Genomic DNA, 459,058 nt, shown 5'->3' on the forward strand with positions numbered 1-459,058 from the left:
CCGGCCCTCCGGGCTTTCCCTTCGTCGTGTCTCCGACTTTAGCAGAAGCTATTCGGTCGGAATTACCAACCCCGTTCCGAGCACACACGTTTCCGCGGGTCTCGTCGAGGCGGTTGTGCCAACGTACTGGACTCCCTCGCTCGGAGCAAATCGACCGCGGCCGTTCCGGTCGCGGTGACAGTCACGGTGGCTGAGGGTGGCCGGATGACAGACTTCCGATCGGGAAGGGTCATCATGTGGTCGCTTCCGCTCGGGCGGAATCCATACTTGACATGACTTAGGCTGCTCTCGCGGCCTCGCCGTCCGGTGACAGGCAGTGACGGCGTCTTGAGCTCCGCATATAGGAGGCTTCCCATGACGACCGTTTCTTCTCCGCTGGCCGGACGGGCCATCGGGCTCGCGGCAGTGCCCGACCCCGTGTTCTCCGGCGCCATGGTGGGACCGGGTACGGCCATCGACCCCGTGCGCGAGTCGACGGTGGCGGTGTCCCCGGTGGACGGAGTCGTTGTTTCTCTGCACCCGCACGCGTTCGTCGTCGTGGACGACGAAGGGCACGGAGTGCTGACGCACCTCGGCATCGACACCGTTCAGCTCAATGGCGAGGGATTCGAGTTGCTGGTGTCCAAGGGCGACACCGTCAGCCGCGGCCAGGAGGTCGTCCGGTGGAATCCGGCGGCCGTCGAGGAGGCCGGGAAGTCGCCGGTGTGCCCCGTGGTCGCGCTCGAGGCCACGGTGGAAGCGCTCGGCGAGGTCGCGGAGAGCGGCGAGATCGAAGCGGGCGGCACTCTCTTCATCTGGAAGTAGTCCCGCGCTCCGCCAGGAGTCAGGCCAGCGGGGGCACGCAACCTAAGCGGCGGCGTCATCGACCCGCCGCATCGACCGGAGACGGGTGAGATGGAGACAACGCTGCGAGGCGTCGGTGTCAGCCACGGTGTGGCGATCGGCGAGGTACGGCACATGGGCACCGCTGTTCTGGAGCCGCCCGCCAAGCAGATCCCGGCGGACGACGCTCCGCGCGAGCAGGGTCGGGCGCGGCAGGCCGTCGAGGCGGTGGCCGCCGATCTGACCGCGCGTGGTCATCTCGCGGGCGGCGAGGCGCAGGCGGTGCTTGAGGCGCAGGCGCTGATGGCGCAGGACCCGGAGCTGCTGGCCGACGCCGAGCGCCGGATCGCGGTGGGGAGTACGGCCGAGCGCGCGGTGTACGACGCTTTCGCCTCCTACCGGGCGCTGTTGGCGGGCGCTGGTGAGTATCTGGCCGGTCGGGTCGCGGATCTGGACGACGTGCGGAACCGGATCGTGGCGCGGCTGCTGGGTGTGCCGATGCCGGGTGTGCCGGACAGCGACGAGCCGTATGTGCTGATCGCGCGTGATCTGGCGCCTGCGGACACGGCGCTGCTCGACCCTGCGTTGGTGCTCGGTTTCGTCACCGAGGAGGGCGGGCCGACCAGTCACAGCGCGATTCTGGCGCGGGCGCTCGGGGTGCCGGCCGTGGTGGCGCTGCCGGGTGCGGGTGAGCTGGCCGAGGGGACGCTGATCGCGGTCGACGGCAGCACCGGTGAGGTGTTCGTCGAGCCGGACGAGGAGAAGCGGACCGCGCTGTCCGAGGCGGCCGCGGCCCGGAAGGCGGCGCTGTCGGCGTCGTCGGGTCCTGGTGCGACGTCGGACGGGCACAAGGTGCCGTTGCTGGCGAATGTCGGCGGGCCGGCCGATGTGCCCGCGGCGGTGGCGGCCGGGGCGGAGGGCGTGGGTCTGTTCCGTACGGAGTTCCTGTTCCTGGACGACTCCTCGAAGGCTCCGACGGAGGACAAGCAGGTTCAGGCGTACCGCCAGGTGCTCGAGGCGTTCCCCGAGGGCCGGGTGGTGGTGCGCGTGCTCGACGCGGGCGCCGACAAGCCGCTGGAGTTCCTGACGCCCGCGGACGAGCCCAACCCGGCGCTGGGTGTGCGGGGGCTGCGGTCGCTGCTCGACCACCCGGAGGTGCTGCGGACGCAGCTCACCGCGCTGGCGAAGGCGTCGGAGGGGCTTCCGGTGTATCTGGAGGTCATGGCACCGATGGTGGCGGACCGTCAGGACGCGAAGGCGTTCGCGGACGCGTGCCGTGCGGCGGGGCTGCGGGCGAAGTTCGGTGCGATGGTGGAGATTCCGTCGGCGGCGCTGCGCGCGCGGTCGATTCTCCAGGAAGTCGAGTTCCTGTCGCTCGGCACCAATGACCTGGCGCAGTACACCTTCGCGGCGGACCGGCAGGTCGGTGCGGTGTCGCGGCTTCAGGACCCGTGGCAGCCCGCGCTGCTCGACCTGGTGGCGGCGTCCGCGGACGCGGCTCGGGCCGAGGGCAAGAGCTGTGGTGTGTGCGGTGAGGCGGCGGCGGATCCGCTGCTCGCGTGTGTGCTGACGGGTCTGGGTGTCACCAGCCTTTCGATGGGTGCGGCGTCGATTCCTTATGTGCGGGCGACGTTGGCGAAGTACACGCTGGCGCAGTGCGAGCGTGCGGCTGCCGCGGCTCGGGCGACCGACAGCGCCGATGATGCGCGGCGGGCGGCGCAGGGCGTGCTGTCCGGCGAGTGAGCCGACGACGGCTACGACGGCGGTCGGGCCGGTTGGCGGAGGGCGTTCCACCCGTGCGGGGTGGGGCGCCCTCCGCCGTTTTGTCATCGGCCCGGTGTTCCGCGCCAGCCGGTCCCGTACTGCGGCCTCTCCTTCATGTGAGGGGTCCGAAGGGACCCGTCGGGCCGATGTGGTCGACGGGCGGTGGCGGCAGGGGGAGTCCCGCGCGGTAGACGACGCCGTGCTCGGGCGGTACGGGGTCGCCGGTGGCGGCGTCGGTGCAGTAGGCGTTGAAGACCTCCGCTTCGGTGAGCGGGTGGAGGTGGCCGTCGCGCAGGGACCAGCCGCGTACGGTGTCGGGCCGTTCGTCGTCGTGGGTGGTGCGCAGGACGACGCCTCCGGTCCGGCCGGTGGCGGTGCCGGCGGCCATGACGGTGCAGAGCACGAGGGCGTCGTTCTCCGCGAGTTCGATCGTGTCGTCGGTGTCGGCGTGTACGTGGACGGCGGCGAGCAGTGGGCCGTCGTCGGCGGGGAGGCTGCACACGACGTGGTGGGTGCCGGGGCCGACGGTCTCGATGAGGCGCAGCAGGGTGTCGGAGGCGCGGTCGAAGGCGCAGTGGGCGAGGTCCTGTCCGCAGTCGGGGCAGGTGCCGGCCCGGGTGAGGGCGTCGGTGGCGCTCTCCCAGGTGGCGCGGCGGTCGGCTTCGTGGGCGAGTTGGGCGCGCAGCAGGGTGAGGGACTGGCGGGTGTAGGCGACGGAGGGGCCCGCGGCGGTCGCCGCCGCGGTGTAGTGGGTGCGGGTGGTGGCGCTGTCCGGGGGCTGGCGGGTGGTGGTGCAGTAGTCGGCGTAGGCGTCGGGGTCGAAGAGTGTGACGGCGATGTGGTGGCCCTGGGCGTGCAGGTGGCGGAGGAAGGCGTCGACGGCGTGCAGATACTGTGCGTAGTTTTCGAAGGCGAAGCTGCGGTGGTCGGTCAGGGCCGCGAAGTCCTGGTCGTCCAGGAGCAGGGCGACGACGGTGGGGGCTTCGCGGCGCAGCGCCCTGCGGTGGGCCGCGCGGTGCCGGGGCGGGCGCTGTGCCTGGTCGGCGCGGGCGTGGCGGTTCTTGCGGTGGGTGGTGCGGTTCTTGGTGCTGGACATGCTTCCCCCTCGGTGTGGCACCGGGGTCCCGATGACCCCTAGTGCTCACTCACCGTAACCGGTGGCACTGACAACGGCGGTTCTGCGGCGGTCGGGTGCGGTCGGTCGAGGCGGCGCAGGACCAGGCGGCGTTGCAGGAGCGCGGCGGCGGCGAGTACGGCGCCGAGCGCGATCCAGCCGGTCGGTCCCGTGGCGATGACGACGGAGGTCATGAGCAGCGGGCCGACGCAGCGTGAGGTGGACTGGGCGAGGCCGTGCACGCCGACGTAGCTGCCCTGTGCGTCGTCGGGTGCGAGGGCGACGGACAGTTCCCAGGAGATGGCGGACTGGATCATCTCGACGACGGTGAAGGCGATGGCGGCGGCGAGGATCGCGGCGGTCGCGGCCCATCGCATGTGGACGACGGCGACGGCCGTGGCGGCTCCGGAGAGCAGGAACCATACGGCGACCCGGCGCAGGGAGTCGGCGGCGACGCGTGGGGTCCTGCCGTGCCGGGAGAGCCGGACCTGGAAGGCGACCACGATGACGGTGTTGACGACGAAGATGGCGGCGGCGAGGCCGTGCGGGGCGTCGGTGCGGGTGATGATCCACAGCGGCATGCCGACGCTGAGCGCGCAGCCGTACAGGAACATCGCCGAGTCGAGGGCGGCGTAGAGGAGGTATCCGCGGTCCCGCCAGGGGTTCGAGGGGGCGCCGACTTCGCGGTGCGGGAGGGAGGTTGTGGCCGTGGTGGCGGTCGGGGCGGTGTGGGCGGCGACGGTTCTGCTGGCCGAGGGGGGTTCGGCGCAGCGGGCGACCAGGGCGGCGACGAGGACGAAGGACAGGGCGTCGCCGAGGAGCAGGCCGCGGTAGACCGCGCCGGTGCCGATGGCCAGGGCGGCGGAGGCGCCGAGGCCGCCGACTGTGTAGCCGACGTTGACGACGGTGCGCTGTACGGCCTGGTAGCGGGCGCGGTCGGGTCCCGCGACGCGGGCGGCGAAGAGTTTGGTGAGGACGGAGGCGGAGCGTTCGCCGAAGCTGCCGAGGGCGACCAGGGGCAGCAGTTGCCAGAAGCCGTGGGCGAGCAGGAGCAGCAGGCTGGAGGCGCCGCGCAGGAGTTGGACGGCGAACAGCACGCGGGTGAGCGGCACACGGTCGGCCAGGCGGCCCGCGACGGGCGCGCCCGCGATGCCGGCGGCGCCGCCGAGGCCGAGCAGCAGTCCGGCCTGGCCGGTGCTGAGTCCGCCGATGAGGACGAAGTAGAGGGCGGTGACGGCGACCCAGAGTCCCGAGCCGGTCTTGTCGATGAGGTTGATCCAGAGCATCCGCCGCCCGTCCGGGCCTCCTGGTATCGGCGGTATCCGCATCGTGTCCGCTCCCCCTCGTCACCGGGTTCGTTCGCCGCTCGTCCGCCACGTACTCGCTTGCCGTACGGCTTTGTATTGGTACATACTCATGTATGTGGCAACACAATATGCGATCAGCGGTGCGACGGCCAGGGAGATTGCCGCGTCGGCCGAACGGGCGGTGACCGAAGGGCGGTTGCGCCCGGGGGACGCGCTGCCGCCGGTGCGGACGCTGGCGGACGGACTCGGCGTCAGTCCGGGGACGGTGGCGGCGGCGTACAAGGAGCTGCGGCGGCGCGGGATCGTGGTGACGCGCGGGCGCGGCGGGACGGTGGTCGCGTCGGCGCCCTCGGTGGCCTCGCGGCGTCCGCCCCGGGTGCCCGAGGGGCTGCGGGATCTGGCGGGCGGCCATCCGGACCCGGCCTTCCTGCCGGATCTGGTGCCGCCGGGACGGCTGTCGCCCGGCGCACGTTCGCACCGCGCCTCGCCCCGGCTGCCGCAGTTGGAGGAGCTGGCGCGGGCGTGGTTCCGCCGGGACGGGGTGCCCGACGGGCAGGTCACCTTCGCGCACGGCGCGCTGGACTGCGTCGCGCGGCTGCTGTCGGTGGAGCTGCGGCCCGGCGACGCGGTGGCCGTCGAGGACCCCGGCTTCCACCATCTGCTCGATCTCGTACCGGCGTTGGGGCTGCGGACGGCCGCGGTGGCGGTGGACGACGAGGGGATGCGGCCGGAAGCGCTGCGGTCGGCGCTGCGGGCCGGCGCGCGGGCGGTGGTGCTGTGTCCGCGCGCGCAGAATCCGTACGGGTCGCGGGTGTCGGAGGCGCGCCGGGAGGAGTTGCTCGCGGTGCTGGCGGGGTCGCCCGAGGTGCTGGTCGTCGAGGACGACCACAGCGCGGACACGGCGGGCGGTCCGCTGCACTCGCTGACCACGGCGGGGGCGCGGGGTCCGGGGCGATGGGCGCAGATCCGTACGGTCTCCAAGCATCTGGGCACCGATCTGCGATGGACGGCGATGGCCTGCGACCCGGTCACGCTCGCCCGGCACGACGGCCGGATGCTGCTGACGTCGGGCTGGGTCAGCCATGTGCTCCAGGAGACGGTGGTCCGGCTGATGACCGATCCGGCGACGGCGGAACTGGTCGCCGCGGCGGGGACGGCGTACACCGAGCGCCGCGAGGCGCTGATCGCGGCGCTCGCGGAGCACGGGATCACCGGGGCCGGGGTGAGCGGTCTGAATGTGTGGGTGCCGGTGCGCGACGAGGCCGCGGTCGTCAACGGCCTGCGGTCGCAGGGCTGGTGGGTGGCGGGCGGGTCGCGGTTCCGGATCGGTGCGGGTCCGGGCGTACGGATCACCGTCGCGGACCTGCGGGTGCCCGAAGCGGCCGTGCTGGCCGCCGACTTCGGGCGCGTGCTCGCCGACTCCGCGAGCACGTACGGGGGTTGAGGCACCGCACCGTGACGGGGGTGGTCAGTGAGGTGCCAGCGGCGCTATTGACGGGGGCGGCGCCGGTCAAGTATCCAGATCCTGGGCGGCATTGGTACAGACCAAATGGGAGTCCGGCATGCGAAGATCCCTCACACTCCTCCTCGCGCTCTTCGGCACGCTCGTCCTGTTCCTCGTTCCTCCCGCCTCGGCGGCCGGCGGCGTCGGCGCGGCCTTCGCCAAGACCTCGGACTGGGGCAGCGGCTACCAGGCGCAGTACACGATCACCAACGGCAGCGGTTCCGCGATCAGTTCCTGGAAGGTCGAGTTCGACCTGGCCTCCGGCAGCAGCGTCGGCAGCTACTGGGACGCGCTGCTGACCCAGTCCGCCACGTCCGGCGGCACGCACTACACGTTCACCAACCGCGACTACAACGGGACGCTCGCGCCGGGCGCCTCGGCCGTCTTCGGCTGGGTGGGTTCGGGAACCGCCACCCCCGCCAACTGCAAGCTCAACGGGGCTTCTTGCGACGCGGGCGGCGGTGGCGGCGGCTCCGACACCACGCCTCCGACCGTGCCCGGCGGCGTCACCGCGGGCTCGCCGACCAGCTCCTCGCTGACGGTGAAGTGGAACGCCTCGACCGACAACTCCGGTTCCGTGGCCGGTTACGAGGTCTCACGCAACGGCGGCACGCCGGTCGCCGTGACCGGCACCTCGTACACCGCGACGGGTCTCGCGGCGTCCACCGCGTACTCCTTCCAGGTCCGCGCCAAGGACGCGGCGGGCAACTACTCGGCGTACAGCGCGGCCGTCAGCGGCACCACGAGCGCGACCGGTGGCGGCGGGAATCCGAGCCCCGGCGTGATCCGTACCGCGCCGTACGTGGACATGGGCGCCTGGCCGACGCCGAGTCTCACGGCGATGTCCCAGGCGAGCGGCGTGAAGAGCTTCACGCTCGCCTTCGTCACCTCGGCGGGCTGCAAGGCGTCGTGGTTCAACGCCTATGACCCGCGCCAGGCGTGGGCGAAGGACCAGATCGACGCCATCAGGGCGGCCGGCGGGGACGTGAAGGTCTCCTTCGGCGGCGCGAGCGGCATCGAGCTGGCCCAGGCGTGCGGTTCGGCCAGTGCGCTGGCCACCGAGTACGGCGCCGTGGTCGACGCGTACAACCTGTCCTACGTCGACTTCGACATCGAGGGTTCGGCGGTCGCGGAACCCGCGTCGATCGCCCTGCGCTCACAGGCGTTGGCGCTGCTCCAGCAGTCCCACCCGAGTCTGCGGATCTCGCTGACCCTGCCGGTGCTGCCCAACGGTCTCGACGCGAACGGGCTGAACGTGGTCACCTCCGCGAAGAACGCGGGCGTCAACCTGGACATGGTCAATGTGATGGCCATGGACTACTACCAGAGCGTCGACTACGGCGACGCGGCGGTCCAGGCCGCCAACAGCCTGTTCGGACAGCTCAAGCCCCTCTATCCGACCAAGTCCGACGCGCAGCTCTGGGCGATGGTCGGCGTGACGCCGATGCTCGGCCAGAACGACGACGGACACGTCTACGACCAGGCCGACGCCCGTCAGCTCGTCGCCTTCGCGCAGAGCAAGCACCTGGGCATGCTCTCGTTCTGGGAGGAGGGCCGGGACGCCAACGCGTGCACCGGCGCCACCTACAAGTGCACCAACATCTCGCAGACGCCGTACGAGTTCTCGAAGATCTTCGCGGCGTACACCGGATGACGGCGACGCGGACGTGACCGTCGGCGCCTGAAGTGACCTTCTACGAGCGGCCCTTCGCGCGTTCGGCGGCGAGCCGCTCGTAGAAGCGCAGCACCCCGAGGTTGTCCACCGAGCCCGGGTTGACGGCCTTGTCGAGCGCGGTGCCCTGGAGGAGCCGTTTGACGGGGACCTCGATGCGCTTGCCGGTGAGGGTGTGGGGGACGCCGGGGACGGCGATGACCTCGTCGGGTACGTGGCGCGGCGAGAGCTGGGCGCGGATCGCGGTGCGGATCCGGTCGCGCAGCGTGTCGTTCAGTTCCGCGCCGTCGGCGAGCTGCACGAACAGCGGCATCCAGTAGCCGCCGTCGGGCTGTTCGATCCCGATGACCAGCGACTCGCGGATCTCCGGGAGGCGTTCGACGACCTCGTAGATGTCGGAGGAACCCATGCGGACGCCCTGGCGGTTGAGGGTGGAGTCGGAGCGGCCGTGGATGACGACCGTGCCGCGCGAGGTGAGGGTGATCCAGTCGCCGTGCCGCCACACGCCGGGGAACATCTCGAAGTAGCTCTCGCGGTAGCGGGCGCCGTCCGGGTCGTTCCAGAACCTGATGGGCATGGACGGCATGGGGTTGGTGACGACCAGCTCGCCGACCTCGTCGACGACCGGGCGGCCCTGCGCGTCCCACGCCTGCAAGTCGGTCCCCAGGCAAGGCGCTTGGAGCTCACCGATGTGCACGGGGAGGGTGGGGACACCGCCCGCGAAGCAACTGCACACATCGGTGCCGCCGCTGACCGACGCGATCCACAGGTCTTCCTTGACCTCGTCGTGCAGCCAGCGGAATCCGTCGGGCGGCAGCGGCGAGCCGGTGGTGGCCACGCACTTGACGGGTGAAAGGTCGACGTCGCGGCCGGGGTGGATGTCCGCCTTGCGGCAGGCGATCACATACGCGGCGGAGGTGCCGAAGACGGTGGTGCCGGTCTGTTCCGCCACCCGCCACTGGGCGGCGACGTCGGGGTAGCCGGGGCTGCCGTCGTAGAGCACGACGGTGGAACCGGCCAGGAGCCCGGAGACCAGGAAATTCCACATCATCCAGCCTGTGGAGGTGTACCAGAAGAAGCGGTCGTCCGGGCCGAGGTCAAGGTGGAGGCCGGTCTGCTTGAGGTGTTCGAGCAGGATGCCGCCCTGGGACTGCACGATGGCCTTGGGCAGTCCCGTGGTGCCGGAGGAGTAGAGCACCCACAGCGGGTGGTCGAAGGGCACGGCCTCGTACGCGGGCGCGGTGTCGTCGGCGGTCAGGTCCGCCCAGTCCAGGGCGCCTTCGGGGGCGGGCGTGCCGAGCAGCGGGATGTGCACGGTGGCGCGCAACGAGGGCAGCCCGGCGCGCAGTTCGGTGACGACGTCGGTCCGTTCGTGCCGCTTGCCGCCGTAGCGGTAGCCGTCCACGGTGAACAGCACGACGGGCTCGACCTGTTGGAAGCGGTCGAGGACGCTGCGGGCGCCGAAGTCCGGGGCGCAGGAGGTCCATACGCCGCCGACGGCCGCGGTGGCGAGCAGCGCGACGACGGCCTGCGGGATGTTGGGCAGGTAGCCGCTGACGCGGTCGCCGGGGGTGACGCCGAGGCGGCGCAGGGCCGCGGCGAGCGAGGCGACCTGGCGGCTGAGTTCGGCCCAGCTCACCGTGCCGGTCTCGTGGCTCTCGTCCAGGTGCAGCAGGGCGGGGGTGTCCGCGCGGGCCGGGTCGAGGGCCGGGCGCAGCGCGTGCTCCGCGTAGTTGAGGGTCCCGCCGGGGAACCAGCGGGCGCCGGGCATCGAGGCGTCGGCGAGCACCGTCTCGTACGGGGTGCTGAAGCGGACGTCGTACCACTCGGTGATCGCGCGCCAGAAGGCGTCGGGGTCGCGGACCGACCAGGCGTGCAGCGCGTGGTAGCTCGCGGCGGGGTCGCCGGCCACGGTTGCCGGGGCGCCGTACCGCTCGGCCGTCCAGTCCTGGAACCGGGTCACCTGCGCGCGGGCGATCCGCTCGGGTCCCGGCGTCCACAGGGGCTCCGGGCTGTCGGCGGGCTCGGGCGTGGTGCTCATATGGGCGGCTCCCCGGACGGTACGCGTCGTCGCGTATCTGCGGCTGGTCCCCTGCGGGCGGAATGTCCCGCCCCGGGCCTGGGCAGGACGATGCCATGTGATCGTCTTCGGCGCCAGGGCGGGGTGGCCCACGGGTCGCGCGGCGGGGGTCGGCGGGGGCTCTGACGAGGGGTTCCGAGGGGGTGGTCCGGGCGGCGGGGTGGCTCTGTTTCCGGCTCCCGCCGAGGTTCCCGCCAAGATCCCTGGGAAGATCACTCACCGGGCCCGCGCGGGCCCGGCCCCGCCGCCGGGAGGGCACGGGCGCGCGGGGTGCGGTCCGGGTCGGCGGCGTCGGCGACCGGCGCGGGTCGCGCACCGCCCCCTCCAGGTGAACGGTGGCTGAACGAGCGGCGCGACCGGCGGTTTCGATGGAAGGGTGGGGGCATGGACGCTCGGGACCTGCTGCGGTCGGTGCGGACGGCGGGTTCCGCCGAGGGCCGGCGTGCCACACGCTCGGCCTGGCGGCGGCAGCGCACGGACGCGCGGGATCTGCCGCGGCGCGGCGCCGAACGCGCCCGGGTGCCGGGCGCCGCGCGGGAGGTGGAGCCGCTGCCCGGCGGCGGCCGGGTGCGGTTCGCGCGCTCGGTGCTGCGGGTACGGGTGGCGATCGGCGGCGCTGTCTTCTGCGGCTGGGACGGCGCGGATCCCGACCCGTCGTACGCGCTGGCCGGCGGGCGGCCCGAGGCGGATCTGCGGGCGATCCTCGAACCGGACAAGGACGGCTGGCGGGTGGTGTCCGAGCGCGTCACCGTCCTGGTGTCGCGGCACGGCGCGGTGGAGATCCGCACGCCCGGCGGCGTGCTGCTGCGCAGGGAGCTGCCGCCGCGCTGGTGGGAGCCGACCGGCGGTGAGCCGGGGGTGGGCGCGCGCTGGGTGCAGCGCTCGGAGACCCCGGCCGACGCGCGGGTATACGGGCTCGGCGGCCGGGCCGTGGGACCGCGGCTGCCCGCGGGCGGCTACCGGCTGTGGAACACCGACCCCGACGGCTCCTTCGAGCCGGGCGACGACCCGCTGTACATCACCATGCCGGTGCAGCTCGTGGTCGCCGACGCGGGCTGCCACCTGGTCTTCCACGACAACACGTGGGACGGCAGGGTGACGCTGCGGGACGGTGAGGAGGGCGCGGGCTCGGGCCACGACCGGCCGGGCGGCTGCGAGCTGCGGATGGACGGCGGGCCGCTGCGCTACTGGGTGATCACCGGTACACCGTCGCGGGTGCTCAACGGCTGGACGGCGCTGACCGGCAGGCCCGCGCTGCCGCCGAGCTGGGCGCTGGGCCACCACCACTCGCGCTGGGGCTTCGGCAGCGAGCGGGAGGTGCGGCGGGTCGTGGCGGGCTACCGCGAGCGGGAACTGCCCCTGTCGGTGCTGCATCTGGACATCGACCACTTCGACGGCCACCAGGTCTTCACCGTCGACAAGGGCCGGTTTCCCGATCTGCCCGGTCTGGCCGCGGAGTTGGCGGATTCCGGGATCCGGATGGTGTCGATCGTGGACCCGGCGGTGAAGGCGGAGCCCGGTGTGGCGGTCTACGACAGCGGCACCGAGGAAGGCGCGTTCGTGCGGGACGCGCGGGGCCGGGAGGTCAACGGCGTGGTCTGGCCGGGCGATGCGGCCTTCCCCGACTTCACCGACCCCCAGGTGCGGGCGTGGTGGGGCCGGTTGTACGCCGAGCGCCTCGATCAGGGCTTCTCCGGGGTCTGGCACGACATGAACGAGCCGGTGTCCTTCGTGTCCTTCGGCGAGAACACCCTGCCGCGCTCGGCGCGGCACTCTTTGGAGGGCCGAGGCGGCGACCACCGCGAGGCGCACAATGTGTACGGCCTGACGATGGCCCGCGCGGGCTACGAGGGGCTGCGCGAACTGCGCCCCGAGCAGCGGCCGTTCCTCTTCTCGCGCTCCGGCTGGGCAGGCATGCAGCGATACGGCGGCACCTGGTCGGGCGATGTGGCGACCGGCTGGCCGGGGCTGCGCGCGTCCCTGTCGCTGGTCCTCGGGCTCGGTCTGTGCGGGGTGCCGTACTCGGGCCCCGACGTGGGCGGCTTCACCGGTTCACCGTCACCGGAGCTGTATCTGCGCTGGTTCCAACTCGCCGCGTATCTGCCGTTCTTCCGCACCCATTCGGCGATCGACGCCGGGCGGCGCGAGCCGTGGGAGTTCGGCCCCGAGGTGCTGGAGCACGCGCGGGCCGCGCTGACCGAGCGGGTGCGGCTGCTGCCGTATCTGGAGTCGCTGGCGCATGTCGCGCACCGCACCGGCGCCCCGTACGTCCGCCCGCTGTGGTGGAACGCGCCGGGTGACCGGGCGTTGCGCGAGTGCGGTGACGCTTTCCTCCTGGGCGACGCACTGTTGGTGGCTCCGGTGCTCGAACCGGGTTCGCAGACGCGGGCGATACGGCTGCCGCGTGGCCTGTGGTACGACACCGCGACCGGTACCGCGCACCGCGGGCCCGGTCAGGTGCTGCTCGACGCGCCGCTGGGCCGGATTCCGGTACTGGCGCGGGCGGGTGCGATCGTGCCGGTGGCCGGGGCGGACGGCGAGGTCGAACTGGAGGTGTGGGCACCGCGACTCGGCCGTACCGGGAGCGGTGTCGTCTTCAGCGGCGACCCGGAGGGCTGGGGCACGGCGCGGATGGAACGGTTCACCTCTCGGTGGGCGGACGGCGAGGTCGTGGTGGAGCGGGACGGCGCGGACGCCGGGGAGCCGGTCGGCTACCGGGTGCGGGTGCGCGGCACGGCGTCGTAGGGGCCGACCGGTTACCGGGTGTGCGGCGGCGTGTCGTAGAAGCGGGTCGGTTACGGGGTGTGCGGCGGCGTGTCGTAAGCGCCGTCGAACCAGCGGCGGGCGGCCAGGGTGTGCAGGGGGAAGCCCAACTCGGCCGGGCGCGGCAGGATCTGGTGCCCATCGGTCTCGTCGGTCGGTACGGACGGCGGCAGTTCGGCCGCGTCGCGCTCCGGCAGCAGGCCGAACAGCAGCAGATATCCGCCGTCCTCGTCGGTGAGCGCGTCGGCGAGGGTGACGTCCGCCGCCGAGGCGCGGATGCCGGTCTCCTCCGACAGCTCCCGGACGACGGCCTGTTCCCAGCTCTCGCCGAAGTCGATGAAGCCGCCGGGCAGGGCGAGTCGGCCCAGACGCGGCTCGATCGTCCGGCGGATCACGACGAGCCCCGTGCCGCCGGTGTGCCGTACCGGGAGCAGGGCGACGGCGACGGGCAGCGGGTTGCGGTAGCTGACGGCCCCGCAGTTCCCGCAGGTGCGCGGCCATCCGGGGTCGGCGCCGAAGCGCGCGCCGCACGACGAGCAGTGAGAATCCTTGGCCACGGCGGGACCCTATCGGAGAGCGGTCGTGCGGGTGGGGTGCCGGGCCGGTTCGAAGGCGGCCTTGCGGGTCGGGCCAGCTTCGGGGCCGCGGAGCGGCTTGCGCAGGACCTGGCGGGTCGGGGACGAGGACTCCAGCAGGACGGGGGCGCCCAGGGCCGCGCCGATCGCGTCCGACCAGCGGCGCGGGTCGCGTCCGGGCGTGTCCCACAGGGCCGGGCGGGCGCGCTGGAGGCGCGCGGTGAGGGCGGCCTGGCGGGCCAGGTCGCCGGGCGGACCCGGCGCGAGGCGTTCGACGAGGGTGCCGTCGATGCCGTAGGCGCGGCAGATGCGCAGGCCGCGGGCGCGGGCGGGCGCGTCGAGGTGGGTGACGGCGAGGGCGTCCACTCCCCCGCAGACCTCCACGGCGTACGCGTGCGCGACGGCGTCGAAGTGGCCGGTGCGGAAGGCGCCTTGCCAGCGGCCGTGGCCGTTGTGCGGCTCGGGCAGCAGCGGTGTCAGCTCCGGGTCCTCGGTGACGAGCGGGCCCGGCCCGTGCCGGGTGGTGTAGGTGCGCACGACGCCCAGCCGCCGTGCCTCGCCCGGTGTACCCGCCTCGGCCAGCAGCGTCTCGGCGTTGGCGAAGGTGGTGGTGGACCAGGTGGTGTACGGGTGGAAGCCGTGCCATTCGTCCAGCAGGACGCCCTGGGCGCCCTCGAAGACCACCGGGCCCCGCCACAGGAGGTCGTGCAGCGCGGCTCCGTCGGTCAGGGTGACCGTACGGGCGAAGGCGGCGAGGACTTCCGCGCAGTCCTCGACCGGCGGCGCGGGAAGCGGGCCCAACTCGTCCGCCAACCGGTCGCGCAGCAGGCGCAGTTGGCGCAGCAGCCGAGGGCGTGACGCGCAGTCGCCGACGGTCGGCGCGTCACCGGGGTGGGCGAGCGCGTACGCGGCGGCCTCGCCCACGCCCATCCCGCAGGAGCCGTGCCGGTCGGCGCCGCGCGCCTGCTCCCGCAGCCGGTTGGCGGCGGCGTGGTACGGGGTGGCGATCGGCGCCGCGCGGTCGACGGACAGCAGGGCGTACGGGTCGGGGACGCCGACCGTGCGCAGGTGGTCGGCCTCGGCGGCCAGCGCGAGCGGGTCGACGGTCATGAACCGCGACAGGTGGGTGCGGACCCCGCGCAGTGTGCCGGAGCCGAACTGCGCGAAGGTGTGGTGGCGGCCGTCTGCGGTGACGACGTTGTGCGCGGCCTGGGCGCCGCCGTTGAACCGGACGACCGCCTGGACCGTACCGTCCTGGCAGAGCCGGTCCACGGCGGCGCCCTTGCCCGCGTCCCCGAATCCGAGGTCGACGACGATGGTGTGCACTACAGCCTCGTGGTGGTGGCGGGACCCGCGTCGCCGTCGGTGAGGGGCGCGTCGGAGACGGCGAGGGCGCTGCCGCGGGCCACGCCGTCCCTGCCGCGGTCGAGTCCGGCGAGCGCCCTGCTGACGCTGTCGCCCGCCGCCGAGCCGACGTCGGCCAGGTCGGCCAGGCCCGCGGCGAGGTCGATCGCCTCCTCGCCGAGGCCCACGGTCAGCGCGATGGTCTCGCAGACCGCGTCGAGGTCGTCCAGCTCGATGACGTTCTGGCCGAGCAACTTCCGCCAGATGCCGAGCACTTCGGTGTTGCCGACGTAGGAGGAGCCCGCCGGGAGGATGTAGTGGACGTGGTAGGTGCGCTGGAGTTCGGCGACGATGTCGGTGATCGGGATGTCCTGCGGGATGCGCTCGCCGAGGACGTCCCACACCTCGCGCGCCTTGACCTTGCCGTACGGCATCTCGTCGCCGATCAGGAACAGGTAGCCGCGCCGCCCGCGCTTCTCGTGGCAGTCCAGCGCGGTGTGCCGGGCCATGGTGTAGAGCGCGAGTTCGTACGACTCGCTCATCTGGCCGCCGCCCCCGCCCTCCAGGAGGATGTTGCCGAGGTCGTCGTCCATCCGGTTGTCGGACTCGAACTGCCCGATCTGGAGGGGCACCCGGTCGCAGGTGGCGTCGCCGACCGCGCCGAACATCACCTGCGGGTGCTCGGTGTAGCCCTTGCGCAGCAGCAGGCCGAACAGTTCGGGGAGCTTGGTCTGGAGCACCTGCGGCACGGTGCGCATCGAGCCGGTGACGTCGAAGAGCACGGCGATGGCGAGCGAGGTGGGGTGTTCCGCGGAGTCGCGGCTCTCCCGCAGGGTGATGTTCTTGGGGTCGAGTGACGGGTGGGCCGCCCAACTGCTGCGCGGGGACGAGCCGGTGACGTGGTCGCTGTAGGCGAAGGCGCCGGAGCCGGACGCGGCGCGGTAGCGCGCGGCGGCGTCGTAGACATTGGTGGACCAGCTTCCGCTGCCCATGGTGGTTCCCCCTTGTGTCGTGGTGGTGGTGTCGCGGTTGTCAGATGTGCGGCATGGCGAACGGGCGGAAGGTGCGCGGCCCGTAGAGCCGTTCCAGCAGGTCGTCCAGCTCGCCGAGGAGCTGCCAGGCGTCCTGCGGGCGTGCGTTCTGCGAGGGCAGTACGCACGCGCGCAGGAAGGCGCGCATCGGCGCCGGTGCCCGGTCGCCCATGAGCTGCCGCACGCAGAGCGCGGCGAGGTGGATGTCGGTGGCCGGGGAGGCCGGTCGGCGCTCCGGGACCTCGGGCGGATAGGCGTCCCTGTGCCGGTCGACGAGGACCGGCACATGGGTGTCGAAGGCGGTCGCGTAGCACCAGTCGACCAGGACCAGGCCGTGCAACTCGGGGTGGATGAGGACGTGTTCGGGGAAGACGGCGCCGTGCACCAGCCGGGCGCGGTGGGCCCAGCCGAGCGCGGTCAGCAGGCGGCGCCACATCCAGGCCGCGTCGCGCGGGTCGAGGCCGCCGGGGTGGGCGGCGGCGACCTCGGCGAGCGTGTGGAAGCCGGTGAGCGGTACGAGCGCGTTGACGTGCCGCTCGACGCCGTCGGTGTCGCGGTGCCTGAAGCTCTCGATCAGTTGCGGGGCGTACGCGCGGTGCCGCCGTTCGCCGACGGTGTCGAGGCGGCGCAGCACGTCGGCCTCGTGCTCCAACAGGTCGTTGTCGCGGGGCCGTTGCGGGATCTTCAGTACGGCCTCGCGCCGGTCGCCGTTCTCGTCGTAGTGGGCGGTCCGCAGGACGGCGAGGTCGCCGGTGGCCAGGACCGGGCCGAGGACGTAGCGGCGGTCCGCGGTGGTGACGGTGGGAGCGGTGGCCCTTTCGTCGGTGTGGTGGTGGCGGGCGGACAGCCGGGCGAAGGCCGCGGCGGCCTCCGCGGTGCGGCCGGGCGGTGCGGCGTCGGGGTGCAGCAGCCGGGCGAGCCGCCGGTAGTGGCGGACCGCGTCGTGGGCGTCGGCCGGGAAGTCGGCGTCGAGGGCGGCGAGGGCGTCCTCGAAGGTGCGTATGTGTGCGCCCGACGGGTCGTTGCCGGTGTCGCCGAGGGGTCCGCGACTCGCGCCACGCGTCGGGCCGTTGGTCCGGTCACCGGCCGGGTCATCGAGCGGATTCGTGGTGGCGGTCATCGGACGTCGTCCTCCCGGTCGGGGCGGAGCAGCGCCGGGTGCAGCAACCGGGCATCGCCTGCCCGGTAGAGACGGGCGCGCGGACCGCCCTTGCTGCCGGGGCGGCTGTCGGTCTCGCCGGTGGACTCCACGAAGCCCGGCACGGAGAGCACTTTGCGGTGGAAGTTGCCCGCGTGCAGCGGCGCGCCCCACACCGTCTCGTAGACCGCGCGCAATTCGCTGATGGTGAAGGTCTCGCCGAGGAAAGTCGTGGCCAGCGGGGTGTACTCGATCTTTCCGCGGGCGCGTTCCAGACCGTCCGCGAGGATGCGGTCGTGGTCGAAGGCGAGCCGGGGAGCGCTCCCGTGAGAAGCGGGCCGGCGGCCGGTACCACCCCCGTAGATTCCGGTCCGCCGACCCTGCTCGAAGGGACGCGGCGGCGCCGTGTCCGGTTGCCCTTTCGGGAGGATTGCTTCGACGGGGATCCAGGCGGCGCCCGCGGCGTCGCTCCCCGGCGTGGCATCGGGCAGTCCCGGCGCGAAGGCGAGGTACGCGATCGAGACCACGTGCATGCGCGGGTCGCGGTCGGGGACGCCGTAGGAGCCGAGCTGTTCCAGGTGAACCCGGCCGAGCGCCGTGGCGTCCAGGCCGGTCTCCTCGGCCAACTCCCGCGCCGCCGCCTCGTCCAGGGACTCGCGTCCCGCGCGGACGAATCCGCCCGGCAGTGCCCGCTCCCCCGCGAACGGCGGTCCGCCCCGCTCGACGGCCAGTACGTGCAGCCGGTCGGCGCGCAGGGTCAGCGCGACGATGTCGACGGTCACGGCGATCGGGTCGAAGGCGCGCGGATCGTAGGAGTCGAGGAAGTCCCGCTCCCGCCGCGCCGCCGACTCCCCCGCCGACTCCGGCGTGTTCACCGCGTCCGTCATGATCGCCCCCGTCTCGCGCCGAACCCACCCCGCATGTTGTTCTCAAGGTGAGTCATTCTCACTACGAGAAGACCATAGCACCGACCCCTGACACCGTCCAGCAGCGGCGCTACTCTGCGGTAATGACGAAGCAGACGTTCAGCACTTTCGAGGAGTTCTGGCCGTACTACGTGGCGATGCACTCGAAGGCCGCCACCCGCTGGGTGCACCTGGCGGGCACGCTCACCGGCCTCGCGGTCACCGGGTACGGCCTGGCGCGGGGCCGCAAGCGGTACGCGGCGGCGCTGCCGCTGATCGGGTACGGAACGGCGTGGCCCGCCCACTTCCTGATCGAGAAGAACAATCCGGCGACCTTCGGGCACCCGGTGTGGTCGCTGCGCGGCGACGTCAAGATGATCACCACCATGCTCGCCGGACGGGACGCCGAACTGGCCGAGACGGCGGACAAGTGGCTGGCGGAGCAGGGCGGCACGGGCGACGACGCCTGACACCGCCTCGCACCGGCCCTTCCGGCCCGCCGACTTCGCGCGGTCCGGCGCTGTTCCGCCGGCGGGCCGCCCGTGGCACACTTCTGACGATCCGTCAGATGATGAGCCGGGGAGGCCGCGTGGAGCAGCACAGGCGCACACCGCCGGTGGTCGAGGGCTGGTTCACCGAGGGGACGGGACCCGACTTCCGGCTGCTCGGCACCCGGTGCCGCGACTGCGGAAGCGTGTTCTTCCCCCGTGAGGACTCCTTCTGCCGCAACCCCGCGTGCGCGGGTGCCGACTTGGACGAGTTCCCGCTGTCCAGGACCGGGCACGTCTGGTCGTACACCGACGCCCGCTACCGGACGCCGCCGCCGTATCCCTCGGACCCCGGGCGCGCGTGGCAGCCGTACACCCTGGTGGCCGTCGAGCTGGCGGACGAGCGGATGGTCGTGCTGGGACAGGCGGCGCCCGGGGTGACCCCGGCCGATCTCGCGGTCGGGATGCCGGTCGAGCTGGTGCCCGGGGTGCTCGGGGAGACGGCAGCCGACGGTACGGGCGGCGCCGACACCGGACGCGGCACCTGGAACTGGCGGCCCGTGGGCGGTGCCCGATGACCGCCGACATCGCGGTGCTCGGCGCCGGCATGCACCCCTGGGGCAAGTGGGGGCGGCCGTTCACCGAATACGGGGTCGCCGCCGCCCGCGCGGCCCTCGCGGACGCGGGCCTCGACTGGCGCGAGGTGCGGTCGGTGGTGGGCGCCGACACCGTACGCGGCGGCTATCCCGGATACGTGGCGGGCGCGACCTTCGCGCGGGCGCTCGGCTGGCAGGGCGCCCGCGTCACCAGCGTCTACGCCGCGTGCGCCTCCGGGGCGCAGGCCATCGCGACCGCCCGCGCGCAGATCCTGGCGGGCCTCACCGACGTGGCGCTCGTGGTCGGCGCCGACTCCGCGCCCAAGGGCTTCTTCGCCCCTGCGGGCGGCGAGCGGCCCGACGACCCCGACTGGCTGCGCTTCCGGGTCCTCGGCGCCACCAACCCCGGCTACTTCGGCCTGTACGCGCGCCGCAGGATGGCCGTGCACGGTGACACGCTCGACGACTTCGCGCAGGTCAAGGTCAAGAACTCCCGTGCGGGCGCGGCCAATCCGCTGGCCCGCTACCGCGAGCCGGTCAGCGCCGAAGAGGTCGCGGCCTCCGCGGTCGTCGCCGATCCGCTGCGACTGCTGGACATCTGCGCCACCTCGGACGGCGGCGCCGCGCTCGTGCTGTCGAGCATGGACTTCGCCCGGCGGCACACCTCCGCCCCGGTACGGATCCGCGCGGTCTCCACCGTGACGCCCCAATACCCGCGCACCGTACCGGACTTGCCGGACATCGCGAGTGACTCCGCCGTCGCCGTGCCCCCGCCCGAACAGGAGCCGCGCGCCTCGATCGCGGCGGCGGCGTACGAGGAAGCCGGGATCGCGCCGGGAGACCTCGACCTGGCGGAGGTCTACGACCTGTCGACCGCCCTGGAACTCCAGTGGTACGAGGATCTGGGCCTGTGCGCGACGGGTGAGGGCGCCAAACTGCTGCGATCGGGGGCGACCGCGCTGGGCGGCGCCATCCCGGTCAACACCAGCGGCGGCCTGGCGTCCTTCGGCGAGGCCGTACCCGCCCAGGCCATCGCGCAGGTCTGCGAGCTGGTCCGCCAGATCCGCGGCCGGGCGGAAGGGCGGCAGGTCGCGGGCGCGCGGCTCGGAATCACCGCCAACCAGGGGCTGTTCGGGCACGGCTCCGCGGTGGTCGTGGTGAAGTGACCGGGCACCGGGGGGCGCGTAGCGGATCGTACGGGCCGGGCGGACGCGCACCGGGCCGACCGGGTTGGTCGGACGCGCGCCGGGCCGCACGGGCCAGGCGGACGCGCACCGGGCCGGACCGTACCGACGCGTGTCGGGTCAAACGGTGGGGATCGGTCCCGGCTCCGTCGTGAAGTGACCTGATCGGTCAGGCTTCTTGACGCTCCGTCACCCCTGGAGAACACTTCCGGTGGCGCGGAGCCGGTCGGCGGGAGGGGCACCGGCCACCGGCGGTCCGCGCCGCCGCCCGTTCCCGACACGGTCCCGCGCGGACCGGGCAAGGGAGACCGACATGAGCGACCAGCCCGTGAGCTACGTGGCCGCCATCGACCAGGGCACCACGTCCACCCGGTGCGTCGTCTTCGACAGCGGCGGCCGGATCGTCGCCGCCGACCAGCGCGACCACCGGCAGATCCTCCCCAGGCCCGGCTGGGTGGAGCACGACGCGACCGAGATCTGGGCGAAGACGCAGGCCGTGGCGGCGGGCGCGCTCGCCAGGGCCGGGCTGCGCCCCGACCAGCTCAGCGCCCTCGGGATCGCCAACTGGAGGGCTCGATCGCCGTCACCGGGGCCCTCGTCCACTGGCTGCGCGACCAACTCGGCCTCATCCGCAGCGTGGACGAGATCGAGCCGCTGGCCGCGAGCGTGCCCGACAACGGCGGCGCCTACGTCGTGCCGGCCTTCTCCGGGCTGTTCGCGCCCTATTGGCGGTCCGACGCGCGCGGTGTGATCACCGGGCTCACCGGCTTCGTCACCAAGGCGCACCTGGCGCGGGCCGTGCTGGAGGCCACGAGCTGGCAGACCCGCGAGGTGGTCGACGCGATGCAGGAGGACTCCGGGGTACGCATCGCCGAACTGCGCGTGGACGGCGGCATGACCGTCAACAGCCTGCTGATGCAGCATCAGGCCGACGTGCTGGGCGTGCCGGTGGTCCGGCCGGTCGTCGCCGAGACCACCAGCCTCGGCGCGGCCTACGCGGCGGGTCTGGCGACCGGCGTGTGGGACGGCCTCGACACGCTCAGGGCGCAGTGGGAGCGCGACACCGAGTGGAAGCCGCGCATGGCCGAGCCGCGACGTGAACTCGGTTACCGGCGTTGGAAGATGGCCGTCGAGCGGAGCTTCGGCTGGCTGGAGGAGGACGGCGAGGACGGCTCCGCCGGATAGCGATCGTCTCTGAACGGCGGCCGGTTGGCCGTCTCGCGAAAGAACCGGGCTCAGGCGGCGGCCGGGCTGCGGAAGCGTCCGACCCCAGGCAGCCGCCGGGCTCAGGTGGCGGCGGGCTCCTTGCGCCCCGTCGCCATCTGCGCCGCGTGTTCCACCACGGTGATCAGGACGTTCTTCGCCGAGTCCCGCTCGCGCGCGTCGCACATCACCACCGGCACGGAGGCGTCCAGGTCGAGGGCGTCGCGCACGATGTCCGGCGCGTGCAGCTCGGCGCCGTCGAAGCAGTTGACGGCGACCGTGAAGGGGATGCCGCGCCGCTCGAAGTAGTCGACGGCCGCGAAGCAGTCCTCCAGGCGGCGGGTGTCGGCGAGCACGACCGCGCCGAGCGCGCCCTGCGCCAACTCGTCCCACAGGAACCAGAACCGGTCCTGTCCTGGCGTGCCGAACAGATACAGCACCAGGTTGTCCCTGAGCGTGATCCGCCCGAAGTCCATGGCGACGGTGGTGGTGCGCTTGCCCTCCACGCCCTCGATGTCGTCCACCGGGCGGCCCGCCTCGCTGAGCGACTCCTCGGTGCGCAGCGGCCTGATCTCGCTGACCGCGCCCACCAGCGTGGTCTTGCCCACGCCGAAGCCGCCCGCCACCAGCAGCTTGAGTGCCACCGGCTCGTCGGCGGACGGCTTGCGGCGGCGATCCGATCGCGCGAAAGCCATGTTGTGTCTACTTCCCTGCCGGCGTTGTCAGTTGTACGTCGATCTGTACGTCGGTTGCGCTTCGTCGTACGTCTGCGGAGAGCCTAGTCCTGTTCGAACATGACCGGCACGCCGCAGTGGATCACGATCCACTACAGCGCGCGCAGCCCGTTGATGACCTCGCGCAGGATGTTCTCGTCCACCAACTCGGCCGGTGGGACCGGCTGGTGGAGTTGTACGTGCGACGCCTCCAGCAGGTCCCCGACCAGGACGCGGACCACCCCGACCGGCAGGTCGAGGTCGGCGGCCAGCTCCGCGACGGAGACGGCCTGGACCTGACAGCGTTCGACGATGTCGAGGTGCTCGGGTGACAGCGTGTGGTCGTCCTGCGCGCCTCCGTCGTCCCCGGCCTCGGTCTCCGTGATCACCAGGGCGATCAGGTCGATCTTCGTCTCAGCGGCGTTGCTGGTGCGGCCCCTTGTCATCGCATAGGGCCGCACCACCGGTCCTGCCGCGTCGTCGTACCACCGGTCCGAATCAGAAGTCATGACACCCGTCACCCCGTTGTCAGATCATCCGGTCAGCCGCTGAGTGCCGCGCCGCCGTCGTTCCGAGCCGCGGTGCCCAGGTGGGCACCGACCCGCTTGACCAGTAGCGCCATCTCGTACGCGACCTGGCCGACATCGGACTCGGCCGCGCTGAGTACGGCCAGGCAGCTTCCGTCGCCCGCCGCCGTCACAAAGAGGAAGGCGTCGTCCAGTTCGACCATGGTCTGCCGGACGCGTCCGGCCTCGAAGTGCCGCCCAACGCCCTTGGCGAGGCTGTGGAAGCCGGATGCGACGGCGGCGAGGTGCTCGGAGTCCTCGCGGGTCAGTCCGTCCGACGCGCCGATGGCCAGGCCGTCGCCGGAGAGGACCAGGGCCTTGCGGATGCTGGCCACGCGCGAGACCAGATCGTCAAGGAGCCAGCTCAGCTCGCGTGTCGGGCTCGATGGTGCGGTCATCGACCGTTCCCCTCAGGTGTCGTTCTCGGTGCGGATGCCGACGGGTCGTCTTGCGTGCCGTCGTTCTCGGTCACTTCCCGGCCGCGCTGCCAGCCGCGCTGGAGTGCCGCCATCCGGTCGCGGACCTCGTCCGCCGACCGCTCGCGGCCGGCGCCCTCGCCGGTCGCGCCGCCGCTGTCGTGGGCGGTGGTCTCCACCCTCAACTGCGGCGCCAGATTGGCCTGCCTGACCCGGCGGGGCAGTGCGCTGCCGCTCGCGCCGGACGCGGTCGTCTTCTTCGCGGCCGTCAAAGGCGGGGACCCGGACGGGGGTTCGGGCGTGGGTTCGGACGCGGGCCGAGACGGGGACCGGCGCGCGGGCAGCGGCTGGGGCTCCGCCGGAGCCGGTGCCTGCGCCGGGGTCTGTGCCTGCGGCTGGCCCTGTGGGTACAGCTCGCCGCGGGCCTGCGCCTGCGCCACGGCCCGCTCCGCGGCCTGTTCCAGCGCTCCCCGGTCGGCCTGCGAGGTCTGCGCGGAGGGTCCGCCGACCGGTCGGCCGCGGTCGGAGACCAGTACGGGCGCGGTGCGGCGGCGGCGCGGCAACGGCAGCGGCCCGTCGAGTTCCGGGTCGCCCGCCTCGCCGACCGGCGCGCCGACGGGTTCGTCCGCCGGGTGCGCCTCGTGCTCCTTCTGCGTCTCGCCGCCGATGCCGTCAAGGCCCCACTGCCGGAAGGTGTGCTCGGTGTCGGAGGGCACCCGCGCCGGGCGGGACTCGGTGAGGTCACCGATCTTGGTCGCGCCGGTGTCGTCGCCGGTCTCGGTGAGCAGATTCGCCGGGATGAGGACGACGGCGGTGGTGCCGCCGTACGGGGACTGCCGCAGCGAGACCCTGACGCCCTGGCGCTGCGCGAGGCGGCTGACCACGAACAGGCCGAGCCGGTCGGTGTCCGACAGTTCGAATTCCGGGGTCTCGGCCAGCCGGAGGTTGGACTCCAGCAGCGCGTCGGGCGTCAGGCCGAGGCCGCGGTCGTCGATCTCCAGCACGAAGCCGTTGGCGACCGGCTCGCCGTGCAGCCGTACCGCGGTGTGCGGCGGCGAGAACACGGCGGCGTTCTCGATGAGTTCGGCGAGCAGGTGGGTGAGGTCGCCGACCGCGGAGCCGGTGACGGCCAGCCGGGGCAGACGCCGTACCTCGATCCGCTCGTAGTCCTCGACCTCGGCGACGGCGGCGCGGACCACGTCCATGAGCTGGACGGGCTTGCGCCACTGCCGGGAGGGGGCGACACCGGAGAGGATGACCAGGCCCTCGGCGTGCCGCCGCATGCGGGTGGTCATGTGGTCGAGGCGGAAGAGGTCGGCCAGTTCCTCGGCGTTCTCGGTGCGGCGCTCCATCGCGTCCAGCAAGGTGAGCTGGCGGTGCAGCAGGACCTGGCTGCGGCGGGCGAGGTTGACGAAGACCTCGGAGACGCCCTTGCGCATGTCGGCCTGGCGGACGGCGGCCTCGACGGCGGCCCGCTGGAGGGTGTTGAGCGCCTTGCCGACCTGTCCGATCTCGTCGTCGGAGTACTGGAGGCGCGGCACCTCGGTCTCGACGTCGACCTGTTCGCCCGCGGCCAGCCGCCGCATGACGCGGGGCAGCCGGGTGCCGGAGACCTCCTGGGCCTCGCGGCGCAGCCCGGACAGGTCGCGGATCAGGCTGCGGCCGATCCGTACCGACACGATCAGCGAGGCGATCACCGCGACCAGACCGAGGACACCGATGACGGCGGCTTCGACGACCAGCGTGGTGGACAGCGGCCTGGCCTGCTTGCTGAACTTCGCGATGGCCTCGCCGTCGAGCTTGCCGAGGTCGGTCATCACGGTGGCGGCGGTCGCGGGCCACGCCTTCTGGGCGGCCACGACCGGCGCCTCCTCCACGCCCGCGACGATGATCGCGTTCTCGGCGGCCCGCAGCGCCTTGCCGCTGGCGCTCTGCCAGTACGTGTCGAAGGGCGCGCGCGCCTCGTCGGTGAGGGTCTTGAGGTCGACGGCGTAGTAGTTGCGCTGCTCGGCGACCGCGAAGGTGAAGGAGCGCAGTTCGTCCTTGCTGGTGTGGCCGGTGCTGATCGCGGCGGCCATCAGCGCGTCCTCGCGGCTGACCTCCTCCTGCGCCCGGTAGAGGCCGATCACCGCACGCCGCTGGCTGTCCAGCGTGACGTCGCTGAGCGGGAGGTACTCCTCGAAGAGGTCGAAGGTGGGATCGACCAGCGAGTTGTACGCCTGGTAGGCGTCGTCGCGGGTGATCCGCTGGTTGTCGATCCGCTGGCGGAGCGAGGTGAGGCCCTCGACGGTGTTGAGGAGGTCGTCGAGGCGGTCGCGGGACCGCGCGTTGAGGTCGTCGCGGACGCCGGACGCGTCGATGGTCGTCCGCATCTTGGCGATGGACGCGTCGGTGGCGTGTTCCTGCTTGTCGTAGGCGATCCGCGCCTCGGAGTCACGGGTGTTGGCCAGAAAGACCAGAGCGACCCTGCGCTCCTGCTGAAGGTTCCGAACCGCGTCGTCGGCGGGATAGCCGACATTGTCGACTATTCGCTGGATGTCCGGCCGTCCGAACACCTCGCGCCCGGTGATGGTGGCGGCGAAGGCCCAGATGAGGGTGAGGGACACCAGTGGGATCAGCAGCAGCGCCACGATCTTCCGGCGGATCGTCGTACCGCGAAAGCGCATGGCCTCCCCAACGTCTTCCCCGGTATGGGGATCGTCTGTCGCGTTTAAACGGCGTGAGCCTACTACTGCCGATGCGGTAACTCGAAAGCCAGTGCGTAGGGTTGGGCAGGTCTGGCCGGATACGTACCCCGGAATGCATCGTGAAGATTCGGGGCAGGCACCTTGTATGGACTTCGAACAAGGGCGGGTGTGGACCGAGGACCCGGTCGGCACTCCCCGAATGCCCGATCCGGTACGAGCGGCGGCGGTGCGGGCGGTGCTGATCGTGGCCGTCGCGCTGATCCTCGCGGTGATGGCCGTACTGCTGGCCGCCGGACACTCCTGGCTGTCGGCGCCCGCGCTGATCTCCGCCGTCTTCACCAGCGTCGTCGCCACGTGGGCGGTGTTGGACGTGTGGGTGACGCGACAGGTGTGGAACCAGCGCAACGGGGTGCTCTCCAGCCCGAGCAGCGCGGCCCGTGCCCTGCGCAGGGAGCGGCGCAGAAGGCACCGTGCGGCGCGGTCGGCCGCGCGCGGCAGGCCGACGCGGCGGGTGCACATACCGCGTCATCTGCCCTGGCACCTCGGGGTCTGACTCCGGCCGCTCGCGGTCTGCCGTCGGTACCTGGTGGTAGGGCGACGGTCCGGGAGCTGATCGCGGTCCGTACCCAGCGGCGGCCGGTAGCAGCGGCGGCCACCGCCGGCGGCGGTCCGGACTAGCCTCTGTCCGGCTGGAGTTCCCTGCCCGGTCCGGGCACGGCGGCGCGCGCGGACCCGGAAACGGGCGCGTCCGATTCGCCGTCTCCCCCGTCCCGCTCCGGCTCGGGCGGCCGTCGGTACATCCGGGTGGCGGTGATCTCGCCGTGCACCTGCTCGCCCTGCGGGTCGGGGACCGGAAGTCCCGGCCGCAGGTGCTCCTCGACGCTGATGTATTTCAGGCCCGCCCGCAGATCCGCGTCATTGCGGAGCCTGACCACCAGCGGGAATTCGGCGAGTGCCGTGGTGTCGAACAGTCCCGTGGTGTAAATGAGCTGTACGCCCAAGGCGTCGGCCACCGCGCGCTGCAATTCCAGGAGATAGGTGGCGTTGGCGCGACCGATGGGATTGTCGAGGAACAAGGTGCCCGCGTGCCGCTGCTTGTCCCGGCCCCGGTCGTTGCTGCGCAGCGCGGCCATCGTGCAGTAGAGGGCGATGGCGGCGGTGAGGAGCTGCCCGCCGGAGAATACGTCGCCCATCTGTCCGACCGGCACCCGCTCGGCGCGCAGCACCGCGTCCGGTTTGAGGATCTCCACGGCGATGCCGCGCGGTTCGAGCGCGGACCCGACGCCGCGCAGCAGCAGCGACATCCCGTCCCGCCGCAGGTCCGAATTCTTGCGTACGGCGGCCCTGGTGGCCTCGTCGATGACCTCGCCGAGGCGTTCGGTGAGAACGGACTGGTCCGGGTCCTCGAAGCGAATCCGCAGGAACTCCTGGCCCGACCATTCGCCGAGCCCTTCCGGCAGCCGTGACAGGCGCTGCGCCGAGCGCAGGGTGGCGAGCGAGGACTCGACCAGGCCGCGCAGCCGGTCCACGATGCTGTCGCGGTTGCGCTCCAGCTGGGTCAGCTCGTCGGTCAGCACGCGCAGCCGCGGGGCGAAGGCGGTCGCCCAGGCCGCGGCGTGCTCGGGCAGCGCGGCGGCGGGCAGTTCCCTGATCTGCTGGCGCGCGGGCGTCCTGACCTGCTCGTAGCGCACCGCGTTGGCGTGCCGGACCAGGACGTCGGAGGCTTCGCGGAGCTGGGTCTCCGCGGTGGACAGGTCGGCCGCGCAGCCGCGCAGACCGCGCCGGGCCTCCGCCGCGGCCTGGCGGGCCTCCTCGGTGCTGCCGGGGTACGGCTCCGGCTCGTCCTCGTCCTGCTGTCCCGGCGCGTTGTCCCGCAGCAGGTCGCGCAGCATCGCGGCGATCTCGTCGAAGCCGCCCGCCGCGTCCTCGGCGGCGCGGTGGGCGTGGACCATGTCGGTGTGGGCGGCCCTCGCCTGCTCCAACGCGTCGGTGCGGGAGGCCAGTTCGGCGTTGGCGGCGCGCAGCAGCTCCTGCGCGTGCTCGGCGTCGCGCGGCAGCAGTCCGTCGGGCAGGTCGGTGTGCCGGTCGCCGTCCGCGGGCGCGAGCCGTTCCGCCTCGCCGCGCAGCCGCCCCAACTGCTCGCTGGCGGTGGAGGCGCGCGACTCCAGGGTCTGTACGAGCTGTTCCGCGCGGGCCGCCGCGGCCTGCCGGGAGGGGCCGTCGGCGCCGTCCGGGCCTTCGAGCAACTGGGCGGCGCGGCTGCGGACCTTGTTGGTGAGCCGGTCCAGTTCGACCAGGGCCGCGTTCTCGGTGCTCTCCGCGCGGGCCTGCTCGGCGCGCAGGTCGGCGCCGACACCGACCTTCTCGTACACCTGGGAGGCCGAGTGGTACGCCTCGCGGAGCGCGGGCAGCGACTCGGTGGCCGCGGGGGCCTGCGCCCGGTCCTGCGCGCTCTCGTCGGGGGCTCCGGCGATCTCGGACCGCTCGGCGCGCAGGACGCGTGCGGTGCGGCGGGCGTCGTCGGAGGCGCGCTGGGCGGCGCGGCGGTCCTCGTCCGCGGCGCGGGCCTGCGCCAGGCAGGTCTCGGCGCGGGTCTCCGCCTCGGCCGCGTCGGCGGCCAACTCCCGTGCCCTGCGCTGCCAGTTGGCGCGCTCGCGGAGCCGGTGGGCGAGACCGGCGAGCGCGTCGGCGCGGCGCCGGGCCTGCTCGGCGGCGGCGCGGCGGGCGTCGTTGTCCCGCGCGCTCTCGGCGGCGGCGGCCTCGGCCTCCGCGCGTTCGGCGCGCAGCGCGGCCAGCTCCGCGCGGGCCTGCTCCGCGCTCTGCCGCGCGGCGGTGACCTCCGCCTCCAGCTCGGCGAGGCGGTCCGGCGGGCAGGAGGCGCGCCACGAGGCGAGGCGGGCCGACAGCGTCCGGTCGTGCGCGAGCCGGGCCGCGAGCGTCCTGATGTCCTCCTCGCGGGCGGTGGCGCGGGCCCGCAGCTCCTGGCGTTCGCCGTCGGCGGCCAGTTCGTCGTGCATCGCCGGGTTCGGCGGGACCAGGAACACGTCCTGGTCCGCGCTGCCCGCCGCCGTCGCGGGCGGCGGCGCGAGCAGCGCCGCCGCGGTGCCGACCGCGACTGTCGAGCGCGGCAGCAGCGCGGCCTGCGCCAGCACGTCCCTGGCCCGCTGGTACGAGCCGGGTTCCGTGACCACGACGCCGTCGACCAGCTCGGGGCGGGAGGCCAGCACGACCGCGTGGTCCACCGGGTCCACGGCCTGTGCGAGGTAGCGCCAGCCGGGCAGCGCCGGAATGCCGTGCTCCCCCAGGAATTCGACGGTCGCCAGGACGTCGGGGCCCGGCGGCAGCAGGCCGCCGTCGCCGAGCGCGGCGAGGATGCGCGCGTCGTCGGCCGCCGCGGTCCGCAGCTCGAAGAGTTTGCGCTCGGCGGAGGCGACGGCGCTGTCCAGCAGTTCCCGCAGCGGCTCGGCGAAGCCGTCGAGCTCCGCGGCGGTGAGGGGACCGTCCGCGGACGGGCGCGCGGCGGAGGGGCGGAGGGGCGACGCGCCCGCGCCGTCCCGGTCGGAGGCTCCCGAGCCCTGGCCGGTGCGGCCCGCGGCCATACCCGCGGCGCCGGAGCCCGTACCGCCGTGCCGTCCTGCCGAGCCCTCCCGGGCGTCACGGCCCGTACCGCCGTGCGGCCCGGTCGCGCTGTCACCGGCCGAGGCGTCGGAGGTTCTGCCGGAGCGGGCGCCGCTCGGGTGTCCGGCGTCCTGGCCCGCCGCGGAATCCGTGCCGTCGCGCGGGCCCGGCACGCTCAGCAGGGCGGCCAGGCGGGGGTCGGCGGCGAGCGCGGTGGCCGCCACGGTCGCGGCGGTTCTGGCGGCTTCCGCGGCGGTGAGGGCGTCGGCGGCGCGGGCGGCGGCCAGGTCGGCGCGGGCCTCGGCGGAGGCGGCCTCGCGGGCGCGGGCGGCGGCGCTGTGGGCGGTGTCGGTGGCGGAACGGGCCAGGGCCGCCGCGGTCTGTTCCGCGTCGGAGGCGGCGAGGGCCGCGCGGGCCGGGTCGGCGTCGGGTGCGGTGTCGTCGAGCCAGCCCGCGCTGACCGCCTCCGCGGTCTCCTGCTCGACCTCGGCGAGCCGCTGCCCGAGGTGTCCGCTCTCGCTGCGGGCGCGCTGCGCCTCGGTGGCGGCGGCGGTCGCGTCGCGGTGCGCGGCCTCGGACTCCGCCTGGAGCGCGGCGGACCGCTCCTCCTCGGCGTCGGCCTGCTGCTCGGCGCGTGCGGCGGCGGCGTGCAGGGCGCGTACGAGATCGGCGGCGGCGCGGGTGCGGGCGGCCAGCGCCGGGGCCGCGTCGCGTTCGGCCTCGCGGATCGCGGCGGTGACGCGGGCCAGCCGGTCGCCCGCGGCGCGCTGCCGCAGTACGGTCTCGGCCGCCTGCCAGGCGGCGTGCAGCGTACGGGCGTCGCCCAGCTCGCGGCGGAGTCCCGCGGCGCTCTTGTCCGCGGCGGCCAGCGCCAACGAGGCGTGCCGGTAGGCAAGTTCGGCGGCGATCAGGGCGCTGCCGCCGCGGGCCTGGTCGGCGTCGGTGACGCTGTGCGCGGCGCGCGCCATGTGCTCGGCCAGTTCGGTGGTCCTGCCGCGCTCCTGCTGGGCGCGGGCGGACAGGCGACGGGCGAGGGCGCGGGTGCGGCGTTCGGACTGGGCGTGGACGCCGCGGGCCTGGTCGCGGGTGGCGGCGGCCTCGACGATCCGCTCCAGCAGGTCGAGCGAGCCCGCGGTGAAGTCGCGTTCCGCGGTGAGTTCCGCGCGGCGGCCGAGCTTGTTGGCGAAGCCGTGCACGAGGTCGGCGAGGCCGTCGGTGTCACGGGTGTCGGTGACGGCGCGCAGCAGGAGGTCGGTGAAGTCGGAGTCCTTCTTGACGGCGAACAGGCCCGCGGCCTCGCCCTCGTCGGCGTTCATCTCCCGCTGGTAGCGGAAGAGTTCGGGGTCGAGGCCGAGGTCGCCGAGGTGTTCGTTCCACCGGTCGTGGATCTCCTCCCACACCACTTCCAGGTGCGGGTACGCCTTGCCCGCCTCGGTGACCGCGTCCCGGAAGCCCTTCATGGTGCGGCGCCTGCCGCGCGCGCCGGACATGCCCTCGACCGGCGGCCGTACGCTGGCGGCCTCGGCGACCGGCAGCGAGTCCAGGCTGAGGCCGGGTCCCGGCCGGAACGAATACCACGCCTCGGCGAATTTCCGCGGGTCGGTGGAGACCTGGCGGCCTCGCCACTCGCTGACCTTGCCGACCACGACCAGCTCGCCTGTGACGGTGTGCTGCCACTCCAGGGCGACGTGGCCGCAGTCCTCGGCCAGCAGGAATTTCCGCAGGACGCCGGAGCTGGCGCCGCCCAGGGTGTTGCGGTGGCCGGGCAGCATCACCGAGAAGATCAGCTTGAGCAGGACCGACTTGCCGCCGCCGTTCTCCAGGAAGAGCACGCCCGCGGGCGCCGGGCGGCGCGGCGGTCCTGCGGGCTCGTCGGCGAAGAACTCGCCCTGCGCGGGGGCGGGTTGCGGCACCGGCTCGCCGACGCCCCGCAGGTCCAGGACGGTGTCGGCGTAGCGCGCGCCCGCGGGCCCGATGGAGTAGAGGCGGAGTCGGGAAAGCTCGTACATGCGGCGGACTCTCGTGGCTCGTGGTTCAGGTCGGAAGTGGACTGGAGGTCGGGGGCGAGTGGGGGGGTCGGGGGCGAGTGGGGGGGTCGGGGGCGAGTGGGAGGCGGGGCGGGTGGGAGGCGGTGGCGGTGGCGGGTGGGAGGCGGGCCCCGGTCAGGTGTGGGCGTGGAACGGCAGACCGGCGTCCGCGGCCAGGTCGAGGCCGCTGTCGTCGGCGGCGGCCGGGACGAGGCTGGCGCTGCCGTCGCCGACCGGGACGATGCCGAGGTCGAGCAGTTCGGCCATGGCGGCGCTGCCCGCCATGTCGCGGACCTGCAACTGGTAGCGGGCGGTGGTGCGGTAGGTGCCTCCCGACTCGTCCCCGGTGCGCTGGAGGAAGCCGGAGTCGACGAGGAAGGCGACGGCCTTGCCGATGATGCCGGTGGTGGAACTGGCCAGTCTGCGGGCGTCCTTGGTGGCGCCGGTCGCGCTGCGCCGGGTGTAGACCCGCCAGGCGGCTTCCAGTCCCGGTGCGTCGCTGGCCGGGTCGGTGTTCTCACCGGTCTCGTCGGCCTGTTCCTCCAGGCGGCGGCAGGCCTGGCGGATGAAGGCGTCGATGCCGTTGACGGTGATCCGGCCGATGTAGCCGTCGTCGGCGAGGTCCTCGGGGCGCGGGAAGGCGAGCGCCGCCGCGGCGAGGTGGGCCAGGCCGTGCAGGAAGCGGTCACCGGAGTCGGAGGCGGCGCGGCGGGCGTAGTCGCCCATCCGGACGGCGAACACCGAGTCCTCGCCCGCCGCCAGGGCCATTCCGGCGCGGGGCGAGACCTCCAGCACGATCAGGCCGAGTCCGGCCGCGACCGCGTCGGCCAGGCGCGCGAAGGCGGGGTCCTCGCGGTGGCGGCGGATCAGTTCCGCGTACTCCGCGTCGCGGGCGGGCAGCAGCTTGGGCTGGAGCCCGAAGCCCACGAGGCGGGCGGCGTCCGCCGCGTCGCCGGGCGTCACTCCCCCGGTGCGCGCCGGTCCGGTGCTCCCGGCCTCGTACGCCGCGGCCTCGGGCGTGTCCGCCGCCGTCTCCCGGTACTCGCTCACTTCTCGCTCTCCTCGGTCCAGGCGATGACGCCGGTCGGCACCGTCGCGTCCGCCGCACGTGGTCGCCCGCCGCCGGGTCGGAAACGGCGGGCGGGCGCCGTGCCGGGCCTCACGCGGGCTCCGCGCGCGCGGCCGTCATCGCCGCCGCGTCCAGCCGCGCGGTGCCGACGATGAGGTCGGCGCCGCCGAATTCGTGGTCGTCCAGCGGCGTGCCGTCGTCCACCGCGAAGAGCAGGCGCTGTTCGCCCTGGCGGTAGGCGGTGCCGACCGGCGGGGAGGCGGCGTGGATCGCCAGCAGGGCCAGCAGATAGGGCAGTTCGGGGTCGCGGCGGCGGGCGTCGGCCAGGAGCCCCGACAGGCGGCGGGGCGCGTCGTGGGGCAGGTCGAGCAGATCGAGCGCGGATTCGAGCTGTTCCTCGCTGAACCGGCTGTCGTCCGGGGTGGCGACCAGGTCGGGCTCCGGCATCTCCGCGCCCAGGTGCTCCCGCTCCAGCGGCGGGGTGAGCAGCAGTTCGACCAGGTCGGTGACGCGTACGGCGGACGGGGTGCGCAGGCCCGCGCCGCGGGCGAAGAACGCGTCGGTGACCCGCGACGCGCGCTCGACCGGGATCGGCAGCAGGGGCGCGACGAGCTGCCCGTACAGGTCGAGTCCGGCGCGCGCGGGGGGCGCGGCGAACGCCTGCCGGTCCTGCTCGGCGCGGAACAGCGGTCCGGCCTCCAGCAGCCTGGACTGGAGCTGGGTGTGGCGCCGGATGCAGTCCTTGACGATGTCGACCAGTTCGGCGGCGCGGCGCTTGTGCTCCGGCTCCTCCGCCTCGTCGCGCGCCTTGCGGATGTTGGTGAGGATCGCGTTCTCGTGCCGGTAGCGGTCGGCGACGTGGTCGAGGGCCTCGGCGATCATGTCGGGGACGGTCCGCAGCCAGTCGACCGCCCGGACGTTGCGCCGGGTGGCCTCCAGGGTGCGGCGCAGCGTCTCCGCGTACTGCACGGTGCGGTACCTGGCCTGTTCCGCGGCGAGTTGGGCGTCGGCGAGCCTGCCGCGGCTGATCAGCACCTCCAGCTTGACCTCGGCGGCGATCTGCGCGCTGGTGACGTCGGTGTCGAGCGCGCCGACCAGGACGTTGACCGCCTCGTCGGTGGTGCGCAGGTAGACGCTGCCGCCGGGGCCCGGCACTTCCTCGATCAGCTTGAAGTCGTAGTCCCGCCGCACATATCCGCCGTCGGCGCCGAACGTGCCGTAGACGGCGCGGAATCCGCGGTCGGCGCTGCCGACATTGATCAGATTCTCCAGCACCCAGCGGGCGACGCGCTCGTGCTCGGCCTGGCCGCGGACGGGGGCCTGCGCGGCGACGCGGGGCAGCAGTCTGGCCACTATCTGGTCGTGGTCCGCGCCGGTGTCGAAGTCCATGTTGAGCGTGACCAGGTCGATCGCGGCCAGCGCGATCTCCGCCATCGCGTACACCGAGTACTCGCCCGCGAGGTTGGCCTTGCGGGTGTCGAGGTCGTGCAGCGGCGCCGTGCAGGCGAGCGCCTTGAGCCTGCGGGCCAGGCCCTCGTCGGCGGCCGGGCCCGGGGCGGGCCGGGCGGCGCCCGGCAGCGAGTACGGGATCGTGGTGGTCACGCCCCACACATTAGGCGGTGGCACCGACAACGAACGAAACGGCACGGATCGCCACGGGGCGGGCACCCGGCGCGTCGGCCCGCGGGAGTGCCATGATCGGTCCCGCGACAGGTACGGCACGGGCACGGAAGACTGGCGGGCGGCGCGCGGAGCACCTTCGGCGCCGTTCGTAGGCGGATACGAGGATACGAGGACGGGCTGATCATCATGGCGGACGCGGTCACCGGGGCGGCACCCGGCACGGCTCCTCGGACACCTCCCGGCACGGCACCCGACACCGACCCCGGCGCGGTCATCGATCTCAACGCCGACCTCGGCGAGGGCTTCGGCCGCTGGCGGCTGACCGACGACGAGGCGCTGCTGTCCGTCGTCACCAGCGCGAATGTCGCGTGCGGCTTCCACGCCGGCGACCCGTCGACGATGTGGCGGGTGTGCGAACTGGCGGCGGAGCGGGGCGTACGGATCGGCGCGCAGGTCTCCTACCGCGACCTCGCCGGTTTCGGCCGGCGCTCGATGGACGTGCCTCCGGAGGAACTGGCCGCCGAAGTCGCCTATCAGATCGGCGCGTTGGAGGTCTTCGCCCGCGCGGCGGGCACCACGGTGGCGTACGTCAAGCCGCACGGCGCCCTCTACAACCGGGCGGTGCACGACGCCGAGCAGGCGGTGGCCGTCGTCGCGGGCGTGCGGCTCGCGGGGGAACTGCCCGTACTCGGCCTGCCCGGCTCGCAGTTGCTGCTCGCGGCGGCCCGCGAAGGGCTGCCCACGGTCCACGAGGCGTTCGCCGACCGCGCCTACACCTCGGGCGGCACGCTGGTCCCGCGCCGCGAGCCGGGCGCGGTCCTGGAGTCGGAGGACGAGGTGGTGGCCCGCTCGGTGGGCATCGCCCGCGACGGGCGGGTGACGGCGATCACCGGCGAGAGGGTGCCGGTCGCCGCGAGGTCCTTGTGCGTGCACGGCGACACACCGGGCGCGGCCCGGCTGGCGGCCCGCGTCCGGGAGTCGCTGGAGGCGTCGGGTCTGCGGATCGCGGCCTTCGCGTGAGCCGGGCGGGTTCCGGGCCGGGTTCCGGGGCGGGCACGGGGCCGCGGGTGCTGCGCGCCGGGGCGGACGCCGTACTGGTGGAGTCCGCGACCGGTGAGGAGACGGAGGCGCTGCACGCCGAGTTGCTGCGCAGGCGGGCGGCCGGGGAACTGGCCGGGGTGACGGAGATCGTGCCCGCCGCCCGTACCGTGCTGGTGTGCGGGCTCGCCGATCCGCGGGCCTTCGCCGCCGAGGTGGCCGCGTGGGACGTGCCCGCGGTGCCGCGTGGGAGGGGCGCGGCCGTGGAGATCGCGGTGCGCTTCGACGGGCCCGACCTCGCGGAGGTGGCCGGGCTGTGGCAGGTCTCCCCCGAGGAGGTGGCAGGGACTGTGACCTCGACGCCCTTCCGTGTGGCCTTCTGCGGCTTCGCGCCCGGCTTCGGCTATCTGACCGGACTGCCCGAGCACCTGCGCGTACCGCGCCGGGCCGAGCCCCGTACCGCCGTACCGCCCGGCTCCGTCGCGCTGGCCGGACCGTACGCGGGGGTGTATCCGCGCTCCTCGCCCGGCGGTTGGCAACTGGTCGGCACGACGGACGCCGTGCTCTGGGACCCCGAGCGGGAGCCCGCGGCGCTGCTGAGCCCCGGCACCGAGGTGCGGTTCACGGAGGTGCGGGGGTGAGGGAAACGGCGGCAGGGCAGGCCGAGTTGGCCGTCGTACGGGCGGGGGCGCTCACCACCGTGCAGGACCTCGGGCGGCCGGGCCACGCGCATCTGGGGGTGCCGCGGTCCGGCGCGCTGGACGGTCCGGCGCTGCGGGCGGCGAACCGGCTGGTCGGCAATCCGGCGGAGGCCGCCGGTCTGGAGACGACGGTCGACGGCTGCGCGCTGCGGGCCTCGCACGCGGTGCTGGTGGCGGTGACGGGTGCGCCGTGCGCGGTGCGGGTCGACGGGCGTCCCGCGGCGTGGGGCGCGCCGGTACGGGTGCCGGGCGGGGCGGTGCTCGACGTGGGGCGGGCGGAGCCGGGGCTGCGCAGCTATCTGGCGGTGTCCGGCGGTGTGGCCGTACGGCCGGTGCTGGGCAGCAGGTCGACGGACCTGCTGTCGGGGCTCGGTCCCGCGCCGCTCGCGAGGGGTGACGTGCTGCCTGTCGGCGGCCGGTCCGGGGACGTCATCAGGGGCTCCGGCGTGAGCTCTGACAGAGACTTCGTCAGTCTCTTCGGCGAGGGCGATGTGGTGGCACTGCCCGGTCCCGGAGCCGAGTTGGTCCTTTCGTTGGCGCGCGGGCCGCGTGACGACTGGTTCGCGCCGGACGCCTTCCGTACGTTGTTCGGCGGCGGTTACACCGTCTCACCCGCGTCCAACCGGATCGGGCTGCGCACGCGGGGCCCGGCGCTGCGCCGGGCCCGCGGCGGTGAACTGCCCAGTGAGGGCATGGTGCTCGGCGCTGTGCAGGTGCCTCCGGACGGCTGTCCTGTGGTCTTTCTCGCCGACCATCCGACCACCGGCGGCTATCCGGTCATCGGCGTGGTCCCCGAGGGTTCGCTGCCGGCCGCCGCCCAGTCACCGCCGGGGACGCCGGTCCGCTTCGTGCCGCTCAGCACGCGCTGACCCGGCGCCGGTGGGCGCGGCGGGGTATACGGCCGCGCCGCCGGGCCCGGCGGGACCTTGAGCGCGGCGAGCGCCGCGACCGTGGCGCGCCGCGCGTCCTCCTCCAACACCGCTGTGCCGCCCTGCCGGTGGTGGCGCAGTTCGGTGCCCGCCAGCCGGATCAGGTCGGGCAGCAGGTCGGTGCAGCGGTCGGCGATCCACCGGGTGCCGCGGGTGGCCATCCACCACGCGGCGGCCCGTCGGCCGGGCGGCGCGCCGTCCGGCTCGGGGCGGGGCGCGGGCCCCTGGGCGAGGCCCGCGGCGGTGAGCAGGGCGTGGAAGTCGCGGGCGAGCAGCCGGTGTCCGGTCTCGCTGGGGTGCAGCCGGTCGGCGCTCAGCGCTCCCGGCATGGTCGCCCAGTGGCGCTCCGCGGCGTGGAGGTGGTGCGCGCCGTGGTGCGCGGACAGGGCGTGCACGGTGTCGTTGAGCGCGCGCATCCTGCGGCCCAGCGGCCGGGCCAGCGGCCACGGCAGCCCGAGCACGGTTCCGGGGTCCGGCAGGCACGCGGTGAGCACGTCGCAGCCCTCGGCGCGCAACGCGCCCATCACGACGTGCAGTTCGGCGGCCACCGCCTGGATGTCGAAGCCGCCGCGCAGCGTGTCGTTCCCGCCGACCAGCACGGACGCGAGGTCCGGCCGGTGCCGCAGCGCCGCTTCGAGCTGCGGACCCGCCACGTCGCCCGAACGGGCCCCGCTCCGGGCGAGGTTGAGCGTCCGGGTGTCGTACGGGGCCGCCGCGAGCCCGTCGGCGAGCAGCGCCGCCCAGCCGCGCCACCCGCCGTCGGGCAGCGGGTCGCCGACGCCTTCGCTGAGCGAGTCGCCGAGTACGGCGAAGCGCACGGCGCCGGTCACGGCCTGACCCCGTCGGACTCCGGTGCGGTCCGGCGGCGCGCGGACGGTGCGGCGGCGCCGACGGCGGCCCGGTGCGCGGTGAGGAAGGCGTTGACGGCGGCGGGCCAGGTGTACAGCTCGGCGCGGGTGCGGGCCATGGCGCGGCGCCCCTCCTCGGGCGCGGCCAGGATTCGCTGTACGGCGGCGGCGTACTGGGCGGGTGTGTCGGCGCAGCCGCCCGCCGGTCCGATGAGGGTGGGCAGCGCGGAGCGGGAGCTGGCCACCACGGGGGTGCCGCACGCGAGGGCTTCGAGGGCGGCCAGACCGAAGGTCTCGACGGGTCCCGGTGCCAGTGCCACGTCGGCGGTGGCGAGCAGCGCGGCGAGGTCGGCGCGCCGCGGCACGTGGCCGAGGAAGGTGACCGGCAGCCGGGCGGCCCTGGCCTGGGCGGTGAGCCGGGGCCGCAGGGGTCCCTCGCCCGCGACCACCAGCGCCGCGTCGACGCCGGAGCCGCGCAGGTGGGCCAGGGTCTCCAGCGCCATGCCCGGCCGCTTCTCGGGCGAGAGCCGCGAGCAGAGCACCAGCAGCACGGCGGCGCCGTGCCCGTGCGTCTCGCGCAGCCGCGGGTTCCGGGCACCGGGGTGGCAGCCTTCGAGGTCGACGCCGAGCGGGGCGCGTACGACGTTGCGGGCGCCGATCCGCTCGAATTCGGCGGCGGCCCAGGCCGTGGTGCACACCACACGCGTGTAGGCCAGCGCGGTACGGCGGTTGAGGGCGTCGGCGGCGCGGCGGGCGGGTCCCGAGGGCAGGCCCCAGGTGCCGAGCACACCGTCGGCGCTCTCGTGGGACACCATCAGGGAGGGCACGCGGTGCCGCCTGGCCCACTCCCCCGTCCAGCGCAGGGTGGTGCGGTCGGAGACCTCGATCCGGTCGGGGGCGAGCGAGGCGAGTACGGCCTCCACGGGGGCGCGGCGGGCCAGTACGCGGTAGCCGCCGGTGCCGGGGATCTCAGGGCCCGGCAGGGTGATCACCCGCCCCTGCGGGGTGAGTTCGTCGGAGGCGGTGGCGCCGGGGACGATCAGGACGGGTTCGTGGCCCGCCGCCGCGTAGCCCTCGCCGAGGTGGCGCAGCGCGGTGCGCAGGCCGCCGGAGACGGGCGTGACGAAGTTGGCGAGCCGCACGATGCGCAGGGCGGACTCGGGGTCGCGGTCGAGGGGGTGCGGGGCGGTGCGGGCGCCGCCGTCGGGTGACGCGAGGTCGTCCTGGCCGTACATGACGTGGTCCCTGCCGTCGGTGGGGTCGGTGCCGAAGTCTGTGATGGTGCCGCCGGTTCGCGCGCCGCTCGCCGTACCGGCCGTTCGCGTACCGGTGGTCGTACGGTCGCCCGCGCCGCTCATGCCGTCGCCGTTGACGCCGCCGCTCATGTCGGTGGTCATGCCGCTGCCGCCTCGCGCTCGCCGAGCACCTGGTCGTAGTGGCCGAGGAGTTGGTCGCCGACGGCCTCCCACGTACGGTCGGCGACCGCTGTGCGAGCCGCGCTCCCGTAGCGCTCGCGCAACCCGTCGTCGCCGAGCAGGAACTGGACGGCCGAGCGGACGGCCGCCGGGTCGAGCGGCGGCACCAGCAGGCCGGTGCGGCCGTGCTGGACGAGGTCGAGGGGGCCGCCGGCCGCCGGGGCGACGACGGGGACTCCGCTGGCCATCGCCTCCTGCACGGTCTGGCAGAAGGTCTCGAACGGTCCTGTGTGGCAGAAGACGTCGAAGGAGGCGTGGATGCGGGCGAGTTCGGTGCCGGTCCTGCGGCCCATGAAGACCGCGCCCGGCAGGGCGGTGCGCAGGCTCGGCGCGCTGGGGCCGTCGCCGACGACGACCACGCGCACACCGGGCAGTTCGCAGAGCCCGGCGAGCAGTTCGACGTGCTTCTCCGGCGCGAGCCTGCCGACGTATCCGACGATCAGCTCGCCGTTCGGGGCCAGTTCGCGGCGCAGCGACCCGTCGCGGCGCGCGGGGTGGAAGCGGTCGGAGTCGACGCCGCGCGGCCACAAGTGGACGCGCGGCACGCCCTGTTCCGCCAGCGCGCTGACGGACGCGGAGGAGGGGGCCAGGGTGCGGGCAGCGGCGGAGTGCACCGCGCGGATCCGGCGCCAGGCGGCGGACTCGCCCGCGTTCAGATACGTCCTGGCGTATCCGGCGAGGTCGGTCTGGTAGACGGCGACGGCAGGGATACGCAACCGAGTGGCGGCGGCCAGGCCGCGCGCGCCGAGCACGAAGGGACTGGCCAGGTGGACCAGCTCCGTCCGGTGCGCGGCGATGGCGGCGGCGGTACGGCGGCCCGGCAGCGCGACCCGCACCTGCGGGTAGCCGGGCAGCGGGAGGGAGGGGACGCGGATGACGGGACAGGGGTCGGGACCGGGGTCCTGGTCGGCCGGGCCCGCGGGCGCGACCACGAGCGGTTCGTGGCCGCGCCGGGCGAGGTGTTCGGCCGTGCGCAGGGCGCAGTGGGCCACTCCGTTGACGTCGGGTGGGAAGGACTCTGTGACGATGGCGACACGCATACCGTGGTTGTCGCCGCATTGAGCGTTGTCAGGGCCACGTGGATCTTTCCCGAAGTGGAACGCCCCATGAGCGTTAGGGCCCGCCCCGCGGATCATGGGCGGTCCGGGTGCCGAAGGGGCCGTTCGTGATCCGCCGGACACGTCCTGAGACCCGCGCCGGGTTCTCCGTGGTCCGCCCGCGGGTCGGCCGCCTACCTGGACGTACCGCCGGAACTGAGCCGGCCGCGGACGGCGGTCTGTACTTCGGCCTCTTCCGCGGGGTCCGCGGCCAGTCTGCGCAGCTGCGCCAGGACCCTCACGTCACCGGACGTCGCGCGGTGCGCGGCCAGCTCGCGGGTGCTCTCCTCGCAGTCCCACAGGCACTCGACGGCGAAACCGGCGGCGAAACCGGGGTCGGTGACGGCGAGCGCGACGGCGGCGGTGCCGCGGAGCTGGGAGGACGACGTCTCCCGGTAGATGTGCCGCAGGACGGGTGCGGCCAGGCAGGCGGAGAGCCGGCCGACTCCCTCGACGAGCGCGTCGAGCCCATCGGCGTCCGCGCCGCCGGTCTGTACGGTCCTGCGCAGCGCGCCCAGCACGTGCTCGGCGTCCTGCGGTCCGCCGTGGCGGGCGAGCAGCCGGGCGGCGGCGGAGCCGAGCGGGTCGGTGCGGGCGGCCCAGACGCGGGCGCGGGCCATCGCCTCGTCGTCCCTGAGCCGTTCCAGGGATTCGAGGGCGGCGCGTACGACGAGGTCGTCGGTGGAGACCGCGGCCGTCTCGATCAGGTCCAGGCGCCGGGGGTCGCAGCGGTCGGTGAGGTGGCGCAGCGCGGCGGCGCGGGCGGCTGAGGGGCCGTGCAGGGCCGCTTCCAGCAGTTCCGCGTGGTCCTCGGGGCCCGCGACGGCGGCCAGGCAGCGGGCGGCGGGCTGGTCGCGTTCGAGGCGGGGGTGGCGGGTCAGTCCCTGCTGCGCCCATTCGAGGACGGCGGTGACGCTCCAGCCGGGGGTCGGGCCCGCGGAGCGCATCTGGCGCTGCCAGCGGTCGAACGAGACCTGTTCCGCGGCCTTGGCCACGCGGGTCGCGGTGGCCGGTTGCGAGGCGTCCTCGGCCCAGAGCTGCCACGGGCGGGGTTCGTAGGCCTCGCGGACGGCGCGGGCCAGTTCCGCGTCGCCTTCGGGGGTGTGCGGGAAGCGGGCGACGACGGCGGGGCCCAGCGCGCGCAGTCCCGCCTCGTCGTCGCGGACCGCCAGCTCGTCGAGCGCCCATTCCCAGCAGCCGCCGGTGGCCGCGTACCGCCGCAGCAGGTGCAGCGCGTCGCGGCGGCCGTATCCGGCGAGGTGTCCGAGGACGGACAGGGCGAGGCCGCAGCGGTGCTCGTCCGGGGCGACCAGGTCGTCCGGGTGGAAGAGGTGGTGTTCGATCCCGTCGAGCGGGCTCTCCAGGTCCGAGTAGAGGCGCGCGTAATACAAGGAGCGCGACTCGACCCGCCAGTCGAGCCGGGGATCGCGCAGCACGCACTGCTCCAAAGCGGCGAGGGCTTCCGTCCGCGGCGCCGCCAGGGCATGCAGTGGCCCGTCTCCGCGTCCTCGCTGGAGGAGGCCGAGAAGGGATCCACTGGGCGCTATGTCTGGGTCGAACATGAGGTCAGCATCCGGTGCGGGGGGTTCCATGGCAACGGGATTTCCGCTACCGGTGCCCGGCATCCTTACCGGCCGTCGTCGGTTTCATGCCTGACGGGAACGGGGGATTCCGTGGGGACGGGCGGCGGAAGCCTACCGACTCGGGGTGTGCCGTGTCGCTTCCGGGCGGCGGGCGGGTGTCGAACGGGTGGCGCGGGAACGGCCGGTGGGGTGGCGCGGAGGGTGGCGTTATGCCGCTGGGCTGGTGGCATATGCCAGAAGCACCACCGTATCGGGTATCGCGGAAACCCTTACGGCCGATCGCTCCCTGTGCAACAGTCGTTACCGGTCCTTCCGTCCGCGACGGCCGTTCAGCGCCTGCCAGCAGACACGTTCGGAGTGTGTCATGCCGTTCCCCACGCACGCGGAGCACAACTCCGCGCAGCCACCGGATCCCGGTGCGGTGGACGCCCTGATCTCTCAGGCGCGTCGCCTCAGGACCCAGGTGGATTCGGTGCTGCGCGAGAGCGCCGCCGCCGCCGAGGACCCCCAGTTGCGCTGGCAGCGCGCCCTGTGCGATCTGGCCGTGCACCAGCTCGACGACGTGGACACCCACCTCGGCCAGCTCAGGGACGGCCTGGACACCGGGTATCCGGGCGGCGACCCGCTGACCGCCGACCTGCTGGTGGACCTGCCGTCGCAGACGTCCCTGCCGCCGGGGCCCGACGCGGTCAGCGCGCTGGGCCGGGCGGGCAGCGCGGAGTGGGACCTGCTCACCGATGACGCGCAGTGGTCGGACGAGCTGTACCGGATCTTCGGCCGGGAGTCCGCCGACGGTCCGCTGACCCTGGACGAGCTGCCCTCGTGGCTGTTCTCCGAGGACCAGCAGATCCTCACCGAGATGGTGACCGGCTGCCTGGTCGACGGCCGTCCGATCGACGGCGAATTCCGTATCGTGCGCGCGGACGGCTCCGTGCGTACGGTGCACATGGTCGGCGAGCCGGTACTCGGCGCCGACGGGGACACCGTGTCCATGTGGGCGGTGTTGCGGGACGTCAGCGACCTGCGGCGCAGCCAGCGCACGCTCCGGGAGACCCGTGACTCCCTCCAGCGGCAGCGGCAGATCGCGCAGACCGAGCGTCGGCTGGCGGTTGAGCTGCAGGAGGCCGTGCTGCCGCCCTGGCGCGGCACCCTGCGGTTCCCGCAGGACGGGGGGCCCACCACGATGGACCTGGCAGCGCATTATCTGCCGTCCGGCACCAGCGCCCTGATCGGCGGCGACTGGTACGACGCGATGCAGTTGCCCGACGGGTCCTCCTTACTCACGGTCGGCGACCTCACCGGACACGGGGTGGCCGCCACCTCCGGCATGGCGATGCTGCTGGGCGCGCTGCGCGGCATGGCCGTCGCGGGCCTCCAGCCCGGCCCCCTGATGGGCTGGCTCAACGAACTGCTCGACACCTCGGCGCAGCCCGCGCTCGGCAGCGCCCTGTGCTGCCGGTACGAGCCCTCGACCCGGCTGCTGCGCTGGGCCCAGGCGGGCCACCCCGCCCCGCTGCTGTTCCGCGACGGAGCGGGGCGGGTGCTCGATTCCCCCGAGGGCGTCCTGCTCGGAGCGACCTCCGGCGCCCTGTACGGGCAGGCCGACGAGCAACTGGCCGCCGGTGATCTGCTGGTGCTGCACACCGACGGCCTTGTGCCGCGCCGTTCCGCGCTGGACACCGACACCGAGAGCGGCTCGGGACGACTCCTGGCGATGGCACCGCTGTTCGCCCGCGCCCGGACCGCACAGGACTGCGTGCGGATCGTCGCCGAGGAGTTCGGCACCCCGGAGCGCGAGGACGACGCCTGTGTGCTGATCGCCAGGATCGCCTGAGCCTTCTTTCCTGCTTCCTTTCCCGCGGACAGGTCGCGCGCACGAATTCCGTACGGCATTCCGTACGGGCATTCCGCGCGTGCGCTCCGCGGGTGAATCGCGATCTATTTTTGCGAGACCCTTGAGAGCCCGGCAGGGATCTCATCCGTGCTGTCGTACGAGCTGTCCGACCCGTTCGGCGGCAGGCCGGCCGGCCGCTGTCACACGGAGCGGGTCTTCCCGGTGGTTCCCTTCCCCTTGGATTTCGGCAGCGCCGTCTCGATCTCGGTGCGCAGATCCTGGATCTTGGTGTAGCCGGAATACCGGCCGGTGAGCCGGTACATCTCGCGCAGCCGGTCCCAGGTGCGGTGCGAGGAGGTCTCCCCGATGGTGAGCAGCGCCATCCGGGCGTAGCGGTCGGCCTCCTCCGGGTCGTCGGCGATGAAGCAGGCCGACGCCAGCGACAGATAGTCGAAGATCATCGACCGCTCGTGGCCGCCGCCCCGCAGCACCAGCGCCTTCTTGGCGTGGAGTTGCGCCTCGGCCGCGGCCGACGGGTCGTGGTCGGCCAGGGTGCGGAAGGCGAGCGCCTGCATCCCGTGCAGGTCGGCCTCGTCGAAATTCTGCATCCAACTGGGCGCCGGTACATCGCCCTTGTCGGAGACGAACAGGTCCTCGGCCTCGCCGAGGGTCCGCCGCATCGCCTGGCCGCGGCCCATGGACGCCTGCGCCCACGCCTCGATGGTGCGCAGCATGGCGCGGGTGCGCGGCAGCGCGGACTCGCCGGAACCGGACTTGGCGAGCTTCATCAGGTCCAGCGCGTCGTCCGGCCGCCCCAGGTGCACCATCTGGCGGGCGGCCCTGGACAGCGCCTCGCCGGCCCTGGGCCGGTCGCCGCCCTCCCGCGCGGCGTGTGCGGCGATCACGAAGTACTTCTGGGCGGTGGGTTCCAGGCCCACGTCGTGCGACATCCAGCCCGCCAGCACCGCGAGGTTGGCGGCCACGCCCCACAACCGGCGCTGGAGATGCGCGGGGTGGGCGTAGGAGAGCATGCCGCCCACCTCGTTGAGCTGGCCGACCACGGCCTTGCGCTGGAGGCCGCCGCCGCGTGAGGCGTCCCAGGCGCGGAACACCTCGACCGAGCGTTCCAGCGACTCGATCTCCTGGGAGCCGACCGGTACCGCCTCGTACTGGTCGTAGGCGGCGGGGTCGGCGTCGAGCGGATCGTCGAGGACTGGCGCGTCGGCCGCGAGGGCCGGGTCGGTGTGCAGCCAGTCGTGCATGGCGGTGCTGAGTACGGAACCGGTGGCGAGCGCGGCGCCCGCGCCCACCAGACCGCGTCGGTTGAGCATGAGGTCCATTCCCGTGAATTCGGTGAGGACCGCGGCGGTTCGTTCCGGCGGCCACGGGAGGCCGTCTCCGGTCTGTCTTTTTCCCGTCTTCCGGCGCCGGTCGAACCCGAGATCCTCGATGGTCACGACACGGCCGAGACGCTCGGTGAACAGCGCGGCCAACACCTTCGGCACGGGATCGCGCGGCGACTCACCGGTCTCGATCCAACGGCGTACGCGCGATGTGTCGGTCGACAGCTGCGGATGGCCCATGGCCGCCGCCTGCCGGTTGACCAACCGTGCGAGTTCGCCCTTGGACCAGCCGGTGAGGCCGAACAGGTCCGCGAGTCGGGTGTTGGCTTCATTGCCCACGTCAAGCCCCCAGGTTCCTCGGCTGAATTGACACTATTCCCCCTGACAATGGCCTCGCGACTATTCGCCAGGGTTCGCCAGGGTCCGCTACGTGGTGTGCCACCCGCGGCCGGGTGTCAGGTAGGAACGCGCCACCCCGGTCCGTCTCCGCATTCCCCAGGGTGCGGTACCGGACCGGCCGTGGCGCCCCTGAACCGTTGGCACACGAAGGGATCTGCTTCTCCTCATGTATTCGGCATCGTCCTCCGTGTCCGCACCGCCCCGGCCGTCGTACCCCGCCGTCGCGGAATCCGCCCTCCGCCCCCGCCAGGCCACCGCCGTACGGCGCGTCGGCCGGCCCGCGGGCAGCTCCCATCCGCTCAGCGGGAGACTCGACTTGACCGGCCCACAGGGCGCCCAGTTGCGCACCGCCGTCGCCGCCGTGCAGCGCATCTGCCCCGAGTTCGCCCCGGTCCAGCTCCTGCGCCGCGGCGGCCGTACCGCGCTGCTGATCGGCACCTCGGGGCGCGCTCCGGCCGTCGCGAAGTGTCTGCTCGACCAGTCCCCCGCCTGGGCGGAGCGTTTCCGCCAGGAGATAGCGGCCTACCGCACGTTCGTCCGGCACCGGCCGCCGGTCCGGGTGCCGCGGCTGATCGCCGCGGACCCCGAGAGCTGTGTGCTGGTGATGGAGCGGATGCCCGGACGGGTGGTGTCGCCGCAGCGGCACCCGGTGCAGCCGCCGACCAAGGGCGATGTGCGGGCGGCGCTCTCGGCGTACTCGCGCGTCAACATGTGGCGCCCGCCCGCCGGTTCCTTCGACGCGCCGATCGACTATCCCGTCCGCATCAACCGCTACCACGAGTTGGGGCTGCTGACCGACCGGGACATGGGCGACCTCCAGCAGCTTCTGCACGGACTGGCCCATGTGCAGGGGCAGTTCTGCCACGGCGACGCGCAGTTGTCGAATGTGCTGCTGTCGCCCGCGGGTCCCTCGTTGGTCGACTGGGAGCACTCGGGCTGGTATCTGCCGGGGTACGACCTGGCGGTGCTGTGGTCGGTGCTCGGCGACGACCCGGCGGCGCGGCGGCAGATCAGCCAGCAGGCGCAGGCGCAGGGTCCGGCGGCGCGGGACTCCTTCCTGGTCAATCTGATGCTGGTGCTGACCCGGGAGATCCGCACCTACGAGACGGCCGTCCAGCGCACGATGCGGGCCGTGGGACCCGTGGCGCCCGGCGCGGCCGAGGCGGGCGAGGAGCAGCGGCTGCTGCTGCGCCGCCTGCACGACGACTGCGGCATGGCCCGCAGGGCGGTGCGCGCCGCGGTCGGCACCCGGTAGGAGCGGACCGGACGGGTACACCGTGACCGCGGCCGGCCACGAGTTCCGCGCGCCGTCCCGCGCGCCCCACTGGTCCACACCACTGACGAGGAGCAGGCCAGCACGCCGCAGCGGGGAAACTTCCGAAATACGCCGCTGACGTGCGAAGACGGCCTCGTGTCCGGATGCCTGACGGATGGTTGACGGATGTTCCGGCAGCCGATACCTCTGTGGTGCCGATCGTTCGGCATCTCTTGGAGGAGGCTGCTTTGCGAGGATCCGCTCCCCCGTCCGACAGACGCCGTGGACGGCGCGCGCTGCGTATGGCCACGGCCGCCGCGGCTGCCGCCGCTCTGCTCCCGGTGTTCGGTGTCGCCCACGCGGCCGAGCCCGGCCCGAGTGCCGCGGGCTCGCTGCAACAGGCGTTCACGGACGCCGCCAAGGCGTACCACGTGCCGCAGAGCGTGCTGCTGGGCGTGTCGTATCTGGAGTCCCGCTGGGACGGCCACCAGGGCATGCCGAGTGTGACCGGCGGCTACGGGCCGATGCATCTGACCGACACCCGTACCGCCCTCGCGGACTTCCCGAGCAAGGGCATGGGGGACGGCGCGGACGACGGGCGCGGGGACGACACCCGGCCGATGATCAGTACGGCGACCGCGCAGGCGCCCGATCTGGCCGCGCTTCCCGCCTCGTACACCACGCTGGACCGCGCGGCGACGCTGACCGGGCTGTCGGCCGGTGCGCTGCGCGAGGACGCGGCGACGAATGTGGCGGGCGGCGCGGCGCTGCTCGCCGACACCCAGAAGTCGCTGGGCGAGCCGCTGAGTTCGGATCCCGCGGACTGGTACGCGGCGGTCGCCCGCTACTCCGGCGCCGACGACACGGCGACGGCCGCGGCCTTCGCCGACGACGTCTTCGACGTCCTGAAGCAGGGGCAGACACGGACCACCGACGCCGGGCAGCGGGTCACGCTGGCCGCGGCTCCCGCGGTGAGGCCCGCGGCGGGCCAGGCCGCCAGGATCGGCCTGAAGCAGGTCAACGCGGCGGGGACGGAGTGCCCGAGCGGCCTGGGTTGCGAGTGGATCCCGGCGCCGTACGAGGACACCGGCGGCGGGGACTACGGCAACTACGACAAGGCCGACCGGCCGAACACCGAGAAGATCGACACGATCGTCATCCACGACACCGAGGGCTACTGGGACACCGCCCTCCAGCTCGTCCAGGACCCGACGTATCTGGCCTGGCACTACACCGTGCGCTCCTCCGACGGGCACATCGCCCAGCACCTGAACACCAAGGACGTCGGCTGGCACGCGGGCAACTGGTACACCAACTCCAAGTCCGTCGGCATCGAGCACGAGGGCTTCCTGACCGATCCGGGCACCTGGTACACGGAGTCGATGTACCGCACGTCCGCGCGGCTGGTGAAGTACCTGGCGGCGAAATACCACATCCCGCTGGACCGGCAGCACATCCTCGGGCACGACAATGTGCCGGGCCCGACCGCCTCGTACATCTCGGGGATGCACACCGACCCGGGTCCGTACTGGGACTGGGGTCACTACATGGCGCTGATGGGCGCCCCCCTGCGCGCGACCGCCGGCGCCTGGGGCGGCGTGGTCACCATCGCCCCCGACTACGACACCAACCAGCCGGTCTACACCGGCTGTGTGACGACCGCGGCGGTCTGTCCCGCGCACGGCTCCGACGCGGTCCGGCTGTACACGGCGCCGAGCGAGGACGCGCCGCTGGTCAAGGACATCGGGCTGCACGGCGCGACCGGCGCGAGCACCACGGGCGTCAACGACGTGGGCGCGCGGGCCTCCGCGGGCCAGCAGTTCGCGGTGGCCGAGCGGCAGGGCGACTGGACGGCGGTGTGGTACCTCGGCCAGAAGGCGTGGTTCCACAACCCGGCGTCGCGGCCGACGGCCGTCAACTCGATCGGCCTGGTGATCACCCCGAAGAAGGGGCTGGCGAGCATCCCGGTCTACGGCCGCGCGTACCCGGAGGCGGCGGCGTATCCGGCGGACGTGCCGGTGCAGGGCATCTTCCCGATGCCGTACGCGATCCCGGCCGGACAGCGGTACGTGGTCGGCAATGTGGTGCCGGGCGAGTACTTCTACTCGACCTCCTTCGACACCAGCAACCAGAAGGTGGTGCGCGGGAAGCAGCTCTACTACGAGATCCAGCTCGGCCACCGGGTGGAGTACGTGATGGCCTCCGACGTGACCTTGCTGCCGTCGGTGCTGGGCGCTCCGCGCTGAGTCCGCCGGGCCCGCGGCGGCGGGCCCGAGAGTAGCGGGGCGAAGGGCGGCACCGGGATTCCGGTGCCGCCCTTCGCCGTGTCCTGTCGCGCCCGTGTCGCGAAGCGTGCGCGTGCCGAAGCGTGCGTGTCCCGAAGCGTGCGTGTGCCGAAGCGTGCGTGTCCTGGGCGTCCTGTCGCGTCCGCGTCCTGGGCGTCCGCCCCGCGGAGGTGTCCGCCGGGTCTCAGCCCGCCTGGAACATCTCCGCGGGCAGCGGCTTCAGAAGCTGGTACAGATCGTCGGTGATCGGCCGGTCCCAGGTGGCGATGGTGACCTGGACGCCGTCGCTGCGGTCGAACTGGGCGCAGGCGACCCGCGACTCGGAGATCTTGATCCGGCGCACGATCAGCAGGCTGTCGCCGTGCATCACGGGGGTGTCCTCGATCCCGGTGACCTCGGCCGGTTCGTCGTTGCCGAGCGCCGCGAGGAGCTGGGCCACCTCGAAGGGCACCTGGCCGTCGTCCAGCTCGCGGGCGGGCGAGCCGACCGGGAGGTTGCCGATCAGCATCGCGGGGCCGCGTCCGCCGAACAGGTCGTAGCGCAGATAGATGCCCTGGCAACTGCCGTCGGGGCCGGGCAGCAGCCCGGCGCCGAGGTCACCGGGCCAGTCCCCCGGGTCCATCGCGAGGACATCGAAGTCCGGCCCGGTGGGCGTGGCTGCGCTACGGCGGCGGAGGAAGGACATGCCGCCATCGTACGGGTAGCGACCGCCGCCGGGGACCGGGCCCGCACCCCTTCCGTGCCCTGGTCGCGTGCCGCCCCGGCCGGTGCGATCCCGTACGGCGGGCCGCCCCCGGGCCGCTCCCCCGGCCGTCAGCGGCCGTAGGCGTCGTCGTCCGGCGGCGCGGGCGCCGCGGGGATTTTGCGCAGGGCTTCCGGCAGCCCGGTGGGGTCGGTGCCGAGCTTGCGGTAGACGGCGTTCAGGGTGCGGACGACCTCGCGCTCGCCGGTGCCGAGGGCGGCGGCGATCCGGCGGTGGTCCTCGCCCTGTGCGGCGCGCAGGGCGGCGGCGTGCTCGCGGGCGGTGAGGGCGTCGGAGTCGGCCGAGTGCGGGTGCCGCGGGCGCAGCCCGGCCAGCTCCAGCTCCTGGCCGGCCCGGTCGGCCAGTCCGTCCGCGCCGCACGTCCGGGCGGTGTCGAGTCCGCGGTGGAGCTGTTCCGCGGCTCGCTCTGGCTGTCCCGCCCGGCGCAGCGCGGCGCCGTGGGCGACGAGCGAGCAGGCGAGCTGGTGCGCGGAGGGCGACTCCTCCAGCCGGTCGACGGACTCCTGAAGCAGCTTCAGCCCGTCCGGGCCGCCGGTGACCTCGGCGGCGACCCGCAGCGCGTGGCCGACGGCGGAGGCGGCGCCGAACTGGCGGGCGCGGGCGACGGCGTCCAGCGCGGTCGCCCTGGCCCGCTCGGGGGTGTCGTGCGCCTCGGCGAGCGCGAGGTGCAGTTGCCAGGGGCTCCAGGCGGGGTTGCGCATCCCCCGCGGGTCGAGCCTGCCGCCGACACCGGTCAGTTCGGCGACGGCTTCTTTGTACCGCCCCTGGGCGAGCAGCAGTTCGCCGTGCACGGCCTGGGCGTCGGGGAAAGTGACGGCCGCGGGGAACGGCTCCCGGAAGTCGTACGCGGCGGCGAGCGCGACGGCTTCCTCGGTCCGGCCGCGGGCCAGCAGGATCTCGATGAGGACGGCCACCGAGTACCACTGGACGGGGGTGCCGCGGCCGACCCGCTCGGCCAGCCGCAGCCCGTCGCGGGCGAAGTCCTCGGCCTCCGCGAGCCGCCCGCGGCGGTAGCGCAGGTAGCCGAGCAGCAGATAGCCGAAGGACAGGTGGGCGCCGCGCCAGCCGTGCCGCTCGAAGCCCGCGATGCCGGTGGTGAACAGCTCCTCGGCGCGGCCCGGCTGGTCGGCGTACATGTAGGTCATGGCGACCAGGACGGGGACCTCGAAGCCCCAGCCCTCGTTGGCCCAGGGCAGGCCGCCGTCCAGGGCGCGGCCCGCGTGGCGCAGGACGGTGGTCGTGGGCTCGCCGCGCAAGGTGGCGTCCCAGGCGCGCAGGCCGATGATGTACCGCTCGGTGAGGTCGCGGCCGGTGAGCCGGTCGGCGAGCCTGGCCAGCCGCCGGGAGCGGCTGGGCGAGTCGGGTTCGTCGGCGCGGAAGGCGTCCCACATGAACTGTTCCGCCTGCATCCGCAGCCTGGTGCGGGCGCCGGTGGCGGTACGGGCGGCGTGCGCGACGACGTCGGCGGCCTCGCCGAGCCGGTCGCTGTGGGCGAGGGACTGGGAGAGCCGGAAGACGATGCCGTCGCGCAGTTCGGGGTCGGTGATCGGCTCTTCGAGCGCGGCCCGCAGGTGGTTGACGGTGACCGAGGGCTCCAGGAGCTGGGAGGCGGAGCCCAGTTCGTAGAGCACGGCGGCCCGGTCCTCGGGCGGCGGGGGTTCGCGCAGGGCGCGGCCCAGGTACGCGCGGGCCGCCTCGGGGGCGCCCGCGCGCAGCGTCTCCCGTGCGGCGGCGCGCAGTTGGGCGACCACCCAGGGGTCGCCCTCGGGGTGGGTCTCCAGCAGATGGCGGGCCGCGGCGGCCGGGCCGAGGCCCTCGTCGACCACCGACCAGGCGGCCTGACCGTGCAGGGCGACGCGTACGGCGTCCGGGATCGCCCGGTAGACGGCGGTGGCGATCAGCGGGTGGACGAACTCCAGGGTGTCGCTGCCGGTGACGATACGGGCGTAGCGCAGCCGGTCGGCGCAGTCGGCGGCCTCCTCGCGGCCGAGTCCTGCGACGGTGGCGGCCAGCGTCGGGGAGATCTCCGTGCCGAGGACGGCGGCGGCCCAGGCGAGGCGGACGGTGGAGGGGCCCAGGCGTTCGAGCCGCGCGATCAGACCGCTGCCCTTGGCCGCGGCGGCCAGGTCGCGCAGCAGGTGGGCGCTGGACTCGTCGGGGCGCAGCCCCCGGTCGCGGACCTTCTCGGCCAACTCGACGGCTTCGAAGGGGTTTCCGGCGGTGACCGCCCAGCACTCGCGGCAGAACGTCTCGTCGGCGTGCGCGCCGACCGACTCCCTGATCAGGTGGCGGATGGCGGTCGCGGTGAGCGGTTCGAGGCCGATCGGGCGGTGTCCCGCCCGGCCGGGCAGGCCGCGGAACGACTCGGCGCCCGGCGGGAGTTCGTCCGGCCGGTAGGCGACGACGATGAGCAGCGCCAGTTCGTCGGCGCGCGGCGCGAAGGCCGCGAGCCAGTTGAGCGACTGCGGGTCGGCCCAGTGCGCGTCGTCCAACACCAGCACGACGGGCGCGCGTTGGACGGCGATGTGGGTGAGGACCCAGTCCAGGCCGTCGCGCAGACCCTGCGGGTCGGGGGCGGCGCCTTCCGCCGTGCACAGTCCGAGGGCCGGGCCGACGATGCCGTACCAACTGCCGAGCCTGGCGCGGATTTCCGTCTCCGGGGCTCCGACGAGCTGGGGTTGCAGCAGTTGCCGCGCGACGTGGAAGGCGACCTGCTGCTCCTGGTCGCCGCCGCGCGCGGACAGTACGGTGCAGCCGCGTTCCGCGGCCCTGCGGCGTACTTCGGTGAGCAGTGTGGTCTTGCCGAGGCCAGCGGACGCGGCGAAGGCGATGAGCCCGCCGTGCCGTTCGGCGGGGCGCGCGGCGGTGCCCGCGTCCGTACCGGCGTCGTCGTCGGCGCCTAAGCCGGTGAGATCGCTCAACGCCTCGTCCACGGCGACGAGTTCGGCGTCTCGTTCGAGCAGCGCGCGCCGGTTGCGCGAGTGGCGCTGCGACATGGTCAACCCCCCTGCCTGCCGGTGGTGTGCGCCCGGCGCACGACATGCGGGGACGTGCAGGACGGACAGCCGACCGGTGGCCTCACAGCGTACGCCGTCGGCTCCGCTGTGTAAGGGGGACGGCCGTGCCGGTTCGCCACTGGCAGGGGACGTGACCGGCACGGCGGGAGCGGCGGCGACCTGGGAGATCTTCCCGCCGCCCAACACGGGCGAGACTGCCACGCGAGACGGTCGTCCCACCAGGCACCGCAGTCCCCGCACCGCACTGGAGCACCCGTGCGCCCCATGTGCGCCCCCCTTACCCGCCGTAACGCGCCGTCTCGTCCGCGGGTCCTGCCGTACGCCCCTCGTGCGCGCGTCAGCCCCCGCGGGATGTCGGCGTCTTTCGCTCATCGGCTCCCCGCGCGCCTCAATCCGACGCGGGCCCCACACGATGCAGGTCTCAACTCGTCCCGCGCCTCAGCTCGCCCCGCGCCTCAGCTCGCCCCGCGCCTCAGCTCGACGCGGGCCTCGACTCGGCGCGCACACCGGCTCGATCCGCGCGTCACCCCCTCGCTCCGGTCAACTCCCCTGCCCAGCCCGCTCCTCGCGCTGCCGCGCGTGATGGCGGGCGACGCGGGCGCGGTTGCCGCAGGACGGTTTGCACCACTCCTGGCGGGCGTGCTCCTTGACGAAGTAGCGGACGCAGCGCGGGGCGGGGCAGGCGCGCAGCAGCACGCGCTCGGGTCCGGCGAGGAAAGCGATGGCGGCGCGGGCGAGGGCGGCGGCCAGCCGGTCGGCCGGAGCCGCGTCGGCGGACACGGTGTGAGCCGCCGCGGGTTCCGCGCCGTCCGGCCAGTGCAGGCGCGGGGCGACGGGGACCAGGGCGGACGCGGTGTTCAGCCGGTCGAGCGCCTGCCGGGCCGACGGCAGTCGTCCGGCGTCCGCGCGGCTGGGCGGACCGGGCAGCACGGCGCGGGCGAAGAGCGCGCGGACCGCCGTACGCACCTCGACGACGGAGGTGCGCGCGGCCTCGTCGGCGGTGAACCGCGCCGCCGAGCCCGGCACTTCACCGAGAACGCCGCTGAGCGCGTCGGCGTGCTCGCGCACCCACCGGGTCAGTCCGGCGGGGTCCGCGAGGTCGTCGGCGACGCCGCCGTGGCCGTCGTGCCGGATGGTGACGGCGAGGTCGAGCGCGAGATGATCACCGGTCATGCCCTAATGCTATCGTCGCCATAAGCCATTAACGACTGAGGGGGTACCTGTGTCCGACCTCCGCGAGATCCTGCGCGGTCTCGATGTGTTCGACGGCGACCTGCCGCCTTTCGACATCGCGGAACTGCCCGCGGATCCGCATGAGTTGTTCATCGAGTGGCTGCTGGCGGCCGTCGCGGCCGGGGTCCGCGAGCCGCACGCCATGACGGTCTCCACGCTGGGCGCCGACGGCGACCCCGCCGCCCGCGTGCTCATCGTCAAGAACGTGTCGGCGGCGGGCTGGGAGTTCGCCTCCGACACCGGCAGCCGCAAGGGCCGCGAACTGGCCGCCCACCCCGCGGCGGCGCTCACCTTCTACTGGTCGCCGCTCGCCCGCCAGGTGCGGATTCGCGGCCGGGTCGAGACCGCGGGCCCCGAGGCGAGCGCGGCGGACTTCCTGGCGCGCTCCCCCGGCGCCCGCGCCGAAGCGCTGCTCGGCCGCCAGAGCGCACCCCTGACCGACCTCGCCACCCGCGACGCGGCTGTGCGGGAGGCCGCGGGGCGGATCGAGCGCGACCCGGACCTGGTGGCCCCCGGCTGGGCGCTCCACACGCTGCGCGCGGACAGCGTCGAGTTCTGGCAGGGCGACCGCGACCGCAGACACACCAGAGTCAACTACGTCCGCACCGAGGGTGGTTGGGAGCGAGGTCTGCTGTGGCCGTGACCGGACCCACGACCGGCCCGACGGCCGGAGGACCCGCGCTCGCGGCTGTGCTCGACGCGGGGCAGACCCGGCTGCGCACGCTGCTCGACGGTCTCGACGACGCCGCCGTCCGCGCCCCCAGCGCGCTGCCAGGCTGGACCCGCGGCCATGTCCTGACGCATATCGAGGGCGTCGGCCTCGCGCTGGCCCGGCAGGCGCGCTACGCGCTGCGCGGCAAGCTGATCGAGGTGTACGACGGCGGTCGCAGCGGCCGGGACGCGGCCATCGAGGCCGGGCACGGCCGCTCCGCACCGGTGCTGACCGCCGCGCTCGGCGACGCGCTGGACGAGATCGAGGCGTCCTGGGCCGCGGTCGGCCCGGACGACTGGGACCGGCCGGTGAGCTACCGCGACGGCACGGTGACCACGGCGGGGCTCGCCTGGTGGCGCGAGCTGGAGATCCACACGGCGGACGCGCTGCTCGGCCCGACCCCGGCGGACTGGTCCCCCGAGTTGTGTACGCACCTGGTCGACTTCCTGTCCGCGCGGGTGCCGGACGGGATACGGCTCACGCTCGGCACGCCGGGGCACGCGGCGGACGACACCTGGTCGTTCACACGGGGCCAGGGCACACCCGTGCTCGTACGGGGTCGGCTGACCGACCTGGCGGCCTGGCTGGCCGGACGGGTGCCGCCGCGGGCGCTGACCGGCGATCCGGTGCCGACGCTGGGCAGTTGGCCGTAGCGGGCCCGCTGACCACGGTGACCCGCGGCGGGCGGCGGAAGCCTCCCGGCCGCGGGTGGGCGGCGGCCGATGCCGTCCGCCCGTGCTGGGCTCAGGTGAGGTCGAACTCGCCGTCCCGCGCGCCCAGTACGAAGGCGCGCCACTCGGCGGGGGTGAAGATCAGGGCGGGCCCGTCGGGGTTGCGCCCGTCCCGCATCGCGATGTAGCCCTCGACAAAGGCGATCTGTACGTCGCCGGTGCCCTGGCTGCTGGAAAGCCACTCCGCGTCCGTCAAGTCGACCTGCGGCTTCTTCCCGTTGGCCAACGGCTGTCCGATGGTGCTTTCGGCCACGTCCGCTCTCCTCCTACGTCGTCGTCCGTCCTCCAGCCTATCCACCGGATCCGGAGCCCGCACAAGTCCGCGGAAACCACCCGGCGCACGGTGTACTTCAGGTAGTGGGGGGCTCGCTGCCCACCACCCACATGGAGAAGAACTGCGACCCGCCGCCGTAGGCGTGTCCCAGGGCCCGCCTGGCGCCGGGGACCTGGTGCTCCCCGGCCTCGCCGCGTACCTGAAGGGCAGCTTCGGCGAAGCGGATCATGCCGGACGCGCCGATCGGGTTGGTGGACAGCACGCCGCCCGAGGGGTTGACCGGCAGGTCGCCGCCCAGCTCCGTGACGCCGGACTCGGTGAGTTTCCAGCCCTCGCCCTCGTCGGCGAAGCCCAGATTCTCCAGCCACATCGGCTCGTACCAGGAGAAGGGCACGTACATCTCGACGGCGTCGATCTCGCGGCGCGGCGCGGTGATCCCGGCCTGCCGGAAGACGTCGGCCGCGCAGTCCCGGCCGGCCCGCGGGCTGACGTAGTCCTTGCCCGCGAACATCGTGGGTTCGCTGCGCATGGCGCCGCCGTGCATCCAGGCGGCCGGTCGCGGCGCCCGGTCCGCGCCCGCGGTGTCGGTGAGCACCATCGCGCAGGCGCCGTCGGAGGACGGGCAGGTCTCGGAGTAGCGGATCGGGTCCCAGAGCATCGGCGAGGAGCGCACCTTCTCCAGGGTGATGTCGGTCTCGTGCAGGTGCGCGTAGGGGTTGAGCAGGGCGTTGCGGCGGTCCTTGTAGGCGACGAGCGAGCCGACGGCGGCGGGCGCTCCGGTACGGCGCATGTAGGCGCGCACGTGCGGTGCGAAGAAGCCGCCCGCGCCCGCCAGCAGCGGCTGCTGGAAGGGGATCGGCAGCGACAGGCCCCACATGGCGTTGGACTCCGACTGCTTCTCGAACGCGACGGTCAGCACGGTGCGGTGGACGCGTGCGGCGACCAGTCCTGCGGCGACCAGCGCGGTGGAGCCGCCGACCGAACCCGCGGTGTGCACCCGCAGCATCGGTTTGCCGACCGCGCCGAGCGCGTCGGCCAGATACAGCTCCGGCATCATGACGCCCTCGAAGAAGTCGGGCGCCTTGCCGATCACGACGGCGTCGACGTCCGCCCAGTCCAGTTCGGCGTCGTCGAGCGCGCGGCGGGCGGCCTCGCGGACGAGTCCCGCGATGGACACGTCGTGGCGCGCGGCGACGTGTTTGGTCTGGCCGACGCCGACGACGGCCACGGGCTCCTTGGGCATGGGTTACTCCCCTTCCAGGACGGCCACGAGATTCTGCTGGAGGCAGGGGCCCGAGGTGGCGTGGGCCAGCGCGCGGTCCGAGTCGCCGCGGTGGATGCGGGCCGCCGCCTCGCCGAGCCTGATCAGCCCGGCGGCCATCATCGGATTGGCGGCGAGCGGCCCGCCGGAGGGGTTGACGGCCACGTCGGGGCCGAGCCGCAGCGCCCTGCGCAGGACGACCTCCTGCGAGGTGAAGGGCGCGTGCAGCTCCGCGGTGTCCACGGGCGCGTCGAAGGCCCCGGCCCGCTCGGCCGCGAGCCGCGTCGAGGGCGAGTCGGTGAGGTCGCGGACGCCGAGCGAGGGCGCCTCGATGCGGTGGTCCATGCCCCGGATCCAGGCGGGCCGCGCGCACAGCCGCCGGGCGGTGTCCCCCGCCGCGAGCACCACGGCCGCGGCCCCGTCGCCGACCGGCGGGCAGTCGGCGCGGCGCAACGGGCGTACGACATAGGGGTCGTCGGCTGCGGGCGCGGTGGTGAGCTGCGCGTTCGGGTTGGTGCGGGCGGCGGCGCGGCTGCGGGCGGCGATCCCGGCCAGCTCGCGCTCGTCGGTGGCTCCCGCGTCGATCAGCGCCCGGGCCTGGAGTGCGGCGAGCGCGACGGAGTCGGGCCACAGCGGCGCCATGTAGTACGGGTCGAGCTGCCGGGTGAGGACCGAACGCAGGTCGCCGGGCGAGGACTTGCCGTAGGAGTAGACGAGCGCGGTCTCGGCCTCGCCGGTGAGAATCCGCACCCACGCCTCGTACAGCGCCCAGGCGCCGTCGGTCTCGACGTGGGACTCGGAGATCGGCGGCCAGGCGCCGACGCCGTCCAGCGCCATGGTGAAGGAGAAGGCGCGTCCCGCGAGGTAGTCGGCGGAGCCCGAGCAGGTGAAGTCGATCTCGCTGGTGGCCAGTCCGGTCTGCCCGAGCGCGTCGTGCAGGACGGGCATCAGCAGTTCGACCTCGGAGACCTCGTCGGTGCGCGCGCGGTGGCGGGACTGCGCGAAGGCGACGATGGCGACGTCGGGCATCTAGACCAGCTCCCGGTAGGTGTCGTATTCGGCGTCCGGTTCCCCGGTGGGGCGGTAGTGGTCGGGGTAGCGTCCGCCCTCGGTCCAGACCGCCTCCACCCGCAGGCCCATCCGCACCTGGTCGTACGGCATTCCGGCGATCCGTCCGTGCAGCGGGAGGTCGGCGCCGTCGAGCGCGATGTGCGCGTAGACGTACGGGACTTCTATGTCCATGGCCTTCAGGTGGGCGCTCTTGATGTTGACGATGCAGAAGGTGGTGACCGTGCCGCGCGGACCGACCTCGACCTCTTCCGCGGTGGCGACGCCGCAGGTGGGGCAGGCGCCGCGCGGCGGGACGTAGACCTTGCGGCAGGACGGGCAGCGCTCGCCGACGATCCGCCGGTCCTCGGCGGCGCGCAGGTAGCCGGTCTGGGCGCGGCCGGGCGAGTAGGTGTAGTCGAGGCGGGCGGGGGCGACGATGCCGGTGACGGGGTCGGTGAAGACGCCGTCGTGGGCGGTGGCCGCGCCGCGCGTACGGCCGTCGTCGTACGGCTCGAAGCAGGCGATGTCGGTGATGGCGCCCTGGCGTTGCCCGGCCCAGCGGATCGCGACGCGCATGCCGGTGCTGACGTCCTCGGGCGCGGCGGCGTCGAGCGCGTGCAGCAGGGCGGTGTCGGCGCCGTCGAGGCGGACCAGGACCCAGGCGAAGGGCGTGGCCAGCGGCTGGTTGGGGCGCGGGTCGGGATTCCAGGCCCAGGTGGTGACGGTGCCGGTGGCGCCGACCTCGACCAGGTCGCGCACCTCGGCCGCGGTGACCGGGTCGTACTCGACGGGGGGTACGAGGACGCGGCCTTCGGCGGTCCGCACGCCGAGCACGGTGCGCTCGCGCAGCCCAGTGAGGAAGGCGCTCTGCACGGGGCCGAGCGAGCGGGTGAAGGGGAATTCCACGACGAGCGGGGCGCTGAGCACGTCCGGTGCGTGGCCTGGTGTCATGGGCTGGCCTCCTGGGGTGGGGCGGCTCGTCGGGGGTGGTGCGCGGTGGCTGTCCGAGCGCGCTGGGCGTCCGGTGCCGGGGGGGTCAGGTGCCCGGGTTCAGGCGCCGGGGGTTCAGGTGCCCGGCTTCAGGGGCCGGGCTTCAGGGGCCGGGCTTCAGGGACCGGGCTTCAGGGACCGGGGCTCAGGCGCGGCGGAAGACCGGCTGCCGCTTCTCGGCGAAGGCGCGCGGTCCTTCCTTCGCGTCGGCGGTGGCGAACAGCGGCCAGCCGCGCTCGAGTTCGAGTTTCAGCCCCTCGGTCTCGGGCAACTCCGCGGTGTCGTAGACGCTGGCCTTGACGGCCTCGACGGCGAGCGGGCCGTTGGCGTTGATCAGCTCCGCGGTCTCCAGAGCCCGGTCCAACGCGGTCCCGTCGGGCACGACATGGCCGATCAGGCCGATGTCGCGGGCCTCGTCGGCGCTGTACGGGCGGCCGGTGAGCAGCATCTCCAGCGCGTGGGTGCGGGCGATCTGCCGGGTGAGCCGTACGGTCGAGCCGCCGATCGGGAAGAGGCCGCGACGGACCTCGAACAGGCCGAAGACCGCGCTCCGTCCCGCGATCCGGATGTCGGTGCCCTGGAGGATCTCGGTGCCGCCCGCCACGCACGGTCCTTCGACCGCGGCGATCACGGGTTTGCGCGGCCGGTGGTGCCGGAGCATCGCCTTCCAGTGCAGATCGGGGTCGTCCTTCAGCCGGGCCCGCGCCCGCGTGGCGGTCTCGTCGGCGCCCTGCGACAGCGCTTTGAGGTCCATCCCGGCGCAGAAGGCGCCGCCCGCTCCGGTCAGCACGATCGAGCGGATCGCGTCGTCCTCGTCGGCCTCGACCCAGCCGTCGTACAGCCCGACGAGCATCGGCAGCGAGAACGCGTTGCGCGCCCGCGGCCGGTTCAGGGTGAGGACGAGGGTGGCGCCCGCACGCTCCACGGTGAGGTGTTCCGTACCGCCCATCACGGTGCTCCTTCCGTCCGGTACTGGAACAGGTTGCAGTAGCCGCAGGCCGGGGACAAGGGTTTTCTGACTACTCGTCAGATTTGTTGGACGGGAGCCCTTCCCACCGCACGCCCGGACCGCTCTAATGACCGCGAGCCCACCGCCACTTCACCTTCACCGACGACCGACGCGGGACCGCGCGGGACGGGAGACGCCGTGGAGTACAACCTTGCCGACCTCTTCGAGTCGGTCGTCGACGCCGTACCGGACCGGGAGGCGCTGGTGTACGTCGACCACCCCGGCACCGGATCCGAGCGGCGGCTGACGTACGCGCAACTCGACGCGGCGGCCAACCGGCTCGCCCACCACCTCCTCGCGGCCGGCCTGCGCCCCGGCGAACACGTCGGACTGCACCTCTACAACGGGGTCGAATACCTCCAGACCGCCTACGCCTGCCTCAAGGCCCGCCTGGTGCCGGTCAACGTCAACTACCGCTATGTGGCCGAGGAGTTGGTCTACCTCTACCGGGACGCCGACCTCGCGGCGCTGGTCTTCGACGCCGAGTTCACCGGCCGCGTGGCCGCGGCCCTGCCGCAAGCTGACCGGCTGCGGCATCTGATCCGGGTGGGCGGCCCGCCCGCCGCCGAGGACGCCGAATCCACCCTGGAGACGGTGGAGTTCGCCGACGCGGTGGCCGCGGAATCGTCCTTACGCGGCTTCGGCCCGCGGTCGGCCGACGACCAGTTCGTCATCTACACCGGCGGCACGACCGGCATGCCCAAGGGTGTGATGTGGCGTCAGGAGGACCTGTTCTTCTCGGGGATGGGCGGCGGCGCCCCAACCGGCGAGCCGGTCAAACGGCCGGAGGAGCTGGCGGAGCGGGTCGCGGCCGGCGGCGAGGGCCTGGTCTTCTTCCCCACCCCGCCGCTGATGCACGGCACGTCCACGCTCACCGCCTTCATCGGCTTCCACTTCGGCCAGAAGGTGGTGATCCACCGGAAGTTCGTGCCGGAGGAGGTGCTGCGCACCATCGCGAAGGAACGGGTCACCAGTGTCTCGCTGGTCGGCGACGCGATGCTCAGGCCGCTCGCCGACGCGCTGGCCGGACCGCTCCAAGGCACCGACTGCTCCTCGCTGTTCACCCTGTCCAGCTCGGGCGCGGTGATGTCGCAAACAGTCAGGGACCAGTTCCAGTCGCTGGTGCCCGGGGTGCTGATCCTCAACAACTTCGGCTCGTCGGAGTCCGGTTTCAACGGCACCGCGACGGCCGACGCGGGCCCCGACCGCGGCTTCCGCATCTCGGTCGACTCGCACATCGCGGTGGTCGACCCGGCCACGCTCGAACCGGTGACCGGAGCGGCGCCCGGCCGTATCGCGCTGCGCGGCCACGTACCGCTCGGCTATTACAACGACCCCGCCGCGTCCGCGGCGACCTTCTTCCGGCGGGACGGCGAACGCTGGGTACTGCTCGGCGACATGGCCACCGTGGACGAGGACGGCGTGGTGACGGTGCTCGGGCGGGGCTCGCAGTGCATCAACACCGGTGGCGAGAAGGTCTATCCGGAGGAGGTCGAGGAGGCGCTCAAGGCGCATCCCGACGTCTACGACGCGCTGGTGGCGGGGGTGCCGGACGAGCGCTGGGGCCACCGCGTGGCGGCGGTGGTGCAGCCGCGGGACGGGGCGGACCCGCTCACCCTCGAGGACGTGCAGGCGCACTGCCGTGCGCGGCTGGCCGGGTACAAGATTCCGCGCAGTCTGGTGGTGACCGACCGCATCCAGCGCTCCCCCAGCGGCAAGGCCGACTACCGGTGGGCCCGTTCGATCGTCGTACAGGGGGCCGGATCCGGCGGGTAGGGTCCGATCATGACCGTACATGATCACCAACGCGGCGCCGGGCGGAACTCCGGCCGCGAGTCGCCGCACGCGCCGCACTCCGCCCTGTCCCCGCTCTCTCCCGGCCTCGATCCGGCCCGCACCGCGCTGGTGCTGGTCGACCTCATGGACCGGATCGTCGCGTTACCCCTGGCTCCGCACAGCGGGCCCGACGTGCTCACCGCCGCGTGCGGCCTCGCCGCGTCCTTCCGGGACGCGGGCGCGACGGTCGTCGCCATTCGCGCGCAGCGCACCGGCCCCGCGGAACAGCCGCCGGGCAGCGGCCTGGTGGAGGGCGTGGCGCGGGACGGCGACCTGCTCGTCGTGAAGCGGACCGTCGGCGCCTTCCACGACACCGGCCTCCACGACCGGCTCCAAGAGCGCGGCATCGACACCCTCGTCCTGGCCGGGATAGCCACCAACATGGGCGTGGAGTCCACCGCGCGGGCCGCCGCCGACCACGGCTACCGGCTGGTCTTCGCCGAGGACGCGATGTCCGGCCTCACCGCCGCCGAGCACCGGGCGACGGTCTCCCTCGACTTCCCCCGGTTCGGCACCGTCGTCTCCGCCGCGGAGGTGGAATTCGCCGGTCCCGGCTGAACCCGCCGGTCTTCGGGAACCTAGGAGTGGCGGCGGGGTGGCCCGCCGCCTTCTTTTTCACCCTGGTTTCTGTACCTACTAGTATGTACACTCGGTTCCATGGACACGGCGGAGCGGTTGATCGAGAGCGCCCAGGAGCTGCTCTGGGAGCGGGGCTATGTCGGGACCAGCCCGAAGGCCATACAGGACCGGGCGGGTGCCGGGCAGGGCAGCATGTACCACCACTTCCGGGGCAAGCCGGACCTGGCGGTGACGGCGATGCGGCGCAGCGCCGCGCAGCTCAGGGCGCAGGCCGAGGAGCAACTGGCGGGCGGCGAGACGGCCGTGGAGAAGGCGCTGGCGTATCTGCTGCGCGAGCGCGACGCCCTGCGCGGCTGCCGGGTCGGCCGGATGGCCATGGACCCGGACGTCATCGACAGCGCGGAGCTGCGACAGCCGGTGGCGGAGACCTTCGGCTGGCTGTGCGACCGGCTCGCCGGGATCATCGCCGACGGCATGGACAGCGGCGAGCTGCGGCCGGGCCTGGATCCGTACGACACGGCCGCCGCGATAGTCGCCGTCGTCCAGGGCGGTTACGTCCTGGCCCGCGCCGCCGACTCGCAGGAGCCGTTCGACCGGGCGGTACGGGGTGCCACGGCGCTGCTGACGGCGGCGCGTACGGCGTCCTGACCACCGCCGCCCTGCGCCGCTTCTCGACCTGACACCTGACAGGACCCGTCCCGCCGCACGACGGCGGCGCACCGCTCCGAGGCGGCGCCGCGGCACTCATGGGGGAGCCACCGACCATGCTCGCGATGAACTACCGCATCACCCTGCCCGCCGACTACGACATGGGGATCATCCGGCACCGGGTGGCGACCCGCGGCCACCTCCTGGACGACTTCCCCGGCCTGGGCGTCAAGGCGTACCTCATACGTGAGCGCGGGGTCGAGGACTCGCCGGTCAACCAGTACGCCCCGTTCTATCTGTGGAACACCCCGCAGGGCATGAACGGCTTCCTGTGGGGTCCCGGATTCCAGGGGATCGTCAGCGACTTCGGACGGCCGGTGGTCGAGCACTGGACCGGGCTCGGCTTCGCGCGGGGACCGTCCTTCGGCGCCGTTCCGCGCGCGGCGGCCAGGAAGGCGTGGCCGCTGGACCCGGGCGCCGAGCCCGCCGCCGTGATCAGGGCCGCGCTCGCGGAACTGCCGGAACTGGCCGCACGCCCCGGCGCGCACAGCGTCGCGCTCGCCGTCGACCCCCGGCGGTGGGAGCTGCTGCGCTTCACCCTGTGGGAACAGACGGCCCCGCCCGCCCCCGGCGAGGAGCGGTACGAGGTGCTGCGTCTGTCGGCACCGGAGTTGGACACGATCGAGACGGGACAGCAGTGGTGAGCACCCCTACGGCTGATACGGCGCGTACATCCCCAACGGTCCCTACGGCCCGTACGGCCCCTACGGCCCCTGCGGCCCCTACGACGATGACGCCGAGCGCGATCGACCGGGACGCGGGCTACCGGCTGCTGGCCGAAATGGCGGGCCCCTCCACCGTCGAGTCCACCCTCACCGGCCTCGACTCGCTCGCCCCCGGCTTCCCCGACTGGATCGTCACCGCCCTCTTCGGCGGCACCTACCAGCGCGAGGGGCTGGCCCTGCGGGACCGGCAGATCGCCAATCTGGCGGCGCTGACCGCGATCGGCGGGGTCGAGCCGCAGCTCGACGACCATGTCCGCAACAGCCTGCGGATCGGCATGTCCCCACGCGAGATCGTGGAGGTGATGGTGCACCTCGCACCGTACGTCGGCGTGCCGAGGGCGTTGGCCGGGCTGCGGGTGGCGGCCGGCGTCTTCGCGGACGGGGCGGACGGCACGGGCAGCGCGGGCGATGCGGGCGACGCGAGCGATTCGGGCGGCGCGGGCGGCGCGGGCGACGCCGACGGCACGGCGCCGGGCGGTGCGCGATGAGCGGGCGGTCCGGGACGAGGGCGGTGCGTACGGTCCTCGGGGACATCGCGCCCGACCGGCTCGGGGTGTGCGACGCCCACGACCATCTCTTCCTGCGCATGCCCGCGCTCGCCGGACAGGAGCTGGACGATCCGGCGGCGGCGGGGGCCGAGTTGGCCGCATTCCGGGCGCTCGGCGGGGCGGCGGTCGCCCAGTGGACGCCGTTCGGCCTCGGGCGGCGAGCGGCCGAGCTGCCCGCGCTGTCGCGGACCTCGGGCGTGCACGTCGTGGCGGCGACCGGACTGCACCAGGCCGCCCACTACGCGCCCGAGCTGGTGGAGCGGCTGCGCGCGGACGGCCTGGCCGCCTTCTTCACCGCCGAGCTGACCCGGGGGCTGCTCGACAGCGACGACCCGGACGGCCCGCGCGGCACCGCGAGGGCGGGCATGATCAAGGTCGCCGGGATGTTCCACGGCCTCGACGGCCACGCCCGGCGGGTCCTGGCGGCGGCGGCCGAGGCCCACCACACCACGGGTGCGCCGATCGGCGTCCACCACGAGCTGGGGACCGCCGCGGTCGACGTCCTCGGCGTACTCCACGGCGAAGAGGGCGTGCCCACCGCCAGCGTCCTGCTCGGCCACCTCAACCGCTTCCCCGATCCGGGCGTCCACCGCGAACTGGCCGCCTCCGGCGCGTTCCTCGCCTTCGACGGCCCCTCACGCGCCAACCACGCCACCGACTGGCGGCTGATCGACTGCATGGTCGCGCTCGCCGAGGCCGGCCACACCGCGCAGCTCCTGCTCGGCGGCGACACCACGACGGCCGCCGCCCGCTCCTCGACCGGCGGCGGTCCGGGGCTGCCCTACCTCCTGCGTACGCTCCGGCCGCGCCTGGAAAGAGAGTTGGGCACGGCGGCGGCCGATGCGGTCTTCGTGACCAACCCGGCGCGGGCGCTGTCCGCCGAGTGGCACGACGGGGGCGGGACCACGGGCGCCGACAGGCCCTAGCGCGGGTCCGGTCGGCCGCCGGTCGCCGCGCCCTGGGCCAGGTCGGCGACCACGGCCGCGTGGTCGGAGGGCCAGACGCCGTCGACCGGACGGTCACCGGCCCGGTGGGCGCGCTGGACGGCGCCGCGCGTGCCCCCGGCCGTCGGCATGCCGACGAAGATGTAGTCGAGGCAGGTGGGCCGGTCGCCGAAGTTGGCCGCGTCCTGCTGGGTGATGTCCCACGTGCCGTTCGGCAGGGCGGGGTCGGCGAACCGCCAGGCGTCGACCAGCACGAGCCCCGGAACGGCGGGCGCCGTCCGGTAGCCGCCCATCAGCCGGATCTCGTCGAAGTCCGGTTCCGCGTTGAAGTCCCCGGTGACGACGGGCGGATGCCCGCCGGTCGACCGCTCGGCCACGAAGGCGGCCAGCTCCCGCACCTGGAGGCAGCGGACCGCGGAGTCGGCGGCCCCGGAGTTGAGGTGGGTGGTGAAGAAGGGCAGCGGGCCGCCGGGCGCGTCGATCAGCGTGTGCAGCGCCGTCTTGCCGTCGTCGGCGGCGGCGCCCGCGGGCAGCCGACGCTCGGCGGTCTCCAGGATCGGGTGGCGGCTGAGCACCGCGACCCCGACGTCGACGGTGGTGTCACCGCCGTTGCGCCCGTGCCAGCGGTCCTGCACCGGGGCGCGCGACCAGGCCCACTCCATGCCCAGCTCGTCCGCCAGCCACCCGGCCAGATTCTCGTCCGCGCTCCCCCACACCTCCTGCAGGCCCACGACGTCCGGCCGGACGTCGGCCAGCGTCCGCACGATCGCGTCCCGCCGCTCGCGCCAGTTCCCGAACCGCCACCAGAGATTCCAGGTCATGACGCGGGTGGTGTCCGCCGACCCGGAACCGCTGCCCGAGCCGCCGCCGGAGCCGCCGTCGAAGCCCGTGTCCGAGCCGCTGCCGATATCCACTCGCCGGTTCCCCTCACCGCGCCTACCGTGTCGGGATGTCCACTGAGGTGATCATTCTCAACGGCGGATCGAGTTCCGGGAAGTCCAGGATCGCCCGCTGCCTGCAAGATGTGCTGCCGCGGCCCTGGCTGACCTTCGGCTGCGACACCCTGGTCGACGCGCTGCCCGGCGCGATGCGCACCTCGGAGGACCCCGAGGGCGGCATCGGCTTCGGACCCGACGGCTCGGTGTCGGTCGGCGACGACTTCCGGCTGCTGGACATCGCCTGGGCGCGGGGCATCGGGGCGATGGCCCGCGCGGGGGCCAGGATCGTCGTGGACGAGGTTTTCCTCGGCGGGCCCGACTCCCAGGAGCGCTGGCGCACCGCCCTGACCGGCCTCGACGTCCTGTGGGTCGGGGTGCGCTGCGACCCCGAGGTGGCGGCGGCCCGCGAGGCCGCCCGCGGCGACCGCGCCACCGGCATGGCCCGCTCCCAGGCCGACCTCGTCCACCGCGGTGTGCGCTACGACCTGGAGGTCGACACCAGCCGCACGCCGTCGCTGGCCTGCGCCCGTACGATCGCCGCCCGCGTCACCGGCTGACCGCCGCCGGACGACGGCACCGGGCGCCCACGACGGCCACGCCGCCCGTCGGCCACGGTGTCAGGCGGCGCGGCCCCCGTCGCCGGAAGGCACCGACCGTACCCGTCGGGCCTCAGCCCCGCGTCCCGTCCGCCGGCCGACCGGCCGGGACCGGGGACAGGAAGGCCCGCACCTCGCGCAGGAATTCAGCCGGGCGGTCGTCGTGGATCATGTGACCGGCCTCGATGGTGACCAGGCGGCAGTCGGGGATGCGGCCCGCGACCCGGGCGAGCTGGTCCTGGCGCAGGTGGCTGCTCGGGCCGCCCGCGACGAGCAAGGTGGGCGCGGTGATCGCGGTGAGGTCGCGCCACCAGGCCGGGTCGGGGTCGTTGCGCTGCGCCGCGACGGCGGGCAGCAGACGCCAGTCGTACGGGGTCGGCTCCTCGGGGGCTTCGGTCGGGACGGGGCGCGGCGGGTCGGCGGGGAAGGGCAGCGGGCCCTCCTCCAGTACGAGCCGCCGTACGGCGTCCGGCCGCGCGATGGCCGCCAGCGACGCGGCGAACGTGCCCAGCGAGTGGCTGACCACCGTCACCCGCCGCAGTCCCAGCGCGTCGAGGAAGCCGAGCACGTCGTCCCGCAGCAGCTCGAAGGAGTACATGCCGGGGTGTTCGCTCGCGCCGTGGCCGCGCAGGTCGGGCGCGTACGCGCGCCAGCCGTCGGCGGCCAGCGCGTCCGACACCGCGCGCCAGGACGTACGGTCCTCGCCCAGCGCGTGCAGCAGCAGGAGCGGCGGCCCGTCCGCCGGACCGGCCACCTCGTAGGCGAGCCGCACACCGTTCGCCTCGACGTTCAGAATCTCACCCATACGCCGAGGCTACGGTGCCGCGGGCCGCTCACAGCGGGCGTTCGCGCTCGGCCCAATACGGCTCGCGGAGCCGTCGCTTGTAGAGCTTGCCGTTGGGGTCGCGGGGCATCTCGGCGACGAAGTCGACGGTCTTGGGCCGCTTGTACCCGGCCAGTCTCCGGCCGCAGTGTTCGAGGATGTCGTCGGCGAGCGCCGGTCCCGGCTCGTGTCCGGGTGCGGCCTCGACCACGGCCTTGACCTCCTCGCCCCACTCGTCGTGCGGGATGCCGAAGGCGGCGGCGTCGGCGACGGCGGGGTGGGTGAGGAGCGCGGCCTCGATTTCGGCGGGGTAGATGTTGACGCCGCCGGAGATGATCAGGTCGATCTTGCGGTCGCGCAGGAAGAGGTAGCCGTCCTCGTCGAGATAGCCGAGGTCGCCGACGGTGAAGAAGTCGCCGATCCGGTTGGACCGGGTCTTGGCCGCGTCCTTGTGGTAACTGAAGCCGCCGGTCTTCATGTTGATGTAGACGGTGCCGACCTCGCCGGGCGGCAGGAGGTTCCCGGCGTCGTCGTGGACGGCGATCTCGCTGATCGGCCAGGCCCGCCCCACGGTGCCGGGTTTCTTCAGCCACTCCCGCGCGGTGGCGAAGGTGCCGCCGCCCTCGCTGGCCGCGTAGTACTCCTCCACGCACGGGCCCCACCACTCCAGCATCGCCCGCTTGACGTGGTCGGGGCAGGGCGCGGCGCCGTGGATCGCGTGCCGCATGGACGTCACGTCGTAGCGCCCCCGTACGTCCTCCGGCAGGGCCAGCAGCCGGTGGAACTGTGTGGGGACCATGTGCGTGTGCGTGCAGTGGTAGCGGTCGATGACGCGCAGCATCTCCTCCGGCGTCCACTTGTCCATCAGCACCACCGGGTGCCCGATGTGCAGGGCGGCGCCCGCGAATTGGAGCACGGCGGTGTGGTAGAGCGGTGAGCAGACGAGGTGGACGTTGCCGTCGAAGGGCTTGATCCCGAAGATCCCGAGGAATCCGCCGAGATACGTCTCCTCGGGCGGCTTGCCCGACAGCGGGCGGCGGATGCCGCGCGGGCGGCCGGTGGTGCCCGAGGTGTAGTTCATGACCCAGCCGCTGGTCCTGGCGTCGGGCGCGGTGGCGAACTGTCCCGCGAGCAGGTCGGCGAAGGGGCGGAAGCCGTCGATGTCGCCGACCGCGTACCGCCGGTCCGAGGCGAACCCCGCCTCGTCGGCCGCCTCGCGGGCGGCCTCGGCGAAGCGCTCGTGCGCGATGAGCACCTTGGCGCCGGAGTCGGCGAGTATCCAGCCGATCTCGGGGGCCACGAAGTGGTGGTTGACGGGCACCAGGTAGAAACCGGCCTGGAAGGCGGCGAGATAGGCGGTGAAGAACTCGACGCCGTTGGGCAGGACGACGGCGAAGGCGTCGCCGGCCTCCAATCCGGCCGCGCGCAGCCCGTGCACGAGCCGGTTGGACGCCGCGTGCAGCCGCTCGGCGCTCCACTGCTCGCCGTCGGGCGCGGTGAGAACGGTACGGCCGGGGTCCTGTTCGGCCTGTGCCCAGAAGCCGTTGGGCGTGGACGTGCTCATCCGGTCCTCCTCAGCGGTCGGGTCTGCCGGAGCAGATCTGTCCTGCGCGTGCGGGCGGTCAGCGCCGGTCACGCCCTGGGCCGGGGGCGGCGCCGTCCTGCGCGCCGCGTCCGGCGATACGGTTCAGCCGGTCCATCGCGCGCTCGAAGCCGCGCGTGAGGTCGTCGAAGACGGCCTGGACGGGCCGCTCCTCGGTCATCGCGCCGACGATCTGGCCGACCGGTGTGCCGAGCAGCGGGCCGACCTCGTAGCGCTGGATGCGGGAGACGGCGTCGGCGACCAGCAGGCCCTGGAGCGGCATCGGCAGGGTGCCGGGGCCTGCCGGGTCCTCCCAGGCGTCGGTCCACTCGGTGCGGAGCTGGCGGGCGGGTTTGCCGGTGAGGGCGCGGGAGCGGACGGTGTCGCCCGAGCCCGCAGCGAGCAGCTTGCGGGTGAGGGCGGGCGAGTGCAGATCGGCCTCGGCGGCGGTGAGCCAGACCGAGCCGAGCCAGACGCCCTGCGCGCCCAACGCCAGCCCGGCGGCGACCTGTTCGCCGGTGCCGATGCCGCCTGCCGCGAGCACCGGCAACGGGTCGACGGCGCGCACCACTTCGGGGACGAGCACCATGCTCGCGATCTCCCCGGTGTGGCCGCCCGCCTCGTAGCCCTGGGCGACCACGATGTCGATGCCCGCCTCCTGGTGGTGCCGCGCGTGCCGGGCGCTGCCGGCGAGCGCGGCGACCAGCACACCGTGGTCGTGGGCCCGGCGGACGACGTCGGCGGGCGGTGAGCCCAGCGCGTTGGCGAGCAGCTTGATCGGGTAGTCGAAGGCGACGTCGAGCTGATCGCGGGCGACCTTCTCCATCCAGCCGGTGATCCGCCAGCCCGCGCGCTCGTCGGCGGCGAGTGCGGGGACGCCGTGTTTGGTCAGCAACGCCTCGACGTAGGCGCGGTGTTCCGGCGGGATCATCGCCTCGACGTCCGCCTCGGTGACTCCCTCGACCTTCTTCGCGGGCATCACGACGTCGAGGCCGTACGGCAGTTTGTCGGTGTGCCCGTCCAACCAGTCGAGGTCGCGGGCGAGTTCGTCGGGGGCGGAGTAGCGGACCGCGCCCAGGACGCCCATGCCGCCCGCGCGGCTGATCGCGGCGGCGACCGCGGGGAACGGCGTGAAGCCGAAGACGGGGTACTCGATGCCCAGCCGTGTGCTCAGCTCGGTCTCCATGGGGGGCAGGATGCCGCAGCCGGTCTGGAGAGGGAAGAGATTTTCTGACGCAGTGTCAGATTTCTGCGACCCCGCGCCCGTCACGCGGGGCCGCGACGCCCGAGCGCGCCACACGTCGGCGACACTCCCGGCCGCCCCCCGTCACATCAGCGGCTGTCGCCGCCCTCGTCGCCCCGCCGCACCGTCATCACCGCCGCCGCGACCGCGGTCGCCGCCAGGATCGCGGCGGCCGTGCCGAGGGCGGCCTGCGCGGCGGCGCGCGGCGTGCCGTCCCCCGCGAGGTAGACGCCGCCGATCACGGCGACGCCGATGGTGCCGCCGAGTTGCTGGACGGCGTTGAGCAGCCCGGCGGCCGAGCCGGTCTCCTGGCGGCCGACGCCGCTCAGCGCGGTGGTGAAGAACGGCGGGGTGAACAGCCCGGTGCCCAGGCCCGCGACGGCGAGCGCGAACAGCAGCGCCGTCGGGTACGCGTCGGGCGCGGCGGACCGGTAGGCGAGGACCGCGCCGCCGATCCCGACGCCGAGGAAGGCGATCCCGGCGTGCATGACGCGGGTCCCGTAGCGCGGGACCAGACGGCCGCCCGCGGCCACCGAACCCGCGGACAGCCCGAGCGACCAGGGCAGCATGGTCAGTCCCGCGGTGAGCGGGCCGCGGCGCAGGCCCAGTTCGAGATGGAGGACCACGGTGATCATGACGCCGTTCATGACGGCGAAGAACAGCGTGGAGGTGGCGAGCGCGGCGGGGAAGGCACGGCCGCGCAGCAGGGCCGGTTCGATCAGCGGCGCCCCGCCGCCGCGCGCGGTGCGCCGCTGGTGGACGACGAACAGCGCCAGTACGGCGGCGCCGACGGCCGCCACCGCCCATCCGGCCGCTCCGGGCGAGCCGGTGGCCAGCGGGCACACCACCAGCGCGGTGCCCGCCATGGCCAGCGCCGTCCCCGCCGGGTCGAGGCGCGGCCGGACCGGGGCGCGGTCCTCGCGCAGCCGTCGCGCGACGGCCAGCACGACGACCGCGAGCGGGACGTTGACCATGAAGCAGGCGCGCCAGGACGAGCCGAACAGGTCGGCGTGCGTCAGGACCCCGCCGAGCACCGGGCCGAGGACCGCGGACAGGCCCATCACCGGGCCGATCGTGCCCAGCGCCTTGGCCAGTTCGTCGCCGTCGAACATCGCGCGGATCAGGCCGAAGGTCTGCGGGATGATCAGCGCCGCCGCCGCGCCTTGCAGCGCCCGCAGTCCGATCAGCGTCTCGGGGGTCGGCGCGAGCGCGCACGCCAGCGACGTGACGGCGAAGGCCGTCACCCCGATCCGGAAGACCCGGCGGCGGCCCGCGATGTCGCCGAGCCGGGCGCCGGTCAGCAGCCCGAGCGCGAACGCGAGGGTGTAGGCGGCGCTGAACCACGGGATGGCCGCTGCCGCGCCGCCGAGGTCGGTGTGGATGACCGGGCCCGCGACCTGCACGATCGTGGCGTCCAGCAGATTCATCGCCTCCGCGACCAGCACGGCGGCCAGCGCGATCCACCGCCAGGGGTACGCGGACGGCGGTACGGAACCGGCCGCCGGTCCCTCACCTGTGCCGGGACCCCCGGTCACGGCGGGCGCGCCGTACGTGTCGTGCGTCTCGTGTCCTGTGCTGCGGGACATGCCTCTCCCCTGCGTACGGGTGCGCGGTCCGTCGTCCGTGCGCGTGGTCCGTCTCGCGACGCCCCGGCCCCGTGACCGACGACCACCACCGTCCCGCCCGTACGGCACCCGCTTCCATTTCCGTGGCAGAATTCGATGATTACTTCCATCGAGGTCGGCTGATATGGCGAAGGCGCTCGCACTCGACGATCTGGACCGCGGCCTGATCCACGCCCTGCAAGTGGACGGCCGGGCGCCGTTCACGCTCGTCGCGGACGTCCTCGGCTGCTCCACCCAGACCGTCGTACGCCGCTACCGCCGCCTGTACGCGCACGCGGGCCTTCGGGTGGTCGCGCTGCCCGCGCCGCGCAGCGCCGGTATCCACCAGTGGTTCGTACGGCTGACCGCCGCCACGCGCGCCGCGCACGACATCGCGGTCGCCCTCGCGCGGCGCCCCGACACCTCGTGGGTACGGCTGACCTCCGGCGGCACCGAGATCGTCGCGATCATCCACACCCAGCCCGCGGGCCCCGACGCGCACGCGCTGCTGCTGCGCGACATCCCCCGTACCGCCGGGATCACCGCGGTGTCCGCGCACTACCTCCTGCACACCTACGTCGGCGGACCGACCGCCTGGCACGGACGGGTCGGTGTCCTGGACGCCGCACAGCGGGCGCGGCTGCGCGCCGAGAGCGCCGCCGAGGAGCCGGACGCCTCGCCGTATCTCCTCACCGGCCCCGACCGCCTCCTGCTGGACGCGCTGCGCGACGACGCCCGGATCAGCTACGCGGAACTCGCCGCCGCGACCGGCTCCACGGCCCCCACCGTCGCCCGCACACTCGCCGAACTGCGCACGCGCGGCGCGCTCTTCCTCGACGTGGACATCGAACCGGCGGTGCTGGGCGTGACCGTGTCGGCGCTGCTGTGGATGCAGGTGAAGCCCGCGCATCTGGACGCGGTCGCCACGGAGTTGGCGGGGCACCGGGAACTGGCGATGGTCGCGGCGACGACCGGGCCGACGAATCTGGTCGCGCAGGCGCTGTGCGGGGACGCGGAGGAACTGCACCGCTATCTGACCCGCGAGGTCGCGCTCGACCCGATCGCGCGGATCGAGACGGCGCCGGTCCTGCGCACCTACAAGGCCGCCGCGACCCTCCGGATCGGCTGAGGACGGGGCCGAGGGGCCGGGACCGGATCGGACCCGCCGCTCACAACCGCTCGGGCGCGCCCTGCTGTTGGGCGGAGACACGGCGGTACAGGGCCTGCGCCTCGGCGGTCCTGCCGAGCTGTTCCAGGCAGTGCGCCTCGTCGTTGCGACTGGTGAGGGTGTCGGAGTGATCGGCGCCCAGCACGCGCTCGCGCGCCTCGGCGACCTCGTGGTAGACCGCGAGCGCGGTCGACCAGCGGCCCAGCCAGCCCAGCCCCACCGCTATCTCCCGCTTGCTGACGAGGGTGTCGGGGTGCTCCGCGCCCAGCACCCGCTCGCGCACCGCCGCCACGTCGCGCGCCTCGGCCAGCGCCCGGTCCCAGTGGCCGAGCCGTCCCAGATTGACCCCGAGCGCGTGCCGGGCCCGCAGCGTCTCGGCGTCGGTGGAGCCCCCGGTCCTGGTCCTGGCCTCGACCAACTCCTCGTACAGCGCGAGGGCGTCGCCGCTGCGGCCGAGCCGTCCGAGGCAGATGCCGGTCTCGTAGCGCGCGGCCAGCGTGTCGGAGTGGTCGGCGCCCAGCACCCGGGCGCGCGCGGCGGCCACGTCGCGGTAGGTGGCCAGCGCCTCGGCCCAGCGGCCCGCGCGGCCCTGCGCGTAGCCGACCTCGAAGCGGGTCACCAGCGTCTCGGGGTGATCGGCGCCCAGCACCCGCGCCCGGGCGTCGGCGACCTCGACGGCCATCGCGTACGACTCGTCCGTCCGGCCGAGACGGCCCAGGTTGAAGGCCAGATTGTGCTTGCAGTGCAGGGTGTCGGGGTGGTCCGCGCCGACCGTGCGCTCGCGCGCCGCCAGCACGGCCGAGTAGATCTGGTGGGCCTCCAGGTAACGGCCGAGGCTGCCCAGCGCGTACGCGGCCTCGTGCCGGGCCACCAGCGTGTCCGGGTGGTCGGGGCCGAGGACCCGGCGGCGTACGTCCGAGATGTACTCGTACAGCCGCAGCGACTCCTCGGTGCGGCCGAGCCTGCCCAGGCAGAAGGCGGCCTCGTGGCGGCTGGCCAGGGTGTCGGGGTGCTCGGTGCCGAGCGCGCGGTCGCGGGCGGCGGCGACGGAGGTGTGCAGGTCGTACGCCTGCCGCCAGTTGCCGACCCGGCCGAGGTCGATGCCCTCGGTGTGCCGGGCGGCGAGCGCGGCCAGGGTGTCGGGGCCCGCGGCGGCGACGACCACGCGGGTGGACCAGGCGCCGGTGAGTTCGTGGTGCGGCGCGTCGGGGATGCGGTGCGCGCGGGTGGAGCGCGCGGCGGAGCCGGTGGTCAGTCCGCTGGCCCAGGACGGCAGCGCCGAGGGACGCTCGGCGGCGGCCGCGCCCGCCGCCGCCCGCATGGCCTTGAGCCGGCCGCCGACGTCAGCGGCGTCCTGCGGGCGGTCCTCCGGGTCCTTGGCGAGCAGGTCGAGGATCAACCGGTCCAGTTCGGCGGGGAGTTCCGGTCGCGTCATCCGCGGCGGGTCGGGCGCGGTGTCGCGGTGGCCGACCAGGATCGACCAGGCGTCCTCCAGGTCGAACGGCGGCCGTCCGGTGGCCAGTTCGTACAGCACGCAGCCCAACGAGTAGAGGTCGCTGCGCTGGTCGACCTCGGAGACCGCGCCGATCTGCTCGGGCGACATGTAGTGCGGGGTGCCCATCGCCATGCCGGTGCCGGTGAGCCGGGAGGTGAAGCCGATGTCGTGGCCGAGCCGGGCGATGCCGAAGTCGCAGATCTTCACCGCGCCGTCGCTGAGCCGCATGATGTTGGCCGGTTTCAGGTCGCGGTGCACGATGCCCTGGGTGTGCGTGTACGCGAGGGCGTCCGCGACCTGTTCCGCGATGTCGGTGATGTCGGGGACCGGCAGCGGATGGCGCCGCGCGTCGTCCAGCACCTGGAGCAGATTGCGGCCGTCGAGCAGTTCCATCACCAGGTAGAGGACGCCGTCGTGTTCGCCGAAGTCGTGCACGACGGTGACCCCGCGGTGCTGGAGGGACGCCGCGACGCGCGCCTCGCGGCGGAAGCGCTCCTGGAGGATGCGGGTGAATCCCGCGTCGCCCGCGTGGCCGACCGGTTTCAGGCACTTCACCGCGACCCGGCGGCCCAGCGACTCGTCCAGCGCACGCCAGACCTCGCCCATGCCGCCGCGGCCGATCAGTTCGTGCAGCCGGTACCGCCCCTGGATGAGGGTCCCCAGTCCCTCGGGGCCGTTCCCCTGCCCGCGTCCCGGTCCGTGTCCCTGCTCGCGCCCCTGCTGGTAGGTCTGTTCGCGTCCCTGGCCGTGTCCCTGTGGATGTCCCTGGTCGTGTCCGTCGTGATGTCCAGCCGCCATCGCGTGCCGCCGCCCCCGTGGTCCTCGGTGCTTCCCCGGTCCCAGTATGGCCGCGACCGCCGACAAGCGGCACAGCGCATCAGGGCAAAACGGCCGCGGACTCGCGAAGCCGCGGGCCCGCCGGGCGGGTGACGGGTGACGGGCGCCGGGCCCCGCCCGTAGGACCGACGGCCGGGTGACGGCTCCGACCCGCCGGACCGCCACGGGGGACGCGCCCCGACGGGGGCCGAACAGCCGGGCACCCGCCGGTCAGGTCCTAGCGGCGGACGCGCGGCATCCCCAGGCCGATCCAGGAGATGATCTCGCGCTGGATCTCGTTGTTGCCGCCGCCGAAGGTGAAGATGACGGCGCTGCGGTAGCCGCGTTCCAGCTCGCCGTGGAGCACGGCGCCCGCCGAGCCCTCCTTCAGCGGCCCGGCCGCCGCGGTCACCTCCATCAGCCAGGCGTACGCGTCCCGCCGGGCCTCGCTGCCGTAGACCTTGACCGCGGAGGCGTCCTGCGGGGTGAGGGTGCCGCGCTGGAGGGCGTCCACCATCTGCCAGTTGAGCAGCTTCATGGCGTCGAGCCGGGTGTGCGCGCGGGCCAGCCGGCCGCGGACCCAGCCGAGGTCGATGACGCGGCGGCCGTCGTCGAGCTTGGTGTCGGCGGCCCAGCGCTGGACGTCGTGCAGGGCGCGGATCGCCATGGTGCCGTGCGCGGCCAGCGTGACCCGCTCGTGGTTGAGCTGGGTGGTGATCAGCCGCCAGCCCTTGTTCTCCTCGCCGACCCTGCGGGTGACGGGCACGCGGACGTCGTCGTAGTAGCTGGCGGTCGTGTCGTGCGAGGCCAGGGTGTTGATCACCGTGCAGGAGTAGCCGGGGTCGGTGGTCGGCACCAGCAGCATGCTGATGCCCTTGTGCGGCGGCGCGTCCGGATCGGTGCGCACCGCGAGCCACACCCAGTCGGCGGTGTCGCCGTTGGTGGTCCAGATCTTCTGGCCGTTGACCACGTACGTGTCGCCGTCGCGCACCGCGCGGGTCTTGAGCGCGGCGAGGTCGGTGCCCGCGTCGGGCTCCGAGTAGCCGATGGCGAAGTCGATCTCGCCCGCGACGATCTTCGGCAGGAAGTACGCCTTCTGCTCGTCGGTGCCGAACTGCATGATCGTCGGACCGACGGTGTTGAGTGCCATCAGCGGAAGTGGCACCCCGGCCTGCGCGGCCTCGTCGAAGAAGATGAACTGCGCCATCGGCGTCATCCCGCGCCCGCCGAACTCGGTGGGCCAGCCGATCCCGAGCCAGCGGTCGGCGCCGAGCTCGCGGATCGTCCGCCGGTAGAAGTCCTTGCGTGCGGCGGGGTCGTCGTGCCGGGCGTAGGCGTTGTCCGGTACGAGACCGGCGAAGTAGTCGCGCAACTCGGCGCGCAGCCGCCGCTGTTCGGGCGTGTATTCCAGGTCCACGGCCCCTCCTGAACTCTTCGGGACTCCCGTCGGGACGCACCGGCGGTGCCGGCCGCTGCCCCGATACCGGCGCACACAGTAGAACGCGTTCCAGAAATTCGGAAGGGCCGTGCGTGGGGCGGCGACGGCCGATACCCCGGCGCGGGAACGGGGGCGGCCGGGTGCCGCGACGGTCCACGACACCCCGCCCGCGGGCAGCCGGGATTCGCCGCCGCCGTGGGTGATACTGCAATTTCGCTGGTGGGCGCCGTGTCCACCGGTCCGTGGACGGACGCGAGGGACGCACACACGTATGGCCGACGGGCAGGACGACCCCCACGAGGACGACCGGACCGGGCCGCCGGGGGCCGGCGGGGTACCGGTGGCCGAAGGCGGGGAACCGGGAGCCGAAGACGGGGAATCCCCCGAGGAGGACACGCCGTCCGTGCCGGGCGCCACAGCCCTCGGCGTCCGGCGGCACCGAGGGCGGCGGACGATGCGGGTGACCGCGCTCGCCGTCTCCGTCCTGGTCCTGCTGACCGCCGCGACCGGCGCCTTCCTCTACCTCCGCCTGGACGGCAACATCCGCGACCTGCCCCTGTTCGGCGGCGTCGGCGGCGACGCGGGCACCGAGCGGGCCGACGCCTTCGGCAGGACCCCGATCAATGTGCTGGTGATCGGCTCCGACACCCGCGCGGACCCGGAGGACTGCCGGCTCGGCGGCGACTGCGGCCCGGGGCAGAACGCGGACGTGGGCATGGTGCTGCACATCTCCGCCGACCGCTCGCACGCCTCGGTGCTCAGCATCCCCCGCGACACGGTGACCGACCTGCCCGCCTGCCGCGACCCGCACGGCGGTGTCACCGAGCCCCGGCACGCCCAGATCAACTCCACGCTGCGCTACGGCCCCGGCTGTACGGTCGCGGCCGTGCACGCGCTCACGCGAATCCCCATCGACCACTTCGTGATGGCCGACTTCGCGGGCGTGGTCCGGATGTCCGACGCGGTCGGCGGCGTCCCGGTCTGCGTGGACCGCAATGTGTACGACTCCTACTCGCACCTGAAGCTGGCCAAGGGCAGGCACGAACTCCAGGGCACGGCCGCGCTCCAGTTCCTGCGCTCGCGCCACGCGTTCGGCGACGGCAGCGACCTCGGCCGTACGGACGCGCAGCATCTCTTCCTCGGCGCGCTCGCCCACCGGCTGCGCGAGAACAGCACGTTCACCGACCCGGCCTCGCTGCTGGACCTCGCGGACGCGGCCACCCGGGCGCTGACCGTGGACACCCGGCTCGGGAGCGTCTCCCGGCTGGTCGGCCTGATCGACGACCTGCGCAAGGTGCCGTCGGCGCGGATCGCGTTCGTCACCATGCCCAACATGCCCGATCCGGAGGATCCCGACCGCGTGGTCGTCTCGCACTCCGGCCGCCGCCTGTTCGCCGCCATCGCGGCCGACCTCCCGCTGACCGTCACGGACTCCCGGGCGATCGACGGCAAGCCCGACGATCCGACGGACGCCACGGGCCCCACGGACTCCGCGGATTCCACGGCGGGGGTCACGGGTGGTGACGACGGCGACCCGTCGGGGGACGCGACGCGGGACCCCTACGGCGGCGAGGCGGCCACCGCCACCCCGCGCCCGACTCCGGCCCCGCCCCTGACCCACGCCTTCGGCCGTACCGCCGGCGGAAAGGCCGCCTGCGCGCGGGTCGCCACCGGACCCGCGGTCACCGTGCGTGGCGAGACCCTGACCCCGAGCGCCGCCTTCCGCGCCACCCCCTGGATCCCGGTCTCCGCGCCCTGACCGCCCCGCTCACCTGAGCACGCGGGTGCGGAACGCGCTGTGCGGCGCGTATGCGGCGATACTGGGGGGAGACGCGACAGCCCGGCCGGAGCATGCCGTGGGCCGACCGGGCAAGGCGGTCCCCGAACCGCGTCCGGCCCCTTGACCTGGACGAGGGCCCCCGGTCGCCGCACTGCCGACCTTCTCAGGAGGTACTGATGAAGATGCTGATCAACGTCGCCGAGACCGTGGTCGCCGACGCGCTGCGCGGGATGGCGGCGGCGCATCCGGAGCTGACCGTCGACGTCGAGCGGCGGGTGATCGTGCGGCGGGGGGCGCCGTACGAGGGGAAGGTCGGTCTGGTGTCCGGCGGTGGTTCCGGGCACGAGCCGCTGCACGGCGGATTCGTCGGGCGCGGGATGCTGGACGCCGCCTGTCCCGGCGAGGTCTTCACCTCGCCCGTGCCGGACCAGATGGTACGGGCCGCCGCCGCGGTCGACAGCGGGGCCGGGGTGCTGTTCATCGTGAAGAACTACACCGGTGACGTGCTCAACTTCGACATGGCCGCCGAGCTGGCGGAGGACGAGGGCGTGCAGGTCGCCAAGGTCCTGGTCAACGACGACGTGGCGGTGGTCGACAGCCTCTTCACCGCGGGACGGCGCGGTACCGGTGCGACGCTCTTCGTGGAGAAGCTGGCGGGCGCCGCGGCCGACGCGGGAGCGCCGCTCGACCGGGTGGCGGCCGTGGCCCGCCGGGTCAACGAGTCCTCGCGCAGCTTCGGCGTGGCGCTCAGCGCCGTGACCACGCCCGCCAAGGGCACCCCGACCTTCGACCTGCCCAGCGGCGAGCTGGAGCTGGGCATCGGCATCCACGGCGAGCCGGGGCGCGAGCGCCGGGCCATGATGACGTCCGGCGAGATCGCCGATGTGGCGGTCGACGCGGTCGTGGAGGACCTACAGCCGGACGGACCGGTGATCGTGCTGGTCAACGGGATGGGCGCGACGCCGCTGCTGGAGCTGTACGGCTTCAACGCCGAGGTGCACCGGGCCCTGACCGAACGCAAGGTCCCGGTCGCGCGCACACTGGTCGGTAACTATGTGACCTCGCTCGACATGGCGGGCTGCTCGGTGTCGATCTGCCAGGTCGACGAGGAGCTGCTGGGGCTGTGGGACGCGCCGGTCTCGACGCCCGCGCTGCGCTGGGGCTGCTGAGCGCCCGCTCTCCCGCGCCGTACCGACCGCTCCCGGCCACCGGCCGCCACCGCCGAAAGGACCGTACAACCGTATGAATGCCCTCCCCTCCCCCGGATCCGCCGGCTCCACCGTCGACGCGGACTTCGTGCGGCGCTGGCTGGACACGGCCACCGCCTCCGTCGACCGCGAGTCAGAGCGGCTGACCGAACTCGACTCGCCCATCGGCGACGCCGACCACGGCAGCAATATGCGGCGCGGTTTCATCGCGGCGCGCGACGCCGTCGAGCAGGAACCGCCCGGCACGCCCGGCGGCGTGCTGGTGCTGGTGGGCCGGACGCTGATCAGCACGGTCGGCGGGGCGTCGGGGCCGCTGTACGGCACGCTGCTGCGCAAGGCGGGCAAGGAGCTGGGCGACGAGGAGGCCGTGGGCGCGGACCGGCTGCGGGACGCGCTGCGCGCGGGGGTGGACGGGGTCGCGCAGCTGGGCGGCGCGTCGGCCGGTGACAAGACGATGCTGGACGCGCTGCTCCCGGCGGTGGACGCGCTGACCGGCGCGCTCGACGCGGGCGGCTCGCTGGCCGAGGGCCTGGCCGCCGCGGCCTCCGCGGCCGACGAGGGCGCGAAGGCCACCACGCCGCTGCGCGCCCGCAAGGGCCGGGCCAGCTACCTCGGCGAGCGCAGCGTCGGCCACCAGGACCCGGGCGCGACCTCGGCGGCCCTCCTGGTCGACGCGCTGGCCGCCACGGCGCGGGACGGTGCCGCGTGACCACCCCGATAGTCGGCATAGTGCTCGTGTCGCACAGCGCCTCCGTCGCGGCCTCCGTCGTCGCGCTCGCCACCGGACTGACCGGCGGCGCGACCGATGTGCCGGTCGTCGCGGCCGGCGGCGGCCCGGACGGCGGGCTCGGCACCAGCTCCGATCTGATCGTCTCGGCCGCCCGTACGGTCGACCAGGGCGCGGGGGTGGCCGTCATCGCGGACCTGGGCAGCGCCGTACTCACCGTCAAGGCGCTGCTCGCGGACGACGAACTGCCCTCCGGCAGCCGGTTGTTGAACGCCCCCTTCCTCGAAGGCGCGGTCGCCGCGGTCGTCACGGCCTCGACCGGCGCGGACCTGGACGCGGTGGCCGCGGCGGCCGAAGACGCGTACACCTACCGCAAGTTGTGATCTAAGGCGCCGGAGAAGACCGCGGGCCCCCGCCGTCCCACAAGGGTGACGGCGGGGGCCCGCGGGCTGCTGCGGGTCAGCGTCCGTAGCTGATCAGGGCGCGGACCATGCGGCAGGTGATGTCGGACGGCGGGTGGACGCCGATGCGCTCGGCGGTGTCGTGGATCCGGCGGTTGCTCGCCTGCGCCGGATCGTAGACGCCCGAGTCGAGCAGGGCGATGACCAGGCGCATCGTCTTGAGCCGGCGGTTGTGCGCGATGTACCACTCGCGCGGTCGTCCGGCGGGAAGCGGCTTCTTCGGCAAGGACAGTAGGGGCAGTGCGGCAACGGCCATCGGCATCCTCCTGAGGCGTCGGCCAACCCTCTCGAACACTGTCGATTTTACCGCCAAGCACTGACAAAGGCCGCTGCTCAGACGGGGGTTGGGGGAGGTTCTTCCGACCCGCGCGAGGGCCCTCCGCACGGCGCTTCGCGGGGCACTTCGCAGGGCACTTCGCAGGACATTTCACCGAGCGCCTTCGTGATCCGCCGGGCAGGCCCTAGCCGCCAAGCAGCCGTACGGCGTGGTGGGCGGCGGCGAAGCAGCGCGGGTCCTCGTAGGTCGCGTACTCGCGCCGCGCCACCTCGGCGATCTTGATGGCGTGTTCGTCGCGCAGTTCGACCGCGGCCTCGACGATCCGGCGGCGCTCCGCGGGGTCGTGGGCGTCCACGGCCGGTGCGGCGGGGTCGGGTTCGCCGCGTCCGGTGAAGATGTTGAGCAGCGTTCCCGACACGTCGCGGACCGCTTCGTAGGAGGGCAGCGCGAGTTGCGGCGGCAGGTGCGGCAGCGTCATCCGGACCGCGGCGGGCGCGGTGACGGCGTGGATGGCAGGCACCGGATTGCCGCCCGGCCGCATCAGGGTGTAGCGCCCGGCGCCGATCGCGGTCAGCTCGGCGAGCGCGGCGTCCACCGACTGTTCGAGCCGCGCGTCGGCGGCGGCGAACAGCTTGGACTTCGGTCGGCGGCCGAGTGTCCTGACCGCGCCCACGGCCTTCGCGCCGCGCGCGAGGGCGCCGTCCGGCGGCTGGTAGAGCGCGGCCCAGAAGGCGAGGCCGTTGGCCAGTTCGTGGAGTTGTACGGTGCTGGGCGCGCCGACGGCGGTGATGCCGCGTACGGCGTGCGCGGTACGGATCACCCCGTGGGTCAGACCGGCGAACATGCCGGGAGTCAGCCGGGGCCACCACTTGACCAGGGTCTCCCGCCAGCCCGCGCCGTCGATCTCGCGCCGGAACAGCGTCGCCCAGTCGGCGAGCCGCCGGGCCTCGCCGAGCGCGGCGCGCCAGGAGTCGGGGTCCGCCGCGTCGATGGGGGCGAAGAGGTCGGGCGGCGCGCCGAGGCCGCGGTGGCCCGCGTACCACTCGACCCAGTCCGGCACCTGGTCGCCGTGGCCGAGGGCGGCCAGCGCCTCGGCTCCCATCGGGGCGTGGAGCGCGAATCCGCGCAGCTGATTGCCGGACCCGAGGAAGAACCCGGCGTGACCGAGCCGTTCCAGGGCCTCGTTGACGGCGGTGTCGTACGTGTCGTCGTGCGTGCTGTCGTACGCGTCGTCTTGGCTGGGGGTGGCGTCGGGCATAGCGGGCACGGTCCCCTCGGGGTTGCGCGGAAGCGGCGGGTCGGGCGCGGGCGGTGCGGTGCGGTGAGTCGCAGTACGGTGCGGCGAGTCGCGGGCGGCGCGGTGCGGGGCGGGGCGGGGCGGCGCGGTGCGGGAAACGGGCCCCGCTCCCCCTCGAACCGGGGAACGGAGCCCGCGCACCGCTGTCGCCCTGTACCGGTTCAGCCCCTGGCGGGGGCCGGGTCGGCGGGCGAGGCGGCGGCCTCCGCGGCGGCGATCTCGTCCGCGCTGAGCGGCAGCCCGTGGGGGTTGGCCGAGGCGCCGTCGATCTTCTTGACGAGCAGGCAGGACAGCGCGCCCAGCGCCATCACCACGACGGACACCAGCAGTGTCGGGTGCATGGCGTCGATGAAGCCGTGCCCGAAGACCGCGGTGCCGGCGTCCTGGATGCGGTGCGCCGCGTCGGCGGGGACGTCCGAGGGGAGCTTCAATCCCGAGGTGTTGCCCGCCACTTCGAGGTGCTTGCCCGCGTTGTCGAAGCTCTTCACGAACCCCTCGCGGTAGTCCGCGGGTACGCTCCCGGCCCGCTGCGCCGCCTGGTCCTTGAGGGAGGAGGCGAGCTGCCCCTGGAGCACCGCGCCGACCACGGCGCCCGCGAGCACGGAACCGACCTGCCGCAGCGCGTTGTTGACGCCGGACGCGGCGCCGGTGAGCTTGGGCGGCACATTGCGCATGACCTCGGTGGCCATCGGGGTGAAGGTGCAGCCCGCGCCCATGCCCATGATGAACAGCGGTGCCACGATGCCGGTCCAGCTCTGGCCGACGTCGGCCACGGACATCACCCACAGCAGGCCGCCGCCGTACAGCACGAGGCCGGTCATCAGGATGTACTTGCCGCCCAGCTTCTCGGAGAGCACACCCGCGGGCCCGGCCATCACGAAGGTGCCGACGGACAGCGGCAGCAGCACGATGCCGGACTTCATGGCGCTGTAGCCGAGGATGGACTGGAGGTAGACGGTGATCGGGAGGAAGAGGCCCACGATGCCGAACGAGATCGCGATGCCGACGAAGTTCATGATCGTGAAGTTGCGGTCCTTGAACAGCGAGAACGGCACGAGGGGTTCGTTGTCCTGCTGGCCGCGCTGGTAGACCAGGAAGACCGCGAAGACCACGGCGGAGGCGGCGATCGACGTCCAGATCCAGCCGTTCCAGTTGTACTTCTGCCCCTCGATCAGCGCGAAGGAGAGCAGGAAGAGCGTCAGCGACAGCAGGACGACGCCTGGAACGTCGAAGCGGTGCTTGACCGTTCGTTCCGCGTTGGGGATGAACAGCAGGGCGCCGGCCACCGCCAGGACGCCGAGCGGGATGTTGACGAAGAAGATCCAGCGCCAGTCGATCTTGGTGACGAGCACACCGCCGACGGCCGGGCCCGCGGCGCCGGACACACCGGCCACGATGCCCCAGATGCCGAGCGCGACACCGCGCTTCTCGTGCGGGAAGACGTCGATGATCAGGGAGAGGGTCTGCGGCAGCAGCATCGCGGCGCCGATGCCCTGGATCGCGCGGAAGGTGATGAGCTGCGACGGGTTCTGCGACAGACCGCAGGCCAGGCTCGCCAGGGTGAACAGCGCGACGCCGTAGACGAAGAGGTTCTTCTTGCCGGTCAGATCGCCCATCCGGCCCGCGGTGATCAGGAGTACGGCGAGCGCCAGGGTGTACGCGTTGGTGATCCACAGGATCTGGTCGAGTGACGCGTTCAGGTGCTCCACCATGTCCGGAATGGCGATGTTGACGATCGTCAGGTCGAGCAGTGTCATGAAGAACCCGATGGACAGCACCGTCAGGATCGCCCACGGGTTGCCCCGCAACTTGTTCACAATTCCTCCTTGCCGTGGGCGTGGCAGGCGCTCACGGTCGCGTGTGTCGTTCGAGGCGGCGACGATCAGCTCTACGGCCCCAAGAGGAGCCCTCCGCGAGCGGATGTGACATCGCCGTCGGGCGGTGAGGCAGGGATCACAGGCGTGACACCGGCGCGGCCACCGGCGGGAATCGCCGAGGTGAACGCGCGGGTGCGGGGGTGTGCTCGCCCGGCGCCCGCGGCGCGGTCAGGGCGGCGAAAAGCCCCCGTGTGAAGGGGAGTTCCCCCACGGAGGCTGTTGTGGGGCAGGACAAGCCCCTGGGAAAACCGTGACAGACGCCTTCTGGTCCGTCAACCGGCGACTACAGGTGGGTCACCTCGCGCAGCACGGCGACCTCGCGGGGTTCGAGCCCTTCGAGAATGGTCAGGGCGGTGCGGCGGACCTCGGCCGCGGCGGCCGTGTCACCGGCGGCGTGATGGGTGTCACCCAGATAACTGAGCGTCACGACCTCCTCGGCGAGGTCGCCCAACGCCCGGGTGATCTCCAGCGACCGTTCGAAGGCATCGACGGCCTCCGCGTACTGCCCGAGCCCGTGGTGCGCGTAGCCCAGATTGTCCCAGGCGACCGCCTGCATCGGCCGGTCGCCGAGCACGCGGTAGAGCGCCAGGCCCTGCTGACACTGCGTCAGGGAGGCGGCGAAGTCGCCGAGCCTGCCCAGCAGCCAGCCCGCCGCGTTACGGGCCCGCGCCTCGCCGTGCTGGTGCGCGACGACGTTGAACAACTCCGCTGCCTGCTGGGCGTATTCGAGCGCTTCCTGGTAGCGGCCCCGGTGTTCGAGCACCGAGCTGAGGCCGAAGTAGGTGTGCGCGAGACCGGTGCTGTCGTCGAGGTCGCGGTAGACCCCGGCGCAGTGTTCGAGGTGGGTGAGGGCGGCCGGGTACGCGACCAGCCACGAGTAGCTGGTGCCGAGACCCCGGTGCACGCCGGAGCGCCGGGGGCCCCAGGGGTCGGGCGGCGACGCCGGGTTGGGGCCGCGCCGGTCGCAGACGCCCATCAGGATCCAGCCGAGCCGGTCGGAGTGCACGTCGAAGCCGTTGACATCGGCCTGCGTGACGGTGGCCATCAGGACCTGCTCCTCGGCCTCCATCCACTCCGCAGCCCGCCGCGCGTCGGCGAGCGTCTCGGGCACCGCGCCCGGCTCCGGGTCCCCCAGCGTCAGCGGGATCGGCACCGGGCTCAGCAGCCTGGCCGCCGCGTGGGCGGTGTGCAGGTAGTGGTCGAGCACCCGCAGCAGGACCGTACGGCGCTCCGCCTCGCTGTCGTGCGTGGCGGTCAGCTCACCGGCGTACGCGCGGAGCAGGTCGTGGAAGGTGAAGCGTCCCGGCACATGCTCCATCACCAGGTGGGCACGGGTCAGGTCGTACAGCGCGCGGCGCGCCTCGGCGACGGTCACCCCGGTCAGGCTCGCCGCGGCCGGGACGGTGATGTCGGGTCCCGGGTGGACCGACAGCAGCCGGAACATCCGCCGGGCGGACTCCGACAGGTGCCCGTACGACCAGGAGAAGACCGCGCGCAGGTCGGTGGAGGCGTCGCCGATGTCGAGGGTGTCGAGCCGGTGGCGTACGTCGCGCAGCGCGGCGACCAGGTCGGCGAGCGACAGCCGGGGCGAGACGAGGGCGCGGGCGGCGGCGATGCTCAGGGCGAGCGGCAGCCGGGCGCACAGCTCGACCAGTTCGGCGGCGGCCTCGGGTTCCGCGGCGGTGCGCTCGGGGCCGAGGCGGCGGGCCAGCAGGTCCAGCGACTCCACCGCGCTGAGCAGGTCGAGGGTGACGGGGGTGGCGCCCTCGGCGGCGATCAGGCCGGTCAGTTGATTGCGGCTGGTGATCACCACGGCGCAGGAGGTGCTGCCGGGCAGCAGCGGCCGGACCTGGTCGGTGTCGCGCGCGTTGTCCAGGACGATCAGGACCCGGCGGCCCGCCAGCAGGGTGCGGTAGAGCGCGGCGCGGGCGTCCAGTTCCTCGGGGACGCTCTCGGCGGGCACCCCGAGCGCGTCGAGGAAGCCGCGGATCGCCTCGACCGGCGCCAACGGGCGGGAGCCGGGAGCGAATCCGCGCAGATTGACGTGGAGCTGGCCGTCGGGGAATCGCTCGGCATTGCGCTGCGCCCAGTGGATGGCCAGCGTCGTCTTGCCGATGCCCGCGGTGCCGTCGATGGCCGAGATGACGGCGGTGCCGCCGAACTGCACGGCGTGGTCGAGGAGTTCGTCGAGGAGCTTGAGCTGTCTGCGGCGGCCGGTGAAGTGCCGTGAAGCGGCGGGGAGTTGGCGGGGCACGCGGGCCGGGGCGGCGACCGGTCCGCCCTCCGTGGCGCGCGGCCTCTCGGGGGCGGCGACCGAGGGATCATTGGCGAGAATCCGCTGGTGCAGCAGGTCGAGCGCGGGCGGTACGTCCAGGCCCATCTCGTCGGCCAGGCGGGTGCGCAGCCCGTGGAAGGCGGCGAGCGCCTCGCTCTGCCTGCCGCCGCGGTGCAGTGCGAGCATGAGCTGGCTGACCGGCTTCTCGCGCAGCGGGTACTCGGCGACGATCGCGGACAGCGAGGCGACCACTTCCGTATGCCGCCCGAGGGCCAACTGGTGGTCGGTACAGGTCTCCTGGACCGCGAGCCGCCGTTCGTTCCAGGCCGCCGCCCTGGCCTCGATCACCCGCCCCGAGAGCCCGGCGAGCGCGGGTCCGTGCCACAACTCCAGCGCCGCGCCCAGCAGTTCCACGCACTCGGCGAGGTCGCCCGCGACGCGCGCCGACTCCGCGGCGGCCACCTGACGGTCGAATTCGGCACTGTCCAGAGCGCCTTCGCTCACCGCCATCCGGTATCCCGCGTCTCCGACGGCCGTGATGTCCCCGGTCCCGCCGGGAGCGGCGACCAGCGCCGAGCGCAGTCGCGACACCGCGTTGCGGATCTGCTTTCCGGCCGTGGCGGGCGGAGTCTCGTCCCAGAGGGCGTCGACGAGGTGGCTGAGCGATACGGTCCTGTTGGCTTCGAGGAGAAGCAGCGCGAGGACTCGCTGTTCCCTGGGCCCGCCGAGGGATATTCGGGTCCGACCGGACCAGGCCTCCAAGGCGCCGAGGACCCGAAACCTCACGCCGTCCCCCTTACCGGGCTCGCCCGGCGTTGTGATCGGAAACTGCATCATAGACCGCGGGCTCCAATGAGGACCAGTTGAGGACGAGTTGAGGCCGCCGTGCCCAATGCTTGAGCCAGGCCCTTCAGTTGAGTAGTCGATGTAGTCGATTGATTAGTCGATCAGTGCGGTGAAGGCAAACAAGCTTGGCGGTCTTCCGCCACCCAACGGGGGTGTGGCGTGAAGATCGGCTCGATGGCATACGCCTCGGGTCCCGGCGGCCGACGGCCGGGACACGCGCGGTGCCTCCCCTGGGCGAGGCCCGGGTTCGGAACCGGCACGGGGCGGCTCCGCACCTGGGCCTCGTTCGTACCCCCGCGCGGGCCGGTGTCCTCGGTGCGGCTGTTACGGGGCCGGGTATCCGGGGTGCGCCGCTCCCGGAGCGGTGGCGGGCGCGAACCACGTGGGGTCGTCGCGCAGCGCCATGTCGATCCGGCCGCGGGCGATCGGGCCGAGCGGCGGCAGTTCGTCCAGCGCGAACCAGCGCACGTCGAGCGATTCGTCGTCGTTCACCCGCGCCTCGCCGCCGACGGCCCGACAGCGCAGCACGATGTCGATGTACTGGGCGCGGTCGCCGTTGTCGTACCTCACCGGCTCGTTGGTGAAGACGCTCAGCACCTTCTCGACGACGGCGTGCACCCCGGTCTCCTCCTCGATCTCCCGGACGGCCGCCTCGGCGGGCTGCTCGCCCGGGTCGGGGATGCCACTGATGAGCGCCCATTTTCCGGTGTCCGTACGGCGGTTGAGCAGGATCCGGCCGCGGTCGTCGAAGACGACGGTCACCACACCCGGCAGGAGCAGCAGGGTGTCCCCCGCCTTCGCGCGGATGTCTCGGATGAATTCGGGAATCGCCATGCCCAGAGCGTACGAGAACGACGGTGAACGCCACACCAGCACCAGGTTTCCCACGTGGTGCCGGGTTCCCGTACGACGTATCCACAGGTCGGGGTGTCACCCGTTACGGTGGCGACAGACAGCGCCCACGCGGGGAACGCGGGTGTGACGGTACCCCGTCGCGCCCGGGTGGCAGGGGGTACCGGGGGATGGACACGACGGCCGGCGGGACGCCGGGCGCCACGCGTACGAAGGCGGCCGGGGCGCCGCGTCCGCCGCGGCGCGAACCGCGTCCGTACAGCGGCACCACCGACGCCGTCGGCATCGCCCTCCTCGTCTGCTGCGGCGTCTGGACGCTGATCGCCGCCGCGGGCCGCGCCGCCCGCCCCGAGGGCACCCTGCTCGCCATCCTCGCGGTCAGCGCCGGATACGCGGCCGGCCGCATCCTCGGCGCGCTGCTGCCGGTGCTCGCGCCCGCCGTCGCGGCCATGGCCGTACTCGCCCTGGTCCTCGTCCCGCCGAGCCGGCTGTCCGCGCACCCCGACGCGCCGCCGCTCGGCTATCCGAACGCCGACGCCGCGCTGCTGGTCCTCGCGGTCGGCGCCGCCTGCTGCGCCGCGTGGTCGGTCCGGGGCAAGGGGTGGCGGCTCGGGCTGCGGCTCGTGGCGGCGGGCGCCGCCGTCACCGCGCTCGCGCTGGGCTCGGCGGCGGGCTTCGCGGCGGGGATCGCCGTCGTCCTGTACTCGCTGGCCGCCGCCCGGATGCGGCGGCGGCTGCTCGGCCTGTGCGGGCTGGCGCTGGCCGCCGCGCTCGCCGTCGGCGGCAGCTACGCCGTCGCGGTCGACGCCCTGCCGTCGGGTCTGTCCGAATCGCTGACCGGCCAGCTCACCCAGCCGCGGGTCGAGCTGTGGCACGAGGCGATCGACCTGGCCGAGCGGCACCCGCTGCGCGGGGTCGGGCCCGAGCGGTTCACCGAGGAGAACGCCGGTCCGCCCGCGGACGCCACCACCGCCGTCGCAGCCTCACCGCCGTCCGCGCCGCTCCAGCTCGCCGCCGAGCAGGGCATTCCGGGCGCGGCGCTGCTCGCCGTCGCCTTCGGCTGGCTGCTGTACGCCCTGTGGCGCTCGCCGCGCCCGACCCCCGTCGTCCTCACCGCGGGCGCCGCCCTCACCGGGCTCGCCCTGCTCGCCACTGTCGACCACGTGCTCAGCTACGCCGTGGTCACGGCGGGAGCCGGGTTCCTGGCGGGCATGGCCACGGCCCGCCCTCTGCCGGACGACGGCTGCCCGCCGGTGGCCGGGTCGGCGTCCGGCCTCTTGCTGCCGGACGACGGATTCGGTCCACTGCGCTGACCGGGTGGCGCGGCCTCGGGGCCCGCCCCGGATACGGGTGTGCGGGCCTGGGCGTCTCCGGCCCGCGGGACGCGGGTCAGGCGCCGGAGGTGTGGCGGGCGGTGCGCAGCGTCAGCAGGTCGCGGATGGTGTCCACGGCGCCCTGCGCGTCGTCGACGGTGACCGTGAAGCGGCGACCGCTGCCGAGGTCGATGACCAGGCCCTGGCCACGGCGGACGACGACCGCGGTGCCCTCCTCAGGGCGCCAGCGGTAACCCCAGCCGCCCCAGTTGCGCGGGCTGACCAGGGGCGCGAGCTGGGCGCCGCTGACCTGCTCCAGCGGGATACGGCGGCGCGGCACTCCGATGTGGCCGCAGCGCACGTCGACCGCGTCGTGGTCGACCCGGACCCTGACGTGCGTGAAGGCGACCGTGCCGAACAGCACCAGCAGTCCGACGGCCACGCAGCCCACCACGGACATCACCAGCGGGGCCAGGCCCGAGGCGGCGTCGGGGCCTTCCACGGCCAGCTCGATGCCCAGCGCCATGCAGGCGGCGCCACAGGCGGCGAGCACCCATTGCATGCGGTTACGGGCCCGCCCCGTCCAGACGTGGGGCGCGCCGCTCTCCGGCCGAGGAGGGTGCGTCATGCTGTGAAGGGTACTGGGATACCCACCAGAAGGCAGCCCTATGCACTCAGGCGGTGGCGGGTGTCACCAATGAGGCGCCTTCGGCGTACGCCAGCGCCGCCGCGGGGAGCGGGGCCGACCGGCCGTTGAGGACGACCTCGATCCGGCCGCCGCCGGTCGCCCGGGCGGCGGACCCCGCACGGCGCAGCGCCTGCGCGGCGACGGCGTCCGCCGAGCCGTACAGCACGGCGCCGGGGACGGCCGCGGCGATCCGGTCGGCGACGAGTTCGTAGTGCGTGCAGCCGAGCACGATGGCCCGCGCTCCGGCGGGGGTCAGCGCCGCGGCGGCGGCGACCGCGGCGGCCACGGCCGCGGTGTCGCCGTGCTGCACGGCGTCCGCGAGACCGGGGCAGGGCACCTCGGTGATGTGCGCGCCGTTGCCGAATTCCGCGATCAGTCCGCGCTGGTACGCGCTGCCCGTCGTCGCGGGCGTCGCCCAGATTGCGAGGGAGCCGCCGGCCGCCGCCGCAGGCTTGATCGCGGGCACGGTGCCGACGACCGGCACGGCCGGTTCGAAGGCGGCCCGCAGCGCGGGCAGCGCGTGCACGGTCGCGGTGTTGCAGGCGACGATCAGCGCGTCGGGCCGGTGCGCGACCGCGGCCCGCGCGCACTCCAGCGCCCGCCCGGTCACGTCCTCCGCGCCGCGCGGACCCCACGGCATTCCCTCGGGGTCGGACGACAGCACCAGATCCGCGTCCACCCGCAGCCGCCGTACGGCCGCCGCCGCCGCGAGCAGTCCGATCCCGGAGTCCACCAGTGCGATCTTCACCCCGCCACTCTAGCGACGCCCCCCGCCCCGCCGCCGCGTCGCCACCCCCGACCCGCCCACGCCCCGATGCCGATCCCCGCACCGCCGGAGCCGCCGCCGCGCGGTGGTCGGGGGGGGTCGGCCCGCTCCGCGTCGAGGAAGGCGGGGCGCGCCGGGCGGCAGGGGGCCGCGCCCCTGCGGATGGGGCCATGGCGGCGGCCCGGACCGAGGCCGTCGCCGCCGCAGGCGGTGGGTACCGCAGCCGCCGGGCGGCCGTCGGCGGGCAGGGAGGCGCTCCGATCGGGCTTCGGGGAGGGCGGGGCGCGGCGGGTGGTGGGGGGTGGGTGCGGCAGACTGCGGGGCGTGACGGTGTTGATGGTGATCGCAGGGGTGTCGTTGCTGGCCTGGGTGTGGCTGGTGGTCGGGCAGGGGGGTTTCTGGCGGACCGATGTGCGGCTGCCGCGGCGGGGCGCGCTGGACGAGTGGCCGTCGATCGCGATCGTCGTGCCCGCGCGGGACGAGGCCGAGGTGATCGGGGTGAGCCTGCCGTCGCTGCTGGCCCAGGAGTATCCGGGCCACGCCGAGGTCTTCCTGATCGACGACGGCAGCACCGACGGCACCGGGGACCTGGCCCGCGCGCTGCACGACCGGCACGGAGGTCTGCCGCTGACGGTCTCCTCGCCCGGCGAGCCGCCGCCCGGCTGGACGGGCAAGCTGTGGGCGGTACGGCACGGCATCACGCTGGCCGCCGAGCGCAGCGGCCCCGACTACCTGCTGCTGACGGACGCCGACATCGCCCACCGGCCGGACAGTCTGCGCGAGTTGACGGCCGCCGCGGTCTCCCGCGACCTCGACATGGTCTCGCTCATGGCACGCCTGCGCGTGGAGACGGGCTGGGAGAAGCTCATCGTCCCGGCCTTCGTGTACTTCTTCGCGCAGCTCTACCCCTTCCGCTGGATCAACAAGGCCCGCTCCCGTACGGCCGCCGCCGCGGGCGGCTGCGTGCTGATCCGCGCGTCGGCCGTGGCCGCCGCCCGCGTGCCCGACTCCATCCGGCAGTCGGTGATCGACGACGTGGCGCTCGCCCGCGCGGTGAAGCGTTCGGGCGGCAGGATCTGGCTCGGGCTCGCCGAACGCGTGGACAGCGTGCGGCCCTACCCGGACCTGGGCGAGCTGTGGCGGATGGTCTCGCGCAGCGCGTACGCGCAACTCCGGCACAATCCGGCGGTGTTGCTCGGCACCGTGCTCGGCCTCGCGCTGATCTATCTGGTGCCGCCGCTCGCGGCGGTCGGCGGCGCGATCGCCGGGGCCTGGCCGCTGTGCGCGCTGGGGCTCGCGGCGTGGGCGGCGATGGCGGCCAGTTACGTACCGATGCTGCGGTACTACGGTCAGCCGTGGTGGCTGGCGCCGACCCTGCCGTACACGGCGGCGCTGTATCTGCTGATGACCGTCGACTCCGCGGTCGAGCACTACCGCGGCCGGGGCGCCGCCTGGAAGGGCCGCACCTACGCGCGGCCCGACGCCTCCGTCTAGGGCCTGTCCGTCGGCACGGAGCCCGTCGGGGCCCGCGCCAAGTCCCTTCAGCCACGCCTCACTTGCGGCCCGGCGTCCAGTTCAGGCCCCAGCCGTACGCGTAGTCCGTCGTGCGCTGCGGGCTCACGCCGCGCCTGGGCACCAGATAGCGCGCCTCGCGCCGTACGACGAGGTCGTCGCCCTCGCGGACCAGCAGCGCGAGGGCGCAGACGTTGGACTGCACGGTGCACTCGTCGAGGACGAAGTCGACCGGGGCGCCGTACTGCGGCTGGAGCGTGACGGTGGCGTGCAGTCCCGCGAAGCTGCGGGCGCCTTCGTAGATCGTGACGAAGACGAGGATCCGCCGGAAGTGGGCGGTGTGGTCGAGGTTGACGGTCAGATTCTCGCCGGACGCGCTGCCGCCGGTGCGGTCGTCGCCGTCGAGCAGGATGAACGGCGGCTGGTAGAGCGAGCCGAAGGCGTTGCCGAGGGCCTGCACCACACCCTTGCTGCCGTCGGAGAGTTCGAAGAGCGCGCACAGGTCGAGGTCGACGCCGCCGCCCTTGCGGAACCGCCCGCCGCCGCGGGCCGGGTCGACCCGCCAGCTCAGATTGACCCGCAACGCGCCCGTCGCGCCGCCCTGTTTGGTGAGCGAGACCGCCGGCGCGTCCTTGGTGAGCGTGACCTTGGACAGCCGTACCGGCGCGGGTGCCGAAGCCGGAAGGGGCGGCGTCATCGGGGCGGGTGGTACGACGGGTACGACAACGGTCGGCTCCGGAGCGACGGCACGCGTCGCCTCGGGCAGAGGGTGGGACATGGGCTCGGCCATGGGCTCAGGTACGGGATCGGGTACGGGATCGGGCACCACCTCCGGCAGCCGCTCCGGCAGTTGATCCGCCCGCAGCCCGTACGCGGCGCCCAGCCCCGCGAGCCCGGAGCCGTACCCCTGCCCGACCGCCCGGAATTTCCAGCCGCCGCCGCGCCGGTAACACTCGCCGAGGACGTACGCCGTCTCCGCCGTGGCCCCCTCGCAGTCGAAGCGCGCGACCTCCGCTCCCCCGTCGGTGACGCGCAGCCGCAGTCCGGGGATCCGGCCGAAGGTGCCGCCGTCGGAGCGGGCGACGATCAGCACGGAGGTGACGGCCGTTTCGACGGACGTGAGGTCAACCGAAAGAGTGTCAGTGACCGTGCCTGCGGCCGGGTCCGGATCCGGCGTTCCACCAGCCGCGTAGCGCACCGCGCCGGAGGGGTGCACGGGTGCGGCGGCGTGCACCAGATCGTCCGCATCGCGGGCCCCGGTGTCCGCCACGAGCAGCGCGCAGACCTCGGCGCGCGGGATGCCCGTACCCGCCCGCCTGGTGAACTCCACCTGGAGGACAGCCGTGGGCAGCGGCATGTTCTCGCCCTTGCGCAGCGTCATCGGATGCCCCCTCGCACGTGCGCCGAGACGCCCGGTAACACCAAGGACGCACGGCTTTTACCTGATCACATCATGAGACGCTGACCGTTTTCCCCGGATTCGCTCATATTGGGGACAGGACCGCGCAACACGCAGCGCAAACAACCCGCTAATCGGTCTCCCCAACGACCACATCGTGGGCTTAACTTATGGCTCATGAGCTCCCCCCGCGGTTCTTATGGTGGCGGCTACAGCGGCTACTACCCCTCGTCCTCGTCCTTCCCGGACACCCCGATCTACGACAGCCTCGTGGCCGAGCGAGGCACACCGCAGATCGCCCCCATCCGCGTGCCGTCCTACACCCCGTACGAGACAGGCACCGGATACAGCGGCTACCCCGGCAGCAACCTTCCCGCGCTGCCCGCCCTCCCGGCTCTGCCGTCGGGGCCGTCGGCCCCCTCGCCGCAGTACACCCAGCCGCAGCCCGCCGCGCAGAACGGCTACCCGACGCCCGCGTACCAGCCGCCGCCCGCGCCGTACATCCCGCAGCAGACCGCCGCCCCGCGCGGCGGCTTCAACGGGAACGCCTTCAACGGCGGCAATGGCGGCGCTTTCAACGGCGGCGGCTCCAACGGGACGGGCACCGGCAACGGTTACAGCAACGGCGGCGGGTACCCGGCGCAGCCGCCGCAGCCCTCCCCCTCCGGCTACGAGGCCGCGCGGCCGGTGCCGCCGCGTCCCGTACCGCCGCGGCAGGCGCCCGGCGGCCACCCGGAGGAGCAGTATCCGCGGCGCAATCTCGGCCAGGGTGTTCCCCCGGCCGCCGGGGGCGGCGGTTACTACCAGGGCTGATCAGGTACCTCCCGGGCCGATCGGCCCGGCGCGCGTGCTGGCAGGATGGCGGTATGACCTCGACCGTCCTCAGCGCGCTGCACATCTACCCGGTCAAGTCGCTGCGTGGAATCAGCATGCGGACGGCGGTCGTGGAGCCGTGGGGGCTCACCGCTGACCGCCGTTGGATGCTGGTCGACCGCGAGCGGGGCAAGGCCGTGACACAGCGGGAACAGCCGCGTATGGCGCTGCTGGCCGCCGAACCCGTGGGGGGTGGCGGTCTGCGGCTGACCGGTCCCGGGCTGCCGCCGCTCGATGTCGCCGTGCCTGAACCGGGTCCGCTGGAGACGGTGACGCTCTTCGCCCACAAGATCGAGGTCGTGCCCGCGGGGCAGGGGGCCGACGACTGGTTCAGCGGGTATCTCGGCCGCCCGGTGCGGCTGATGCACATGGACGACCCCGCGGTCCGGCGGCCGGTCGACCCCGATTTCTCCGCGCCGGGCGACATGGTCAGCCTCGCCGACGGCTTTCCGCTGCTGGTGACCACGACCGCCTCGCTCGCCGCCCTCAACTCGCTGATCGCGCAGGGCGAGCGGGCCGAGGAGGGCCCGCTGCCGATGAACCGCTTCAGGCCGAACGCGGTCGTGGACGGCACCGAGGCGTGGGCCGAGGACGACTGGCGGCGGGTACGGATCGGCGAGGTCACCTTCCGCGTCCCCAAACCCTGCGGGCGGTGCGTGATCACCACCACCGACCAGGGCAGCGCCGGGCGCGGCAAGGAGCCGCTGCACACCCTCGGCAAGTACCGCAGGATCGGTTCGAGTCTTGTTTTCGGCCAGAATCTGATCCCCGAGAACCCCGGAACCCTACGGGTCGGCGACCCGTTGACCATCGTGGAGTAACGCGTCGCCGCGGCGCTCCCGCGACCCCCGCGGATCCACACGCATGAGTCGCGCCGTTTGCGGTAGTTGAACGGGTGTGAAGGGGGTCCGTCCATGAATCGCCAGAGTCGGCAGCGTCACCGCACACGGCTCAGGAAGTTCGGCTGGCGGTGGCGGCGCAATCCGCTGCGGCGCCGCTCCGATCTCGTCGAGGCATGGCTCGGCGTGGCCACCGTGGTGCTGCTCTGCGCGACCCCCGCGCTCGGCTGGTGGGCGGGCAGTTCGGTGGACCGGGCCCTCCAGCGGGTGGTGCGCACCGAGAACGCGCAGCGGCGGCTGGTCCCCGCCACCGTGCTGGATCCGCCGGACACGACGACGCCCGCGGTCGCCGACAAGGTCGGCACCGCCGATCCGCGCCGCGGCGATCTGCTGCGCTGGAAGTCCCCGGACGGCGAATCCGTCTACAGCGCGACGGTGCCCGGCGACATCGAGGTCTGGCGCAAGGGCGGTATCTGGCTGTGGACGGACCGCTCGGGCGAACTGGTCGCGCCACCGCTGGATTCGGCCACCGCCGCCACGCACTCCGTGCTGGCGGGCACCGCGGCCGCGACGTCCGCCGCCGGATTCCTGATGATCGTACGGCAGTTGGTGATGTGGCGGCTGATGAGCCGCCGGCTGACGAGCTGGGAGCGGGACTGGGCCCGCGTCGGCCAGGACTGGGGCCGCGCGGGAGCGGGCGGCTGAGCGGCGCGACGACCGGGCGGGACCGCGGGCGGACCGGTGTTCGTCAACAGCCGCCTTCCGCGCACGCTACGGTGGGTCCCCGGTCAGCAGATGCAAGAGGTGGGGGCACAGCAGCCCGATGGCACATGGCGTGGTCCAGGTGACCAATCCGAACAGCTCGCGGTGGCGCCGCCGCACGGGCGAGTACGAGTCCCTGGCCGCCGCGGTCGAAGCGGCGGCGGACGGTGACATCCTCTCGGTGAGTTCAGGCACCTACCGGGAGAATCTGGTGCTGGACCGCGCGGTGACACTGCGCTGCGCCGACGGTGCCGGGACGGTACGGATCGCCCCGGCCTCGGGCGTGGCGCTGACCGTACGGGCCGCCGCGACCGTCCAGGACCTCGTGGTCGAGGGCCAGGACATCTCGGCCGCCGCGCTGCTCGTCGAGGCGTGCGCGCCCGAGCTGACGGGCCTGCGGATCAACACCCGTTCCGCCGTGGGCCTTGAGGTGCGCGACGGCGCCCGGCCCACGGTGCGGCAGTGCACGGTGGACAATCCGGGCGGCCTCGGGATCAGCGTGCTGGACGCCGCGGGCGGGCTGTTCGAGGAGTGCGAGGTGGTCGCCGCGGGCCAGAGCGGGATCGCCGTACGCGGCGGGGCCGCGCCGCGCCTCGAGCGCTGCCGGGTGCACAACACCTCGGGCTCCGGCCTGTCGGTGACCGGCGAGGGCAGCGCCCTGGAGGCGGTGGGCTGCGAGGTGTACGAGATCCGCGGCAGCGGTGTGCAGGTCTCCGCGCGCGCCTCCGCGCACTTCACCGACTGCCAGGTGCACCGCACGACCGGCGACGGCATCTCGCTGGACACCGACGGGGTGCTGGCGATGGCGGACTGCGACATCCACGACATCCCGGAGAACGCGGTCGACCTGCGGGCGCGTTCGGTGCTGACGCTGACCCGCTGCCAGGTCCGCCGCTTCGGCCGCAACGGCCTGTCGGTGTGGGACCCGGGCACCCGCGTGGACGCCAACCAGTGCGAGATCCACGACAGTACGGGCGACTACCCGGCGGTCTGGGTGAGCGACGGCGCCGTGGCCATACTGGATTCCTGCCGGGTCCACGACGTGCCGGACGCGCTCTTCGTCCTGGACCGGGGCTCGCGCGCCGATGTCGTGGACACCGACTTCTCGCAGATCCGCAACACCGCGGTGTCGGTGAGCGACGGCGCGAACGTCCAGCTCGACGACTGCCGGATCCGGGAGGCCGCCACCGGCGCCTGGTTCCGCGACCACGGCAGCGGCGGCACGCTCGCGCAGGTCACCATCGACGACACCGCGACCGGGGTGATCGTCACCAAGGGCGCCGACCCGGCGCTCGACCGGTGCACGGTCACCAACGCGGCCGAGTCCGGCATCTACGTCTCGGCCGAGGGCCGCGGCACCTTCACCGCCGTCCGGGTCACCGGCAGCCGCGGCTACGGCTTCCACATCATCGACGGCTGCCGGTCCACGCTGACCCGCTGCCGTACCGAGCGCTGCGCGCGCGGCGGTTACGAATTCGCCGAGCCGGGCCCGGTCACCGAGGACTGCACCAGCGACCGGGCGGCGACGGAGGCCGATCCGGTGCCGGTGCCCTCGGGCGCCGCGACCGTGCAGCAGGCCGCGGCGACACAGTCGTACGGGCTGCTCGGCGGTGTTCCGGAGCAGCGTCCGGTGGCCGAGACCGCGCCGCCCGAGCAGGTCGCGCGGGACAGCGACGACGTGCTCGGCGACCTGGACGCGCTGGTCGGCCTGGACAGCGTCAAGCGCGAGGTGCGCACGCTGATCGACCTGATCGCGGTCGGCCGCCGCCGCCAGGAGGCCGGGCTGAAGGCGCCCTCGCTCCGCCGCCACCTGGTCTTCACCGGCTCCCCCGGCACCGGCAAGACCACGGTGGCCCGGCTGTACGGGGAGATCCTGGCGTCGCTCGGTGTGCTCCAGCGCGGCCATCTCGTCGAGGTGGCGCGGGTGGACCTGGTGGGCGAGCACATCGGGTCGACGGCGATCCGTACCCAGGAGGCGTTCGAACGGGCCCGCGGCGGTGTGCTGTTCATCGACGAGGCGTACGCGCTGGCCCCCGAGGACTCCGGGCGGGACTTCGGACGCGAGGCGATCGACACGCTGGTGAAGCTGATGGAGGACCACCGGGACGCGGTGGTGGTGATCGTCGCCGGGTACACCGCGGAGATGGAGCGCTTCCTCGCCTCCAACCCCGGTGTGGCGTCGCGTTTCTCACGGACCATCACCTTCGGCGACTACACCGCGGAGGAGCTGCTGCGGATCGTGGAGTCGCAGGTCCTGGAGCAGGAGTACCAACTCGCGGACGACGCGGGCGAGGCGCTGCTCAAGTACTTCACCGCGATCCCGAAGGGTCCGGGGTTCGGCAACGGCCGCGCGGCCCGGCAGACGTTCGAGGCGATGGTCGAGCGGCACGCGGGACGGCTGGCGCAGGTCGAGGAACCCACGCACGAGGAACTCCAGTTGCTCTACCCGGAAGATCTGCCGGAGCTGCCCTGAGCGGGCAGCGCGGTCGGCGCCGGGGCGGACCGTACGGCCCGCTCCGGCCCTGACCGCGCCAACTCGGCGAGCAGCGCCGTGCGTTCCTCGGCGAAGGCCGGGTCGGCCTGGAAGTCCGAGTGCCCGAGCACCGGTTCCGGCAGCGGGTGGTACAGACTGCGGCCGTACGCGACGGGGTCGAGCAGCGGACCCCGGTCGACGTACGGCGCAGCCGAACTGCCGTGCTCGCCCTGTGCGTTGGAGCGGGCGCCGAGGTGGACGGGGCCGCCGATCGGGTCGGTGCGGCGCCACAGATTGCGCCAGGCGTGCATGTCGTCGTGCAGCGCGCGCAGCCGGTCGGGCCCGAAGTGGGCGGGGAACCAGCGGCCGTAGAGCCGGGCCAGCGGACAGCCGTAGGTGAGCAGGGCGACGCGGGCGCGGGTGGCCGGGTCGAGCTGCCAGACCGCGGCGGCGGCCAGGACGCTGCCCTGCGAGTGGCCGGACAGGATGATCCGGCCGCCGGTGCGCCGCGTCCAGGTCTGGATCCGCCAGCTCAGGTCGGGCACCGCGCGCTCGGCGTAGCAGGGCGGCGCGAAGGGGTGCGCGGCGCGCGGCCAGAAGGTGCCGACGTCCCACAGGATGCCGACCGTGCGGCGCGCGGAGGCGTCGCGGTACGCCCGCCGTCCCAGCGCGATCAGCGCCACCACTCCGGCGCCGACCATCCAGGAGCCGAGCGCCTGCGCGGTGCCGGCGACCGCGTCGAGGACGCCCGGCGCCCCGGCGGCGGTCTCCCCCGGTGTGCGGCCCGAGCGCAGGGCGCCCACGAGGGCCCCGGCGCCCAGGGCGAACGACGCCGCGCACACCACGGCGATCAGCGTCGGCGCACTGTCGGTCAGCCCGGCGCGGGCGAGGGTCCCGGCGATCTGCCGGGTCCTGGTCCTGTGGTGCGGCTCGTCCGGGTACATCCGCTCGACCTCCGCGCGCAGCTCCCGCTCCCGGCGCCGCAGCCGCCACATCACCGCGGCGGCGCACAGCAGGAGCACCGCGAGGACGGCGGGGATCACGGACGCCTCCCAGGTCAGCACGGCGGGCGGCCCGGCCAGCGAGCTGCCCTTCTCGCCGGGCGTCGGACCCCGGTCCAGCCAGTCCGCGCACCGCTGCGCCACCCCGCCGGTCAGCACTCCGCCCATCGCGCAGGCCAGCAGCGCGACGGCGGGCCCGGCGAGCCCGCGCAGCGCGACCCCGCGGTCGGCGGGCAGGCCGTCGGGCGCGTCGTCAGGCACGTCGTCAGGCGCGTCGTCAGGTGAATCGTCGGGCGCGTCGTTGGGCGCGTCGGCGGACCCGCGAGGGGTCGCGGACGTCGGCGCGTACTCCGGCGGAGGCGAGCGGTGCAGGAGCAGCGCCGTCACCGCGAGCGCGGCGATCAGCGCGCCCTGGAGCACGGTGAGCACGGTGAACGTCTGGGCGGCGGGCAGTCGTCCGGCGGAGGTCCAGCCGGGCCGGTGCCAGGCGCCGTAGACGACGGCCGCGGTCAGTGCCGCCGCCGTGCCGTTGAGCAGGACCCGCGTGGTGAGCCGGTCGGTGGTGTCGTCCACGTCGTTCTCGGTACGGCGGGCCCGGCACGCGGCGACGACGGCCGCCGTGCCGAGGACAGCGAGCAGCCCGGCGAGCGTCCAGCCGACCGCCGGGAGCGCCCGCCCGCCGTGCCCGTGGTCGTAGCGCAGGGCCGGGACGCACAGGGCGGCGGCGACGGTGAGCAGGCCGGCGGCGGTGTGGGCGGTGCGCAACCGGGCGACGGACCGGCGGCCGTACCAGAATCCGGGCAGCGCGAGGGCGGGGGTGCCGGAGCCGGGCGGCGGGGCCTGCCGGTCGTTCGGGCGCTGCGACTCGTACGCGTACCAGGTGCGGTGGGACAGCCACCACAGCAGGCAGGTCAGGGCGAGCGGTGCGGTGGCGGCCAGGGCGAGGCGGCGGCCGGGCTCGCTCCACCAGCCTCCGCGCTCGACGGCCGCGAAGCCGAGCCACGCCTTGTCGCGGGCGCAGGCGGCTCGGCCCGCGCACTGCCACGCGACGATGTCGAGGGCGACTTCGCAGGCGGCGGCGACCAGCAGCACGGTGAGGGTCAGCGCGATCAGCCGGACGAGGACGTCGTAGGCGCGGCGCAGCCGGTGCCGGGTGGACGGCGGGCGCATCCAGTGCGCAAGGTTGGCGATCATGAACGGCAGGAGCAGCAGCCACAGCGCGCGGCTGCCGTTGCCCGAGGTGAGGTTGGACCAGCAGTACGCCTCGGCCACCGGGCCGTCGCGGTGTTCCTCGGGGTGCTCCTCGGCGTCGGCGTCGCGGACGCGGCGGTGTATTCCGGCGATGTCGTCGCCCGCGACGCAGACGATGCGGGAGTCGTCGAGCATGAGGGCGGGGGTGGTGCCGCCGACTCCGTGGACGAGGAGTTCCAGCGCGAGCGTCTCGCACGTACCGGCTTCGGGTCCGGTGTTCGCCTCGGGTTCCGCTTCGGCTCTCGCCTCCGCTTCCGCCGCCCGCGCGTCCGTTCCGCCTTCCGCTCCCGCTCCCGTTCGTGGTGACACTGCGTCCCCCGTCCCTCGCTGTTCCCTCCGGTGGTGCCCGCCCGGCCCGTGGGCAGCCGTCAGGCCCGGCAGCCGTGCCGTAATCGTGATGTCGATGGTCGGAAGTCGTACCGGTCCGGTCACCTGACGTACACGCGATGTCGCCGCTCATGGAAAGATGACCGCAGCACGTCGGTGGACGGCATCGCGGACAACGAGACGGACGGGACGGGGTCACGGGTGAGCGACAACCAGAACCTGCTCGCGGAGCAGCGGCGGGCCCTGATCCTCGACGAGGTGCGGCGGCGCGGCGGTGTCCGGGTCAACGAGCTGACGCGGCGGCTGAACGTCTCCGACATGACGGTGCGGCGCGATCTCGACGCGCTGGCCCGGCAGGGTGTCGTGGAGAAGGTGCACGGCGGCGCGGTGCCGGTCGTCGAGGCCAGCAGCCACGAGCCGGGCTTCGAGGCGAAGTCGGCGCTTGAGCTGGGCGCGAAGGAGGCCATCGCGCGGGCGGCGGCGACCCTGGTCACGCCGGGCAGCGCCATCGCGCTCGCGGGCGGCACGACCACCTTCGCGCTGGCCCACCATCTGCTGGACGTGCCGGATCTGACCGTGGTCACCAACTCGGTGCGGGTCGCGGACGTCTTCCAGTCGGGGCAGCGGCGGACCGGCGCCCACAGCGGCGAGGCGAGCGCGACCGTGGTCATCACCGGTGGTGTGCGCACCCCGTCGGAGACGCTGGTCGGCCCTGTCGCGGACCGGGCGATCCAGTCCCTCCACTTCGACCTGCTCTTCCTCGGCGTGCACGGCATCTCCGTGGAGGCGGGCCTGTCGACGCCGAACCTCGCGGAGGCCGAGACCAACCGGCAGTTCGTACGGTCCGCCCGCCGCGTCGTGGTGATCGCCGACCACACCAAGTGGGGCACGGTGGGCCTGAGTTCCTTCGCCTCGCTGGAGGACGTGGACACTCTCGTGACGGACGCGGGCATTCCCGAGGTGCTGCGCGCGGAGATCGCCGAGCACCTGTCGGAGCTGATGGTCGCCGAGGAGCCGGAGGGCTCGACGGGCGCGGCCGACAACTGACCGCCCGGCTAAGGGTGTTCAGGGCTTCGGCTCAGTTCGTAGAGGGCTTCGGCTCCGGTCGTCCAGGGACTCGGCTCAGGCCGCCCAGGGACTCGACCCAGCCCGTCCAGCGGCTCAGCGGTATTCGGCGAAGCGTGCGCGCACGGCGAGGAGCACCAGCACACCGGCCGCGCCGAGCGCGCCCGCCGGGATCTGGGGCCAGCCCGCCAGATCGTCGTGGGCGGCCCTCGCGTGCGTGTCGAAATCGTCGAGCTGACGGCCCGCGAGGGCGTCCAGGGTGGTGGCGAAGTCCCAGAAGTCGAAGGCCACGTCACCGCGTCCGACATTGGTCAGGACAACCGCGGCCTCGTCCGTCCTGCCCCGCGACTTCAGTGACCGCAGCCGCTTGTCGTCGGCGAGGAAGTGGCCGTAGCGGGTGAGAACGTCCTCGTACGCGGCGCGTTCGGCCGCGGTGGCGTATCCGTCGGGGCTGAGCAGTGCGTCGAGTCGCTTGACCAGACCGTCGAACTGCCGCTGGTCGGCGACCCCGTAGGCGGCGTCGTGGACGAACCAGCGGCTCTCGCTCGCGGCGGCCTGCGCGGCGGTGGCGCGGGCCTCGGCCAGCCGGGACCAGGGGCGCAGCCCTTCGCGGCCGGCCGCGGTCACGGCGTCGGCGGACGAGGTGAGGGCGAGAGTGCCCACGAGGGTGACGAGCAGCGCGGCGACGGTGGCCGCGACCAGCGCCGGGTTGAACAACCGCCTGTAGTCGGTGGCCAGTTCCCACTGCCACCACAGGAGGAAGCCGAGCGTCAGCAGGCCGACGACACCGATGACCAGGGCCCAGCGCAGCGCGGCCGAGTGGGCCGCGGACTCCAACTGCGCCGCCTTCGCCTCGTACCCGGCGGACAGCTCCGTGGCCTCGGGCAGGAGCTGGTCGTGCATGATCTGCCCGGCCTGGACGTTCATCGCCACGGCGCGCGGCGGCGGGTGGCCCGCGGTGCGGTCGGGCTGCTGCTCGTCCACGTAGGCGGCCCGGCCGCCGAGGTCGTCGTAACGGCCGAGCCCGTCGAGCAGGTCCCGCACCCGGACGCTCTGCGAGCGGTCGGCGGCGAGCTGCCGCAGCAGGTCGCTGATTTCGGCGCGCCGCTGCTGCGCGGTGATCAGCGCGATGAGCTGGTTGCCGACCTCGACCTGTGCGTCGGTGGCGGATCTGCCCGGTGCGAGGGTGTCGGCCCGCTGGGCGTCCAGGTCGGCCAGGGCGAAGCGCAACTGACCCGCCACGGCGGCCCGTTGGGTCACCGCGTCCCGCAGCCCCGCGGTGTCCGACCGTACGCCGATCGCCCCGGCGACCGCGACGGCGCACAGCGCGGCCAGCAGCGCCAGCGCCGTCACGGCCCTGGTACCGAGCCGCCGCGGCCCGGCCTTCCCCCGTCGAAGGCCGCGCCGCGGCGCGCGTATCGTCTCCGGTTGCCTGACCGTTACGGCCACCACCGCCGGCGGGTCGCCCGCCGGGGGCCGCGTCACCTGAGACGTCGTCATGCGGCGACGCTAGGCGCGTCCCGCGAAACCCCGGTGGCCCCGGAGCGACCGCCCGGTGTCCGGCCCGTAACAGAACTGCCGCGAAAGGTACGTGCGACCGCGAACCGGCCACGGGCGCACCGGAGTTCAGCGCAGCCCGCGCGCCGTGGTCTTCCCCGTCTTCCCCGTCCTCCCCGGAGCACGGCCGCCGCCGCTCCCCTCCCCGTCACCCTCGGTCGGGGATTCCGGCTGCCACAGCGGGTGTTCCTCCTTGATCCACCAGCGCGGTACGTAGCCGGTGCGCAGGCCGCGCCGCGCCTCGGGGTCCTTGCTGGCGAACCAGACGTGTCCGGTGATCCCGGCGGCCAGCAGGAGCGCCAGCCAGTCGTGCACGAAGGTGGCGCCGGTGCGGTAGAGCAGCGGGGACATCCGGGGGAACCACATGATCAGCCCGCTGCCGATCATCACCAGCACCGCGCCGACGCTGAAGGCGGCGAAGAGCTTCTGGCCCGCGTTGAACTTGCCCGCCAGGCTCGGCTCGCGCCTGCGGGTGCGCAGCGCGGCGCGCAGCCAGCGCCAGTCGTGCGGGAAGAACCGGCCGAGCCCGCTCGCGTCCCGGCGGAAGGCACGCGAGGCCAGTCCCAGGATCACCGGTACCGGGAGCAGGATGCCGGACCACTCGTGGACGGTGACGACCAGCCGTCTGCGGCCGACGATCTCCGACAGCGGCGGGAAGTACAGACAGGCGGCGGTGAACACGCACACGCCCATCAGCCAGGCCAGTGAGCGGTGCACCCAGGTCTCGGCGCGGGTGAAGCGGCGCAGCCCGGTGACGGCCCGTGCCTCACGTAGTCGGGTCATCATGGCGGCCGTTCGACGTGCCGACCCATCCGTCCACGTCATAGCCGTAGTGCTCCCAGTAGCCGGGTTCGACGTCCTTGGTGACCGTGATTCCGGACAGCCACTTGGCGGACTTGTAGAAGTACATGGGCGCGGCGTAGAGCCGTACGGGTCCGCCGTGCGCGTCGGTGACGGGCTTGTCGTTCATGGTGAGCGCCACCAGCATGTCGGGCCGCCTGGCCTGCTCCATGGTGAGGCTCTCGGTGTAGACGCCGTCGAAACAGTTGAAGCGGATCGCCCCGCCCTTGGCCTGGACGCCCGCCGCGTCGAGCAGGGTGGACAGCCGCACCCCGGAGAATGCGGTGCTCGGCACCCGCCAGCCGGTGACGCACTGCACGTCGTGCACCATCCGCACCTGCGGCAGCGCCCGCAGATCGGCGAGGCGGTACGAGACGGGCTTGTCGACGAGGCCGCCGACGGTCAGCCGGTAGTCGTTCTCGCCCCGGTGCGGGATGGAGTTGGACACCGAGTAGAAGCGGAAACCGCCGCCGCCGGGCAGCAGTCCGGTCACCCCGGTGGGGTCCTTGGCGCTGACCGACGCCAGGATCGTGTCGAGCTTGCCCTGGACGGCGCTGCCCACGCCGACGCCGACGGCGCCGAGTCCCAGCATGCCGAGGATGACTCGGCGACCCACGGGGGTGCCGCGCCCTTCCGATTCCGCGCCTTCCGGGGAGTCCTGAGCGTCCTGCGAGTCCGGGGTGTCCCGCGGTTGCGGGGTGTCCGGCGTTCTGGGGGTGTCCGGCGATTTCGGGGTGTGCGGGACTGCCGACGGCGGAAGCGGTTCCGGTGACCTCACCGGGTGGGACGTGCTGTCTTCCATTCCTCGATTCGAGCACGCCGGAGGCCCGCTGGCCAGGGTCGGCGGCACTCCGTCAGAGTTTCGTCACATCCGGGTCCGTTTATCCGCGTCCGCTGTGCGTTCCGCGAGGTCGCGGCGGGTGCGGGTGCGGGGACCGGCACCCGGCTGTGCCACCATGCCGGTCATGGATGACAAGGATCAGTCGGGCATCGCGCACTACGAGCGGCCGGAGGGGCTGCCGCCGGTCAACGGGTACAGCCACGCGGTGGCGTTCACCGGGCGCATGGTCGCGGTGTCGGGTCAGGTGCCGCTCGACGCGGACGGCACGCTGGTCGGCGAGGACGACGCCGAGGCCCAGATCCGGCAGGTGTTCGTCAATCTCGTGGCGGCGCTGGCCGCCGCGGGCGCGACGCCGGACCGGATCGTGAAGCTCACCGTCTTCCTCACCGATCTCGCCGACCTCGCCGCCTTCCGGCGGGTGCGGGACGAATTCCTGGCCCCGCAGAGGCTCCCCGCGTGTTCCCTGGTACGGGTCGCCGGGCTGGTCAACCCCGCGTTCCGGGTGGAGATCGACGCGCTGGCGGCGATCTGATCAGGCACTGGGTCCGGCGCCGGACCGCGCGCCGACCTCGTATCTGACGTGGCGTCAATCCGGCCGACTGCCGTCCGCCAGAAAGGCGTCGATCGCCGCCGCGTACGGCGCGATGTCCAGGCCCTGCGCCGCGAGCCAGGCGTCGGAGTAGTACTTGTCGAGGTAGCGGTCGCCCGGATCGCAGATCAGCGTGACGACGCTGCCGGTGCGACCCTCCGCGACCATCTCGGCGATGATCTTGAAGGCGCTCCACAGCCCGGTGCCGGTGGAACCGCCCGCCTTGCGGCCGATGGCCGTGTCGAGGGCGCGTACGGCCGCGACCGAGGCGGCGTCCGGGACCTTCATCATGCGGTCGATCGCGCCGGGCACGAAGCTCGGCTCCATGCGCGGCCGTCCGATCCCCTCGATCCGTGAACCCCGCTCGCAGGAAACGGACTTGTCACCGGTCAGCCAGCCGTCGAAGAAGCAGGAGTTCTCCGGGTCGGCGACGCAGATCCGCGTGTCGTGCTGCATGTAGTGCACATAGCGGGCGATGGTCGCCGAGGTGCCGCCGGTCCCCGCGGTGGCGACGATCCAGGCCGGGTCCGGGTACCGCTCACGGCGGAGCTGCTGGAACATCGACTCGGCGATGTTGTTGTTGCCGCGCCAGTCGGTGGCGCGCTCGGCGTACGTGAACTGGTCCATGTAGTGACCGCCGGTCTCGGCCGCGAGCCGCGCGGAGACCTCGTAGACCGTGCGCGGGTCGTCCACGAGATGACACCGGCCGCCGTGGAATTCGATCAGCCGCTGCTTCTCGTGCGCGGTGGTGCGCGGGAGGACCGCGACGAAGGGCACGCCGATGAGACCCGCGAAATAGGCCTCGGACACGGCGGTTGAGCCGCTGGACGCCTCGATGACCGGCTTGCCGGGGCGGATCCAGCCGTTGCACAGCCCGTAGAGGAAGAGCGAGCGGGCGAGGCGGTGCTTGAGCGAGCCGGTCGGGTGGGTGGACTCGTCCTTGAGGTAGAGGTCGATGCCCCACGACTCGGGCAGCGGGAAGCGCAGCAGGTGGGTGTCGGCGGACCGGTTGGCGTCGGCCTGGACCTTGCGGACGGCTTCCTTCAGCCAGGCGCGGTAGCCGGTGTCGGTGCGGTCGACGTCCACCGTGCCTGTACGGCCGCCCGCCCGGTCACCCGCCCCGGCCGCTCCGGTCGCCCCCGCCGCTCCGGCCCCCTCGGCGGTTCTTCCCGCGCCGCTCGCCCCGTCCGATCGCTCGCCGGTCTCGTCCGAATCGTTCGCGTCCATGCCGTGGATCATAAGCCTCTAAACCACCGGAAAGCGGTCCAGCACTGGCCCGTCGGCCTTTGCGCAGGCGGGCGACGGTCCCGGAAGTTGCGGATTCGGCCACCTGGGGAGACTCTGAAATCGCATCACGGAGTGCTGTAGCAGTCACTCTACGCATTTTCGCTCAGGTGTTCCCATCGGAGCGGCGTACGTCCCGGACCCGCCCCGCGGTGTTCCGGCCCCCGCCGCGGAGGGAGTCGCAGCCGTGATCATGCAAGCCGACCAAACCGACAGAGAGTGTGCGCTCGAACTCGACGCGCATCCGTACCGGATCCAGCAGATCCGGCGCATCGTGTCCGCCCAGCTTCGCTACTGGCGTCTCGACCCGCTGATCGACGCGGCGTCGCTCGGCATCAGCGAACTGCTCGCGAACGTCCACCGCCACGCCAAGCCCGACAAGCACTGCTCGGTGCGTCTGTCGCACGCGTCCGACCGCCTCACGGTGGCCGTCACCGACAACGACCCGAGGCTGCCGAAGCTGGCACCGGCCGCCGCGGAGCCGCTGGCGACCGCCGGTCGCGGGCTAGCCATGGTGGAGGCGGTGAGCGACAGCTGGGGCACCGATCTGCTGCCCGAGGACGGCGGCAAGGTCGTGTGGTTCGTGCTCCGCACACCGATGCCGCGGCCGTCGCTGGTCCCGCTGCGTGCCGCTGTGGCCTTCGAGCCCCCGCGTGAGCGCATCGCCGCCGTCGCCGCCAGTATCGCCGTACCGGTCGCCTGACCGACCCGGTGCGCAGGCCGCCCGTCACGGCGATCCCGTACGGTGCCTGCGCGGCGATCCGCGAGGCCACGGAACCGGCCGTCGTATCCCCCCGTGCGGATACGACGGCCGGTCCGTCTGTGCGCGCGCTCCTCCGCCGTGTCCCGCTGTCGTGTCCCGCTGGCGTGTCCCGCTGGCGTGTCCCGCTGGCGTGTCCCGCTGTCGTGCCGGGCCGCCGTGTCCCGCTGGCTCACTCGGTGGTGACGGCCCGCAGGACGTCCAGCCAGGCCGCCCGTCGCGCGGGCCGCTGGGCAGCGCGCTCACGCCGTACCGCCCTTGCCCTCGCGCAGGTCACGACCGAAGCGCTCGTCCAGGACCGACAGCCGGCGCCAGTACTCGTCCTCGTCGATCTCGCCCGCGGCGAAGCGGCGGCCGAGCAGGGTGACCGGCGAGTTCTCCGCGGCCTCGGCGGCCGCCTCCGACCGCCAGGGCGCCGCCCGCCAGGGGCCGCCGCGCCCGCGTCCGCGCCAGACGGTGCGGCGCAGCACGGTGATCACGGTGACGACCACAGCCGCCCAGATCAGTGGCAGGAACAGAATCCACGGGCCGGGCCCGCCGTCATGCCAAGCCAGGGTGTTCATCGCTCGTCAACTCCTCGGTGGATGCCGGGTCGGGAGGCTTCTTCCGACACCACCGAGCCTCGTCCTCCACGGGCCGCCCGTCGTCGTACGGCCAGCGGCACCCGCGCTACCACCCGCGCAGTACGCGGCGGCCCCGGCACTGCTCCCGGCGCTGCTCCCGGCGGCGCGGGCACCGGCGCCGGCGGTCGAGGGCGGGCGCTGTCGTACCCCTGCCCTAGGGTCGGGGACATGTGGCGCTGCACGGGACTGGGCTGGGGTCAGGGCGGTCCCGAGTGGACGTGGTGGCATCCGGTGCACCGCGGCCGGTCGAGCCCGCTGCGGCTCGGCGGACCGCTGTCCCTGGCCGTCGGCGCGGACGCGGTACGCACCTGCGCGGGGGTGTGGCGCGGCGGCCGGTACGTGACGTGTCCTTACGGCGCGCGGCTGCCTCCCGACGTACGGCGCGACCAGTGCGAGCGGTGCGCCGCGCTGGACCGTTCGTATTCGGTGGCGGCCGACACCAAGGCGGACGATCCGCGGCCGTACGCCGTCTATCTGGCCTGGTTCGGCCCCGGACTGCTCAAGGTGGGCATCACGGCGGCCGAACGCGGCGCGGCCAGGCTGCGGGAGCAGGCCGCCGTCTGCTTCACCTTCCTCGGCGAGGGGCCCCTGATGACGGCCCGCCGTACCGAGGCGATCCTGGGCGCGGCCCTCGGCGTCCCCGACCGCGTCTCCGCTCCGGCCAAGCGCGCCGCCCGCCACACGCTGCCCGACGCGGAGGCCCGCGCGGCCGAACTCCGCGGCCTGCACGCCTCGGTGGCCGGCCTGCTGCCCGACACCTTGCGGGCTCGGCCCTGCGAAGTCGTCGACCACGCCGTCCTGTTCGGCCTCTCCCCCGGTCAACTCCCGCCTCCGGCCGCCCGCATCACCGCACTGCCGCCGGGCAGCACGGTCACCGGGACGGTCAGGGCGGCGGCCGGTTACGACGTCTACGTGCGGGTCTCGGAGCCGGAGGGGGCGGAAGACTCGGGCCGCCTTCTGCTGCTCGACACCCGGCTCGCCCAGGGCTGGCCCCTGCTGCGCGCGCCGCACGGCGCGCCAACGGACGTCCCGACGGCCGTGACCGCGCCGGCCAAGCAAGCCCCGCCGCCGCTCTTCTGAGGGTTCGCCGCTGCGCGGTCTGTCTTGCCCCACCCGCCCACCCGTGCGGGTGCTTTGTCGTCTGCGGGTGCCGCCTGTGCCTGGTCGGTGCCGGTCCGGGGCACCTCCTCGAAATCCGTACCACCTGGCCCTTACGAATCCGGCACCCGGCCGTCAACGTATTTCTGCGGGGGCACCCCGCCCCGTCCCCTCCCGGTACGTCGGCGTCCGACGGTCCGGTGGGGGTGGCCGGGAGGGGGTGGGCGGGGGCTCAGGCACGTCGGCGTCCGACGGTCCGCTGTGGCTGAGGAAAGTCCCAAAGACCGGCGACGGCGCCCGGCCGTTCCTCCACCGTGGGATCGACGGAGAGCGCCCCCTCAGGGCGGAAGACACCCGGGGCACCCTCACAATCTTGGACACCCACCCCGGCCCCCACCGGACAGGCGGACGCCGACGACCTCACCCCCACCCACCACCTCCGCCCCACCACAGCGGACCGTCGGACGCCGACGTACCCGAGCCCACCCACCCCTTCCCGTCCGTCCCGGCTGGACGGTCGGTCGCGCAGGGGGCCGGGCTCACACCCACCCCTTCCCGTCCGCCCCAGGTGGACCGTCGGACGTCGAGGTACCCGAGCCCACCCACCCCCTTTCGCCCACCCCGCCGGGAGGTCGGGGGGCGCAGGGCCCCGGCACCCACCCACCCCCCTCCGCCACCCCCACCGGCAGGCGGACGCCGACGTACCGGGAGGGGACGGGCCGGGGTGCCCCCGCAGGGGGACGAACGGACAAGGGCTGGACGTCATCGAAGTGCGGACACGTTCGTCCCCCGAGGAGGTGCCCCGGACCGGCACCGACCCAGGCACAAGCGGCACCCGCAGACGAAAAAGCACCCGCACGGGTGGGCGGGCGGGAAAGACAGACCGCGCAGCGGCGAACCCTCAAACCAACGGGCACCCCTCACCCGCCCAGCCGCGCCAGCGGATCATCCAGCACCGGCTGCCACGCCAACTCCGCCGCCCCGACAAGGCTGTTGTGGTCCAGAGCACAGGCGAGCAGCGGCACACTACCGCTGCGCCCCCAAAGGCTGTGATCGGCGACAACAGCCCGCAACCGCTCCGGATCGGCGTCCAGCAGATACCGGTGCAGGCCGCCGAGAAGGATGCGATCGGGGTTGAGGACGTTGACGAGTCCGGCCAGACCGCGCCCGAGGCGGTCGATGAGGGTGTGCGCGGCGTCGCGGACGGAAGGGTCGGACGGGTCGTCGTACTCCCTGCGGAGCAGGTCGATGGACTGCTGGAGCAGCGAGCCCTCGGGCCCCGGCGCGCGACCGGCCGCTTCGAGGAAGGCCAGCGGGTCGGCCTCGACGTCGAGACAGCCTCGGCTGCCGCAGTGGCAGGGGCGTCCGTCGGGCAGCACGGTGAGGTGGCCGACCTCCAGGGCGAGCCCTGAACTGCCGGTGTGCAGACGGCCGTCGAGGACCAGGGCGCCACCGACCCCGCGGTGTCCGGAGGCGACGACGAGCAGGTGCTGGGCGTCGCGTCCCGCGCCGTGCCGGTGTTCGGCGAGCGCGGCGACGTTGACGTCGTTGCCGATGAAGGAGGGGACGGGGTCGCCGTCGGGTCCCGTGATGCCGACGCGGGCGATCTGGCTCGCGAACACCTGCCGTACGGGGGCGCCCGCGGGCCACGCGAGGTGCAGCGGGTTGAGTGCGGTGCCCTCGGGCTCCGCGACGGCGGACGGTACGGCGAGGCCCGCGCCGACGCAGACCCGGCCCGACGCGCTCAGCAGCTCCGCTCCGGCCTCGACGACCGCGGCGAGCACATGCGCGGGATCGGCGTGCACGGTCATGGAGCCGGGCGCGGTGGCGACGATCTCGCCGCCGAGTCCGACCAGCGCGGCCCGGAATCCGTCGGCGTGCACCTGGGCGGCGAGCGCGACCGGTCCGCCGGGGGCCACGTCGAGCCGGTGCGAGGGACGGCCCTGCGCGCCGGAGGGGCCGGTGGGCCGGGTGTCGACCCGGATCAGTCCCAGCGCCTCCAGCTCCGCGGCCACCGCCCCGGCGGTGGCGCGGGTCACTCCGAGCTCCGCGGTCAGCAGGGCGCGGGTCGCCGCGCGGCCGGTGTGCACGAGGGAGAGTGCCGGGCCGAGCGCGCCCCGACCCCTCTCAAGCCTTGTCCGAATCTGTGTCACCCCTCTATTCTGACTTTGTGCCGACGCTAAACAAAATAGGGACGGCCCTCGGCCGATCCCACCACACTCCCCCACCCTCTCCTGCCCTACGCCGCCTGCGCGTCGCCCTGACCGTCTTCTTCGCCGTCGACGGCTTCCTCTTCGCCGGGTGGGTCGTCCGCATTCCCGCGATCAAGGCCCAGACCGGCGCGACCGCCGGTCAGTTGGGCCTCGCGCTGCTCGGTGTCTCCGTCGGCGCCATCGCCACGATGGTGCTCACCGGACGGCTCTGCCGCCGCTTCGGCAGCCGCCGGGTGACGGTGCTGACCGGCATCCTCCTCTCCCTGAGCATCGCCCTGCCCCCGAGGACGCACTCGGCACTCGCCCTCGGCCTCGTCCTGCTGCTGTTCGGGGTGGCCTACGGCGGCATGAACGTGGCGATCAACAGCGTCGCCGTCGACCTGGTCGCGGCCATGCGCCGCCCGGTCATGTCCAGCTTCCACGCGGCGTACAGCATGGGCGGCCTGCTCGGCGCGGGGCTAGGCGGCCTGCTGGCACCGCACCTGTCGGCCGCCACGCACCTGCTGCTGCTCACCCCGATCGGCCTGCTGACGGTCTTCCTCGCCGGACGCGTCCTGCTGGCGCACCCGCTGCGCCAGCCGTCGGCGGTCGCGGCACGCCAGACGGCCGGACCCGTACAGGCCCGTACGGAACCGCCGCTCGCGGACGGCCCGGCCCGTACGGTCGCGGCACCTGCCGACGCGGTCACCGCGACGGCGACGGACCCGGTGCACGCGCCCGCCGCGAAGACCGCGCCCGGCAAGCCCGCCAGGACGGGGCTGATCGTCCTCCTCTTCGGGCTGATCGCGGCGTGTTCCGCGTACGGCGAGGGCGCGCTCGCCGAGTGGGGGCCGCTGCACATCGAGCAGGATCTGCACGGCGGGTCGAGCATCGCGGCGGCCGGTTACGCGGCGGTCGCGGGCGCGATGATGCTCGGCCGCCTTTCCGGTACCGCGCTGATCGAACGTCTGGGACAGACACGGGCGTTGGTGCTGGGCGGCCTCACCGCCTCCGCGGGGATGCTGATCGGCGCGCTGGCGCCGTCGACCCCGGTCGTGGTGGCCGGTTTCGCCGTCACCGGGCTCGGCCTGGCCAACCTCTTCCCCACCGCCATGGCCAGGGCGGGCGAACTGACCGGCCCGGGCGGCGTCGCGGCGGCCTCCACCCTCGGCTACGGCGGCATGCTGCTCGGCCCGCCCTCGATCGGTTTCCTCACCGACGCCGTCGGCCTGCCCACCGCGCTGACCACCGTCTCCGCCCTGGCCGCGGTCGCGGCGGCCATCGCCTACGGCGTACGGAACAGCGCCGCGCGCGCCGAGAAGTGACCGACGGAACAGGCGCTCACCGCCACGTATCACGGCATGCTGGTCCCCGGCCGCGAGATCCACTGCCGGAAGCGTAGGGCCCGGAGACCGGGCGGGGCGAAGGCGTCGGAGCCTCACGGGCCGGAACCGTACGGGTTCGGAACCGCAAGGAGGAGCGATGCGCATACCGTCCTGGCTGACCACCGCCACCGGCCCGCTGCACCGGGAACGGATCTCCCGCGGCTATCTGTACGTCGTCGGCGCCGCGCTGGCGCTGATGCTGCTGGACACGGCGGTCTTCTCGCACCGCAACGCCTCGCTCACCGCCGTCCTGCTGGTGCTGCTGACCCTGCCGTGGACGCCGCTGATCTGGGCGCTCTTCGCCGCGGTCTGCGGCATGGACACCCGTGGCACCGCCTTCGGCTGGTCCGGCTGGACGCTGACCGTCGTGGCCGCACTGGTCTCCGCGGCACTCAACGCCGTACTGCTCGGCTACGCGGCCCGGTACGCCCGCCGCCGCGCCGACACCAGCGGCGAGCGCTCCGCCGACGGCTCGACGGCCGCGGAGACGGGCGCCCGGCCCACCCGCTGAGCGGGCCGCCGGCCCCGTTTACTCCCTCGCCCGCACGGTGACCGTCCTGCGAGAATCCGCGCATGGAGAGCGATCAGCGGACGGGGAGGCGGACGGGGAGCATGGAGACAGCCGAGTTCATCGACACGCTGCGCGACGAGGGCACGCTGCTCGCCGACGCGGCGGGCGGCGCCGGTCTCGACGCGCCCGTGCCGCCGTGTCCCGGCTGGCGGGTGCGCGACCTGCTGGCGCACACCGGCGCGGTGCACCGCTGGGCCACCGGGTACGTCGCCGAAGGCCGCATGGAGCGCGAGCCGTTGGACCCGGCGGTGCCCGACGACCCGGAGCTGGTGGACTGGTACCGGGGTACGCATCGGCGACTGACGGAAGCTCTGGTCGCCGCCCCCGCCGATCTGACGTGCTGGTTCTTCCTGGCGGCGCCCTCGCCGCTGGCCTTCTGGGCGCGGCGCCAGGCCCACGAGACGACGATCCACCGGATCGACGCGGAGGCGGCGCTCGGCCGCGACCCGTCCCCGGTGGCCACCGGCTTCGCGGCGGACGGCGTGGACGAGCTGCTGACCGGCTTCCAGGCCAGGCGGCGGGCCAGGCTCCGCACCGACCGGCCGCGCACGCTGCGGGTCCGGGCGGCCGACGTGCCGGGCGGCGCCCGCGAGTGGCTGCTGCGGCTCTCGTCCGAGGCCCCGACCGCGGAGCGCGACGCGCCCGGTGAGGCGGACTGCACCGTCACCGGCTCGGCGGCCGACCTCTATCTGGCGCTGTGGAACCGCGGGCCGTACGAGCGGCTGTCGGTGACGGGTGACGACGCGCTGGTGGAGCTGTGGCGTCGGACGGCGAAGATCACCTGACGAACGGACCGGGGCCCGCGGATTGACGAACGGGGTCAGCTCTGGACGAGCATCCGTTCCAGCACGGCGCGGTGGCAGGGGCGGGCCTGTTCGTATCGGGCGCGGCCGGTCTCGGTGAGGCCGACGCGTACGCCCCGGCGGTCCTCGCTACAGATGCCGCGGTCGACGAGACCGTCCTTCTCCAGCCGGGCGACGAGCCGGGACAGCGCGCTCTGGCTCAGGTGGACGCGGTCGGCCAGCTCCTGGACGCGGAAGGTGCAGCCGCCGTCCTGGGGGTCGCCGGAGGCGAGCAGGTCCAGCACCTCGAAGTCGCTGGCGCCGAGCCCGTACTGGTGCAGCGCACGGTCGAGTTCACATGCCGTGCGCGCGTGAACGGCAAGGATCTGCCGCCACTCGTCCACGAGCGCCCGCTCACCCTTGTCGCCGGTCATGTCTGCACGGTAGCAGAAAGCGAACCCTTCATGCACGGACATTAAATGCGCTTGCATTGAATGCGTGCGCATGTAAGTCTCGCCTCCATGACCTCTCCGTCTCCTACCGTCCCCCGCACCGAGGAGCGATGGAGTGCCCTGCAGTGGGGCACGCTCCTGGTGCTCTGCGCGGCGCTCTTCCTCGACGCACTCGATGTGTCGATGGTCGGCGTGGCGCTGCCTTCGATCGCCCACGACCTCGACCTCTCCACGTCCTCGCTCCAGTGGGTCGTCAGCGGTTACATCCTCGGCTACGGCGGCCTGCTGCTGCTCGGCGGCCGCGCGGCCGACCTGCTCGGCAGGCGCCGCGTCTTCCTCATCGCGCTCGGCGTCTTCGCCGTCGCCTCACTGCTCGGCGGCCTGGTCGACTCGGGTGAACTGCTGATCGCGACCCGCTTCATCAAGGGCCTCAGCGCCGCGTTCACCGCGCCCGCCGGACTGTCGATCATCACCACGACCTTCGCCGAGGGCCCGGTCCGCAACCGCGCCCTCACCATCTACTCGAGCTGCGGCGCCACCGGCTTCTCCATGGGTCTGGTGCTCTCCGGCTTCCTCACCGAGGCGGGCTGGCGCTGGACGATGCTGCTGCCCGCGCCGGTCGCGCTGATCGCCCTCGCCGCCGGTCTGAAGCTCATCCCGAAGAGCCCGCGCGAGAGCGGCAAGGGCCGCGGATACGACCTGCCGGGCGCCGTCACCGGCACGGCCTCGATGCTGTTGCTGGTGTTCACCGTGGTCTCGGCGTCCGAGGCGGGCTGGGCCTCGGCCCGCACGCTGGTCTCCTTCGCCGCCGTCGCCGTCCTGCTGGCGTCCTTCGTCGCCATCGAACACCGCTCCTCGTCCCCGCTGATCCGGCTCGGCGTCCTGCGCTCGTCCAGCCAGATCAGGGCCAACCTCGGCGGCGCCACCTTCTTCGGCTCGTACGTCGCCTTCCAGTTCCTCGTCACGCAGTACATGCAGAACGTGCTGGGCTGGAGCGCCCTGCACACCGCGCTCGCCTTCCTGCCCGCGGGCTCACTGGTGGCCGTCCTGTCCACCCGGATGGGCCCGATCGTGGACCGGTTCGGCACGCCACGGGTGATCGCCGTCGGCTTCACCTCGCTGGTCATCGGCTACATCCTCTTCCTCCGGATCAATCTGGACCCGAACTACGCGGCGGCCATCCTGCCGTCGATGCTGCTGCTCGGCGCCGCCTTCGCGCTGGCCTTCCCGTCCCTCAACATCCAGGCCACCAACGGCGTCAAGGACCATGAGCAGGGCATGGTCTCCGGACTGCTCAACACCTCCTTCCAGGTCGGCGGCGCCATCTTCCTGGCCGTGGTCACCGCGGTGGTCACCGCAGCCGGCGGCGATCACCCGGCGAACAAGCAGGCCATTCTGGACAGTTACCGGCCCGGCCTGTGGGTCGTCACCGGCATCGGTCTCGTGGGCCTGCTGCTGACCCTGTCCGGGCTGTTCACCCGCAGGAAGGCGTCCTACGGCATCCTGGTCGCGTCCTCGGCCGACTTCGAGAACGGGGGCGCGGGACGGTCCGGCGCCGCCGGTTCCGCGGCTGCCACGGGGTCTGTCGGTTCCGCGGGCTCCGCCGGGGCGGCCGACGAATCGGAACAGGTCGCCGTGCGCGACTGATCACCCGGTCGGCCGACCGCTCGGCCGACTGTGCGATTCCCATCCCACGTCCCTTCCGGCGTCCTCCGACTCCCTTGGTGATCCGGGCACTTGACGACCGGCCCCGCGCGAAAAGGCATCGCGCGGGGCCGGTCGTGCCATGGCAGACTTGGCCGCATCGCGATTGCGACGGGAGGGGCGGGGGATGCGCGGAAGCCGTACGCAAGCGGAACGCGACGCCATCACAGTCGAAATGGTCTTCGCCATGGTGTCGGGCGCCGTGCTGGCGGCGGTCGGATTTCTGGCGGTGGTGAGCCCGGTCATGGCGGACGAGGCCCACGGCACGGCCCGCGAAGGGTGGTTCACCGCCGCGGTGATCGTCGCCGCGGCCGCCTTCTGCGGGCGCGTCGCCCTGACGCTCCGCCGCTTCGAGCAGCGGGGGCACGCGCTGCACGAGCGGATTCCGTTACCCGGGGCACCGGTCGGCGCGGACGCGGGCGCCGAGAGGGGCGCGGGCGCCGAGTCGGGCGCCGGAACCGGTCCTGATACGGGGGCGCAGTGGGGTACGGCGGCCGGCCGTTCGCCTTCGGGCGGTGGGTCGGTGACGTCAAGTCAGCCCAGCCAGCCGGGCCGGACGAGCCCGGACTCGTAGGCCATCACGACCAGTTGGGCCCGGTCGCGCGCCCCGAGTTTCACCATCGCACGGCTGACGTGCGTCTTGGCGGTGAGCGGGCTCACGACGAGGCGGCGTGCGATCTCGTCGTTGGACAGCCCGATGCCGACCAGCGCCATCACTTCCCTTTCCCGCTCGGTGAGTTGGTCCAGGCCGACCGCCTGCGCGGGCTCCTTGGAACGAGCGGCGAATTCGGCGATCAGCCGTCGGGTCACACCGGGCGACAGCAGCGCGTCGCCCTCCACCACCGCCCTTACCGCGCGCAGCAGTTCCTCCGGCTCGGTGTCCTTCACCAGGAAGCCGGAGGCTCCGGCGCGGATCGCCTCGAAGACGTATTCGTCGAGTTCGAAGGTGGTGAGGATGACCACCTTGACCTCGGACAACGCCGGGTCGTCGGTAATCCGGCGGGTGGCGGCGAGACCGTCCGTCAGCGGCATGCGGATGTCCATCAGCACGGCGTCGGGGGTCATGTCGCGGACCAGCCGCAGCGCCTCCTCGCCGTCGGCCGCCTCCCCCACCACCTCGATGTCGCTCTGCGCGTCCAGCAGCGCGCGGAATCCGGCGCGGACCAGCACCTGGTCGTCGGCCAGCAGCACGCGGATCACGAACGCTCCTCGGTGGCCTCGACGGCCTTGGTGAACTCGGTCGCCTCAGCGGCTCCGTCGGCGGGGGTGGGCCGGTCGGCGCGGTCCTGCGGCGGCGGCTCGACCGTGCCCGATCGTACGGCGCGTGGCGTCGGCGGGGCGGCCGGTGGGGTCGGGCCCTCGGACCGGTCGGCCGGGGCGGAGGGTCCGGGCGTCGGGCCGATTGGAGCCTCGGTGCCGCCGCCCGGTACGCCCGGCGCGACGATCGGCAGCAGCGCGCGGATCCGGAAGCCGCCGTCGGGGCGCGGGCCCGCCTCCAGCGTGCCGCCCAGCGCGACGCTCCGCTCGCGCATGCCGACCAGGCCGTTGCCCCCGCCGCTCTCGCCGCCCGCGACGGCGGGTCCGTCGTCGTCGACCGTCACTTTCACGCTGCCGGGCCGGTAGCCGAGGCGGATACGGGCGGCGCGGGAGCCGGAGTGCCGCACGATGTTCGTCAGCGCCTCCTGCACGATACGGAAGGCGGCGAGGTCGACGCCGGGCGGCAGCGGGGCCGGTGCGCCGTCGACGGTGACCTCGGCCTTCAGGCCCGCGGAGCCCGCCTGTTCGACCAGTTCGGGGAGCCGGTCGAGGCCCGGTGCGGGCGAGCGCGGTGCCTCGCCGGGGGCGCGGAGCGTACTGAGCACCTGCCGTACCTCGCCCAGCGCTTCCTTGCTGGCGGCCTTGATGGTGACCAGCGCCGTCCGCGCCTGCTCCGGCCGCTCGTCCATCAACGCGAGGGCCACGCCCGCCTGCACATTGATCACCGAGATGCTGTGCGCGAGCACGTCGTGCAGTTCGCGGGCGATCCGCATGCGCTCCTCGTCGGCCCTGCGGTGCTCGGCCTCGGCCCGCTCACGGCGGTCCCTGGCGATCTGCTCCCGCCGTACCCGGTACAGCTCGGCGGCGGCCAGCACCGCGAGCAGCCAGGCACCGGCCGCTGAGGTCTCCGCCCAGGACGCGCGGCCGTCGCCGGAGGGCGGCAGGTAGCGGTAGAGCCACTGGCCGATCAGCGTGTGTCCGGCGAGGAACACCAGGGCGATGGCCGGCACGGCCCTTCTGTGGCCCGCGGCGACGGCGCTGAAGAAGGCGACGACGAGGCTGGCGAAGACCGGGCCGTAGGGATAGCCGAGCGTGATGTAGAGCAGCGTCGCGCCGCAGGTCGCGGCGGCCACGACGACCGGCGCGCGGCGGCGGAGGAGCAGGAGTGCCGGGCCCGCGAGCAGCAGCAGGTAGCCGAGCCAGTCCAGGCCGACCCGGCCGGTCTGGTGGCCCGATGCCACGCGGGTGCCGACGACCTGGACGAAGGCCAGCGCGAGTGCGGGGATCCAGACGGGCCGCGCGAACGGGATTCCGTGGCGCGGCGGCCCTGTCGGCTCCTCGTGGCTCATGCGTTCCACGCTAGACCGCGGTCCGGGAGGCGGCGTCCGCTGTACGGGGGCACCGCGACTACTTCGCGGGGAGTACGCCGTCCGTCGCCGACGCGTCCGCGGGTATGTCGTCAGGGGTGTCCGCCGAGGCGCTCGCGGGGGCGCCGAGGCCGACTTGGCGGGCCAGTCCCGCGGCTGCCAGTTCGAGGAATTCACGGCGGGCCTCGACCACCCGGTTGAACTGCCCGAAGACCTCGAAGCTGATCAGCCCGAAGAGCTGCGCCCAGGCGGCGACGAGCGCGGCGACCGTCCGCACCGGCAGATCGGGGGCCAGTTCCGCGGCGAGCCGGGCGGCGTCGGCGCGGACGGGGGCGGCGAGCGGATTGCCGGGCGGCTGCGTGAGCAGGCCGTCGCGGTGGGCGTCGCGGACGACGGAGAACAGGGCCAGGGCGGCGCGGGAGGCGGGGCCGATGGTGTCGAGCGGCGCGGTGTAGCCGGGTACGGGTGAGCCGTAGATCAGCGCGTACTCGTGCGGATGGGCGACGGCCCACTCGCCGGCGGCGCGGCAGATCGCGACCCATCGGTCGGCCGGTGCCGCGCCCTGCTCCACCGCGCTCGCCAGGGCGTCCTCCGCCGCCGCGCCGATCGCGTCGTAGGCGTCGATGATGAGAGCGGTGAGCAGATCGTCCCTGCTCGGGAAGTAGCGGTAGAGGGCGGATGAGACCATGCCCAGTTCGCGTGCGACCGCGCGCAGCGAGAGCCGCGCCGCTCCCTCGGCGGCGAGCTGGCGTCTGGCCTCTTCCTTGATGGCCGCGGTGACTTCGATCCTCGCCCGTTCCCTGGCTCCTCTGATCACGCTCATGGCAGTCAGTGTGCCACCTTCAAGAGCATCAGCCAAGAAAGAGAGCAGTGCTCTTGCTTTTTCTCACGAGACGCTGGCACACTGTTCTCAAGCGAGAGCACCGCTCACAACAGCGGTCACGACAGCAGTCGAGAAATCGGAGAGATCGCCATGTCTGAGCAGGTCGCACACGTCAAGAAGCCCGGCTGGTTCACCGTCAACGTCCTCAATCGCACGGTCGGCTGGCTGACCCGGCGCGGCTTGAGCGTCTGGGGTTCGCGGGTACTGGCCGTCCGGGGCCGCAAGAGCGGTGAGTGGCGGCAGACCCCGGTGAATCTGCTGACCTTCGAGGACCGGCGGTATCTGGTGGCCCCGCGCGGCCACGTCCAGTGGACCTACAACATGCGGGTGGCCGGCGGCGGCGAACTGCACCTCGGCAAGAAGGTCGAGGAGTTCACCGCCACCGAGGTGGCCGACGACGACAAGCCCGCCATCCTGCGCGCCTACCTCAAGCGCTGGAAGGCCGAGGTCGGAGCCTTCTTCGACGGCGTGGGCCCGGATTCGACCGACGAGGAGCTGCGCGCGATAGCGCCCAACCACCCGATATTCCAGGTCCACGCCACCGACGGGAAGTGAGGCGCGGGAGTACGGCACAGGGCCCGGAGCCGGGCCGGGGCCGACGTCAGGCCCGGTCGACGGCCTCCAGTGCCTTGCGGGCGAGCGGGTGGGTGCGGACGAGTTCGGCGAGCGAGCTCTTTCCGCGGGTGATGCCCGCGAAGGCGCGCCAGGCGGGCGGGAATGTGGTGAGCACGGCGTGCAGCATTCCGGGGCGCCGTTCGAAGAGGGTCAGCATGCGGCGGCCGACCCCCATCTCGACGCCGAGCCCGGCCTTCACCGCGAAGGTGTAGTTGAGGGCCTGGCGCCTGGCGTCCACCGCGTCGTGGGACTCGGCGATGCGCACGGCCCACTCCCCCGCCAGACGGCCGGAGCGCAGCGCGTAGGAGATGCCCTCGCGCGTCCAGGGTTCGAGCAGGCCCGCGGCGTCGCCGCAGACCAGGACCCGGCCCCGGGAGAGAGGGGAGTCGTCGGCCCGGCAGCGGGTGAGGTGGCCGGAGGAGACGCTGGGTTCGAACCCGGCCAGGCCGAGCCGGGCGATGAAGTCGTCCAGGTAGCGCTTGGTGGCGCTGCCGTCGCCGCGGGCGGAGATCACGCCCACGGTGAGGGAGTCGCCCTTGGGGAAGACCCAGCCGTAACTGCCGGGCAGCGGGCCCCAGTCGATCAGCACCCGTCCCGCCCAGTCCTCCGCGACGGACGTGGGGACCGGGATCTCCGCCTCCAGGCCGAGGTCGACCTGGTCGAGCTTGACGCCGACATGAGCGCCTATCCGGCTCGCACTGCCGTCGGCGCCGACGACGGCGCGGGCGTAGACGGTCTCCTCGACGCCCTTGCCCGCCGGGCCGCCGCTGCCGTTGAGCACGACGGCGACGGTGCGACGGTCGGGGACACCGGGACCGTGCTGCTCCACGCGGGAGACGGTCACTCCGGTGCGCAGCTCGGCGCCCGCCTCGCAGGCGGCCTCCACGAGGGCGTTGTCGAATTCGGGCCGGTTGATCAGCCCGAAGAGCATCTGCCGGGAGCGCTTGGTGCGCGTCAGCTTGCCGTTGAGGCTGAAGGTGACCGCGTGCACCCGGTCGCGCAGGGGCAGTTCGAATCCCGGCGGCAGGGCGTCCCGTGAGGACCCGATGATGCCGCCGCCGCAGGTCTTGTACCTCGGCAGTTCGGACTTCTCCAAGAGGAGGACCCGACGGCCCGTCACGGCCGCGGCGTGGGCCGCGGTGGCCCCCGCGGGGCCCGCGCCGATCACCACGACGTCCCAGACCGCGAGCGCCTCGCCGTCGTTCGCGCCGCTGTCCTGCGCCGCCTGCTCACCGCTCACGTCTGTTTCGCTCCCGCTCGGCCTGTCCGGCTGTGTTGCCCCTGTTCAGCCGCATCCTATTGCGCCCGTCCGGAACATCTCGCTGTGGCACCATCGGCAGCGACCCCGTTGTGTGCACCAACGACCGATGTTGCCACCTGATTCCTGCTAGGAGCACCTATGTCCAGCACCCCGCTCGCCGATACTGTCGCCGCCCTGCTTCCCCGTGCCCGGACGGAGCTGGCGGAGCTGGTGTCGTACGCGTCGGTGGCCGATGAACGACAGTTCCCGAAGAGCGAGTGCGAGAAGGCGGCCGTCTGGGTGGCCGACGCGCTGCGGGCGGAGGGCTTCCAGGAGGTGGCCCTGCTGGACACCCCCGACGGCACGCAGTCGGTGTACGGCTGGCTGCCGGGGCCCGAGGGCGCGCCGACGGTGCTGCTGTACGCGCACTACGACGTGCAGCCGCCGCTGGACGAATCGGCGTGGCTGTCCCCGCCCTTCGAGCTGACCGAGCGGGACGGCCGCTGGTACGGGCGTGGCGCGGCCGACTGCAAGGGCGGCGTGCTGATGCACCTCACCGCGCTGCGGGCGCTGCGCGAGCACGGCGGCGCTCCGGTGAACATCAAGGTGATCGTGGAGGGTTCCGAGGAGCAGGGCACCGGCGGTCTTGAGCGCTACGCCGAGGAGCACCCGGAGCTGCTGGCCGCCGACGCGATCGTGATCGGCGACGCGGGCAACTTCCGGGTGGGGCTGCCCACGGTGACCTCGACGCTGCGCGGCATGGTGCTGGCGGAGGTGCGGGTCTCGACGCTCGAAGGCAACCTGCACTCGGGGCAGTTCGGCGGGGCGGCACCGGACGCGCTGGGGGCGCTGATCCAGATCCTGGCGTCGCTGCGGGACGCGGACGGTTCGACCACGATCGACGGTCTCGACGCCTCGGGCGAGTGGCCGGGGCTGCGCTACCCGGAGGAGGACTTCCGGCGCGACGCCAAGGTGCTGGACGGTGTGGAACTGGTCGGCAAGGGCAGTGTCGCGGACCGGATCTGGGCGCGTCCCTCGGTGACGGTGCTGGGCATCGACGCGCCGCCGGTCGTCGGCGCGACCCCGTCCGTACAGGCCACCGCGGGCGCGCTGGTGAGCGTCCGGGTCCCGCCGGGCACCGCGGCCGAGCAGGCGGCCGAGGCGCTGACCGCGCATCTGCGGGCGGCGGCTCCGTGGGGCGCGAAGGTGGAGGTGACGCAGCGCGGCAGGGGTCAGCCGTTCCGCGCGGACACCGGGAGCCCGGCGTACACGGCGATGGCGGACGCGATGCGGGAGGCGTACGGGGAGGAGTTGGCGGTGGCCGGGCAGGGCGGTTCGATCCCGCTGTGCAACACCCTGGCGACCCTGTATCCGCGAGCCGAGATCCTGCTGATCGGCCTCAGCGAGCCGGAGGCGCAGATCCACGCGGTCAACGAGAGCGTGTCGCCGCGGGAGCTGGAGCGGCTGTCGCTGGCGGAGGCGCTGTTCCTGGGCCACTACGCGGCCTCCAAGTCCGCGGGCGGCGCGGCCTGACCGACCCGCGGGACCCGGCCGCCGTCACCGCCGTCCACGCCGGGTGGGCGGCGGCGGGGGCAGCGGCGGCCGGGCGGGGCGGGGTCATTCGGCCGGGTGACCGGCCTCCAGGTTGAGCGGGCGGCCCTGTTCGCGGGCGCGCAGCGCCCAGCGCAGCCGGTCGAGGCGGGCCGGTGGGAGCAGTCCCGCGGCCTCGTCCTCGGTGACGAAGCGCCAGCCGCGCAGTTCGGCGCCGGGCAGCAGCAGGCGGCCGATGTCCGCTTCCGCGACCCGGCCGCCGTCGAAGATCAGGCGGAGCCCGCCGTAGCCGGGCGGGCGTGGCGGTTCCCAGTCGACCACGAGGAGTTCGAGGCCGCGGGCGAGTTCGAGCCCCAGTTCCTCGGCGACCTCGCGGTTTCCGGCGCGCGCGGGCGACTCGCCGCGTTCGACGACGCCGCCGGGGAACTCCCAGCCGGGTTTGTAGGTCGGGTCGACCAGCAGGACGCGGTCCGCGTCGTCGAAGAGCAGGACGCCGGACGCCACGGTCTCCGCGGTCGGTTCGGGGGTCTGGACGATCCCGCAGGCCCCGGCGCCGCGCCCGACGGCCTCGGTGACCCGCAGCGCGGTCTGACGGGGGGTCAGGCCCGCGGTGGACAGGATGTGCGCGTCCAGGGCGAGCCACGGCAGGGCGTTCTCGTAGTCGGCGATGCGGTCCAGCGCCCAGCGGCGGGCCCGGTCGTTCGTTCCGGTGCGGTCAGGGTGGTCGTCCCTGGTGGCGATGCGTTCACGCAGGATCGTTTCTCCTGGTTCCAGCAGTACGTGCCGGACCTCGATGCCACGGGACGCGAGGCCACCGAAGATCTCGTCGCGGTAGTCCTGCCGCAGCAGGGTCATCGGGGCCACCAGAACGCCGCCCACCTCATTGAGGAGAGCGGCGGCGGTCTCGACCACCAATCGCCGCCATATGGCCAGGTCCTGATAGTCGGTCACTTCTTGGAGCCGTTTTTCCGGCAGCAGTTGGCGCAGACAGCCGCCGAGTACCTCGGGGTCGTACAGGGTGCTTTCCGGTATCAGCTCCAGCATCTCCAGTGCGGCGCTGGTCTTCCCCGCGCCGAACGCCCCGTTCACCCAGATGATCACGGTGCCCCCTTTTCCGTAGACCCCTACGAATTGCCCGGATCATCGTGGGCGGCAAACGCGCCGTGGCCCGCGGCGGCGCGTACCGGCCGCAACGGTCGGCGCGGGGAGGCCAGCGTGACGGACACCGGACCGTCGCGGTGCGGGCCGTCGGAGCGCGGCCCGGGCCGCGTCGCCGCCTCCGCGGCCGCCACCCTGTGCTCACCGCGGACCGGCCAGCGCCCGCCGCGTCGAGCCGGGCGCCGCACGCGATCCGGTGGAAGGCGCGGGTCGCTCCCGCCTCCCGGTCCTCGGAAACGCCCCGCCCCTCAACGGGACTCCGCCACGGCGGAGGCAGGGGCAGGCCGCTGCGCGACGCCCGGTCCGCCGCGCAGCAGGTCCTCCTCGGCGAACAGCGCGGCCAGGAAGGCGGCGGCGCAGACGGCCGCGGCGACCATGAAGATCTAATGCGTCCCCGTCGCGACGGAACGCAAGCACGCGTCCCGTCCCGCGCCGCCCGCGCCCGGCCGACGCCCCTCGGTGGCGCGGGTGAACAGCGAGCCGAGGACGGCCACGCCGAGCGAGCCGCCGCCCGTAGGGAAGAGCGTGGTGCCGGCGGGACGCGACGCCCATGTCCCGCATCCCGACGTTGTTCTGGGCGATCGTGGTGGGCATCCGCGTCAGGAGGCCGAGCCCCGCACCGGCCGGAGCTGGTGGCTGACGCGCCCTGGACGCTCTGCCGGTACAGCGGCGGATCGAGCGTGGCACCGAACATCGCGGCGCCCACCGCGAAGATCATCATTGACGAGAGCCGGACGTTCCGGGTGTCGAACACCCGCAACGGCAGGACGGGTTCGGCCGCGCGGCGCTGCGAGGCGACAAAGGCGGCCAGGCCGAGCGCGGCGGCGACGGCCAGCGCGCCGATCCGCCAGGAGGCCCCGGCGTAACGGTTGCCCGCCCAGGTCCCGGCGAGCACGACCGAGGAGAGGGCGTAGGTCATGAGGACGATGCCGACCCAGTCGGTCCTGGCCTTGCCGCGGGTCGCGGGCAGCGGGCAGCCGCAGCATCACCTGGCACCACACCAGCGCGAGCAGGCCGAGCGGCAGATTGACGGAGAAGGCCCAGCGCCAGCCGAGGTGGCCGGTGACGAAACCGCCGAGCAACGGGCCGCCGATGGTGCCGAGCGCCATGACCAAGGCGGTCATGTCCTGGTAGCGGCCCCGCTCGCCGCGGCGGCACCAGCGCGCCGATCAACGAGAAGGCGCCCACGGCGAGACCGCCCGCGCCGGGCCCCTGAAAGGCCCTGAAGGCGATCAGCGCCGTCATCGGCTGCGCGGCACCGGAGAGCGCGCCCCCTGACGAGACACGGCACGCGGTGGCGTCCACGACGCGAAGCACACCGCGCGGAGGCCAAGGTCTCGGGGGCCGCCCCCAGACGCCCTCACCTCGCGGAAGAAAGCACACCGAGATCTCGGCGCGCACGGTGCGCCGCGGTCACCAATCGCCAGAGGGCACGCCAGGTCTTTTGAGGGGCGCGGGGAACTGCGCGCCCAGCCAGCGCGCAGCCGCGGACCGCAGCCGGCACCAGCGAGGCGGTCACCTCTTCGGATTGTCGGGCCACCGGCCCGACAAAAGCCGAGCACGCCGCAGGCCCCCGCCCCCGCAGGAACCGCCCTCGCGGACTCGGACCCGGCGGCGAGCCGCCCCGTCAGATCGTCGTCGTAAAAGCGTCCAACCGCAGCGCCTGCGCCGCAGCCGCCGCCGCCCCGACCAACCCGGCATCCGTCCCGAGCTTGGCGGGCACGACATCGACCCCGGCGGCGAAGGAGAGCGTGGCGTACCGCGCGAGGTGCTCCCGGAGAGGATCGAAGAGAATCGGCCCGGCCCCCGCGACACCCCCGCCGATGACGGCGACATGGATCTCGACGAGCGTCGCGGTGGCCGCGATCCCGGCCGCGAGCGCCTGTGCGGCCCGGTCGAAGGAGGCCAGCGCGACGGCGTCCCCGCCGCGCGCGGCCTCGGCGACGGCCGCCGCGGTGGGCGCGGCACCGGCGGGCGGCACCCAGCCCCCGTCCAGCGCGCGGCGCGCGATGTTCGGCCCGCTGGCGATCCGCTCGACGCAGCCGCGCGACCCGCACGGGCAGAGATCGCCGTCGAGGTCGACGCTGATGTGACCGATGTGCCCGGCATTGCCGGTGGGCCCGGGAAGGAGGGCGCCGCCGAGGACCAGACCGCCGCCGACCCCGGTGGAGACGACCATGCACAGCGCGTTGTCGTAACCGCGGGCGGCTCCCTGCCAGTGCTCGGCCGCGGTCATGGCGACCCCGTCGCCGGTGAGGACGACGGGCAGGCCGCCGACCGCGTCGGACACCCGCGCGACGAGCGGGAATTCGCGCCAGCCTGGCACGTTGACCGGGCTGACGGTGCCGTGCGCGGCGTCGACGGGACCCGCGCTGCCGATGCCGACGGCGACGACGCGGGGCCACACGGCGGTGGCCCGCAGCTCGGCGATCACGTCGGTGACCGCCCGCACCACCGTCTCGCCGTCCTCCCCCGCGGGCGTCGCCCGCAGCGCCCGCGCCAGCAGTCGCCCCTCCGCGTCGATGAGCGCCCCGGCGATCTTCGTACCGCCGATGTCGATTGCGGCCACGAGTGGACCGGTAGCGCCTTGGGGGTGCATCGCTCGGGGATCTCCTCTTTCCTGACGTTCCTGACGAATATCCTGGCGAATCGCCCGGGGTTCCGCGGAAACGGCACCAGAGATAGTCTCGCCTAACTCTGACAACGTTGTCCAACTCTTCCCGCAGGGAATACTACGATCGTGACCCACAGTTCTGGACGAGTTCCCCGGCCCACCATGAAAGATGTCGCCGCCCGAGCGGGCGTCGGCCTCAAGACGGTGTCGCGGGTGGTGAACGAGGAGCCCGGCGTCACCCCGGACACGGTCGCCCGCGTCCAGGCGGCGATCGACGCGCTCGGCTTCCGGCGCAACGACAGCGCGCGACTGCTGCGCACCCGCCGCACCGCCAGCGTCGGCCTGGTGCTCGAAGACCTCGCCGACCCGTTCTACGCCCCGCTCAGCAGGGCGGTCGAGGACGTGGCGCGGGCCAACGGCGCGCTGTTGTTCACCGGGTCGAGCGCCGAGGACCCGCGGCGTGAGCAGGAGCTGGTGCTGGCGTTCTGCGCCCGCCGGGTGGACGGGCTGATCGTGGTGCCCGCGGGTGACGACCACCGGTATCTGGTCCCGGAGATCGAGGCCGGGGTGGCCACGGTCTTCGTCGACCGCCCCGCGGGCCGGATCGACGCGGACATGGTGCTGACCGACAACGCGGGCGGCACCCGTGACGGTGTCGCGCATCTGATCGCGCACGGACACCGCAGGATCGGCTTCATCGGTGACCAGCCGGGCATTCACACCGCCGCCGAGCGACTGCGCGGCTACCGCGAGGCGATGGCCGACGCGGGGCTGACCATCAGGCCCGAGTGGTACTCGATGGGCCCGACCAACCCCGAGCGGGTCCGCGCCGTCCTGGCGTCCCTGCTGTCCGGTCCCGAGCCGGTGACCGCGCTGTTCGCGGGCAACAACCGCGTCACCGTCACCGCGGTGCGCGTGCTGTCCCACCACCCGCACCCGGTCGCCCTGGTCGGCTTCGACGACTTCGAACTCGCCGATCTGCTCGACCCGCCGGTCAGCGTCGTGGCCCAGGACTCGCCGGGGCTCGGACGCAGCGCGGCGCAGTTGCTCTTCCGCCGCCTGGAGGGCGGCGCGGACGCCGCTCCCGCCCGGCTGGAGCTCCCCGCCCGCCTGATCGCCCGCGGCTCCGGCGAGATCCCCCCGTCCGACTGAGCATTCGCCGGGCCCGTAACGGCATCGGTCCTTGTCCTGCGGGCATGCGCCCGCCGCGTCAGGGGCCGTCCGCGATCCGCAGGACAGGCGCCTAACGGCCCGCCAGCGTGTCCAGCTCCGCGCGGCCGAGGCCGGTGCGCTCGGTGACCTCCTCGGCGTCGATGGCGCCGCAGTCGAGGCCGCGCAGCAGGTAGCCGCTGAGGGCGCGGGCCGTGGCGGGCTCGTCCATGACGTCGCCGCCCGCCTTGGCGACGTAGGCGGCGAGGCGGGCGGCGGAGGCGTCCAGGCCCTCGCGGTAGAAGGCGTAGACGGCGGCGTAGCGGGTCGGCAGGTGGGCGGGGTGCATGTCCCAGCCCTGGTAGTACGCGCGGGCCAGTGAGCGGCGGACCAGGCCGTAGTGCAGGCGCCAGGCGTCGTGCACCTGCTCGGCCGGGCCGACGGGGAGCACGTTGGTGGAGCCGTCGGACAGCCGGACGCCGGTGCCCGCCGCGGCGACCTGCATGACCGCCTTGGCGTAGTCGGCGGCCGGGTGGTCCATCGACTGGTGGGCGGCGCTGACCCCGCACGCGGCGCTGTAGTCGAAGGTGCCGTAGTGCAGACCGGTGGCGCGGCCCTTGGCGGCGTCGATCAGCCGCGGCACGGTCGCCGTGCCGTCGGGGCCGAGGATGGACTGGGTGGTCTCGATCTGGATCTCGAAGCCGATCCGCCCCCGCGCCAGCCCGGCCGCCCGCTCGAACTCCTCGCACAGCCGCGTCATCGCCGCGACCTGCGCGGGGAAGGTCACCTTGGGCAGTGTCAGCAGCAGCCCGTCGGGCAGACCGCCCCCGTCCAGCAGGGCGGTCAGGAAGAGGTCGAGCGTACGGATGCCCCGGTCGCGGACCGCCGCCTCCATGCACTTCATCCGGATGCCGACGTACGGCGGCGCGCTGCCGTCCGCGACGGCCGCCGTCACGGTGCGGGCGGCGGCCACGGCCGCCGCGTCCTCCTCGGTGTCGGGACGCGGCCCGTAGCCGTCCTCGAAGTCGATCCGCAGGTCCTCGACGGGCTCGCGCTCCAGCTTGGCCCGCACCCGGTCGTGGACCTCGGCGGCCAGCCCGGTGGACGGCCCAGCGGGAAGGCCGAGTACGGCGGCGAGCGCGGCGGCGTCCGGGGCGTGGGCGTCGAGTGCGGCCAGCGCCTGGTCGCCCCAGTCGCGTACGGTCCGGGGGCCGAAGGCGTCGGCGGGTACGTAGACGGTGTGCACGGGCTGCCGGGTGCCGGGGTCGCCGGGGTAACGGCGGGCCAGTTCGGCGTCGGTGCCGGCCAGACCGGCGCCGATGTCCGCCCGTACCGCGTCCGCCAGTGTCGTACCGGCCGCCGCCGCGCCCGCTGAGCCCTGCGCCATGTGCCACCCTCCCGGGAATTCAACAAATCGTTGAAGTGAAGCTAGCCGTGCCGTAGGCCGAGGTCAACACCCCACCAGCGGGGCGCCGGACGGACGACGGCCCCCGCACGCGGCTGGCGTGCGGGGGCCGTCGGGAGGGGTCGGTCAGCCCTTGCGGGCCTTGATCTCCTCGGTGAGCTGGGGGACGACCTGGAAGAGGTCGCCGACGACGCCGTAGTCGACGAGGTCGAAGATCGGCGCCTCCGCGTCCTTGTTCACCGCGACGATCGTCTTGGACGTCTGCATGCCCGCGCGGTGCTGGATCGCGCCCGAGATGCCGTTGGCGATGTAGAGCTGCGGCGACACCGACTTGCCGGTCTGGCCGACCTGGTTGGTGTGCGGGTACCAGCCCGCGTCCACCGCCGCGCGCGACGCGCCCACGGCCGCGCCCAGGGAGTCCGCCAGCGCCTCGATGACCGAGAAGTTCTCGGCGCCGTTGACACCGCGACCGCCGGAGACCACGATCGCGGCCTCGGTCAGCTCAGGACGCCCGGTCGACTCCCGCGGGGTCCGCGAGACGACCTTGGTGCCGGTGGCCAGTTCACCGAAGGCCACCTCCAGCGCCTCGACCGTCCCGGCCGCCGAAGCCGCCTCGACCGGCGCGGAGTTCGGCTTCACCGTGATGACGGGGACGCCCGTGCTGACCCGGGAGCGGGTCGTGAAGGCGGCGGCGAACGCCGACTGCGTGGCCACCGGGCCGTCGGCGCCGGCCTCCACGTCGATCGCGTCGGTGATCAGGCCCGAGCCCAGGCGCAGCGCGAGCCGCGCGGCGATCTCCTTGCCCTCGGCGGAGGACGGCACCAGGACCGCGACCGGGCTCACCGCCTTGGCGGCGGCCTCCAGCGCGTCGACCTTCGGTACGACGAGGTAGTCGGCGAACTCCGGCGCGTCGGCGGCCAGTACCCGCACGGCGCCGTGCTCGCCCAGCACGGAGGCGGCGGCGTCGGCGCCGGGGCCGAGGTGGACCGCGACCGGCTCACCGATCCGGCGGGCCAGCGTCAGCAGTTCGAGAGTCGGCTTGCGGACGGCACCGTCCACGTGGTCGACATAGACGAGGACTTCACCCATGGAAATGCACTCCTACGAAAAAGTTTGACGGGGCGGATACGGACCGGAACGGCCGGAGGCGGGCCCGGGACAGCGTCCGGGAGGGCGCCCGGCATCCGGTCAGATGAACTTCTGGCTCGCCAGGTACTCCGCGAGCTGCTTGCCGCCCTCGCCCTCGTCCTTCACGATCGTGCCCGCCGTCCGCGCCGGACGCTGCGTGGCGTCCTCGACGGCCGTCCACGCTCCGGCCAGGCCCACCTCGGCCGCGTCCAGACCCAGATCCGACAGGTCCAGGGCCTCCACCGGCTTCTTCTTCGCCGCCATGATCCCCTTGAACGAGGGGTAACGGGCCTCGCCCGACTGGTCGGTCACCGAGACCAGCGCCGGAAGCGACGCCTCCAGCCGCTCGCTGGCCGCGTCGCCGTCGCGGCGGCCGGTCACCTTGCCGTCCTCGACCGACACCTCGGACAGGAACGTCACCTGCGGCACGCCCAGCCGCTCGGCCAGCAGCGCGGGCACCACGCCCGCGGTGCCGTCGGTCGAGGCCATGCCGGTCACGACGAGGTCGAAGCCCGCGCGCTCGATGGCCTTGGCGAGCACCAGCGACGTGCCGAGGATGTCCGTGCCGTGCAGGCCGTCGTCCTCGACGTGGATCGCCTTGTCCGCGCCCATCGACAGCGCCTTGCGCAACGCGTCCTTCGCGTCCTCGGGACCCACGGTCAGCACCGTGATCTCCGCGTCGTCCGCCGCGTCGGCGATCTGCAGCGCCTGCTCGACCGCGTACTCGTCCAGCTCGGAGAGCAGGCCGTCCACCGCGTCGCGGTCAGTGGTCAGGTCCTCGGCGAAGTGACGGTCGCCCGTGGCATCGGGCACGTACTTCACTGCGACTACGATCCTCAAACTCACGCCAGCTCTCCTACCTACTGCATCGTTGCAACGTCTTCGTCCAACTGCCCCGGAATCCGCCCCGGAATGGCAGCATAGGCGTCCGCGGCGGCGGCTCCCCGCCGGGACGCAGCAACTGCCCCGACAGAAATATTACTCGCCAGTACACAGAGCTGGTTCCCCGTTAGCAAGGACCTTGAACTGTGATGTGGCCGACGCCGCCGCCGTCAGTGGCCGAGTGAGTTGAAGCCGCCCTGGTGGTAGAGGAGCGGGCGGCCGGGACCCTGGGGGTCACCGGCGACGGCCTGGGCGATGACGATCCGGTGGTCGCCCGCCGGGATGCGCGCCACCACGCGGCACACCAGCCAGGCCGGTACCTCGTCGAGCAGCGGGACGCCGTGCGGGCCGGACGCCCAGGCGGTGGCGGGGCCGAAGCGGTCGGCGCCGCTGCGGGCGAACGTGCCGGCCAGCACTTCCTGGTGCTCGCCGAGTATGTGGACGCCGACGAACGACGCCTCGGCGACGGTCGGCCAGCTCGACGACCCCAGGCTGATGCCGAAGGAGAGCAGCGGCGGCTCGGCGGACACCGAGGTCAGGGAGGTGGCGGTGAAGCCGACGGGATCGGGGCCCGCGGCGGTGATCACGGCGACTCCGGCCGCGTGGCGGCGGAAGACCGAACGGAAGACGGCGGGGTCGAGAGCGGGGCCGGGCGTGGGGTCGAAGGCCGAGGAGTCAAAGGCGGCGGGGTGATCGCTGATGGCAGTCACGGTCAGATCCTTCTGAAGCGGTCGAGCGGCGGAGTGCGGGTCGTGGGCGCTCAGCAGCTCGGACAACGCGCGCTGGAGTGCCGACCGAAGTCGACATCGGCGCGCGCGTACAGATACGCGTACAGAAAGTGGTCGTGCGACATAACGTCAGAGTGACGATTCGGACGGGGTCACGTCAAGACCCGCCCGGAATATGGAATTTCCGTCACACCGCGCTCCCTCGGAGGCTGACGGCCCCTCAGATCGGCCGGCCCGCCCGGCTCGTCAGACAGCCGCGCCCAGCGCGGCGATCACGTCCGCCTTGCGCGGCTGACCGGCGGCCCTGCGCACGATCGCGCCGTCCGCGTCGAGGACGAACACGGTCGGGGTCTTGAGGACGCTCAGCCGCCTGACCAGCTCCAGGTGCGCCTCGGCGTCGATCTCGACGTGCCGGACGCCGTCCACCATGCCCGCCACCTCGTCGAGCACGCGCCGGGTGGCCCGGCAGGGCGCGCAGAAGGCGCTGGAGAACTGCACCAGGGTGGCGCGCTCCCCCAGCGGCCCGCCGAGGTCAGCGGCCGTCAGCCGCTCGTCGCCGTCCTTCGTCCGCACCCGGATTCTCCCGTCCCTGCGCCGGTGCACCAGCCCGTAGGCGCTCGCGGCCAGCAGTACGGCCAGGCAGACCACCAGTCCCGTCAACGCCGTGCTCCTCGTCCGCTCACACATCTCGTACGTCTCATACGCCTGGTCACACGCCTGGTCATACGTCCGGTCACACACACCGTCGTACGTCCGGTCACACACACGGTCGTACGTCCGGCGGCTTCCCGCCCGCGTCTTTCCGATCCGTGCAGCGTTCATGCGAACGCAATGATTCCCGCGGTCGCGTTCCGTCGCTGGTCGGCCATTATTTCAGTCATGGAGATCGATGTACGAGGGCCCCGCTTCGGTGCGTCCCTGACCACGGTGGTGCTGGCGGCCGTGCTGATCACCGGCAGCGGCTGGCTGCTGGCCGTTCAGGCCGCCGTCTTCGCCGTGGGAGCGGTGGCCGGAGTGCAGAATTCACCGTATGGCTGGGTTTTCCGCACCCTGGTGCGGCCCAGGCTGGGGCCGCCGCCCGGCACCGAGGACGCGGCCCCGCCGCGGTTCGCGCAGGCGGTGGGTTTCGGCTTCTCCGTGATCGGTGTCATCGGCTATCTGGTGGGCCCGCAGTGGCTGGGTCTGGCGGCCACCGCGTGCGCGCTCGCCGCCGCCTTCCTCAACGCCGCTTTCGCCTACTGCCTGGGGTGCGAGGTGTATCTGCTGCTGAAACGGGCAGCAGCCTGATGGGTTCCGCCGCAGGTCGTGAGAAGAATCTCGCCTTGGCACCGGTCCCCGGGATGACAGGGGGCCCGCCGGCGGGGCACCATCGCTCAGCGGCCGAACAACTTACGGGCGCGTAACTTCCGCCGGGAGCGCCGCCCCGGAGAGAGCAGGTGCCCCGACATGGCCGAACTCGTCTACCCACCGGTGATCGCTTGTGCCCGCACCATGTTCAAGGTGCAGGGGCTCAAATTCGACATCCGGGGCACCGAGAACGTCCCCCGCCAAGGCGGCGCCCTGCTTGTCAGCAACCACATCGGCTATCTGGACTTCGTCTTCTGCGGTCTGACAACGCTGCCCGCCAAGCGCCTGGTGCGCTTCATGGCGAAGGAATCGGTTTTCCGGCACAAGGTGTCGGGTCCGCTGATGCGCGCCATGAAGCACATTCCGGTGGACCGCTCCGAGGGCATGCACGCGTACGCGCACGCCCTGGACGCCCTGCGCGGCGGTGAGATCATCGGAGTCTTCCCCGAGGCGACCATCTCGCAGTCGTTCACGTTGAAGTCGTTCAAGTCGGGTGCGGCCCGGCTGGCGATGGAGGCCGGTGTGCCACTGCTGCCGATGGCGCTGTGGGGCACTCAGCGGCTGTGGACGAAGGGGCACCCGCGCAATCTGGGCCGCAGCAAGTTCCCGATCACGCTGCGGATCGGCGAGCAGATGCGCCCGCAGGAGAACGAGAAGGCGGGCGCGCTCACCCGGCGGCTGCGGCTGCGGGTGCAGGAGCTGCTGGACGACGCGCAGCGTACGTATCCGGGCAGGCCCTCGGGCCCCGCCGACCGCTGGTGGCTGCCCGCGCATCTGGGCGGCACCGCCCCGACGCCGGAGGAAGCGGCGGCCAGGGACCGCGAGCAGCAGCCACAGCCGAGCTGAGGCGGGACCCTCCGGACGCGGGCGCGGGACCCCAACCGGACGCGGGACCCCTCCGGACGCGGGACGCGACGGCGTCCTCACGGCAGTTCGGTGGGCAGCGTCCTGGCCAGTTCCGACCGGTCGCGCGCGCCGCGCAGGGCCTCCAGTACGGCCGTGGGCGGCGCCGTGTGCACGAGCGGATAGTCGGCCTCGCCGATCTCCGGGCGCGCCGCCCACGCGAGCCGTTCCTCGTCCAGCGAGAAGCGCGCGTCGACGCCGGGTTTGTTGCCGCGCGCGTCCAGCCGTGACCAGTGGTCGCGCCCCGGCAGCAGCAGGGCGATCAGGCCGTGGACCACCGGGTCCTTACCGTCGTCGTCGGTGAGCCGCTGGTAGCAGAGCCCGGCGGGGATGGACGCGGCGCGCAGCAGCGCCGTCAGCGCGTGCGACTTGGCGTAGCAGATGCCGGTGCGCTGCTCCAGCACGTCGGAGGCCCGCCAGGTGACGCGGTCGTCGCCGGAGTCGAAGGAGTGCGGGATCGTGTCGCGGACGAATACGAAGGCGGCCCGCGCATAGTCATGCGGTCCGGTGGTACGGGCCAGCAGCGCGGCCGCGGTGTCGCGCACTCGCGGGTGGCCGTGGTCGATGACGTCGTCGGCGGCCGTATACGCCGAGAGGTCGGCGGTCTCCAGGATCAGCTCCATGTGCGGGAGCCTAGGAAACCGCCGACCACTCGATCAATCGAATTACCGCCAACCGCATACTCATGCGGCCGACTCCGGGCCGCCGGACAGGCCCTAGGCCCGCATCTCCTCCTCGAGCGCGGCGGCGAAGCCGTCCACGTCCGACTCGGTCGTGTCGAAGGAGCACATCCAGCGGACCTCGCCCGTCGACTCGTCCCAGAAGTAGAAGCGGTAACGCTTCTGCAGCCGCTCGCTGACCTCGCGCGGCAGCAGCGCGAAGACGGCGTTGGACTGCACGGGCCGCAGCACGGTGACCCCGTCCACCCCCTGTACGGCCTGCTCCAGGCGGCGGGCCATCGCGTTGGCGTGGGCGGCGCTGCGCAGCCACAGGTCGCCCGAGAGCAGCGCCTCGAACTGCACGGAGACGAACCGCATCTTGGAGGCGAGCTGCATCGACAGCTTGCGCAGGTAGTCGATGGCGCGCACCCGCTCGGGGCTGAGGACGACCACGCACTCGCCGAGCAGCAGGCCGTTCTTGGTGCCGCCGAAGGAGAGGATGTCCACGCCCGCCTCGGTGGTGAAGCGGGCCAGCGGCACGTTGAGGCCGGCCGCCGCGTTGGCGATCCGCGCGCCGTCCAGGTGCACGGCCATGCCGAGCTGGTGCGCGTGGTCGCAGATCGCCTTGATCTCCTCGGGCGTGTAGCAGGTGCCCAGTTCGGTGGTCTGGGTGATCGAGACGACCTGCGGCTGGGCCCGGTGCTCGTCGGAGAAGCCGTACGCCTGCCGGTCGATCAGCTCGGGGGTGAGCTTGCCGTCCGGGGTCGGGACGGTGAGCAGCTTGAGGCCGCCGACCCGCTCGGGGGCGCCGCACTCGTCCACGTGGATGTGCGCGGACTCGGCGCAGATCACCGCGCCCCAGCGCTCGGTGACGGCCTGGAGCGCCGTCACGTTGGCGCCGGTGCCGTTGAAGACCGGGAAGACCTCCGCGCGCGGGCCGAAGTGGCCGCGGAAGACCTCCTGGAGGTGGCCGGTGTACTCGTCCCCTCCGTAGGCGGGCTGATGGCCGCCGTTGGCGAGGGCGAGCGCGGTGAGGATCTCCGGGTGCACCCCGGCGTAGTTGTCACTGGCGAAGCCGCGCACCTGCGGGTCGTGGCGGCGCACGGCGTCGCTGGCGAGCTGTTCTGTCACGGTCGGGGCGTCAGCCACTGTCGGGTCCCGTTCACTTCCGTAGGGCTCTGGTCCCAGACGTCCGCGATGGCCTCGGCGAGGTCGCGTACGTCGGTGAAGCCGGCGAATTTGGCGTTCGGGCGCGTGGCCCGCATCTCATCGTGCACCAACGCCTTGATCACCAGCACAGTGGCCGCGGCCGTGGGTCCGTCGGCGCCGCCGAGCTTGCGGAAGGAGTCGCCCAGCGCGAGCGTCCACGCCTCGGCCGCGGCCTTGGCCGCGGAGTAGGCGGCGTTGCCCGCGGTCGGCGTGGTGGCGCCGGACGCGCTGATCAGCACGTACCGGCCGCCGTGGCTGCGCATGAGGCCGTCGTGGAAGGCGAGCGAGGTGTTCTGCACGGTACGGATCAGCAGCTTGTGCAGCACGTCCCAGTCGCCGAGGTCGGTCTCGGGGAAGGACGCGGAGCCGCGCCAGCCGCCCACGAGGTGGACCAGGCCGTCGACCCTGCCGTGGTCCTTCTCGATCCGGCCGGCCCAGTCCTGGGTCGCCTCCAGGTCGAGCAGGTCGACGATCTCGCCGGTGATGTCCGCGCCGCCCGCGTCGTAGCGCGCCGCGTCGACGGCCTCGGCCAGCCGCTCGGGGTCGGCGTCGGCGGCGATCACATGGCCGCCCTCGCGCGCGAGCCGTTGCAGTACCGCCCGCCCCGCGGGGCCGCCCGCGCCCGCCACGGCGATCACCGCTCCGTCGAGACCACCCGTGTACGTGTCGGTCGTCATGTCCGCCTCCTCGGCCGCACCGGTCACGCGGCGCCCCGAAGTGAGCTCTCGCCGGTGATTCCCTTGGTCGAGGTGATCACCGTCCGCAGCTTCTTCGCAAGGGCCTCGTAGAACATGCTGAGCGGAAACTCGTCCGCCAGCACGTCGTCCACGAGTTTGCGCGGGGGCTGGGACAGGTCGAGGGCGTCGGGGCCCTTCGCCCAGACCGAGCCGGGATGCGGGGAGAGGTAGCTGGCGACCAGGTCGTAGGCGGCGAACCAGTGCACGAGCTTGGGCCGGTCGATGCCGTCCCGGTAGAGCGTCTCGATCTCGGCGCAGAGCTGGTTGGTGACCTGCGGTGCGCGCTCCCAGTCGATGTGCAGGGTGTTGTCTGTCCAGCGTACGGCGTCGTGCTTGTGCAGGTACGCGAAGAGGAGCTGTCCGCCGAGTCCGTCGTAGTTGCGGACGCGTTCACCGGTGACCGGGAAGCGGAAGAGCCGGTCGAAGAGGATCGCGTACTGCACGCCCAGGCCCATCGGGTGGCCCTCGGCCTGGAGCTTCACGGCCTCCCTGAACGTGGTCAGGTCGCAGCGCAGCTCCTCCAGCCCGTACATCCAGAACGGCGCGCGCTGCTTGATCATGAACGGGTCGAACGGCAGGTCGCCGTGGCTGTGCGTGCGGTCGTGGATCATGTCCCACAGGACGTACGTCTGCTGCGCCAGGTCCTGGTCGGCGATCAGCCGGGCCGCCTCCTCGGGCAGTTCCAGGCCGAGGGTGTCGACGGCGGCGGCGGTCACCGCGCGGAAGCGGGCGGCCTCGCGGTCGCAGAAGATCGCGCCCCAGGTCCAGCGCTCGGGGGCCTCGCGGACGGCGACGGTCTCCGGGAAGAGCACCGCGGAGTTGGTGTCGTAGCCGGGGGTGAAGTCCTCGAAGGTGATCGGTACGAACAGCGGGTTGTCGTACCGATTGCGCTCCAGCTCGGCCAGCCAGTCGGGCCAGACGACGCGCAGGGCGACGGCCTCCAGATTGCGGTCCGGGTTGCCGTTCTGCGTGTACATCGGGAAGACGACCAGGTGCGGCAGGCCGTCGCGGCGGTCGGCCGCGGGCTGGAAGGCCAGCAGCGAGTCGAGGAAGTCCGGGACGCCGAAGCCGTCGTCGGACCAGCGGCGCAGGTCGGCGACCAGGGCGCGGTGGTACTCGGCGTCGTGCGGGAGGAGCGGGGAGAGCTGTTCGACCGACTCGGTCACCCGGCGCACGGTCCGCTCGGCGTCGTCCTTGCTGGGCGCGCCCTCGGCATCGAAGTCGATGGAGCCGTCCTTGCGCTGCCAGGGCCTGATGGCTTCGACGGCCTGCTTCAGCACCGCCCACGCGGGGTGGCCGACGATGCCCACGCCGGACGTACCGCCGCCGTCCGCCACCTTCGCCGAAAGAACTTCGCCCATGACCCCTCCTCCACAAAAGAAACTGTCGTCCGGACACCGTATCCGTGACCTTGTTGATCCATCAAGGGGAGCCGGTGGAGATTGTCCTGCCTGGTGGTCGACAGGCCGCTGTTCTTCCTGTCGTCTGCCGGGATGGGTCACTAAAACTTGCGCATAGGGGCCGCTTGAGCACGCGGTCCCGAGTCGTCACGGCGTGTTCGGCCCGCCGTCGCCCGGTCTCGCTAGGGTGCCGGTATGAGCTTCCTCACCGTCGGCCACCGCGGGGTCATGGGCGTCGAGCCGGAGAACACCCTGCGGTCCTTCCGCCGAGCCGAAAAGGCGGGCCTGGACCAGATCGAGCTGGATCTGCACCTCAGCAAGGACGGCGCGCTGATCGTCATGCACGACGCCGACGTCGACCGCACCACCGACGGCGCCGGCCTGGTCCGCGACCTCACGCTGGACGAGATCCGCGGCCTGGACGCCGGGCTCGGCGAGCGCGTACCGGTCTTCGAGGAGGTCCTCGAAGCGGTCGGCCGGCCGATCCAGGCCGAGATCAAGGACGTGGCGGCGGCCCGCGCGCTGGCCGACACCCTGAGCGCGCACGGCGCGACCGACCGGGTCAGTGTGCTGTCCTTCCACGACGAGGCGCTGGCCGAGATCCGTACGCTGCTGCCCGACGTGCGCACGGTGCTGGTCGCCAGCGACCTCGGCCCGGAGATCGTCACCCGCGCCCAGGCGGTGGGCGCCCGCCTGGTCAGCCTGGAACTGCGGCAGGTGAACCTGGACGTCGTCGAGCGCTGCCAGGCCGCGGGCATCGCCGTCATGGCCTGGACCGTCAACACCGCGCAGGAGTGGGCCCTGGCCCGCGCGCTGCGGCTGGACGGCGCCGCCACCGACCTCCCCGAGGAACCGGCCATCGCGTAGCCCCGCGGTCCCGTACCGGCGTCATCCCGGCGCGCCGCGGTCCCGCGGCTCCGCGCAATGTGCCGGACACAAAGGTCCGGCATCCGGACAACTGGCCGAATCGCGTGGACAGACGCGCCCGCGCGGTGCCAAGGTCCCGCCATGCGTCCCGCGATCTCGCTGTCCCCGCGCCGTGCCGCGCTCGCCGCGGCTGCCCTGCTCACCCTCGCACTGGCCGGTTGCTCGCCCCAGGACGACACGACCGACGCCGGTCCCTCGTCCTCCGCGGCGTCGGCCGGTGCGACCGGCACCACCACCGCCACCACGGCGTCGTGCGCGCCCGGCACGCTCGCCACCCGTACCCCTGGCAAGATCACCGTCGGCACCGACAATCCGGCGTACGACCCCTGGTTCTCGGACAACAAGCCGTCCAACGGCAAGGGGTACGAGTCGGCGGTCGCGTACGCGGTGGCCAAGCAGCTCGGTTACGCGCCGGACCAGGTCGTCTGGCAGACCGTGGCCTTCAACAAGGCGTTCGCGCCCGGTGTCAAGAACTTCGATTTCGACATCAACCAGGTTTCGATCAACGACGAGCGCAAGAAGGCCGTCGACTTCTCGCCCGGCTACTACGACGTACGGCAGACCGTCGTCGCGCTGAAGACCTCGAAGATCGCGAACGCGCACAGCGTCGCGGACCTGAAGAACGCCAAGCTCGGCGCCCAGGTGGGCACCACCAGCCTGGACGTCATCGACAACCTGGTGAAGCCCGCCAAGCAGCCCGCCGTCTACCAGCGCAACGACCTCGCCGTGGCCGCGCTCAAAAACGGCCAGGTCGACGGGATCGTGGTCGACCTGCCGACCGCCTTCTACATCACCGGGGCCGAGGTCACCGATGCCAAGGTGGTCGGGCAGTTCGCGGCGGCGGGCTCCTCGCCCGAGCAGTTCGGGCTGGTCCTCGACAAGGGCAGCAAGCTGACCGCGTGCGTCTCGCGGGCCGTCACCGCCCTGCACGGCGACGGGACGCTGGCCGCCCTGGAGAAGCGGTGGCTGTCGGACGCCGTCGGCGCCCCGGTGCTCGGATGACCGTGCGGGACGACCCCGCGCAGGTCGACACGTACCAGCCGTCCGCGCGGCGGATCGAGCGCGAGCTGTACCGACGCGCCCGCGGCCGCCGCGCCCTGGTGGTGGCGAGCGTCAGCACCCTGGCGACCGCCGGGGTGCTGATCGGGCTGATCGTCAGTTCGCCCGGCTGGCAGCGCACCCGTGAGACGTTCCTCAACGGGCACTACGCGCGGCTCGCGCTGCCGGACGTACTCCAGGGCCTCTGGCTCAATCTGCGGCTGATGGTGGTGTGCGGCGCCGTCGTCTTGGTCGCGGGGCTGCTGCTGGCGGTCGTGCGCACCCTGCGCGGCCCGGTGTTCTTCCCGCTGCGCGCCCTGGCGACGGCGTACGTGGACTTCTTCCGCGGGCTGCCGCTGATCATCTGCCTGCTCGCGGTGGTCTTCGGCGTGCCCGCGCTGCGGCTGAGCGGCGTCACCAACGACCCCGTGCTCCTCGGCGGCCTGGCGCTCTGCCTGACGTACACCGCCTATGTCGCCGAGGTGTTCAGGGCCGGCATCGAGACCGTCCACCCGAGCCAGCGCGCCGCGGCCCGCTCGCTCGGCCTCAGCAGCGCGCAGACGATGCGGTACGTGGTGCTGCCGCAAGCCGTGCGCCGCGTGGTGCCGCCGCTGCTCAACGACCTGGTGTCGCTCCAGAAGGACACCGGCCTGGTGTCGATCGCGGGCGCCGTGGACGCCGTGTACGCGGCGCAGATCATCGCCAGCCGCGACTTCAACTACACGCCGTACGTGGTCGCGGGGCTGATCTTCGTCGCGCTGACCATCCCGATGACGCGGTTCACCGACTGGGTGACGGCCAGGATGAACCGGCGGCAGTCGCAGGGAGGCGTCGTATGAGCGGCACGGGCGGGGACCGGCTCGCCAAGGACGTACCGCCCCAGGCGCGGGACCTGGCCGATACGGACCGGAGCCGGGACACGCCCGTGCTGCGGCTGGAGTCGGTCCGCAAGACGTACGGCTCCTCCGTCGTTCTGCGGGACATCGCGCTCGACGTGCCCGCGCACACGGTCACGGCGCTGATCGGCGCGTCCGGCTCAGGGAAGTCCACGCTGCTGCGCTGCGCGAATCTGCTGGAGGAGATCGACGACGGCGCGATCTTCCTGGACGGCGAGGACATCACCGACCCGCGGGCCGACCAGGACGCGGTACGGCGCAGGATCGGCGTCGTCTTCCAGGCGTACAACCTGTTCCCGCACATGACGGTGCTGGACAACATCACGCTGGCGCCGCGCCGGGTGCACGGGGTGCCGCGGGGCGAGGCGGAGGAGCGGGCGCGGGAGCTGCTGGCCCGGCTGGGGCTCGCCGACCGGGCCGCGGAGTATCCGGACCGGCTCAGCGGCGGCCAGCAGCAGCGGGTGGCGATCCTGCGGGCGGTCGCGACCAGGCCGCGGCTGCTGCTTCTCGACGAGGTGACCGCGGCGCTCGACCCGGAGCTCGTCGGCGAGGTGCTGTCGGTGGTCCGCGACCTGAAGGAACAGGGCATGACGATGGTGATCGCCACCCATGAGATGGCGTTCGCCCGCGATGTCGCCGATCAGGTCTGCTTCCTGGACGCGGGCGTGATCCTGGAGCGCGGCACTCCCGCCGAGGTGTTCGGCGCCCCGGCCGAGCAGCGCACGCGGGACTTCCTGCGCCGGATCACGGAGGCGGGACGGCTGTGACGGCCGGGGCCGGGCGACCGGGTTCGGGGCGCCGGGTACCGGGTGGCACGGGTGGATCGGGTGGCGGGCGTCCGGGTCTCAGACCAGCTTCTTCGTGAGCAGCTCGAACTCCAGGTCGTCCCTGGTCGGCAGCCCGAAGCGCTCCTCGCCGTACGGGAAGGGGCTGGTCTGCCCGGTGCGCTGGTAGCCGCGGCGGACGTACCAGGCGATCAGGTCCTCGCGGACCGAGATCACCGTCATGTGCAGCTCGGCGACGTCCCACTCCTCGCGGGCGAACCGTTCGGCCTCGGCGAGGATCACCTTGCCGAGCCCGGCGCCCTGGAGCGCGGGCCGTACGGCGAACATCCCGAAGTACGCGTGGTCGCCGCGGTGTTCGAGCTGGCAGCAGGCCACCACCTCGTCGCCGGACTCCACCACCGTCAGCCTGCTGTCCGCGCCTTCGATGACGGCCAGCACGCCCTCGGGGTCGGTCCGCTGCCCCTGAAGGATGTCCGCCTCCGTCGTCCACCCCGCGCGGCTCGCGTCGCCGCGGTAGGCGGACTCGATCAGCCCGACCAGGACGGGGACGTCGTCGGGGGTGGCGGCGCGGAAGCGGGGAGCGGCGATATCCATGCGGGCAAGGCTATCCCCAGGTCCGGGCCACGCTCACGGGTCCTGCCGAGGTCTTCGCGGGCGGGCGGCGTCGGCGCGCGACGGGGCGCGTGTTCGACGTGGGGCAGGGCGCGTGTGCGGCGCGCGGAAGGGCGCGTGCTCGGCGCGCGGAAGGACACATGTGCTGCGCGCGGAAGGGCTTCGCGACAGGGCTGGTGCTCACAGCGCGGGGGCGGTCTCGCGCAGCGCCAGCTCGAAGCGCCGGACGCCTTCGGTGATCTCGACGGCGCCCGTGGTGTAGGCGAAGGTGATCCGTATGTACGGGGCGGGCGACTCGGCGGGGAAATAGGGGCGGCCGGGGGCGACGGCCACGCCCGCGCGGAGCGCGGCGCCGGTCAGCGCGGTCTCGTCGGTGCCGTCGGGCAGCCGCAGCCACAGGTGGTAGCCGCCGGTGGGCACCGGGTCGGGGACCAGTTCCGGCAGGCGGTGCCGGAGCGCGGCGAGCATGGCGTCGCGCCGCTCGCGCAGTGCGGTGGTGACGGCGCGCAGATGGCGCGGCCAGGAGGGCGCGCCGACGAGTTCCAGGGTCGCCTCCTGGAGGGGCCTGGGCACGAAGAAGCTGTCGACCACCTGGATGGCGCGCAGCCGTTCCATCACCGGGCCGCGGGCGATCAGCGCGCCGACGCGCAGATTGGGCGAGGTCGGCTTGGTGAGCGACGCGAAGTGGACGACGGTGCCGTACGGGTCCTCGGCGACCAGGGGCGGCGGCAGTGGGTCGCCGTGGCCGAGCCGCCGGGCGAAGTCGTCCTCGACCACGAAGGCGCCCGCCGCCCGCGCGATGTCGAGTACCTGGCGGCGGCGCCCGGCGGCGAGCACCGCGCCGGTCGGATTCTGGAAGAGCGGCTGGCAGAAGAAGACCCGCGCGCCGCTGGCCTCGAAGGCGTCGGCGAGCAGATCGGGCCGGACGCCGTCCGCGTCGAGCGGGACCGGCACCGGCCGCAGCCCCGCGGCGCGGGCGGCGGAGAGCGCGCCGGGGTAGGTGGGTGATTCGACGAGTACGGCGGAGCCCGGCGCGGCCAGCGCGCGCAGGGCCGTGGTGAGGGCGGCCTGCCCGCCGGAGGTGATCAGCACCTGGGCGGGCGGGACTCCCGCCTCGCGGCCGAACCAGTTCCGCAGCGCGGTGAGCCCTTCTAGCGGCGGCCGTTCCCAGGCACCGGGCCTGCGGGCGGCGCGGGCCAGCGCGGCGCCGAGCGCCCGCTCGGGCTGGAGGCCGGGGTGCAGATAGCCGCCGTTGAGGGGGATGACGCCCTGCGGCGGGCCGACCAGGCAGCCCAGCACTCCGGAGGCGTCGACCACGCGCGGTGCCACGTCCGGGTCCTCCGCGGTGAGCGCGACCTGCTGCCAGGAGGTGTCGACGGCGGTGGTGGTCGCCGTGCCCTCGGCGGCCCGGTAGGTGCCCGCGCCGGGCCGGGTGACGACCAGTCCCTGCGCGGCGAGCGTCGCCAGCGCCCGCGAGACCGTCACCGGGCTGACCCCGAACCGCTCGACCAGGGCCCGGCTCGACGGCAGTTTCGCTCCCGGTGAGAAGCGGTCCAGCTCTCCTCGGAGGGATTCTGCCAGCGCACTGGCACTGCTATCGTCATTCATGAAGGATAAGAATAGCGCTACTCCCTGCACCTCAGTAGCGGTCGCGGGCACCGCGCTCGCCTGTCTCGGTGTGGCCGCCTTTTCGCTCACCTTCCCTTCCACCCACTGGGCGCTGAGCGGATTCGGCGCCTGGTCGGCGGTGACGGTCCGGGCGGTCCTGGCCACCGCGGTCGCCGGGGCCTTCCTCGCGGCGGGCCGGGCGAAGGTGCCGGACCGGGAGCACTGGGCGGGCCTGGCCGTGGTCGCCTGCGGTGTCGTCATCGGCTTCCCGCTGCTGACCACCCTCGCGCTGCGCACCACCGACACCTCGCACGCCGCCGTCGTCGTCGGCGCGCTCCCGCTGTGCACCGCGGTGCTCGCGGCCGTGCGCACCGGCGCGCGGCCGTCCCGTACGTTCTGGATCGCGGCCGTCGCGGGCGCGGCGGTGGTCACCGCCTTCTCGCTCGGCGAGAGCGGCGGCGCGCCGACCGCCGGGGACGGCTTCCTCTTCGCCTCGCTGCTGGTCTGCGCCGCCGGTTACGTGGAGGGCGGGCGGCTGGCGTCGGTGCTGCCGGGCTGGCAGGTGGTCGGCTGGGCGCTGGTCGGTACGCTGCCGCTCACGCTGCCCGCCGCGGTCGTGTCGCTGTCGCTGGAGCCGGTACGGCTGACCGGCGAGTCGGTCGGCGGGCTGGTGTGGGTCTCGGTGGTGTCGCAGTTCCTCGGCCTGATGGTCTGGTACCGCGGCATGGCGGCGATCGGGGTGACCAGGGCCAGCCAGCTCCAACTCGCCCAGCCCGTGCTGACGTTGGTGTGGTCCGCCGCGCTGCTCGGTGAGCACCTGGGCCGCGCCACACTGCCCGCGGCGCTCGCCGTACTGGTCTGCGTGGCCGTCACACAGCGCTCCGGCGCCCGGCAGGCGCGGGAAGTACGCAGGTCGCGGGCCGCGGCGCGGGCGCGCGGGGCCGAGGCGCCGGACGCCGGCCCGGAGGCGTTGCGGTCGGGCGACGCGCACGAGATCGTGGCACACGGCGATCCGCGACGGCGCGCGCCGCGGTGACACGCTCCCCCGACTACCCCGATGCGCTCGGGTGTGCGCCCTCGGACCTGGGCAGTTCTCCTGGGACCGCCGAACAACCGTCCGGCGGTCCGGTCGTCACGGACTGGACCGGGCCGGTCGTCACGGACCGGACCTGAACGGACCGGACCGGACCGGACCGGCCGAGGGTCACCGCACGGACCGGGGCGCGCCGAAGAGGCGTGAGGATGAGGGGGAGGACGGCATGCACGGACCACCGCTGGTGGCCTGGCTGCTCGTGGCGCTCAGCACCGTCGCCGCGGTCGCGTGCCTGCTGCGCCGCGAAGCGCGCGACGAGGCGGTGATGGCGGCGGGCATGGCGGTGATGGCCGTCCCGATGTCCGTCCTCGACCCGCGGCCGTGGGGGACGCCGCTGTTCGCCGTCGTCCTCGGCGTGGTCTTCGCGTTGGCCGGGGTACGGGCGCTGCTGCTGGTCCGGCGGCCCGGCCACCATCTGCACCACTCCGTGTGCTCGGCCGCGATGGTCTACATGGCCGTGGCGATGGGCGGGGCGGCGTCGGCGCACGGCGGCCACGCCGAGCACATGGCGGCCACCGGCGCGGGCACCCCGCTGCTCACCGGCCTGCTGCTGCTCTACTTCGCGGGCTACGTCCTGCGCAGCGGCACCACCCTGGTCGTGCTCCCGGCGCAGGCGCACGGCGCGCCGGGCGGCGGCCCGCTGATATCCACCGGCCAGGCGGAAGGAGGCGCGGGCGGCGGCCGGGACCGTGTCCCGCTGCGGCACGCGCCGGAGGTCGCGGCGGCCTGCCGGGTGGCGATGGCGCTGGGGATGTTCGCGATGCTGCTGACCCTGTGACGGACTCGCTGCCGTGAGTCATGCGTCACATCGGGTCGTGGTCCGTCCCCCGTGCACCGCGCGCCTCCTAGGCTGATCACCATGACGGTCCCGTTCGTGCTGCTGATTCTCGGCGCACTTGCGGCGGCGATGGCGCCGCGTCTGCTGTCCCGTGCCAAGTGGCCGGAACGCGAACCGGTGCTGGCCCTGTGGGTCTGGCAGTGTGTGGTCGCCGCCGTACTGCTGTGCTGCGTGCTGGCCATGGCGCTCTCCGCCTCGGCCGCCTGGGCCGCGGTCCGCGGCAATCTCTTCGCGTTCGCCCCGAGCGGTGTGGTCGACGCCTACGCGCTGTCCGAGTACGGCCGCTGGGCCGGGACCATCGCCGTCCTGCTCGCGCTCGGCGGGGTGTGGACCGCGGCGATGCTCACCCGCGAGGTGCGCGGCACACGGTCGCGGCGCAAGCAGCGCCGCGCGGAACTCCGCGTGCGCGCGCCCCGGCTGCCCGGCGAGACCGTCACGCCCGGCGAGCGCCTGGTGGTCCTGGAGGACGCCCGCTCCGACGCCTGGTGGCTGTCCGGCGCCGAGCCCCAACTGGTCATCACCACGGCCGCGCTGCGCCGCCTGAAGGGCCGCCAACTGGACGCCGTGCTGGCCCACGAGCAGGGACACGTACGCGCCAGGCACGACGTGCTGCTGCACTGCTCGGGCGCGCTCGCGGGCGGCTTCCCGCAGGTGCCGGTCTTCGCCGCCTTCCGTGACCAGGTGCACCACCTGGTGGAACTGGCGGCCGACGACACCGCCTCGCGCCGCTTCGGCCGCCTCACCACCGCCCTCGCGCTGGTCGAACTCAACGCGGAACGCGGTGTCTTCGGCCCCTGCCCCACGCCGCTCGCCGCACTGCCCGGCCGCGTGCACCGGCTGCTCGATCCCGCGCCCCGGCTGCCGCTCGGCCAACGGGTGCGGATGACGGCCTTCGCGCTGCTGGTCCCGGCCGTCCCGCTGCTGATCGCTTTCGGCCCCGGCCTCGGCGCGCTGACCTGAGCGGCGGCGGGAGAGGCGGGGCCATGGCCGTCAAAGGCGTGATGTTCGACTTCTCCGGCACCCTGATGCGGGTCGAAGCGGCCGAGTCCTGGCTGCGGTCGGCGCTCACCGCCGAGGGGGTCACGGCCACCGACGACGAGGTCGCGGCGTACGCCGGAACGCTGGAGCGGGCGGGCGCGCTGCCCGGCGGCGGACCGCCCGAGCGGATTCCGCCGCGATTGGCGGCGGCCTGGGCCCGGCGCGACACCAGCGCGGCCGAGCACCGGGCGGCGTACGGCGGCCTGTCCCGTACCGTCGCGCTCCCCTGGGATGTGCACGACACGCTCTACGACCGGCACATGGCGCCCGCCGCGTGGAATCCGTACCCCGACACCGAGCGCGTGCTGCGGGCCCTGCGGGACCGGGGCGTGCCGGTGGCGGTGGTGAGCAACATCGGATGGGATCTGCGGCCGGTCTTCGGGGAGCACGGGCTGGACGAGTTGGTGGACGTCTTCGCGCTGAGCTTCGAGCACGGCGTCCAGAAGCCGGACGAGCGGCTGTTCCGGATCGCCTGCGACGGGCTCGGACTGGAGCCCGCGGACGTCGCGATGGTGGGCGACAGCCGTGCGGCGGACGGCGGCGCCGCCGCGCTGGGCTGCCCGGTGTTCCTGGTGGACCATCTGCCGGTGACGGCACGTCCCGACGCGCTGCTCGGCGTCCTGGACCGACTGGGCTACCGACTGGGCTGATGCGGCGCCGCGCACCGTACGCGCCGAGCGTTCATGAACCGGCCGCTGAAGGGGCAAGCGCTTTCAGGACACGAGCCTCGATGACAAGCGCTTTCGGGATCGGCGCCGGTCCCGGCGATCCCCCGCGCCGCCGGGCCCGGCACCATCCCCCGTTTCCCGGACAGGGCGAAGCCCGCCGGGTTGCGCTGAGTATATTGGCTCGCAGCCAGTCAACGCAGGAGTAAATAATGTCCCCTCGGAGCGCATCGGTCAATGAAGCTATGCGTCAGCGTTCCCGGGAACGGTTGCTCCAGGCAACCGTGGAGCTGGTGGAGGAACGCGGCTACGCGGCCACCACGCTGGCGGACATCACCCAGCGGGCCGGGTCGGCACGCGGCCTGGTCTCGTACTACTTCGCGGGAAAGCGCGAACTGTTGCAGTCCGCCGTGCACCGGCTGATGCACATGGAACTGGCCGCCGCGCTGGACCGCGAGCCGCGGTCGGAGGACGGCCAGGAACGGATGGCGCGGGCCATCGACGCGATCCTCGGCCTCACGCAGACGCACACCACCTTGATGCGTACGCACATGGCGTCGATCCTCCAGGCGGAGGGTTTCATCCAGTGCCCGGAGCAGCAGAAGCTCGCGGCGCTGCTGAGCCAGGCGGTGGACGGCGCGGGAATCGTGTCGGGACCCGAGGGTCCGGAGGCGGAGTACCGGCTGCTGCGCGCGCTGCTGATGGGCGCGACCGTGGCGCTGCTGCTGCCGGGCGCTCCGATGCCGCTGTCGCGGCTGCGGGCCGAACTCTTCGAGCGGTACGGGCTGGAGTGGACGCTGGGGGTGCCGCCGAAGGACTGCGCGGTGGCACCCGCGAAGGCCGGCGCGGGCGGGGACGGGGGCGGCGGGGACGGCGGGGACCGGCGACCGGTGGGCTGAAACCGTGCGCCTCGACCGGGCGCCGGGTGCGGCGCTCTGCCGCGACGCGTCCGGAGGGCGCATGCTGGTGACATCCCGCCGAAGGGAGCACCGTCGTGTTACGCGTCGCAGTCGTCGGTTCGGGTCCGAGCGGGGTGTACACCGCGGACGCGCTCACCCGTCAGGAGTCGGTGCCGGATGTCGCGGTTGACGTGCTCGACCGGTTGCCGTGCCCGTACGGCCTGGTCAGATACGGTGTCGCGCCCGACCACGAGAAGATCAAGTCTCTCCAGGGCAGCCTGCGCAAGGTGCTGGAGGACCCGCGGGTCCGCTTCCTCGGCAACGTCGGCGTGGGGCCCGCGCCGCTGACGCCGGAGCGGCTGCTCGGTCTGTACCACGCGGTGGTCTACTGCGTGGGCGCCGCGACCGACCGCAGACTGGGCGTGCCCGGCGAGGAGTTGCCCGGCAGCTACTCGGCGACCCGCTTCGTGTCCTGGTACAGCGCGCACCCCGACGAGCCGCCGGACGGCTTCGCGCTGCGGGCCCGCTCGGCCGTGGTCATCGGCGTGGGGAACGTCGCGGTCGACGTGGCGCGCGTGCTGGCCCGGCGCGCGGACGAACTGCGGCGCACCGACGTACCGGAGGCGGCGCTGCGGGCGCTCGCCGACAGCCGCGTCACCGACATCCACATGGTGGGGCGGCGCGGGCCCTCGCAGGCGAAGTTCACCACCAAGGAGCTGCGTGAGCTGGGCGCGCTGGCCGACACCGATGTGATCGTGCGCGAGGACGAGTTGGCGCTCGACCCGGCATACGCCGACTCCTCCGGTCTGCCGACTGCGGCCCGGCGCAATGTGGAGGTGCTGCGCTCGTGGGCCGCGCAGCCGCCGCGGGGACGGCCGCGCCGACTCCATGTGCGGTTCTTCCTGCGCCCCACCGCGTTCCTCGCCGACGAGGCCGGGCGGGTGCGCGCGGTCCGTTTCACCCGAACGGGTCCTGACGGGAGCGGCGGTGTGTCCGATACAGGCGGCGGCGAGGAGATCGACGCGGGACTCGTCCTGCGCTCGGTCGGCTATCAAGGGGTGCCGCTGCCCGGCCTGCCCTTCGACCCTCGGGGCGCGGTGGTGCCGAACGACGCGGGCCGCGTGCTGCGCGACGGTACGCCCTCCCCCGGCGAGTACGTGGCGGGCTGGATCAAGCGCGGACCGACCGGTGTGATCGGCACCAACCGGCCGTGCGCCAAGGAGACCGCGGCGGCGCTGATCGCCGACGCGCCGGGTCTGCTGACGCGAGAGCTGTCGGCCGATCCGCTGGCCGGGCTGCGGGCCGCGGGCGTACGGCCGGTCGCCTGGCGGGGCTGGCTGGCGATCGAGGCGGCGGAGGCGGAGTGGGGCCGTTCCCTGGACCGGGGGACGGTCAAGATCCCCGACTGGGAAGGGCTGTTGACGGCGGCGGGCCACTCGTCGTCGCCGCCCGCCGAGGGACCGGCCTGACGCCCCGTCACGGACGGGACGGATCGAGGCGCGTCGAATCCAGCCACTCGAAATCCGGGCACTCGAATCCGGGCACTCGAATCCAGGGACTCGGATACAGGCACTCGGATACAGACTTTGGATCCAGGTACCCCACGCCCCACGGTCAGCCGTCGAGCCGGGCCGCCTGGCGGGCCGCCGCGTCGAGGACGCGGTCGAGCAGACCGGGGAAGAGCGCTTCGAGGTCGTCCGTGCGCAGCGCGTTCATCTTGGAGGTGCCGCGGTAGATCTGGCTGATGACGCCCGCCTCGCGCAGCACCCGGAAGTGGTGCGTGGTCGTGGACTTGCTGACCGGCAACGGCACGTCGGAGCAGGCCACTTCACCGTGGGCCGCGGCCAGATTGCGGACCACGATCAGCCGCATCGGGTCGGACAGCGCGTGCAGCACCTCTTCGAGCCGGATTTCCCCGGTGCCGGGGTGCTCCAGCGCGCGCCCGGCGGCGGCCGGGGCGTCGGCACCCGCGGCCGGCGCCGATGACGACGGTGCCGATGCCGGTGGCGCGTGGGACGTAATCGGGAGTGTCATGAACGTCATATTACGATACCCGTCGTAGTTTGACGTCTGCCGTACTACGGCGTCTATCGTAGAAGCCGTCACCAGTGCGCGGCGACAGGCCCCGACCGGTGGAGCCCCGCGACGGAGTCCGACGACGAGGAGAGTGCCGTGAGCGCGCTGTTCGAGCCCTTCACCCTGCGGTCCGTGACCATTCCCAACCGGGCCTGGATGGCGCCGATGTGCCAGTACTCGGCGGCGACCGAGGGGCCCGACGAGGGAGCGCCCGGCGACTGGCACTTCGCGCACTACGCGTCGCGGGCGGTCGGCGGCGCCGGACTGATCCTGGTCGAGGCGACCGCGGTCAGCCCCGAGGGCCGGATCAGCCCCGCCGACCTCGGCATCTGGAACGACCACCAGGTGGCGGCCTTCAGCCGGATCACCCGCTTCCTCAAGGACCACGGCACCGTGCCCGGCATCCAGATCGGCCACGCCGGACGCAAGGCGTCCACGGACCGGCCGTGGGCGGGTGGCGGCCCGCTGGGCGCGGACGAGCGCGGCTGGCAGCCGGTGGCGCCGAGCCCGGTGGCGTTCTCCGACGAGTCCAAGGTGCCGACCGAGCTGTCGGAGGCGGACATCAGGGACGTCGTCGGGCAGTTCGTGGCCGGGGCCCGGCGCGCGCTCGCGGCGGGCTTCGAGGTGCTCGAACTGCACGGCGCGCACGGTTATCTGATCGGCGAATTCCTCTCACCGCACAGCAACCACCGCACCGACGGCTACGGCGGCGCCTTCGAGAACCGGATCAGGTTCGCGCTGGAGACGGTCGACGCCGTGCGCGAGGTCTGGCCGGAGGAACTGCCGCTGTTCTTCCGCATCTCGGCCACCGACTGGCTGGAGGACGGCGGCTGGACGGCGGACGAGACGGTCCGCTTCGCCAAGGAACTGCTCGTGCGCGGGGTCGACCTGCTCGACGTGTCCACGGGCGGGAACGCCGCGGGCGTACACATTCCGCTCGGCCCCGGCTACCAGGTGCCCTTCGCGGCCCGCGTGAAGGCCGAGACCGGTCTGCCGGTGGCGGCCGTCGGCGAGATCACCCACCCCCGGCAGGCCGAGACGATCCTGTCCACCGGCCAGGCCGACGCCGTCCTGCTCGGCCGCGAACTGCTGCGTACGCCGAACTGGCCGCTGCACGCCGCCCGTGAGCTGGGCTCCGAGGTGGCGGTGCCGCAGCAGTACGGGCGGGCCTTCCGCCGGGCCGGTATCTGACCGGTCCTGCCCGGCGTCATCGGCGGCGTCGTTGCGCGGGCGGGTCCGATCCCCGTCCGCGGCACGGCCGTTGAGCCAGTAGAGTGACGGACCGTGACAGCGCGACCATTGAACGAGATCGTCGAAGCGGGCTGGGCGAAGGCGCTCGAACCGGTGGCGGACCGGATCGCGGCGATGGGGGACTTCCTCCGCGCCGAGATCGCCGCGGGGCGTACGTACCTTCCCTCCGGTGCGAACGTACTGCGCGCGTTCCAGCAGCCCTTCGACGACGTGCGGGTGCTGATCGTCGGGCAGGACCCGTATCCGACCCCGGGGCACGCGGTGGGACTCAGTTTCTCCGTCGCGCCGGACGTACGGCCGCTGCCGGGCAGTCTGGAGAACATCTACCGCGAGCTGGGCTCCGACCTGGGGCTGCCGCGGCCGTCCAACGGGGATCTCACGCCGTGGACCCGGCAGGGTGTGCTGCTGCTCAACAGGGCGCTGACCACCGCTCCCCGGCGGCCCGCCGCGCACCGCGGCAAGGGCTGGGAAGAGGTCACCGAGCAGGCGATCAGGGCGCTCGCCGCCCGGGGCCGTCCGCTGGTCTCCGTGCTGTGGGGCCGGGACGCCCGCAATCTGCGGCCGCTGCTCGGGCAGTTGCCCGCCATCGAGTCCTCGCACCCCTCCCCCATGTCGGCCGACCGCGGCTTCTTCGGCTCACGGCCCTTCAGCCGCGCCAATGATCTGCTGGTCCGGCAGGGTGCGCAGCCGGTCGACTGGCTCCTTCCCTGACATGTCTTGACGGTACTCTGCCCGGGTGACGACGCATCCCAATACTCCGGCGGGCTGGTACGCCGACCCGCAAGGCACTCCGAATCTGCTCCGCTACTGGGACGGCAAACAGTGGACGGAGCACACGAACCCCGGCCAGATTCCGCAGCAGCAGCAAGGCGGCGGCAACGCGTGGGAGGTGAATGTCAGCGGCGCCCCCGACCCGTCCAAGGTCCAGCGCCAGGTGCAGCAGCAGGCCGGGATAGCGCCGACCTCGTTCGGCGGCGGCACCCTGTTCACCGAGCCGATCCTGGTGGTGAACCAGAAGGCCAAGCTGATCGAGCTGGTCAACGAGTACAGCGTCTTCGACCAGCAGGGCCGTACCCTCGGCTCGGTCGTCGAGATCGGGCAGAGCACGGCGAAGAAGGTGCTGCGCTTCGTCTCCAGTGTGGACCAGTTCCTGACCCACAAGCTGGAGGTCAGGGACGCGCAGGGGCAGCCGCAGTTGGTGCTCACCCGGCCCGCGAAGTTCATCAAGTCCAAGGTGCTGGTGCACCGCTCGAACGGTGAGCCGCTCGGCGAGATCGTGCAGCAGAACGCCTTCGGCAAGATCAAGTTCGCGTTCATGTACAACGGCCAGCAGATCGGTGCCATCAAGGCCGAGAACTGGCGGGCGTGGAACTTCGCCATCGTGGACCACACGGAGACGGAGATCGGCCGGATCACCAAGACGTGGGAGGGCCTGGCCAAGACCATGTTCACCACGGCGGACAACTACGTCCTCCAGATCCACCGGCCGCTGGCCGACCCGCTGCTGAGCATGGTCGTCGCCTCGGCGCTGACCGTGGACACCGCGCTCAAGCAGGACTCGCGCGGGCTCGGCTGATCCGTGCCCGCTTCCGCTGACTGGGTGCTCGGGATCGACTCCGGCGGTTCCGGCGTGCGGGTGGCCGTCGCCCGCGCCGACGGCACCGAGGTGTCCGCGCCCGCCGTCTCGGCCCGCCCGGCCGTGACCGGCGAGCGCGGGATCGACGCCGCGAGCCTGCTCGACCAGGTCGTGCCCCTGGTGAACGGCCTGCTGGACAAGGCCGGGGCCGGCACGCTGGCCGCCGCATGCGTCGGCGCGGCCGGTATGGCCACACTCGGCACCGACCTGCGCGCCGTGCTGCCCGACGCCCTGGCCGCAGCCTTCGGGGTGGAGTCGCTGGCGCTGGCCGGTGACGCGGTGACCGCGTACGCGGGCGCGCTCGGTCTGCGGCCGGGCGTCGTCGTCGCCGCGGGGACCGGCATGATCGCGCTCGGCACCGCGGCCGACGGCCGCGGCTGGCTGCGCGCGGACGGCTGGGGCCATCTGCTGGGCGACGCGGGCGGCGGGTCCTGGATCGGCCGCGCGGGCCTGGACGCGGCGATGCGCGCGCACGACGGCAGGGCGGGCGGCTCCACGGCGCTGCTGGCCCGCGCGGAGGACCGTTTCGGGCCGCTCGACGGGATGCCCGCGCGGCTCTACCCGCGACCCGACCGGCCCGCCGTGCTGGCCTCGTTCGCGCCCGACGTGGCCGCCTGTGCCACGGGGGGCGATCCGGTGGCCTCCGGCATCCTGCGGGCCGCCGCGACGCACATCCTGGAGTCGGCGGCTGCCGTACGGCCGGACGCCGCCGCGGTGGACGTGGCGCTGACCGGTGGCCTGTTCAAGATGGGTGAGCCGCTGCTCGGGCCGCTGCGTGAGCGGGCCGGGCGGATGCTGCCGGACGCCAGGCTCGTACCGGCGGCCGGTGATCCGCTGGACGGCGCGCTGCTGATCGCGGGGGCCCTGCACCGGGACGCGCTGCCGCTTCCGGCCGACCCCGCGCTGCTGCGGCTCGTCTCCCGTGCCGCACCGGCCCGTTCGCGTACCGCACCGGTTCGTTCCGGTGCCGACGCGGCGCGTTCCGGCACAGCTCAGACTCGTTCGATGACCGAACGTGAGCGGTGAAAGGGACAGATCAGGACAGGTCTGCCGCGGCTCCGACCCGGCCGAACATCCAGGCGCCCCAAGGCGTTAGCATGCGTCGCCATGAGCACTGCCACAGGGCCCGCCTCCGGCCTTCCCGTTCGAATGCCGCGCCCGCGCCAGCCGGGACGTCACCGCCGACCGGAGGCGCTGGCCGCGCCCGAGGGCGCGCCGGTGCTGGTTCTGGCCGTCCCCGGCACTCCCACCTCCGCCGCGCTCAGTCTGGCGGAGGAGGTCGTGAGCATCGCCCGCTCCGAGCTGTCGGGACTCGATCCGCGGATCGGCTTCGTCGACGGTGAGGACGGCGCGGAGACCGAATTCCCGGCGCTGCGCGGCGTCCTGGCCGCGATCGCGGACGAGCGGTCGGGGGAGGACACCGCGGCCGTCGTCGTCCCGCTGCTCGCGGGACCCGAGGCTTCGGTGCTGCGCAGGATTCGGCAGGCCATCGCCGACACCAAGGCGCAGGTGGAGCTGACCGACGTCCTCGGTCCGCACCCGCTGCTCGCCGAGGCGCTGCACGTCCGGCTCGCCGAGGCGGGTCTGGCCCGCGCCGACCGCGCCCGGCTGTTCACCGTGGCGACCGCGGCCGACGGGATCATCCTGGCGACCGTCGGCGGCGAGGAGGCGGCGCAGGCCGCGGGTGTGACCGGGCTGCTGCTGGCCGCGCGGCTCGCCGTGCCGGTGCTGGCCGCCGCGCTCGACGAGGACGGCTCCATCGCACGGGCGGCGGAGCAACTGCGCTCCTCCGGCTCCGGCCGGCTCGCGCTCGCCCCGTGCCTGATCGGCCCGGAGATCGCGCCGCAGCTCCTGCACACCGCCGCGGCGGAGGCGGGCTGCTCGGGCGCCGACGCGCTCGGCCCGTACCCGGCGGTCGGCAAGCTGGTGGTCACGCATTACGCGGGCGCGCTGGGCATCGCGATGCAGCAGCAGGAGAGCGCGCCCTCGCACTGAACGAGGCGGCGCGTCGACACGGCGACGACAACGGCGCGGGCGGGCGGTCCTGTCGAAGGACCGCCCGCCCGCGCCGTTTCCCGTCATGCGGGCCGCGCTGCCCGCCGCCGCGGTGTCAGGGCCGGGCGAAGAGCACGCAGGACACGGCGGGCAGCGCCAGCGAACCGGCCTGCTTGGGGATGCCGGTGCCCGGGTCGACGTCGAACCAGGTGACGTCGCCGGAGCGCTCGTTGGCCGCGTACAGCCGGGTGCCCGACGGGTCGAGGGTCAGGTGGCGCGGCCAGTCGCCGCCGCAGCTCACGGTGTCGAGCAGTTCCAGCCGCTCCCCCGTCTCGTCCAGGGCGAGCACCGCGATGCTGTTGTGGCCGCGGTTGGCGGCCCAGGCGAAGCGGCCGTCGGGCGAGACGACCAGTTCCGAGGGGTAGTTCTCGCCTTCGGTGCCGTCGGGGAGCACGCGGACCTCGGCGAGCGGGCGCAGGCTGCCGATGGAGGGGTCCCAGCGGCAGACGGTGACGACGGAGTCGAGTTCGTTCATCACATAGGCGTGGTGGCCGGCCGGGTGGAAGGTGAGGTGGCGCGGGCCGATCCCGGAGCGCAGTCCCAGCTCGCGCTCGATCTCCAGCTCGCCGCTGTCGGTGTCCAGTTCGCAGACCCGCACCGAGTCGGTGCCGAGGTCGACGCTGACCGCCCAGCGTCCGCTGGGGTCGGTCAGCACGGCGTGGGCGTGCGGCCCGGTCTGGCGCTCGGGGTGGGGGCCGTCGCCCTCGTGCTCCAGCAGTGAGCGCAGTCCGCCGAGCGCGCCGTCCTCGCCGATGGACAGGACGCTGACGCTGCCGGGCTCCGCGTAGTTGGCCGTGAGCAGGTGGCCGCGGTGGACGGCGAGGTGGGTGGGCCAGCCGCCGTGCACCTGCACGGGCGCGCCGAGCAGCCGGGGCGCGGCCGGGTCCGCGAGCGAGAACGCGGCGGCGGTGCCCTCCGGCTCGGTCTCGCCGACCGTGTAGAGCGTCCGCCCGTCGTCGGACAGGGCGAGGAAGGACGGATTCTGCACCTCGGCGTTGTCGCCGAGCGCGGTGAGCGCTCCCGTGTCCGGGTCGACGGCGGCCGTGGTGAGCCCTCGCCCGCCCGCCGAAGTGAACGACCCGATGTAAACGTGCCCGGCCACTGCCGTACCTCTTCCGCCTGATGTCTGTACGGCGGCTGAGATTAGTACCTGACGGCGGCCGCGTCGCCCCCGGGTCCCACTGGTCAGGCGGCGAGCGGCGCCCGGGGGTCGGCGTGCAGGGGGGCGGCGAGGTCGGTGAGCGCCGTTTCCAGGACCCGCAGGTGGCCGAGCGCGCGTTCGGCGTGCGGATGTCCCACGCCGTCCCGGGGCGTTTCCGGCCGCGGTTCCGGTGCCTCGACACCGCGTACGACCAGGCGGCGCACGGCGTCCTCGACCCGTCGGCAGGCGGCCGACAGCCGCTCGTCGTGGCCCGCTTCGGGGTGGGCGACGACCTCGGCGAGGCCGCGCACCTGGTGGGCGCAGGCGTCGAGGAGGCGCAGTACGTGACCGGCCCGCGCTCTGCGGGCCCGCAGGGGGCTCAGCGGGTGCACCAGCGGCGCCAGGCAGGCGCGTACCCGGCCGAGTACCAGGTCCAGTTCGGCGGCGCGTCCCGCCAGGTCGGCGCCGGGTTCACCGGCGAGGTGCCGGGCGGCCTGCGCGGTGAAGTCGCGTACGGATTCCAGGGCGCGCTGGATCCAGGCGTCGGTGGCGGCGTGCGTGGTGACCGGCAGCACCAGCAGCACGGCGAGGGCCGCCCAGAGCGCGCCCGCCCCGGTCTCCTCAAGGCGCAGCAGGAGCAGCGCCGGGTGCAGGACGCCGAGCAGCCCGTAGAGGGAGCCGGCCATGACGGTGACGAAGAAGGTCATCCAGGAGTAGGAGACGGCCGCGCTGTAGAAGATGCCGAAGACGCACACCGCGACGAGGACGGCGGACGGTACGGGGGCGCCGTGCAGGGGAAGGGCGAGGGCGAATCCGGCCACGATGCCGAGCGCGGTGCCGAGCACGCGGCGGAAGCCGCGCACCAGGGTCTCGCCGCGCGACGCCGTGTTGACGAAGATCCACCAGGAGGTGGCGACCGCCCAGTACCAGCGGTCCTGCGACAGTGCCTGGCCGAGCGCGAGGGCTCCGGCCGCGGCGGTCGCGGCCTGGACGGCCTGCCGGGTGGTCGGCCTGCGCAGACCGGGCGGTTGGACAAGAGATATGGCCGGTACGGGAGCGGCGCCGCGTTCGTAGCACCACAGGCCGAAGCGGACGGTGGCGGCGACGGCGAGGCTGAGGCCGATCGCCGCGTACAGCTCGGGGAGTTCGGCCGGTACGGCGTGCAGGAACTGCGCGATGAAGAACATCATGAAGCCGAAGACGCCGAGCGCGTGGCCGCGGGCGCCCCAGCGGCGGACGTAGACCCCGGCGAGGACGACAGCGACGAAGGCGGCGTCGCGGGCGAGCGGGTACGGGTGCAGCCAGGCCGCGGCGGTGAGCACCGGCAGTCCGGTCAGGGGCATCAGGGCGGTGGTGACCGCCTGCTGGCCGACGCGGGGGTCGGCGACGACGAAGAAGGCGAGCAGCGCGGCGAGACCGCCGCCGCACATCGCGGGCAGCGGAAATCCGGCCAGGCCCGCCGCGGTGACGGCGAGCGCGATGCCGAGGACGGCGCGGGAGGCGTGGCGCAGCCGCGCGCGGCCCGGATCCGGTGCGACGAACAACTTCTTCACGTGTGCGGTTCCACCCCTGTCCGGTACGGGTGCCCGGCGGCGGTCGGCGCCGGACATGGCAAAGGCGTTGCGGAGGACCGCAACGCCATCGTCACCACCAGGAAAGCACCCGAGCGGGCAGTGGCTCAAACTGGTCGCTCGGCGCTGTGCCATTGGTACGGTGAGGGTGTCCTGTCATCGACCATGAGGAGACCAGTGGCCCATGGCCGTCGACGCACTGGACACCCGCATCCTGCGGCTGCTGCTGGAGCAGCCGCGCACCAGCGTCCGTGAGTACGCCCGCATACTCGGCGTGGCCCGCGGCACCCTCCAGGCCCGGCTCGACCGGCTGGAGCGGGACGGGGTGATCACCACGGCGGGACCACGCGTGTCGCCTGCCGCGCTGGGCCACCCGGTGCTGGCCTTCGTGCGGATCGAGGTGACGCAGGGGCGCCTGGACGACGTGGGCGAAGCGCTCGCGGCCGTGCCGGAGATCATCGAGGCGCTCTCGATCACCGGCGGCGGGGATCTGCTCACCCGGGTCGCGGCCCGCGACAACGCCCATCTGGAGGACATCATCCAGCGGCTGATCCAACTGCCGGGCGTGGTCCGCACCCGTACGGAGATCGCCCTGCGCGAGCGGGTCCCGTACCGCGTGCTGCCGCTGGTGGAGGCCGTGGGCCGCAGCGCGGCGACCCGACGCCAGGGCGGACCGGGCGGCAGGGCGGCCGGGGCCTCGGGGCCCGGCGCCGGATCGGGCGACGGATCAGGCGGTGGCGCTCAGCGGGCGACCCGGTAGCCCTTCACCGCCGGGCGACACCCCCAGCGACCGCGCCCGATACGCAGGCGGCAGATCGTAGGCGTACGCGAGCCGCCGTGGCCGCGGCTGGCTGGATCACGACATCCCGGGCACCCCGCGAAAGAGGCCCACGCGTCCGCGCGGCGCGCCGCGGCCGTGATGCCCGAGGCCAACGCCCGGTACCCCGCACCGTACGGCTCGTGCCGCCCGCCCCAAGGGCCTCTCGTGTCTCCCGCCCTCTGGCGGACGCGCGTAGAAGCGCGCATCATGGCCGTGTTCCACCATCACTGCCGACCCATCCGACGCACACCTTGTCATGGGCATGCAATTCTCCCGGCGTCCCCACATGCCCCGGAATCCCCACAGGACCCGCGCCGCCCTCAGTACTCGCAGTACCCGAACCCCCCACCGTCCCCCCACACATCGAGCGCACCACGCACCTCGCACATCCGCGCGATTCACGCCACACCGCCCCACCGCCTCGCGGCCCCGCCCGTCGCCCCACCTCCCCCGCGAGCGCGCGCATCCCGGACGCCGAACGCCCAGCACTGCCGCCGTCCCCACCGGCGGCCCCGTGTCACGTGTCACGCATGGCGCGGCACGCACCTTGTGTTGTCATGCGCAGGTCACAACGCCTGCGCGCGAGCGAAGGGAATCGACATGGCTTGCGGATCGACCAGTCTCTGGGCAGGTGAGACCACCTGGTTCTGCTGCGGCAGCGCCTGGGGCCCCTGCGGCAGCACCGGCACCGGTGCCTGCGGCACCTGCCAGTCCAACGCCCACCAGGCGGCGTGGCCGAACGCCTCCCAGGCGTGCTTCGACATCACCCGGCCCGACCTGTGCGGTGAGACGATCGCGCGCCGCGGCTGCGGCTCGGTGATGAACGTCAAGCACCAGTGCTCCGGCGCGACGGTCTGCGTCACGGTCTCCGACTGCGGACCGCGCACCAAGAGCTTCTGCGGCGAGTCCGCGTGCTGCAACGGCGTCTGCCGCACCAACCGGGTCATCGACCTGACCCCGGCCGCGTTCTCCGCGATCGGCAATCTCAGCTCCGGCAAGCTCCCCGTCTACATCTACGAGTGAGGAGGACCGACATGAGCCACGACCAGAATCCCGCGGGCCGCGGCCGGATGGACCGCCGGCGCTTCCTCACCACCGCCGCGCTCGGCGGTGCGACCATCGTCGGCGCCACGGCGCTCGGCGGTATCGACGCGGACGCCGCCTTCGCCGCGCCGATGCCGTCGCTCGACCCGGCGATCTCCAAGTCGGCGTTCGCCGAGGGCCGGATCACCGCGATCAACGGCACCGTGCTGGAGGTCGCCGGCTCCTACGGCGACCAGCACCTCATCCAGCTCACCAACGCCACCAGCGTCTGGAAGCTGCGCCCCACCACCGCGGCGGAGATCAAGGTCGGCGACGGCCTGTACGCGCGCGGTGTCGACATGCCCGACGGCACCATCGCGGCCGACGCGGTGTGGGTCAACATCGTGAATCTCTTCTGCGAGATCCAGGGCATCGCCAAGGACCGGCTGCACCTCACGCACGGCAACAACCACGCCGTCGTGGGCCGGATCGTCACCGAGACGACCACCGCCTCGTACCTGGGCGGCGCGCTCACCTCGGACCTGTCGCGGGTGCGGATCGGGCAGTCGGCGCAGATCCTCGGCGCCTGGCGTCCCGAGGACGACACCGTCGACATCGCCCGCGTGACCGTCGGCCACTAGGAGGGAGCGCGATGATCTCCGTCATCCCGAGTCTGGCGCCGCTGCTGTGCGGGGTCCTGCTCGCCGTGACCGGCGCGCCGAAGCTCTTCGGCCGCCGTACGGCCCAACTGGCCGCGAACACCGTCCTGGTGCGGGTCCTGGGCAACGGCCACCGCGCCACCAGGGCACTGCGCGCGGTGGGCGCGGTCGAGCTGCTGATCGCGGCGGCGCTGCTCGCCGTTCCCGAGGCCGTGGCGCCCGCCGTGGCAACGGCGGTGCTGGGCGCGGGCTTCACCGCGTATCTGGGGTACGCGCGGGCGACGGCGCCCGAGTCGTCCTGCGGGTGCAGCGCCCGTGACGAGGGGCCGGTCGGCTGGCGGTCCTTCACCCGTGCCGGTCTGGTCGTCGTGGGCGGTCTGGCCGCCGTGGCCGCCGACCGTACGTGGTGGTCGCGGATCGGCGGGGATCCGGTGCCGTCGGCCGTCGTCCTGGTGGTGGCCGCGGCGGTACTGCTCGGTCTGTCCTCCGACCTCGACCAGCGGTGGCTGCGGCCGTTGCGCAAGCTGCGGCTGCGGGTCCTCGGGCATCCGCTGAGCGGTTCCGGCGAACGGGTGCCGGTCGCGGCGTCCGTGGAGCTGCTGGAGAACTCCCTGGCCTGGCAGGCGACGGCTCCCGTCGTCCGCTCCGCCCTGCTCGACCACTGGGACGACGAGGGCTGGCGCATCCTGCGGTTCGCGGGCGTCCACGAGGACTCGCGCGGGGCGCGGCCGGTGAACGTGCTGTTCGCGCTCGACCTGGCGGCGACCATCGACACGGCGCCCGTGCCCGCGGTGCGGGTGTCCGTCATCGACGACGTCACGGAGGAGCCGGTCGACGTGGACCCGCTCATCTCGGCGGCCGAGCGCCTTCAGCTCCTCCCGCTGGTCAACTGACCCGAGAACGAGGGGGCGCGCCCCCCTCCCCGGTCAGGGAGGGGGGCGCGCCCCGCGTGGTGCCCGTTCGGGCCGTGGTCAGGCGCCCGGTGCGGGATCCGGCGGGTAGCCGACGGGCGTGTCGGCGTAACTGCCGTAGGCCCGCATCTCGGCTGCCGCCGCGAACGGCAGTCCGTTGAGCGCGCTGAGCGCGGTGAAGCGGACATAGCTCGCGCGGACCCGGTCGAAGGCGATGACCTGGGTCGACGGGGAGTCCACGAGGGTGCCGCGGGCGACGGTCGTCCAGGTAGTGCCGTTGTCGGAGACGGCGACCTCGTAGCCGGCCACCCGGCCGTTCTGTCCGCCGGTCTGGCGGTCGAGGTAGCCGAAGCCGTCGAGGTCGGCGGGGCCGCCCAGCTTGAGGGTCACCCAATGGGGGTACGGCGCCTCGGAGTTGGTGTAGTCGGTGTGCCAGATGGTGCCGGGGTCACCGTCGAGCACGTTGGAGACCGGTCCTTCCGCGGCTCCCGAGGAGAGGTTCTCGGAGTCCGCGGTCGCCGTCATCGAACTGGGCGAGAGCAGCGCGCGGGTCGCGACGGTCGCCTTGGCGTCCGCCGACACCGACTTGGTGGCGCCGTCGTCGGTGTAGCCCGCCACGACCTTCCAGGAGGCGGCGGTCCCCGCCGCTCCCGCGGGCGGGGTCAGCAGCCAGGTGGTGCTCACCGACGCCCCGGGCTTCACCGTGGCGAAGCTGTTGCCGTGCTCGGTCTTCACCGCCGCGGTCCACCCGGCGGGCAGGCCGTCGAGCCGTTGGACTACGCCGGTGGCGTCGGTCAGCTCGCTGTTGGTGAAGGTGGTCACGTACTCGCTCGGCACGCCGGGGCTCAGCTCGGCGGTCGGCGGCGTCGTCACACTCGCGCACGCCGGACCCGCCGGGGCGGGGCCCAGGTCGGTCACCGAGAAGTCGTCCAGCACGAAGTCCGTGCCGTTGGCGCCGCCGAGCTTGCGCAGCCCCACCCAGGTGTCGCCGCAGCCCGCGACGATCTCCTTGGAGTACGTGGCCGTGTCGAGCGCGGGCGCGAGCACGTCGCGCGTCACGTCCTTGGAGGCGACCTTTCCGCCGCCGACGACGTCCGCGCCGGTCACCCAGGCCCACTGGCCGTCGAGGTTGGTCTGGTAGCGGAAGGAGACCGCGTACGTGTGGCCCGCCACGAAGGGCACGGTCGCGGGCACCGTCCGGTAGACCAGACCGCTGTTCTCCTCGTGGGCCTTGAGCGAGTGGTTCCCGCCGATGACGTCGTCCACCGCCTGGCCCTTGAGGGTCCCTGAGTTGTACGGCGAGTAGGTGTTCTTCCAGATCTTCTGGCTGTACGGGGCGTGCAGGTCGCTGATGCTGGTGCGCGGGTCGGTGGCGCCGCCCGCGTCGCCCTTGACGAAGGGTCCCCAGCCGGGCTGGTTGCCCTCGAAGTCGTCCCGCGCGAGGACGGTCCCGCCAGAACCGGCCGCCTTCTTGGGCAGCGGCAGCGTGGTGTCGGCCATCAGGCGTATGTCGTCCAGCGTGACGGCCGCGCCCCCCGCCACCGCGCTGACGGCGACGGTGACCTTGCCGTTGGACGGCGCGGTGAAGGTCACCGACGCGCGCTGCGAGTACGTGCCCTGCTTGGCGTCCGCGGCCATCTGGTTGGCGGCGGGCGTGGTGTCGAAGGTGTTCGCGGCGGGCTGCTTGCCGCCGGTGACGGCGAGGGTGGTGGCCCTGCGCTGCCCCTTGGCGATCTCGACGTTGGCGCTGAGGGTGTAGGTCTTGCCGGACGTCAGGCCCTTGACCTGCTGCGAGATACCGGTGGCCGCGGCGCCGAGCCGGGCGACGTTGTCACCGTTGGCGGTGCGTACGGCGGTCGCGCCGCCGCGGGCGTTCCAGGCCGTGAGGTCGCCGGCGTTGAAGCCGGGGTCGTTCAGACCGGTGCCCTGCCCGAAGTCGACGTTGGTGTGCGGCGCCTTGCCGGACTGCGGGGCGAGCACGTACGGCTGGTTCTTGTCGCCGCTGATCGTGACCTTGCCGCCGGTCGGGGTGATGTCACCGGCCTTCACCCGGCCCTGGTCGGTGAGCTTGTAGAGGGTGAAGCGCTTGGTGCCCGCGAACTGCCGTGTCACGTCGAAGGTGTGGGCGCCGCCGGACGCGCTGAAGTAGTACATCTTGTCGGCGTCGCTCGGCGAGGAGGTGCCGTTGCCGCGCTTGGCCTCGCCCCACGGCAGCAGGTAGCTGTCGCCGTCGAGGACGAGCGCGCCGCCCATGGTCACCTGGCGCTTGCCGCCCGCCATCGCGACGTGGACACCGCCGGTGAGGTCTGCGGAGACGCCGAAGTCCCAGGTGGTGAGCTGGTAGTGCTGGAGGAATTTGGTCGGCAGGTTGTCGGTCCAGATGTTCCGGTAGAAGGCGTTGTAGTCGTCCTGGCCGGTCCAGCCCTCGAACTCCTTGATGTCGGAGCCGCCGAGCAGCGGGTCGACGTTCCACACGTCGCGGTCGGAGTTGGCGATGAAGCGGACGATGTTGGAGTTGATGCCCTTGTTGGTGGCGCCGCCGTAGTTCTTGTCGCTCGCCCAGTGCGACCAGATCGAGTCGCCCTCGAATTTGTAGGCCCACTCGCTGGCGACCTCGAAGCCCATCGCGTGGAGCTGGCGGGCCAGTTCGTCGGCGAGCCAGCCGCTGGAGTAGTAGGCGTCGATGTAGACGGTCTTGATGCCGGGCGCCTGCTTGCGCAGTTCCTTGAAGCGGTCGAGGACGGCGCCGCTGCCGAGGTCGGTGCGCTGGTCGATGTGGTACGACTGGTTGAGCCAGTCCCAGCCGTTGACCTGGCCCTGGATGAGTCCCGAGCTGAAGTTCTTGGCCTGCGGGTACGCCTCGGTCACATTGACGTGGACGGCGATGTCGGAGTTGTAGTCGGCGCCCACGGAAGCCAGCTTGTCGAGGTCGGTGAGGCCGCCGGCCCTGACGTTGTAGTCGCCGCCGTAGTCGGGGTGCGCGGAGTCGTGGCCCTCGTTGGCGTAGCCCTTCTCCAGCACCCACTGGCCGAGGTCGTCGGTGGCCAGCGAGATCCGCTTGACGTTGTCGAGCGTCTTGAGGAACGGGTTGGTGGCCTGGCTCGCGAAGTTGAACGGGATGTGCTGCACGACGCGTTCGGGCACCCGGTCCGCGCCGAGCGGGCGCGTCATCGCGGCGCGGTAGGCGAGCGCGCCGTCCTCCCAGGTCACCTTGTTGTCGCCGTTGGCGTCACCGGAGAGCACGACCGTGGTCCGCGGCAGCGCGTACGTCGCCACCCGGCGGTCCGTGGCGCCCTTGGGCGCGTAGGTGTAGGTGCCGACGGACAGCTCCGCGCGGCGCGCGCCGCCGCCCGCGTCCACGATCCGCGACTGGAACCGGGTGTTGCCGTTGTCGTTGTTGTCCTGCGCGGCGTCGTCGGTCGCGTCGGTGATCAGCCCGCCCGCGAGCGTGGAGTTGCTGACGAAGCCGTACGGGGTGCCGACGGACGCCTTGTCGGGCTTGGCCGCCGCGCTGATCGTGAGGAACTGGTCGGCCGTCGTCGTGGAGTCCGTGGAGATCTTCGTACGGGCCAGGCTCGCGTGCGGGTCGGAGGAGTCGACCGACAGCAGCGCCTGGCCGGGGATCGAGAACTGGTTGACGGTACGGGCGGCGCTGCCGGTGATCTTCCGGACGGCGAAGACGACGGTCTTCTTCGCCGTCGCGGTGATCGTCGAGGTGATGGTGACGTTCGGCAGGTCGGCGAAGGTCGAGGTGTACGTCGCGGTGTCGCCGTGCGCGGACATCTTCGTGGTCGCGGTGTGCGCGGCGCCGTTGATGTCGAAGGTGTGCAGGACGGACGCCTGGCCCGCGAGGGTGCCGCCGTTCAGCGCGTACGAGATGACCTGCGGGAATTCCTTGGCGACCGTGACCTTGAGCGCGCCGTGCCTGATCTCGACGGGGGTCGCGGGGTCGGCCGGGGGCGGCGGGTCGACGGGCGCGGGCGTGGTGTCGCCGACGGCGCGGACCCTGATCTCGGAGGCGGAGGCGTTGTCGGACCCGTTGACGGCGCTCTCGGCCTCGACCTTCACATAGCGGCCGGTGACGGGCCTGTCGAAGACGACGGTCTGCACCTCGGTGTTGCTCGTCGGCTGGTGGAAGGAGCCGGTCGCGGCGGGCGCTCCCCAGTTCCCCTTCGGGTCCTTGGCGACGGACGCGTCGTCGGTGACGAAGATCCGGTAGCCCTTGACCGGGCCGTTGGCCTGGTTCTTCACCGAGTAGTCGACACCGGTGAGGGTGAAGGAGCCGCCGACGTCGAGGGTGATCCAGTGCGGCATCGGGGTCTTGGCGACGCCGACGCCGCCGACCACGTCGTAGGCGACCGTCCACTGCGTCGACGGGTCGTTGTCGAACGCGGCGAGCGCCGTGCCGTCCAGGGCCGGGGGCGCGGGGTAGGCGGGCGACTCGGAGTCTGCCTGGACCAGCGTGTACTGGGCGGGGTCGATCGGGGTGCCCGCGGCGGCGGCCGTGTCGGCCGACGTCTGCGGCGGGTCGGCGAGCGCCGGAGTGACGCCGACCGACAGCAGGGCGAGCGAGGCGAGCAGGGTGGCGGCGGTCGCGGACCGCTGCCGCCGCCACCTTCCGCGGTGGGGTGATCGGGGCGAGCGCGAGGTCATTCCTGTACCACCTAGGGCCGTGAAGAGCCGGGAGCGAGTCGGGAGTGGTGGAGACTGTAGCGGCGATGGCATCGATAACACCAGAGCCCGACAGAGCTTCTTGCACAGGTGATAGCGGCCGACATCCGGCGGTCGTGCGGCCGGTGTGGTCCGGGAACGCGGACAGGCGGCGGCACGGACGGCAGGGGTACGTACTCCCCCGCGCGCGGTGACGCCCTCAGGCCGTCGGCCGGCGCCTGACCGTCAGCGGCGGGCGGGCGCCGTGCTGGCGCGGACGACCAGCGTCGGCTCCACGGAGGCCGGTTCCAAGGTGGCGTCCGGGTCCGCGATGTACCGCATGAGGTGGGAGACCGCGAGCGCCCCCATCTCGGCGAAGGGCTGGGCCACCGTGGTCAGCGAGGGCGAGCAGTACTCGGCGAGCGCGATGTCGTCCACGCCCACGACGGAGATGTCCTCCGGCACCCTGCGGCCCAGTTCGTGCAGGGCGCGGATGACGCCGAACGCCATCTCGTCACTGGCCACGAAGACCGCGGTGACGTCGGGGATCCGGCCGAGGATGAGGCCGTTGCGGTAGCCGGAGGCGGGCGACCAGTCGCCCGTCAGCTCCGGCGGCACCGTCCTGCCCTCCGCTTCGAGCACCGCGCGCCAGCCCTGCGACCGGCTCGCCGCGTCCAGCCACTCGCCGGGTCCCGCGACGTGCCAGACCGTCTCGTGGCCCAGGTCCAGCAGGTGCCGGGTGGCCAGCCGCGCCGCCGCCGACTGGTCGACGGCGACCACTTCGGTCGCCGACGTGCGCGAACCGTCGACGGTGATGGTGGGCACGGCGCTGGTGAGCTGCTCGATCTGGCGGCTCACATGGATCAGCGGAACGGCGAGCACGACGCCCTCGACGTGCTGGTCGGCCAGCCGCAGCATCGAGCTCTCGATGGCGGAGGTGTCCAGCGACGCCGTCGTGGCGGTGCTGACCGCGTAACCGGCCTCCTGAGCGGCCCGTTCGATGCCGAGGGTGAGGGCGGTGCGGGAGTAGAAGCTGGTCTGGAGGGTGACCACGCCGATGGTACGGCTGCGGCCGGAGGAGAGCATGCGCGCCGCGTTGTTCCTGCGGTAACCGAGCTGGTCGACGGCGGCGAGCACCTTGGCGCGGGTCTTGTCCTGCACATTGGGGTGACCGGCCAGGGCCCGCGAGACGGTCTGCGCGGAGACCCCGGCGACCCGTGCGACATCCGCCATGCCGGGCGGACGGGAGGCGTCGCGCGCGCTCTGGTTCTTCATGGGTCCCTTCCGGCTGATCCGCTGCCGCCGATGATAGCGGTCGCACCCGCCCAAAGGGGGCGCTCTCCAGCTCGTGGTCCCGCCCCGGACCGGCTGAAGGCACCGCGTTGGCATCGATAACAATCTGTGCCACAGTTCGGTGCTGTGAGCCTTCCGACCACCACCGCACCCGCGGACGCCAACGGCCGACCCGCTCCCCTGCTGTCGTATCCGCACGGCACGTTCCTGCGCGGCGGGCAGCCGCACCGCGTCCTGGCGGGGTCGCTGCACTACTTCCGGGTCCACCCCGAGCAGTGGGCCGACCGGCTGGAACGCCTCGCGGCCATGGGGCTCAACACCGTGGACACGTACGTCCCGTGGAATTTCCACGAGCCGCGCCGGGGACGGCCGTCCTTCGACGGCCCGCGCGACATCGAGCGGTTCGTCGCGCTCGCGCGGGACACCGGCCTGGACGTGATCGTGCGCCCCGGCCCGTACATCTGCGCCGAGTGGGACAACGGCGGCCTGCCCGCGTGGCTGACCGGGACGCCCGGCATGCGGCTGCGCTCCTCGCACCGGCCCTTCCTCGACGAAGTGGCGCGCTGGTTCGACGCGTTGATCCCGCGCGTCGCCGCGCTCCAGGCGGCCCGCGGCGGGCCGGTGGTCGCCGTGCAGGTGGAGAACGAGTACGGCAGCTACGGCGACGACCACGGCTATGTGGCGTGGGTGCGCGACGCGCTGGTGGAGCGGGGCATCACCGAACTGCTCTACACCGCGGACGGCCCGACCGACCTGATGCTCGACGGCGGCGCCCTGCCGGGCACGCTGACCACGGCGACCTTCGGGTCCCGCGCCGCGCAGGCCGCCGAACTGCTGCGCTCGCGCAGAACGGGCGAGCCGTTCGTCTGCGCCGAGTTCTGGAACGGCTGGTTCGACCACTGGGGCGAGAAGCACCACATCCGGACCGTCGACAGCGCCGAGGCCACGCTCGCCGAGATCCTGGACGAGGGCGGCTCGGTGAGTGTCTACATGGCGCACGGCGGCACCAACTTCGGTCTGTGGGCGGGCGCCAACCACGACGGCGACAGGCTCCAGCCGACCGTGACCAGCTACGACTCGGACGCGCCGGTCGCCGAACACGGCGGCCTCGGCCCGAAGTTCTTCGCCCTGCGCGACCGGCTGCTCGCGGTGACCGGCGCGGCCGAAGCCTCCCGGCCGCTGCCCGCGACCGCGCCGCCGCTCACCGCTCGCGCGCTGCCCGTGGTCCGGGGCGCCGGTCTGCTGGACGCGCTCACCGCGCTGTCGCGGCCGGTGGCGTCCCCGCATCCGCTGAGCTTCGAGGAGCTGGAACAGCCCTCGGGGCTGGTGCTCTACCGCGCCCGCCCCCGTCTGCCGCGCGGCCCGCGGGAGATCACCGTGCACGGGCTGCACGACCGCGCCCAGGTCTTCGTGGACGGCGCGCCCGCCGGTGTGCTCGACCGGGAGACCGGCTCGCTCACCGTCGAGGGCGCCGGCGAGCCCGTACTGCTGGAACTCCTGGTCGAGAACCAGGGCCGGATCAACTACGGTCCGCTGCTCGGCCAGGGCAAGGGCATCCTCGGCGGGGTCCGCGTCGAGCGCCGCCTGGTGCACAACTGGTCGGTCCACGGACTGCCGCTGGACGAATGGCCCGCGGCCGACGTGGAGCGCGCGCCGTCGGTCGCCCCGCCGTCCGGCGACGCGGGTTTCGCGACCGCCCGGTTCACGGCGGACGCCCCGGCCGACACCTTCCTGGCCTTTCCCGGCTTCGGCAAGGGCTTCGTCTGGGTGAACGGCACGCTGCTCGGCCGGTACTGGGAGATCGGCCCGCAGGTCACCCTCTACGTGCCCGCGCCGCTGCTGACGGCCGGCGAGAACACCGTCACGGTGCTGGAGCTGGAGCGTTTCGGCGACCGCGTCGAGCTGCGCGACCGGCCGGAGCTGGGGCCGACCGAGGAGTACGTCGAGACGTTCGACTGAATCGCGCGGCCGGAGGCCACCGCTTCGCGTCGCTACCCGTCCGCGTCGCTGTCCGACGCGGCCTTCTTGGCGCGGCTCGGCTGCACCCGCTTGGGCTCGCCCTTCATCTTGGGGTGCTCCGGCGGGTAGGGCAGGTCGCCGAGGCCGTGCTCCCGCTCGTCCTTGTCGGCCAGTTCGAGCGCCGCGTCCAGCCGGAAGGCGTGCTCGTCCATGTCGGCGTGCACGTCGCCGACCTCCGCGAACCGCCCCGGCATGGTGCCCAGGTCGAAGTCCTCGGGCACGGCGCTGCTCACCTCGTCCCAGCGCAGCGGCGCCGAGACCGGGGCGTGCGGGAACGGCCGTACGGAGTAGGCGCTGGCGATCGTGCGGTCGCGCGCGGTCTGGTTGTAGTCGACGAAGATCCGCTCGCCGCGCTCCTCCTTCCACCATGCGGTGGTGATCCGGTCGGGCGCGCGGCGCTCCAGTTCGCGGCCGATCGCGATGGCCGAGCGCCGTACCTGGGTGAAGGTCCACTCCGGCGCGATCGGCACGAAGACGTGCAGGCCGCGTCCGCCGGAGGTCTTCGGCCAGCCGGTCAGGCCGAGTCCGTCCAGCACCTCGCGCAGCATGAGCGCCGCGCGTACGGCGTCGCCGTAGTCCGTGCCGGGCTGCGGGTCGAGGTCGATGCGCAGTTCGTCGGGGTGGTCGGTGTCGGCGCGGCGCACCGGCCAGGGGTGGAAGGTGAAGGTGCCGAGGTTGGCGGCCCACAGGACGGCGGCGGTCTCGGTGGGGCAGATCTCGTCGGCGTACCGGCCGCTGGGGAAGGCGATCCGGGCGGTGGGGATCCAGTCGGGCAGATTCTTCGGGGCCCGCTTCTGGAAGAAGGACTCGCCCTCCACGCCGTGGATGTAGCGCTCCAGTGTGGTCGGCCGGTCCCTGACCGCGCGCAGGATGCCGTCGCCGACGCTGAGGTAGTACCTCACCAGGTCGGCCTTGGTGAATCCGCGCTGCGGGAAGTAGACCTTGTCGGGGTGGGACACCCGGACGGCCCGCTCGCCGACGGTCAGTTCCAGCGTCTCGGCCATGCGACCACGCTAGGCCGTACGGCCGGGCGGCGCCCGTCGGCGGGCGCCGCCGGGCGGGGCCGCGCACAATCACCAGCATGGACCTTCCGGTGATGCCCCCTGTGCGGCCGATGCTGGCGAAGTCCGCCGCGGCCGTCCCGCCCGGCATGCTCTACGAGGCCAAGTGGGACGGTTTCCGGGCGATCGTCTTCCGCGACGGCGACGAGATCGAGCTGGGCAGCCGCTCGGGCAAGCCGCTGACCCGGTACTTTCCCGAGCTGGTCGAGGCGCTGCGGGAGCGGATTCCGCCGCGCTGCGTGCTGGACGGCGAGATCGTCATCGTGCGGGGCGGCCGGCTGGACTTCGACGCGCTGCTGGAGCGGATTCATCCGGCGGAGTCCCGGGTCCGCCATCTGGCGGAGGTGACGCCCGCGTCCTTCGTCGCCTTCGACCTGCTGGCCGTGGGCGACGAGACGCTGCTGCCGGTGCCGCAGCGGGACCGGCGCGAGGTGCTGGTGGAGGCGTTGCGGGAGGCGACGGCGCCGGTGTTCACCGCGCCCGCCACGCAGGACATCGACACGGCCAAGGAGTGGTTCTCCCGCTTCGAGGGCGCCGGTCTCGACGGGGTCGTCGCCAAACCCCTGCATCTGCCGTACCGGCCGGGCGAGCGCGTCATGATCAAGGTCAAGCACGAGCGCACCGCGGACTGCGTGGTGGCCGGGATGCGGCTGCACAAGAGCGGTCCCGTGGTCGGCTCGCTGCTGCTCGGTCTGTACGACGCCGAGGGGATGCTTCAGCACGTCGGCGTCTGCGCGTCCTTCCCGATGCGCCGCCGCGAGGCGCTGATGACGGAGCTGGAGTCGCTGCGGATGGCGTCCGTCGAGGGCCATCCGTGGCAGGAGTGGGCGAGCGAGGAGGCGCAGGCCGCCGACCGGCTGCCGGGCGGTCCGAGCCGGTGGACCGGCAAGAAGGACCTGTCGTGGATCCCGCTGCGCCCCGAGCGGGTGGTCGAGGTGGCCTACGACCACATGCAGGGTGACCGGTTCCGCCACACCGCGCAGTTCCGCCGCTGGCGCCCGGACCGGGAGGCCGCGGAGTGCACGTACGCGCAGTTGGAGGAGCCGGTGGGGTACGACCTGGCGGAGGTGCTGGGCGCCTGACCGGCCGTGCGGCGGCGCCCTCGTCCGCTCCTCGGACTACCTGGCGCCGTCGCTGCGCTGGGCGTCGCGCTGGAGGCCGGCCAGTACGACCTTGGGGTCGCGGTGCACGGCCTGTCCGATGTCCTTCTTCAGTTCGGCGCTGACCGGGGCCCAGGACGCCTTGGCGACGGGATAGAACGCCGCGTCCGACAGCAGGTTCATGAATGGCACGAGATCGCGGTACCGCGGATCCATCCTGACCGTTTCCGCGACTTTCACCGTGACCGGGAGCAACTTGTACTCCTGTTGGAATTTCAACAAATTCTCTTCGCTGTATATGTACTGGAGGAACTTGGCGTCGGCCTCCCGGTGTCCCTTCTGCCGGAAGGCCATCATCCAGTCGGCGTTCCCGAGCGCCTGCGAACTGGGGCCCGTCCTTCCGGGAAGCGGCGCCACTCCGATGTCGATTCCGGCCGCCTTCGCGGAGGGAAGCAGCGTCAGATGGCCGTTGAGCATCCCCGTGCGGCCCGCGAGGAAGTCGCTGAAGGCATCGCTGACACTCGTCCTGGCCGGGTCCTTGGGGCCGACGAGACCGGCGTCGACGAGGTTCTTCTTCAGCCAGACGAAGGCGTCGACATTGCGCACCGAGTCCAGGTTGTACGAGCCGACGTTGTCGGTGTAGCCGCCGTCGTTGCCGATCATCCACATCATGGTCTCGGCTTCCGCTTCCTGCGGGCCGAGCGGCAGTCCGTACGGCACCGGGACGCCGTGCTCCTTGAGCTTGACGGCGTCGCGCCTGATGTCGGCCCAGGTCTCCGGGGCGCGGGTGATGCCCGCGCGGGCGAAGAGCTTCTTGTTGTAGAAGAACATCCGGGTGGAGGCGACCCACGGGATGCCGTACTGCACGTGGTTGACGGAACCGGCGTCCGTCAGCGACGGGACGAAGGCGGACTGCATGCTGATCGGGAACAGTTCGTCCGCGCTGTAGAGCTGCTTGCCGTCGCTGAAGGCGCTGAAGGAGTCGAGCTGCGCGAGATCGGGCGCCCGGCCGTCCTCGACCATGGTGGCGACCTGCGCGTCGGCGTCGGCGACGGGCACGAACTGCACGTCGATCGTGATGTTCGGATTCCGCTCCTCGAACGAGCGGGCCAGGCTGTTCCAGGTCTGGGCCACCGGACTCGCGGTCTTCAGACCGCTGTAGTCGGTGGCGACCACGTGCAGGGTGATGGCCTTGCTCCGCGGTGAGGTGTTCCCGCACGCGCCGAGGGTGGTCACCGCCAGCACCATCGAGCCACCGACCGCCGCTAAGCCCAGGAATCGTCGCCGCCGCACCGCTTTCTACCGCCTTCGTATATTACTCGCCCCGTATTAGCCGTGCCGAGTTTTCCGCATGCCTTCACCAACGGTCAACACCACACGTGATATCCCGTCAGAAGAAGCGGAGCGCCCAGGTACAGCACATCGCGGTATATCGGAAATCGCGCCAGTCATATCCGCCGCAAAAGGCGGATATGACTGGCGCGATGCGTGTCGGGGCGTCGGGATGTGGCGGCGCTCCAGGTGGAGCGGCGCGGCGTGCGGGTCAGCGCTTCTCGGCGAGCGCCCGCCGGTCAGCCCAGAAAGCTCAGCCGGACCTGGCGGCGCGGATTGTCGACGTTGGTGTCCACCAGGACGACCGACTGCCAGGTGCCGAGTTCCAGGCGGCCGTCCAGTACCGGCAAGGTGGCGTGCGGCGGGACGAGCGCGGGGAGTACGTGGTCGCGGCCGTGCCCGCGGCTGCCGTGGCGGTGGCTCCAGCGGTCGTCGGCGGGGAGCAGGTCCTGGAGCGCGGCGAGCAGGTCGTCGTCGCTGCCCGCGCCCGTCTCGATGACGGCCACGCCCGCGGTGGCGTGCGGCACGAAGACGTTCAGCAGCCCGTCGCGCCCGGCCGCCGCCTCGCGCAGGAACGACGCGCAGGCGTCGGTGAGGTCGTGGACGGTCTCGCTGGAGCCGGTCGCGATGTCGATGACGCGTGAGGTGAGGTTGTCGGCCATACGTCCATGGTCACTCAATTCCGCGGGGCGGCGGGGGTGTCGGCGCGGCGGGTCGCCGGGGTCCCCGTGCCCGGCGGCGGGGCGCGGGCTCCGGCCCGGCGGGCGGCTCGCGCCGCGATCAGCCGCTTTCCGCGGCCATCCGCCGCCATCCGCGAGGTGAGACGGCGTTGACCTGCCGACGGACGCGTGACTACCGTCGTTGTATGCCGCGTCCCTGCATGCTCACCTCGCGTGGTCACATCGACCTCCTGCGGGTGGCGTCTGCCGCGTGTTGTCGCGGTCGCTGACGTTTCGCGCCGCTTCCCCTCCCCCGCGCTTCCGTAGCTCTTCTTCGCGTTCCGGCCCCGCCGGTCCCCTCGGGACGTCCCCGCGGTGATCCGGCGGACCTCCCGTGCCGCGCGCCGGGATCCCGCCGGACCGCACCGGATCCCGCCCATCGAAAGGCGTCCGCCCGATGTCCGTACACCTGCACTGGTTCCTGCCCACCGGCGGCGACGGCCGCACCCTGGTGGACCGCCACGTCTACACCGACGGAGGCGTGAAGCGCTCCCGGATCACGCCGGTCTCCGGCATCCGCGCCCCCGACATCGAGTATCTGGCCCAGATCGCGCGCGCCGCCGACCAGTTGGGGTTCGAGGGGGTGCTGACGCCGACCGGTACGTGGTGCGAGGACGCGTGGCTGACGACGCTGGCGCTGACCCAGCACACCGAGCGGCTGAAGTTCCTGGTCGCCTTCAGGCCCGGGGTGATCTCGCCGGTGCTCGCGGCGCAGATGGCGGCCACGTATCAGCGGATCAGCCGGGGGCGGCTGCTGCTCAACGTGGTGACCGGGGGCGACTCCACCGAGCAGAAGCGGTTCGGCGACCATCTCGACCACGACAGCCGGTACGCGCGCACCGCGGAGTTCCTGTCGGTGGTGCGCGGGGTGTGGGAGGGCAAGCCGTTCGACTACGACGGCGAGCACTACCAGGTGGCGGGCGGGCTGGTGGCGCTGCCGCCCGAGCCCCGCCCCGACATCTTCTTCGGCGGTTCCTCTCAGGCCGCCGGGCCGGTCGCGGCCCGCTACGCCGACGTCTATCTGACCTGGGGCGAGCCGCCCGAGCAGGTGAAGCGGAAGATCGACTGGATCAGGGGGCTCGCGGAGGCCGAGGGCCGTACGGTCAGATTCGGCATCCGGCTGCACGTCATCGCGCGGGACTCGGCGCGCGACGCGTGGGCGACCGCGGACCGGCTGCTGGCCGACCTCGACGAGGACACGGTCGCCGCGGCCCAACAGGCGCTCGGCCGCAGCGAGTCGGTGGGCCAGCAGCGGATGCTGGCGCTGCACGGCGGGCAGCGGGACAAGCTGGAGATCTCGCCGAATCTGTGGGCGGGCGTCGGGCTGGTGCGCGGCGGCGCCGGCACGGCGCTGGTCGGCGCCCACGCGGAGGTCGCCGACCGGATCGAGGAGTACCACGCGCTGGGCATCGACCACTTCATCTTCTCCGGCTATCCGCACCTGGAGGAGGCGTACTGGTTCGGCGAGGGCGTCATGCCGGAACTGGCCGCGCGCGGTCTGCTGGAGGCCCTTCCGTCGCCGCTGTCCGCCGTGCCCGCCGCCAACGGCCGCCCGCCGTCCGCTCCGGGCGGGGCGCCGCTGCTGCTGTCCGGGGGCCGCTGAGCGGTCCGCGGCCGTGGGGCCGGCTGTGGGCGCGGGGGTCACCGGGGGGACGCGGACCTGGGGTGATTGCCGCCTCCGGGCATTGGTCTGTACCATTCGGCGGGCCTCGGGATATCGCCGGGGCTCGGGACATCCGCCTCTGTCGCGCCCCGAAGGGGGACCACCACGTGAACGCGCTGCACCGGCTCGCCGTGCTCGTCGACTCGTGCCTGCTGCCCGCCGTCGACGGCGCGGACGAGAGACTTCCCGACTGGATCCTGCGCGGCCTGGAACGCGGCACCCCCGGCGTCGCGGTGCACGCGCGCGGCCAGGCGGCGCGCAAGGCGTCCGACACGCTGCGCGCGGCGCTCCCCGACGCCCTCACCGGTCACCCGGAGCCGCACCGGCCGGGTGGCGGCAGCGCCGCGGCGGCCGAACTCATGGCGGCCGGTGCCAATCTGCACCTCGCCGTACGGCCCGGCACCCGCGCCGACGAGACGCGGGTCTTCGTGACCGACCTCCAGACGCACGGAGTGGCCGCCGCGCTGGGGCCGTTCACCGGTACGGGCAGCCTGCGGCCCTTCGCCGAGGGGGCCGCGGCCGGTGTACGCGCGATCACCGCGGGACGCTCCCCGGTACCCGGCGAGGACGGTCTGCCCGCCACGCTCAGCGGCCCGGCCGTCACCGGCATCCTGCGCGGCGAGCTGGGTTACGGCGGGGTCGTGGTCAGCGACACCCTGGACGCGCCGTCGATCGTCGACGGCTGGGGCGTGCCGGGCGCGGCCGTGCTCGCCTGGATCGCCGGGGTCGACCTGGTACGTCTCGGCCCCGCGAGCGGCGCGGGTGTGCACGACGCGATCCACACGGCGGCGGCCCGCGCGGTCGCCGACGGCGACCTGCCGCTGTCCCGGCTGGAGGAGGCGGCGGAACGCGTCTCCCGGCTGCGCCGCTGGGCCTCGGAACCGCGCATGCCCGCCCCGGCCGGGGTCACGGGTCCGTCGGCCCGCACACCGGCCCCCTGAGGCGGCGCACGCTCCTCGGATCGCGGCGGCGGCGCGGGTCCGTCGCGCGCCGGCGCCCTGTCACCGATCCGTTTGACAGCCCTGGAGATGACGCCCATATTTATCTGCGTGACACAGATTCTTCGTGGCGCATAGTTTTCGCCACGACTGCTCCCTCCGACCTTCCGTCGGCCGCACGGCTCTTTGTGCCACCCGCTCCCAAGTCCTTTCCACGAACGGGGAACACCGCCATGACCGTCCTCATCACCGGAAGCCGCGGGCGCGTCGCCCGCGCCCTCACCGCGCTCCTTCACGACCGGGGCGCCGACGTACGCGTCGCCTCGCGGAAGCCGGAGGAGGTCGAACCGCCGGAAGGGGTGCGGACCACCGCCCTGAGCCTGGACGACCCGTCCGGCTTCCCCGCCGCGCTCGCGGGGGTCGACTCGGTGTTCCTCTACGCCGAGGCGTCGCACATCGGCGCGTTCCTGGAGCAGGCGGAACGGGCGGGGGTCGGGCACGTGGTGCTGCTCTCGTCCGCCAGCGTCATGGAGCCCGACGCCGAGCGCGACCCGATCGCCCGGCACCACCTGGAGGTGGAGACCGCGCTCGCCGCCTCACCGATCGCCTCGACCGTGCTGCGCCCCGGCGCCTTCGCCGCCAACGCCCTCCAGTGGGCGTGGCCCATCAAGGCGTCAGGCGCGGTGAATCTGCCGTATCCCGGCGCCCACACCGACCCCGTGCACGAGGCCGATCTCGCCGAGGCGGCCTGCGCCGCGCTCACCGATTCCCGTGTGCGCGGCGGGACGTACCACCTGACGGGGCCCGAGTCGCTGAGCTTCGCCGAGCAGGTCGACGTGCTCGCGGACGCCACGGGACAGCCGATCGCCGCCGTGCCGGTAAGCCGTGAGGCATGGCGGGCGGAGACGGCGGAGCATCTGCCCGATGCGTTCGCCGAGGCGCTGCTCGACTGGTGGAAGGCGCTCGACGGTACGCCCACGGAGGTGACCGACACTCTTGAACGGCTGATCGGGCGTCCGCCGCGCACCTTCGCGTCCTGGGCGGCGGAGAACGCCGCCGCCTTCACCCGCCCGTAGCGGGTACGGCGGATCAGGCCCCGGCGGCGCCCCTGTGTTCCTCGCCCGCGCCGCCGGGGTCGGCCACGTCACCCGCCCGCAGCCGCGCGATCTGCGCGGTGCTCAGGTCGACGGTGCGGCGCATATGGGCGAGCAGGAGCGCGAGTTGGTCGTCGTCGTAGGAGTCGAGCATCCGCCACCAGCCGCCGCTCAGGCCGCCCCACACACGGCCGAAGTCCGCCATCCGGTCGGGCACGGTGGTCACCATGACCCGGCGCCGGTCCTCGGTGTCCCGCTCACGGACCACGTAACCCGCGCGTTCCAGCCGGTCCACGAGCCGGGTGGCGGAGCCGGTGGTGAGGCCGGTCAGCTCGGCGATCCGCCCGATGGTGACCGGGCGCGACTCCAGGCTCAGCAGATTGAGGCACTGCACGTCCGTGGGGTGCAGCCCGAAGTAGTCGGCGAGCGCCTGGTTGAACAGGGCGTACGACGCCGTGTAGTGGCGCGAGGCCACGGACAGCTCGGACAGCAGATCGGAGCGGCGGCCGGTGGGGGCGTCGGTCCGCGCCATGGTGCCTCCTGCGTGGTTCCGCGCGGCCGTGGAGGCCCGCGCCCGTGCCGTCGCGCTTCTCTGCGCGACGCAGACAGTTTGGCAGACCGCCGCCCGCCCGGACACCGACGTCTCCCGCGTCCCCGGCCGCCCGCGCGCGGGGGAAGCTTTCACTCGCCCCCACCGTTGGGTGAAACATGAACGACTTGGGTGACGCGGCGGACGGGCCGGACGTGTCCGGCGTGCGGAACGTGCGGACGGTCGTGGTCGGCGCCGGGCAGGCGGGGCTCTCGGCCGGGTATTTCCTGCGCCGCGCGGGGCTGCGGTCCGGCACGGACTTCGTCGTCCTCGACCACTCCCCCGGCGCGGGCGGCGCCTGGCAGTTCCGCTGGCCGTCGCTCACCTACGGCAAGGCGCACCGCGTACACGAGCTGCCCGGTATGCCGCTGGGCGACGCCGACCCCGACCGGCCGTCCGCCGAGGTGGTCGGCGAGTACTTCGCGCGCTACGAGCGGGAGTTCGACCTGGATGTCCGGCGGCCGGTCGACGTCACCGCCGTACGGGAGGGGGTCGCGGGGCGGCTGCGGGTGGAGACCGACGCGGGTGTGTGGTCCACGCGGACGCTGATCAACGCGACCGGCACCTGGGACCGGCCGTTCCTGCCGTACTACCCGGGCCAGGAGACCTTCCTCGGGCGGCAGTTGCACACGGCGGAGTACCGGGGATCGGCGGAATTCGCCGGGAAGCACGTCCTGGTGGTCGGCGGCGGTACGTCGGCGGTGCAACTGCTGATGGAGCTGGCCGAGGTCGCCCGCACCACCTGGCTGACCCGTCGCCCGCCGGTCTTCCACAGCGCGCCCTTCGACCAGGAGTGGGGACGTTCCGCGGTCGCCCTCGTCGAGGACCGGGTGCGCCGGGGGCTGCCGCCGCAGAGCGTCGTCAGCGTCACCGGGCTGGCCGCGACCGACGCGATCCGCGACGCGCAGGTGCGCGGGGTCCTGCGGCCCGAGCCCGTCTTCGACCGGATCACCCCGCACGGCGTCGCGTGGTCCGACGGCCGCACGCTGGACGCCGACGTCATCTTGTGGGCGACCGGCTTCCGCGCGGCCCTCGACCACCTGGCCCCGCTCAAACTGCGCGAGCCCGGCGGCGGCGTCCGGCTCGACGGCACCCGCGTGGTCAAGGACCCCCGCATCCACCTGGTCGGCTACGGCCCGTCGGCGAGCACGATCGGCGCCAACCGGGCGGGGCGAAGCGCCGTACGCGAGATCCGCGCCTTCCTGGCCACCCGAACAGTCGAACCCACGAGCGAGCGTTCGCTCGAACGCGTGCACTGAACGCGAGTTGTCCCCTTTGACCCACCGGGACGCGTGATGCTTACCGACCGTCCCGGGAGGGGCGGCGCTCCGCGTTGTCCGCCGCTCCGGTCGTCCGCACGCCTGCCGCTCTGGCCACCGATTCCGATAAACATCGGATGTCTCGCTTCCCCGCGTCACGCCGTTGCGGCAGTATGAGCGCCATGGGTCATCGTCAGTCGCACGGCCTGCCGCGGCGCGGCGCGGAGGAGACATGCGCGTAGCGCTTTTCGTGACATGCGTGAACGACCTGCTGTACCCGGACACCGGGCGGGCCGTCGTCACCCTGCTGGAACGGCTCGGCGTCGAGGTGGACTTCCCCGCCGCCCAAACGTGCTGCGGACAGCCCCAGTTCAACACCGGCTACCGGCACGAGACCGAACCGCTGGTACGCCGCTACGCCGCCGCCTTCGACGCCTACGACCACGTGGTCACGCCGTCCGGCTCCTGCGCGGCCATGGTGCGCGACAACTACCCGCGGATCGCCGCCAAGGCCGTCGCCGAGGGCCGCGACCGGGGACTCACCGAGGCCGCGGCGAGCGCCGTGCCGAAGACGTACGAACTCACGGAGTTCCTGGTGGACGTGCTGGGGGTGACGGATGTGGGCGCGTACTTCCCGCACACGGTGACCTATCACCCGTCCTGTCACGGGCTGCGGATGCTGGGGCTCGGTGAGCGGCCCCGGCGGCTCTTGGAGGCTGTGAAGGGGCTTGAGCTGCGGGAGTTGGAGGGTGCGGAGGAGTGCTGCGGCTTCGGCGGCACCTTCGCCGTGAAGAATCCCGACGTCTCGGCCGCGATGGGTGAGGACAAGGTGCGGCACGCGCTCGACAGCGGCGCGCAGGTGCTGTGCGGCGCGGACAACTCCTGCCTGATGCACCTGGACGGTCTGTTGCGGCGGCAGGACGCCGACCTGCGGGCCGTACATCTGGCGGAGATCCTCGCGTCCACCGAGGAACAGCCCTACCGGCAGGAAGTGGTCCGATGAGTGGTACGTATCTGGGTCTGCCGTCGTTCCCGAAGGCCGCCGCCTCGTCCACGAAGGACACCCAGCTCCGCGCGAACCTCACCCACGCCACCCACACCATCCGCGACAAACGCGCCAGAGCCATCGCAGAACTCGCCGACTGGCCCCAACTCCGCGCAGCAGGCGCCGCCGTCAAGGACCACACCCTGCGCCACCTCGACCACTACCTCCTCCAGCTCGAGGAGAACATCACCGCCGCCGGCGGCACCGTCCACTGGGCCCTGGACGCCGACGACGCCAACCGCATCATCACCCGCCTCGTCCAGGACACCGGCGAAACCGAAGTCGTCAAAGTCAAATCCATGGCCACCCAGGAAATCGGCCTCAACGACGCCCTGACCGCCGCCGGCATCACCGCCTACGAAACCGACCTCGCCGAACTCATCGTCCAGCTCGGCAACGACCTCCCCTCCCACATCCTCGTCCCCGCCATCCACAAAAACCGCCACCAGATCCGCGACATCTTCCACACCCAGATGACCACCTGGGGCCGCCCCGCACCCGACAACCTCACCGACACCCCCGCCGACCTCGCCGAAGCCGCCCGCCTCCACCTGCGGGAAAAGTTCCTCCGCGCGAAAGTCGGGATCTCCGGCGCCAACTTCATGATCGCCGACACCGGCACCCTCGTCGTCGTCGAATCCGAAGGCAATGGCCGCATGTGCCTCACCCTGCCCGAGACGCTGATCTCCGTTGTCGGCATCGAGAAAGTCATCCCCACCTTCCAGGACCTGGAAATCTACCTCCAGACCCTCCCCCGCTCCTCCACCGCCGAACGCATGAACCCCTACACCACCCTGTGGACCGGCACCACCCACACCGACGGCCCCGAAAACTTCCACCTCGTCCTCATCGACAACGGCCGCACCGACACCCTCGCCGACACCACCGGCCGCCAGGCCCTGCGCTGCATCCGCTGCTCCGCCTGCCTCAACGTCTGCCCCGTCTACGAACGCGCCGGCGGCCACGCCTACGGCTCCCCCTACCCCGGCCCCATCGGCGCCATCCTCACCCCCCAACTCCGCACCACCACCACCGAACTCGACGCCTCACTCCCCTACGCCTCCACCCTCTGCGGCGCCTGCTACGACGTCTGCCCCGTCGCCATCAACATCCCCGAAGTCCTCGTCCACCTCCGCGAACGCGTCGCCCAGGGCGCCACCACCACCCACAACGGCCAACGCGTCACGATCAAACCCGCCAAAGGCCACGCCGCCGAACGCGCCACCATGCGCGCCGCCCGCTGGACACTCGACCGCCCGGGCATCATGCGCCAGGGCCAGCGCCTCGCCACCCGCACCCGACACCTCCACCCCCAACGGCTCCCCGGAGCCGCCAAAGCCTGGACCGCCACCCGCGACCTCCCCACCCTCCCCCCGCAGACCTTCCGCGACTGGTGGCAGAAAAACCAACCAGCCAACCACCCCCAGACCAAGGAGAACGGCCAGTGACCTCCCGCGACACCGTCCTCACCCGCATCCGCAACGCCCTCGGCACCACGTCGGACAGCCCGGCACCGGCCACCACGTACACAGCACGCGACTACCTCACCGTGCACGCGGACCGCACCCCGTACGAGACCGCCGATCTGCTCGCGGAGAACCTCACCGACTACCGGGCCCACATCCACCGCACCGATCAGGCGGGGCTGGCACCCGCGGTGGCGCGGCTGCTGGCCGAGCGGGGTGCGCGGACGGCGGTCGTCCCGGCGGGGGTCCCGAGGGAGTGGCTGGCCGGGATCGGCGGGACACGGTTGCTGGACGACGTACCGCCGCTGACCGCGGCGCAGTTGGACGAGGTCGACAGTGTGATCACCGGCTGCGCCCTGGCCGTCGCCGAGACCGGCACCATCGTGCTGGACGCGGGCGCCGACCAGGGGCGGCGGATTCTCACGCTCGTCCCCGACCACCACATCTGCGTCGTGCGGGCACCGGATCAGGTGGTCGCGTCGGTCCCCCTGGCTCTGCCTCGCCTGGACCCCACCCGGCCCCAGACCTGGATCTCAGGCCCCTCCGCCACCAGCGACATCGAACTCGACCGCGTCGAAGGCGTCCACGGCCCCCGCACCCTGGACGTCATCCTCGTGGGTCCGCCGCCGAGCGGCTGACCTTCAGCGCCCACACCACCAGAGGAATCTGGACAGGGAGCCGGGCGTAGGCCGCGGCCTTCAGGGGTGCGGGGCGGTGCCGCCAGTCGTAGGCCATCTTGACGTTGGCGGGGAAGACGGCGGCGAAGAATCCGGCGGTGACCAGGGCGCCGGTGCGGCGGGTCGCGGGGAGGGCGACGGCGGCGGCCAGCGCGAGTTCGGCGACGCCGCTGGCGCGGGTCCAGGCGCGGGGGCTGCCCGGAAGGGACTCGGGCACGATCGCCTCGTACGGTCCGGGGGCGAGGAAGTGGGTGGCGCCGGCTCCGGCGAGCAGGCCGACGAGCAGTCGAGTGGAACGTGCGGGCACCGGGCACCTCCTGAGCGGGCGGGCGATTCCCGCCGCACTCTCACCTTACCCATGAGTAAGGTCGGGGCGGCGGCCCCTTCCGCGTTACGAGGCGGTGGTGGCGAGCTGCGAGTCGCGCCGTACGAGCGCGGCGTAGCGGCCGTCCTGGGCGAGCAGTTCGTCGTGCGTGCCGCGCTCCATGATCCGGCCCGCGTCGAGGACCACGATCTGGTCGGCGTCGCGCACGGTGGACAGCCGGTGGGCGATCGTGATGGTGGTGCGTCCCGCGGACAGCGAGTCGATCGCCTCCTGGACGTCGTGTTCGGTCCGGGTGTCGAGCGCGCTGGTGGCCTCGTCCAGGATGAGGACGGGCGGGTCGCGGAGGATGGTGCGGGCGATGGCCAGGCGCTGCTTCTCGCCGCCGGAGAAGCGGTAGCCGCGTTCGCCGACGAGGGTGTCGTAGCCGTCGGGCAGCCCGGCGATGTGGTCGTGGATCTGGGCGGCCTTCGCGGCGGCGCGGATCTCGTCGTCGGTGGCCTCGGGTTTGGCGAAGCGCAGGTTCTCGGCGACCGAGGCGTGGAAGAGGTACGTCTCCTGGGAGACGACGCCCACCGCGTCGGCGAGGGTGTCGAAGGTGAGGTCGCGTACGTCGGTGCCGTCGAGCGTCACCTTGCCGCCGGTCACGTCGTACAGCCGGGGCACCAGGTAGCTCAGGGTGCTCTTGCCGGAGCCGGTGGCGCCGACGACGGCGAGGCTGCTGCCCGCGGGGACGGTGATGTCGATGTCGCGCAGGGTCGGCGCGCCGGACTCGGGGTCGTAGGCGAAGTCGACGTGCTCGAAGCGGACGTCGCCGCGTACCCGGTCCAGGGTCCGGGCGTCGGGGCGCTCGGTGATGTCGACGGGCAGGTCGAGGTATTCGAAGATGCGCTGGAAGAGCGCGAGCGAGGTCTGGACGTCCACGCCGGTCGACAGCAGCGACACGGACGGGCGGAAGAGGCCCTGCTGGAGCGAGACGAAGGCGACGAGGGTGCCGATGGAGACGGCGGGCGCGCCGTTGGACATGGTCAGACCGGCGGCCCAGTAGAGCAGTGCGGGCATCGCCGACATGACGATGCCGATGGTGGACATCCGCCAGCGGCCGGACATGCTGGAGCGCACTTCGAGGTCGACCAGGCGCTCGGACTCGGTCGAGAAGTCGCGGGTCAGGGAGTCGGAGCGGCCCATGGTGCGGCCGAGCAGGATGCCGCTGACGGACAGCGACTCGGTGACGATCGCGGACATCGAGGCCATCTGCCGCTGCCGGTTGGTGGCGATCCGCTTGCGTTCGCGGCCGACCCGGCGGGCGATCCAGACGAAGAGCGGGAGCAGCAGCAGCGAGACGACGGTCAGCCGCCAGTCGAGGGCGAGCATCGCGATGACGGAGGCGATGACCGCCGTGAGGTTGGAGACCAGGGAGGTCGCGGTCGAGGTGACGGTGGCCTGCATGCCGCCGATGTCGTTGGCGATCCTGGACTGCACCTCGCCGGTGCGGGTGCGGGTGAAGAAGGCCAGCGACATGCGCTGGAGGCGTTCGTAGACGGCGGTGCGCAGGTCGTGCATGACGCGCTGGCCGACGGTGGTGGAGATCAGGGTCTGGAGCACGCCGAAGACGCCGGTGGCGACGGCGGTGGCGATCATGCCGAGGGCGAGCAGGCTCAGCAGGCCGGTGCGGCCCTGCGGTATCGCGGTGTCGAGGATCGCCCGCAGCAGGAACGGCGAGGCGACCGAGACGAGGGAGGAGAGGCCGACCAGGGCGCCGACGACGGCGAGGCGGCCGCGGTAGGGACGGAAGAGCCGCAGGATGCGACGCATGTCGACGGGGGTGTCGGGCTTCTTCTTCGGTGGTGTCCACCGGGAGGCGAGTTCTCGTTCGTGATCGGGGCGCAAAGGACTCCTTGAGAGTTCAGGCAGATGCTGATATTGGGAGTATAGGTCATTGTTACCTATGCTCACAATGGACATGGTCCTGATACGCTCGTCACATGGAATCCCGCACGACAGCCGTGCCGCCGGGCCCGGTGACCGCCGGCCTCGCCACGACCGCGCCGGACGAGATCACCGGGCGGCTCGCCGACCAGCTCATCCGGCTGAGCCGCCGCCTGCACAAGTCCCAGCGCCACCTCATGGAGCCGCTGGGGATCACCCCGGCCCAGGCCCGGCTGCTGCGCACCCTCGCGCACTGCGACGAGCCGCCGCGGATGGCCGATCTCGCCCAGCGCCTGGAGGTCGTGCCGCGGGCCGTGACGACCCTGGTGGACGCGCTGGAGGGGCTGGAGCTGGTACGGCGGGTGCCCGATCCGAGCAACCGCCGGGTGATCAGGATCGAGCTGACCGAGGCGGGCGGCGCCGCGCTGCTGGAGCTGCGCGGGGCCCGCCGTACGGCCGCCGCCGAACTGCTGGCCCCGCTCGACGACGGCCAGCGCGCGGCACTCACCGCGCTGCTGGCCGTACTCGACGAGGAGGCGCCGCACGGCGGCGGCCACCGGCCGTCGCGCTGAGCGGCGCCCGCGGGCTCACTCGGCCAGGTCCGCCGGGGCGGTCTGGCCGCCGATCTGCGGCCCGACCTCGGCGGTGCAGGCGCTGCACCGGCGGGCGGCGGTCGGTATCGCGGTCAGGCACTCGGGGCACTCGCGGACCGGGGCCGCCGCCGCCTTGGGGAAGAACCTCTCCTGCATGCGGTTCATCGGCAGGACGACCAGGAAGTAGATCACCGCGGCGACGATCACGAAGCTGATCACCGCGTCGATGAAGGCGCCGTAGGGGAAGGTCACGCTGGAGACCGTGAACTTCTGAGTGGCGAAGTTGCCCGTGGCGCCGGAGGCCAGGCCGATGAGCGGCGTCAGGAACGCCTTGACGAAGGCGGTCACCAGAGCGGTGAAGGCCGCGCCGATGACGATGCCGACCGCGAGGTCGACGACGTTGCCGCGGAGCAGGAACGTCCGGAAGCCTCTCATGGGTGGGGGGTCCCCTCTGTAGTCAGGAATTGGAACACCACAGTGTGCCGGTCCTCACCACAGAGGGGTAATCGGCCGATGAGCAGATCAATTACGCCAGGTGTCGTTGAGTGTGACCGCCCCGCTCGACGGGACCGTCGCCGTCCGGTTGGCGCCGGATTCCCACGTCACGTTGCCGCTTCCGTCCTTCCGTATGTACTTGTACTGGAACGAGGTGCCCGCGGGCATCGCCACGTTGAGCTTCCAGACCGGGTAGCTCGCCGACGACAGCAGCAGGGCGCTGCCGGTGTTCCAGTTGCCGAGGGTGGAGTTGTCGCCGACGACGTAGATGTTCTGGCCGAAGACCGTGGTGGCGTTCACCGCGAAGGACGCGGCGGACGACGGGTTGGTGCTGCCCCCGGTGCTGCCGCTCGTGGTGCCGCCGTTCGTGGTGCCGCCGTTGGTCGTGCCCCCGTTCGTCGTGCCGCTGCCGCAGGGCGCGCCGACGTACAGCGCGACCGCGTCGTTGGAGCCGATGGTGGCGGTGAACTTGCCGTCGGAGCCGACGGTGTAGCTGGTGCCGCTGTGCTGGACGTCGCAGTAGGAGCCGGCGGGCAGTGAGGTGGTGAAGGTCTGGGTGAGCGAGCCGCCCTCGTGGTTGATCGCCACATAGCCCTTGCTGCCGCGGCCGAACGCGATGGCGTTGTTGCCGTTGGACCACCAGTTGGTGACGGCGGTGCCGGAGACCGCGTTGCGGAAGCCGACCATGTTGGCGATCTGCGGCCAGGCGTGCTGGCACTTCCAGCCGTCGCTGTAGCAGGCGTTGACGGTGCCGCCGTTGGGCGCGCCGGCGTCGTTGTTGGAGAACTCGTAGCCGGAGTAGACGTTGGGCGAGCCGTACGGCCAGGCCAGCAGGTAGACGTTGGCGAGGGTGTACGTGGCGCCGTTCTTGTAGCTGAGGGTCGAGCCGTTGCGCTCGGTGTCCCAGTTGTCCACGAAGGTGCGGGCCTTGTCGCTCGACAGGTAGCCCGCGCCCCACGACGCGCCCCAGTTGCTGAGGGAGGCCAGCTTGTCACCGGTGAAGATGCGCTTGAGGTCGAAGGCGCCCTGGAAGGCGTCCACGTCACCGGTGTTGACGTACTCGCCCGGCTGTACGGCCTCGCCCGCGCCGTAGATGGCCTCCTGGGCCCAGTAGATGCCCGGATTGCTGAGCTTGGCCTTGATGGCGGCCAGGTCGGTCTCGGCCATGTGCTTGGCGGCGTCCACCCGGAAGCCGTCGACGCCCAGCGCGATCAGGTGGTTGAGGTAGGCGGCGATGGTGCCGCGCACGTAGTCGCTGCCGGTGTCGAGGTCGGCGAGGCCGACCAGCTCGCAGTTCTGGACGTTGTTGCGGTCGCCGTAGTTGTTGATGTCACTGCGGCAGGTGTGGAAGGCCTGGTTCTGGTAGTAGCCCGGGTAGTTGTACTTGCTGTACGTCGTCCCGCCCGTGCCGGTGCCCGAGCCCGACGTCATGTGGTTGATCACCGCGTCGGCGACGACCTTGACGCCCGCGCTGTGGCAGGTGCTGACCATGTTCTGGAACGAGCTCTCGTTGCCGAGCCGTCCGGCGATCTTGTAGCTGACCGGCTGGTACGAGGTCCACCACTGGTCGCCCTGGATCTGCTCGGAGGCCGGGGAGACCTCGACGAAGCCGTAGCCCGCGGGGCCGAGGGTGTCCGTGCAGGCCTTCGCCACGGAGTCGAACTTCCACTGGAAGAGAGTGGCAGTGACGTCCTTGCTGCCGGGCGGCGTGGCGTCCGCCTGTTGCGAGGAGAGGGCGAACAGACCGGCGGCGGCGACGATCGCGGCCAGCGCGCCGTTCAGGACGCGGGATCTCATGGGCGGCTCCTTCGGTGAACGGGCAGAGTTCTGCCCTCGAAGGCAGCCACGCGCCTGGCCGCCGGGTGGGGGGCGGGCCCCGTTGTCCTCGGGGCCCTCGGGTTCCGCCCAGGAGCTTCCCGCCGTGTGTGCGTACACGTCAAGATGTCGGCGGAAGAACTTTCGCTGTTTTGCTGCAAGTTGTTGCCGAAACACTCCTCCGCGGACCTCGGCTCGTTCCCGTCGCTCACCGGAAAACCTGTTGACCCGGTACGGGCCGCAAGACGAGCCTTGCTCCTCTCCGACCGGATTCCGGCGGGATGTCCGCACGGGCGGAGTCGTCAGGTACGCGGCTGCCCGCCGACATCTCGCGCGAACCTCCGGCGGCCGTATCCGCAACCCGCGGCCGTAGCCTCGTCCGCCGACACTCGCTCACACCCGCACCGAACTCAGGACACCATGCCGTCCCTCCGTAAGCTCCCCCTGTCCGATCCGGGCGTCCCCGACGCCCGGACGGGATTCCGCTTCCTGCTCTGGCTGTCGTTCCGCGAGGGGAAGGGCCTGGCAGCCGCCACCGCGTGGGGCATCCTGCACATGACGGCCGTCGCGTCGTTCCCCGCGGCCGTCGGAATGGCCGTGCAGTCGGTCGTGGACCGCTCGGGGTCGCGGCTGGCGCTGTCGGGCGGGCTGATGCTGCTGCTCGGCGTGCTCACCGCGCTCGGCGACACGATGCTGCACCGTACGGCCGTCACGAACTGGATCAGCGTCGCGGCGCGGGTCCAGCAGTTGCTCGCCGGTAAGACGGTCGAGCTGGGCTCGGTGCTCACCCGCCGGGTCGCTGCGGGCGAGGTCGTCGCGGTCAGCACCGGAGACGTGGAGAAGATCGGGTGGTTCGTCGAGGCGCTGGCGCGCTTCACCTCCGCCCTGGTCGCCACGGTCGGCGTGGCCGTCGCGCTGGTCGTCTACGAGCCCGCGCTCGGCGTGATCGTGGCCGCGTCCGTACCGGTGCTGGCGCTGGCCGTACTGCCGCTGCTTCCCGCCGCCACCAAGCGGGCCGACCTCCAGCGGGAGAAGGCGGGCAAGGCCACGGAACTGGCCTCCGACACCGTCGCCGGACTGCGGGTGCTGCGCGGCATCGGCGGCGAGGAGCTGTTCCTCGACCGCTACCGTCGCGCGTCCCAGCAGGTCAGGACCGCCGCCGTGCACAGCGCCCGGATGTGGGCGGCGATCAGTGCCGTCCAAGTGGTGCTGCCGGGGCTGCTGCTGGTGGCCGTCGCCTGGGACGGCGCCCGGCTGGCGATGGACGGCCGGATCTCGGTCGGCGCGCTGGTGACCGTCTACGGCTCGGTGGCCTTCCTGATGTTCCCGCTGCGGAATTTCGAGGAGATCGCCATGGCCTGGTCCTTCTCGCGGCCCTCGGCGAAGCGGGCCGCGCGCGTACTGGCGCTGACCCGGGAGACCGCCGGGGGCGCGGCCGTCTTCTCCGAGGGGAGCGTCGCTCCCGAGGAGGCGGGCGCTCTGGCCGGGGAGATGTACGACCCGGAGTCGGGGCTGCGCGCTCCGGCCGGGCTGCTGACCGCCGTGGTGTGCGGCGACCCGGACGCGGCGGGCGTACTGGCCGACCGGCTCGGCGGGCACAGCCCGGTCCGCGCCGAGGGCGAGGCGTCGGCGCTGCTGGGCGGGCGGGCACTGGACGCGCTGCCGCTCGCGGCGGCCCGCGCGGCCGTGCTCGTCCAGGACAAGGACCCGGTGCTGCTGTCGGGAACGCTGACCGAACTGCTGGGTGTGCCGTCCTCCGGCCGGGTCACGGCGGAGCAGGCGCTCACCGCCGCGCAGTGCGCGGACGTGCTGGACGCGCTCGCGCAGTCCGCCGCCGACCCCGCGGGGGTGGCGGGCGACCCGATGTCGGCGCGGATCACCGAGCGCGGCCGGTCGCTGTCCGGCGGCCAACGGCAGCGCCTGGCACTGGCCAGGTCGCTGATCGCCGACCCCGAGGTGCTGGTGCTCGACGAGCCGACCTCGGCGGTCGACGCGCACACCGAGGCCAGGATCGCGCGCGGCCTCAAGGAACTGCGCGCGGGTCGCACGACGGTGGTGCTCACGTCGAGCCCGCTCGTGCTGGACCGCGCCGACCTGGTGGTCTTCGTGGACGAGGGCACGGCGACGTCGGCCGGCGACCACCACGAACTGCTGCGCACCGACCCGCGCTACCGGGCGGTGGTGACCCGCGAGAGCGAGCCGTCCGACGACCGCGATCCCGGCCACAGCCCCGTCACCGCGTCCGTCGCGGGCTCCGGGACCGTACCCCACACATCGATGGAGGAATCCGCATGATCGGCCTGCGACCGCCGGAGTACGACCCGGCCGCGCCGCAGCAGAGCGCCACGCTGCCGGTGGGCTCCCCCGCGACCGTGCGCGGCTATGTGCGCGAACTGGCGAAGCGGCATCGCGGTGCCTTCGCCCTGCTGGTGACCGTCAACACCGTGTCGGTGCTGGCCTCGATGGTGGGGCCCTACCTGCTCGGCGGTCTGGTCGAGGACCTGTCGAAGGGCGACCGGGACATCCATCTCGGGCGGGCCGTCAGCCTGTTCCTGGCCGCCCTCGTGGTGCAGGCGTACTTCGTGCGGCTGGTACGGCTGCGCGGCGCGATCCTCGGCGAGGAGATGCTGGCCGATCTGCGCGAGGACTTCCTCGTACGGTCGGTGTCGCTGCCGCCGGGTGTGCTGGAGCGGGCGGGCACGGGCGATCTGCTGTCGCGGATCACGACGGACATCGACCGGCTGTCGAACGCGATGCGCGAGGCGGTGCCCGAGTTGGCCATCGCCGTGGTCTGGGCCGGGCTGCTGCTCGGCGCGCTGACCGTGACCTCGCCGCCGCTCGCCCTGTCGGTGCTGGTCGCGCTGCCGCTGCTGCTGGTCGGCTGCCGCTGGTACTTCCGGCGCGCCCCGGGGGCCTACCGCTCGGAGGCGGCGGGGTACGCGGCGGTGGCGGCGGCGCTGGCGGAGTCCGTGGACGCCGGCCGCACCATCGAGGCGCACGGTCTCGGCGACCGGCGCGAGAAGCTGTCGCGGCAGCGGATCGGGCAGTGGGTGGCGTGGGAGCGCTACACGATGTGGCTGCGCAGCGTGCTGTTCCCGGTGATCAACATGACGCACGCGCTGATCGTGGTCGCGGTGCTGATGATCGGCGGCAGCTTCGCCCTCAACGGCTGGATGACGGTCGGCGAGCTGACCACGGGCGCGCTGTACGCGCAGATGCTCGTCGACCCGGTGAACATGATCCTGCGCTGGTACGACGAGTTGCAGGTCGCCCAGGTGTCGCTGGCCCGGCTGGTCGGGGTGCGCGAGGTGGCCGAGGACGAGCCGGACCACACGGTCTCGCCCGACGGCCGCGAGATGGCCGCCGACCAGGTGCGGTTCGGCTACCGGGCGGGCAGCGACGTGCTGCACGGCGTGAGCCTGACGGTGCCGCCGGGTACCCGGGTGGCGCTGGTGGGCCCGTCAGGCGCGGGCAAGTCCACGCTCGGGCGGCTGCTGGCCGGGATCTACGCGCCGCGGGCGGGCGAGGTCACGCTGGGCGGCGCCCAGCTGGCCCGGATGCCCGCCGAGCGGGTGCGCGAGCATGTGGCGCTGGTCAATCAGGAGCACCACGTCTTCGTCGGCACGCTCCGCGACAATCTGCGGCTGGCGCGGACCGGTGCCACCGACGACGAGCTGTGGACGGCGCTGCGCGCGGTGGACGCCGAGGACTGGGGCCGCAATCTGGCGGACGGTCTCGACACCGAGGTGGGCTCGGGCGGCGCGGTGCTCACCCCGGCGCAGGCGCAGCAGCTCGCGCTGGCCCGGCTGGTGCTGGCCGACCCGCACACCCTGGTGCTGGACGAGGCGACCTCGCTGCTCGACCCGCGCGCCGCCCGCCATCTGGAACGCTCGCTGTCCCGGGTGCTGGACGGCCGTACCGTGATCGCCATCGCGCACCGGCTGCACACCGCGCACGACGCGGACGTGATCGCGGTGGTCGAGGACGGCCGGATCAGCGAGCTGGGCAGCCATCACCAGTTGGTGGACGCCGACGGTGCCTACGCGGCGCTGTGGCGGTCCTGGCACAGCTGACCGCGGTGGTGTGGCGCGGGGCCCGGCGGCACTGCCGCCGGGCCCCGCTCGCGTGCGAGGGGTCCCGCGTCAGCCGAAGACGCCCAGCGCGCCGAGCGCGCAGCCGCCGCCCGCCAGGAAGAAGACCGGGGTCAGCACCTTCAGCTCCACCCAGCTCCCGGCCCGGAAGCGCATGAACTTCGGCGGTCCCATCGGGTACCAGCGGCGGCGGCCGATCGGGATCGGCCACAGGATCGGGCAGCCGGAGACGGTCAGCGCGTCACCGACGCAGTGCACGAGCGAGCCGAGCACGATGGGCAGCCCGATCCACAGGTAGTGCTGGCCGGGGTCGGTGAACAGCCAGTCCTTGCCGTTGCCCGGATTGTCGAGCACGTCGGCGAGCACCCAGGCGCTGGTGGCGCCGAGCAGCCACACCAGCACGTCACTGGACATCCGGGCCTGCCGCCACAGCAGTCCCTCGACGGCGAGCACCATGTGTATGAACAAGATGACCAGCACCACCCAGCGCCCGCCGTAGACCGCGCCGGCCGAGAAGCCGCCGCCGATCAGGACCGCCCAGAGCCAGGTGTGGGTGAGGGTGCGGTGCCCGCCCGCACGCCGCGGGTCGCCCTGCATCCGGGTGGCCTTGTAGACGGCGTGCGCCAGGTGCTCGATGATCTTGCACAGCACGCGGGAGATCGGCCCGAACGCGCGCGAGATCGTCGCCGCCTGGTGGTCCAGGTCGGGGGCGAGCGCGGCACCAGCACAGATCAGCGCACCGACGACGAGCGTCGGCCAGGGCATGGCATGATCCACACCCGCCGCGACCGCTCCGACGGCCAGCCAGGCCGCCGCTCCCGAGAGTGAGTGCGCAGGTCCCATCATGGTGGTGCTCAGCCCCCTACAAGGCCGCCCGCAGGCGGAGTTGACGCATCGTTGACGGCACACCATATCGTTGATGATCACCGCGGCCCGCTCCGGTTCAGCCGCGCGCCGCCGGTACAGGCAAGATGGTGGGGTGACCCTTATCGATCAGATGCCTCCCGCCCCGGACCCCGATGCCCTCTTCGAAGCGTTTTCGACGTGGGCCGAGGGTCAAGGGATCACTCTCTATCCGGCGCAGGAGGAGGCGCTCATCGAGGTGGTCTCTGGTGCGAACGTGATCCTTTCCACCCCCACCGGATCGGGAAAGAGCCTGGTCGCGGCCGGTGCGCACTTCGCCGCGCTGGCCCGGGACGAGGTCACCTTCTACACCGCGCCGATCAAGGCGCTGGTGTCGGAGAAGTTCTTCGACCTGTGCAAGCTGTTCGGCACCGAGAACGTCGGGATGCTGACCGGTGACGCCTCGGTCAACCCGGACGCGCCGGTGATCTGCTGTACCGCCGAGGTCCTCGCCTCCATCGCGCTGCGCGACGGCAAGAGCGCCGACGTCGGCCAGGTCGTGATGGACGAGTTCCACTTCTACGCGGAGCCGGACCGGGGCTGGGCCTGGCAGATCCCGATCCTCGAACTGCCCCAGGCGCAGTTCCTGCTCATGTCGGCGACGCTGGGTGACGTCTCGCGCTTCGAGGAGGACCTGACCCGCCGGACCGGCCGCCCCACGGCGGTCGTGCGCTCGGCGACCCGGCCGGTACCGCTGTCGTACGAGTATGTGACGACGCCTTTGACGGAGACGCTGACCGAACTGCTGGAGACCCGGCAGTCCCCGGTCTACATCGTGCACTTCACGCAGGCGGCGGCCGTCGAGCGGGCCCAGGCGCTGATGAGCATCAACATGTGCACCAAGGCCGAGAAGGACGCCATCTCCGATCTGATCGGCCACTTCCGCTTCACCACCACCTTCGGCCGCAACCTCGCGCGCTTCGCCAAGCACGGCATCGGCGTCCACCACGCGGGGATGCTGCCCAAGTACCGGCGGCTGGTGGAGAAGCTCGCCCAGGCGGGTCTGCTGAAGGTCATCTGCGGCACCGACACCCTCGGGGTCGGCGTCAACGTGCCGATTCGCACCGTGCTGTTCACCGCGCTCACCAAGTACGACGGCACGCGGGTGCGGACGCTGCGGGCGCGGGAGTTCCACCAGATCGCGGGGCGCGCCGGGCGGGCCGGTTTCGACACCGCCGGGTTCGTGGTGGCGCAGGCTCCCGAGCACGTCATCGAGAACAAGAAGGCGCTCGCCAAGGCCGGGGATGACCCGAAGAAGATCCGCAAGGTGGTCCGCAAGAAGCCGCCCGAGGGCTTCGTCAACTGGTCGGATCTCACCTTCGAGAAGCTGATCGCCGCCGAGCCGGAGCCGCTGACCTCCCGCTTCCGCGTCACCCACACCATGCTGCTGTCGGTGATCGCCCGGCCCGGCAACGCCTTCGACGCGATGCGGCACCTGCTGGAGGACAACCACGAGGACCGCCGCCACCAGTTGCGGCACATCCGCCGGGCCATCGCCATCTACCGCTCGCTGGTCGACGGCGGTGTGGTCGAACGCCTCCCCGAGCCGGACGCCGAGGGCCGCATCATCCGGCTGACCGTCGAACTCCAGCAGGACTTCGCCCTCAACCAGCCGCTGTCCACCTTCGCCCTGGCCTCCTTCGAACTGCTCGACAAGGACTCCCCCTCCTACGCCCTGGACATGGTCTCGGTGGTGGAGTCCACCCTCGACGACCCGCGGCAGATCCTGGCGGCCCAGCAGAACAAGGCCCGCGGCGAGGCCGTCGCCGAGATGAAGATGGACGGTGTCGAGTACGAGGAGCGGATGGAGCGTCTTCAGGACGTCTCCTATCCCAAGCCCCTCGAAGAGCTGCTGTCGCACGCCTACGGCATCTACCGCCAGAGCCACCCGTGGGTCGGCGACCACCCGCTGTCGCCCAAGTCCATCGTCCGTGACATGTACGAACGCGCCATGACCTTCGGCGAGTTCACCTCCTACTACGAGCTGGCCCGCACCGAGGGCATCGTGCTGCGCTACCTGGCCGGCGCCTACAAGGCGCTGGAGCACACGGTGCCCGACGACCTGAAGTCGGAGGACTTCCAGGATCTGACGGCGTGGCTGGGCGAGTTGGTGCGCCAGGTCGACTCCAGCCTGCTGGACGAGTGGGAGCAGCTCGCCAATCCGGAGGTGGAGACGGCCGAGCAGGCGGCGGAGCGGGCCGACCAAGTCAAGCCGGTCACCGCCAACTCCCGCGCCTTCCGGGTGCTGGTGCGCAACGCGATGTTCCGCCGGGTCGAGCTGGCGGCGCTGGAGAAGTACCACCAGCTCGGCGAGTTGGACGCCGAGGCCGGGTGGGACGCCGACACCTGGGCGGAGGCGATGGACGCGTACTGGGACGAGTACGACGACCTCGGCACCGGTCCCGACGCGCGCGGCCCGAAGCTGTTGCAGATCGAGGAGCAGCCGGAGCACGGCTTGTGGCGGGTCCGGCAGACCTTCGCCGACCCCAACGGTGACCACGGCTGGGGGATCTCCGCCGAGGTCGACCTCGCGGCCTCCGACGAAGAGGGCCGCGCGGTGATCCGGCTGACCGACGTCGGCGAGCTGTGATCCGGTGCACGACGAAGGGGACGCGATGACGAACCCGGCCGAGAGGCTGGTGGATCTGCTCGACCTGGAGCGGATCGAGCAGGACATCTTCCGCGGGCAGAGTCCGCAGGAGCGGTTGCAGCGGGTTTTCGGCGGCCAGGTCGCCGGGCAGGCGCTGGTCGCCGCGGGCCGCACCACCGACGGCGGGCGGCCGGTGCACTCGTTGCACGCGTACTTCCTGCGGCCGGGTCGGCCCGGCGTGCCCATCGTGTACCAGGTCGAACGGGTCCGTGACGGCCGTTCCTTCACCACCCGGCGGGTGGTGGCGATCCAACAGGGCCGGACGATCTTCAACCTGACCGCCTCCTTCCATCAGCCGGAACCGGGATTCGAGCACCAACTGCCGATGCCCGAGGTGCCCGAGCCCGACGACCTGCCGGGACTCGGCGATGAGCTGCGTGCGCATCTGGACGTGCTCCCCGAGGCGCTGGAGCGGATGACCCGCCGCCAGCCCTTCGAGATCCGCTATGTGGAGCGGCTGCGCTGGACGCCCGAGGAGATCGAGGGCGCCGAGCCGCGCAGCGCGGTGTGGATGCGCGCGGTCGGGCAGCTCGGCGACGACCCGCTCGTGCACACCTGCGCTCTCACCTACGCCAGCGACATGATGCTGCTGGACGCCGTACGTGTGCCGATCGAACCGCTGTGGGGACCGCGGGGATTCGACATGGCGTCCCTCGACCACGCCATGTGGTTCCACCGGCCGTTCCGCGCCGACGAGTGGTTCCTGTACCAGCAGGAGTCACCTGTCGCGACGGGTGCCCGCGGTCTGGCGCGGGGGCAGATCTTCGACCGGCGGGGACGTCTGCTGGTCTCGGTGATGCAGGAAGGGCTGTTCCGCAAGATCGGCGGCTGACCCCCGTCCGCGCAGCAGCCCCAGCAGCCCGCGTCGCGGGCGCCTGCCCTCCCCCACCGGCCTGCCCGGCGGCCGGGCGGCGCCCCGCTTCCGGTGCGGCGCCGCGTGCCGGGCCCGCTCGGGCGCGGGCCTCCCTCCCGTGTGCGGCCCGCCTGGCTCACTCGGCTCCGGCTCCGACTCCGACTCCGACTCCAGCTCCGACTCCGGCTCTGCCTCTGCCTCTGGCTCCGGCTCCGGAAGTCGTTCAGGCTGCCGCGGCACCCGCTCCACAGGCGGGAGCGCGAGCGGCGAACGGTCGGCTGGGGCGAACGCCGCGTGCGGTGCGGGCTGTTCGGTCCGGGCGCGGCCCAGCGCGTCCGCGAGGGCGACCAGGGCCAGCGCGATCTCGTCCGGATGGTCGGCGGTCGTGAGGCTTCTCGTCAGCTCGGGTGAGGCGAGCGGTCCCGGGCGGCCCGGCGGCAGCGCCGCACGGATTCCGCGCAGCCGGGCCCGGTCGAAGGGGTCGGACACGGCGTCGTCGGTCACCTCGGGACCGAGCAGCGCGGCCCAGACGGCGGCCTCGTCCCAGGCGTCATGGCAGTCCCGTACGAGCTGGGCGACCCGGCGGGACCGCCAGCCGAGGGCCCGCTGATCCTGCCCGGCGTCCAGCGCGTCACGCAGTCCCGCGGGCAGCCGCCCCTTCAGCATCGCGGGGCTCGCGGCGGCGAACTCCCTCAGCTCATGGCCGAGATACACCCACACCAGCGCCCGGTACCGGTTGACGTACCAGCGCACCGGGCGGATCAGCCCGAGCCTCGCCAGCCGTACGAGGCGGTCCCGGCTGATCCCGATCATCGCCGCGCCCTCGGTGCTGGTCACCAGTCGGAGCCGGTCGAGCAGCGCTTGTGGATGGCCTTCCGCGTCCCGCAGCCGGGTCACCTCGTCCACGGGCACCCGCCACTGGCCGCTGCCGCGCGAGACCGTGCGGATCTCGCCGAGTTGGAGCGCCAGCTCGAAGAGCGTGAAGTCCAGGCCCAGCTCCTCCCGCGCCCGGTTCAGCGTCAGCGTCTCCGGCGCCGCCCGCCCGCCTCCCGGCCCTTGTCCCGCCCCGCCGCCGGGCGTCCACGCCACCTGCCGCGTCTCGACGGTCGCCGTACCCGCGCTCGTCGCCGCCGTCGTCCCGGCCCTCGCTCCGGCCCTTGTCCCGGCCGCTCCGGCTCTCGCCCCGGAAGCCGCCGAGGCACCCGTCCCCGGCATCGAGGCGGGCACCGTCCCCGTCGTCGCCTTCGCGTTCTTCTTCGGCGTTGTCGTCGCTGTCGTCGCTGTCGTCGTTGTCGTCGTTGTCTTGGCCGTCTTCGTCGTCTTCACTGTCGTCACTCCCCCGCGAACTTCGATCACTGACAGTGACGAATCTATCGCGTACGGACGACAGCCCGTTCGAAGCCTGTGGATAACTTCGGGACGCCCCGGCTCAGGAAGGTGCCGCGCCCGGTTGCCGGGGAGCCACGCCGAGGTGTTCGCCGACGCGGTGGACGAGCAGCGTCATCTCATAGGCGACCTGGCCGACATCGGCCTCCATGCCGCTGAGCACGGACAGGCAACTGCCGTCGCCCGCCGCGGTGACGAAGAGGAAGCCGTCGTCGAATTCGACCATCGTCTGGCGCACGCCGCCGACGGCGAACTGCCGCCCCGCGCCCTTGGCCAGGCTGTGGAAGCCCGAGGACACGGCGGCCAGGTGTTCCGCGGTCGGCCGGTCGAGATCGCCGCTGGCGCCCGTGACCAACCCGTCGTTGGAGAGTACGAGCGCGTGCTTCACGTGCGGCACCCGCTTCGTCAGGTCGTCGAGCAGCCACGCGAGCGGTTTGCCCACCGTCATTGCCTACCTCCCGTCTCCGCTGCGGTACGAGCCTGTCCTGCCGGGCCCGCTTCGGCAACCCCCTCTCGGGACGGGCGGCGCCCGACCGGAGCCGTGAAAGGAGGCGACCGGCGGAAATCAGCCGCCGCGTGGCGCGTACATGATGACACCCACTCCGACCAGGCAGATGACCGCTCCGACGATGTCGAATCGGTCGGGACGGTAGCCGTCGAGAGCCATCGCCCACAGGAGAGATCCGGCCACGAAGACCCCGCCGTAGGCCGCCAGGATCCGGCCGAAGTCGGCGTTGGGCTGGAGTGTGGCGACGAAGCCGTAGAGGCCGAGCGCGACGATTCCGGCCCCCGCCCAACCGACGCCGCGGTGTTCGCGCACCGCCTGCCAGATCAACCAGGCACCGCCGATCTCCAGGACGGCGGCGAGCAAGAAGAGCCCGATGGAGCGGAACGTGATCATGCGACCATGATGCATGGCCAGTTTCGAGAGCGGGCGCCGCCAGGTCAGGGAGTTCTTCGCCGCGAAGGCCGTGGGGTGGGAGAAGCGGTTCCCCGACGACACTCCCGTCTACGCGGCGGCGGTCGGCGAGTTGGGGCTGCGGCCTGGCGGCCGGGCACTGGACGCGGGCTGCGGTACGGCGCGGGCGCTGCCGCTGATGCGGGCCGTCGTCGGTGCGGCGGGCACGGTGGTCGGTGTCGATCTGACTCCGGAGATGCTGCGGGAGGCCGTCGCCCTCGGCCGGGGCCGGGACGGAGCGCTGATCGAGGCGGCCGGCGAGGAGCTTCCGTTGCGGGACGCGGCTTTCGACGCCGTCTTCGCCGCCGGACTCGTGCACCATCTGCCGGACCCGGCGGCCGGACTGCGCGAATTGGCCCGGGTGACCAGGTCCGGCGGCCGGTTGGCGCTCTTCCATCCGATCGGCCGCGCCGCACTCGCCGCCCGCCGCGGGCACGAACTGCGCGCCGACGACGTACGCGCCGAGCCGCAACTGCGTCCTCTGCTGGCCGCGACCGGCTGGGAGCTGGCATCGCTGGACGACTCCGCGGAGCGGTACCTGGCGGTGGCCGTCCGACACGCCTGACCCTGCTCGGGGCTGCGGCGCGCACATCGGCGCCGCGCACATCGGCGGCGCGCACATCGGCGGCGTCCGGGACCGCGGCCAGCGCGTCGGCGTGCTCCGCCAGCGAGTAGCCGAAGTCCGCGGGGCGGTCGCTGACGCCGAAGCCGGGCAGGTCGACGACGAGCGTACGGCGGTTCATGAGCGCGGGATGCGCGGATATGTGCACGGTGTACGCGCCCGACGCCGCTCCCAGTCCGTGCACATGGACGCGGACCGGCCCGTCGCCCGCCTCCCTCGTCCACCGCACGTACGCACCCTGTGGTCCGCATTCCGTCTGTCGCACCGCTGGCTCACCATCGCCCGTGCCACCAGCGGCACCGCACTGGTCTGGCTGCGAACGACGTTGACCGCACTCGACGCGAAGAGCTGACCGCGCGGCCGGAACGGGCCGACTCCGGGCGATCACCAGGTGCGGACCGTCGGGAAACCGGCCGTCCGGCGCCGTACCGCCCGAGCGGATTTCCGGCCATCGCGACCTCTCGACGCGGAGGTTACTCGCTGGTTAAGGTGCGCGGACGAGAGACGGCGGGCGAGGCGAGAGGGAACGACGGATGACCGCGGCCGAGAACCCGGAGGACGACGACGCGCTGTTCGTGCTGACGGCCGCGATGCTGACGCCGGGGCAGTTCCCGGGCGTCCTGGGGGACGACTATCCGGCCGCTTGCGCCGAGTTGGGGCTCGAACCGCTGGCCGACGGCTACGGCCTGGTCTTCGGGCAGGACGGCGGCGGGGCGCGCTGGACCGTGGCGACGACGGACACCGCCACGGTGGCGTGCGCGCTGGCGGCCTGGGACTGCGGACTCGAGTACGACCTGGCGCCCGACGAGAACAGCCTGGCCGCCTCGCTGCCGGGCTGGCCGCTGCCGGTCGCCGTCGCCGTACCCGGCATCCCCGCCCCGCACGACCCGACGGACGAGGGCGGGCGTGTCCCGCTCTCCCCGCCCGACACCTCCGTCTGGGGTCCGCCGCAACGGCGCCTCGGGGCCGACGAGATCGCGGTCCGCTGGTTCGAGTGGCGCGACCAACTCGACGTACCGACGGAAGCGGCTCAGGAGGCGGCCGAGGACGCGAGCAGGGATACGGATACGGGTACGGACGCAGGCACGGTCACCGACGCCGGAACAGCCGTCGGCACCGGGACGGAAGCCGAACCCCACAACCCGGCCGCCCCGCCGGCCATCTCGCACACCGGCATCCGCCGCGTCCTCGAAAGCGCGGAGGAGTACGTACGCAATCCGCCGCCACCCGGCCGCGTACGGGCCGCATATGGTGCGGTGCGGGCGGACGGACCCGGCTGGAGCCTGGTGGGCAGGACCGACGACATCGCCTTCGTGCTGTTGGACGACGCGCCCGGCGAGGTGTTGCCGGTCGGCCGCGGCGCCGCCCTGCCGCCGTTGCTGGAAGCCCTCAGCAAGCTGGCCGCGGCCCCGTCCTGACCGCGAAGCCGCGCGAAGAGCCGCGAACGCCCATCAGGACACGCGGGAACCCGCAAGGACGCGCAAGCTCTGCAAAGCCCTGCAAGGCACCCCAGGGGCCCGGAAGCGCAAACCGCCGCATATTGCTGCCGAAAACCGCCGTCAGCCCGCTCTGACGTCCGCCGCCACCGCGTCCGCCGCCTTGCGCGCGGCGACCAGCACCGGGTCCCACACGGGCGAGAACGGCGGCGCGTAGCCGAGGTCGAGCGCGACCATGTCCTCGACCGTCATCCGCGCGGTGAGCGCGACGGCCCCGACGTCGACCCGCTTGGCGGCGCCTTCGCGGCCGACGATCTGGAGGCCGAGCAGCCGCCCGGTGCCGCGTTCCGCGAGCATCTTGACGGTCATCGGGTCGGCGTCCGGGTAGTAGCCGGCCCTGCTGGTGGACTCGATGACGGCGGTCACGTAGTGGAGTCCGGCGCGGCGCGCCTGGGACTCCTTGAGGCCGGTGCGGGCGATCTCGACGTCGCAGACCTTGCTGACGGCGGTGCCGACGACCCCGGGGAAGGTGGCGTAGCCGCCGCCGATGTTGGTGCCGATGATGCGGCCGTGCTTGTTGGCGTGGGTGCCGAGGGCGATGTGCTGGAGGTCGCCGGAGACGAGGTTGAGGACTTCCACGCAGTCGCCGCCCGCCCAGACCCGCTCCTGGCCGCGTACGCGCATGGCCAGGTCGGTCAGCAGGCCGCCGTGCGCGCCCAGCGGCAGTCCCGCGTCGCGGGCGAGCGCGGTGCCGGGGCGTACGCCGATGCCCAGGATCACGATGTCGGCGGGGTATTCGGCGTCGTCGGTGGCGACCGCGCGGGCCCGGCCGTCGGCGCCGGTGAGCACCGCGCGGACGGCCGCGCCGGAGACGACGCGGACGCCGAGTCCCTCCATCGCGTCGCGCACCAGGCGTCCCATGTCGGGGTCGAGGGTGCTCATCGGCTGCTCGGCGCGGTCGACGAGGGTCACGTCGAGGCCGTGCTTCAGCAGGGCCTCGGCCATCTCGACGCCGATGTAGCCGCCGCCGACCACCACGGCGCGGCGTACGCCGACCCCGTCGAGGCTGGCCAGGACGCGCTCGCCGTCGTCCAGGGTCTGCACGCCGTGCACGCCGGGCGCGTCGATGCCGGGGACGGGCGGCCGTACGGGTTCCGCGCCGGTGGCGACGACGAGGTGGTCGTAGCCGGTCCACTCCTCGCGGCCGTCGGCGTCCCGCGCCCGCACCCGGCCGGCGGCGAGGTCGATGTCGACCACCTCGGTGCCCATCCGCAGGTCGATGTCGCGCTCGCGGTGCTCCTCGGCGGTGCGCGCGACCAGCGCGTCGGGGCCCGCGGTGTCGCCGCCGATCCAGTACGGGATGCCGCAGGCGGAGTACGAGGTGTGCCGTCCGCGTTCGAACGCGACGATCTCCAGGTCGTCCGCCGCTCTGCGGCGGCGGGCCTGGGACGCGGCCGACATCCCGGCGGCGTCACCGCCGATGACCACCAGACGCTCCGTCATCTTCCGTGGGTCCCCTTCCGCTTACGGTCCGCCGGAGTCCGAGGCCGGGGTCCGGGTCCGATCCGTACGGTTCTACGACCGGTCGGCCGGGTACGTCACCCGCCCGTCTCGGGAACCCTACGCGGCGGCGCGGCGGGACCCGGGAACGCAACCCCGTCAGACCTCTTTACGTCCATGACATGTCCCAGTAATCTCACGACCGTTCTCGCAGCAACTTGTTGCAGCAACTTGCGCAATTTATCCGGCCGTTCGTTCCGTGGCGCGCGGACGTACGGCTTCCTCCACCGGCCGCCCTCGCGGCCCCGTCCGAGGAGCACGACGTGACCGTCGCTTCGCGCCACAGATATCGACCAGGTCCGCTGACAGCCGTGGTGGCTGTCGTCTTGGGACTCCTGGCGACCCTGCTCCCCTCCCTGTCCACCGGTTCCGCGCACGCCGCCTCGGCGGCGGGCTCGAACACCGCAACCGTCTACTACTCCACCGCGACGACCAACTGGTCGTCGTACAACCTGCACTGGGCGCCCGACGGCGGGACCTGGACGACTGTGCCCGGCGTCGCCATGCAGAGCGCCTGCACCGGCTGGGTGAAGAAGACCGTCGACCTCGGCGCGGCCACCGGCTGGCAGGCGACCTTCAACAACGGCCAGGGCACCTGGGACAACAACGGCGGCAAGAACTACGCCCTGGGCACCGGCACCATCACCGTCAACAACGGCGCCATCGCCCACAGCGACCCGTGCGCGAGCGGCGGGGACCCGGGCGGCGGCGAGACGGGCAGCCCGTCCGGCACCTCGGCCACCGTCTTCTACTCCACCGCGACCGTCGGCTGGACCACCGTCAATCTGCACTACGCGCCGACCGGCGGCGCGTGGACGACCGTGCCGGGCATCGGCATGGAGGCGGCCTGCACCGGCTGGGTGAAGAAGACCGTCGACCTCGGCACGGCCGCGGGGCTCGCCGCCACCTTCAACAACGGCAACGGCACCTGGGACAACAACAACGGCGCCAACTACGCGCTGTCCAAGGGCGTCAGCACCGTCAAGGACACCAAGGTCACGGCCAACGCGGCCGATCCCTGCGCGGCCGTCGTCCCCGACACGACGCCGCCGACCGTCCCCGGCACGGTGAAGGCGACCGCGACCGACACCTCGATCGTGGTGACCTGGAATCCGTCGACCGACGACACCGGGGTCACGGGCTACCGGGTCACCAGGACCGGCGGCACCAAGGGCACGATCGTCACCAGTGTCGGCTCGACGGTCTTCTCCGAGTCCGGCCTGGAGGCGGACACCGCCTACACGTACACCGTCCAGGCGCTGGACGCGGCGGGCAACAAATCCGCCGCCTCCGCTCCGGCTCGGGCGACCACCGGCCACGCGCCGCCGCCCGCGACTCCGGGCACACCGATCGGCACCGACCCGCGCAAGGACCCGATCTACTTCGTGCTCACCGCGCGCTTCTACGACGGCGACACGAGCAACGACCGCGGCGGCAACCAGCACGTGGCGTCGGGGAACGCGGCCAACAACGACCCGATGTTCCGGGGTGACTTCAAGGGCCTGGTGCAGAAGCTCGACTACATCAAGGCGCTCGGTTTCTCGGCGATCTGGATCACGCCCGTGGTGCTCAACCGCAGCGACTACGACTACCACGGTTACCACGGCTGGGACTTCTACCGGGTCGACCCGCGCCTGGAATCGGCCGGGGCGTCGTATCAGGATCTGATCAACGCGGCTCACGCCAAGGGGATCAAGATCTACCAGGACGTGGTCTACAACCACAGTTCCCGGTGGGGCGCCAAGGGGCTGTTCGTGCCGACGGTCTACGGCGTCAGGGACTCGCAGTGGTCGTGGTACTACGACGAGAAGGAGCAGGGCTTCGAGTACGACGGTCTGACGATCGATCCCAAGACCGGCAAGTCGTACTACAACGGCGATCTGTGGTCCACGGCCGAGCCGTCCGGCAATACGTGCCTGAACTGGGGCAAGCCAACGGGGCAGAAGAGCCCCGAGGGCTACACGATCTACAACTGCCAGTGGCCGAACCCCACGTCGAAGATGTTCCCCGCGTCGCTCTACCACCAGTGCTGGATCGGCAACTGGGAGGGCGAGGACTCGCGTTCCTGCTGGCTCGCCGACGACCTCGCGGACTTCAACACCGAGAACGCGCAGGTGCAGAACTATCTGATCGGCGCGTACAACAAGTACATCGACATGGGGGTGGACGGCTTCCGCGTGGACACCGCCGTGCACATTCCGCGCGTCACCTGGAACCGGCGTTTCCTGCCCGCGATCCAGCAGCGCGAGGTTCAGGACTGGGGTCCCGACAAGGCGCGGAACTTCTTCGTCTTCGGTGAGGTCGGCGCTTTCGTCAACGACAAGTGGAACCGCGGATCGGTCAACCACTCGGCGCAGTTCTACACGTGGAAGGAGCGAAAGGAGTACAGCGCGGACGACGCCACCGCGTCGATCGAGCAGTACAACTACGAGGAGCAGCTCGGCACCGGAAACCAGCCGACGTCCGCGAACGCCTTCCTGGAAGGGAATGCGTATCACACCCCGGACCACAGCAAATTCTCCGGGATGAACATCATCGACATGCGCATGCACATGAATTTCGGTGACGCGCACAACGCCTTCAACAACGGCAAGGACTCGGACGACTCGACGAACGACGCCACGTACAACGTCGTCTATGTCGACAGCCACGACTACGGTCCCAACAAGTCGTCGGTGCGCTACACCGGCGGACAGGACGCGTGGGCCGAGAACATGGCGCTGATGTGGACCTTCCGCGGCATTCCGACGCTCTACTACGGGTCGGAGATCCAGTTCCAGGCCGGGAAGACGATCGACTGCGGGCCGAGTTGCCCGCTGGCGACGACGGGGCGCGCGTACTACGGCGACCATGTGGCGGGCACGGTGACGGCCTCGGAGTTCGGGAAGGTCGACAGTGCCTCGGGGGCGGTGGCCACCACTTTGGCGCAGCCTTTGGTCAAACACCTCCAACGGCTGAATCTGATCCGGCGCGCCATTCCGGCGTTGCAGATGGGCCAGTACAGCACCGAGGGGGTGAACGGCGGCGGCATGTCGTTCAAGCGCCGTTACACCGACACCGCGTCGGGCGTCGACAGCTTCGCGCTGGTGACGGTGACGGACGCGGCGTCCTTCAGCGGCGTCCCCAACGGCCGTTACGTGGACGCCGTCTCGGGTGACGTGCGGACCGTGACGGACGGGACGCTGACCGTCGCGGCGCCCGGCAAGGGCGACATGCGGGTGTACGTGCTCGACCTGGGCGGCAAGAACGCGGCGCCCGGCAAGATCGGTACGGACGGCCCGTACCTGAAGTAGCCCGACCGGCCCGGCCGGCGGTGGAGGGTCTCTCCGCCGCCGGCCGGGCTCACGGGATCAGCCCCCGGCCCCCCGGCCGGGCTCACGGGACTAGCCCTCCGCCGCCAGCCGGGCCCTCGCCTCCATCAAGGCGAAGCCCAGCAGATTCAGCCCGCGCCAGGTGGCCGGGTCCGCGGCGCGCTCGTCGTCGGCGGCCAGTCCGATGCCCCAGACCCGGTCCATCGGACTGGCCTCGACCAGGACGCGGCCCCCGGTGCCGAGCAGATAGGCCAGCAGGTCGGGGTGCTGCCGGAATTTGTGGACATTGCCTTCGATGACCAGGCCGAAGCGCTCCGCTTCCCACACGGCCTGGTCGAAGCCGCGGACGGTGCGGCCGACGCTCTTGGCGGTCTTCGGGTGGCCCGCCGCGACAGCCCGCCGCTCGGCGTCGGGGTCGTCGAAGAGCCGGGCCTTGCCCGCCATCATCCAGTGCTCGGCGGTCGCGTAGGTGACGCCGTCGACGGTGAAGGTCGCGGGCCACCACTGGCTGAGGCAGCCGACACCGACGCTTCCGTCGCGCTGCGGGCGGTGGCCCCAGAAGTACAGATACTTCAGCCGGTCCCCGGTGTGGTCGAGCAGGTCCTGGGTGGACCGGATGTCCGTCGCCATCGTCTGATCAGGCCCTCTCGTGCCGCGGCGACACGGGATGGGACGTGTTCGCCCGGCTTCGGTGCCCTGGTCGCAGCGGCACACTATCGGGGGTCGTACCAGGTCAGCGACCTATTTGCCGACGGCTCACGCGCCGCAGCCGACGCCGCTGCGAGGAGTCGAGGGAGAAGTAGGCGATCGCGGGCACGCCCACGATGACCAGGACGACAGCCCAGAAGGGGATCCAGATCCACAGGAACAGACCCAACGCCACGCCACCGATGACGATCTTCGCGCGATTCGACATTTCCCCGCCTCCGTTCACGGCGGCAAGCGCCGCGCCCTCACCGCTTCTACCCAGGAGAACGCGCCGCGGACAACCGTGGTTCCCCCCGCGTCCCGAGGGCCGTATCCCTGTAACCGTAACGCCGGGACGCGAGGGGAACCAGGCCGGGCGTCAGCCCAGCCGGGCGGCCGGGGCCACAGAGGGCGCCGGAACTGCGGTCAGCGCGGCCTTGCCGCGGGGCGCCGCGCCCGCACGGGTCGACAGCGCGCCGGAACCGCCGACCAGCGGCAGCCTCAGCACGGAGTGCGACAGGTCGACGGTGACCTTGGGGGTCGTGTCGGGCGGCAGGATGAGGCCGCCGTCGGTGCCCGCGACGATCAGCGCGAGCCGGTGCCCCGCCGGTACGACGTGGTCGGTGGCCGCGAGCTGGACGGTCATGGTGTACGGCTTGCCCGGGGTGAGCGGCACGCCGTGGGAGAGCGACGCGTAGTGCCCGAGGTCGGCCCAGCCGCGGCTGAAGACCGTGTGGTCGACGGTCGTGGTGTCGGCGGCGGTGTCGAGGTAGCAGGCGCTGTCGCCCGCGGTGCTCTCCCCGTAGCAGGAGCGGGTGGCCAGGGTGGCGATGCCCTCGCCGTTGCCGAGGAAGTCACGGATGGTGGCCGGCCCGAGGTCGACCAGGACCGCCGACAGGTGCGCGCTGGTGGTGGACGAGGTGGCGGTCACGGTGAAGGTGCCGCCGCCGGACAGCCGCAGGTCCTTGGCGAGCGTCCCGGTGGTGAAGACGGTCTTGGCCGCGGTCGCGGTGTCGGCCGCCGCCGCCCAGTCCTCCTCCCACAGGTTCGGGTCGTCGGTGAACGACTCGGTGCTGCCGGGCCCGGCGTGCCGGGTGCCGAGCGTGCCCAGGCCGTCGGTGGCCGTCGGGCTCAGGCTGAGCGAGGTGGTGCGGGTCGTGGCGGGCGGCCACACGCGGTCGGTGGTCCAGTGGTCGACGGTGCGCTCGATGTCGGCCATCGGCTGCCGCTGGATGCCGTTGTCGACGCCCAGCAGATAGTGGTCGAACCAGCGCTGGAGGGTGGGGACCCAGTCGGTGCGCCGGTAGTCGAAGGGGTCGACGTGGCCGGTCTGCGACAGCCACACCTTGCGCTCGACGCCGTGCGCGGCGAGCGCCTGCCACCACTGGCCGAAGTGCTTGGTGCGGACGTTGAGGTCCTGCATGCCCTGCACGGCGAAGACGCTGGCCCGTACCTTGCCCGCGTCCTTCACGTAGTCCCGCGCGGTCCAGAACGGCGTCCAGTCCCCGCTGCGCGGCGAGCCGTCGATGATCTTCTGCTGGGCGGCGGCGCAGTTGGCGTGCGCGCTGTCGCTCTCGACGTAGTCCGACAGCCACTCGGGGCCGTCCTGGAGCGCCGCGCCCTGGTGGAAGTAGTAGTCGTACCAGGAGGAGATGGAGCTGATCGGCACGATGGTCTTCAGGCCGCGCACCCCGGTGGCGGCGACGCCGTTGGCGATGGTGCCGTCCCAGCTCTTGCCGATCATGCCGACATTGCCATTGGTCCAGCCCGCGGAGACCGCGCGGCCGCCGGAGCGGGCGCTGTAGCCGCGGGCGCGGCCGTTGAGCCAGTCGACGACGGCCTTCGCGGACCGCACGTCGGAGGGGCCGCCGACGTCCACGCAGCCGTCGGAGCGGTCGGTGCCCGCGAGGTCGACCAGGACGGTCGCGTAGCCGCGGGGCACGAAGTAGTTGTCGTAGAACAGCGGCGCCTGGACGATGTTCCCGTTGGCGTCATAGGTCTTGAGCTGGCTCTCGTTGCCGCGTCCGCAGCAGGAGTAGTACGGGCTCGCGTCCATGATCACGGGGACCTTGCGCCCGGCGGCGGCGGGCTCCGAGGGGCGGACGATGTCCACCGCGACCCGGTCGGTGCGGCCGTCGCCGTCACCGTCGAGACCGGTGTCCACCCAGACGGCCTCGCGGATCGCGTTGGCGTAGGAGTAGTCGGGTTGGCTGAGACCGTGCCGTACGGTTCCGCCTCCTGCGCCGCCGGGGGTACCGGCGTACGCGGAGGACGGAGCGGTGAGTACGGCGGCCAGGGCGGCGAGTACCGCCACCACCACGGATATCCACTGGAAGCGGGCAGCCCGCGTGAGGGAGAGCACGCCAGAGGCTAGCGCCTGACCAAGCCACGTCAACAGGGGGCGTACGCAAGGTCCTGGGACGGCTGAGGCGGCAGGGGGGGGTGTGCGGAGGTGCTGGCCCCGCCGCCTCAACGGTCGTACGTCCTCGGCTACTTGTTGCCGGTCAGGCCCGCCCTGCGCAGGGCGTCGGCCATCGCGCCGCCGGGCGCGGGCTGTTGACCGCCGCCGCGGCGTCCGCCGCCCTGGCCCTGGCCGCCGCCCTGGCCCTGCCTGCCCTGGCCGCCGCCTTGCCGGTTCTGGCCCTGGCCGCCCTGTCGGTTCTGGCCCTGGCCGCCGCCCTGCCGGGGCGGTCCGCTGCGGCGCTCACCGCCGCCACCGGCCCCGCCGCCGCGCTGTTGGCGCCCGGCGCCCGGCTCGTCGTCCAGGCGCAGCGTCAGCGAGATCCGCTTACGCGGCAGGTCGACGTCCAGCACCTTCACGCGGACGATGTCACCGGGCTTGACGACCTCACGCGGGTCGGACACGAAGGTGTCGGAGAGCGCGGAGACATGGACCAGGCCGTCCTGGTGGACACCGACGTCCACGAAGGCGCCGAAGGCGGCGACATTGGTGACGACGCCTTCGAGGATCATCCCCGGCCTGAGGTCCTTCATCTCCTCGACGCCGTCCTTGAAGGTGGCGGTCTTGAAGGCCGGACGCGGGTCGCGGCCCGGCTTCTCCAGCTCGGCGAGGATGTCGGTGACGGTCGGCAGACCGAAGGAGTCGTCCACGAAGTCCTGCGGGCGCAGCGTCCGCAGCACCGGGCCGTTGCCGATCAGCGACTTGATGTCGGTCTTCGCGGTGCCGCTGATCCGCCGCACCACCGGATACGACTCGGGGTGCACGCTGGAGGCGTCCAGCGGGTCGTCGCCGTCCACGATCCGCAGGAAGCCCGCGCACTGCTCGTACGCCTTAGGGCCGAGCCGCGCGACCTCCTTGAGGTCCTTGCGGGTACGGAAGGGGCCGTTGGCGTCGCGGTGGGCGACGATGTTGCCCGCCAGGCCCTCGGTGATGCCCGAGACGCGGCGCAGCAGCGGTACGGACGCGGTGTTGACGTCCACGCCGACGCCGTTGACGCAGTCCTCGACGACCGCGTCCAGGGAGCGGGAGAGCTTCAGCTCCGACAGGTCGTGCTGGTACTGGCCGACGCCGATCGAGCGCGGGTCGATCTTCACCAGTTCGGCGAGCGGGTCCTGGAGGCGGCGGGCGATGGAGACGGCGCCGCGCAGGGACACGTCGAGCTCGGGGAGTTCGGCGGAGGCGTAGGCCGAGGCGGAGTAGACCGAGGCGCCCGCCTCGGAGACGACGGCCTTGGTGAGCTTCAGATCGGGGTGCAGCTTGATCAGGTCGGCGGCGAGCTTGTCGGTCTCGCGGGAGGCCGTGCCGTTGCCGATGGCGATCAGGTCGACGCGGTGGGCCTTCGCGAGCCGGGCGAGGGTGGCCAGCGACTCGTCCCACTTGTTGCGCGGCACGTGCGGGTAGATCGTGTCGGTGGCGACCACCTTGCCGGTGTCGTCGACCACGGCGACCTTGACGCCCGTGCGCAGGCCGGGGTCCAGGCCCATGGTGGCGCGGGTGCCCGCGGGCGCGGCGAGCAGCAGGTCGCGGAGATTCGCGGCGAAGACCCGTACCGCCTCGTCCTCGGCCTCCTGGCGGAGCTGGACGCGCAGGTCGATCCCGAGGCGGACCAGGAAGCGGGTGCGCCAGGCCCAGCGCACGGTGTCGCCGAGCCATTTGTCGGCGGGGCGTCCGCGGTCGGCGATGTCGAAGTTCTGCGCGATCCGCCGCTCGAAGCTGGACGGTCCCTCGGTGGGCTCCTCCGGCTCCAGGGTGAGGTCGAGGATCTCCTCCTTCTCGCCGCGGAGCATGGCCAGCACGCGGTGCGAGGGGAGCTTGGTAAAGGGCTCGGCGAAGTCGAAGTAGTCGGAGAATTTGGCGCCCGGCTCCTCCTTGCCCTCGCGCACCTTCGCGACGAGCCTGCCGCGCGTCCACATCCGGGTGCGCAGCTCGCCGACCAGGTCGGCGTCCTCGGAGAAGCGCTCGGTGAGGATGGAGCGCGCGCCCTCGAGCGCCGCCGCCGGGTCCTCCACGCCCTTGTCGGAGGAGACGTACTTCGCGGCCTCGGCCTGCGGGTCGGTCTCCGGATCGGCCAGCAGCAGATCGGCCAGCGGTTCCAGACCCGCCTCGCGGGCGATCTGGGCCTTGGTGCGGCGCTTGGGCTTGAAGGGCAGGTAGATGTCCTCCAGGCGCGCCTTGGAGTCGGCGGCCATGATCTGCGCCTTCAGCGCGTCGTCCAGCTTGCCCTGGGACTCGATGGACTCCAGGACGGCCGCGCGCCGTTCGTCCAGCTCGCGCAGGTAGCGCAACCGCTCCTCGAGAGCGCGCAGTTGCGCGTCGTCCAGGGTGCCGGTGGCTTCCTTGCGGTACCGCGCGATGAACGGCACGGTCGCTCCGCCGTCGAGCAGTTCGACGGCGGAGCGCACCTGCCCTTCGCGTACGCCCAGTTCCTCGGCGATCCTGCGCTCGACCGATCCGTTACCGCTGATGATCTCGCTCCTCGTGTGCTCGGCTGTTCACTGGCATGTTAGACGTCACCCGCCCGCGACCGGCCGCGGGCGGCGGGAACGATGCGCGGTTCCGGCTCGTTGTGCGGGTGCGGTGAGGCTGTTGACAGTGGCCCCCGCACCAGGCCCTGTCCCCGCCGAATCAGCTCACCGCAGCCGCTTTTCGAACCAGTGGTCCGCGTATGGGCTCGTGTTGTAGCGGGCGATCTCCCTGTAGCCGTGCTTGGCGTACAGCGCACGGGCCTCCACCAGGTCCTCGCGCGTGTCCAGGCGGATCGTGTCCGCGTGGAAGGTGTCGCGGGCGAGGGCTTCCGCGGCGCCGATGAGCAAGCCCGCGACGCCCTGGCCGCGGGCTTCGGGGCCGACATACATCCGGGTCAGCTCCATGGTGTGCGCGTCGAGGACGCGCAGGCCCACACAGCCGACCGGTACGCCGCGGGCAGGAGCGCCGGCGAGCCGGACGGCGAGGAATTCTCCGGTGGGTGGCACGAGATCGTCGCTGGGCTCCTCCGCGAGCACGGCGGAGACCTCGGCGTCGTCCGTCGGACGGCCGTAAAAGCGGCTGACCAGCTCGGTGTAGTAGCGGCGCAGCAGCGTCGCCGCCTCGGGGCCGGTGATGGGTACAGGCGCGACCGCCCAGTCGGTCGCGTGCGTGTTGTTCGTCGTCACGCCGGACATCCTGGCAGCGGGTAGGTGGGGTTATCCCCAGGTTTTTCCGGGGTCTGCCACCCCGGGGAACCGGGTGATGGCGCCATGGTCGGGGATCAGTGGCAGTCCATAGCGTCGAGGTGTGGCCGGTCAGGCCAGACACCGGACGTCGAACCGGCCATCGCCGGACCCCGAGGAGCGCCCATGGCTACAGCGACCAGCACGATCATCGACGCGCCGGGACGGCGGTCCGACGGGACGGCGGGCCCGGACGCGGACTCCGCCGGTACGGGGGCGGACGCCGGTACGGGGGCGGGACCAGGATCGGGATCAGGCAGTGATTTCGCTCCGCTGCTGCGCGAGGTCAAGGCGGCCGGGCTGCTGCGGCGGCGCGTGGACCACTACGCGAAGTCGATCGCGCTGAATCTCGTGGCCGTCGCCGCGGTGTGGTCGGCGGTGGTGCTGGTCGGCGGGACGGGTTCGTGGTGGGTGGTGGCGCTCGCTCTGCCCGCGGCGGTGCTGGGGGCGCGTACCGCGTTCATCGGGCACGACGCCGGGCACCACCAGATCGCCGAGAGCCGTCGGACGAACCGGCTGATCGGGCTCGTCCACGGCAATCTGCTGCTGGGCATGGGCGCGGGCTGGTGGACCGACAAGCACAATCGGCACCACGCCAATCCGAACCACGTGGGCAAGGATCCGGACGTCGAGGTCGGCGCGCTGGTGTGGACGCAGGCGCAGGCGGTCGAGCGGGAGGGCTTCGCGCGCTTCCTGACCCGTCATCAGGCGCGGCTGTTCTTCCCGATGCTGCTGCTGGAGGGGCTGGCCCTGAAGGTGGCGAGTCTCCAGGAGCTGAAGCGGCAGGAGCCGCGGCAACGGCTGGTCGAGGGCTCGCTGCTGGTGGCCCACCTGGCGGGTTACGCGGCGCTGCTGCTGTTCGCGATGCCGGTGTGGCAGGCGGTCGTGTTCGCCCTCGTGCACCACGCGCTGTTCGGGCTGCACCTGGGCTGTGCCTTCGCGCCCAACCACAAGGGCATGGAGATGCCCGAGGAGGGCTCGCGCTGGGGTCATCTGCGCCGTCAGGTGCTCACCTCCCGCAATGTGCGCGGCAATCCGGTCACCGACTGGTTCCTCGGCGGGCTCAACTACCAGGTCGAACACCACCTCTTCCCCAGCCTCCCCCGCCCGCACCTGCGCCTCGCCCAGCCGCTGGTGCGCGCCCACTGCCGCCGTCTGTCCATCCCCTACACCGAGACCGGTCTGATCGACTCCTACGTCCAGGCCCTGTCCCACATGCACTCCGTGGGCGCCCCCTTGCGCTCCCCCGCCGTCTGAACTCCCCACCGCCGCCACCCTTCCGCACCCCCGGCGGCTCAGCCGTCGCGGTCGTAGACCGTGACGGCCACCCCGCGTTCCACGAGCCGCGCGGTCACCAGCGGCTCGACCCGCGCCCACCGCCCGCCTGCCAGACCGCAGCCGATCCTCGGCATGTGCACGGAGGCGCCCAGCTCCAACGCCCGGTCGCCGAGCGCCGCGAGGGCGGCGTCGATCGCCTCGTACCGCACCGGCACACCCTTGCTGCCGGTGCGCATGCCGCGCTGGCCGATCAGGTTGGCCACCCACACATAGCTGCCGACCCGCACCAACTGGAGTGCGCCGAGGCCGAAGTCGTTGCGCGCCCGCTCGCGGTGCCAGCGCCGGTAGGCGGCCTCGGGCTCCGGCCAGCGGCGCGACACGGCGACGACGAAGCCCTTGCCCCAGCCGCCCAGGTCGTTGCAGACATGCGCGATGACTTTGACGCCCTTGCCCTGTGGTGCGGTGGCGTCTCCCCGCACGTACGTGATCTCCCCCATGCCGCCACCGTAAGCGCGACCACTGACAACGCGCCCGCGCTTAAAGCGACGACGGGTGGTGGGTGGTGTGGAGCCAGGCGGTGAACAGCGGGGTGAGGTCGTGGGGGGTGAGGCGTTGGCAGAAGGCGGTGAAGTCGGCGGTGGTGGCGTTGCCGTGGCGGCGGGCGGCGGGCCAGGTGCGGAGGAGGGTGGCGAAGGCGGTCGGGCCGAGGGCTTCGCGGAGTTGGTAGAGGACGAGGGCGCCGCCGCCGTACACGGGGGCGTCGGAGATGCGGTCGGGGCCGGGCGGCGCGCCGGGCGGGAAGGCGCTGTTGGCGGGGTCGGCCAGGGCCGCTGCGGCGCTCCGCTCGACGGTGCGCCCGCCCTCGTGCTCCTGCCACAGCCACTCGGCGTAGGTCGCGAAGCCCTCGTTGAGCCACATGTCCTGCCAGGCGGCGGGCGTGACGGAGTCGCCGAACCACTGGTGGGACAGTTCGTGGACGAGGGTGTCCAGCGGCACGGCGGGGTCGCCCGGCCCGCCGTCGCCGGGGAAGACCGGCTTCGTCTGGGCCTCCAGCGCGTACCCGACCCGCCCGCTCGGCAGGTGGTCGACGATCGCGCCGACGGACGAGAAGGGATAGGGCCCGAACAGCCCGCTCTCCCAGTCCACGATCTCCGGGATACGGCGCAGGGCCGCCGCCGTCGTCGGGTCGTCGGAGCGCGGGTCGACCGCCACGTAGACCGGCACCCCGCCACCGGTACGGGACCGCGTGATGTCGAAGTGCCCGATGGCGACGGTGGCCAGATACGTCGCCATCGGCTCCTTGGCGCGCCAGTGGAACGCGGTCTCGCCGCCGCGGTCGGCGCTGTCGACCAGTTCGCCGTTGGACACGGCGGTGAGACCGTGGGGGACGGTGACGGTGATGTCGTAGGCGGCCTTGTCCGAGGGATGGTTGTTCGAAGGGAACCAGGCCATGGCGCCGACCGGTTCGCCCAGGGCGAGCGCGCCGTCGTCGGTACGGAACCAGCCCTCGTGCGAGCCGTCCGGGTCGGTGAGGGTCGGCGGGACGCCTTCGTACGTCACGGTCGTCTCGAAGCGCGCGCCGTCGCGCAGCGGCGTCGCGGGCGTGACCCTCAGCTCGCTGTCCGCGCGGTCCACGGCGGCGCTCCGCCCGTCGACGGTCACGCGGGTGACGGTGAGCCCCGACAGGTCGAGGTCGAAGCGCGCGAGCGGCTGGGTGGCGGTGGCGGTGACGACCGCCGTGCCGCGCAGCTTTCCTGAGCCGGGGTCGTACGCGAGGTCGAGGCCGTAGTGCGTGACGTCGTATCCGCCGTTGCCCGCCCGCGGGAAGAGCCGGTCGCCGACGCCGGGCGCCCCGACGTCGGCGGAGCCCGAGGCGTGGCCCGTACGGTCGGGGGCCGTACGGTCGGCGGCCGTACGTTCGGGGGCCGCCGTGCCGCCGCCGGAGCACGACAGGCAGCACGCCAAGGAGCACGCGAGCAGGATCGGCAGGGCCGCGCGCGGCGGCGGGAACAGGCGCACGCGGGCCAGCGTACGAGGCTCGGGGCCGGGCGGAGGCGTCCGCCGTACGGCGTGCGAGGACTTTCACAGCGCTGGTGCGACAGCGATACTGTCCAGGTGCCCCAGACCGCTCTCACCATCGACGAGCTGGCCGCCCGCGCCGGGGTGACGGTGCGCACCGTCCGCTTCTACAGCGCCCGCGGCCTGCTCCCGCCGCCCGACATCGGTCCGCGCCGGGTGGGCCGATACGGCTCCGCGCACCTGTCCCGGCTGGCGCTGATCGAGGAGTTGCAGCACCAGGGCCTCACCCTGGCGGCGATCGAGCGCTATCTCCAGCAGCTCCCCGCCGACATCAGCGCCCACGACCTGGCGATCCACCGCGCCCTGGTGGCGTCCTGGCTGCCGGAGGGCAGCCAGGAGATCGACCGGGAGCGACTCGAACGCCGCGCGGGGCGCCCGCTGGACGACGCGGACCTGGACCGGCTCGCGGCCATGAACGTGCTGGAGCGCACCGACGACCCCGACGCCTTCCGGGTGGATCCGGGCATCCTGCACCTGGGGGTGCGGCTGCTGGACGTGCCCTTCCCCGTGGAGACGGTCCTGGCCGCGCGCGAGGTGATGCTGGAGCACGCGCGGGCCGCCGCCCACGAGCTGGGCCGGATCTTCCTGGACGAGGTGGGGGAGCCGGACCGCCCGGAGCGGATGCGGTCGCTGTCGGCCCAGATGCAGCCGCTGGTCGTACAGGCGCTGGTCACCGCCTTTCAGCGGTCGCTGAAGGAGGAGCTGCGGGCCTGGCCGGTGCCCTCGCCGAAGCCGGACCCCGAGCAGAACCCGCAGCGTTCCCCGTAGCGCCTGAGCGCCTACACCTCAGCGCCCGTCCGTGAACGTCTCCCCGCTCTCGGCCTTCGCCACCAGCAGCGCGGGCGGTGCGAAACGCTCGCCATAGGTGTCGGCCAGTTCGCGGGCGCGGGCGGTGAAGCCCGCGACGCCGCCCTCGTAGCCGTTGATGTACTGAAGGACGCCGCCGGTCCAGGCGGGGAAGCCGATGCCGAGGATGGAGCCGATGTTGGCGTCGGCGACCGAGGTGAGGACGCCTTCTTCGAGCAGCCGGACCGTGTCCAGCGACTCCGCGAAGAGCATCCGCTCCTGCATGTCCCGCATCGGGATCTCGATGCCGGGTTTACCGAAATGCTCCGCAAGACCGGGCCACAGCCGGGTACGGCGGCCGTCCGCGTAGTCGTAGAAGCCCGCGCCGCCGCTGCGCCCGGTCCGCTCGAACTCGTCCACCATGCGGTCGATGACCCGCTCGGCCGGGTGCTCCTGCCACTGGCCGCCCTCCGCCTCGATCGCGGTACGCGTCTCGCGGCGGATCTTGCGCGGCAGGGTGAGCGTCAGCTCGTCGAGGAGCGACAGCACCTTGGCGGGGTAACCCGCCTGGGCCGCGGCCTGTTCGACGGAGGCCGCCGCGACGCCCTCGCCGACCATGGCGACGCCCTCGTTGATGAAGTGGCCGATGACGCGGGAGGTGAAGAAGCCGCGCGAGTCGTTGACGACGATCGGCGTCTTGCGGATCTGCCGCACCAGGTTGAAGGCGCGGGCCAGCGCCTCGTCACCGGTCCGCTCGCCCTTGATGATCTCCACCAGCGGCATCTTGTCGACCGGCGAGAAGAAGTGCAGGCCGATGAAGTCGTCCTGCCGCCGCACGCCTTCGGCGAGCGCCGAGATGGGCAGCGTGGAGGTGTTGGAGCAGAGCAGCGCGTCGGGCGCCACGATGTGCTCGATCTCCTGGAAGACCTTGTGCTTGAGCGTGGCGTCCTCGAAGACCGCCTCGATGACGGCGTCACAGCCCGCCAGGTCCGCCGGGTCGGCGGTCGGGGTGATCCGGGCGAGCAGCGCGTCCCGCTTGTGCGGGGTGGTGCGGCCCTTGGCCAGCGCCTTGTCGAGCAGCGTCACGGAGTACGCCTTGCCGCGCTCGGCGGCCTCCGCGGTGACGTCCTTGAGGACGACGTCGATTCCGGCGCGCGCGCAGGAGTACGCGATGCCCGCGCCCATCATGCCCGCGCCGAGGACGGCGACCTTGGTGACCGGCCGGGCCGGGACGCCCTCGGGGCGGCTGGCGCCGGAGTTGACGGCCTGCATGTCGAAGAAGAACGCCTGGATCATGTTCTTCGAGGTCCGGCCGCAGGCCAGCTCGGTGAAGTAGCGGGCCTCGATGAGGGTGGCGGTGTCGATGTCGACCTGCGAGCCCTCGACGGCGGCGGACAGGATCGCCAGCGGCGCCGGGTAGGGCGCGCCCGCGAGCTGCTTGCGCAGATTGGCGGGGAAGGCCGGCAGATTCGCCGCGAAGGCGGGACTCTTCGGGGTGCCGCCGGGGATCTTGTAGCCGGGGGTGTCCCAGGGCTGCCGGGCGTCGGGGTGGGCCAGGACGTACGCCCGCGCGCTCGCCAGCATGGCGTCCCGGTCGGTGGCGACCTCGTGGATGAGACCGGCCTCCAAAGCGCGCTGCGGCGCGTACTGCCGGCCCTGGAGCAGGACCTTCAGCAGCGCGTCGGCGATGCCGAGCAGCCGGACGGTGCGGACGACTCCGCCCCCGCCGGGCAGCAGGCCGAGCGTCACCTCGGGCAGGCCGATCTTGGTGCCGGGCGTGTCGAGCGCGATGCGGTGGTGGCAGGCCAGCGCGATCTCGTAACCGCCGCCGAGCGCCGCTCCGTTGATGGCCGCGACGACCGGCTTGCCGAGGGTTTCCAGGCGGCGCAGGCGGCGCTTGATGCGCAGCGATCCGGCGAGGACGTCGGCCGCGTTCTCCGGGGTGGCGCGGATCAGGTCGCGCAGGTCGCCGCCCGCGAAGAAGGTCTTCTTCGCGGAGGTGACGATGATGCCGCGCACGCCGTCGAGTTCGGCTTCGAGGCGGTCGAGGGTGGCGTCGAGGGAATCGGCGAAGGCCGCGTTCATGGTGTTCGCGGACTGCGCGGGGTCGTCCAGGACCAGGGTGACGATGCCGTCGGTGTCCTGCTCCCAGCGGATGGTGGTGGACTCGCTCATGGTCTTCGGGCTCCGTTGGATCCGTGAGGGGGCACGTGAGGGGGCAGGGGTCAGAGACGTTCGACGACGGTGGCGACGCCCATGCCGCCGCCGACGCAGAGGGTGGCGAGCCCGTACCGCTGGTCGCGGCGCTCCAGTTCGTCGATGAGGGTGCCGAGGATCATCGCGCCGGTCGCGCCGAGCGGGTGGCCGAGCGCGATGGCGCCGCCGTTGACGTTGACCTTGTCGATGCTGACGCCCATGTCGGAGGCGAAGCGCAGCACGACGGCGGCGAACGCCTCGTTCATCTCGATCAGGTCGATGTCGTCGATGGTCAGCCCGGCCTTGGCGAGGGCCTTGCGGGAGGCGGGGGCGGGGCCGGTCAGCATGATGGTCGGCTCGGAGCCGGAGACGGCGGCCGAGACGATCCGGGCGCGGGGGGTGAGGCCGTAGCGCTCGCCGATCTCGCGGTTGCCGATGGCGACGAGCGCGGCGCCGTCCACGATGCCGGAGGAGTTGCCCGCGTGGTGGACGTGGTCGATGGCCTCGACCCAGTGGTACTTCTGGAGCGCGACGGCGTCGAAGCCGCCCAGGTCGCCGATGTCGGCGAAGGACGGCTTGAGCTTGGCGAGCGTCTCGGGGGTGGTGCCGGGGCGGATGAACTCGTCGTGGTCCAGGACGGTGAGGCCGTTGCGGTCCAGCACGGGCACGACGGAGCGGGCGAAGTAGCCCTGTTTCCACGCCTCCGCGGCGCGTTCCTGGGAGAGCGCGGCGAAGGAGTCCACGTCGTGCCTGGTCCAGCCGCCGAGGGTGGCGATCAGGTCGGCGCCGACGCCCTGCGGCACGAAGCCGGTCTCGTACGAGGTCATGGGGTCCATGGCCCAGGCGCCGCCGTCCGAGCCCATCGCGACGCGCGACATGGACTCGACGCCGCCCGCGAGGATCAGGTCCTCCCAGCCGGAACGCACCTTGGCCGCCGCCAGGTTGACCGCTTCGAGCCCGGAGGCGCAGAAGCGGTTCTCCTGGACGCCCGCGACGGTGTCGGGCAGGCCCGCGGCGATGGCCGCGATCCGCGCGATGTCCGAGCCCTGGTCGCCGATCGGGCTGACGACGCCGAGCACGATGTCGTCGACGGCGGCCGGGTCCAGGGTCGGGAAGCGGCGCCGCAGTTCGTGGATGAGGCCGACGACGAGGTCGATCGGCTTGGTGCCGTGCAGGGATCCGTTCGCCTTTCCGCGCCCGCGCGGGGTGCGTACGGCGTCGTAGACGTAGGCCTCGGTGCTCAACGTCGTGCCTTTCTGGAGGGTGGGGCGGGGTGTCCTGGTCCGGCGCGGTGTCCGGGAGGTGCTGCCGTACGGGTCTCAGTCCAGCAGTGCGGGGGTGTCCCAGTCGCGGGCGACCTCCGCGGTGTGCGCGCCGGGCGGCGCGGGCGGCCGGCGCAGGGTGCCCGGTGTCGCGGACAGGCGCGGCGCGGGCGCGGGCTGCACGGTCCCGGCCGCCTCGGTGAAGGTGCCGCGGGCGGCCAGGTGCGGGTGGTGCGGGGCCTCACCCAACGAGAGTACGGGCGCCACGCACGCGTCCGTCCCGTCGAAGACGCGTGTCCACTCGTCGCGGGTGCGGGTGCGGAAGCGGGCCGCGAGGGCGGCGCGCAGGTCGTGCCAGCGGCCGGGTTCCGTGCGCAGGGCCGCGTCCCGCGGCGCCAGTTCCAGCAGCCGGACGAATTCGTCGTAGAAGCGCTGTTCCAGGGCGCCGACCGCCATGTACCGGCCGTCGGAGGTCTCGTAGACGCCGTAGAAGGGGGTGCCGCCGTCCAGGAGGTTGGCGCCGCGCCTGTCCTGCCAGCGGCCGGTGGCGAGGATGGCGTGGATCATCGTGGTGAGGTGCGCGACGCCGTCGACGATCGCGGCGTCCACGACCTGTCCCTCGCCGTGCGCGCGGGCGTGGTGGAGGGCGGCGAGGACGCCGGTGACCAGGTAGAGGGAGCCGCCCGCGTAGTCGCCGAGGAGGTTGGCGGGCGCGACCGGCGGTCCGTCGGCCGGTCCCGTCATGCCGAGCGCGCCGGTCACGGCGAGGTAGGCGATGTCGTGGCCCGCGGTGTCGGCGAGCGGGCCGCTCTGGCCCCAGCCGGTCATGCGGCCGTAGACGAGCCGCGGATTGCGGGCCAGGCACGCGTCGGGGCCGACGCCCAGCCGCTCGGCGACGCCCGGCCGGTAGCCCTCGATGAGGATGTCGGCGCGCTCGGCCAGGTCGAGCACGGTCGCGGGTCCCCGGTCCGCCTTGAGGTCGACCAGCACCGAGCGCTTGTTGCGGTTGGTGAGGTCGTGCTCGGGCGCGACGCCGAGGCCCGCGCCGCCCGGCCGGTCCACCCGTACGACATCGGCGCCGAGGTCGGCGAGGAGCATCGCGGCGAACGGTCCCGGACCGATCCCGGCCAGTTCGACGACACGCACGCCCGCCAGCGGGCCGTCGGGCGCCGCACCCCGGTTTGACAATTCTGATGTCACATCAATGATGCTAGGAACGTGTTCCAGTCTTGGCAAGAGCTGACTGAGCGCTCGCTCAGCCGGTTCACTCGCCTTCTGTTCCGTCTCCGGTCCCGCCTTCGGTCCCGCCGTCGGCCGCCGCCGTCGCGTGCGGCGTCACAGGTGGCAGTGGCCGCCGGAGCCGCGTCCGCTCTCCCGGGGCAGGTCGAGCGTGGGGTTGCGGTCGAAGAAGCCGGTCGGTCTCAGCGTGAAACCGCAGGTGTCCACCGGCATCACCGGCCAGTCCTCCAGGCGCGGCAGATGCGTCGGCCCGAAGGAGTGCCACAGCGTGAGGTCGGTGTCCTCCAGCGCCTCGCCCGGCCGCGACCACTGCCCGACACCGGCCCCGCCCCGGTGCTGGTTGGGGTAGTCGCCGTCCGGATAGTGCCGCTCGGGGCGGTAGCGGGTCACCCACAGGTGCTTGGTCGCGTACGTGACGCGCTCCGCGACCGGTGAGCCGGGCTGCGCGAGCAGCGTCGGTCCCGCGTCGGGCAGCAGGGTGTACGCGACCGGGCGGCCCATCCGGTTGAGCGAGCCGGGGTTGCTGATCCGCCAGCGCCGCCCGGCCGCCGGGTCGGCGACCCGGCCCGCGTCACCGCTGTCGGCCACCACGGTGGCGCGCGTGGTGAAGGCGTTGCCGTTCGGATTGTCCGGGCCCATCGGCAGCCGTACGACGTCCACTTCCTCGACCGTGTTGGCCGGGCCGTCCACCGCCACGTCGAGCCGGGCGCAGAACAGATGCTGGTGGTACGGCGCGAGCAGCCCCGGCGCGATCTCGGTGGCGTGCGGCGAGCTCTCCCCCGGCACGGCGGCCGACGTCTGCACGAGCCCGGTGGCCTTGGCCTCGAAGGCGATCGTGCCGTCCTGGTGGAGATACCAGTAGAAGCCGTAGTCGTAGTTGCCGAGGGTGGCGATGTACGAGATCACCAGGCGGCGCGAACGGCGGCTGTCCACCGCGAAGTTGTCGAAGATGTTGGTGTGCTTCCACAGCAGCCCCGCGTCCTCCTCGTGGACGCAGATCGCGTTGCTCAGCGTCTCCGGGCGGCCGAGGTCGTCGGCCAGCACGGCGTCCACGTACGCGATCTCGCCGAGGCAGTCGCAGCCCAGGCGCAGCGCGTTGGCGTTGCGGCCGAGCAGGTACTCGCCCGCGTCCAGGTAGCAGACCCAGTTGCGGGCCGCGTCGGGCTCCGCGTACGGCACGGCCATCTCGGCGATCGAGGCGCGGTGCAGGACGAGCCGGTCGCGGTCGCCGTCGCGGTGGGTGATCCGGTGCAGCACCAGGCCCTCGCGGGCGTTGAAGTCCAGCCGCAGCCGCCAGTTCTGCCAGCTCAGCACCGGGCCTTCGAGCGTGAAGGACGGCCCCTCCGGCTGGCCGATCTCCAGCGGGCGCAGGTCGGTGCGGGCCGGTCCGTTGAACTCGGCCTCGTAGCGCCCGCATTGGGTGGGCGTGGGGACGGCGCCGGTGTCGATGAGGCGTACGACGCGCCGCTCGATCAGGTCGACCTCCGCGACCAGGCCGCCGACCGGGTGGGCGAACGGGTTGTCGCTCTCGTCGCAGCGCAGGAAGGTCAGCGAGCGCAGCATGCGGCGGCCGGTCTCGGAGGCGATGCCGAAGTTGCCCGCGGCCAGCGGCGCCGCGATCACCAGCGAGGTGTCGGTGACGCCGCGCTCGGCCATCGCCGCGCGCCAGGCGGGGTCGGCCTTGACGATCTCGTCGCAGGTCTCGTACTCCTCGAACAGCAGCGGCGGTTGGCCGTCGGCGGCCGGGTCCAGGTCGCGGTGGGCGAGCAGCAGGCGCGAGGTGACGTCGACCAGGGCCTCGGCGGCGCGGCCGGTGGCGGAGTCGAGCAGCGTGACACGCACCCGGCGGGTGAAGGCGTCGCCGTCGCGGTGGGCGAGCGCGGCGTGCCGGTCGGGCTCGTCGGGCAGGACGAGCGGGAAGCGGGTGGCGTCGGACACCAGGCCCTCCGCCTCCAGTACGGTGCGGGCCGTGTCGATCTCGTCGGCGGTCAGCGGGTCGAGCGGATGCGGAGTGGTGGTGGCGGCCGACGCGGTCATGGGGCCTCCTGACGGCGAAACAGAAACGCTGCGGGGACGGGCAGTTCGGGACATGGGTCCGGAAAAAACGGGCGGCCCGCCGCACCCTGTGGGGTGTGGCGGGCCGTCGCGGTGAGACCTGGCGAGATGGTCAGGAGGACGCTTGCGCGGCGGCCTTCTCCAGTTGGAACGCCTCGTTGCCCTGGCCGATCCTGGCGTGCACCTCGGGCCGCTTGGCGCGCAGTATCAGACCGTAGACCAGTCCGATGGCGGCGGCCAGAGCGATGATGCCGGGCAGCAGCCAGCGCAGCCCGTGGCCGGGGTTGGCACCCAGCAGCACCGAGAAGTCCTTCACCGAGTAGACGGCGATGGTCAGCAGCCCGAGAGCGGCGACGGCCGAGGTGACCAGCCGCCATGCCTGCACACCGGCGGCACCGCGCTTGACGAAGAAGGCGATGACGGCGATGGCCGCGGTGGCCATCAGCAGCACGATGCCGAGCGCGCCGACGTTGCCCGCCCAGGTGAACATGCGCAGCACGGGGGCCGTCGGGTCCGGGCCGAACTTCGGGTCGAACTTCCCGTTGTCGGTGGCGGCGAAGGCCACGACGACGGCCAGCGCGACGATCGACTGGAGGAAGGAGCCGACGGCGGGGGCGCCGCTGGACTTCGAGGTACGGCCGACCGCCGAGGGCAGCAGACCGTCGCGGCCCATCGCGAACGCGTAGCGGGCGACGACGTTGTGGAAGCTCAGCATCGAGGCGAAGATGCCGGTGATGAAGAAGATGTTCAGGGTGTCGGTGAACGCGGTGCCCAGGCGGGCCTGGTTCAGCGAGAAGATCAGGTTCGGACCCTGCTCCTGAGCGGCGCCCACGACGTGGTCGGGGCCGGTGCCGACGGTGATCGCCCAGGCGCTGAAGGCGAAGAAGAGAGTGGCGAAGCCGATCGCGGTGAACATCACCTTGGACACGACGCGTTGGGCGTCGCTGGTCTCCTCGGCGTAGACCGGGGCCTGTTCGAAGCCGACGAAGCCGGCGATGGTGAAGCACAGGGCGGTGCCCAGACCCGCGCCGCTGAGCGTGCTGGGGTCGAAGGCGTGCACCGAGACGCCCTGCGGGCCGGGGTCGGACAGGAAGCTGATGTCGAAGACGACGGTCAGCAGCGTCTCGACCAGCAGCAGCACACCGAGCGTCTTGGCGTTCAGGTCGATCTTCAGCGCGCCGAAGATCGCGGTGATCGCGACTCCGCCGAGCGCCGGGATCCACCAGGCCACGTTGTGGTTCCAGTGCTGGGCGATCTGGCTGGAGATCTCGTAGCCGAAGATCCCGTAGAGACCGACCTGCATGATGCTGTACGCGAACAGGGCGACGTACGAGGCGCAGGCGCCCATGGTGCCGCCCAGGCCCCTGGATATGTACGCGTATAGCGCGCCCGCGTTGTGCACATGGCGGCTCATCTCGGCGTAGCCGAAGCTGAAGAGGATCAGCACGAGGCCGACGATGACGAACAGCAGCGGCACCCCGACGACACCCATGGTGGCGAAGGTGGTCGGCACCACACCGGCCACCACCATCAGGGGCGCGGTCGCGGCGAGGACCGAGAGCAGGAGGGCCGGTGCGCCGATCCGGTCCGCGCGCAGTGCGCGTTGCTCGCCCTTGAACGTGCTGATCTCGCTTGTACTGCCCGTCAGCATGCTGCGGTGTCCTTCCGGTGGTCCGTGGTTCGGGTCTTACTGGATCGGTCTTCGAGCGTGGTTCTTCGTGCGTGGTTCCAACTGCGTGTCCTGCTGGGCGAGTACGACCGTGGGGGCCTAGGCGGAACCGAAGCCGAGCGCGTAGTTGCGCGCCGCGCGGAACGCCTTCTTCGGGTCGCGGTCGGGATACGACCACGGGGTGCGTGTCGCCTCCGACCCGATCCGGTTGAACAGGGCGGCGGCTTCCACCGTGTCGCCCGCGTGGAATTTGCCGTACGCAAGGTAGTTCAGGTCGAGCAGCAACCGCGAGTGGTCGTAGCCCTGCCATTCGAGCCACCAGTCGAAGGCCATGCGCACGCTCTGCCGGGCGCGCGGACTGACCCAGTACGGAAGGCCGTTGGGGACGTCGGGCAGCACGTCGGCCGACGCGAGCACCCGGTAGCGCTCCACCAGCGCGACCAACGGCAGTACGGCCAGCGGCGATCCGCGTCCCGCCTCGTCCGCGGCCCACTCGGCGAATTCGTACACCTCGTGGAACGGGTCCTCGCCGTCGGTCTTCTGACGCTCCGCCAGGCACTGCGTCATCAGGTGGTGGGCGTGGTGGTGGCCGCGGTGCCGGCCGCGCGCCTGGTCGAAGGCGCGCACCTGCTCGTCGTCGGTGCCGGTGCGGCGCGCGAGCACCAGCAGGGCGAGCCACGGCGACGGGTCGCGCGGGGTCATCCGGGCCGCGCGCAGGCAGAGTTCGCGCGCCGACTCGGCGCTCTGCTTGCCCGCGACCGCGCGGAAGACGGCCGCGAACGCGGCCAGCGCGGCGGCGTCCGTGCTCTCGGGCTCGGCGAGTTGCCACTCGCCCGCCCAGGCGGCGGCGCTCTTGCCCTCGCCGAGGACGACCAGCCGATGTCCTCGGCGGTCCCAGTTGTCCCCGGTACGGCTCAGCAGGTCACGGGTCTCCGCCCAGCGGCCGTGGGCCAGGGCAGCACGAGCCGCGACCAGCTCCTCGTCACCGAGAGCCGGGTCGAAAGCCACGTCGTCCTTGCCACGCGAGAAGCGGAAGGGTGGCGGCGGTGGGGTCATCCGCGGGCAGCCCTCCACGGCGTGCGTAACGTCATGTGATCACGCACAGCCAACCGGTCGGCACGGGGTGGCATCAAGCCCGGACCTGTTGTCTCGCTGTAGTCCCGTATGGTGACGGGGGTTTGGGACACGGATCGGGATGGATGCGCTGGTTCGGCTGCGCGATCGGCCGGACACCTGATATTCGAGAGGCCGATCAAGGTGTGTCGGCATCGCGCGGTGGGGACCAGGTGACATGGACGGCGGGAGCGTGAGCGGTGCGGACGCGGGGGAACGACAGAGTGCGGCAGCCTCCACCCACCCGCTCGCCTATGTACGGCGAAGACACGGGTGGAGCTACCAGGACCTGGCACGGGTCATAGCCGACAACGCGCGGATCCTCGGGGTGCCGATGGCGGCCCGCCGCGAGAAGGTCTGGCGCTGGGAGCACTGGGGGGTCGTGCCGGAGGCCGACAGCCAGCGCGCGCTGGCCCGCGCGCTCGGAATCCCCTCCAGGGAACTGGAGTTGAGGCCCTGGCCGCGCTGGCTCCCGGCGCACGGCGGCATGCCGGACGGGCTGCCGTGGACGGTCGAGGGCAGTTTCACCGCGCTCACCGCGCTGCTCGACAACGGCGCGAGCGACCCGCGCGGCTTCCCCATCGCGGACGAGCAGGCGCTGCTCGACGCCATCGCGGACTGGGACGCGGCGGGCGCGGAGGGCACGACGGGCGCCGCCGGTTCCGCGGGCTCGGGCGGCGCGGCGGGCGCGATGGGTTCCATGGGTTCACGTGCCGTGGACAAGAAGGCGGGTTCGCCCTCGGCCGCGGCGGGACGCGGGTCGCCCTCGCCCGCGGCGGGACGCGGGTCGGCGTCGGCCGCCATGGCCGAGCGGTGGGACGAACCGGTGCCCGGCACCCGCTCGGGACGCGTGCCGCGACAGGCGAACGCCGCGGCCGCGTTCCGCGACGACGCCGTCGACAAAGCGGTGGCCGCGGCCGTCGTGGACGGTCCGGTGATCGACTGGCTCGAAGCCGGGGTGCTGGGGCTGCGCAAGCTCGACGACCGGCTCGGCGGCGCGGCCGTACGGCACCGGGTCGAGGCCGATCTGCGCATGGTGCGCGGCCTGTTGCACCGGGGGCAGCACGAACGGGCCCACGGGGCAAGGCTGTTGCGGGTCGCCGCCGACCTGGCGCAGCTCGGCGGCTGGGCGGCCACCGACACCGGCCGGCTCGGGGCGGCGCAGCGGCACTATCTGACCGGTCTGCGGCTCGCCCACAGCGCGGGTGACCGCCCGCTGGCCGTCGCGCTGTGGGGCGGCCTCGCGCTGCACGCGGTGATCGCGGGTCAGCCGCGGGACGCGGTGGCCGCGGCGGAGGCGGGGGTACGGGCGGCGGGCGGCACTCCCCCGGCCGTCCGGGCGCTGGCCGCCAGCAGGCTGAGCCGGGCGCACGCCGCGGTCGGCGCCGACGGCGCCTCACGGCGCGCGGTCTCCGAGGCGGAGCGCCAACTGGACCTGGCGGAGCGGGAGTCGGGTCCGTCATGGCTCTACTGGTTCGACGCGGCCGAACTGGCCGCGCAGACCGGTCAGTCGCTGCTCGACCTGGGCCACGCGCACGAGGCCAGGCCCCTGTTGGAGCAGGCGCTGGCGATGCAGGACGCCTCGTACGTACGCGACCGCTGCCTGTACTCGGCGCGCGCCGCCACCGCCCGCGCCCTGACCGGCGACCTGGAGGGCGCGCGCACGCTGGGCCGCGAGGCGGCCCGGCTGTCCCGGCACTGCGGCTCCCCGCGCATCGCGGACACGCTGGACGCGCTGAAGGTCCGGCTCGACGCCACGAGGTGACCTCTTCCCCCGGTGCGCGGTCCCGCCTTCGCGGACCGCGCACCGGGGCCGAACGTGCGGGCTGCTCCGGGGGACGGTGCCGCGGGCCGGTGCTCCCGGCACTCACGGCCGGTGCGCAACGTCACCACGGATTGGCCGAGACGCCTACGGGAGGCGGTGCGAGACGCCGGTTCGGACCCCGGCCCGCGGGGCGTGTACGTCATGGCGACCGGTCGTGACGTACAACCGGCCGCACAAGTACCCAACGATGACTGATTCGCGGACGCGGTCCCGTCCGTACCGTCTTGACCTGCGAGAACACGGCGCCACCCGGCGCCGGACAACGTAGGGAGACACCAGCCATGAGCGACACCCTGTACCTGGTCCAGCGCTACATCGCCGCCTGGAACGAGACCGACCCGGCCGCCCGGCGCCGCCTGATCGACGAGGTCTTCGCCGCCGACGGCCGCTACACCGACCCGCTGGCCGACGTCACCGGGCGGGACGCCTTCGACGCGGTGGTCGGCGCCGTGCAGGCGCAGTTCCCCGGCTTCGTGTTCACCCTGGGCCCGGTCGACGCGCACCACCACATCGCCCGCTTCACGTGGGAGCTGGGCCCGGCGGGCGGCGAGTCGCTGGTGGTCGGCTTCGACGTGGCCGCGATCGGCGAGGACGGCCTGGTGCACAGCGTCCAGGGCTTCCTCGACAAGGTCCCGGCCGGCGCCTGAGCACCGCTCCACGGGTACGGGTGCGGTCCGCGCAGGGCCCCGCCCGTACCCCGTACCCCGTCACCACCGAGCCGCACCCGTACCCCGTCATCGCCCCGGACATCCGTCCCCCTGCGACAGGAGTTCCGTCATGGCCTCGGCCACCACCGCCGCGTCCCCGCCCGCGAGCCGCGACGGCTCGCCGGTCAGCAAGCGGCCAGACCTCGGCCTGCTGCTCCTGCTGGCCGCGACCTTCATGATCGCGCTCGACATCTTCATCGTGAACGTGGCGATCCCCTCCGTGCAGAGCGACCTGCACGCGGGCACCGCGTCGATCCAGTGGGTGGTGGCGGGCTTCGGCCTGGCCGTGGCCACCGGGCTGATCACGGCGGGCCGGCTCGGTGACGTCTTCGGCCGCAGACGGATGTTCGCCGTCGGGCTCGCGCTGTTCACCGCCACCTCGGCGGCGTGCGGATTCGCCCCCACCGCAGGGACGCTGGTGGCGGCGCGGGTCCTCCAGGGCCTGTCGGCCGCGCTGATGAGCCCGCAGGTGCTGTCGATCCTCCAGACCGCCTACACCGGCAAGGCGCAGGCCCGCGCCTTCAGCATGTACGGGCTGACGATGGGCGTCGGCGCGGTCTTCGGGCAGCTCATCGGCGGTCTGCTGATCAAGGCCGACGTGCTCGGCCTCGGCTGGCGGGCCTGCTTCCTGATCAACCTCCCGGTCGGGCTGCTCGCCCTGGCGCTGGTGCCGCGCGCCCTGGCCGAGTCGAGGGCGCCGCAACGGCCCCGGCTGGACCTCACCGGCGTGGCGCTGTCCACCGCCGCTGTCGTCGCGCTCGTGCTGCCGCTGATCCAGGGGCGTGCGGCGGGCTGGCCGCTGTGGACCTGGCTGTGCCTGGCCGCGTCCGCCGTGCTCGTCACCGTCTTCGTCCGCCACCAGGACCGGCTCGGCCGCCGAGGCGGCGACCCGGTGCTGAACACGGACCTGTTCCGGCAGCGCGGTTTCGGTCCCGGCTCCCTCGCGCAGTTCGTCTTCTGGAGCGGGCAGGGCTCGTTCTTCCTGATCCTCGCCCTGTACCTCCAGGCGGGCCGCGGCCTGAACGCCCTGCACTCGGGCACGGTCTTCCTGGCGATCGGCGGCGGCTACCTGCTGACCTCGACGAACGCGCACCGCATCGCGGCCAGGCTCGGCGGCCGTACGGTCCCGGCCGGAGCGCTGGCGATGGCCGCGGGGCTCGGTCTGCTGTGGGAGGCGGCGCACCGCTCCGGGACCACCGGCAGCCTGTGGGAGCTGGTGCCGGGGCTCGTCATGGACGGCGTCGGGATGGGCATGGTGATCGCCCCGCTCACCCACGACGCGCTGGCCACCGTCCCGCCCCGGCTCGTCGGCTCGGCCTCCGGCGTGGTGGCCACCACGCAGCAGATCGGCGGCGCGCTCGGCATCGCCCTGATCGGCATCATCTTCTACGGCGCGGTCGGCGACGGCGCGCCCGGCGGTTACCCGCACGCCTTCCGGATGGGGCTGGTGTTCCTGCTCGGCCTCGAACTGGCGCTGGCGGTCCTGAGCTTCGCCGTCCGGCGGCGCGAGGCGGCTCGGTGAGCCGAGCCCTCGGGCGGCACGGGTAAGGGGCGACCACCTGGGTGGTCGCCCCTTACCCGTCGTCAGATCGACATGTCGTCAGATCCGGCGGAGGCGCACCACGGGAATGTCCCGGTCGGTCTTCTCCTGGTAGTCGGCGTACGGCGCGTACACATCGAGCAGGTGCGGCCACACCCGGGCCTTGTCCTGCGGCGACAGCGTCTCGGCGCGGGCGGCGAAGCGCTCGCCGAGCACCCGCAGGTGGACCTCGGGGTTGTCGCGGACGCTCAGGTACCACAGGGGGTGCTCGGGGGCGCCGCCCTTGGAGGCGACGATCAGGTAGTCGTCGCCGTCCCGGCCGTAGATCAGTACGGTACGCAGCCACGCGCCGCTGCGACGGCCCTGGTAGTCGAGGAGCAGGCAGGGCGAGCCGTTGAGGTCGGTGCCCTCGGTGCCGTTGGACTCCTCGTAGCGGCGGGCCTGGTCGGCCACCCACTTCTCGGGGCTGACCTTCACCGCGGCGGGGTCGTAAGACGTCATGCGTGTGTGCCTTCCAGAGGGTTCGAGTAGCACCCAGCGTAGGGCGGGCGCGCCGCAAACAGGGCGTACGGAGCGGTCACAGGCCCGGCGCGCCCCAGACGGGGAACCAGCGCGACAGGTCGTCCTCCAGCCGGAGGTCATTGGTGACCAGGGCTCTGACCTGGAGTTCCAGCGCGTTGTCCCGCTTCTCGCCGGGCAGCGGGGCGAAGGGGTAGAAGGAGCCGCGCTTGTAGAGGTAGACCAGCGCCACCGAGCGGCCCGCGGGGTCCTTGAAACCGAGCAGCGAGCAGAGCAGTTGCGGGCCGAAGCCGCGTTCTTCCAGGGCGGAGTTGATCGCGTGCAGATCGGTGACGAGGTCGGTCATCTCGGCGGGGTCCTTGCGGGCCAGCAGCCAGGTGTAGCCGTACGAGTCCTGGCTGGCCTCCGCGCCGACCAGGGCCCGCAGGTCCTGCTGGATCTCGGCGAAGGCGCCGCCCTCGACGGCCGCGAAGCAGACCGAGCCGAGGCCGGTGGGCCGCAGCTCGCTCGCCGCTTCGAGGGTGATGGCGGCCGAGGTGAGGCCGAAGAGCTGATCGAGGTCGGGCTTGACCGGCTTGCTGCGGCCGAGGATGACGTCCAGCAGACCCATCAGTGGCGGTCCAGTTCGAGAGTGATGCGGCTGAGCTGCTCCAGCCGCTGCTCAAGGGAGGGGTGGGTGGACAGCAGCTTCGAGAAGGCGGAGCCTCCGCCCTTCGCGCTCAGCGCGGGCGCGAAGTAGAAGGCGTTGAAGGGCTCCGCCTTGCGGAGGTCCTTGGTGGGGATCGCGCCGATCTGCCCGGTGACCTTGGTCAGTGCGGAGGCCAGCGAGGAGGGGCGGCCGGTGAGCAGCGCGGCGCTGCGGTCGGCGGACAGCTCGCGGTAGCGCGACAGCATCCGGGTGAGCAGGAAGCTGATGGCGTAGACGACCGCGCTGACCAGCGGGATCGCCACGGCGAGCACGGCGGTGCCGGGGTCGCGCGCCCGGCGGAAGCCGCCGTAGAGGCCGATCCGGGTGATGACACCGGCGAGGATGCCGAGGAAGGAGGCGATCGTCATGACCGCGACGTCCTTGTGGGCGACGTGGGACAACTCGTGGGCGATGACGCCCTCCAGCTCGTCCGGCTCCAGGCGGCGCAGCAGCCCGGTCGTGGCGCACACCGTGGTGTTCTTCTTGTTGCGACCGGTGGCGAACGCGTTCGGCACGTCGGAATCGGCGATGGCGACCTTGGGCTTGGGCATGTCGGCGAGCGCGCAGATGCGGTCCACGACGCCGTGCAGCTCCGGCGCCTGTTCGGGCGTGACCTCCTTGGCGCCCATGCTGAAGGCGGCGATGCGGTCGCTGAACCAGAACTGCGCGATGAAGAGAACTCCGGCGATCACGAGGATCAGCGGCCAGGATCCGCGCAGCAGCGCCAGCAGCGCGCCGACGAAGACGACATAGAGCAGACCGATCAGGAACATCGTGACCACCATGCGCGTGGTCAGCCCCCGGTCGGGCGCGAAGCGGTTGCGGTCCATGGCCCCTCCCGAGACATGCGGGGCGCGGACCACTGGCGGCGGTCCGTCGTACCTCGTTGTCGAGTGTGCACCTGTTCAACGACTACGACGAGCCCGTCGGTTCCGCTCAGGCCCTCACATCGAGCACCAATTTGCCGAAGGTTTGCCGGGCCCGCAGCTCCTCATGGGCCCTGACCGCCTCGGACAGCGGATAGACCCCGCCGAGCCGGGGCACGAGGCGGCCCGCCGCGGTCATCTCCAGCAGCTCGGCCATCGGCTCGCGGTACATCCCCGGACGGCCGAGGCAGTGCGTCAGCCAGAAGCCGACGACCGCGCGGGAGCGGGCCATGAGCTGTGCGGCCTGGACCGGTGTCGGGGGCGTCCTGGAGGCCAGACCGTACGTGACGAGGCGGCCGAACGGCGCGAGCGCGGCGAGCGAGGCGTCGAAGACCGGGCCCCCGGTCATCTCCAGCACGATGTCGACCTTCTTGCCGCCGTTCGCCTCGACGAGACGGTCCTTCAGGTTCTCGGGGCCGGAGTCGACGGCGACGTCGGCGCCGAGTTCAAGCGCGAGGTCCCGCTTGTCCTCGGACGAGGCGGTGGCGATCACCCGGCCCGCGCCGAAGGTCTTGGCGAGCTGGACGGCGAGCGAGCCCGTACCGCCGGCCGCCGCGTGCACCACGACGCTCTCACCCTCGGCCAGGCGTCCGGAGGTGCGCAGCAGGTGCCAGGCGGTGAGACCCTGCACGACCAGGGCGAGCGCCTGCCCGTCGGTGACCTCGTCGGGCACGTCGTGGGCCAGGTACTCCTGGACGACGGCCTTCTGGGCGTAGCCGCCGTTGTCGGTGAGGGCGACGACCCGGCGGCCCTCCGCGGTGCGGCCGACCACCTCGGCGCCGGGGACCATCGGGAGCGTGGAGCGCGAGAGGTAGGAGTCCTCGACGGTGTGCGTGTCGGCGTAGTTGATCCCGGCGGAGTCGACGTCCACGAGGAGCTGGCCCGGGCCTGCCACGGGGTCGGGCAGCTCGGTCTCCCGCAGCACCTCGGGACCGCCGAATTCGGTGATCTGGATCGCGCGCACGTCGGCTCCTCAGCGTGGTGGGGCGCACCCTGCGGGTGCTTTCCTGGCGTCCGCCGGTGTGTCCCGGTGTCCGCTCCGCCGATATTACCGACTGGTTGGTATGTCGCACACTGCTTGGGCACACCGCTTGGGCATACTGCTTGGGCACGCCGCAACGCGTTCCGTCGCGCGCTCCACCACGGCACCGGCATCCCCGCCGGTCCGCTCAGGCGGCGGGCACCGGCACGGGCGGCGGCGGGCCGACGTACCGCGCGGACGGCCGGATGATCTTGCTGTCCTCGGCCTGCTCCAGGATGTTGGCGCTCCAGCCGACGACGCGGGCGGCGGCGAAGGTGGGTGTGAACATCTCGCGCGGCAGCCCGCAGAGCTCCATCACGACGCCCGCGAAGAACTCGACGTTGATGTGCAGCTCGCGGCCGGGCTTCAGCTCGGCGAGCAGCGCCTCCGCGCGGGCCTCCACCTGCACCGCGAAGTCCACCAGGTCGCCGCCGAAGCTCTGCGCGATGCCCTTGAGCATCCGCGAGCGCGGGTCCTCGGTGCGGTACACGGGGTGGCCGAAGCCCATGATCCGCTCGCCCGCACCGATGTGCTCCCGCAGCCAGCCGTCGATCCGGTCGGGCGTGCCGATCGCGTCGAGCGTGTCGAGCGCGCGGCTGGGCGCGCCGCCGTGCAGCGGCCCGGACAGCGCGCCGATCGCGCCCACCAGACACGCGGCCAGGTCCGCCCCCGTCGAGGCGATCACGCGGGCGGTGAACGTCGAGGCGTTGAAGCCGTGGTCGACGGTCGAGATCAGATAGCGCTCGACGGCGCGGGCGCGTACGGGCTCCGGCTCCTCGCCGGTCAGCATGTAGAGGTAATTCGCCGCGTACGGCAGGTCGTCGCGCGGCTCGACCGGCTCCAGTCCCTGGGCGAGCCGGTGCAGCGCGGTGAGCAGGGTGGGCACCACCGCGCAGGCGGCCAGCGCGTCGGCGCGGCGGCGGTCGGGCGTGAGGTCGTACAGCGGGCGGAATCCGGCCGAGGCGCCGGTCAGCGACAGCGCGGTGCGCAGCCCCGCGAGCGGTCCCGACAGCGCGCTGGCGCGGGCGATGGCCGGGAGCGCGTCCGCCACGTCGGCGGGCAGGTGCCGCAGGGCGGCGGTCCGCGCGGTGAACGCGGCGCGCTCGGCCGCGTCGGGCAGCGCGCCGTAGAACATCAGGTGCCAGACGTCCTCGAAGCCGCGGCTCTCGGCCAGCTCCACGGCGGAGTACTCGCGGTAGTGGTAGAAGCCTTCGAGCCCGCGGACGTCGCCGACGGATGTGTCGGTGACGATCACGCCCTTGAGCCCGCGGGGTACGTCGATCGGGGCGTTCTGCTCGGTGGTCGGCATCGTGTCCTCCTTGGGTATTGACTCGACTCTCCATGATTGATTTAAACTCTGTCAATGTTGATTGAATCAATGTGAATGAGCTGAGCACTATGGATACGGTGAGGCCATGACGGATCAACCGGCGGACCGGATCAGCACCCGGGAGGCCGCCCGGCGGCTCGGCGTGAAGCCGGAGACGCTGTACGCGTATGTCAGCCGCGGCCTGCTCGCCAGCCGACGGGCCGAGGGCGGCAGGGGCAGCACCTTCGACCCGGACGAGGTCGAGGCCCTGGCCCGGCGCGCACGGCCCGCGGCGGCCGGTGCCGACGGGCCCTCGGACAGCGGGGGCGGCGGGGGCGGAAACGGCGCCTGGGTCCGTATCCGTACCGGCGTCACCTTGATCGAGGACGACGGCCTCTACTTCCGCGGGGTCGACGCGACCGGGCTGGCCACGGCGTACGGCTTCGAGGAGGTCGCCGAGTGGCTGTGGACCGGGGTGCTGCGGCGCGGGGTCCGCTTCACCGCGCCGCAGCCGCTGCTGAAGGCGGCCCGCAGCGCGGGCGACGCGCTGCCCGCGGGCTGCGGTCCGATGGACCGGCTGCGGGTCGCGGTCATCGCGGCGGCCACCGCGGATCCGCTGCGCTTCGACCTGTCGGAGGAGGCCGTGCTGGGCACGGCGCGCAGCCTGATCCCGACCCTGGTCGGCGCGCTGCCGCCGCTCGGCCGGCCGCATTCGGGAGAGGGCGGCCTGGCCTGGCGGCTGTGGTCGCGGCTGACCGAGCGGCCCGCCGACGAGGCGTCGCTGCGGGTGCTGGACGCGGCGCTCGCGCTGCTCGTCGACCACGACCTGGCCGCCTCGACGCTGGCCGCGCGGGTCGCCGCCTCGGCCCGCGCGCACCCCTACGCGGTGGTGTCCGCCGGACTCGGCGCGCTGGACGGGCCGCTGCACGGACAGGCCAGCGCCCTGGCCCACCGGACGCTCGCCGAGGTGCTGGAGCGCGGCGGCGCGGGCCCCGTCGTCGCCGAGCAACTGCGCGCCGGACAGCGGATCCCCGGCCTCGGGCACCGCCTCTACCAGGGCGAGGACCCGCGCGCCCGGCTGCTCTTCCACCTGCTCGGGCAGGTGCCCGCCGCCTCCGACGCGCTGGCCGCGGCCCGCGACCTGGCGGCGACGGCCGCCCGCCACACCCCGCTGCACCCCAACGTCGACCTGGCCCTCGCGGTGCTCTCGGTCTCCGCCGCGATGCCCGCGGAGGCGGGCGAGACGGTCTTCTCCGTGGCGCGCACGGCGGGCTGGATCGCGCATGCCCTGGAGGAGTACCAGGAGCGCCCGCTGCGGATGCGCCCCAGCGGCACCTACCAGGGACCGCCGCCGCCCCAGCCGCTGCCGTGACGGCGCGCGGTCGCCTCCCACGGGCGGATGACCGCCGACGCCGCCCTCAGCGGAGACCCGGGCATCGGCCGGAGGCTGGGCCGGGGCCTGGGCCGGGGCCGGAGTCCGGGCCGGGAGCGGGACCCGTCGTCAGACGCCGGTCAGACGGGGGATGCGGCCGACCAGTTCGGCCCACTCCGTGTCCTTCTGGCCCGGCACCATGCGGCCCGCGGACCGCCACTGGTCGGCGAGTTCCGCGAAGACCGGTGCCTCCGTGCTCTGCAGAACCGTTCCGGCACGGGAATAGCGCCATGGCTGGTGACCGTCGCCCGCGCCGTCTGCGCCGTCGTCCTGCGGAATCCACTGCGTTGCTGCCATAGCCCGACCAACGACTCCGACGGGTCGGACGCCACTGCACACCCCGTCCGCACCACTCGTATGAGTGAACTCTCCGGGGTCCGCGGCACCCGCGGCGACGGCAGGAATTTCCGGCGGGCGCCGCCCGTTGTGGGGGCATGAGCACTGTGGAGCTGACCAAGGAGAATTTCGACGAGGTCGTGTCGTCGCACGATTTCGTCCTCATCGACTTCTGGGCCGCCTGGTGCGGGCCGTGCCGGATGTTCGCACCGGTCTACGACAAGTCGTCCGAGAAGCACCAGGACCTGGTCTTCGCGAAGGTCGACACGGAGGCGCAGCCCGAGCTGGCCGCGGCCTTCCAGATCCAGTCGATCCCGACCCTGATGATCGTCCGTGACAAGGTCGCGGTCTTCGCGCAGCCGGGAGCGCTGCCCGAGCCCGCCCTGGAGGACGTCATCGCGCAGGCCCGCGCCCTCGACATGGACGAGGTGCGCAAGTCGGTCGAGGAGGCCCAGCAGAGCTCCTGACGGGCCCGCCCGCCACCGACGCGACAGCGAGGGACATCCGGGGCCGCGCCCCCGGCCCGGCGGCGAGAAGGATTCGCCGCCGGGCCGGAGCGCGGCCCTTGCGCTGCCGTGTCGTCGGCCCGCCGGGGTAACGCGGCCGGGCCCGTGCGCGACACCGTCCGCGGGCCCGCCCTCCAGGGCATTGTCAGTGGTCGCGTCTAGGCTCCGATGGTGGGTACAGCCATCGCCGCCGTCGCGCGGATCGCCGCCGTGCCCGACCCGGTGGGGTCGGGCGGGCGGCTGTGCGCGCTCGGGGAGGACGGGACGGCGGTCGGGGAAGTCGATGTCGTACGGGACCTGGCCGCTGAGGTCGCGCGGCGGGAGATCGAGCAGGCGCCGCGCTGGGTCTGGGCGGCGACCGACGAGGTGTATCCGTGGCTGCTCGACCGGGGGTCGGTGCGCACCGCGCGCTGCCATGACGTGAAGCTCGTCGAGTCGCTGCTGCTCGGGCAGGAGGGCAGGCACCGCAGGCCCCGGTCGCTGGGGGCGGCGTGGGCGCGGCTGCACGGGCTGCCCGAGCCCGAGGACGCCCCGGAGCCCGGCGCGGACGACCAGCCGGTGCTGTTCGCCGCCGACCGGCGTCATCTCCCGCGGGATCTCGACCCGTTGGCCGCGCTGGTCGAGGTGCACGCGGCGCAGCAGCGGCGGATCGCCGCGAGCGAGCACCCCGACCGTATCCGGCTGCTGTGCGCGGCGGAGTCCGCGGGCGCGCTCGCCGCGGTCGAGATGGGCCGGGACGGGCTGCCGTGGAGCGCCGAGGTGCACGACGAGCTGCTGACCGGGCTGCTCGGCCCGCGCCCCGCGGGTGGCGCACGGCCCGCGCTGCTGGGCGAGTTGGCCGCCCGTATCCAGGACGCGCTCGGACGTCCGGTCAACCCCGACTCCCCCGCCCAGATGCTGCCCGCCTTCGCCCGCGTCGGCGTGCATCTGACGTCGACCCGCTCGCACGAGCTGCGCGAGGTCGGGCATCCGGCGGCCGGGCTGCTGCTGCGCTACAAGGAACTGTCCCGGATTCACGCCGCGCACGGCTGGGCCTGGCGCGAGAGCTGGGTGCGCGACGGCCGCTTCCGCGCCGAATACGTGGTGGGCGGCGTGGTGTCGGGCCGGTGGGCGACGCGTGGCGGCGGCGCCCTTCAGATCCCGCGGCTGCTGCGCTCCGCGGTCGTCGCCGACCCCGGGCACCGACTGGTGGTCGCCGACGCCGGGCAGCTGGAGCCGCGGGTGCTGGCCGCGATGTCCGGTGACGCCGGGCTCGCGGCGGCTGCCGCGGAGGGCGATCTGTACGCGGCGCTGGCGCGGAACGCCTTCGGCGGCGACCGGCCGCGCGCCAAGATCGCGCTGCTCGCGGCGATGTACGGGCAGACCAGCGGCGAGGCGGGTCAGCTCCTCGCGGTGATGCGCCGCCGTTTCCCCGCCGCCCTCGCCCTGGTGGAGGCCGCGGCCAGGACGGGCGAGGCGGGCGGGATCGTACGGTCGCGGCTGGGCCGTACGTCGCCCGCGCCGTCCGCCGACCGGTTCCTCGACGAGAGCGCCGACCCCGGCGACGGCGCGTCCCCCGACCGCCGCGCGGCCCGGTCCTGGGGCCGCTTCACGCGCAATTTCCTCATCCAGGCCAGCGCCTCCGACTGGGCCTTGGCCATGCTGGCCTCGCTGCGCCGCCGGCTGACCGCGATCGGGCCGGAGCCCCAACTGGTCTTCTTCCAGCACGACGAGGTGATCGTGCACGCCCCGACCGAGCTCGCGCCCGCCGTCGAGGCGGCGGTGACGGCGGCCGGTGACGAGGCCCGCCGCCTGGTCTTCGGCTCCGCCCCGGTGCCGTTCCCGCTGGAGACGCACGCGGTGGCGTGCTACGCGGACGCCAAGTAGCCCGGCGGCAGGGTCACTTGTCGGCCGCCGCGTCGGATTCCGCCATCGCGGCGGCGGAATCCGCGTCGTCCACCAGCTTGCGCATACGGGTGATTTCGGAGTCCGAGGGCGCGGAGGAGTGGCTGCCCGCGGATGCGCCCGCCGACACGGCGGCCGAGGTGTCCGCCGACGACGCCGGTGCGGACGTACGGCCGGAGTGTCCGCAGCCGGTCACCAGTGCCCCGGCGATCGCGCAGGCGGCCAGCACGGCACCGGCCCGCGTACGGCCGCCCTTTCGCGAAGCGGCGCCGCTCACTTCGTGGCGCCCTTCGCCGTGAAGTCCTGTGTCCCGCACCAGGTGCGGACGGCGTCCAGGTCCGTGCTGCGCCGGTTGAGGGTCGGCACCAGCGACTTGCGGAAGGTCAGCTTGTCCTTGAGATACGTGGCCACCGCCGTGTCACCGGCCGTGTTCGCGTTGGCGACCCGCTTCTGGAGCCGGGCGACGGAACCGCGTTCCGTGGCAGGGCCGTTGAGCCGGGCGAGCGCGCGGTCGATACGGGCGTCGATCTTCGGCACCCGCTTGCACAGGGCGCGGGCGCCGTCCCCGGTCGGGGCCTTGTGGACCTTCGGTGTCCTGGACCCGGCGGACGGGTCAGTCGACGGTGCGGCGGACGGGTCGGCCGCGGGTGCCGAGGACGGGTCGGCAGACGGTGCGGCCGACGGGCTCGTGGCGTCCGCGACGGCGGTGCCGGCCGCGGCGAGCAGGGCGGCGAGCGCGGCGGCTGTCGCCACGGCGGTGCGAGTGGGGCGCATGGGTTCCTCCCTGAAGGTTTCGGCACCGGTCGCGGTGCCCGTCAGAGCCGGAGGTTAGGAACCGTCTTTGTGGAAACCTTGTGACCGCGCGACAGGCCCGCGACGACCGGCCGGACCGCGACGAGACCTACGGCCGCTCCCCCGTCGACGCGCCCGCCAGCCAGTCCCGGCCGCCGGGCAGCGGGCGCTCCGACGTGCCGAGCGGCAGCACCACGGTGAAGCGCGCGCCGGGACCGCCCGGCCGGTCGCCGACGGTGATCCGCCCGCCGTGCAGGGCGATCTGCTGCCCGACCAGGGCGAGGCCGAGCCCGGAGCCAGGGCTGTCGGGGCGGCGGCGGAAGCGCTGGAAGATCTCCCGCCGGGCGGCGGGCGGCACTCCGGGCCCGTGGTCGTCCACGGTCAGTACGACAGAGGGGCCCGCCGGGTCGGCCCCCGGTGCGAGCGTCACCTCGATCAGCGCCCCGCCTCCGCTCCCCGTGCCGCCGCCGGGCCCGCGCCCGTCGCCGTCCCGACTCGCGCCGTGCACCGCCGCGTTGACCAGCAGATTGTCGACCGCCGAGCGCAGCCCCTGCGGCCAGCCGTACACGCGCAGGCCCGGCCGCGCGGTCAACTCCACGCGTACGTCGGGGCGTTCGCGCCGCAGGTCGGCCACGGCGGCGTCCAGCACGTCGGCGAGGTCGACCGGCACGAAGGCGTCGGCCTCGACCAGGTCGCCCTGGGCGAGGGCCCGCAGCATCACCAACAGGCCGAGCAGCCTGGTGTGTTCGCCGCGCAGGTCGGCGATGATCTCGGCGCGTTCCGCGGGATCGGGCTCCGGGCGGCCGTCCAGGACGTCGAGGTTGATGCGCATGCTCATCAGGGGGTTGCGCAATTCGTGGGAGGCGGCGGCGGAGAAGGAACGCGCGGTGGCCAGCGCCTCGGCCGTACGGGCGGCCTGTTCGTCGTAGCGCGCGAGGACGGTCTGGAGCGTGCGGGCGAGTTCGTCGACCTCGGTGACGCGGGTCGGCGTGTGGTCGAGGCGGGCGGCGCTGGTGCGCGGGTCGATGCCCCCGGCGCGGCGCTGGAGCCGCCGCAGCGGGAGCGCCGCGCGGGTGACGGCGAGCCAGGCGGCGGCGCCCGCGACCGGCGCGGTGAGCAGCGCGACGGTGACGATCCTGCGGCGCACCCGGCTGATCTGCTCCTGGCCCGCGGTGTCCGGCGAGAACAGCCACAGGGTGCCGGTCGCGGCGGGTCGCACAACGGACAGCGGTACGGCGAGCACCCGCCAACTGCTGCCGTCCGCACGAAAGGTGACGGGCCGTACGGCGTCCGCCGCGGCGGGCAGCGGCCGGGCGTCGGCGGGCTGCGGGCCTTCGGTGACGGTGCCCTCGGTGCCGGTCACGCGGATGCCGACGTCGAGCGCGGCGGCGAACAGCTTGCGCTGACGGGCCTGTTCGACCTCGGCCGACCGGTCGTTCGCCATGGCCCGCAGCAGATTGCGGGCGTCGGTGCGGACGGCGGCGGCCCGGTCCCGCAGGTGCGCGTCGGCCTGCGCGTGAACGTCGTGGCCGACCAGCCGGACCATGATCCAGCCGGAGGCGAGGACGAGCAGCGGTACGAGGACGGTGATCGCCAGCGCGATCCGGGTGGACAGCCTCACGACACGCCGTCCCGTACCCCGGCTCGCCGCTGTTCGCGTCCGTCGGCCCGCAGGACGAATCCCACGCCCCGCACGGTGTGCAGGATGCGGGGCCTGCCACCCGCCTCCAGCTTCTTGCGCAGATAGCTGACGAAGGTGTCGACGGCGTCGGTGCGGACCTCGAAGTCGTATCCCCAGACCCGGTCGAGGAGTTGGTCGCGGGTGAGCACGAGACCGGCGTTGCGGGCGAGGAACTCCAGGAGTTCGAACTCCCTGCGGGTCAGCTCCAGCGCCCGGCCCTCGCGGGCGGCGGTGCGGGCGGCCGGGTCGAGGACGAGGCCGCAGGCGCGGACCTGGCCGTCGGGGCGTGGCGGCCGGCGGCGCAGCAGGGCGTGCAGCCGCAGGACGAGTTCTTCGAGTGCGAAGGGTTTGACGAGGTAGTCGTCGGCGCCCGCCTGGAGTCCCGCGACCCGGTCGGCGACCTCGTCGAGCGCGGAAAGCACCAGCACCGGCAGGTCGTCGCCGCCGGCCCGCAGGGTCCGGCAGACCTCGATGCCGTCCACGTCGGGCATCGATATGTCCAGGACGAGGATGTCGGGCGGGGTACGGCTCAGCAGGTTGAGCGCGGCGGCGCCGCCGTCAGCCTCGGTGACGGTGAAGCCGCGCAGCCGCAGGGCGCGGCCGAGTGAGCGGCGGATCGCCGCGTCGTCGTCCACGACCATGACGCGGCCGGGGCCGGGGCCGGGACCGCGGTCGGGCTCGGAACCGGGGCCGCCGCCCGCCTCCGGGCCGTTCGTGTGCGGCATCGGATCTGTCATCGGAACATGCCTCCGCTCCCCGGCCGTCGCATGGTGCATCGCGGGAACCATGCCTACACGGCCGGGGAGCGGAGAGCCATCGGGGGGTGGCGCCCCCGCCGTCGCGGCGGGGGTTCCACCCGGGTCACTCGGGCGGTGTCACCCGCCGTACTGCGCGAAGGTGCGGGTGAAGTCCCACGCCTGCTGGGAGACGCCGGAGCAGGTGTCGTCGTTCGGGTAGCCGCCGGGGCAGGGCCGGTCCCGGTTGGCGGACCAGAAGGTCAGCCGGGCCAGGTGGTGCTGCTGGGCGTAGGCGAGGATCGTGCGGAAGTCGGCGACGGTGACGGTCTCGCTGTTGTCGGTGATGCCGTTCATCGACGAGATGCCGCTGTGCCGGTACGCCTGGTCGTCGGTGTAGCCGTACGCGTTCTTGAGGGCGTTCTTCAGGCCGTCGGTGGCCTTGGTGGTGAGGTTGCCCATGTTCTGGCCCGCGCCGCCGAAGTCGAACGGCATGATCGTCCAACTGTCGACGGTCAGCCCGGAGGCGGCGGCCTTGTTGATCAGGCCGGTGTCGGGGCCGCTCTGCCCGGTGCCGATGGTGACGTACTCGACGATGCCGGGGTTGTTGGCCTTGATGGTCTTGAGCGCGTCGACCGTGCGCTGCTGGACGGTGCCGTTGCTGTAGGCGCTGGCCTCGATGTCGATGTCGATGGCCTTGAGGCCGTAGGCGTTGATGACCTTCTGGTAGGCGCCCGCGAGCGCACTCGCGCTGGTGCAGGACTCTTCCAGCTTGTTGCCGCTGTAGCCGCCGAAGGACGGAACGACGTCGCCGCCCGCCGCCCTGATCTTGTTGATGGTGTTCTGGTCGACGCCGCCGGTCAGCGCCCGGCCGCCGTCCCACTGCGGGTTGCAGGTGCCGTTGCTGAGCACGAAAGCGAGCGTGAACCACTTGACGCCGGTCGCGTTCATGATCGTCGTCGGGTCCGGCGGGTTGCCCCAGCCGTTGTAGAGGTACGGCGCGACGGCCTGGACGCCGGTGCCGCCGGACGGCGGCGGGGTGGTCGGCGGGGTGCCGCCGCCGGTCGGCAGCGTCCACTTCTGGTTGGCGGAGCCCGCGCAGTCCCAGATCTGGAGCCGGGTGCCGTTGGCGGAGCTGGGGCCCGTCGCGTCCAGACAGCGGCCTGAACCGGCGTTGACCAGCGTGCCGTTGCTCGACGTCCACTTCTGGGCGTTGGTGCCGTTGCAGTCGTAGAGCTGGATCTGGGTGCCGTTGGCGGTGCCCGCGGCGGTCACGTCCATGCACTTGCCGAGGGCGCGCAGGGTGCCGTCGGAGGAGACGGTCCACGCCTGGGCGGCGCTGCCGTTGCAGTCGTAGAGCTGCACGGCGGCGCCGTTGGCGTTGCTGCCCGAGGCCACGTCGACGCACTTGCCGCCGTAGCCGGTGACGGCGCCGGTGGCGTCGGCGCCGGACGCCTGGCTGATCCCGAGGGCGGTCAGGGCTCCCGCGGCGAGCGCGGCGGTGGCCAGGAGCGTGGTGGTCTTTCGCATCTGCCGGATCCCTCTCATCAGCCGGTCACGGTCCACTTCTGGTTGGCGGAGCCCGCGCAGTCCCAGATCTGGAGCCGGGTGCCGTTGGCGGAGCTGGGGCCGGAGGCGTCCAGGCATCTGTTGGAGGCCGGGTTGACGATGTCGTGGGCGGCGCTCACGGTCCACTTCTGCGCGTTGGTGCCGTTGCAGTCGTAGAGCTGGATCGGTGTGCCGTTGGCGGTCCCGGCCGCGGTGATGTCCATGCACTTGCCGAGGGCGCGGATGGTGCCGTCGGAGCCGACCGTCCAGGACTGCGCGGCCGAGCCGTTGCAGTCGTAGAGCTGCACGGCGGCGCCGTTGGCGCTGCTGCCCGAGGCCACGTCGACGCACTTGCCGCCGAGGCCGGTGATGGCGTGTCCCGTGCCGGTGCCCGGTCCCGAGCTGTCGCTGGTGGTGACGTGCACGTAGTCCACGACGAGCTGCTGCGGGAAAGTGGTGCTGGAGTTGGGGTCGCCGGGCCAGTAGCCGCCGACCGCGAGGTTGAGCAGCAGGTAGAAGGGGTGGTCGAACACCCAGCGGTTGCCGCCGAGGTCGGCGGACGTACGGGTCTGGTAGACGTTGCCGTCCACGGACCACTTGATGGAGTTCGGCGCCCAGTCGATGGCGAAGGTGTGGAAGGCGTCGGAGAAGCTCTGTCCGCCGGGGAGGGTGTATCCGGCGCCGATGCCGGCCGAACCGGAGTAGCCGGGGCCGTGGATGGTGCCGTGCACGCTGCCGGGCTCGAAGCCGACGTTCTCCATGATGTCGATCTCGCCGCTGTTGGGCCAGCCGACCGAGCCGATGTCGTTGCCGAGCATCCAGAAGGCGGGCCACATGCCCTGGCCGCGCGGCAGCTTCATCCGGGTCTCGAAGTGGCCGTACGTCTGGGTGAACTTCTGCGGGGTGGACAGCCGCGCGGAGGTGTACTGGCAGGACCCGTACCAGCACTGGTAGTTGGCCGGATTCTCCTTGCGGGCGGTGATGACGAGGTTGCCCTGGCCGTCGAGCGCCGCGTTGTGGGTACCGCTGGTGTAGTACTGGCGCTCGTGGTTGTTGACGTTGTCACCGGTCTCGTAGCCCCACTTGGAGCTGTCGACCGCGCTTCCCGCGGGGCCGTTGAAGTCGTCGGTGAAGGTGGCGGTGGCCGCCACCGAGGCGGTGTCGAGCCTGCTCGCGGTGGCTTGCGGGGACGCGGTCTGTTGCAGCCAGCCGCACAGCAGCAGTCCTGCGGCGGCCAGCAGCGCGAGGGGGCGTATGCGTCGGGTGGGGGGTGATGCCGACATTGCCGGACTCCTCGGTCGGGTCGTCAGAAAACGGTTTTGGGCATGCTCCTGACAGACAGTGAGGTGCGGGGCACCCTGGGAGACTTCCCTTACGTCTTAGTTCAGGACGTGATTTAAATGGCGGGACTGAGGGGAGTCAAGGCTTCCGGCAAAGGTACGTACCTTAAAGTTCGCGGCGCTTGACGAGCACGGCGAGCACGACGACGCCGGGGATGAGCGGCAGCCAGGTGGTGACCAGGCGATAGCCGAGCACGGCGGAGGTCGCGGCGACGGCGGAGGCCCCGGCCGTGACCAGCGCGAGGGCGAGCGCCGCGTCCAGCGACCCGAGCCCCGCCGGGGTCGGCAGCCAGCCCGCCGCGGTGCTCGCGAAGAAGTACGCCACCAGGATGCCGCTGACCGGCACCGGAGCGTGGACCGCCTTGACCACGGCGACGACCACCGACGCGTGCATGGCGGGGAAGGCCAGCGAGCCGCCCCACAGGCACGCCACGCGCGCCCGGTCGCGGTGCAGGGTCCGTACGTCGTCGGCCACCGACGCCAGGAAGCAGCGGGCCCGGTCGCGCGCGCGGCCCGCGTACCGCGAGGCCAGGAACGCCAGCACGACCAGCACCAGCGCGACCGCGCCGATCACCATGGGGTCGGCGGGCAGCACGAATCCGTCGGGGGCCAGCCGGTGCACTTGCAGAGCGTCGGGGAAGAGCGCGAGCAGGACGAGCAGCAGCGTCACCCGGCCGATGGCGGCGGCCGAGGCGCGGACGGCGAGCGCCGCGAGCGACCGTGTCGGCGTCATGCCGTGCCGCACCAGGAAGCGCAGATTGACGGCGTTGCCGCCGACGCCCGCGGGCAGGACGTGGTTGGCCGCCGAGGCCGCGAACTGCGCGGCCAGCAGCCGGCCGGGCGGCAGCGACATGACGACCGCGCCCTGCTGGGCGACGGCCGAGCAGACCCACGTCATGCACGCGGCGAAGACCGCGACGGCCATCCACCCGGCGTCCGCCTGGCCCAGCCGCCCGGCGCTGTCGCCGATCATCGGCCACTTGCTGACGGCGAGCGCCGCGACCGCGGCCACCGGCAGCAGCATGGCGGCGGACCGCACCGAATTGCGCTGCCAGAGCGCACCCTCGTCACGGGCGATGGACACGGTGACTCCTCGTCGCATGCGGTACGACGGCCGGGGCCGCCGGGGGACGGTGCGCGTAGCAGTGCGGGAAGTGGGACGGTTTGTCCAGACTAGGTGCCTTCCGGGGCGGCGTCGTACCGGCACAGGGCCACCCGGGTCAATCGTCGGACCCGCGCGCCGCGACGGCGAGGGTCCGTCAAGGGCCCCTTTTCCCGGCTGCCTTGGGGGTCCGGCCACGCCTGGAGTCTGCCCGCGTACGGTGAACGGCGCGCAGACCGTGACTGTCGCCATGTCCCCGGTCGGGTGACTCTCCACCGCCGCGGGATTAGCTCCGGAGAGTGCCGCGCATGGGCGCGGCGGACGGCGCGGAAGCCGAGGTCACCGGCGGGTTCCCGCCATGGCACCGCGGCGGTCGTCGGAACGGTCGCCGGGGCGCGCGCTCAGCGGGTCGGCTCCGACCGGCCACCGGAGCGCCCTCCGGGGCGCGGTCACCAGGTCAGGAACGCCTCGTAGGCGGGCGCGAGGGTGTCGGTGAGGGTCCGGCCGCGGACGCTGACCGCCGGACGGCCCAGTTCGGCGACGGCCGGGGCCGGGGCGGCGGCGCGGCGGTCGGGGAGGTCGCCGCATTCCCAGAAGCCGTCGTCCGTGGGCGGGCCGTCGTCCAGGGGTACGGGCGGGGGGCCGTTGCGTACGGCGTCCAGGACGGCGCGGCGGTCCCGGCCGCGCCAGGTGGTGAGCAGGAACGGTTCGTCGTCGAAGGCGGCGCCGAGCGCGGCGAGTACGGCGGTGAGGTGGGCGCAGGGCAGCGCCCAGTCCGGGCAGTCGCATTCCAGGACCGGCTCGCCGTCCCCGGCCGGGAGCAGCGGCAGCCCGGCCCTGGCGAAGAGGGCGTCGGCGTCCGGCGGCAGCTCGCCGTCCAGGAGTTGCTCACGCGCGTCGGAGTCGGCGACGAGGGCCCGCTCGGCCCGTCGCCACTCGGCGTCGGTCAGCACCGGCAGTTCGATCCGCACCGTCCACGGCGTCGGCGCGCCGTCCCGTACCCGGGCGGTGACCAGCCCCGGCTCCACCGCGAGTCCGGTGACGCGCCCCGACGCCGGGCCGCGCGCGTACCCGAGCCCCGCGAGCCGGGCGTCCAGCCGTGCGGCCCACGTACGGCCGCCGCTTCCCGCCCCGGTCATCCGCTCACCCCCGCTACGGTCCCCGCCGCGCCCGTACGCCCACCGGGGCCCACGGCGTCCGCCGGGACGCCGCACCCGCACCGACCGGAGAGGCTCGTCACTCGCTCACCGCCGCTACGGGTCCCCGCCGCGCCCGTACGCCCACCGGGGCCGACGGCGTCCGCCGGGACGCCGCACTCGCACCGACCGCAGAGGCGCGTCACTCGCTCACCGCCTCTTCCTCCGACAGCCGCAGGGCGTCGCGCAGTTCGGCCGTGGTCAGCTCCGCGAGCCAGTTCGCTGCCGCGGTGTCGCCCGCGCCGACGGCGCCGACGGCGGCGTCCGCGAGGGTGCGCTTGGCCTCGATCATCGCGTCGACGCGCTCCTCGACGGTGCCCGCGCAGACGAAGGTGCGCACCTGGACGTCGCGGGGCTGGCCGATCCGGAAGGCGCGGTCGGTGGCCTGGTCCTCGACGGCCGGATTCCACCAGCGGTCGATGTGCACGACCTGGCTGGCCGCGGTGAGGTTGAGGCCGGTGCCGCCCGCCTTGAGGGAGAGCAGGAAGACGGCGGGGCCGTCCGTCTCCTGAAAGCGGGCCACCATGTCCTCGCGGGCCCGCGCCGGGTCGCCGCCGTGCAGGAACAGCACCTCGGTGCCGAGCCGCCTGGCCAGGTGCGGGCGCAACAGGGCGCCGAAGGCCGCGTATTGGGTGAAGCACAGCGTCTTGTCGCCCGCGGCGAGCGCGGTCTCCAGCGTTTCCTCCAGACGGGCGAGTTTGCCGGAACGGCCGTCCAGAGACGAGCCGTCGCCGAGGAAGTGGGCGGGGTGGTTGCAGACCTGCTTCAGCTTGCCGAGGGCGGCCAGCACGTGGGCGCGGCGGCGCAGTCCGCGGGTCTCGTCCATGCGCGCGAGCATGTCGGCGACGACCGCGCGGTAGAGCGCGGCCTGCTCCGCGGTCAGATTGCACACCACCTTGATGTGCTGCTTCGCGGGCAGTTCGCGGGCGATGGCCGGATCGGACTTGAGCCGCCGCAGCACGAACGGCCCGGTGCGGCGGCGCAGTTCGGCCGCCACGGCCGCGTCGCCGTCGCGCTCGACGGGGATCGCGTACCGCTCCTTGAAAGCGCCCGCCGTACCGAACAGGCCGGGGTTCACCAGGTCGAGCAGCGCGTGCAGTTCGGCGAGGCGGTTCTCGACGGGGGTGCCGGTGAGGGCGATCCGGTGCCGGGCGGGCAGGGCGCGCAGCGCCCGGTACTGGTGCGTGGCGCTGTTCTTGACGCTCTGCGCCTCGTCCACGACCAGCCGCCGCCAGGTGACGGCGGCCAGCGCCTCGTGGTCGCGCTGCACCAGCCCGTAAGTGGTGATCACCAGGTCGGCGCCTCTTACCGCCGCGGCCAGTTCCGTACCGGTCAGCCGCCCCGCTCCGTGGTGCACGTACACCCGCAGCTCGGGTGCGAAGGCGGCGGTCTCGCGCCGCCAGTTGCCGACCAGCGACATCGGGCAGACGACGAGCGTCGGGCCGTACGCGCCCTGGTCGCGCCGGTCCGGGTCGCGCCGATCCGGGTCGCCGTCCCGGTCACCCTCCCGCTCGCCGTCCCGGTCGCGGTCCCGGTCACCCTCCCGCTCGCCGTCCCGCCCGCGTTCCACGGCGAGCAGCGCGAGGGTCTGGGCGGTCTTGCCCAGGCCCATGTCGTCGGCGAGCACGGCGCCGAGGCCGAGCCGGGACAGGAACGCGAGCCAGTCCAGGCCGCGTTGCTGGTATGGACGCAGGGTCGCGGTGAAGTCGGCGGGTACGGCGACCGGTTCCGGGCGGTGCTCCGCGCTGCCGCGCAGCAGTGCGCCGAGGCCGCTGAGCCGGTCCGCGGGGTCGTCGGCGGTGACCACGGTGACGGGCAGCCCCGCCTCGGCCGCCGTCGGGTCGAGGGCGATCCGCAGGGCCTGTCCCGTGGTCATGGTGCCGCTGCCCGCGCGTTCCAGGAAGGCCAGCACGGCGGCGATCCGCTCCGGGTCGACCTCGGTCCACTGGCCGCGCAGGCGTACCAGCGGCTGCCGGGCGGCGGCGAGCGCGGTGAGTTCCTTGTCGGTCAGCGCATGCTCGCCGAGGGCCACCCGCCAGCGGAAGGCCACGATCGCGTCCCGGTCGGCGATGCTCGACGTCTCGACGGTGCCGGGCTGCGGCTCCCGTACGGTCAGCGCCATGCCCAGCGCGGGCTTGCGCTGCCACCACGATGGGACCAGCACCCCGAAGCCCGCCTCCGTCAGCGCCGGGGCCGCCTCCCGCAGAAAGGCCAGCGCCCCGGCCCGGTCGAGCCGCAGCCCGGAGGGGCGCTCACCGGCCAGCGGGGTGCGCAGCGCCTGATACGTGCGGGCGGCGCGGGTCAGCGCGGCGAGCACCGTCTGCGGCGGGTCGTCGGCGTACCGCGTCAGCGCGGCCTGCGCGGGGCCGCGCGTCCACACCTCGGCGGCCTCGACGGTGAGCGACGGCTCGTCGACGGCCTGGACGAGGAAGTCGAGACTCCAGCCGTCGTCCTCCGCCCCGTCGCCCGGGCCCGCGCCGAGGTCGCCGCCGCGCGGTTCCGTCAGCCGGAAGCAGAGCCGCAGCGGCTGGTCGTCCGCGGCGGCCGACGCGTTCCAGGCGGCGAGCCGCTCCCCCAGCCGGGCCGTCTCGACCGGGTCGGCCGCGCGCATCCGGCCGTCCGCCGCGCCGAGGGCCACCGCCCACGCCTCGGCCGCTCCGGCCGCCTTCCCGCCCTTCACCAGCGGCCCCGCGTCCTCCAGCGCCGCCCGCGCCTCGCTGTCCACCAGGACGGCCATGACGTCCGTGACGAGCCCGGCCGCCGACCCTACGCCGTCGGCCGTGCCCAGGGTCAGCGTCGGCGGGACGGCCGCGGTCAGCCGGGCCAGCTCCTGGTGGCCCGCGGCGTCGGGCGCCGGGCGCCACCGGGCGTGCGGGACGCCGTCCTCGCGGACGAGTTCGGGCAGCAGCCTGCCCCGGCCGACCAGCCGCCACGCCAGGTCGTGGGCGGCGACCAGCCACCGCACGGAGGCGCCGTAGGGCAGCTCGGGCAGGTCGGCGTGCGACAGCTCGCCGAGGAGCTGGGCGGCCTGGCCGGGGGTGAACAGGACGGCCGGTACGGTCCAGGGCGCGAGCGCGCCGCGACCGTCGCCGGGAGCGGCCGGTGTCCGCAGTTCGGGCGACGGCCGGGGCCGCCCGGCGGCGGTGGGCAGCACGAGGCCCGCGGTCCCGCGCGCGGCGCGGCCCGCGAGCCAGCCCAGTCCTGGGCCGCCCGTCGAGAGCAGCCGTACGACCTCGGCGGCGGGCACGGCGAAGGGGTGCGTGGCGGGCGCGCCCGCCGGAGTCTCCCCGTCCGCGTCCCGGCCCGTCGCCGTCCTGGGACGACTACGAGGGGCAGGCTCCGCCGCCCGTGCGTCACCGGCGGCGGGCGGGCTCGTGCCGCCCGCCGTGCGCGGCGGTGTGTGTTCCGTCCACAAGGCGAGCCGCCGGTCCGCTCGCCACTGGGCGTGCAGAGCGAACACGGCGGCTGCCTTCCGTCGGCGACGGCTGATCGGCGGTTGATCAGCGGGAATGGTGGCTGCCGACAGCCTACGTCGAGGTCAGGACATCACCGGGGCGCCACCGGGGCCGCCCGTGGTGGCAGGGGTCACGCGGCGGGCGTGGTCCACTGCTGGTTGGCGGCCCCGGTGCAGTCCCAGATCTGGAGCCGGGTGCCGTTGGCCGAGCTGGGTCCCGTGGCGTCGAGGCATCTGCCCGACTGCGGGTTGACCAGGGTGTTGTTGGCGCCGTGCGTCCATTGCTGGGCGCCGGAGCCGTTGCAGTCGTAGAGCTGCGCCTGGGTGCCGTTGGCCGTGCCGCCGCTGGCCAGGTCGAGGCACTTGCCGAGCACCTGGAAGGTGGTGCCGGAGGCGGTCCACTGCTGGGCGGTGGTGCCGTTGCAGTCGTAGAGCTGCACGGCGGTGCCGTTGGCGCTGCTGGCGTTGGCGGCATCGGCGCACTTGCCGCCGTAGCCGGTGATGGTGCCGGTGTGGCCGGTGCCGCCGGTGCCCGTGCCCTGGGTGCCGTTCCAGGTGAAGGTGGCCGAGGCGCCGGCGGGCAGCGAGTAGGAGAAGTTCTCGTTGCCCCAGTTGGCCCGGATCGTCTGCGCGGACGACGTGTCGTTGTAGGCGATGAGCGCCTTGGACCCGTCGGGGTTGCGCCAGGCGACGTTCGGCACGCTGGTGTTGGCGGTGGAGGCGATCCGGTACGCGCCGGGCTTCACGAATTTCGTGAGGTGGCCCATCGTGTAGTACTCGATCGTGTAGTCGACCTGCCCGCTGCGGCTGTCGCCGTTGTGCACGGTGATCAGGCCGGTGCAGGTGCCGCAGCCGCCGTTGTGCGGACCCATGTTCTGGTCGACCGCCAGGCTCCATTTGACCCAGCTCTGGCCCCAGTTGCGGGTGTAGTCGATCAGATTGTGCATGTCCTCCTTCTGCTGGTTGGCGATCCAGGTGCCACCGGAGTGCTCGGTGTCGAAGGCGGGCAGATTCGGGTACTGGTTGTGGACGGTGGTCTGCTCGCTGACGTCACCGCCGTATCCGTGCCAGGCCAGACCGCCGAAGTTGGGGTCGTTGCGGATGGCCGCGTCGGTGACGGTGGGGGCGGCGTAGCTGTCGTACGTGTCCCAGTTCCAGTCCAGCGCGAGGACCTTGGTGGACAGTCCGGCCGCGTGCAGCGCGGGCAGCAGATTGGTCTTGGTGAAGTACGCCAGCCCCGCGCCGTTCCACTGCGCCGACGGGTAACCGCCGCAACACGTGGGCTCGTTCTGCACGGTGACGTAGTCGATCGGCACACCCTGCGCCTGGTACGCCTGGAGGTACTTGACGAAGTACTGCGCGTACGCGGCGTAGTACTGCGACTGCAACCAGCCCTGGCTGTAAGCGCCGTTGTCCTTCATCCACGGCGGCGGGGTCCAGGGGGTGCCCATCACCTTGACGTTGGGGTTGAGCTGACGCGCCTGCTTGGTGAGCGGCACGACGTCGGCCAGGTCGTGGGCGATGCTGAAGTGCGCGAGCGTCGGGTCGGTCTGCCCCGCGGGCATGTCGTCGTACGTGTAGTTGCCGCGGGCCAGGTCGGAGGCGCCCATCGGATTGCGCAGGAAGCCGAGGCCGATCCCGTTGACCGGGTCGAACAGCTTCTGCATCACGGTGTTGCGGGTCGAGGCGGACAGCGCGCCGCTGGAGTTCATCAGCCAGGCCGCGGTGTCGGTGAACGAGGCGCCGCCGCCGCTGAACTGCTGGTAGGTGGTCTTCTCGTCGACGGTGACGTTCTGTCCCGAGCCGCCGGTGCCGGTCGCGAAGGTGAGCGGCGTCTGCTGTTCGAGGCCCTTGACGACGTTGCGTCCGCCGGAGTCGGAGGTGGTGGTCAGATAGACCTGCACGCTCTCGCCCGCGGCGTGCGCGGTGGCCGGAACGGCCAGCATGGGGGTGACGGCCGCCGCGGCGGCGGCGAGCATCCCGACGAGTGTGCGCCGCAAGCGGCGTCTGCCCGCGTGGGGGCGGGTTGCTGCGCTCATGGGTCCGGTTGCCTTTCTACGGCTGAGATGGCATGGCCCTGACATGACGAAGTGGGCAGTCGTGGGGCGCCCACTTGTTTCATCACTTGTTTCACGACTTATATCGCGACGTGATTTAACTCGCGCGCCCTATAGGCGTCAAGGGATTGAACATGGGCTGAATCGCTGTAACGGAATGAAACAGCGGTGAATGCGTGCGGGCGGCCGGTGTGACCTGCGGCATTGGTCCAGACCGCGGGAAGAAGCGCGGCGGCGCGCGGGAGCGGGCTCCGGGGACGCACCTCTTTCCCCCGGCGGGCTCAGCCTCAGGGAGCGGGCTCAGCCTCAGCGGGCCGCCTCAGCGGGCGGGCTCAGCGCCCAGCGGGCGGGCTCAGCGCCGAGCGGGCGGGCTCAGCGAGCGGCTTCAGCGGGCGGCCTCAGCGCCGAGCGGGCGCCGTGCTTCCGCGCGGCACCAGGACCGGCGCCTCCAGCAGGATGTCGGCCACTTCCTGGCCGTCGACCAGCGCGAGCAGCGCGGCGGCGGCCCGCTCGCCGTACGCGGGCACGCGCCGGCTGACGGCGGTGAGCGCCGGGTGCACCAGACGGCACAGCTCGCTGTCGTCCCAGGCCACCAGGGACAGTTCGGCCGGGACCGGGATGCCCATCTCCTGCGTCACGCTCAGCGCGGCGACCGCCATCACGTCGTTGTCGTACACGATCGCGGTCGGCCGGTCGGCGCCGGACAGCAGGCGGCGGGTGGCGCGGGCGCCGTCCTCGCCGGAGTAGTCGGTGTACACACAGCTCACGCTGGTCAGGCCCAGTTCGGCCGCCGCCGCGTCGAACGCCTCGCCGCGCTCGCGGGTGTGCACGAAATGCGCGGGCCCCGCGACGCGGGCGATCCTCCGGTGCCCCATGGCGGCCAGATACGCCAGCGTCTCCCGTACGGCCTCCGCGTCGTTGAGCCACACCGACGGGACGCCGGGGACGCCCGCCGCGTGGCCGACCACCACGCCCGGCAGCTCCAACTCCCTGAGCAGGCCCAGCCGGTGGTCGTCGTCGCGCAGGTCGACCAGGAGCACGCCGTCCACCCGCCGCTCCCCCCACCAGCGGCGGTACGCGGCCTCCTCGGCGTCCGCGTCCTCGGTGACCTGGAGCAGCAGCGCCGTGCCGGTGGCGGCGAGACCGGCCTCGACGCCGGAGATGAGCTGCATGAAGAACGGCTCGATGCCCAGCACCCACGCGGGCCGGTCCACGACGAGTCCGATCGCGCCGCTGCGGCTGTTGGACAGCGCGCGGGCGGCGCTGCTCGGATGCCAGCCCATCCGCGCGGCGATCTCCAGAATCCGGGCCCTGGTCTGCGCCGACACCCCGGCCTTGCCGTTCAGCGCGTACGAGACCGCGCCCTTGGACACGCCCGCGGCGTCGGCGATGTCGGCGATGGTGGGACGCTTCACAGGGCTCACTCGGCCTCAAGGTGCCAGGGCCCGCGCGGGCCGTGCTCGGATGCGATCGGCACACACCTTAACAACGCTGAAACGTCGCCGCACCCTGTGTGACGGACTCCCATGGTGCCCTATGAGGCTGCTCCGCTCAACCGGTTCAGCGACTTCGAGCGCCCTGCGCGCGAGCGCCGCTCCGGCCCCGTCACGGCTCCCCCCGACCGGACCGCGTCCCGTACCGCCCGGCTGTGGCGGGGCGCCGGCTCCGGCGAAGGGGGCCGCCGGGAGGCACGCGCAACACGCGTACAGGGCCCGTGTGCGGCCCCTCCCGGCCGGGCCCCGCCCCTCACGCCCGTGTCGCCGCGATCTCCAGGCGTACGTAGTCCACGACCGGTTCGGCGAGCCGGGCGGCGACGGCCTTGACGAAGGGCTCACGGTCGTCGTCGGCCATGCCGTCGAGGTGGGCGCCGAGGACGACGGTGGCGAGGTAGGACTCCAGTTGGTCGCCGGGCTCGAAGCGGGCCGGGTCCGGCCGGAGGCCGACCTCGATGCCGGTGAACCCGGCGTCGGCGAGCTGCCGCCGGGTGTCCTCGACCCCGGCGAAGTCCCAGACGTCGGGCGCGCCGCCCAGGACGTCGGCCACGGCCGCGTTGACGGCCGCGATGTTGCCCCGGCCGCCGCATTCGCTGACCAGTCGGCCACCGGGGCGCAGCCGTCCGGCGAGCGAGGTGAAGAGCGCCGCGTGGTCGGCGATCCAGTGGAAGGCGGCGACGCTGAAGACGGCGTCCACCTCGCCGTCGAACGGCAGCGGTCGCGTCAGGTCGGCGTGGACGACCTCGACGCGGTCCAGCCGTCCGGCGAGGCGTTCGCGGAGCTGTTCCAGCATGCGGACGGAGCCGTCCACGGCCACCACCCGGCCGCGCGGCAGGAGGTCGAGCAGGCCCGCCGTGTCGCGGCCGGTGCCGCAGCCCGCGTCGAGCACCCGCTCGTCACCGGCCAGCGGCAGCCGCCCGAGCGTGCGCCGTCCCCAGCCGAGGTGCGGCAGGGGCAGCGAGTCGTATGTCTTGGCGTCCCATTCCCTCGGCATGGCGCGGCACTCCGTTCCCCGGCCCTCGGGCCGTCAGCTCCCGCCGCGGCACGGCGAGTTCAGCGGTCACGCTACGCCCGTCGTCCACATCATGACACCCGTATCTCACATAATGAGCTACAGGGTCGCTGACCAGGTCGGCTTGCGGTCCTTGTCGACCAGCGCCGCGCGCACGCCCTCCGCGAAGTCGGGGGTGAACGCCGTCGCGCACGCCCATGCCAGCTCGTCCGCCAGGCACTCCTCAAGCTCCGCGCGGGCGCCGCGCGCCAGCAGGTCGAAGGTGATCGCCAGGCTCGCGGGCGACGCGCGGCGCAGCGCCTCCAGCGTGTCGTCCGCCCACGCGCGGTCCTCGTCCTCCGCCACCAGCCGCGCCCACACCTCGCCGAGGTCGGGGGCCGCGAAGCAGCGTTCGATCGCGGCGAGGTGGTCCGTCAGCTCCGACGGCGGCGCGCCGACGTACCGCGCCAACGGCGCCTCCGCCGGGTCCGTGCCGTCGTCGCCGGTCAGCGCCGCCTCCAGCGCGGGCAGTTCGGCGGCGGGCACGTAATGCGTGGCGAGACCGCACGCCACGGCCGCCGCGCCCGACACGCGCACTCCGGTCAGCCCGAGATACCAGCCGACCGCGCCCGGCAGCCGGGGCAGGAAGTAGCTGGCGCCGATGTCGGGGAAGAAGCCGATCCCCGTCTCCGGCATGGCGAGCGCCGCCCGCTCGGTCACGACCCGCGCCGACCCGTGCACCGAGATGCCGAGGCCGCCGCCCATCGCGTAACCGTCGATCAGCGCCGTGTACGGCTTCGGGTACCGCGCGATCATCGCGTTGAGCCCGTACTCGGCCGTGAAGTACGTCTTCACCGCCGTCTCGTCCCCTGCGAGCGCCGCCGCCCGTACGGCCCTGATGTCACCGCCCGAGCAGAACGCCTTGGCCGACGTGCTGCGCACCACGACCGACCGTACGGCAGCGTCGTCGCGCCATCCCTCCAGCGCCTGCGTCATCAGCCGGACCATCGTCAGGTCCAGCGCGTTCAGCGCCCCCGGACGGTCCAGCTCGATCACCCCCGTGCCCCCTTCGCTCACACGGGTCCTCACGGGCGATCCGACGGCATCCATGCTGCTCCCCACGGCTTCCGGACCCCGCCACCGGAGCCTCACCCCCATCCAAACAGACGCCTCTCGACGCCCCGCGCGAGCGGCCCCGGCGCCGGCGGGCGGGCACGCGGGCGGGCAGGGGTGTGCGGAACCGTCTCACCAGGCCGACGCGCGGTACGCGCCCCCGAGGGACTTGGTACGCTCGGCGACGGGCCGTGACTGGCGCGCTGGGATGGGTTCAACCATCGGGAAGCGGCCCGCGCTGGAAGCGATGAAGTGCCGTGCGCCTGGGCCGTCCCGTTCCGATCAGGAGGACTCCCATGGCCGCTTCCGAGCCGTCTGCCAGCACCGCCTCAACCGCTTCAACCGCCTTCCGCAGCGCGCTGGACGTGATCCGCGGGGTCGAACCGCGCGTCGCGGACGCCATCGCGAACGAGCTGACGGACCAGCGCGAGATGCTGAAGCTGATCGCCAGCGAGAACTACGCGTCACCCGCCGTGCTGCTGGCGATGGGCAACTGGTTCAGCGACAAGTACGCCGAGGGGACCGTCGGCCGCCGCTTCTACGCGGGCTGCCGCAATGTGGACACCGTCGAGTCGCTGGCCGCCGAGCACGCGCGGACCGTGTTCGGCGCCGACCACGCCTACGTACAGCCGCACTCGGGCATCGACGCGAATCTGGTGGCCTTCTGGGCGGTGCTGTCGCAGCGGGTCGAGAGCCCGGCGCTGGCCAAGGCGGGCGTCAGGCAGGTCAACGACCTGTCGGAGGGGGACTGGGCGGAACTGCGCCGCGAATTCGGCAACCAGCGGATGCTCGGCATGTCCCTGGACGCGGGCGGCCACCTGACCCACGGCTTCCGCCCGAACATCTCGGGCAAGATGTTCGACCAGCGCAGTTACGGCACCGACCCGGCGACCGGTCTGCTGGACTACGACGCGGTACGGGCCACCGCCCGCGAATTCCGTCCGATGATCATCGTGGCGGGCTACTCGGCGTACCCCCGGCTGGTGAACTTCCGTCTCATGCGGGAGATCGCGGACGAGGTCGGCGCGACGCTCATGGTGGACATGGCGCACTTCGCCGGTCTGGTCGCGGGCAAGGTACTGACCGGCGACTTCGACCCGGTGCCGCACGCGAGCATCGTCACGACGACCACGCACAAGTCGCTGCGCGGCCCGCGCGGCGGCATGGTGCTGTGCGACGACTCGCTGGCCGAGCACGTCGACCGCGGCTGCCCGATGGTGCTGGGCGGCCCGCTGCCGCACGTCATGGCGGCGAAGGCCGTGGCGCTCGCGGAGGCGGCGCGGCCGGAGTTCGCCGACTACGCGCAGGCCGTCGTCGACAACGCGCGCTCCCTCGCCGAGGGGCTGCTGACCCGCGGCGCGAAGCTGGTGACGGGCGGCACCGACAACCACCTCGTGCTGATCGACGTCTCCGGCTACGGGCTGACCGGCCGCCAGGCCGAGGCCGCGCTGCTGGACGCGGGCATCGTCACCAACCGCAATTCGGTGCCGCAGGACCCGAACGGCGCCTGGTACACCTCCGGCATCCGGATCGGCACCCCGGCGCTCACCACGCGCGGGCTCGGCGCGGTCGAGATGGACGAGATCGCGGGCCTGATCGACACGGTGCTGTCCGGTACGACGGCCGCGCCCGCGAAGAGCGGCGGCCTGTCGAAGGCGAAGCACGTGCTGGACGCGGCGGTGGCGGAGCAGGTCGCCAAGCGCGCCACCGACCTGCTCGCGGGCTTCCCCCTCTACCCGGGCATCGACCTGAGCTAGCGCCCGCGGCCCGAACCGGGTCCTGGACCGGACTCCCCCGAACGCCGAGCGGGCCCTTCCCTTGCGGGAGGGCCCGCTCTGTTCGGCGGATCGACGGTTCGACGGATAGGCGTATTAACGGACCAACGGATCGACTCATCGGTTCAGGCGCTCACCGGCTCAGACGCTCACCGGCTCAGGCACTCGTCGACGAGCGCGCAGGCGGGCGAAGCCGTCACCCGCCCCGCCGGGCCCTAGCTGAATTGCCAGATCACGCCGTGGTGGGCGATCGTCAGCACCAGGACGACCAGCAGGTCGGCGACGCCGAGGGCGAAGCCAAGCAGCGCGCGCCCGCGGCGCTGGGTGCCGCGGCTGATCGCGACCAGGGCCAGCACGATGGCGACCGGGCCGAGCACGAGGTTGAGGACGAGCAGGCCGGGGAGGCCGAGCAGGAAGGACGCGACGGCCATGCCGTCGGCGTCACGGGTGTTCGCGGCCGGTGTGCCGGTCGCGACCGGGTGGGCTGCGGTGTTCACGGTGTTCCTTCCGGGAACTGTCGTGGTGGGCCGGGGTGTCGGGCCGGTAGGGGCCCGTGCCGCACGCGGAGTGCGGGGTGCGCGTCGGCGTGGGTTCAGCCGCGGTGCCGGGCGATGCCCTCGCGGACCGCGAAGCCGAACAGCCAGACGGCGATGGCGCCCGCGGCGACGAGGAAGACCGGCAGCGTGGTGTGGGCGGCGGCGCCCATCAGGACGCCCATGCCGAGCAGAAGGACGACGAGGCTCATGTCTGCTCCACCTCCGGGGAGTTGACGTTTCAGATAACACTTGTTCACTGACTTCATCAGTGTAGCGCCGGGCCGCGCTGGCCAAAGTCGGAGAACGGTTGTTTACTGAATGACATGAGTCACACTCCGGGGGTCCGCCAGGCACAGAAGCAGCAGACCCGGCAGTCGCTGCTGGACGCGGGCCTGCGGCTGCTGGAGCACCAGAACCTCAGCAGCCTGGGCCTGCGTGAGCTGACCCGGGAGATCGGCGTCTCCCCCGCCGCCTTCTACCGGCACTTCCCCGACATGGCCGACCTCGGCGTCGCCCTGGTCGCCGAGTCGCTGGGCAGCCTGCACACCGTGATCCGGGCGGTGCTGGCCGAGGGCGCCGACTCCGCGGAACTCATCGACCGGACGGTGGCGCTCACCGCGGCGTACGTGGCGGAGCACCGCGCACATGTCCGCTTCATCGCCCGCGAGCGGCACGGCGGCGTGGCGCGGGTCCGCGAGGCCATCGCCGCGGAGCTGAACGGTTTCGCCGACGAGGTGGCCGCAGGACTCGCCGCGCAGCCCGTCTCCGCGGGCTGGCCGGCCGACGACCTCCGCGTACTCGCCGAGCTGTACGTCGACCACATGGTGATGACGGCCGCGGCCTTCCTGGAGGCCCCCGCGGACGACCCGGCGGCGCGCGACCGCATCATCCACGCCGCCCGGATGCGCATGCGCGTCATCAGCATCGGCCGCGCCCACTGGCTCGACCCGGAGGCGTAGCGAGCCGGTCCGGGAGCGCGGGACGAGCCGGTCCGGGAGCGCGGGACGAGCCGGTCCGGGAGCGCGGAAAGGGGTGCCGCCGGTGCGAATGGAGACCCATCCGCACCGGCCGTCCCCCGTTGTCCCCCGCGCCTCCCCCGACACGGGACACCCACGATGCCCAGGGGCACCGGTGCCCCCGATCATGTCCCGGACAGGAGGTGCCAAGGGAGGGCATAACGCGCCACGCACCGGACCCAACACGCCACATGCCGCGTAAGCTGCCGGAACCCCTTCGCATGCACCACGCACCACGCACCACACACACCTCCCGACCCGACCCGACGAGCCGACTGCCCGAGGAGCCGGTCATGCCCCCCACCGCGACACCGCCCGTCGGCCCGGCAGGGCCCGCCGCCCCCGACCGGCTGACGGAGCCCGACCGGCTGACGGAGTGCGTCGTCGTGCCGCGCTTCATCGCCACCGCGGCCACCCCGAGCCTCGCGCAGGCGCGGCAGCTCGTACGGGCGGCGGGACTGCCGAACGTCCTGCACGGGCCGGAGACCGCGCGGACGCCGTCCGCGAACACCTACCGCCTCTGGGGCGCGGTGCTGGCCCGCACGGAGCGGCCGGACGCCGGGCTGCTGGCCGCCGCGGGCTACCGGCCGGGACTGCTCGACCTCTTCGACTACCTGTTGAGCACCGCACCCACCGTCGGCCAGGGCCTGGCCAGAGCCGCCTCGTACATCCATCTGGTGAGCAGCAATTCGGTGCTGACCAGCACTGAGTCGGGCGACGAGGTGAGCGTGGAGTACGCGGTGCGGCGCGGTGACGACGAACTGCGGGGCGTCGTCGCGGAGTTCGCCCTGTCGGTGGTCACCTCGCAACTGCGCCACGCCACCGGGACGGCCCTCACCCCGCTGCGGGTCTCCTTCACCCACCGGCGGCCACGCGGACACGGCGGCTACGGGGAGGCGTTCGGCGACGCGCCGGTGGACTTCGACGCCGAGGCGGACGCGATCACACTGCACCGCGCCGATCTGGAACGCCCGTTGGTCACCGCGGACCCGGCGCTCGCCGCGATCATGATGCGTACCGCGCGGACCGTACGGGTTCCACGGGCGGACACCGAGGGCGTCGCCGTGCCCGGTCTGCGCGAGGCGATCATCACCCAACTGCCCGACGGACGGCCCTCGTTGGCCGAAGCGGCGCGGCGGCTCGCGGTCAGCCCGCGCACCCTCCAGCGCCGTCTCGGCGAGTCGGGCACCACCTGGCGCGCCGAACTCGACGCCGTACGCCGGGAACGGTCCGCCGATCCCCGGCACGCGGGCGGCGGCTCCGCCCAGCGCGCGGCCCGCCTCGGTTTCGCCGAATCCCGGTCGCTGCGCCGCGCGATGAACCGCTGGGACGCGCGCGAGCGCGAGACCGGGCAGCATACGGATCGGGCGGACCGGGCGGACCAGGCGGAACAGGTGGGCCAGGACAGGGAAACGGAACGCGACAGGGAGTGGGGACGACGTGCGTGAGTCCGGTGAGCACACCGAGGGCGGCGACCCCGTCTGCTGGCTGAACCGCGTCTGCGACGAATGCGGTGCCTTCCGCGAGGACATGACGGCCCGCGCCTGCGCCCGCTGCGGTACGCCGTTCCCGACGGGTGACGGCGTCGGGCCGGGCCAGGCCCGCGAGCACCCCGACCGCACCGACCACGACTCCCCCTCCGACTGACCCCGCAGCCCGCCCCAGCCCGCAGAGAGCCGCCCGCATGCCCGGACCCGACCGCGTCCTCGTCTTCAGCGCCACCGCGGCGTACCGGCACGACTCCATACCGGCCGGGGCCGCCGCCCTCACCGAGATCGCGGCGGACCACGGACTGCGCGTCCACCACACCGAGGACAGCGCGGAGTTGGGGGCAGCCGTGCTCGACGGCTGCGCGGCCGTCGTCTTCCTCTCCCCCACCGGTGACGTCCTCGACGACCTGACCCGTCGTCACCTGCGGGCCTACGTCACGGACGGCGGCGGTTTCCTCGGCGTCCACGCCGCCGCCTGCGCGGAGGAGCACTGGCCGTACTACGAAGAGCTGGTCGGCGCCCGCTTCGACGGGCACCCGGAGATCCAGCGGGCCGAGGTGACCGTCGAGGACCGTACGCACCCGGCGACCGCGCACCTGCCGGAGCGCTGGACATGGACCGACGAGTGGTACAACTTCCGCGCCGGTCCCCGCGATGCCGGCCGGGCCACCGGCGCGGACGCGGGCGTACGTGTGCTGGCCTCGGTGGACGAGCGGGGCTACACCGGCGGCACGATGGGCGCCGACCATCCGCTGGTGTGGTGCCGTCGCCTGGGTGCGGGCCGCTCGTTCTACACGGCGCTGGGCCACGACACGACGGCCTACGCCGACCCGGACTTCCGCGCCCACCTGCGCGGCGCGCTCCTGTGGTGCGCCGCGAAAGGCCCGTCCGGCGACGGGAACTGACGGCGGATCACGCAGCCGGAGGGCGCGCGGGGGCCAACCATGCGCCGCAAATCTGCGCGTTCGCGGGCGCAATCGGCTACCGCGCTACTACCCTGAGTCGCCGCGGGGTTGGCGAGGCGGAGCCGGGAGGGCCGGATGGACGCAGAGCCTAGGAACGGAACGGAGCCCGTACGGTCGGGCGGCCGGCCGGCGGAGCAGTTCGACCAGTTACTCCGCCGTGCGGAGAACGGGGAACGGGTGGAACCCGTCCTGGCCGCGGAGGTGCGCACCGCGCTGATGCACTACTGCGGCCTCCAGTCGTGCCGTCACACCAAGGGCCCGCCGCGCAAGCTGAACCGGCGCACCTTCCGGCACAGCTTCCTGCTGCCGGACGGCACCGTCCGCGTGGTGTGGGAGCTCGAACACAACGCGGGGCCGGACGACGGCGCCGTGCACCGCGCCGTCTTCACCGAGCGCGAGGACCTGACGCTCGCCGAGTGGGAGGTCGACGCGGTCTTCGGCGGCTCCCCGGGACCGCGCGACCTCGCCCCGGACGCGCCCGCGTCGCCGTACGAGGACACGTTGCCCGCGACCGCGACCGGGCTGCTCGCCGACACCCCCGACGCCTTCCGTCGCGCGTACACCGAGGGCGACTCCGCCGAGCACGCCTGGCGGCTGCTGCGCCGCGCGACCAACGCCAACGCGCCCGGCCAGGACGTCCGCGGCAGGCTGCGCGCCGCGATCGCGCACGACATCAGCATCGTCACCCGCCGCAGCGCCCTGATCCGGGGCCGCCATGTGTCGTGGTCGCTGTACGAGCACGCGTTCCTGCTGCTGGACGGCACCGAGGTGAGCCTGTGGGAGATCGACCACACCCGCACACCGAGCGGCGACCCGGTGTGCGAGGTCTACGCGTCGCAGGACGCGGCCCTGGACACGGCGGTACGGCGGATCGAGGCGACCTGAGGACGTCGATCCGTACGGGCACGGGCTAAAGGGCGGCCCCCACCGCGCCGTTGGCCGCGGCACGCGCGCGGGCGACGGCCGCGGCGAGGTCGGCGGCGCCGATGATCTCCTCGTGGGTGCCGTGGCTCCCGCAGGCGTAGGCACCGGAGACCGAACCTGCGAGCACGCACTCCGCCAGGTCGCGCCCGGCGAACCGGGCGTGCAGGAAGGCGGTGAGGAAGGCGTCACCGGCTCCGTTGCTGTCCACGACCGGGCGTTCGGGGGTGACGGCGGGGAAGTGCCGCGGCCGGTCGTCGCCGCGGGCCAGGACGTGGCAGCCCGCGGCGCCGTCGGTGGCGACGACCAGCGAGGCCCTGCCCCGCTCGACGATCCGCAGCATCACCGCGCCGATCCCCTCGCCCACCGAGGCGGCGCTGAGGAAGACGAGATCCGCGCCGTACGCCCACGGGTGGGCGGAGGCGTCCTCGCCGTCCCAGGCGTGCAGGTCGGTGGAGACGGTGCGGCCCAGCCGGGCGGCGTCGGCGAACACGTCCTGGGCCAGGGGCGATCGGGAGATGTGCACATGGCGGGCGCGGGCCAGGTGGGGCAGGTAGAAGGCGCTCGGCAGCCGCAGGCCGTCCGGGTGGCGGCCGTCGTAGAAGGAGAAGCGCCGCCCTTCGCGGTCGACCAGGTTGACGCTGCGCGGGGTGCCCGCGGGCGCGGGCAGATGGCTGAAGTCGAGCCCGGCGGACGCGTACCGCTCCAGGATCATCCGGCCCTGCGCGTCGTCGCCGAGGAAGTCGATGAATTTGGTGGTCAGGCCGAGCGCGTGGAAGCCGAGGGCGACGCCGTTGCCGGTGTGCGCGACATAGTCGCGGATCGGCGGGACGCCGACCGAGTCGCTGTCGGGGATGGCGAAGTCGTCGACCCGCACGATGGTGTCCACGCCGGTGCCGCCGACCACGAGGACGTCGTAGTCGGGGCTCGCGGAACCGGGGCTTTCGGAACCGGGCGCGTCCGCGCCCCGTACCTCGGCGTCCGTCGCGTCGCGGCCCTGCGGTGCGGTGGTCATCGGCGGTCTCCCTCGTGGTCACCGCGGCGCGCGGCGTGGTCCTGGTGCGCGGTCAGTATCAGCAGCGACAGCCGGGACAGCGGCGGCACCGGGTCGGTGCGGCCCGCCCGCTGCCAGGCGATGATGATCGTCAGTCTGATCATCTTCCGGGCGACGTACAACAGCAACGCGGCCATGGGCAGTTCGGCGAGGCCGGCGGTGAGCAGCGAGCCGACCCTGTCGTCGCTGTTCCAGTCGAGGACGACGTCGAACCAGGCGTCGCAGATCAGCAGGGTGCCGGTGACGATCGCCCACGGGATGAAGATCTGGAGCCGCCGCCAGGCGCACAGCGCGGTGACGCCGATCGCGAGGATCAGCGCGCAGTCGAAGCCGACCCACGCGAAGCGCCACTGGCTGACCACCCGGTGGCTCGGGAGGCTCGCCAGCAGGTAGCCGATCCAGGGGATGAGGAAGATGAAGCTTCCGGTGACGACCGCGAGGAACATCTGGCGCATGTGACGCACGTGAGGATCGTGCGGCGAGGGAACCCCGGTAAGCATGGCGTCCACTGTGCCGGATCGTCGCTCCGGAGGTCACCTCACGGTCGTCCCGTGGTCGTGTGTCGCGTTCTCGTCACTCTTTCCCTGCCCGGAGGAGTCGTCCGAGCCGGAATTCGACCCCGCGCCGGAGCCCTGCTCAGAGCCGGAATTCGACCCCGCGCCCGAGCCGACGTCCTGGCCGGGGGCCGTGGCGCCCGGCGACGGCGGCGCGGACGTGCCCGGCCCGGTCGGCGCGCCCCCGGTGGGCCAGGTGTAGCCGTCGGTGTCGACGGGGTCGGTCGTGGCGGCCGGGGCGGACTGCCCGTGCGCGAGCACCCGGCGGCAGTAGTCGGCGATCCGCTCCTTGCGGCCCGCCTCCCCCTGGAGCCGGGCGACCAGCCACGGATCGGCGTGCCCGCCGTGCCGGGTGGCCTGCGTATAGCCGCGGCACAGCGCCTTGAGCACGGCCTGGTGGTTCCTGTCCGACGGCTTGTACGGGCCGGGGTGGTGCGGGGCGCGCGGGTCGCCGTGCCGGTGTCCCCCGTCGTCCCCGGTGGGGGACGGCGAGGCGCTGCGGGGCGCGTCGGTGCCGGGCGCGGGCGGGGGGGTCGTGCGCGGTACGGCGGCGCCCGGTCCGTCGGCGGTCCCGCCGGCGCCACCGGCGGCGAGGGGACCCGCGTGGAAGGCGCCGCCGCGGAAGGGCCCGGGCAGCACGCCGGTCCCGGCGGCCACGGCCACCCCGCTCACCGCGAAGACCGCGACGAGTCCCCCGGCCAGCGCCTTCGCGGACCGCCCCGACACCACCAGCCGCCGTCCCTCGTCGGCGCCGCCGGTACGGCGCGCGGCCCGGAAGGCGGCCAGCGCGGCCTGTTCGCGCTCGGGGTCGACCTCGGTGTCCCCGGACGCGGCCGTCAGCAGCCGCAGCAGTGTGAAGAACCGGGCGTCGGCGACCTCGTGGAGGGTGCCGGGTTCGGCGGGGCACTCGCCCTTGGTGACGACGCTCAGCAGCCGTTCGGCGGTCACCGGGTCCGGCCAGGTGCCCACGTCACGTCCGTCGTCCATCTCACGCCTCCCCGGCATCGTCACCCACCACCTCGTCGGCGCCGCCGCGCCCCGGCCCGTCCGCGCCCGCGACCCGTCGGCGTCCGACGACCGCCGGCCCGCCCGAGTCCGTACACGCGATGTCCGTGCGCGCGGTTTCACCACGCGCGATGTCCTTACCTCCGGCGCCCGTACCGGCCGGGTCCGTGACGTCCGCGTCCGTAGTGCCGACCTCCCCGCCGGATTCCGCGGGCGCCACCGCGCGTCCGCGCGGCTCGCGGGCTCCGGCGCCCAGCTGTTGGGCGAGGCGGCGCAGGCCGCGGTAGGCGGCGGTGCGTACGGCGCCGGGGCGTTTGCCGAGGACGTCGGCCGCCGCGGGTGCGCTCAGGCCGATCACGACGCGGAGCAGGACGGCCTCGGCCTGGTCGCGCGGGAGCGCGGCGATCAGGGCGAGCGCGCGGGCGGTGGACAGATTGTCGAGGGCGGTGCCCGCGGAGTCGGGCACGGGGACCGGCTCGGCCGCGGCGGGGTCGAGGACGGTGGTGCGGGGGCGGGACTTGAGCCGGCGTATGTGGTCGAGGGCGCGGTGCCTGGCGATGGTGGCCGCCCAGCCGCGGAAGGCGGCGCCGTCACCGCGGAAGGCGTGCAGGTCGCGGACGATGTCGTGCCACGTGTCGGAGGCGATGTCGTCGGCGTCGTCGCCGACCAGGCCGCGCAGGTAGCCGAGCAGCATCGGCTGCACCTCGCGGTAGACGACGGTGAACGCGGCCTCGTCCCCGGCTCTCGCGCGGGTCACCGCGCGGCCGAGTTCCGCGCCGTCCGTCCCCGCGCGCCGTCGCGTACCGGCCCTGACCACCGCGTCCTCTTCGTACATCGCGGCACCGCGCACCGTGCCCATGCCCCCGGAGCGGCCGGACCCCCGGGGTTGCCGTCCCGTCTGGTACAGCGTCGCGGCCCCGGCAGGTGTCACCGCGGACCCCGTCCGGCGCGGGACGGCTCGGTACGTCGTTCCGGGTGCGGGCGTACCGGGCCCGCGCCCGTGGGACCCGCGAACCGGCGGGCGCGGCCGGGGGGCGGACCGTACTGTGTGCGCGCCGGACCGTGCATACCGCCTCCGCTCAGCGAGCCGACCGCTCCCGGTGGGCGGTACGTGGCTCTACTCCCCACAGCGCCCACGGCGGCGAAAGCGTCACTCGCGCCCCACACGCCACGGCCGGCGGACGGTCGCCTTCCGGTCCACGGGAGCGGGCGGCGGCGGAGCGGGGGCTCGGGTGGGCGCGGGTGGTCGGGGGTCGGACGGGCGGGGGTCGGACCGGCGGGGACGGGAAAGCGCACGGCCGCCTTCCCCGCCCTGCCGCGAGCGGGGAGAGCGCGGTGGCGGGGAAGGCGGCCGGCGGCATCAGTGCGGCAGCAGCGGCGGGTTGGCCCGGCGGACCAGTTCCAGCGCCTGCTGGGTGAACCACGCGCCCGCCGCCGGGTCCGCGTAGCCGCGTTCCGGGTCGTTCGGGCCCGCGGTGCCGCGGGTGCACTGGCCGTCGGACTCGCCCGGGATCTTCACCCAGAGCTTCGCGTCGGCCAGCGGGTCGCCGGTGTTCAGGGTCGGCCTTGCCCCGAGGCCACGGCCGGGGGGATTGCACCAGTCCTGCGCGTCGGTGTAGACGCCGGACGGCGGGGTCCAGGGGCCCTGGCCGTTGCGGCTGGTGTCGGTGACGAAGTGCTTCATGGCGGACGGCGCGGTGTGCACGTTCGCGGTCAGCCAGGTCTGCGCGTCGTTGACCGGCCAGTACTGGTTGGGGCAGGCGGCGGTGTCGCCGCCGCCCGCCGCGTAGGCGAGGCAGGACGAGATGAGCTTGCCGTACCAGGCGAGTTCGCTGTCCGAGCGGTAGTTGGAGATGTTCAGGTAGAAGCCGGTGGCGTCGCCGACGCCCGCCTCCACCAGCCGGGGGACGATGTCGTTGACGTTGTGCCAGCCGCTGTGGCCCGCGTCCAGGTAGACCTTGGTGCCCGCTTGCGGCTCCAACGCCTCGACGGCGTAGTGGATTTCGTCGTAGCGCGCGGCCGTGAGGGTGCCCTGCGCGTCGTCGGCGCCGCAGTCGGACGGGAGCAGCGCCAGCGAGTCGGGTTCGAGGATCACCGTGGCGGGCGGCGCCCCGATGCCGCGCTTGACGGCGTCGATCCACGCCTCGTACTCGGCGGTGTTGGCGGCGCCGCCCGCCGAGTACTGGGCGCAGTCGCGGCCGGGGATGTTGTAGAGCGCGAGCACCGGCAGCGCGTGGCGGCGGGCGGCGTCGGTGACGGTCTTGTGGACCGAGCTCTCCACCTGGGCGGGTGTCCCGTCGCCGTACCAGACGGCCTGCGGGGTCAGGGTCATCGCCAACACCCCTGCCGCGTCCCGGAATTGCCCGTGCCGCAGCAGGTCCAGGATCTGCCGGTTCCCGTCCGCGTTGGCGGGCGGGGTGTAGAGCGCGGCGGGCGGGCGCGGGGCGGGGTTCGTGCCGTGACCGGTCGTCGCGTGCGCCGGGGCGACGGCGACGGCGGCCAGCGCGGCGGTGGCCGTGGCGGCGGTGACGAGCGTACGGGCGGTACGTGCGCGGACGCGTGCGGGCATGCGGGTGGACTCCTCGGTACGGCGGGACGGAGTGCGGGCGCTGTCCGGGCGACGCTGAGTGGGAGCGCTCCCATGAACGGCTAGGGGAATTAACTCCTCATAGCGCGGCGCCGTCAATCCCCTGTGCGGGCTTCAAGAAATGAAGCCCGCACAGGAGCGGGGACCCGGCACAGGCGCGAGCCAGGAACCCTACTTGAGCGCCCCCGTCACCAGATCGATTCGCCAGAACCGCTGGAGCGACAGGAAGAGCGCGATCACGGGAACGACCGACAGCAGCGTGCCGGTCACCACCAGCGAGTACAGCGACGCCTCGTCGGCGCCGTGCCGCAGCAGGCTGTACAGACCCACGGTGAGCGGGAATTTGTCGTCGCTGGTGAGCATCACGTACGGCAGCAGGAAGTTGTTCCAGATCGCGATGAACTGGAGCAGGAACACCGTGACCAGGCCGGGGCCCATCAGCCGCAGCCCCACGGAGAAGAACAGCCGGGCCTCGCCCGCGCCGTCGATCCGCCCGGCCTCAAGCAGCGAGTCGGGCACCGCGGCGGCGGCGTAGATCCGGCACAGGTAGATGCCGTACGGGTTGAACAACTGCGGGAGCAGCACGCCGATCAGACTGTCCGTCATGCCGGCCTTGGACAGCAGCAGATACTGCGGCACAGCGAGCACGATCTGCGGCAGCAGAACTCCGGCGAGGATCGTGTTGAACAGCGCGGTACGGCCGCGGAAGGCGTATTTGGCCAGCGCGTATCCGGTGGCGGCGGAGACGAAGGAGGCGAGCAGGCCGCCGACCGCCGCGTAGAAGAAGCTGTTGAGCATCCAGCGCCAGAAGATGCCGTGCTGATAGTCCGTCAAGTCTCTGATGTTGCGCAGCAGTCCGAGGTCGGGCGAGGGGACGTAGGTGGCGGTGGAGAAGAGTTTGGTGCGGGATTTGGTGGCCGCGATCAGGATCCAGAGCGTGGGCACGACGCAGTAGAGCGCGCCGAGGACGAGCGCGGCGGTGGGGAGGAACGCGATGCGGGGGCGGGGGGCCGGGGTGCCGCGCTCCTGGCGCTCGCGCGGCGGGGCGCCCGCGGGGGCGGTGGTCACGGTGGTCACTTGGCCTCCCGCTGGAACCGGGACTGGATGACGCGCGCGGTCACGAAGGAGACGGCGAGCGCGGCGACGGTCAGGACGACGGAGGTGGCCGCCGCCGCGTGGATGTCGGAGTTGCCGAAGGCGTCGTCGTAGATCTTCATCAGCGGCACCCAGGTGGAGGAGACGGCGTTGGACAGCGGCTTGAGGGTGTTGGGCTCGTTGAAGACCTGGAGCGCGGCGAGCACCGTGAACAGGCAGCACATCACCACCGCGGGCATGACCAGCGGCACCTTGATCCGCAGCACGATCTGCCACTCGGTCGCGCCGTCCAGCCGCGCCGACTCGTGGAGTTCGGCGGGCAGCGCGCGCAGCGCCGTGTAGATCACGATCATGTTGAAGCCGACCGCGCCCCACACCGCCACGTTGGCGACCGAGAAGAAGACCGCGGTCCGCCCGAAGAAGTCGACGTGGTCGCCGCCGATCGGGCTGGTGGCGGGAAGGTAGAGGAAGCCCCACATCAGCGAGGCGATCACGCCGGGGACCGCGTACGGCAGGAAGATCGTCAGCCGGGTGATCCGCTTGAGCCGGGTGCGTTCCATGTCGAGCAGCACCGCGAACAGCAGCGCGAGGAACACCGTCCCCGGCACGGTGATCGCGCCGAGCGCCAGCATCCGCGTGACACCCGACCAGAGGTCGGAATCCCCCAGCACGTCACGGTAGTTGGCCAGACCCGCCCATACGGTGTGGGTGCCGCCGCCGAGCAGCCCGCCGTTGACCTTGCGGCGCTGGAAGCTGAGCAGCAGCGCGTAGACCCCGGGGGCCACGACGAAGGCGGCGAAGAGCAGGACGGCGGGCAGGACCAGCAGATACGGGAACCGGCCGGTCCTGCGCGCGGTGGTCGTCTGACGCTCCATCAGCCGACCGTGAATCCGAGCTTCTTCATGTCCGCGACGGTGGCGCTCTGCATGGCGTCGAGCGCGCCCTTGAACGAACCGCCGCCCTGGAGCGCCTTGCTGAAGTTGTCGGTGTAGCCGGTGAAGGTCACGGTGACGTCGGGTCCCCACATCGGGAAGCTGCGCGCGGCCGGCGCGACCTTCTTGACCTGGGCGTAGAAGTCCGGCTGGTTCGGGAAGAACGCGGGCGCGGCCTGGAGCACGGGCAGCGAGCGGCCCGCGGTGGCGGCGGGATAGACGTTGATCTGCTTGACCTGCTCGGTGACCGCCGCGTCGTCGGTGTTCAGCCAGGACGCGAACGCGGCGGCCTCGGCCGGGTGCCGGGAGTCGCTGGTGACGGTGGTGGCGGAGCCGCCCCAGATGCCGGTGGCGGGGTCTCCGGCCGTCCACGCGGGCAGCGGCGCGACCGCCCACTTGCCCTTGGTGGCGGGCGCGATGCCGCCGATCTGCGCGGGCGCCCAGGCGCCGGAGATCCAGGTGAGCAGGGTCCCGTCGTTCATCTGCTTGTTCCACTGCGGGCTGAACGACGGATTCTTGGCGATCACGCCGTCGTCGACCAGGCCCTGCCAGTAGTCCGCGACCTTCACCGTCGGCGCGCCCGCGATGTCGACCTTCCAGGTGGTTCCGCTGGTGGTCCACCAGTCGGCGCCCGCCTGCTGGGCGAGGCCGGTGAACCAACCGGGGTCCGCCGCGTCGAAGTTGGTCAGATACGCCTTGGGCGCCTTGGCCCGCAGCGTCCTGGCCGCCGCCGCGTACGCGTCCCACGTCGTCGGTACGGCCAGGCCGTACTTCGTGAACAGGTCGGCGCGGTAGAAGAGCATCAGCGGGGCGACGTCCTGCGGGACGCCGTACACCTTGCCCTCGAACACCGTGCTCTTCAGGGTCGGTTGGTCGAATTTCCCGACGGTGTCCTTGGTGTACTCGGTGATGTCCCGCACGACGCCCTTGGAGACCAGCGCGGGCAACGACTGGTACTCGACCTTGGCGATGTCCGGACCGTTCTTCGCCTCGTGCGCGGTGATCATCTTGGCGACCAACTGGTCACCGCCCGCCGGGTTGGAGAGCTTCACGTGGATCTCGGGGTGCGCCGTGTTCCACTTGGCGACGACCTTGTCCATGTTCGGGTCCCAGTCCCAGAAGGACAGTTCGACCTTGCCCTTCCCGCTCGGCTCCTGGCCGGACTTCTTGTCCGATCCGCCGCCACAGGCCGCCGTCGTCACCAGCAGCCCTGCCGCCACCAGCACAACGGCGGCTCTTGTCCGTGTCACGCCCATGGGGTGGTTCCTCAGCTCTCGTCGGTGGCGGGCGCGGTGGCCCAGTCGGGAAGGTTCAACGGCGTGCGCTGGATGCCGATCCACTGCCGCCGCGTGAAGCCGGGCATCTGGTTCTCCGCGCCGTGCCTGGCGTGCGCGTCGTTGACGTGCACCTCGCCCGCCGCGAGCCGCTCCGCGACGGACAGACCGCGGATCAGATCCCGCGTGAAGACCGAATTCATCAGCATGGGAAGGCCGTTGGTCAGCGCCACGGCCTCCTCCTCGGTGTCGACCACCGTCACCGGGATCACCGGCCCGAAGACCTCCTCCCGGAACGCGGGCATCGGCGGCGTCACCCCGGTCAGCACCGTCGGCCGGTAGAACAGCCCCTCGTACGTGCCGCCGGTCACCAACCGCGCGCCCATCGCCAGCGACGGCTCCACGATCGTTCGGTGCAGCCGGTCGAGCTGCGCCCGGCTGATCAGCGGCCCCAACGCGTTCCCCGCGTCGAACGGGTCCCCCACCTTCAGCGCCGCCGCCCGCCGCACCACGGCCTCCACATACGCGTCCGCGACGGCCCGCTGCACGATGTGCCGACTGGCGCTGATGCACGTCTGCCCCTGGAACTCCAGCGACGCCACCATCGCGCAGTCCGCGGCCAGTTCCACATCCGCGTCGTCCAGCACCACGAACGCGTTGCTGCCGCCCAACTCCAGCCGGATGTCCCGCAACTCCCCCGCCGCCGCCCGGCTGATCGCCAGCCCCACCTCCCGCGACCCGGTGAAGTCCAGCATGTCCACCCCCTGATGCCGCGCCAACGCCCACCCGGCCTCCGGGCCCTCCCCCGTCACCACGTTCAACACCCCGCGCGGCAGCCCCACATGCTCGGCCGCCTCCGCCAGCACCTGCCCGCCGATCACCGGCGTCAGCTCCGCCGGTTTCAGCACCACCGTGTTCCCGAACGCCAACCCCGGCGCCACCGCCCGCATCGCCAGATTCATCGGGTAGTTCCACGGCGTGATCAGCCCCAGCACCCCGAGCGGCACCACCCGCGACAGCGACAGCTTCCCCGCCTTGTACGGCGGCAGGATCTCCCCCGCGTTCTCGCTCACCTGCACCGCCGACAAGGCGAGCTGCCGCACGCTCGTCCCCACCTCGTCCTCGGCCTTCGCCCTCACCCCGCCCGTCTCCCGCATGCTCTGCTCGACCAGCTCCCCGAACCGGTCCTCCAGATACCGCCCCAACTCCCGCACATACCGGCCCCGTTCCGGCGCCGCCAGCCCCGCCCACCCCGGCTGCGCCGCCCGCGCCGCCGCCACCGCCCGGTCCACGTCCTCCGCCGCCCCCAGCGCGTACCGCCCGATCTCCCGCCCCGTCGCCTTCTCCTCCACCACCCCGCTCCTCCGCGACGCCGCCGCCACGAACTCGCCGTCGATGTACAGCCGACCGTCTCCGGGATGCGAGGGCATACGTTCTCCAAGGAAGGGGGTAACGAAATGAGCCGCCTTTTTCTTGGACTTAAACTAAGTAGCGACCGATCACCGGTCAATCCGTCGCACACAACTTTTTCCCGGGCCCCACATCCCCCAGCCGGTTCCCCACCAGCTCACCGCCCCGCCCCGGGGTTCGCCGCTGGGTGCGGCTGCGCGAGGGGCTGCGCCCCTACGGCACCGCTGCGCAGGTGGGTTCGCCGGTGGGGTGCGTTTGCGTGAGGGGCTGCGCCCCTGCGGCACCGCTGCGCGGTGGGGTTCGCCGGTAGCCAGCGAGCCGAAGGCGGCGCCGGTGTCGAAAGCGACGATGAGCAGGGAGCGAGGAACGAGCGACCGTCGAAGAGGAGCGTCGACACCGGATCTAAGCCGCCGGAGGCGAGAGGGCGGCAAAAAAAGGGAAGGACGGTGCGCCTGCGCAAGAGGGCTCCCACGCACGGTTCGCCGCCACGGCACCCCCACCCAAGGCCGCTCCCCGCCGCAGCGCCCCCGCACCACCGACCGGACGCGAACCGCCCCCCCTACCCCCCCGTCAACACCCCGTGCACCGGCAGCGTCGCCGCCCCCAGCGCCACCGCCTCCGGGCCCAGGCGGCCCAGTTCCACCGCCGTGCCCGCCGCCAGGTAGTCGAGCGTGTGGCGGCGCATCGCGTCGCGTACGGCGGGGAGCATCGTCGGGCCCATGGCGCCGCTGACCCAGCCGGAGAGGATGACGCGGTCGGGGCTGAGCAGATTGATCAGGTTGGCGATACCGATGCCCAGGTACTCCGCGGTCCAGCGGACCGTGTCGGCCGCCGGGCCCGGCCGGGAGGCGGCGGCGACGAGCGCGGCGACGCGCGCCTCGGTGCCGACGCCGGGGAGTTCGGGGGCGCCGGGGACGCGCCCGTAGTGGCCGAGGATGGCGTCGGCGCCGACGTACGCCTCGAGGCAGCCGTGGGAGCCGCAGCGGCACGCGGCGCCGCCCGCCTCGACGACGGTGTGGCCCCACTCGCTGGTGGTGCTGGTGACGCCGCCGGGCGAGCCGGTGGCGACGGCGGCGCCGACGCCGACCGCGAGCAGCGCGACGATGGCGCGTTCGGCGCCCCGGCCCGCGCCGCGCCACATCTCGGCCTGGCCGAGCGTGCGGGCGCAGTTGTCGAGGTGCAGGGGCGCGGCGATGTGCGGCCTGAGCAGCGCGTCGAAGGGGATGTCCGACCAGCCGAGGGTCGGCGCGTGGACCGAGCCGTCGGGCAGGACGGCGCCGGGCACGCCGACGCCTACGCCGAGCAGGGTGCCGGTGTCGACGCCCGCCTTGGCGGTGACTTCCTCGATGCCCGCCGTCACGAGCCCGGCCAGCACCGCGGGGTCGGGCCGTCCGGTGTCCATCGGGTAGGTGGCGGTGGCGAGGGTGTCGAGCGTCCAGTCGAAGAGCCCGACCTGGACGTGGGTCTCGCCGATGTCGACCCCGGCCACCTGCCCGTATCCGGGCCGCACTTCGAGGAGCGTGCGGGGACGGCCGCCGTCGGAGTCGAGCAGTCCCGCCTCGGCGACGAGGCCGTCCGCGACCAGGTCGGTGACGACGTTGCTGACGGTGGCGGAGCTGAGCCCGGTGGCGCGCATCAGGTCGTAGCGGCTGGCGGGGCCGTGCAGATAGAGCCGGGTCAGCACCGATGTGCGGTTGTGCCGACGCAGGTCCCTCGTCGTCCGGCCCACGTCGCGCGTCACCGGGCTCCCTCCACGATGTCGGTCGGACACGGCACCCCCGGGAGAGCGCAGTACAGGGCACATAGTGCCAGATCACCCACTCTCCGCTTTGGGGAGCACTCCCCAGGAACCAAGACATCGGATGCTTACGGGTTAACTCACCCCTTCCCACCGACCCGCGGCCGTCCTTGGACCACTCCTCACACCCGTCCCGTCCCCCGGTAGAGGTCGAGTTCGCCGTCCAGTTCCACGGCCAGCACGGTGGCGTGCTCGTCCACGTCGGCCGCCGAGGGCGCGTCGATCCACAGCACTCCCGGTACGTCGTGCAGGCCGCCGGTGACCTCGTGGCCGAGTTCGGCACCGGTGCCGACCACGGTCACGCGGCGTACGGCGTTGCGCAGGCCGCGCAGTGAGACCGTCTCACGCGGGGCGTCGAAGCAGGTCAGGTAGAGGGTGCGGCGGTCGGCGGAGAGGGTGCTCGGACCGTAGTGGTGGCCGGCCGGGAGTCCGGCGACGGTGCCGTAGACGGCGGCGGAGTGCCGGGCGATCCAGTCGCCGAGCCCTTCGAGGCGGGCCGCCTGCTCCGCGGTGATCGTGCCGTCCTCGCGCGGGCCGACGTCCAGCAGCAGATTGCCGCCCGCGCCGATCGTCTCGGTGAAGTAGCGCACGAGCTGGCCGACCGACTTCTGGTGGTCGTCGTGGCCCTGGTAGCCCCAGGAGTCGTTGACGGTCAGGCACAGCTCCCAGGGGCCGTCGGGGGCCTGGAGCGGGACGCCCTGCTCGGGGGTCGCGTAGTCGCCGCGGCTGAACATCCGGGCGTTGAAGACCGTCTCGGGGTTGACCGCGAGGACGGCGTCGGCCAGCGTGTCGATGCCCCACTGCTCCTCGGCGCGCTCCCACTCGCCGTCGAACCACAGCAGGTCGGGGCGGTACCGCTCGGCCAGTTCCACGACCTGGGCGTCGCGGTAGCCGAGGTAGCGCCGCCAGGCGGCGGGGTCCTCCGCGCCCGGCGCGGGGGCGCTGAGCGGGTTGTCGTTGACGGCGGCCTGGAGCGGGTCGGGGTCGGGGTGCCGGACGGACGGGTAGTCGGGGTGCGACCAGTCGGAGTGCGAGTAGTAGAAGCCGACCTTGAGCCCTTCGGCGCGCAGCGCGTCGGCGTAGCCGCCGAGCAGGTCGCGGCCCGCGGGGGTGTCGCGGGTGACGGACAGGCCGTCCTCGCGGGCGGTGTCCCACAGGGCCACGCCGTCGTGGTGACGGGCCGTCAGCACGGCGTAGCGGGCGCCGGCGCGGGCGAACAGCCGCGCCCAGTCGTCCGGTTCGTACGCGGCGGCGGTGAACCCCGCGAGCTGCTTCATGTACCGCTCCCGGGTGACTTGCCCGGTGTAGAAGGACCACGACTCGGGGACGCCGTCGACGGCGTAGATCCCGTAGTGGATGAAGATGCCGAGCTTGGCGTCGGCGAACCAGGGCTGCATGGGCATGGGGCGCGTCCTCGCGAGACGATACATCGGATGTGTTGCCGGGACGCGTTGACCTTACGGTTCGCCGGTCCGGGCAATCAATCCCCCTCAGGATCCCTCAGGAACCCCCAGGCTCCACCGGATCAGGACCGGGCCGGAGTGTGCCCGGGGGACGCCCCCGACTGTCAGGTGAGGGGGGCGCCCCGGTCTCGGTGCGTTCTCTCAGAACGCCAGTGGCGCGGAGAGCGGCAGCCGGGCGGCCGTGGGCCCGGCGTACAGCGTGTACGGGGCCGGGCGGCTCCGCCAGCGTCCTTCCGCGGGTGACCACCGCTGGAACGACCGTGCTGCCACGTGAACTTCCGCCACGACATCCTCACCGGGCTCGGCCCGGACCGCGGTAAATCCGGCCAGTCGCGGTCCACCGTTGTCATAGTCGCCGTCGGGCCCGGTGCCGAGGTAGACCTGGACGACCTCGCGGCCGGCACGCGCCCCGGTGTTGCGCAGCGCGACCCGTACCACGATGTCCCGTTCCCCGCCCTCACCTGCGGATTCGCCGTGGCCCGAGGTCTCCTCCGCCGCCTCGGGCACGTCCAGCAACCGGTAGTCCCAGGTGGTGTAGCCGAGCCCGTGACCGAACCAGTACGCGGGTTCCGCGCCCGCCCTGCGCCACGCACGATGGCCGATATACGGCCCTTCCTCGTACGGCAGCACACCGTCTGCGGGAGTGGTGGACGGCAGGGGCGCGCCCTCGGCGAGTCCGGCCCAGGTGGTGGGCAGCCGCCCGCCGGGCTCGGCGTGGCCGAACAGTACGTCGGCCAGGCCGTGTCCGGCCTCCTGGCCGGGGAACCAGCTCAGCAGCACCGCGGGGACGCTCTCCCGCCAGGGCAGTTCGACCGGTCCGCCGGAGTTGACGATCACCACGGTACGGGGGTTGGCGGCGGCGACCGCGGCGACGAGTTCGTCCTGGCGGCCGGGGAGCGCGAGCGACGTACGGTCGAAGCCCTCGCTCTCGATCTCGTCGGTGGTGCCGACGACCACGACGGCCACGTCCGCGTCGCGGGCCAGCGCCACGGCCTCGGCGATCGACTCGTCCTCGTCGCGGCGCGGCGGGTCGGCGGCCAGCGCGACCGCGAAGCCGTCGTCCGCCTCCCAGTGCCGGGTGGCGACCAGCAGCAGTTCACCGCCCGCCGTCACCTGCCGGGACGCCACCCGGAAGGACGGTGTGACATGGACATATGTGGGGTCCCGCGATTCGGGCCGCACATAGGTGTCGATCAGCGTCTCGCCGTCCGCCCGCAGTGTGACCGCGCCGAGGCCGACGACGGCGAACCGCCACTCTCCCGTGACATCCGGTGTGACCAGGGCGCTGACCTCGACGGCCGCCGCGGTGGCGGCGAGTTCCGGCGCGTCGCCCGACTCCAGGATCCGGCCGCTGAGCCGGTGCTCGGCGTGGATCTCGGCGCCGTCGGCGGCGAGGTAGCGGACCAGGACGCCGGGTGCGCCGCTGCGCGGGTCGCGGGAGTTGCCGCTGTGCAGCGGGGTCGGGCGGGTGGTGAGGACGACGCCCTCGGCGTGCACGACCTCGGCGCTGTCGCCGACCGCGTCCCTGATGCCGTCGAGCGGCGAGACGACCTCGATCGGGAAGACGCCCGCGCTGCCGCCGCCCTGGACGCGCGCGGCGGCGGCGTTCGGGCCGAGTACGGCGATCCGCGGCGGCCCGGCGTCCGGACCTTCCGGGCCGCTCCTTCGTCCGGGGGCCGGGTCGAGCGGCAGCAGCCCGCCCTCGTTGCGCAGCAGGACGCTCGCGGCGGCGACCGCGCGGCGCAGCAGGGCGCGGGCGTCGTCGGACACGACCGGCGCGGCGGTCGCCGGAGGGGTCGCTCGTGTTTCGCCGTGGGCTTCCAGGGGTGACAAGGTCCCCTGGAAGCCCTCCAGCGCACCGACCCGTGCGGCGAGCCGCAGGAATCGGCGGACCTTGTCGTCGATCACCGTCTCGGGCACCCGGCCCTCGCGGACCGCCGCCACCAGCGGCTCGCCCCACAGCGGGTGCGGCCCCGGCATCGCGAGGTCCTGCGGGGCGAGCGCCGACTCCTCGGTGGACCGGACCGCGCCCCAGTCGGAGACCACGACCCCGTCGAAGCCCCAGGTGCCCTTGAGCGGTTCGGCCAGCAGCGGGCTCTCGGACATGGTGACGCCGTTGACCGCGTTGTACGCGGACATCACCACCCACACGCCCGCGCGCACCGCGGCCTCGAAGGGCGCCATGTACACCTCGCGCAGGGTGCGTTCGTCGACGCGGGCGTCCAGCGTCAGGCGTTCGGTCTCCGAGTCGTTGGCCACGTAGTGCTTGGCGGTGGCCGCGACGCCGCCGGCCTGGACGCCGCGGATGTACGCGGCGGCCGTGCGTCCGGTGAGCAGCGGGTCCTCGGAGTAGCACTCGAAGTGCCGTCCGGCCGCCGGGGTCCTGTGCAGGTTGAGGGTGGGGGCGAGCATGATGTCGATCCGCTTGCGGCGGGCCTCCGCGGCGAGCAGACCGCCCAGTTCGGCGACGAGTTCCTCGTCCCAGCTCGCCGCGAGCGCGGTCGGCGACGGCAGGACGAGCGCGGTGTCGCGTTCGTCCCAGCGCTCGCCGCGTACGCCCGCGGGCCCGTCGGACACGCCCATCTCCCGCAGGCCGACGGCCGGTTCGCCCTGCGTCCTGAAGGAACTGGCGCCGGAGAGCAGCCGGACCTTGGCGGGGAGGTCGAGCTTGGCGACGAGCGCGTCCAACTCCGCGTCGGACGGGGCGGGTTCCGCCTCCGACGCGGGCTGTGACGCGGACCCCGGCGCGGGCCCCGACCCGTTCCCCGACGCGGGATCGGACAGCGTCGCGGGCCCGGGAAGGGGCAGGGACTCGGACTCGGGAGTGATCATGGTCATCCCTTCATGGCCCCCTGCATGATGCCGTCCAGGATTTGACGGCCCATCAGCAGGAAGACCGCGATGATCGGCAGGCTGGAGACGAGCGCCCCGGTGAGCACCAGGGAGTAGTCCTGGATGTAGCCGCTGGCCAGTTCGGACAGCGAGAGCTGCACCGTGGGGTTCTGCTGGGTCATGACCACTTTGGGCCAGTAGAAGTCGTTCCAACTGGCCATGAAGGTGAGCATGCCGAGCACCGCCATCGCCGGGCGGGCGGCGGGCAGTGCGATGTGCCAGTACAGGCCCCGGGTCGTGCAGCCGTCCATCCGGCCCGCGTCGAGCAGTTCGTCGGGGATGGCCGTGACCAGGTACTGCCGCATGAAGAACACGCCGAAGGCGTTGGCGGCGGCGGGCACGATGAGCGCCTGGAGGTGGTTCGCCCAGTGCAGCCAGTTCGCCATCATGATGTAGAGCGGGATGATGCCGAGCTGGGTGGGGACCATCATCGTCGCCACCACGGAGCCCAGCAGCGGACTCCGGCCGGGGAACCGAAGCTTGGCGAAGGCGAATCCGGCGAGGGTAGAGGTCAGCACCACCGAGACGGTGACCGTGCCGGCCACGATCAGCGAGTTGACCAGGGCCAGTTGCATGTCGGCCTGGTCGAACGCCCGGCGCAGGTTGGACAGGAGGTGGCTGCCGGGCAGCAGCGCGGGCGGCACCTGGCTGAGCGCGGCGTTGTCCCGCGAGGCGGCGACCAGCGTCCAGTACAGCGGGAAGACCGAGAGTCCGACGACGACGGCGAGCGCGACGTAGACGCCCTTGCCGGCCGAGAGCTGACGGTCCCGGCCGGATCGGCGGCGGGGGCGCTTGGTGAGCGGCAGGGTGGTCATGCGGCCTCGACTCCCTTCATGCGGCGGGCCAGAAGGAAGTTGACGGCGACGATCACGACGATGACCAGGAACATCGCCCAGGAGATCGCGGCGCCGTAGCCGTATTTGAACTTCCCCCAGAACTGGTCGTACGAGTACAGCGCCATCGTCTGGAACTGGTGCTGCGAGCCGCCCGCCATCGGGGTCTGGCTCGCGCTGAACAGCAGTGGCTCGCCGAACATCTGGAGCGCGCCGATGGTCGAGGTGATGACGGTGAACAAGATGGTGGGGCGCAGCACCGGGATGGTGATGGACCTGAACTGCCGCCACCGGCTGGCCCCGTCGATCGCGGCGGCCTCGTACAGCTCGAAGGGGACGGCCTGCATCGCGGCGAGGTAGATCAGCGCGTTGTAGCCGGTCCAGCGCCAGGTGACGATGGTGGAGATGCCGATCCAGGAGGACCAGGTGCCCGCCTGCCAGTCGGTGTGCGGGACGCCGAAGAGGCCGAGGAACCAGTTGACCAGGCCGAAGTCGCGGCCGAAGAGCTGGACGAAGATGATCGTGACGGCCGCGACCGAGGTGACGTTGGGCAGCAGCACGCCCATCCGGATGAAAGTGCGGCCCCGCAGGCGGTAGTTGAGCAGGTGGGCCAGGCCCAGCGCGAGCAGCAGTTGCGGGACGGTGGAGAGCACGCCGATGCCGAGGGTGTTGCGCAGCGCGTTCCAGAAGAACTGGTCGTGCAGCAGGGTGCGGTAGTTGTCGAGGCCGACGAAGGTGTGCCTGCTGCCGTCGGTGTCGGCCCGCCAGGCGGTGAGCGACACATACGCCGTGTAGAGCAGCGGGAACAGGCCGAAGACGCCGAAGACGAGGAAGAACGGCGAGATGTAGAAGTACGGCGACAGGCGCCGCTCGGCCCGGTGCCAGCGGGCCCCCTTGGCGGGGGCGAAGTCGGGCGCCGTCTTTCCGGGCGAGGGATTGTCCTGCGCGGCGGGCGGGGTGCCGGTCGAGACGGCCATGCATCTGCTCCTGGTTGGTGGCCGGCGGGGGGTACGCGGTGGGCGGGGAGTGGGAAGGGTGCGCAACCCCCGCCGGCCCGTCGAGTGGCGCGAGCGGCCCGGAACGGGAACCTCGGGGCGGTCAGGGACCCGGAGGATCTGAGGACCTCACGTCCGGGGCCGGCTCCCGTCGTGCCCCACCGTCCGCGCGGCCCGCTCGGGACAGCGGTCCGCGCGGACGGCGGGATCCGGTGGCCGCCCGCCGCGATCCGGCGGCCACTTCGGTCCGGGAGTCCGGGCTCGGGGCCCGGCTCCGGGACGCCGGAAGGGTGGTGCCGGGACCGGCGGGTCATGGGCGGCGCGAGCGGCGCCCGGCACCCGTGCCCGCCGGCCGGGCACTACTCGCCGATGTTCTTGATCTCGGCGTTGGCGTTGCTCCACGCCTTGTCCACGCTCGCCTTGCCCTGTTCGACCGAGACCAGGGCGTTGCCGTAGATGTTGCCGATGTCGGCGCCGTGCGGGCCGAGCGGCTGCGGCTTCAGGTTCTTCGCGGAGTCGGAGAAGATCTTGCCGGTGGGCGCGCCGTTGAACATCGGGTCGGTGAGGTTCGCGATGTCGGGCGAGGTCCACAGCGCCTGGTCGGAGGGGAAGAAGCCCTTGTTCTTGAAGAGCCAGGCTTCCTGGGTGGGCGCGGTGAGCCACTTGGCCAGCTCGACGGCGGCCTTGGTGTGCTTGCCCTGCTTGGGTACCGTCAGATAGGAGCCGCCCCAGTTGCCGCCGCCGCCGGGGATGGTGGCGATGTCCCACTTGCCGCCGTCGGCGGGCGGGTTGGCCTTGAACTCGTAGCTCATCCAGGCCGGGCAGGTCACGGTGGCGAACTGGCTCTTGCGGAAGCCGGTGTCCCAGGCGGGGGTGAAGGCGGCGATACCGGCCGACTCACCGTCCTTGATGGCGCCCGCGACCGTGTCGAACGCCTGCTTGACCGCCGGGTTGGACGCGGCGACGACCTTGCCGTCCGCGTCGTAGAACGCCTGCGGCGCCTGGGCGGTCATCGCGGAGAAGACATTGCTGCCCGCGTCGAACCACTTGACCTTCTTGTCCGGGCTCTTGGCGAGGAACTGCTTGCCGGTGGAGAAGTAGGAGTCCCAGCTCGACACCAGCGAGGAGACGGCCTGCCGGTCGGTGGGCAGCCCGGCCTTCTGGAAGAGGTCGGCGCGGTAGCAGAGTGCCATGCCGCCCATGTCGGTGCCGAGGCCGAAGAGCGAGGAGCCGTCCCGGCTGGAGGCGGGGGCGGTCTTGGACGGCACCCACTGGTTCTTGTCGACGCCCTCGTCCAGGAAGTTGACGAATTTGCTCGCCTCTGACTGGAAGCCCGCGACCTGGCCGATCTCGATCGCCTCGATGTCGGCGGTGCCGCTGCCCGCGACCAGGTGCGCGTGCAGGTTCTGGTGGTGGGCGCCCAGGTCGGCGCGGTTCTCCTTGATCGTGATGTTCGGGTGGAGCTTGTGGTACTGGGCGTAGAGGTCCTTGTAGCCGAAGTCCGAGAACAGGTTCACGGTGAGCGTGGTCTTGGCGTCGGCGTCGTCGCCGGAACCGGACTTGGACGTCGAGTCGCTTCCGCAGCCGGTGGCCAGGAGCGCGGCGGCCAGTACGGCGCCCCCTCCCGCGAGCCACGTCCTGCGTCTGTTTCCTGTGTCGCTCATGGGGACTTCCTCGGATTTCTCGGTCTCTGGGCGGACGGGCGGGGCGGCCGGAGGGACCCCGGGGCAGGCAGGAAAAGAACGCTTGGAGAGCGCTCTCCCAATGCCGGTACATTCACGCCCCGCACGGGCGTGTGTCAAGACCCGGTACTCCGATCCGCACCGGATACGCACGTTCCGACGGTGAACAGACCTGCCGATTCAGGATGTTAGAGGGCATAACGAGCATGACATGTCGTCATCTCGTGTCCGATGCCTTGACACCCCGGAAACCGGGACGCAACCATCTGCCCACTGAGAGAGCGCTCTCCCGAATGCTCCATGCCCCGGAACCCGCCGTCCCGGAGAGCCGCACCCTCCCTCCCTCACCTCCCCCCGCAGGAGAATCGGCATGAGAGCCTCACACTCACCGACCGCCCGGTTCAGATCCCTTCCACCGTCGCTGCGCGCGGCCCTTCTGGTGCTCCTCGCCATGGGCCTCGCGCTGTACGCGCTCGCCGTCCCCACCACGGCCGCGCACGCCGCCGACACCCTGCTCTCGCAGGGCAAGCCGGCCACCGCGTCCAGCACCGAGGGCGCCGGTTACCCGGCCTCCGCCGCGGTCGACGGCGACGCCGGCACCCGCTGGGCCAGCGCCTGGAGCGACCCGCAGTGGCTCCAGGTCGACCTCGGCGCCACCTCCACCGTCAGCAAGGTCGTGCTGAACTGGGAGAACTACGCGACGGCGTACCAGATCCAGGTCTCCGACACCGGCACCGGCGGCTGGACGACGATCTACTCCACGACCACCGGCACCGGCGGCACCCAGACCCTCACGGTCAGCGGCACCGGCCGGTACGTCCGGATCAACGGCACCGTGCGCAACAACGGCTACGGCTACTCTCTGTGGGAGTTCCAGGTGTACGGCACCGCGGGCTCCGGCGGCACGGGCGGTACGACCGGCGGTGACAACGGCGGTACGGGCACGCCGCCGCCCGGCAACTGGACCACGGTGTGGAGCGACGACTTCACCGGCGCGGCCGGCACCTCGCCCAGCGCCGCCAACTGGATCACGGACACCGGCACCGCCTACCCCGGCGGCCCCGCCAACTGGGGCACCGGCGAGGTCGACACCGCCACCAACTCCCCCGCGAACGTGGGCCTCGACGGCAACGGCCACCTCAACCTGACGGCCCTGAAGTCGGGTACGGCCTGGACGTCCGGCCGGATCGAGTCCAAGCGGACCGACTTCGCGGCGCCCGCGGGCGGCCAGCTCCAGATCTCCGCCACGCTCAAGCAGCCGGATCCGGCCAAGGCGCTGGGCTACTGGCCGTCCTTCCGCGCGATGGGCGCCGCCTTCCGGGGCAACCCCGGCGCGTGGCCGGCCGTCGGCGAGAGCGACATCATGGAGAACGTCAACGGCCGCTCGCAGCTCTCGGCGACCCTGCACTGCGGCACCGCGCCGGGCGGCAACTGCGACGAGTACAACGGCAAGACCAGCGGTCTGGCCACCTGCTCCGGCTGCCAGACCGGCTACCACACGTACTCCGAGATCATCGACCGCACGAAGTCCGACGAGCAGATCCGCTACTACCTCGACGGCAAGCAGATCTGGCAGGTCAGCGAGTCGCAGGTCGGCGTCGCGACCTGGGAGGCGGCCGTGCACCACGGCGTCTTCGTGGACTTCAGCCTCCGGATCGGCGGCTCCTACCCCAACTCCGTCTGCGGCTGCACCTCTCCGGCCGCCGACACCTCCTCCGGCGGCGCGCTGAGCATCGACAACGTGACGGTCTCCCAGATCGCCGCGGGCACCGTGCCGACCCCGCTCACCGACCCCCCGGTGCCGACCGGCGCCAGCGACGTGCACGTCACGGGCGGCCAGGGCAACTGGAAGCTGACCGTCAACGGGGCGCCGTACACCGTCAAGGGCATGACCTGGGGTCCGTCCAACGACACGGCGAACGCGCACATGCGTGACCTGAAGGCGATGGGCGTCAACACCGTGCGCACCTGGGGCACCGACGCGGGCACCAAGCCGCTGCTGGACGCCGCCGCGCAGTTCGGTCTGAAGGTGGTCAACGGCTTCTGGCTCAACCAAGGCGCGGACTACGTCAACGACACGGCGTACAAGACCAACACGCTCAACGACATCAAGAACTGGGTGACGACGTACAAGAACCACCCGGGCGTGCTGATGTGGGACGTCGGCAACGAGGTCATCCTCACCACGCAGGACCACTACTCGGGCGCCGCGATCGAGCAACAGCGCATCGCCTACGCGAAGTTCGTCGAGCAGGTGACGCAGGCGATCCACGCGATCGACCCGAACCACCCGGTGACGTCGACGGACGCGTGGACCGGCGCGTGGCCGTACTACAAGCAGTACACGCCGTCGCTCGACCTCTACGCGGTCAACTCCTACGGTGCGGTCTGCAATGTGAAGCAGGACTGGATCAACGGCGGTTACACCAAGCCGTACATCGTCACCGAGACCGGCGAGGCCGGTGAGTGGGAGGTGCCGAACGACGCGAACGGGGTGCCCACCGAGCCGACGGACATCCAGAAGCGGGACGCGTACCTGTCCGCGTGGAACTGCATCTCGGGCCACACCGGGGTGGCGCTCGGCGCCACGATCTTCCACTACGGCAACGAGAACGACTTCGGCGGCGTGTGGTTCAACGTCCGCCCGGCGAGCTGGAACCGGATGATGTACTACTCGGTGGCGAAGGACTACGGCGGCACGCCGCAGGCCAACACCCCGCCGGTGATCAGCTCGATGACGGTCGGCAACAGCGGTTCCGTCCCGGCAGGCGGCACCTTCGACGTCTCGGCGTCGGCGACCGATCCGGACGGCGATCTGATCCGGTATCAGCTCATGTACTCCACCAAGTACGTGGACAGCGGGACCGGTCTGCAACAGGTCACGTTCACGCAGACCGGCGACGGCAGGTTCACGGTGACCGCGCCCAAGACGCTCGGGGTGTGGAAGGTGTACGTGTACGCCTTCGACGGGCACGGGAACGTGGGTATCGAGACCAAGTCGTTCCGCGTGGTGGCGCCGACGGTCGGCGGTACGAACGTGGCGCTCGGCAAGCCGACGACCGCGTCCTCGTACCAGCAGACCGGCAACGGGGCGCCGTTCCCGCCGTCGAACACCACGGACGGGCGCTGGGACACCCGGTGGGCGACCGACTGGACCGACGCGCAGTGGCTGCGGGTCGACCTCGGGCAGAACACCGCGATCAAGCACATCCAACTCGGCTGGGAGTCCGCCTACGGGAAGTCGTACCAGGTGCAGGTGTCCAACGACGGCAACACGTGGACGGACATCTACAGCACGACCACCGCGACCGGCGGCGTGGAGACGTTCGACGTCAACGGGTCCGGCCGCTATGTGCGGCTGAATCTGACGCAGCGCGGCACGGCCTACGGGTACTCGCTGTACGAGTTCGGGGTGTACGCGTGACCCGGGTGACCGGGGCGCGCGGTTGAGACCGGGGCGGGGCGCGGCGGGCCTGTGGGGGGCTGCCGTACCCCGCCCCATCTGCGTGTTGTCCGACCAGGACTTAGGGAGAGCGCTCTCCGTGCGTGGTATAACTGGACCATGACGAGCAGCCGTCCTGCCGGGCCCCGCCTGCCCACACTGGAAGACGTCGCGCGGTCCGCCGGGGTGTCGCGGGCGACGGTGTCCCGGGTGGTCAACGGGACGCGCAATGTCGATCCGGAGATCCAGAAGGTCGTCCAGGAGGCGGTCGAGGCGACCGGGTACATCCCCAATCGCGCGGCCAGGTCGCTGGTCACCCGGCGTACGGACTCGGTCGCGCTGGTCTTCTCCGTGCCCGACCACCACGCGGCCGACGACCCCTTCCTCGGGCAGGTCTTCAGCGACCCGTTCTTCGGCCGGATAGTGGGCGGCCTGCTCACGGTGCTGCGCCCGCGCGGCGTGCACCCCTTGCTGATGCTCGCCGACTCCGAGAAGGCGCGGCGCTCGCTGGTGCCGAATCTGCGGCAGGAGCACATCGACGGCGTGGTGCTGGTGTCGATCGCGCCGGGCGACCCGCTGCCGTCCCTGCTCACCGAGGCCGGGCTGCCGACCGTGCTGTTCGCCCGGCCGGCCACGCCGATCCCGATCAGCTTCGTGGACGTCGCGCAGCAGGCGGGCGCGAAGCTCGCCGCCGAGCACCTGCTGGCCCGCGGCTGCCGCCGGATCACCACGATCGCGGGCCCGGCCGACTCCCCCGCGGGCCAGGACCGCCTCGCGGGCTTCCGCGAGGCGATGGCCGAGCACGGCTACGCGTACGTCCCCAGCGTCGAGGGCAGCTTCACGCAGGAGGGCGGCGAGCGGGCGATGAAGCAGTTGCTGTCCGAACAGCCCGACACCGACGGCGTGTTCGTCGCCAACGACCTCATGGCCCAGGGCGCCCTTCTCGTCCTGCGCGACCACGGCCGCCGCGTGCCCGACGACGTGGCCGTCATCGGCTTCGACGACAGCAGCGCCGCCCTGTCCTCCCGCCCCCTGCTCACCACCATCCGCCAGCCGGTGGAGGACATGGCCGCGGAAATGGCGAAGCTCCTGATGGCCCTCATCGACGACCCCGCCCAGCAGACCCGCTCAGCGATCTTCAAAACAACCCTGATCCCCCGCGAATCCGCCTGACGGCGGAGGTCATCAACCGCGCCCGCCACGAATCCGCCCGACGGCGCAGCCCGTTGAGCGCCCACCGGCGCTCGGTACCGGCACTGCGCCGGGCGGCGCCTGACGGCGCAGCCCGTTGGGCGTCTGCCCGGACTTCGCCGCCCGGCACCCGTCGCACGGACACTCCGCCGCAGGCCGCATGACGGCACCGGTCGGTGGGCCAGTCCGGCCCGCCCCCGCAGCGGACGGCGCCCGCGCCCGCCACGAATCCGCCCGACGGCGCAGCCCGTTGAACGCCCACCGGCGTTCGGTACCGACACTCCGCCGCAGGCCACGTCACGGCACAGGTCGGTGGGCCGAGCCGGCCCGCCCCGGCACCGGACGGCGCTCGCGTCCACCACGAATCCGCCGGACGGCGCAGCCCGTTGAGCGTCTGCTGGGACTCGGCCACCCGGCGGCTGTCGTACGGAACTCAGCGGCGGTGCGCCTGGCGGCGCAGGCCGTTGGGCGGATTGGGTCGGGGGTTCGGCGGGGTTCCGGCGCTGCCTCGGCAGACGGGAGATGCCTTGGCGGAATTCCGGGCCGGGGGGCCGTGTCTCGGGGCGGCGGGAGGTCGCGCTCCGGTTCGGCCGACAGCCGCGGGACTCGCGGGGTGGTCGGACACAGGCCGCGCACGGGTCCGGTGCGCGAGGTGCTGGGGCCGGGGTGTCGCGGGGGTCAAGCGGCAGGCGTAGCGGTTGGGTTGGGGACGACGATCGCCGTGGTGACGAGGCCGTTGCGGGTGGTCCAGCGGCCGGTGAAGATGTCGGGGCCGATGTTCTCGGCGAGGAGGGGGCCGGGGATCAGGAGGCGGGCGGTGTAGCCGCCGCGGTCGGGGGCGTCGGGGTCGCGCGTGAAGAGGAGTTCGGCCTCCTCGAAGCCGAGCATCTTGCGGTGGAAGGGATACCACGCCTTGTAGACGGTCTCCTTGGCGCTGAACAGCAGCCGGTCCCAGTGGATTTCGGGTGCTTCCTCGCCCAGCCGCTCCAGCGCGGCGGCCTCCGCGTCGGTGGCGGTGACGACCTTGAGCACCCCCTCGGGCAGCGGTCCGTGCGGCTCCGCGTCGATGCCGAGGGTGTGGACGTCGGAGGTACGGGCGACCGCCGCGGCACGGTAGCCGTCGCAGTGGGTGATGCTGCCGACGACGCCGACCGGCCAGACCGGCGCGCCCCGGTCGGGGTCGCGCGGGATCGGCCCCGGCGCGATCCCGAGCCCGGCCAGCGCGGCGCGGGCGCAGGCGCGGCCCGCCGCGTACTCGGCGCGGCGCTTGGCGACCGCCTTGGCGACGGCCGCGGCCTCCTCGGGGAAGAGCGGCGCACTGTCGAGTTCCGCGCCGTACACGGCCCGTGAGCGGACGGCGGCGGGCAGCAGGTGCTCGATCACCGGCGGACGCCCTGACGTCCGGCCAGTATCCGCCGCGGCCCCGCGGGCCCGGTGTCGCGGCGCCCCCACTCGCGCGGGTAGCCGAGCGAGACCTCGGTGAAGCGGACGCCGTCGCGCCACATCACGCGCGGGATGTGCAGATGCCCGTAGACGACCTCGGCGGCCCGGAAGCGGGTGTGCCACTGCTCGGTGCGCTCGGTGCCGCACCACAGCGCGAACGACGGGTAGCGCAGGATGCGCGTCGGGTCGCGGTGCAGCGGGAAGTGGTTGGCCAGCACCGTCGGCAGCGCCGGGTCCAGCGCCTCCAGGCGCGCCTCGGTCTCGGCCACCCGGACCCGGCACCAGTCGTCGAGGCCCGGCAGCGGGTCGGGGTGCAGGAACCGCTCGTCGTTGCAGATCACGCCGAGGTCCCGCGAGTGCGCCAGCGCCTCTTCCTTGGTGGTGGCACCGGGCGTGCCGTCGCGCCACGTGTAGTCGTACAGCAGGAACATCGGCACGACCGCGACCGGCCCCCGCTCGCCCTCCCACAAGAGGTACGGGTCCTCGGGTGTGATGACGCCGAGGCGGCGGATCTCCTCGACCAGGTGGCGGTAGCGGGCCTCGCCGCGCAGTTGCACCGGGTCGTCCGGCGGGGTCCACAGCTCGTGGTTGCCCGGCAGCCAGATGACGGTGGAGAAGTGCTCCTTGAGCGTGCGCAGCGCCCAGATGATGTCCTCGGAGTTCTCGGCGACGTCTCCGGCGACGATCAGCCAGTCCTCGTCCGTCCCCGGCCGCAACTGCTCCACGATGAGGCGGTTGGCCGCGTAACCGACGTGCAGGTCACTGATCGCGAGTAGCTGCGCCCCGCTGTCGGGGCCGGTCAACGTGCGTCAACTCGTCCGCTAAGTGGTGTAGGCACGCGATCGATTGTCCCAGACGGCGGCGGACGGCACCGGGCTTTCGGGTCCGCGGGCGGGTGTCACGGAGGTGGTTCCCGTCACCCTCGCCGCCGTTTCGCCCGGGCGGCGGCACTGTCGCACCGACACGGATCGAGCGCGCGTCCGTCGCGCGTCCGTCGCGCGTCCGTCACCGCTCAGTCGCGGTCGACCAGCACCGCCGTGCCCTGGCCGACCCCGACGCACATGGTGGCCAGGCCCCGGTGGGCGCCGGTGCGGTTCATCCGGTGCAGCAAGGTGGTGAGGATACGGGCGCCCGAGCAGCCGAGCGGGTGGCCGAGGGCGATGGCGCCGCCGTCGGGGTTGACCAGTTCGGGGTCGACGCCGAGTTCGCGCACGGAGGCCAGCGCCTGGGCGGCGAACGCCTCGTTGAACTCGGCCTCCTCGACGCTGTCGACGGTCCTGCCGAGCCGGGCGAGCACGCGCCGGGTCGCCGGGACCGGCCCGACGCCCATGACGTCCGGGTGCACTCCGGCGCTGGCCCCGGCCGCGTACCGGCCGAGGGATTCGAGTCCGAGGTCGCGCAGCGCCTCCTCGCTGACCAGCAGCAGCCCGGCGGCGCCGTCGTTCATCGGCGAGGCGTTGCCCGCGGTGACCGTCCCGGTGCCGTCCTTGCGGAAGACCGGCTTGAGCGCGGCCAGCCGCTCGGCCGTGGTGTCCTCGCGGATGCACTCGTCCCGCGTGACGACCACGCCGTCGGGCCGGGTGACGGGCAGGATCTCGGCGTCGAAGAGGCCCTTCCCACGGGCCGCGGCGGCATTGCGGTGGCTGCGCAGCGCGAAGGCGTCCTGGTCGGCGCGGCTGACGCCGTACCGCGTGGCGACCTCCTCCGCCGTCTCCCCCATCGCCAGCACGCCGTGCAGTTCGCGCATCCGGTCGTTGGTGAGCCGCCAGCCGAGCCGGGTGTCGTGCGTCGGCATCGTGTGCGGCAGCGCGTCGTCGGGGCGGGGCAGGACGAAGGGGGCGCGGCTCATCGACTCGGAGCCGCCCGCGACCACGATGTCGGCCTCGCCCGCCGCGATCATGCGGGCGGCGGCGGTGACGGCTTCGAGCCCGGACGCGCAGAGCCGGTTGACGGTGGCGCCGGGCACGCTGTCCGGCAGGCCCGCGAGCAGCACGGCCATCCGCGCCACATTGCGGTTGTCCTCGCCCGACTGATTCGCCGCGCCCCAGTAGACGTCGTCGATCCTGGCGGGGTCGAGCGCGGGCACGCCGTCCAGCAGACCGCGCAGCACGGTCGCCGCCAGGTCGTCGGGGCGGACCGTGGAGAGCGCTCCCCGCAGCTTCCCGATGGGGGTGCGGCGGGCGGCGGCGAAGTGGACAGGTCGCATCGCGTGCTCCTCCTGGCGGGACCCGATGGTGCGGGTCGGGCGGCCCCGGGTGTGGGTACGTACCGCCCCCGTAAACTAGCACCGCAAGTTTACGGGGGCGAGGGCCGCTCCCGGCACTCCCCAGCCCCGCCGTTGCCGTGGTCTCACCGTCCCCCGGCGGGCAGCCCGTCGTGCACCCGCAGCAACAGGGCGTGCAATTGGGCCCGTTCGCGCGCGTCGAGCGGGGCGAGCACGTCGTCCTGTACGGCCTCGGCGCGGGCGGTGAGCGCGGCGAGGCGGTCGCGTCCCGCCGGGGTGAGGGCGACGCGGACCCGGCGGCGGTCGGCCGTGTCGCGGGCGCGCTCGACGCAGCCGGACGCGGCCAGTTCGTCGACGACCTTCACCATGTCACTGGGGTCGACGCCCAGCCTCCCCGCCAGCTCCCGCTGCACCTGCGGGCCGAAGTCGGCGAGCGCGGCGAGCACCGCCATGTGCCACAGCCGCAGGCCCTCGTCGGACAGTTCGGCGGCCAGCCTGCCGCGCGCGGCCTTGCCGGTCTTCGACAGCAGATACGTCGTGAGGGCGGCGAGGGTGGGCGGTGTTCCGTGCATGGACCTCATTGTAGGCTGGCACCAATGATGGGTCAGAACCTATGATCCCGTCACTCATCATCCCGTACGCACCGAGTGAGGTCTCCCGATGGACGCGCTCCACCCGCGCCTGCTCGTCGGCCGGTTCGCCGACACCTTCCGCTTCTACGACGCCGTGCTCCCCGGTCTCGTCGGCGCCGCGCTGACCCGCGGCGGCGAGAGCGGCCCCTACGCGAGCTGGGACGTCGGCGCCGAGGGCGTCCTCTCCCTCTTCGACCGGGCCGCGATGGCCGAGGTGACGGGCGGCACCGACCTGTCCGCCGACCCGCCGCCCGCCCGAAACCGGGCCGTGCTGGTCAGCCGGGTGCCGGACGTCACCGCCGGGTACGAGCTGTGCCTGCGGCACGGCGGACGGCCGGTCGCTCCCCCGGCCGACCGCCCCGAGTGGGGCCCGTCGATGCGGACCGCGCATCTGCGCGACCCGGACGGCAACCTCCTGGAACTCCAGTCGTACTGATCCGGCGTACGGCCGGTCCCGCCGGGGTCCTCAGCCGCCCAGCAGCGCTCAGTGCGCTCAGACGCTCTGAGCCATCAGCCAGGGTCCGACGCAGGACTCGCGGGTCACACGGGCGCCGCTGAGCCGTCCGCGGGACGCCGGGAACCCCTCACCCGTCTTCGGGACCCCGCCCACCCCTCAGCCGTCCTCCGGACGCCGGGCGCCGCCGCGCGGACGCGGGGTCCCGCCGGGCCGGCCGCCGTCGCCGGGCCGCGCGCTGCCATGCAGCAGCCGTTCCAGCTCGCGCCGGTCGCGCTTGGTCGGCCGTCCGGTGCCGCGGTCGCGCAGGCCCAGCGCCAGGACGTCCTCGCGCGGGGGCGGCGGCGGGCTGTTGTCCACGAAGCACTCGGCCGCCGCGGGCGCGCCGACCCGCTTGCTCAGCACCTTGGAGACGACCACGATCCGCTCGCGGCCCGCGTGGTGCAGCCGTACCTCGTCGCCGACGCGTACGGCCTGGGCGGGCTTCACGCGCTCGCCGTTCACCCGGACGTGTCCGGCCCTGCACGCCGCGGCGGCGATCGAGCGTGTCTTGGTCAGCCGTACGCACCAGATCCAACTGTCCACCCGTACGCTCCCGCCGCCCGCGGGCTTCCCCTCGTCACCAGCCATGCCTCCGAGCCTACGACGTGGTCCGCTCCCGTCACCCCTGGTTTCCCGCTCACCTGGGCGGACGGCTGCGCGTGCGGGGTGCGCGGCGCAGTGTGAGGGTGCTGGTGCGACTACCGTCGGTGAGACCGGTCCCGTGACCGAGGAGGCGGCGCCGCCCGCTCCGATCGACGCGGCGGGGGCGTGGACAGTCAGGCAGGTGGTGCTGCTGGTCCGGGTGGTCGGGCACGCCAACTTCAATCTGATCGCGGCCCGGCACCGGCTCCATCGCCAAGCGGCTGCCGGCCGAGGACCTGTCGCACGAACCGCCGGTGGCGAAGGTCCGCTCGGCCGCGTGACCGCCCGGGCGCGTCCGGGCGGTCAACGGCCCAGCATCGCACCGCCGTTGACGTGCAGGATCTGTCCCGTGGTGTACGCGGCCTCGGGCGCGGCCAGGTGCTTGATCGCGGCGGCGATCTCGCTGGGCCTGCCGGGGTTGCCGGTCAGCGTCTGGGCGACGCGGGAGGCGATGAACCCCGGGGTGCCGCGGTCGCCGAAGAACTCGGTGTCGCCGACGAAGCCGGGCGCCACCGCGTTGACGGTGATGCCGTCCTTGCCGAGCCGCTGGGCGAGTTCGAAGGTGTAGGCGTGCACGGCCGCCTTCGCGCCGCCGTACGAGCCGGGGCCGCGTACCGCCGCGATCGAGGACAGGTGGACGATCCGCCCGCCGGGCCGCCGTACGGACGGCAGCAGCGCCTCGGTGAGCAGGACGGCCGTCAGGACGTTGGCGGCGAAGTTGCGCCGGTAGCCGTCGGCGATGCCCTCCAGGGTGCCGTCGTCGTCGAAGGCGGCGTTGCCGCCCGCGTTGGTGACGATGACGTCCACGGGGCCCTCGGCGGTGATGAACGCGGCTGCCGCGCGCACCTGTTCCGGCTCGGTGAGGTCGGCGGCGAAGAGGTCGACGCGCCCCTTGCCGTACTCCTCGTTCAGTTCCTCGGCGGCGGCGCGCAGGACGCCCTCGCGGCGGCCGAGGACGGTCACCCGGTCGCCGTCGGCGGCGAAGGCCGCCGCGGTGGCCCGTCCGATTCCGGTCCCGCCGCCCGACACCACCACGCGACGCTGCTGCTGCTCTGCCACGGTCCCCGCTCTCCGCCTCACTCCGAGGCGTTCTTTCATCTGAATAGCAGTCACATACGGGCACGACGCTAGGCAGCGCGGGCGGCCGGTGTCAACCGACTTCCCTGACGCGGGCGGGAGGATCAACTCCACTTCATGGAATGATCGTTAAGTACGATTTAACAGCGCGCTCACACATGCCTCGACGGCACCAGGAAGGGGGCCTGCATGGAGCGGTACGAGATGGAGACGTTCCTGACCCTCGCCGAGGAGCTGCACTTCGGGCGGACCGCCATGCGGCTGCGGGTGACCACGGCCCGGGTCAGCCAGGTGATCAGCAAGCTCGAACGCCGTGTCGGGGCGCCGCTGTTCGAGCGCACCAGCCGCAGCGTGGTGCTGACCCCGATCGGGCGGCGCCTCCACGACGACCTGCGGCCCGCGTTCGAGCGGCTGGAGGCGGCGCTGGCGACGGCCGTGGCCGAGGGGCGCGGGGTGACCGGGCTGCTGCGGGTGGGCTTCGTGGGCGCGGCGGCGAGTCAGCTGCTGGTCAGGGCGACCGAGCGGTTCCGTACCCGGCATCCGGGCTGCGAGGTGGAGATCCGCGAGGTCCAGATGACCGAGGCGCTGGAACGGCTGCGCGCCGACGCGCTGGAGGTGCTGATCGCCTGCCTGCCGCTGTCGGGCCCGGATCTGGCCAACGGTCCCGTGCTGCTGTCGGAGCCGCGCATGCTGGCGGTCCCCGCCACGCATCCTTTCGCCCAGCGCGGCACGGTCTCGGTGGAGGATCTGGCGCGCACCGAGGTGCTGCAAGCGCCGTGCTCGCTGCCCGACTACTGGCGCGAGCCGGGGACGCCGCAGCAGACCCCGGCGGGCCTGGCGATCCCGGTCGGCCGCTCGGCGGCGACCTTCCAGGAGGTGCTGACCCTGGTCGGGGCGGGCCAGGGGGTCTTCCCGGTGGGCGCGCACGCCACCCGGTTCCCCGCCCGCCCCGACGTCGTCTACGTCCCCTTCCACGACACGCCGCCGCTGGACTGGGGTCCGGTGTGGCGGGCGTCCCGCGCCACCGCCAGGATCCGCGCCTTCACCGAGGCGGCGGCGGCCGACCAGATGGCGTAGCGCCGTACCCGGCCGCGCGGGCCGTGCCGACGGGCCGCCGCCTTGCGTACGGTCAGCGGGCGTAGACGGCCACGAAGTCGCGGGTGGCCTGGGTGTAGTAGCGGTCCGGCGGGTCCTCGAAGTCGAGGATGTTGGTGGGTTTCGGGTCGGCCGGATTCTTGCCGCTGTCGTAGGACATGAAGGACGGCCACGCGCGGTTCATGTCCAGCGGCATGGCGCGGACCGCCCCGGCGTGCTGCATCAGTTCGGCGAGGGTCCGCGCGGACAGGGCCTGGCCGACCACCATGATGATGTCGCCCTGCGCGGTGATGCCGACGCCCGAGCGCTCGACGAACATCTTGCTCTGGTCGGTGACACCCCACTTGGAGTCGTCGCCGATGTCGGGCACCACCCGGCCGTCGTCGACCATCAGCTCCAGGCACTGGCGTACGCCGACGACGTCCTTGGTCATGTGCACATCGCGGCCCCAGACCCCGATGCGGATCGAGCCGTCCTTGTAGAAGACCTCGGACGCGGTGCCGTCGCGCAGGTCGCCCGCCGTCTGTCCGTTGAGGTAGAAGCCGCCGCGCGAGCCGCCGTCGGTGACCCGGAAGCCGCCGTTCCAGGTGGCGACCAGACCGGTGCGCTGTCCCTTGGGGATGTTGGGCGGTACGGAGAAGGTGCCGCCGGGCTCGCGGAATCCGGGGTGGAGCTGGAAGCGCGCGTGCTTGCCGCTGATCCAGGCGACGGCCGCCTCGTACGAGGTGTGGTCGCCGTCCGGCCTGACGTACGTCCCCTGGACGATCGGCTGGCCGTGGGCGCTGGACAGGGTGCGGAAGACGCCCTCGCCCGGCAGGCCGGGGGTGACCAGCGGGCGCATCGGGGCGCGCAGCGGGATGACCGGCGCCGCGGGGGCCGCGGGCGCTCCCTCCGGCGCGGTGCCCGCGGCGGTGGTGGCGGGCGCGGTGGCCTTCATCCGGGCCAGCGCGTCGGCCGACAGCGAGCCGCCGACCTTCGGCGGGTCCATCTTGTACTGGACGTCCTCCAGCTTGTTGACCACGAAGCCCAGCTCGTGGTCGCGGGCCCACTCGGCGAGCCTGGCCACGTTGCTGTCCTTGCCGGGGTAGGTCAGCGCCTGGCCGACCGACCAGCCCACGGTGCCGACGCACACCACGCAGACGCCGAGCGCGCCGCGGGTGACCAGCCGGCGGCGGCGGAGCTGCGTCGGGGTCAGATCCCGTTTGTGCTTCCACGGCAGCAGTCGTCTGCGGCGCGTGCGTCCGCCGCCGTCCGCCGCTTCCGCGGAGTCGGCGCCGTCGCGCGGTTCCGCGATCCGGCCGCCCGTCTGCTGGGTCATGACACTCCTCGCCCTCGCTCCTACCGCCCCTGTCGCCTGCGCGACCCGGGGGACCTTTAAGCATATTTTCATATGCTATGACCGTTCTGCGATCAGCCCAATCGCGGCACGCCCGGAACCACCCGACCGCCGGACCCTTCTGACGGCCGATCAGCGGTGCGGGTTTCCTGAAGGCGGGCGCGTACTCCACCGGGAGCAGCGCGACCGCCTCCCGCGCGACGACGCGGCGCGCCCCGTCCGCCGCCTACCGTGAGCGCGTCCCGGCCGCGCCGCGTCCGGGACTCCCCGGCCGGGAGCGCCGCCGGGGTCCCCTCGGTCAGGAGTCCCGCGCCATGTCCGCCACGGCAGCAGCAGTCGTCCCGCCGCCCGGCCGCCTCCCCGTGCGCGGCGCCGAGCGGGCGGCGTACGCGGTCGGCGCCGCGCTCATCGTGTCGGGCCTGTTCCACCTGGGGGTCTTCGCGGTGGACGGCGGACCGTGGGACGGCCCGGTCTCCTGGCGCAAGCCCTTCACCTTCGGGGTGTCCTTCGGCCTGACCCTGATCGCGCTCGCCCGGGTGACCTCGTACGTGCGGATCGGCGAGCGGACCCGCTCCACGCTGCTCGCCCTCTTCGCGGCCGACTGCGTCCTGGAGGTCGCCGGGATCACCGTGCAGGCGTGGCGGCACGTGCCCTCGCACTTCAACGTGGAGACGCCGGTGAACTCCGCCGTCGCCATGTCGCTGGCCGTCGGCGGCGCGCTGCTCGTCGTGGTCCTCACCGCCTTCGCGGTCGCCGCCTTCCGCGCCCGGCCCGCCGGACCCGCCGGAATGCCGCTCGCGCTGCGCGCCGGATTCGCGCTGCTGCTGGTCGGCCTGCTCTCGGGCGCCGCGATGATCGCCCGCGGGGTCGTCGACACCAGGACCGGCGACCAGCAGGCCGCGTACCACTCGACCGGCGCCCTCAAGCCGCTGCACGCAGTGAGCCTGCACGCGGTCCTCGTACTCCCCGCGCTGGCCTGGCTGTTGGCCCGTACGCCCTGGTCGGAGTCCGTCCGGCGGCGGATCGTGCTCGCCGCCGTGTGGGCCTACGCGGCCGCCGCCGTGGGCGCGCTCGGCTGGGGACTGGCGACCGCGTAGGGTTCGGCCCCACGGAAGGCGACCACGGGGAGGGGCGGATGGCACCGCTGACGCGGGACGACACGGTGGCCGGAGCGCTGGAGCGCGCCGGAATCCCGGCGGCCGGGATCGCCGGACACGCGCCGCTCCAGGGCGGCACGTACAACGCGATGCACCGCGTCGAACTCACCGACGGCGCCGTCCTCGTGCTCAAGGTCCCGCCGCCGTCGCGGGTCCCGAAGCTCGGCTACGAACGCGAACTGCTGTGCGGCGAGGCCCGGTTCTACGAGGGCGCCGCCACGGCGGGGGTGCCCGCGCCGCGCGTGGTGCACGCCGAGTACGACGACGGGAGCGAACAGGCCGCTCCCTTCCTGCTGATGACGCACTGCCCCGGTGTCACCTGGTCGGCGGCGGGAGAGGCCGCGGAGGGCGTCGGCGAGGCCGAGAGCGCGCGGCTGTGGCGGGAGACCGGCGGCCTGCTGGCCCGGCTGCACTCGGTGCGCGGACCGGCCTTCGGCTACCCGGCGCAGACCCTCGCCCCGCTCGACTCCCGCTGGCGGCCCGCCTTCACGGCGATGACCGACGCCGTCCTGGCCGACGCGGAGCGGTACGGACCCTGGCTGCCGCTGCCGGTCGCCGAGATCCGCGCCGCGCTGGCGACGGCGGCGCCCGTGCTCGACGAGGTCACCGAGCCCGCGCTGGTCCACTTCGACCTGTGGCCGGGCAACATCCTGCTCCACGGTCCCGCGGGCGCCCGTACGGTCAGCGGTCTCATCGACGGCGAGCGGATGTTCTGGGGCGACCCGCTGGCGGACTTCGCGTCGCTGTCGATCGGGCGCGACGACATCGAGCGCGACTCCGCCTTCCTCGCCGGATACGGCGCGGGCGGCGGGCGTACGGACTTCGACGCGGCGGCCCGGCGGCGGATCGCGCTGTACCGCTGCTACCTCTTCCTGATCATGCTCGTCGAGGTGGTGCCGCGAGGGACCGGGGGCGAGCATCTGGCATGGGTGAGGCAGTACACGGGACCGCGGCTGGAGGCGGCGCTGCGGACCGCGGCGGGGTGACGTGCCGGGCCCCGCGACGAGGGGCCGCGGCCGAAGTCGGCCTCCTTATCGCGGGGTTCGCCCCGATCGGCGCGGAAGTCGCCGCCGCCGCGGGCCTCGGGGTTCCTGAGGAGGAAGCACCGTGACAGGCGTCGGTGCCACCATCTGACCACGTACCCGCGCACGCACTCATCAGGAGGCACGCATGAGTACCTACACCCCGTCGGATGCGCAGTCCCGGCTCGACTTCACCATGATGTACGCGGTGCACGACGCCTTCCGGCGCGACCTCGGCAGGCTGGTCACGGCCGCCGACCACAAGGCCGGGAGTCCGCGGGCCTTCAAAGAGGGCTGGAAGAACTTCACTTACTACTTGGACATCCACCACACCGCCGAGGACACCACCTTGTGGCCCGCCATGCGCGGGCGGATCGGAAGCGACCCCGAGCGGGTCGCGCTGCTGGACGCGATGGAGGCCGAGCACGCGGTGCTCGATCCGCTGATCGCGGCGGTCGATGCGCGGCTCGCGGCGGGTGACACGGCCGGGTTGAGCCAGGACGTGGAGCGGCTGCGGGACGCGCTGACGTCGCACTTCGACCACGAGGAGGACGCGGGGCTGCCGCTGGTGGGGGCCGTGGTGACCGCCAAGCAGTGGGACGCCTTCGGGGCGGAACAGCGCAGGCAGGTGGGGACGAAGGGGGCGGCGACGTTCTTCCCCTGGCTCCTGGACTCGGCGCCGGCCGCGACCGAGCAGAAGGTGCTGGCGCTCGTTCCGCCGCCGGTCCGCTTCCTCTTCCGCAAGACCTGGCGGCCCCGCTACGAGAAGCAGTCCCCCTGGGCCAAGTAGCCCCTGGCGCTGACGCGTTCACCGCGCGGAGGTCGCACGATCCCTCCGCGCGGTGAACATCCGGGAGCTGCCCGGGTCAAAGGGCCAGCACCACCTTGCCGTTGACCTGACGGCGGTCCAGACACCGCAGCGCGGGCGTCGGATCGGTCCATGAGCCGACCAGGGCGACCTGGGGGTCCAGCCGGTCCTCGGTGACGAGTTGGAGCAGGAAGGCCAGGTCGTGGCCGACGTCGTGGCGGGTGATCTCGTCGAAGAGGAAGACGTAGTGGAGGCTGACACCGGGCCGGGCGCGCCCCCAGTCGCGGGGAAGGCGTAACTCGGCCCGCGCGGTGTTGCCGTAGACGACCACGCTGCCGCCGGGGGCGACGGACTCGAAGGCCCAGGTCAGGACGGAGCCGCCGCAACTGTCGAGCAGGATGTCGACGGGCACGCCGGGGTCGGTGCCGTAGGTCGCGACGACATCGGCGCCGAGGGCGGCGAGACCGGTCGCGCGGTCCGGGGAGCCGACCCAGGCGATCACGTGGGCGCCCGCGGCGGCGGCGAGCTGGACGGCGGCCCGGCCGACTCCCCCGCCCGCGCCGGTGATCAGTACGGTGCGGCCGATCAGACGGCCGGCCCGCTGGAGGGCGTAGAGAGCGGTGAGGCCCGCGACGGGAAGGGCCGCCGCGGCGGCCCAGTCGACGGCGTCGGGCAGCCGGGCGAGCCTGCGGGTGTCGAGGGCGACGCGCTCCGCCCAGCCGTCGCGGTCGGCGAGGCCGACGACGCGGGTGCCCGCGGCCGGGCCCGATCCGTCGGCCGCCGGGCGCAGTACGGTGCCCGCGACGTCCCAGCCGATCCGGGAGCCGGGGGGCAGCTCGTCGAGCACGGACAGCTCGCCGCGGTTGACGGCCACCGCGCTGACCGCGATCAGGGCCTGTCCGGGCAGCGGTTCCGGCTCGTCGACCGGGTCGAGCCGGAGTCGGCCGTCCGCGTTGTCCGTTGTGACCAGGGCTTTCATCAGCTACCCGCCTTCTTCGTCACACGCCACCAGTGGGGAGAGGGAGAGCGGTGCGCGCCCGGTCGCGCGAGATTCCGGGCGGGTCCCGTTCTCCTCCTGGTACGTAGAGTCATTAACTCCGGCAGCTGTGACGGCCGATGATCGTTCATTTCGGAACGGCGGGTGTCGCGGGCGGAAAAGGCGCCGGCCGCCGCCCCTGTGTGCCGGGGCGGCGGCCGGTGCCAAGTGGTCGCGCTGCGCGCTGTGCTGGAGTGCGGTGGGTCAGGGCAGGGTGGCGACCACCGCGGCGTAGGACAGGCCGGAGCCGTACCCGAGCAGCAGTGCGGTGTCGCCGGAGTTGGCCTCGCCGGAGGCGAGCACCGCTTCCATGGCCTGCGGGATGGACGCACCGGAGGTGTTGCCGTTGGTCACGATGTCCTTGGCGACGGTGACTTCGGGCGGCAGGCCGATGGACTTGGCCATGCTGTCGATGATGCGCTCGTTCGCCTGGTGCGGGATGAACGTGTCGAGGTCGGCCGGGCCGACGCCCGCCACGTCCAGCGCCTGCTTGGCCACCTTGGCCATCTCGTAGACCGCCCAGCGGAAGACCCGCTGCCCGTCCTGGCGCAGTGCGGGGAACGCGTGGCCGGGGTCGTCCTTGAGCACGTCCCAGGGTGCCGTCTGCTCGATCGCGTCGGCCTGCGAGCCGTCCGCGCCCCAGACCACCGGGCCGATGCCCGGTGTGTCCGACGGGCCGATTACGACGGCCCCCGCGCCGTCGCCGAAGATGAATGCCGTCGAACGGTCGCTGAGGTCGAGCAGATCGGTCATCCGCTCCACGCCGACGACCAGGACGTGGCCGCCTCTGGCGCGCACGGCGTCGGAGGCGAGCACCACGCCGTGGACGAATCCGGCGCAGCCCGCGGTGATGTCGAAGGCCGCGGCCTCGGTGGCGCCGATCCGGTGGGCGATCTCCGTGGCGACCGCGGGTGTCTGCATGAGGTGGGTGAAGGTGGCGGCGATCACGCAGGTGATGCGGTCCGGGGTGAGCCCGGCTGCCGCGATGGCCTTGCTGGCGGCCTGCTCCGCCATCACGCCCAGGGTTTCGTCGGGACCGGCCCAGCGGCGGGTCACGATGCCGGTTCTGGAGCGGATCCATTCGTCCGAGGAGTCGATGTATCGACATACTTCGGCGTTGTCGACGACCGACCGGGGGCGATACGCGCCGACACCGAGAATTCGGGTGTGCCGTGCGCCGTCGGGCACGGCGATCTCAGCTTTCATGGGAGCCTTTCAGGCCATCGGCCATGGATGGGGGTCAGACCTTGCATCAGGCAGTGACCCATCGTCCTCGACGTGGTGTACGTCGCTCAACGCAGGGTCGCCATACGAATGATCCCGCGATTCAGCAGGAAAGAAGACCAATCCTTCCTCCACGCCGAGAGGTGGCCTGGAATCGACGCAGGTATGGCACACCTGTCCGAGACCAACCGCCCCGACCTGCGGCTTCTCCGTCCGAGCCCGCTTCGGCGCCGTCACTCGCACGGCCGGATCACCCCCCTTGCGGCGCGTCCTGCGGATCTAATCCCGTACGGTAAACGGCAAAAGGCGCACAGTGGTTCCGCCGAAAGGGCAATTGACATCAATGCGATAACGTGAAGCGCCGGAGTCGGCTCCGGGAACACACGATATTCGTTACCGATCAGTATCGGCCAACGCGGCGTCTCCACGGCGGCGACCCGTGTCACGCGTCACACCCGCCGGGTCACGGCGGTCAGCGTTGCGCCGGGGGCTCCTCGGCGAGAGCGGCGGCCAGCGCGGTGCGGCCGTACTCCGTGGCGCCGCGCCGGTACGCCCTGTCGTAGGCGGCGTCGCCGACCAGAGCGCGGGCGGTCGCCTCGCACTGCTCGCGCACCCCGCGCAACTCCGGCGTGCCGCGCTGCGGGTGCCCGACGCTGCGCCAGTACGACTCGCCGACGCCGTAGACGGTGGCCGCCTGCTCGCCCCTGCCCTCGGCGGCCAGCGCGGCGGCCAGCAGGTCGAGGCCGAGCGCGATCCCGAAGGCGTCGCCGAGCAGCCGCTTGCTCTCCAGCATGGTGCGGGCGTGTCCCGCGGCCTCGTGCGGCGCCGACTGGAACAGCGCGATCAGCGCGAGTTGGTACTCCAGGTAGGACAGCGTCCAGACCTCGCCGAGCTGGGCGCAGTGCTGGCGCAGTTCGCGGGCCCGCGCCCGCGCCTCGGGGAGCCGGCCGAGGCCGGTGAGCGCGAAGACCGCGACGAGGTGGCAGCGCAGCCGGGAGGGCGAGTCGAAGGCCCAGCCCGGTACGGCGGCCAGCGCCGCGTCCACGGTGTCGCGGGCCTCCTCGGCGCGGCCGGTGAGCAGGGCCAGCAGCCCGGACAGGTACGCGGCGGCGAACTGCGCCTCCTTGTCCCCGTCGTACGCGGCGGCCCGCGTGGCCAGTTCGCTGACCTGGAGCGCCGAGGGGTAGTCGCCCTGGAGGGTGATGGTCACTCCCAGCGCGCACAGCGCGCGGGTGCGTTCGGGGCCCTGGGTGTCGTGCGCCATCAGCGCGCGCTCCAAGTAGCCGCGAGCTTCCTTGAGATGGCCGCAGCAGGTCCAGAAGAAGCAGAGCAGTCCGGCGAGTTCGGCGGCGCGGGCGGGCTCGGTGGCCAGCAGGTGGTCGAGCGCGGTGCGCAGGTCGGTGTGGACGTCGTCTATCTGCCGGTAGCAGCGGGCCTGTTCGCTGCTCGACCACAGGGCGTCGGCGCGCCGGGCCAGTTCCAGGAAGTGCCCGGCGTGCCGGTCGGCCAGGGCGTGTTCCTCGCCCAGCTCGCGCAGCCACTCCTGGCCGTACTCACGGATGGTGTCGAGCATCCGGTAGCGGTGGCCGTCCCTGCGGACCACGGACTGGGCCACGAGGCGCTCCAGGGTGGCGGCGACCGCGTGTTCGGCCAGCGGGCCGCCGGAGGTCACCGCGCGCGCGGCGGTGAGGTCGAAGGAGCCGCGGAAGACGGTGAGCCGGGCCCACAGCAAGCGCTCGACCGGCGCGCACAGTTCGTGGCTCCAGCCGATGGTGGTGCGCAGGGTGCGGTGCCGCGGCGGCCAGACGAAGTCGGCGCGGGCCAGCACGTCGAAGCGGAAGCCGAGCCGGGAGGAGACGTCCTCGACGGTGGAGGGGCCGACCTGGGCCGCGGCCAACTCCAGTGCCAGCGGGATGCCTTCGAGGCGGCGGCAGATCTCTGCGGCGGCGCGGGCGGCGCCGGGGCCCGCGAGGGCGTCGGGGTCGGAGTCGGTCACGCGCCGGGTGAACAGCGCGAGCGCGTCGGCGCCGTCGCCGTCCAGCGGCCCCACTTCGGTCAGTTCCTCGCCCACCAGGTTCAACGGGCGCCTGCTGGTGGTCAGTACGGTCAGCCCCGGCGCGGAGGTGAGCAGTTCGCCGACCAGGTGCGCGCACTCGTCGACCAGGTGCTCGCAGGAGTCCAGGACCAGTAACAGGCGCTTGTCCGCGAGCCATTCGCACAGCGCTTCCACCGGCATGCGCGGTGAGTGATCGGAGAGGTCGACCGCGTCCGAGACGGTGGCCAGCAGCAACTCGGCGTTCTCCAGGGCCGACAGGTCGGCCCACCACACCCCGTCGGGGAACCGCGGCGCGGCCCGCTGCGCGGTGCGGGCGGCGGAGCGCTGCGCGATACGGGTCTTGCCGACGCCGCCCGCACCGGTGAGTGTGACCAGCCGGTGGGTCGCGAGCGCGGTGTCCAACCGCGCCAACTCCTCCTGTCGCCCCTCGAAGCTGGTCGTTTCCTCGGGGATGTAGCCCATCATGGGGACAGCCTGGCATCGTCCGGCCACACAGGGCAGCCACACGACCGGAGCAAAACGGGCCGGTGGACTTCCGGAACGATCTCGTCCGGTGTTGGCGATCATTGCCGATCATCGCGTGATGCCCGAACTTTACCGCTATCTCCGGCAATTCGGGCGCGCGGATGTCGAGTTCACCGGGCGCGCGCCCCCGCGACTCGGCCATGACGTCGGAAGCACGCAATATCAAACATTAGAAGAGATGGATCTTCAGGGCCCGTTGCCCCTTTGGTGCATGTTGTTCCATCCGGTTCGATCGTGCTCGGACCGCCTCCGAGCTGCCACGATCCGACCGCTACCCTGAACCGTCCCTCTCATGCGGGGCGGCAACGGAATTGGGCGGCCAATCAGCACGCTACCTGCACATCACGGTCCGGCAACGCATCCGTAATGGGGCGTTGACGCTCCTGGGTATCTGGCGTAGAACTACCCCTGCGGTTGAGATGGCGTTTCATCTTGGTGACTTCTGTTGGAAATCGATAGGCTACAGGCCCTCCAGAAACGTCCACTCCGCCATCGCTCGCCTACCGCACCCGGAACGGCCACACACACATGGAGGCACCATGTCGGACGTCGAATCAACGGGAAGCAGCACAGCGGGAAGCGGCCTGGACAGCGGTACGTCGCCGTCGCGCAGAAACGTGCTCAGAGGCGTCGCGGGCGCGGCCGGTCTCGCCGTCGTCTCCGGCGGCCTGCTGACGGCCTGCGGCAGCGACTCCAAGGACTCCAAGGACAAGAGCAGCCCCAGCGCCTCCGGCGGCAAGGTCGGCGGCACGGTGACCTTCGGGTCCAACTACTCCGACTCCGCGCCGAAGGCCGCCTTCGCGGCCCTCACCACCGCGGCCGCCGCGAGCACCAAGGCGCAGGTCAAGATCAACACGGTCGACCACAACACGTTCCAGGAGAACATCACCAGCTATCTCCAGGGCACCCCGGACGACCTGTTCACCTGGTTCGCGGGCTACCGCATGCAGTACTTCGCCGCGCAGGGCCTGGCCCAGCCGCTGGACGACGTGTGGGACAAGATCGGCGGCAACTTCGGCGACGCGGCCAAGAAGCTCTCCACCGGCCTCGACGGCCACCAGTACCTGGTGCCGCTGTACAACTACCCGTGGGTGGTCTTCTACAACAAGAGCCAGTTCGCGGCCAAGGGCTACTCCGTGCCCACCACCTGGGACGCCTACGTGGCGCTGGCCAAGAAGATGAAGGGCGACGGCATCATCCCGATCGCCTTCGGCGACAAGGACGGCTGGCCCGCCCTCGGCACCTTCGACATCCTGAACATGCGGATCAACGGGTACGACTACCACACCAAGTTGATGAAGCACGAGATCCCGTGGACCGACCAGGGCGTGCACACGGTCTTCCAGCACTGGGCCGAGATCCTGCCCTACACGCAGACCGGCGCCAACGGACGGATCTGGCAGGACGCGGCCAAGACCCTGGAGACCAAGAAGGCCGGGATGATGTTCCAGGGCACCAACCAGGTGGCCGCGCAGTACGTCTCGGACAAGGCCGACCTCGCCGACCTGGACTTCTTCACCTTCCCCGCGATCAACCCGTCGTACGGCCAGGACTACATGGACGCGCCGACCGACGGCTTCATGCTCAGCAAGAAGGCCAAGAACCCCGATGCGGCCAAGGCGATCCTGGAGTACATCGGCACCGGGCAGGCCGAGTCGGACTTCCTCAAGACCGACCAGTGGGACGTCGGCCTGGCCACCGGCCTCCAGGTGCCGACGTACAACGCGATCCAGAAGAAGTCGGTCGCCGAGATCGCCAAGTGCAAGGCGGTGGCGCAGTTCATGGACCGCGACGCCGACCCGGCGATGGCCACCGCGATGATCTCGATCATCCAGAAGTTCATCGACGACCCGAGCACGGGCAACATCGCCGGCCTCCAGAAGAGCGCCGAGGCCCAGGCGAAGGCGATCTACTCCTGATGAGTTCCCCCCAGACGCCCGCCCCGGCGGCGGCGGAAACCACGGCCACGCCGAAGGTCCGCCGCCGCCGGGGCATACGCAGGCTGAGCGCGCGCGACCGCGTGGTCGTCGCGCTCCTGCTGGGCATACCGCTCCTGCTCGACCTGGTCTTCGTCTGGTTCCCGGCGCTCGGCACGGTGCTGCTGTCGTTCACCAAGTGGAACGGCGTCGGCAGTCTGCACACCAAGACCTGCCAGCCGAATCTGCCGTCGATCCTCAACAACGGCTGTGTGTACGGCGTCCAGAACTACCACCAGGCCGCCACGATCTACCCGGAGTTCTGGCCCGCCGTCCGGCACAATCTGATCTGGCTGGCCGTCTTCGTCCTGATCGCCACACCGCTGGGCATGCTCTTCGCCGTCCTCATCGACCGCGGCATCCGGGGCAGCCGGATGTACCAGAGCATCCTCTTCCTGCCCGTGATGCTCTCCCTGGCGCTGGTCGGCATCATCTGGGAGTTCATGTACTCGCAGAACTTCGGGCTGATCAACACCGTCATCGGGCGCAACGGCAACGACAACGCCATCGACTGGCTCGGCAATCCACACCTGAACCTGTGGTCGGTCCTGGTCGAGGCCACCTGGCGGCAGGCCGGATACGTCATGGTGCTGTACCTGGCCGGGCTCAAGGCCGTGGACCCGACGCTGCGCGAAGCGGCCCTGGTCGACGGCGCCAACGCCTGGCAGACCTTCTGGCGGGTGATCTTCCCCGTGATGCGTCCGATCAACATCGTCATCATGGTGGTCACCGTCATCGAGTCGTTGCGCGCCTTCGACCTGGTGTACATCACCAACAAGGGCATCAACGGCCTGGAGCTGCTCTCGGTCCTGGTCACCTCCAACATCGTCGGGGAGACCCAACGGGTCGGCTTCGGCTCCGCGCTGGGCGTGGTGCTGCTGGTGATCTCGCTGGTGCCGATCAGCGTCTTCCTGTACCAGACGTTCAGCCGTGAGGAATCGCGATGACCACCGATACCCTGCCGCGGCTGCACACCGAACCCGCCGCGCGGCCCCCGGGCCCCGGGAAGCCGCGCCCCTGGGGCCAGATCGCCTCGCAGGTCTTCCTGATCTGCGCCTCGGTCCTCTGGCTGCTGCCGATCGCCTTCGCGCTGTACGTGGCCGTCCGCCCGTACTCAGACACCCGCAAGTACGGCTATGTCTCGCTGCCGCACCACCTGACGTTCAAGAACTTCACCGACGCGTGGACCCAGTCGGACATGAAGCACTTCTTCTGGAACTCGGTGCTCATCACCGTTCCGGCGGTGATCGTCGTGCTGGCGCTGGCGTCCGGTGTGGCCTTCGTGCTGACCCGGGTCAATGTCAAGCTCAACATCGCGCTGCTGATCCTCTTCACGGCGGGCAACCTGCTCCCCCAGCAGGTCATCATCACCCCGCTGTACCGGATCTACCTGAAGATCTCGCTGCCCGGCTTCCTCAGCGGCAGCGGCCTGATGTACAACTCGGTCTTCGGCCTCATCGTCATCAACGTGGCCTTCCAACTGGGCTTCTGCGTCTTCGTGCTGAGCAACTACATGAAGTCGATCCCCGACGAGATGTACGAGGCCGCGCTGGTCGACGGCGCGGGGCTGTGGACCCGGTACTGGAAGCTCACCCTGCCGCTGTGCCGTCCGGCGCTCGCGGCGCTGGCGACGCTGCTGACGACCTGGATCTACAACGACTTCTTCTGGGCCATCACCTTGATGTCGTCGGGCGACAAACGCCCGGTCACCTCGGCGCTGGCCAATCTCCAGGGGCAGTTCGTCTCCAACCAGAATCTCATCGCCGCCGCCGCGATGATCGCGGCGGTGCCGACGCTGGTGGTCTACATCCTGCTCCAGAAGCAGTTCATCGCCGGTCTGTCGCTGGGCTCCAGCAAGGGCTGAGCACACGGGCAGGGGCCACGCTTCCGCTCCCGTCCCCCAACGGCCGCCGCCGGGAACCCCGTTCCCGGCGGCGGCCGTCCGTCGCGGCGGCGGTCACGCCCGCTTCGCGGCGCCGCCGGCCCTGACCCGCGACGGCAGCCGCAGCCACCAGGACGCCGCGGCGCGGGTCTTGGAGGGAATGCGCAGGTCGCCGGAGACCCGCCGCAGGAGATCGGTCTCGCCGCTGATGCCGAGCCCGTAGACGGCGGCGGAGGCCGCGCGCCCACCGGCCGGGCGGGAGGCGCCGCCGGCGGCGGGGGCCAGCGCCAGCGCGTTCTCCCAGAAGGACCGCGGGCTGACCCCGCCCATGTGCGCGAGCGCCGACGTGGCGGCCCTGACCACCGCCTCCGGCAGGGTGGGAGCGAGCGCCAGCCGCTGGACCAGCGGCCGTTCCGCCGTGCCCCCGACGATCCGCAGGGCTTCGAGCAGCCGCCCGGCGAGCGTGACATCGCGGGCGACGGCCAGCCGGGACAGCTCGTACGACATCGCGGCGGCCACCGGCGCCCGGTAGGGGGTGGCCGCGACCATCATGGCCGCGTACAGGCGCATGTCGAAGACCGGGTGCAGCAGCATCTCGCGGACCAGCAGGGGCAGCAGCGGGTCCGTGAAGCGCGGGATCTCGCGGGAGACGGCCGACAGGGCGGAGGCGGTGACGCGGGCGGCGATGTCGGAGCCGTACCGCTCCCCGGCACCGGTACGGGTGCGGGCCGGGAGCGACGGCGGCGCGCCGTCCAGCATGCGCGACACGACCGCGGCGAGCGCGCGTTCCTCCGCCTGGCGCCCGTCGGCGTCGTACGCCACCTGCTTGACCAGCCGGGCGAGCACGGCCGACTGCGGCCGGTCGAAGTGCTGGAGCCGGACCTTGCGGACGCAGGCCAGCAGCGCGCCGAGGAAGGCGCTGTCGTTGGTGGGCCTGGCCAGTTGGGCGAGCACGCCAGAGGCCGCGTCCGGGTGCGCGCTGGAGTCCAGGAGGCAGACCGGTTCGAGGAAGACCTGGTTATGGGCGTCCGCCGCCCAGGCGATGCACGCCGAGACCGCCGCCACCTGACCCGAGGGGTGGCCGAGCACCCGGTTCAGCGCCTCGTGCCGCTGCTGCCAGGCCAGGCCGTCGGAGACCAGCGACTCGGTGAGCAGGCGTTCGGCCAGGGCCGTCCAGTCCCGTGAGCGCAGCCGCAGTTGGGGGTGGAGGACGAGCAGCACGGTCAACTCGTCCCAATCGGCGCCGGTGACCGGCGCGTCGTCCAGGGCGCGGTCCAGGAGGGTGTCGACCCGCCGTTCCGCCGCGCCGAGATCGCCCGGCGCGCGGGCCAGCAGCGGTACGGCTCCGGCGGACGGGGCCGCGTACCGGTGGAGGATGTCGATGGTGGCGGTCAACTGGCCCGGCGGCAGGCCGAGTAACTGCTCGTAGCGGCGGACCGCGGAATGGCCGACCCTCGTCACGCCGGTCTCCCAGCGGGAGATGGAGCTGACGCTCACCTGCGCGGGCCAGGAGCCGCCGTGGAAGGAGCGGGCGAAGGAGTCGCCCTTCGCCCAGCGCGGTTCGCGGCCGTAGAGCCGGTTGACCCGCAGCAGCCACGCGGCGCGGTCCTGGGTCGTCGGCAGCGGGGCACGCGCGGGGACGGCCGACCGCCGCCGTCCGACCGATCCGTACGGCCGCCCACGCGTGCTGTTCGCCATCGCCACCCCGGTGATCCCTACGCGTCGCGTATTTATTGCAGTGCCCCCCGGCCCGCGCAACGCGCAGTCACATTAGACCCGGCCGACCGTACTGTCGCCATAATCCGGCCAGTCGCGGGAGGGCGAGCCGGATCGCCGGGGCGCACAAAGGGGGCGCGCGCCCGGAACACGCTGTGCGCACAGCGCCTCACCCGACAATTCGGCACGGAATTTCGCACAGGAACACGCAACAAGCGCCACGCACCACCCGAGACAGGGACGCCCATGGCTACCAGCCTGGCTCTTGCCGGAAAGACATTCGACATCTTCACCGCGGAACCCATTCTGCTGTCACGGATCAACGCGAGCCCTCGCCGGTGGCTCTGGCTCTGCGGAATTCCCGTCGTGACCATCGTCCTGCTCTTCGAGTTCTCCGGTCTGTACGGCGCGGTGACCATGCCGCACCTGGGCGGGCAGCTCTGTTCCGACCTGGCCCAATTCCTCAGGTTCGACCGGCCGGACTGCCGACGGCACGCGTCGGCGGGAAATCGGTTTCCGCTCCTGCGCGACCTGCTCTCGCTGAGCGCGATCGTCATCCTGCTGATCACCCCGGCCCTCGTCCAGCGGCAGTGGTCCGCCTTTGAGAACCTGCTGCCGGGAATGGAACGCGACGGATCGCTCACCGTCCCGGCGAACGCCGCCGCGCGGGCGCGGATCCACGCCGAGATCGACCGGACCAATCTGCGATTTCGCCGAATAAGGAATCTGGCGCCGATCATGATCGTCGGTTCGTTCGTCTGCGTCTTCGTCATCTCGCTCAGCGAGAAACGCCTGGGCATCTACTACGCGCTGGCGCCCGCCGGACAGGCGCACGCCTGGGGCAGGGCCGCGTACGCCAACTGGTGGGCGAGCTGGCAGACCTCGCCGGTCGGCGCCATCGTCTACCTCACGGTGGGCACCGCGGGCGTCTACTGGATCGCGGTCATGAACTGCGCGGGCAGCCGCGTACTGCTGTGCCTGTGGCGGCTCCGCGGAGACCTGCACTACGGCGTCGACCCGGCCAACGCCGACGGCAGTTTCGGCTGGGGCCGCGCCCGCGCCGTCCTGGTGCCGACCTACACCTCGATGGCCCTGCACGGCTTCGCCCTGATCGCGGTGGGCATCTCGCTGCCGTTCCCGTGCAGCGTCGTGGTGCTGATCCCGGTGGTCGGCCAGTGGCTGCTCGCGCTGCCCGTCTACACCGGGCTGCCGCTGCTGCTCACCCGGCGCTGGGTCCGGGGATTCAAGCGGCGCGAGGAGGCCCGGCTGCGGATCGCGCTGCGGCGGCTGGAGGCCGACCGCGCCGCTCTGCTGGCGGCGGGCCGCTACTTCACCGAGTGCGAGGCGCTGAGCGGGCGCCTGGCCCGCGTCCGCGACATCCGGTCCTTTCCCTTCAACCGGCCGCGCGACATCGTGCTGGCCGCCGCGAATCTCCTCGCCACCGCCGGTGGCGTCTACTCCCTCTTCCTCGTCTGGTACTGACCAGGCGTCACTTCTCGTCGGCCCGCCATCACTTGGCACCGGCCCGACGTCACTTCGCACGGACTCGGTCGCACCGAACAGCCCGCTCCACATCCGTCTGGGGGATTCATGCGCAAAGACCAGGAAAACCAGCTCCAGGAAGTCTTCGACGCCTACGCGCTCACCTGGGGACCGGTGCAATGGCGCTCGCGAGTCGCGGCCGTCCGCCGTACCGGGAACGACACCTTCGCCTCGATGCTGTACGCGCTCGCGGCCGTCGAGACCGATTCCGCGCTGATGCGCAGAAAGGTGCACGCGATCCGGGGCGACCGGGCGAACGCGCTCGCGCAGTTCAACATCCTGTGGCTGGCGGAGGAGGCCGAGCACGGTTACGCGCTGCGCGCCGCCGCTTCGGCGCTCGGCACTCCGAGGAAACCGTCGGCGGTGCGTCGCAACACCCGCCACATCCGCGCACTGGTGACCTGGCCGACGCTGTACGCGGCCGGTCTGCTCATGCCGCACATCCAGGCGATGTACTGCGTTCTGGGCGCGATGCAGGAGTACATCGCGCTGACGACCTACCGGCGGATCGGCGAATTGGTGGGAGATCCGGCACTCGACGATCTGCTGAAGGCGATCGCGCGCCAGGAGTCGCACCACATGAAGTTCTACCGCAATTGCGCGCTGATCCTGCTGGAGGAGCCGGGCGCGCGCAGGACCGCGCGGCTGACGATGCCCACGCTGTGGCGTCCGCCGGGCATCGACCTGCTCGGCCTCGGCCAGTGGCTCGACGTGTTCGGCCCGCTGCTGCGCGACCCGGTGTACGCCGACCGGCTCGCGCGGGCCGACGCCGTGCTCGGCGACCTGATCGAGGACCACTCGGTGACGCCGATGACCTCCTTCCTCGCCAAGGCCGGACCCCGGCTGCACGCGGCGGACACCGCCCCTGCGCCCGCCGGGAGCACCGCGGTCCGCCTGCCCCTCGTCGGGGCCGCCGACCGGTCCGTCGGCGGGCGGCGCCGATGAGGTCGTTCCGCTCCGGCGGCTGGGAGTTCCCGGTCGGCGACGCGGGGCCGCGCGACGGCGAGCCCGTGGTGCTGCTGCACGGCTTCCCCGCGGGCCCGGCGTGCTGGACGCGGGTCGCGCGGGCGCTGGGCGCGGCGGGTGTACGGACGCTCGCCCCGCTCCAGCGCGGGTACGCCCCCGGCGCCCGCCCGCGCCGGGCGCGCGACTACCGGCTGCCGCTGCTGGTCGAGGACGTCCTCGGCCTGCTGGACGCGGCGGGCCTGGAGCGCGCGCATGTCGTCGGGCACGACTGGGGAGGCAGTGTGGCCTGGGCGCTCGCCGAGCGGGCGCCGGACCGGGTCGCGTCACTGACCGCCGTGTCGATGCCGCACCCGGCCGCCCTGGGCCGGTCGCTGCTGACCAGCCGTCAGGCCCTGCTCTCCTGGTATCTGCTCTTCTTCCAACTCCCCTGGCTGCCCGAGGCGGTGATCACCCACGACCGCGGGCACACCGGGGCGCGCTGGCTGCGCCGGCTCGGCCTGGAGGAGGCGACGGCCCTCGGGTACGCGCGGCGGTTCGTGACCGACCGGGCCGCGCTGACCGGCGCGCTCGGCTGGTACCGGGCGCTCCCCCGCGAGGCGGCCCGCGGGCTGCGGGCCGCGCCGGTGTCGGTTCCCACCCTGTTCGTGTGGGGTACGGCGGACGCCGTGATCAGCGCGCGGTCGGCGTGGCTGACCGAGCGCTGGGCGGCGGGACCTTACGCCTTCCACCCGCTCGTCGGCGGCACGCACTGGCTGCCGGAGCAACGTCCCGACCTGCTGGCCGAGTTGATCCTCGGACAGCTCGCGAACCACCCCGCCGCCCGCTGAACCGGACCCGCCGCGATCCGGAAAACAGGCCGACTCCGACCCCAAAAACCGTTATCCATACGGGCGTTGGCTCCGGCGCTGTCACGGGGATTGACACTGTTCAGGCGTTGCAAGAGACTCCCACGGAGAGCGCTCTCCGCCGTCATCTCCGGCCATTGTGCGACGAGTCCGGAGCAATTCGCAGCCGCCACCGTGGATGCCGCCGCCTGCCGCCCGTCGCCCGTCCGGCGACGGCCTCCACGGTGATCAGAGTCATCACACCCCCACGTGGAGATGCACATGAGCCTCCTGTCCACATTTCTGAGGTCCGTCAGACGGCGCAGACCGCTGGTGGCCGTCGCCCTCGCGGCGGCCCTGGCGACCGGCGGTGCCATCGGCACCACGACCGGTACCGCGCACGCGGCCGACACCCTGCTGTCCCAGGGCAAGACCGCCACCGCCTCCTCGACCGAGAACGCGGGCACCCCCGCCTCGGCCGCCGTCGACGGCGACGTCGGCACCCGCTGGTCCAGCGCGGCCGGTGACCCGCAGTGGCTCCAGGTCGACCTCGGCGCGTCGGCGACCATCAGCTCGGTCAGCCTCAACTGGGAGACCGCGTACGCCACCGCCTTCAAGATCCAGGTCTCCGACACCGGCACGACCTGGACCGACGCCTACTCGACCACGACGGGACCCGGCGGAAAGCAGACCCTTTCCGTAAACGCTTCCGGGCGCTATGTCCGGATGTACGGCACCGCGCGCGCCACCGGATACGGCTACTCCCTCTGGGAGTTCCAGGTCTACGGCTCGACCGGAGCCGCGGGCGGCACCTGCGGCACCGCCAACGCCGCGCTCAACCACCCGGCCACGGCGTCCTCCACGGAGAACGCGGGCACCCCCGCCTCCGCGGCCGTCGACGGCAACGCGGGCACCCGCTGGTCCAGCGCGGCCGGTGACCCGCAGTGGCTCCAGGTCGACCTCGGCTCCTCGCAGGCGGTCTGCAAGGTCGGTCTCACCTGGGAGGCGGCCTACGCGACCGCCTTCAAGATCCAGGTCTCGGACAACGGCACCACCTGGACCGACGTCTACTCCACCACCACCGGCACCGGCGGCACCCAGAACCTCACGGTCAGCGGCACCGGGCGCTACGTCCGGATGAACGGCACCGCGCGCGCCACCGGATACGGCTACTCCCTCTGGGAGTTCCAGGTGTACACCACCGGGAGCGGCGGGACCGGCGGCGGCACCGGGGGCACCACCACCCCGCCCACCAACGGCGGCGGCGGTGACTTCTCCGGCACGGTGATCTCCGCCTACAAGCAGGTGTCGGCCTCGTCGTACGAGGGCGGCAACGCCCCGGCCGCCGCTCTCGACGGCCGTACCACCACCCGCTGGTCCAGCCTCTCCACGGACAACGAGTGGATCCAGGTCGACCTCGGCAACATCGGCAAGATCAGCGGCATCGTGCTCAACTGGGAGTCGGCGTACGGCAAGGGCTACCACATCGACGTCTCGGACAACGGCACGGCGTGGACGCCGATCTACACCACGGCCAACGGCCCCGGCGGCATCGAGCGGCTGCCCGTCACCGGCCAGGGCCGCTACGTCCGGCTGACCGGCACGGCCCGCGCCACCGGATACGGCTACTCGCTCTGGGAGTTCCAGGTCTACGGCACGGTGGACAACTCCACCGCGACCCCGCCGCTGCTCTCGGCGCCCACCAAGGCCCCGGCCACGCTCAACCAGTTCGCGCTGTCCGCACCGGCCGACAAGGCCATGGTCACCAACACCCGGCGTCCCGCGCTGAGCTGGGCGGCCGTCGGCGGCGCCGCGCACTACGAGGTGTGGCTCAACATCAGCCGCACCGACTACGACTTCACCGCGTCGGGCAATCTGCTCGACCTCTACACCAAGGTCGCCGAGCCCACCGGCACCACCTACACGCCGAGTTGGGACATCACCGACCGCTGGACATACAAGTGGTTCGTCGTCTCGGTCAGCGGTTCGGGCGCGAAGACCACGTCCAACATCCGCACGTTCAGCGTCTACCTGCCCGACGTCAAGCAGGCGGCCGACGGCATCAGCATCATCAACGGCGCGCGGGACCTCAACAAGGACGGCTCCATCGAGCCGTACGAGGACTGGCGGCTGCCGGTCGACACGCGGGTCGGTGATCTCCTCGGGCGGATGACGCTGGAGGAGAAGGCGTTCCAGATGTTCTACAACGTCCAGTCGTACCCGATGTCCGGCTGGCACTTCGGACCGGCGCAACCCGCCGACCTGGACAACGTCCTGAAGTCCACGGCGGCCACCCGGCTGGGCATCCCGCCGGTCTCGGCCGGTGACACCACCGCCGGTTACCAGACCACGTATCCGTTGCAGAGCACCCTGGCGGCGGGCAAGGACTATCCGCTCGACTACAAGCTCGGCGACATGCAGCGCAAGGAGGAGCTGGAGGTCGGCGCGCGCGGCACGCTGTCCCCGCTGGCCGAGGTCGGCACGAAGGTGCTGTACCCGCGGATCCAGGAGGGCGGCGGCGAGAACGCCGATGTGGCGGCGGCCCAACTGCGGGCGCTGGTGGCCGGTTTGCAGGGCGGCCCGGAGCTGAACCCCGGCTCGGTGCTCGCCACCGTCAAGCACTGGCCCGGTGAGGGCGCGGGCGGCGAGGCCGGCATCGTCTACGACGGGGTCACGATCAAGTACCACATGATCCCGTTCAAGGCCGCGATGGAGGCGGGCGCGGTCAACATCATGCCCGGCTACGCGGGCAGTTCGTATCTCGACCCGGGCGGTCCCGGCGCGGGCGACAGCGCGAAGATCCTCACCTACCTGCGGCAGAATCTCGGCTACACCGGTCTGATCACCACGGACTGGCTGCCGTCGACGGCCTGGATCAACGCGGCCAACGCGGGCTCCGACGTGATGGGCGGCGCCGACCCGGGCGCTGCCGACTTCACCATGGCGAGCTTCGAGAACAGCGTGCCGCTGGCCCGGATCAACGACGCGGTCACGCGCATCCTGAAGCTCAAGTTCGAGCTGGGCATCTTCGACCACCCGTACGGCGACCCGGTCAACGGCCCGTACCGCTTCCACCAGCCGAGCTACACGGCGCTGGCCAACCAGGCGTCGCGGGAGTCCAACACGCTGCTGAAGAACAACGGTGTGCTGCCGATCAGGCTCAACTCCGGTGACAACATCGTGGTCGCGGGTCCGCGGGCGACCGACGGCGCCGCGTGCTGCATCTGGTCCAGCTACTTCCACCCGGACTACGGCTCGCTGACCGTGCTCGACGCGATCAAGGCGAGAGCGGCGACGGCCGGTGTCAACGTCTACCAGGACACCGGACCGGCCCCGAAGCTCGCGGTCGTGGCGGTCGGCGAACCGTCGTACACCCACGCCACCTCGTGGCCCGACACCCAGCCGTATCTCCCGGCGGACCAGCTCGCCCTCATCCAGAATTTCAAGAACCAGGGAATTCCGGTGGTGGTCGTGCTGACCCTGCCCCGACCCATCGTCATGAGCGACTGGAACAACCTGGCCGACGCCATCGTGGTGACCTACCGCGGCGGTGAGGAGGTCGGACCGGCGACGGCCAGCCTGCTCTTCGGCGACTACACCCCGCGCGGCAAGCTGCCCTGGCAGCTGCCCAGAAGCCTCGACCAGGTGCTCAAGCCCGGTGGCGGCGACAATCAGGCGGACGCCAACGAGGCGTGGGACCTGCCCTACGACCTCGGCGCCACCGCGGCCGAGCGGGCCGACATCCGGGCGAAGATCGACGCCGGTCAGACGGTGCCGACGACGTACGGGAATCCGCTCTACCCCTACGGTGCCGGTCTGACGAGCTGGTAGACCGCACCGGTTCGTGAGATCGCAGCGCCCCTCGTCGGCTTCCGGCCGACGGGGGGCGCTGCCCGTTCAGGCCCCGCTCAGGGCTGGGACGTGCTGCTCGACCCAGATCGTCTTGCCGTCCTCGCTGTAGCGCGTCCCCCAGCGGTCGGCGAGCTGCCCGATGAGGTAGAGGCCGCGCCCGCCCTCGTCCAGGAGTTGGGCGTGCCGCATGTGCGGCGAGGTGTCGCTGCCGTCGGAGACCTCGCAGATGAGCCCCGCGTCCCTGATCAGCCGGAGCGAGACCGGGCCGCGGGCGTGGGTGACGGCGTTGGTGAGCAGTTCGCTGACCACCAGTTCGGTGGCGAAGGCGTGGTCGGACAGGCCCCACTCCTCCAGCCGGGCCATGACAGCGGCGCGGGCGGCCGGGACGCTCTCCGGGAGCGCGGGGTACTCCCAGCTCGCGACGTTCGCGCCGTCCAGGGTCCTGGTGCGGGCCAGCAGCAGCGCCACGTCGTCGTCGTGTTCCGCGGGCAGCCCCGACCAGACGCGGTCGCACAGCGCGTCGAGGCTGTCGGTGGCGGGCAGCAGGGCCCGCGCGAGGGCGGCGACGGCCGCGTCGGTGCCCTGGTGGCGCAGGTCGAGCAGGCCGTCGGTGTAGAGCGCCACGACCGTGCCCTCGTCGAGGGTGAGGGTGCTGCTCTCGAAGGGCGTGCCGCCGACGCCGAGCGGCGGATTCTCCGCGAGCCGCTGGAATTCCACCCGGCCGTCCGGGTGGACGAACGCGGGCGGGGTGTGGCCCGCGCTGGCCACCGTGCACTGCCGCGAGATGGGGTCGTAGACCATGTACAGGCAGGTGGCGCCCAGCTCGCGGTCCGCGTCGTCGTCGGCGAGGCGTACCGCCAGGTCGTCCATGCGGGAGAGCAGTTCGTCGGGCGCGAGGTCGAGGTCGGCGAGGGTGTGCACGGCGGTACGCAGCCGCCCCATCATCGCCGCCGCGTGGATGCCGTGGCCCACCACGTCCCCCATGACGAGCGCGACCCGTGTGCCGGACAGCGGGATCACGTCGAACCAGTCGCCGCCGACGCCCGCCGCGGTGTCGGCGGGCACGTAGCGGTAGCTGGCGTCCACGGCGCTGTTGCGCGGCACCTTGTGCGGCAGCAGACCCTGCTGGAGCCCCAGGGCGATGTCGCGGCTGCGGGTGAGCTGCTGCGCCCTGACCCTGGCCTGGCTGATCAGGACGGCGACCACGGCGGAGGCGGCGAGGAACGCCAGCTTGACCAGCCACAGGTCGGTGCCCTCGGTCAGCCAGTGCCGCAGCGAGGCGTACATCGCGACGGTGAGGGCGCCGAGGACGGCGGTGACGGTGACCGAGTGCACCGCGGCGGCCAGAAAGGGCACGACCGCCAGGGCCAGCCCGAAGTGACCGTCGGGGGCGGTGCCGACGATGGCGGAGCCCGCTCCGACCAGCACGGCGGAGGGCACGACACGCGCGACGCGAGCGAGCAGGCGGCCGGATACGTTCGGCCCCCCTGCGTACACGACGTCCATTCCGGCCCACTTTCGGTTCGGCACGGCGCTGTCCCGCAGCCCGAGCCCATGACAAAAGCCTACGTCACAGACGTATCCGGTGATCCTGGACAGCGGTGGGGCGGGAAGATACGCGGGATACGGATGAGGCGCGCGCCGGGGCCAGGGGCGGGATCGCGCCGATCTCCCGGCGGGAAGCCCCGAACACGCGGTGCGACGGCCCGTGACGCCGTAACGTCCCCTCGGCACGCTGCCCAGCCTCCGGCCGGACTCCCGGCCGCTGTCCCCCGGGGAGGACACGTATGACCACGGACGCCGTCGTCGATCTCGGCGCGCTCGGCGAGGAGTTCAGACGCGACCCGTATCCGGTCTACGCGGAGCTGCGCGCGCGGGGGCCGGTCCACCGGGTGGTGATCCCCGAGGGCCACGAGGCGTGGCTGGTCGTCGGGTACGAGGCGGGCCGCGCGCTCCTCAACGACGCCCGGCTGTCGAAGGTGTGGTCCAACGCGGCGCCGGAACTGGGCGTGCGGACGGTGGCGTCCGGCCTGTCCATGCTGAGTACCGATCCGCCGGTGCACAGCAGGCTGCGCAAACTGGTGGCGCGGGAGTTCACCCCCCGCCGGGTGGACGCGATGGCGCCGCGGGTCCAGGCGCTCGCGGACGGCATGCTGGACGCGATGGCGAAGGAGCCCTCGCGCCGCGGCGACCTGGTGGAGTCGCTGGCCTTCCCGCTGCCGATCTCGGTCATCTGCGATCTGCTCGGCGTGCCCTTCATGGACCGCGAGCAGTTCAGGACCTGGTCGAACATCGCGCTGTCCACCTCGTCGGCGCGGGCCAGGGCGGACGCGGCGGACGCGATGAACGACTTCCTCGTCCGCCTGGTCGCCGACAAGCGCGAGCGGCCGGGCGACGATCTGATGAGCGCCCTGATCCACACCGCGGACGAGGACGGCGACCGGCTCAACGCCGAGGAGCTGCTGGGCATGGCCTGGGTGCTGCTGGTCGCGGGCCACGAGACCACGGTCAACCTGATCTCCAACGGGGTCCTGGCCCTGCTCACCCACCCCGAGCAGCTCGCCGCGCTGCGCGCCGACCCGGAGGGTCTGATGGAGGGCGCGGTCGAGGAGATCCTGCGCTACGACGGCCCGGTGGAGACGCCCACCTACCGCTTCTCGACCGCTCCGGTCGAGGTGGGCGGCACGGTGATCCCCGGTGACGGGCGCCTGGTGCTGGTCGCGCTCGCCGACGCCGACCGCGACCCCGCGCGCTTCCCCGACCCCGACCGCTTCGACATCCGCCGCGACGCCCGGGGCCACATCGCCTTCGGGCACGGCATCCACTACTGCCTGGGCGCGCCGCTGGCCCGCCTGGAGGCCAGGATCGCGCTGCGCGGCCTGCTGGACCGCTTCCCCGGCCTGGCGCTCGACGCGGACCCGGCCGGGCTCGAATGGCGCGGCGGCCTGCTCATCCGGGGTCCCGAGCGGCTGCCGGTGCGCTGGTGACACCGCCCCCGAGTGGCCCGCCGGTGACGGCGGGCTACTCGCCGTGCCAGGAGTGCCACAGCGCCGCGTAGCCGCCGCCGGCCGTGACCAGCTCGTCGTGGGTGCCCAGCTCGGTGACGACCCCGGCCTCCATGACGGCGACGCGGTCCGCGTCGTGGGCGGTCTGGAGCCGGTGGGCGATGGCGATGACGGTGCGGCCCTCCAGCACGGTCGCCAGCGCGCGTTCCGTGCTGCGGGCGGTGGCCGGGTCCAGCAGGGCGGTGGCCTCGTCCAGGATCACCGTGTGCGGGTCGGCGAGGATCACCCGCGCCAGCGAGAGCTGCTGCGCCCTGGCGCCGTCCAGGTGGCGGCCGTCGCCGCCCAGGCGGGTGTCGAGGCCGTCGGGCAGGTCGTCGGCCCAGCCGGTGTCGACCGCGTCCAGCGCGGCGCGCAGCTCCTGGTCGGTGGCGGCGGGCCGGGCGATCAGCAGATTGTCGCGCAGCGTGTCGCGGAAGACGTGGTGGTCCTGGGTGACCAGCACGATCTGGCGGCGCAGGCGGTCCGGCGGCAGGTCGGCGACCGGCACCCCGCCCACGGTGACCGAGCCCGCCCGCGGCCGGTCGATCCCGGCCAGCAGCCGGCCGAGCGTCGACTTCCCCGCGCCCGAGGGACCGACGACGGCCAGCCGCTCCCCCGGCCGCACGTCGAGGTCCACGCCGTGCAGGATGTCGCCGACGTGGTCGTAGGAGTAGCGGACGCCGCTGACCTCGATCCGGTCGTCGGCCGGTACCGCGTCGGCGTCGGTGCGCGTACGCGGCAGCATGTCCAGGCCCTCGACCCGCGCGTACGAGGCGCCGCTGCTCTGCAACAGCTCGACCCGCATCAAGATCGTGTCCAGCGGCCCGACGAGCTGCCGCAGGTAGACCGCGGAGGCGACAACCGTGCCGAGCGAGACAGCGCCGTGGTCGTACAGCGCGCCGCCGACGAGCAGCACGCCGAGGACGGGCAGCGCGTACGAGATGTCGACGCTCGGGAAGTACACCGAGCGCAGCCACAGGGTGCCGAGGCGGGCGCGTCCGGCGCCGGCGATGGCCGCCTCCGCCGTGGCGATCCGCCGCTCCTGGAGGCCGAGGGCCTCGACGGTACGGGCGCCGCCCGCGGTCGCCGCGAGGACTTCGGCGAGTACGGAGTTGGCCGCGCCCTCGGCGAGGTACGCGGTCCGCGCGCGGCGCAGGTACCAGCGGGTGGCGACCGCGATCACCAGCAGGCAGGACAGCCCGCACAGGCCGAGCAGCGGGTCGAGCGCGAGCACGGCGACGATGATGAACAGCGCCTGCATGGTGGCGATCAGCACGGTCGGCACGTCGCTGCGCAGCGTGGTCGCCACGACGTCGATGTCCGTGGTGCCGCGCGCCGCGAGGTCGCCGGTCGGCGCGTGTTCCACGACGGCGGCGGGCAGCGCGAGCGTACGGTCCACGAAGCGCTCGCGGATCCGCGCGGCGGCGCGCTCGCCGAACTGGGCAGCGAGGTTGAGCGCGTAGCGCGACAGCACCGTCTGGACGACCGTGGCGACCACGATGGCCACCGCCAGCCGGTCCACGGTGGACACCGCGGCGTGGCCGGTCGAGCCCCTGACCGTGTCCACGATCCTGCCCAGCAGCCATGGGCTGACGAGGCCGGCCGCGGCGGCCAGCGCGTTGAGGCCGAGGACCGCGGAGAACGCGCGCTTGTCGGCGGCGAGCTCGCCGACGGCGGCGCGCCGCACCCGCTCCCGGTCGGCGACGGGGAGCGCGGCGGACAGGGCGGCGGGCGCCTGCCCGGCGGGCGGCTCCCCCGGCGCGGTCAGGACTTCGGTACCGGCGGCAGGGCGCGGCACGGGGACGCCGTCCCGCCGGGACGGCTCGGTGTCCGCCGCGGGCGGGTCGCTCGGCGCGGTCATCGGATCGCCTCTTCCTGTGCGCCGCGCGAGACCAGCGCGCGGTAGCCGGGCTCGGTGTGCAGGAGTTCGTGGTGCGGGCCGACCGCGACCGCGCGCCCTTCGACGAGGTAGACGACCTCGTCGGCCCGGTCGAGCACCAGCGGCGAGGTGGTGGTGACCACCGTCGTCCGGCCGGTGCGCGCGGCGCGCAGCCCGGTGGCCATCGCGGCCTCGGTGTGGGTGTCCACCGCGGAGGTGGGTTCGACGGCCAGCAGCACTTCGGGGTCGGCGCAGACCGCGCGGGCCAGCCGGAGCCGCTGGCGCTGGCCGCCGGAGAGATTGCGGCCGCCCGCGCTGAGGGAGGAGTCGAGGCCCGCGGGCAGCGCGTCCACGATGTCGGTGGCCGCGGCCGTGCGGATCGCGGCGCGCACGGCGGCGTCGTCCGGGTCGGCGCGGCCCGAGACGGCCTCGCGGACGGTGCCGCTGAAGAGCACGGCATCGTTGTCGGCGACCAGGAGGCGCTCGCGTGTCTCGCGCAGCGCGACGGTGTCGAGCCGCAGGGCGCCCCACTCGGCGTCGGAGGCGGCGAAGCGGCCGAGGCGTTCCACGACGGCGGCGGTGTCGGCGGGGCGGGCGGAGGCGAGCGCGGTGAGGACGCCGGGGCGGACGACGACGCCGGAGAGCGGGTCGCGCAGCGCGGCGGGCGACGGCGGGGCGGCCACCGGGTGCGCGCCGTCGGACTGTTCCGGCGTCAGGGCGAGGAAGCCGGTCACGCGGCGGGCGGCGACCAGCGCGCGGGCCACGTCGTTGCCGCCCTCGATGAAGAAGAAGACCGGGACGACGAGCATGGCCGCGTAGCCGTACACCGCGACCAGTTCGCCGATGGCGAGCGAGCCGTCGGCCGCCATGCGCGCGGCGAGCCAGGTGACCAGGGCGAGGAAGAGGGCGGGCAGCCCGACGGCGAGCGCGCCGACCCAACTGGTGACGGAGCCGACCCGGTAGCCCTGGTCGCGCAGCGCCTGCGAGCGGCGGCGGTAGCGGGCCGCGTAGACGTCCTTGCCGCCGAGGCCGTTGAGCACGGGCAGCCCGGTCGCCACGTCGACCAGCAGCGCGGTCAGTTCGCCCTGCTCGTCGCGGTAGCCGGTGCCGACCCGCTGGAGGCGGCGTTGCAGCGGGCCGACGGTGACGGCGACCATCGGCACACCGGCCAGCACCACGAGGGCGAGCAGCGGCGAGATGGACAGCAGCACGGCGGCGACCGCCAGATACGAGACGGCCGCGCCGATTCCGGGCCCGGTGACGGTCAACGACTGGGCGATCACCATGACATCGGCCATCCCGATCGCCACCACCTCGCCCGCGCTCATCCGGTGCGGCAGCGTGGCGCCCAGTTCGGTGGCCCGCCGGACGGTGGCGCGTACGACGCGGAAGGAGGCGTCCATCCGCACCTTGGTCATGGTGCGGTGCCGGGCGATGCCGATGAACGCGTTGAGCACCCCGACGCCGAACATCGCCGCGGCCCAGCCGAACAGCGCGGTGTGGTCGCGCGGTCGGAGACCGTCGTCGACGGCGCGGGAGAGCAGATAGGGCGGTACGGCCAGGCCGAGCATCCACACGGTGCCGAGGGTCGCCCCGGCCGCGACCCGGCCGGGCTGGTTTCTGACCAGCCACAGCAGGAAGCGGACAGGGCTTCGGATGTCCCCCGGGGTGGGTGGGGAGAAAGTGTCGGCCATTCCCGCACCCTATGCGGGGGTGCGGGACGGGTCCGAGCGGTTATTCGCCGGGCGCGGGCAGCGTGGCGGAGGTCTCCAGGAAGAAGGCGTCGATGCGCTGCACGGCCTCAAGGAAATCGTCCAGATTGACCGGCTTCGTCACATACGCGTTGGCGTGCTTCTGGTAGGCGTCGGCGATGTCGTCCGGCGCCGCCGAGGTGGTCAGCACGACCAGCGGAATGGAGCCCAATTCGTCGTCGTCCCGCAGGACGGCGAGGAATTCGCGGCCGTTCATGCGCGGCATGTTGAGGTCGAGCACGATCAGGTCGGGGCGCTCGTGCTCCGGGTCGCGCAGGTACTCCAGCGCCTCGATGCCGTCGCCGACGTGCGAGAGCTGCCGGGTCATGCCGCCCTCGGACAGCGCGTCCTCGATGAGCAGGGCGTCCGCGGGGTCGTCCTCGACCAGCAGGACGCTGTATGTGCGGCGCGGGGTGAGGGCGTTCATCGGGTCGCTCCTGATCATGAGGGGCCTCGAGGGGGGATTCGAGGTGAAGACGAGTCCTGGCCAGCGCCGCCGGGCGCCCTGCCGGGTGATGCCCCACGCCTGGCCGAGCCGCGGGTAGTTCGCGCCGAGCCGGACCGCGGCCGCGGCCTCCTGCGCCGCGCACCGGTCGACGGCACGCATGAGATGGGCCAGCACGCGCAGCCGGTTCAGCGGCGCGGCGGCGGGCTCGGGGTGCTGCCCCCACGACGTGTCGCCCGGCGCCAACTCGTCGAATCGCGCGGCCAGTTCACCGACGAGGTCGCGTACGGCGGCGTCGGTCAGGCCGGTCATGGCCCGCTCGACGGAAGCGGTGGGCTCAGCGGCTCGACCGGGTCCCGCGGCCTCGGCGGGAGGGGCGGGGACGGCCGCGGACTGCTCCCGGCCGCCTGGTTCGGTGGCCGTCACGGGGATCGGCATGCTCCGCATCCTAGGGAGGAGATCGACATCATGACAACATTGGTTGTCCAGGGGCGCGGGCACGGAGGGCGTGCGGACGCGACGAATCCGTCACCGTATGCGTGGCTCTGTCCGCAGGAGCGGTGCGCGGTCAGATGTGCGCGAGCAGCCTGTCCAGCGGGCGCGGGACCTGGTGCGGCTCCAGCGCGTCGACCAGCGCGTGCGCGTACTGCGACTTGCGTCCGCTGTGGGTGCCGATGAAGCGCCGGAGCTGGCGGTCGACCGGGCGCTCACGCTGCGCGGGCTGCTTCTGGAAGATCCGGAAGGAGCGCGCCTCGCCCAGTTCGGCCGCGACCTCCCGTACCGCGTCGGTGCCCAGGGACCGGATCAGTTCCTCCTCCAGGTCCGCGACGCAGACGTGGAAGCCGAGCGCCTCCATCTGCGGACGGTCGCGGGGCGAGCCGACGCCCGCGCGGTCCAGGGCGCGCAGGAAGTAACCCTCCTCCGCCTCGTCGCACAGGCCCGCCAGCGCCAGGTCGAGCCCTTCGGGGCCGACCAGGCTCAGGAAGCGTCCGATGCTCATGGCGCCGCCGAGCGGCACGACGACCGTTCCCTCGGCGGCCAGGTCCCGGCCGCGCCGGACCGCGAGCGCCTCCACCGCCGCCTGGTCGCTGGTCCCCTCGACCAGCACCGCGGTCCTCACGTGCGTGGCCGCGGCCAGCTCGCGCGCCGCCGCCTCGGCCGCCGCGGCTCCCGTACCGCCCGCGGCCCACTCCACCACCGCCAGGCCGAAGCGCGTCATCGTGTCCACGCGGCCCAGTCTCCCCCCGGTGCGCGGCGGGCCCCGCATGGTTTTTCACGGCGGACGGCGGCCCCGGCGGGGTCCCGGTCGGAGCGACCGGAGCGGTCCCGGCGCGGCCCCGGTCGGAGCGCGGGCGGAGCGTGGGACCGGGGTCCGCCCAAGGTCCCTTCACCGGTCCCGGCGAGGCCGGGTACCGCGGCGCGGGCGGCTGGTGCCAGACTGCGCAGACGTCCGGCGCTGCGTAGACGCGGGCGCGTATACGCAGGTCGGACGGGCGAAGCGGCGGGAACCCCCATACGACGGGGGCTCCGGCCGGTCAGGCACCGGACAGGAGGAACATGCCCGAAGCGGTGATCATCGGCAGTGAGCGCAGCGAGGTCGGACTGCCGACCGGGATGGACGTGCTGCGGCGCGGCGGCTCGGCGCTGGACGCGGTCGAGGCCGCGATGCGCCGCTGCGAGGACAATCCGGCGGACCATTACGTGGGCACCGCGGGACTGCCCAACGCGCAGGGCGTGGTGGAGCTGGACGCCTCCCTGATGCTGGGCTCCGGGCGGCAGTTCGGCGCGGTGGGCGCGCTCAAGGGGTACCCGAACCCGATCTCGGTGGCCCGCGCGGTGCTGGAGAGACTGCCGCAGCACAGCCTGCTGGTCGGCGAGGGCGCCGCGCTGTTCGCGCGGGAGTGCGGCTTCGACACCGCGGACCTGCTGACGGACGCCTCGCGCGAGCAGTGGCGCAAGCAGGTCGCCGACTCCCAGGAGTCGGTGGAGGGCGAGAACACCGCGGCGACCGACGGCGACGCCCGCTACCGGGAGAGCGCGCTCGCGCTGATCCGCCGGCTGGCCCCGCACGACGGCCCCTGGGGCACGATCAACATCATCGCGCTGGACGCGTCGGGCGAGATGTGCGTCGGGGTCTCGACCTCCGGCTATCCGTACAAGTACCCCGGCAGGGTCGGCGACTCCGCGCTGCCCGGCGCGGGCAACTGGTGCGATCTGCGCTCCGGTGGCGCCGCCTGCACCGGCCGCGGCGAGCTGAGCATGCGCGGCGGCACCGCCCGTACGATCGTCGACCTGCTGGCGGCGGGGCTCGATCCGTCCGACGCGTGCCGGGACGCGCTCGCCGACGCGGCCACCCTGCCGGACGAGTTCCGCTCCGAGCTGCGCGCGCTGGCCCTGACCCCCGACGGCAGGCACGGCGGCGCGGCCGGACAGGAGGGCAGCGTCTACGCGTTGATGACCGACGCGTCGACCGAGCCCGAATTCCGCCCCCGGACCGTGCTGTGAAGATCTTCGTCTCCTCCGACATGGAGGGCACGGCGGGCGTCGTCGACTGGTCGCAGTGCCGTCCTGGGCAGCCCGAGTACGCGTACTACCGCACGCTGCTCCAGGCGGAGGTCAACGCCTCGATCGAGGGCGCGGAAGCGGGTGGCGCGAACGCGTTCCTGGTCAACGACTCGCACTCCACGATGGCCAATCTGCGCCCGGACGAACTGGCCGGGCGGGCCCGCTATCTGTCCGGCCGCCACAAGCCGCTGTACATGATGCAGGGCCTGGACTCCTCGTACGACGGGGTCTTCTTCGTCTCGTACCACGGCTCGATGTCGGGCGAGCGGGCCACGCTGTCGCACACGTACAACCCGGCGGCGATCAGCGAGGTGCGGCTCAACGGGGTCGTCGCGGGCGAGAGCGGGATCAACGCGCTGGTCGCGCTCGGGCACGGGGTGCCGGTGCTGCTGGTCACCGGGGACGCGACGACGGCCGCCGAGCTGGAGCCGTTCTGTCCCGGCGCGGTGGGCGCGGTCGTGAAGTCGTCGGTGTCGCGGTTCGCGGCCGACAGCCTGCACCCGGAGGAGGCGCGCGAGGTGATCCGGGACGCCGCCCGCAGGGCGGTCGAGGGGCTGCCGTCGGCGGCCCTGCCGGACATCGCGCTGCCCGCGACGCTGACGGTGCGGATGCGCAATCCGGACCTGGCGGAGATGGCGACCTGGATCACGGGCGTCGAGCGGGATCCGGCGGACGCGGTGACGGTACGGATGACCGACGAGGATCCGGTGCGGCTCTACCGCACCTTCGTGACCGTCGTGCTGCTGACGCGCGGCATCGCGGAGTGACGACGGCGGGGCCCGGTCGTCCGGGCCCCGCCGTGTCCGCGCGGGTCGCGGGCCGTCAACCGCCCACGGCCTACTGGTTCGGAAACCCGCGCCTCAGAAACTCAGCGCCGAATCGCGCACCACATAGGCGCACTCCGTGTAGATGTAGCCGCTGCGGAGCTTGACCGTGTCGCTGCCGGGCGTCGCGGAGTCGCCGGAACTGGTCGACTTGTGCAGGAAGTACGTGGTGCCGACCGGCAGATTCAGCGTCTTCTTCGGGTAGTTCCTGCCGCTGTTGTTGCACGCCGAGGTCTGCGCCGACGCCTGGCTGGAGTACGTCTTGCAGGCGCCGCAGCCCTTGAGCGTGAAGCTGCCGGTCACCGGTCCGGTGAACAGCACCTCGACCTGGTCGGGGCTGTCGTTGCTGACCGTCACGGAGATGCTGCCGCCGGAGTCCTCGGTCGGCATGCGCTTGCCCGCGGCGGGCACCGTCACGGCGACCTCGGCGGCGATGGCGAGCTTCTTGGCGTACGCGGTGTTCTTGTCGCGCGGGTACTTCTTCACGAAGTCGCGGATCTTGTCCAGCGCGCTGCTGAAGTCGCCGCCCTTGTACTCGTGGACGGCGCAGGTGTAACTGCCCGACTGCACATAGGTGTCGGCCCGGCGGGCGTCCTTGTCGAAGGCCGCGGCCACGCCCGCGTCCCCGCCCTTGAGGTTGCCCGCGCGCACGCCGAGGGCGCGCACCTTGTCGGTGGCCGCGCACGGGTCGCCGCCGTTCAGGTCCCTGGCCGCCGCGTCGATGGTCGACTTGAAGGCGGGCTCGACCTTCGCGGCCTGCGGCGACTTGGGGTACGTGGAGAGCAGGTCGCTCAGGTACCCGTCCTTCGCCTCCGCGCCGCTCGCGTCGGCCAGGTCGGCCGTACCGCACGCGTACAGCGAGGTCGCGAGGCGGTCGTCCGGCCATCCGGTCAGCGTGCCGAGGGCCTTCCTGTCGAAGTGCTCGGGCACGGTCCGCAGGTACTTCAGCGGCTCGATGGCGTCGCAGTACCTCTTCTGCTCGTAGGGCGTGCCGACCGCCGTGTAGTACGTGGTCAGCCGGTCGGGTACGCGCTTGGCGGCGCGGGAGCCGCCGTGGTGGTCGCTGAGGTCGCGGTACGCGGCCAGCGCCGTGGTGTAGTCGGTGCGCGCCTCGTCGAACGGCTTGCTCTTGGCCGCCTGGACGAGCTGGTCGGCGGTGTCGAGGCGGTCGAGCAGCATCTTCTGGGTGGCCTCGTCGCGCGCGCCGTCGTAGTAGACGACGCCGCCGACGGGCGCGGCGAGCAGCACGAGGCCGAGCACGATCGCGACGGGCGTCCGCGGCGGCCAGGACAGCGGGGTGCGCAGGCCGCGATAGGCGCCGTGCGCGGCCGCGAGGACGAGGAAGACGGCGTAGGCGACGACGACGCCGCCGGACACGCCGTCCGCCGTCGCGGGCAGCGCGACGAAGAGCAGGACGCCGGTCGCGACCAGGCAGGCCGCCGTGGCCAACCAGCGGCGGGTCAGCGCGTAACCGATGCCGAGGCCGCTGAGATTGAGCAGGCCGACGGCGACGGCCCGCAGCGCGTTCGCCGGTGCGGGCGGCGGCGCCGGTGGTGCGGGCGGGCCGGCCGGGAACCCGGGCGCGTAGCCGGACGGATATCCGGACGGGATGCCGGGCGGCGCGGCGGGCTGCCGCGGCAGCCAGGCCGGTGGCGCGGGCGGCGGCGGGGGCCCGAAGCCCTCCGGCGCGCCGCCGTTGCCCGGTGTGCCGCTGCCGCTCGGTGTGTCGCCGGCGCTCGGCGTACTGCCCGCGCCTGGTGTGCCGTCAACGCCCGGCGCGTCGGCGCCGTCCGGTCTCCCGCCGCCGCCCGGCGTACCGCTGGCGTCCGCTCCGTCCCGCTGGTCCCAGGTCATGGCGAATTCCCCCCTGCTCCTGCGCGGACGGGATCACCGCCCGTCGCGCTTCCCCACCCCACCGCGGGCGCGCCCGTGCGTCCGGCCGCTGGAGGACAAGACGCGGGTGCCGACGCGGCAGTTCCCGCTCGGCGCGGGACACGCGCGTACCCGCCCGTGCGGTATGCGTGCTCTTCTGCGCGTGCGCGCACAGCTCCGCGTGCTGCTGTACGTGCCGCTCCGTGTACGGCCAGTATCGGGGGCCGGGGGCATACGCCACAAGCGAGTTGGATCACACCCCGTGCGGGGTCCCGAGGCCGACGCGGCGCAGCGTCGTGAAGGCGAGGGCGACGGACGCGGCCAGAAGACAGACGGCGGCGAAGGCCGCGAAGAGAACCCCGGAGCCCCAGGCGGCGACGGTGAGGCCGCTGCCGACGCCGACGACCGCGCCGAGCACGACGGCGGACGCCAGCATGGGGGCACAGCCGAGGGCGGCGGTGCGGACCGCGCGCCGCCTCCCCCGTCAGACCGTCGCCGCTCTCCCCCGTCAGACCGTCGGCACCCAACTCCCGTGCAGGCCGAGCGGAATGGTGGCCGGGAGATGGATCCTGGCCAGCGGGGCGGCCGTGAAGTCCTGGGCGGACAGGATGACGAGGTCGGCCGCGCCCCGGTCGGGGTTGTGGACGTAGGACAGGACGTAACCGTCGTCCTCGGCCTTGGCATGCTCGTGCGCGGGGACGAAGACCGGCTCGCTGACGGCCGCGTCCTTCGGGAAGCGGTGCGTCTGGGTGGTGCCGCGCAGCAGGTCGTGCTTGATGAGCGCGTTGCCGAAGTGGGTGTCGGGCGGCACGCCGTCCAGCGTCTCGTACGCCGTCCACATCGCGGCGGCCGTGGCGGCGTAACCGTAGCGGTGGCGGCGCGAGACCAGGCTCTCGCGGATGCGGGGGAACTCCTGCGGGCGGTCGTCGATCCGCCGCGGGCGGGCCCGGCCGCGCTCCAGGTCGATCGTCAGCCGGTCGAGCCTGGGAGTGCCCAGCGCCGAGGGGCCGTCGCCGAGGGTGCCGCGGCCCGCCGCGAAGAACGGCGCGGGGAAGGTGATGAAGTCGACGACCACCGAGTGCCCGTCGTCGTAGGCGTTGAGCGTGTGCGAGTAGTACGAGCCGGGGTCGGCCTCGAACCAGCGGACCCGGCCGCCCCGGCGCGGCATCACCCCGACCCGCGCCGGGTGCTTGTCGTTCCAGACGTACGGCACGATCGCGCCCGCCTCGGCCGCCGCCGCGTCGAAGGTCACCGGGGTGTCGAAGATGATCACATACCGCTCGGTGAGCGCGAAGTCGTGCATCATCGGGCTGTCCGCGACCGGAATCCTCGTGGTCCGTACGACCTTCCCCGTGTGGTCGATCACCAGGTGCCGTACGTGGTCCCAGGTCGGGTAGTACGTGATCGCGTGCAGTTCGTCCGCCCGCTCGTCGTACTTGGTGTGCGCGGTGAACGCCCCGCTGAGCGTGCCGCCGAAGTCGTACGGGCGGACGGTGTTCAGCTCCTCGTCGAGTTCGTACGGCGCCGGGCCGCTCTCCTGGACCGCGAGGAGCTTGCCCTTGTACGGGATCACGTGCGTGTTGTTGGCGAAGTCGTCGTCGGGCACGGGGCCGTGGTAGGGCTCCCCCAGTTGCGCGGCGACGCCCGCCGACCTCACCCACCGGTTGCGGTACCACTCGGCGCGGCCGTCCCTGAGGCGTACGCCGTGCACCATGCCCTGGCCGAGCATCCAATGGTGGGTCCGCGGGTCCTCCAGGCCCAGCACATTGGGGCCGTTGCGCAGATAGCGGCCGTCGAGTGCGGCCGGGACGCGGCCGGTCACCGGCAGGTTGAAGGCGGTGACCTCCTCGGTGGCCGGTGCGAACGCGCCCTTGAGGAAGGGGTAGGGCACGGTGCCGCGGCGCGCGGCGCCGGTCCCGGTCCGCCGCCCGTCCGAGCGGGCCTCGGCGACGCCCGCGCCGCTCAGGGCGACCGCCCCGCCGATCGCCGCCGCCGCGCCCCCGCGCAACATCGTCCGTCGCGTGCACCGCGTGAAATCCGTCATCGGTCCGACTCCCCGTCTCCCGCTCTCCGGTCAGGTCGCCGCGACCGCGGCGCCTTCAACGACCCTCCCGCGCCGCGGGGTTCCGGGTCACTGCGGCCCGCGCCCGAACGGGGGTGGGGGCAGCCCCACCGGGACATCCCTGATGCGGGCGCCGAAGAACCGGGGCCGGGGGCCGCGACATGGTGTCGCGGCCCCCGGTCTCACACGGGTCGTACGGACCTGCCGGTCAGTGCCCGTGGCCTCCCTGCCCCTGCTGTGCCAGCAGTTCCACCTCGGTCAGCGTCGTGGACGCGGCACCGTTGTTGGCGGTCACCACCAGGCGGTACGTGGAGTACGCGCCGGGGTGGGCTATCTGGAACGGCCGGGTCTGGAGGCGGCTGTCGAAGCTCTCGCCGCTCCTGGAGTCCAGCGTGCTCCAGTGCTTGCCGTCGGTGGTGCCCTGGAGCTGCCAGCTCTTCGGGTCCTGGGCCGCGGTGCTGCCGGAGGTCAGGGTGTAGAAACCGGCCTGCTTCTTCGCCGAGCTCCCGGTGAAGGCGTACTGCACCGTCGGGTCGGCGGCGGGGAAGGTCACCCCGGTCTTCGAGGTGTTGTCGAAGAGCGCGGCGACATCAGTGCCGTCAGCGGACGTCGCGGTGCCGAGGTCGGGCCCTGTCAGGTCCGCCAGCGGCTGCGGCGCCTTGCCCGCCGGGGTCAGCGACGCGGGCAGCGCGTTCTTGCCCGTGCCCCACTTGGACGGCTTGGAGCCCATGGTGAAGTCCAGGCGCGCACCGGACGAGAGCTGGCTCTGCGTCAGGTACACCTTGTTCCACGCCTTGCCGTTGACCTTCAGCGACTGCACGTAGATGTTGCTGCTGCTGTTGTTCGGCGCGTTGACGACGATGCTCTTGCCGTTGTCCAGGTGGACCGTCGCCTTGGTGAACAGCGGGGAGCCGATCACGTAGTTGTCGCTGCCGACCTGAAGCGGGTAGAAGCCCAGCGCGCTGAAGATCTGCCAGGTGGCGGTGGCGCCGTTGTCCTCGTCACCGGGGAAGCCCTGGCCGATCGAGCTGCCCGTGAACAGCCGCCGGGTGGCCTCGCGCACGACGGCCTGGGTCTTGGCCGGGTCGCCCGCGTAGTCGTACATGTAGGGGATGGCGAACGACGGCTGGTTGCTCAGGCCGAGTTCACCCATCCGGACGTCGCGAGCCTCCAGCATCTCGTGGATGGTGCCGCCGTAGCCGCCCGCGTCACCGTCGGCGGTCTCCTGGGTGTTGAAGAACGCGTCGAGCTTCTTCTCCAGGCCCTTCTGGCCGCCGTAGAGCGCGGCGAGGCCGTTCGGGTCCTGCGGCACCGTGAAGGCGTAGTTCCAGGCGTTGGTCTCGGTGTACTCGTTGCCCCACTGCTGCGGGTCGTACTGGGCGTCCGGGACGCGCCACGAGCCGTCGGCCTTGCGGCCCTCGAAGAAGCCGACACCGGTGTTGAACAGGTTGGTGTAGTTCTGCGCGCGGCCCAGGAAGTACGCGGACTCCTCCTGGTAGCGCTGCCGGTCGGCCTTGGAGGTGTGCGGGTCCTTGGCGAGCTTGGCGGCCATGGTGGCGATGCCGTAGTCGTTGATGTAGCCGTCCAGCGACCACGAGACGCTGCCGTCGACCGAGGTGTTGGTGTACCCGGTGAACACCGAGGTGTCCAGGCCCTTGCGGCCGACACCGCCCGCGGTCGGGAACACGGTGGCGTTCTTGACCGCGGCCTCGTAGGCGGCCTTGGCGTCGAAGTTCTCCACGCCCTTGGCGAAGGCGTCCGCGAAGGCGACGTCGGAGCTGGTGCCGGTCATCAGGTCGGCGTAGCCCGGCGAGGACCAGCGCGAGATCCAGCCGCCGTCCTTGTACTGCTGCACGAAGCCGTCGGCGAGTTCACCCGCGGTCTTCGACTCCAGCAGCGAGTAGGCGGGCCACTCGGTGCGGTAGGTGTCCCAGAAGCCGTTGTTGACGTAGACCTTGCCGTCCACGATCTTCGCGCCGGTCTCGGTGGGCGTGTTGCTGCCGGTGGCCTTGGAGAACGGGCTGGCGTACTTGTACACCGGCTTCTTGGCCGTACCGGTGTTCTCGGAACCGGAGTTGGGGTACAGGTTCATCCGGTACAGGTTCGAGTACAGCGTGGTGAGCTGGTCGTCGCTGGCGCCCTGGACCTCGACCTTGCCCAGCTTGGCGTTCCACAGCCGCTCGGCGCTCTTCTTGACGCTGTCGAAGGACGTGCCCTGCGGGATCTCCAGGTCCAGGTTCTTCTTCGCCTGGTCGGCGCTGATGAACGAGGTGGCCAGGCGCATCGTCACGGTCTTGCTCTTGGACGTGTCGAACTGCGCGTAGCCGGTGACGTTGTCGCGGCCCTGTCCGGTGACCTTGGTGGCCGTGCCGGGGGTCCGGTCGAACTCGGCGTGCACGAACATCCGCGTCGCGGCCTCGCCGCCGCCGATGTTGACGTCCGAGAAGCCGTCCAGGGTGCCCTTGGCGGCGTCGAAGGTCAGGCCGCCGTTGTTGTTCACGTTGTCGAAGAGCAGGTCGCCGTTGTCACCGGGGAAGGTGAAGCGGTAGACGGCGGAGTGGTCGGTCGGTGCTATCTCGGCCTTCACGCCGTTCTTGAACGTGACGCCGTAGTAGTGCGGCTGCGCGACCTCGTCCTTGTGGTCGAAGGCCAGCGCCCGCTTGCTCCGGTTCAGGTCCGGGGTGCCGGACACCGCGGACGGCATCACCTGGAAGGTGTCGCGGTCGCCCATCCACGGGCTGGGCTCGTGGCTGATGCCGAGCGCCTGGAGCGTCGGCAGGTTGTCGGCGTTGTTCTGGGCCGCGTAGCTGTACTCCCAGCTCGTCGAACCCGCGTCGGTGACCGGCGTGAAGAAGTTGAAGCCGTTCGGGACCGCGGTCAGCGGCAGGTTGTTGCCGCGCGAGAAGGAGCCGGAGGCGTTGGTGCCGCGCCGGGTGTCGACGTGCTCGGCGTAGCTCTTGGCGGTGGGCGCCGGGGCGGCGCCGATCGTCAGGTCGTCGATCCAGCCCTTGAACTGGGTGGACGCGCCCGCCTCGGAGCTGCCGGCCGGGTCGTCGTAGCCGAGCAGGACCCGGTCGATCGTCTTACCCGCCGCGACCTTGCCGATCGCGGAGACCACGGCGTTCCACTGCGAGGCGTAGAGGATCTTGCCCGCGCCCTGGCCCTGCGGGCTGAGCGTGGTGCCGTACTCGTCGAGCGCCGGGGTCCGCAGCTTGCTCAGGTACGTGCCGTCGGTGAAGTGCAGGTCTATGGAGGCGTACGTGCTCGGGTACTTCAGGTCGCCGCCGGTCAGCTCGGGGAATATGTCGTACGAGAGCTGGGTGTTGCGGCTGACGGGGATGCGCACGTCGTAGAGCTTGTTATAGGCGTGCACGGCGCCGGACTTCGTGTGGGTGCCCGAGTACTGGAGCGCCTTCAGGCCGCTGAAGCCGACGCTCGGCTTCACATTGGGCCCGGAGGCGGGGCCCTTGCCGATCTCGGTGGTCATGCCCGCGACGGGCGTCGGCGCCGGGGAGCCGTCGGACAGGATGAGGTCCGCGAGCTGCACGATGTCGCCGCTGTTGTTGGCCGAGACGTTCAGCCGGTAGTAGCGGTGCGGCGCGGGGTCGGCGACGTCGTAGATGTTGGACTTGTACCGGCCGCTGAACTTCACGCCGCTACGGGTGTCCACCGTCGTCCAGGTGCTGCCGTCGTCGGAGCCCTGGAGGGTGAAGTCCTTCGGGTCGCGCTCGGGCGAGTCGTTCGCGGACGTCAGCGCGTACTTCTTGACCGTCACGTCCTCGGACAGCTTGTACTGGAGCCAGCCGGTGTTCGCGAAGGTGAGCCACTTGGTGTTGGCGTCCTCGTCGGCCGCGTTCTTCGCGACCTCGTTCGGCGGATTGTCCGAACTGGCCGTGACCTCGGCGATCTTGTCCTTGACGCTGCCGGCCAGCACCGGGAGGGTGCCCGCGGTCACGCCGGAGACCAGGGGGTTGCCCTTGGCGTCGGTCTCGGCGGTGCTGCTCCACGTGGGCTGCGTGTCGCCGGACTCGAAGGAGGTGGTGAAGGCGGGGGCGCCGCCCGACCTGGCCGCGTCCGCGTCCGCGTGCGCCACGGCGGACGCGGGCACGGTCAGGGTCATCGATACCGCACCTGCCAGCAATGTTCTGGTGAGGGTGCGGCGAAGTGGGCCACGTCTCATGGGTGTTGCCTTTCTGCTTGCGGCTCCGGGTCGTGCTCCGGGACGTTCTGTTACGGGTGCGGGTGCCGCTGTGGGTACGGGTGCGGGTTCGGATACGGATTCGGGGGCGTCGCTCGTCACGCGTCACGTCCGCTGATCGCGTACAGCGCCAGCCGGGCGTCGTCGGGCAGGGTGAGGGAGACGGCGGTCTTCGCGCTGTCCAGCGGGACCGCGATGTGCCAGATGTCGACCCCGACACCGTCGGGCGCGCCCTGCTTGTCGTAGCGGGAGTCGGCGTGGATCGCGGCGTCCTCGCCTAGCCGGGGGGCGCCGGCCGCCCAGTCGGTCGCGGTCAGGGTGACGGGCGCGGACGTGCCGTCCGAGTAGTGCACGGTGGCGGCGCCGGTGACGTCGCCGTGGTGCGCGGTGAGCAGCACGTCGAGCGCGGAGTAGGAGCGCCGCACGAGAGCGACGCTCTGGCCGTGCGCGGTGGCGAAGTTGGCCGCGGCGCCGGTGGTGTCGGGGAAGGTGTAGGCCCGCCCGCCGAGCACGCCGGGGCCCGGCGCCGGGAGCTGTTCCGCGGGGAAGCTGGTCCCGGTGCCGTCGAAGTCGGCGCCGGTCGCGCCCGCCGTGCTGACGCCGTCCACGTCGTACTGCGCGGACAGGTCCTGCGGGCAGTACCCGCTGCCGCCCTGGCAGGTCGAGGTGGCGACCGAGACCGGGACGGTCCTGGTCACCGAGGGGCCGCCGGACTGCGTGACCTTGACGGTGACCTGGTAGGTGCCGTCCGGGGTGCCCGCCGGGGCGGAGATCCGTACCGGCACCACCTTGGTGGTGGGCAGCGTCCCCGAGTCCACGCGGAAGCCGCTCGTACGCGGGCTCGCGGTGAGCCCGTGCGGCGCGCTGACCGTGACGGTGCCCGAGACCTTGCCGGGCGCGGTGAGGACGGCGGAGACGTCCACGTCCGTCCCGGGGCCGCCCGCGAGCACGCCGGGCGCGGCCGGGGAGAGCGACGCGGCGGTGTGCCGTACGGGCGCCGCCACGTGGGCGGGCGCGGGCGGCCCGTCGTTCTTGCCGGTGCCCCAGCTCGACGGCTTGGCGCCGACGGTGAGCGAGAGGTCCTTGCCCGCCTTGATGTCCCGGGTGCTGATGTACGTGGTCCGCAGGCTCTTGCCGCCGAGCCGCGCGGACTGGATGTACCGGTTGGTGTCGGTGCTGCCCGGCGCGGTGATCGTCATCCTGCCGCTCGGGTAGTAGTGCCGGTCGAGGGTCAGGTCGACCCGGTCGAAGACCGGCGTGGACAGCCCCCACAGGTCGGTGCCCGGCGTCATCGGGTAGATGCCGATCGCCGAGAGCACCTGCCACGACGACATGGTGCCGAGGTCGTCGTTGCCGGTGACGCCGTTCGGCGCGTCCGTGAAGAGGGTCAGCCCGGCGTGCACCACGTCGGTGGTCTTCCACGGCTGCCCGGTGGACAGATACGTGTACGGGGAGCTGAGGTCGGGCTCGTTCTGCGGGTTGTACTTGTCCTGGTTGTAGTACGAGTACGGGCCGTTGACCCAGACATCGCGCGCGGTGCCCGCCGGGTCCTTCACCAACTGGTCGTAGGCGAAGAAGGAGTCGAGCCGGGCGTTGGCGGTCGCGTTGCCGCCGATCAGATCCACTATCCCCGGCACGTCCTGCGGGACGAGCCACATGTACTGCCAGGACGTGCCCTCGTGGAAGCCGACGCTGGAGGCGGGGTCCGCCGGGCCGACGAAGGCGCCGTCGGTGTTCCTGGCCCGGAAGAAGCCGGTGCTCGGGTCGAGGATGTTCCGGTAGTTCTGACCTCGCGTCAGATAGCGCCGGGCGTCCGCGGTGTGGCCGAGCGACCGCGCCATCCCGCCCAGGGCGGCGTCGGCGAGCGCGTATTCGAGCGTCGCGGACGGGCCGTGCTGGAAGTCGTTGTCACCGGGCTTGCCGGGCCGCGCCGGGTAGTACGGCACATAGCCGTTCGCCAGGTACTCGACGTCGGCCTGACGGCCCGCGGACGGCGAAGAGGCGGGCGGCACGGTGTCCGCGTGCTTCTTCAGCGCGCGGTACGCCTCCTCCTCATGGCCCTTGAGCAGGCCCTGCCGGTAGGCGTCCACCAGGAACGGGGTCACCGGGTCGCCGGTCATGATGTTCGTCTCGGCGGTGGCGTACCCCCAGCGCGGGAGCTGTCCGCCCTCGTCCGCGACGCGCAGCAGCGACAGCGCCATGTCGCGGGACTCGCTCGGCGCGAGCAGCGACAGCAGTTGCTGCTGGGTGCGGTAGGTGTCCCACAGCGACCAGTTCTGGTAGTACGTGATGCCGCCCGCCGGGTGCACCTTGTCGTCCCAGCCGGTGTAGCGGCCGTCGACGTCGCTGCCGACGTTCGGCGCGAGGAAGGAGCGGTAGAGCGAGGAGTAGAAGGTCCGCTGCTGCTCCTGGCTGCCGCCCCGCACCCGGATCCGGCCGAGCCGGTCCTGCCAGGACTGCCGCGCGGCGGCGGCCGTCGTGTCGAAGGTGCCGCGCCCCTCGGCCGCGAGGTTCTTCGCGGCGCCGTCCTGGCTCACCCACGACAGCGAGGTGACCGCGGTGACCTGCTGGTCCTTCGTGGTGTCGAAGCGCGCGTAGGCGCCGCCGAGCCCGGTGGAGGTCGAGGTACGGCTGCCCGCCGTCACGGTCTTGCCGCTCCACGTCCCGTACGACTGGAAGGGCCGGTCGAAGCGGGTCTCGGTGTAGACCGTGTACGGCTGGGTGTCCTGGCAGAAGCCGCGGCCGGTGATGGCGGTCAGCACCGTTCGGTCGTCGAGCACGGTCACCGTGCTGCTGGTCACCTTGTGCAGCGCCTGGCCGCTGTTGAGCAGCACATTGGCCTGGTCGGTCGCCGGGAAGGTGTAGCGCTGCCAGCCGGTGCGGGTGGTGGCGCTCAGTTCGGCGGTGATGCCGGTGTCGAGCTCGACCTTGTAGTAGCCGGGGGAAGCGGTCTCATCGGCGTGGCTGAACTTCGCGGCGTAGGCGGCATCGTCGGTGGCGGTGATCGCACCGGTCGTCGGCAGTACGGGCAGGTCGCCGCCGAGCCCGCAGCCCACGCCTGACAGGTGCACGGAGCTGAAGCCGCGGATGTGGTCCTGGTTGTAGTCGTAACCCGTGTTGTGGCCGGTGTCGGGCGAGAGCTGCACCATTCCGAACGGCACGGCGGCGCCGGGGTAGGTGTTCCCGTCGTCCTGCGAGCCGATGAAAGGGTTGACCAGGTGCGTGAGATCGCCGCCGGCGGCGGCGGAACCGCCGTCGGCCGCCGCGGTCTGCGCGGGCAGCGTCGCCGCTCCCGCGGCGAGCAGCGCGGTGAGCGCGGCCAGCGCCGCGGAGCGCAGACGCGGCATCCGTGGAGTCATTTTGTCCTCTACTCGTTTGACAACGTTGTCAGAGCACACCTGGGATACAGGTGGTGGGAGGCACGGGGACATGCCAATGAGACGTCAGGAATCTTTGCCCGAAGAGCCCCTGGCGTCAATGGCGCAGCGCAGGATGATCAAAGGACGGGGTGCATACCCCCACAATGGCGGGTATTTGTCTGTCAAATCCCTTGAATCGGCACCGACTCGGCAGAGGACGCGGTCGCCTTGCGGGCATTTTGTACCGAGTTGGGCGAATTCGCGGTGTGGCTGGATGCCTCGGGAGCCGGGCCGCGAAAACCCGTGGAACCGTGCCGCCACGCACGGTTATCGTGCTGCCGCACCTGTCGCCGTGGCAAAGGAACCCCGTTGTACACCTGTTGAGACACCCCTGGCGCTGATCTGTCGCACGTCGCCCCCGGGCGCCGTGCCCCTTTTCGCTGCGGTTTTTCTCACCGAACAGGTGTTCATTCGTGTCACAAACCTGGGTGGTCGCTCCCACCTGCCCGCCTCTTGTCGTGCGCCGTTGCCACTCGTGCCCGTCCGATCGCTTCCGGGCGAGCGGCAGATTCCGGGTCAACGCGCACCACAAGTCCCTCGACGTCTGGCTCCTCGTCCTGTGCGCAGGATGCGGGGAGACCGCCAAGCTCACGGTCTTCGAGCGGGTCAACGTGCGCTCCCTGCGCCCCGACCTGCTGGACAGGCTCCACACCAACGACCCCGGACTGACGGCCGAGCTGCTCCGGCACCCGGCCGTCCGGCACCGCAACGGCGTCGCCCTCGACTGGACCGACGCCTGGCGCCTCGACATCACCGGCCCCGCTCACGCGGACGACGAGGCCCTGGAGGTGTCCGTGCGCTTCGCGGCGCACATCCCGCTCCGGCCCGTCCGGCTGATCGCCGACGGGCTCGGCGTCTCACGCGCCGAGGTCAAGCGGCTGATCGACGAGGGGAAGATCGTCTCGGCGCACCGCCTGAGCGGAAAGGCGGGTGGCGACTTCACCTTCCTGCTCAAGCTCTGAGCCCTGCCGGGGGCCTGTTCGGCGCGGTCCGCCGCGCAGGCCCTACGGGGCGTCCGTGACGTCGAGGCGGGCACCGCGCGCGGCGCCCGCCGAGGCCGCCACCACGCACAGCACCGCGATCCACTGCGTCCAGCGCAGCGCCTCCTGGAGCACGATCAGGCCGATGAGGGCGGCCATCGCCGGTTCGAGGCTCATGAGGATGCCGAAGACCCGCGGCGGGATCCTGCGCAGCGCCTCCAGTTCCAGCGAGAACGGGACCACCGACGACAGCAGCGCGACGCCGAATCCGGCGGCCAGCACCCACGGGTGGACCAGCGCCGTACTGCCGCCGGCCACACCGAACGGGACGGCCACCAGGGCCGCGACGACCATGCCCAGCGCGAGACCGTTGCCGTGGGCGGTGTGCCGGCCCAGCGCCGCGCCGACCGGGATGTACGCGGCCCAGCACGCGGCGGCGGCGAGCGCGAACAGGAAACCGACGAGGTCGATGTCGCCGCGTCCCCCGACCAGCAGGAGCACACCGGCCGCCGCGAGCAGTGCCCAGAAGGCGTCCAGCCACCGCCGCGACCCGGCCAGGGCCACCGTCAGCGGTCCGAGGAATTCGGTGGTCACCGCGATCCCGAGCGGGAGCCGGGTCAGCGCCTGGTAGAAGCAGAGGTTCATCACGCCGATCGTGACGCCGTAGCCGATCACCACGGCCCACGCCCGGCGGTCCATCCGCAGCGACGGCCGCCACAGCGCCGTCAGCACGGCCGCGGCGAAGAACAGCCGCAGCGCGACCGTACCGAGGCTGCCCACCGCGCTGAACAGGTGCGTGGCCACCGCCGAGCCCAGTTGGACGCTGAGGGTGCCGAGCAGCACCAGCGCCGTCGGCGGGATCGCGCCGAAGCCGCGTCGGGCCCGCGCGGCCGGCGAGAAGCGGAGGTACGGGGCGCGTTCGGTCCTGCCGATGTTCATGGTGGCCACGCGCGGAGTATCGACGATCGGGCGCCGCGCGTCGCGTGGTTTTTCCCGGAAGCTTGACCTAGGGAACTAGATTGCTAGCATGGGCGATGTGGGCGACGACGACGTCAAGCAATTCAACGTGTATCTGCCGATAGGGCTGATCAAGCAGGTCAAGCACCACGCCATCGAGTCGGAGAAGTCGCTGTCGGCGCTGGTCGCCGAGGCGCTGCGCGCGTATCTCGACGAGGCGGCGGAGCCCCGCGACCAGCGGCGGCGGGCGAGTGACAAGGAGAGTTGAGATGACGACGCGGGGCATCGAGGCCGTGTTCCTGGAAACGCACAATTGGGGCAAGGCGGCCAAGTTCTTCCAAGGGCTCGGCTACGAGCTGGAGTTCTCGACCGATCACAATTCGGGGCAATTGCGCAACGGCGAAGGACCGTATCTCTTCATCGCCGAGATCCCGGAGAGCCAGGAGCCGCGGGCGCCGCGGATGGTGCTGACCGTGGCCGACGCGGACGCCTTCGAGGCCGCGCCGGGCGTCGAGGTCGTCACGGCGTTCGAGGAGACCCACTTCGGGACGCGGGAGATGACCGTACGGGACCCGGACGGCCGGCTGTGGAGCCTCCAGGCCCCGGCGAAGAGCTGACCGTCCGCGCGGCGGGCCGTGCACCACACCAGGCGACAGGCAGCACCGACAGGGAGCGCGTCATGAGCGAGCGGCACGAGCGATCGACGGCGGGCCGCGCCGTCCCGGAGGCCGACGGCGCGGCGGCCGAGCCCGACAGCACCGCCGTACGGGTCGCGCTGTGGCGGGCGGTCCATGTGCTGCACGACCCGCCGCCGCATGTGCTGGCGGACGAGATCGGATTGCGGCTGGCCGACCCCGAGGGGGGCTGGCGGGAGCGCGGGGACATGCACCCGGAGGGCACCAGCCGTTTCCGGGCGGGTGTCGTGGCCCGCGCGCGCTTCGTGGAGGACCTGGTCGTCGAGCGGCTGGACGAGGGCGTCGGGCAGTACGTGCTGCTGGGCGCGGGGCTCGACACCTTCGCGCAGCGCAGGCCGGATCTCGCCGACCGGCTGCGGATCTTCGAGGTCGACCGGCCGGAGCCGCAGGAGTGGAAGCGGCGGCGGCTGACCGAACTCGGCTACGGCGTCGGCGACGGGCTGCGCCTGGTGCCGGTCGACTTCGAGACGGCCGGTTCCTGGTGGGATCACCTGAGGACGGCCGGATTCGACGCCGGACGGCCCGCGGTGGTGGCCTCCGCCGGGGTCAGCATGTACCTCACGAAGGAGGCCAACGCCGCCACCCTGCGTACCCTCGCCTCGCTCGCGCCCGGCTCCACCGTCGTCATGACGTTCATGCCGCCGCTGGACCTGATGGAACCCGACGAGCGCGCCGTCCGTCAGGCCGCGGAGAACGGCGCCCGCGGCTCCGGCACCCCGTTCATCAGCTTCTACGCCCCCGCCGAGATCCTGGCCCTGGCCCGCGCCGCCGGATTCACCGACGCCCGCCACGTCTCGGCCGCCGCCCTCAACGAGCGCTACTTCGCCGGCCGCCCGGACGGCCTGCGCACCTCCAACGGCGAGGAGCTGCTGGTCGCGACGGTCTGACCGGCTCCCTCAGATCCCCCGCGGGTCCCGCCGGGCCGCGCCGATGACGCGAAGGGCGTCGGCGCCGTACACGGCGGATTCCCGCAGGGTGCGCCAGGTGCGCAGGTACGTCTCTACGCTGACCTCGTCGTTGATCCACAGCTCCGCGTGCCAGGGTCCGGCTGGACGAGCCACGGCACTCGATCCGCCTGATCCGCTGAGAGGGCACTTCTCCCTCCCGGGCGGGACGCCTCCCCCGCCCCCACCGCCTCCCTGGTCACAGCCCCCATGGCCGCTCCGCGGCCCGGATCCGCCGCGATCGGCCGGGCAACAACTCCCCGCACGGGTATGGACGGGCCGCGAAACACCGACGTAGTGTGCTCGGCGGCCCAGGAAGATCAGTGAGGGTTTCCGCGTCCGCGATCTTGAAACGATTCATCCGGGAGAGACATGCCGCACAGTGAAGTGCAGGGACCGACACGGCGCGTACTCGTCACGACGGGGCTGGCCGCCGCGTTCGTCGCGGCGACGGAGGCGGGCGGGGGCCGGGCCGTCGCCGCGGAACCGGCCGCGGGAGCCGCGCCGCAGGGCGCGTCGGCGGTGCCCGCGGGCGCCTCGGTCCCCGCCTCGCGGCCCGGCGGCAAGGCGCCCTCGGGCAAGTGGGACGCCTTCAACCTCTCCCCCGCCGACCGTACGGTGCGCCCGGTCGCCGTCTACACGCTCACCGGTGTCGTGCGGCGGCCCGAGGCGCTGGTGACCGAGGGGCGCGGCGCCAAGGCCGTCACCCGGATCACCGGCAAGGGCTCCTCCGTGACCTTCGACTTCGGCAAGGAGGTCGGCGGATTCGTCACTCTCAGCTTCGGGCCGGGCGGTGAAACGAATCAGACGGTCGGGCTGACGTACTCCGAGCTGTCCAACTTCGTCAGCACGTCGTCCAGCGACGGGTCCAACGGCGGCAGCAACAACGAGCTCGCCGTGCGGTACGCGGTGACGCCCGGCGGGCGGATCAGTACCGACAAGGACACCCCGGTCGCGGGCGCGGGTCCCGCCGCGACCGCGCACCCGGCGTCCCAACTGCGCGGCGGTTTCCGCTACTTGACGGTGGTCAACGAGACCTCGGGCTCCGTGGACCTGACCGATGTCTCGGTACGGATCACCTTCGCGCCGAACGCCGCCGACCTGTCGGCGTACCCCAACTACTTCTACTGCGACGACGACATGCTCAACCGGGTCTGGTACGCGGGCGCCTACACCGTGCAGACCAACATCATCGCCGCCGACCAGGGCCGGGTCTGGGGCCCGCCGGACCTCGGCTGGGACAACAGCGCGAAGGTCGGCGAGGCGGGCGGCACGGTGCTGGTCGACGGCGCCAAGCGCGACCGCACGGTGTGGCCGGGCGACCTCGGCATCTCCGTCCTGACCGACTATGTGTCGCTGGGCGACCTGGTGACCGTGCGCGACTCGCTCCAGACGCTCTACAACCACCAGGACGCCGGCGGCGCGCTCCCGTACGCGGGGCCGGCCGTGAACTTCATCGGCAACTCCGACGCCTACCACCTGTGGACGCTCATCGGCACGGCGAGTTACGTCCAGCTCAGCGGCGACACCGCGTGGGCGCGTACGGCGTACGACGCGTACAAGAAGGCCGTGACGTACATCGTCGCGAAGATCGACGGTGACGGGCTGCTGAACGTCACCAGCGCGGCGGACTGGGCGCGTTCGGACGCCGACGGCAAGAACCTCGAAGCCAACGCCATCATGTACCGGGCACTGGTGACCGCGAGCGCGCTCGCCACGACGCTCGGCGACCCGGCCTCGGCGGGCGCGTGGAAGGCGAAGGCCGCCGCGCTCAAGTCGGCGGTGGAGAGCGGCGGTTACTGGGACGAGGCCGTGGGCCTGTACCGCGACAAGCCGACCGGCGGCGGCGCCTCGCTGTATCCGCAGGACGGCAACGCGCTGGCCGTGTGGTTCGGCCTGGTGGACTCCGCGGACCGCGCGCGGACCATCAGCGCCTCGCTGGCGTGGCGTTGGACGGCGGTGGGCGCGCTGTCACCGGAGAAGAGCGGTTCCTCCGTGCACCCGTTCCCCGGCGGCATGGAGGTGCACGCGCACTTCGCCGCGGGGCAGGACGCGACCGCGCTCGACCTGATCCGCCGCGAGTGGGGCTTCATGCTCGACAGCCCCACGGGGACGGCCAGTACGTTCTGGGAGGGCTACCGCACCGACGGCACGTCGGACTACTCCGGTTCGTACATGAGCGCCGCGCACGGCTGGTCGACGGGCCCGACCTCGGCGCTGACCTACCGCTTCCTGGGCATCTCCCCCACCGGCGACGCGGGCGCGGGGCACCGCGTGGAGCCGCACCCCGGCCAACAGCGTTTCGCACAGGGCCAGTTGACCACCGCGAAGGGTGTGATCGGCGCGTCGTGGCAGCAGCGCGGCGGCGGTGAGTTCGACCTGACGGTGAGCGCGCCGGGCGGCGCCGTGGACGAGATCGCGGTCCCGGTGACCGACGCGCGCACCTGCGTCGTACGCCTCGACGGCCGCACGGTCTGGCAGGGGTCGGCGCGGCGCACCGGGGTGACCTTCTCCGGCGGCTATGTGCGGATCGCGGGCGTGGCGGCGGGCACCCGCAAGGTGACCGTGCGCCGCCGCTGACCGGCCGCCCGCCCGCGCCCCACAGGGATCGCGCGCGGGAACGCACCCGCTTCCGCAGAGGGACACAGAGAGGGAACGACGTATGCCCATTCATGTCCGCAGGAGCCGCGCGGCTGCCGCGGCCGTCGCGGCCGGGACCGTCATGCTGGGCCTGCTGCCCGGCTCGGCCTTCGGCGCCGACGCGCCGACGACGACCGCGGCGGCGAAGGCGCACGACCCCTGGACGCAGGACGGCTACACCCCGCGCCCCGGCGATTGGCGGCCGTACGTCCTGGCGCCGGCCGGCCACACGGTCGCCCCGGTCCGCGTGCTGTCGGCGACCGCGAGAGGCGGCGCGATCCAGGGCGACCCGAAGGCGGTGCTGGGCGACGGCCGCAGGGCCGTTCGGCTGGTCAGCACCGGGGACCGCACCCAATCCCCGCTGCTGGCACTGGACTTCGGCAAGGACGTCGGCGGCCGGATCAGCGTCAAGGTGGCGGGCGCGTCCAAGACACCGCCTCGACTGCACGTGTGCTTCAGCGAGTCGGTGCAGTACGCGGCCACCGCTCCGGGCGACAACAACGGCGAGGCGGCTCAGGCGCCGGGCTGCGACACCGCGAACATCTGGAACGGCTATCCCGGCCAGCCGTACACCTACGACGCCGACAGCCACACCATCACCCTGGACACGGCGAAGCTGCCCGCGACCTTGACGGACGCTCAGCTGCGCGGCGGTTTCCGCTACGCGACGCTGTTCCTCGACGGGCCCGGCTGGGTGGACCTCGGCGCGGTGTCCGTGAAGTTCGACGCGGCGCCGCGGCAGAAGTCGCCCGCCGCGTACCAGGGCTGGTTCCTGTCCAGCGACGACGAGTTGAACAAGATCTGGTACGCGGGCGCGTACACCGTGCAGCTCGACACCTGGATGTCGGACACGGCCAAGAGCTGGCCGTACGCGACGGGCGAGGGCGATCACGCGGACAGCCAGGTGCCGAACGCCGATCCCGCCAAGGAGGTCATCTTCGACGGCGCCAAGCGGGACCGCATTGTGTGGCAGGGCGACCTGGCGGTGCAGGTCCCGGTCACGTATCTGAGCACCAACGACACGGACGCGGTGGACAATTCGCTGTCCTCGCTGGCAGCGCAGCAGTTGCCGGACGGGTACATGCCCGGCGAGAGCCTGGTGGGGCCGCACAATCAGGACGAGATCCGCACGTACGGCGAGTACGTGACGTGGTTCGTCTACAACCAGTACCAGCACTGGCTCTACACCGGTGACCGCGGCTATCTCGACAGGTGGTGGCCCGCGCTGACGAAGGCCACCGCGTGGCTGGAGTCGGTGCGCGCCCAGGACCCGCAGGGGCTGATCGCCTTCGGCGCGGTCAACTCCTGCGGCCACTACGGCTACAGCGACTGCGGGCACGAGACGTATGTGAACGCGCTGTATGTGCGCAATCTCCAGGAGATGGCGGAGCTGGCCACCGCCCGGCACGACAAGGCCGCGTCCGGGGTGTACGCGGACCGCGCGACCGTGGTGAGGAAGGCGGTCAACGACCAGCTCTGGGACGCGGCCGTCGGTGCGTACCGGCTCTCGCGGGAGATCCCCGGCGCCTATCCGCAGGACGCCAACGCGGCGGCGGCTCTCACCGGGGTCGCCGACCAGCGGCAGGCGAGCAGCGCGATGGACTATCTGCGGCGGACGAGTTGGGGTCCCTACGGCGCGCTGACGATGGCGCCGAGCACGCCCAACGCGTCGATCGGGCCGATCTACGAGCCGCTGCCCAGCGGTTTCGAGGCGAGCGCGCGGCTGGGTCTGGCCGACGCGAGCGGCGCGCAGCAGACCGGCGGCCTGGATCTGATCCGTACCTTCTGGGGGTACCAGCTCTCGCAGGACCCGGGCGGCACCTTCTGGGAGAAGGCCGACCTGGCGGGGCAGCCCGCCCTTTCGCAGTTCACCAGCCTCGCGCACGGCTGGGCTTCGGGGCCGACGGTCAGCCTCACCAACCAGGTGCTGGGCATCCGGCCGACCGGCGCGGGCTTCGCCTCGTACGCGATCGTGCCCACGCCCGGCGACCTCACGTGGGCGCAGGGCAAGGTGCCCACGCCGCACGGCGCGATCAGCGCGTCCTGGCGCGCGGACGGCGGCGGCTTCACGCTGGCCACCGACGCGCCGCGCGGCACCACCGGCAGGCTCGCGGTGCCGACCGGCGGCGCGAGGGTGCGGGTCACCCTGGACGGGCGGACCGTCTGGGACGGCACGCGGGCGGTCGGCGGCGCGCGCGTGAGCGGTGACGGGGTGAACGTGTACGTGGACGCGGTCGGCGCCGGGCACCACACGCTGGTCTCGCACAAGGCGCGCTAGCGGCACGGGAGTTGAGTGACGACGGCCCGCGGGCGGTGGGGAGACCGCCTCGCGGGCCGTCGGCGCGTACCGGCCGGGACCGGATCCGGGGCGGTACGCCGCTCCCCGCTACTCCTCGTCCGTCGGGGCGCCGGAGGACGAGCCGCCGGGCAGCCGTTCACGGATGGTGTCCATCACCGTGGAGTCGGTCAGCGTCGTCACGTCGCCGAGGTCGCGGTGCTCGGCGATGTCGCGCAGCAGTCGGCGCATGATCTTGCCCGAGCGGGTCTTGGGCAGTTCGGCGACGACGAGGATCTGCCGGGGCCGGGCGATCGGCCCGATCTCCTTGCTGACGTGCGCCCGCAATCGCCTGGCCACGTCGTCGCCGCCCGCCTCCCGCGCGGCCTTCTCGCCGTCGGCGCGCAGGATCACGAAGGCGACGATGCCCTGCCCGGTCGTGGCGTCGGTGGCGCCGACGACGGCCGCCTCGGCGACCAGCGGATGGGACACCAGCGCGGACTCCACCTCGGTGGTGGAGATCCGGTGCCCCGACACGTTCATCACGTCGTCGACCCGGCCGAGCAGCCAGATGTCGCCGTCCTCGTCCTTCTTCGCGCCGTCGCCCGCGAAGTACCAGCCGGGGAAGCGCGACCAGTACGTGTCGATGTACCGCTGCTCGTCGCCCCAGATGGTGCGCAGCATGCCTGGCCACGGCTCGGTCAGCACGAGGTAGCCGCCGGAGCCGTTCGGCACCGGACGGCCCGTGTCGTCCACGACCTCCGCCGAGATGCCGGGCAGCGGCCGCAGCGCCGAGCCGGGTTTGCAGACGCTGACGCCCGGCAGCGGGCTGATCATCTGCGCGCCGGTCTCGGTCTGCCACCAGGTGTCGACCACCGGGCAGCGGTCGCCGCCGATGGCGCGCCGGTACCACATCCACGCCTCGGGGTTGATGGGTTCGCCGACCGAGCCGAGCAGCCGCAGCGACGTCAGGTCGTACTGGCCCGGGATCGTGTCGCCCCACTTCATGAAGGTGCGGATCGCGGTGGGCGCGCAGTACAGGATCGTCACCTTGTACTTCTCGACGATCTCCCACCACCGGCCCTGGTGCGGGGAGTCGGGCGTGCCCTCGTAGAGCACCGAGGTCACGCCGTTGGCGAGGGGGCCGTAGACGATGTAGGAGTGGCCGGTGACCCAGCCGATGTCGGCGGCCGTCCAGTACACGTCCCGTTCCGGCTTGACGTCGAAGACCGCCCAGTGCGTCCAGGCGGCCTGGGTGAGGTAGCCGCCGGTGGTGTGCAGGATGCCCTTGGGGCGGGCCGTCGTGCCCGAGGTGTACATGATGTAGAGCGGGTGCTCGCTGTCGAACGCCTCGGCCTCGTGCTCGGCCGACTGCGCGTCCACCAGGTCGTGCCACCACACGTCCCGGCCCGAGGTCCACGCCACGTCCTGGCCCGTACGGCGCACGACCAGGACGCTGCGGACGTCGGGGCAGCCTTCCACGGCCTCGTCCACGGCGGGCTTCAGGGCCGAGGCGGCGCCCTTGCGGTAGCCGCCGTCCGCGGTGATCACCACCCGCGCGTCGCAGTCGAGGATCCGGCCGCGCAGCGCGTCGGCGGAGAAGCCGCCGAAGACGACGGTGTGCGGTGCGCCGATACGGGCGCAGGCCAGCATCGCCACGACCGTCTCGGGGATCATCGGCATGTAGAGCGCGACCCGGTCGCCGGCCCGCACGCCCAGCGAGAGCAGGGCGTTGGCGGCGCGGCAGACCTGTTCCTTGAGGTCGGCGTAGGTGAGCGTGCGGGTGTCGCCGGGCTCGCCCTCCCAGTGGAAGGCGACCCGGTCGCCGAGCCCGGCGCGCACGTGCCGGTCGACGCAGTTGTCGGCGACGTTGAGCTTCCCGCCGACGAACCAGCGGGCGAAGGGCGCCCGGCTCCAGTCGCGTACCCGGGTCCAGGGTTCGGCCCAGTCCAGCCGGGCCGCGGCGGCGGCCCAGAACGCCTCGACGTCGGCCGCGGCTTCCTCGTACGCGGCCGCGGTGACATTGGCCCGCGCGGCCAGTTCGGGCGGCGGGGGGAAGCGCCGGTCTTCTCTGAGCAGGTTGGAGAGGGTCTCCTCGGTCATGAGTGGGGCTCCTCCACCGGTCCGCCGCGGCGGCCGACGGAGAGTCCTGACAGCGGGAGCACGGGGACGACGGCGCGCTTCCAGGTGCTGTTGGTGACGACGGCGAAGGAGGCGTACCAGGCGAACACGGCGGTGACCAGCCCGATCCAGCCGCCGACCTTGGTGATGGTGACGGACTTGTCGAATTCCGCGACGGTCAGCACGATGAAGGTCGCCGACAGGGCCACGAAGACCGCGAACAGCGCGGCGTTGGTCCGCAGGGCCGCGACCGTCATGTAGACGGTGAAGATCGCCCAGATCAGCAGGTAGAGGCCGGTGGCCTGGTTGGCCGTGTCCGGGGGCAGATCGCCGACGACGAACTTCACATAGGCCGCGTAGGAGAGCCAGAAGGCGCCGTAGGAACCGAAGGCGGTGGCACCGAAGGTGTTGCCCTTCTTGAACTCCCACATTCCGGCGAGCAGTTGCATGAGTCCGCCGTAGAACAGCGCGAGCGGCAGGACCACCGTGAGCAGATTCTGGTCGATGAGGTGGGCGTTGAAGGAACTCAGGACGAAGGTGGTGGCGGCGAACGCGGCGAGGCCGAGCGGTCCGGGGTCGGCGATGCCGTCCACGGGCGGCCGTTCGGTCGTGACGGGGGTGCTCATCTGCGGTTCCCTCCTCGGTGAGGAATGGCGGCGCGAAGCGCGGTACGTACGCCGCCGCGGGCCGTGCTGGGCCCGCTCCCACGCTAGGAACGCCGACGTCGGGGGGCCACAGCCCCACAGCGGGCGTCGCCCAGCGGTCGGGTCCGGGCGACGGACGGTCCGTCAGATACGGTGAGCGGTCGGTCAGATACGGCGAACGGTCGGTGACCGCTCAGCGGCGGGTCCCGGCGCGCCGGGCGTCTCCCGCGGCGCGGGGACGCCGAGTCGACCGGGCTGACCGGGTTCCGGCTGCGCGCCGACCTCCTCCGGCAGGTGCATGCGCAGCATCACCCGGTCGACGTCCGCGCGCGAGATCCGGCCGCGGGTCAGCAGCGACCCGACGACCATGACGGCGAAGGCCACGGGGACGGTCCAGGCCGCGGGTTCTTCGAGCAGCGCGGCGCTCCAGCCGCCGCCGGGTCCGCGCACGCTGGTCAGCACGACCGCGACGGCGGCGAGTCCGCCCCCGGCCACCAGGCCGAACAGCGCGCCCAGGTCGGTCAGTCCGCGCCACCAGATGCCCAGCACCAGCAACGGGCAGAAGGACGAGGCGGCGACGGCGAAGGCCAGGCCGATCGCGTCGGCCACCGGCAGGCCGGGGGTCGCGACCGTCATCGCCAGCGGCGGTACGGCCGCCGCGAGCGAGGCCCAGCGGAAGCCGTGGGTCGAGCCGCGCAGCAGATCCTGCGAGACCACGCCCGCCACCGACACCGTGAGTCCCGACGCGGTCGACACGAAGGCGGCGAAGGCTCCCGCGGTCGCCAGCGCCGCCAGCAGCCGCCCCGCCTCACCGGCCTGGGTGATCTGCGGCAGCACCAGTACCGCGGTGTCGGTCTGCCCGGTGAGCAGCAGTTGCGGTGCGAAGATCCGGCCGAGCGCCCCGTAGACCGGCGGCAGCAGGTAGAAGCCGCTCAGCAGGATCAGGACGAGCAGCGTCGTCCGGCGGGCGGCCCGGCCGTCGGGGTTGGTGTAGAAGCGGACGAGGACGTGCGGCAGGCCCATCGTGCCGAGGAAGGTGGCCAGCAGGATCGAGTAGACGGCGTACAGCGGGTGCGATCTGCCGCCCGCGCCGGACAGCGGGCTCGCCCACCTGGCGCCGGTCGCCGGTGCGAGGCCGACCTTGTGCGGTACGGGGACGCCTTCGGGGAAGGTCAGGCCGGTGCCGCCTTCCGCCGTGTGCTCGCCGCGCACCAGCCGTACGGGCACGCCGTGTCGCTCCGCGCGCGAGGCCCCCTTGGCGCCGTAGGCCGTGCCGTCGAGGGTGCCGCTGACCGTCACCGTCACGGGTGTCGCCACGTCGAAGCGGACCTGGCTGTCGAGCCGTACGACCGTGGTGTGCGGGAAGCGCGGCACGTCGGGCGCGGTCAGCGAGGGGGTGCCCGCCGACCGCCAGGCCAGGACGAGGAAGACGGCGGGCACCGCGATGGCGGTGAGCTTCAGCCAGAAGTGGAAGCCCTGCACGAGGGTGACGCTGCGCATGCCGCCCGCCGCCGAGACGCCGACGACGGCCACCGCCACGACCACCGCGCCGACCCAGCGCGGCGCGCCCGTCACCGTCTGGAGGGTCAGGCCCGCGCCCTGCAACTGCGGTACGAGGTAGAGCCAGGCGATGACGGCGACGAAGACGCTCGCCACCCGGCGCACGGCGGTGGACCCGAGGCGTTCCTCGGCGAAATCCGGCAGCGTGTACGCGCCCGAGCGGCGCAGGGGCGCCGCGACCAGCAGCAACAGCACCAGATATCCGGCCGTGTAACCCACCGGGTAGGCCAGCATGTCGACGCCGTAGGCCATCAACAGGCCCGCGACGCCCAGGAAGGAGGCGGCCGACAGATACTCGCCGCCGATCGCCGAGGCGTTCCACAGCGGTGAGATCTCGCGGGAGGCGACGTAGAAGTCCGAGGTGGCGCGGGACAGCCGCAGGCCGTAGAAGCCGACCACGACGGTCGCCACGAGGACGACGACGAGGGCGGTGAAGCCGAGCGCCGGATTCATCCGGCCTCCGGGCCGGGGGCGCTGGGCGCGGCCTGCGCCGCCGCGTCAGGGGCGGTGTCCGTCGGGGCCGCGGGTGCCGGGCCCGAACCCGGCGGCGCGTCCGGGGCGTTGAGCAGATCCGTGAAGTCCCGCTCGACGCGCTCCGCGTGCCGTACGTGGAACCAGGCCGCGCCCACCAGCAGCGGGTAGGCGACGACGCCGAGCAGCAGCCAGGCGAGCCGGACCCCGAGGACGTCCACCGTGCGCAGCCCCGGCGCGAGCGCGAAGGCGGCGGGCAGACCGCCGATGACGACCGCGAGGACGGCCAGCACGCCGAGCGAGAGCCGCAGTTGGTCCCTGACCAGGGAGCGGACATAGACCTGGCCGAGGCGCGGCTGCGCGTGCAGGTCCTCGGCGACGGCTCGCGCGGACCAGCCGCCGGTACGGTCGCGGCGCGGCGCGGTCACCGCGACCCGGCGCGGCGGTGGCGGTTGCGTACCGCTCATGACGGCCCCTCGCCGGGCGCGGGCGACCACTGCATCAGCAGGTCCCGCAGTTCCCTGGAGTGGCGTCGGCTGACCGGGAGTTCACCGCCCGCCACGCGTACCGTCCAGTGCCCGGCGTCCGAGCGCAGCTCCTCCACGTGGCGGAGCGAGACCAGGTAGCCGCGGTGGATGCGGACGAAGCCGTGCGGCGCCCAGCGCTCCTCCAGGACGGCGAGCGCTATCCGGACCAGTGGCGCGTGGCCGCCCGCGTGCAGGCGTACGTAGTCCCCCTGCGCCTCGACGTACGCGACGTCCTCGCGGCGGATGAAGCGGGTGACTCCGCCGAGGTCGACCGGGATGCGCTCGTCGGAGCGGCCGGCGGGCGCGGCTCCCGGTGTGTTGCCCTCGATGACGGCGGCGACGCGGCGGACCGCCTCGGCCAGCCGTTCCCTGCCGACCGGTTTGAGCAGGTAGTCGCAGGCCTTGAGGGCGAAGGCGTCGACGGCGAAGTCCTCGTAGGCGGTGACGAAGACGACCGCGGGCGGCCGGGCGAAGCGGCCGAGGACGCGGACCAGGTCGAGGCCGTCGAGGCCCGGCATCCGGATGTCGAGGAAGACGGCCTCGACCGACTCGTCCTCCAGCAGCCGCAGGGCCTCGTCGCTGCTGCCCGCGCTGAGCACCCGGCCGACCCGCCGGTCGCCGCGCAGCAGATACGTCAGGTCCTCCAGGGCGGGCGGTTCGTCGTCGACGGCCAGGACCTGCAACGGTTTCACGATGCGCGTACTCCGTTCCGGTACTTAGGCACCCGGACGTTGACCTTCGTCCCGGCGCCGGGGGCGGTCTCCACCACCAGGCCGTACTCGTCGCCGAAGACCGTACGCAGCCGCTCGTCGACATTGCCCAGGCCGAGCGAGTCGCCGTCGTCCTCCCCGGCGAGCCGCATCCTGACCTCCTCGGGGTCCATGCCCACGCCGTCGTCCTCCACACTGATGCGGCACTCCGCGCCCGCGTCCTCGGCCCTGATGGTGATGCGCCCCGGCGTCGACTTGGGTCCGAGTCCGTGGCGTACGGCGTTCTCAACGATCGGCTGGAGGCAGAGGAACGGTACGGCCACCGGCAGCACTTCGGGCGCGATGAGCAGATCGACGCGGAGCCGGGAGCCGAACCGGGCGCGTTCCAGGCGCAGATAGCGGTCGACGGACCGCAACTCCTCGGCGAGGGTGGAGAACTGGCCGTGCCTGCGCAGGCTGTAGCGCGTCAGCTCGGCGAATTCGAGGAGCAGTTCACGGGCCTGGTCGGGGTCGGTGCGGACGAAGGAGGCTATGGCGGTCAGCGAGTTGTAGACGAAGTGCGGGGAGATCTGCGCCCGCAGCGCGCGCAGTTCGGCTTCGATCATCCGGGTGCGCGAGCGGTCCAGCTCGGCGAGTTCCAACTGCGAGATGACCCAGTGCGCGACCTCGCCCGCGGCTCTGACCAGGCCCGCCGACACCTGGCGCGCGTACACCGACAGCGCGCCGACGACCAGGCCGTCCACCACCAGCGGTACGACGACGGCGCTGCGGATCGGGCACCGGTCGTCGCCGCAGTGGATCTCCTCGGCCGGGACCACCCACGGCCGCCCGGCGTCCATCGCCTCCCGCGCGTGTTCCACGGCCTGCGCCGCGTGTCTGCGGCCCGGACCTTCCCAGGCGAGCAGTTCGCCGTCGCCGATGACGGCCAGCGCGGGTGTGCCGAGCAGCGCCCGCAGATGGCGGGCGGCGCTGCGGGCCGACTCGGGGTCGAGGCCGTTGCGCAGCGGGGGCGCGGCCAGTGACGCCGAGTGCAGGGTGGCGAAGGCGGCCCGGTCGGCGGGCGTACCGAATCCCCTGCGCCCGCGAACCAGCCAGAACAGGGCCGCCGCGGCGCCCGCGACCACCAGCGCGACCGACACCACGGTGATCACTGACCCCATGCCCCGCATTATCGCCAGGTGTGACGGCGTGAGACAGGTTCCGTTCGCAAGATTCCGTCGTGCGGGGACCGTACCGCCGGTTTCGGCCCCGCCGTCGCGCGCCGGAGCCGCCGTGCCCCCTACGCTCTGTTAATGATTGCCGAATTGCAGTGCGTGGTGCTCGACTGTTCCGATCCGGCGGAACTCGCCAGGTTCTACAAGTCGTTGCTCGGCGGTACGGTCGACCGGCCCGATCCGCGCTGGTCGTTGAGCGACGGCTGGGCGACACTGCACACCGCGGCCGGGCTGGTGCTGGCCTTCCAGCGGGTCACCGAATACCGCAGGCCGCGCTGGCCGGAGCCCGCCTCCCCGCAGCAGTTCCACCTCGACTTCGGCGTGCCCGATCTGGCCGAGGCCGAGGAGAAGGTGCTGGCCAGGGGTGCGATCCTGCTCGACGACGGCGCCGGGACCCGGAGCTGGCGCGTCTACGCGGACCCCGCGGGGCACCCCTTCTGCCTGATCAAGCACTGAGTCCCGGCTGATCGGACACCCCGTCCGCGGGTCCGAGTACGGATTCCGCGTGTCCGGCCGCTGATTCCGCGTCTCGGCGCGGATTCCGCATGTCCGGGCGGCGATTCCGCACGTCCGGGCGCCGGGCACACGCCCGGTGACACCGCATCACCCTGTGTGACAGACGCCACGCGGCGATCCGGCAGGCTTGGCCGTCGCTTTACGTGAGCCCTGCAACCGCCGTGATCGGGTAGGGGTCTGTAGTAGACGTACCGTGGTGATCAGGCGTAGCGGACGCGCCGGAACACGACCGTACGTACCGGACGTAAGTGACGCAGTGATACGAGTGGAGCACGGGCATGAGTCGGTTCAGGGGCAGCTTGGGTATCGCGCTGGTGGCCGGAGCGGTGCTCGCGGGCACGAGCGCGTGCGGCGGGAGCGGGCACGACGCCGCCTCGTCCGCTGCCGACGGGAAGGCGTCGGCGTCGGCGAAGCCGAGCGCCACGCCCTCGCCGACGAAGCCGACCCCGAAGGGGCCGCCGATGCTGCTCGACACGATCACCCCGCAGACCGGGACCACGGTCGGCGTCGCGATGCCGGTCTCGGTGCTCTTCACCAACCCGGTGGCGGCCTCGGCCCGCGCGAACATAGAGAAGCACCTCAAGATCACCACGTCCGTGCCGACCACCGGCGCCTGGCACTGGTTCAGCACCACCCGGGTCGACTTCCGGCCCCAGTCGTACTGGAAGCCGGGCACGAAGGTCACGGTCGACGCGAATCTGACCGATGTGCCCAACGGCAACGGGCGGTACGGGGTGCACGGCTACCACCACGCGTTCACCGTCGGCGACGACAACGAGGCGACCGTGTCGGTGCCGGGTCACACGATGAAGGTCACGCACAACGGACAGGTCGTGAAGACCCTGCCGATCGACGCGGGCAGCCCCACGTGGCCCTCCTGGGACGGGACGATGGCCGTCATCGACAAGGCGGAGAAGGTCCACATGACGTCCTGCAGCGTCCACATAACCTGCGACAAGAGCAATCCGGACTACTACGACCTGACCCTGCCGTGGGACGTGCACCTGACGAATTCGGGCACGTACATCCACTACTCGACCGGGGACCCGCAGCCGGGGCACAGCTTCGGTTCGCACGGCTGCGTCCACCTGTCGCTCACCGACGCCAAGTGGTTCTACAACTACGTCAAGCAGGGCGACCCGGTCACCATCACCGGCTCCCCGCGCGGCAAGGCCCCGGGTAACAACGGCTACGCCGACTTCAACCTGTCCTGGTCGCAGTGGCTCCAGGACAGCGGCACCGGGCAGATGACGACCACGACCGCCTGAGACCCGCCGCCTCCTGACCGCTGACCCCGGACCCCTGACCGCTGACCGTCCGAGGTGCGGCGTTGGCGTACCGGCGGCGCGGGACCGGCCGCCCCGGTCCCGCGCCGTCAGCTCTGCGCGGTCGGGCGGACGACGATCTCGCCGACGTCGATGTCGGCGGGCTGCTCGATCGCGAAGGCGATGGCGCGGGCGACGGCGTCCGGCGGCATCGCGATCCCTTCCACCATCTCGGTCAGCTTGGCGCGCGCTTCGGGGCGCCGCATGCCGCCCGCGAATTCGGTCCTCGTCATGCCGGGCGAGACGATCGTCACCCGCAGTTTGCCCCCCGCTTCCTGCCGCAGGCCCTCGGAGACGGCGCGCACGGCCATTTTCGTACCGGAATAGACCGACTGGCTGGGCACAATTCGGTGGGCCGCCGTGGACGCGGTGTTCACGAAATGGCCGAAGCCCTGCGCGCGGAATACCGGAAGCGCGGCGGCGATGCCGTACAGCACGCCTTTGAGATTGACGTCGACCATCTCCTCCCAGTCCTCGACGCGCAGTTCGTCGAGCGGGGAGATCGGCATCGCCCCCGCGTTGCTGACCAGCACGTCGAGCCGCCCGTAGCGCTCGGTCGCCAGGCCCACGAGCCCGGCGACGTCGGCGCGGCTGCGCACGTCGGTGCGCAGGTGGGCGACCTCGCCGCCCGCTTTCCCGATCCGTGCGGCGACCGCGGCGAGCCGGTCCGTCCCACGGGCGCCGAGCACCACTCTCGCGCCGCGTTCGGCGAGCAGCAGCGCGGTCGCCTCGCCGATTCCGCTGCTGGCTCCTGTGATCGCGACGACCTTGTCCTTGATTTCGGTCATGACTTTTCCGTCCCTGCGGGATTGAGGGGTTCGAGTGTGCGGGGGGAGTTCCGCGCACGAGGAATGTAAGAGGTCTATCACTACGGTACGGTAAGAGGGCTATCACGTCCAGCGCGCGAGGAGGCGGCCCGTGTCGGGGAACGCGCAGGGCGGCCCCCAGCGGGGCCGCTACCACCACGGCGAGCTGCGCCCCGCGCTGATCGAGGCGAGCTTCGATCTGCTGGCGGAGGCGGGGCCCGCGGCCTTCTCGGTCGCGCGGGTCGCCCGCAGGCTCGGGGTGAGCACGGCCGCGCCCTACCGGCACTTCGCCGACCGCGACCACCTCTTGGCCGCGGTCGCGACCCGCGCCGCCGAGGAACTGGCCGAGCGGTTCCGGCAGGCGGCCGACGGCGCGGGCCAGGACCCGGCCGAGCGCTTCGCGGCGACCGCGGGGGCGTACGTCCGCTACGTCGGCGCGCGCGGCGCCGGTTTCGACGTGATCTTCGCCAGGCCCCTGGTGGCGCTCCAGGACCGGGACCTCGCCGACGCGGGCCGCCGACTGGTGGACCAGCTCTTCGAGCTGGCCCAGGACGCCCTCGGTCAGGGTCCCGCCGCCGCGCTGACGCTCCTGGAGCAGCACGTGACGGCCGCCCACGGCTACGCGACGCTGCACCCCGGCGGCCTCTTCAGCCGCGTGAGCCCGCGGGAGGGGGTCGACGGCACCGCGGACCTCGCGGTGGCCACGAGCCGCGCCCTGGTGCGCGGCGCGCCCGAAGCCGCCGCCCCCGGTCCGCCCTCTCCCGGACGCCCGCACGACTGACCGCGCGGGACCGGGACCGGGCCGCGACCGGGCCGCGACGGGACCGCCGCAGCGCCGCGACAGGCCCGAGCCGGGCCGCACCGGGGCCGGCGCCGGGCCCGCTCCGGACCCCGCCGACCCGCCAGGGCCAACGCCACGTTCGGTCCTGCGGCCCGCAGGGCGTACCGTCATAGGCGGCGCGTACCGTCGTCCCAGGACGACCTGCCGTTTTCCCACGCACCAGGGCGGAGCCGTCACCAATGACGGCGACGACCGCCGCGGGCGGACCGAGGCAGCGGCGACCGCCGTCATCACCACTCACTGGGGGATCTTCATGGACTCTTCGCCTTCGCTCTTCTCCAATCCGGAGCAGACCGCCCCGCGCCCGGCCACCGTGCCCAACCCGGCGCCGGTCAACGACCCGTTCCTCGCGCCGCCGGAGGCCCCGCACGAGGAAGAGGACGAGGACGCCTCGTAACGACCGGCGCCCCCGTCCCGACCCGTCACCCGGTCACCCCGTCGTTCGGTCACTCGGTCACCCGGATCTTCGGTCACCCCGTCATTCGGTCCGCAGCGCCACCGCCGTCCGCGTCCTGGCCGCCCAGCTCGCCGGGAGCAGCGCCCCGCCCGCGGCGATGGCCAGGCCCGCCACCGCGAGCAGGGCGATCTGCGGGGCGTGGTAGACCGCGAGGTCGGCGTGCGGGATACCCGTACCGGCCGCTTCGCCCATGATCGGCGGCACATGGCCGTGCAGGGCGATACCGAGCGGCACACCCGCGAGTCCCGCGACCGCGCCGACCGAGCCCGCCGTGGTGAGCACCATGGCGACGGTCTGCCGCGGCGCCATGCCGAGCGCTTTGAACACGCCGAGGCCGAGCGCGGTGTCGAGGGCCGCGAGGTAGCGGTCGCGGTCGGTGCCCGCCGTCAGGCGCACGGAGAACGTGTCCGGTCGGAAGGCCAGTCCGACGCGGGTGAGCGTCCGTTCGTCCATTAGGACCCGCGTGCCCGAGTCGCCCGCGGAGAGCGCTTCGCCGACGATACGGACCGGCGTGCCGCGGCCGTCGTGCTCCAGGGTGACGGTGTCGCCGACCCGGACCCCGGCCGCCTTCAGGAACCGGTCGGCGACGACCGCCTCGCCCGGCGCGGTGAACCAGCGCCCTGAGACCATCTGACAAGCACCCCAGGACGAGTCGCCCTGGTACGCCACCACCGTCGTCGCCCCGGCGACGCCCGTGAAATTCGCGGCGACCGACCCGGTGCCGAGGTAGGAGCGGGTGCCCGGCTGGGCGGCCAGAATCCGGCCGACCGCGGCGGGATCGGCCTTCCCGGTCTGCCCGGTCTGCCCCGAGCCCGGCGCCCCGACCGCGCCCGGAGGCGGGGGCGCCTGGGTACGGACCACGACCGAACGGTGACGGCGGCGCGGTCAGCTCCCGCTGACGGTGAAGTCGGTGATGCGCTGGGCGCCGTCGGGTGTGCCGGGGGCGGCGCTGGTCAGGTCGAGGCGCAGCCGCGGGGTGCGGACGGCGGGGAAGGTGATGACCGTCGGCGCGCCGCTCGCCGTCGCCCAGGTGATCGCCGGGTTCTTGACGGGCACGTAGCGGTCGCCGTTCCAGTAGGAGAGCGTGACGGCGCCGGGCAGCGAGTGGGTGGCGTCGACGGTGAAGGTGACCGAGAGGGTGTCGATCCGCTGCGGCGCGGCCCAGGCGACCGAGACCCAGTCGGCGGGGCGGGCGCCGCGGAAGGCGGGCAGCAGGGCGGTGGCGCTCTTGTTGAAGGCGTTGGACCAGCCGGTCGCGGGGTTGCCGTCGAGCATCGCCGCGGGCAGCGCGTTGCCCGCGCCGGAGTAACTGGCGTCCGCCAGCGGGTAGCTGACGGGCCCTGGGCCCGGGTCGGGTGAGAAGCGGACCGGGGGCGTGGTGGCGACGGGTCCCGACGCGCGGCCGGTCCGTATCGAGGTGGACGCGGGGTGCAGCCCCGGCGCGCTCGCGGTCAGGGTGAGGCGGCCCGCCTCGGTGCCCGAGCGGACGATGGCGAGTGCCTTGCCGTGGAAGGCGGTTCTGGTGGTGGCCTGGTAGCGCTCGGCGCTCTCCTGCTGTCCGTTGTCGACTCCGGCCAGGGAGCCGCCGGTGGCCTTGAAGGTGATCAGGTGGCCGGCGCCGGGGACGACGGTGCCGTGCGCGTCGATCACCTCGGCGGTGACGAAGGCCAGGCGATCGCCGTCGGCGGTCAGGGAGTCGCGGTCCGGCGTCAGGCGCAGGCCGCGCGGCTCGCCCGCGGTGCGCAGCACGTCGGTTGCGACCGTCCTGCCGTTCTTCCGGGCGACGGCCTTCAACTCACCGGGTGCGAAGGGGACTTTCCAGGTCAGGTGGAGCTTGCCCGCGCTGCCGTTGGGGCTGGTGTAGCTGCCGGGGTACGGGCCGCCGGTGACCGTCTTGTCGTCGCCGGTCGCCTCGGTGGTCTCCAGATACGTCCGCCCGTCGACGGTCTTCTTGGTGTCGAAGCGCCGCACCCCGAGCGAGCGGCCGTTGAGATACAGCTCGACGGTGTCCGCGTTGGCGTACGCCCAGACCTCGACGGTCTCGCCCGGCGCGTGGTCGGTCCAGTCCATGGGCACCAGGTGGACCATCGGCTCGCTCGTCCACTGGCTGCGGAAGAGGTGGTACATGTCCTTGGGGAAGCCCGCGGTGTCGACGGCGCCGAAGAAGGACGCCTTCACCGGGAAGACGCCGTAGGGCGTGGGTTCGCCGATGTAGTCGGTGCCCGACCAGAGGAATTCGCCGGCGAAGAAGGCGCGGTCGCGGTCCTTCTTCAGGCCGTACTCGCCGCTCATCGTCCAGGACGCGAGGTTGTTGTCGTAGCTGGAGGTGGCGCGCTTGCCCGGGGTGTGGTTCTCGCCGGTGTTGAGGTGTTCCGGCTCCTGGTAGGCGCCGCGGGTCGAGGTCTCGGACGACGACTCGGACTCGAAGAGGAACAGGTGCGGGTAGCGGGCGTGCAGGGCGTCCACGGAGGCCGCGGTGTTGTAGTTGAGGCCGAGGCCGTCGAGTTTGGCGAGCATGAGGTCGGCGGCGGAGCCGACCGCGGGCAGGCCGCGGTATTTGTCGGAGCCGATGACGACCGGACGGCTGGTGTCGCGCGCGCGGACCGCGGTGATCAGCCCGTCGGCCATGCCGAGGCCCGCGGTGCTGGTGGAGTCGGGGATCTCGTTGCCGATCGACCACAGGATGACGGCGGGCGAGTTGCGGGCCGCGTCGACCATCTCGGTGATGTCGGCGGCGCTGTGGGCGTCGAAGAACCGGCCGTAGTCGTAGGTGTTCTTGCCGCTGCGCCAGCAGTCGAACGCCTCGACCATCATGACGATGCCCAGTTCCTCGCAGACCTGGACGATCTCCGGCGACGGCGGATTGTGCGAGGTCCTGAAGGCGTTGACGCCCATCGACCGCATGATCGTCATCTGGCGGCGCACCGCGTCGATGTGGACGGCGGCGCCGAGCGCGCCCTGGTCGTGGTGCAGGTCGACGCCCTTGAGCTTGGCGTACCGCCCGTTGACGAACAGCCCGCGGTCGGGGTCGATCGTGACGTGGCGGATGCCGAAGCCGGTGGTGTACGTGTCCACCGTCCGTCCGTTGACGCGGACTTCGGTCAGCAGGGAGTACCGGTGTTCCGGGGTGTCGAACGACCAGAGGTCGGGGCGGTCCACGCGCAGTTCGGCGGTGACGTCCCGCGCTCCGCCCGCGCCGGGCAGCGTCAGCGGTGAACTGGCCTTCGCCACCTGGCGGCCGCGCCGGTCGAGGACGGTGTTGACGACGGTGGCGGAGGCCGCCGCGCCCGACTCGTTGACGACCGAGACCTGCGCGCGGACGGTGGCGTAGCCCTTGCCGTGCGAGGCGGCGAGGGTGTCGGCGAGTCCCGGCGTCGTCACATGGGTGCCCCAGCGCGCGACATGCACGGGGTCGGTGATGACCAGGCGGGCGTTGCGGTAGATGCCGCTGCCGGAGTACCAGCGGCTGCTGGGGAGTTGGTTGCGGACCTCGACGGCGATGACGTTGGGGGTGCGGCCGTCGGTGTGCAGCAGGTCGGTGAGGTCGAGGGCGAACCCTGTGTAGCCGTAGGGGTGGTTGCCGACGAGTGTGCCGTTGCAGTAGACGTTGCTGTCCATGTAGACGCCGTCGAACTCGACCGAGACACGGCGTCCCGCGACCGAGGGCGGCAGGGTGAACGCCTTGCGGTACCAGCCGAGTCCGCCGGGCAGATAGCCGGTGCCGCCCGAGGTGCCGTTGGCGGTGGTCGGGGTCTGCTCGATGCTCCAGTCGTGCGGGACGCGGACGGTGCGCCAGCGGTAGTCGTCGTAGCCGGGCTGTGCGGCGTCGGCGTAGGCGCCGGTCGGGTCGGTGATGCCGCCCGGGTTGACGAGGGCGAAACGCCACCCGTCGGCGAGGTCGACCGTCCGCGGAATGGTGGTTCCTGTTGATCCGGAACGGGCGCTCGCGACTGCGGTGAGACCGGGGAGCGAGGGTACGGCGACGGCCCCCGCCGCCCCCGCGATCAGGAACGACCTGCGATCGACCGGCATGGTGGATCCCTCCTCATTGAGGTACGCGCATTCCGGCGCCCTCGACCGAGCGTCGGCAACTCACGGGCGAACAACCGGCATTGAACAGAATCAACCAATCGCACACGGATTCTTGCAGGGCCGCACCGCCGGGGGTCAAGGGTCGCGTCACCGCCGGTTCGGCCGGCACAGAAATCGCTGTCGCACACCTTGTCGTGGCACCGCCACACGCCGTATGAATCTATCCATGCATCTTGAAACGTTTCGATCGCATACCAGGAGAACACCGTGAAGCGGCCGGTCCGGACGACCGCCGCTCGCGTCGCCCCCCGGCGCCGCTCGGCGCTCCTCGCGGTGACCGCGGCCGTCGCGGCCCTGCTTCCCGCCGTCGGCTCGGTGACGCCCGCCCAGGCGTCGTCCGGGCACCTCGGCGCACTCGCGCCGACGTCCTTGCAGGTGGACGGGGAGTCCTCGGACGCGGTCGTCGGCGGTCAGCGCCCCACGTTGTCGTGGGTGGTGAACGACTCGCGGCGTGCCGAGGCGCAGACGGCGTATCAGGTCGTGGTCGAGGCGGCGGCCGTCGGGAAGGGCGGCCACGCGCATCAGGTGTGGGATTCGGGCCGCGTCCGTTCGGCCGACTCGGTGAATCGTTCTTATGGTGGTCCCGCGCTGGCGAGCAACACCACCTACACCTGGTCGGTGCGCACCTGGGACCGGGCGGGCGACCGCTCCCCCTGGTCGGCCCCCGCGCACTTCGACACCGCGCTGTTCTCCGCGTCCGACTGGTCCGCGTCCTGGCTGCGGGTCGCCGACGGCGCGCTGGTGCGCGGCGGCGTCGACCTCCCCAAGTCCGTCGCCCGCGCCCGGCTGTACTTCGGCGCGCAGGGCATCGTGGAACCGCACGTCAACGGCGCCGTGGCCGAACCCGGCCAGGTGCTCAACTCGACGGTGACCGACTACACCAAGCGCGTGCTCTACCGCGACTTCGACGTCACCCGGCAACTGGTGCGCGGACACAACGCGTTGGCCTTCATGGCGGGCAAGGGACAGTTCTCCGGGGAGCCGACCTTCGTCGCGCAGCTCAACGTCACCTACACCGACGGCACCTCCGCAACATTCGGCACCGGACCGGCCTGGCGCACCACCGCGGGGCCGGTGACCGGCGACGACTTCTACCTCGGCGAGACGTACGACGCCCGTCGGGCCGTGACCGGCTGGGACACCGCGGGCTTCGACGACAGCGCGTGGAAGGCCGTCGTGGCGGTCGCCGCCGCGACGCACCCGCAGAGCCTCGCGCAGGGCAGGCCGGTGACCTCGCGGGACACGACCTCCTGCTGCGGCTGGTCGCCCGCCGCCCTCACCGACGGCGTCGACGGCTCGACGGACGCCTCCCAGGGCTACCACTCGGCCGTGGCGACGACCGCGGACGACGCCAAGTGGGTGCAGGTCGACCTCGGTTCCGCGCAGCCGCTCTCGGGCGTCAGACTCTTCCCCGCCCGGCCGACCAACGACCCGGCGGGCGACCTGCCCGGCGCCGGATTCCCGGTCCGCTACCGCGTCGAGGCAGGTGACGACCCGACCTTCGCCACCGCGACGACCCTCGTGGACCGTACCGGCGCCGACCAGCCCAACCCCGGTACGGCGTCGGTTTCGATACCGGCCGAGGTGACGGCCCGTTATGTGCGCGTCACGGCCACCAAGCTGTACTGCAACGGCTCCGGGTGCAATCTCCGGCTCGCCGAACTCGGCGTGTACGGCGCCCGCCCGGCCACCGTCTTCAGCGCGCTGACCCGGCTCCAGGCCGACACGACGCCTCCGACGCGTATCGTCGAAACCCTCAAGCCGGTGGCCGTCACGCACCCGGTGGCCGGGTCGCAGGTGTACGACTTCGGGCAGAACATCGTCGGCTGGGTGACGATCAGGGCAAGCGCCCCGTCCGGCACCACCGTTGACATCAAGAAGGGCGAGATCCTCGCCTCGGACGGCCAGGTCACCACGTCCAACATCAGCTTCGGCGACGGCGATCCGGTCCGGCAGACCGAGCATTACACCTTCGCGGGCAAGGGCGCCGAGACCTACGCCCCGCACTTCAACTACTCCGGCTTCCGGTACGCCCAGCTCACCGGCGTGCCCGCGGGCACCGCCGTCACCGTCACCGCGCAAGAAGTGCACTCCGACGTCGCCACAACCGGACAGTTCGACACGTCGAACAAGGTGCTGAACAGCATTCAGACCGCCCTCGTGCAGACCCAGTTGAACAACCTCCAGTCGATTCCGCTGGACTGCCCGACGCGAGAGAAGCACGGCTGGCTCGGCGACGCGGGCGACACCGACGTCGAGGCGATGAGCAACTTCGACATGCGGGCGTTCTACGACCAGTGGGCGCAGACCGTCGTCACCAGCGCCCACCCCGACGGCAGCCTGCCCTCGGTCGCGCCCACCCAGGGCGCCACCGACTGGTTCACCGACCCCGCGTGGGGCTCGGCCTACCCGCAGATCATCTGGGACTCCTACACGCAGTACGGCGACGCGGGCCTGGTGCGCGCCAATTACGCGCAGGTCAAGAGCTGGGTCGACTACCTCGGCACGATCAGCGACAGCGACCACGTCGTCACCGACGCGCCCGGCTCCTGGGGCGACGACTGGGTGGCGACGGTCAGCACCCCGCACGTCTTCTTCCAGACCGGCTACTACTACCTGGACGCCACACTGCTGGCGAAGATGGCCACGGTCGTCGGCGACACCGCGGACGCCAGGCGCTACACCGACCTGGCGCGGCAGATCGGGGCGGGCTTCACCAAGCGGTTCCTCGACGCCGACACCGGTGTGTGGAGCACCGGCACCCAACTGGCCTACGCCATGCCCCTGGTGCTCGGTCTGGTCCCGGCCGCTCAGCAGAAGGCGACCGTCGACCGGCTCGTCCAGGACATCGCCAAGCACGGAAATCACGTGACGACCGGCTTCGTCGGCACGTCCTTCGTCTACCAGGCGCTCGGCATGTCCGGCCGCAACGACGTGGCGCTGGCCGTCGCGGAGCGCACCGACTTCCCGAGCTTCGGCTACATGGTGGCCAACGGCCCCGGCACGATCTGGGAGAAGTGGCCGAACTCCTCGGCGGCGGACGGCACCTCGTCCAAGGACCACATCGGTCTCGCCGGTTCGATCGGCCAGTGGTACTACCAGCAGCTCGGCGGCATCCAGCCGGACACGGGACCGGCGGGCGCCGCGTACCGCGCCTTCACCCTCGCGCCCAGCGTGGTCGGCGACCTCACCCGGGTCTCCGCGCGGCAGCGGACCGCGCGCGGCACGGTCGTCAGCGCCTGGCAGCGCGACGGGTCCACGCTGACCTACCACGCGGTGGTGCCGGTCGGCTCGACCGCGACCATCAAGGTGCCGCTGCTCGGCGGCGCCCGGTCGACGGTGACCGAGAGCGGCCGGACGATCTTCGCGGACGGCCGCCGCGGCCGGAGCGACCCCGGCCTGAGCGTGGGCACGGCGGACGGCACGACGCTCACCGTGACCGCCGGGTCCGGTGACTACACCTTCACCGTCCGCCCGCCGCGGACCCCGTACACCCAGGTGTCGGTCTCCGCGGGCGCGCCCGCGCCCGCACTGGTCAAGGGGAACGGCGGTACGACGATCGGCGCGGTGGTCGAGGGCCACTCGACCGCGCCCGGCGCCACGGCGGCGGTCGGCGCCGACGTCCCCGCGGGCTGGACCGTGACGTCCACGCCCGCCCGCGTCCCGCTGACACCGGCGTCCACCGCGACCTTGGCGAACGTCGAGGTCACACCGCCGAGCGGGACGAGGAGCGGTACGTATCCGGTCACCGTGACCGTACGGTCGTCCGACGGTACGACGGCCAAGGCCGCCATCGAGGTGCTGGTCCTCGGCAGTTGGCCGCAGGGCACCACGGCCGCCGCCTCCAGCGAACACGCGCCGAACGTCGTGGACGGCGCGACCCGTACGTACACCGCGGGCAATGCCGTCGACGGTGATCTGAGCACCTTCTGGAACGACGACACCGACTCCCGGTACCCCGACACCCTGACCGTCACCGCGCCCGCCCCGACCACGCTGAACGGCGTGGGCTTCGCCTCGCACAGCGACGGCGTCCCGACCGCCTTCACCGTCCAGACCTGGGACGGCGCGGCGTGGGTGACACAGGCCGACCTCACCGGCAACACCGACCAGTACCGCTGGATCCCCTTCGCGGGCTCCGTCACCACCACACGGGTCCGCGTCGTGGTGACAGCGGCGCAGAACAGCTTCACCCGGATCGTGGAGCTGACCCCCTAGGACCGCCGTCCCAGGGCGCCTCACACGGGCGGCCCGGCTGTTCGTACCCGTTCGGCTCACCGGGTGCGGAACAGACGGGCCGCCCGTTCCGCTTGCATGGGTGATGGACCGCGCCCGGCCGACCGGGCGGGCGCGCGGCGCGCATCGAGGAAGGGCTCACATGGGACAGCACGACCGGCTGGGCAGGATCGGGATCTGGAGCGGCGCCTGGACGGCGGCGGTGAACGGCGCCGGAGTGACGTACACCGGCGCGTACGACGAGGCCGCCGCCGAGGTCGAGGCGCTGGGGTACGGCGCTGTCTGGCTCGGCGGGAGTCCCGGCGTCGCCGTCGCGGAGCCGCTGCTGAAGGCCACCACCCGGCTGACCGTGGCGACCGGCATCCTCAACATCTGGAACGACGAGGCGGCGGACGTCGCCTCGCAGTGGGCGGCGGTGGAGCGTACGCATCCGGGCCGGTTCCTGCTCGGGCTCGGCGTCAGCCACGGCCCGCTGGTCAAGCGCTACGCGCGGCCGTACTCCGCCATGGTCGACTACCTGGCGGCGCTGGACGCGGCGCCGGAGCCGGTGCCCGCCGGGCGGCGGGTGCTGGCGGCGCTCGGCCCGAAGATGCTGGAGCTGTCCCGTGACCGTGCGGGCGGCGCGCACCCGTATCTGGTCACCCCCGAGCACACCGCGAAGGCGCGCGCGGTCCTCGGTGCGGGGCCGCTGCTCGCGCCAGAGGTCAAGGTCGTGCTGGACACGGATCTGGAGTCGGGGCGTGCCAAGGCCAGGGACCATCTGAAGCTGTACCTGGCGCTGCCCAACTACACGAGCAATCTGCTGCGTTCGGGCTTCACCGAGGAGGACCTGGCGGGCGGTGGCAGCGACCGGCTGGTGGACGCGGTCTTCGCCGTGGGCGACGAGAGCGTCATCGCGGCGCGGGCGGCGGAGTTCCTCGCCGCGGGCGCCGACCACCTCGCGGTCCAGGTGGTCACCGGCGATCCGGCGCGGCCGTTGCCGCTGGCGGAGTGGCGCAGGCTCGCTCCGGTGCTGATCGAGGGCTGAGTCTCCGCTTCTTCGCGCGGAGTTGACCGGGACGCCCGCCCGCCGCGGACGGGCGCCCCGGATTCCCGCGGGATCAACGGCCTTGCAGCGCCTTGACGTTGTTGCCGAAGGTCCAGTTCTTCGAGCCGTCCCAGTTGAGCGACCAGGTCATCAGGCCCTTGAGTGCGCCGCTGTAGCTGTTCCACGCCTGGGAGACCAGACCGGTCGTCATGTAGCCGCCGCCCGCGCCGGGTTGGGCCGGAAGACCGGGGACCTGCTTGTCGTACGGGACGCGGATGGTGGCGCCCTGGACGACGAGCCCCTTGTTGAGGCAGGTGGTCTGCGCGGTGAAGCCGGCCACCGTTCCGGCCTGGTAGGAGTCGCCGGAGCAGCCGTACATGCTGCCGTTGTAGTACTGCATGTTGAGCCACCAGAGCTTGCCGTTGTCGGCGTACTTCTTCACGATCGGCAGGTAGGCGCCCCAGATCGAGCCGTAGGTGATGCTGCCGCCGGTGACGTACGCCGTCTCGGGGGCCATCGTCAGGCCGAAGCCCGCGGGCATCCGGGACAGGACGCCGTCGATGATCCGCTCCAGGTTGGCCTGCGAGGCGGAGAGGGTGTTGATGTTGCCGCTGCCGACCAGGCCGGTCTCGATGTCGATGTCGATGCCGTCGAAGTTGTACTTCTGGAGGATCGGCACGACGGTGGCGACGAAGCGGTCGGCGACCGCGCTCGAGCTGAGGTCGATGCCGGCCGCGGCCCCGCCGATGGACATCAGGATCGTGGCGCCCGCCGCCTTGGCCTGGCACATCTCGGCCGGGGTGGCGACCTTGACGCCGGTGTCCATGCCGTCCTGCCACAGCACGGTGCCGTCGGACTGGATGACGGGGAAGGCCGCGTTGATCACGTTGTAGCCGTGGGCGGCGATCCGGCTGTCGGTGATGGGGATCCAACCGAGGCCGGGGTGCACGCCGTTGGCGGCGCCGTCCCAGTTCTCCCAGTACCCCTGGAGCACCTTGCCCGAGGGCCGTGCCTTGGTCGCGCAAGTGTCGGCCGCGGCCGACGCCGGTTGTGCCGCGTGGGTCGCCGCGGCGACCGGAATCTGCGCCAGGAAGGCCATGGCGAGGCCGACTCCCAGCAGACGCACCCTCCGACCGATCATGTCGTACTCCTCGTGGTGTCGTCGCGCACTCACAGGCCGTAGTGGACCGGATCGTAAAGTGGTCTGAACCACTCGTCAATAGGTCTGGACCAAGCCCGTGGTGCGGCGACGACAGTGACGGGGGATACGGAAGGGTCAGCCGGTGGTCGGACGGAAGGCGTAGGCGGTGGTGGAGACCGCGCACACGCTCGGCGAGATGATCTCGACCCGCAGCACCTTCGCGTTCGCGTCGTAGTCGACGCCCTCGGTCTCGAAGCCGCCCGAGCAGACGCTGACGCGCGGCACCTGGAAGAGGGTGGCGACCCGGCCGGTGACGGGCGTGCCGTCGAGCGCGTGCGGCAGGTCGACCTGGAAGACGTCCTTGGCGTCGTTGTCGGAGACGCAGACCAGCCGGGTCGCGGAGACGAAGTCGCAGCCCTGGACGTCCGTGACGGCCTTGTCGAGGCTGATCTGTCCGGCCTGCGCGAGGGTGCCGCCGGTGGCCGGGGTGGCGGGGTTGGTCAGCGGGGCGGGGAAGACCTGGAGCCGGTTGACCGTGCCCCACTCCCCCTCGACCAGCCACCGCGCGTCCGGCGAGACGGTCGCGAAGGAGTTGTTGAGCAACTCGCCCTGGTCCAGCGGGTGCACGTAGTCGTAGCTGTGCCCGTCGGGCGTGGTGACCTCGAACATCTTAGAGGTGGCGCTGTCGCCGCCCTGGTAGGCGTCGAAGACGTAGCCGTTGACGATGTCCGGGTCTCCGACGTGGTTCCAGCCCGCGATGCGCAGCCGCAGCGGGATCGAGCCGAGGCCGCGGGTGAGGACCGAGCCGTCGGCTCGGGTGGCGATGCCCTCGCCCGCGGTGAGCGTGCTGTACACCGTGTTGCCTGCGGCCACCCACCCGCCGGGCGAGTCGGCGTGCGCGGTGGAGGTGCCCACGGCGGTCAGGGCCGCGGTGGCGAGCAGCAGGGCGGCGGCGCGGCTACGGAGTGCGCGTGCGGTCAACGGAACCCCCGGTGTGGACGGTGGGGGGCCGCCCGCGGCACGGGGCAGCCCTGTGACAGCAGTGACCCTAGGGCCTGACGGGCCGACGCCACCACAGCGCGTGGGCCAACTCGGCCTGAACGGGCGGCGATCGGTTCGTTCGCGCCGGACATGGGTGCGGGGCGGGCGGGGCCGGTCGTGCCGGTCCTCGCCCGCCCCGCGCTCTCCGCGGTGGGCTGCCGGGGTCAGGCGGTCGCCACGGAGAAGATGTGCATGTCACCGCCGTTCGTGCTGGACGGCAGCGTCACACTGGCCAGTTGCTTGCCCGCCTGGAGCGCGATCGGCGCGGTGGAGAAGATCTCGGTGCCCACCGGGTCCTTTCCGCCGCCCTGGACGTCGCGGTACGCGGTGTGCACCGCCACGACGTTGCCGTACGAGGGCTGCTGGGAGCCGCCGCCGAGCGTCCAGTCGCTGAAGCCGATGTCGGCCTTCTGAGTCGTGCCGTCGGTGTACGTCAGCGTCACCGTGCCGGTGGTCTGGCCCTCGCTGGCGCTGCCGAGCAGGCTCAACTTGGTAGCACCGGCTGCGGACTTGGAGACGTCGAGCACTTGGTCGCCGCCGCCCACCACGATGTTGTCGGGCGCGCCGGGCGCCACCTGGGGCCAGGTGAAGTCGAAGCCCCCGGAGGACACCGTGCCGCCGGGCGCGGCACCGGCCGCGGCGAGCGCCGCCGCCGAGTAACTCCAGCCCTCGCCGTCGAAGTTGGCGGACGGATTCGTGTCGTCGGCGGAGATGCCGTTGTTGTTGACGTACCAGGTGAGGGTGCCGCGTACGCCGACCGTCACCGACAGCGAGGCCGCCGGGGCGGTGCCGCCGTGCGCGGAGCCGAGCGTGATCGGGACCGTGTAGACCCCGGCCTTGGTGTCGGCGGCCACCGACACGGAGAACTTCGCGCTGGTGGCGCCGCCCTTCGGGACGGTCACCGTGCCGGACGCGGGCTTGAGCGTGATACCCGCGGGCGGCTTCGCGGTCCAGCGGACGTCGACCTTCTTGTCCTGGATCGTGGACAGCTTGACGGCGGCGTCCGCGGAGCCGCCGGGCTCGATCTTCACCTGGCCGGGGTCGGTTGAGGCGAAGAACGGGGCCTCACCGTCGCGGAAGGACGGCGGCGCGTTCTTGGCCGCGCTCCCCCACGTGGTGTTCGCGGTGCCGCCCAGGGTGTAGTCCAGGGTGCCGCCGCGGGTGACGAACGAGGCGGGGACCCACGGCTGGTCGGACTTCTTGCCGTTGACGCGCAGGCCCTGGATGTAGATGTTCTCGGCCGACGCCCGCGGGGCGTTGACCGTGATCGTCTTCCCGAGCCCGGTGTGGATCACCGCGCGCGGGAAGACCGGGCTGGAGAGCACCAGGTCGGCGCGGCTGGGCACCTGCGGGTACATGCCGAGCGCGGAGAAGACGTACCAGGACGACATCGTGCCCGCGTCGTCGTTGCCGGGGATGCCGCCGGGCGCGTTGGTCCACAGGCCGTCGGTCTCGGCGCGCACGGTCTCCTGGGTCTTGTACGGGGCGCCCAGGTAGTCGTACACGTACGGCGCGTTGATGTCGGGCTCGTTGGTGGCGTCGTAGCGCGTGTCGTCCTTCGCGGAGAAGTCGAAGGTGCCGTCCGGGTTCCGGAAGAAGGCGTCGAGGCGGGAGATCGCGGTCGCGTTGCCGCCCATGGCCTTGGCCAGTCCGGCGATGTCGGAGTAGACCATCCATGTGTAGCGGGCGCTGCTGCCCTCGACGAAGCCGCTGCCGGTCGCGGGGTTGAAGGTGGCTCCCACCCACGACCCGTCGGACTTGCGGTCGCGCATGTAGCCGCCCTGCGCGGTCGCGTTCGGATCGAAGACGTTGGTCCAGTTGCCGCTGCGGTCGAGGAACTTCCGCTGGTTCTTTCGGTCGCCGACCTGTCCCGCCAGCTCCGCGAGACCGAAGTCCGCGGCGGCGTCCTCCAGGGTCTCGGCGGCGCCTCCCCAGCAGTGGCAGTTGTCGGACGGCACGTAACCGAGCGTCAGGTACTTGTCCAACGCCGGTCGCTGGCCCACGCATTCGACGTTGCAGCCGGAGCTGTCGGAGTCGTTGGCGGTCGGCACGGTGGCCGCCTTCACCAGCGAGGCGAGGGCGCCCCTGACGTCGAAGTCCCGGCCGCCGAAGGCGTAGATGCCCGCGAGCGCCGCGTCGGACGGGTCGCCGGACATGATGCTGGTCTTGCCGTTCTCCAGCAGCCAGCGGTCCCATTCGCCGTCGCGCTGCTGGGCATAGTTGAACAGCGACTGCGCGTAGTCACTGCCGACTCTCGGCTGAAGCAGCGTCAGCAACTGCACCTGCGCCCGGTACTGGTCCCAGCCGGAGAAGGTGCCGTACTGCTCGTGCTGTCCCCTGGCCAGCGAGTGGGTCTTGCGGTCGCCGCCCAGATACTGGCCGTTGACGTCGCTGGTGAGGGTCGGCTCCAGCATCGAGTGGTAGAGCGCGGTGTAGAAGGTGGTGTTCTGGTCGGCGGAGCCGCCGGACACCTGGATCTTGCGCAGCGCGGTGTTCCACGCGGCGGTGGCCTTCGACCTGATCGAGTCGAAGCCGGCGCGCTGCGGGTTCTCCGCCGTCAGGTTGGCCTCGGCGTTGCGCGCGCTCACGTATGAGATCGCGACCTTGGCCTGCACCTGCTTGGTGCCGGACGCGAAGGTCACATACGCGCCCGAGCCCTTGCCCGCGGTCGCGTTGCCGCTGGAGTTGTAGCCGGTGCCGCCGCTGGCCGACGTGGAGCCGGGCGTCAGGGTGCCGTCGGTCCAGGTGCCGACCTTGGCGAAGGGCTGGTCGAAGTGGGCCGTGAAGTAGAGGGTGTAGACGTCGTGCCGGTTGTTCGCGCTCTGCGGTCCGCAGAAGTTGCCCGCGCTGACCGAGCCGGTCACGGTACGGGCCGCCGCGTTCACGGTGACGTCCGCCGCGGCGCTGCCGCTCTCGGAGTTGGATGTACGGAACAGCACGCTGGCGGGCTTGTCGGCCGGGAAGCCGAACTGGCCGGTGCCGGTGCGCTCGGTGGTGGTCAGCCGCGCGCTGGCCCCGCTGTCCAGGCCGACCTGGTAATAGCCCGGCTGCGCCGTCTCGTTGGCGTGCGAGAAGGTCGAGGCGTACTTCGCGTCCTTGGTGTCGGCGCTCGGCGAGGAGTCGACGTCGCCCACGTACGGCATGATCGGTATGTCGCCGTTGGCGCCGGAACAGCCCACGCCGTTGAGGTGGGTCAGGCTGAAGCCGCGGATCTTCGTCGCGTCGTACCGGTATCCGCCGGGGGCGGGTGTCGAGAACTGGTTGCCCGTCGAATTCTGCGGGCTCCACGCCAGCATGCCGAACGGCAGCACGGCGCCGGGGTAGGTGTTGCCGGCGTTCGAGGAGCCGATCAGGGGGTTGACGTACGAGGCCGGGTCGGCGTCATGCCCCCCGGAGGCGCCCGGACTCGCGGTGGCGGGTCCGGCGCCGAGGCCCAGGCCGATGCCGAGGACCGCCGTCGCCACCGCGGCCACGGCGCGCACGCCGCGACCCTTCCACCGCCTTCTGTCCACGGGTCGCACTGATCTGTCCGACACGGTTCCCGCCCTTCGTGTGTATCGCTTACGACAACGTTGTCAAACGATCAACTGTAGATGTTCCTCCCGGGGTTGGAGGGTGTCAAGAGTTGTCAGGTACCCGCGGGCGGGGTGGGGTGGCGGCCCGGAGCGGGGTGGGGCGGCGGCCCGGCGGGGGGTGGAGTGCCGGCTCGGCGGGAGGCGGAGTCGCGGCGTCGGGGCGGTGTCACGTACGGCTCGCGGCGGGCGCGCGGGCGGCGGTGTTCGGGCAAGCGGGTGAACACAGCGGGGGGCCGTGACGTCGATCGGGTAACTTTGCCCTGCGCGCCTGCCGCGTGGGCCGCGGGCTGGGATCGGGAGCCGCCCTCCCACAGGCCGGGCGACTTTCGCCGGGGCCTGGTCGGCACTGACCGGCACGGTCCGGGCACTGACCGACGCCGTCCGGCAGCGTCCGACGCCGTCCGAGAAGGGACTTGATGGACACCACCGCCGCCGTCGACCGCTTCGAACTGCCCGCCAGCGCCCGCGCCGTGCTGCGCGCGCTGGCCACCGACGGCCCGGCGACCCGGCCGCAGCTCAGCACCGCGCTCGCGCTGTCCCGGCCCACGATGTCGGTGGCCATGGCGGAGCTGTCACGGCTCGGGCTGGTCGAGGGGCAGGGCAGTTCACGCGGCGCCACCGGGCGCAGCGCCGTCCTCTACTCGCTCGCGCCGACCGCCGGGCACGTCCTCGGCGTCGAGATCGGCGCCACCGTGGTCCGGGCGGCGGCGTACACCCTCGACGGGCAGGAGATCTGCACCGCCGAGGTGCGGCTGCCCTCCGACCAGCCGACGGTCACACCGGAGGCGGCGGACGCGGCGGCGGGGGTGGTGCGTACGGTGCGCGAGGAGGTCGGGGCGCGGTACGGGCCGCTGCGCGAGGTGGTGGTCGCGGCGCCGACGCTGCCGAATGTGGGGGCTTCCGGTGCGGGACGCGGAGGCGGTGGCCTTCAGCCGGACGGCACGGTACGGATCACCGACGCGCTCGCCGTGCCCGACGGCGTGCCGGTCACCGTCGAGAACAACGTCAACTGCGCCGCCGTCGCCGAGCACCGCTTCGGTGTCGCCCGCCACCAGCAGATGTTCGCCTACATCCAGGTCGGCGTGAAGATCGGCGTCGGCATCGTGCTCGACGGACGCCTGATGCAGGGTGCGAACGGCGCCGCCGGTGAGGCCGCCATGCTGCCCTTCCCCTGGTCGGAGTCCCAACAGCCCCGGCGCGCCGGGCTCGAGCACTTCCTCGGCTCCGACGCCCTGATGGAACGCTGCCGCGCCGCCTGGCCCGCCTCCGGCGGCGGGCCCGTGCCGCTGGACGCCAAGGCCCTCTTCGCGTCCGCCGCCTCCGGCCACGCCGCCGCCCGCCGCGTCGTCGACGAACACGCCGCCGCCATCGGCCGCCTCGTCGCCGCCGTCGTCGCCCTGCTCGACCCCGGCCTCGTCGTCCTCGGCGGCGGCGTGGGCCAGAACCAGCTGGTCCTCCTGGAGGTCCGCCGCACCGTCCACGAACTGACCTGGCCCACCGACATCACCATCGGCGGCCTCGCCGACCGCGCCACCCTCCTCGGCGCCGTCCACGTCGCCCTGACCCGCGCCCTGGACTCGATGACCTAGGGCCTGTCCGGCGGATCATGGGCGGTCCAGGCGGCGCCTGGCGCGTGCGAGCGCAAGGCGCCGGGATGGCCTCATAGCGGAGCTATTCGGGTATTCCGGCAACGCGGCGGGCGTGCGTGCCAGGGGTCGAAGGGGCCGTTCGTGATCCGCCGGACAGGCCCTAGGGCCTCCGCAAGGTCCCGTCCGGCTGGTGGGTCAGACGATCAGGACTCTGCGGCCGCGGGTGTGGCCAGCCTGGCTGTCGGCGTGGGCCGCGGCGGCCTCGGCGAGGGGGTAGGAGGTGTCGACGGGGATGCGGAGCGCGCGGCGGGTGATGAGGGCGGCGGCCTCGGCGAGGGCGGCGGGGACGCTGCCCGCGGTGCCGGAGAAGCGGACGCCATGGTCGGGGGCGGTGAGGTCGGCGATGGAGACGACCTTGCGGGGGTCGCCGGTGAGGGCGACGAGTTCGGGGACGACGCCGGAGCCCGCGAGGTCGAGCGCGGCGTGGACGGGGCCGAGGGCGCGGACCCGGTCGGTCCAGCCGTCGCCGTAGGTCGTGGCGAGGGCGCCGAGTTCGCGGAGGTAGTCCTGGTTGGCGGGCCCCGCGGTGCCGATGACGGTGACGCCGCGGTCGCGGGCGATCTGGAGGACGGCTGATCCGACGCCCCCGGAGGCGCCGCTGACCAGCAGGGTCTGTCCCGGCTCGACGCCGACCTCGCGGAGGATCCGCAGCGCGGTCTCGACCACGGAGGGGTATCCGGCCGCCTCTTCGAAGGTCAGCCCTTCGGGGATCCGGGCCCAGGCCGAGAGGACCGCGAACTCGGCGTAGGTGCTGGTCCCTTCACCGAATACGTGGTCGCCGATCTCGACACCGTCGACGCCCTCGCCGATCTCGTCCACCACCCCGGCGGCGTCCAACCCGACGCCCGCGGGCAGTTGGACCGGATGGGCCTTGAGGATCTGGCCTTCGCGGACCCGCCAGTCGGCGGGGTTCACACCGGCCGCCCGTACGGCGACGCGTATCAGGCCGGGGCCCGCGTGGGGCTCCTCGGCGTCGATGAGGCGCAGGACATCGGGGCCGCCGAACTCGGCGAAGCTCACTTTCTTCATGCGACGGACCGTAACACTAACGGTTAGCGTTTTGAAACCGTTCCTGTTTCGTAGCTGATAGTGTGCAGTCATGACCGTGCCGACCGGGCGCCGTGAGCGCAAGAAGGCCGCGACCCGCCGGAAGATCGCCGACACCGCCCTGCGGCTCTTCCTGGAGCGCGGCTACGACGCGGTGGGAATCCGTGACGTGGCGGCCGAGGCCGACGTGGCCGTCACCACGCTCTTCTCGCACTTCGCCGCCAAAGAGGCGCTGGTGTTCGAGCAGGACGAGGACTTCGAGGAACGCCTCACGCGGGCGGTCACCGACCGGGCGCCGGACGAGCCGGTCGTGCCCGCGCTGCGCCGCGAGATACACGCCCTGGTACGGCACTGCACCGCGGACGGCGCCGCGCCGGTCTGGCGGATGATCGACGGGTCGCCCGCGCTGCGGAAGTACGAGGAGTCGATGCGGCTGCGGCACGCGGAGTCGGTGGCCGCGTCCCTCGTCGCCGATCCCGGACTGCCGCAGAGCGCGACGGCCTGCCGGACGCTCGCGAGGTTCGTGATCGACGCATTCTCGCTGGCCCGCGAGTCGGCCGATCCGCAGGCCGCGGTGGACGAGGTCTTCGCGATGATCGAGGCGGCCTGGGAGGCCGCCCGCCCCTCACGGCAGGCGTGAGGAACGCGAAGAACGCGGGGAACGCGACGACCGCCAGGAACGCCGGGAACGCCAGGGACGGGACGCAGCGACCCGCGGCTCAGGCAGAGAAAGCCCGCCCGCGGCTCACGGGCGGAAGGTGCGGCCCCGCACCGTCCCCTCCGCGATCCCGACGTAGACCTCCGCGACCTCGCGGACGGGGGTGCCCGCGGCGGGATCGGCGGACATGGCCCGGAGGGTCTCACTGATCCAGCCGGGGCTGACGAGGTTGAGGCGCAGCCCGCGCGGGAGTTCGCTCGCGGCGTTGCGGACGAAGCCCTCGAGGCCGCTGTTGATGAGCGCGCCCAGCGAGCCGCCCGCCATGGGCGCGGCGAAGGTGCCGCCGGTCAGGGTGATGGAGCCGCCGTCGCGCACATGGCGGGCCGCGCGCTGGACCAGGGCGACCTGGCCCCAGAGTTTGGCCCGCACCCCGGTCGCGAAGTCCTCGTCCGTGGCCGACGCCAGCTCCAGCAGCGGGCCGTTGGCGGCGCAGCACACGACCGCGTCCAGACCGTCGACCTCACCGAAGAGCGTGTCCATCGTGGACGGGACTTCGAGGTCCACCTTCAGCGGACCCCGGCGCGAGGCCGCGACCACCTCGTGCCGTGCCGCTGTCAGCGCGGCGGCCACCGCGCTCCCGACGGTTCCGGAAGCTCCGATCACCAGTGCCCTCATGCCCCCGATCATCCCCCACCGGCCCCCTCCCCCTCAACGGCCCCACCCGACCCGGTCAGTACGGGTAGTGGACCGGCGTGGACTGCACGGTGAGCCACCGCAGTTGGGTGAATTCGTGGAGGTTGGACTCACCGCCGGAACGGCCGCCGAGGCCGGACGCGGCGAGTCCGCCGAAGGGCGCCTGGGGCTCGTCGAGGCAGGTCGAGTCGTTGACGTGGACCATGGCGGAGCCGAGCCCCGCGGCGAGGCGGCGACCGCGCGCGAGGTCGGAGGTGAGGACGGCGTCGACCAGGCCGTACGGGGTGTCGTTGGCGACGGCGAGAGCCTCGGCGTCGGTGTCGACGGCCAGCACGGGGGCGATGGGGGCGAAGATCTCCTCGGTCCACAGGGCCATGTCGCGGGTGACATCGGTGACGACGGTGGGCCGGTGGAAGAGGCCGTCGCCGTCGCCGCCCTCGACGACGGTGGCACCCGCGGCGACGGCCTCGGCGAGGAGTTCGCGGGCCCGTTCGCGCTGTTCGGCGCTGATCATCGGGCCGAGGCCGACGCCGTCCCTGGTCGGGTCGCCGACGGTGATCCGGGCGGCACGCGCGGCGAGACCGGCGACGTAGGCGTCGAAGACGGGCCGCTGGACGATGTGCCGGCCCGCGGTGATGCAGGTCTGGCCCTGGTAGTGGAAGGCGGACCAGGCGCCGATCTGTCCGGCCTGGTCGAGGTCGGCGTCGTCCAGGACGATCAGGGCGTTGTTGCCGCCGAGTTCGAGGGAGACCTTCTTCAGGCGCTCGCCCGCCTCCCGCGCGATGGTGCGGCCGACGGCGCTGGATCCGGTGAAGTGGACCATGGCGATGTCGGGGTGCGCGGTCAGCGCCTCGCCGGTGTCCTGCCCGCCGGGCACGACCTGGAGTACGCCCGCGGGCAGTCCGGCCTCGGCGAAGACATCGGCGATCAGCAGTCCGCCGCTGAGCGGGGTGTGCGGTGAGGGCTTGAGGACGACGGCGTTGCCGACGGCGAGGGCGGGCGCGAGGACGCGCATGGCCAGCACCAGCGGGAAGTTCCACGGGGTGATCACACCGACGACGCCCAACGGGACGCGCTGCGCGACGCTTTCCCGGCCGGGCGCGCGCGTGGGCAGCGTCTCGGCCCGTATGTGACCGGCGAGCGCGGCGGCAAGGTGGAGTTCTTCGACCGCTCCGGCGATCTCGTACTCGGCCTTGCCGCGGATCGAGCCGGTCTCGCGGACGAGGAGGTCGGCGAACTCCCCCGCGCGGGCGCGCAGTCGGGCGGCGGCCTCGCGCAGCACGTCGGCGCGGACGCCGAAGTCCGCGGCGGCCCAGGCCCGTCCGGCGACGGCGGCCTCCCGCGCGGCGCGGTCCAGGTCGGCGGGCGAGGCCCAGCCCGCCCGGCCGAGCGGTTCCTGGCGCGCCTTGTCGAGGACCGTCGACGTACGCCCGTTCTCGGCCGGGACGAAGGCCCCGCCGACGAAGAGAGCGCCGTCCCGGGCGCGCGGCGTGGATGGGGTCGGCATAACGGGCCTCCGTGTCGAAGCACTGGTCGAAGTACGGGTGTTGCGGTGCGGGTCCCGGTGGCGCCGCGCCTCGGGTACGGGCGCGCGGCGGTACGGCGGCCCGCGCGGCGGTGTCCTCGCGGTCCGCGCGCGCCCGGGCAGCACGGCAGCGCCGGTCCGGCCGTCTGAGTTTGTTAACCTTCCGAACTCTCACCGTAGCAGCGAAGACCGGCTTTGAGGAGGGCCGTCCGGCAGGAGGGCCGTCCGGCAGGAGGCGTTCCGTCCGCGTCAACCGCTGAGCCGTGCCCCCTGGTCCTTCTCCGTGGCGACCGCGGCGGAGGACAGGAGCGTCGCGGCGGCGAGGCTGCCCCACAGAGCGGTCGAGCCGTACGGGGCGAGGGCGGTGATGGCCGCGGGAGAAACGGCGAGGCCGAAGCCGGTGGAGAGTTGGAAGCGGGCGAGGGTGCGCCCCAGGACGTGGGCCGGCGCGAGGGCGGTGACCAGCGCGGTGGCGCTTCCGGCGTAGATGATCTCGCCGAGCGTGCAGACCACGGACACGGTGGCCACGGCCGGGGCGCCCCAGCCGTGCCGCAGTTCGGTGGCCGCGAGGAAGCCGAGGTAGGACGCGGTGAGGACGACCCCGGCGAGGGCGAGCACGGACCGCCGGGAGAAGCGGGACATCAGGACGGTGACCGGGACCTGGAGGGTGACCACCAGCACGGTGTTGGCCACGAAGACGGCCGCCGACCACACCGGGGACGCGTGCAGTTGGGTCACCAGGACCAACGGGAGCGCGATCTCGGGGACGTTGAGGCAGAAGACGTAGACCACATTGGCGGCCAGCAGCGCGCGCATCCGGGGCGCGGGACCGCTGTCGCCGCCCTCGGCGGGGGCGGCGGCCGGGTCCGCGCGCAGCCGGACCGACCACGCCAGGGCGGCGGCGGTGACATACGCGAGCCCGGTGACGCCCGCCAGGACCTGCAACGCGGCGGCGCCGCCCGCCAGGCACGCGGTGGCGAGCAGCGCGCCCGCTCCCATACCGGCGTTGCGCAGGGCGCGGCCCGCCGCGAGCGCGGTGTCGCGGTCCCTGCCGTGAGCGACGGTGGCCACCACGGCGGCGTGGGCGGCGGGCCACGCCTGGTTGCCGATGCCGAGGAAGAGCGCCGCCGCCGCGAACATCCAGCCGTTGCCCGCCGGGGTGGCCAGCAGCAGCGCCACGCCCAGCACGCGCACCAGCATCGACGCCGCCACGGCCGTACTGCGCGCGCCCCGGTCCAGCCACAGCCCGACGGCGGGCACACACACCAGCCCCACGACGACACCGGCCGTCATGGCGATGCCGGTGGCGGGCGCGGACAGGCTCAGCACCGTCACCCCGTAGAGCAGCAGGAACGGCCGGAGCAGGCCGGTGCCGAGCGCGTCCACGGTCATGGCGACGGCGTAGCGGGGGCCTCCGAAGGCGCGGACGAGGGCGCGGGGCCGGATCTGGGTGGTGGTTGCCATGGCGACAACGGTGCGTTCGGCCGCCGCGCCCGCCGCGTCGGTTGACGCAGACCGTCAACTGACGCGGCCAGGGGCTTTTGCGCTGCTCATAATGGGCGGGTGACCTTGCGGATCGACATCGGCGGCCTGCCGCCCGAGCGGCTGCGGTTCGCCGCCTCCCCGCTGGCGGAGCTGACGGCGATGCTGCACGTCCTGGCGGAACCCGGACACCATCCGCGGCTCGCCGGGTGGGCCGCGGACGTGTGGGCCGCGCTGCGGCCCGAGCTGGCCGAGCGGCTGCGGGAGGCGGAGTTCTTGTGGCGGTCCTCGCGCGCCGACTTCCTGGTGCCCGCCCGGCCCCGGCCGACCCTCGCCGAGGAACTGGACGACGTGGACCGGATCGACGACGCCCGGTACGTGACCGCCGCGCTGGTCACCACCTGCGGCAGCAACCGGATCCACTTCGGCTCCCCGTCGCCGCTCACCGACGCGACCGCGCGCGAACGGGCCCTGGACCTCGCCCAGGCGCGCGGCGCGTTGCAGGAGGCGTTCGCGGAACGGCTGCTCGCGGACCCGGCCGCCGTGCGGGCGCGGGTGCGCGACACCCTCGAACAGTGCGCCGGGGCGTTCTTCGACGCCGCCTGGTCGGGGGCCGCCGTACGCATCGCCTCCGACCTGCGCCTGAAGCACGACCTGCTCAAGCGGCAGGGTCTCGGTGCGGCGCTCGCCTCGGTCTCCGGCGCGGTCGCCCTGGCGCCGGGCGGTGACCGGATCGTCGTGGACAAGCTCCAGGACAGCGCGACCGCCGCCCGCGACGACGGGGTCACCTTCATCCCGAGCGTCTTCGGCCGCCCGCACCTGGTGGCGGTGCACGCGCCCGGGTGGCGGCCGGTGGTGCAGTACCCGGTGGCCGAGCCGGGCCCGTCCGAGCAGGTGCCGATGGAGACGGTCACGCTCCGGCTGGAAGCGCTCGCGCATCCGGTACGGCTGCGGCTGCTGCGCACCCTCGCGCGCGGCCCGCACACCACCGTCGAACTGGCCCACGCCTGGGAGCTGTCGCCCCCCGAGGTCTCCCGCCACCTCGCCGTCCTGCGCCGCGCGGGCCTGCTCACGAGCCAACGCCACGGCCGTTACGTCCGGTACACCCTCAACGCACCCGATCTGACGTCGCTCGGCTCCGATCTGCTGGCGGCCGTCCTGCGCTGAGCGGCGCCGCTCGGCGCTGGCGGCCGTCCTGCGCTGAGCGGTGCCGCTCGGAACGCCCCGCCCCGGCGGGACGCCCTCGAACGGCCGCGGCTCACCCTTCCGCGCGGGCCACCAGATCGCCGGGGTCGGTGTTGGCCCCGCACAGCAGGACCGCCACCTTCTCGCCGGGGCGCGGCTCGTACGGCCGCCCGCCGCCGTCCTCTCCCCCGGTCGGCAGCAGCGGCGCGAAGGCGGTGGCCCCGCCCACCTCGGTGACGATCCTCAGCTCGTCCCAGAGCGTCTGGCGGGCGGCGATGATGGCCCGGTCGGGCACCAGGACGGACCGCGCGTTGTCCTGACGGCCCGCGTGGACCGCCATCTCGGTGGCGCGGCGCGCGCCGAGCGAGTCGCCCGCGACGGAGTCCACGGTCACGTCGACCGGGTGGCCGGCCTCGACGGCCGCGTGCAGCGTACGGGCGTTCTCCGGCTCCACGGCGACGGCGCGGATGCCGTGCTCGCGCGCGGCGGTGGCGACCCCGGCGAACAGTCCGCCGCCGACCGCCACAAGGACGGTGTCCAGGCCGGGAATCGCGGTACGGATCTCGTCCAGTACGGTGCCCGCCCCCGCGGCGATGTACGGGTGGTCGTAGGCATGGCTGCCCAGCGCGCCCGCGGTGGCGGTGAACTCCTCGCAGGCGGCGAGCGCTTCGGCGTACTCCTTGCCCACCAGGCGTACGTCCGCGCCGTACGCCCGCAGGCGCGCGACCTTCACCGCGGGGGCCGTCTCGGGCACGAAGACGGTGGCGGGGACGCCGAGCGCTTTGGCCGCCCACGCGCAGGCGAGCCCGGCGTTGCCGCCGGACGCGATGGTGACGCCCGCGGCCGGGAGGGTGCCGGCGGCGCTGTGCGCGAGCAGGAAATTCCGCGCGCCGCGCGCTTTGAAGGAGCCCGTGAACTGGAGGTATTCCAGGGCGAACCACAGCTCGTAGGGCTTGCCGCCCCGGCCGCCGCCGACGAGGCCGGGGTCGGCCCTGGTGACGGCCACCGGCCTGATGTGGCCGTCGATGCGGTCGGCCGCCTGCCGGATGTCGTCATAGTCGAGGTGGCGCACGCGCTGCTCCGGGTGTTTGGGGGTTCGGGGGTTCGGGGGTTCGCGGTCCGATCATCGTGCCACGCGCCCGATCGGCGCCCCGCGCCGCCCAGGACGCCTGGTGGCACCCGGTCGACGTCGCCATGGAGATCCCCCCGCCGCGCGGACGGCGACGGCTGCGGCCAAAGCGGCGCCGTGCGAGGGTGCCGACCGGGGCGCGGGGGACGCGGCCTTGCGCGGGCCCGGTCCGGCAGGCGTCTGTCTGGTGCGCCTCTCCCGTAAACCTCGGCCGGGAGGCCAGACTTGGCGGTGTGGTGAACAAGCGCAGCGCCGGGGTCCTGCTCTTCCGCGAGGTCGGCGGCGCGGACCGGGACGGCGGGATCGAGGTCCTTCTCGGGCACATGGGCGGGCCCTTCTGGGCCCGGCGCGACGCGGGCGCGTGGTCGATCGTCAAGGGCGAGTACGGGCCGGACGAAGCCGCGGTGGACGCCGCCCGGCGCGAGTTCCGGGAGGAGGTCGGCCTGCCGCTGCCCGACGGCGAACTCCTCCCGCTCGGCGAGACCGAGCAGTCCGGCGGCAAGGTCGTCACGGCCTGGGCGCTGCACGCCGACTTCGACCCGGCCCTCGCCGTGCCCGGCACCTTCACGATGGAGTGGCCGAAGGGGTCGGGCCGCCTCCAGGAGTTCCCGGAGATCGACCGGGTGGCCTGGCTCGGTCTGCCGCAGGCCCACGAGAAGATCGTGGAGGGGCAGCGCGTCTTCCTCGACCGCCTGGCCGCGCTGCGCGCCGGTTGACGAGGGGCATAAGGGGCCGCTCCCACCGGCCCTACGGCGTCGGCCCGTCGAGCGACCGCCGCCTGCCGCGCAGAAAGGCCCGCTCGGCCGCGTTGTCGGTCCGCCCGAGCGCCGCGTCGTAGGCCGCCGCGGCCTCCCGCGTACGGCCCAGGCGGCGCAACAGGTCGGCGCGGACGGCGTGCAGGACGTGGTAGCCGTCCAGGTCGAGGCGGTCGACGAGGGCGAGCGCCGCCGCCGGTCCCTGGACCTCGGCCACCGCGACCGCGCGGTTGAGAGCGACGACCGGGCCGGGGGCGACCGCGAGCAACTGGTCGTACAGCGTCACGATCTGCGGCCAGTCCGTGGCCGCCGCCGTCGGCGCGTCGCTGTGCACGGCGTTGATCGCCGCCTGGATCTGGTACGGACCCGGCTGCCCCCGCCGCAGGCACTGCCGTACGAGATCCTGGCCCTCCGCGATCAGGGCGCGGTCCCACCGGCTCCGGTCCTGGTCGGCGAGGAGGACGAGGCCGCCGTCCCCGGCGGTGCGGGCCGCCTCCCGCGACCGGGTGAGCAGCATCAGCGCCAGCAGGCCGGGCACTTCGGGCTCGTCGGGCATCAGCGCGTGCAGCAGGCGGCCGAGCCGTACCGCCTCGGCGCACAGGTCGGCGCGGACCAGCCGGTCGCCCGAACCGGCCGTGTGGCCCTCGTTGAAGATCAGATAGACGACGGCGAGCACCGCGCGGAGCCGGTCGGGCAGGTCGGCGTCGGACGGGACGCGGTACGGGATGCGCGCGTCGCGGATCTTGCCCTTGGCCCGCACCAGCCGCTGCGCCATGGTCGGCTCGGGCACCAGGAAGGCCCGCGCGATCTCGGCCGTGGTCAGCCCGCCGAGCAGCCGCAGCGTCAGGGCGGTCCTGGCCGCCGGCGAGAGGGCCGGGTGGCAGCAGGTGAAGATCAGCCGCAGCCGGTCGTCGTGCACGGGGCCCTCCTCTCGCGCCGGTTCCCGGTCGGCCCGCAGCAGCGCGGCCTGGGCCTGGTGGTCCGCGCGGGAGGACTCGCGGCGCAGCCGGTCGATCGCGCGGTTGCGCGCCGTGGTGATGATCCAGCCCGCCGGGCTCGGCGGCACCCCGTCTGCCGGCCAGCGCCGTACCGCCGTGGTGAACGCGTCCTGGACCGCCTCCTCGGCGACGTCGATGTCGCCGAAGGAGCGGACGAGGACGGCGACAGCGCGGCCGTACTGCTCGCGGAAGACGCGGGCGACCTCCGGCTCGGGCGCCGCCCCCTTTCGCGGCCCGTACGCCGCCCGTGGCTCCGGCCCCTCGTACGGTGGCCGTCGCTCCGGCTCGCGCGTCATGCCGACGTCACTCGGACGGCCCGTACCGGAGGGGCCTGACCTCGATCGGGAGGGTCGTCGCGCGGGCGAGCGCGCGGCCCCACGCGAGGGCGGCGTCCAGGTCGGGCGCCTCGACGATCGTGAAGCCGCCGAGGTGCTCCTTGCCCTCGACGTACGGGCCGTCCGTGGTCAGGATGTCGTCGCCCTTGTGCCGCAGCACGGTGGCCGTGCCCGCGGGGAACAGGCCCGCGGCGAAGACCCAGGCCCCGGCGGCCTTCATCTCGGCGTTGAGCGTGTCGAGGTCGCGCCGGATCGGGGCGAGGAATTCGGCGGACGGCGGCTCGTCGGTGTCGGGCTGGTAGACGCTGAGCAGATACTGCGGCATGGGGTGCCTCCCGGGTCCGTACCGGGCTCCTGCCCGGTTCCTGCGGCCGGTGCGCCGACCGGCTCTCACTGTCCATACGAACGGGTCGGGCCCGGATCGACATCTCGGCTGTTGTTGAATGGTGGACGGCCCGCCGCCGACCGAGGGCGTGCCCGGTGAGGTCCGGCCCGAGGTGAGGCAATCAACAGGTGAGTGCGCGTCCCGTGTCCCTGAGGAGTCTGATACCGGCGGTCTTCCTGCCGGTCCTGATCTTCGAGACGGGCATGGGCGCCCTCGCTCCGGTGCTCGCGCTCAGCGGCAGAGCGCTGGGCGCGAGCGTCGGCAGCGCCGGGCTGGTGCTGGCGCTGCTCGGCGTCGGGCAGATCCTCGGCGACGTGCCGGCCGGTGCGCTGGCGGCGCGGCTCGGCGACCGCAAGGCGATGCTGGTCGCCTCCGGGGTCACGGCGGTGACGCTGTCCGGCTGCGCGCTGGCCCGCAGCGTGTGGCAGCTCGCGGTGGCGGTGACCGTCACCGGCGCCTCCAACGCCGTCTTCATCCTGGCCAGACAGTCGTATCTCACCGAGGTCGTGCCCACCGGGCTGCGCGCGCGGGCGATGTCCACACTCGGCGGCATGTCGCGCGTCGGCGCCTTCGTCGGGCCGTTCCTCGGCGCGGCCGTGCTCACCAGGTTCCCGGTGCACGACATCTACTGGCTGGCGCTGCTGTGCACGGCGGTGACGGTCGTGGTGCTGCTGACCGTGCGCGACGTCGCGGACCCGGCGGCGGGGGCCGTGCGGGAGACCGCCTCGGTACGGTCGGTGCTGCGCGGCCACCGCCGGGTCTTCCTGACGCTGGGCCTGGCCGTCCTGCTGGTGGCCTCGGTCCGCGCGACCCGGCAGACGGTGCTGCCGCTGTGGGCCGACCATCTGGGTCTGAGCCCTTCGTCCACCAGTGTGGTCTTCGGGATCGCGGGGCTGGTCGACACCCTGACCTTCTACCCGTCGGGGCAGGTGATGGACCGGGCGGGCCGCCTGTGGATCGCCGTGCCGTCCATGGTGGTGCTGGGCTGCGCGCAGGCCGCGCTGCCGCTGACCCACGGCCTGGCGTCGCTGACCGTCGTCGCCATGCTGATGGGCTTCGGCAACGGGATCGGCAGCGGCATCCTCATGACCCTCGGCGCCGATGTCGCGCCGCCGCGCGCCCGCTCGCAGTTCCTCGGTGTGTGGCGGCTGTGCGCGGACTCCGGCGCGGCGGGCGGTCCGCTGGCCGTCTCGGCCGCCGCCGCCCTCGGCAGCCTCGCGGCCGGGATCGCCCTCATGGGCGCGGTCGGCCTCGCGGCGGCGGGCGCGCTGCTGCGCTGGGTGCCGCGCTATTCGGCCTACGCGACAACCGGTACCCGCCGGTCGAGCACACGGGTCGCGGGCGGCGCGGCCCCCGCCCCCGTACCCGAGCCGCGCCCGCCGGGGGACGCGTCCGGGCAGCCGGAGCATCCGGTCCGGGGCAGGGGCGAACCTCCGCGTACGTGAGGGCCGCCCCCTCGTACGCGGAGCGGACGGCGGCCCGCGGTGTGCCCACGTACCGTGGTCAGACCGCCCGTTCGGCCAGGAACGCCTCCCAGGTGCGCTCGCCGACGGTGGCGCCCTCAGTCGTCAGATTCTCCCCGTCCCGGTACACGCGCCCGGCCTTGCCCGGCATCGGGACCGGCATGATCGGGCGGCGCTTGCCGACCGCCTGGAGGTAGCCGCGGGCCGCCTCGGCCAGCGTGTAGACGGTGGGTCCCACCATGTCGGGGACCCGCCCCGCGGGCTCGGCGAGGGCCAACTCCACCATGCGGGCGGCGACTTCGCGTGAGTCGACCGGCTGGAGCCGCATCACGCCGGGGATCGGCAGCACCGGCAGCTTGGCCATCTTCCCGATGACGGTGAAGGCGAACTCGTGGAACTGCGCGGCGCGCAGCGTCGTCCACGGCAGCCCGGACTCGGCCACCATCCGCTCGGCGGCCAGTTTCACCTTGAAGTAGCCGAGCGGGACCTTGTCCGCCGCGACGACCGAGATGTAGACGAAGTGCCGTACGCCCGCGGCCGACGCGGCGGTCAGCAGGGCGCGGGTGGACTTGTCGTCGCTCTTCGCGTCGCCCGCGAGGTGCAGGACGGTCTCGATGCCGTCCACCGCCGCGTCGATTCCCTCGCCCGTGAGCAGGTCGCCGGTGACGTACTCGACGCCGTCGCCGGACGCGTGGGCCGTACGGCTCAGCACCCGGGGTTTGGTGCCCGCCTCCGGCAGGAGCGGGATCACGTGCCGCCCGAGGGTGCCCGTACCGCCGGTGACCAGGATGGATGCTGTCATGACGTCTTCTCCGTGTTCGTCTGGCGAGTCGTCCGGCGGTCTCGTTCGGAGCCGGAATCCGATGGTCTGTCGCGGGGCCACCGTGGGGACACGGCGGGGAGACCGCAGGGCCCCACTAGCTGAGGCCGCCGTCCGCGCGGAGATTCTGGCCGGTGAGCCAGCGGGCGGCGGGGCCGGCGAGGAAGGCGACGACGTCCGCGATGTCGGCGGGGCGGCCCAGGCGGCCGAGCGGGGTGAGGTCGATGAGCGGCTGGAAGTCCGCACCCGGGTTGGCCTCGCGCAGGAGGTCGGTGTCGGTGGCGCCGGGCGAGACCGTGTTGACGGTGATGCCGCGCGCGCCGAGCTCGCGGGAGGCCACGCGGGTCAGTTGCTCGATCGCGCCCTTGCTGGCCGCGTAGGGCGCGTTCCCGGGCGCCGGGCGGAGCGTGTTGAGGGTGGAGATGTTGATGACACGGCCGTCGTCGCGCAGGTGCCTGGCCGCGTAACGCATGGTCAGGAAGGTGGACTTGGCGTTGCCCGCCATCACGCGGTCGTACATCTCCTCGTCGGTGTCGGCCAGGGGCGCGGGGGTGATGCTCAGCGCGGCGTTGTTGACCAGGATGTCCAGGCCGCCGAGGTGGCGGTCGGCGGTGGCCATCAGCCGCTCGGCGGCGCCGGGTTCCACGAGGTCGGCCCGGAGCGCCCGCGCGGTCCCGCCCGCCTCTTCGACGGTGCGTACGACATCGGCCGCGGCCTCGGCGTCGCGCGCGTAGCCGAACACGACGTCCGCGCCGTCGCGTGCGAGCCGTTCCACGATCGCCCGGCCGATGCCCCGCGAACCGCCGGTGACCACAGCGGTCTTGCCCTTGAGCACGGTCATGCAGCCCTCCCCCGGCGGCCGTTGCGGCCGCGGTCTCCGCCCCAGAACCTACGCCGGTCCGTACCGGCGCGGAACAGGGCGCGCCAAGGGCGGTGCGAGCCGCGCTCACCCCGGGAGGCGGTCGCCGCCCGTGTCGCGGTCGGCCCGGTCCCGTGCGAGGGCGGGCACCAGCGACGAGTGGAGGTGGCGGGTGACCCGGCCCGGTGCGGGGGTGTGCGCGCGGTGGGGCGCGGGGACGCGCGCGTGCACATGGACGTGGTCGCGCACGGTGGCGGGCGGCGGCTGGGCCGCGCGGTCGAAGAGGTGCTCGCCGGTGCGTTCGACGGCGACGGTGGCGACCGTGCTGGCGACCAGCAGCGCGGCCAGTGTCGTGAGGGCCAGCGGGCGGCGGCGCGGCGGGCGGCCGAGCAGGGCGTGCACCCGCGCGGGGACGTCGCTGCCGGTGGCCGCCGCGACGGGCGCGGCTCCGGCGGCCGGGTGCGGCGCGTCGTGCTGGAGCAGCGCCGCGCGGGCGATGGTCCTGGCGACGAGCTGCCGGTCGCCGACGCTGCGGGCGGCGTCCTCGTCCGCCCAGCGCTCGACGGCCTGACCGGCCGCCTTGGCGGTACGGCGCAGCAACGGGTTGACGCCCGCGGCCAGTTCGGCGGCGAGGATCCACCAGACGTGCCGGTGGTTGAGGTGGGAGTGCTCGTGGGCGAGGACGACCTGCCGCTCCTGCGGGGTGAGCGCCCTGAGCAGGCCGGTGGTGATGACGATGCGCGCGGCGGGGGCGGGGGTGGTGAAGGCGTCGGGCCACGCGTTGTCGACGACGAGCACGGGGTCGGCGGTGCGGGGGCCGCGGGCGATCCGGTAGACGGCGGCCAGCGCGCGCAGTCGGCGGACGACGGTGAGCGAGGCGTGCGCGACGGCCGCGGCCAGCAGGACGAGGCTGGCCGCGGCCAGCGGGTCGGGCACGGGGTCGAGGGCGTCGAGGCGCTTGGGCGACCACGGTCCGAGCGCGGCGATCGCGGGCACCTGTCCGAGCCAGGTGAAGCCCAGCTCGCCGAGGACGAACAGGGTCGAGGCGGCCACCGCGAGCGCGGCGGGCACGAGCAGCCGGGTGGCCGTGGCGGGCGGCAGCAGCTTTCCGAGCCGGGGCGCGGTGAGCGCGAACAGCAGGCAGACGAGGGTAGTCGCGCAGACGGCTCCGGTCACGCCGCCTCCCCGGTGTCGGCCGCCCGCCGCCGGTCCGGGGGTGCCGGACGGCGCGACGCGGTCGAGCAGGTCGGGTCCGGGGGCGGCGATCCGCGCGACGCGGTCGAGTCGGTCGAGTCGGTCGGAGCCTGAAGCGCCGATCCGCACGATGCGGTCGAGTCGGTCGAAGCCTGAGGCGTCGGCCCGCGCACGGCGGTCGCGCCCGCCGCGTGCCGCCCGTTCGTCGCGTCCACCGCTGTCAGCACCTTCACCGCTTTCCGTCCGGCTCCGGTCCGTCAGACGGATCGGCCGCGCCGTCGGTTGCCTCGCCGTCCCGGCGACTTTCGGGGCCCGAAGGGTCGAGAAGGCTGCGCAGGAGGTGTTCGTCGGCGGCCTTGAGCGTGCCGACGAAGCGGACCAGCACACCGGCGCGGTCGTCGTCGGCGTCGAGCAGCCGCTGCATGCGCTGCGCGGTGACCTCGGCCGGGTGCGCGGGCGCGGTGTACGCGTAGCCGCGGCCCTCCTGCCGCCGGGTGACCTCGCCCTTGGCGTGCAGCCGGGTGAGCACCGTCATCACCGTCGTGTAGGCCAGCTCCCCGCCGAGCGCGTCGCGGACCTGCGCCGGGGTCATCGGTCCTGCGCCCGCGGCGAGTACGGCCTGGATGTCGCGTGCCAGACCGCCACGGCTCCGGCGCTGAGGGGCCATCGGTGATCTCGTCTCCCCTTATTACGCTACTACAAGTTCTGTAGTAGCTTCCGGTTCCGGGTGGTTACTACAAGGAGTGTAGTAACCACCGGCATCACGGCGTCCCGGAGCACCGGGCCGCCGACCGGGAGAGGGCCGACAGGGAGTGGCCGCCATGGACCGTTCGCCATGCGGATGACAGGGCCGGGCGTGTGCGTCGTCGTCATCGCCCGCGACGACGCGGAAACCGTCGGCGCCGCCGTACGGTCCGCGCTCGCGCAGGGCCTGGCCGTCACCGAGGTCGTCGCGGTGGACGACGCCTCCCGCGACCGGACGCCCGACGTCCTGGACGCGCTGGCCGCCCGCGAGCCCCGGCTGCGCGTCGTGCACCGCGCCGAGAACAGCGGCGGTCGCGGCACGCCCCGCAACGACGGCGTCGCGGTCGCCACCGCCGAGTACGTGATGTTCCTCGACAGCGACGGCGTGCTGCCGGACGGCGCCGTACGCGCGCTGCTGACCGCCACGGAGACCCACGGCACGCCGGTCACCGTCGGCGTCGCCGTCCGCCGCGAACTGCCCGGCGGCCGTGAGGTGCGCTGGCAGCCCGCGCTCTACCGCGAGGCCGCCGTCCTCGCGTCCCCCGAGGACCATCCGGAGCTCCTGCGCGACACCCTGTGCGTCAACAAGCTCTACCGGCGCGCCTTCCTCGACCGGCACCGGCTCCGCTGCCCCGAAGGCACCTTCGCCTACGAGGACTTCGTCTTCACCGCCCGCGTCCTGGCCGCGGGACCGCCGATCGCCGTCGTGCCCGACACCGTCTGCGTCCGGCGGGCGCGCCGCGAGGCCGGGGAGCCGGTCGCGCCCGCCCGCCGGGACATCGGCGACTGGGCCGCCCGCGTCGCCGCCCACCGCCAGGCCGTCGACGTCTTCACCGCCGCCCGCCGCCCCCTGCTCGCCGCCGCCTGCCGCACCAAATTCCTCGATGACGACCTGTGCCTGTACGTCCGCGAACTGCCCGGCCGCGACCCCGCGTACCAGCGCGCGTGGTGGAGACTGGCCCGCGCCTACCTGGCCTCCTTCACCGACGCCGAGCGGGCCGCGGCTGCGGCCCCCGCCCGCTGGATCGCCGCGGTGGTGCTGGCCGGTGACGCCCCGCGCGACCTGGCCCGGCTCGCGCAGCTCGCGGCGGACCCGGCCAGACTGGCCCCGCCGTACGCGCGGACGTCGGCCGGTCCCGTCTGGTCGGACGGCCTGCGCGACGTCAGGCTCGACGGGCTCGGCCAACTCCCGCTCGACGCACTGCCGTTGACGGTGGACGGCACGCTGTTCACCGGCCGTCACGGGCGCCTGCGGCTGCGAATCCGCGATCTGTACGGCCGCCTCGCCGCGGTCGGCGGCCCGGTCTCCGTGGAGGTCGACGTCATCGCGCGGGACGGCGCGGAACCCGCCGTCACCACCACGGCCACGGCGTACGACGAGTGCGGTCGCTGGCGCGCCAGCGTCCCGCTCGACGTGGGCCGGCTCGCCGCCGCGGGCTGTCGCGGCACCCAGACCTGGGACGTACGGGTGCGGCTGCGGTACGCCGACGGCACGGTGACGGCCCCGCTCGCGCCGCGCGCCCAGGACTCGGGGCTGCGGCGCACGGTCACCCCCTGCGGGCGGTACGGCGTCGCGCTGATCCAGGCGTACCGGACGGCGGGCGGTTCGCTGGCGCTGCGCCTGGCACCCGGCGCGCGCGGGGCCTTCGACGTGGCCCTGAGACGGCTGCGGAGCCGGTCGCGTACGACGGCGTCCGCGGTATGAACCCCGGCGGTCGGCGCCGGAGGACGACGAAGCGACGAGATGCCGAAAACTACTACAAAGAACGTAGTAGGATGCGCCGGGAGACGATCCGAGGCATACGAGCAAGCGGGACACGGTGCTGACCTCCTCCTCCGCGGCCATCGACACACCCCCAGCGGCACCGCCCGCCGGTCCGCCGTGCCGCCCGGCGCTCCGGGCCGCCGCGACACCGCTGGCGGCGCTGCTCGCGGCGGCCGTCTCCATGGGCGCCTACTGCCTGGCGCTGGCCGTGCACGGGACGTACCCGTTCGGACCGAGATCGCGGGCCGTCAACGACCTCGGCAACCAATTCGTGCCGTACCACGCCCACTTGTGGGACCTGATGCACGGCCGCGCCACCGGCGACCTGATCGTCAACTGGGGCAGCGGATACGGCGTCCCCTTCCTCGCCGACTTCTTCACCTATCTGATGAACCCGTTCTCCTGGCTGGTCGGGCTCTTCCCGCGCGACGCCGTCAACGCGGCCGTCTTCACGGCCACGGTGCTGAGCATCGGACTCGGCGCGGCCCTGATGACGGTCTACCTCGGCAGGCTGCGGCCGGGCTCGCCGTGGCTGCGCGCGCTGCTCGCGGTCGGCTACGCGGTGAGCACCTGGACGATCTCGGACGGCTTCGGCGACCCCATGTGGATGTGGGGCCTGTCGTCCTTCCCGCTGCTCGGCATCGCCTACGACTGGTGTCTGCGCGGCCGCCGTTGGGTGCCCGCGACGCTGGTGATCACCCTGTGCTGGGCGGCGAACTTCTACACCGCGGCCATGGCGACCCTCGGCATGGGTCTGGTCCTCGGCGCCCGCCTGCTGCTCGACTCCCGTCCGGTACGGGACCGTTGGCGCGCACTGCTGCGCGCCGCGGCGGCGACCGCGACCGGCCTGCTGCTGGCCGCGCCCGTGCTGACGGTGAGTTACACCGCCAGCAAGGCGTCCCAGCCCGCCGAGCCCCAGGACTACACGCCGCCCGCCGCCCTCGACTACCTCGCGCACCTGCTGCCCGGCGGCCTCTACCCGTCCGCCCCGCGGATCTCCGTCGGACTGCTGCCGCTGCTGCTCGTGCTCGCCTTCCCCTTCATGCGGCGGGTGCCGGGCAGGGAACGCGCGGTCTGGACCGGGCTGCTGGTCCTGGTGGCCCTGTCGTACGTCTGGAAGCCGACGGTCCTGCTGTGGCACGGCCTGGCCATGCCCAACGGCAGCCCCTACCGCGCCGCCATCGCACTGACGTCCATGCTGGTGGCGGTCGCCTGGCTGGCGCTCTCCCGCAGGCCACGCCCACGTGAACTGCTCGCGGGCGCGGCCGCGTTGGCGGTCCTGCTCGCCGCGGTGAGCGGCGGTCACTACTTCACGCGCGGCGAGTGGATCCTGATCCTCGCCGACAGCGCCCTCGTCCTCGGCCTTCTGCTGCTGCTCGCCCGCCACCGGACCGACCGCCGGGTACGTATCGGCGTGTTCGCCGCGCTGACCTGCTCGGTCTTCCTCGCCACCGCCTACAGCGTCTTCTCCGTCAGCGTGATCAGGGACGACAACCCCCAGTGGACGCCGAGGGAGACGATCAGCGCCGCGTCGCTCACCGCGCACGCGGCGGTCGGCGCGCGGGACGACTGGCCCGCGACCCGCACCGACCCCGGTCCGCACCAGTACACCGCCAACGACCCGCTGCTGCTCGGCGGCGAGGGCGGCTCGTACTACAGCAGCTACCTGCCCGCGCGGACCGCGGCCACCCTCCAGGCCCTCGGCTCCGCCTGGACCATGAGAGGCCGTCACATCTACGGCCTCGACGACCCGGTGGGCCGGGCGATCATGGGAGTGAGCAGTTCCCTCGGCATTGTGCCCGGCGCGCCGAGCGCCGTCGCCCAGCACACCGCGCCCGCTCCCCCGATCGTCACCCTCAGGCCCGGCGCCGCCTTCGACGGCGCCGTCCGCGACACCTCGGTCTTCGCCCGGCAGCAGCGCGTGCTCGGCGCCCGGGTCTACCGCGTGCCGCTGCTCTCTCCCGCCTCCGGGCCCCGGCCCGTCCCCGAGCCGAACGGCACCTGGCGGCTGCCGGGCAACGCCAAGGGCGCGGCCTGGACGTCGTTCACCGCGACCTGCGCGCCGGGCACCCTCGCGTATCTGTACGCGCCCTGGTTCTCCGGCCCGGTCCGTGCGAACGGCGCCGAGTACCGGGCGGTCGGCGTCCACGACCTGGCCGCCAACGGGATCATGCCGCTCGGCGCCGTGCCCGCGAGCGGCCGGATCCGGCTGGCGCTGGGCACCACCACCGCGCAGGACATCCCCCGGTTCCCGGTCGGCTGCCTCGACCAGGGCGCGCTGCGGCGCGCGGTCACGAAGCTGCGGGCCACCGGCCCGGCCGAGGTCACGGCGGGCGGCCATACGATCACGGCCGCCTTCCGCCGGGGCGGCCACGGCACCGCGGTCCTCGCCGTGCCCGCCGTGACCGGCTGGCGCTGTTCGGTCGACGGCGGGGCTTCGGCGGCCCCCCGCACCCTCGGCGGCCTCATCGCCGTGGATCTGGGCGGCGGTTCGCGGGTCTCCTGCTCGTTCCGCACACCCGGTCTGAACGCCGGGCTCCCGGCCTCCGGCCTCGCCCTGGCCGTGCTGCTCGCGGTCGGCGTCGGCGGCCGGTTCCGCGACCGCTCGGGGCGCGACGGCTCCTCGGGTACCGCCGGACGCACCCTCGCACGGCGGCTCTTCCCCCAACGCACCACGCGCGACGGGCTCTTGGACGGGTCCGCGCTCCGCGGAACCGCCCTCGGTCTCCGTCGCCCCGGGAGGCGCGCATGACGAAGCTCTCGGTCGTCGTGCCCTGTTACGACGAGGAGGCGGTCATCGACCGCTTCGACGCGCAGACCCGTGCCGTGCTCGGCGGGCTCTCCGCGGCCGGGGTCACGGTGGACGCGCTGGTCACCGGGGTCGACGCGCCCGGTTGTGTCACCCTGGTCGCCATCATCGCGGGCCTGGGCGGCGTCCAGATGGTGATGCCCGGCCTGATCGGCGAGTACATCGGCCGGATCTCCTACGAGACCAAGCGGCACCCGCACTTCCTGGTCAAGGAGGCCCACCATCCGTCGTCGCTGGCGCCGGAACCGCTGGACGCCCTCCGGCACCGGCGGCAGCGGGAGCTCCGGCACGGCAGGGTGATCTGACGGTGTATCACCCTGTCGCGCCGCGGCCCCCGCTGCCGCCGCGCCGACACCGCACGCCCGCACGGGCCCGGAGTTCGGGGCCGTCGACCGTCAACTCTTGCGTTTCCACGCCTGGTTGGTGCCGCCGTTGCACGGGTGGAGCCTGATCGGAGTGCCGTCGGAGGTCGCGGCCATCCATACGTCGACGCACAGGCCCGACTGGTCGCCGCGGATCACGCCGCCGCTCAGCGTGAACTGCTGCGCCGGATTGCCGCTGCAATAGGCGATCTGGACGATCGTCCCGTCGTCCGTGCTGCCCCAAGCGGCGTCCATGCACAGGCCCTTGCTGCGGATCGTGCCGTCGGAGGCGAAGGTCCACTGCTCGTTGACGTTGCCGTTGCAGGTCCACAGTTGCAGGTGGGTGCCGTCCGAACCGGCCGAGGCGTTCAGGCACTTGCCCGACCCGCCGCTGACCAGGAAGTCGCCGACCCTGGCCGGAGCGGGCGGCGCGGCGGCCTTGGTCGCCTTCGCCGGCGGCTTGGCGGTCTGCCTGGTCGCCGGGCTCGTGGCCTTCTTCGTCGCCTGGGTGCGCGGGGCGCCACCCCCTGATCCGGCCGAGCCCCCCGAGCCGCCGGAACCGCTGGAGTTCCCGGCGGGCGGGGCGGCGGCGTGCTTGGCCGCGGGCGGCCTGGTCGTCGGCGGCGGGCTCGTCGTGGTCACCGCCGCCTCGGGGGTGGTGGCGGTGCTCGACGGCGTCGCGCTCGGCGACTCGGTCCGCGCGGCGGCGACCACCGTGTCCGACGTACGGCCGCCGTCCCCGCCGTTGTCGCCGCCGAGGGCGCCGAGCAGCGGGACGACGAGCACGCAGACGGCCGTCACCGCCGCCGCGCCGCCGATCGTGCCCCACACGCGCACGCCGGGCACCAGGCCGCGGCGGGGCACGGAGGCGTGCTCGGCGAAGGTGGCGGAGAAGTCCGAGGCGGCGGGCGGCGGCGCGGACGCGGGCTTGTCCAGGGCGGGCGGCGGGAGGTCGGGCGTCGGCACGGGGGGTCTCCGGGGGATGTCGGGCGCGGGGGCGGGGTGTTCGCTCGGGGCCGGGGCCTCGGCGTCTCCTCAGAGTCTGAGGACGGGGCGGGCGACGGCGGGTGCCGCGGGCAGGGCCACGGACTGCGGCGGCAAGTCGTCGGCTTCGAGGGCGACCAGGTCCTCGGCGCGCGGATCGGCCAGTTCCGCGACGCGTTGCGCCTGACGTTCCGTCATCTCCTGGAACACCTGGCGCGCGGAGCGGCCGTTGCCGAAGCCCTCGCCGCGCGGCATCCGGTCGAAGAAGCCGCTCAGTTCCGCGCGGGCCTTCTCGGTGAGTTCGTAGCGGTGCTCGGCCGCCTGGTGCTCCACGATCGAGACGAGTTCCGCCGCGTCGTAGTCCACGAAGTGCAGGGTGCGGCTGAAGCGGGAGGACAGGCCGGGGTTGGAGGAGACGAAGCGGTCCATCTCGGTGGGGTAGCCCGCGGCGATCACCACGATGTCGTCGCGGTGGTCCTCCATGAGCTTGACGAGCGTCGAGACGGCCTCGGTGCCGAAGTCGTTGCCGCTGTGCAGCGGCGACAGCGCGTACGCCTCGTCGATGAACAGCACGCCGCCCAGGGCCTGTTGGAAGGCGGCGGTGGTACGCGGCCCGGTGTGGCCGACGTACTCGCCGACCAGCGCGCTGCGGTCGACCTCGATCAGGTGGCCGCGGCGCAGCAGGCCGAGCGCCTTGAGCAGACGGCCGTAGAGCCGGGCTACGGTGGTCTTGCCGGTGCCGGGGTTGCCCGCGAAGACCAGGTGGCGGCTGAGCGGCGGCGCGGGCAGCCCGGCCTCCTGCCGTCGCCGTACCGTCCGCATCAGCTTGACCAGCGAGCCGACATCGCCCTTGACGCCGTCGAGGCCGACCAGCGAGTGGAGTTCGGCGAGCAGGTCGTCCAGATCCTCCTCCGGCGCGTCCGGGTCCGGTCCGTCGTCACCGGGTGCGCCGGGCGTCGCCGTCCCGGACGGCGACGCGGGCAGGCCCGCGGCCCGGCCCGCCGCTCCCCCGCCAAGCTGCGGAATCGTCGGCCGCCGTACGTCGTAGGAGACGCAGTCCTCGAAGGCGGGCCGCGCTCCCTCGTCCTGGCCCAGATCCTCGGCGCAGTCGCGGACCCGGCAGCGGCGGAAGACCGGGGCGGCGCCGCGTGCCACGTGGAGGGCGGGGAAGCCCGCGCCCGCGACCTCGCAGGAGGTGAAGGTGCCGCCCGCGTCCTCGGCGAGGTAGATGCCGTTCTTCGCGGGCGCGTCGATGAAGACCCCGCTGACCTCGGGGAACGCGCCGGTCCACACGACGATCGCGGAGCCGGCGCTGCCTTCGACGGAGCCGCCGTCGACCCGCGCGGTGCCGCCGGAGTCGACCACGATCCCGGCCGCTCCCGCGGCGACGACCCGGACGTGGGAGAGCCGTACGCCGCCGCCCGCGCCGACCTCGACGCCGGTCTTCGCGGCGCGCAGCACCGTGCAGTGCTCCAACTCGGTGCCCGCGGCGGAGACGGCGTGCACTCCGGTCGCGGTGTCGGTGAGGCGGCAGCCGCGGGCGGTGAGGGTCGCGGTCTCCGCGGTGTGCAGGCCGGTCATGGCGACACGGGACAGGCCGCATTCGGTGAGGTCGGCGTGCGCGGTGCCGACGGCGTGCAGGCCGTGCTCGGCGCTGTCGCGTATCCGGCAGTCGAGCAGGTCGGCTTTGGCGGCGTCGGCGAGGTGGACGGCGCTGTAGCCGGTGCCGGAGATCGCGCAGTCGGCGAGGCGGGCCGTGGCGGCGCCGAGGACCAGCAGGCCGTTGGCGCGGGAGTCGGTGACCGCGCAGCCGGTGGCGGCCAGCCGCGCGGCGTCCTGGGCGACGAGACCGCTGGTGACGGAGCCGGTGATCCGGCAGTCGGCGATCTCGGCGGTGGCGGAGCCGGTGAGGCGGATGCCGACCGCGCCCGCGCCGGTGACGCGGGTGTCGCCCGCGACGAGCGCCGCCTCGTCCTCGACGAGCAGTCCGCTGCCGCCGGTCCCTTCCAGCGCGCAGTCCACCAGTGCGGCGGCGGCCCGGCCCCGGATCCGCAGGCCCGTGCCGGTGCAGTCGCGTACGCGCAGCCGCTCGGCGGAGAGCCGGGCGGTGCCGGACAGGACGACCGCGGTGCCGTCGACGGCCTCGATCCGCAGGTCGTCGGCGCGGGCGCGGGCGGTGCCCGACAGGTGCAGGCCCGCGCCGACCGCGCCCGCGATCCGGCAGCGCAGCAGGAGCAGCGCGGGTCCCGGGTCGCGGGTCGGGGCCAGATCGGGGTCGGGGTCGGCGTCGAAGTCCAGGCCGTCGGGGTCGGGGACGCCCAACTCCCTTGTTCCGTGCATCCCTTGGGAGCCGTCGTCGGCGTCCGTGCCCGTCACCTCGACCCGGCCGCCGAGGACCACGCAGTCGTGCAGCGCCAGCGTCGAACCGTCGGTCACCCGGACCGCCGCCTCTCCGGGGCCGACGCCGCGCAGGGTGAATCCGTGCACCGCGCAGTGCGCGTCGGCCACGGTCAGCGCGGGCGTTCCCTCGGCCGCCGGGTACAGCGTGACGCTGCCCGCGCCGTGTTCGGCGCGCAGCACCACCGGCCGGTCCACGGTCAGCGACTCCCGGTACTCGCCGGGCTCCACCAGGACGGTCGCGCCGGGCCGGGCGGCGCGTACGGCGGCGGCGATCGTACGGTGGGCGCCGCGTCCCTTGGCGGCGACGTGGACGGTGTGGGCGGTCGTACGCTCGGTGGTCACGGCTGCGGCTCCCCGCTGGTGTCGGAGGTGCCGGTGCCGGTCTCGGCGGTGGCGGTGTCGCCGTAACCGCCCTGGTACCACCAGGGGTTGATGGCGGCGCGGTACCAGTTGGTGAGCTGGGAGGTGAAGACCTTCTCGGGGAGCTTCCAGCCGAACTGGAGGAAGAACTCGGCGAAGCCCTGCCGGTGGAAGAGCCGGCTGCCGCCGCCCATGATGAACAGGTTCTTCATGGCACCGACGCTGACCGCGCCGGTCATACCGGAGACGGCGTTGATCAGGCCGTCCAGGGCCGCGGCTCCGCCGCTGAGGTAGACGGTGTCGCCATTGGCGTCGGTGATGCCGAACACCGAGGCGTTCATGCTGCCGTTGACCCAGGCGGCGAGCGTGGAGGTGCCCGCGTTGTAGCCGAAGTCGTACATGCCGCCGCGCCAGCGGGTGGGCGCCTCGTTGCCCGCCCACTCGTTGGACCAGTGCTTGTCATGGTTCATCGGCTTGCGGTACCAGGGCTTTCCGCTGTCGGTGTTGGCCAGGCCGTTGCGCCAGTCGCCGGTGCGCTGCAACCCGCTGATCTTGTTGTCGTGGACGAGGCTGCCGACGGCGGTCTTGATGCCCGCGCTCACGCTCGCGTTCGCGAACGCCTTGAGCGCGTCCTTCCCGGAGAACGGCCTGTTCTGGATGTCCGCGACGATCGCGTTGACAGCGAGATTCGCGGTGAACTCCAGGACGAATTCCTGGAAGAGTTCGATGGCGGCCTTCTCCATGACCAGCTTCCACTGCGGCTGGTAGAGGCCGTCGCCGATCCGGGAGATGTCCAGGCCGCTGAGGTCGGTCTTCCACTGCATGCGGTTGGGCTCGCGCAGCCGTCGTCCCCAGCCGCGCAGTTCGGCCGCCGGGCCGCGGAAGTCGACGCCGCGTCCGGTGAGTTGGAGGCGTCCGAAGGTGTCCGCCTCGAAGATGTAGCCGCTGTCGGAGCCCTGGGCGTGGATGACGCCGTTGCCGTCGTGCCGTACCCACTGGCCGCGCCAGGCGTCGGTGGTCAGGATCTGGTTGGTGCCGACGACCTTGCTCTCCACGACGGCCGCGTTGTGGTCGAACTCCTTCCAGACGTTCAGGTTCACGGGGTTGGGGGCGCCGGGGCCGAGGCGGGTGCCGTCGGGCAGGTACTCGCGCACGCGTCCCGTGGTGCTGGTGGTGGGCACCTCGCGGACGGTGATCGGCGCGGCGCCGCCGTCGAGGTCGACCCGGTCGCGGAAGGACCGGGCGCCGGTGAACCAGTCGTCCACGTACGCGCCGGCCCCGCCGCCCGCCCGCGGATTCCACCACTGGCGGGTGCCGGCGCCGTGGAAGTCCACGGCGTTGCCGAACGCGTCGTACTTCGCCCAGCGCCACTGGTGGCTGCCGTCGGGGTTGGTGACGCGCCAGGAGTCCACGTGCTCGCCGCCGCCGAGCATGTCCCGGCCGCGGATCGCCACCGGGCCGTTGTCGGTGCGGAGATACGCGCGGAAGGAGTCGTCGAACGGTGTGGCGCCGTTGAAGCCGCGGCCGAACTCGGTGAATCCGGTGGTGCGGTTGCCCGCGCCGTCGAGTCCGTCCCAGGCCCAATGGCGGGTGTCGGTCCGGCCGTTGTAGCCCGACCAGTCCCAGTGCCGGGAGCGCGGCGCGGTGGTGGTGACGGTCGTCGGGCCGTGTCCGTGGCCGGGCCGCAGGTCGGCGCCGGGCCAGGTCCGTACGTCGCCGATGGGCGCGCCGTGCACGTTCTTGGTCAGGGCCGGGCCGCCGTTGCCCTCGAAGGCGCCCGCCCGCACGCCCGGGCCGCCGTCCAGGACGGTCCCGGCGGCCGGGACCGGCTGGAACTCCACGACGGTGCCGTCCGCGTAGCCCGCGCGCGCCACCCGGGTCGGGGCGGCGTCCGCGCCGTACCAGTCGCCGCCGGTGAAGGCCCCGTTGTGGTCGACCTTGAAGTGGTCCTCCCAGATCCGGCCGCCGGGCGCGCCGGGCGTCTCGATCCGGTAGCCGGAGAGCTTCCCCGCCCCCTCGGTCCACGGCATCCGGTGGGCGACGGGGGCGACGCCCGCGGGCAGCGTGACGGAGTCGCCGACGGTGAGGGTGTTGCCGTGGTCCAGCTTGAACGTGCCGCGCGTCAAGGTGCCGTCCGCCGCGATGTCCAGCACATTGTCGTTCATGGCGGTGAAGCGGAAGCCGTGGGTCTCGGCGGCGGTCGCCAGATCCGTCCTGGTCCACTTCGACATCTGGAAGCGGGTGTCGCCCTTGAGGAAGCCGTGCGTGTCCCACACGGCGTCGCCGATGCCGATGAGATGCTTGCGGACCCACTGCGGCGGGCGCTGCTCGGACCAGCGCCGGACTTCCAGGAGTTGGTTGTCCGGCAGCTTCTCCAGGGCTCCGGCCGGCTTGCCGTGCTCCGACTGCTCCTTCCACAACTGCCTGGTGGAATTGGCCCCGTTGGGGTCGATGGTGACCGTCTTGGGCAGGTGCCCGTTGGCCGGGTCGAGCACGGCCTCGCGGTAGTGGTTGGCGTGGGACTGCGGCAGGTGCGCGGGGCCCCACTGGCGCTGCACGACGATGTCGTCGCCGCCGAGCCGCAGACGGTCGGTCCAGCCGCCGTCGGCGTCCATCGTGCGCCTGCCGCCGAGCACCGGCCGGTGGTGGGCGTCGTAGCGCACCCACGACCAGTCGCCCGCGCCGTCACGGACGCCGAGGACGCCGCCGCCGTCGATGCCGGTGCGGAACTCGTGGACCAGGGTGCCGTGGTGGTCGATGCCCCGCCACGCCTTGCCGTCCAGCGTTCCGACATTGCGCAGGCCCCAGTTGGTGACGTTGCCCGCGTTGTCGGTGTGCGTCCAGCGGGTGTTCTGGCCGGAGAGCCTGCCGAAGCCGCTCGCGTCGGTACGGCGGAGGGAGTCGAGGAAGCCGCCGGTCGCCAGCGGCCGGCGTTCGAAGACCTCCACGGCGCTCTTGCCGGGCTTGGCGACCAGCTTGACGTGGCCCGCGTCGGTGGCCACGTCGACCGTCCCGGAGTGCAGCAGGCCGCGCCCGGCGCCCGTGAAGGGGGCGCCCGCGACGGTGTCCATGAGCTGCCAGGTCTTCGCGTTCGGCGTGAAGGTGAGGACGAACCGCTGTCCCGGCACGCGCACGCCGTCGCGCGTGACGTTGATCGCCTGCTGGTGGATGCCGCCGTCCGCGCCGAACTGCCGGTACTCGCCGCCGCGTACGCCCGCCGTGCGGTCCGTGACGCGCCAGCCGTCGCCGTGCGGCGCGAAGTGCGGCAGCGGTACGCCGTTGGCGTCGATCGCGAGCCGCTGGGCGGCGCCCATGGTGCCGGGCGCCGGATAGCGGGTGACGCCGAATTCGTGCAGGGGCGCGCCGCCGGGGCCGTGCAGCATCACGGCGTGGTCGCCGAGGTGGCCGCCCGCGTGGTCGTGCGTCCAGTAGTCGCCGCGGCCGGTGTCGGTGACGCGGATCGTGGCGGGGTTGCCGGTGGCCGGGTCGAGGTCGACGCGTACGGCGTGGTGCGGCACCGGCTGCCACGCGCCGTCCAGGTGCCCGGCAGCGCCGCCGCCGACGGGGAAGTCCACGGCGCCGCTCGGTCGGCCGTCCGCGCCGAGGAGTTGGCGGCCGTCCCCGGCCAGCATGTGGTCGGGGCCGAAGCGCTGGTACGTCATGGCCTGTCCCGCGCCGCCGGGCCGTTCGACGCGCAGGCCGCCTCCCGCGTGGTCGAAGACCTGGACGCCGCCGGGCCTGACGCCGCCGGGCAGTTCGATGTGCGGGGCGCCGCCGCCCACCGGGCGCACCACGAGCCGCCCGTCCGCCGCGCCGCCGGGCAGCCGCAGCGGCGTACCGGTCTCCACGGCCTGCCCGCCAGTGATGTCGTGGCGGACGAAGGCGCCGTCCGCGCCGTTGCGGTCGATCCGCACGGCGACGGTGGCGCCGGTCGCGTCGGTCTCGCGGACCGGCGTGAAGCCGTGCACGGGCGCGCCGTTGGCGTCGAGGAGCTGTGCGCCGCCGCCCCGGCCGGGCGCGGGGAATTCCACGAAGTGCGGGGCTCCGGTGGCGGTGTGGAGCCCGTGGCCGTCCGCGAGGTGCAGGCCGCCGGAGTCGAAGAGCTGGTACGTGGCGGACGTGCCGGGTGTCGCGGCGCGGTCGACGCGGAAGCCGTCGCCGGGTACGGGCAGCCGGGTGACGGTGGCGCCCGCGTCCACGGTGCCACCGGTGACCAGGTGGTGGGTGGCCGCGCCCGTCCGGTCGAAGGTGACGGAGATGCCGGTGCCGAGCGGGGCCTGCGGGCCGCGCAGCGGGACGGTCTCGGCGCGCAGCGATCCGTGCGAGTCGAAGGTCTGCCGGATGCCGGTGTTCACGTCGTGGACGGACAGTCCGCCTCCGTTGACCTGGACGACCTGGTGATTGGTGGCGGTGAGGTCGTTGCCCGCGCCGTCGAGGAGCCTGATGTCCACGCCGTTGACGTGGTAGCCGATGCTGACGCTGAGGCCGTGCGGCAGGCCGGTCGGGCCGCTCAGCGGCACCGACTCCTCGATGAGACGCCCGCCTTCGGCGCCCTCGACCCGGATGACGGGCGGCGGCACCGCGCCGCCGAGGAGCCGGGGCCGCTCGCGCAGTGACTGGAGGTTGAGGTCGGTGATGTGCTGGTCCATCGCGGCCGGGTTGATGCCGTGCTCGCGCAGGCCGCGTACCGCGACGTTGAACTGCTGCTGGGCGGCGGCCAGTTGGGTCCTGATCTCGGTGACGGCGTGGGATTCGCCGCTGGAGGGTCCGCCGGGCATCGCGCGCAGGTCGTCCAGGTGCTGTTCGAGGCGGCCGAGGTCGTGGCGTGCCAGGACGAAGTCGCCCCAGGCGTCGAAGCGCAGCGGCCGTGACGGGTCGGTCGCCGGGCCGAACAGCGCGCCGATCCGCTCACTGTCGGCCGACCACGCCCGGTCCAGTTCCTTGGCGGTCAGCCGCGGCGGCGGTCCGCCGAGCCGTACGTCACCGGTCGTGTGCGGGGTCGCGGCGGGCACGGGCGCCGGTTCGGGAACGGGGGCCGGTTCTGGGACGTGTGCCGGTTCGGGGACGTGGGCCGGTTCGGGGAAACGCGCCGGGGCGCCCGCGAACGCCTTGTCGCCGAGTCCCGGCACGGCGGTGCCGGCGAAGGCCGGGCCGTCCGCGCCGTGGCCCGAAGCCCCGTGGCCCGAAGCGCCGTGGCTAGCTGTGCCGTGTCCGGACGCGGGGTGCGGCAGCGGCGAGGGGCGGCCGAGTGAGCCGTTGTCGAGCAGGTCCATCGCGGCGTCGAAGCGGTGCGCGGGCGGGAGGTCCACGCCCGCCGCGCCGCTTCCGCTGCCGTTGGCCGTGAGGACTTCGGGCCCCTTGCCCTTGCCCGCCCCCGCGCCCGTACCGCCGAGGTCGAAGGTGGTCACCGCGGGCGTACCCGGCATGTGGGTGACGGCCACGGGCGGCGGCATGAGCGTGACCGCGGCGGACGGCGGGACCTGGGCGACCGCCGCGGGCGGCGGCATGTGGGTGACGCTCGCGGGCGGCGGGGCGGAGACGACCGACGCGGGCGGCGGGGTCGCGGTCAGCGCGGTGGTCGGCGGCGGGGTGAGGTCGCTCGCGGTGTGCCCGACGGTGTGGACCGGGCCGAGGTCCACCGAGATGTGCTGGGCGAGCGTCGCCATCGTGTGGCTGTTGGCGATGTTCGCGGCGGTGCCGGTGATGAGCGCGTTGGGGGTCGGCGCCAGGGCGTGCACGGCGACCGGGTTCGGGGTGTGCAGCAGGTCGAGCGCGTTGAAGGAGCCGCCGCTGTGGATGTCGGTGACCACGTGCGTGACGCCGCCGGTGAAGGTCGCGGGGACGTGCCCGGTGACCGGCACGGTCGCCGCGTGGAAGTTCACCGCGCCGTTGGTGGCCAGGTGCGGCAGGGCGGGCGCGGGCACCGTGTGGGCGAAACCGGCGGTGGCGGCGGGCGGCGGCATCGAGACCGCGCCCGCCACGTTCACATTGACGTTGACGGCCGAGGCGGGCGGCGGGGTGGCGATCACCGCGGCCGGGTTCGTCAGATGGGCACTGGTCACCGGGGTGGTCGGGGTGAAGGCGTGCACGGTCCCGGCGGGCGGGGTGGTCACGACGGCCGCCGGGGTGATGTGCGGGACCCCGATCGAGGAGACCACGGTCTGCGGCGGCACGACCAGGTCGGTGGCCTGCGTGACGATGTGGCTGGGGACGGCGTTGGCGCCGATGCCCGGCACGTGGAAGGAGGGCGCGCCGACCTGGGCGTGCACGCCGGTCGCGCCGATGCCCGCGGTGTTGATGCCGGTGGTGGAGATGTGGATCGGCGGCGGCGGAGCCAGGATCGCGGCGGCGGGCGGCGGCAGCGCGTGCACCCCTGCGCCGACGTCGAAGGTGATGCCCGTCGGGGTGTGCGTGACGTTCGCCCACTCGCCCAGGTGCATCGAGGACAGTTCGGTGATCGGGGTGTCAAGCAGCGCGTCCTTGCCCATGATCGCCTGGAAGCTGAAGGTGATCGAGTCGCTGAATTTGGGCCCGAGGTCGAGGCTGAGCTTGGGCGGGTCGGGGATGAACAGGCCGGGCGCCGAGTGGCCCGCGCCGCCGAACTCCGGCGTCGGCAGGTGGCTGACGCCGCTGCCGACGGCCTGCACGCCGGGCCGTACGATGTCCGCCGCGCCGTACTTGAACTTGCCGAACACACCGCGGTCGACGAGCGCGATCTTCATGGCGCCGAAGACGCCGAACTTCCCGATCTCGTCGCCCTCGGCGGGCAGGAACACCCGCAGCCACTTCGCGCCGCCGAACTCGTTCTTGAAGAACGTCGCACTTCCCTTGCCGAAGTTGGTGACGAATTCCGGAACTCCCTTGAAGAAGGCGGGAATTCCCTTGATGCCGGTGAGGACGGTGAGCGAGCCGACCTTGAAGGCGTTGGCGCCGAGTTGGCCGAGGCCCTTGCCGACGCCCGACAGCCACAGCCCGCCCGCCTTGGTCCAGCTCCCGGTCAGGTGGGCGAGCTCACTGAACGAGGGCAGCGCGACGAACGGCTTGGCGATGCCGGTCATCATGTCCTTGAGGAAGGTCAGGGTGGCGATGCCGCCCGCCTTGATGGCCTGCCAGCCGAGTTTGAAGCCCTTCGCGATCAGCGAGAAGATCGGCACGGCGCGGGTGGTGGGCGCGATCATGCCGAGCGCGGACAGGAACAGGTCGAGCGCGCCGACCTTGCCCTGCGCGAAGTCCACTGCGGTCTTGATGAAGATGGTGAGGTTGACCGCCATCGCGACCAGCGCGATCGGACCGCCGAAGATCAGCGCGGGCAGGATCAGCGCGATGGCGATCCACTGGAAGATCTCCCAGAACTCCGCGCAGCCGGACACCGGCGACTTGATGTTGCCCGACGCCTTGCGCAGCGTGGTGGTGGCGGCGCTCGCCGCGTCCTTCTGCGTCTGACCCGCGTCGTGCGCGGTGCTCGCCAGCGTCTCCAGATTCGGGTCGTCCTTGGCCAGCCCGCGCCCCTGGTCGAGCGCCGCGTCCGCCTTGCTCTGCGCGGTCGACATGGCGTCCGCGTACGTGGTCAGAGCGGTGCTCGACCACTCGAACGCCTCGGCGATGCTCTGTACGAAGCCGCGCAGCCGCCCGCTGATCTGGTCCCGCAGCGCCTCGGCGGTCTCGCCCGAGAACGCCTCAGGCCCGGTCTTGTTGAGGACCGTCTCCATCGCGGTGTCGATCTCCCGGGCGGTCCTGCCCAGGTCGCCGATCGAGGTCGCCACGGTGTGGATCCGCACCGGGTCGCCGGGCGTGGGGTCGCCGCTCACACCGAGCGCGTCCCAGTCCGTGGGGCGTGGCATTCCGGGTCCTCTCCTGCCGTACCGCCGTGTGCCGCGAAGTTCTGCCGCATGTCTCACGTACGAGGAGCCCCGGCGGTTCACTGCGGGAAGTCCCGGACCCACGTCCCGGACCTGGGTGAACCGCGGGGACCGCTGGTACGTGAACATGTCGGACCGGCTGGTTCCGGTGACCCCGGCGGCCCCCGGCGCCCAGCGCCCGACACCCGTAAGGAGGAGATGGCATTGGTCGACTTCGCGCTCGACTACACCGTTCTGCACACCGCCCGCAACGACCTGCACGAGCTGGCCGACAAGATCGGGCCGACGCTCAAGAACAGCGACTACGCCACGCTCGGCAACGACGACTCGGGCGACGCGCAGGACGTGTTCGGCGACGCCCAGCTCACCGCCGCCTTCAGCACGCTGTACTACCGCTCCAAGCACCCGATGGAGAAGGCCGAGGACGACCTGCGGCAACTCGGGGACACCTTCGGGGCGGTGGCCGACGGCTTCTTCAACATGGACGCGCAGATCGCCGAGGGCGCGGGCATCATGAGCGCCGACATGGGCCTGAGCGACTGGGTCGCCAAGCACAAGGCGTGGCTGGGCCACGACCAGTGGGTCAAGGACCACGACCTGTGGGAGCAGTACCAGGCGAATCCGGACTCCTGCGAGGTCGCGCCGGGCGAGACCGCCCCGGCGTACTGCTCGGCGTCCGACCCGGGGCCCGAGCCCACCGACCCCGGCGCGCCGCCCACCGACAAGACGCTGACCACCGCGGACGGCGGCACCGTACACACCCAACTGACCCTGGACGACGACTACAACGTCGTCACGGAGAAGACCACCGTCACCACCGGCGCGGGTCAGACGTACACCTCGACCACCACGTACCAGGACGACCACCGGTCGTACATCACGGACACCGTCTACGCCGACGGCAGCAAGGCGCACTCCGACGTCCACATCAACGAGGACGGCAGCGGCACCATGGCCGTCACCGACGGCGACGGCAAGGAGAGCGACTACACGCGCACCGGGGCGGGTGCGGAGTGGAAGCTCGTCGGCGACGAGGACGGCGACGGCGTGGTGGACAGCGAGGAAGAACCCGACCCCAGTTACGACTACATCGGCTACTAGCGCCGTCAACCTGCCCGTCAGCCCGGCCCGTCAACCCGCGAGGAGCACACCCGCGATGCCCAACATCTCCCTCGACTACGAGAAGATCGAGACCACTTCGTCCAAGCTGGACACCGCCAACGAGAACATCGTCCCGATGCTCAACCAGCTCCGCACCGACGTGAACAACCTGCTGGACGACGGCATGGTCTTCGAGCAGTCCAGCGCGGCGCTGAAGGAGTCGTACGAGAAGTTCAACTCCAGCCTGCTGCTCGCGGTGAAGGGCATCAAGGACTTCGCGGAGCAGTTCCGCGGCATCAAGCAGTCGATGGCGGACAACGACGCCGACCTGGCGAAGAAGATCCGCGACGCCGCCAACGGCTGACGGCCCGTCACGCACCCGCGCCGGGCTTCCCGTTGGTACGGGAGCCCGGCGCTTGTGCGTTTCAGGACGTCTTGAGCGTGGTGACCGGGACCTGCACGGTGAGCGCCGTGCCGCCGGGGCCCGAGGTCCAGGCGCGGCCCGCGCGGGCGTGCGACCGTACGGCGCTGATGGACAGCCGGGCGCCGATCAGGTCGCCGTCGGACATGTTGCGCGGGGCGAGGACCAGGCCGCGCCGGGACCGCTTGGCCGCGGTGAGCCAACTGCCCAGGCCCAGCGAGAGGGAGTCGGCGGGACCGGCGGCGAGCAGGCCGATGCCGCGTTCCCTTCCGGAGACCACGATGTCCTTGAGGATCTTCTCCGCGCCGCCCATCGCGACCAGGTCGGCGTCGTCCACGATGACCACGCGCGGTCCCGCCATCGCGTCCAGCGCCTCGCGCACGGCGTCGGCGGACGGGTCGGGCTCGGTCAGCAGCCGGACCTGCGGGTGCCGGGCGAGCGCCCGCAGCGGCGACTCGCGCGGGGTCAGCACCACCAGCGAGGTGCCGCCCGCGAGCAGCGAAACGGCCAGGCAGGCAAGGGTGTTGCTGCGCCCGGAGCCGGGTGGCCCGGCGACGAGGAAGGACGGCGCGCCCTGCGCGAAGTCCACGCCGACCGCGCCCGCGCCGTCGCCGCCGACGCCCAGCAGGCCCCACATCGGGCGGCGCAGATTGGCGGGCACCTTCTCGTAGACCTCCGAGAAGTCGGCCACCGCGGGCAGCGGGGCGACCGGGAACGGGCGCCGGTCGTCGGGGACGTTCACCGCGCGCCGGGTGGCCGCGGCGCCGATCCTGCGCAGCGCCTCGACCTGGCCCTGGCCGCTGTCGTCGGCGTCGAGGAGCGCGATCTGCGTCTCGGTGCGGCTGACGATGTGCCAGCCGCGGCCGTCGGGGACGGACGCGGGGACCTGGCTGGGCAGCATGCCGATGAGGTTGTAGTCGCTGCGGTCGGCCTGCCGCAGCAGCAGCTTGTGGTCGTTGTGGGCGGCGATCCGGCCCGCGATCAGGGAGCGTTCCGAGGTGGCGACGACGTGGATGCCCGCGGCCGCGCCCTCGCGCAGCAGGCGGGTGATGTCGCCGAGCAGCCGCCCGTTGTCGTAGTCGTCGATCAGCGGGGACAGCGCGTCCCAGCCGTCCACGAGCAGCAGGATGTGCGCGGGCCGTTCCGCCTCCGGCAGCAGGTCGCGCAGTTCGTTGAGCCCGGAACAGCTCCGCGCCGAGCACGCCTCCTGACGTTCGGTCAACTCCCTTACCAGGCGGCCGAGAAGGCGCTCCAGGTGCTCGAAGTCGTGCCGGGACACCACGGCTCCGCAGTGCGGCAGCGCGGCCACGGCGGCCAGTCCGCCGCCCGCCGCGTCGATCCCGTAGATGTGCAGGTCGCTGAGGCGGGCGGTGCGCGCGGCGGAGCCCGCGATGGTGCGCAGCGCCTGGGTGCGGCCCGAGCGCGGGGCGCCGATCACGTAGAGGTGCCCGAAGGTGGCCAGGTCCACGGTGGCGACCCGGCGTTCCTGGAGCTGCGGGATGTCCTCCAGGGCGTACGGGAACGGCGGCGGGAGCGTCTTCAGGCCGGTGGCGCCGGGGCGTTCGACCGCGGGCAGCTCCTCCAGCAGCACCTTCGGCTCCAGGGCGGGCAGCCACGGGCTGGGCTGCGGCTCGTAGTCGTCGAGCAGGTCGGCGGCCTCGCGCACCGCCGCCACCAGGACCTGGAGGTCGGTGGGCGCGAGCGGCCCCTGCTCCTGCGGGGTGTCGTCGTCGCCCGCGGGCAGGGCGGCGGGGCGGCCGAGCCGGGTCCAGGACAGTTCCGCGGCGTGGACCTTGGGGCGGGCGAGCGCGGGGCGCGGCCGGCCGTCCGGGTCCTCGCTCTCTTCGGCGGGGCGTTCCGCGCCGACCCACGCGGACTGGAACGGGACGGCCGAGCGGTGTCCGTAGCGGACCAGCGCGCGTCCCGGGGTGCTCGGCGAGATGTGCACGGCGTCGCCGGTGTCGATGATGTCCTGGCTCTCGACCATGTCGGTGACGCGCAGCGCGATCCGCAGGTTGGTGTTGGCCTTGATGTCCGCGGTGACCGCGCCCGCCGGGCGCTGCGTGGCGAGGATGAGGTGGATGCCGAGCGACCGGCCGCGCTGGGCGATGCTGATCAGCCCGGTGACGAAGTCCGGCACCTCGCGCACCAGCGTGGCGAATTCGTCGATGACCAGCAGCAGCCTCGGCAGCGGCGGGAGTTGCGGGTCGGTGGCGGAGGCAGCGGCGGCGGCGCGCTTGGCCCGGTACTCGGGGTGGTCCTTGGCGTCGTGCTCGGCCAGGATCCGTTCCCTGCGCCGCAGTTCGGCGGCGAGCGAGTCCAGGGCGCGCTGGACGAGGTGCGCGTCGAGGTCGGTGACCATGCCGAGGGTGTGCGGCAGGTTGGCGCACTCGCGGAAGGCGCTGCCGCCCTTGTAGTCGACCAGTACGAAGGTGAGTTCGTCGGGGCGGTTGCCCGCGGCGAGGGAGGCGACGAAGGACTGGAGGAGTTCGGACTTGCCGGATCCGGTGGTCCCGGCGACCAGGCCGTGCGGCCCGTCGCGTACCAGGTCCAGCGACATCGGCCCGTCGTATCCGGTGCCCAGTACGAAGGTGGTGGTCGCCGGGCGCCTGGTCCAGCGGTCCACCAGCGCCCGCGCGTCCGGCGGTTCCTGGCCGAGCAGGTCCAGCAGCCGTACCTCGTCGGGCAGTCCGCTGTCGTTGTCCGGGCTGACGTCGCGCAGCGGCGCGAGCGCCCTGGCCACCCGCTCGCACCAGGCGGAGGCGACCAGGTCGGGCCGTACGCCGGTGACTTCGGGCAGTCCAGTCCTGCGGACCGTCAGACCGGCGCCGGAGACGGTGACGACCGCACCGCACTCCTCGGGCAGCAGCCGTTCCTGCTCGTCGAGGCAGAGGCTGAAGACACGGACCGGCGGACCCTCGGTGAGGATCTGCACCATGCCCGGCACGTCGCGCAACTGCCGTGCGCTGTCGGCGATCACGAGGATGTCGGGCGCGGTGAACATCGCGCGTCCGATGGACGAGCCGAGCGCCCGCTGCCGTGCCTGGATCTGCGAGACCAGTTCCGAGACGCGGTTGGCGACGCTCTCCGGGTCGTTGCCGATGGCCACGACCGGGCCGTTGGGCGAGTACGGCCGCAGGTGCGGCAGCCATCGCACCCAGCCCCACTCCTGCGCGCGGGACGGCTCGGTGAGCACGACGATCCGCAGGTCGCGCGGACTGTGCAGGACCGCGGACTGGGCCACGCACCAGCGGGCCAGCGCCTGGACGGGCGCGGCGGTGCCCGCGACGCCGACGACGCCGAGTTCGGTGATCTCCACGCCGATCGGGATGTCGGGCAGATTCCAGCGCACGGTGCGGTGGTTCTCGTCCTGCGCCGGGTCCTCGATCGCCTTCACCGACGGCATGTCGACGGTGCCGACCCGCAGCACGAGGTGGTCGGGGTCGCGGCGGCGGCGTTCCCACAGCCGGCTGCCGGGTCCGGTGGCGATCAGGCCGAGGGCCGCCGGGTCGGGTCCGGTGTCGCAGCGCACCCGGCGCTCGCGTACGACGGCCGCGCGGATCTCCCGCTCCACCACGCGGCGGCGGGCCCGGTAGCGGCGGCGCGACTCCACGTGCGTCTTGTGGTTGTTGCGGCGGCCCATCACCCAGTTGGAGATCGCCATCAGCGGCGTGAAGAGGATGAACACCAGGTAGAAGTACGAGTGGAAGATGCCGACCATGACCAGGCCGAGCACGACCGGCGCGAACATCATCAGCAGCGGGAACGGCACGCGGACGCGCTGTCCCGGCGGGGACGGCAGGCGCAGCGACTCGGCGTCCAGGTGCGGCGCGATGCGCGGCGGCCGGTTGAAGTCGACGCCGATGCCGTCGGCGGAGTCGGCGACCGCGGCGTCCGCCTCCACGGGGGCGACCATGCGCAGCAGCGTCGTGCCGACGGCCAGGTCGACGTCCACCGGCCACGCGGTGCGGTGGTCGGCCTCACGGCGGGCGGTGGTGTCGGCCTGCGCGGGCGTACGGGCCGCGACGGTACGGGGGTCGGCGGCCGGTCCGCGCGCCGCCTTCCTGGCCGCCTTCCGCGCGGCCCGCGCCGCCTTCTCCGCCTCGTCCACGGCGCGCGCCGCGTCCATCCGCTCCTCGGGTGTGGTCCGGTCGGGCGCGGTGCCGGTCAGCGGGTCGACGTCGGAGGGCGGGACGGGGACGCAGAGCCGTACGGAGCCGCCGTCGATCCGGTCCTCGGCGCGCTCGCGGTGCCAGTACGCGCTGCCGTCCGCGGCGATCGTCACCCACAGCCCGTACTCGGGCGCGTCGGCGCCGCGGACCCGGATCGCGCAGCGAGCGTCCGTGCCGATCTCGTAACTGCCCTGCGCGAGCTGCCAACTGCGGCCCGCGCCGGGGCCCGAGACGCTGTGCACCTCGGCGAGCACGGGTTCGCCGGGCGCGGGCTGGACGCGGCCCGCGAGCGGGTCGGGGTCGGGCGGGGCGCCGCCGACGCCGAGGACGCTGCCCTCGCGGATGCCGCTGTCGCGGATCGGGGCCTCGGGGGCGAGCGGTGCGGCGCCGAGGTGGAGGGCGGGGCCCGCGTCGGGGTCCGCCGGGCCGTCGGGGCGTGCCGGGTCCGCCGCGGGCGCGCCGGGGCGGCCCGCGGTGGCGGGTGTGCCGTCGGCCCGGACGCGCAGCGCCTCGGCCAGGTCGCCCACGGTGCAGCCGTCGGGGAGTTCCAGCAGGTGGTCGCGGTGCACGGCGCCCGCGGTGGTGCCGACGGCGTCGACGGTGGTGAGAGTCAGCTTCACGATGTCCAACCGGGGTGGTGGGGGCGGCCGGGGGCGGCGGTCAACGGTCGGTCGGCGGTCAGTCGCCGCGCGGGGCGGGCGCGGTGGTCATGGCTCCCGAGCCCACGGACTCGGCGTCGAGTGTCCCGGCTCCGCCCGCGGACTCACCGGCGGCGGGTCCGGTGCGGGCGCGTCCCCCCGGCGGGGTCGCGCCGGATCCGGGCCCGGCGGCGGCCGACGCCGAGACGCCGATCGGGCCCGACTCGGCTCCGCCACCGCTGCGTTGACGGGGCGTCACCTGGGCGTGGCCGACGCCCCGCGCGAATTCTGTGGACGGCGCGCTCGCGGCGGATACCGCGGAGACGCCCACCGGGCCCGGCTCCTCGGCCCGTTCGACGTGCGCGTGCGGTGCCGGGGCGCGGACGGGCGCGGCCAGCGGCGGCGGTTCGTACGGCGGCAGCGACCCGATCGCGGCGGCCACCGCGCGCGGCACGGATGTCGCCCGGACCCGCAGCGGTGTGCCGTGCACCGTGAGCAGTCCGTCGCGGTCCACGTCCAGCAGCCGGGCGCGGCCGTGCGTCCTGCCGTACGCCAGCACGCGCGGCCCCGCGGCGCCCGCGAGGTCGGCGGCGTCGGGGAGCGGGCCCTGGCAGACCACGAAGGCGGGGCCTTCGTGGGTGTCGCTCCACCGGGCGGCGTCGCGCAGCGCCTGGGCGACGGGCGGCCCCGCGTGCCGGGGGTGCACGCCGTCGGCGACGGTGACGGCGCCGGGCGGCAGCCGCCGGTCGAGCTGGGCGGCGAGCGCGTGGACGAGCGGGCGGGCGACGCGTTCGTCACCGTCCAGCGAGGTGACCGGCGCGCCCGAGGCGAGGTCGAGGAAGACCGCGCGGTCCCCCTCGACGCCGACGGCAGCGATCAGTACGGGCGGTGCGACCGGCCCCTGCTCCCAGCCGGCGCCTTCCCCGAGGGCCAACCGGCCCGCGAGTCCGGCGGGTTGGAGGTCGTGCCACTCCTCGTACGCGCTCCACCACACGCGCGGGTCGCGGTCGTCGGCGACCCACGGCGGCGGCGGTTCGGGGACGTCCCGGCCCGCGACGAGGACCCCGACGAGACCGGCGTCGGTCCCGTCGCCGACCAGCACGCCGTACGGGCGGCAGCGGTCGGGGGCGGCGGCGTGGGCGGCGCGCAGCGCGCGCTCCCCGGTCCGCCAGACGCCGGGGTCGTCCAACAGGCGTCCCAGCAGCCGGAGTTGCCGCCGGTAGCGGACCCATCCGCGCAGCGGCGCGGTGAAGGCGTTCGCGGTGAGGCGGCTCTCGCGGCGCACCCAGCGGCGCACCACGCGCCATCCGCCGATCCGGCGGACCGACCGGTTGGTGAGGACCAGCACGGCGATGACCAGGCCGAGGACGCCCAGCACCGTGCAGATGGCGCCCCGGTGGTCGGTGAACACCTGGAGGGGCCCGCCCGCCAGCTCGACGACGGCCGGTTGCGGACGGGTCATGCGGCCGTCTCCTCGTTCTCCAGCACACCCAGCTCGCGGCGCAGCGAGCGGATCGCGTGGTGGGTACGGGACTTGACGGTCCCGCGGGGTATCCCGAGGACGTCGGCGACCTCTTCGCTGCCGCGTCCGTAGATGTGCACGTGCACCAGTACCTCGTGGTGCGCGTAGGGCAGTCGCCGCATCGCCTGTTGCAGCCACCGCCGGTCCACCACGCGGTCGGCGAGGTCGTCCCAGTCGGCGGTGTCGGGGCGGACGTCGGCCGCGCTGCCGACGGGTATCGCGCGGTCCTTGCGCCAGGTGTCGACGGCCAGATTGTGCGCGATCCTGAACAGCCAGGGCCTGATCGGCCGCTCCTGCCAGTCCAGTTGATCGGCCCTCAGCCACGCCCGCAGCAGGGTCTCCTGCACGACGTCCTCGGCGTGCCGCAGGTCGGGGGCGAGCAGCTTCGCCACGTACCGCAGCAGCGCCTCGCGTTCGCCGCGCAGCCGGGCGGCGGCCAGTTCACCGCCCGCGACGGAGGGGCCGGTTAAGCCGCCCGCCTCGCCGGAGACCTCACCGCCTGACAGTGCGTCAGGAAGATCCTGTGTCGGTTTCACCACAGTTCCCTTTCTGCCTGCCAGCTCTCCCGATCACAGTAGGCGGCCGGTCGTCACCGTCCGAGAACCCCCGATGAACACCGCGCAACAACCACATGACTCCCATGCGAATCAGCTGCCCCGGCGCTAGCGGCCCGCCGAACACCCTCTGAGCTGGGAGGAGTTCGCGGGCACCCGAGACAGGTGCGGTCCGTGCGAAGGGGACGCCGCCGTTCGCGCCGAGGGCGTCCGCGCGCCCTGCCGCGCCCCGCGCTCTGCCGCGCCCCGCCCTGCCGCACCCCGCCCTGCCGCGCCCCGCCCTACCGCGCCGTCATGTCCTGCGTGCCGATGACCGAGAGCAGCTCCAGTTGCTCCGCGCCCTCGGTGCCGGGGGCGGCGCTGAACCAGAGCAGCCGCTGCCGGCCGTCCTCGCTGAACAGGCAGTGGCAGTCCAACTCGATGACGCCCAGCGACGGATGGACGATCCGCTTGTGGTCGGTGCGGCGGAAGGCCACGTCGTGGGCGTCCCACAGAGCGGCGAATTCGGCGCTCTCACGCCGCAGATGGGCGACCATCCGCGCGACCTCGGTGTCCCGGCCGCGCTGGCCCGCGACCGCCTGGAGGTCGGAGACGAAGACCCGCGAGTGGTGCGGGTGGTCCTCGGGCGGGTAGATCCCGCGCGCCCGCGGATCGGTGAACCAGCGGAAGACGAAGCTGCGGGCGGGGCCGCGTACGGCGGGTGGACGGCCGAGGAGCGCGGCGGCCGGCTCGTTCTGCGCCAGCGTCTCGTGCAGGTCCGAGATGACCTGGGCGGGGGTGGTGGTCAGCCGGTCGAGCAGGCCCAGCAGCGCGGGCTGTACGGGGGCGGCCGAGCCGTGCGCGGAGGGGGGCACGGGCCGCTCGGCGAGGTGGAACAGGTGGTCGCGCTCGTCCGTGGTCAGCCGCAGCGCCCTGGCCAGCGCGGCCAGCGTCTGGGCCGAGGGCTGGGCGCCGCGGCCCCGCTCCAGCTCGGTGTAGTAGTCCGCGGAGAGCCCGGCGAGCTGGGCGACCTCCTCGCGGCGCAGCCCCGGCACCCGCCGCCGCGGCCCGGCGGGCAGCCCCACGGCGTCCGGCCGTATCCGGTCGCGCCGGGTCTTCAGGAACGCCGCCAGCTCGGGAAGATTCACCCCTCCATCGTCACTCGCCGCGCCCGGCGGGGCCAGGCCGCAGCCAGGGGACGGCAACCCCTGGGTGGGCTCAGCCCTGGCTGACCGCGTGGAAGCGACCGACAGTGGGAAGCGGACCGGCCCCCGGCAGGACGTACGAACGCCGGGGCGGTCCGCCCGCCCGACCGCCCCCGTTTCCGTACAGGAGCCCCCCATGACGACCACCCCCGAAACCCCCTCCCGGCCGCGCGTCGCCGTCGTCACCGGCGGCTCACGCGGCATCGGCCGCCAGGTGGTGACCCGGCTGGCCGCCGACGGCCACGCCGTGGTGATCGGCTACGCGGGCAACCGCGGCCTGGCCGAGGACGCCGTCGAGGAGGTGACCGCGGCCGGCGGCCAGGCGCTCGCCGTCCAGGCCGACATCGCCGACGAGACGGCCGCCGCGGCGCTCTTCGACGCCGCCGAGTCCGCGTACGGCGGTGTCGACGTCGTCGTGCACGCCGCCGGGCGCATGGCGCTGTCGACCGTGGCCGAGCTGGACCTGGCCGAGCTGGACGCGATGCACCGCACGAACATCCGCGGCACCTTCGTCGTCGCCCAGCAGGCCGCCCGCAGGGTGCGCCCCGGCGGCGCCGTGGTCACCTTCTCCACGTCCGTGCTGGGCCTGTCCTTCCCCGGCTACGCCGGTTACGCCGCCAGCAAGGGCGCGGTCGAGGCGGTGACGCTGATCCTCGCTCGCGAGCTGCGCGGCCGGGACGTCACCGTCAACGCGGTGGCGCCAGGCCCCACCGCGACCGACCTGTTCCTCGACGGCAAGGACGAGGAGACCGTCGCCCGCCTGGCCGCCCAGCCCCCGCTGGAGCGGCTCGGCACCCCCGCCGACATCGCCGAGGTCGTCGCCTTCCTCGCCTCCCCGGCCGGTCACTGGGTCAACGGCCAGGTCGTCCGCGCCAACGGCGGCATCGTCTGACCGGCCCCTTCGAGCGGGCGTCGCGCGCGGCCGTACGGCCTCGGGCCCCGCGACCAGGCCCGTCGCGTACGGCCGCGCGTACACACACACGGCCGTACGGCCTCGGGCGCGCGGTCAGCCGATGACCGGGCCCAGGGCGACGCGGCCGTCGCCGCCGCGGTTCAGCCACGCCGAGATCTCGCCGCCCGCGCCGATCAGGATGGAGTCGGTCTTCCCGTCGCCGTCGAAGTCGGCGCAGCGGACGTGGCTCGCGTCGGCCGTCCGTCCCGTGGCGATCTGGCCGAGCAGCGCCGTGGAGCCACCTGCCGGTGCGCGACGGCGCGCCGGGCGCCACCGGGCGCTTCGCGTAAAGCACGCGCCCGCGCGCGTGTCCCGGTGTCAGGCCGCCGTGTCAGCCCGCTGGTACGACCGTCAGCACGACCGCCGGAAGCGCCTCACGGAATCCGGCCGCGCGCCAGGCACCGTCAGGCGGACGCCCCTTCACGGCAAGCGCGCCCGCGGCCTATCCCGGTGTCAGCGCTGCCAGCAGGACCGTGCGGTCGTCCGTGGTGGCGTCGGCGGGCGGGTCGCGGAGGAGGGTGTCGCAGAGGGACTGCAACTGCTCCTGGCCGACGTCGACTTCGGCCAGTGCGGCGGCCTCGGCGGCGGCGCGGGCGGTGGCGCCGCCAACGGGATCCGTACCGGGGCCGGTTGGGGCGCGGTCCGCACCGTCGGCACCGATGACCGGGCCGCCCGGCGCCCGTTCGCCTATGCCGTGGTCGAGGGAGCGGGCGAGCCGGGCGATACCGGCGTCGATGTCGGAGCGGCGGCTCTCGATCAGGCCGTCGCTGTAGAGCAGCAGCAGCGTGGGCTGGTGGATCTCCAGCACGGAGGGCTCGGCGCTCCAGGCGCTGAGCCCCAGCGGCAGTCCGGCGCCGAGCGGGACGGGGCGGGCGGCCTCGCCCGGTGCGCGGATCAGCGGCGGCGGGTGGCCCGCGCCGACGAGGGTGCAGGTGTGCTGTTCCGCGTCCCACTCGGCGTACACACAGGTGGCGAAAGAGGCGTCGGGGGTGTCGGCGGCGAGGGCGTCGAGCCGGTGCAGCAGTTCACGCGGATCGGTGTCCAGCGCGGCCAATGTCCGCGCGGCGGTGCGCAGTTGGATCATCGCGACGGCGGCTTCCGGGCCGTGTCCCATGGCGTCGCCGACGATCAGGCCGACCCGGCCGCCGGGCCTGGGCAGGACGTCGAACCAGTCGCCGCCGATGATGTCGTGCGGGCCCGCGGGCCGGTAGTCGTGGGCGACGCGGCAGCCCTCGAAGGTCCGGTCGGTGTCGGGCAGCATGCTCCTGCGGATGGCCAGCGCGGTACGGCGCTCGTGCTCGTATCGGCGGGCGTTGTCCAGGGCGACCCCGGCCCGCGCGGCCAGCGACTCGACGCCCGCCATGTCCTCCAGGCCGAACGGCGGCAGGTGCGGGCCGCGGGTGCAGGCGATGAAGCCGATCACGGCGCTCTGGAGGCGTATGGGGACCACGAGGAAGGACGCGGTGCGTAACAGGTCGTGGATGCGGGCGTCGCCGCGTCCGGAGGCGGCGAGCCGGTCGAAGGTGTGGGTGTCGACCGCGTCGAGCAGTTGGGCGTGGCCGGTGGCGAGCGCGCGGGCGTACGGGGTCTGGCGCGGGAAGACCAGCACCTCGTCGATCGGCAGGACGCCTTCGGTGCTCTCGGCCGCCGCCGCGCCCATCCGCAGCGCGAGCCGTCTGGCCTCGATCTGCGGCGGATCGGCGGACGTCCCCGCGCTCTCGTCGACGAGCCAGCGCTCCAGCAGATAGACGGAGGCGGCGTCGCAGAATCCGGGCGCCATCGCGTGGACGACATGGTTTCCGGTCATATGCAGATCGAGCGCGGAACCGATGACATCGGCCGCTGGACCGACCGCCAGCCGCCCGCGGCGCGGGGGCGGCGGCTTCTCGCGGAACGCGGAAGCGGCCCCCGGCGCGTCCTCGAGGGCGCTGTCCTCGGGCTGTTCGTGCGCTTCGTGTCGCAGGGTCGTGCCTTCCGCCGAGCCGTTGCGGCGGGCGGCCGAAACCACCCGGTGGCGACGTACGCACCCCGCAGCGCCCCGTCACCAGGATTCTATGATGACCGTTCAAGACGCGGCCGTCGAAAGGGACTTGTGGTGACCGGACGCAAAGAAGTCCCGGAGGGCGTGGATCCGGCCAAGGCGAGCGTGGCGCGGATCTACGACGCGATGCTCGGCGGGGAGCACAATTTCGCCATAGACCGGGAGGCGTTGGCCGCTTTCACCGCCATCGACCCGCAGGTGCGGGCGCTGGCGCGGGCGAACCGGGCCTTCCTGGGCCGGGCGGTGCGCTATCTGGTCGACGCGGGCGTCCGGCAGTTCGTCGATCTGGGCTCCGGCATCCCCACGCAGGGCAACGTCCACGAGGTCGCGCAGTCGATCGCGCCGGGCACGCGGGTGATCTACGTGGACAACGATCCGGTGGCCGTCGCGCACAGCGCGTCGCTGCTCGCGGACAATCCGGACGCCGACATCGTGAGCGCGGACATCCGGCGGCCCGACGACGTACTGAACTCGCCGCAGCTACGGAAGCTGATCGACTTCAACCAGCCGGTCGCCGTCCTGATGATCACGATCCTGCACTTCATCACGCACGCGGAGGACCCCGAGGGACTGGTCGCCGCCTACCGCGACGGGCTGCCCGAGGGGAGCTGGCTCGCGCTGAGCCACGCGACCGACCAGGACCGCCCCGGCACCGCCGCCGCCGTCGGCCAGCTCTACCGGTCGAAGGCCACCTCTCCGGTCACCGCCCGCTCCCACGACCAGATCGCCGCGCTCTTCACCGGCTTCGACCTGGTCCCGCCGGGACTGGTCTACGTCCCGCTGTGGCGCCCCGATCCGGCCGACGAAATCCCGGACAATCCCTCGGAGTTCTGGGTCTACGCGGGCGTGGGCCGCAAGAGCGGCTAGGGGTGCGGATCGCGGCGGGGCCGGGAACCGCGCAGGTCCGGACAGCGGACCGCACGGGTCCGGTTCGGCTCCCGGGCCTGTGCGCGGGCGGGTGGCGACGTACGATCAGCGGATGGCTGACATGACCGAAACCACGCCCGGCTGGCTGGCTCCCGACGAACTGGAGCTGACGCGCGCACGTATGCCGATCCTGTATGTCGACGCCGTGCCGGTGCGGGTGGACGACAGCGGGGAAGTCACCCACATCGGGCTGCTGCTGCGCATCGGGCCCGACGGGACGATCAGCCGCACGCTGGTGTCGGGCCGGGTGCTGCACCACGAGCGGGTCCGCGACGCCCTGCTGCGGCATCTGGAGAAGGACCTCGGCCCGGTGGCGCTGCCCCGGATCCCGGCCTCCCCGCAGCCGTTCACCGTCGCCGAGTACTTCCCGACCGAGGGGGTCACCGCGTACCACGACCCCCGGCAGCACGCGGTGTCCCTCGCCTACGTCGTACCGGTCGCGGGCGACTGCCGCCCGCGCCAGGACGCGCTCGACCTGGTGTGGTTCACCCCGCAGGAGGCGTCCTCGCCGCAGCTCCAGCAGGAGATGCCGGGCGGTCGCGGTGTCCTGCTCCGGCAGGCCCTGGCGAGCGTCGGCTGCCTGTCCTGACGGTCCGGTCCCGGCCCGCCGCTCCTGTCATCTGTCAGGAGCGGCGGGCCGTTCCCCTTTCCTACGGTGCTGGTGGCGGCCTCGAAGGGCCGGTTCCGCGAGGAGAGGGAGAGCGACATGGGCAAGGTCATGCGGGGCGTGGCGGCGCTGGCACTTTCGGTGGCGGCCGTCGGGACGGTCGGCGCGGCGCAGGCCGACGCGGCGGGCGGCACGGTCCACGGCTGCCCGTACGGCGCCGTCTGCGTCTACCCGAACGACACGGACTGGGGCAACGACCACCCCAGCTTCGTGTACTGGAGCTACGGCGCCCACAACCTGAGCAATCAGTACGGGTGGCACGACGTGCTCAACAACCAGTCCGGGGGCGCCCGGGCGAGGCTGTGGACGGGCTACAACGGCACCGGCCAGGTCGTCGACGACCTGGTGGCGGGCGGCGCCTGGCACTACGACCTCGGCCCGGTCAACTCCATCACCCTGGACCGCCCCTGACGGTCCGTCAGCCTGCTGACCGGGCCGCCGGGCACGTTCAAAGTCCGCACCAGCCGGTCGAGGTCGGTGTACGCAGTCCGCGCACCGGAGGCCATACCGGACATCGCACCGGAGGCCGTACGGGACGTCGTACCGGCGGCTGTGCCCGTCGCGTACGTCTCGGTGTACGGATGCGACCGGCCGCTCGGCGCCGCTTGGCCCTGCGCTTGCGCCAGCGCCTGGGGGGCCACGGCGCCGAGGTAGGAGCGGGCCCGCGCCTGCCGCTCCTGACAGGTGACAGGGGTCGCCTGTACGGCGGCAGGGCGCGGCACGGGCTAACGGCCGGTCGTGCCGGGATTCCGGGTCGTGACGGCCCCCAGGAGGGGGCGGGGGGGGCGACCGCTGGACGGCTGCTCGGCGGCGGCGGTCCTCAGAGCCGGTCGGCGTCCGCGATCACTTCCATGACGAACGCGCCGGTCAGCCGGAGCCGCCGCACCCGGTCGGCGAGGTCCGGGTCGCGGGCGAGCCCGGCCGGAAGCGGCTCCGCGCGGCGATGGGCGAGGGCCGTGCGGATCAGCGGGTGCCAGCGCGGCGCGAAGGTCTCCAGGGCGTACTCCCCCGCGCCCTCCTTGGAGACGATGTCCCCGGTGGCGACCGTGCGGTGCAGCCGGGACACCCCGAGTGCGCCCCAAGTGGTGAGCGAACGTCCCGCCGAGCGCGCCGCGACCAGCGGCTTGCCGGGCGTCTTCCCGGCCAGCGCCTTCTCGGCCCAGGGGTGCCAGTAGCCGTGCAGATTTTCCAGATTCCACGCGCGCAGGCGTTCCGGTTCCGGGTCGAGCCCGAGGGTGCCGGGGGCCGGGCCGCGCAGCGGGATGCCGCGTTCGCGCAGCACCTTCCACACCACAGGGTTGACGTCGAAGGCACGGCCGCGCGCGAAGGAGTTCCCGGTGTGCGAGGCCAGCGGGCGGATGGCCGTCACCGGTCGGCGGAGGTCGGCGGCCGACACGTAGACCGCGTTCACCGTGCCGGGGACCGTCACCCGCGCCCGCAGCAGCGCCCGTACGACGGGGGTGGCGTTGCCGACCGGGTGCAGCGCCCGCAGCCGCCGGAGGTCCCCCGCCGTGAAGCCGCCGTCCACCGCCGCGACGACGTCGATGTCGCTGCCGCCCGCGCGCCACGCCCCGAGCGCGGCCGAGCCGACCACGTAGAAGTGGGTGATCCGGCCCGGCAGCAGCCGGTCGGCGGCGGACAGATAGCGGCGGGTGAGGCGGGCGGCGTCGGGATGGAGCATTCGGGGAGTCTGCCACGGGTGCCCCGGGGCCGCGGTGCGCTGCCGGCCCGGCGTCCGGTACGAGGACGGCGGGCGGGCGGTCAGCAGGCGGTCGATCAGCGGGCGGTCGATCGGTCGGTCGGTCGGTCAGCGGGTGTCCCGCCCGGCGGCGCGCCACTCCGGTGCGAGGATCGACCAGACCTCGGCGTCCTGCCGTACGCCCCGGTAGAGGTAGGTGGCGCGCAGCAGTCCTTCGCGGGTCATGCCGAGCCGCTTGGCGACGTTGACGCTCGGCGTGTTCTTGGGCGACACCATCCACTCCACGCGGTGGATGCCGCGTTCGTACACCGCCCAGTCGATGATGACGCGGGCCGCCCGGGTGACCAACCCCCGTCCGGCGGCGGCCGGTTCGAGCCAGCAGCCCACCTCGCAGTTGCCAGCCGCCGCGTCGAAGACCTTGAACAGGACACCTCCGACGAGCAGTCCGTCGAGCCAGATGCCGTAGAGGCGGCCCGCGTCGGCCGCCGTCTTGTCGGCGTACGACTGGAGCCAGTTCCGCGCCGAGTCCAGGTCGGCGGTGGCGTCGGCCAGGCCGATGTGCTGTCCGACGTACTCGCGCCCGCGGTCCATGTGGGCCAGGAACTCCTCGGCCCGCCACGGCTCCAGCGGGCGCAGCTCGGCGTCGTCTCCCAGGGAAATCGCGAACATCTCGTCCTCCACGTCGGCATCGCACGGCGGCGCCGCTCCACGGCACGCGCCCCCGCAGACCTACCGCAAAGGGAGCCGCCGCGACCAGCGGTTTTCGCCCGGCGCGGGTCCGTACCCCTTCGGGCGTACGGGGTCAGCGGTCGGCGCGGGCGCGCCAGGCGAGGAACGGGACCAGGGGCGACTGGCCGTCCAGGTAGATCCAGGGCATCTCGGTGGCCCGGTCCCCGAGGACCTGGAACAGCGGACGCGCGAGGCGGAGGTCCCCGGCGAGCGCGAAGGTCATCGCGAAGGTGTTGAAGGCCAGCGGCCAGTCCCGGCGGCGTACGAAGTCCGGGTGGTAGACCGAGCGCGCGGCGGCCTCGTTCACGGCGCGGACCACGTCGGCGTCGGCCAGATACGGCGACTCCGCGTCGCCGCCGAGTGCCAGCCACTCCTCCAGGTGGGCCTGGGCGACGAGGTGGCCCATCGGGCTCCCGGCGGGGGCCGTCAGCATCGACTCGCGGGCGAAGGCGTGCGTCCGGGCCCACGAGCCGCCCCACTTCGGGCAGAGCTGCTGCACGTGCTGCCGGTGGGCGGCGACATGGCCGGGCGAGCGGCGGCAGGTCGCCGCGAAGCGGCGCTCCGCGACATCGGATCCGACGCCGAGACCGCGCCCGGTGATCTGGAGGAAGTACCAGGGCGCCGCCCAGGTCGGCTCGCGCTCGGCCGCCTCCAGCAGGTGGTCCTCGGCGACGGTCAGCCGGGCCCGGAAGAGCTCCCACTGCTCGTCCGACACGTATCGCGCCGCGAAACCCGTACGAGCGTGCCAGGCCCAGGCGACATGCCGGGCGCCGGAGACCAGCAGCGGCAGCGCGTCGTCCGGCTCGGCGGCGATCACGTCGCCGATCCACCGCTCCACCCCGGCGACGCTCTGCACGCCCTCCAGCAGGAAGGTCAGGTCCTCGCCGTCCGTCGCGGCGGCCAGTCGCGCGCGGATCAGCGGCCACTGCTCGACGCCCTCGCGCGCCGCCGCCCGGATCTCGGCGAGCCGCGCGTCGCCGTAGGACAGGTCGATGCCGGGGACCCGCTTGCGGCGCAGCAGGAAGGTCTCCCCCTCCGCGCGGCGCACCCTCAAGAGGCTGGTCCAGGACATACGACGCAGAATACGCCGGGCGCCCGACCGTCGCCGGTCCGGTGGCCGCCTCCCGCCGGTACGGTGGCCGCCTCTCGCCGGTACGTGGCCCGTCCCCTCGCCGGTACGTCACCGGTCCGGTGGCCGCCCTCGCACGCTCCTCGCCCGGTGCGGCCCGCACGGCCCATCCGGCCCCTGGACGTACGGCGTCCCCGGCCGGTTCGGCACGGCGCGGCCCCTGTCCGGGACCCGCGGACCGCGCCCGCGCCAGCGCCGGATGCGGGTTGTCGGCGCGCCAGACCAGCGAGTGCGGGTCCGTCGCGTGCCTGCTGGAACCGTGCCGCGTCGGCGACGGCGACGAAGGTGCGTACGGCGTCGAGATCCACGCCGACCGACGCTGCTCGCGGCGTACGACGCTCCCGCTCCCCGGCCCCCGGCCGCCTCCGGAACCCGGTTGCCCCCGTCCCGAGGCCGCTGCCACAGTCGTCGCCATGACCGCCGACTCCACCGCGACCGCCACGACCGCCACGAGTTCTTTCACCGCGCCCGACGGGACCCGGCTCGCGTACCACGCTCTCGGCGAGGGGCCGCCGCTGATCTGCCTGCCCGGAGGCCCGATGCAGGACAGCGCGTATCTCGGGGACCTCGGCGGTCTCGCCGCGCACCGGCGGTTGATCCTGCTGGACCCGCGGGGCACCGGCGACTCGGCGGTCCCCCAGGACACCGGCTCCTACCGCTGCGACCGGCTCGTGGACGACGTGGAAGCCCTCCGCGTCCATCTGGGCCTTGACCGGGCGGATCTGCTCGGGCACTCCGCCGGTACGAATCTGGCCGTGCTGTACGTCGCCCGCCATCCCGAACGCGTCGGGCGGCTCGCGCTGATCACGCCGAGCGTCCGGGCGGTCGATGTCCCGGTCACCGGGGACACGCGGCGCGGGACGGCGCTGCTGCGCGAGGGCGAGCCGTGGTTCCCGGCCGCTTTCGCCGCGCTGGAGGCGGTCGTCGCGGGCAAGGGCGACGCCGGGACGTTCCGGGCCGTCGACCCCTTCTTCTACGGGCGTTGGGACGACGCGGCCCGCGCGCACCGGGACGCGGGCGAGGCGCGCAGGAACGCGGAAGCCGGGGAGGTCTTCGGTTCCGAGGGCGCCTTCGACCCGGCCGCCACCCGCGCGGCCCTGGCGCGTTTCACCTCCCCCGTCCTCGTACTGGCCGGGGAGGTCGACCTCAACACCCCGCCCTCCGCCGCGGCCGAGGTCGCCGGTCTGTTCCCGCGCGCCGAGTCGGCCGTCCAGCCCGCCGCCGGTCACTTCCCCTGGCTCGACGACCCGGCGCGTTTCGTGTCGACCGTGGCGGCCTTCCTGCGCTGACGAGCACGCGGCCGAGACGTCGGCCGTCAGGCAGCGGACGTGATCGCCTCGTCGAGTACGTCCCTGAACGGCGTCGGCGGGCGGCCGATCAAGGTGGCGAGCGCCGGGTCGACCGCGGTGAACTCGCCCTGCCTGCCGGCCGCGAACATCCCGAGGAGCAGTTCCGCCTGCGCGGGTGAGGCGCCGTGCCCGACGAGGAGGTCCCGGTACTCGTCGTCGCCGATGACGACGCGCTTGACCGGGCGCCCGGACAGTTCGGCGGCGGTCTCCGCGACGTCGGCGAGATCGAGCGCTTCGGAGCCGGTGAGCGGCGCGGTCGGACCCGACGGGCGTACGGACCGGTCGTCGGCGGTCAGCACGCGCGCGGTGGCCTCGGCGAGGTCGGCGTGGGCCGTCCAGGAGATGGGGCCGTCCTCCGGCGCGGCCAGCTCGCCCGTGCGCACGGCGGCGCCGAGCAGCATGATCGCCGAGCTGGCGTAGTAGCCGTTGCGCAGGGAGGTCCACGGCACGCCCGAGTCGCGCAGCGCCGCCTCGGTGGCGGCGTGGTCGGGCATGGGCGCGAAGAGGGAGGTCGGGCTCGCGCCCATGTGGCTGGTGTAGAGGATGCGGCCGGCCCCGGCTGTTTTGGCTCCGTCGATCGCGGCGTGGTGCATGGCGAGGGCGGGCTCTCCGGTGACGTCGGCCGAGACGATCAGCACCTGCGCGGCGCCCTCGAAGGCGTGCGCGAGGGTCGCCGGGTCCGTGAAGTCGCCCCGCCGTACGCGGACGCCCTTCTCCGCCAGGTCCCGCGCCTTGTCGGGGTCGCGGACGCTGACGCCGATCTCCTCGGCGGGGACGCGGGTGAGCAGCCGGTCGACGACGGCCCGGCCGAGTTTTCCGGTGGCTCCGGTGACGATGATCATGAGATGTCTCCAGGTGGGTAAGGGTTTGCGCGGCCTCGGCGCACGGGCGACGCGCGGTCGACAGATCGACATGCCGATAGGTGTCGCCGTGCCAGTGGCGGCACGAGCAGCACCGAATCACTGCTAACAACTCACACGCTAGCACCGATACCGAATCGCCGCTAACGTGATTCCTGTTACCGTCGACACCATGAGCGTCGGAGACATCGCCCCTGGGGACGGCCCGCGCGAGCGCATCCTCGCCGCCACCGCCAAGCTGCTCGCCGAGGGCGGCCGGGAGGCCGTGTCGACCCGGGCGGTCGGCGCGGCGGCCGGAGTGCAGGCACCGACGATCTACCGGCTCTTCGGCGACAAGCAGGGCCTGCTCGACGCGGTCGCGGCCGACGGCTTCGCGGCCTACCTGGCCAGCAAGACGGACCTGGAGCCCGGCGCGGATCCGGTGGCGGACCTGCGGACCGGCTGGGACCTGCACGTCGGCTTCGGCCTCGCCAACCCGGCGCTCTACCAGGTCATGTACGAGCGGACCAGGGGCTCGGTGCCGCCGACGCCCGCCGAGGTCGCGGGCGTGGCGGTGCTGGCCGGGCACATCCGCCGGATCGCCGAGGCGGGCCGACTGCGCGTGAGCGAGGAACGCGCCTCGCTGCTCGTCCAGGCCGCGGGCCAGGGCATCACCAACACGCTGATCTCCCTGCCGCCCGACCGCCGCGACCCGGAACTGGCCGCCCTGGCCCGCGAAGCGGTCATCGCCGCGATCACCACCGACGCCCCGGCCGCCACCGACCCCGCCTCCGGTCCCGTCACCGCCGCCGTGGCCCTGCGCGCCGTCCTCCCCCGGACCTCCGCCCTCACCGCCACCGAACAAGCCCTCCTGCGCGACTGGCTCGACCGCATCGCCACCGCGAAGCCGCAGCCGTAGCCGTAGCCGTAGGCCGTAGGCCGTCCGCGCCCCGAAGGGCCGCCGTGGCTGGCGGCTGGCGGCTGGCGGCTGGCGGCTGGCGATCAACCCAGCCCTGAGCGTTCCGGTCGGGCGGTCCGGTGGTCGACGGCGGGGCGCAGCCAGGGCGTGAGTTGGACGATTCCCCAGGTGGCCTCGGCGGCGAGGAACAGCCACAGGATCCGCGAGGCGCCTTGGGCCAGCGCGTACGCCATCCACGCGGAGAACAGGGTGCGCGCGATGCCGTCGAGCAGGCCGTGTTCGGGCAGGGTCCGTACGATGCGGAGGGCAGCCCAGACGACCACCACAGAGCCCATCAGATTCGCGAACAGGGTCTGCCACACGTCGAGTTCGGGCAGGCCGCCCCAGCCGAGCGCGTCGCCCGCCGAGGACAGCGCGTCGTGCACCCGCGCGTAGGTCCACGGTGTGACGAACCCCACGGTGACCGCGAGGTCGTACCAGGCACTCGCGCGTACGACGCGGAGATAGGCGGGGCGTGCGGGGGCGTGGAAACGGATCATGGGGAGGCTCCGGCCGGTTGGGGGGCTCAGCGACGGCCTCACGCTAAACAGTGGAGTACGGTCCAAGGTCAAGCTCATCGGCCGAGGGGGAGGCGCGGCATGCGTATCGGAGAGCTGGCCGCTCAGACCGGGATGACCAGGGACGCGATCCGGTTCTACGAGAAGGTCGGCCTCGTCACGGGCCGACGCCTCACCAACGGCTACCGCGACTTCCCCCCCGAGTCGGTGGCCTGGCTGCACTACGTCCGCACCGCGCAGACGCTCGGATTCTCCCTGGCCGAAATCGCCAGGACCGGCGAGGAGTTGCGCGCGGCGCCGGACCCCGCCGTGGCGCTCTCCGCGCTGTTCGAGGAGAAGATCCGCCTCCTCGACGCCCGCATGGCCGAACTCGCCACCCTGCGCGCCGAACTCACCGACCGCGTCGGCACAGGCTGCCCCCTCCGGGCGGTCGAACCGGACGGCGACGGTGCCACGCGCGTGACGGCCCGCCCCCTGGCTCACGCCATCCGGCCAGTCGTCTGAAGGACCGAGTGACACGGTGCCGGTGCCGGTGCCAGTGCCGATACGGCGACAAGGGCCCAACCCGGCCGCGCCGAGCGCCTGTTCCGCGCCCGCGCCGTCGTCGCCGCCGCCCCGTGCGTACCGTCCGCATCGGGGGACACGCTTAGGCGGGGGATCGGCGAGGCATATGCCCCTGGCTGTCCGGCAAAGGGGGGTGCGGGGGCGGGATGAGGGCCGCCCCGATCTCCCCTTGGTGCCCGGCCACCAGTACCCTCTTGATCCTCACGGCACCTCCTCCACGGTTCCCGGGCGAACCCCGGTCCCCTGTCGGCGCCTTCGGCGCTCGGCCCTCCCGTGGAAGGGGCAGTTCGGGCGGACAGCCGTGACCCCCGGCAGATCGGCCCGGCTGGCGGTGGGAAATCCGAGTACGGAACAGGGCGTCGAGGTGCCGCGCACAGCGGCTCCTCCTCAAGGGGCAGCGCGAGGGGCGGAATCAGGTGGACGACGACAACGGCACGGGCATACCCGGCGAGGACGGCGCGACGGCCGGGGACGGCAAGCCGGCCGGACAGCGGCAGCCGGGCCCGAGGCCCATGGCCCGGGCGCGGAAGGCTGCGGCGCAGCCCCGTAAGCGCGCCCAGGCTCCCGCCCGGGCGGAAGCGGAGCCGGCAGCGGAGACGCCAGCGGACACGGCAGGGGGCACGGCGGCGGTGGCGGACGCGCAGCCCGAGGGCGGCGCTCAGGAAGCCGCCGCGTCCGAGGCGGCGCCAAAGCCCGCGAAGCCCACGAAGGCCGCGCCGAAGCGCGCTGCCGCAAAGCCCGCCGTGAAGACCGCGGCGGCCGAAGTACCCGCTACCGCAAGCAAAGTGACGGAGCCTCAGAAGCAGCCCGAGGCCGCTCCCATGGCCGCCGCGGCGGCGAAGGCGGCACAGAAGCAGGCGGCGGAGGAGCCCGCCGTGAAGGCCGCCAAGAGCGCGAAGACGGCGGCCAAGGCGCCGGCCGGGACTCCGGCGAAGGCGCCCGCGAAGACACCCGCGAAGGCGCCCGCGAGAACCGCGGCCAAGACGGCGCAGACACGGAAGACCGCGGCGGCGGCCCCGCCCGCGGGCGCGGCGAAGAAGGCGGCGGGGACCAGGCCCCCGGCGAAGGGGCGGAAGACGGCACCGGCCGCTTCGAAGGCGGTGCCGTCCCAGGCCCCGGCCGAGGCCCCGGAGCCCCAGGAGCCCGCGGCCGGGACGCCGACTCCGGTCAGCAGCACCGGACTTGTCGCCCTCCTCCAGGAGAAGGGCGCGCTCGCGCCCGAGGCGGCGCTCGTCGTCCTCAAGGGCTCGCTGGTCGCGCTCGCCGCAGCCCACGAGGCCGGTGGAGCCCACGGCGACATCGCGCCCGAGAACGTCCTGCTCACTCCCGAAGGCACGGTCCAGCTCGTCGACGCCGAACCGGCGGCTCCCGCCCCGGATCAGGCAGAGGCGAACGCCGAGCCGGACACGCCCGAGAACGTCCTGCTCACCCCCGAAGGCGCGGTCCAGCTCACCGACGCCGAACCGGCGGCTCCCGCCCCGGATCAGCCGGAGGCGAACGCCGAGCCGGACGCCGTACCCTCCGGCACCCCCTACAGCGCGCCCGAGCGGTGGGCGGGCGCCCCGGCGTCCGCGGCCTCCGACGTCTACGCGGCGACGGCCGTCTTCCACCAGAGCCTCACCGGCGCGCCGCCGTACGCGGGTGCCACGGCTGCGGAACCGGCGGCCCAGCACGCCGAGGCGCCGGTCCCGGCCGAGCAGGCTCCGGAGCCCGTACGGCCGCTGCTCGCACGCGGGTTGGCGAAGGACCCGGCGGAACGGCCGCAGAGCGCGGCCGAGTTCGCCGCCGAGGCCGAGGCGGTCGCCGTCGCCGCCTACGGCGAGGACTGGGAGGAGCGCGGGCGCGGTGAACTCGCCGCGCTGGTCGTCCTGTTGGCGGCGCCGTCCGGCGATGCGGCGGCGGAAGCGGCCCAGCAGCCGCAGGCCGCCGCCGTACCGGTCGCCGTGGCCGCGTCCGCCGCGTCCGGGGCTGGCGCGCCGCCCGTACCGCCCAAGCACGCGCCCCACCACGCCCCCGCGGGCGGCCCCGAGGCTCCCGCACCCCGCTTCAGCCGACGCGCGAAGGTCCTCGCCGTCGTCGCGGCGGCCGTGATCATCGCGGGCGCGGTGACCGTCACGGCGGTGGCGACCGGCAACAAGAGCGACGACACCCCCGTGGCGGGCCCGACGCCGACCGCCGTCACGTCGCTGACCGCCACGACGCCGACCACCGCGCCCGCCACCCCGTCCCCCACCGTCAGCCTGTCGGCGTCGCCCACGGTCAACGTCTCGCCGACCGGCACACCGACGACGGCGGTCACGCCCAGCAGGACCGTGTCGAGCACGCCCACCGGCACGCCGAGCACGCCGCCCACCACCGCGCCGACCACCCCTTCGGCCGACCCGACGACGACCGGGAAGCCCGCTGCCGGGCCGCACGTGGCGTCCATCGCCGTCACCGGTTTCGACTGCCCGACCGGCAAGCGCCGCACGGCGACCGCCACGGTGTACGTCACCTACGACGGCACCGAGGCGGGCGCCTTGCACCTGACGTGGTGGCACAGCGCCACGGGCAAGCCGCAGGGCGCCGTCACGCTGGCCCGGCAGACTGCCCAGTTCCCCAAGGGCGCGCAGAGCTACACCTTCACGGACCGGTACACGTTCACCCCGGACCGCGATCACCCGTACGTCGGGCTGTCCGTCTCCAGCGACCCGGCCGCCGACTCCGGCAATGGCACCTACGGAGTGGGCTGCCGCTGACCCTCCGGCACGTGTCCGGCACCGCGCGGAAGGCGTCGCGCGGTGCCGGGCACGTGTCAGTGCGGGCGTCAGGGCACCGCAGGTGTCAGGACAGTGCAGGGTCAGGACATTGCAGGCGTCAGGCAGGTATCAGGACAGGCGCCAGGGCAAGTGCCGTGCGCTCACCGCGTGAAGATTCCGGCGACGAGGTTGATGGCGGTCGCGAGAATGCTCGTACCGAACAGATACGACAGCAGTGTGTGCCGCAGGACGACCGCGCGGATCGTCGAACTGGAGACGTCGGTGTCGGAGACCTGGTAGGTCATGCCGAGGTTGTAGCTGAAGTAGAAGAAATCGCGGTAGGCCGGGGCCTCGTCCTCGGAGTTGAAATCGATCCCGCCCTCGGACTCCTCGTAATACAGATACGCGTACCGTGCCGCGTACATCAGATGCAGTGCGGCCCAGGCCATGAAGACGCCGATGAGCGCGGTCGCGGCATGGGCGGTGTCGGAGTTGCCGAGCAGGAACACGACGATGCCGATGAGGCCGCAGAGCGCGACCGCGACGACCACGATCTCCTCCGCGAGCGGTCGCAGGTCCTCGCGCCGCGAATTGTGGCGGGTCGCGGCGGCGTCCATCGGCCACAGCACGCACCAGCCGACCACGACGAAGAACGACTCGGTGGCCGCGATGGCCGAGAGAATTCCCAGCGGCGTGTCGGTCGACGACCCCACGCACGCCCCGACCACCGCCCCGAAGGCGACCGAACCGGCAAGGCGCGGAGCCGCGGACGGCGAAAACCGGATACTCGTACTCACAGGCCGTAACGCTAGTGGTTCACCGCTGTCGGCACGGCAATGGCCGCGCAAAAGTGCCGTACCGGATCGGCGCCGGGGAATCGGCCCGGGGATTCGGTCCGGGGAATCGGTCCGGGGATTCGGCGGGATTCGGCACGGGATCGCCTTCCCTACGTGTCGAGGCGGACGGTCATCTCCACCGTCACGTCGTCCCCCTCGGAAAGCCCCTCCGGTTTGCGCACGGCGTTCTTGAGCGGCAGCAGATAGCCGCCGTCCTTGGGAAAGAGCGAGGTCGCGAAATCGGTGCCGCCGATCCGGGCCAGCACCGGGATCACCCCCCACCCGTACGAGGCCGTCGTCGCCACCTCGCGGATGTCCGCGGACTCCTCCTCCGGCACGGGCACGAAGTAGTACGGCGCCGGTCCGCGCCACTCCACGACCCGCCCCGCGAACACCAGCTCCACGCCCCCAGCCCCTTCTCCCACGTCCTACGTCCCGCGTCCCGCGCGTCCGTCGGGGACAGCCAGGCTAGACCAGTACGGGTTACGTCTCGTCCGCGCCCGCGCCCGGAGCGGACCCAGCGGGCGGAGAGGGCGGGGCGGGCGGGGCGAAGTGGATGGGGGCGGTGAAGTTGGCGCGGCGGGCGGCGCGGCGGAAGGTGATGAGGGCGGCGGGGCCGGCCAGCAGGATGGCGACGAAGTTGGTGACCGCGCGGCCGGTGTCCCAGCCGAGGGAGGTCGCCACGTCGAAGGCCAGGTAGCGGTGCCACTGCTCGGTGAAGGGCAGGCCCGGCAGGTAGGCGATGGAGCTGCCGGGGTCGAGCGAGAAGGGCCAGAAGGAGAGGTTGAGCAGGAAGCCGAAGAGGTAGCCGGACGCCGAGCCGTAGGCCGCGAGCATCAGGATCTCGGCCCTGCCGCGGGCGCGCGGGAGGAGCCCGGCGAGCATCCCGACGAAGGCGCAGCCGAACATCTGGTACGGCATCCAGGGCCCGACACCGCCGGTGAGCAGCGCGGACGCGAAGAGGGACGTGCAGCCGAGGGTGAAGCCGAAGCCGGGGCCGAAGACGCGGCCCGCGAGCACGAGGACGAAGAAGACGGTCTCGATGCCCGCGGTGCCCGCGCCGAGCGGGCGCAGGGCGGCGTTGACGGCGGACAGCACGCCGAGCATGGCCAGGGCCTTGGCGTCGATGCCGCCGTCGGCGATCTGGGCGAAGACCACGGCCAGTACGAGGATCAGCAGGACGCCGAAGATCAGCGGCGGCGCGTAGGAGGTGCCGAAGCGGCCGGGGGCGACGACGAAGGGCCAGAAGAAGGCGACCAGGCCGATGAAGGCGGCCAGGACGATGGTGACGACGGCCGTCGCGTGCATCCGGACGGCGGTGGTACGGCCCGTCCAACGCCCGGCCGCGCCCTTGCCGTTGCCCGCGCCCCCGCCCGTGTGCGTGGCGCCCGTCCTGGCCGTGGCCATCACTTCGCCTCGGCTTCCGCGAGCGCGTCCGCGACCTGACCGACCGTCAGGTAGGGCAGCGGGGCGAGGATCTTGGCGGCCTGTGGCGCGAAGGCCGGTGAGGCGACGATGACATCGGCGGTGGGGCCGTCGGCGACCGTCTCGCCCTCGGCCATGACGATCACGCGGTCGGCGCTCGCGGCGACGAACTCCACGTCGTGCGTGGAGATCACGACGCTGCGGCCCTCGGCGGCGAGCGCGTCCACGATCCGGATGAGGGCCTGCTTGGCCTGGTAGTCGAGGCCGCGGGTCGGCTCGTCCAGCAGGACGACGTCGGGGGCGGTGGTGAGCTGGATGGCCAGCACGAGCGAGAGCTTCTGGCCTTCCGACAGGTCGCGGGGGTGGGTGTCGTCGGGGATGCCGGGCGCGAGCCGGTCGAGGATCACCCGCGCGGCGCTCGGGGCCGCCCCGGCCGACTCCCGGTCGGCCTGGGCCAGTTCGGCGCCGACCGTCTCCAGGTAGAGCAAATCGGTGGGGGTCTGCGGGACCAGGCCGACGCGGCGGCGCTCAGGTCCCGACGTCGTACGCCGTCCGCCGAACCGCCGTGCCGAGGCCCCCGGCTCGGGTGCGGCCGGGTCCGCGCCCTGAGCGAACCGTACGGTTCCGCCCTGTCGCGGCCCGGCGCCGTGGACCGCCCACAGCAGGGACGACTTGCCCGAGCCGTTGCGGCCCATCAGCGCGGTGACCTCACCGGCCCGCAGTTCCAGGTCCACCTCGCGGACGGCGACCACGTCTCCGTAGCGCACGACGATCCCGCTGGCGGTCAGCAGCGGTGTGCCCGTGCCGTGCGAGACGCGGACCGGCGGCACCGGGCGTCCGGCGAGCCGTTCGCGCAAGGGAACTGCGGCGCGGCGGGCGTCGCGTACGGACAGCGGCAGCGGTTCCCAGCGGGCCAAGCGGCCGAGGTCGACCACGGGGGGCGCGACCGAGGCGGTACGGAAGGCGACGGACGGCGGGGCGGAGGTGACGGTGCCGTCGCCGGTCAGGTGCAGGACGCGGTCGGCGTACTGCACGACGCGCTCCAGGCGGTGTTCCGCGAGCACGACGGTCACCCCGAGGTCGTGCACGAGCCGGGTCACGGCGGCGAGGACTTCCTCGGCGGCGGTCGGGTCGAGCGCGGAGGTGGGCTCGTCCAGCACCAGGACCTTGGGGTGGGCGGTGAGGACGGACCCGATGGCGACGCGCTGCTGCTGGCCGCCGGACAGCTCGCTCAGCGCGCGGTGCCGCAGGTCGGCCAGGCCCATCAGATCGAGGGTCTCCTCGACGCGCTTGCGCATGACGTCGGCGGGGACTGCCAACTGCTCCATGACATAGGCCAGTTCCTCCTCGACGGTGTCGGTGACGAATCCGGCGAGCGGGTCCTGGCCCACGACGCCCACCACGTCGGCGAGTTCACGCGGCGGGTACGTCGCGGTGTCGCGGCCGTCGACGGTGACACGGCCCGCGAGTGTGCCGCCGGTGAAGTGCGGCACCAGGCCGTTGACCGTGCCGAGCAGCGTGGACTTGCCCGCGCCGGTCCTGCCGACGACCAGGCACAGTTCACCTTCCTCCAAGGTCAGGTCCACGTCCCGCAGCACGGGCTGCTCGGAGCCCGCGTACACGACGCTGACCTGGTCGAATCGGATCACAGCAGGGCCTCGCTGGGCTTGTCGGCGGTTTCGGCGGTGGTGGCGGTCGCGGCGGCTCCGCCGGGCGGCACGGCGGAGCGCCCGGCCGTGGCGCTTCTCGCGCTCTTCGCGCTCTTCGCGCTCTTCGCTCTCTTCGCGGCGGATGTGCGCGGCGGGGGCGGCGCGGCGAAGGCGGCGGTGCCCGCGAGCAGGATCGCGGCGGCGGGCAGCCACGGCAGTGACGGCCAACGCAGCGGATACAGGCTGGGGTTGAGGTCGGCGGCGTTGTAGCCGACGGTCAGGAACAGCACGGCGGCGGTGGCGACGCCGCACAGCGCGACCACCCACTCCGCGGACCGCCAGGGGTCGGGTCGGTAGCTGGTGCGCCGTATCCGCCGCCCGCCGAGCGCGAGTCCGGCGCAGCACAGCAGCGACCCGCCGAGCATGGCGGGCAGTCCGAGCGCGCGCGGGGTGGTGCCGTCCAGCAGCCCGTAGATGCCGGTGCACAGGCCGAGCATGCCGCCGAGCATCAGGACGGCGGTGGTACGGCGTGAGGCGCGGGTCGCGGTGCCGGCCCGGCCGTAGCCGCGCGAGTCCATGGCGGCGGCCAGGTGCAGGGAGCGTTCCAGCGCGTCCTCCAGTACGGGGATGAGGATGCCGCGCAGCGCCCGCAGCCCCTTGGCCCGGTCGGCCCGCAGCCGTCGGGCGCGCGCCACCCGCTGGACGCTTTCGACGAGTTGGGGGGCGACGCTCAGCGACACCGTGACGGCGACGCCGAGTTCGTACAGCGCGCCGGGCAGGACGCGCAGGGCCCGCTTGGGGTTGGCGAGGGTGTTCGCGGCGCCGATGCAGCACAGCAGGCAGGCCAGCCGCAGTCCGTCGGTCGCGGCGGACAGGGTGGCCTCGAGCGACACCGGGCCGCCGAGCTGAATTCCCGCGTACCAGTGGGGAGTCGGGATGTGCGGCAGCGAGAACATGATGTGGTCGGCGGGTGTGATGCCGGTGGCGAAGACGCAGCGGAAGACGACGCGGATCGCGACGACCGTCAGCGCGAGGTACAGGTAGTACTTGAAGCCCTTCGCCCAGGGGGCGTCGGTGCGGCGCTCGGTGACGACGTAGCCGAGGACGACCAGGACCAGGCCGAGCAGCAGCGGGTTCGTGGTGCGGCTGACCGCGGTGGCCAGGGCGATGCCCCAGATCCACCAGGCGACCGGGTGCAGGGTGCGCGGCAGCCGCCGCCCGGTGTGCGGGGAGGCGGCGGCGCGCGGCGGTACCGCGGCGGCGTGCGCGGGACCGCCGGTCGGGGACGGAGGCGGGGCGGTGGACACCGCGCTACTCCGCGTTCCGCCGCCGCCGGGTCCTGACGACGATGAATCCGGCGATCACGGCCACGACGGCCGCGGTCAGGGCGAAGGGCAGGACCGAGCCGGACGAATGGCTCGCGGCGGCGGTCGGCTCCGCGTCCTGTGTGCGGGGCTGCCCTGGCGACGGCGTTGCGCCCGTGGCCGTGCCCGTGCCCGGCGCGGTGCTCGCGGACGCGGTCCCGGTGGGGGTCGCGGTGGGCGGGGCCGAGGTGGTGGCCGGTGTCGTACGGGTCGCGGACGGCGTGGTGGCGGCCGGTCGTGAGGTCTTCCCGGGCGCCGAGCCCGCGGCGGTGTGCGTACCGGCGGGCTTGGTCGGCCTCGGCGGGGCCGAAGTGGCTCCGCCGGACGTGGTGTTGTGCGCCCGGACGCTGTCGGGTGAGAACGTCGGACGGCCCTGCGTGCCCGCGACGTTGGTGGCGCCGAAGATCCACAGGTCCACACTGCCGGGCTTGGGGTGGTAGCTCATCGCGCCCAACTGGCTGTAGGACCAGGTGTTCTGCCCCGCGTCGGCGTGCCAGTACGACCAGTAGGCGGTCGCGGGCGGCGTCAGCACACAGGGGGCGTCCTTGGACGTCGGATACTGCTTGCCGCCCTGGTAACCGGCGTAGCCGATCCGGCAGATGAAGGCCGGACCGTCGTGCTGGGTGCCGGTGGTGGCCCAGCCGCCCTGGTTCAGCAGGGTGTAGCCGGTGGTGGGCGTGGTGCCGCAGGAGCGCAGCAGCGGGCCGCCCCAGTGGCTGAAGTCCACCGCGAGCACGACGCCCTTGGTGGTCGTGCACGCGCTCATCGGCTGCGCGGTCGCCATCGCGGGCGCCGCGCCCACGGTGAGCCCGCCGCACACGGCGGCGAGCGTCAGCGCGAGCGCGGTGACCGTACGGGCGAGGACCGATCGTGCGCCGGGCCGCCGTGGATGGCAGGACGCGCCTGCGACGGGCGCCGCCCGCCGGGCCGTTGACCGCATGCCATGGGCCGACCGAATGCCGTGGATCACTGGTGCCTCCCGCCCTGTTGTGCGGTGCGCCGCCGCCGTACGGTCAGCGCGCTGCCCAGGGCCAGCAGCAGCGCGGCGAGACCGGCCGCGGCGAGCACGCCGGTGCCGGTGGCGGCCAGCGAGCCGCCGCTGCCGCCGGAGTCCGTGCCGCCCGCGGAGCCGGACGAGCCGCCGGAGCCGGAAGAACCGGACGATCCGCCGGTGGAGCCGCCGCCCGAGGGCGCGATGGGCGCGAGCGCGTGGGTGAGCGTGGTCAGCGGGGTGCCCGCGAGTGCCGGGACGGCCTGGGTGCTGGACCGCAGGTCGGAGTCGCCCGCCGCGGCGGTGATCCGGAAGCCGCCGTCCTTGTTCTGCGTGGTGCGCAGGAACTTCTGCCCGTCGCGCGCCTGTTGGGGCCGGATCTTGTCGGTGGCGAGCAGCGCCTGGACGGCGAGCGCGGTGGAGTTGCTGCTGACGCCCGCCGCGCCCTGGTAACCGCCGCTGGACTGCTGGGCCTTGACGAGATACGTACGCGCCTTGGTGACCGCGTCCGCGTGTCCTGGCACCAGGACGAGCGCCTGGAGCGCGTAGCCGGTGGTGTCCACGTCGGAGGCGCAGTCGGCGCCCGGCGCGTCCAGCGTGGAGGAGAAACCGCCGTCCGCGCACTGGAGTTGGAGCAGCCGGTTCACGGCGGCGGCGGGCGGGGTCTGGCCCGCGCGGGCCAGGGCGAGGACGCCGAGGGACTGGGAGACCGTCGAGTACGCCTGGTCGAAGTCGCCGGGGGCGGTGCAGGAGCCGTCCTCGGCGGCGGCCGTGCAGACGTGGCCGCTGAGCGTGCCGATCAGGTCGAAGCCGCCGAAGTGCCGCGGGTCCTGGCCCATGACCTGGGCGAGCACCGCGAGTTTGGCGGTGGCGCCGCTGTACGGGCCGGGGTAGGCGGAGGTGCCCGCCGGGTCGGCGTAGTCCGCGACGTGTCCCGCGAGGTAGCCGGTGACCTTGGTCAGCGTCGGGTCCTGGCCGCCGGTGGAGGCGAGCGCGAGGGCGAGGTCGGCGGTCAGACCGTAGTCGGGGCCGTAGGTGCTGGCCAGGTGGTCGCTGCCGTCGAGCTGCTCGACCAGGTACGCGGCCCCTTCGGCTGCCGCCTTCTGGTCGGCGAGGTCGCGCAGCAGGGTGCCGAAGGAGGTGCCGACCGCGCCGCCGACGGCCTGCGTGGAGGCGCGTACGTCGGACTGCTTCTGGTCGGTGTCGGAGGCGACCCGGAAGCCGCCGTCCGCGTTCTGCTGCGCGGCCAGGAACGCGCGCGCCTTGGCGATCTGCGCGCGGTACCCCGTGCCGCCCAGGGTGAGGCCCTGGACGGCGAGGGCGGCGGAGTTGACGGAGTCACCGGCCGCGCCCCGGAAGCCGCCGTCGCCGAGCTGCTTGCTCGCGATCCAGGCCGCGCCCTTGGCGACCGCCTTGGCCGCGGCGTCGCCGGGCACCAGGTCGAGGGCCATGATCGCCATCGCCGTGCTGTCCACGTCCTGGTCGCCGGCGGCCGGGATCAGGCTCGGCCAGGCGCCGCTGGAGTCCTGGAGGCTCTCCAGGTACGCGACCGGCCCGGCCGCCTTGGCGGTGTCACCCGCGCGCAGTTGGGCGATGACGCCGAGGGACTGGGAGAACACCGAGGTGGCGTAGGCGTAGTTGTTCCTGGCGGCGCAGCCGCCCGAGGTGTCGGCCGCGGCGCAGACGGTGGCGTCGAGCGCGGCGATCAGGTCGTGGCCGCCGAAGGCGCGCGGGTCGTTGCCGGTGACCTCGGCCGCGACGGCCTCCTTGGCCAGCGAGCCGCCCTGCGCGTAGGAGGTGCCGATCAGCGTCCAGTCGTCGATGCCGCGGCCGGAGCCGTCCCTGCCGTGCTGGAGGAAGTCGGTGATCCCGGCGAGGGTGTCGTCGGCGCCGCCGGTCGCGGCCAGCGCGAGCACGCCGTCGACGGTCAGGCCGAAGTCGGCGAAGCCGGTGTTCTGGCCCGCGCCGGACTCGTAGTAGTGGCCGTCCACGAGATTGCCGCGGTTGATGAGGTACGCGACGCCCTTGGCCAGGTCGGGGGTTGCCGCGGCCGGGGTGGTCGGTCCGGTCGTGGGCGGGGTGGTCGGCGCGGTCGTGGGCGGGGTCGTCGGCGCGGTGGTGGGGGGCGTCGTCGGCGGGCTCGTCGGGGTGTCGCCGTAGGTGAGGCTGCCGAGGTCGCTGGAGGTCACGGCGAGGACGGCGGCGGTCGAGGCGTACAGGTCCGGGTCGGTGCCGCCGGAGCCGTCGGAGGCGAAGCCGCCGCCGTCGGTCTGCCGGGCGGCGAGCCAGGAGCGGGCGGCGGCGGCGCGGTCGGTCTGCGCCAGTACGGTCAGCGCCTGGGCCGCGGAGGAGGTCGTACCGGTGTCGCCGGAGGACGCCCCCTCGTACGCGAGGTAACCGCCGTCGGCGGACTGCGTCTTGGTGAGGTACGCCCGCGCCTTGTCCAGCACGTCGCCGGTACCGGGCAGGTGCTTGAGGGCGACGACGGCGTCGGCGGTCGAACCGGGGTCGGACGTGCAGCGCTCGCCGGGCGAGAGCATCGAGCCGGAGAATCCGCCGTCGGCGCACTGCATCCCGGTGAGCCGGTCGACGGCGGGCCGCGGCACGGTGGCGCCGCCGCGGGCCAGCGCGAGCAGGGCGCGGGCCTGGGTGCCGGGCGAGAAAGCGCCGTGGAAGTCACCGGCCGCGGTGCAGTTGCCGAGGCTTCCGGCCGCCGCGCAGACGTTGTCCGTCAGGTCCTTGAGCAGGTCGTGGCCGCCGAAGGAGGTGGGGTCACCGCCCAGGATCTCGGTGAGCAGCGCCAGGTTGGCCGCCGCGGCCGGGCTCGGCACGGTGACCGTGGAGTCGGGGAGCAGGTAGTCGTCGGCGTGCGCCGTCAGAAAGGCGTCGATCGCGCGGATCGTGGCGTCGGGGCCGCCGGCCGCCGCGAGTGCGATGGCGGTGTTCGCGGTGGCGGCGAAGTCGGTGCCCCAGCCGTCGAAGACGTGGTCGCCGTCGGTGAGTTGCCTCGTCAGCCAGGTGGCCGCGGCCGCCGTGTCGGCCTGTCCGCCGGGACCGGTCGGGGGCGTGGTCGGCGGCGTCGTGGGCGGGGTGGTCGGCGGCGTGGTGGTGTCGTGGGCGCGGACGGAGTCCGGTGTGAACGAGGGACCGCCGGTGCTGCCGCCGATGTCGGTGGGACCGAACACCCACGCCTCGACCTCGCCGTCCTGCGGGTGGTCGCCGAGCGCGCCGAGCGGGCTGTACGTCCAGGTGTCCTGTCCCGCGGGCGCGATCCAGAACGACCAGTACGCGTTCGCGGGCGGGGTCAGGACGCACGCCTCGTCGGCGGTCGTCGGGTACTGCGTGCCGCTGTCGAAGCCGTCGTTGCCAATCCGGCAGATGAAGCCGGGGCCGTCGTGCACGGTGCCGGTGGTGGTGAATCCGGCGTTGTGCAGCAGATTCATGCCCGTGGTGGGGTGCGCGTCGCAGCCGCGCAGCACCGGGCCGTTCCAGTGCCCGTAGTCCACCGCGACGATCGCCCCCGAGGTGGGTGTGCAGTCGCCGATCGGGTCCGCGCCCGCCGGGGTCGCCACCGAGACCAGTCCGGCCGTGAGGCTGCCGAAGGTCAGCGCCGCCGCGGTGAGCAGGACGACGATGCGCGGCCGTCTGTGACGGCGGCGCGGGACAAGACGAAGCACGGGTGGCCCCCCGGGTCGGCCGACGGGGAGGGCGGGCCGCGGAGGCGAGGCGGCCTGGCGGTTGACGCGGCCGTCCTGTCGTCCGTGCCGTAGTCCTCGACGGCGATCGTGACTTGCTGCTCAGCGCAGGTGATCCGGCTCGCCCGCCTCTCGGAGGGCCTACGGTTGCGGGTCAGCGCCGGACTTGGACCGGCTTCCCCTGGCTGCTGAATCGGAAATACGTTTCATAGCACCACGTCGGCGTGTGCCCCGTCAACGTGGCGGGCAGTTGCCTTCACCACTCCCCCGCGACCCTTACGTCACGCGCGTGCTGCGCTAGCCTCGGCTGGTCGCCGACTGGGGGAATCCGGTGAGAGTCCGGAGCTGACGCGCAACGGTAGGGGCCGCCTTTCGCGGTGGTCCGAGCCCGATCACCCGCTCGGAGACGCAGCACGTGCGGAAGCCTGACCACGCGTTCGGGCGGCGACCGCCTCGGCGCGGGCCGGTCGTGAGGACAGCCGTGTGCCGGGGCGCGAGGCGCCCCCTTCCAAGGAGAGTCCTCCACCCATGACCGTTCCTGTGACCGTGCCCTCCCGCACCGCCCGGCGCCGGGCACTCGCCGTCGCCGTACCGCTGGCGGCCGGAGCCCTGCTGTTCACCACGACCGCGCCCGCGCGGGCGACCTCGACCCCGGCGCAGATCGCCACGTCCAAGGCGAACGGCGTCGCCTATCTGAAGTCGCTTCAGGCCGCCGACGGCTCGTACGCGGGCAGCGGTCTGTCCAACGAGTGGGCGTTCAGCGCCTTCGCCGCCGCGGGCACCGCGGCGGCCGACGTCTCTCCCGGCGGCGACACCACGAAGAACGCCAGGACCGTCTACCGGAATCTGCTGGCCACCGCCGCGTGGCCGTCCGCGTCGCCGGTGGTGACGGACTACGAGCGCGGCGCGCTCAACGCGTACGCGGCGGGCATCGATCCGGCCCGCGTCGGCACCGGCCGCAATCTGATCGCGGACATCGCCTCGTACTGGCAGCCCGCCTCACCCGGCTACTTCGGGCCGCCCGCCAACTTCAACGGCACCGTCTTCGGGCTGCTGGCGCTGGCCGGGGCGAAGACGCAATCGGGCGGGCAGCGCGTGCCGCAGGCCCTGCTCGACGCGTCGGTGGCGGTCGTGCGCGCCAACGAGCACACCGACGGCGGCTGGAACTTCTCGAAGGCGGCGGGCGATCCGACGCAGCTCGGCGCCGCGAGCGACATCGACATGACCGGCGCGACCCTGGCGTCGCTGTGCTCGGCCGGGGTGCCCAACACCGACACGGCCGTCGTCGCGGGCAAGAACTTCCTCAAGGGCAAACTCGTCAACGCCACCGGCGCCTTCACCTCGATGTTCGGCGCGAACACCGACTCCAACGGCTGGGCCGTCTCCGGCCTGAACGCCTGCGGATTCAACGCGCAGGGCACGGACTTCACCACCGCGGCGCGCAAGACGCCGGTCGACTTCCTGCTCGCCCAGCAGTTCAGTCCGGGCGGCGGCTTCCGCTACCTGCCCACCGACACGAGCCCGTCGGCGTACGCCTCGATCGACGCGGTCCGCGCGGTCGCGGGCGGCGGCTTCACCGCCACTCCCCCGGCCCCGGTCACTCCTGGCGCGCCCGCCTGGGCCGCCACCACCGACTTCACCAGCGGCTCCACCAGCAAGCTCGCGCTCATTGTGGACAACGACGGCGGTTCGCTGAAGGTGTGCTCGGTGCCGGTCGCGGCGACCGGTACGACCACGACGCTCGGTACGGTCCTGGACGCGGCGGCGTCGTCCGCGACACCCGGCGGCTGCGTCACCGCCGTCACGCCCGCCACCGGCACGGGCACGGTCACGGCGCTCAACGGCACCGTCAACTCCGGTACGGCGACGTGGAAGTCGAGCCTGGACGGCTCGGCGCCGATCGCCGCCTCGCGCGGCACGACCGTCCACCTCGGTGACACGGTCTACCTGCGGTACGGGAGCTGACCGGCTCCCGCCAGCGGGCGCGCTTCCGCGGCGGTGACCGGTTCCGCCGGTTCGACGCCGTGGAGCGCGTGGGCCAGGACTTCGGCGCCGCGCACGACGCGGGGTCCCGGCCGGTTGAAGTAGGCGGGTCCGTCCAGGACCCACACGCGCCCGTCGCGCACGGCGGGCAGTTCGGCCCATGAGGGGTGGCCGGTCAGCAGGCCGGCCTCCTTCAGGGTGCGCTCGGGCGGGAAGCCGCACGGCAGGAGCATGACCGCTTCCGGCGCGGCTTCCCGCAGCGCGGTCCACTCCATGGGCGCGGTGTGCTCGCCCGGTCGCGCGAGCAGCGGTTCGCCGCCCGCGCAGCGGATCTGTTCCGGGACCCAGTGCCCCGCGGGCCACAGCGGGTCCAGCCATTCGATGGCGGCCACCCGCGGCCGGGGGCGGCCCGCCACCCGCTCCCGTACCGCCGCCAGCCGCTCCTCCAGCTCCGCCGTCCTGCGGGCCGCGGCCTCGGGAACGCCCAGCACGTCACCGACCTGGCGCACGCAGGCGAGTACGTCGGGCAGGGTCTTCGGCTCCAGGCTGATCACGCGCGGTCCTTCGCCGTCCAGCACGCGTACGGAGTCGGTGACCGCGCCGTAGGAGACGGCGCAGACCTGGCAGAGGTCCTGTGTGAGGACCACGTCGGGCGCCAACTCGGCGAGCAGCGCGGCGTCCAGGGTGTAGAGGGACGAGCCCCGGTGCGCGGCGCCGCCGACGGCCCGCGAGATCTCCCGGCTGCTGAGCGCGTCCGGGTCGAATTCCGCGCCGGTCACCACCGGTACGTCGGCGACCACCTCCGGCGGCCAGTCGCACTCATGGGTACGGCCCACGAGGGCGTCGCCGAGGCCGAGTTCGACGACGATGTCGGTCGCGGCGGGGAGCAGGGAGACGATGCGCATACGGGGAACGGTAGCCGGGGGGCGGGCGGGGGCTCGCGCGGCCGAGGGGAAGCGGAGGACAGGGACAAGGCCGGGTGCCACGGGTTGATCGTGGCACCCGGCCTTGGTTCAGGGGGATTCAGCGGGGTTCAGGGTCTGCGGCGAGAGGCGTTCAGCCCCGGGGTCCGTGCCCGGCGGAGCCCACGGTCAGCGGTCCGATCGCCAGGCTCGGCCGCCCGCTGGTGCCGTGCACCGCGCCTGCCGGGACCCGGACCGTCACCTCGCCGTTGCCGCGCGGGGTGACGGTGAACGTCCAGGTCGTGCCCGCCGCGCCGACGCCGTTGGCGGTGAGGCCGGTGACGGTGCCGTTGGACACCCGCAGGTCGGCGGCGGTCAGGCCGGTGACCTGCTGGTCGAGGGTGAGCGTCACCGGGATGGGCTTCCCGCGTGTCGCGCTCACCGCCGTGGTGGCCAGCGAGCCGGTGGGCGTGTCGCCGACCCGGTACGCGCCGCCGCACACGCCCGTCAGCAGCGGGTCAGCGGTCACGGCCCGGCTGCCCGAGGTGCTGAGCACATGGCAGCCGACGCTGACGCGCACCGCGAGCCCGCCGTCGTCCTGCCGGGTCGCGGTCCGCGCACGGCCGTCCACGTACACCGTCGTACCCCGGTATCCGTCGGTGACCGGCACGCTCACCGTGGCGACGGAGTTGCCCGGCACCGACACGCCGAGGTCGGTACGGTCGCCGACGCGGTGGAAGGACGCGCCGACCGTGCCCTTGACGGTCGGTGTCGTCACCGAGCCGTACGTCTGGTCGCCCGGCTGCGGACGCACGGTGAAGGTGTCGTAGCCCGGCGTGGACGGCGCGATGCCGTACATGTCGCGCGGGATGACGTACGAGGGGGCGGTGGCCCACGGGTGCGACCACGTCATGTTGCTCTTCTCGGCCGGGTCCCACGCCTCGCCGGTGGCGCCCGCGCCCAGGTCGATCATGTGCAGCCAACTGTTGGTGCCGTGCGAGGTGAGCAGGTCGAGCGCTTCCTGCGCGTGGCCCGCGTTGTACAGCCCCTGGAGCAGGAAGCCCGAGCAGTAGACGCTGCACGCCATGCCGCGCGAGGTGAGGTACGACGCGACCGCGTCGTACTGCTTCCGGCTCACGGGGACGCCGAAGGCGGCGGGGAACGCGGTCGCCTGGACCGCGAAGTGCCCGGTCGGCTTCATGTCGGCGCTGAGCCCGTCGTCGTACGCGCCCTTGCCCGCGTTGTAGAACGCCGAGTTGAGGGTGGTGCGCAGCCGGTCGGCGATCACGGTGAAGTTCGCCGCGTCGGCGCTCTTGCCGAGGGAGGCGGCCAGGACCGCCATCTGCGAGAAGTTGCTGTACGACAGGGCGCCCAGGATGGTGTTCTTCGCGGCGAAGACATAGCCGTCACGGCTGCCCTCCGGCCAGTCCACGATGGCGTCCGACTGGTCGATGGTGCCGAGCGCCGCGTTGTAGTCCTTGCTGAGCAGCTTGGGCACGAGCGCGTCGTACATCCGCTTGACCTGGTCGGTGGAGCCGGTCTGCCGCCAGTTGTCGTAGACGGACGTGATCACGTAGAGCGGCCATTCCTGCGGCCAGGTGCGGTGGTTGGCGAAGTAGTCCATCGAGTAGACGCCGAGTGTCGGGTCGTCGCTGAGGTAGAGGCTCGCCAACTGGTGGATGTAGTTGTCGGATTCGTACGGTCCGCGCTCGCGGGTCCAGGAGTCGACGTAGAAGTTCTGGTTGGTGGTCTCCACGGTGTTCTTGGCGAGCTGCCAGACCGAGACGAGGTCGGGGTCGGACGAGGTGAGCTGGGCGCCGCTCTCGTCGAACGGGTAGACCATGGCGAGGGCCTGGAGATTGTCGGCCGTGACGGGGACGGGCGAGTTGAGGACGTCGAGGTAGCGGAAGACGCGCATGCCCCAGGTGTCGACGCTCTGGGTGCCGCCGCGCAGGGTGACGACGTCCTGGTACTCGTTGCCCGCGCGCAGCTTGTAGCGCACGGTCGTCGGGTCGGACAGTTCCTCGCCGTAGCGGAGGGTGACCTTGCGTCCCGCCGTGCCGGGCAGGGTGAGGTGGACGCCGCCCTGCCAGGTCTGGCCGAAGTCGACGAGGTAGTTCCCGCTGCCCTTGTCGGTGATCTTCACGGGCCGCCTGAGCTGTTCCCGGACCTTGCCGAACGGGGTCGGCCGCAGGTCGGCGAACGCGGTCTTCGCGGTGGCGGCGGGCCACGCGGAGTCGTCGTACCCGAAGCGGCCGAAGCCGTCCGGGTAGCGGCTCATCGTGATGTCCTCCTGCGGCATGTTCCAGTAGCTGGTCCCGGTGGACTTCGCGGACGGCCAGATGTCCGCCCCTGACATGCTCCTCCAGCCGGGTCCTGTGCCGACCGTGCTCGTGCTGCCGTCGGTGTAGCGGATCACCAGATACGCCTGGAAACGCTGGTCCTTGGTGGTGTACGCGACCGCCGACAGCGCGTGCTCGCCGCCGGACCGCAGCGCGGCCGTCACGTCGAAGCCGTCATAGCGGGTCTCCTTGTCCAGCGCCTCGGTCGGGCCGAGACCCACGAACCGGCCGTCGAGATACAGCTTGTAGACGTACTGCTTGGCCGCGTCGAAGGAGGAGCCGGTCGCGAAGACGGTGGCCCAGGCGACCTGCTTGGTCCGCTTCCCGCTCTTGTCGAGCGTGAAGTCGTGGCGCAGCAGCGCCCAGTCGTTGGTGGCGTGGGAGCTGAGGCAGTCCGTGCTGGTGCCCACGGCGAGCGCGCCGTTCTGCACGGTGCCGCACGGGAAGGGCGCGCCGGTCGCGCCGAAGTCGTTGGCGTAGAGGGTCTTTCCGCTGTCGGCCGCCGCCAGGCTGGTGACCGTGACGTCGTCCGCGGTGCCCGTCTCGGTGCCGCCGGTACGGAATCCGATGCCGCCCTCGGCGAAGGCGGTGTCGGTCCTGGTGTCGACGACCTTGCCGTCGAGGAAGGTGGTGAGCGTCGAGCCGACCGCCTCGACGCGGACGTCGTGCGTGGTGCCGACGGCGAGCGTGGTGTTCAGCGGTACGGGCGTGCCCGCGCGGAAAGTGCCGTTGGTCTCGACGTGCGGGACAAGGGTGTTGGGGTTGCTGGTGTCCGACGCCCTGAACTGCCACATGTAGCCGTTGCGGACGTCGGGCGAGCGGAACCTCACCCCGAGCGCGACCTTGGTCACGGTCAGCTTCACGTCGAGGCGGTAGTCGGTCCAGGTGTCGACGGCGGGCGGCGCGGACCAGATCGGCGCGCTCGTGCCCCAGGTGGCGCCGGGTCCGGTGCCGAAGGTCGCGGGGGCCGACCACGCGGTGGCCCTGCCGCGCTCGTCCCAGACCCGCACCGACCAGGAGTAGCGCTCGGCGGTGCGCAGGGCGGCGCCGCCGTACGGGATCGCGGTCGCGGCGGCCGAGGCGACCTTCGCGCTGTCCCACACGACCCGGCCGCGGCCCGACTCGCCCTCGGTGACGCGGAGTTCGTAGCCGGTCTGGCGGCCGACCCCGGACTGCCAGCCGAAGCCGACGGTGCCGGCGGGATCGACGTCCACGGGAGCGGACAGCGATCCGACCGTCAGGTGGGAGGGCGCGCCGCTGTTCCCCACACCTGCCTGCTGCCCCGGGCCCGGCGCGCCCGGCGGCGCGGCGCTCGCGGGTCCGGCCAGCGGCTGGACCAGGACCAGGGCCGCGACGGCCGAGGCCGTGGCCAAGAGGGACACCAGTCTTCGACGCATCGTCACAGTCCGTCCACGGAAGGGGATTGAATCGTTTCACTTCATCTGCTAGTGACGTTACGGACGCGTGAACGGGTGTGTCAAGACTCCTGACGCCGGGGGCCGGTGGGCGTATGCGCCGGTCAAGGAGTCGGGGCACCGCGTGCTCGCGGGCGGGGGCTCGGGGTGCGGGGAATCGATTCAGTGGGGGTCGAATGGCCGTCGACGCCGAGGGGAGGGCCGCCCGGCGGCCTTCTTCGGCTCGGGTGGCCGTCGAAACCGCCGGGCGGGCTCGCCTTTGGCGCGCCTTCGGCTGTGTTCGTTCACGATCGAGTCGGTGCGCTGCCGGGCTCGGGCTTCGCCCATCCGCTCGGGGTGCGGTGAGGCGGGGTCAGCGCAGGCCGCCCGCTCGGGGTGCGGTGAGGCGGGGTCAGCACAGCCCGCCCGGTCGGGGTGCGGTGAGGCGGCGTCAGCGCTCCCAGGGCCAGGACGCGGAGCGGCCGGACTCCAGGAGGGGGATCATGCCGAAGGCGTGGTCGGTGAGGCCGCCGAAAGTGTGGCGGTTGCCGGTGCCCGAGGGCATGGCGCCCGCCTTGTAGCCGGCCATGTTCCACATGTAGACCGGCACGTTCTTCGGGACGAGAGCGTCGATCTCCGTTTCGCGCATGCCGCCGTGGCCACTGGCGTTGGACGGGAACCAGCCGGGTCTGGTCTGCTCGTCGGTGACCACGACGATCCGGTCGTGGCCGCGGAAGTGGGCCTTGACCGCCGACGGGATGTCGGTGCCGTCGATCCGGCCGAACTTCTCGATCAGGCGCAGGACACTGCCGCCCTTCGGCACGGCGACCGGCCTGCTGCGCATGCCGAACTCGACCAGGGTCGGGTCGGCGGCGCGTACCGCCAGGGCGGCGCCGAAGACCGCGGCCTGCTCGGCCAGGGTGATGTCCGAGCTGTTCGGCGTGGAGAAGCCGAAGCCGGGGAACATCGACGGCGAGCGGTCGGCCAGGATCAGCGTGCGGCCGGGCAGCGCGGGCACGTTGGCGAGCGAGAGGTTCAGCGCCTTGTCCAGCGCGTGGCCCCAGCGCAGCGATTCGACGTGCTTGTGGGCCGCCCAGAACCGGAACGGGAGCATGCGCGAGCGCGCCACCCGCTCCGGGTCGCAGATCGTGGCCGCGACCTGCGCCGCGGCCTCGTCGGACACCCCGGCGCGGTCGAAATTCCGCAGGTTGCGGACCAGCGCGAAGACACCCATCGACGGGATGACCGTCTCCCACGCGGCCTTGTCCATCGGGCCCTGGAGCCAGCCCGCCAGCGCTTCCCACGTCATGCCCGCTGCGGCGATACGGCTGCTGCCGTCGGTGCCGTCGGTCCGGTCACCGCCACCGCTCCCGAGGAGGCCGCGGCGGTTCCCGACCGGCACGGCCATCAGCTCGGCCCGGCTGCGGACGATCCGCAGCGCGGCCGGGATGTCGTCGCCGCGGCCGTGCCGCCGGTCGATGGCGTGCTTGAACAGGTCGCCCTGCCAGGGCTTGTCGGCGGCAGGCGAGGGATGGACGAGTTCGAGGACGTCACCGAAGCGGTAACCCTTGGACTCGGTGTCGTACTTCAGCAACGACCGCTCGCTGTAGAGACGTTGTACGGCGTCGGCGACACCGCGCTTGACGGGCTTGGGAAGCCGGCGGCCGAACGTCGAGGTCCAGTAGGCGAGGAACTCGCCGGGCTCGTCGGGCCGTTGGAGCACCGAGTCGACGACCTGCCGGGAGTAGCCGGGCGCGTCGTTGCGCAGCCGCTCGGCGGTGAACTCCGCGGCGCCGACCAGCGCCGCCGTGCGCATGTTGCCGTCACCGCGCAGCCAGGCCAGGAGCGCGGCCGTCCACCGCGGGTCCTCGATCGCCAGTCGGCGGACCAGCCGCTGGTACCGGTCGTCGCGGTCGCCGCCCTTCTCGTAGAAGGTGTCGGTGCCCACGACGTTGGATATCGCGAGCAGGAAGAGCTCGGACCGCGGGTCGCGCAGGTGGCCGGAGCCGCCCTCCGCCGTCACGGTCCGCGCGCCGGACGTGGTCACGGGCGACGTGACCCGCGGCTTGACGCCGCGCTGATTGAAACGAGACATGGAAGAGTCCCCCCGCGTCGGAGGGGAAGCCCAGCGGGGCGGTGTCCGAGATCAGGGGTCGACGACGGGAACAATGCGCTCTGGGCCGCTGAGCTACGGGGTTTCACGCCCGGTGGGATTCGAACCCACGTCTCACCATGAACAGTGGAAGTACCCGTTGTCCGCGCACCGGACACCGCCGATGCTGCGCCCCCCGAGATCAGGACGGCCGCGGTTCTGCGGGGTTCGAACCCCGCCCACCGAAGTGGTTCTACCACAAAGAAGTAACCGCGACCTGCGCACCGGGAGGTGCTGTTGTCGATCGTCAGCATAGCCACGTGCCCCGAACGTGCCGACTGATTTACCGGCCGCGCGGGCCGCACCGGCCGCGGCTCGCGGGTCGGTAAACCCGTACGCCCGTGAGCCCGTGAACCCGTGAACCCGTGGGTCCGTGAGCCCGTCCGCCCGTCCGTCCGTGGGTCAGGACAGCACGCGGTGCCGGAAGTTGCGCAGGCCCAGGGTGAGGAAGACGGCGCAGGCGGCGATCAGGACCGGGTAGACGGCGAAGAGCGACATGTGGGTGGACTCGGTGAAGGCGGCGCGCATGCCCTCGGTGATGTAGATGAGCGGGTTGACCAGGACCAGGATCTGGAGCCAGTGGAAGCCGCCGAGGTGGACGAGGGAGAGCTTCGTCCACTGGTAGTAGGTGCCGCCGAGGAAGACCAGGGGCAGGACGACGAAGCCGAACATGACGCCGATGTTCTGCGGCTGGAAGGTGGTGCCGAGCATCAGGCCGAGCGAGGTCATGGCGACGCAGGCGAGCGGGATCAGGGTGACCACGATCCACCAGTGGACGGTGAGATGGGCGTGGACGCCGGGCGCGTGGACGACCGCGGCGATCGGGAAGACGATGACCGCCGAGATCAGGGCCTGGACGGCGCCGGACAGCACGCGGGCGACGGCGACCAGCCAGATCGGGCAGGGCGCCTGCACCCGGTCCTCGATCTCGCGGGTGTAGCCGAACTCCTGTGACATCTGGATCGCGACGGACTGGATGCCCTGGAACATGATGCTGATGGCGACGACACCGGGCACGAGGACGGTGGCGAAGTCCGACTCGCCCGTCGATCCCCCGGCGCCGCCGATGCCCTGCCCAATGGTGGGGAAGACGTAGAGGAAGACGAAGACCAGCAGGAACGGCTGGACCAGTGTCCGGGCGACGAACTGCCCGAAGCTCTTCCACAGCACCCGCAGGTCCCGCCGGACGAGCGCGCCGAGGGCGGTACGGCTGGCGGCGGCCACGGAACGGCTCGGCCGTACGGTGACCGGGCGGTGCGTCGGGGACAGCGGCTGCGAGGGTCCGGCCGGTGGTGCGGTCATTCCCTCAGCTCCTTGCCGGTGAGGCTGATGAACACGGTCTCCAGGGAGCTGCGCACGATCGACAGGTCGACCAGTTCGAAGCCGCCCCGCTCGGTGCTGGCGACCACGCGCGGCAGCAGGCGTTCGTCGCCCTGGACCTGGAGTTCGACGCCGCCGTCGACCAGCCGGGTGCGGACGGCGCCCTCGATGTCCCGGGTGAGGCGGGCGGCGAGGGCTTCGTGGTCGCCACTGGCCAGTACGGTGACGATGGTGTCGGCGCCGACTCCCTGCTTGAGGGCTTCCGGTGTGTCGAGGGCGAGGATCTTCCCGTGGTCGATGATCGCCACCCGGTCGCAGAGCTGGTCGGCCTCTTCCATGTTGTGCGTGGTGAGCACGATGGTCTGGCCGTCGGCGATGAGCCCGGCCAGGATCTCCCACAGCGCGAGCCTGCTCTGCGGATCGAGACCGGCCGTCGGTTCGTCCAGGAAGAGGACGGCCGGGCGGTGCATGATCGCGCGCGCCACCAGCAGCCGCTGCGCCATGCCGCCCGACAGGTTGCCCACAGGAGAGGCGGCCCAGCGCGACAGACTGAAGCGTTCCAACGACTCGTCGGCCAGTTCGCGCGACCGTCCGGCGGAGATCCCGAACAGCAGCCCGTGGTAGTAGAGGTTCTCCCACACCGTCAGCGAGCGGTCCAGGGTGTTCTGCTGCGTCACGACCGCGATGACCTGCTTGGCCAGCGCGGGCTGCGCGACGACGTCGATGTCCCCGACGTACGCCTTCCCGCCGGTGGGGACCACGCGCGTGGCGAGCATGCCGATGGTGGTGGTCTTCCCCGCGCCGTTGGGTCCGAGGAGTCCGAAGAACTCCCCGGCGTAGACCTCGAGGTCGAGGCCGTCGACCGCCATGACGGGCGCTTTGGGATACCGCTTGGTGAGCCCGACCGTACGGATCACCGGGGGCCGTCCGCCGCCGGGGCCCGTCCGCTCCACCGCCGCCTCGACCGCCATGTCCCACCTCCCGGCTCCGCTCGACCCGCATGCCCGTCCGCCGCCCGGCCCGCGCCCGTCGGCTGCCCGATCCGTGCGCCCGCTGCTCTCGTCATCGAAACACGCCCCCGTCCGCGCGGCCCGCGACAACGGTCCGACCGGGGGACGTCGGCCGACGCGGGCGGGGGCGTTTATGATGATCGCGAAAAGCGGACCGCCCGCCTCCCGGCGGGGTCCCCGACCGCCGTCGCGGGGGCTGTGAGCGGCCAGAGGAGCGGGGCCGGGGAACAGGACCGGCGCATATGCCCAATGGCCGCGGATTCCCGAAGTGGCAGTACACGGTTGCGAAGAGCCAGTAAAGGACCCATTCGGGAAACTCGTACAGGATTCAAGGGAATGACGGCGTGAATTCATTCATTCTCACACCATCCGGGTGTTCTGAACATTGATCCGGAGGCGGCCAATAGGGTCTCCGGCGGGTCCGGCCGAGGGCCGCGGGCCGGGCGGGCAGGGGGGACAGCGCATGACCGATACCCCACGGGCGGACATACCGGATTCGCAGCCGGAACGTCGCCGTATGTGACGGGGAAAGACGGACAGGACGCTACTTACGGGGAGTGTCGCGACACAAGGCGGCGGGTCGGCGCGCGGCGGGGATCGGCGCCGAAGTGCGGCCCCGGGAGGAAGTCGATGACGCACTCATGTCACACGCGCCCCACTCACCCCAGTGGCTCTCTTCGAAATCAACCATGCTGCTATGGACATCTTGATTTGTGCTGCGTCATGAATGAGAATTCGTCCAATTGAGCGGCACGGAGTACACGCAATAGAGGCCCGCCGCGCACACCGGGGCCTCGCGCGGCGGGACAGCGCACTCACCCGCTCCGTTACCGACAGTAGCCGGGGGTAAATCGTTGGAGTTCTGCATACTCGGGCACCTCGAAGTCTCGGCGAACGGGCGCCCGGTGCAACTCGGCGGTGCCCGCGAGCGGACGGTACTGGCGATGCTGCTCATCGAGGCCGGTCATGTGATCCCGGTGGAACGGCTCATCGACGCCGTGTGGGGCGACGACCCGCCGGCGACCTCGCGTGGGCAGATCCAGATCTGTATCTCCAACCTGCGGCGGCGCATCCTCGCGGGCGGCGGCGAGGACCTGATCGAGACCCGACGGCCCGGCTATCTGCTGCGGGTCCCCGCGGGCACGCTCGACCTGCACCGGTTCGAGGCCGAAGTCCACGAAGGGCAGGCGGCGTTGGCGGCCGGGGACCCGGCCGGGTCGGCCCGCATCCTGCGGGACGCGCTGCAACTGTGGCGCGGTCCCGCGCTCGCCGACGTGGACAGCACGCTGGTGCAGCAGGGAGTGGGGCGGCTCAACGAGCGGCGGCTCGCCGTGCTCGGCGAGAGCCTGAAGTCCGGGCTGATCGCGGGTGAACAGCACCGGCTGATCGGCGAGTTGACGTCCCTCGCGGCCGAGTATCCGCTGCACGAGCACTTCAGGGCGCTCCTGATGATCGCGCTCTACGCGGCGGGGCGGCAGGCGGAGGCGCTGGACGCGTACCGCAAGGTGCGTGAGGAATTGCAGAGCGAACTGGGCATCGACCCGGGCAGTGAACTGCGCGGCCTGCACCGGGCGATGCTCGCCGGTACGTTCTCGCTGCCGGGCGCGGAGCCGGACGAGACGACGTCGGGGCGTTCGACGAGCCGGGACAGCCGGGACCACGACGGTCAGGGGCGTCAGCCGCAGCACCGCGAAGACCAGCGGCGCGACGACCAACACCGGGACGACCAGCGGCGGGAGGACCAGCGGCGCGACGAACAGCGCCGGGCCGACCAGCGGCGCGACGATCAAAGGCGCGACGACCCCCGCCGGGACGACTACCGCCGGGACGAACGCCGACGCGACGAGCAGCGCCGCGACGAACACGGGCGGGACGAACACGGGCGGGACGACCCGCGCCGTGACGACTACCACGCGGACGAACACCGGCGCGACGAACCCCGCCGCGATCCGTGGGACCGCATGGAGCGGGACCGCGACGACCGGTACGGAGACCGGGACGATCCGACGGGCAGCGCGCCCGCGGAGTCGGCCCGGCCGCCCACTTCGGCGGGCGCCCCCATGCCCGGCGCCCGCGCCGACCCGGAGGGCGCCTCGGACCAGGCGCGCGGCCAGGCCGAAGGGCAGTCGCCGCACCAGCCGCCGGCCGAGGAGCCCAAGCGGCGCGCGCCGAGCCTGCTGCCCGCCGACATCCCGGACTTCACCAGCCGCAGCGAGACCGTGAACGACATCGTGCGGCAGATCGGCGGCGACCAGCGCCACCGCAGCGACCAGGCGGTGCCCGTCTGCGTGATCGTCGGACAGGGCGGCGCGGGCAAGACGACGCTGGCCGTGCATGTCGCGCACCTGCTCACCCAGGACTTCCCCGACGGCCAGCTCTTCGCGCACCTGCGGGTCGGCGACCGTCCGGCGAACCCGTCCGACATCCTGGAGCGCTTCCTGCGGGCGCTCGGTGTCGTCGGCCCCAGCCTGCCCAAGTCCCTTGAGGAACGCGCCGAGCTCTTCCGCGACCTGGTCAGCGGGCGGCACGTACTGGTCGTGCTGGACGACGCCATGACGGAGCGTCAGGTCACCTGGCTGCTGCCCGGAAGCGCCGACTGCTCGGTGATCGTGACGAGCCGTCAGCGGCTCACCGGACTGCCCACCGCGGGCCGGGTGGAGATCGGCGCGCTCAGCGAGAGCGGGGCCGCCGCGCTGCTCGCCCGCTACATCGGTGAGGCGCGGGTGGTCGCGGAGGCGGAGAGCGTCAGCGAACTCTCCCAGCTCTGCGGCCGGTTGCCGCTGGCGTTACGGATCTCGGCGGCGCGGCTGGCGGCCCGTCCGCACTGGAGCGTCGCCGACCTCGTCGACCGGCTGCTCGACGAGTCCCGCAGGCTGGACGAGTTGAACCACGGTGAGATGCAGGTCAGGGCCAGCATCTCGCTGACGTACGACAGCCTGCCGGACGACGCCCGGCTGCTCTTCCGCCGTCTCGCCCTGCTCGACGTGCCCAACTTCGCGGCCTGGGTGGGCTCCCCGCTGCTCCAGGTCGACGTGTTGCGCGCGCAGGAGGCGCTCGAAGTCCTCGCGGAGGCGTATCTGATCGACGCCACGCCCGGTCCCGGCGGCCATGTCCGCTACAGCTTCCACGACATCATGCGGCCCTTCGCGCAGGAGCGGCTGGCGGAGGAGAGTTCCGAGGAGCGGCTGGGCGCGCTGGAGCGCTGGCTCGGCGCGCTGCTGTCGCTGACCGGTGAGGCGCACCGCCGCGAGTACGCGGGCGGCTATCTGGAACGGCGCAGTTCGGCGGAGCGCTGGCGGCTGCCCGACCGGCTGGTGGAGCGGCTGCTGTCCGACCCGCTGGCCTGGTACGAGCAGGAGCGTACGTCGATCGTGGCGGCCGTGCGGCAGGCGTCGGCGGCCGGACTGGTCGAGCACTGCTGGGACCTGGCGCTCAGCTCGGTGACGCTCTTCGAGGCGTACTCGTACTTCGGCAACTGGCGCGAGACGCACGAGATCGCGCTCAAGGCGGCCTGCCGGGCGGGCGATCAGCACGGCGAGGCGGCGATGCGCTACTCGCTGGGCTCGCTGCACATGTTCGAGCAGAGCACGGACCCGGCGATGCGGCAGTTCGAGCGGGCGCACACGCTCTACCACGAACTCGGCGACGAGCACGGCGCGGCGCTCGTACTGCGCAACATGGCCTATCTGGACCGGCTGACCGGTGACATCGCGTCGGCGCAGGAGCGGTGGGAGGAGGCGCTGGGCGTCTTCCAGGTCACCGGCGACCGGATCGCCGAGGCGCACGTCCTGCACAACATGGCCCAGGTGCACGTGGACTGCGGTGAAACGGCTACGGCGCTGCGGCTGTTGGAGCGCGCCGAGGCGATCTGCCACGAGGTCGGCAACCGCCGGGTCACCGCTCAGGTGCAGAACCGGCTGGGCGCGCTGCACCTGCGGGTCGGGCGGCTGGACGACGCGCATGTCGCCTACACGCGTGTGCTGGACAGTGTGCGGGTGACCGGCGACAAGGTCGGCGAGTGCTACGCGCTGCTGGGTCTGGCGACGGTCGACCTGCGCCGCGGCGAGCCGGGTTCCGCGCGGGCGATGCTGACCGAGGCGCTCGAACTGGCGGTACAGGCCGGCGCCCGCATGGTGGAGAGCCGGATCGCGCTGGCGCTCGCCGAGGCGCTGCTCACCTCGGACGTCGAGGCGGCGCCGGAGTACGTCGAGCGCGCGCTGACCGGCTTCGAGGCGATCGGCGCGACGTTGGACAAGGCGCGCGCGATGGTGCTGCGCGGCCGGGTGCACGCGGCGTCCGGCCGTCCGCAGGGCGCGCGTGCCGACTGGCAGGCGGCGGCGGGCATGCTGACCGGGCTGCGGACGGACAAGGGCGGTGTCGCGCTGGTCGAGGAGGTGCGGCGGCTGCTGCGTACGCTGGCCGACGGGGGCGCCGACGCGGGTGTCGCGGCGGCGCAGCTTCCGGCGGAGGCCGAGCTGCACAGCTGAACGGCTTAGGAGTCGCCGGGGAGTTGGGGGAACGCCAGCTCCCGGCAGGGGGCCTGCCGGGTCGGCGGTGTTTCCGGTCGGCGTGAAGGTGCGGCCGACCGGGCGTCGTGGAGCGGGGGCGCCCGCCGGTGCGGGCAGGGAGAATCCGGGCAGCCGGTAGCACCGGGTGTCACGGGGTGGAAGGCGCCCAGCCGTGTGGGCGGCCCAGGGTCACGGGCGTCATGGTGCGGAGGTACCCGAGAGCGCGGGCGGGTGGGGGTGCCGGATCTCCGACGGTGCGGGATGCCCGTGTCGGCACGGGCTTCGTGGGGAGACGATTCGCCGGATCGAACCGGGGCGCCGTGAGAGAGGGCTCATCCGGCCGACCGAGCGGCGGTCGTCGTGGGGTGGAGCTGGGGAAGCGGTGGTGCGCGGTGCGGTGGTACGGGGTGCCGGGCCGCGAGGGCCGCGGCGGAGGTCAGTCCCAGATGGTGTTGTCCGTGGAGGCGGTGGGGGTGGGGGTCGGCTTCGGCGTTCCGCCGTCGACACGTACGACCGAGGTGTGGCCGTTCGTGGACGAGTGCGTCGAGGTGACCGCGACGGCGACGCCGCCCG

At 72.9% G+C, this 459,058-nt stretch carries 354 protein-coding genes, 8 pseudogenes and 3 riboswitches (1 of these 365 cut by a window edge); of the genes and pseudogenes, 152 read left to right on the forward strand and 210 right to left on the reverse strand.

Going from position 1 to position 459,058, the window contains the following annotated elements:
* The first annotated feature begins 354 nt into the window (after nt 1-354).
* Entirely contained in the window at nt 355-804 is a 450-nt protein-coding gene (locus ACIQCJ_RS12075) for a PTS glucose transporter subunit IIA (RefSeq protein ID WP_402711294.1), read from the forward strand.
* A gap of 90 nt (nt 805-894) precedes the next feature.
* The gene (gene ptsP / locus ACIQCJ_RS12080; RefSeq protein WP_391050064.1) at nt 895-2,565 is read left to right on the forward strand and encodes a phosphoenolpyruvate--protein phosphotransferase; all 1,671 of its coding nucleotides are present in this window, start codon (nt 895-897) and stop codon (nt 2,563-2,565) included.
* A gap of 133 nt (nt 2,566-2,698) precedes the next feature.
* On the opposite strand, the gene ACIQCJ_RS12085 is transcribed toward ptsP, so the two are convergent.
* Both ACIQCJ_RS12085 and ACIQCJ_RS12090 read right to left on the reverse strand, forming a co-directional pair.
* Nucleotides 2,699-3,682, reverse strand: coding sequence for a hypothetical protein (locus tag ACIQCJ_RS12085; RefSeq protein WP_402711296.1), 984 nt, complete (start codon nt 3,680-3,682; stop codon nt 2,699-2,701).
* A gap of 38 nt (nt 3,683-3,720) precedes the next feature.
* Nucleotides 3,721-5,028, reverse strand: a complete 1,308-nt coding sequence (locus ACIQCJ_RS12090; RefSeq protein ID WP_402711297.1) for an MFS transporter — start codon at nt 5,026-5,028, stop codon at nt 3,721-3,723.
* Nucleotides 5,029-5,122: 94 nt separating this feature from the next.
* On the opposite strand from ACIQCJ_RS12090, the gene ACIQCJ_RS12095 reads away from it, so the two are divergent.
* Together ACIQCJ_RS12095 and ACIQCJ_RS12100 are read left to right on the forward strand one after the other, a co-directional pair.
* Nucleotides 5,123-6,451: an aminotransferase class I/II-fold pyridoxal phosphate-dependent enzyme gene (locus ACIQCJ_RS12095; RefSeq protein WP_391050069.1), complete on the forward strand. Its 1,329-nt coding sequence runs from the start codon at nt 5,123-5,125 to the stop codon at nt 6,449-6,451.
* A gap of 118 nt (nt 6,452-6,569) precedes the next feature.
* On the forward strand, nt 6,570-8,165 hold the full coding sequence (locus tag ACIQCJ_RS12100) for a cellulose binding domain-containing protein (protein WP_402711298.1): 1,596 nt from the start codon (nt 6,570-6,572) through the stop codon (nt 8,163-8,165).
* 40 nt (nt 8,166-8,205) lie between these two features.
* On the opposite strand, the gene ACIQCJ_RS12105 is transcribed toward ACIQCJ_RS12100, so the two are convergent.
* Nucleotides 8,206-10,224 carry an acetoacetate--CoA ligase gene (locus tag ACIQCJ_RS12105; RefSeq protein WP_402711299.1) on the reverse strand — a complete coding sequence of 673 codons (2,019 nt, stop codon included), beginning with the start codon at nt 10,222-10,224 and terminating at the stop codon, nt 8,206-8,208.
* Between the two features lie 423 nt (nt 10,225-10,647).
* On the opposite strand from ACIQCJ_RS12105, the gene ACIQCJ_RS12110 reads away from it, so the two are divergent.
* On the forward strand, nt 10,648-13,008 hold the full coding sequence (locus ACIQCJ_RS12110) for a glycoside hydrolase family 31 protein (protein ID WP_402711300.1): 2,361 nt from the start codon (nt 10,648-10,650) through the stop codon (nt 13,006-13,008).
* Between the two features lie 50 nt (nt 13,009-13,058).
* Here ACIQCJ_RS12110 and ACIQCJ_RS12115 read toward each other — a convergent pair whose 3' ends face one another.
* Genes ACIQCJ_RS12115 through ACIQCJ_RS12135 form a run of 5 tightly spaced genes read right to left on the reverse strand, consistent with a single transcriptional unit; the run spans nt 13,059 to nt 18,001 of the window.
* On the reverse strand, nt 13,059-13,583 hold the full coding sequence (locus ACIQCJ_RS12115) for an NUDIX domain-containing protein (RefSeq protein WP_402711301.1): 525 nt from the start codon (nt 13,581-13,583) through the stop codon (nt 13,059-13,061).
* A gap of 9 nt (nt 13,584-13,592) precedes the next feature.
* The gene (locus ACIQCJ_RS12120) at nt 13,593-14,927 is read right to left on the reverse strand and encodes an adenylosuccinate synthetase (protein ID WP_402711302.1); all 1,335 of its coding nucleotides are present in this window, start codon (nt 14,925-14,927) and stop codon (nt 13,593-13,595) included.
* Nucleotides 14,927-15,937 (reverse strand): hypothetical protein, encoded by a 1,011-nt coding sequence (locus ACIQCJ_RS12125; protein ID WP_402711303.1) that lies wholly within the window; start codon nt 15,935-15,937, stop codon nt 14,927-14,929. Before ACIQCJ_RS12125 ends, ACIQCJ_RS12120 begins: the two co-directional genes overlap by 1 nt.
* A 40-nt stretch (nt 15,938-15,977) precedes the next feature.
* Nucleotides 15,978-17,096 carry a molecular chaperone DnaJ gene (locus ACIQCJ_RS12130; protein WP_401313900.1) on the reverse strand — a complete coding sequence of 373 codons (1,119 nt, stop codon included), beginning with the start codon at nt 17,094-17,096 and terminating at the stop codon, nt 15,978-15,980.
* Nucleotides 17,093-18,001 (reverse strand): NUDIX domain-containing protein, encoded by a 909-nt coding sequence (locus ACIQCJ_RS12135; RefSeq protein ID WP_402711304.1) that lies wholly within the window; start codon nt 17,999-18,001, stop codon nt 17,093-17,095. Before ACIQCJ_RS12135 ends, ACIQCJ_RS12130 begins: the two co-directional genes overlap by 4 nt.
* Before the next feature lie 122 nt (nt 18,002-18,123).
* Between ACIQCJ_RS12135 and ACIQCJ_RS12140 the strand changes: the two genes are divergently transcribed.
* The 4 genes and pseudogenes from ACIQCJ_RS12140 (at nt 18,124) to ACIQCJ_RS12155 (ending at nt 21,472) form a co-directional block, all read left to right on the forward strand.
* Nucleotides 18,124-18,489 (forward strand): DUF962 domain-containing protein, encoded by a 366-nt coding sequence (locus ACIQCJ_RS12140; protein WP_355344065.1) that lies wholly within the window; start codon nt 18,124-18,126, stop codon nt 18,487-18,489.
* A gap of 119 nt (nt 18,490-18,608) precedes the next feature.
* Nucleotides 18,609-19,085 carry a Zn-ribbon domain-containing OB-fold protein gene (locus ACIQCJ_RS12145; RefSeq protein WP_402711305.1) on the forward strand — a complete coding sequence of 159 codons (477 nt, stop codon included), beginning with the start codon at nt 18,609-18,611 and terminating at the stop codon, nt 19,083-19,085.
* Nucleotides 19,082-20,269 (forward strand): lipid-transfer protein, encoded by a 1,188-nt coding sequence (locus ACIQCJ_RS12150; protein WP_401313907.1) that lies wholly within the window; start codon nt 19,082-19,084, stop codon nt 20,267-20,269. Before ACIQCJ_RS12145 ends, ACIQCJ_RS12150 begins: the two co-directional genes overlap by 4 nt.
* 331 nt (nt 20,270-20,600) lie before the next feature.
* Nucleotides 20,601-21,472, forward strand: a pseudogene (locus ACIQCJ_RS12155) (FGGY-family carbohydrate kinase).
* A gap of 101 nt (nt 21,473-21,573) precedes the next feature.
* Here the strand turns inward: ACIQCJ_RS12155 and ACIQCJ_RS12160 are convergent.
* From ACIQCJ_RS12160 to ACIQCJ_RS12175, 4 genes are all read right to left on the reverse strand, one after another.
* On the reverse strand, nt 21,574-22,185 hold the full coding sequence (locus ACIQCJ_RS12160; protein WP_355344059.1) for an ATP/GTP-binding protein: 612 nt from the start codon (nt 22,183-22,185) through the stop codon (nt 21,574-21,576).
* 131 nt (nt 22,186-22,316) lie between these two features.
* A complete protein-coding gene (locus ACIQCJ_RS12165; protein ID WP_355344056.1) occupies nt 22,317-22,712 on the reverse strand; it encodes a DUF742 domain-containing protein in 396 nt (131 codons plus the stop codon).
* A gap of 32 nt (nt 22,713-22,744) precedes the next feature.
* The gene (locus tag ACIQCJ_RS12170) at nt 22,745-23,167 is read right to left on the reverse strand and encodes a roadblock/LC7 domain-containing protein (RefSeq protein ID WP_188286155.1); all 423 of its coding nucleotides are present in this window, start codon (nt 23,165-23,167) and stop codon (nt 22,745-22,747) included.
* Nucleotides 23,164-25,851 (reverse strand): nitrate- and nitrite sensing domain-containing protein, encoded by a 2,688-nt coding sequence (locus tag ACIQCJ_RS12175; protein WP_402711306.1) that lies wholly within the window; start codon nt 25,849-25,851, stop codon nt 23,164-23,166. The genes ACIQCJ_RS12170 and ACIQCJ_RS12175 overlap by 4 nt, the downstream gene beginning before the upstream one ends.
* 166 nt (nt 25,852-26,017) lie before the next feature.
* On the opposite strand from ACIQCJ_RS12175, the gene ACIQCJ_RS12180 reads away from it, so the two are divergent.
* A complete protein-coding gene (locus ACIQCJ_RS12180; protein ID WP_391050091.1) occupies nt 26,018-26,425 on the forward strand; it encodes a hypothetical protein in 408 nt (135 codons plus the stop codon).
* Between the two features lie 121 nt (nt 26,426-26,546).
* Here ACIQCJ_RS12180 and ACIQCJ_RS12185 read toward each other — a convergent pair whose 3' ends face one another.
* The 3 genes from ACIQCJ_RS12185 to ACIQCJ_RS12195 form a co-directional block, all read right to left on the reverse strand.
* The gene (locus tag ACIQCJ_RS12185; RefSeq protein WP_402711307.1) at nt 26,547-31,499 is read right to left on the reverse strand and encodes a hypothetical protein; all 4,953 of its coding nucleotides are present in this window, start codon (nt 31,497-31,499) and stop codon (nt 26,547-26,549) included.
* Nucleotides 31,500-31,652: 153 nt separating this feature from the next.
* A complete protein-coding gene (locus ACIQCJ_RS12190) occupies nt 31,653-32,567 on the reverse strand; it encodes a hypothetical protein (protein WP_355344044.1) in 915 nt (304 codons plus the stop codon).
* Between the two features lie 109 nt (nt 32,568-32,676).
* Nucleotides 32,677-34,188 carry a hypothetical protein gene (locus tag ACIQCJ_RS12195; RefSeq protein WP_355344041.1) on the reverse strand — a complete coding sequence of 504 codons (1,512 nt, stop codon included), beginning with the start codon at nt 34,186-34,188 and terminating at the stop codon, nt 32,677-32,679.
* 207 nt (nt 34,189-34,395) lie between these two features.
* Here ACIQCJ_RS12195 and ACIQCJ_RS12200 point away from each other — a divergent pair, with 207 nt between their 5' ends.
* Genes ACIQCJ_RS12200 through ACIQCJ_RS12210 form a run of 3 tightly spaced genes read left to right on the forward strand, consistent with a single transcriptional unit; the run spans nt 34,396 to nt 36,817 of the window.
* On the forward strand, nt 34,396-35,229 hold the full coding sequence (locus tag ACIQCJ_RS12200; RefSeq protein ID WP_402711308.1) for a LamB/YcsF family protein: 834 nt from the start codon (nt 34,396-34,398) through the stop codon (nt 35,227-35,229).
* A 47-nt stretch (nt 35,230-35,276) separates the two neighbouring features.
* Nucleotides 35,277-35,888, forward strand: coding sequence for an allophanate hydrolase subunit 1 (locus ACIQCJ_RS12205; protein WP_402711309.1), 612 nt, complete (start codon nt 35,277-35,279; stop codon nt 35,886-35,888).
* Nucleotides 35,885-36,817 (forward strand): biotin-dependent carboxyltransferase family protein, encoded by a 933-nt coding sequence (locus tag ACIQCJ_RS12210; RefSeq protein ID WP_402711310.1) that lies wholly within the window; start codon nt 35,885-35,887, stop codon nt 36,815-36,817. The genes ACIQCJ_RS12205 and ACIQCJ_RS12210 overlap by 4 nt, the downstream gene beginning before the upstream one ends.
* Here the strand turns inward: ACIQCJ_RS12210 and ACIQCJ_RS12215 are convergent.
* The 4 genes from ACIQCJ_RS12215 to ACIQCJ_RS12230 all read right to left on the reverse strand — a co-directional run bounded on the left by ACIQCJ_RS12215 (nt 36,718) and on the right by ACIQCJ_RS12230 (nt 41,859).
* On the reverse strand, nt 36,718-37,707 hold the full coding sequence (locus tag ACIQCJ_RS12215; RefSeq protein ID WP_391050100.1) for a GDSL-type esterase/lipase family protein: 990 nt from the start codon (nt 37,705-37,707) through the stop codon (nt 36,718-36,720). The genes ACIQCJ_RS12210 and ACIQCJ_RS12215 overlap by 100 nt on opposite strands.
* Entirely contained in the window at nt 37,704-39,122 is a 1,419-nt protein-coding gene (locus ACIQCJ_RS12220) for a glycosyltransferase (protein WP_402711311.1), read from the reverse strand. The genes ACIQCJ_RS12215 and ACIQCJ_RS12220 overlap by 4 nt, the downstream gene beginning before the upstream one ends.
* Nucleotides 39,119-40,240 (reverse strand): glycosyltransferase, encoded by a 1,122-nt coding sequence (locus ACIQCJ_RS12225; protein ID WP_391164184.1) that lies wholly within the window; start codon nt 40,238-40,240, stop codon nt 39,119-39,121. Before ACIQCJ_RS12225 ends, ACIQCJ_RS12220 begins: the two co-directional genes overlap by 4 nt.
* A gap of 191 nt (nt 40,241-40,431) precedes the next feature.
* Nucleotides 40,432-41,859: a HEAT repeat domain-containing protein gene (locus tag ACIQCJ_RS12230; protein ID WP_402711312.1), complete on the reverse strand. Its 1,428-nt coding sequence runs from the start codon at nt 41,857-41,859 to the stop codon at nt 40,432-40,434.
* A gap of 385 nt (nt 41,860-42,244) precedes the next feature.
* Here ACIQCJ_RS12230 and ACIQCJ_RS12235 point away from each other — a divergent pair, with 385 nt between their 5' ends.
* Nucleotides 42,245-43,714 carry a SpoIIE family protein phosphatase gene (locus ACIQCJ_RS12235; RefSeq protein WP_391164182.1) on the forward strand — a complete coding sequence of 490 codons (1,470 nt, stop codon included), beginning with the start codon at nt 42,245-42,247 and terminating at the stop codon, nt 43,712-43,714.
* Between the two features lie 200 nt (nt 43,715-43,914).
* On the opposite strand, the gene ACIQCJ_RS12240 is transcribed toward ACIQCJ_RS12235, so the two are convergent.
* Nucleotides 43,915-45,396 (reverse strand): hypothetical protein, encoded by a 1,482-nt coding sequence (locus ACIQCJ_RS12240; RefSeq protein WP_391050109.1) that lies wholly within the window; start codon nt 45,394-45,396, stop codon nt 43,915-43,917.
* A 226-nt stretch (nt 45,397-45,622) separates the two neighbouring features.
* On the opposite strand from ACIQCJ_RS12240, the gene ACIQCJ_RS12245 reads away from it, so the two are divergent.
* Both ACIQCJ_RS12245 and ACIQCJ_RS12250 read left to right on the forward strand, forming a co-directional pair.
* The gene (locus ACIQCJ_RS12245) at nt 45,623-46,711 is read left to right on the forward strand and encodes an aminoglycoside phosphotransferase family protein (RefSeq protein WP_355344012.1); all 1,089 of its coding nucleotides are present in this window, start codon (nt 45,623-45,625) and stop codon (nt 46,709-46,711) included.
* 302 nt (nt 46,712-47,013) lie between these two features.
* Complete coding sequence (locus tag ACIQCJ_RS12250) at nt 47,014-48,957, forward strand: N-acetylmuramoyl-L-alanine amidase (protein WP_402711313.1); 1,944 nt, start codon at nt 47,014-47,016, stop codon at nt 48,955-48,957.
* Between the two features lie 223 nt (nt 48,958-49,180).
* On the opposite strand, the gene ACIQCJ_RS12255 is transcribed toward ACIQCJ_RS12250, so the two are convergent.
* From ACIQCJ_RS12255 to ACIQCJ_RS12265, 3 genes are all read right to left on the reverse strand, one after another.
* Nucleotides 49,181-49,681: a hypothetical protein gene (locus tag ACIQCJ_RS12255; RefSeq protein WP_355344009.1), complete on the reverse strand. Its 501-nt coding sequence runs from the start codon at nt 49,679-49,681 to the stop codon at nt 49,181-49,183.
* Between the two features lie 128 nt (nt 49,682-49,809).
* A complete protein-coding gene (locus ACIQCJ_RS12260) occupies nt 49,810-52,755 on the reverse strand; it encodes an ATP-binding protein (protein ID WP_402711314.1) in 2,946 nt (981 codons plus the stop codon).
* A 561-nt stretch (nt 52,756-53,316) separates the two neighbouring features.
* On the reverse strand, nt 53,317-53,949 hold the full coding sequence (locus ACIQCJ_RS12265) for a CGNR zinc finger domain-containing protein (RefSeq protein ID WP_402711315.1): 633 nt from the start codon (nt 53,947-53,949) through the stop codon (nt 53,317-53,319).
* A 49-nt stretch (nt 53,950-53,998) separates the two neighbouring features.
* Between ACIQCJ_RS12265 and ACIQCJ_RS12270 the strand changes: the two genes are divergently transcribed.
* Both ACIQCJ_RS12270 and ACIQCJ_RS12275 read left to right on the forward strand, forming a co-directional pair.
* Entirely contained in the window at nt 53,999-54,652 is a 654-nt protein-coding gene (locus ACIQCJ_RS12270) for a pyridoxal 5'-phosphate synthase (RefSeq protein ID WP_355344000.1), read from the forward strand.
* Complete coding sequence (locus tag ACIQCJ_RS12275; RefSeq protein WP_402711316.1) at nt 54,649-55,374, forward strand: maleylpyruvate isomerase family mycothiol-dependent enzyme; 726 nt, start codon at nt 54,649-54,651, stop codon at nt 55,372-55,374. Before ACIQCJ_RS12270 ends, ACIQCJ_RS12275 begins: the two co-directional genes overlap by 4 nt.
* Nucleotides 55,375-55,465: 91 nt before the next feature.
* Here the strand turns inward: ACIQCJ_RS12275 and ACIQCJ_RS12280 are convergent, their stop codons facing one another.
* The 5 genes from ACIQCJ_RS12280 to ACIQCJ_RS12300 form a co-directional block, all read right to left on the reverse strand.
* On the reverse strand, nt 55,466-55,705 hold the full coding sequence (locus tag ACIQCJ_RS12280) for a DUF397 domain-containing protein (RefSeq protein ID WP_093716245.1): 240 nt from the start codon (nt 55,703-55,705) through the stop codon (nt 55,466-55,468).
* Nucleotides 55,706-55,802: 97 nt separating this feature from the next.
* Nucleotides 55,803-56,969: a thiolase domain-containing protein gene (locus ACIQCJ_RS12285; RefSeq protein WP_391050118.1), complete on the reverse strand. Its 1,167-nt coding sequence runs from the start codon at nt 56,967-56,969 to the stop codon at nt 55,803-55,805.
* A 3-nt stretch (nt 56,970-56,972) separates the two neighbouring features.
* Nucleotides 56,973-58,016: a thiolase domain-containing protein gene (locus tag ACIQCJ_RS12290; protein ID WP_391050120.1), complete on the reverse strand. Its 1,044-nt coding sequence runs from the start codon at nt 58,014-58,016 to the stop codon at nt 56,973-56,975.
* Nucleotides 58,017-58,988 carry an OB-fold domain-containing protein gene (locus ACIQCJ_RS12295; protein ID WP_391050122.1) on the reverse strand — a complete coding sequence of 324 codons (972 nt, stop codon included), beginning with the start codon at nt 58,986-58,988 and terminating at the stop codon, nt 58,017-58,019.
* Between the two features lie 184 nt (nt 58,989-59,172).
* Entirely contained in the window at nt 59,173-59,976 is an 804-nt protein-coding gene (locus ACIQCJ_RS12300) for a crotonase/enoyl-CoA hydratase family protein (protein ID WP_402711317.1), read from the reverse strand.
* A 198-nt stretch (nt 59,977-60,174) separates the two neighbouring features.
* Between ACIQCJ_RS12300 and ACIQCJ_RS12305 the strand changes: the two genes are divergently transcribed.
* From ACIQCJ_RS12305 to ACIQCJ_RS12330, 6 genes are all read left to right on the forward strand, one after another.
* Complete coding sequence (locus ACIQCJ_RS12305; protein ID WP_402711318.1) at nt 60,175-61,812, forward strand: acyl-CoA synthetase; 1,638 nt, start codon at nt 60,175-60,177, stop codon at nt 61,810-61,812.
* 9 nt (nt 61,813-61,821) lie between these two features.
* Nucleotides 61,822-62,430, forward strand: coding sequence for an isochorismatase family protein (locus ACIQCJ_RS12310; protein ID WP_401858576.1), 609 nt, complete (start codon nt 61,822-61,824; stop codon nt 62,428-62,430).
* Between the two features lie 99 nt (nt 62,431-62,529).
* On the forward strand, nt 62,530-63,099 hold the full coding sequence (locus tag ACIQCJ_RS12315; RefSeq protein WP_355343976.1) for a TetR/AcrR family transcriptional regulator: 570 nt from the start codon (nt 62,530-62,532) through the stop codon (nt 63,097-63,099).
* 116 nt (nt 63,100-63,215) lie between these two features.
* A complete protein-coding gene (locus ACIQCJ_RS12320) occupies nt 63,216-63,803 on the forward strand; it encodes a DUF4865 family protein (protein ID WP_402711319.1) in 588 nt (195 codons plus the stop codon).
* Between the two features lie 86 nt (nt 63,804-63,889).
* Nucleotides 63,890-64,372: a carboxymuconolactone decarboxylase family protein gene (locus tag ACIQCJ_RS12325; protein WP_402711320.1), complete on the forward strand. Its 483-nt coding sequence runs from the start codon at nt 63,890-63,892 to the stop codon at nt 64,370-64,372.
* Nucleotides 64,369-65,358: a phosphotriesterase gene (locus tag ACIQCJ_RS12330; protein WP_402711321.1), complete on the forward strand. Its 990-nt coding sequence runs from the start codon at nt 64,369-64,371 to the stop codon at nt 65,356-65,358. The genes ACIQCJ_RS12325 and ACIQCJ_RS12330 overlap by 4 nt, the downstream gene beginning before the upstream one ends.
* Here ACIQCJ_RS12330 and ACIQCJ_RS12335 read toward each other — a convergent pair.
* Nucleotides 65,355-66,197, reverse strand: coding sequence for an endonuclease/exonuclease/phosphatase family protein (locus ACIQCJ_RS12335; RefSeq protein ID WP_402711728.1), 843 nt, complete (start codon nt 66,195-66,197; stop codon nt 65,355-65,357). The two genes, ACIQCJ_RS12330 and ACIQCJ_RS12335, sit on opposite strands and share 4 nt — an antisense overlap.
* Nucleotides 66,198-66,325: 128 nt before the next feature.
* Between ACIQCJ_RS12335 and cpt the strand changes: the two genes are divergently transcribed.
* The gene (cpt, locus tag ACIQCJ_RS12340) at nt 66,326-66,871 is read left to right on the forward strand and encodes a chloramphenicol phosphotransferase CPT (RefSeq protein ID WP_402711322.1); all 546 of its coding nucleotides are present in this window, start codon (nt 66,326-66,328) and stop codon (nt 66,869-66,871) included.
* Between the two features lie 112 nt (nt 66,872-66,983).
* Here cpt and ACIQCJ_RS12345 read toward each other — a convergent pair whose 3' ends face one another.
* From ACIQCJ_RS12345 to ACIQCJ_RS12360, 4 genes are all read right to left on the reverse strand, one after another.
* Nucleotides 66,984-67,715 (reverse strand): alpha/beta fold hydrolase, encoded by a 732-nt coding sequence (locus ACIQCJ_RS12345; RefSeq protein ID WP_402711323.1) that lies wholly within the window; start codon nt 67,713-67,715, stop codon nt 66,984-66,986.
* Nucleotides 67,716-67,743: 28 nt separating this feature from the next.
* Complete coding sequence (locus tag ACIQCJ_RS12350; RefSeq protein ID WP_402711324.1) at nt 67,744-69,297, reverse strand: acyl-CoA synthetase; 1,554 nt, start codon at nt 69,295-69,297, stop codon at nt 67,744-67,746.
* Nucleotides 69,298-69,355: 58 nt separating this feature from the next.
* Entirely contained in the window at nt 69,356-70,501 is a 1,146-nt protein-coding gene (locus ACIQCJ_RS12355; protein ID WP_402711325.1) for an NAD(P)H-dependent flavin oxidoreductase, read from the reverse strand.
* 146 nt (nt 70,502-70,647) lie between these two features.
* The gene (locus tag ACIQCJ_RS12360; protein WP_402711326.1) at nt 70,648-72,144 is read right to left on the reverse strand and encodes an MFS transporter; all 1,497 of its coding nucleotides are present in this window, start codon (nt 72,142-72,144) and stop codon (nt 70,648-70,650) included.
* A 163-nt stretch (nt 72,145-72,307) separates the two neighbouring features.
* On the opposite strand from ACIQCJ_RS12360, the gene ACIQCJ_RS12365 reads away from it, so the two are divergent.
* Complete coding sequence (locus ACIQCJ_RS12365; RefSeq protein ID WP_402711327.1) at nt 72,308-73,291, forward strand: Lrp/AsnC family transcriptional regulator; 984 nt, start codon at nt 72,308-72,310, stop codon at nt 73,289-73,291.
* Between the two features lie 40 nt (nt 73,292-73,331).
* Here the strand turns inward: ACIQCJ_RS12365 and ACIQCJ_RS12370 are convergent, their stop codons facing one another.
* A complete protein-coding gene (locus tag ACIQCJ_RS12370) occupies nt 73,332-75,623 on the reverse strand; it encodes a protein kinase domain-containing protein (protein WP_355343947.1) in 2,292 nt (763 codons plus the stop codon).
* A 256-nt stretch (nt 75,624-75,879) separates the two neighbouring features.
* A complete protein-coding gene (locus ACIQCJ_RS12375; protein ID WP_355343944.1) occupies nt 75,880-77,058 on the reverse strand; it encodes an acyl-CoA dehydrogenase family protein in 1,179 nt (392 codons plus the stop codon).
* 292 nt (nt 77,059-77,350) lie between these two features.
* On the opposite strand from ACIQCJ_RS12375, the gene ACIQCJ_RS12380 reads away from it, so the two are divergent.
* The 4 genes from ACIQCJ_RS12380 (at nt 77,351) to ACIQCJ_RS12395 (ending at nt 81,177) form a co-directional block, all read left to right on the forward strand.
* The gene (locus ACIQCJ_RS12380; protein ID WP_402711328.1) at nt 77,351-78,838 is read left to right on the forward strand and encodes an LCP family protein; all 1,488 of its coding nucleotides are present in this window, start codon (nt 77,351-77,353) and stop codon (nt 78,836-78,838) included.
* Between the two features lie 197 nt (nt 78,839-79,035).
* Nucleotides 79,036-80,028, forward strand: a complete 993-nt coding sequence (gene dhaK, locus ACIQCJ_RS12385) for a dihydroxyacetone kinase subunit DhaK (RefSeq protein ID WP_391164142.1) — start codon at nt 79,036-79,038, stop codon at nt 80,026-80,028.
* Nucleotides 80,029-80,101: 73 nt separating this feature from the next.
* Nucleotides 80,102-80,776, forward strand: coding sequence for a dihydroxyacetone kinase subunit DhaL (gene dhaL, locus ACIQCJ_RS12390; protein WP_355343936.1), 675 nt, complete (start codon nt 80,102-80,104; stop codon nt 80,774-80,776).
* The gene (locus ACIQCJ_RS12395; protein ID WP_355343933.1) at nt 80,773-81,177 is read left to right on the forward strand and encodes a PTS fructose transporter subunit IIA; all 405 of its coding nucleotides are present in this window, start codon (nt 80,773-80,775) and stop codon (nt 81,175-81,177) included. Before dhaL ends, ACIQCJ_RS12395 begins: the two co-directional genes overlap by 4 nt.
* A 76-nt stretch (nt 81,178-81,253) precedes the next feature.
* On the opposite strand, the gene ACIQCJ_RS12400 is transcribed toward ACIQCJ_RS12395, so the two are convergent.
* The 5 genes from ACIQCJ_RS12400 to ACIQCJ_RS12420 all read right to left on the reverse strand — a co-directional run bounded on the left by ACIQCJ_RS12400 (nt 81,254) and on the right by ACIQCJ_RS12420 (nt 88,661).
* Nucleotides 81,254-81,511, reverse strand: a complete 258-nt coding sequence (locus tag ACIQCJ_RS12400; protein ID WP_355343930.1) for a hypothetical protein — start codon at nt 81,509-81,511, stop codon at nt 81,254-81,256.
* 205 nt (nt 81,512-81,716) lie between these two features.
* Nucleotides 81,717-82,790, reverse strand: a complete 1,074-nt coding sequence (locus ACIQCJ_RS12405; RefSeq protein ID WP_355343928.1) for a hypothetical protein — start codon at nt 82,788-82,790, stop codon at nt 81,717-81,719.
* 200 nt (nt 82,791-82,990) lie between these two features.
* Complete coding sequence (locus ACIQCJ_RS12410; protein WP_355343925.1) at nt 82,991-84,646, reverse strand: MFS transporter; 1,656 nt, start codon at nt 84,644-84,646, stop codon at nt 82,991-82,993.
* 343 nt (nt 84,647-84,989) lie between these two features.
* Nucleotides 84,990-87,767 (reverse strand): AfsR/SARP family transcriptional regulator, encoded by a 2,778-nt coding sequence (locus ACIQCJ_RS12415; RefSeq protein WP_402711329.1) that lies wholly within the window; start codon nt 87,765-87,767, stop codon nt 84,990-84,992.
* Between the two features lie 384 nt (nt 87,768-88,151).
* The gene (locus ACIQCJ_RS12420) at nt 88,152-88,661 is read right to left on the reverse strand and encodes an NUDIX domain-containing protein (RefSeq protein ID WP_391050159.1); all 510 of its coding nucleotides are present in this window, start codon (nt 88,659-88,661) and stop codon (nt 88,152-88,154) included.
* A 188-nt stretch (nt 88,662-88,849) separates the two neighbouring features.
* Between ACIQCJ_RS12420 and ACIQCJ_RS12425 the strand changes: the two genes are divergently transcribed.
* Nucleotides 88,850-89,992, forward strand: coding sequence for an O-antigen ligase family protein (locus ACIQCJ_RS12425; protein ID WP_402711330.1), 1,143 nt, complete (start codon nt 88,850-88,852; stop codon nt 89,990-89,992).
* Between the two features lie 76 nt (nt 89,993-90,068).
* Here ACIQCJ_RS12425 and ACIQCJ_RS12430 read toward each other — a convergent pair whose 3' ends face one another.
* Nucleotides 90,069-90,620 (reverse strand): hypothetical protein, encoded by a 552-nt coding sequence (locus tag ACIQCJ_RS12430; protein WP_391050163.1) that lies wholly within the window; start codon nt 90,618-90,620, stop codon nt 90,069-90,071.
* Between the two features lie 46 nt (nt 90,621-90,666).
* Complete coding sequence (locus tag ACIQCJ_RS12435; protein ID WP_391050165.1) at nt 90,667-91,428, reverse strand: aspartate/glutamate racemase family protein; 762 nt, start codon at nt 91,426-91,428, stop codon at nt 90,667-90,669.
* A 354-nt stretch (nt 91,429-91,782) separates the two neighbouring features.
* Between ACIQCJ_RS12435 and ACIQCJ_RS12440 the strand changes: the two genes are divergently transcribed.
* Nucleotides 91,783-92,940, forward strand: coding sequence for a glycosyltransferase (locus ACIQCJ_RS12440; protein WP_355344119.1), 1,158 nt, complete (start codon nt 91,783-91,785; stop codon nt 92,938-92,940).
* A 58-nt stretch (nt 92,941-92,998) separates the two neighbouring features.
* On the opposite strand, the gene ACIQCJ_RS12445 is transcribed toward ACIQCJ_RS12440, so the two are convergent.
* Nucleotides 92,999-94,339, reverse strand: a complete 1,341-nt coding sequence (locus ACIQCJ_RS12445) for a TerD family protein (RefSeq protein ID WP_402711331.1) — start codon at nt 94,337-94,339, stop codon at nt 92,999-93,001.
* Between the two features lie 195 nt (nt 94,340-94,534).
* Between ACIQCJ_RS12445 and ACIQCJ_RS12450 the strand changes: the two genes are divergently transcribed.
* The 4 genes from ACIQCJ_RS12450 (at nt 94,535) to ACIQCJ_RS12465 (ending at nt 99,304) form a co-directional block, all read left to right on the forward strand.
* Complete coding sequence (locus ACIQCJ_RS12450; protein WP_402711332.1) at nt 94,535-95,170, forward strand: DUF6643 family protein; 636 nt, start codon at nt 94,535-94,537, stop codon at nt 95,168-95,170.
* Between the two features lie 53 nt (nt 95,171-95,223).
* Nucleotides 95,224-96,051 (forward strand): MOSC domain-containing protein, encoded by an 828-nt coding sequence (locus ACIQCJ_RS12455; protein ID WP_402711333.1) that lies wholly within the window; start codon nt 95,224-95,226, stop codon nt 96,049-96,051.
* 93 nt (nt 96,052-96,144) lie between these two features.
* Entirely contained in the window at nt 96,145-96,774 is a 630-nt protein-coding gene (locus tag ACIQCJ_RS12460) for a hypothetical protein (RefSeq protein ID WP_391164135.1), read from the forward strand.
* A 118-nt stretch (nt 96,775-96,892) separates the two neighbouring features.
* Complete coding sequence (locus tag ACIQCJ_RS12465; RefSeq protein WP_355343896.1) at nt 96,893-99,304, forward strand: right-handed parallel beta-helix repeat-containing protein; 2,412 nt, start codon at nt 96,893-96,895, stop codon at nt 99,302-99,304.
* Here ACIQCJ_RS12465 and ACIQCJ_RS12470 read toward each other — a convergent pair.
* Nucleotides 99,274-101,691, reverse strand: a complete 2,418-nt coding sequence (locus ACIQCJ_RS12470) for a hypothetical protein (RefSeq protein WP_402711729.1) — start codon at nt 101,689-101,691, stop codon at nt 99,274-99,276. The genes ACIQCJ_RS12465 and ACIQCJ_RS12470 overlap by 31 nt on opposite strands.
* A gap of 393 nt (nt 101,692-102,084) precedes the next feature.
* On the opposite strand from ACIQCJ_RS12470, the gene ACIQCJ_RS12475 reads away from it, so the two are divergent.
* Nucleotides 102,085-102,930 carry a DeoR/GlpR family DNA-binding transcription regulator gene (locus ACIQCJ_RS12475; RefSeq protein WP_188286022.1) on the forward strand — a complete coding sequence of 282 codons (846 nt, stop codon included), beginning with the start codon at nt 102,085-102,087 and terminating at the stop codon, nt 102,928-102,930.
* A gap of 114 nt (nt 102,931-103,044) precedes the next feature.
* Here the strand turns inward: ACIQCJ_RS12475 and ACIQCJ_RS12480 are convergent, their stop codons facing one another.
* The 3 genes from ACIQCJ_RS12480 to ACIQCJ_RS12490 form a co-directional block, all read right to left on the reverse strand.
* Nucleotides 103,045-104,448: a hypothetical protein gene (locus tag ACIQCJ_RS12480; protein ID WP_402711334.1), complete on the reverse strand. Its 1,404-nt coding sequence runs from the start codon at nt 104,446-104,448 to the stop codon at nt 103,045-103,047.
* A gap of 126 nt (nt 104,449-104,574) precedes the next feature.
* Entirely contained in the window at nt 104,575-105,288 is a 714-nt protein-coding gene (locus ACIQCJ_RS12485; protein WP_402711335.1) for a cytochrome b/b6 domain-containing protein, read from the reverse strand.
* Nucleotides 105,272-105,961, reverse strand: coding sequence for a molybdopterin-dependent oxidoreductase (locus tag ACIQCJ_RS12490; RefSeq protein ID WP_402711336.1), 690 nt, complete (start codon nt 105,959-105,961; stop codon nt 105,272-105,274). The genes ACIQCJ_RS12485 and ACIQCJ_RS12490 overlap by 17 nt, the downstream gene beginning before the upstream one ends.
* A 349-nt stretch (nt 105,962-106,310) precedes the next feature.
* On the opposite strand from ACIQCJ_RS12490, the gene ACIQCJ_RS12495 reads away from it, so the two are divergent.
* Complete coding sequence (locus ACIQCJ_RS12495) at nt 106,311-106,718, forward strand: RidA family protein (protein ID WP_402711337.1); 408 nt, start codon at nt 106,311-106,313, stop codon at nt 106,716-106,718.
* A gap of 54 nt (nt 106,719-106,772) precedes the next feature.
* On the opposite strand, the gene ACIQCJ_RS12500 is transcribed toward ACIQCJ_RS12495, so the two are convergent.
* Complete coding sequence (locus ACIQCJ_RS12500; RefSeq protein ID WP_391050181.1) at nt 106,773-108,002, reverse strand: pyridoxal-phosphate dependent enzyme; 1,230 nt, start codon at nt 108,000-108,002, stop codon at nt 106,773-106,775.
* Nucleotides 108,003-108,252: 250 nt separating this feature from the next.
* Here ACIQCJ_RS12500 and ACIQCJ_RS12505 point away from each other — a divergent pair, with 250 nt between their 5' ends.
* The gene (locus tag ACIQCJ_RS12505; protein WP_391050183.1) at nt 108,253-108,762 is read left to right on the forward strand and encodes an ATP-binding protein; all 510 of its coding nucleotides are present in this window, start codon (nt 108,253-108,255) and stop codon (nt 108,760-108,762) included.
* A gap of 299 nt (nt 108,763-109,061) precedes the next feature.
* On the opposite strand, the gene ACIQCJ_RS12510 is transcribed toward ACIQCJ_RS12505, so the two are convergent.
* Nucleotides 109,062-109,382, reverse strand: a complete 321-nt coding sequence (locus tag ACIQCJ_RS12510) for an SHOCT domain-containing protein (protein WP_402711338.1) — start codon at nt 109,380-109,382, stop codon at nt 109,062-109,064.
* 228 nt (nt 109,383-109,610) lie between these two features.
* Here ACIQCJ_RS12510 and ACIQCJ_RS12515 point away from each other — a divergent pair, with 228 nt between their 5' ends.
* Nucleotides 109,611-110,522, forward strand: coding sequence for a DUF2797 domain-containing protein (locus ACIQCJ_RS12515; RefSeq protein ID WP_402711339.1), 912 nt, complete (start codon nt 109,611-109,613; stop codon nt 110,520-110,522).
* 938 nt (nt 110,523-111,460) lie between these two features.
* Here the strand turns inward: ACIQCJ_RS12515 and ACIQCJ_RS12520 are convergent.
* Entirely contained in the window at nt 111,461-112,693 is a 1,233-nt protein-coding gene (locus ACIQCJ_RS12520) for an ROK family protein (RefSeq protein ID WP_402711341.1), read from the reverse strand.
* Nucleotides 112,694-112,710: 17 nt separating this feature from the next.
* Between ACIQCJ_RS12520 and ACIQCJ_RS12525 the strand changes: the two genes are divergently transcribed.
* The 3 genes from ACIQCJ_RS12525 (at nt 112,711) to ACIQCJ_RS12535 (ending at nt 115,473) form a co-directional block, all read left to right on the forward strand.
* Nucleotides 112,711-114,057: an MFS transporter gene (locus ACIQCJ_RS12525; RefSeq protein WP_402711342.1), complete on the forward strand. Its 1,347-nt coding sequence runs from the start codon at nt 112,711-112,713 to the stop codon at nt 114,055-114,057.
* Nucleotides 114,058-114,214: 157 nt separating this feature from the next.
* Nucleotides 114,215-114,628 (forward strand): SCO4225 family membrane protein, encoded by a 414-nt coding sequence (locus tag ACIQCJ_RS12530; protein ID WP_402711343.1) that lies wholly within the window; start codon nt 114,215-114,217, stop codon nt 114,626-114,628.
* Nucleotides 114,629-114,729: 101 nt separating this feature from the next.
* The gene (locus ACIQCJ_RS12535) at nt 114,730-115,473 is read left to right on the forward strand and encodes a maleylpyruvate isomerase family mycothiol-dependent enzyme (RefSeq protein WP_391164125.1); all 744 of its coding nucleotides are present in this window, start codon (nt 114,730-114,732) and stop codon (nt 115,471-115,473) included.
* 35 nt (nt 115,474-115,508) lie between these two features.
* Here the strand turns inward: ACIQCJ_RS12535 and ACIQCJ_RS12540 are convergent, their stop codons facing one another.
* Entirely contained in the window at nt 115,509-115,904 is a 396-nt protein-coding gene (locus ACIQCJ_RS12540; protein ID WP_355343865.1) for a MarR family transcriptional regulator, read from the reverse strand.
* An 87-nt stretch (nt 115,905-115,991) separates the two neighbouring features.
* On the opposite strand from ACIQCJ_RS12540, the gene ACIQCJ_RS12545 reads away from it, so the two are divergent.
* Together ACIQCJ_RS12545 and ACIQCJ_RS12550 are read left to right on the forward strand one after the other, a co-directional pair.
* Entirely contained in the window at nt 115,992-117,569 is a 1,578-nt protein-coding gene (locus ACIQCJ_RS12545; RefSeq protein WP_402711345.1) for an MFS transporter, read from the forward strand.
* A gap of 184 nt (nt 117,570-117,753) precedes the next feature.
* Nucleotides 117,754-118,200 carry a DUF6332 family protein gene (locus tag ACIQCJ_RS12550; protein WP_402711346.1) on the forward strand — a complete coding sequence of 149 codons (447 nt, stop codon included), beginning with the start codon at nt 117,754-117,756 and terminating at the stop codon, nt 118,198-118,200.
* Here ACIQCJ_RS12550 and ACIQCJ_RS12555 read toward each other — a convergent pair.
* Genes ACIQCJ_RS12555 through ACIQCJ_RS12565 form a run of 3 tightly spaced genes read right to left on the reverse strand, consistent with a single transcriptional unit; the run spans nt 118,161 to nt 121,073 of the window.
* A complete protein-coding gene (locus ACIQCJ_RS12555) occupies nt 118,161-118,826 on the reverse strand; it encodes a response regulator (protein WP_391050197.1) in 666 nt (221 codons plus the stop codon). The genes ACIQCJ_RS12550 and ACIQCJ_RS12555 overlap by 40 nt on opposite strands.
* Nucleotides 118,823-120,232: a sensor histidine kinase gene (locus ACIQCJ_RS12560; RefSeq protein ID WP_402711347.1), complete on the reverse strand. Its 1,410-nt coding sequence runs from the start codon at nt 120,230-120,232 to the stop codon at nt 118,823-118,825. Before ACIQCJ_RS12560 ends, ACIQCJ_RS12555 begins: the two co-directional genes overlap by 4 nt.
* 58 nt (nt 120,233-120,290) lie before the next feature.
* Nucleotides 120,291-121,073 (reverse strand): WHG domain-containing protein, encoded by a 783-nt coding sequence (locus ACIQCJ_RS12565; RefSeq protein WP_391050200.1) that lies wholly within the window; start codon nt 121,071-121,073, stop codon nt 120,291-120,293.
* A gap of 150 nt (nt 121,074-121,223) precedes the next feature.
* Between ACIQCJ_RS12565 and ACIQCJ_RS12570 the strand changes: the two genes are divergently transcribed.
* The gene (locus tag ACIQCJ_RS12570) at nt 121,224-121,688 is read left to right on the forward strand and encodes a nitroreductase family deazaflavin-dependent oxidoreductase (RefSeq protein ID WP_355343847.1); all 465 of its coding nucleotides are present in this window, start codon (nt 121,224-121,226) and stop codon (nt 121,686-121,688) included.
* Nucleotides 121,689-121,734: 46 nt separating this feature from the next.
* Here the strand turns inward: ACIQCJ_RS12570 and ACIQCJ_RS12575 are convergent, their stop codons facing one another.
* The gene (locus ACIQCJ_RS12575) at nt 121,735-122,988 is read right to left on the reverse strand and encodes a geranylgeranyl reductase family protein (protein ID WP_355343843.1); all 1,254 of its coding nucleotides are present in this window, start codon (nt 122,986-122,988) and stop codon (nt 121,735-121,737) included.
* Between the two features lie 159 nt (nt 122,989-123,147).
* Here ACIQCJ_RS12575 and ACIQCJ_RS12580 point away from each other — a divergent pair, with 159 nt between their 5' ends.
* Nucleotides 123,148-124,521, forward strand: a complete 1,374-nt coding sequence (locus ACIQCJ_RS12580; RefSeq protein WP_402711348.1) for a dipeptidase — start codon at nt 123,148-123,150, stop codon at nt 124,519-124,521.
* 84 nt (nt 124,522-124,605) lie between these two features.
* Here the strand turns inward: ACIQCJ_RS12580 and ACIQCJ_RS12585 are convergent, their stop codons facing one another.
* Nucleotides 124,606-125,640 (reverse strand): NUDIX domain-containing protein, encoded by a 1,035-nt coding sequence (locus tag ACIQCJ_RS12585; protein ID WP_402711349.1) that lies wholly within the window; start codon nt 125,638-125,640, stop codon nt 124,606-124,608.
* Nucleotides 125,641-125,945: 305 nt separating this feature from the next.
* Nucleotides 125,946-126,074, reverse strand: coding sequence for a hypothetical protein (locus tag ACIQCJ_RS12590; protein ID WP_402711350.1), 129 nt, complete (start codon nt 126,072-126,074; stop codon nt 125,946-125,948).
* A 255-nt stretch (nt 126,075-126,329) separates the two neighbouring features.
* Between ACIQCJ_RS12590 and ACIQCJ_RS12595 the strand changes: the two genes are divergently transcribed.
* Nucleotides 126,330-126,563, forward strand: a complete 234-nt coding sequence (locus ACIQCJ_RS12595; protein WP_402711757.1) for a hypothetical protein — start codon at nt 126,330-126,332, stop codon at nt 126,561-126,563.
* A gap of 84 nt (nt 126,564-126,647) precedes the next feature.
* Here ACIQCJ_RS12595 and ACIQCJ_RS12600 read toward each other — a convergent pair.
* A pseudogene (locus ACIQCJ_RS12600) lies at nt 126,648-126,821 on the reverse strand (MFS transporter); the annotation flags it as partial.
* Nucleotides 126,822-127,324: 503 nt separating this feature from the next.
* Nucleotides 127,325-128,296: an ROK family protein gene (locus tag ACIQCJ_RS12605; RefSeq protein ID WP_355343834.1), complete on the reverse strand. Its 972-nt coding sequence runs from the start codon at nt 128,294-128,296 to the stop codon at nt 127,325-127,327.
* Nucleotides 128,297-128,473: 177 nt separating this feature from the next.
* Here ACIQCJ_RS12605 and ACIQCJ_RS12610 point away from each other — a divergent pair, with 177 nt between their 5' ends.
* Nucleotides 128,474-129,463 (forward strand): LacI family DNA-binding transcriptional regulator, encoded by a 990-nt coding sequence (locus ACIQCJ_RS12610; RefSeq protein ID WP_402711351.1) that lies wholly within the window; start codon nt 128,474-128,476, stop codon nt 129,461-129,463.
* A gap of 91 nt (nt 129,464-129,554) precedes the next feature.
* On the opposite strand, the gene ACIQCJ_RS12615 is transcribed toward ACIQCJ_RS12610, so the two are convergent.
* From ACIQCJ_RS12615 to ACIQCJ_RS12635, 5 genes are all read right to left on the reverse strand, one after another.
* A complete protein-coding gene (locus tag ACIQCJ_RS12615) occupies nt 129,555-130,847 on the reverse strand; it encodes a DUF6986 family protein (RefSeq protein ID WP_402711352.1) in 1,293 nt (430 codons plus the stop codon).
* A 144-nt stretch (nt 130,848-130,991) separates the two neighbouring features.
* Entirely contained in the window at nt 130,992-131,954 is a 963-nt protein-coding gene (locus ACIQCJ_RS12620) for an electron transfer flavoprotein subunit alpha/FixB family protein (protein ID WP_355343825.1), read from the reverse strand.
* 99 nt (nt 131,955-132,053) lie between these two features.
* Nucleotides 132,054-132,839, reverse strand: a complete 786-nt coding sequence (locus ACIQCJ_RS12625; RefSeq protein WP_355343822.1) for an electron transfer flavoprotein subunit beta/FixA family protein — start codon at nt 132,837-132,839, stop codon at nt 132,054-132,056.
* A gap of 206 nt (nt 132,840-133,045) precedes the next feature.
* Nucleotides 133,046-133,585 carry a flavin reductase family protein gene (locus tag ACIQCJ_RS12630; protein ID WP_401314019.1) on the reverse strand — a complete coding sequence of 180 codons (540 nt, stop codon included), beginning with the start codon at nt 133,583-133,585 and terminating at the stop codon, nt 133,046-133,048.
* Between the two features lie 264 nt (nt 133,586-133,849).
* Nucleotides 133,850-134,263 carry a thioredoxin domain-containing protein gene (locus ACIQCJ_RS12635; protein WP_391050214.1) on the reverse strand — a complete coding sequence of 138 codons (414 nt, stop codon included), beginning with the start codon at nt 134,261-134,263 and terminating at the stop codon, nt 133,850-133,852.
* 219 nt (nt 134,264-134,482) lie between these two features.
* On the opposite strand from ACIQCJ_RS12635, the gene ACIQCJ_RS12640 reads away from it, so the two are divergent.
* Both ACIQCJ_RS12640 and ACIQCJ_RS12645 read left to right on the forward strand, forming a co-directional pair.
* On the forward strand, nt 134,483-134,890 hold the full coding sequence (locus ACIQCJ_RS12640) for a DUF4395 domain-containing protein (protein WP_401857609.1): 408 nt from the start codon (nt 134,483-134,485) through the stop codon (nt 134,888-134,890).
* Nucleotides 134,891-135,049: 159 nt separating this feature from the next.
* Entirely contained in the window at nt 135,050-135,796 is a 747-nt protein-coding gene (locus tag ACIQCJ_RS12645) for a lysophospholipid acyltransferase family protein (RefSeq protein ID WP_355343810.1), read from the forward strand.
* Nucleotides 135,797-135,873: 77 nt separating this feature from the next.
* Here the strand turns inward: ACIQCJ_RS12645 and ACIQCJ_RS12650 are convergent, their stop codons facing one another.
* From ACIQCJ_RS12650 to ACIQCJ_RS12665, 4 genes are all read right to left on the reverse strand, one after another.
* Nucleotides 135,874-136,476, reverse strand: a complete 603-nt coding sequence (locus ACIQCJ_RS12650; RefSeq protein WP_402711353.1) for a transglutaminase family protein — start codon at nt 136,474-136,476, stop codon at nt 135,874-135,876.
* A gap of 93 nt (nt 136,477-136,569) precedes the next feature.
* On the reverse strand, nt 136,570-137,661 hold the full coding sequence (locus tag ACIQCJ_RS12655) for a threonine aldolase family protein (protein ID WP_402711354.1): 1,092 nt from the start codon (nt 137,659-137,661) through the stop codon (nt 136,570-136,572).
* On the reverse strand, nt 137,640-138,398 hold the full coding sequence (locus tag ACIQCJ_RS12660) for an SDR family oxidoreductase (protein ID WP_355343801.1): 759 nt from the start codon (nt 138,396-138,398) through the stop codon (nt 137,640-137,642). Before ACIQCJ_RS12660 ends, ACIQCJ_RS12655 begins: the two co-directional genes overlap by 22 nt.
* A gap of 23 nt (nt 138,399-138,421) precedes the next feature.
* Nucleotides 138,422-139,819 (reverse strand): DUF6421 family protein, encoded by a 1,398-nt coding sequence (locus ACIQCJ_RS12665; protein ID WP_401724622.1) that lies wholly within the window; start codon nt 139,817-139,819, stop codon nt 138,422-138,424.
* A gap of 234 nt (nt 139,820-140,053) precedes the next feature.
* On the opposite strand from ACIQCJ_RS12665, the gene ACIQCJ_RS12670 reads away from it, so the two are divergent.
* From ACIQCJ_RS12670 to ACIQCJ_RS12685, 4 genes are all read left to right on the forward strand, one after another.
* A complete protein-coding gene (locus tag ACIQCJ_RS12670; protein ID WP_355343795.1) occupies nt 140,054-140,725 on the forward strand; it encodes a glycerophosphodiester phosphodiesterase family protein in 672 nt (223 codons plus the stop codon).
* A gap of 141 nt (nt 140,726-140,866) precedes the next feature.
* Nucleotides 140,867-141,787 (forward strand): ABC transporter substrate-binding protein, encoded by a 921-nt coding sequence (locus ACIQCJ_RS12675; protein WP_402711355.1) that lies wholly within the window; start codon nt 140,867-140,869, stop codon nt 141,785-141,787.
* The gene (locus ACIQCJ_RS12680; RefSeq protein ID WP_355343789.1) at nt 141,784-142,662 is read left to right on the forward strand and encodes an amino acid ABC transporter permease; all 879 of its coding nucleotides are present in this window, start codon (nt 141,784-141,786) and stop codon (nt 142,660-142,662) included. The genes ACIQCJ_RS12675 and ACIQCJ_RS12680 overlap by 4 nt, the downstream gene beginning before the upstream one ends.
* Nucleotides 142,659-143,486, forward strand: coding sequence for an amino acid ABC transporter ATP-binding protein (locus ACIQCJ_RS12685; protein WP_402711356.1), 828 nt, complete (start codon nt 142,659-142,661; stop codon nt 143,484-143,486). Before ACIQCJ_RS12680 ends, ACIQCJ_RS12685 begins: the two co-directional genes overlap by 4 nt.
* 78 nt (nt 143,487-143,564) lie before the next feature.
* Here the strand turns inward: ACIQCJ_RS12685 and ACIQCJ_RS12690 are convergent, their stop codons facing one another.
* Nucleotides 143,565-144,098 carry a GNAT family N-acetyltransferase gene (locus ACIQCJ_RS12690; protein ID WP_355343786.1) on the reverse strand — a complete coding sequence of 178 codons (534 nt, stop codon included), beginning with the start codon at nt 144,096-144,098 and terminating at the stop codon, nt 143,565-143,567.
* 198 nt (nt 144,099-144,296) lie between these two features.
* Nucleotides 144,297-145,724 carry a PLP-dependent aminotransferase family protein gene (locus ACIQCJ_RS12695; RefSeq protein ID WP_401857622.1) on the reverse strand — a complete coding sequence of 476 codons (1,428 nt, stop codon included), beginning with the start codon at nt 145,722-145,724 and terminating at the stop codon, nt 144,297-144,299.
* On the opposite strand from ACIQCJ_RS12695, the gene ACIQCJ_RS12700 reads away from it, so the two are divergent.
* From ACIQCJ_RS12700 to ACIQCJ_RS12725, 6 genes are all read left to right on the forward strand, one after another.
* Nucleotides 145,723-146,760, forward strand: a complete 1,038-nt coding sequence (locus ACIQCJ_RS12700; protein ID WP_402711357.1) for a DMT family transporter — start codon at nt 145,723-145,725, stop codon at nt 146,758-146,760. The genes ACIQCJ_RS12695 and ACIQCJ_RS12700 overlap by 2 nt on opposite strands.
* A gap of 223 nt (nt 146,761-146,983) precedes the next feature.
* Nucleotides 146,984-147,595, forward strand: a complete 612-nt coding sequence (locus ACIQCJ_RS12705) for a DUF5134 domain-containing protein (RefSeq protein ID WP_402711358.1) — start codon at nt 146,984-146,986, stop codon at nt 147,593-147,595.
* An 81-nt stretch (nt 147,596-147,676) separates the two neighbouring features.
* Nucleotides 147,677-148,615, forward strand: a complete 939-nt coding sequence (locus tag ACIQCJ_RS12710; protein WP_355343774.1) for a M56 family metallopeptidase — start codon at nt 147,677-147,679, stop codon at nt 148,613-148,615.
* 23 nt (nt 148,616-148,638) lie between these two features.
* Entirely contained in the window at nt 148,639-149,343 is a 705-nt protein-coding gene (locus ACIQCJ_RS12715; protein ID WP_402711359.1) for an HAD family hydrolase, read from the forward strand.
* A gap of 227 nt (nt 149,344-149,570) precedes the next feature.
* Nucleotides 149,571-150,257: a TetR/AcrR family transcriptional regulator gene (locus tag ACIQCJ_RS12720; RefSeq protein ID WP_355343768.1), complete on the forward strand. Its 687-nt coding sequence runs from the start codon at nt 149,571-149,573 to the stop codon at nt 150,255-150,257.
* A 95-nt stretch (nt 150,258-150,352) separates the two neighbouring features.
* Entirely contained in the window at nt 150,353-151,726 is a 1,374-nt protein-coding gene (locus ACIQCJ_RS12725) for an FAD-dependent oxidoreductase (protein WP_402711360.1), read from the forward strand.
* A 145-nt stretch (nt 151,727-151,871) separates the two neighbouring features.
* Here the strand turns inward: ACIQCJ_RS12725 and ACIQCJ_RS12730 are convergent, their stop codons facing one another.
* On the reverse strand, nt 151,872-152,291 hold the full coding sequence (locus ACIQCJ_RS12730) for an ArsR/SmtB family transcription factor (RefSeq protein WP_402711361.1): 420 nt from the start codon (nt 152,289-152,291) through the stop codon (nt 151,872-151,874).
* A 138-nt stretch (nt 152,292-152,429) separates the two neighbouring features.
* Here ACIQCJ_RS12730 and ACIQCJ_RS12735 point away from each other — a divergent pair, with 138 nt between their 5' ends.
* The 5 genes from ACIQCJ_RS12735 to ACIQCJ_RS12755 all read left to right on the forward strand — a co-directional run bounded on the left by ACIQCJ_RS12735 (nt 152,430) and on the right by ACIQCJ_RS12755 (nt 157,215).
* A complete protein-coding gene (locus tag ACIQCJ_RS12735; RefSeq protein WP_402711362.1) occupies nt 152,430-153,524 on the forward strand; it encodes an NADH:flavin oxidoreductase/NADH oxidase in 1,095 nt (364 codons plus the stop codon).
* Between the two features lie 93 nt (nt 153,525-153,617).
* Nucleotides 153,618-154,295 (forward strand): uracil-DNA glycosylase, encoded by a 678-nt coding sequence (locus ACIQCJ_RS12740; protein ID WP_188280927.1) that lies wholly within the window; start codon nt 153,618-153,620, stop codon nt 154,293-154,295.
* A 25-nt stretch (nt 154,296-154,320) separates the two neighbouring features.
* Entirely contained in the window at nt 154,321-155,160 is an 840-nt protein-coding gene (locus ACIQCJ_RS12745) for a phospholipid scramblase-related protein (RefSeq protein ID WP_402711363.1), read from the forward strand.
* Nucleotides 155,161-155,163: 3 nt separating this feature from the next.
* Nucleotides 155,164-156,246 (forward strand): N-acetylglucosamine kinase, encoded by a 1,083-nt coding sequence (locus ACIQCJ_RS12750; RefSeq protein WP_401857639.1) that lies wholly within the window; start codon nt 155,164-155,166, stop codon nt 156,244-156,246.
* 81 nt (nt 156,247-156,327) lie between these two features.
* The gene (locus ACIQCJ_RS12755; protein ID WP_402711365.1) at nt 156,328-157,215 is read left to right on the forward strand and encodes a sirohydrochlorin chelatase; all 888 of its coding nucleotides are present in this window, start codon (nt 156,328-156,330) and stop codon (nt 157,213-157,215) included.
* Between the two features lie 115 nt (nt 157,216-157,330).
* Here ACIQCJ_RS12755 and ACIQCJ_RS12760 read toward each other — a convergent pair whose 3' ends face one another.
* Entirely contained in the window at nt 157,331-158,377 is a 1,047-nt protein-coding gene (locus ACIQCJ_RS12760) for a beta-propeller fold lactonase family protein (protein WP_391050247.1), read from the reverse strand.
* 83 nt (nt 158,378-158,460) lie between these two features.
* Nucleotides 158,461-160,026, reverse strand: a complete 1,566-nt coding sequence (locus tag ACIQCJ_RS12765; RefSeq protein ID WP_402711366.1) for an FUSC family protein — start codon at nt 160,024-160,026, stop codon at nt 158,461-158,463.
* Nucleotides 160,027-160,171: 145 nt separating this feature from the next.
* Here ACIQCJ_RS12765 and ACIQCJ_RS12770 point away from each other — a divergent pair, with 145 nt between their 5' ends.
* The 4 genes from ACIQCJ_RS12770 (at nt 160,172) to ACIQCJ_RS12785 (ending at nt 163,382) form a co-directional block, all read left to right on the forward strand.
* Complete coding sequence (locus ACIQCJ_RS12770; protein ID WP_401314051.1) at nt 160,172-160,747, forward strand: Lrp/AsnC family transcriptional regulator; 576 nt, start codon at nt 160,172-160,174, stop codon at nt 160,745-160,747.
* A gap of 660 nt (nt 160,748-161,407) precedes the next feature.
* A complete protein-coding gene (locus ACIQCJ_RS12775; RefSeq protein WP_188284393.1) occupies nt 161,408-161,830 on the forward strand; it encodes a hypothetical protein in 423 nt (140 codons plus the stop codon).
* An 11-nt stretch (nt 161,831-161,841) separates the two neighbouring features.
* Complete coding sequence (locus ACIQCJ_RS12780; RefSeq protein WP_355343736.1) at nt 161,842-162,471, forward strand: cell wall protein; 630 nt, start codon at nt 161,842-161,844, stop codon at nt 162,469-162,471.
* An 11-nt stretch (nt 162,472-162,482) separates the two neighbouring features.
* Nucleotides 162,483-163,382 carry a MauE/DoxX family redox-associated membrane protein gene (locus tag ACIQCJ_RS12785; protein ID WP_355343733.1) on the forward strand — a complete coding sequence of 300 codons (900 nt, stop codon included), beginning with the start codon at nt 162,483-162,485 and terminating at the stop codon, nt 163,380-163,382.
* 78 nt (nt 163,383-163,460) lie between these two features.
* Here ACIQCJ_RS12785 and ACIQCJ_RS12790 read toward each other — a convergent pair whose 3' ends face one another.
* Entirely contained in the window at nt 163,461-168,053 is a 4,593-nt protein-coding gene (locus ACIQCJ_RS12790) for an endo-alpha-N-acetylgalactosaminidase family protein (protein WP_402711367.1), read from the reverse strand.
* 243 nt (nt 168,054-168,296) lie between these two features.
* Complete coding sequence (locus tag ACIQCJ_RS12795; protein WP_391118749.1) at nt 168,297-169,325, reverse strand: substrate-binding domain-containing protein; 1,029 nt, start codon at nt 169,323-169,325, stop codon at nt 168,297-168,299.
* A gap of 144 nt (nt 169,326-169,469) precedes the next feature.
* Between ACIQCJ_RS12795 and ACIQCJ_RS12800 the strand changes: the two genes are divergently transcribed.
* Nucleotides 169,470-171,302: a glycoside hydrolase family 35 protein gene (locus tag ACIQCJ_RS12800; protein ID WP_402711368.1), complete on the forward strand. Its 1,833-nt coding sequence runs from the start codon at nt 169,470-169,472 to the stop codon at nt 171,300-171,302.
* A gap of 32 nt (nt 171,303-171,334) precedes the next feature.
* Here ACIQCJ_RS12800 and ligD read toward each other — a convergent pair whose 3' ends face one another.
* Complete coding sequence (gene ligD, locus ACIQCJ_RS12805) at nt 171,335-172,366, reverse strand: non-homologous end-joining DNA ligase (RefSeq protein ID WP_391050262.1); 1,032 nt, start codon at nt 172,364-172,366, stop codon at nt 171,335-171,337.
* 77 nt (nt 172,367-172,443) lie between these two features.
* On the opposite strand from ligD, the gene ACIQCJ_RS12810 reads away from it, so the two are divergent.
* The gene (locus tag ACIQCJ_RS12810; protein ID WP_402711369.1) at nt 172,444-173,505 is read left to right on the forward strand and encodes an ATP-dependent DNA ligase; all 1,062 of its coding nucleotides are present in this window, start codon (nt 172,444-172,446) and stop codon (nt 173,503-173,505) included.
* 36 nt (nt 173,506-173,541) lie between these two features.
* Here the strand turns inward: ACIQCJ_RS12810 and ACIQCJ_RS12815 are convergent, their stop codons facing one another.
* Both ACIQCJ_RS12815 and ACIQCJ_RS12820 read right to left on the reverse strand, forming a co-directional pair.
* Nucleotides 173,542-174,771, reverse strand: coding sequence for an extracellular solute-binding protein (locus tag ACIQCJ_RS12815; protein ID WP_391050265.1), 1,230 nt, complete (start codon nt 174,769-174,771; stop codon nt 173,542-173,544).
* Nucleotides 174,772-175,094: 323 nt separating this feature from the next.
* On the reverse strand, nt 175,095-175,517 hold the full coding sequence (locus ACIQCJ_RS12820) for a secondary thiamine-phosphate synthase enzyme YjbQ (protein ID WP_355343711.1): 423 nt from the start codon (nt 175,515-175,517) through the stop codon (nt 175,095-175,097).
* A gap of 454 nt (nt 175,518-175,971) precedes the next feature.
* On the opposite strand from ACIQCJ_RS12820, the gene ACIQCJ_RS12825 reads away from it, so the two are divergent.
* The 3 genes from ACIQCJ_RS12825 (at nt 175,972) to ACIQCJ_RS12835 (ending at nt 179,251) form a co-directional block, all read left to right on the forward strand.
* Entirely contained in the window at nt 175,972-177,177 is a 1,206-nt protein-coding gene (locus tag ACIQCJ_RS12825; RefSeq protein ID WP_355343708.1) for an LLM class flavin-dependent oxidoreductase, read from the forward strand.
* A gap of 167 nt (nt 177,178-177,344) precedes the next feature.
* Nucleotides 177,345-178,178 carry a glycoside hydrolase family 3 N-terminal domain-containing protein gene (locus tag ACIQCJ_RS12830; RefSeq protein ID WP_355343705.1) on the forward strand — a complete coding sequence of 278 codons (834 nt, stop codon included), beginning with the start codon at nt 177,345-177,347 and terminating at the stop codon, nt 178,176-178,178.
* 230 nt (nt 178,179-178,408) lie between these two features.
* Nucleotides 178,409-179,251, forward strand: a complete 843-nt coding sequence (locus ACIQCJ_RS12835) for an NAD(P)H-binding protein (RefSeq protein WP_402711370.1) — start codon at nt 178,409-178,411, stop codon at nt 179,249-179,251.
* A gap of 13 nt (nt 179,252-179,264) precedes the next feature.
* On the opposite strand, the gene ACIQCJ_RS12840 is transcribed toward ACIQCJ_RS12835, so the two are convergent.
* Complete coding sequence (locus ACIQCJ_RS12840) at nt 179,265-179,801, reverse strand: MarR family transcriptional regulator (RefSeq protein ID WP_355343699.1); 537 nt, start codon at nt 179,799-179,801, stop codon at nt 179,265-179,267.
* Between the two features lie 176 nt (nt 179,802-179,977).
* On the opposite strand from ACIQCJ_RS12840, the gene ACIQCJ_RS12845 reads away from it, so the two are divergent.
* From ACIQCJ_RS12845 to ACIQCJ_RS12860, 4 genes are all read left to right on the forward strand, one after another.
* Nucleotides 179,978-181,117 (forward strand): NAD(P)-binding domain-containing protein, encoded by a 1,140-nt coding sequence (locus tag ACIQCJ_RS12845; RefSeq protein WP_402711371.1) that lies wholly within the window; start codon nt 179,978-179,980, stop codon nt 181,115-181,117.
* Nucleotides 181,118-181,349: 232 nt separating this feature from the next.
* Nucleotides 181,350-182,120 carry a heterodisulfide reductase-related iron-sulfur binding cluster gene (locus tag ACIQCJ_RS12850; protein WP_391164096.1) on the forward strand — a complete coding sequence of 257 codons (771 nt, stop codon included), beginning with the start codon at nt 181,350-181,352 and terminating at the stop codon, nt 182,118-182,120.
* Nucleotides 182,117-183,610, forward strand: a complete 1,494-nt coding sequence (locus tag ACIQCJ_RS12855; protein ID WP_402711373.1) for a lactate utilization protein B — start codon at nt 182,117-182,119, stop codon at nt 183,608-183,610. The genes ACIQCJ_RS12850 and ACIQCJ_RS12855 overlap by 4 nt, the downstream gene beginning before the upstream one ends.
* A complete protein-coding gene (locus ACIQCJ_RS12860; RefSeq protein ID WP_402711374.1) occupies nt 183,607-184,266 on the forward strand; it encodes a lactate utilization protein C in 660 nt (219 codons plus the stop codon). The genes ACIQCJ_RS12855 and ACIQCJ_RS12860 overlap by 4 nt, the downstream gene beginning before the upstream one ends.
* On the opposite strand, the gene ACIQCJ_RS12865 is transcribed toward ACIQCJ_RS12860, so the two are convergent.
* Entirely contained in the window at nt 184,235-184,612 is a 378-nt protein-coding gene (locus ACIQCJ_RS12865; RefSeq protein ID WP_355346613.1) for a hypothetical protein, read from the reverse strand. The genes ACIQCJ_RS12860 and ACIQCJ_RS12865 overlap by 32 nt on opposite strands.
* A gap of 84 nt (nt 184,613-184,696) precedes the next feature.
* On the reverse strand, nt 184,697-186,517 hold the full coding sequence (locus ACIQCJ_RS12870; protein WP_402711375.1) for an ABC transporter ATP-binding protein: 1,821 nt from the start codon (nt 186,515-186,517) through the stop codon (nt 184,697-184,699).
* Between the two features lie 95 nt (nt 186,518-186,612).
* Between ACIQCJ_RS12870 and ACIQCJ_RS12875 the strand changes: the two genes are divergently transcribed.
* The gene (locus ACIQCJ_RS12875) at nt 186,613-187,128 is read left to right on the forward strand and encodes a MarR family transcriptional regulator (protein WP_355346616.1); all 516 of its coding nucleotides are present in this window, start codon (nt 186,613-186,615) and stop codon (nt 187,126-187,128) included.
* Nucleotides 187,129-187,143: 15 nt separating this feature from the next.
* On the opposite strand, the gene mscL is transcribed toward ACIQCJ_RS12875, so the two are convergent.
* Together mscL and ACIQCJ_RS12885 are read right to left on the reverse strand one after the other, a co-directional pair.
* A complete protein-coding gene (gene mscL / locus ACIQCJ_RS12880; RefSeq protein WP_355346619.1) occupies nt 187,144-187,584 on the reverse strand; it encodes a large conductance mechanosensitive channel protein MscL in 441 nt (146 codons plus the stop codon).
* An 87-nt stretch (nt 187,585-187,671) separates the two neighbouring features.
* Nucleotides 187,672-189,441, reverse strand: coding sequence for a carbohydrate-binding module family 20 domain-containing protein (locus ACIQCJ_RS12885; RefSeq protein WP_402711376.1), 1,770 nt, complete (start codon nt 189,439-189,441; stop codon nt 187,672-187,674).
* Nucleotides 189,442-189,879: 438 nt separating this feature from the next.
* On the opposite strand from ACIQCJ_RS12885, the gene ACIQCJ_RS12890 reads away from it, so the two are divergent.
* Entirely contained in the window at nt 189,880-191,754 is a 1,875-nt protein-coding gene (locus ACIQCJ_RS12890) for an ABC transporter transmembrane domain-containing protein (protein WP_402711377.1), read from the forward strand.
* The gene (locus ACIQCJ_RS12895; RefSeq protein WP_355346627.1) at nt 191,751-193,532 is read left to right on the forward strand and encodes an ABC transporter ATP-binding protein; all 1,782 of its coding nucleotides are present in this window, start codon (nt 191,751-191,753) and stop codon (nt 193,530-193,532) included. Before ACIQCJ_RS12890 ends, ACIQCJ_RS12895 begins: the two co-directional genes overlap by 4 nt.
* Nucleotides 193,533-193,601: 69 nt before the next feature.
* On the opposite strand, the gene ACIQCJ_RS12900 is transcribed toward ACIQCJ_RS12895, so the two are convergent.
* Complete coding sequence (locus ACIQCJ_RS12900) at nt 193,602-194,396, reverse strand: metal-dependent hydrolase (protein WP_391118783.1); 795 nt, start codon at nt 194,394-194,396, stop codon at nt 193,602-193,604.
* Between the two features lie 133 nt (nt 194,397-194,529).
* Here ACIQCJ_RS12900 and ACIQCJ_RS12905 point away from each other — a divergent pair, with 133 nt between their 5' ends.
* Together ACIQCJ_RS12905 and ACIQCJ_RS12910 are read left to right on the forward strand one after the other, a co-directional pair.
* Nucleotides 194,530-197,043, forward strand: a complete 2,514-nt coding sequence (locus tag ACIQCJ_RS12905; protein ID WP_391045692.1) for a DUF3516 domain-containing protein — start codon at nt 194,530-194,532, stop codon at nt 197,041-197,043.
* 25 nt (nt 197,044-197,068) lie between these two features.
* On the forward strand, nt 197,069-197,935 hold the full coding sequence (locus ACIQCJ_RS12910) for an acyl-CoA thioesterase (protein WP_402711378.1): 867 nt from the start codon (nt 197,069-197,071) through the stop codon (nt 197,933-197,935).
* Here ACIQCJ_RS12910 and ACIQCJ_RS12915 read toward each other — a convergent pair.
* The 3 genes from ACIQCJ_RS12915 to ACIQCJ_RS12925 form a co-directional block, all read right to left on the reverse strand.
* Nucleotides 197,822-199,282, reverse strand: coding sequence for a DUF6397 family protein (locus ACIQCJ_RS12915; protein ID WP_402711379.1), 1,461 nt, complete (start codon nt 199,280-199,282; stop codon nt 197,822-197,824). The genes ACIQCJ_RS12910 and ACIQCJ_RS12915 overlap by 114 nt on opposite strands.
* A 103-nt stretch (nt 199,283-199,385) precedes the next feature.
* Entirely contained in the window at nt 199,386-199,790 is a 405-nt protein-coding gene (locus ACIQCJ_RS12920; protein ID WP_188284368.1) for a roadblock/LC7 domain-containing protein, read from the reverse strand.
* Between the two features lie 117 nt (nt 199,791-199,907).
* On the reverse strand, nt 199,908-200,243 hold the full coding sequence (locus ACIQCJ_RS12925; protein WP_355346642.1) for a YnfA family protein: 336 nt from the start codon (nt 200,241-200,243) through the stop codon (nt 199,908-199,910).
* Between the two features lie 13 nt (nt 200,244-200,256).
* Between ACIQCJ_RS12925 and ACIQCJ_RS12930 the strand changes: the two genes are divergently transcribed.
* From ACIQCJ_RS12930 to ACIQCJ_RS12940, 3 genes are all read left to right on the forward strand, one after another.
* The gene (locus ACIQCJ_RS12930) at nt 200,257-200,865 is read left to right on the forward strand and encodes a methyltransferase domain-containing protein (protein WP_391163246.1); all 609 of its coding nucleotides are present in this window, start codon (nt 200,257-200,259) and stop codon (nt 200,863-200,865) included.
* A gap of 187 nt (nt 200,866-201,052) precedes the next feature.
* Nucleotides 201,053-201,274, forward strand: coding sequence for a hypothetical protein (locus ACIQCJ_RS12935; RefSeq protein ID WP_402711380.1), 222 nt, complete (start codon nt 201,053-201,055; stop codon nt 201,272-201,274).
* 181 nt (nt 201,275-201,455) lie between these two features.
* A complete protein-coding gene (locus tag ACIQCJ_RS12940; protein ID WP_402711381.1) occupies nt 201,456-202,340 on the forward strand; it encodes a hypothetical protein in 885 nt (294 codons plus the stop codon).
* A 141-nt stretch (nt 202,341-202,481) separates the two neighbouring features.
* Here ACIQCJ_RS12940 and ACIQCJ_RS12945 read toward each other — a convergent pair whose 3' ends face one another.
* Entirely contained in the window at nt 202,482-203,861 is a 1,380-nt protein-coding gene (locus ACIQCJ_RS12945; protein WP_402711382.1) for an FAD-dependent oxidoreductase, read from the reverse strand.
* 368 nt (nt 203,862-204,229) lie between these two features.
* On the opposite strand from ACIQCJ_RS12945, the gene ACIQCJ_RS12950 reads away from it, so the two are divergent.
* On the forward strand, nt 204,230-207,211 hold the full coding sequence (locus ACIQCJ_RS12950) for a carbohydrate binding domain-containing protein (RefSeq protein ID WP_402711383.1): 2,982 nt from the start codon (nt 204,230-204,232) through the stop codon (nt 207,209-207,211).
* Nucleotides 207,212-207,301: 90 nt separating this feature from the next.
* Here the strand turns inward: ACIQCJ_RS12950 and ACIQCJ_RS12955 are convergent, their stop codons facing one another.
* The 5 genes from ACIQCJ_RS12955 to ACIQCJ_RS12975 all read right to left on the reverse strand — a co-directional run bounded on the left by ACIQCJ_RS12955 (nt 207,302) and on the right by ACIQCJ_RS12975 (nt 213,529).
* Nucleotides 207,302-207,859, reverse strand: coding sequence for an NADAR family protein (locus ACIQCJ_RS12955; protein WP_402711384.1), 558 nt, complete (start codon nt 207,857-207,859; stop codon nt 207,302-207,304).
* A gap of 103 nt (nt 207,860-207,962) precedes the next feature.
* Nucleotides 207,963-208,145 carry a hypothetical protein gene (locus ACIQCJ_RS12960; protein ID WP_188284361.1) on the reverse strand — a complete coding sequence of 61 codons (183 nt, stop codon included), beginning with the start codon at nt 208,143-208,145 and terminating at the stop codon, nt 207,963-207,965.
* Between the two features lie 150 nt (nt 208,146-208,295).
* Entirely contained in the window at nt 208,296-210,278 is a 1,983-nt protein-coding gene (locus ACIQCJ_RS12965; RefSeq protein WP_402711385.1) for a Xaa-Pro dipeptidyl-peptidase, read from the reverse strand.
* A gap of 128 nt (nt 210,279-210,406) precedes the next feature.
* Nucleotides 210,407-212,842, reverse strand: coding sequence for a Tex family protein (locus ACIQCJ_RS12970; RefSeq protein WP_402711730.1), 2,436 nt, complete (start codon nt 212,840-212,842; stop codon nt 210,407-210,409).
* A 165-nt stretch (nt 212,843-213,007) separates the two neighbouring features.
* The gene (locus ACIQCJ_RS12975; protein ID WP_391163240.1) at nt 213,008-213,529 is read right to left on the reverse strand and encodes a GNAT family N-acetyltransferase; all 522 of its coding nucleotides are present in this window, start codon (nt 213,527-213,529) and stop codon (nt 213,008-213,010) included.
* 183 nt (nt 213,530-213,712) lie between these two features.
* On the opposite strand from ACIQCJ_RS12975, the gene ACIQCJ_RS12980 reads away from it, so the two are divergent.
* Nucleotides 213,713-214,843 (forward strand): fatty acid desaturase family protein, encoded by a 1,131-nt coding sequence (locus ACIQCJ_RS12980; protein WP_402711386.1) that lies wholly within the window; start codon nt 213,713-213,715, stop codon nt 214,841-214,843.
* A gap of 38 nt (nt 214,844-214,881) precedes the next feature.
* Here ACIQCJ_RS12980 and ACIQCJ_RS12985 read toward each other — a convergent pair whose 3' ends face one another.
* Together ACIQCJ_RS12985 and ACIQCJ_RS12990 are read right to left on the reverse strand one after the other, a co-directional pair.
* Nucleotides 214,882-215,361, reverse strand: coding sequence for a macro domain-containing protein (locus tag ACIQCJ_RS12985; protein ID WP_391045717.1), 480 nt, complete (start codon nt 215,359-215,361; stop codon nt 214,882-214,884).
* Nucleotides 215,362-215,401: 40 nt separating this feature from the next.
* The gene (locus ACIQCJ_RS12990) at nt 215,402-216,883 is read right to left on the reverse strand and encodes a M1 family metallopeptidase (RefSeq protein WP_402711387.1); all 1,482 of its coding nucleotides are present in this window, start codon (nt 216,881-216,883) and stop codon (nt 215,402-215,404) included.
* Nucleotides 216,884-216,979: 96 nt separating this feature from the next.
* Between ACIQCJ_RS12990 and ACIQCJ_RS12995 the strand changes: the two genes are divergently transcribed.
* Nucleotides 216,980-217,711 carry a MerR family transcriptional regulator gene (locus tag ACIQCJ_RS12995; RefSeq protein WP_402711388.1) on the forward strand — a complete coding sequence of 244 codons (732 nt, stop codon included), beginning with the start codon at nt 216,980-216,982 and terminating at the stop codon, nt 217,709-217,711.
* An 18-nt stretch (nt 217,712-217,729) separates the two neighbouring features.
* On the opposite strand, the gene ACIQCJ_RS13000 is transcribed toward ACIQCJ_RS12995, so the two are convergent.
* The 6 genes from ACIQCJ_RS13000 to ACIQCJ_RS13025 form a co-directional block, all read right to left on the reverse strand.
* On the reverse strand, nt 217,730-219,904 hold the full coding sequence (locus tag ACIQCJ_RS13000) for a 3-hydroxyacyl-CoA dehydrogenase NAD-binding domain-containing protein (RefSeq protein ID WP_402711389.1): 2,175 nt from the start codon (nt 219,902-219,904) through the stop codon (nt 217,730-217,732).
* 50 nt (nt 219,905-219,954) lie between these two features.
* Entirely contained in the window at nt 219,955-221,169 is a 1,215-nt protein-coding gene (locus ACIQCJ_RS13005) for an acetyl-CoA C-acetyltransferase (RefSeq protein ID WP_355346683.1), read from the reverse strand.
* 75 nt (nt 221,170-221,244) lie between these two features.
* Complete coding sequence (locus ACIQCJ_RS13010) at nt 221,245-222,387, reverse strand: CaiB/BaiF CoA-transferase family protein (protein ID WP_355346686.1); 1,143 nt, start codon at nt 222,385-222,387, stop codon at nt 221,245-221,247.
* Nucleotides 222,388-222,522: 135 nt separating this feature from the next.
* Nucleotides 222,523-224,463 carry a primary-amine oxidase gene (locus ACIQCJ_RS13015; RefSeq protein ID WP_402711390.1) on the reverse strand — a complete coding sequence of 647 codons (1,941 nt, stop codon included), beginning with the start codon at nt 224,461-224,463 and terminating at the stop codon, nt 222,523-222,525.
* Nucleotides 224,464-224,593: 130 nt separating this feature from the next.
* Nucleotides 224,594-226,132 (reverse strand): APC family permease, encoded by a 1,539-nt coding sequence (locus ACIQCJ_RS13020; RefSeq protein ID WP_355346692.1) that lies wholly within the window; start codon nt 226,130-226,132, stop codon nt 224,594-224,596.
* A gap of 117 nt (nt 226,133-226,249) precedes the next feature.
* Nucleotides 226,250-227,206: a hypothetical protein gene (locus tag ACIQCJ_RS13025; protein ID WP_355346695.1), complete on the reverse strand. Its 957-nt coding sequence runs from the start codon at nt 227,204-227,206 to the stop codon at nt 226,250-226,252.
* Nucleotides 227,207-227,456: 250 nt separating this feature from the next.
* Between ACIQCJ_RS13025 and ACIQCJ_RS13030 the strand changes: the two genes are divergently transcribed.
* The 3 genes from ACIQCJ_RS13030 (at nt 227,457) to ACIQCJ_RS13040 (ending at nt 231,317) form a co-directional block, all read left to right on the forward strand.
* Complete coding sequence (locus ACIQCJ_RS13030) at nt 227,457-229,028, forward strand: hypothetical protein (protein WP_402711391.1); 1,572 nt, start codon at nt 227,457-227,459, stop codon at nt 229,026-229,028.
* 341 nt (nt 229,029-229,369) lie between these two features.
* Nucleotides 229,370-229,735 (forward strand): nuclear transport factor 2 family protein, encoded by a 366-nt coding sequence (locus tag ACIQCJ_RS13035; RefSeq protein ID WP_355346701.1) that lies wholly within the window; start codon nt 229,370-229,372, stop codon nt 229,733-229,735.
* A gap of 130 nt (nt 229,736-229,865) precedes the next feature.
* The gene (locus ACIQCJ_RS13040) at nt 229,866-231,317 is read left to right on the forward strand and encodes an MFS transporter (RefSeq protein ID WP_402711392.1); all 1,452 of its coding nucleotides are present in this window, start codon (nt 229,866-229,868) and stop codon (nt 231,315-231,317) included.
* Between the two features lie 78 nt (nt 231,318-231,395).
* Here the strand turns inward: ACIQCJ_RS13040 and ACIQCJ_RS13045 are convergent, their stop codons facing one another.
* The 5 genes from ACIQCJ_RS13045 to ACIQCJ_RS13065 all read right to left on the reverse strand — a co-directional run bounded on the left by ACIQCJ_RS13045 (nt 231,396) and on the right by ACIQCJ_RS13065 (nt 235,798).
* The gene (locus ACIQCJ_RS13045; RefSeq protein WP_355346707.1) at nt 231,396-231,836 is read right to left on the reverse strand and encodes a nitroreductase family deazaflavin-dependent oxidoreductase; all 441 of its coding nucleotides are present in this window, start codon (nt 231,834-231,836) and stop codon (nt 231,396-231,398) included.
* A 76-nt stretch (nt 231,837-231,912) separates the two neighbouring features.
* Complete coding sequence (locus ACIQCJ_RS13050) at nt 231,913-232,464, reverse strand: hypothetical protein (RefSeq protein ID WP_355346710.1); 552 nt, start codon at nt 232,462-232,464, stop codon at nt 231,913-231,915.
* Entirely contained in the window at nt 232,464-233,372 is a 909-nt protein-coding gene (gene htpX, locus ACIQCJ_RS13055; RefSeq protein ID WP_355346713.1) for a zinc metalloprotease HtpX, read from the reverse strand. Before htpX ends, ACIQCJ_RS13050 begins: the two co-directional genes overlap by 1 nt.
* A 106-nt stretch (nt 233,373-233,478) precedes the next feature.
* Entirely contained in the window at nt 233,479-234,432 is a 954-nt protein-coding gene (locus tag ACIQCJ_RS13060) for a zinc-binding dehydrogenase (RefSeq protein WP_391045734.1), read from the reverse strand.
* A gap of 205 nt (nt 234,433-234,637) precedes the next feature.
* Nucleotides 234,638-235,798, reverse strand: a complete 1,161-nt coding sequence (locus tag ACIQCJ_RS13065; RefSeq protein WP_402711394.1) for a citrate synthase/methylcitrate synthase — start codon at nt 235,796-235,798, stop codon at nt 234,638-234,640.
* A 106-nt stretch (nt 235,799-235,904) separates the two neighbouring features.
* Here ACIQCJ_RS13065 and ACIQCJ_RS13070 point away from each other — a divergent pair, with 106 nt between their 5' ends.
* On the forward strand, nt 235,905-237,170 hold the full coding sequence (locus ACIQCJ_RS13070) for a citrate/2-methylcitrate synthase (RefSeq protein ID WP_402711395.1): 1,266 nt from the start codon (nt 235,905-235,907) through the stop codon (nt 237,168-237,170).
* Nucleotides 237,171-237,299: 129 nt separating this feature from the next.
* On the opposite strand, the gene ACIQCJ_RS13075 is transcribed toward ACIQCJ_RS13070, so the two are convergent.
* Complete coding sequence (locus tag ACIQCJ_RS13075; protein WP_355346725.1) at nt 237,300-237,527, reverse strand: hypothetical protein; 228 nt, start codon at nt 237,525-237,527, stop codon at nt 237,300-237,302.
* Between the two features lie 137 nt (nt 237,528-237,664).
* On the opposite strand from ACIQCJ_RS13075, the gene trxA reads away from it, so the two are divergent.
* Complete coding sequence (gene trxA, locus ACIQCJ_RS13080) at nt 237,665-238,033, forward strand: thioredoxin (protein WP_355346728.1); 369 nt, start codon at nt 237,665-237,667, stop codon at nt 238,031-238,033.
* Nucleotides 238,034-238,240: 207 nt separating this feature from the next.
* Nucleotides 238,241-239,938, forward strand: a complete 1,698-nt coding sequence (locus ACIQCJ_RS13085) for a bifunctional 3'-5' exonuclease/DNA polymerase (protein WP_402711396.1) — start codon at nt 238,241-238,243, stop codon at nt 239,936-239,938.
* 13 nt (nt 239,939-239,951) lie between these two features.
* Here the strand turns inward: ACIQCJ_RS13085 and ACIQCJ_RS13090 are convergent, their stop codons facing one another.
* The 13 genes from ACIQCJ_RS13090 to ACIQCJ_RS13150 all read right to left on the reverse strand — a co-directional run bounded on the left by ACIQCJ_RS13090 (nt 239,952) and on the right by ACIQCJ_RS13150 (nt 257,421).
* Complete coding sequence (locus tag ACIQCJ_RS13090) at nt 239,952-240,233, reverse strand: hypothetical protein (RefSeq protein ID WP_401856500.1); 282 nt, start codon at nt 240,231-240,233, stop codon at nt 239,952-239,954.
* Nucleotides 240,230-240,730 carry a hypothetical protein gene (locus ACIQCJ_RS13095; RefSeq protein WP_402711397.1) on the reverse strand — a complete coding sequence of 167 codons (501 nt, stop codon included), beginning with the start codon at nt 240,728-240,730 and terminating at the stop codon, nt 240,230-240,232. The genes ACIQCJ_RS13090 and ACIQCJ_RS13095 overlap by 4 nt, the downstream gene beginning before the upstream one ends.
* Nucleotides 240,731-240,857: 127 nt before the next feature.
* Nucleotides 240,858-242,369, reverse strand: a complete 1,512-nt coding sequence (locus ACIQCJ_RS13100; protein ID WP_402711398.1) for a sensor histidine kinase — start codon at nt 242,367-242,369, stop codon at nt 240,858-240,860.
* On the reverse strand, nt 242,366-243,070 hold the full coding sequence (locus ACIQCJ_RS13105; RefSeq protein ID WP_402711731.1) for a response regulator transcription factor: 705 nt from the start codon (nt 243,068-243,070) through the stop codon (nt 242,366-242,368). Before ACIQCJ_RS13105 ends, ACIQCJ_RS13100 begins: the two co-directional genes overlap by 4 nt.
* Nucleotides 243,071-243,304: 234 nt before the next feature.
* Complete coding sequence (locus ACIQCJ_RS13110) at nt 243,305-244,693, reverse strand: ricin-type beta-trefoil lectin domain protein (RefSeq protein WP_355346743.1); 1,389 nt, start codon at nt 244,691-244,693, stop codon at nt 243,305-243,307.
* A gap of 17 nt (nt 244,694-244,710) precedes the next feature.
* Nucleotides 244,711-245,994 (reverse strand): RICIN domain-containing protein, encoded by a 1,284-nt coding sequence (locus tag ACIQCJ_RS13115; RefSeq protein ID WP_402711399.1) that lies wholly within the window; start codon nt 245,992-245,994, stop codon nt 244,711-244,713.
* 163 nt (nt 245,995-246,157) lie between these two features.
* A complete protein-coding gene (locus ACIQCJ_RS13120; protein WP_402711400.1) occupies nt 246,158-247,135 on the reverse strand; it encodes a lysylphosphatidylglycerol synthase domain-containing protein in 978 nt (325 codons plus the stop codon).
* Between the two features lie 467 nt (nt 247,136-247,602).
* Complete coding sequence (locus tag ACIQCJ_RS13125; protein ID WP_402711401.1) at nt 247,603-248,292, reverse strand: hypothetical protein; 690 nt, start codon at nt 248,290-248,292, stop codon at nt 247,603-247,605.
* A gap of 199 nt (nt 248,293-248,491) precedes the next feature.
* Nucleotides 248,492-251,809 (reverse strand): SNF2-related protein, encoded by a 3,318-nt coding sequence (locus tag ACIQCJ_RS13130; RefSeq protein WP_402711402.1) that lies wholly within the window; start codon nt 251,807-251,809, stop codon nt 248,492-248,494.
* A gap of 125 nt (nt 251,810-251,934) precedes the next feature.
* The gene (locus ACIQCJ_RS13135) at nt 251,935-253,842 is read right to left on the reverse strand and encodes a ricin-type beta-trefoil lectin domain protein (RefSeq protein ID WP_402711403.1); all 1,908 of its coding nucleotides are present in this window, start codon (nt 253,840-253,842) and stop codon (nt 251,935-251,937) included.
* A gap of 416 nt (nt 253,843-254,258) precedes the next feature.
* Nucleotides 254,259-255,275 carry a LacI family DNA-binding transcriptional regulator gene (locus tag ACIQCJ_RS13140; protein WP_402711404.1) on the reverse strand — a complete coding sequence of 339 codons (1,017 nt, stop codon included), beginning with the start codon at nt 255,273-255,275 and terminating at the stop codon, nt 254,259-254,261.
* 331 nt (nt 255,276-255,606) lie between these two features.
* Entirely contained in the window at nt 255,607-256,347 is a 741-nt protein-coding gene (locus ACIQCJ_RS13145) for a methyltransferase domain-containing protein (RefSeq protein WP_391045759.1), read from the reverse strand.
* A 117-nt stretch (nt 256,348-256,464) separates the two neighbouring features.
* Nucleotides 256,465-257,421 carry an enoyl-CoA hydratase/isomerase family protein gene (locus ACIQCJ_RS13150; RefSeq protein WP_402711405.1) on the reverse strand — a complete coding sequence of 319 codons (957 nt, stop codon included), beginning with the start codon at nt 257,419-257,421 and terminating at the stop codon, nt 256,465-256,467.
* Nucleotides 257,422-257,638: 217 nt separating this feature from the next.
* Nucleotides 257,639-257,733, forward strand: a riboswitch (ZMP/ZTP riboswitch).
* A gap of 20 nt (nt 257,734-257,753) precedes the next feature.
* Here ACIQCJ_RS13150 and ACIQCJ_RS13155 point away from each other — a divergent pair.
* On the forward strand, nt 257,754-259,214 hold the full coding sequence (locus tag ACIQCJ_RS13155) for a glycine hydroxymethyltransferase (protein WP_391163215.1): 1,461 nt from the start codon (nt 257,754-257,756) through the stop codon (nt 259,212-259,214).
* Between the two features lie 233 nt (nt 259,215-259,447).
* Here ACIQCJ_RS13155 and ACIQCJ_RS13160 read toward each other — a convergent pair whose 3' ends face one another.
* Both ACIQCJ_RS13160 and ACIQCJ_RS13165 read right to left on the reverse strand, forming a co-directional pair.
* Nucleotides 259,448-259,663: a DUF4190 domain-containing protein gene (locus ACIQCJ_RS13160; RefSeq protein WP_402711732.1), complete on the reverse strand. Its 216-nt coding sequence runs from the start codon at nt 259,661-259,663 to the stop codon at nt 259,448-259,450.
* Nucleotides 259,664-259,824: 161 nt separating this feature from the next.
* On the reverse strand, nt 259,825-259,977 hold the full coding sequence (locus ACIQCJ_RS13165) for a hypothetical protein (protein WP_355346770.1): 153 nt from the start codon (nt 259,975-259,977) through the stop codon (nt 259,825-259,827).
* Between the two features lie 114 nt (nt 259,978-260,091).
* On the opposite strand from ACIQCJ_RS13165, the gene ACIQCJ_RS13170 reads away from it, so the two are divergent.
* The 5 genes from ACIQCJ_RS13170 (at nt 260,092) to ACIQCJ_RS13190 (ending at nt 264,124) form a co-directional block, all read left to right on the forward strand.
* Complete coding sequence (locus ACIQCJ_RS13170) at nt 260,092-260,727, forward strand: TetR family transcriptional regulator (RefSeq protein WP_355346773.1); 636 nt, start codon at nt 260,092-260,094, stop codon at nt 260,725-260,727.
* Between the two features lie 350 nt (nt 260,728-261,077).
* Entirely contained in the window at nt 261,078-262,232 is a 1,155-nt protein-coding gene (locus ACIQCJ_RS13175; RefSeq protein ID WP_402711406.1) for an AraC family transcriptional regulator ligand-binding domain-containing protein, read from the forward strand.
* Nucleotides 262,225-262,431 (forward strand): hypothetical protein, encoded by a 207-nt coding sequence (locus tag ACIQCJ_RS13180; protein WP_355346779.1) that lies wholly within the window; start codon nt 262,225-262,227, stop codon nt 262,429-262,431. The genes ACIQCJ_RS13175 and ACIQCJ_RS13180 overlap by 8 nt, the downstream gene beginning before the upstream one ends.
* 37 nt (nt 262,432-262,468) lie before the next feature.
* Nucleotides 262,469-263,179: a ThuA domain-containing protein gene (locus tag ACIQCJ_RS13185; RefSeq protein ID WP_402711407.1), complete on the forward strand. Its 711-nt coding sequence runs from the start codon at nt 262,469-262,471 to the stop codon at nt 263,177-263,179.
* A 135-nt stretch (nt 263,180-263,314) separates the two neighbouring features.
* Nucleotides 263,315-264,124 carry a DUF6227 family protein gene (locus tag ACIQCJ_RS13190; protein WP_402711408.1) on the forward strand — a complete coding sequence of 270 codons (810 nt, stop codon included), beginning with the start codon at nt 263,315-263,317 and terminating at the stop codon, nt 264,122-264,124.
* Between the two features lie 25 nt (nt 264,125-264,149).
* On the opposite strand, the gene ACIQCJ_RS13195 is transcribed toward ACIQCJ_RS13190, so the two are convergent.
* The 15 genes and pseudogenes from ACIQCJ_RS13195 to ACIQCJ_RS13265 all read right to left on the reverse strand — a co-directional run bounded on the left by ACIQCJ_RS13195 (nt 264,150) and on the right by ACIQCJ_RS13265 (nt 283,716).
* The gene (locus tag ACIQCJ_RS13195) at nt 264,150-265,175 is read right to left on the reverse strand and encodes a carbohydrate kinase family protein (RefSeq protein WP_402711409.1); all 1,026 of its coding nucleotides are present in this window, start codon (nt 265,173-265,175) and stop codon (nt 264,150-264,152) included.
* A complete protein-coding gene (locus tag ACIQCJ_RS13200) occupies nt 265,172-265,678 on the reverse strand; it encodes a hypothetical protein (RefSeq protein ID WP_355346790.1) in 507 nt (168 codons plus the stop codon). The genes ACIQCJ_RS13195 and ACIQCJ_RS13200 overlap by 4 nt, the downstream gene beginning before the upstream one ends.
* A gap of 69 nt (nt 265,679-265,747) precedes the next feature.
* Nucleotides 265,748-266,755: a hypothetical protein gene (locus ACIQCJ_RS13205; RefSeq protein WP_402711410.1), complete on the reverse strand. Its 1,008-nt coding sequence runs from the start codon at nt 266,753-266,755 to the stop codon at nt 265,748-265,750.
* 265 nt (nt 266,756-267,020) lie between these two features.
* Nucleotides 267,021-267,608, reverse strand: a pseudogene (locus tag ACIQCJ_RS13210) (RNA polymerase sigma factor); the annotation flags it as partial.
* A gap of 525 nt (nt 267,609-268,133) precedes the next feature.
* Entirely contained in the window at nt 268,134-269,342 is a 1,209-nt protein-coding gene (locus tag ACIQCJ_RS13215; protein ID WP_402711411.1) for a glycoside hydrolase family 6 protein, read from the reverse strand.
* Between the two features lie 189 nt (nt 269,343-269,531).
* Entirely contained in the window at nt 269,532-270,428 is an 897-nt protein-coding gene (locus ACIQCJ_RS13220; RefSeq protein ID WP_401308899.1) for a carbohydrate ABC transporter permease, read from the reverse strand.
* A 5-nt stretch (nt 270,429-270,433) separates the two neighbouring features.
* On the reverse strand, nt 270,434-271,330 hold the full coding sequence (locus tag ACIQCJ_RS13225; protein ID WP_402711412.1) for a carbohydrate ABC transporter permease: 897 nt from the start codon (nt 271,328-271,330) through the stop codon (nt 270,434-270,436).
* The gene (locus tag ACIQCJ_RS13230; RefSeq protein WP_366823784.1) at nt 271,330-272,643 is read right to left on the reverse strand and encodes a sugar ABC transporter substrate-binding protein; all 1,314 of its coding nucleotides are present in this window, start codon (nt 272,641-272,643) and stop codon (nt 271,330-271,332) included. Before ACIQCJ_RS13230 ends, ACIQCJ_RS13225 begins: the two co-directional genes overlap by 1 nt.
* A gap of 11 nt (nt 272,644-272,654) precedes the next feature.
* Nucleotides 272,655-274,091: an aldehyde dehydrogenase family protein gene (locus ACIQCJ_RS13235; protein ID WP_402711413.1), complete on the reverse strand. Its 1,437-nt coding sequence runs from the start codon at nt 274,089-274,091 to the stop codon at nt 272,655-272,657.
* 539 nt (nt 274,092-274,630) lie between these two features.
* The gene (locus tag ACIQCJ_RS13240) at nt 274,631-275,812 is read right to left on the reverse strand and encodes an ROK family transcriptional regulator (protein WP_402711414.1); all 1,182 of its coding nucleotides are present in this window, start codon (nt 275,810-275,812) and stop codon (nt 274,631-274,633) included.
* Nucleotides 275,813-275,991: 179 nt separating this feature from the next.
* Nucleotides 275,992-277,272 carry an alpha-L-fucosidase gene (locus ACIQCJ_RS13245; protein WP_391045784.1) on the reverse strand — a complete coding sequence of 427 codons (1,281 nt, stop codon included), beginning with the start codon at nt 277,270-277,272 and terminating at the stop codon, nt 275,992-275,994.
* Between the two features lie 201 nt (nt 277,273-277,473).
* On the reverse strand, nt 277,474-280,164 hold the full coding sequence (locus ACIQCJ_RS13250; RefSeq protein ID WP_402711415.1) for a glycoside hydrolase family 3 C-terminal domain-containing protein: 2,691 nt from the start codon (nt 280,162-280,164) through the stop codon (nt 277,474-277,476).
* A 2-nt stretch (nt 280,165-280,166) separates the two neighbouring features.
* Entirely contained in the window at nt 280,167-281,039 is an 873-nt protein-coding gene (locus tag ACIQCJ_RS13255; protein WP_188285249.1) for a carbohydrate ABC transporter permease, read from the reverse strand.
* Nucleotides 281,036-282,034 carry a carbohydrate ABC transporter permease gene (locus ACIQCJ_RS13260; RefSeq protein ID WP_402711416.1) on the reverse strand — a complete coding sequence of 333 codons (999 nt, stop codon included), beginning with the start codon at nt 282,032-282,034 and terminating at the stop codon, nt 281,036-281,038. Before ACIQCJ_RS13260 ends, ACIQCJ_RS13255 begins: the two co-directional genes overlap by 4 nt.
* Nucleotides 282,035-282,411: 377 nt before the next feature.
* Nucleotides 282,412-283,716, reverse strand: a complete 1,305-nt coding sequence (locus tag ACIQCJ_RS13265; RefSeq protein ID WP_355341763.1) for an extracellular solute-binding protein — start codon at nt 283,714-283,716, stop codon at nt 282,412-282,414.
* Between the two features lie 388 nt (nt 283,717-284,104).
* Between ACIQCJ_RS13265 and ACIQCJ_RS13270 the strand changes: the two genes are divergently transcribed.
* Together ACIQCJ_RS13270 and ACIQCJ_RS13275 are read left to right on the forward strand one after the other, a co-directional pair.
* A complete protein-coding gene (locus tag ACIQCJ_RS13270; RefSeq protein WP_402711417.1) occupies nt 284,105-287,158 on the forward strand; it encodes a discoidin domain-containing protein in 3,054 nt (1,017 codons plus the stop codon).
* 138 nt (nt 287,159-287,296) lie between these two features.
* Complete coding sequence (locus tag ACIQCJ_RS13275) at nt 287,297-288,349, forward strand: substrate-binding domain-containing protein (protein ID WP_391045798.1); 1,053 nt, start codon at nt 287,297-287,299, stop codon at nt 288,347-288,349.
* A gap of 696 nt (nt 288,350-289,045) precedes the next feature.
* On the opposite strand, the gene ACIQCJ_RS13280 is transcribed toward ACIQCJ_RS13275, so the two are convergent.
* From ACIQCJ_RS13280 to ACIQCJ_RS13295, 4 genes are all read right to left on the reverse strand, one after another.
* Complete coding sequence (locus ACIQCJ_RS13280; protein WP_391163193.1) at nt 289,046-289,750, reverse strand: 4'-phosphopantetheinyl transferase superfamily protein; 705 nt, start codon at nt 289,748-289,750, stop codon at nt 289,046-289,048.
* Nucleotides 289,747-290,613: a metallophosphoesterase family protein gene (locus ACIQCJ_RS13285; protein WP_402711418.1), complete on the reverse strand. Its 867-nt coding sequence runs from the start codon at nt 290,611-290,613 to the stop codon at nt 289,747-289,749. Before ACIQCJ_RS13285 ends, ACIQCJ_RS13280 begins: the two co-directional genes overlap by 4 nt.
* A 209-nt stretch (nt 290,614-290,822) precedes the next feature.
* Nucleotides 290,823-292,016, reverse strand: coding sequence for a thiolase family protein (locus ACIQCJ_RS13290; protein WP_402711419.1), 1,194 nt, complete (start codon nt 292,014-292,016; stop codon nt 290,823-290,825).
* 143 nt (nt 292,017-292,159) lie between these two features.
* Nucleotides 292,160-292,606, reverse strand: coding sequence for a MarR family winged helix-turn-helix transcriptional regulator (locus tag ACIQCJ_RS13295; protein WP_402711420.1), 447 nt, complete (start codon nt 292,604-292,606; stop codon nt 292,160-292,162).
* Between the two features lie 88 nt (nt 292,607-292,694).
* On the opposite strand from ACIQCJ_RS13295, the gene ACIQCJ_RS13300 reads away from it, so the two are divergent.
* A complete protein-coding gene (locus ACIQCJ_RS13300; RefSeq protein ID WP_402711421.1) occupies nt 292,695-293,102 on the forward strand; it encodes a VOC family protein in 408 nt (135 codons plus the stop codon).
* A 177-nt stretch (nt 293,103-293,279) separates the two neighbouring features.
* Here ACIQCJ_RS13300 and ACIQCJ_RS13305 read toward each other — a convergent pair whose 3' ends face one another.
* Nucleotides 293,280-293,750, reverse strand: a complete 471-nt coding sequence (locus ACIQCJ_RS13305; RefSeq protein ID WP_401308308.1) for an RNA-binding S4 domain-containing protein — start codon at nt 293,748-293,750, stop codon at nt 293,280-293,282.
* Between the two features lie 357 nt (nt 293,751-294,107).
* Nucleotides 294,108-294,863: an SDR family oxidoreductase gene (locus tag ACIQCJ_RS13310; protein WP_391045812.1), complete on the reverse strand. Its 756-nt coding sequence runs from the start codon at nt 294,861-294,863 to the stop codon at nt 294,108-294,110.
* 207 nt (nt 294,864-295,070) lie between these two features.
* Between ACIQCJ_RS13310 and ACIQCJ_RS13315 the strand changes: the two genes are divergently transcribed.
* Nucleotides 295,071-295,958 (forward strand): LysR family transcriptional regulator, encoded by an 888-nt coding sequence (locus ACIQCJ_RS13315; RefSeq protein ID WP_355341738.1) that lies wholly within the window; start codon nt 295,071-295,073, stop codon nt 295,956-295,958.
* A gap of 52 nt (nt 295,959-296,010) precedes the next feature.
* Here the strand turns inward: ACIQCJ_RS13315 and ACIQCJ_RS13320 are convergent, their stop codons facing one another.
* Nucleotides 296,011-297,294, reverse strand: coding sequence for a phosphodiester glycosidase family protein (locus tag ACIQCJ_RS13320; RefSeq protein WP_355341735.1), 1,284 nt, complete (start codon nt 297,292-297,294; stop codon nt 296,011-296,013).
* Between the two features lie 332 nt (nt 297,295-297,626).
* On the opposite strand from ACIQCJ_RS13320, the gene ACIQCJ_RS13325 reads away from it, so the two are divergent.
* From ACIQCJ_RS13325 to ACIQCJ_RS13335, 3 genes are all read left to right on the forward strand, one after another.
* The gene (locus tag ACIQCJ_RS13325) at nt 297,627-298,409 is read left to right on the forward strand and encodes a hypothetical protein (protein ID WP_402711422.1); all 783 of its coding nucleotides are present in this window, start codon (nt 297,627-297,629) and stop codon (nt 298,407-298,409) included.
* Between the two features lie 38 nt (nt 298,410-298,447).
* The gene (locus tag ACIQCJ_RS13330) at nt 298,448-299,455 is read left to right on the forward strand and encodes a phosphotransferase family protein (protein WP_402711423.1); all 1,008 of its coding nucleotides are present in this window, start codon (nt 298,448-298,450) and stop codon (nt 299,453-299,455) included.
* Between the two features lie 184 nt (nt 299,456-299,639).
* Nucleotides 299,640-300,281, forward strand: coding sequence for a hemerythrin domain-containing protein (locus tag ACIQCJ_RS13335; RefSeq protein ID WP_401856524.1), 642 nt, complete (start codon nt 299,640-299,642; stop codon nt 300,279-300,281).
* A 76-nt stretch (nt 300,282-300,357) separates the two neighbouring features.
* Here ACIQCJ_RS13335 and ACIQCJ_RS13340 read toward each other — a convergent pair whose 3' ends face one another.
* From ACIQCJ_RS13340 to ACIQCJ_RS13350, 3 genes are all read right to left on the reverse strand, one after another.
* Nucleotides 300,358-301,278 carry a zinc-binding dehydrogenase gene (locus ACIQCJ_RS13340; RefSeq protein ID WP_355341723.1) on the reverse strand — a complete coding sequence of 307 codons (921 nt, stop codon included), beginning with the start codon at nt 301,276-301,278 and terminating at the stop codon, nt 300,358-300,360.
* Between the two features lie 261 nt (nt 301,279-301,539).
* Complete coding sequence (locus ACIQCJ_RS13345) at nt 301,540-302,541, reverse strand: beta-ketoacyl-ACP synthase III (RefSeq protein ID WP_355341720.1); 1,002 nt, start codon at nt 302,539-302,541, stop codon at nt 301,540-301,542.
* Between the two features lie 490 nt (nt 302,542-303,031).
* Entirely contained in the window at nt 303,032-305,080 is a 2,049-nt protein-coding gene (locus ACIQCJ_RS13350; protein WP_402711424.1) for an ATP-binding protein, read from the reverse strand.
* Between the two features lie 677 nt (nt 305,081-305,757).
* On the opposite strand from ACIQCJ_RS13350, the gene ACIQCJ_RS13355 reads away from it, so the two are divergent.
* Genes ACIQCJ_RS13355 through ACIQCJ_RS13365 form a run of 3 tightly spaced genes read left to right on the forward strand, consistent with a single transcriptional unit; the run spans nt 305,758 to nt 308,980 of the window.
* Nucleotides 305,758-307,059 carry an extracellular solute-binding protein gene (locus tag ACIQCJ_RS13355; protein WP_391163272.1) on the forward strand — a complete coding sequence of 434 codons (1,302 nt, stop codon included), beginning with the start codon at nt 305,758-305,760 and terminating at the stop codon, nt 307,057-307,059.
* The gene (locus ACIQCJ_RS13360; protein ID WP_355341711.1) at nt 307,059-308,063 is read left to right on the forward strand and encodes a sugar ABC transporter permease; all 1,005 of its coding nucleotides are present in this window, start codon (nt 307,059-307,061) and stop codon (nt 308,061-308,063) included. The genes ACIQCJ_RS13355 and ACIQCJ_RS13360 overlap by 1 nt, the downstream gene beginning before the upstream one ends.
* Nucleotides 308,060-308,980, forward strand: a complete 921-nt coding sequence (locus ACIQCJ_RS13365; protein WP_391045826.1) for an ABC transporter permease subunit — start codon at nt 308,060-308,062, stop codon at nt 308,978-308,980. Before ACIQCJ_RS13360 ends, ACIQCJ_RS13365 begins: the two co-directional genes overlap by 4 nt.
* Nucleotides 308,981-309,073: 93 nt before the next feature.
* Here ACIQCJ_RS13365 and ACIQCJ_RS13370 read toward each other — a convergent pair whose 3' ends face one another.
* The gene (locus ACIQCJ_RS13370) at nt 309,074-310,696 is read right to left on the reverse strand and encodes an XRE family transcriptional regulator (protein WP_401856526.1); all 1,623 of its coding nucleotides are present in this window, start codon (nt 310,694-310,696) and stop codon (nt 309,074-309,076) included.
* Between the two features lie 264 nt (nt 310,697-310,960).
* Between ACIQCJ_RS13370 and ACIQCJ_RS13375 the strand changes: the two genes are divergently transcribed.
* The 5 genes and pseudogenes from ACIQCJ_RS13375 to ACIQCJ_RS13395 form a co-directional block, all read left to right on the forward strand.
* Nucleotides 310,961-312,196: a hypothetical protein gene (locus ACIQCJ_RS13375; protein WP_391045830.1), complete on the forward strand. Its 1,236-nt coding sequence runs from the start codon at nt 310,961-310,963 to the stop codon at nt 312,194-312,196.
* Nucleotides 312,197-312,304: 108 nt separating this feature from the next.
* The gene (locus tag ACIQCJ_RS13380) at nt 312,305-313,201 is read left to right on the forward strand and encodes an acyl-ACP desaturase (RefSeq protein WP_402711425.1); all 897 of its coding nucleotides are present in this window, start codon (nt 312,305-312,307) and stop codon (nt 313,199-313,201) included.
* On the forward strand, nt 313,198-314,049 hold the full coding sequence (locus tag ACIQCJ_RS13385) for an alpha/beta fold hydrolase (RefSeq protein WP_355341694.1): 852 nt from the start codon (nt 313,198-313,200) through the stop codon (nt 314,047-314,049). The genes ACIQCJ_RS13380 and ACIQCJ_RS13385 overlap by 4 nt, the downstream gene beginning before the upstream one ends.
* A 279-nt stretch (nt 314,050-314,328) precedes the next feature.
* A pseudogene (locus ACIQCJ_RS13390) lies at nt 314,329-315,675 on the forward strand (discoidin domain-containing protein); the annotation flags it as partial.
* A 657-nt stretch (nt 315,676-316,332) separates the two neighbouring features.
* Nucleotides 316,333-317,877, forward strand: a pseudogene (locus tag ACIQCJ_RS13395) (glycoside hydrolase family 3 C-terminal domain-containing protein); the annotation flags it as partial.
* A 66-nt stretch (nt 317,878-317,943) separates the two neighbouring features.
* Here ACIQCJ_RS13395 and ACIQCJ_RS13400 read toward each other — a convergent pair.
* Nucleotides 317,944-319,404: a SpoIIE family protein phosphatase gene (locus tag ACIQCJ_RS13400; protein ID WP_401856530.1), complete on the reverse strand. Its 1,461-nt coding sequence runs from the start codon at nt 319,402-319,404 to the stop codon at nt 317,944-317,946.
* A gap of 281 nt (nt 319,405-319,685) precedes the next feature.
* Between ACIQCJ_RS13400 and ACIQCJ_RS13405 the strand changes: the two genes are divergently transcribed.
* Nucleotides 319,686-320,885 carry a cytochrome P450 gene (locus ACIQCJ_RS13405; protein ID WP_401856531.1) on the forward strand — a complete coding sequence of 400 codons (1,200 nt, stop codon included), beginning with the start codon at nt 319,686-319,688 and terminating at the stop codon, nt 320,883-320,885.
* A 34-nt stretch (nt 320,886-320,919) separates the two neighbouring features.
* Here ACIQCJ_RS13405 and ACIQCJ_RS13410 read toward each other — a convergent pair whose 3' ends face one another.
* The 4 genes from ACIQCJ_RS13410 to ACIQCJ_RS13425 form a co-directional block, all read right to left on the reverse strand.
* Entirely contained in the window at nt 320,920-322,803 is a 1,884-nt protein-coding gene (locus ACIQCJ_RS13410) for an ABC transporter ATP-binding protein (protein WP_402711426.1), read from the reverse strand.
* On the reverse strand, nt 322,800-324,515 hold the full coding sequence (locus ACIQCJ_RS13415) for an ABC transporter transmembrane domain-containing protein (protein WP_402711427.1): 1,716 nt from the start codon (nt 324,513-324,515) through the stop codon (nt 322,800-322,802). Before ACIQCJ_RS13415 ends, ACIQCJ_RS13410 begins: the two co-directional genes overlap by 4 nt.
* A 40-nt stretch (nt 324,516-324,555) precedes the next feature.
* A complete protein-coding gene (locus ACIQCJ_RS13420; RefSeq protein WP_355341680.1) occupies nt 324,556-325,455 on the reverse strand; it encodes a response regulator in 900 nt (299 codons plus the stop codon).
* Nucleotides 325,456-325,585: 130 nt separating this feature from the next.
* A complete protein-coding gene (locus ACIQCJ_RS13425) occupies nt 325,586-326,245 on the reverse strand; it encodes a TOPRIM nucleotidyl transferase/hydrolase domain-containing protein (protein WP_391045843.1) in 660 nt (219 codons plus the stop codon).
* Between the two features lie 329 nt (nt 326,246-326,574).
* Between ACIQCJ_RS13425 and ACIQCJ_RS13430 the strand changes: the two genes are divergently transcribed.
* Both ACIQCJ_RS13430 and ACIQCJ_RS13435 read left to right on the forward strand, forming a co-directional pair.
* The gene (locus ACIQCJ_RS13430) at nt 326,575-327,522 is read left to right on the forward strand and encodes an isoaspartyl peptidase/L-asparaginase (RefSeq protein WP_391045845.1); all 948 of its coding nucleotides are present in this window, start codon (nt 326,575-326,577) and stop codon (nt 327,520-327,522) included.
* Nucleotides 327,519-328,349 carry a M55 family metallopeptidase gene (locus ACIQCJ_RS13435; RefSeq protein ID WP_355341672.1) on the forward strand — a complete coding sequence of 277 codons (831 nt, stop codon included), beginning with the start codon at nt 327,519-327,521 and terminating at the stop codon, nt 328,347-328,349. Before ACIQCJ_RS13430 ends, ACIQCJ_RS13435 begins: the two co-directional genes overlap by 4 nt.
* A 93-nt stretch (nt 328,350-328,442) precedes the next feature.
* On the opposite strand, the gene ACIQCJ_RS13440 is transcribed toward ACIQCJ_RS13435, so the two are convergent.
* The 5 genes and pseudogenes from ACIQCJ_RS13440 to ACIQCJ_RS13460 form a co-directional block, all read right to left on the reverse strand.
* Nucleotides 328,443-330,260 (reverse strand): hypothetical protein, encoded by a 1,818-nt coding sequence (locus tag ACIQCJ_RS13440; protein WP_402711428.1) that lies wholly within the window; start codon nt 330,258-330,260, stop codon nt 328,443-328,445.
* A 271-nt stretch (nt 330,261-330,531) separates the two neighbouring features.
* Nucleotides 330,532-330,714, reverse strand: coding sequence for a hypothetical protein (locus tag ACIQCJ_RS13445; RefSeq protein ID WP_402711429.1), 183 nt, complete (start codon nt 330,712-330,714; stop codon nt 330,532-330,534).
* 72 nt (nt 330,715-330,786) lie between these two features.
* Entirely contained in the window at nt 330,787-332,322 is a 1,536-nt protein-coding gene (locus tag ACIQCJ_RS13450) for a carotenoid oxygenase family protein (protein WP_402711430.1), read from the reverse strand.
* A gap of 226 nt (nt 332,323-332,548) precedes the next feature.
* Nucleotides 332,549-336,460 carry a GH92 family glycosyl hydrolase gene (locus tag ACIQCJ_RS13455; protein WP_402711431.1) on the reverse strand — a complete coding sequence of 1,304 codons (3,912 nt, stop codon included), beginning with the start codon at nt 336,458-336,460 and terminating at the stop codon, nt 332,549-332,551.
* A 1,091-nt stretch (nt 336,461-337,551) separates the two neighbouring features.
* A pseudogene (locus tag ACIQCJ_RS13460) lies at nt 337,552-339,885 on the reverse strand (GH92 family glycosyl hydrolase); the annotation flags it as partial.
* Nucleotides 339,886-340,370: 485 nt separating this feature from the next.
* On the opposite strand from ACIQCJ_RS13460, the gene ACIQCJ_RS13465 reads away from it, so the two are divergent.
* The gene (locus tag ACIQCJ_RS13465; RefSeq protein ID WP_391163156.1) at nt 340,371-340,919 is read left to right on the forward strand and encodes a DUF1062 domain-containing protein; all 549 of its coding nucleotides are present in this window, start codon (nt 340,371-340,373) and stop codon (nt 340,917-340,919) included.
* A 42-nt stretch (nt 340,920-340,961) separates the two neighbouring features.
* On the opposite strand, the gene ACIQCJ_RS13470 is transcribed toward ACIQCJ_RS13465, so the two are convergent.
* Nucleotides 340,962-341,876: an EamA family transporter gene (locus ACIQCJ_RS13470; protein ID WP_402711733.1), complete on the reverse strand. Its 915-nt coding sequence runs from the start codon at nt 341,874-341,876 to the stop codon at nt 340,962-340,964.
* Between the two features lie 97 nt (nt 341,877-341,973).
* Between ACIQCJ_RS13470 and ACIQCJ_RS13475 the strand changes: the two genes are divergently transcribed.
* The 3 genes from ACIQCJ_RS13475 (at nt 341,974) to ACIQCJ_RS13485 (ending at nt 343,476) form a co-directional block, all read left to right on the forward strand.
* Complete coding sequence (locus ACIQCJ_RS13475) at nt 341,974-342,162, forward strand: ribbon-helix-helix protein, CopG family (protein ID WP_355341781.1); 189 nt, start codon at nt 341,974-341,976, stop codon at nt 342,160-342,162.
* 1 nt (nt 342,163) lies between these two features.
* The gene (locus ACIQCJ_RS13480) at nt 342,164-342,511 is read left to right on the forward strand and encodes a VOC family protein (protein ID WP_402711432.1); all 348 of its coding nucleotides are present in this window, start codon (nt 342,164-342,166) and stop codon (nt 342,509-342,511) included.
* 62 nt (nt 342,512-342,573) lie between these two features.
* Nucleotides 342,574-343,476, forward strand: a complete 903-nt coding sequence (locus ACIQCJ_RS13485; RefSeq protein WP_402711433.1) for a class I SAM-dependent methyltransferase — start codon at nt 342,574-342,576, stop codon at nt 343,474-343,476.
* Nucleotides 343,477-343,485: 9 nt separating this feature from the next.
* Here the strand turns inward: ACIQCJ_RS13485 and ACIQCJ_RS13490 are convergent.
* Nucleotides 343,486-343,629: pseudogene (locus ACIQCJ_RS13490) on the reverse strand (transcriptional regulator); the annotation flags it as partial.
* Between the two features lie 276 nt (nt 343,630-343,905).
* Between ACIQCJ_RS13490 and ACIQCJ_RS13495 the strand changes: the two are divergent.
* Nucleotides 343,906-346,113, forward strand: coding sequence for a hypothetical protein (locus ACIQCJ_RS13495; protein ID WP_402711434.1), 2,208 nt, complete (start codon nt 343,906-343,908; stop codon nt 346,111-346,113).
* 82 nt (nt 346,114-346,195) lie between these two features.
* Nucleotides 346,196-348,451: an alpha-L-rhamnosidase C-terminal domain-containing protein gene (locus tag ACIQCJ_RS13500; RefSeq protein ID WP_402711435.1), complete on the forward strand. Its 2,256-nt coding sequence runs from the start codon at nt 346,196-346,198 to the stop codon at nt 348,449-348,451.
* A gap of 108 nt (nt 348,452-348,559) precedes the next feature.
* Here the strand turns inward: ACIQCJ_RS13500 and acs are convergent, their stop codons facing one another.
* From acs to ACIQCJ_RS13530, 6 genes are all read right to left on the reverse strand, one after another.
* Nucleotides 348,560-350,551: an acetate--CoA ligase gene (gene acs / locus ACIQCJ_RS13505; protein WP_401718790.1), complete on the reverse strand. Its 1,992-nt coding sequence runs from the start codon at nt 350,549-350,551 to the stop codon at nt 348,560-348,562.
* Nucleotides 350,548-351,195 carry an acetate uptake transporter gene (locus ACIQCJ_RS13510; RefSeq protein WP_401718792.1) on the reverse strand — a complete coding sequence of 216 codons (648 nt, stop codon included), beginning with the start codon at nt 351,193-351,195 and terminating at the stop codon, nt 350,548-350,550. Before ACIQCJ_RS13510 ends, acs begins: the two co-directional genes overlap by 4 nt.
* Before the next feature lie 183 nt (nt 351,196-351,378).
* Complete coding sequence (locus ACIQCJ_RS13515) at nt 351,379-353,226, reverse strand: cation acetate symporter (RefSeq protein WP_401718795.1); 1,848 nt, start codon at nt 353,224-353,226, stop codon at nt 351,379-351,381.
* Entirely contained in the window at nt 353,223-353,711 is a 489-nt protein-coding gene (locus ACIQCJ_RS13520; protein ID WP_402711436.1) for a hypothetical protein, read from the reverse strand. The genes ACIQCJ_RS13515 and ACIQCJ_RS13520 overlap by 4 nt, the downstream gene beginning before the upstream one ends.
* Complete coding sequence (locus ACIQCJ_RS13525) at nt 353,708-354,463, reverse strand: LytR/AlgR family response regulator transcription factor (RefSeq protein ID WP_401856542.1); 756 nt, start codon at nt 354,461-354,463, stop codon at nt 353,708-353,710. Before ACIQCJ_RS13525 ends, ACIQCJ_RS13520 begins: the two co-directional genes overlap by 4 nt.
* Nucleotides 354,460-355,650: a sensor histidine kinase gene (locus ACIQCJ_RS13530; protein ID WP_223187657.1), complete on the reverse strand. Its 1,191-nt coding sequence runs from the start codon at nt 355,648-355,650 to the stop codon at nt 354,460-354,462. The genes ACIQCJ_RS13525 and ACIQCJ_RS13530 overlap by 4 nt, the downstream gene beginning before the upstream one ends.
* 123 nt (nt 355,651-355,773) lie before the next feature.
* Here ACIQCJ_RS13530 and ACIQCJ_RS13535 point away from each other — a divergent pair, with 123 nt between their 5' ends.
* Nucleotides 355,774-356,151: a VOC family protein gene (locus ACIQCJ_RS13535; protein WP_188284292.1), complete on the forward strand. Its 378-nt coding sequence runs from the start codon at nt 355,774-355,776 to the stop codon at nt 356,149-356,151.
* Between the two features lie 338 nt (nt 356,152-356,489).
* Complete coding sequence (locus tag ACIQCJ_RS13540; protein ID WP_355341629.1) at nt 356,490-357,479, forward strand: L,D-transpeptidase; 990 nt, start codon at nt 356,490-356,492, stop codon at nt 357,477-357,479.
* A 107-nt stretch (nt 357,480-357,586) separates the two neighbouring features.
* Here the strand turns inward: ACIQCJ_RS13540 and ACIQCJ_RS13545 are convergent, their stop codons facing one another.
* Nucleotides 357,587-358,324 (reverse strand): SDR family oxidoreductase, encoded by a 738-nt coding sequence (locus tag ACIQCJ_RS13545; protein ID WP_402711437.1) that lies wholly within the window; start codon nt 358,322-358,324, stop codon nt 357,587-357,589.
* Between the two features lie 130 nt (nt 358,325-358,454).
* On the opposite strand from ACIQCJ_RS13545, the gene ACIQCJ_RS13550 reads away from it, so the two are divergent.
* On the forward strand, nt 358,455-359,123 hold the full coding sequence (locus ACIQCJ_RS13550) for a TetR/AcrR family transcriptional regulator (protein WP_402711438.1): 669 nt from the start codon (nt 358,455-358,457) through the stop codon (nt 359,121-359,123).
* Between the two features lie 313 nt (nt 359,124-359,436).
* Nucleotides 359,437-359,580, forward strand: a complete 144-nt coding sequence (locus ACIQCJ_RS13555; protein ID WP_391045879.1) for a hypothetical protein — start codon at nt 359,437-359,439, stop codon at nt 359,578-359,580.
* A gap of 81 nt (nt 359,581-359,661) precedes the next feature.
* Here ACIQCJ_RS13555 and ACIQCJ_RS13560 read toward each other — a convergent pair whose 3' ends face one another.
* The gene (locus ACIQCJ_RS13560; protein WP_402711439.1) at nt 359,662-360,501 is read right to left on the reverse strand and encodes an ABC transporter permease; all 840 of its coding nucleotides are present in this window, start codon (nt 360,499-360,501) and stop codon (nt 359,662-359,664) included.
* Between the two features lie 24 nt (nt 360,502-360,525).
* Nucleotides 360,526-363,672, reverse strand: a complete 3,147-nt coding sequence (locus ACIQCJ_RS13565) for a glycoside hydrolase family 2 TIM barrel-domain containing protein (RefSeq protein ID WP_402711440.1) — start codon at nt 363,670-363,672, stop codon at nt 360,526-360,528.
* A 267-nt stretch (nt 363,673-363,939) separates the two neighbouring features.
* On the opposite strand from ACIQCJ_RS13565, the gene ACIQCJ_RS13570 reads away from it, so the two are divergent.
* Together ACIQCJ_RS13570 and ACIQCJ_RS13575 are read left to right on the forward strand one after the other, a co-directional pair.
* Nucleotides 363,940-367,950, forward strand: a complete 4,011-nt coding sequence (locus ACIQCJ_RS13570; protein WP_402711441.1) for a family 78 glycoside hydrolase catalytic domain — start codon at nt 363,940-363,942, stop codon at nt 367,948-367,950.
* Nucleotides 367,951-368,110: 160 nt separating this feature from the next.
* Entirely contained in the window at nt 368,111-368,995 is an 885-nt protein-coding gene (locus tag ACIQCJ_RS13575; protein ID WP_391045885.1) for a TIGR03620 family F420-dependent LLM class oxidoreductase, read from the forward strand.
* A 73-nt stretch (nt 368,996-369,068) separates the two neighbouring features.
* Here the strand turns inward: ACIQCJ_RS13575 and ACIQCJ_RS13580 are convergent, their stop codons facing one another.
* The 3 genes from ACIQCJ_RS13580 to ACIQCJ_RS13590 form a co-directional block, all read right to left on the reverse strand.
* Complete coding sequence (locus ACIQCJ_RS13580) at nt 369,069-370,136, reverse strand: chitinase (RefSeq protein WP_355341605.1); 1,068 nt, start codon at nt 370,134-370,136, stop codon at nt 369,069-369,071.
* A 135-nt stretch (nt 370,137-370,271) separates the two neighbouring features.
* Nucleotides 370,272-371,117, reverse strand: coding sequence for a hypothetical protein (locus tag ACIQCJ_RS13585; RefSeq protein WP_402711442.1), 846 nt, complete (start codon nt 371,115-371,117; stop codon nt 370,272-370,274).
* Nucleotides 371,118-371,341: 224 nt separating this feature from the next.
* The gene (locus ACIQCJ_RS13590) at nt 371,342-374,659 is read right to left on the reverse strand and encodes a GH92 family glycosyl hydrolase (protein ID WP_402711443.1); all 3,318 of its coding nucleotides are present in this window, start codon (nt 374,657-374,659) and stop codon (nt 371,342-371,344) included.
* Nucleotides 374,660-375,168: 509 nt separating this feature from the next.
* Between ACIQCJ_RS13590 and ACIQCJ_RS13595 the strand changes: the two genes are divergently transcribed.
* Nucleotides 375,169-376,341, forward strand: coding sequence for an ROK family transcriptional regulator (locus tag ACIQCJ_RS13595; protein WP_355341596.1), 1,173 nt, complete (start codon nt 375,169-375,171; stop codon nt 376,339-376,341).
* A gap of 195 nt (nt 376,342-376,536) precedes the next feature.
* Here ACIQCJ_RS13595 and ACIQCJ_RS13600 read toward each other — a convergent pair whose 3' ends face one another.
* Nucleotides 376,537-377,430 (reverse strand): NADP-dependent oxidoreductase, encoded by an 894-nt coding sequence (locus tag ACIQCJ_RS13600; RefSeq protein ID WP_401308419.1) that lies wholly within the window; start codon nt 377,428-377,430, stop codon nt 376,537-376,539.
* Between the two features lie 70 nt (nt 377,431-377,500).
* On the opposite strand from ACIQCJ_RS13600, the gene ACIQCJ_RS13605 reads away from it, so the two are divergent.
* A complete protein-coding gene (locus ACIQCJ_RS13605; protein WP_402711444.1) occupies nt 377,501-378,088 on the forward strand; it encodes a TetR/AcrR family transcriptional regulator in 588 nt (195 codons plus the stop codon).
* Between the two features lie 105 nt (nt 378,089-378,193).
* On the opposite strand, the gene ACIQCJ_RS13610 is transcribed toward ACIQCJ_RS13605, so the two are convergent.
* The 3 genes from ACIQCJ_RS13610 to ACIQCJ_RS13620 form a co-directional block, all read right to left on the reverse strand.
* Nucleotides 378,194-378,781, reverse strand: coding sequence for a short chain dehydrogenase (locus ACIQCJ_RS13610; RefSeq protein ID WP_355341587.1), 588 nt, complete (start codon nt 378,779-378,781; stop codon nt 378,194-378,196).
* 55 nt (nt 378,782-378,836) lie between these two features.
* A complete protein-coding gene (locus tag ACIQCJ_RS13615) occupies nt 378,837-380,306 on the reverse strand; it encodes an aldehyde dehydrogenase family protein (RefSeq protein WP_402711445.1) in 1,470 nt (489 codons plus the stop codon).
* Nucleotides 380,307-380,573: 267 nt separating this feature from the next.
* Nucleotides 380,574-381,788 (reverse strand): MFS transporter, encoded by a 1,215-nt coding sequence (locus ACIQCJ_RS13620; RefSeq protein ID WP_402711446.1) that lies wholly within the window; start codon nt 381,786-381,788, stop codon nt 380,574-380,576.
* A 99-nt stretch (nt 381,789-381,887) separates the two neighbouring features.
* On the opposite strand from ACIQCJ_RS13620, the gene ACIQCJ_RS13625 reads away from it, so the two are divergent.
* The gene (locus ACIQCJ_RS13625) at nt 381,888-382,973 is read left to right on the forward strand and encodes a DUF5937 family protein (RefSeq protein WP_391119019.1); all 1,086 of its coding nucleotides are present in this window, start codon (nt 381,888-381,890) and stop codon (nt 382,971-382,973) included.
* 91 nt (nt 382,974-383,064) lie between these two features.
* On the opposite strand, the gene ACIQCJ_RS13630 is transcribed toward ACIQCJ_RS13625, so the two are convergent.
* Nucleotides 383,065-384,063, reverse strand: a complete 999-nt coding sequence (locus tag ACIQCJ_RS13630; RefSeq protein ID WP_402711447.1) for a threonine/serine dehydratase — start codon at nt 384,061-384,063, stop codon at nt 383,065-383,067.
* A gap of 290 nt (nt 384,064-384,353) precedes the next feature.
* Between ACIQCJ_RS13630 and ACIQCJ_RS13635 the strand changes: the two genes are divergently transcribed.
* A complete protein-coding gene (locus tag ACIQCJ_RS13635; protein WP_391163120.1) occupies nt 384,354-384,836 on the forward strand; it encodes an NUDIX domain-containing protein in 483 nt (160 codons plus the stop codon).
* Nucleotides 384,837-384,867: 31 nt separating this feature from the next.
* Here the strand turns inward: ACIQCJ_RS13635 and ACIQCJ_RS13640 are convergent, their stop codons facing one another.
* The gene (locus ACIQCJ_RS13640) at nt 384,868-386,169 is read right to left on the reverse strand and encodes an RNA polymerase sigma factor (protein ID WP_402711448.1); all 1,302 of its coding nucleotides are present in this window, start codon (nt 386,167-386,169) and stop codon (nt 384,868-384,870) included.
* A 7-nt stretch (nt 386,170-386,176) separates the two neighbouring features.
* Nucleotides 386,177-386,533, reverse strand: a complete 357-nt coding sequence (locus ACIQCJ_RS13645; protein WP_391045906.1) for a YciI family protein — start codon at nt 386,531-386,533, stop codon at nt 386,177-386,179.
* A 203-nt stretch (nt 386,534-386,736) separates the two neighbouring features.
* On the opposite strand from ACIQCJ_RS13645, the gene ACIQCJ_RS13650 reads away from it, so the two are divergent.
* Nucleotides 386,737-388,038: an MFS transporter gene (locus tag ACIQCJ_RS13650; RefSeq protein WP_402711449.1), complete on the forward strand. Its 1,302-nt coding sequence runs from the start codon at nt 386,737-386,739 to the stop codon at nt 388,036-388,038.
* A 58-nt stretch (nt 388,039-388,096) separates the two neighbouring features.
* Here the strand turns inward: ACIQCJ_RS13650 and ACIQCJ_RS13655 are convergent, their stop codons facing one another.
* From ACIQCJ_RS13655 to ACIQCJ_RS13670, 4 genes are all read right to left on the reverse strand, one after another.
* The gene (locus ACIQCJ_RS13655) at nt 388,097-388,858 is read right to left on the reverse strand and encodes an NAD(P)H-binding protein (RefSeq protein WP_391045909.1); all 762 of its coding nucleotides are present in this window, start codon (nt 388,856-388,858) and stop codon (nt 388,097-388,099) included.
* Nucleotides 388,859-388,973: 115 nt separating this feature from the next.
* Complete coding sequence (locus tag ACIQCJ_RS13660; protein ID WP_355341557.1) at nt 388,974-389,717, reverse strand: glucose 1-dehydrogenase; 744 nt, start codon at nt 389,715-389,717, stop codon at nt 388,974-388,976.
* 105 nt (nt 389,718-389,822) lie between these two features.
* On the reverse strand, nt 389,823-391,058 hold the full coding sequence (locus ACIQCJ_RS13665; RefSeq protein ID WP_402711450.1) for a M56 family metallopeptidase: 1,236 nt from the start codon (nt 391,056-391,058) through the stop codon (nt 389,823-389,825).
* A 100-nt stretch (nt 391,059-391,158) separates the two neighbouring features.
* Nucleotides 391,159-391,596 carry a BlaI/MecI/CopY family transcriptional regulator gene (locus tag ACIQCJ_RS13670; protein ID WP_402711451.1) on the reverse strand — a complete coding sequence of 146 codons (438 nt, stop codon included), beginning with the start codon at nt 391,594-391,596 and terminating at the stop codon, nt 391,159-391,161.
* 168 nt (nt 391,597-391,764) lie between these two features.
* Between ACIQCJ_RS13670 and ACIQCJ_RS13675 the strand changes: the two genes are divergently transcribed.
* From ACIQCJ_RS13675 to ACIQCJ_RS13685, 3 genes and pseudogenes are all read left to right on the forward strand, one after another.
* Nucleotides 391,765-393,378, forward strand: coding sequence for a glycosyltransferase family 2 protein (locus ACIQCJ_RS13675; RefSeq protein WP_402711452.1), 1,614 nt, complete (start codon nt 391,765-391,767; stop codon nt 393,376-393,378).
* Nucleotides 393,379-393,493: 115 nt separating this feature from the next.
* Nucleotides 393,494-396,190 (forward strand): YfhO family protein, encoded by a 2,697-nt coding sequence (locus tag ACIQCJ_RS13680; protein ID WP_402711453.1) that lies wholly within the window; start codon nt 393,494-393,496, stop codon nt 396,188-396,190.
* 74 nt (nt 396,191-396,264) lie between these two features.
* Nucleotides 396,265-396,552, forward strand: a pseudogene (locus tag ACIQCJ_RS13685) (hypothetical protein); the annotation flags it as partial.
* Between the two features lie 90 nt (nt 396,553-396,642).
* Here ACIQCJ_RS13685 and ACIQCJ_RS13690 read toward each other — a convergent pair.
* The 3 genes from ACIQCJ_RS13690 to ACIQCJ_RS13700 form a co-directional block, all read right to left on the reverse strand.
* On the reverse strand, nt 396,643-397,575 hold the full coding sequence (locus ACIQCJ_RS13690) for an RICIN domain-containing protein (RefSeq protein ID WP_402711454.1): 933 nt from the start codon (nt 397,573-397,575) through the stop codon (nt 396,643-396,645).
* A gap of 69 nt (nt 397,576-397,644) precedes the next feature.
* Nucleotides 397,645-400,335, reverse strand: a complete 2,691-nt coding sequence (locus ACIQCJ_RS13695) for a right-handed parallel beta-helix repeat-containing protein (RefSeq protein WP_402711455.1) — start codon at nt 400,333-400,335, stop codon at nt 397,645-397,647.
* The gene (locus ACIQCJ_RS13700; RefSeq protein WP_402711456.1) at nt 400,332-408,194 is read right to left on the reverse strand and encodes a putative T7SS-secreted protein; all 7,863 of its coding nucleotides are present in this window, start codon (nt 408,192-408,194) and stop codon (nt 400,332-400,334) included. Before ACIQCJ_RS13700 ends, ACIQCJ_RS13695 begins: the two co-directional genes overlap by 4 nt.
* A 216-nt stretch (nt 408,195-408,410) precedes the next feature.
* Here ACIQCJ_RS13700 and ACIQCJ_RS13705 point away from each other — a divergent pair, with 216 nt between their 5' ends.
* Together ACIQCJ_RS13705 and ACIQCJ_RS13710 are read left to right on the forward strand one after the other, a co-directional pair.
* Nucleotides 408,411-409,313: a hypothetical protein gene (locus tag ACIQCJ_RS13705; protein ID WP_391045924.1), complete on the forward strand. Its 903-nt coding sequence runs from the start codon at nt 408,411-408,413 to the stop codon at nt 409,311-409,313.
* 55 nt (nt 409,314-409,368) lie between these two features.
* A complete protein-coding gene (locus ACIQCJ_RS13710; protein ID WP_188282265.1) occupies nt 409,369-409,677 on the forward strand; it encodes a WXG100 family type VII secretion target in 309 nt (102 codons plus the stop codon).
* A gap of 61 nt (nt 409,678-409,738) precedes the next feature.
* Here ACIQCJ_RS13710 and ACIQCJ_RS13715 read toward each other — a convergent pair whose 3' ends face one another.
* From ACIQCJ_RS13715 to ACIQCJ_RS13730, 4 genes are all read right to left on the reverse strand, one after another.
* A complete protein-coding gene (locus ACIQCJ_RS13715) occupies nt 409,739-414,526 on the reverse strand; it encodes an FtsK/SpoIIIE domain-containing protein (protein ID WP_402711457.1) in 4,788 nt (1,595 codons plus the stop codon).
* A gap of 58 nt (nt 414,527-414,584) precedes the next feature.
* On the reverse strand, nt 414,585-416,006 hold the full coding sequence (locus ACIQCJ_RS13720) for a hypothetical protein (protein WP_402711458.1): 1,422 nt from the start codon (nt 416,004-416,006) through the stop codon (nt 414,585-414,587).
* Nucleotides 416,003-416,602: a sigma-70 family RNA polymerase sigma factor gene (locus ACIQCJ_RS13725; RefSeq protein ID WP_401308476.1), complete on the reverse strand. Its 600-nt coding sequence runs from the start codon at nt 416,600-416,602 to the stop codon at nt 416,003-416,005. Before ACIQCJ_RS13725 ends, ACIQCJ_RS13720 begins: the two co-directional genes overlap by 4 nt.
* Before the next feature lie 299 nt (nt 416,603-416,901).
* Nucleotides 416,902-417,747, reverse strand: a complete 846-nt coding sequence (locus ACIQCJ_RS13730; RefSeq protein ID WP_355341518.1) for a helix-turn-helix transcriptional regulator — start codon at nt 417,745-417,747, stop codon at nt 416,902-416,904.
* A 193-nt stretch (nt 417,748-417,940) separates the two neighbouring features.
* On the opposite strand from ACIQCJ_RS13730, the gene ACIQCJ_RS13735 reads away from it, so the two are divergent.
* The gene (locus ACIQCJ_RS13735; protein WP_402711459.1) at nt 417,941-418,696 is read left to right on the forward strand and encodes an SDR family oxidoreductase; all 756 of its coding nucleotides are present in this window, start codon (nt 417,941-417,943) and stop codon (nt 418,694-418,696) included.
* Nucleotides 418,697-418,810: 114 nt separating this feature from the next.
* On the opposite strand, the gene ACIQCJ_RS13740 is transcribed toward ACIQCJ_RS13735, so the two are convergent.
* Together ACIQCJ_RS13740 and ACIQCJ_RS13745 are read right to left on the reverse strand one after the other, a co-directional pair.
* Nucleotides 418,811-418,984 (reverse strand): hypothetical protein, encoded by a 174-nt coding sequence (locus tag ACIQCJ_RS13740; RefSeq protein WP_402711734.1) that lies wholly within the window; start codon nt 418,982-418,984, stop codon nt 418,811-418,813.
* Nucleotides 418,985-419,198: 214 nt separating this feature from the next.
* Complete coding sequence (locus ACIQCJ_RS13745) at nt 419,199-420,764, reverse strand: PP2C family protein-serine/threonine phosphatase (protein ID WP_402711460.1); 1,566 nt, start codon at nt 420,762-420,764, stop codon at nt 419,199-419,201.
* 159 nt (nt 420,765-420,923) lie between these two features.
* Between ACIQCJ_RS13745 and ACIQCJ_RS13750 the strand changes: the two genes are divergently transcribed.
* The 3 genes from ACIQCJ_RS13750 to ACIQCJ_RS13760 all read left to right on the forward strand — a co-directional run bounded on the left by ACIQCJ_RS13750 (nt 420,924) and on the right by ACIQCJ_RS13760 (nt 422,802).
* Nucleotides 420,924-421,664, forward strand: a complete 741-nt coding sequence (locus tag ACIQCJ_RS13750; RefSeq protein ID WP_391163267.1) for an SAM-dependent methyltransferase — start codon at nt 420,924-420,926, stop codon at nt 421,662-421,664.
* Between the two features lie 121 nt (nt 421,665-421,785).
* On the forward strand, nt 421,786-422,313 hold the full coding sequence (locus tag ACIQCJ_RS13755; protein WP_355341772.1) for an NUDIX hydrolase family protein: 528 nt from the start codon (nt 421,786-421,788) through the stop codon (nt 422,311-422,313).
* 72 nt (nt 422,314-422,385) lie between these two features.
* Nucleotides 422,386-422,802 (forward strand): hypothetical protein, encoded by a 417-nt coding sequence (locus ACIQCJ_RS13760; protein ID WP_402711462.1) that lies wholly within the window; start codon nt 422,386-422,388, stop codon nt 422,800-422,802.
* A gap of 409 nt (nt 422,803-423,211) precedes the next feature.
* Here the strand turns inward: ACIQCJ_RS13760 and ACIQCJ_RS13765 are convergent, their stop codons facing one another.
* The 3 genes from ACIQCJ_RS13765 to ACIQCJ_RS13775 form a co-directional block, all read right to left on the reverse strand.
* On the reverse strand, nt 423,212-424,072 hold the full coding sequence (locus tag ACIQCJ_RS13765; RefSeq protein ID WP_402711463.1) for an aminoglycoside adenylyltransferase domain-containing protein: 861 nt from the start codon (nt 424,070-424,072) through the stop codon (nt 423,212-423,214).
* 126 nt (nt 424,073-424,198) lie between these two features.
* A complete protein-coding gene (locus ACIQCJ_RS13770) occupies nt 424,199-424,759 on the reverse strand; it encodes a GNAT family N-acetyltransferase (RefSeq protein ID WP_402711464.1) in 561 nt (186 codons plus the stop codon).
* A 133-nt stretch (nt 424,760-424,892) separates the two neighbouring features.
* Nucleotides 424,893-425,891 carry a hypothetical protein gene (locus ACIQCJ_RS13775; protein ID WP_401308495.1) on the reverse strand — a complete coding sequence of 333 codons (999 nt, stop codon included), beginning with the start codon at nt 425,889-425,891 and terminating at the stop codon, nt 424,893-424,895.
* Nucleotides 425,892-426,361: 470 nt separating this feature from the next.
* On the opposite strand from ACIQCJ_RS13775, the gene ACIQCJ_RS13780 reads away from it, so the two are divergent.
* Entirely contained in the window at nt 426,362-427,237 is an 876-nt protein-coding gene (locus ACIQCJ_RS13780; protein WP_402711465.1) for an alpha/beta fold hydrolase, read from the forward strand.
* A 26-nt stretch (nt 427,238-427,263) separates the two neighbouring features.
* Here ACIQCJ_RS13780 and ACIQCJ_RS13785 read toward each other — a convergent pair whose 3' ends face one another.
* On the reverse strand, nt 427,264-428,139 hold the full coding sequence (locus ACIQCJ_RS13785; protein ID WP_401856366.1) for an SDR family oxidoreductase: 876 nt from the start codon (nt 428,137-428,139) through the stop codon (nt 427,264-427,266).
* A 190-nt stretch (nt 428,140-428,329) separates the two neighbouring features.
* Here ACIQCJ_RS13785 and ACIQCJ_RS13790 point away from each other — a divergent pair, with 190 nt between their 5' ends.
* Entirely contained in the window at nt 428,330-429,055 is a 726-nt protein-coding gene (locus ACIQCJ_RS13790) for a TetR/AcrR family transcriptional regulator (RefSeq protein ID WP_402711467.1), read from the forward strand.
* Between the two features lie 83 nt (nt 429,056-429,138).
* Here the strand turns inward: ACIQCJ_RS13790 and ACIQCJ_RS13795 are convergent, their stop codons facing one another.
* Nucleotides 429,139-429,594 (reverse strand): hypothetical protein, encoded by a 456-nt coding sequence (locus tag ACIQCJ_RS13795; RefSeq protein WP_391163082.1) that lies wholly within the window; start codon nt 429,592-429,594, stop codon nt 429,139-429,141.
* A 99-nt stretch (nt 429,595-429,693) separates the two neighbouring features.
* Here ACIQCJ_RS13795 and ACIQCJ_RS13800 point away from each other — a divergent pair, with 99 nt between their 5' ends.
* Both ACIQCJ_RS13800 and ACIQCJ_RS13805 read left to right on the forward strand, forming a co-directional pair.
* A complete protein-coding gene (locus tag ACIQCJ_RS13800) occupies nt 429,694-430,116 on the forward strand; it encodes a MerR family transcriptional regulator (RefSeq protein ID WP_391163080.1) in 423 nt (140 codons plus the stop codon).
* Nucleotides 430,117-430,961: 845 nt separating this feature from the next.
* Nucleotides 430,962-432,914, forward strand: a complete 1,953-nt coding sequence (locus ACIQCJ_RS13805) for a hypothetical protein (protein ID WP_402711469.1) — start codon at nt 430,962-430,964, stop codon at nt 432,912-432,914.
* A gap of 161 nt (nt 432,915-433,075) precedes the next feature.
* Here ACIQCJ_RS13805 and ACIQCJ_RS13810 read toward each other — a convergent pair whose 3' ends face one another.
* From ACIQCJ_RS13810 to ACIQCJ_RS13840, 7 genes are all read right to left on the reverse strand, one after another.
* Complete coding sequence (locus ACIQCJ_RS13810) at nt 433,076-433,711, reverse strand: DUF1345 domain-containing protein (RefSeq protein ID WP_391045963.1); 636 nt, start codon at nt 433,709-433,711, stop codon at nt 433,076-433,078.
* A 149-nt stretch (nt 433,712-433,860) separates the two neighbouring features.
* A complete protein-coding gene (locus ACIQCJ_RS13815; RefSeq protein WP_355341469.1) occupies nt 433,861-434,154 on the reverse strand; it encodes a DUF1905 domain-containing protein in 294 nt (97 codons plus the stop codon).
* Nucleotides 434,155-434,233: 79 nt separating this feature from the next.
* Complete coding sequence (locus ACIQCJ_RS13820) at nt 434,234-435,058, reverse strand: ECF transporter S component (protein WP_401308911.1); 825 nt, start codon at nt 435,056-435,058, stop codon at nt 434,234-434,236.
* Nucleotides 435,059-435,156: 98 nt separating this feature from the next.
* Nucleotides 435,157-436,824 (reverse strand): ABC transporter ATP-binding protein, encoded by a 1,668-nt coding sequence (locus ACIQCJ_RS13825; protein WP_401308517.1) that lies wholly within the window; start codon nt 436,822-436,824, stop codon nt 435,157-435,159.
* Entirely contained in the window at nt 436,821-438,035 is a 1,215-nt protein-coding gene (locus ACIQCJ_RS13830) for a CbiQ family ECF transporter T component (RefSeq protein ID WP_402711735.1), read from the reverse strand. Before ACIQCJ_RS13830 ends, ACIQCJ_RS13825 begins: the two co-directional genes overlap by 4 nt.
* Before the next feature lie 100 nt (nt 438,036-438,135).
* The gene (locus ACIQCJ_RS13835) at nt 438,136-439,128 is read right to left on the reverse strand and encodes a hypothetical protein (protein ID WP_402711470.1); all 993 of its coding nucleotides are present in this window, start codon (nt 439,126-439,128) and stop codon (nt 438,136-438,138) included.
* A gap of 26 nt (nt 439,129-439,154) precedes the next feature.
* The gene (locus ACIQCJ_RS13840; protein ID WP_402711471.1) at nt 439,155-442,856 is read right to left on the reverse strand and encodes a prenyltransferase/squalene oxidase repeat-containing protein; all 3,702 of its coding nucleotides are present in this window, start codon (nt 442,854-442,856) and stop codon (nt 439,155-439,157) included.
* Between the two features lie 106 nt (nt 442,857-442,962).
* Nucleotides 442,963-443,096: riboswitch (cobalamin riboswitch) on the reverse strand.
* A 50-nt stretch (nt 443,097-443,146) separates the two neighbouring features.
* Nucleotides 443,147-443,293: riboswitch (cobalamin riboswitch) on the forward strand.
* Nucleotides 443,294-443,402: 109 nt separating this feature from the next.
* Between ACIQCJ_RS13840 and ACIQCJ_RS13845 the strand changes: the two genes are divergently transcribed.
* Nucleotides 443,403-444,839 carry a hypothetical protein gene (locus ACIQCJ_RS13845; protein ID WP_402711473.1) on the forward strand — a complete coding sequence of 479 codons (1,437 nt, stop codon included), beginning with the start codon at nt 443,403-443,405 and terminating at the stop codon, nt 444,837-444,839.
* On the opposite strand, the gene ACIQCJ_RS13850 is transcribed toward ACIQCJ_RS13845, so the two are convergent.
* From ACIQCJ_RS13850 to ACIQCJ_RS13870, 5 genes are all read right to left on the reverse strand, one after another.
* Nucleotides 444,818-445,762, reverse strand: coding sequence for a cobalamin-binding protein (locus tag ACIQCJ_RS13850; protein ID WP_401718916.1), 945 nt, complete (start codon nt 445,760-445,762; stop codon nt 444,818-444,820). The two genes, ACIQCJ_RS13845 and ACIQCJ_RS13850, sit on opposite strands and share 22 nt — an antisense overlap.
* Before the next feature lie 151 nt (nt 445,763-445,913).
* Nucleotides 445,914-449,474 (reverse strand): family 78 glycoside hydrolase catalytic domain, encoded by a 3,561-nt coding sequence (locus ACIQCJ_RS13855; protein ID WP_402711475.1) that lies wholly within the window; start codon nt 449,472-449,474, stop codon nt 445,914-445,916.
* Nucleotides 449,475-449,946: 472 nt separating this feature from the next.
* Entirely contained in the window at nt 449,947-451,590 is a 1,644-nt protein-coding gene (locus ACIQCJ_RS13860) for a TROVE domain-containing protein (protein ID WP_402711476.1), read from the reverse strand.
* A gap of 459 nt (nt 451,591-452,049) precedes the next feature.
* Complete coding sequence (locus ACIQCJ_RS13865) at nt 452,050-452,949, reverse strand: ABC transporter permease (RefSeq protein ID WP_355341444.1); 900 nt, start codon at nt 452,947-452,949, stop codon at nt 452,050-452,052.
* Nucleotides 452,946-453,938 carry an ATP-binding cassette domain-containing protein gene (locus ACIQCJ_RS13870; RefSeq protein ID WP_391045981.1) on the reverse strand — a complete coding sequence of 331 codons (993 nt, stop codon included), beginning with the start codon at nt 453,936-453,938 and terminating at the stop codon, nt 452,946-452,948. The genes ACIQCJ_RS13865 and ACIQCJ_RS13870 overlap by 4 nt, the downstream gene beginning before the upstream one ends.
* A gap of 893 nt (nt 453,939-454,831) precedes the next feature.
* On the opposite strand from ACIQCJ_RS13870, the gene ACIQCJ_RS13875 reads away from it, so the two are divergent.
* Nucleotides 454,832-458,464, forward strand: a complete 3,633-nt coding sequence (locus ACIQCJ_RS13875) for a BTAD domain-containing putative transcriptional regulator (protein WP_402711477.1) — start codon at nt 454,832-454,834, stop codon at nt 458,462-458,464.
* A gap of 457 nt (nt 458,465-458,921) precedes the next feature.
* Here ACIQCJ_RS13875 and ACIQCJ_RS13880 read toward each other — a convergent pair whose 3' ends face one another.
* On the reverse strand, nt 458,922-459,058 hold the 3' portion of the coding sequence (locus tag ACIQCJ_RS13880) for a hypothetical protein (protein ID WP_188281614.1). The gene runs 58 nt beyond the window's last position; 137 of the gene's 195 nt are visible here — the last part of the coding sequence; its start codon lies off the right edge, out of view; its stop codon occupies nt 458,922-458,924.

Origin of the sequence: Streptomyces sp. NPDC093221 (genome assembly GCF_044753885.1) — a bacterium.
In the GTDB taxonomy this organism is placed as follows: Bacteria; Actinomycetota; Actinomycetes; order Streptomycetales; family Streptomycetaceae; genus Actinacidiphila.

Excerpts from the sequence above, each read along its gene's own strand:
- ACIQCJ_RS13655 (WP_391045909.1), bottom strand. The coding sequence starts at position 388,858 with ATGACAGCATCCATCCTGGTCACCGGCGGTACGGGCACCCTCGGGCGG.
- ACIQCJ_RS12650 (WP_402711353.1), bottom strand. The coding sequence starts at position 136,476 with ATGGAGCTGATCCTGGAGACCGCCGACCTCTCGGCGTATACGGCCGCC.
- ACIQCJ_RS13330 (WP_402711423.1), top strand. The coding sequence starts at position 298,448 with ATGGCACCGCTGACGCGGGACGACACGGTGGCCGGAGCGCTGGAGCGC.
- ACIQCJ_RS13175 (WP_402711406.1), top strand. The coding sequence starts at position 261,078 with ATGCCCCCCACCGCGACACCGCCCGTCGGCCCGGCAGGGCCCGCCGCC.
- ACIQCJ_RS12175 (WP_402711306.1), bottom strand. The coding sequence starts at position 25,851 with ATGCGCTTTCGCGGTACGACGATCCGCCGGAAGATCGTGGCGCTGCTG.
- ACIQCJ_RS12690 (WP_355343786.1), bottom strand. The coding sequence starts at position 144,098 with ATGGATATCGCCGCTCCCCGCTTCCGCGCCGCCACCCCCGACGACGTC.
- ACIQCJ_RS13495 (WP_402711434.1), top strand. The coding sequence starts at position 343,906 with ATGCCGCACAGTGAAGTGCAGGGACCGACACGGCGCGTACTCGTCACG.
- ACIQCJ_RS13035 (WP_355346701.1), top strand. The coding sequence starts at position 229,370 with ATGAGCGACACCCTGTACCTGGTCCAGCGCTACATCGCCGCCTGGAAC.
- ACIQCJ_RS12225 (WP_391164184.1), bottom strand. The coding sequence starts at position 40,240 with ATGCGTGTCGCCATCGTCACAGAGTCCTTCCCACCCGACGTCAACGGA.
- ACIQCJ_RS13430 (WP_391045845.1), top strand. The coding sequence starts at position 326,575 with ATGCCCGAAGCGGTGATCATCGGCAGTGAGCGCAGCGAGGTCGGACTG.
- ACIQCJ_RS12550 (WP_402711346.1), top strand. The coding sequence starts at position 117,754 with ATGCGCGGAAGCCGTACGCAAGCGGAACGCGACGCCATCACAGTCGAA.
- ACIQCJ_RS13235 (WP_402711413.1), bottom strand. The coding sequence starts at position 274,091 with ATGCCCTCGCATCCCGGAGACGGTCGGCTGTACATCGACGGCGAGTTC.
- ACIQCJ_RS12705 (WP_402711358.1), top strand. The coding sequence starts at position 146,984 with ATGCACGGACCACCGCTGGTGGCCTGGCTGCTCGTGGCGCTCAGCACC.
- ACIQCJ_RS12590 (WP_402711350.1), bottom strand. The coding sequence starts at position 126,074 with ATGGTCGCCGCGGCCGTCTGCGCCGCCGCCTTCCTGGCCGCGCTGTTC.
- cpt (WP_402711322.1), top strand. The coding sequence starts at position 66,326 with ATGTCCACTGAGGTGATCATTCTCAACGGCGGATCGAGTTCCGGGAAG.
- ACIQCJ_RS12170 (WP_188286155.1), bottom strand. The coding sequence starts at position 23,167 with ATGACCGCACCATCGAGCCCGACACGCGAGCTGAGCTGGCTCCTTGAC.
- ACIQCJ_RS13450 (WP_402711430.1), bottom strand. The coding sequence starts at position 332,322 with ATGACGGATTTCACGCGGTGCACGCGACGGACGATGTTGCGCGGGGGC.
- ACIQCJ_RS12685 (WP_402711356.1), top strand. The coding sequence starts at position 142,659 with ATGAGCGGCACGGGCGGGGACCGGCTCGCCAAGGACGTACCGCCCCAG.
- ACIQCJ_RS13535 (WP_188284292.1), top strand. The coding sequence starts at position 355,774 with ATGATTGCCGAATTGCAGTGCGTGGTGCTCGACTGTTCCGATCCGGCG.
- ACIQCJ_RS13045 (WP_355346707.1), bottom strand. The coding sequence starts at position 231,836 with ATGACGTCTTACGACCCCGCCGCGGTGAAGGTCAGCCCCGAGAAGTGG.
- ACIQCJ_RS12320 (WP_402711319.1), top strand. The coding sequence starts at position 63,216 with ATGCTCGCGATGAACTACCGCATCACCCTGCCCGCCGACTACGACATG.
- ptsP (WP_391050064.1), top strand. The coding sequence starts at position 895 with ATGGAGACAACGCTGCGAGGCGTCGGTGTCAGCCACGGTGTGGCGATC.
- ACIQCJ_RS13755 (WP_355341772.1), top strand. The coding sequence starts at position 421,786 with ATGACCGAAACCACGCCCGGCTGGCTGGCTCCCGACGAACTGGAGCTG.
- ACIQCJ_RS12820 (WP_355343711.1), bottom strand. The coding sequence starts at position 175,517 with ATGGCCGACAACCTCACCTCACGCGTCATCGACATCGCGACCGGCTCC.
- ACIQCJ_RS13325 (WP_402711422.1), top strand. The coding sequence starts at position 297,627 with ATGTCCGCCACGGCAGCAGCAGTCGTCCCGCCGCCCGGCCGCCTCCCC.
- ACIQCJ_RS12380 (WP_402711328.1), top strand. The coding sequence starts at position 77,351 with ATGGCCGACGGGCAGGACGACCCCCACGAGGACGACCGGACCGGGCCG.
- ACIQCJ_RS13215 (WP_402711411.1), bottom strand. The coding sequence starts at position 269,342 with ATGCCCGCACGCGTCCGCGCACGTACCGCCCGTACGCTCGTCACCGCC.
- ACIQCJ_RS13000 (WP_402711389.1), bottom strand. The coding sequence starts at position 219,904 with ATGAGCGAGTCCACCACCATCCGCTGGGAGCAGGACACCGACGGCATC.
- ACIQCJ_RS13615 (WP_402711445.1), bottom strand. The coding sequence starts at position 380,306 with ATGCCGACCCCATCCACGCCGCGCGCCCGGGACGGCGCTCTCTTCGTC.
- ACIQCJ_RS12890 (WP_402711377.1), top strand. The coding sequence starts at position 189,880 with ATGCCGTCCCTCCGTAAGCTCCCCCTGTCCGATCCGGGCGTCCCCGAC.
- ACIQCJ_RS12765 (WP_402711366.1), bottom strand. The coding sequence starts at position 160,026 with ATGTCCGGCGCCGACCGCCGCCGGGCACCCGTACCGGACAGGGGTGGA.
- ACIQCJ_RS13870 (WP_391045981.1), bottom strand. The coding sequence starts at position 453,938 with ATGGCGGTCGAGGCGGCGGTGGAGCGGACGGGCCCCGGCGGCGGACGG.
- ACIQCJ_RS12875 (WP_355346616.1), top strand. The coding sequence starts at position 186,613 with ATGGAATCCCGCACGACAGCCGTGCCGCCGGGCCCGGTGACCGCCGGC.
- ACIQCJ_RS12980 (WP_402711386.1), top strand. The coding sequence starts at position 213,713 with ATGGCTACAGCGACCAGCACGATCATCGACGCGCCGGGACGGCGGTCC.
- ACIQCJ_RS12230 (WP_402711312.1), bottom strand. The coding sequence starts at position 41,859 with ATGTTCGACCCAGACATAGCGCCCAGTGGATCCCTTCTCGGCCTCCTC.
- ACIQCJ_RS13110 (WP_355346743.1), bottom strand. The coding sequence starts at position 244,693 with ATGCGAAAGACCACCACGCTCCTGGCCACCGCCGCGCTCGCCGCGGGA.
- ACIQCJ_RS13070 (WP_402711395.1), top strand. The coding sequence starts at position 235,905 with ATGACGGATCAACCGGCGGACCGGATCAGCACCCGGGAGGCCGCCCGG.
- ACIQCJ_RS12660 (WP_355343801.1), bottom strand. The coding sequence starts at position 138,398 with ATGACGACCGACACGTACACGGGTGGTCTCGACGGAGCGGTGATCGCC.
- ACIQCJ_RS12310 (WP_401858576.1), top strand. The coding sequence starts at position 61,822 with ATGACCGTACATGATCACCAACGCGGCGCCGGGCGGAACTCCGGCCGC.
- ACIQCJ_RS13530 (WP_223187657.1), bottom strand. The coding sequence starts at position 355,650 with ATGCGGGGCATGGGGTCAGTGATCACCGTGGTGTCGGTCGCGCTGGTG.
- ACIQCJ_RS12845 (WP_402711371.1), top strand. The coding sequence starts at position 179,978 with ATGAACGACTTGGGTGACGCGGCGGACGGGCCGGACGTGTCCGGCGTG.
- ACIQCJ_RS13670 (WP_402711451.1), bottom strand. The coding sequence starts at position 391,596 with ATGGCCCCTCAGCGCCGGAGCCGTGGCGGTCTGGCACGCGACATCCAG.
- ACIQCJ_RS12645 (WP_355343810.1), top strand. The coding sequence starts at position 135,050 with ATGGCCGAACTCGTCTACCCACCGGTGATCGCTTGTGCCCGCACCATG.
- ACIQCJ_RS13800 (WP_391163080.1), top strand. The coding sequence starts at position 429,694 with ATGCGTATCGGAGAGCTGGCCGCTCAGACCGGGATGACCAGGGACGCG.
- ACIQCJ_RS12220 (WP_402711311.1), bottom strand. The coding sequence starts at position 39,122 with ATGACCACCGACATGAGCGGCGGCGTCAACGGCGACGGCATGAGCGGC.
- dhaK (WP_391164142.1), top strand. The coding sequence starts at position 79,036 with ATGAAGATGCTGATCAACGTCGCCGAGACCGTGGTCGCCGACGCGCTG.
- acs (WP_401718790.1), bottom strand. The coding sequence starts at position 350,551 with ATGACCGAGGAGACCCTCTCCAACCTGCTCAGAGAAGACCGGCGCTTC.
- ACIQCJ_RS12130 (WP_401313900.1), bottom strand. The coding sequence starts at position 17,096 with ATGACCGCCACCACGAATCCGCTCGATGACCCGGCCGGTGACCGGACC.
- ACIQCJ_RS13270 (WP_402711417.1), top strand. The coding sequence starts at position 284,105 with ATGAGAGCCTCACACTCACCGACCGCCCGGTTCAGATCCCTTCCACCG.
- ACIQCJ_RS13185 (WP_402711407.1), top strand. The coding sequence starts at position 262,469 with ATGCCCGGACCCGACCGCGTCCTCGTCTTCAGCGCCACCGCGGCGTAC.
- ACIQCJ_RS13515 (WP_401718795.1), bottom strand. The coding sequence starts at position 353,226 with ATGAATCCGGCGCTCGGCTTCACCGCCCTCGTCGTCGTCCTCGTGGCG.
- ACIQCJ_RS12265 (WP_402711315.1), bottom strand. The coding sequence starts at position 53,949 with ATGACCGGTGATCATCTCGCGCTCGACCTCGCCGTCACCATCCGGCAC.
- ACIQCJ_RS12775 (WP_188284393.1), top strand. The coding sequence starts at position 161,408 with ATGGCTTGCGGATCGACCAGTCTCTGGGCAGGTGAGACCACCTGGTTC.
- ACIQCJ_RS12345 (WP_402711323.1), bottom strand. The coding sequence starts at position 67,715 with ATGGGTGAGATTCTGAACGTCGAGGCGAACGGTGTGCGGCTCGCCTAC.
- ACIQCJ_RS13205 (WP_402711410.1), bottom strand. The coding sequence starts at position 266,755 with ATGGACGACGGACGTGACGTGGGCACCTGGCCGGACCCGGTGACCGCC.
- ACIQCJ_RS12455 (WP_402711333.1), top strand. The coding sequence starts at position 95,224 with ATGACCTCGACCGTCCTCAGCGCGCTGCACATCTACCCGGTCAAGTCG.
- ACIQCJ_RS13470 (WP_402711733.1), bottom strand. The coding sequence starts at position 341,876 with ATGAACATCGGCAGGACCGAACGCGCCCCGTACCTCCGCTTCTCGCCG.
- ACIQCJ_RS12770 (WP_401314051.1), top strand. The coding sequence starts at position 160,172 with ATGGCCGTCGACGCACTGGACACCCGCATCCTGCGGCTGCTGCTGGAG.
- ACIQCJ_RS12680 (WP_355343789.1), top strand. The coding sequence starts at position 141,784 with ATGACCGTGCGGGACGACCCCGCGCAGGTCGACACGTACCAGCCGTCC.
- ACIQCJ_RS12285 (WP_391050118.1), bottom strand. The coding sequence starts at position 56,969 with ATGCCCAAGGAGCCCGTGGCCGTCGTCGGCGTCGGCCAGACCAAACAC.
- ACIQCJ_RS12985 (WP_391045717.1), bottom strand. The coding sequence starts at position 215,361 with ATGGGGGAGATCACGTACGTGCGGGGAGACGCCACCGCACCACAGGGC.
- ACIQCJ_RS12330 (WP_402711321.1), top strand. The coding sequence starts at position 64,369 with ATGAGCGGGCGGTCCGGGACGAGGGCGGTGCGTACGGTCCTCGGGGAC.
- ACIQCJ_RS13780 (WP_402711465.1), top strand. The coding sequence starts at position 426,362 with ATGACCGCCGACTCCACCGCGACCGCCACGACCGCCACGAGTTCTTTC.
- ACIQCJ_RS12295 (WP_391050122.1), bottom strand. The coding sequence starts at position 58,988 with ATGACACCAGGCCACGCACCGGACGTGCTCAGCGCCCCGCTCGTCGTG.
- ACIQCJ_RS12955 (WP_402711384.1), bottom strand. The coding sequence starts at position 207,859 with ATGGCGACGGACATCCGGTCCACCCAGGACCTGCTCGACCACACCGGG.
- ACIQCJ_RS12445 (WP_402711331.1), bottom strand. The coding sequence starts at position 94,339 with ATGACGCTGCGCAAGGGCGAGAACATGCCGCTGCCCACGGCTGTCCTC.
- ACIQCJ_RS13660 (WP_355341557.1), bottom strand. The coding sequence starts at position 389,717 with ATGACCGTGCTCAAGGGCAAGACCGCTGTGGTCACCGGCGGTTCGCGG.
- ACIQCJ_RS13735 (WP_402711459.1), top strand. The coding sequence starts at position 417,941 with ATGACGACCACCCCCGAAACCCCCTCCCGGCCGCGCGTCGCCGTCGTC.
- ACIQCJ_RS12480 (WP_402711334.1), bottom strand. The coding sequence starts at position 104,448 with ATGACGACGTCTCAGGTGACGCGGCCCCCGGCGGGCGACCCGCCGGCG.
- ACIQCJ_RS13290 (WP_402711419.1), bottom strand. The coding sequence starts at position 292,016 with ATGCGACCTGTCCACTTCGCCGCCGCCCGCCGCACCCCCATCGGGAAG.
- ACIQCJ_RS13025 (WP_355346695.1), bottom strand. The coding sequence starts at position 227,206 with ATGACCCCACCGCCGCCACCCTTCCGCTTCTCGCGTGGCAAGGACGAC.
- ACIQCJ_RS12105 (WP_402711299.1), bottom strand. The coding sequence starts at position 10,224 with ATGAGCACCACGCCCGAGCCCGCCGACAGCCCGGAGCCCCTGTGGACG.
- ACIQCJ_RS13385 (WP_355341694.1), top strand. The coding sequence starts at position 313,198 with ATGAGGTCGTTCCGCTCCGGCGGCTGGGAGTTCCCGGTCGGCGACGCG.
- ACIQCJ_RS12540 (WP_355343865.1), bottom strand. The coding sequence starts at position 115,904 with ATGACCGGCGACAAGGGTGAGCGGGCGCTCGTGGACGAGTGGCGGCAG.
- ACIQCJ_RS12315 (WP_355343976.1), top strand. The coding sequence starts at position 62,530 with ATGGACACGGCGGAGCGGTTGATCGAGAGCGCCCAGGAGCTGCTCTGG.
- ACIQCJ_RS13455 (WP_402711431.1), bottom strand. The coding sequence starts at position 336,460 with ATGACCCTGACCGTGCCCGCGTCCGCCGTGGCGCACGCGGACGCGGAC.
- ACIQCJ_RS12470 (WP_402711729.1), bottom strand. The coding sequence starts at position 101,691 with ATGCTCGACGACTCCCGCATCGTCTGCGTCGCGGGCGACGACATCGCC.
- ACIQCJ_RS13485 (WP_402711433.1), top strand. The coding sequence starts at position 342,574 with ATGAGCGAGCGGCACGAGCGATCGACGGCGGGCCGCGCCGTCCCGGAG.
- ACIQCJ_RS13340 (WP_355341723.1), bottom strand. The coding sequence starts at position 301,278 with ATGAAAGCCCTGGTCACAACGGACAACGCGGACGGCCGACTCCGGCTC.
- ACIQCJ_RS12250 (WP_402711313.1), top strand. The coding sequence starts at position 47,014 with ATGGCCACGGCCGCCGCGGCTGCCGCCGCTCTGCTCCCGGTGTTCGGT.
- ACIQCJ_RS13125 (WP_402711401.1), bottom strand. The coding sequence starts at position 248,292 with ATGACCGGGGCGGGAAGCGGCGGCCGTACGTGGGCCGCACGGCTGGAC.
- ACIQCJ_RS13480 (WP_402711432.1), top strand. The coding sequence starts at position 342,164 with ATGACGACGCGGGGCATCGAGGCCGTGTTCCTGGAAACGCACAATTGG.
- ligD (WP_391050262.1), bottom strand. The coding sequence starts at position 172,366 with ATGGCCGAGACGCTGGAACTGACCGTCGGCGAGCGGGCCGTCCGGGTG.
- ACIQCJ_RS13405 (WP_401856531.1), top strand. The coding sequence starts at position 319,686 with ATGACCACGGACGCCGTCGTCGATCTCGGCGCGCTCGGCGAGGAGTTC.
- ACIQCJ_RS12715 (WP_402711359.1), top strand. The coding sequence starts at position 148,639 with ATGGCCGTCAAAGGCGTGATGTTCGACTTCTCCGGCACCCTGATGCGG.
- ACIQCJ_RS13345 (WP_355341720.1), bottom strand. The coding sequence starts at position 302,541 with ATGAAAGCTGAGATCGCCGTGCCCGACGGCGCACGGCACACCCGAATT.
- ACIQCJ_RS12440 (WP_355344119.1), top strand. The coding sequence starts at position 91,783 with ATGGTGATCGCAGGGGTGTCGTTGCTGGCCTGGGTGTGGCTGGTGGTC.
- ACIQCJ_RS13105 (WP_402711731.1), bottom strand. The coding sequence starts at position 243,070 with ATGGTCGTGGACGACGACGCGGCGATCCGCCGCTCACTCGGCCGCGCC.
- ACIQCJ_RS13085 (WP_402711396.1), top strand. The coding sequence starts at position 238,241 with ATGGTGGGTACAGCCATCGCCGCCGTCGCGCGGATCGCCGCCGTGCCC.
- ACIQCJ_RS12720 (WP_355343768.1), top strand. The coding sequence starts at position 149,571 with ATGTCCCCTCGGAGCGCATCGGTCAATGAAGCTATGCGTCAGCGTTCC.
- ACIQCJ_RS12465 (WP_355343896.1), top strand. The coding sequence starts at position 96,893 with ATGGCACATGGCGTGGTCCAGGTGACCAATCCGAACAGCTCGCGGTGG.
- ACIQCJ_RS12850 (WP_391164096.1), top strand. The coding sequence starts at position 181,350 with ATGCGCGTAGCGCTTTTCGTGACATGCGTGAACGACCTGCTGTACCCG.
- ACIQCJ_RS13410 (WP_402711426.1), bottom strand. The coding sequence starts at position 322,803 with ATGACCGCGCCGAGCGACCCGCCCGCGGCGGACACCGAGCCGTCCCGG.
- ACIQCJ_RS12085 (WP_402711296.1), bottom strand. The coding sequence starts at position 3,682 with ATGTCCAGCACCAAGAACCGCACCACCCACCGCAAGAACCGCCACGCC.
- ACIQCJ_RS12365 (WP_402711327.1), top strand. The coding sequence starts at position 72,308 with ATGGCGAAGGCGCTCGCACTCGACGATCTGGACCGCGGCCTGATCCAC.
- ACIQCJ_RS12545 (WP_402711345.1), top strand. The coding sequence starts at position 115,992 with ATGACCTCTCCGTCTCCTACCGTCCCCCGCACCGAGGAGCGATGGAGT.
- ACIQCJ_RS12535 (WP_391164125.1), top strand. The coding sequence starts at position 114,730 with ATGGAGACAGCCGAGTTCATCGACACGCTGCGCGACGAGGGCACGCTG.
- ACIQCJ_RS12935 (WP_402711380.1), top strand. The coding sequence starts at position 201,053 with ATGCGCGGATATGTGCACGGTGTACGCGCCCGACGCCGCTCCCAGTCC.
- ACIQCJ_RS12855 (WP_402711373.1), top strand. The coding sequence starts at position 182,117 with ATGAGTGGTACGTATCTGGGTCTGCCGTCGTTCCCGAAGGCCGCCGCC.
- ACIQCJ_RS12700 (WP_402711357.1), top strand. The coding sequence starts at position 145,723 with ATGAAGGATAAGAATAGCGCTACTCCCTGCACCTCAGTAGCGGTCGCG.
- ACIQCJ_RS13865 (WP_355341444.1), bottom strand. The coding sequence starts at position 452,949 with ATGACCGCACCACCGGCCGGACCCTCGCAGCCGCTGTCCCCGACGCAC.
- ACIQCJ_RS12180 (WP_391050091.1), top strand. The coding sequence starts at position 26,018 with ATGGACTTCGAACAAGGGCGGGTGTGGACCGAGGACCCGGTCGGCACT.
- ACIQCJ_RS12510 (WP_402711338.1), bottom strand. The coding sequence starts at position 109,382 with ATGAACACCCTGGCTTGGCATGACGGCGGGCCCGGCCCGTGGATTCTG.
- ACIQCJ_RS12910 (WP_402711378.1), top strand. The coding sequence starts at position 197,069 with ATGACGAACCCGGCCGAGAGGCTGGTGGATCTGCTCGACCTGGAGCGG.
- ACIQCJ_RS12450 (WP_402711332.1), top strand. The coding sequence starts at position 94,535 with ATGAGCTCCCCCCGCGGTTCTTATGGTGGCGGCTACAGCGGCTACTAC.
- ACIQCJ_RS13375 (WP_391045830.1), top strand. The coding sequence starts at position 310,961 with ATGGCTACCAGCCTGGCTCTTGCCGGAAAGACATTCGACATCTTCACC.
- ACIQCJ_RS12560 (WP_402711347.1), bottom strand. The coding sequence starts at position 120,232 with ATGAGCCACGAGGAGCCGACAGGGCCGCCGCGCCACGGAATCCCGTTC.
- ACIQCJ_RS13555 (WP_391045879.1), top strand. The coding sequence starts at position 359,437 with ATGGACTCTTCGCCTTCGCTCTTCTCCAATCCGGAGCAGACCGCCCCG.
- ACIQCJ_RS13720 (WP_402711458.1), bottom strand. The coding sequence starts at position 416,006 with ATGACCCGTCCGCAACCGGCCGTCGTCGAGCTGGCGGGCGGGCCCCTC.
- ACIQCJ_RS12825 (WP_355343708.1), top strand. The coding sequence starts at position 175,972 with ATGTCCGTACACCTGCACTGGTTCCTGCCCACCGGCGGCGACGGCCGC.
- ACIQCJ_RS12420 (WP_391050159.1), bottom strand. The coding sequence starts at position 88,661 with ATGGCGATTCCCGAATTCATCCGAGACATCCGCGCGAAGGCGGGGGAC.
- ACIQCJ_RS12780 (WP_355343736.1), top strand. The coding sequence starts at position 161,842 with ATGAGCCACGACCAGAATCCCGCGGGCCGCGGCCGGATGGACCGCCGG.
- ACIQCJ_RS12485 (WP_402711335.1), bottom strand. The coding sequence starts at position 105,288 with ATGACCCGACTACGTGAGGCACGGGCCGTCACCGGGCTGCGCCGCTTC.
- ACIQCJ_RS13360 (WP_355341711.1), top strand. The coding sequence starts at position 307,059 with ATGAGTTCCCCCCAGACGCCCGCCCCGGCGGCGGCGGAAACCACGGCC.
- ACIQCJ_RS13335 (WP_401856524.1), top strand. The coding sequence starts at position 299,640 with ATGAGTACCTACACCCCGTCGGATGCGCAGTCCCGGCTCGACTTCACC.
- ACIQCJ_RS12615 (WP_402711352.1), bottom strand. The coding sequence starts at position 130,847 with ATGGCGCAGGGCTCAGCGGGCGCGGCGGCGGCCGGTACGACACTGGCG.
- ACIQCJ_RS13260 (WP_402711416.1), bottom strand. The coding sequence starts at position 282,034 with ATGGCCGTCTCGACCGGCACCCCGCCCGCCGCGCAGGACAATCCCTCG.
- ACIQCJ_RS13415 (WP_402711427.1), bottom strand. The coding sequence starts at position 324,515 with ATGGCCGACACTTTCTCCCCACCCACCCCGGGGGACATCCGAAGCCCT.
- ACIQCJ_RS12165 (WP_355344056.1), bottom strand. The coding sequence starts at position 22,712 with ATGACTTCTGATTCGGACCGGTGGTACGACGACGCGGCAGGACCGGTG.
- ACIQCJ_RS12360 (WP_402711326.1), bottom strand. The coding sequence starts at position 72,144 with ATGTCCCGCAGCACAGGACACGAGACGCACGACACGTACGGCGCGCCC.
- ACIQCJ_RS13790 (WP_402711467.1), top strand. The coding sequence starts at position 428,330 with ATGAGCGTCGGAGACATCGCCCCTGGGGACGGCCCGCGCGAGCGCATC.
- ACIQCJ_RS13275 (WP_391045798.1), top strand. The coding sequence starts at position 287,297 with ATGACGAGCAGCCGTCCTGCCGGGCCCCGCCTGCCCACACTGGAAGAC.
- ACIQCJ_RS13565 (WP_402711440.1), bottom strand. The coding sequence starts at position 363,672 with ATGCCGGTCGATCGCAGGTCGTTCCTGATCGCGGGGGCGGCGGGGGCC.
- ACIQCJ_RS12260 (WP_402711314.1), bottom strand. The coding sequence starts at position 52,755 with ATGTCGCAGCGCCACTCGCGCAACCGGCGCGCGCTGCTCGAACGAGAC.
- ACIQCJ_RS12810 (WP_402711369.1), top strand. The coding sequence starts at position 172,444 with ATGGACCTTCCGGTGATGCCCCCTGTGCGGCCGATGCTGGCGAAGTCC.
- ACIQCJ_RS12350 (WP_402711324.1), bottom strand. The coding sequence starts at position 69,297 with ATGAGCACGTCCACGCCCAACGGCTTCTGGGCACAGGCCGAACAGGAC.
- ACIQCJ_RS12925 (WP_355346642.1), bottom strand. The coding sequence starts at position 200,243 with ATGATCACGTTCCGCTCCATCGGGCTCTTCTTGCTCGCCGCCGTCCTG.
- ACIQCJ_RS13520 (WP_402711436.1), bottom strand. The coding sequence starts at position 353,711 with ATGAGCGGTACGCAACCGCCACCGCCGCGCCGGGTCGCGGTGACCGCG.
- ACIQCJ_RS12785 (WP_355343733.1), top strand. The coding sequence starts at position 162,483 with ATGATCTCCGTCATCCCGAGTCTGGCGCCGCTGCTGTGCGGGGTCCTG.
- ACIQCJ_RS12815 (WP_391050265.1), bottom strand. The coding sequence starts at position 174,771 with ATGGTGCTGGCGGTGACCACCCTCGGCGCGTGCGGGAACACCTCACCG.
- ACIQCJ_RS12500 (WP_391050181.1), bottom strand. The coding sequence starts at position 108,002 with ATGGACGCGAACGATTCGGACGAGACCGGCGAGCGATCGGACGGGGCG.
- ACIQCJ_RS13795 (WP_391163082.1), bottom strand. The coding sequence starts at position 429,594 with ATGATCCGTTTCCACGCCCCCGCACGCCCCGCCTATCTCCGCGTCGTA.
- ACIQCJ_RS13500 (WP_402711435.1), top strand. The coding sequence starts at position 346,196 with ATGCCCATTCATGTCCGCAGGAGCCGCGCGGCTGCCGCGGCCGTCGCG.
- ACIQCJ_RS12430 (WP_391050163.1), bottom strand. The coding sequence starts at position 90,620 with ATGACGCACCCTCCTCGGCCGGAGAGCGGCGCGCCCCACGTCTGGACG.
- ACIQCJ_RS13600 (WP_401308419.1), bottom strand. The coding sequence starts at position 377,430 with ATGAAGAAAGTGAGCTTCGCCGAGTTCGGCGGCCCCGATGTCCTGCGC.
- ACIQCJ_RS12140 (WP_355344065.1), top strand. The coding sequence starts at position 18,124 with ATGACGAAGCAGACGTTCAGCACTTTCGAGGAGTTCTGGCCGTACTAC.
- ACIQCJ_RS13620 (WP_402711446.1), bottom strand. The coding sequence starts at position 381,788 with ATGGCAACCACCACCCAGATCCGGCCCCGCGCCCTCGTCCGCGCCTTC.
- ACIQCJ_RS12335 (WP_402711728.1), bottom strand. The coding sequence starts at position 66,197 with ATGACCTGGAATCTCTGGTGGCGGTTCGGGAACTGGCGCGAGCGGCGG.
- ACIQCJ_RS13750 (WP_391163267.1), top strand. The coding sequence starts at position 420,924 with ATGCTCGGCGGGGAGCACAATTTCGCCATAGACCGGGAGGCGTTGGCC.
- ACIQCJ_RS12325 (WP_402711320.1), top strand. The coding sequence starts at position 63,890 with ATGACGCCGAGCGCGATCGACCGGGACGCGGGCTACCGGCTGCTGGCC.
- ACIQCJ_RS12110 (WP_402711300.1), top strand. The coding sequence starts at position 10,648 with ATGGACGCTCGGGACCTGCTGCGGTCGGTGCGGACGGCGGGTTCCGCC.
- ACIQCJ_RS13785 (WP_401856366.1), bottom strand. The coding sequence starts at position 428,139 with ATGATCATCGTCACCGGAGCCACCGGAAAACTCGGCCGGGCCGTCGTC.
- ACIQCJ_RS13050 (WP_355346710.1), bottom strand. The coding sequence starts at position 232,464 with ATGGGTCTGCTGGACGTCATCCTCGGCCGCAGCAAGCCGGTCAAGCCC.
- ACIQCJ_RS12730 (WP_402711361.1), bottom strand. The coding sequence starts at position 152,291 with ATGACACTCCCGATTACGTCCCACGCGCCACCGGCATCGGCACCGTCG.
- ACIQCJ_RS12495 (WP_402711337.1), top strand. The coding sequence starts at position 106,311 with ATGGATGACAAGGATCAGTCGGGCATCGCGCACTACGAGCGGCCGGAG.
- ACIQCJ_RS12930 (WP_391163246.1), top strand. The coding sequence starts at position 200,257 with ATGGCCAGTTTCGAGAGCGGGCGCCGCCAGGTCAGGGAGTTCTTCGCC.
- ACIQCJ_RS13295 (WP_402711420.1), bottom strand. The coding sequence starts at position 292,606 with ATGCACGGAACACCGCCCACCCTCGCCGCCCTCACGACGTATCTGCTG.
- ACIQCJ_RS12605 (WP_355343834.1), bottom strand. The coding sequence starts at position 128,296 with ATGCACCCCCAAGGCGCTACCGGTCCACTCGTGGCCGCAATCGACATC.
- ACIQCJ_RS12290 (WP_391050120.1), bottom strand. The coding sequence starts at position 58,016 with ATGCCCGACGTCGCCATCGTCGCCTTCGCGCAGTCCCGCCACCGCGCG.
- ACIQCJ_RS12940 (WP_402711381.1), top strand. The coding sequence starts at position 201,456 with ATGACCGCGGCCGAGAACCCGGAGGACGACGACGCGCTGTTCGTGCTG.
- ACIQCJ_RS12405 (WP_355343928.1), bottom strand. The coding sequence starts at position 82,790 with ATGCCCGACGCCACCCCCAGCCAAGACGACGCGTACGACAGCACGCAC.
- ACIQCJ_RS12565 (WP_391050200.1), bottom strand. The coding sequence starts at position 121,073 with ATGAGCGTGATCAGAGGAGCCAGGGAACGGGCGAGGATCGAAGTCACC.
- ACIQCJ_RS12945 (WP_402711382.1), bottom strand. The coding sequence starts at position 203,861 with ATGACGGAGCGTCTGGTGGTCATCGGCGGTGACGCCGCCGGGATGTCG.
- ACIQCJ_RS12300 (WP_402711317.1), bottom strand. The coding sequence starts at position 59,976 with ATGGGCGGTACGGAACACCTCACCGTGGAGCGTGCGGGCGCCACCCTC.
- ACIQCJ_RS13580 (WP_355341605.1), bottom strand. The coding sequence starts at position 370,136 with ATGATCGGTCGGAGGGTGCGTCTGCTGGGAGTCGGCCTCGCCATGGCC.
- ACIQCJ_RS12710 (WP_355343774.1), top strand. The coding sequence starts at position 147,677 with ATGACGGTCCCGTTCGTGCTGCTGATTCTCGGCGCACTTGCGGCGGCG.
- ACIQCJ_RS12245 (WP_355344012.1), top strand. The coding sequence starts at position 45,623 with ATGTATTCGGCATCGTCCTCCGTGTCCGCACCGCCCCGGCCGTCGTAC.
- ACIQCJ_RS13135 (WP_402711403.1), bottom strand. The coding sequence starts at position 253,842 with ATGAGCGCAGCAACCCGCCCCCACGCGGGCAGACGCCGCTTGCGGCGC.
- ACIQCJ_RS12160 (WP_355344059.1), bottom strand. The coding sequence starts at position 22,185 with ATGGCTTTCGCGCGATCGGATCGCCGCCGCAAGCCGTCCGCCGACGAG.
- ACIQCJ_RS13605 (WP_402711444.1), top strand. The coding sequence starts at position 377,501 with ATGACCGTGCCGACCGGGCGCCGTGAGCGCAAGAAGGCCGCGACCCGC.
- htpX (WP_355346713.1), bottom strand. The coding sequence starts at position 233,372 with ATGGACCGCAACCGCTTCGCGCCCGACCGGGGGCTGACCACGCGCATG.
- ACIQCJ_RS13155 (WP_391163215.1), top strand. The coding sequence starts at position 257,754 with ATGGCCGCTTCCGAGCCGTCTGCCAGCACCGCCTCAACCGCTTCAACC.
- ACIQCJ_RS13820 (WP_401308911.1), bottom strand. The coding sequence starts at position 435,058 with ATGCACGCGACGGCCGTCGTCACCATCGTCCTGGCCGCCTTCATCGGC.
- ACIQCJ_RS12920 (WP_188284368.1), bottom strand. The coding sequence starts at position 199,790 with ATGACGGTGGGCAAACCGCTCGCGTGGCTGCTCGACGACCTGACGAAG.
- ACIQCJ_RS12570 (WP_355343847.1), top strand. The coding sequence starts at position 121,224 with ATGTCTGAGCAGGTCGCACACGTCAAGAAGCCCGGCTGGTTCACCGTC.
- ACIQCJ_RS13195 (WP_402711409.1), bottom strand. The coding sequence starts at position 265,175 with ATGACCACCGCACCGCAGGGCCGCGACGCGACGGACGCCGAGGTACGG.
- ACIQCJ_RS13020 (WP_355346692.1), bottom strand. The coding sequence starts at position 226,132 with ATGCTGACGGGCAGTACAAGCGAGATCAGCACGTTCAAGGGCGAGCAA.
- ACIQCJ_RS12840 (WP_355343699.1), bottom strand. The coding sequence starts at position 179,801 with ATGGCGCGGACCGACGCCCCCACCGGCCGCCGCTCCGATCTGCTGTCC.
- ACIQCJ_RS13540 (WP_355341629.1), top strand. The coding sequence starts at position 356,490 with ATGAGTCGGTTCAGGGGCAGCTTGGGTATCGCGCTGGTGGCCGGAGCG.
- ACIQCJ_RS12675 (WP_402711355.1), top strand. The coding sequence starts at position 140,867 with ATGCGTCCCGCGATCTCGCTGTCCCCGCGCCGTGCCGCGCTCGCCGCG.
- ACIQCJ_RS13265 (WP_355341763.1), bottom strand. The coding sequence starts at position 283,716 with ATGAGCGACACAGGAAACAGACGCAGGACGTGGCTCGCGGGAGGGGGC.
- ACIQCJ_RS12460 (WP_391164135.1), top strand. The coding sequence starts at position 96,145 with ATGAATCGCCAGAGTCGGCAGCGTCACCGCACACGGCTCAGGAAGTTC.
- ACIQCJ_RS12505 (WP_391050183.1), top strand. The coding sequence starts at position 108,253 with ATGCAAGCCGACCAAACCGACAGAGAGTGTGCGCTCGAACTCGACGCG.
- ACIQCJ_RS13850 (WP_401718916.1), bottom strand. The coding sequence starts at position 445,762 with ATGCGCATCGTCTCCCTGCTCCCCGCCGCGACCGACATCGTCGTCGAA.
- ACIQCJ_RS13350 (WP_402711424.1), bottom strand. The coding sequence starts at position 305,080 with ATGATGGGCTACATCCCCGAGGAAACGACCAGCTTCGAGGGGCGACAG.
- ACIQCJ_RS13370 (WP_401856526.1), bottom strand. The coding sequence starts at position 310,696 with ATGGCGAACAGCACGCGTGGGCGGCCGTACGGATCGGTCGGACGGCGG.
- ACIQCJ_RS12755 (WP_402711365.1), top strand. The coding sequence starts at position 156,328 with ATGAGCACTGCCACAGGGCCCGCCTCCGGCCTTCCCGTTCGAATGCCG.
- ACIQCJ_RS12795 (WP_391118749.1), bottom strand. The coding sequence starts at position 169,325 with ATGAAGAACCAGAGCGCGCGCGACGCCTCCCGTCCGCCCGGCATGGCG.
- ACIQCJ_RS12100 (WP_402711298.1), top strand. The coding sequence starts at position 6,570 with ATGCGAAGATCCCTCACACTCCTCCTCGCGCTCTTCGGCACGCTCGTC.
- ACIQCJ_RS12090 (WP_402711297.1), bottom strand. The coding sequence starts at position 5,028 with ATGCGGATACCGCCGATACCAGGAGGCCCGGACGGGCGGCGGATGCTC.
- ACIQCJ_RS13095 (WP_402711397.1), bottom strand. The coding sequence starts at position 240,730 with ATGCGCCCCACTCGCACCGCCGTGGCGACAGCCGCCGCGCTCGCCGCC.
- ACIQCJ_RS13510 (WP_401718792.1), bottom strand. The coding sequence starts at position 351,195 with ATGAGCACCCCCGTCACGACCGAACGGCCGCCCGTGGACGGCATCGCC.
- ACIQCJ_RS12530 (WP_402711343.1), top strand. The coding sequence starts at position 114,215 with ATGCGCATACCGTCCTGGCTGACCACCGCCACCGGCCCGCTGCACCGG.
- ACIQCJ_RS12400 (WP_355343930.1), bottom strand. The coding sequence starts at position 81,511 with ATGGCCGTTGCCGCACTGCCCCTACTGTCCTTGCCGAAGAAGCCGCTT.
- trxA (WP_355346728.1), top strand. The coding sequence starts at position 237,665 with ATGAGCACTGTGGAGCTGACCAAGGAGAATTTCGACGAGGTCGTGTCG.
- ACIQCJ_RS12200 (WP_402711308.1), top strand. The coding sequence starts at position 34,396 with ATGGCGGACGCGGTCACCGGGGCGGCACCCGGCACGGCTCCTCGGACA.
- ACIQCJ_RS12580 (WP_402711348.1), top strand. The coding sequence starts at position 123,148 with ATGTCCAGCACCCCGCTCGCCGATACTGTCGCCGCCCTGCTTCCCCGT.
- ACIQCJ_RS13300 (WP_402711421.1), top strand. The coding sequence starts at position 292,695 with ATGGACGCGCTCCACCCGCGCCTGCTCGTCGGCCGGTTCGCCGACACC.
- ACIQCJ_RS13145 (WP_391045759.1), bottom strand. The coding sequence starts at position 256,347 with ATGCCGAGGGAATGGGACGCCAAGACATACGACTCGCTGCCCCTGCCG.
- ACIQCJ_RS13115 (WP_402711399.1), bottom strand. The coding sequence starts at position 245,994 with ATGTCGGCATCACCCCCCACCCGACGCATACGCCCCCTCGCGCTGCTG.
- ACIQCJ_RS12425 (WP_402711330.1), top strand. The coding sequence starts at position 88,850 with ATGGACACGACGGCCGGCGGGACGCCGGGCGCCACGCGTACGAAGGCG.
- ACIQCJ_RS12075 (WP_402711294.1), top strand. The coding sequence starts at position 355 with ATGACGACCGTTTCTTCTCCGCTGGCCGGACGGGCCATCGGGCTCGCG.
- ACIQCJ_RS13420 (WP_355341680.1), bottom strand. The coding sequence starts at position 325,455 with ATGCCGATCCCCGTGACGGCCACCGAACCAGGCGGCCGGGAGCAGTCC.
- ACIQCJ_RS12610 (WP_402711351.1), top strand. The coding sequence starts at position 128,474 with ATGAAAGATGTCGCCGCCCGAGCGGGCGTCGGCCTCAAGACGGTGTCG.
- ACIQCJ_RS13595 (WP_355341596.1), top strand. The coding sequence starts at position 375,169 with ATGGACACCACCGCCGCCGTCGACCGCTTCGAACTGCCCGCCAGCGCC.
- ACIQCJ_RS13860 (WP_402711476.1), bottom strand. The coding sequence starts at position 451,590 with ATGTCTCGTTTCAATCAGCGCGGCGTCAAGCCGCGGGTCACGTCGCCC.
- ACIQCJ_RS13710 (WP_188282265.1), top strand. The coding sequence starts at position 409,369 with ATGCCCAACATCTCCCTCGACTACGAGAAGATCGAGACCACTTCGTCC.
- ACIQCJ_RS12135 (WP_402711304.1), bottom strand. The coding sequence starts at position 18,001 with ATGACGGACGCGGTGAACACGCCGGAGTCGGCGGGGGAGTCGGCGGCG.
- ACIQCJ_RS13315 (WP_355341738.1), top strand. The coding sequence starts at position 295,071 with ATGGAGCGGTACGAGATGGAGACGTTCCTGACCCTCGCCGAGGAGCTG.
- ACIQCJ_RS12640 (WP_401857609.1), top strand. The coding sequence starts at position 134,483 with ATGGAGATCGATGTACGAGGGCCCCGCTTCGGTGCGTCCCTGACCACG.
- ACIQCJ_RS13245 (WP_391045784.1), bottom strand. The coding sequence starts at position 277,272 with ATGCCCATGCAGCCCTGGTTCGCCGACGCCAAGCTCGGCATCTTCATC.
- ACIQCJ_RS12515 (WP_402711339.1), top strand. The coding sequence starts at position 109,611 with ATGTGGCGCTGCACGGGACTGGGCTGGGGTCAGGGCGGTCCCGAGTGG.
- ACIQCJ_RS13675 (WP_402711452.1), top strand. The coding sequence starts at position 391,765 with ATGCGGATGACAGGGCCGGGCGTGTGCGTCGTCGTCATCGCCCGCGAC.
- ACIQCJ_RS13445 (WP_402711429.1), bottom strand. The coding sequence starts at position 330,714 with ATGCTGGCGTCCGCCGTCGTGCTCGGCGCGGTCGTCGGCGTCGGCAGC.
- ACIQCJ_RS13645 (WP_391045906.1), bottom strand. The coding sequence starts at position 386,533 with ATGCCGCAGTATCTGCTCAGCGTCTACCAGCCCGACACCGACGAGCCG.
- ACIQCJ_RS12885 (WP_402711376.1), bottom strand. The coding sequence starts at position 189,441 with ATGAGATCCCGCGTCCTGAACGGCGCGCTGGCCGCGATCGTCGCCGCC.
- ACIQCJ_RS13575 (WP_391045885.1), top strand. The coding sequence starts at position 368,111 with ATGGGACAGCACGACCGGCTGGGCAGGATCGGGATCTGGAGCGGCGCC.
- ACIQCJ_RS12895 (WP_355346627.1), top strand. The coding sequence starts at position 191,751 with ATGATCGGCCTGCGACCGCCGGAGTACGACCCGGCCGCGCCGCAGCAG.
- mscL (WP_355346619.1), bottom strand. The coding sequence starts at position 187,584 with ATGAGAGGCTTCCGGACGTTCCTGCTCCGCGGCAACGTCGTCGACCTC.
- ACIQCJ_RS13705 (WP_391045924.1), top strand. The coding sequence starts at position 408,411 with ATGGCATTGGTCGACTTCGCGCTCGACTACACCGTTCTGCACACCGCC.
- ACIQCJ_RS13770 (WP_402711464.1), bottom strand. The coding sequence starts at position 424,759 with ATGTTCGCGATTTCCCTGGGAGACGACGCCGAGCTGCGCCCGCTGGAG.
- ACIQCJ_RS13170 (WP_355346773.1), top strand. The coding sequence starts at position 260,092 with ATGAGTCACACTCCGGGGGTCCGCCAGGCACAGAAGCAGCAGACCCGG.
- ACIQCJ_RS12790 (WP_402711367.1), bottom strand. The coding sequence starts at position 168,053 with ATGACCTCGCGCTCGCCCCGATCACCCCACCGCGGAAGGTGGCGGCGG.
- ACIQCJ_RS13255 (WP_188285249.1), bottom strand. The coding sequence starts at position 281,039 with ATGACCACCCTGCCGCTCACCAAGCGCCCCCGCCGCCGATCCGGCCGG.
- ACIQCJ_RS12620 (WP_355343825.1), bottom strand. The coding sequence starts at position 131,954 with ATGGGTGAAGTCCTCGTCTATGTCGACCACGTGGACGGTGCCGTCCGC.
- ACIQCJ_RS12125 (WP_402711303.1), bottom strand. The coding sequence starts at position 15,937 with ATGGGCAGCGGAAGCTGGTCCACCAATGTCTACGACGCCGCCGCGCGC.
- dhaL (WP_355343936.1), top strand. The coding sequence starts at position 80,102 with ATGAATGCCCTCCCCTCCCCCGGATCCGCCGGCTCCACCGTCGACGCG.
- ACIQCJ_RS13775 (WP_401308495.1), bottom strand. The coding sequence starts at position 425,891 with ATGTCCTGGACCAGCCTCTTGAGGGTGCGCCGCGCGGAGGGGGAGACC.
- ACIQCJ_RS13165 (WP_355346770.1), bottom strand. The coding sequence starts at position 259,977 with ATGAGCCTCGTCGTCCTTCTGCTCGGCATGGGCGTCCTGATGGGCGCC.
- ACIQCJ_RS12695 (WP_401857622.1), bottom strand. The coding sequence starts at position 145,724 with ATGAATGACGATAGCAGTGCCAGTGCGCTGGCAGAATCCCTCCGAGGA.
- ACIQCJ_RS12255 (WP_355344009.1), bottom strand. The coding sequence starts at position 49,681 with ATGTCCTTCCTCCGCCGCCGTAGCGCAGCCACGCCCACCGGGCCGGAC.
- ACIQCJ_RS13400 (WP_401856530.1), bottom strand. The coding sequence starts at position 319,404 with ATGGACGTCGTGTACGCAGGGGGGCCGAACGTATCCGGCCGCCTGCTC.
- ACIQCJ_RS12355 (WP_402711325.1), bottom strand. The coding sequence starts at position 70,501 with ATGGAGACCGAGCTGAGCACACGGCTGGGCATCGAGTACCCCGTCTTC.
- ACIQCJ_RS13320 (WP_355341735.1), bottom strand. The coding sequence starts at position 297,294 with ATGACCCAGCAGACGGGCGGCCGGATCGCGGAACCGCGCGACGGCGCC.
- ACIQCJ_RS12670 (WP_355343795.1), top strand. The coding sequence starts at position 140,054 with ATGAGCTTCCTCACCGTCGGCCACCGCGGGGTCATGGGCGTCGAGCCG.
- ACIQCJ_RS12235 (WP_391164182.1), top strand. The coding sequence starts at position 42,245 with ATGCCGTTCCCCACGCACGCGGAGCACAACTCCGCGCAGCCACCGGAT.
- ACIQCJ_RS13040 (WP_402711392.1), top strand. The coding sequence starts at position 229,866 with ATGGCCTCGGCCACCACCGCCGCGTCCCCGCCCGCGAGCCGCGACGGC.
- ACIQCJ_RS13230 (WP_366823784.1), bottom strand. The coding sequence starts at position 272,643 with ATGGGCGTGACACGGACAAGAGCCGCCGTTGTGCTGGTGGCGGCAGGG.
- ACIQCJ_RS13380 (WP_402711425.1), top strand. The coding sequence starts at position 312,305 with ATGCGCAAAGACCAGGAAAACCAGCTCCAGGAAGTCTTCGACGCCTAC.
- ACIQCJ_RS13225 (WP_402711412.1), bottom strand. The coding sequence starts at position 271,330 with ATGGAGCGTCAGACGACCACCGCGCGCAGGACCGGCCGGTTCCCGTAT.
- ACIQCJ_RS13065 (WP_402711394.1), bottom strand. The coding sequence starts at position 235,798 with ATGCCGACCACCGAGCAGAACGCCCCGATCGACGTACCCCGCGGGCTC.
- ACIQCJ_RS13190 (WP_402711408.1), top strand. The coding sequence starts at position 263,315 with ATGGACGCAGAGCCTAGGAACGGAACGGAGCCCGTACGGTCGGGCGGC.
- ACIQCJ_RS13640 (WP_402711448.1), bottom strand. The coding sequence starts at position 386,169 with ATGACGCGCGAGCCGGAGCGACGGCCACCGTACGAGGGGCCGGAGCCA.
- ACIQCJ_RS13365 (WP_391045826.1), top strand. The coding sequence starts at position 308,060 with ATGACCACCGATACCCTGCCGCGGCTGCACACCGAACCCGCCGCGCGG.
- ACIQCJ_RS13015 (WP_402711390.1), bottom strand. The coding sequence starts at position 224,463 with ATGACCGCGTCGGCCGCCACCACCACTCCGCATCCGCTCGACCCGCTG.
- ACIQCJ_RS12185 (WP_402711307.1), bottom strand. The coding sequence starts at position 31,499 with ATGTACGAGCTTTCCCGACTCCGCCTCTACTCCATCGGGCCCGCGGGC.
- ACIQCJ_RS13845 (WP_402711473.1), top strand. The coding sequence starts at position 443,403 with ATGACCGTTCCTGTGACCGTGCCCTCCCGCACCGCCCGGCGCCGGGCA.
- ACIQCJ_RS13610 (WP_355341587.1), bottom strand. The coding sequence starts at position 378,781 with ATGAGGGCACTGGTGATCGGAGCTTCCGGAACCGTCGGGAGCGCGGTG.
- ACIQCJ_RS13440 (WP_402711428.1), bottom strand. The coding sequence starts at position 330,260 with ATGACCTGGGACCAGCGGGACGGAGCGGACGCCAGCGGTACGCCGGGC.
- ACIQCJ_RS12370 (WP_355343947.1), bottom strand. The coding sequence starts at position 75,623 with ATGGCGGCTGGACATCACGACGGACACGACCAGGGACATCCACAGGGA.
- ACIQCJ_RS13700 (WP_402711456.1), bottom strand. The coding sequence starts at position 408,194 with ATGCCACGCCCCACGGACTGGGACGCGCTCGGTGTGAGCGGCGACCCC.
- ACIQCJ_RS12960 (WP_188284361.1), bottom strand. The coding sequence starts at position 208,145 with ATGTCGAATCGCGCGAAGATCGTCATCGGTGGCGTGGCGTTGGGTCTG.
- ACIQCJ_RS13835 (WP_402711470.1), bottom strand. The coding sequence starts at position 439,128 with ATGCGGTCAACGGCCCGGCGGGCGGCGCCCGTCGCAGGCGCGTCCTGC.
- ACIQCJ_RS13765 (WP_402711463.1), bottom strand. The coding sequence starts at position 424,072 with ATGCTCCATCCCGACGCCGCCCGCCTCACCCGCCGCTATCTGTCCGCC.
- ACIQCJ_RS13160 (WP_402711732.1), bottom strand. The coding sequence starts at position 259,663 with ATGGCCGTCGCGTCCTTCCTGCTCGGCCTCCCCGGCCTGCTCGTCCTC.
- ACIQCJ_RS12900 (WP_391118783.1), bottom strand. The coding sequence starts at position 194,396 with ATGATGGGACCTGCGCACTCACTCTCGGGAGCGGCGGCCTGGCTGGCC.
- ACIQCJ_RS13305 (WP_401308308.1), bottom strand. The coding sequence starts at position 293,750 with ATGGCTGGTGACGAGGGGAAGCCCGCGGGCGGCGGGAGCGTACGGGTG.
- ACIQCJ_RS13075 (WP_355346725.1), bottom strand. The coding sequence starts at position 237,527 with ATGGCAGCAACGCAGTGGATTCCGCAGGACGACGGCGCAGACGGCGCG.
- ACIQCJ_RS12150 (WP_401313907.1), top strand. The coding sequence starts at position 19,082 with ATGACCGCCGACATCGCGGTGCTCGGCGCCGGCATGCACCCCTGGGGC.
- ACIQCJ_RS12835 (WP_402711370.1), top strand. The coding sequence starts at position 178,409 with ATGACCGTCCTCATCACCGGAAGCCGCGGGCGCGTCGCCCGCGCCCTC.
- ACIQCJ_RS12665 (WP_401724622.1), bottom strand. The coding sequence starts at position 139,819 with ATGGGCGAAGTTCTTTCGGCGAAGGTGGCGGACGGCGGCGGTACGTCC.
- ACIQCJ_RS13545 (WP_402711437.1), bottom strand. The coding sequence starts at position 358,324 with ATGACCGAAATCAAGGACAAGGTCGTCGCGATCACAGGAGCCAGCAGC.
- ACIQCJ_RS13250 (WP_402711415.1), bottom strand. The coding sequence starts at position 280,164 with ATGATCACTCCCGAGTCCGAGTCCCTGCCCCTTCCCGGGCCCGCGACG.